Source organism: Agrobacterium sp. NPDC089420, assembly GCF_044900305.1.
Classification (GTDB): domain Bacteria; phylum Pseudomonadota; class Alphaproteobacteria; order Rhizobiales; family Rhizobiaceae; genus Agrobacterium.
In genome coordinates this window covers 56480-410948 of record NZ_JBJDMY010000005.1, presented here as the reverse complement: position 1 = coordinate 410948, position 354469 = coordinate 56480, and the positions used below count along the sequence as shown (strand labels likewise).

The 354469-nt window shown below is 60.6% G+C and carries 347 protein-coding genes and 7 tRNA genes (1 of these 354 only partly in view); 194 read left to right on the top strand and 160 right to left on the bottom strand.

The genetic code is table 11. The features are described 5' to 3' along the window. Positions 1-224, top strand: a 224-nt coding sequence (locus ACI2KA_RS10965; RefSeq protein WP_404501886.1) for a 4Fe-4S dicluster domain-containing protein, incomplete at its 5' end; no start/stop codon positions are given. A gap of 334 nt (positions 225-558) precedes the next feature. Further along, positions 559-1299, top strand: coding sequence for a pentapeptide repeat-containing protein (locus tag ACI2KA_RS10960; protein WP_404501884.1), 741 nt, complete (start codon positions 559-561; stop codon positions 1297-1299). Between the two features lie 90 nt (positions 1300-1389). Here the strand turns inward: ACI2KA_RS10960 and ACI2KA_RS10955 are convergent, their stop codons facing one another. Beyond that, a complete protein-coding gene (locus ACI2KA_RS10955) occupies positions 1390-2406 on the bottom strand; it encodes a zinc-binding alcohol dehydrogenase family protein (RefSeq protein ID WP_404501882.1) in 1017 nt (338 codons plus the stop codon). 103 nt (positions 2407-2509) lie between these two features. Here ACI2KA_RS10955 and ACI2KA_RS10950 point away from each other — a divergent pair, with 103 nt between their 5' ends. Then, positions 2510-2899 carry a winged helix-turn-helix transcriptional regulator gene (locus ACI2KA_RS10950; protein WP_404501880.1) on the top strand — a complete coding sequence of 130 codons (390 nt, stop codon included), beginning with the start codon at positions 2510-2512 and terminating at the stop codon, positions 2897-2899. A gap of 120 nt (positions 2900-3019) precedes the next feature. After that, positions 3020-3856 (top strand): undecaprenyl-diphosphate phosphatase, encoded by an 837-nt coding sequence (locus ACI2KA_RS10945; protein WP_404501878.1) that lies wholly within the window; start codon positions 3020-3022, stop codon positions 3854-3856. Positions 3857-4006: 150 nt separating this feature from the next. On the opposite strand, the gene mgtE is transcribed toward ACI2KA_RS10945, so the two are convergent. Continuing rightward, the gene (gene mgtE / locus ACI2KA_RS10940; RefSeq protein ID WP_404501876.1) at positions 4007-5383 is read right to left on the bottom strand and encodes a magnesium transporter; all 1377 of its coding nucleotides are present in this window, start codon (positions 5381-5383) and stop codon (positions 4007-4009) included. A 283-nt stretch (positions 5384-5666) separates the two neighbouring features. Then, positions 5667-6911 (bottom strand): MFS transporter, encoded by a 1245-nt coding sequence (locus ACI2KA_RS10935; RefSeq protein ID WP_404501874.1) that lies wholly within the window; start codon positions 6909-6911, stop codon positions 5667-5669. A gap of 236 nt (positions 6912-7147) precedes the next feature. Here ACI2KA_RS10935 and ACI2KA_RS10930 point away from each other — a divergent pair, with 236 nt between their 5' ends. The 3 genes from ACI2KA_RS10930 (at position 7148) to ACI2KA_RS10920 (ending at position 10158) form a co-directional block, all read left to right on the top strand. Beyond that, positions 7148-8056 carry a diacylglycerol/lipid kinase family protein gene (locus ACI2KA_RS10930; protein WP_404501872.1) on the top strand — a complete coding sequence of 303 codons (909 nt, stop codon included), beginning with the start codon at positions 7148-7150 and terminating at the stop codon, positions 8054-8056. Between the two features lie 192 nt (positions 8057-8248). Beyond that, entirely contained in the window at positions 8249-9622 is a 1374-nt protein-coding gene (locus tag ACI2KA_RS10925) for an aspartate aminotransferase family protein (protein ID WP_404501871.1), read from the top strand. Between the two features lie 65 nt (positions 9623-9687). Further along, complete coding sequence (locus ACI2KA_RS10920; RefSeq protein WP_404501869.1) at positions 9688-10158, top strand: OsmC family protein; 471 nt, start codon at positions 9688-9690, stop codon at positions 10156-10158. Between the two features lie 237 nt (positions 10159-10395). Here ACI2KA_RS10920 and ACI2KA_RS10915 read toward each other — a convergent pair whose 3' ends face one another. The 4 genes from ACI2KA_RS10915 to ACI2KA_RS10900 all read right to left on the bottom strand — a co-directional run bounded on the left by ACI2KA_RS10915 (position 10396) and on the right by ACI2KA_RS10900 (position 12515). After that, positions 10396-10491 carry a type II toxin-antitoxin system VapB family antitoxin gene (locus tag ACI2KA_RS10915; protein ID WP_404501867.1) on the bottom strand — a complete coding sequence of 32 codons (96 nt, stop codon included), beginning with the start codon at positions 10489-10491 and terminating at the stop codon, positions 10396-10398. 59 nt (positions 10492-10550) lie between these two features. Further along, positions 10551-12056, bottom strand: a complete 1506-nt coding sequence (amn, locus tag ACI2KA_RS10910) for an AMP nucleosidase (RefSeq protein ID WP_404501865.1) — start codon at positions 12054-12056, stop codon at positions 10551-10553. Between the two features lie 92 nt (positions 12057-12148). Further along, positions 12149-12322 carry a hypothetical protein gene (locus ACI2KA_RS10905; protein WP_193559488.1) on the bottom strand — a complete coding sequence of 58 codons (174 nt, stop codon included), beginning with the start codon at positions 12320-12322 and terminating at the stop codon, positions 12149-12151. A 10-nt stretch (positions 12323-12332) separates the two neighbouring features. Further along, positions 12333-12515: a hypothetical protein gene (locus tag ACI2KA_RS10900; RefSeq protein WP_404501863.1), complete on the bottom strand. Its 183-nt coding sequence runs from the start codon at positions 12513-12515 to the stop codon at positions 12333-12335. Between the two features lie 273 nt (positions 12516-12788). Here ACI2KA_RS10900 and ACI2KA_RS10895 point away from each other — a divergent pair, with 273 nt between their 5' ends. Together ACI2KA_RS10895 and ACI2KA_RS10890 are read left to right on the top strand one after the other, a co-directional pair. Further along, positions 12789-14198 carry a hypothetical protein gene (locus tag ACI2KA_RS10895; protein WP_404501861.1) on the top strand — a complete coding sequence of 470 codons (1410 nt, stop codon included), beginning with the start codon at positions 12789-12791 and terminating at the stop codon, positions 14196-14198. 11 nt (positions 14199-14209) lie between these two features. Further along, positions 14210-14818 carry an N-acetylmuramoyl-L-alanine amidase gene (locus tag ACI2KA_RS10890; protein WP_404501859.1) on the top strand — a complete coding sequence of 203 codons (609 nt, stop codon included), beginning with the start codon at positions 14210-14212 and terminating at the stop codon, positions 14816-14818. A gap of 103 nt (positions 14819-14921) precedes the next feature. On the opposite strand, the gene ACI2KA_RS10885 is transcribed toward ACI2KA_RS10890, so the two are convergent. Continuing rightward, positions 14922-15260 carry a DUF2147 domain-containing protein gene (locus ACI2KA_RS10885; protein WP_404501857.1) on the bottom strand — a complete coding sequence of 113 codons (339 nt, stop codon included), beginning with the start codon at positions 15258-15260 and terminating at the stop codon, positions 14922-14924. 606 nt (positions 15261-15866) lie between these two features. Between ACI2KA_RS10885 and ACI2KA_RS10880 the strand changes: the two genes are divergently transcribed. Then, positions 15867-16130 (top strand): sel1 repeat family protein, encoded by a 264-nt coding sequence (locus tag ACI2KA_RS10880; protein WP_080825472.1) that lies wholly within the window; start codon positions 15867-15869, stop codon positions 16128-16130. 441 nt (positions 16131-16571) lie between these two features. On the opposite strand, the gene ACI2KA_RS10875 is transcribed toward ACI2KA_RS10880, so the two are convergent. Both ACI2KA_RS10875 and ACI2KA_RS10870 read right to left on the bottom strand, forming a co-directional pair. Continuing rightward, on the bottom strand, positions 16572-17684 hold the full coding sequence (locus ACI2KA_RS10875; protein WP_404501855.1) for a pyridoxal phosphate-dependent aminotransferase: 1113 nt from the start codon (positions 17682-17684) through the stop codon (positions 16572-16574). A gap of 171 nt (positions 17685-17855) precedes the next feature. Then, the gene (locus ACI2KA_RS10870) at positions 17856-18203 is read right to left on the bottom strand and encodes a hypothetical protein (RefSeq protein WP_404501853.1); all 348 of its coding nucleotides are present in this window, start codon (positions 18201-18203) and stop codon (positions 17856-17858) included. A gap of 328 nt (positions 18204-18531) precedes the next feature. On the opposite strand from ACI2KA_RS10870, the gene ACI2KA_RS10865 reads away from it, so the two are divergent. Together ACI2KA_RS10865 and ACI2KA_RS10860 are read left to right on the top strand one after the other, a co-directional pair. Beyond that, positions 18532-19749 carry an NAD(P)/FAD-dependent oxidoreductase gene (locus ACI2KA_RS10865; RefSeq protein WP_404501851.1) on the top strand — a complete coding sequence of 406 codons (1218 nt, stop codon included), beginning with the start codon at positions 18532-18534 and terminating at the stop codon, positions 19747-19749. A 7-nt stretch (positions 19750-19756) separates the two neighbouring features. Then, the gene (locus ACI2KA_RS10860) at positions 19757-20554 is read left to right on the top strand and encodes an aldolase/citrate lyase family protein (RefSeq protein ID WP_404501849.1); all 798 of its coding nucleotides are present in this window, start codon (positions 19757-19759) and stop codon (positions 20552-20554) included. On the opposite strand, the gene ACI2KA_RS10855 is transcribed toward ACI2KA_RS10860, so the two are convergent. Together ACI2KA_RS10855 and ACI2KA_RS10850 are read right to left on the bottom strand one after the other, a co-directional pair. Continuing rightward, positions 20555-20731 (bottom strand): hypothetical protein, encoded by a 177-nt coding sequence (locus ACI2KA_RS10855; protein ID WP_404501847.1) that lies wholly within the window; start codon positions 20729-20731, stop codon positions 20555-20557. It lies immediately after the preceding gene. 93 nt (positions 20732-20824) lie between these two features. Next, a complete protein-coding gene (locus ACI2KA_RS10850) occupies positions 20825-21166 on the bottom strand; it encodes a hypothetical protein (RefSeq protein WP_404501845.1) in 342 nt (113 codons plus the stop codon). Between the two features lie 162 nt (positions 21167-21328). Between ACI2KA_RS10850 and ACI2KA_RS10845 the strand changes: the two genes are divergently transcribed. The 3 genes from ACI2KA_RS10845 (at position 21329) to ACI2KA_RS10835 (ending at position 24741) form a co-directional block, all read left to right on the top strand. Beyond that, positions 21329-21419: transfer RNA gene (locus ACI2KA_RS10845), tRNA-Ser, on the top strand. A 612-nt stretch (positions 21420-22031) separates the two neighbouring features. Then, on the top strand, positions 22032-23078 hold the full coding sequence (locus ACI2KA_RS10840) for a porin (RefSeq protein ID WP_404501843.1): 1047 nt from the start codon (positions 22032-22034) through the stop codon (positions 23076-23078). A 616-nt stretch (positions 23079-23694) separates the two neighbouring features. Beyond that, a complete protein-coding gene (locus ACI2KA_RS10835) occupies positions 23695-24741 on the top strand; it encodes a porin (protein WP_404501842.1) in 1047 nt (348 codons plus the stop codon). A gap of 276 nt (positions 24742-25017) precedes the next feature. Here the strand turns inward: ACI2KA_RS10835 and ACI2KA_RS10830 are convergent, their stop codons facing one another. Then, the gene (locus ACI2KA_RS10830; protein WP_404501840.1) at positions 25018-27090 is read right to left on the bottom strand and encodes a lytic transglycosylase domain-containing protein; all 2073 of its coding nucleotides are present in this window, start codon (positions 27088-27090) and stop codon (positions 25018-25020) included. Positions 27091-27456: 366 nt separating this feature from the next. Here ACI2KA_RS10830 and dapA point away from each other — a divergent pair, with 366 nt between their 5' ends. After that, positions 27457-28341 (top strand): 4-hydroxy-tetrahydrodipicolinate synthase, encoded by an 885-nt coding sequence (dapA, locus tag ACI2KA_RS10825; RefSeq protein ID WP_404501838.1) that lies wholly within the window; start codon positions 27457-27459, stop codon positions 28339-28341. 161 nt (positions 28342-28502) lie between these two features. Beyond that, complete coding sequence (gene smpB / locus ACI2KA_RS10820) at positions 28503-28985, top strand: SsrA-binding protein SmpB (RefSeq protein ID WP_003524122.1); 483 nt, start codon at positions 28503-28505, stop codon at positions 28983-28985. A gap of 148 nt (positions 28986-29133) precedes the next feature. Here smpB and ACI2KA_RS10815 read toward each other — a convergent pair whose 3' ends face one another. Both ACI2KA_RS10815 and ACI2KA_RS10810 read right to left on the bottom strand, forming a co-directional pair. Then, positions 29134-30633: a methyl-accepting chemotaxis protein gene (locus ACI2KA_RS10815; protein ID WP_404501836.1), complete on the bottom strand. Its 1500-nt coding sequence runs from the start codon at positions 30631-30633 to the stop codon at positions 29134-29136. 220 nt (positions 30634-30853) lie between these two features. Continuing rightward, positions 30854-31423, bottom strand: a complete 570-nt coding sequence (locus tag ACI2KA_RS10810) for an NYN domain-containing protein (RefSeq protein ID WP_003521125.1) — start codon at positions 31421-31423, stop codon at positions 30854-30856. 394 nt (positions 31424-31817) lie between these two features. Here ACI2KA_RS10810 and rpoZ point away from each other — a divergent pair, with 394 nt between their 5' ends. The 11 genes from rpoZ to recO all read left to right on the top strand — a co-directional run bounded on the left by rpoZ (position 31818) and on the right by recO (position 41281). Beyond that, positions 31818-32210: a DNA-directed RNA polymerase subunit omega gene (gene rpoZ / locus ACI2KA_RS10805; RefSeq protein WP_404501834.1), complete on the top strand. Its 393-nt coding sequence runs from the start codon at positions 31818-31820 to the stop codon at positions 32208-32210. 132 nt (positions 32211-32342) lie between these two features. Then, positions 32343-34577 carry a RelA/SpoT family protein gene (locus ACI2KA_RS10800; protein WP_404501832.1) on the top strand — a complete coding sequence of 745 codons (2235 nt, stop codon included), beginning with the start codon at positions 32343-32345 and terminating at the stop codon, positions 34575-34577. A 197-nt stretch (positions 34578-34774) separates the two neighbouring features. Continuing rightward, the gene (locus ACI2KA_RS10795; protein ID WP_003496944.1) at positions 34775-34921 is read left to right on the top strand and encodes a hypothetical protein; all 147 of its coding nucleotides are present in this window, start codon (positions 34775-34777) and stop codon (positions 34919-34921) included. Between the two features lie 441 nt (positions 34922-35362). Continuing rightward, positions 35363-35941, top strand: coding sequence for a DUF2062 domain-containing protein (locus ACI2KA_RS10790; protein WP_404501830.1), 579 nt, complete (start codon positions 35363-35365; stop codon positions 35939-35941). Then, positions 35938-36342 carry a holo-ACP synthase gene (acpS, locus tag ACI2KA_RS10785; RefSeq protein ID WP_404501828.1) on the top strand — a complete coding sequence of 135 codons (405 nt, stop codon included), beginning with the start codon at positions 35938-35940 and terminating at the stop codon, positions 36340-36342. The genes ACI2KA_RS10790 and acpS overlap by 4 nt, the downstream gene beginning before the upstream one ends. Positions 36343-36550: 208 nt before the next feature. Then, complete coding sequence (gene lepB / locus ACI2KA_RS10780) at positions 36551-37297, top strand: signal peptidase I (RefSeq protein ID WP_404501826.1); 747 nt, start codon at positions 36551-36553, stop codon at positions 37295-37297. Next, a complete protein-coding gene (gene rnc / locus ACI2KA_RS10775; RefSeq protein ID WP_404501824.1) occupies positions 37294-38007 on the top strand; it encodes a ribonuclease III in 714 nt (237 codons plus the stop codon). Before lepB ends, rnc begins: the two co-directional genes overlap by 4 nt. A 78-nt stretch (positions 38008-38085) precedes the next feature. Continuing rightward, the gene (era, locus tag ACI2KA_RS10770; protein WP_404501822.1) at positions 38086-39036 is read left to right on the top strand and encodes a GTPase Era; all 951 of its coding nucleotides are present in this window, start codon (positions 38086-38088) and stop codon (positions 39034-39036) included. 157 nt (positions 39037-39193) lie between these two features. After that, positions 39194-39946 (top strand): Crp/Fnr family transcriptional regulator, encoded by a 753-nt coding sequence (locus ACI2KA_RS10765; protein WP_404501820.1) that lies wholly within the window; start codon positions 39194-39196, stop codon positions 39944-39946. 136 nt (positions 39947-40082) lie between these two features. Continuing rightward, positions 40083-40460, top strand: a complete 378-nt coding sequence (locus ACI2KA_RS10760; protein WP_404501818.1) for a response regulator — start codon at positions 40083-40085, stop codon at positions 40458-40460. A 56-nt stretch (positions 40461-40516) separates the two neighbouring features. Then, positions 40517-41281 carry a DNA repair protein RecO gene (recO, locus tag ACI2KA_RS10755; RefSeq protein ID WP_404501816.1) on the top strand — a complete coding sequence of 255 codons (765 nt, stop codon included), beginning with the start codon at positions 40517-40519 and terminating at the stop codon, positions 41279-41281. Between the two features lie 23 nt (positions 41282-41304). Here recO and ACI2KA_RS10750 read toward each other — a convergent pair whose 3' ends face one another. Further along, positions 41305-42522: an MFS transporter gene (locus ACI2KA_RS10750; protein WP_404501814.1), complete on the bottom strand. Its 1218-nt coding sequence runs from the start codon at positions 42520-42522 to the stop codon at positions 41305-41307. A 184-nt stretch (positions 42523-42706) separates the two neighbouring features. Between ACI2KA_RS10750 and ACI2KA_RS10745 the strand changes: the two genes are divergently transcribed. Beyond that, positions 42707-43441 (top strand): class I SAM-dependent methyltransferase, encoded by a 735-nt coding sequence (locus ACI2KA_RS10745; protein ID WP_404501812.1) that lies wholly within the window; start codon positions 42707-42709, stop codon positions 43439-43441. 206 nt (positions 43442-43647) lie between these two features. Here ACI2KA_RS10745 and ACI2KA_RS10740 read toward each other — a convergent pair whose 3' ends face one another. The 4 genes from ACI2KA_RS10740 to ACI2KA_RS10725 form a co-directional block, all read right to left on the bottom strand. Beyond that, on the bottom strand, positions 43648-44490 hold the full coding sequence (locus ACI2KA_RS10740) for an MOSC domain-containing protein (RefSeq protein ID WP_404501810.1): 843 nt from the start codon (positions 44488-44490) through the stop codon (positions 43648-43650). Positions 44491-44500: 10 nt separating this feature from the next. After that, positions 44501-45145, bottom strand: a complete 645-nt coding sequence (locus tag ACI2KA_RS10735) for an HD domain-containing protein (RefSeq protein WP_404501808.1) — start codon at positions 45143-45145, stop codon at positions 44501-44503. After that, entirely contained in the window at positions 45142-47919 is a 2778-nt protein-coding gene (locus ACI2KA_RS10730) for a DUF2339 domain-containing protein (protein WP_404501806.1), read from the bottom strand. Before ACI2KA_RS10730 ends, ACI2KA_RS10735 begins: the two co-directional genes overlap by 4 nt. A 175-nt stretch (positions 47920-48094) precedes the next feature. Beyond that, the gene (locus ACI2KA_RS10725) at positions 48095-49654 is read right to left on the bottom strand and encodes a VOC family protein (protein ID WP_404501804.1); all 1560 of its coding nucleotides are present in this window, start codon (positions 49652-49654) and stop codon (positions 48095-48097) included. Positions 49655-49944: 290 nt separating this feature from the next. Here ACI2KA_RS10725 and ACI2KA_RS10720 point away from each other — a divergent pair, with 290 nt between their 5' ends. From ACI2KA_RS10720 to xopAW, 4 genes are all read left to right on the top strand, one after another. Beyond that, on the top strand, positions 49945-50988 hold the full coding sequence (locus ACI2KA_RS10720; protein ID WP_404501803.1) for an ABC transporter substrate-binding protein: 1044 nt from the start codon (positions 49945-49947) through the stop codon (positions 50986-50988). A 213-nt stretch (positions 50989-51201) separates the two neighbouring features. Then, positions 51202-51990, top strand: coding sequence for an ABC transporter ATP-binding protein (locus tag ACI2KA_RS10715; RefSeq protein ID WP_404501801.1), 789 nt, complete (start codon positions 51202-51204; stop codon positions 51988-51990). After that, positions 51987-52805 (top strand): ABC transporter permease, encoded by an 819-nt coding sequence (locus tag ACI2KA_RS10710; protein ID WP_404501800.1) that lies wholly within the window; start codon positions 51987-51989, stop codon positions 52803-52805. Before ACI2KA_RS10715 ends, ACI2KA_RS10710 begins: the two co-directional genes overlap by 4 nt. Positions 52806-53061: 256 nt before the next feature. Then, positions 53062-53916 (top strand): XopAW family type III secretion system calcium-binding effector, encoded by an 855-nt coding sequence (gene xopAW, locus ACI2KA_RS10705; RefSeq protein ID WP_404501798.1) that lies wholly within the window; start codon positions 53062-53064, stop codon positions 53914-53916. A gap of 162 nt (positions 53917-54078) precedes the next feature. On the opposite strand, the gene ACI2KA_RS10700 is transcribed toward xopAW, so the two are convergent. From ACI2KA_RS10700 to ACI2KA_RS10660, 9 genes are all read right to left on the bottom strand, one after another. Further along, entirely contained in the window at positions 54079-54765 is a 687-nt protein-coding gene (locus ACI2KA_RS10700) for a metal-binding protein ZinT (protein WP_404501796.1), read from the bottom strand. A 183-nt stretch (positions 54766-54948) separates the two neighbouring features. Beyond that, positions 54949-55770 carry a mechanosensitive ion channel family protein gene (locus ACI2KA_RS10695; protein ID WP_404501794.1) on the bottom strand — a complete coding sequence of 274 codons (822 nt, stop codon included), beginning with the start codon at positions 55768-55770 and terminating at the stop codon, positions 54949-54951. Between the two features lie 78 nt (positions 55771-55848). Next, complete coding sequence (locus ACI2KA_RS10690) at positions 55849-56367, bottom strand: tyrosine phosphatase family protein (protein ID WP_404501792.1); 519 nt, start codon at positions 56365-56367, stop codon at positions 55849-55851. After that, positions 56364-56987: a YfbR-like 5'-deoxynucleotidase gene (locus ACI2KA_RS10685; RefSeq protein ID WP_404501790.1), complete on the bottom strand. Its 624-nt coding sequence runs from the start codon at positions 56985-56987 to the stop codon at positions 56364-56366. The genes ACI2KA_RS10690 and ACI2KA_RS10685 overlap by 4 nt, the downstream gene beginning before the upstream one ends. 2 nt (positions 56988-56989) lie before the next feature. Continuing rightward, positions 56990-57838 carry a YgfZ/GcvT domain-containing protein gene (locus ACI2KA_RS10680; RefSeq protein WP_404501788.1) on the bottom strand — a complete coding sequence of 283 codons (849 nt, stop codon included), beginning with the start codon at positions 57836-57838 and terminating at the stop codon, positions 56990-56992. Positions 57839-57960: 122 nt separating this feature from the next. Continuing rightward, entirely contained in the window at positions 57961-58734 is a 774-nt protein-coding gene (locus tag ACI2KA_RS10675) for a hypothetical protein (protein ID WP_404501786.1), read from the bottom strand. Positions 58735-58748: 14 nt separating this feature from the next. After that, the gene (locus tag ACI2KA_RS10670) at positions 58749-59006 is read right to left on the bottom strand and encodes a hypothetical protein (protein ID WP_003496894.1); all 258 of its coding nucleotides are present in this window, start codon (positions 59004-59006) and stop codon (positions 58749-58751) included. A gap of 105 nt (positions 59007-59111) precedes the next feature. Further along, entirely contained in the window at positions 59112-59549 is a 438-nt protein-coding gene (locus tag ACI2KA_RS10665) for a TIGR02301 family protein (RefSeq protein ID WP_404501784.1), read from the bottom strand. A 113-nt stretch (positions 59550-59662) separates the two neighbouring features. After that, a complete protein-coding gene (locus ACI2KA_RS10660; RefSeq protein WP_404501782.1) occupies positions 59663-60079 on the bottom strand; it encodes an NUDIX hydrolase in 417 nt (138 codons plus the stop codon). Between the two features lie 142 nt (positions 60080-60221). On the opposite strand from ACI2KA_RS10660, the gene ACI2KA_RS10655 reads away from it, so the two are divergent. Further along, positions 60222-60545, top strand: a complete 324-nt coding sequence (locus ACI2KA_RS10655) for a YnfA family protein (protein WP_404501780.1) — start codon at positions 60222-60224, stop codon at positions 60543-60545. A gap of 10 nt (positions 60546-60555) precedes the next feature. Then, positions 60556-61317, top strand: coding sequence for an SOS response-associated peptidase (locus ACI2KA_RS10650; protein WP_404501778.1), 762 nt, complete (start codon positions 60556-60558; stop codon positions 61315-61317). Positions 61318-61359: 42 nt separating this feature from the next. On the opposite strand, the gene ACI2KA_RS10645 is transcribed toward ACI2KA_RS10650, so the two are convergent. From ACI2KA_RS10645 to ACI2KA_RS10620, 6 genes are all read right to left on the bottom strand, one after another. Then, positions 61360-62652 (bottom strand): diguanylate cyclase, encoded by a 1293-nt coding sequence (locus ACI2KA_RS10645; protein WP_404501776.1) that lies wholly within the window; start codon positions 62650-62652, stop codon positions 61360-61362. Between the two features lie 399 nt (positions 62653-63051). Next, the gene (locus ACI2KA_RS10640; RefSeq protein WP_404501774.1) at positions 63052-63183 is read right to left on the bottom strand and encodes a hypothetical protein; all 132 of its coding nucleotides are present in this window, start codon (positions 63181-63183) and stop codon (positions 63052-63054) included. Positions 63184-63355: 172 nt separating this feature from the next. Next, a complete protein-coding gene (pssA, locus tag ACI2KA_RS10635; RefSeq protein ID WP_404501772.1) occupies positions 63356-64225 on the bottom strand; it encodes a CDP-diacylglycerol--serine O-phosphatidyltransferase in 870 nt (289 codons plus the stop codon). A gap of 24 nt (positions 64226-64249) precedes the next feature. Then, positions 64250-64978 carry a phosphatidylserine decarboxylase gene (locus ACI2KA_RS10630; protein ID WP_404501770.1) on the bottom strand — a complete coding sequence of 243 codons (729 nt, stop codon included), beginning with the start codon at positions 64976-64978 and terminating at the stop codon, positions 64250-64252. A 135-nt stretch (positions 64979-65113) separates the two neighbouring features. Further along, positions 65114-67000: an ABCB family ABC transporter ATP-binding protein/permease gene (locus ACI2KA_RS10625; protein WP_404501768.1), complete on the bottom strand. Its 1887-nt coding sequence runs from the start codon at positions 66998-67000 to the stop codon at positions 65114-65116. A gap of 198 nt (positions 67001-67198) precedes the next feature. Further along, entirely contained in the window at positions 67199-69214 is a 2016-nt protein-coding gene (locus ACI2KA_RS10620) for a LysM peptidoglycan-binding domain-containing protein (protein WP_404501767.1), read from the bottom strand. A 156-nt stretch (positions 69215-69370) separates the two neighbouring features. Between ACI2KA_RS10620 and ACI2KA_RS10615 the strand changes: the two genes are divergently transcribed. Together ACI2KA_RS10615 and ACI2KA_RS10610 are read left to right on the top strand one after the other, a co-directional pair. Beyond that, positions 69371-69991 (top strand): TIGR00730 family Rossman fold protein, encoded by a 621-nt coding sequence (locus tag ACI2KA_RS10615; RefSeq protein WP_404501765.1) that lies wholly within the window; start codon positions 69371-69373, stop codon positions 69989-69991. Between the two features lie 190 nt (positions 69992-70181). Further along, a complete protein-coding gene (locus ACI2KA_RS10610) occupies positions 70182-71939 on the top strand; it encodes a peptidoglycan D,D-transpeptidase FtsI family protein (RefSeq protein ID WP_404501763.1) in 1758 nt (585 codons plus the stop codon). Between the two features lie 52 nt (positions 71940-71991). On the opposite strand, the gene rarD is transcribed toward ACI2KA_RS10610, so the two are convergent. From rarD to alr, 13 genes are all read right to left on the bottom strand, one after another. Continuing rightward, positions 71992-72900 (bottom strand): EamA family transporter RarD, encoded by a 909-nt coding sequence (rarD, locus tag ACI2KA_RS10605; protein ID WP_404501761.1) that lies wholly within the window; start codon positions 72898-72900, stop codon positions 71992-71994. Between the two features lie 228 nt (positions 72901-73128). Then, positions 73129-74085, bottom strand: coding sequence for a prolyl aminopeptidase (gene pip, locus ACI2KA_RS10600; protein ID WP_404501759.1), 957 nt, complete (start codon positions 74083-74085; stop codon positions 73129-73131). Beyond that, positions 74082-74567 (bottom strand): GFA family protein, encoded by a 486-nt coding sequence (locus ACI2KA_RS10595; protein WP_404501757.1) that lies wholly within the window; start codon positions 74565-74567, stop codon positions 74082-74084. Before ACI2KA_RS10595 ends, pip begins: the two co-directional genes overlap by 4 nt. After that, entirely contained in the window at positions 74567-75028 is a 462-nt protein-coding gene (locus tag ACI2KA_RS10590) for a GFA family protein (protein WP_404501755.1), read from the bottom strand. Before ACI2KA_RS10590 ends, ACI2KA_RS10595 begins: the two co-directional genes overlap by 1 nt. Then, positions 75025-75501, bottom strand: coding sequence for a GFA family protein (locus ACI2KA_RS10585; protein WP_404501753.1), 477 nt, complete (start codon positions 75499-75501; stop codon positions 75025-75027). The genes ACI2KA_RS10590 and ACI2KA_RS10585 overlap by 4 nt, the downstream gene beginning before the upstream one ends. After that, positions 75498-75866, bottom strand: a complete 369-nt coding sequence (locus ACI2KA_RS10580; protein ID WP_404501751.1) for an endonuclease domain-containing protein — start codon at positions 75864-75866, stop codon at positions 75498-75500. The genes ACI2KA_RS10585 and ACI2KA_RS10580 overlap by 4 nt, the downstream gene beginning before the upstream one ends. 257 nt (positions 75867-76123) lie before the next feature. Beyond that, complete coding sequence (gene cysS, locus ACI2KA_RS10575; RefSeq protein ID WP_404501749.1) at positions 76124-77509, bottom strand: cysteine--tRNA ligase; 1386 nt, start codon at positions 77507-77509, stop codon at positions 76124-76126. A 208-nt stretch (positions 77510-77717) separates the two neighbouring features. Further along, positions 77718-78458 carry an SDR family NAD(P)-dependent oxidoreductase gene (locus ACI2KA_RS10570; protein WP_404501747.1) on the bottom strand — a complete coding sequence of 247 codons (741 nt, stop codon included), beginning with the start codon at positions 78456-78458 and terminating at the stop codon, positions 77718-77720. A 143-nt stretch (positions 78459-78601) separates the two neighbouring features. Further along, on the bottom strand, positions 78602-80110 hold the full coding sequence (gene purF, locus ACI2KA_RS10565; RefSeq protein WP_404501745.1) for an amidophosphoribosyltransferase: 1509 nt from the start codon (positions 80108-80110) through the stop codon (positions 78602-78604). Between the two features lie 138 nt (positions 80111-80248). Then, positions 80249-80836, bottom strand: a complete 588-nt coding sequence (locus ACI2KA_RS10560; protein WP_003502039.1) for a CvpA family protein — start codon at positions 80834-80836, stop codon at positions 80249-80251. A gap of 89 nt (positions 80837-80925) precedes the next feature. Beyond that, entirely contained in the window at positions 80926-82332 is a 1407-nt protein-coding gene (gene radA / locus ACI2KA_RS10555) for a DNA repair protein RadA (RefSeq protein ID WP_404501743.1), read from the bottom strand. Between the two features lie 313 nt (positions 82333-82645). Then, entirely contained in the window at positions 82646-82915 is a 270-nt protein-coding gene (locus tag ACI2KA_RS10550) for a type II toxin-antitoxin system ParD family antitoxin (protein ID WP_404501741.1), read from the bottom strand. A 65-nt stretch (positions 82916-82980) separates the two neighbouring features. Beyond that, the gene (gene alr / locus ACI2KA_RS10545; RefSeq protein WP_404501739.1) at positions 82981-84156 is read right to left on the bottom strand and encodes an alanine racemase; all 1176 of its coding nucleotides are present in this window, start codon (positions 84154-84156) and stop codon (positions 82981-82983) included. A gap of 83 nt (positions 84157-84239) precedes the next feature. On the opposite strand from alr, the gene ACI2KA_RS10540 reads away from it, so the two are divergent. The 4 genes from ACI2KA_RS10540 to ACI2KA_RS10525 all read left to right on the top strand — a co-directional run bounded on the left by ACI2KA_RS10540 (position 84240) and on the right by ACI2KA_RS10525 (position 88065). Beyond that, positions 84240-85097 carry an AraC family ligand binding domain-containing protein gene (locus tag ACI2KA_RS10540; RefSeq protein WP_404501914.1) on the top strand — a complete coding sequence of 286 codons (858 nt, stop codon included), beginning with the start codon at positions 84240-84242 and terminating at the stop codon, positions 85095-85097. 91 nt (positions 85098-85188) lie between these two features. Then, complete coding sequence (locus ACI2KA_RS10535) at positions 85189-85893, top strand: AzlC family ABC transporter permease (RefSeq protein ID WP_404501738.1); 705 nt, start codon at positions 85189-85191, stop codon at positions 85891-85893. Beyond that, positions 85890-86192 (top strand): AzlD family protein, encoded by a 303-nt coding sequence (locus ACI2KA_RS10530; protein ID WP_404501736.1) that lies wholly within the window; start codon positions 85890-85892, stop codon positions 86190-86192. The genes ACI2KA_RS10535 and ACI2KA_RS10530 overlap by 4 nt, the downstream gene beginning before the upstream one ends. 178 nt (positions 86193-86370) lie before the next feature. Continuing rightward, positions 86371-88065 carry an ABC transporter ATP-binding protein gene (locus tag ACI2KA_RS10525; RefSeq protein WP_404501734.1) on the top strand — a complete coding sequence of 565 codons (1695 nt, stop codon included), beginning with the start codon at positions 86371-86373 and terminating at the stop codon, positions 88063-88065. Positions 88066-88134: 69 nt separating this feature from the next. On the opposite strand, the gene ACI2KA_RS10520 is transcribed toward ACI2KA_RS10525, so the two are convergent. Beyond that, positions 88135-89631: a replicative DNA helicase gene (locus tag ACI2KA_RS10520; protein ID WP_065115307.1), complete on the bottom strand. Its 1497-nt coding sequence runs from the start codon at positions 89629-89631 to the stop codon at positions 88135-88137. Positions 89632-89943: 312 nt separating this feature from the next. On the opposite strand from ACI2KA_RS10520, the gene ACI2KA_RS10515 reads away from it, so the two are divergent. From ACI2KA_RS10515 to ACI2KA_RS10505, 3 genes are all read left to right on the top strand, one after another. Beyond that, positions 89944-90399, top strand: a complete 456-nt coding sequence (locus tag ACI2KA_RS10515; protein ID WP_404501732.1) for a MarR family winged helix-turn-helix transcriptional regulator — start codon at positions 89944-89946, stop codon at positions 90397-90399. 74 nt (positions 90400-90473) lie between these two features. Beyond that, positions 90474-92141: an MFS transporter gene (locus tag ACI2KA_RS10510; RefSeq protein ID WP_404501912.1), complete on the top strand. Its 1668-nt coding sequence runs from the start codon at positions 90474-90476 to the stop codon at positions 92139-92141. Between the two features lie 19 nt (positions 92142-92160). Next, positions 92161-93228: an HlyD family secretion protein gene (locus ACI2KA_RS10505; RefSeq protein ID WP_404501731.1), complete on the top strand. Its 1068-nt coding sequence runs from the start codon at positions 92161-92163 to the stop codon at positions 93226-93228. Positions 93229-93478: 250 nt separating this feature from the next. Here ACI2KA_RS10505 and rplI read toward each other — a convergent pair whose 3' ends face one another. The 5 genes from rplI to ACI2KA_RS10480 all read right to left on the bottom strand — a co-directional run bounded on the left by rplI (position 93479) and on the right by ACI2KA_RS10480 (position 97292). Further along, the gene (rplI, locus tag ACI2KA_RS10500; RefSeq protein WP_065115311.1) at positions 93479-94054 is read right to left on the bottom strand and encodes a 50S ribosomal protein L9; all 576 of its coding nucleotides are present in this window, start codon (positions 94052-94054) and stop codon (positions 93479-93481) included. Between the two features lie 14 nt (positions 94055-94068). Further along, positions 94069-95043: a DUF2232 domain-containing protein gene (locus ACI2KA_RS10495; RefSeq protein WP_404501728.1), complete on the bottom strand. Its 975-nt coding sequence runs from the start codon at positions 95041-95043 to the stop codon at positions 94069-94071. A gap of 187 nt (positions 95044-95230) precedes the next feature. Beyond that, positions 95231-95479 carry a 30S ribosomal protein S18 gene (rpsR, locus tag ACI2KA_RS10490; RefSeq protein ID WP_003502063.1) on the bottom strand — a complete coding sequence of 83 codons (249 nt, stop codon included), beginning with the start codon at positions 95477-95479 and terminating at the stop codon, positions 95231-95233. Positions 95480-95495: 16 nt separating this feature from the next. Next, positions 95496-95957, bottom strand: coding sequence for a 30S ribosomal protein S6 (rpsF, locus tag ACI2KA_RS10485; protein ID WP_003520723.1), 462 nt, complete (start codon positions 95955-95957; stop codon positions 95496-95498). A 291-nt stretch (positions 95958-96248) separates the two neighbouring features. Beyond that, positions 96249-97292, bottom strand: a complete 1044-nt coding sequence (locus ACI2KA_RS10480) for an aldo/keto reductase (protein ID WP_404501726.1) — start codon at positions 97290-97292, stop codon at positions 96249-96251. Positions 97293-97516: 224 nt separating this feature from the next. On the opposite strand from ACI2KA_RS10480, the gene fabD reads away from it, so the two are divergent. From fabD to gmk, 7 genes are all read left to right on the top strand, one after another. Then, positions 97517-98461 carry an ACP S-malonyltransferase gene (gene fabD, locus ACI2KA_RS10475; RefSeq protein WP_404501724.1) on the top strand — a complete coding sequence of 315 codons (945 nt, stop codon included), beginning with the start codon at positions 97517-97519 and terminating at the stop codon, positions 98459-98461. Positions 98462-98560: 99 nt separating this feature from the next. Next, on the top strand, positions 98561-99298 hold the full coding sequence (gene fabG / locus ACI2KA_RS10470; RefSeq protein ID WP_400811968.1) for a 3-oxoacyl-[acyl-carrier-protein] reductase: 738 nt from the start codon (positions 98561-98563) through the stop codon (positions 99296-99298). Positions 99299-99648: 350 nt separating this feature from the next. After that, entirely contained in the window at positions 99649-99885 is a 237-nt protein-coding gene (locus ACI2KA_RS10465) for an acyl carrier protein (RefSeq protein WP_003502080.1), read from the top strand. 249 nt (positions 99886-100134) lie between these two features. After that, complete coding sequence (gene fabF / locus ACI2KA_RS10460; protein ID WP_404501722.1) at positions 100135-101397, top strand: beta-ketoacyl-ACP synthase II; 1263 nt, start codon at positions 100135-100137, stop codon at positions 101395-101397. Between the two features lie 385 nt (positions 101398-101782). Further along, positions 101783-103003 carry an endolytic transglycosylase MltG gene (mltG, locus tag ACI2KA_RS10455; RefSeq protein ID WP_404501721.1) on the top strand — a complete coding sequence of 407 codons (1221 nt, stop codon included), beginning with the start codon at positions 101783-101785 and terminating at the stop codon, positions 103001-103003. Positions 103004-103069: 66 nt separating this feature from the next. Further along, on the top strand, positions 103070-103957 hold the full coding sequence (locus ACI2KA_RS10450; RefSeq protein ID WP_404501719.1) for a YicC/YloC family endoribonuclease: 888 nt from the start codon (positions 103070-103072) through the stop codon (positions 103955-103957). Positions 103958-103961: 4 nt separating this feature from the next. Continuing rightward, on the top strand, positions 103962-104624 hold the full coding sequence (gene gmk, locus ACI2KA_RS10445) for a guanylate kinase (protein WP_404501717.1): 663 nt from the start codon (positions 103962-103964) through the stop codon (positions 104622-104624). A gap of 1 nt (position 104625) precedes the next feature. Here the strand turns inward: gmk and ACI2KA_RS10440 are convergent, their stop codons facing one another. From ACI2KA_RS10440 to ACI2KA_RS10410, 7 genes are all read right to left on the bottom strand, one after another. Next, a complete protein-coding gene (locus ACI2KA_RS10440) occupies positions 104626-105249 on the bottom strand; it encodes an alpha/beta hydrolase (RefSeq protein ID WP_404501715.1) in 624 nt (207 codons plus the stop codon). 67 nt (positions 105250-105316) lie between these two features. Continuing rightward, entirely contained in the window at positions 105317-106147 is an 831-nt protein-coding gene (rsmA, locus tag ACI2KA_RS10435) for a 16S rRNA (adenine(1518)-N(6)/adenine(1519)-N(6))-dimethyltransferase RsmA (RefSeq protein WP_404501713.1), read from the bottom strand. Beyond that, positions 106147-107169: a 4-hydroxythreonine-4-phosphate dehydrogenase PdxA gene (gene pdxA / locus ACI2KA_RS10430; RefSeq protein ID WP_404501711.1), complete on the bottom strand. Its 1023-nt coding sequence runs from the start codon at positions 107167-107169 to the stop codon at positions 106147-106149. The genes rsmA and pdxA overlap by 1 nt, the downstream gene beginning before the upstream one ends. Before the next feature lie 25 nt (positions 107170-107194). Further along, a complete protein-coding gene (locus ACI2KA_RS10425; RefSeq protein WP_404501709.1) occupies positions 107195-108142 on the bottom strand; it encodes a SurA N-terminal domain-containing protein in 948 nt (315 codons plus the stop codon). Positions 108143-108439: 297 nt separating this feature from the next. Further along, positions 108440-110821: an LPS-assembly protein LptD gene (locus ACI2KA_RS10420; protein WP_404501707.1), complete on the bottom strand. Its 2382-nt coding sequence runs from the start codon at positions 110819-110821 to the stop codon at positions 108440-108442. Further along, positions 110821-111909, bottom strand: coding sequence for an LPS export ABC transporter permease LptG (gene lptG / locus ACI2KA_RS10415; protein ID WP_404501705.1), 1089 nt, complete (start codon positions 111907-111909; stop codon positions 110821-110823). The genes ACI2KA_RS10420 and lptG overlap by 1 nt, the downstream gene beginning before the upstream one ends. Next, positions 111906-113075, bottom strand: coding sequence for an LptF/LptG family permease (locus tag ACI2KA_RS10410; protein ID WP_404501703.1), 1170 nt, complete (start codon positions 113073-113075; stop codon positions 111906-111908). The genes lptG and ACI2KA_RS10410 overlap by 4 nt, the downstream gene beginning before the upstream one ends. Positions 113076-113372: 297 nt before the next feature. Between ACI2KA_RS10410 and ACI2KA_RS10405 the strand changes: the two genes are divergently transcribed. The 3 genes from ACI2KA_RS10405 (at position 113373) to ACI2KA_RS10395 (ending at position 116584) form a co-directional block, all read left to right on the top strand. Beyond that, positions 113373-114866, top strand: a complete 1494-nt coding sequence (locus tag ACI2KA_RS10405; RefSeq protein WP_404501910.1) for a leucyl aminopeptidase — start codon at positions 113373-113375, stop codon at positions 114864-114866. Positions 114867-114891: 25 nt separating this feature from the next. Then, positions 114892-115341 carry a DNA polymerase III subunit chi gene (locus tag ACI2KA_RS10400; protein ID WP_404501701.1) on the top strand — a complete coding sequence of 150 codons (450 nt, stop codon included), beginning with the start codon at positions 114892-114894 and terminating at the stop codon, positions 115339-115341. 214 nt (positions 115342-115555) lie between these two features. Continuing rightward, positions 115556-116584, top strand: coding sequence for a sensor domain-containing diguanylate cyclase (locus ACI2KA_RS10395; RefSeq protein WP_404501699.1), 1029 nt, complete (start codon positions 115556-115558; stop codon positions 116582-116584). Positions 116585-116614: 30 nt separating this feature from the next. Here the strand turns inward: ACI2KA_RS10395 and ACI2KA_RS10390 are convergent, their stop codons facing one another. Beyond that, complete coding sequence (locus ACI2KA_RS10390) at positions 116615-117541, bottom strand: Gfo/Idh/MocA family protein (protein ID WP_404501697.1); 927 nt, start codon at positions 117539-117541, stop codon at positions 116615-116617. Positions 117542-118026: 485 nt separating this feature from the next. Here ACI2KA_RS10390 and ACI2KA_RS10385 point away from each other — a divergent pair, with 485 nt between their 5' ends. Beyond that, a complete protein-coding gene (locus ACI2KA_RS10385) occupies positions 118027-119964 on the top strand; it encodes an EAL domain-containing protein (RefSeq protein WP_404501695.1) in 1938 nt (645 codons plus the stop codon). A gap of 150 nt (positions 119965-120114) precedes the next feature. Here the strand turns inward: ACI2KA_RS10385 and ACI2KA_RS10380 are convergent, their stop codons facing one another. Together ACI2KA_RS10380 and ACI2KA_RS10375 are read right to left on the bottom strand one after the other, a co-directional pair. Continuing rightward, a complete protein-coding gene (locus tag ACI2KA_RS10380; protein ID WP_404501694.1) occupies positions 120115-121998 on the bottom strand; it encodes an ABC-F family ATP-binding cassette domain-containing protein in 1884 nt (627 codons plus the stop codon). 69 nt (positions 121999-122067) lie between these two features. Continuing rightward, complete coding sequence (locus ACI2KA_RS10375; RefSeq protein ID WP_404501692.1) at positions 122068-123114, bottom strand: GGDEF domain-containing protein; 1047 nt, start codon at positions 123112-123114, stop codon at positions 122068-122070. A gap of 255 nt (positions 123115-123369) precedes the next feature. On the opposite strand from ACI2KA_RS10375, the gene ACI2KA_RS10370 reads away from it, so the two are divergent. Continuing rightward, positions 123370-124065, top strand: coding sequence for a glutathione S-transferase family protein (locus ACI2KA_RS10370; protein ID WP_404501690.1), 696 nt, complete (start codon positions 123370-123372; stop codon positions 124063-124065). 103 nt (positions 124066-124168) lie between these two features. Then, on the top strand, positions 124169-124591 hold the full coding sequence (ndk, locus tag ACI2KA_RS10365) for a nucleoside-diphosphate kinase (protein ID WP_003496769.1): 423 nt from the start codon (positions 124169-124171) through the stop codon (positions 124589-124591). Between the two features lie 192 nt (positions 124592-124783). On the opposite strand, the gene ACI2KA_RS10360 is transcribed toward ndk, so the two are convergent. Continuing rightward, entirely contained in the window at positions 124784-125296 is a 513-nt protein-coding gene (locus ACI2KA_RS10360) for a hypothetical protein (protein ID WP_404501689.1), read from the bottom strand. Continuing rightward, a complete protein-coding gene (locus ACI2KA_RS10355; protein ID WP_404501687.1) occupies positions 125293-125844 on the bottom strand; it encodes a CGNR zinc finger domain-containing protein in 552 nt (183 codons plus the stop codon). The genes ACI2KA_RS10360 and ACI2KA_RS10355 overlap by 4 nt, the downstream gene beginning before the upstream one ends. Positions 125845-125905: 61 nt before the next feature. On the opposite strand from ACI2KA_RS10355, the gene ACI2KA_RS10350 reads away from it, so the two are divergent. Then, positions 125906-126802 (top strand): branched-chain amino acid ABC transporter permease, encoded by an 897-nt coding sequence (locus tag ACI2KA_RS10350; RefSeq protein WP_404501686.1) that lies wholly within the window; start codon positions 125906-125908, stop codon positions 126800-126802. 61 nt (positions 126803-126863) lie between these two features. Here the strand turns inward: ACI2KA_RS10350 and ACI2KA_RS10345 are convergent, their stop codons facing one another. From ACI2KA_RS10345 to ACI2KA_RS10325, 5 genes are all read right to left on the bottom strand, one after another. Next, complete coding sequence (locus ACI2KA_RS10345) at positions 126864-127331, bottom strand: molybdenum cofactor biosynthesis protein MoaE (protein ID WP_404501684.1); 468 nt, start codon at positions 127329-127331, stop codon at positions 126864-126866. A gap of 4 nt (positions 127332-127335) precedes the next feature. After that, positions 127336-127590: a molybdopterin converting factor subunit 1 gene (gene moaD / locus ACI2KA_RS10340; RefSeq protein WP_404501682.1), complete on the bottom strand. Its 255-nt coding sequence runs from the start codon at positions 127588-127590 to the stop codon at positions 127336-127338. Further along, complete coding sequence (pgsA, locus tag ACI2KA_RS10335; RefSeq protein WP_404501680.1) at positions 127590-128177, bottom strand: CDP-diacylglycerol--glycerol-3-phosphate 3-phosphatidyltransferase; 588 nt, start codon at positions 128175-128177, stop codon at positions 127590-127592. The genes moaD and pgsA overlap by 1 nt, the downstream gene beginning before the upstream one ends. Before the next feature lie 103 nt (positions 128178-128280). Next, positions 128281-130326 (bottom strand): excinuclease ABC subunit UvrC, encoded by a 2046-nt coding sequence (gene uvrC / locus ACI2KA_RS10330; RefSeq protein WP_404501678.1) that lies wholly within the window; start codon positions 130324-130326, stop codon positions 128281-128283. Further along, positions 130323-131111: an SDR family oxidoreductase gene (locus tag ACI2KA_RS10325; protein WP_404501676.1), complete on the bottom strand. Its 789-nt coding sequence runs from the start codon at positions 131109-131111 to the stop codon at positions 130323-130325. Before ACI2KA_RS10325 ends, uvrC begins: the two co-directional genes overlap by 4 nt. Before the next feature lie 349 nt (positions 131112-131460). On the opposite strand from ACI2KA_RS10325, the gene ACI2KA_RS10320 reads away from it, so the two are divergent. Then, the gene (locus ACI2KA_RS10320) at positions 131461-132117 is read left to right on the top strand and encodes an outer membrane protein (protein WP_404501674.1); all 657 of its coding nucleotides are present in this window, start codon (positions 131461-131463) and stop codon (positions 132115-132117) included. Positions 132118-132227: 110 nt separating this feature from the next. On the opposite strand, the gene ACI2KA_RS10315 is transcribed toward ACI2KA_RS10320, so the two are convergent. Beyond that, a complete protein-coding gene (locus tag ACI2KA_RS10315; RefSeq protein WP_404501672.1) occupies positions 132228-132824 on the bottom strand; it encodes a glutathione S-transferase in 597 nt (198 codons plus the stop codon). Between the two features lie 31 nt (positions 132825-132855). Beyond that, positions 132856-133614 (bottom strand): ribonuclease, encoded by a 759-nt coding sequence (locus tag ACI2KA_RS10310; RefSeq protein WP_404501670.1) that lies wholly within the window; start codon positions 133612-133614, stop codon positions 132856-132858. 198 nt (positions 133615-133812) lie between these two features. Between ACI2KA_RS10310 and ACI2KA_RS10305 the strand changes: the two genes are divergently transcribed. Next, positions 133813-134760 (top strand): lysylphosphatidylglycerol synthase domain-containing protein, encoded by a 948-nt coding sequence (locus tag ACI2KA_RS10305; RefSeq protein ID WP_404501668.1) that lies wholly within the window; start codon positions 133813-133815, stop codon positions 134758-134760. A gap of 3 nt (positions 134761-134763) precedes the next feature. Here ACI2KA_RS10305 and ACI2KA_RS10300 read toward each other — a convergent pair whose 3' ends face one another. Further along, the gene (locus tag ACI2KA_RS10300; RefSeq protein WP_404501666.1) at positions 134764-135627 is read right to left on the bottom strand and encodes a 23S rRNA (adenine(2030)-N(6))-methyltransferase RlmJ; all 864 of its coding nucleotides are present in this window, start codon (positions 135625-135627) and stop codon (positions 134764-134766) included. Between the two features lie 41 nt (positions 135628-135668). Between ACI2KA_RS10300 and ACI2KA_RS10295 the strand changes: the two genes are divergently transcribed. Genes ACI2KA_RS10295 through ACI2KA_RS10285 form a run of 3 tightly spaced genes read left to right on the top strand, consistent with a single transcriptional unit; the run spans position 135669 to position 139115 of the window. Beyond that, positions 135669-137873: a molybdopterin-dependent oxidoreductase gene (locus tag ACI2KA_RS10295; protein ID WP_404501664.1), complete on the top strand. Its 2205-nt coding sequence runs from the start codon at positions 135669-135671 to the stop codon at positions 137871-137873. An 11-nt stretch (positions 137874-137884) separates the two neighbouring features. Next, positions 137885-138481, top strand: a complete 597-nt coding sequence (locus tag ACI2KA_RS10290) for an NUDIX domain-containing protein (protein WP_404501662.1) — start codon at positions 137885-137887, stop codon at positions 138479-138481. A 22-nt stretch (positions 138482-138503) separates the two neighbouring features. After that, positions 138504-139115 carry an NUDIX domain-containing protein gene (locus tag ACI2KA_RS10285; RefSeq protein ID WP_404501660.1) on the top strand — a complete coding sequence of 204 codons (612 nt, stop codon included), beginning with the start codon at positions 138504-138506 and terminating at the stop codon, positions 139113-139115. A gap of 23 nt (positions 139116-139138) precedes the next feature. On the opposite strand, the gene ACI2KA_RS10280 is transcribed toward ACI2KA_RS10285, so the two are convergent. From ACI2KA_RS10280 to ACI2KA_RS10265, 4 genes are all read right to left on the bottom strand, one after another. After that, on the bottom strand, positions 139139-140074 hold the full coding sequence (locus ACI2KA_RS10280; RefSeq protein WP_404501659.1) for an omptin family outer membrane protease: 936 nt from the start codon (positions 140072-140074) through the stop codon (positions 139139-139141). Between the two features lie 132 nt (positions 140075-140206). Next, positions 140207-140881 carry a phosphoribosylglycinamide formyltransferase gene (gene purN, locus ACI2KA_RS10275; protein WP_404501657.1) on the bottom strand — a complete coding sequence of 225 codons (675 nt, stop codon included), beginning with the start codon at positions 140879-140881 and terminating at the stop codon, positions 140207-140209. Continuing rightward, positions 140878-141951, bottom strand: coding sequence for a phosphoribosylformylglycinamidine cyclo-ligase (gene purM, locus ACI2KA_RS10270; RefSeq protein WP_404501655.1), 1074 nt, complete (start codon positions 141949-141951; stop codon positions 140878-140880). The genes purN and purM overlap by 4 nt, the downstream gene beginning before the upstream one ends. A gap of 124 nt (positions 141952-142075) precedes the next feature. Continuing rightward, entirely contained in the window at positions 142076-142870 is a 795-nt protein-coding gene (locus tag ACI2KA_RS10265; protein WP_404501653.1) for a class I SAM-dependent DNA methyltransferase, read from the bottom strand. Between the two features lie 272 nt (positions 142871-143142). Between ACI2KA_RS10265 and ACI2KA_RS10260 the strand changes: the two genes are divergently transcribed. From ACI2KA_RS10260 to ACI2KA_RS10240, 5 genes are all read left to right on the top strand, one after another. Then, entirely contained in the window at positions 143143-144300 is a 1158-nt protein-coding gene (locus ACI2KA_RS10260; protein WP_404501651.1) for an AI-2E family transporter, read from the top strand. A gap of 2 nt (positions 144301-144302) precedes the next feature. Further along, positions 144303-145031, top strand: coding sequence for a DnaA regulatory inactivator HdaA (gene hdaA, locus ACI2KA_RS10255; RefSeq protein WP_404501649.1), 729 nt, complete (start codon positions 144303-144305; stop codon positions 145029-145031). Continuing rightward, positions 145028-147331 carry an RNA degradosome polyphosphate kinase gene (locus tag ACI2KA_RS10250; protein ID WP_404501647.1) on the top strand — a complete coding sequence of 768 codons (2304 nt, stop codon included), beginning with the start codon at positions 145028-145030 and terminating at the stop codon, positions 147329-147331. The genes hdaA and ACI2KA_RS10250 overlap by 4 nt, the downstream gene beginning before the upstream one ends. Further along, entirely contained in the window at positions 147328-148851 is a 1524-nt protein-coding gene (gene ppx, locus ACI2KA_RS10245; RefSeq protein WP_404501645.1) for an exopolyphosphatase, read from the top strand. Before ACI2KA_RS10250 ends, ppx begins: the two co-directional genes overlap by 4 nt. An 89-nt stretch (positions 148852-148940) precedes the next feature. Next, positions 148941-149513 carry a histidine phosphatase family protein gene (locus tag ACI2KA_RS10240; protein ID WP_404501643.1) on the top strand — a complete coding sequence of 191 codons (573 nt, stop codon included), beginning with the start codon at positions 148941-148943 and terminating at the stop codon, positions 149511-149513. 67 nt (positions 149514-149580) lie between these two features. On the opposite strand, the gene ACI2KA_RS10235 is transcribed toward ACI2KA_RS10240, so the two are convergent. From ACI2KA_RS10235 to ACI2KA_RS10210, 6 genes are all read right to left on the bottom strand, one after another. Then, complete coding sequence (locus ACI2KA_RS10235) at positions 149581-149928, bottom strand: hypothetical protein (RefSeq protein WP_404501641.1); 348 nt, start codon at positions 149926-149928, stop codon at positions 149581-149583. A 155-nt stretch (positions 149929-150083) separates the two neighbouring features. Then, on the bottom strand, positions 150084-151442 hold the full coding sequence (locus ACI2KA_RS10230; protein WP_404501639.1) for an esterase-like activity of phytase family protein: 1359 nt from the start codon (positions 151440-151442) through the stop codon (positions 150084-150086). A 156-nt stretch (positions 151443-151598) separates the two neighbouring features. Continuing rightward, on the bottom strand, positions 151599-152627 hold the full coding sequence (locus tag ACI2KA_RS10225) for an adenylate/guanylate cyclase domain-containing protein (protein WP_404501637.1): 1029 nt from the start codon (positions 152625-152627) through the stop codon (positions 151599-151601). Positions 152628-152809: 182 nt separating this feature from the next. Continuing rightward, positions 152810-153424, bottom strand: coding sequence for a hypothetical protein (locus ACI2KA_RS10220; RefSeq protein WP_404501635.1), 615 nt, complete (start codon positions 153422-153424; stop codon positions 152810-152812). A gap of 75 nt (positions 153425-153499) precedes the next feature. Then, positions 153500-154654 carry a ribonuclease D gene (gene rnd, locus ACI2KA_RS10215; RefSeq protein WP_404501633.1) on the bottom strand — a complete coding sequence of 385 codons (1155 nt, stop codon included), beginning with the start codon at positions 154652-154654 and terminating at the stop codon, positions 153500-153502. A gap of 82 nt (positions 154655-154736) precedes the next feature. Beyond that, positions 154737-156008 carry an MFS transporter gene (locus ACI2KA_RS10210; RefSeq protein ID WP_404501631.1) on the bottom strand — a complete coding sequence of 424 codons (1272 nt, stop codon included), beginning with the start codon at positions 156006-156008 and terminating at the stop codon, positions 154737-154739. Positions 156009-156200: 192 nt separating this feature from the next. On the opposite strand from ACI2KA_RS10210, the gene aspS reads away from it, so the two are divergent. The 3 genes from aspS (at position 156201) to ACI2KA_RS10195 (ending at position 162101) form a co-directional block, all read left to right on the top strand. Next, positions 156201-157988, top strand: coding sequence for an aspartate--tRNA ligase (gene aspS, locus ACI2KA_RS10205; protein ID WP_404501629.1), 1788 nt, complete (start codon positions 156201-156203; stop codon positions 157986-157988). Between the two features lie 254 nt (positions 157989-158242). Further along, positions 158243-159691 carry a cell envelope integrity protein CreD gene (gene creD, locus ACI2KA_RS10200; RefSeq protein WP_404501627.1) on the top strand — a complete coding sequence of 483 codons (1449 nt, stop codon included), beginning with the start codon at positions 158243-158245 and terminating at the stop codon, positions 159689-159691. A 304-nt stretch (positions 159692-159995) separates the two neighbouring features. After that, positions 159996-162101 (top strand): methyl-accepting chemotaxis protein, encoded by a 2106-nt coding sequence (locus ACI2KA_RS10195; protein WP_404501625.1) that lies wholly within the window; start codon positions 159996-159998, stop codon positions 162099-162101. A 60-nt stretch (positions 162102-162161) separates the two neighbouring features. Here the strand turns inward: ACI2KA_RS10195 and ACI2KA_RS10190 are convergent, their stop codons facing one another. Continuing rightward, on the bottom strand, positions 162162-163352 hold the full coding sequence (locus ACI2KA_RS10190; RefSeq protein ID WP_404501623.1) for a hypothetical protein: 1191 nt from the start codon (positions 163350-163352) through the stop codon (positions 162162-162164). Positions 163353-163581: 229 nt separating this feature from the next. Here ACI2KA_RS10190 and parC point away from each other — a divergent pair, with 229 nt between their 5' ends. Continuing rightward, positions 163582-165834 (top strand): DNA topoisomerase IV subunit A, encoded by a 2253-nt coding sequence (parC, locus tag ACI2KA_RS10185; RefSeq protein ID WP_404501621.1) that lies wholly within the window; start codon positions 163582-163584, stop codon positions 165832-165834. A 90-nt stretch (positions 165835-165924) separates the two neighbouring features. Here parC and ACI2KA_RS10180 read toward each other — a convergent pair whose 3' ends face one another. The 3 genes from ACI2KA_RS10180 to hemB form a co-directional block, all read right to left on the bottom strand. Beyond that, positions 165925-166683, bottom strand: a complete 759-nt coding sequence (locus ACI2KA_RS10180) for an arginyltransferase (RefSeq protein WP_404501619.1) — start codon at positions 166681-166683, stop codon at positions 165925-165927. Between the two features lie 178 nt (positions 166684-166861). Then, on the bottom strand, positions 166862-167320 hold the full coding sequence (locus ACI2KA_RS10175; RefSeq protein ID WP_404501617.1) for an RDD family protein: 459 nt from the start codon (positions 167318-167320) through the stop codon (positions 166862-166864). A 97-nt stretch (positions 167321-167417) separates the two neighbouring features. Next, the gene (gene hemB, locus ACI2KA_RS10170) at positions 167418-168431 is read right to left on the bottom strand and encodes a porphobilinogen synthase (RefSeq protein WP_404501615.1); all 1014 of its coding nucleotides are present in this window, start codon (positions 168429-168431) and stop codon (positions 167418-167420) included. Positions 168432-168605: 174 nt separating this feature from the next. Here hemB and ACI2KA_RS10165 point away from each other — a divergent pair, with 174 nt between their 5' ends. The 12 genes from ACI2KA_RS10165 to ACI2KA_RS10110 all read left to right on the top strand — a co-directional run bounded on the left by ACI2KA_RS10165 (position 168606) and on the right by ACI2KA_RS10110 (position 181167). After that, the gene (locus tag ACI2KA_RS10165; protein WP_404501613.1) at positions 168606-169043 is read left to right on the top strand and encodes a DUF6163 family protein; all 438 of its coding nucleotides are present in this window, start codon (positions 168606-168608) and stop codon (positions 169041-169043) included. A 234-nt stretch (positions 169044-169277) separates the two neighbouring features. Then, positions 169278-169787 (top strand): transcriptional regulator LdtR, encoded by a 510-nt coding sequence (ldtR, locus tag ACI2KA_RS10160; protein WP_026363448.1) that lies wholly within the window; start codon positions 169278-169280, stop codon positions 169785-169787. Positions 169788-170160: 373 nt separating this feature from the next. Continuing rightward, complete coding sequence (locus ACI2KA_RS10155) at positions 170161-171492, top strand: murein L,D-transpeptidase (RefSeq protein ID WP_404501611.1); 1332 nt, start codon at positions 170161-170163, stop codon at positions 171490-171492. A 380-nt stretch (positions 171493-171872) separates the two neighbouring features. Then, on the top strand, positions 171873-173162 hold the full coding sequence (gene glyA / locus ACI2KA_RS10150) for a serine hydroxymethyltransferase (RefSeq protein WP_404501609.1): 1290 nt from the start codon (positions 171873-171875) through the stop codon (positions 173160-173162). A 13-nt stretch (positions 173163-173175) separates the two neighbouring features. Further along, positions 173176-173655, top strand: coding sequence for a transcriptional regulator NrdR (gene nrdR, locus ACI2KA_RS10145; protein ID WP_003512508.1), 480 nt, complete (start codon positions 173176-173178; stop codon positions 173653-173655). 2 nt (positions 173656-173657) lie between these two features. Continuing rightward, a complete protein-coding gene (ribD, locus tag ACI2KA_RS10140) occupies positions 173658-174902 on the top strand; it encodes a bifunctional diaminohydroxyphosphoribosylaminopyrimidine deaminase/5-amino-6-(5-phosphoribosylamino)uracil reductase RibD (protein ID WP_404501607.1) in 1245 nt (414 codons plus the stop codon). Continuing rightward, positions 174902-175513: a riboflavin synthase gene (locus ACI2KA_RS10135; RefSeq protein WP_404501605.1), complete on the top strand. Its 612-nt coding sequence runs from the start codon at positions 174902-174904 to the stop codon at positions 175511-175513. Before ribD ends, ACI2KA_RS10135 begins: the two co-directional genes overlap by 1 nt. A gap of 295 nt (positions 175514-175808) precedes the next feature. Then, positions 175809-176441, top strand: a complete 633-nt coding sequence (locus tag ACI2KA_RS10130; RefSeq protein ID WP_404501603.1) for a LysE family translocator — start codon at positions 175809-175811, stop codon at positions 176439-176441. 175 nt (positions 176442-176616) lie between these two features. Beyond that, positions 176617-177063 carry a 6,7-dimethyl-8-ribityllumazine synthase gene (gene ribH, locus ACI2KA_RS10125; protein ID WP_404501601.1) on the top strand — a complete coding sequence of 149 codons (447 nt, stop codon included), beginning with the start codon at positions 176617-176619 and terminating at the stop codon, positions 177061-177063. A gap of 4 nt (positions 177064-177067) precedes the next feature. Continuing rightward, the gene (gene nusB / locus ACI2KA_RS10120) at positions 177068-177565 is read left to right on the top strand and encodes a transcription antitermination factor NusB (RefSeq protein ID WP_404501599.1); all 498 of its coding nucleotides are present in this window, start codon (positions 177068-177070) and stop codon (positions 177563-177565) included. 21 nt (positions 177566-177586) lie between these two features. After that, entirely contained in the window at positions 177587-178810 is a 1224-nt protein-coding gene (locus ACI2KA_RS10115) for an MFS transporter (protein WP_404501597.1), read from the top strand. Positions 178811-179028: 218 nt separating this feature from the next. Next, positions 179029-181167, top strand: coding sequence for a sodium-translocating pyrophosphatase (locus ACI2KA_RS10110; RefSeq protein WP_404501595.1), 2139 nt, complete (start codon positions 179029-179031; stop codon positions 181165-181167). Positions 181168-181242: 75 nt separating this feature from the next. Here ACI2KA_RS10110 and ACI2KA_RS10105 read toward each other — a convergent pair whose 3' ends face one another. Then, positions 181243-181773 (bottom strand): outer membrane protein assembly factor BamE, encoded by a 531-nt coding sequence (locus ACI2KA_RS10105; RefSeq protein WP_404501593.1) that lies wholly within the window; start codon positions 181771-181773, stop codon positions 181243-181245. A gap of 270 nt (positions 181774-182043) precedes the next feature. Here ACI2KA_RS10105 and ACI2KA_RS10100 point away from each other — a divergent pair, with 270 nt between their 5' ends. The 16 genes from ACI2KA_RS10100 (at position 182044) to ACI2KA_RS10025 (ending at position 197789) form a co-directional block, all read left to right on the top strand. Next, positions 182044-182583, top strand: coding sequence for a ubiquinol-cytochrome C chaperone family protein (locus ACI2KA_RS10100; protein WP_404501591.1), 540 nt, complete (start codon positions 182044-182046; stop codon positions 182581-182583). Between the two features lie 8 nt (positions 182584-182591). Beyond that, the gene (locus ACI2KA_RS10095; RefSeq protein ID WP_404501589.1) at positions 182592-183155 is read left to right on the top strand and encodes a YceD family protein; all 564 of its coding nucleotides are present in this window, start codon (positions 182592-182594) and stop codon (positions 183153-183155) included. Between the two features lie 100 nt (positions 183156-183255). After that, a complete protein-coding gene (gene plsX / locus ACI2KA_RS10090; protein WP_003496661.1) occupies positions 183256-184317 on the top strand; it encodes a phosphate acyltransferase PlsX in 1062 nt (353 codons plus the stop codon). Positions 184318-184321: 4 nt separating this feature from the next. Continuing rightward, entirely contained in the window at positions 184322-185293 is a 972-nt protein-coding gene (locus ACI2KA_RS10085; RefSeq protein WP_404501587.1) for a beta-ketoacyl-ACP synthase III, read from the top strand. A gap of 243 nt (positions 185294-185536) precedes the next feature. Then, positions 185537-185875, top strand: a complete 339-nt coding sequence (locus ACI2KA_RS10080) for an integration host factor subunit alpha (protein ID WP_003502236.1) — start codon at positions 185537-185539, stop codon at positions 185873-185875. Between the two features lie 280 nt (positions 185876-186155). Then, a complete protein-coding gene (locus ACI2KA_RS10075) occupies positions 186156-186689 on the top strand; it encodes a MerR family transcriptional regulator (protein WP_046798879.1) in 534 nt (177 codons plus the stop codon). An 85-nt stretch (positions 186690-186774) separates the two neighbouring features. Beyond that, entirely contained in the window at positions 186775-187503 is a 729-nt protein-coding gene (locus ACI2KA_RS10070) for a nuclease (RefSeq protein WP_404501584.1), read from the top strand. A 138-nt stretch (positions 187504-187641) separates the two neighbouring features. Further along, a tRNA-Leu gene (locus ACI2KA_RS10065) sits at positions 187642-187727 on the top strand. Positions 187728-187888: 161 nt separating this feature from the next. Next, positions 187889-190393: a heavy metal translocating P-type ATPase gene (locus ACI2KA_RS10060; protein ID WP_404501582.1), complete on the top strand. Its 2505-nt coding sequence runs from the start codon at positions 187889-187891 to the stop codon at positions 190391-190393. Between the two features lie 12 nt (positions 190394-190405). Then, positions 190406-191428, top strand: a complete 1023-nt coding sequence (locus tag ACI2KA_RS10055; protein WP_404501581.1) for a 2Fe-2S iron-sulfur cluster-binding protein — start codon at positions 190406-190408, stop codon at positions 191426-191428. 11 nt (positions 191429-191439) lie between these two features. Then, positions 191440-191928 (top strand): Cu(I)-responsive transcriptional regulator, encoded by a 489-nt coding sequence (gene cueR, locus ACI2KA_RS10050; RefSeq protein WP_404501579.1) that lies wholly within the window; start codon positions 191440-191442, stop codon positions 191926-191928. A 61-nt stretch (positions 191929-191989) separates the two neighbouring features. Then, on the top strand, positions 191990-192934 hold the full coding sequence (locus ACI2KA_RS10045; RefSeq protein ID WP_404501577.1) for an ABC transporter permease: 945 nt from the start codon (positions 191990-191992) through the stop codon (positions 192932-192934). Beyond that, positions 192924-193826, top strand: coding sequence for an ABC transporter permease (locus ACI2KA_RS10040; RefSeq protein WP_404501575.1), 903 nt, complete (start codon positions 192924-192926; stop codon positions 193824-193826). The genes ACI2KA_RS10045 and ACI2KA_RS10040 overlap by 11 nt, the downstream gene beginning before the upstream one ends. 139 nt (positions 193827-193965) lie before the next feature. Continuing rightward, on the top strand, positions 193966-195033 hold the full coding sequence (locus ACI2KA_RS10035) for an ABC transporter ATP-binding protein (RefSeq protein WP_404501573.1): 1068 nt from the start codon (positions 193966-193968) through the stop codon (positions 195031-195033). 13 nt (positions 195034-195046) lie between these two features. Then, entirely contained in the window at positions 195047-196057 is a 1011-nt protein-coding gene (locus ACI2KA_RS10030; RefSeq protein ID WP_404501571.1) for an ABC transporter ATP-binding protein, read from the top strand. 238 nt (positions 196058-196295) lie between these two features. Next, positions 196296-197789 (top strand): ABC transporter substrate-binding protein, encoded by a 1494-nt coding sequence (locus ACI2KA_RS10025; protein ID WP_404501569.1) that lies wholly within the window; start codon positions 196296-196298, stop codon positions 197787-197789. 432 nt (positions 197790-198221) lie between these two features. On the opposite strand, the gene ACI2KA_RS10020 is transcribed toward ACI2KA_RS10025, so the two are convergent. Both ACI2KA_RS10020 and ACI2KA_RS10015 read right to left on the bottom strand, forming a co-directional pair. Then, on the bottom strand, positions 198222-198476 hold the full coding sequence (locus ACI2KA_RS10020) for a heavy-metal-associated domain-containing protein (protein WP_404501567.1): 255 nt from the start codon (positions 198474-198476) through the stop codon (positions 198222-198224). A 96-nt stretch (positions 198477-198572) separates the two neighbouring features. After that, a complete protein-coding gene (locus ACI2KA_RS10015; protein ID WP_404501566.1) occupies positions 198573-200030 on the bottom strand; it encodes a TrkH family potassium uptake protein in 1458 nt (485 codons plus the stop codon). A gap of 80 nt (positions 200031-200110) precedes the next feature. On the opposite strand from ACI2KA_RS10015, the gene ilvA reads away from it, so the two are divergent. From ilvA to ACI2KA_RS10000, 3 genes are all read left to right on the top strand, one after another. Further along, positions 200111-201385 carry a threonine ammonia-lyase gene (gene ilvA, locus ACI2KA_RS10010; protein WP_404501564.1) on the top strand — a complete coding sequence of 425 codons (1275 nt, stop codon included), beginning with the start codon at positions 200111-200113 and terminating at the stop codon, positions 201383-201385. 73 nt (positions 201386-201458) lie between these two features. Further along, a complete protein-coding gene (locus ACI2KA_RS10005; protein ID WP_404501562.1) occupies positions 201459-201770 on the top strand; it encodes an HlyU family transcriptional regulator in 312 nt (103 codons plus the stop codon). Between the two features lie 117 nt (positions 201771-201887). Continuing rightward, positions 201888-203153 (top strand): diguanylate cyclase, encoded by a 1266-nt coding sequence (locus ACI2KA_RS10000; RefSeq protein WP_404501560.1) that lies wholly within the window; start codon positions 201888-201890, stop codon positions 203151-203153. A 42-nt stretch (positions 203154-203195) separates the two neighbouring features. On the opposite strand, the gene ACI2KA_RS09995 is transcribed toward ACI2KA_RS10000, so the two are convergent. Next, a complete protein-coding gene (locus tag ACI2KA_RS09995; protein ID WP_404501559.1) occupies positions 203196-203813 on the bottom strand; it encodes an FMN-dependent NADH-azoreductase in 618 nt (205 codons plus the stop codon). 151 nt (positions 203814-203964) lie between these two features. On the opposite strand from ACI2KA_RS09995, the gene ACI2KA_RS09990 reads away from it, so the two are divergent. Together ACI2KA_RS09990 and ACI2KA_RS09985 are read left to right on the top strand one after the other, a co-directional pair. Next, positions 203965-204933, top strand: coding sequence for a LysR family transcriptional regulator (locus ACI2KA_RS09990; RefSeq protein ID WP_404501557.1), 969 nt, complete (start codon positions 203965-203967; stop codon positions 204931-204933). A gap of 292 nt (positions 204934-205225) precedes the next feature. Further along, positions 205226-205771: a DUF2087 domain-containing protein gene (locus ACI2KA_RS09985; protein ID WP_404501555.1), complete on the top strand. Its 546-nt coding sequence runs from the start codon at positions 205226-205228 to the stop codon at positions 205769-205771. A 42-nt stretch (positions 205772-205813) separates the two neighbouring features. Here ACI2KA_RS09985 and ACI2KA_RS09980 read toward each other — a convergent pair whose 3' ends face one another. From ACI2KA_RS09980 to ACI2KA_RS09970, 3 genes are all read right to left on the bottom strand, one after another. Beyond that, complete coding sequence (locus ACI2KA_RS09980; RefSeq protein WP_404501553.1) at positions 205814-207802, bottom strand: bifunctional 2',3'-cyclic-nucleotide 2'-phosphodiesterase/3'-nucleotidase; 1989 nt, start codon at positions 207800-207802, stop codon at positions 205814-205816. Positions 207803-208017: 215 nt separating this feature from the next. Then, entirely contained in the window at positions 208018-208353 is a 336-nt protein-coding gene (locus ACI2KA_RS09975; protein WP_404501551.1) for a PilZ domain-containing protein, read from the bottom strand. Between the two features lie 97 nt (positions 208354-208450). Then, entirely contained in the window at positions 208451-208918 is a 468-nt protein-coding gene (locus ACI2KA_RS09970) for a DUF1203 domain-containing protein (RefSeq protein ID WP_404501549.1), read from the bottom strand. A 163-nt stretch (positions 208919-209081) separates the two neighbouring features. On the opposite strand from ACI2KA_RS09970, the gene ACI2KA_RS09965 reads away from it, so the two are divergent. Continuing rightward, the gene (locus ACI2KA_RS09965; protein ID WP_404501548.1) at positions 209082-209966 is read left to right on the top strand and encodes a DUF4344 domain-containing metallopeptidase; all 885 of its coding nucleotides are present in this window, start codon (positions 209082-209084) and stop codon (positions 209964-209966) included. Positions 209967-210017: 51 nt separating this feature from the next. Continuing rightward, positions 210018-210662 (top strand): dihydrofolate reductase family protein, encoded by a 645-nt coding sequence (locus ACI2KA_RS09960; protein ID WP_404501546.1) that lies wholly within the window; start codon positions 210018-210020, stop codon positions 210660-210662. 247 nt (positions 210663-210909) lie between these two features. Here the strand turns inward: ACI2KA_RS09960 and sseA are convergent, their stop codons facing one another. The 4 genes from sseA to ACI2KA_RS09940 all read right to left on the bottom strand — a co-directional run bounded on the left by sseA (position 210910) and on the right by ACI2KA_RS09940 (position 215697). Further along, entirely contained in the window at positions 210910-212331 is a 1422-nt protein-coding gene (gene sseA, locus ACI2KA_RS09955) for a 3-mercaptopyruvate sulfurtransferase (RefSeq protein ID WP_404501544.1), read from the bottom strand. Positions 212332-212347: 16 nt separating this feature from the next. After that, positions 212348-213085, bottom strand: coding sequence for an alanyl-tRNA editing protein (locus ACI2KA_RS09950; protein WP_404501543.1), 738 nt, complete (start codon positions 213083-213085; stop codon positions 212348-212350). Positions 213086-213097: 12 nt separating this feature from the next. After that, positions 213098-214135: a cysteine synthase A gene (locus ACI2KA_RS09945; protein WP_404501541.1), complete on the bottom strand. Its 1038-nt coding sequence runs from the start codon at positions 214133-214135 to the stop codon at positions 213098-213100. Between the two features lie 122 nt (positions 214136-214257). Then, positions 214258-215697, bottom strand: coding sequence for a cryptochrome/photolyase family protein (locus ACI2KA_RS09940; RefSeq protein WP_404501539.1), 1440 nt, complete (start codon positions 215695-215697; stop codon positions 214258-214260). A gap of 188 nt (positions 215698-215885) precedes the next feature. On the opposite strand from ACI2KA_RS09940, the gene ACI2KA_RS09935 reads away from it, so the two are divergent. The 3 genes from ACI2KA_RS09935 (at position 215886) to ACI2KA_RS09925 (ending at position 217416) form a co-directional block, all read left to right on the top strand. Beyond that, positions 215886-216167 carry a DUF982 domain-containing protein gene (locus tag ACI2KA_RS09935; RefSeq protein ID WP_404501537.1) on the top strand — a complete coding sequence of 94 codons (282 nt, stop codon included), beginning with the start codon at positions 215886-215888 and terminating at the stop codon, positions 216165-216167. 134 nt (positions 216168-216301) lie between these two features. Next, on the top strand, positions 216302-216859 hold the full coding sequence (locus ACI2KA_RS09930; protein ID WP_404501535.1) for a methylated-DNA--[protein]-cysteine S-methyltransferase: 558 nt from the start codon (positions 216302-216304) through the stop codon (positions 216857-216859). 113 nt (positions 216860-216972) lie between these two features. Beyond that, the gene (locus ACI2KA_RS09925) at positions 216973-217416 is read left to right on the top strand and encodes a TIGR02594 family protein (protein WP_404501533.1); all 444 of its coding nucleotides are present in this window, start codon (positions 216973-216975) and stop codon (positions 217414-217416) included. A 65-nt stretch (positions 217417-217481) separates the two neighbouring features. Here the strand turns inward: ACI2KA_RS09925 and ACI2KA_RS09920 are convergent, their stop codons facing one another. After that, positions 217482-217721: a hypothetical protein gene (locus tag ACI2KA_RS09920; RefSeq protein WP_404501532.1), complete on the bottom strand. Its 240-nt coding sequence runs from the start codon at positions 217719-217721 to the stop codon at positions 217482-217484. 168 nt (positions 217722-217889) lie between these two features. Here ACI2KA_RS09920 and ACI2KA_RS09915 point away from each other — a divergent pair, with 168 nt between their 5' ends. After that, positions 217890-218294 carry a DUF2934 domain-containing protein gene (locus ACI2KA_RS09915; protein ID WP_404501530.1) on the top strand — a complete coding sequence of 135 codons (405 nt, stop codon included), beginning with the start codon at positions 217890-217892 and terminating at the stop codon, positions 218292-218294. A 102-nt stretch (positions 218295-218396) separates the two neighbouring features. Here the strand turns inward: ACI2KA_RS09915 and ACI2KA_RS09910 are convergent. After that, a tRNA-Asn gene (locus ACI2KA_RS09910) sits at positions 218397-218471 on the bottom strand. A gap of 176 nt (positions 218472-218647) precedes the next feature. On the opposite strand from ACI2KA_RS09910, the gene ACI2KA_RS09905 reads away from it, so the two are divergent. Then, the gene (locus ACI2KA_RS09905) at positions 218648-218926 is read left to right on the top strand and encodes a hypothetical protein (RefSeq protein ID WP_404501528.1); all 279 of its coding nucleotides are present in this window, start codon (positions 218648-218650) and stop codon (positions 218924-218926) included. Between the two features lie 3 nt (positions 218927-218929). On the opposite strand, the gene ACI2KA_RS09900 is transcribed toward ACI2KA_RS09905, so the two are convergent. Beyond that, positions 218930-219574: an exopolysaccharide biosynthesis protein gene (locus tag ACI2KA_RS09900; protein ID WP_404501526.1), complete on the bottom strand. Its 645-nt coding sequence runs from the start codon at positions 219572-219574 to the stop codon at positions 218930-218932. A gap of 537 nt (positions 219575-220111) precedes the next feature. Here ACI2KA_RS09900 and ACI2KA_RS09895 point away from each other — a divergent pair. The 7 genes from ACI2KA_RS09895 to ACI2KA_RS09865 all read left to right on the top strand — a co-directional run bounded on the left by ACI2KA_RS09895 (position 220112) and on the right by ACI2KA_RS09865 (position 225811). Then, positions 220112-220699 (top strand): YqaA family protein, encoded by a 588-nt coding sequence (locus ACI2KA_RS09895; RefSeq protein WP_404501524.1) that lies wholly within the window; start codon positions 220112-220114, stop codon positions 220697-220699. 138 nt (positions 220700-220837) lie between these two features. Continuing rightward, on the top strand, positions 220838-221392 hold the full coding sequence (locus ACI2KA_RS09890) for a dual specificity protein phosphatase family protein (protein ID WP_404501522.1): 555 nt from the start codon (positions 220838-220840) through the stop codon (positions 221390-221392). A gap of 298 nt (positions 221393-221690) precedes the next feature. After that, entirely contained in the window at positions 221691-222803 is a 1113-nt protein-coding gene (locus tag ACI2KA_RS09885; RefSeq protein ID WP_404501520.1) for an ABC transporter substrate-binding protein, read from the top strand. Positions 222804-222918: 115 nt separating this feature from the next. Continuing rightward, the gene (locus tag ACI2KA_RS09880) at positions 222919-223971 is read left to right on the top strand and encodes a FecCD family ABC transporter permease (protein WP_404501518.1); all 1053 of its coding nucleotides are present in this window, start codon (positions 222919-222921) and stop codon (positions 223969-223971) included. After that, positions 223968-224789 carry an ABC transporter ATP-binding protein gene (locus ACI2KA_RS09875; protein WP_404501516.1) on the top strand — a complete coding sequence of 274 codons (822 nt, stop codon included), beginning with the start codon at positions 223968-223970 and terminating at the stop codon, positions 224787-224789. Before ACI2KA_RS09880 ends, ACI2KA_RS09875 begins: the two co-directional genes overlap by 4 nt. Next, positions 224786-225241: a pseudoazurin gene (locus ACI2KA_RS09870; protein ID WP_404501515.1), complete on the top strand. Its 456-nt coding sequence runs from the start codon at positions 224786-224788 to the stop codon at positions 225239-225241. The genes ACI2KA_RS09875 and ACI2KA_RS09870 overlap by 4 nt, the downstream gene beginning before the upstream one ends. A 72-nt stretch (positions 225242-225313) precedes the next feature. Then, positions 225314-225811 (top strand): ferritin, encoded by a 498-nt coding sequence (locus tag ACI2KA_RS09865; protein ID WP_404501513.1) that lies wholly within the window; start codon positions 225314-225316, stop codon positions 225809-225811. A gap of 67 nt (positions 225812-225878) precedes the next feature. On the opposite strand, the gene ACI2KA_RS09860 is transcribed toward ACI2KA_RS09865, so the two are convergent. The 3 genes from ACI2KA_RS09860 to ACI2KA_RS09850 all read right to left on the bottom strand — a co-directional run bounded on the left by ACI2KA_RS09860 (position 225879) and on the right by ACI2KA_RS09850 (position 226786). Continuing rightward, positions 225879-226082, bottom strand: coding sequence for a hypothetical protein (locus ACI2KA_RS09860; RefSeq protein WP_404501511.1), 204 nt, complete (start codon positions 226080-226082; stop codon positions 225879-225881). A gap of 228 nt (positions 226083-226310) precedes the next feature. Then, complete coding sequence (locus tag ACI2KA_RS09855) at positions 226311-226571, bottom strand: hypothetical protein (protein WP_404501509.1); 261 nt, start codon at positions 226569-226571, stop codon at positions 226311-226313. Positions 226572-226709: 138 nt separating this feature from the next. Then, a tRNA-Pro gene (locus tag ACI2KA_RS09850) sits at positions 226710-226786 on the bottom strand. 230 nt (positions 226787-227016) lie between these two features. On the opposite strand from ACI2KA_RS09850, the gene ACI2KA_RS09845 reads away from it, so the two are divergent. After that, positions 227017-227553 carry a DUF1269 domain-containing protein gene (locus ACI2KA_RS09845; RefSeq protein WP_404501507.1) on the top strand — a complete coding sequence of 179 codons (537 nt, stop codon included), beginning with the start codon at positions 227017-227019 and terminating at the stop codon, positions 227551-227553. Between the two features lie 66 nt (positions 227554-227619). Here ACI2KA_RS09845 and ACI2KA_RS09840 read toward each other — a convergent pair whose 3' ends face one another. The 6 genes from ACI2KA_RS09840 to uppC form a co-directional block, all read right to left on the bottom strand. Continuing rightward, positions 227620-228264 (bottom strand): hypothetical protein, encoded by a 645-nt coding sequence (locus ACI2KA_RS09840; protein ID WP_404501505.1) that lies wholly within the window; start codon positions 228262-228264, stop codon positions 227620-227622. A gap of 175 nt (positions 228265-228439) precedes the next feature. Further along, positions 228440-228589, bottom strand: coding sequence for a hypothetical protein (locus ACI2KA_RS09835; RefSeq protein WP_162854461.1), 150 nt, complete (start codon positions 228587-228589; stop codon positions 228440-228442). 78 nt (positions 228590-228667) lie between these two features. After that, positions 228668-229909 carry a polysaccharide biosynthesis O-antigen ligase family protein UppF gene (gene uppF / locus ACI2KA_RS09830; protein WP_404501503.1) on the bottom strand — a complete coding sequence of 414 codons (1242 nt, stop codon included), beginning with the start codon at positions 229907-229909 and terminating at the stop codon, positions 228668-228670. Beyond that, positions 229906-231459 carry a polysaccharide biosynthesis glycosyltransferase UppE gene (uppE, locus tag ACI2KA_RS09825; RefSeq protein ID WP_404501501.1) on the bottom strand — a complete coding sequence of 518 codons (1554 nt, stop codon included), beginning with the start codon at positions 231457-231459 and terminating at the stop codon, positions 229906-229908. The genes uppF and uppE overlap by 4 nt, the downstream gene beginning before the upstream one ends. 157 nt (positions 231460-231616) lie before the next feature. After that, positions 231617-232759, bottom strand: a complete 1143-nt coding sequence (gene uppD, locus ACI2KA_RS09820; RefSeq protein WP_404501499.1) for a polysaccharide biosynthesis type 4 glycosyltransferase UppD — start codon at positions 232757-232759, stop codon at positions 231617-231619. A gap of 17 nt (positions 232760-232776) precedes the next feature. Further along, on the bottom strand, positions 232777-233349 hold the full coding sequence (uppC, locus tag ACI2KA_RS09815; RefSeq protein ID WP_404501497.1) for a polysaccharide export protein UppC: 573 nt from the start codon (positions 233347-233349) through the stop codon (positions 232777-232779). Positions 233350-233565: 216 nt separating this feature from the next. On the opposite strand from uppC, the gene uppB reads away from it, so the two are divergent. Further along, positions 233566-235851, top strand: coding sequence for a polysaccharide biosynthesis protein UppB (uppB, locus tag ACI2KA_RS09810; RefSeq protein ID WP_404501495.1), 2286 nt, complete (start codon positions 233566-233568; stop codon positions 235849-235851). A gap of 22 nt (positions 235852-235873) precedes the next feature. On the opposite strand, the gene uppA is transcribed toward uppB, so the two are convergent. Further along, positions 235874-237106 (bottom strand): polysaccharide biosynthesis GNAT family N-acetyltransferase UppA, encoded by a 1233-nt coding sequence (gene uppA / locus ACI2KA_RS09805; protein WP_404501493.1) that lies wholly within the window; start codon positions 237104-237106, stop codon positions 235874-235876. A 95-nt stretch (positions 237107-237201) separates the two neighbouring features. Continuing rightward, a complete protein-coding gene (locus ACI2KA_RS09800) occupies positions 237202-237414 on the bottom strand; it encodes a DUF2842 domain-containing protein (RefSeq protein ID WP_404501491.1) in 213 nt (70 codons plus the stop codon). 142 nt (positions 237415-237556) lie between these two features. Here ACI2KA_RS09800 and ACI2KA_RS09795 point away from each other — a divergent pair, with 142 nt between their 5' ends. Beyond that, positions 237557-238660 (top strand): COX15/CtaA family protein, encoded by a 1104-nt coding sequence (locus ACI2KA_RS09795; protein ID WP_404501908.1) that lies wholly within the window; start codon positions 237557-237559, stop codon positions 238658-238660. Positions 238661-238666: 6 nt separating this feature from the next. On the opposite strand, the gene ACI2KA_RS09790 is transcribed toward ACI2KA_RS09795, so the two are convergent. The 8 genes from ACI2KA_RS09790 to ACI2KA_RS09755 form a co-directional block, all read right to left on the bottom strand. Next, positions 238667-239512, bottom strand: coding sequence for an aminoglycoside phosphotransferase family protein (locus ACI2KA_RS09790; RefSeq protein WP_404501489.1), 846 nt, complete (start codon positions 239510-239512; stop codon positions 238667-238669). 10 nt (positions 239513-239522) lie between these two features. Next, complete coding sequence (gene argC / locus ACI2KA_RS09785) at positions 239523-240455, bottom strand: N-acetyl-gamma-glutamyl-phosphate reductase (RefSeq protein ID WP_404501487.1); 933 nt, start codon at positions 240453-240455, stop codon at positions 239523-239525. Positions 240456-240525: 70 nt separating this feature from the next. Next, positions 240526-241479, bottom strand: coding sequence for an agmatinase (gene speB / locus ACI2KA_RS09780; RefSeq protein ID WP_404501485.1), 954 nt, complete (start codon positions 241477-241479; stop codon positions 240526-240528). Continuing rightward, positions 241479-241811, bottom strand: a complete 333-nt coding sequence (locus ACI2KA_RS09775) for an XRE family transcriptional regulator (RefSeq protein WP_404501483.1) — start codon at positions 241809-241811, stop codon at positions 241479-241481. Before ACI2KA_RS09775 ends, speB begins: the two co-directional genes overlap by 1 nt. Beyond that, the gene (locus tag ACI2KA_RS09770; RefSeq protein WP_404501481.1) at positions 241801-242166 is read right to left on the bottom strand and encodes a type II toxin-antitoxin system RelE/ParE family toxin; all 366 of its coding nucleotides are present in this window, start codon (positions 242164-242166) and stop codon (positions 241801-241803) included. The genes ACI2KA_RS09775 and ACI2KA_RS09770 overlap by 11 nt, the downstream gene beginning before the upstream one ends. Positions 242167-242282: 116 nt before the next feature. Beyond that, positions 242283-242750 carry a 30S ribosomal protein S9 gene (rpsI, locus tag ACI2KA_RS09765; protein WP_003521540.1) on the bottom strand — a complete coding sequence of 156 codons (468 nt, stop codon included), beginning with the start codon at positions 242748-242750 and terminating at the stop codon, positions 242283-242285. Positions 242751-242752: 2 nt separating this feature from the next. Continuing rightward, positions 242753-243217, bottom strand: a complete 465-nt coding sequence (gene rplM, locus ACI2KA_RS09760; protein WP_404501479.1) for a 50S ribosomal protein L13 — start codon at positions 243215-243217, stop codon at positions 242753-242755. 252 nt (positions 243218-243469) lie between these two features. After that, entirely contained in the window at positions 243470-244306 is an 837-nt protein-coding gene (locus ACI2KA_RS09755; RefSeq protein ID WP_404501477.1) for an EamA family transporter, read from the bottom strand. Positions 244307-244386: 80 nt separating this feature from the next. On the opposite strand from ACI2KA_RS09755, the gene ACI2KA_RS09750 reads away from it, so the two are divergent. The 3 genes from ACI2KA_RS09750 to ACI2KA_RS09740 all read left to right on the top strand — a co-directional run bounded on the left by ACI2KA_RS09750 (position 244387) and on the right by ACI2KA_RS09740 (position 246979). Continuing rightward, complete coding sequence (locus tag ACI2KA_RS09750; RefSeq protein ID WP_404501475.1) at positions 244387-244665, top strand: hypothetical protein; 279 nt, start codon at positions 244387-244389, stop codon at positions 244663-244665. 522 nt (positions 244666-245187) lie between these two features. Then, positions 245188-245622 carry a CoA-binding protein gene (locus ACI2KA_RS09745; protein WP_404501473.1) on the top strand — a complete coding sequence of 145 codons (435 nt, stop codon included), beginning with the start codon at positions 245188-245190 and terminating at the stop codon, positions 245620-245622. Between the two features lie 73 nt (positions 245623-245695). Continuing rightward, positions 245696-246979, top strand: a complete 1284-nt coding sequence (locus ACI2KA_RS09740; RefSeq protein WP_404501471.1) for an O-acetylhomoserine aminocarboxypropyltransferase — start codon at positions 245696-245698, stop codon at positions 246977-246979. Positions 246980-247099: 120 nt separating this feature from the next. Here the strand turns inward: ACI2KA_RS09740 and ACI2KA_RS09735 are convergent, their stop codons facing one another. Further along, positions 247100-247528 carry a MarR family winged helix-turn-helix transcriptional regulator gene (locus tag ACI2KA_RS09735; protein WP_404501469.1) on the bottom strand — a complete coding sequence of 143 codons (429 nt, stop codon included), beginning with the start codon at positions 247526-247528 and terminating at the stop codon, positions 247100-247102. 175 nt (positions 247529-247703) lie between these two features. Here ACI2KA_RS09735 and ACI2KA_RS09730 point away from each other — a divergent pair, with 175 nt between their 5' ends. The 3 genes from ACI2KA_RS09730 (at position 247704) to ACI2KA_RS09720 (ending at position 249253) form a co-directional block, all read left to right on the top strand. Then, the gene (locus tag ACI2KA_RS09730) at positions 247704-248168 is read left to right on the top strand and encodes a hypothetical protein (RefSeq protein WP_404501906.1); all 465 of its coding nucleotides are present in this window, start codon (positions 247704-247706) and stop codon (positions 248166-248168) included. A gap of 77 nt (positions 248169-248245) precedes the next feature. Next, entirely contained in the window at positions 248246-248761 is a 516-nt protein-coding gene (locus ACI2KA_RS09725) for a hypothetical protein (RefSeq protein WP_404501467.1), read from the top strand. A 150-nt stretch (positions 248762-248911) separates the two neighbouring features. After that, on the top strand, positions 248912-249253 hold the full coding sequence (locus ACI2KA_RS09720; RefSeq protein WP_404501465.1) for a cupin domain-containing protein: 342 nt from the start codon (positions 248912-248914) through the stop codon (positions 249251-249253). Between the two features lie 7 nt (positions 249254-249260). On the opposite strand, the gene ACI2KA_RS09715 is transcribed toward ACI2KA_RS09720, so the two are convergent. The 4 genes from ACI2KA_RS09715 to ACI2KA_RS09700 form a co-directional block, all read right to left on the bottom strand. Further along, the gene (locus ACI2KA_RS09715) at positions 249261-249647 is read right to left on the bottom strand and encodes a type II toxin-antitoxin system VapC family toxin (protein WP_404501463.1); all 387 of its coding nucleotides are present in this window, start codon (positions 249645-249647) and stop codon (positions 249261-249263) included. Next, positions 249644-249895 (bottom strand): hypothetical protein, encoded by a 252-nt coding sequence (locus tag ACI2KA_RS09710; RefSeq protein WP_404501461.1) that lies wholly within the window; start codon positions 249893-249895, stop codon positions 249644-249646. The genes ACI2KA_RS09715 and ACI2KA_RS09710 overlap by 4 nt, the downstream gene beginning before the upstream one ends. Positions 249896-249957: 62 nt before the next feature. Then, on the bottom strand, positions 249958-251193 hold the full coding sequence (locus ACI2KA_RS09705; RefSeq protein ID WP_404501459.1) for a cytochrome P450: 1236 nt from the start codon (positions 251191-251193) through the stop codon (positions 249958-249960). 91 nt (positions 251194-251284) lie between these two features. Next, positions 251285-252532 carry a diguanylate cyclase gene (locus ACI2KA_RS09700; RefSeq protein ID WP_404501457.1) on the bottom strand — a complete coding sequence of 416 codons (1248 nt, stop codon included), beginning with the start codon at positions 252530-252532 and terminating at the stop codon, positions 251285-251287. 454 nt (positions 252533-252986) lie between these two features. Here ACI2KA_RS09700 and clpP point away from each other — a divergent pair, with 454 nt between their 5' ends. From clpP to ACI2KA_RS09675, 5 genes are all read left to right on the top strand, one after another. After that, positions 252987-253619 (top strand): ATP-dependent Clp endopeptidase proteolytic subunit ClpP, encoded by a 633-nt coding sequence (gene clpP, locus ACI2KA_RS09695; RefSeq protein WP_003521529.1) that lies wholly within the window; start codon positions 252987-252989, stop codon positions 253617-253619. A gap of 292 nt (positions 253620-253911) precedes the next feature. After that, positions 253912-255189, top strand: coding sequence for an ATP-dependent Clp protease ATP-binding subunit ClpX (gene clpX, locus ACI2KA_RS09690; RefSeq protein ID WP_404501455.1), 1278 nt, complete (start codon positions 253912-253914; stop codon positions 255187-255189). A 416-nt stretch (positions 255190-255605) separates the two neighbouring features. After that, positions 255606-258023, top strand: coding sequence for an endopeptidase La (gene lon, locus ACI2KA_RS09685; protein WP_404501453.1), 2418 nt, complete (start codon positions 255606-255608; stop codon positions 258021-258023). Positions 258024-258310: 287 nt separating this feature from the next. Then, positions 258311-258586: a DNA-binding protein HupB gene (gene hupB / locus ACI2KA_RS09680; RefSeq protein WP_003502360.1), complete on the top strand. Its 276-nt coding sequence runs from the start codon at positions 258311-258313 to the stop codon at positions 258584-258586. Between the two features lie 352 nt (positions 258587-258938). Further along, positions 258939-261137 (top strand): esterase-like activity of phytase family protein, encoded by a 2199-nt coding sequence (locus ACI2KA_RS09675; RefSeq protein WP_404501451.1) that lies wholly within the window; start codon positions 258939-258941, stop codon positions 261135-261137. Between the two features lie 189 nt (positions 261138-261326). Here ACI2KA_RS09675 and ACI2KA_RS09670 read toward each other — a convergent pair whose 3' ends face one another. Together ACI2KA_RS09670 and ACI2KA_RS09665 are read right to left on the bottom strand one after the other, a co-directional pair. Then, positions 261327-261464, bottom strand: coding sequence for a hypothetical protein (locus ACI2KA_RS09670; RefSeq protein WP_404501449.1), 138 nt, complete (start codon positions 261462-261464; stop codon positions 261327-261329). A gap of 323 nt (positions 261465-261787) precedes the next feature. Beyond that, a tRNA-Val gene (locus ACI2KA_RS09665) sits at positions 261788-261863 on the bottom strand. A gap of 41 nt (positions 261864-261904) precedes the next feature. Here ACI2KA_RS09665 and ACI2KA_RS09660 point away from each other — a divergent pair. The 26 genes from ACI2KA_RS09660 (at position 261905) to dnaE (ending at position 290106) form a co-directional block, all read left to right on the top strand. Beyond that, complete coding sequence (locus ACI2KA_RS09660) at positions 261905-262210, top strand: hypothetical protein (RefSeq protein WP_404501447.1); 306 nt, start codon at positions 261905-261907, stop codon at positions 262208-262210. Between the two features lie 100 nt (positions 262211-262310). After that, positions 262311-262387 (top strand) — tRNA-Asp (locus ACI2KA_RS09655). A 39-nt stretch (positions 262388-262426) separates the two neighbouring features. Then, positions 262427-262503: transfer RNA gene (locus tag ACI2KA_RS09650), tRNA-Asp, on the top strand. 434 nt (positions 262504-262937) lie between these two features. Next, a complete protein-coding gene (locus tag ACI2KA_RS09645; protein ID WP_003496469.1) occupies positions 262938-263303 on the top strand; it encodes an NADH-quinone oxidoreductase subunit A in 366 nt (121 codons plus the stop codon). Continuing rightward, positions 263294-263878 carry a NuoB/complex I 20 kDa subunit family protein gene (locus tag ACI2KA_RS09640; RefSeq protein WP_404496554.1) on the top strand — a complete coding sequence of 195 codons (585 nt, stop codon included), beginning with the start codon at positions 263294-263296 and terminating at the stop codon, positions 263876-263878. The genes ACI2KA_RS09645 and ACI2KA_RS09640 overlap by 10 nt, the downstream gene beginning before the upstream one ends. A 20-nt stretch (positions 263879-263898) precedes the next feature. Beyond that, positions 263899-264501, top strand: coding sequence for an NADH-quinone oxidoreductase subunit C (locus ACI2KA_RS09635; protein ID WP_404501445.1), 603 nt, complete (start codon positions 263899-263901; stop codon positions 264499-264501). Next, a complete protein-coding gene (locus ACI2KA_RS09630) occupies positions 264498-264926 on the top strand; it encodes a GFA family protein (RefSeq protein WP_404501443.1) in 429 nt (142 codons plus the stop codon). The genes ACI2KA_RS09635 and ACI2KA_RS09630 overlap by 4 nt, the downstream gene beginning before the upstream one ends. Position 264927: 1 nt before the next feature. Beyond that, positions 264928-266118 carry an NADH-quinone oxidoreductase subunit D gene (locus ACI2KA_RS09625; protein WP_404501441.1) on the top strand — a complete coding sequence of 397 codons (1191 nt, stop codon included), beginning with the start codon at positions 264928-264930 and terminating at the stop codon, positions 266116-266118. Then, complete coding sequence (locus ACI2KA_RS09620) at positions 266118-266378, top strand: hypothetical protein (RefSeq protein WP_404501439.1); 261 nt, start codon at positions 266118-266120, stop codon at positions 266376-266378. Before ACI2KA_RS09625 ends, ACI2KA_RS09620 begins: the two co-directional genes overlap by 1 nt. Positions 266379-266394: 16 nt before the next feature. Further along, positions 266395-267501: an NADH-quinone oxidoreductase subunit E gene (locus ACI2KA_RS09615; RefSeq protein WP_404501437.1), complete on the top strand. Its 1107-nt coding sequence runs from the start codon at positions 266395-266397 to the stop codon at positions 267499-267501. Between the two features lie 10 nt (positions 267502-267511). After that, on the top strand, positions 267512-268816 hold the full coding sequence (nuoF, locus tag ACI2KA_RS09610; RefSeq protein WP_020012329.1) for an NADH-quinone oxidoreductase subunit NuoF: 1305 nt from the start codon (positions 267512-267514) through the stop codon (positions 268814-268816). Positions 268817-268965: 149 nt separating this feature from the next. Then, positions 268966-271047 (top strand): NADH-quinone oxidoreductase subunit NuoG, encoded by a 2082-nt coding sequence (gene nuoG, locus ACI2KA_RS09605; protein WP_404501435.1) that lies wholly within the window; start codon positions 268966-268968, stop codon positions 271045-271047. Between the two features lie 13 nt (positions 271048-271060). Beyond that, positions 271061-272107 (top strand): NADH-quinone oxidoreductase subunit NuoH, encoded by a 1047-nt coding sequence (nuoH, locus tag ACI2KA_RS09600; RefSeq protein ID WP_404501433.1) that lies wholly within the window; start codon positions 271061-271063, stop codon positions 272105-272107. A 36-nt stretch (positions 272108-272143) separates the two neighbouring features. Then, positions 272144-272635 (top strand): NADH-quinone oxidoreductase subunit NuoI, encoded by a 492-nt coding sequence (nuoI, locus tag ACI2KA_RS09595; RefSeq protein ID WP_003502385.1) that lies wholly within the window; start codon positions 272144-272146, stop codon positions 272633-272635. A 136-nt stretch (positions 272636-272771) separates the two neighbouring features. Then, positions 272772-273386: an NADH-quinone oxidoreductase subunit J gene (locus ACI2KA_RS09590; protein ID WP_404501431.1), complete on the top strand. Its 615-nt coding sequence runs from the start codon at positions 272772-272774 to the stop codon at positions 273384-273386. A 28-nt stretch (positions 273387-273414) separates the two neighbouring features. Further along, positions 273415-273723: an NADH-quinone oxidoreductase subunit NuoK gene (gene nuoK / locus ACI2KA_RS09585; RefSeq protein WP_003521516.1), complete on the top strand. Its 309-nt coding sequence runs from the start codon at positions 273415-273417 to the stop codon at positions 273721-273723. Positions 273724-273730: 7 nt separating this feature from the next. Then, positions 273731-275728, top strand: a complete 1998-nt coding sequence (gene nuoL / locus ACI2KA_RS09580) for an NADH-quinone oxidoreductase subunit L (RefSeq protein ID WP_404501429.1) — start codon at positions 273731-273733, stop codon at positions 275726-275728. After that, complete coding sequence (locus ACI2KA_RS09575; protein WP_404501427.1) at positions 275728-277239, top strand: NADH-quinone oxidoreductase subunit M; 1512 nt, start codon at positions 275728-275730, stop codon at positions 277237-277239. The genes nuoL and ACI2KA_RS09575 overlap by 1 nt, the downstream gene beginning before the upstream one ends. 18 nt (positions 277240-277257) lie before the next feature. Continuing rightward, the gene (gene nuoN / locus ACI2KA_RS09570) at positions 277258-278700 is read left to right on the top strand and encodes an NADH-quinone oxidoreductase subunit NuoN (protein ID WP_404501425.1); all 1443 of its coding nucleotides are present in this window, start codon (positions 277258-277260) and stop codon (positions 278698-278700) included. Positions 278701-278726: 26 nt separating this feature from the next. Further along, entirely contained in the window at positions 278727-279467 is a 741-nt protein-coding gene (locus ACI2KA_RS09565; RefSeq protein WP_404501423.1) for a biotin--[acetyl-CoA-carboxylase] ligase, read from the top strand. Between the two features lie 204 nt (positions 279468-279671). Beyond that, positions 279672-281339, top strand: a complete 1668-nt coding sequence (locus ACI2KA_RS09560) for a ribonuclease J (RefSeq protein ID WP_404501421.1) — start codon at positions 279672-279674, stop codon at positions 281337-281339. A 269-nt stretch (positions 281340-281608) separates the two neighbouring features. Further along, positions 281609-281914, top strand: coding sequence for a DUF1467 family protein (locus tag ACI2KA_RS09555; RefSeq protein ID WP_404501419.1), 306 nt, complete (start codon positions 281609-281611; stop codon positions 281912-281914). Positions 281915-282659: 745 nt separating this feature from the next. Then, the gene (proS, locus tag ACI2KA_RS09550) at positions 282660-283982 is read left to right on the top strand and encodes a proline--tRNA ligase (RefSeq protein ID WP_404501417.1); all 1323 of its coding nucleotides are present in this window, start codon (positions 282660-282662) and stop codon (positions 283980-283982) included. 126 nt (positions 283983-284108) lie between these two features. After that, positions 284109-285416: a lipoprotein-releasing ABC transporter permease subunit gene (locus tag ACI2KA_RS09545; RefSeq protein ID WP_404501415.1), complete on the top strand. Its 1308-nt coding sequence runs from the start codon at positions 284109-284111 to the stop codon at positions 285414-285416. A 15-nt stretch (positions 285417-285431) separates the two neighbouring features. After that, complete coding sequence (locus ACI2KA_RS09540) at positions 285432-286115, top strand: ABC transporter ATP-binding protein (RefSeq protein ID WP_404501413.1); 684 nt, start codon at positions 285432-285434, stop codon at positions 286113-286115. A gap of 490 nt (positions 286116-286605) precedes the next feature. After that, on the top strand, positions 286606-290106 hold the full coding sequence (gene dnaE / locus ACI2KA_RS09535) for a DNA polymerase III subunit alpha (protein WP_404501411.1): 3501 nt from the start codon (positions 286606-286608) through the stop codon (positions 290104-290106). Between the two features lie 20 nt (positions 290107-290126). Here dnaE and ACI2KA_RS09530 read toward each other — a convergent pair whose 3' ends face one another. Beyond that, the gene (locus tag ACI2KA_RS09530; RefSeq protein ID WP_404501409.1) at positions 290127-291365 is read right to left on the bottom strand and encodes a L,D-transpeptidase family protein; all 1239 of its coding nucleotides are present in this window, start codon (positions 291363-291365) and stop codon (positions 290127-290129) included. A 170-nt stretch (positions 291366-291535) separates the two neighbouring features. Beyond that, positions 291536-292819 carry a DNA polymerase IV gene (locus tag ACI2KA_RS09525; RefSeq protein WP_404501407.1) on the bottom strand — a complete coding sequence of 428 codons (1284 nt, stop codon included), beginning with the start codon at positions 292817-292819 and terminating at the stop codon, positions 291536-291538. Between the two features lie 214 nt (positions 292820-293033). On the opposite strand from ACI2KA_RS09525, the gene ACI2KA_RS09520 reads away from it, so the two are divergent. After that, positions 293034-293345 carry a BrnT family toxin gene (locus ACI2KA_RS09520; RefSeq protein ID WP_404501904.1) on the top strand — a complete coding sequence of 104 codons (312 nt, stop codon included), beginning with the start codon at positions 293034-293036 and terminating at the stop codon, positions 293343-293345. After that, positions 293251-293511: a BrnA antitoxin family protein gene (locus ACI2KA_RS09515; protein ID WP_404501405.1), complete on the top strand. Its 261-nt coding sequence runs from the start codon at positions 293251-293253 to the stop codon at positions 293509-293511. Before ACI2KA_RS09520 ends, ACI2KA_RS09515 begins: the two co-directional genes overlap by 95 nt. Before the next feature lie 21 nt (positions 293512-293532). On the opposite strand, the gene ACI2KA_RS09510 is transcribed toward ACI2KA_RS09515, so the two are convergent. After that, positions 293533-293841, bottom strand: a complete 309-nt coding sequence (locus tag ACI2KA_RS09510; RefSeq protein ID WP_020012343.1) for a DUF3572 domain-containing protein — start codon at positions 293839-293841, stop codon at positions 293533-293535. A 131-nt stretch (positions 293842-293972) separates the two neighbouring features. Between ACI2KA_RS09510 and ACI2KA_RS09505 the strand changes: the two genes are divergently transcribed. Both ACI2KA_RS09505 and ACI2KA_RS09500 read left to right on the top strand, forming a co-directional pair. After that, positions 293973-294344 (top strand): response regulator, encoded by a 372-nt coding sequence (locus tag ACI2KA_RS09505; RefSeq protein ID WP_003521498.1) that lies wholly within the window; start codon positions 293973-293975, stop codon positions 294342-294344. A gap of 18 nt (positions 294345-294362) precedes the next feature. Beyond that, positions 294363-295733: a PleD family two-component system response regulator gene (locus ACI2KA_RS09500; RefSeq protein ID WP_404501403.1), complete on the top strand. Its 1371-nt coding sequence runs from the start codon at positions 294363-294365 to the stop codon at positions 295731-295733. A 753-nt stretch (positions 295734-296486) separates the two neighbouring features. On the opposite strand, the gene rpmG is transcribed toward ACI2KA_RS09500, so the two are convergent. The 6 genes from rpmG to topA all read right to left on the bottom strand — a co-directional run bounded on the left by rpmG (position 296487) and on the right by topA (position 304138). Then, on the bottom strand, positions 296487-296654 hold the full coding sequence (rpmG, locus tag ACI2KA_RS09495; RefSeq protein ID WP_003496403.1) for a 50S ribosomal protein L33: 168 nt from the start codon (positions 296652-296654) through the stop codon (positions 296487-296489). Between the two features lie 89 nt (positions 296655-296743). After that, positions 296744-297907 carry an MFS transporter gene (locus tag ACI2KA_RS09490; RefSeq protein ID WP_404501902.1) on the bottom strand — a complete coding sequence of 388 codons (1164 nt, stop codon included), beginning with the start codon at positions 297905-297907 and terminating at the stop codon, positions 296744-296746. Positions 297908-297924: 17 nt separating this feature from the next. Further along, positions 297925-298551, bottom strand: coding sequence for an NUDIX hydrolase (locus ACI2KA_RS09485; RefSeq protein ID WP_404501900.1), 627 nt, complete (start codon positions 298549-298551; stop codon positions 297925-297927). Between the two features lie 64 nt (positions 298552-298615). Next, on the bottom strand, positions 298616-299059 hold the full coding sequence (locus ACI2KA_RS09480) for a DUF983 domain-containing protein (RefSeq protein WP_404501401.1): 444 nt from the start codon (positions 299057-299059) through the stop codon (positions 298616-298618). 43 nt (positions 299060-299102) lie between these two features. Continuing rightward, positions 299103-301457, bottom strand: coding sequence for a ribonuclease R (rnr, locus tag ACI2KA_RS09475; RefSeq protein ID WP_404501399.1), 2355 nt, complete (start codon positions 301455-301457; stop codon positions 299103-299105). Beyond that, entirely contained in the window at positions 301454-304138 is a 2685-nt protein-coding gene (gene topA / locus ACI2KA_RS09470; protein WP_404501397.1) for a type I DNA topoisomerase, read from the bottom strand. Before topA ends, rnr begins: the two co-directional genes overlap by 4 nt. Before the next feature lie 258 nt (positions 304139-304396). Here topA and ACI2KA_RS09465 point away from each other — a divergent pair, with 258 nt between their 5' ends. Further along, on the top strand, positions 304397-304630 hold the full coding sequence (locus ACI2KA_RS09465) for a hypothetical protein (RefSeq protein ID WP_404501395.1): 234 nt from the start codon (positions 304397-304399) through the stop codon (positions 304628-304630). Here the strand turns inward: ACI2KA_RS09465 and dprA are convergent. From dprA to ACI2KA_RS09445, 4 genes are read right to left on the bottom strand one after another with little or no spacing between them, the layout of a single operon-like run. Further along, entirely contained in the window at positions 304583-305725 is a 1143-nt protein-coding gene (gene dprA, locus ACI2KA_RS09460; protein WP_404501393.1) for a DNA-processing protein DprA, read from the bottom strand. The two genes, ACI2KA_RS09465 and dprA, sit on opposite strands and share 48 nt — an antisense overlap. 22 nt (positions 305726-305747) lie before the next feature. Next, positions 305748-306365, bottom strand: coding sequence for a glycerol-3-phosphate 1-O-acyltransferase PlsY (gene plsY, locus ACI2KA_RS09455; protein WP_404501391.1), 618 nt, complete (start codon positions 306363-306365; stop codon positions 305748-305750). Positions 306366-306413: 48 nt separating this feature from the next. Continuing rightward, on the bottom strand, positions 306414-307706 hold the full coding sequence (locus ACI2KA_RS09450; RefSeq protein ID WP_404501389.1) for a dihydroorotase: 1293 nt from the start codon (positions 307704-307706) through the stop codon (positions 306414-306416). Then, the gene (locus ACI2KA_RS09445) at positions 307703-308644 is read right to left on the bottom strand and encodes an aspartate carbamoyltransferase catalytic subunit (protein WP_173986855.1); all 942 of its coding nucleotides are present in this window, start codon (positions 308642-308644) and stop codon (positions 307703-307705) included. Before ACI2KA_RS09445 ends, ACI2KA_RS09450 begins: the two co-directional genes overlap by 4 nt. Positions 308645-308942: 298 nt before the next feature. Between ACI2KA_RS09445 and ACI2KA_RS09440 the strand changes: the two genes are divergently transcribed. The 3 genes from ACI2KA_RS09440 to ACI2KA_RS09430 all read left to right on the top strand — a co-directional run bounded on the left by ACI2KA_RS09440 (position 308943) and on the right by ACI2KA_RS09430 (position 312060). Beyond that, positions 308943-309521, top strand: coding sequence for a LysE family translocator (locus tag ACI2KA_RS09440; RefSeq protein WP_404501387.1), 579 nt, complete (start codon positions 308943-308945; stop codon positions 309519-309521). Positions 309522-309658: 137 nt separating this feature from the next. Further along, positions 309659-311311, top strand: coding sequence for an acyl-CoA dehydrogenase family protein (locus tag ACI2KA_RS09435; protein ID WP_404501385.1), 1653 nt, complete (start codon positions 309659-309661; stop codon positions 311309-311311). Positions 311312-311448: 137 nt separating this feature from the next. Then, the gene (locus ACI2KA_RS09430; RefSeq protein WP_404501383.1) at positions 311449-312060 is read left to right on the top strand and encodes a GNAT family N-acetyltransferase; all 612 of its coding nucleotides are present in this window, start codon (positions 311449-311451) and stop codon (positions 312058-312060) included. 118 nt (positions 312061-312178) lie between these two features. Here the strand turns inward: ACI2KA_RS09430 and ACI2KA_RS09425 are convergent, their stop codons facing one another. Both ACI2KA_RS09425 and ACI2KA_RS09420 read right to left on the bottom strand, forming a co-directional pair. After that, positions 312179-312484: a hypothetical protein gene (locus ACI2KA_RS09425; RefSeq protein ID WP_404501381.1), complete on the bottom strand. Its 306-nt coding sequence runs from the start codon at positions 312482-312484 to the stop codon at positions 312179-312181. Then, the gene (locus ACI2KA_RS09420; protein ID WP_404501379.1) at positions 312484-312759 is read right to left on the bottom strand and encodes a type II toxin-antitoxin system Phd/YefM family antitoxin; all 276 of its coding nucleotides are present in this window, start codon (positions 312757-312759) and stop codon (positions 312484-312486) included. Before ACI2KA_RS09420 ends, ACI2KA_RS09425 begins: the two co-directional genes overlap by 1 nt. A gap of 186 nt (positions 312760-312945) precedes the next feature. Between ACI2KA_RS09420 and ACI2KA_RS09415 the strand changes: the two genes are divergently transcribed. Continuing rightward, positions 312946-313590: a TetR/AcrR family transcriptional regulator gene (locus ACI2KA_RS09415; RefSeq protein WP_404501377.1), complete on the top strand. Its 645-nt coding sequence runs from the start codon at positions 312946-312948 to the stop codon at positions 313588-313590. 44 nt (positions 313591-313634) lie between these two features. Here the strand turns inward: ACI2KA_RS09415 and ACI2KA_RS09410 are convergent, their stop codons facing one another. Beyond that, a complete protein-coding gene (locus ACI2KA_RS09410) occupies positions 313635-313769 on the bottom strand; it encodes a hypothetical protein (RefSeq protein ID WP_404501375.1) in 135 nt (44 codons plus the stop codon). A gap of 69 nt (positions 313770-313838) precedes the next feature. On the opposite strand from ACI2KA_RS09410, the gene ACI2KA_RS09405 reads away from it, so the two are divergent. Together ACI2KA_RS09405 and ACI2KA_RS09400 are read left to right on the top strand one after the other, a co-directional pair. After that, the gene (locus ACI2KA_RS09405) at positions 313839-314000 is read left to right on the top strand and encodes a hypothetical protein (protein WP_174029276.1); all 162 of its coding nucleotides are present in this window, start codon (positions 313839-313841) and stop codon (positions 313998-314000) included. Continuing rightward, positions 313997-314314, top strand: a complete 318-nt coding sequence (locus ACI2KA_RS09400; RefSeq protein ID WP_404501374.1) for a DUF6105 family protein — start codon at positions 313997-313999, stop codon at positions 314312-314314. Before ACI2KA_RS09405 ends, ACI2KA_RS09400 begins: the two co-directional genes overlap by 4 nt. Here the strand turns inward: ACI2KA_RS09400 and ruvX are convergent. Further along, positions 314266-314745 carry a Holliday junction resolvase RuvX gene (ruvX, locus tag ACI2KA_RS09395; RefSeq protein ID WP_404501372.1) on the bottom strand — a complete coding sequence of 160 codons (480 nt, stop codon included), beginning with the start codon at positions 314743-314745 and terminating at the stop codon, positions 314266-314268. The two genes, ACI2KA_RS09400 and ruvX, sit on opposite strands and share 49 nt — an antisense overlap. Before the next feature lie 11 nt (positions 314746-314756). Further along, positions 314757-315059: a zinc ribbon domain-containing protein YjdM gene (locus ACI2KA_RS09390; RefSeq protein WP_022556051.1), complete on the bottom strand. Its 303-nt coding sequence runs from the start codon at positions 315057-315059 to the stop codon at positions 314757-314759. Positions 315060-315143: 84 nt separating this feature from the next. Here ACI2KA_RS09390 and ACI2KA_RS09385 point away from each other — a divergent pair, with 84 nt between their 5' ends. The 4 genes from ACI2KA_RS09385 (at position 315144) to ACI2KA_RS09370 (ending at position 318285) form a co-directional block, all read left to right on the top strand. Next, positions 315144-315848: a metal-dependent hydrolase gene (locus ACI2KA_RS09385; RefSeq protein ID WP_404501369.1), complete on the top strand. Its 705-nt coding sequence runs from the start codon at positions 315144-315146 to the stop codon at positions 315846-315848. Between the two features lie 125 nt (positions 315849-315973). Further along, positions 315974-316261 carry an Asp-tRNA(Asn)/Glu-tRNA(Gln) amidotransferase subunit GatC gene (gene gatC, locus ACI2KA_RS09380; RefSeq protein WP_003496362.1) on the top strand — a complete coding sequence of 96 codons (288 nt, stop codon included), beginning with the start codon at positions 315974-315976 and terminating at the stop codon, positions 316259-316261. Positions 316262-316315: 54 nt separating this feature from the next. Next, entirely contained in the window at positions 316316-317797 is a 1482-nt protein-coding gene (gene gatA, locus ACI2KA_RS09375) for an Asp-tRNA(Asn)/Glu-tRNA(Gln) amidotransferase subunit GatA (protein WP_031233865.1), read from the top strand. Then, a complete protein-coding gene (locus tag ACI2KA_RS09370) occupies positions 317788-318285 on the top strand; it encodes a GNAT family N-acetyltransferase (protein WP_404501367.1) in 498 nt (165 codons plus the stop codon). The genes gatA and ACI2KA_RS09370 overlap by 10 nt, the downstream gene beginning before the upstream one ends. Positions 318286-318357: 72 nt before the next feature. Here the strand turns inward: ACI2KA_RS09370 and ACI2KA_RS09365 are convergent, their stop codons facing one another. Beyond that, positions 318358-318615: a YjhX family toxin gene (locus tag ACI2KA_RS09365; protein WP_404501365.1), complete on the bottom strand. Its 258-nt coding sequence runs from the start codon at positions 318613-318615 to the stop codon at positions 318358-318360. Between the two features lie 274 nt (positions 318616-318889). Here ACI2KA_RS09365 and ACI2KA_RS09360 point away from each other — a divergent pair, with 274 nt between their 5' ends. After that, positions 318890-319399, top strand: a complete 510-nt coding sequence (locus ACI2KA_RS09360) for a GNAT family N-acetyltransferase (RefSeq protein WP_404501363.1) — start codon at positions 318890-318892, stop codon at positions 319397-319399. Here the strand turns inward: ACI2KA_RS09360 and ACI2KA_RS09355 are convergent. After that, positions 319381-319818: a DUF1294 domain-containing protein gene (locus ACI2KA_RS09355; protein WP_404501898.1), complete on the bottom strand. Its 438-nt coding sequence runs from the start codon at positions 319816-319818 to the stop codon at positions 319381-319383. The two genes, ACI2KA_RS09360 and ACI2KA_RS09355, sit on opposite strands and share 19 nt — an antisense overlap. A 34-nt stretch (positions 319819-319852) precedes the next feature. On the opposite strand from ACI2KA_RS09355, the gene gatB reads away from it, so the two are divergent. The 5 genes from gatB (at position 319853) to ACI2KA_RS09330 (ending at position 323571) form a co-directional block, all read left to right on the top strand. Continuing rightward, positions 319853-321358 carry an Asp-tRNA(Asn)/Glu-tRNA(Gln) amidotransferase subunit GatB gene (gene gatB / locus ACI2KA_RS09350; protein WP_080856274.1) on the top strand — a complete coding sequence of 502 codons (1506 nt, stop codon included), beginning with the start codon at positions 319853-319855 and terminating at the stop codon, positions 321356-321358. A gap of 171 nt (positions 321359-321529) precedes the next feature. Then, positions 321530-322027, top strand: a complete 498-nt coding sequence (locus ACI2KA_RS09345; protein ID WP_404501361.1) for a GNAT family N-acetyltransferase — start codon at positions 321530-321532, stop codon at positions 322025-322027. Beyond that, positions 322024-322497, top strand: coding sequence for a GNAT family N-acetyltransferase (locus ACI2KA_RS09340; protein ID WP_404501360.1), 474 nt, complete (start codon positions 322024-322026; stop codon positions 322495-322497). The genes ACI2KA_RS09345 and ACI2KA_RS09340 overlap by 4 nt, the downstream gene beginning before the upstream one ends. Before the next feature lie 109 nt (positions 322498-322606). Beyond that, positions 322607-323005, top strand: coding sequence for an NADH:ubiquinone oxidoreductase subunit NDUFA12 (locus ACI2KA_RS09335; RefSeq protein ID WP_404501358.1), 399 nt, complete (start codon positions 322607-322609; stop codon positions 323003-323005). A 128-nt stretch (positions 323006-323133) separates the two neighbouring features. Then, positions 323134-323571 carry a DUF2155 domain-containing protein gene (locus tag ACI2KA_RS09330; protein WP_404501357.1) on the top strand — a complete coding sequence of 146 codons (438 nt, stop codon included), beginning with the start codon at positions 323134-323136 and terminating at the stop codon, positions 323569-323571. A 15-nt stretch (positions 323572-323586) separates the two neighbouring features. Here the strand turns inward: ACI2KA_RS09330 and aat are convergent, their stop codons facing one another. The 5 genes from aat to ACI2KA_RS09305 form a co-directional block, all read right to left on the bottom strand. Then, on the bottom strand, positions 323587-324201 hold the full coding sequence (gene aat / locus ACI2KA_RS09325; protein ID WP_404501355.1) for a leucyl/phenylalanyl-tRNA--protein transferase: 615 nt from the start codon (positions 324199-324201) through the stop codon (positions 323587-323589). Between the two features lie 6 nt (positions 324202-324207). Then, entirely contained in the window at positions 324208-325554 is a 1347-nt protein-coding gene (gene accC / locus ACI2KA_RS09320) for an acetyl-CoA carboxylase biotin carboxylase subunit (RefSeq protein WP_065653954.1), read from the bottom strand. 12 nt (positions 325555-325566) lie between these two features. Next, a complete protein-coding gene (accB, locus tag ACI2KA_RS09315; RefSeq protein ID WP_404501353.1) occupies positions 325567-326061 on the bottom strand; it encodes an acetyl-CoA carboxylase biotin carboxyl carrier protein in 495 nt (164 codons plus the stop codon). A gap of 25 nt (positions 326062-326086) precedes the next feature. Further along, positions 326087-326524: a type II 3-dehydroquinate dehydratase gene (gene aroQ, locus ACI2KA_RS09310; protein WP_003496340.1), complete on the bottom strand. Its 438-nt coding sequence runs from the start codon at positions 326522-326524 to the stop codon at positions 326087-326089. A 125-nt stretch (positions 326525-326649) separates the two neighbouring features. After that, complete coding sequence (locus tag ACI2KA_RS09305; protein WP_404501351.1) at positions 326650-327417, bottom strand: DsbA family protein; 768 nt, start codon at positions 327415-327417, stop codon at positions 326650-326652. A gap of 172 nt (positions 327418-327589) precedes the next feature. Between ACI2KA_RS09305 and ACI2KA_RS09300 the strand changes: the two genes are divergently transcribed. Continuing rightward, on the top strand, positions 327590-328747 hold the full coding sequence (locus ACI2KA_RS09300; protein WP_404501896.1) for a pyridoxal phosphate-dependent aminotransferase: 1158 nt from the start codon (positions 327590-327592) through the stop codon (positions 328745-328747). A 24-nt stretch (positions 328748-328771) separates the two neighbouring features. Here ACI2KA_RS09300 and ACI2KA_RS09295 read toward each other — a convergent pair whose 3' ends face one another. Beyond that, positions 328772-329455, bottom strand: a complete 684-nt coding sequence (locus tag ACI2KA_RS09295; protein ID WP_404501350.1) for an ArsR/SmtB family transcription factor — start codon at positions 329453-329455, stop codon at positions 328772-328774. Positions 329456-329529: 74 nt separating this feature from the next. Between ACI2KA_RS09295 and ACI2KA_RS09290 the strand changes: the two genes are divergently transcribed. The 3 genes from ACI2KA_RS09290 (at position 329530) to ACI2KA_RS09280 (ending at position 331062) form a co-directional block, all read left to right on the top strand. Beyond that, positions 329530-329856, top strand: coding sequence for an NIPSNAP family protein (locus ACI2KA_RS09290; RefSeq protein ID WP_404501348.1), 327 nt, complete (start codon positions 329530-329532; stop codon positions 329854-329856). After that, a complete protein-coding gene (locus ACI2KA_RS09285; protein WP_404501346.1) occupies positions 329853-330218 on the top strand; it encodes an antibiotic biosynthesis monooxygenase family protein in 366 nt (121 codons plus the stop codon). Before ACI2KA_RS09290 ends, ACI2KA_RS09285 begins: the two co-directional genes overlap by 4 nt. A gap of 139 nt (positions 330219-330357) precedes the next feature. Continuing rightward, positions 330358-331062, top strand: a complete 705-nt coding sequence (locus ACI2KA_RS09280) for an SDR family oxidoreductase (protein ID WP_404501344.1) — start codon at positions 330358-330360, stop codon at positions 331060-331062. Between the two features lie 352 nt (positions 331063-331414). Here the strand turns inward: ACI2KA_RS09280 and ACI2KA_RS09275 are convergent, their stop codons facing one another. After that, a complete protein-coding gene (locus ACI2KA_RS09275; protein WP_404501343.1) occupies positions 331415-334300 on the bottom strand; it encodes an Rne/Rng family ribonuclease in 2886 nt (961 codons plus the stop codon). Positions 334301-334945: 645 nt separating this feature from the next. On the opposite strand from ACI2KA_RS09275, the gene ACI2KA_RS09270 reads away from it, so the two are divergent. The 4 genes from ACI2KA_RS09270 (at position 334946) to ACI2KA_RS09255 (ending at position 340752) form a co-directional block, all read left to right on the top strand. Continuing rightward, the gene (locus tag ACI2KA_RS09270; RefSeq protein ID WP_404501341.1) at positions 334946-336205 is read left to right on the top strand and encodes an N-acetylmuramoyl-L-alanine amidase; all 1260 of its coding nucleotides are present in this window, start codon (positions 334946-334948) and stop codon (positions 336203-336205) included. A 326-nt stretch (positions 336206-336531) separates the two neighbouring features. Beyond that, positions 336532-338979 (top strand): penicillin-binding protein 1A, encoded by a 2448-nt coding sequence (locus ACI2KA_RS09265; protein ID WP_404501339.1) that lies wholly within the window; start codon positions 336532-336534, stop codon positions 338977-338979. 99 nt (positions 338980-339078) lie between these two features. Continuing rightward, positions 339079-340210 (top strand): peptide chain release factor 2 gene (prfB, locus tag ACI2KA_RS09260; RefSeq protein WP_404501337.1). Its coding sequence is split into 2 segments (ribosomal slippage): positions 339079-339147 and positions 339149-340210, totalling 1131 coding nucleotides; the frame shifts between segments, so codons are not numbered across the junction. A gap of 71 nt (positions 340211-340281) precedes the next feature. After that, positions 340282-340752 (top strand): hydrolase, encoded by a 471-nt coding sequence (locus ACI2KA_RS09255; protein ID WP_404501335.1) that lies wholly within the window; start codon positions 340282-340284, stop codon positions 340750-340752. A 28-nt stretch (positions 340753-340780) separates the two neighbouring features. Here ACI2KA_RS09255 and ACI2KA_RS09250 read toward each other — a convergent pair whose 3' ends face one another. Further along, the gene (locus ACI2KA_RS09250) at positions 340781-341281 is read right to left on the bottom strand and encodes a hypothetical protein (protein ID WP_404501333.1); all 501 of its coding nucleotides are present in this window, start codon (positions 341279-341281) and stop codon (positions 340781-340783) included. A 21-nt stretch (positions 341282-341302) separates the two neighbouring features. Then, entirely contained in the window at positions 341303-342076 is a 774-nt protein-coding gene (locus ACI2KA_RS09245) for an NAD kinase (protein ID WP_404501331.1), read from the bottom strand. A gap of 304 nt (positions 342077-342380) precedes the next feature. Between ACI2KA_RS09245 and ACI2KA_RS09240 the strand changes: the two genes are divergently transcribed. Beyond that, on the top strand, positions 342381-343298 hold the full coding sequence (locus tag ACI2KA_RS09240) for a PhzF family phenazine biosynthesis protein (RefSeq protein WP_404501894.1): 918 nt from the start codon (positions 342381-342383) through the stop codon (positions 343296-343298). A 110-nt stretch (positions 343299-343408) separates the two neighbouring features. Here the strand turns inward: ACI2KA_RS09240 and ACI2KA_RS09235 are convergent, their stop codons facing one another. Next, on the bottom strand, positions 343409-349792 hold the full coding sequence (locus tag ACI2KA_RS09235) for a hypothetical protein (protein WP_404501329.1): 6384 nt from the start codon (positions 349790-349792) through the stop codon (positions 343409-343411). Between the two features lie 478 nt (positions 349793-350270). Here ACI2KA_RS09235 and ACI2KA_RS09230 point away from each other — a divergent pair, with 478 nt between their 5' ends. Together ACI2KA_RS09230 and ACI2KA_RS09225 are read left to right on the top strand one after the other, a co-directional pair. Continuing rightward, positions 350271-350639, top strand: a complete 369-nt coding sequence (locus tag ACI2KA_RS09230; RefSeq protein ID WP_404501328.1) for an Hpt domain-containing protein — start codon at positions 350271-350273, stop codon at positions 350637-350639. A 130-nt stretch (positions 350640-350769) separates the two neighbouring features. Next, positions 350770-351090: a 2Fe-2S iron-sulfur cluster-binding protein gene (locus ACI2KA_RS09225; RefSeq protein ID WP_404501326.1), complete on the top strand. Its 321-nt coding sequence runs from the start codon at positions 350770-350772 to the stop codon at positions 351088-351090. A gap of 308 nt (positions 351091-351398) precedes the next feature. Here ACI2KA_RS09225 and ACI2KA_RS09220 read toward each other — a convergent pair whose 3' ends face one another. Further along, positions 351399-352025: a DUF922 domain-containing Zn-dependent protease gene (locus ACI2KA_RS09220; protein ID WP_404501324.1), complete on the bottom strand. Its 627-nt coding sequence runs from the start codon at positions 352023-352025 to the stop codon at positions 351399-351401. Positions 352026-352204: 179 nt separating this feature from the next. Between ACI2KA_RS09220 and folP the strand changes: the two genes are divergently transcribed. The 3 genes from folP (at position 352205) to folK (ending at position 353954) form a co-directional block, all read left to right on the top strand. After that, positions 352205-352990, top strand: a complete 786-nt coding sequence (folP, locus tag ACI2KA_RS09215; protein WP_404501322.1) for a dihydropteroate synthase — start codon at positions 352205-352207, stop codon at positions 352988-352990. A 78-nt stretch (positions 352991-353068) separates the two neighbouring features. Continuing rightward, on the top strand, positions 353069-353434 hold the full coding sequence (folB, locus tag ACI2KA_RS09210; protein WP_142181440.1) for a dihydroneopterin aldolase: 366 nt from the start codon (positions 353069-353071) through the stop codon (positions 353432-353434). Then, a complete protein-coding gene (gene folK, locus ACI2KA_RS09205; RefSeq protein WP_404501320.1) occupies positions 353418-353954 on the top strand; it encodes a 2-amino-4-hydroxy-6-hydroxymethyldihydropteridine diphosphokinase in 537 nt (178 codons plus the stop codon). The genes folB and folK overlap by 17 nt, the downstream gene beginning before the upstream one ends. Before the next feature lie 14 nt (positions 353955-353968). Here the strand turns inward: folK and ACI2KA_RS09200 are convergent, their stop codons facing one another. Then, positions 353969-354469: the 3' portion of a hypothetical protein gene (locus tag ACI2KA_RS09200; protein WP_404501318.1), read on the bottom strand. 60 nt of this gene lie beyond the right edge of the window; 501 of the gene's 561 nt are visible here — the last part of the coding sequence; its start codon lies off the right edge, out of view; the stop codon is at positions 353969-353971.

The following is a 354469-nucleotide window of genomic DNA, read 5'->3' as shown; positions in this document are numbered from 1 at the left end:
TGGAATTGCAGAAGCGCTCCGAGCACGATGTCTATGCCGGTCCTTCGACACGGTATTGTCCGGCAGGCGTCTACGAATGGGTGGAGAAGGATGGCGAGGAGGTCTATGTCATCAACGCCCAGAACTGCGTGCATTGCAAGACCTGCGACATCAAGGACCCCAACCAGAACATCAACTGGGTCCCGCCGCAGGGCGGCGAGGGGCCGGTTTATGCCAATATGTGATGGCGCAGCTTAAACTCTCTCTCGTCATGCTCGGGCTTGTCCCGAGCATCCGTAACGGATTGATTTTACGAGACGTGGATGGATCCTCGGGTCAAGCCCGAGGATGACAGCGAGCGCGTTGGGACCGGTTGCGAGGCTGGGTCCCGTCCGGCATGATCGGCGTCTACGGCCCGCTTCCCCTCAGTATTTGTGGATTGCTCTTCGATTTCTTACATATAGGATGTTGGGGTGTTGTAGCATCGCGTCGCCCGTGGATTACGGGCGGTGAATGCAGTAACGCCTTGACTGTGCATATGGTCCTAGGTGCCGTCACCCGGCGACAGGGAGTGAAAGAATGTCCGGCTTTCAAAGGCTGAATATCGTGCGGAAGACGAGGTTTGGCGCGGCCGTGGCGGCGACGGTGGTTGCGGTCGTTTCGCTGAGCGGCGGTCCGCTGGTGGCCGCCAGCTGCCGCACCGATGCCATGGCCGGCATCGATTGGCGCGAATGCAACAAGCGTCTTCTGATGCTGGGCGGCAGCAATCTCGATTCGGCGATGCTGTACGGCACGGACTTCACCTATACCGACCTGCGCGGTTCATCGCTGAAGGGCGCCAATCTCGAGAAGGCCAAGCTCATCCGCACGGCGCTCGGCGCGGCGAACCTGCAGGGCGCCAATCTGACCAAGGTGGAAGCCTATCGCAGCGATTTTTCCGCCGCCGACGCCACCAATGCGAAATTCGTCAATGCCGAAATGCAGCGCACCAAATTCGAAAAAACCAAGCTTGACGGCACCGATTTCAGCAAGGCGGAACTCGGGCGCGCCGATTTCGAGGGCGCGTCGCTGAGCGGCTCGAAATTCTCCCTGACCAACCTGTCGCGTGCCCGCTTCGGCGGCGCCACGCTTGGCGGCCCGGTGGATTTCACCAGCGCCTTCCTGCTGCTGACCCGGATTGAGGGCGTCGATCTTTCCACGGCCACCGGCCTTGATCAGAAGCAGATCGATATTGCCTGCGGCGACGCCAAGACCAAATTGCCGAGCGGCCTTACCGCCCCGGCCTCCTGGCCGTGCCCGGAAGACCCGGACGACGATTGACGACAACGGCCGCGCGGTTTTGGCGCGCGGCGCGGAGATTGCCGGTAAATCGGGCATAAAACAGCCGCGAGGCGCGCGCCTCGCCGCGGATCAGAAGCCGGAAAGCACGATCTTGCCTTTGGCCTTGTTGCTCTCGATCAGGGCATGCGCCTTGATGAGGTTTACGGCGTTGATGGTGCCGAAAACCTCGGTCAGCGTCGTCTTGATCTTGCCGGCATCCACCAGTTGCGCGACGTGGTTCAGCAGCCTGTGCTGTTCGATCATGTCCGGCGTTTCAAAGACGGCGCGGGCAAACATCATTTCCCAGTGGATCGACACGCATTTGCGCTTGAAGGCCATGACGTCGAAACCGCCGGCCGGATCGTCGATCAGCGCAAAACGGCCCTGCGGTGCAATGGTCGCCACGCTGTCGGCGGCGTGAATGTCGCTATGGGTGGTGGAAAAAACGAAACCAGGTGCGCCAAGGCCCAGCGCCTCCACCTGTGGGGCGATCGGCTTGCCGTGATCGACGACGTGATGTGCCCCGAGGTCCCTGACCCATTCAATCGTTTCCGGTCGCGACGCCGTGGCGATGACGGTGAGGTCGGTCAGCGCCCGCAGAAGCTGGATGGCGATGGAGCCGACGCCGCCGGCGCCGCCGATGACCAGAATGGCGTTGGCCGCGCCCGGAACCGGCTCCTTCACCCGCAGCCGGTCGAACAGCGTTTCGTAAGCAGTGATGGCGGTCAGAGGCAGGGCGGCGGCTTCCTCGAAATTGAGCGATTCCGGCTTTGCGCCGACGATGCGTTCATCGACCAGGTGGAATTCGCTGTTGGAGCCGGGACGATTGATGACGCCGGCGTAAAACACCGCGTCGCCCGGACGGAACAGCGAGACCTTGTCGCCGACGGCCTTCACCACGCCCGCAGCGTCGAAACCCAGCACGCGGGTGGCGCCGTTCTCCGGTGACTGATTGCGGCGCACCTTGGTGTCGACCGGGTTCACAGAAACCGCCTTCACCTCCACCAGAATGTCGTGTCCTTTCGCCTCAGGCTCCGGCAGGTCGATATCGATGAGGGCGTCCGCAGCGGTGATGGGCTGGCTGGTCCTGTAACCGATGGCGCGCATGAACAGTCTCCTTTGCTTGTTTGCGTGCCTCTTACTTGATACATATGCGCATCGATCGCAAGAATGCACATTTTTTGACGATACATACAAAAAGGATACTGTGATGTCGCGACCGCGCGCCAAGCTCACCGGCAATTTTCCCGGTTGCCCGGTGGAATCGACCCTGAGTTTTCTCGACGGCAAATGGAAGGGCGTCATCCTCTATCACCTCATCAACGAGGGTACGCTGCGCTTCAACGAGCTGCGTCGCCACATTCCAAGCGTCACCCAGCGCATGCTGACCAAGCAGCTGCGTGAACTGGAGGAGGCGGGACTGATTTCCCGCACCGTCTTCCCGGTGGTGCCGCCACGTGTGGATTACGCGCTGACGCCGCTCGGCGAAACCATGAAACCGGTCATTTCGGCGCTGAAAAGCTGGGGCGACGCCCATGTCGTCTGCAAGAACGGCGCGAAATACACCCAGCTTCCGCAGGCTGCGGAGAAGGCGGCCTGAAAAATCACGGGTAAAACCACATGCCGCCACCAGGGCTTCGGATGGTGCGATGCAACATGGATTTGCCCTGATTGATGCATAATGCTGCCATCATGATTCGCAGCAGGGACATCAAAGCACATGAGCATGGGTTGGATGGAGGCCGGATTTCTCGGTCTTTTGCAAGGACTTACGGAATTTCTTCCGATTTCTTCAAGCGCGCATCTGAGGATTGCCGGGGAGTTCCTGCCCTCCGGCGCGGATCCGGGAGCCGCCTTCACCGCGATCACGCAAATCGGCACGGAAATGGCCGTTCTGGTCTATTTCTGGTCCGATATCATGCGGATCGCCGCCGCCTGGCTGCGGCAGAATCTTCGCCTCGGCCCTTATGACAAGGCCGATGCCCGGCTTGGCTGGCTGATCATCGTCGGTTCGGTGCCGATCGTATTTCTCGGCCTGTTCTTCAAGGATGCCATCGAACATTCGCTGCGCAACCTCTATATCACCGCCGTGATGCTCATTGTCTTCGGCATCGTTCTCGGCGTCGCCGACAAGATCGGTGAAAAACGCTACAAGCTGAACCAGCTGATCTGGCGCGACGGCATCCTCTTCGGGTTCGCCCAGGCCATGGCGCTCATCCCCGGCGTCTCGCGTTCGGGCGGCACCATCAGCGCCGGCCTGCTGCTCGGCTATACCCGCGAGGCGGCGGCGCGTTATTCCTTCCTGCTCGCCGTTCCCGCGGTTTTCGGCTCCGGCTTCTACCAGCTCTTCAAGAGCATCGGCGAGGACAACCCCGTCGGCTGGGGGCAGACGGGGCTTGCAACCCTGATCGCCTTCATCGTCGGTTATGCGGTGATTGTCGTCTTCCTCAAGCTGGTTTCCACCAAGAGCTACATGCCCTTCGTCTGGTACCGCGTGGTTATCGGCGTCATCCTGCTGGGGCTGTTGGGGACGGGCGTCATCAGCGCCGGCGGGTGAGGGAAGCCTTACTCGCCGTCATCCTCGGGCTTGACCCGAGGATCCATCGGGCGCCGTATTGTGGATCCTCGGGTCAAGCCCGAGGATGACGATGGCGAGATTTCGATTTGTAAAAGTAAGGCCCGCTCGTAAGAGCGGGCCTTTCGTCTTTCAAAGCAACGTCCCGCTCAAGATCACCAGCGCCACCGAGAAATAGATGACCAGCCCGCTGACATCCACCAGCGTGGCGACGAAGGGGGCAGACGCGCTGGCGGGGTCGAGCCGCAGGCGCTGCAGCACGAAGGGCAGCATGGAGCCGGCCAGCGAACCGAAGGTGACGATGCCGACCAGCGCTGCAAAGACCGTGGCGCCGACGAGCAGCCAGTGTTCGCCATAGTCGTAAAAGCCGGCCTGCTGCCAGACCGTGAGCCGCAGGAAGCCGATGGCGCCCAGAATGCAGCCGAGCGTCAGGCCCGTCGGGATTTCCCGGAGCAGCACCCGCCACCAGTCGGAGAGCTTCAGTTCGCCGAGCGCCAGCGCCCGGATGATGAGCGAGGTGGCCTGCGAACCGGAATTGCCGCCCGACGACATGATGAGCGGAATGAACAGCGTCAGCACCACGGCCTTTTCCAGCTCGCCCTCGAAATGCTGCATGGCGCTCGCCGTCAGCATTTCACCGAGGAAGAGCGCTGCGAGCCAGCCGGCGCGCTTGCGGATCATGTCCGGAAAGCCGATCGTCATATAGGGCTTGCCGAGCGCTTCCATACCACCGAACTTGTGGGCGTCTTCCGTGGTGTCGGCGATCATGGTGTCGATCACGTCGTCAACGGTGACGATGCCGAGAATATGCGAACGGTCATCGATGACGGGCAGCGCCAGAAGGTCGTGCTTGCGGATCAGCCGGGCGACATCCTCCTGCGACATCAGGGGGCTGGCGCAGACGATGCCTTCCTTCGATGCGACGGAGAGGATCGACGCGCCGGCTTCGCCGGTCAGCAGGCGGCGCAGCGTCACGACGGTGGAAAGCGTTCCGTCCTGTGCCAGTACATAGATGGCATAGACCGTTTCACGCGACCGCTCGACGACGCGGATGTGCGAAAGGGTCTGTTCCACCGTCCAGTCGTCTGGCACGCTGACGAATTCCGTGGTCATGATCGAGCCGGCTGTGCGCGGCGGATAACCCATCAGATGCTTGATGGAGAGCGCCGTCGTGCGGTCCAGCCGGGAAAACAGCTTGGCGCGCGGTTCTTCGGCCATTTCCGCCATGACGTCGGCGACACGGTCGTCGGACATCAGGTTGACGAAGCGGGCGGCCTGTTCGACCGGAATATCGGCGATGATGGCGGCGGCGCCATGCAGTTCCGGCCGGTCGAGAATGGCGACGGCCTTTGCCTGGGGCATGGCGAGGAGGGCGGTTGCGGCAGCGTTGACATCAAGCGTGTTGAGGTGCTCGACGCGTTCGGCAATGGTGGTGGAGGAACCGGCGTTTCCGCTACGAAGAAGACGTGCGGCCTTGCTGGCCCTCTGGGAGAGGTTGTGGAAGTTCATGATTGCTCACCTTTCCGTCGATTCGCCGATAGCGGCGAACGCGGTGGTGAGCCGACAGCGGTCGGATCAGTTCACGTTCGCCGGTCTCGGCAAAGGCAATCGACTGCTACTGTCGCTAGACATCCAATGATGCTCCGTTGAAATCCGCGCCGTGCTGATTGGCCTGCGCGTAAGGCCGTGTTGCGCCTGAAACCGAAAAGAGTCAAGCGCCTGATTGTGAAATTTCGGCAAGGTTGGTTGCAGCGTGTGCGGACCCCGGTGCTGCCGGTGAAAAACGGCGGCGTCACGCCGCCTTTTCACGCCGTTCGACGGTGACGGAAACGAGGAAAACGCCAAGCCCGAGCAGGGACAGAACCGCGCCGACATAACCCGTCGAGGCGTAACCGAAACCCATGGCGATGACGAGGCCGCCGAGCCAGGCGCCCAGCGCATTGGCGATGTTGAAGGCGGAATGGTTGGAGGCTGCGGCCAGCGTCTGCGCATCCTGCGCCACATCCATCAGCCGCGTCTGCACGGCCGGACAGGCGGCAAAACCGCAGCCGATCAGGAAGACGCAGAGGCACAGCATGAACGGGTCCTGCGCCGTCATGCCGAACACCGCCATGACCACCACGTTGAAGGCCAGCATGCCGCCAATCGTGCCGTTGAGCGAGATATCGGCAAGCCGCGAGCCGACCACATTGCCGACATTCATGCCGATGCCGAACAGCGCCAGCACCATGGAGACGGTGGAAACCGGCATCATCGCCACATCCGTCGTGGTCTTGGCGATATAGCTGAACACCGAGAACATGCCGCCGAAACCGACAGACGCGATGGCAAGCGTCAGCCACACCTGCACACGGCGGAAAGCGCCGAGTTCGCGCCACACGCTCGCACCTTCCTCCACCTTGTCCCGCGGCTGGAACAGCCAGAGCAGGGCGACGGTTAAAAGTGCGATGCCGCCGACCAGCATGAAGGCCGCACGCCATGACAGCAGCTGGCCGAAGAAGGTGGCGAGCGGCGTGCCGAGCAGGGTGGCGATGGTGAGGCCGAGCATGACGCGGCCGACGGCGCGGGCGCGTTTGTGGATCGGCGCCATCGAGGCCGCCACCAACGCAGCGACGCCGAAATAGGCGCCGTGCGGCAGGCCGGTGATGAAACGCAGCACGGTAAAGCTCAGGAAATCCGGTGCGACGGCGCTCAAGATATTGCCGGCCGCAAAAAGCCCCATCAGGCCAAGAAGCAGGGCGCGCCGCGTCATGCGCGCCGCAAGGACAGCAATGATCGGCGCGCCGATGACGACGCCGAGCGCATAGGCCGTGATCACATAACCCGCCTGCGGCACCGTCACGCCGTAGGTCGTGGCGACATCCGGCAACAGGCCCATGATGGCGAATTCACCAGTGCCGATGCCGAAGCCGCCGGCGGCCAGCGCCAGCTCGATCAGCGCGATGGCAAGCGGCGACAGGGCCACGGCAGGAGTATCCGTGTAAACGGTTTCATTCTCCGCTGCGGGGCGAATTTCGGAAATAGTCGACTGGCTCATGGTGACCTGAGAAGGGGGGAGGACCCCACAGAAAAAAGGGCAAGACCGTATGGGAGCGGTCTGCCCTGACTGGAGATGCGCGGTCATGAAAATGACCTTAAGTGATCCCTAACATGAAATGATGCGTTGCGGTAGAGCGATTCTCGGCAAAAGAGCATCTTCACGCGATGGTGTTCGGAACCCTATATGAAGCCAGGCATTTACGCGCGGTTGCCTCACAGGATCAGGTTGGAAACATGAAGCTCATCGCAATTTTCAATCGTGACGGCGGCACCTTTCGCACCACGGACATGGATGCCTATTGCGACCACGCCCGCACGGTGTTCACCCGGGCCGGACATGCGATCGATTGCCGCCTGGTCTCCGGAAAAGACATTGTCGAGGAAATGGAGCGCGCCGCCGAGGAGCCGGGTATCGAAGGCATCATTGCCGGCGGCGGTGACGGCACCATTTCGGCCGCCGCCGGCATCGCATGGAAACAGGGCATTGCGCTCGGCATCGTGCCGGCCGGCACGATGAACCTGTTTGCCCGTTCGCTGAAACTGCCGCTCGACATCCGCCAGGTGCTCGAAACTCTGGCGAATGGCGAAATCGCCAGCGTGGACATAGCCAGCGCCAACGGCCGCCTTTTCGTTCACCAGTTTTCCGCCGGCCTGCATTCGCGCATGGTGCGCTATCGCAACAATCTCGCCTTTGCCTCGCGTCTCGGCAAGATCAAGGCGAGCATCCGCGCGGCCATCAGCGTCATCCTCAATCCGCCGGTCTTCGAGGTGGAATATACCGTCAATGGCGAAACCCAGCACCGCAAGGTCTCGGCCATTTCCGTCTCCAACAATGAATTCGGCCAGAATTCGCTGCTGGTGGCGGATAATGTCTCCGGCGGCCATCTCGGTTTTTACCTCACCGATCCGCTGCGTCCCTCCGGTGTCGCAAAACTTGCCTTCGACATTCTGCGCGGCAGGCTGAAGGAAAACGCCGCCGTGACGGCCATGACCGTGACCGATGTGGAACTGCATTTCCCCAGGAAGCGCCACGATGTGCGCTGCGTCATCGACGGCGAATTGCTGCCGATGGAACGGGACGTGGCACTGGAGGTCCATGCCGGCGAGTTGAAGGTGTTGGTGGGACCGGCGTTTTTTTCATAGCGCACTGACGGCGTGCGTCTGGATCGGGTGATTGCCGCTTGTTTCTTCTGCCCGGCGGGGAGGAGAAACAACTGGCGTCCGTTCGCGCAATACCCCTGAAAACCACCAGCCTTGCCAAATCCAACCCGCCCGGCCATGTTCGGCGGGCGCGGCGGCGTGAGCGCCGTTGCCTTTATGGGAGTGCGATCTGTCATGAATGAAGTCTCCAAGCCGATGTCCAATCTCGCCGCCATCGATGCCGCCCATCACCTTCACCCCTTTTCCGACATGGGCAAGCTGAACGCCGCCGGCACCCGCATCATCGAGCGGGCCGAAGGGGTGTTTATCTACGACAGCACCGGCAAGAAATATCTCGATGCCTTTGCCGGCCTCTGGTGCGTGAATATTGGTTATGGACGCCGCGAGATTGCCGATGTCGTTCAGAGGCAGATGAACGAGCTGCCCTATTACAACGCCTTTTTCGGCACCACCACCCCGCCCGCGACGCTTCTGGCCCAGAAGATCGCGTCGCGCGCCGGGCCGAAGATGAACCATGTGTTCTTCACCAATTCCGGTTCGGAAGCCACCGATACCTGGTTCCGCATGGCGCGGGTCTACTGGAAGGCGCTCGGCCATCCGACGAAGACCAGGGTGATCGCACGGCGCAACGGTTATCATGGCTCGACAGTGGCCGGCGCCTCGCTCGGCGGCATGAAATGGATGCACGAGCAGGGCAACCTGCCGATCGAAGGCGTTGCCCACATCGGCCAGCCTTACTGGTATGCCGAAGGTGGCGATCTTTCGCCCGCCGAATTTGGCCTGAAAGTGGCCCGCGAACTGGACGCGAAGATCGATGAACTCGGCGAGGAAAACGTCGCCGCTTTCGTCGCCGAACCCATCCAGGGGGCGGGCGGTGTCATCGTGCCACCGGAAACCTACTGGCCGGAAATCGCCCGCATCTGCAAGGCGCGCAATATTCTTCTGGTGTCGGATGAGGTGATCTGCGGTTTCGGCCGCCTCGGCTCCTGGTTCGGTTACCAGCATTTCAGCGTGGAGCCGGATTTCGCCCCCGTCGCCAAGGGGCTGTCGTCCGGTTATCTGCCGATCGGCGGCGTCATCGTCTCCGATCGCGTGGCGGAGGTGATGGTGTCTGAAGTCGGTGACTTCAACCACGGTTTCACCTATTCCGGCCATCCCGTCTGCGCCGCCGCCGCGCTGGAAAACCTTCGCATCATCGAGGATGAGCAGCTGGTGGAGCGGGTGCGCGACGATATCGGCCCCTATTTCTCCGCGGGCTGGAAAAGCCTGACGGATCACGAACTGGTTGGCGAAGCTGTCAATGTCGGTCTGATGGGCGGCCTGCAGATAACGGCCGACAAGGCGACGCGCAGGCGTTTTGCCAAGCCGGACGACATCGGAACCGCCGTGCGCAACCATTGCCTGGCAAACGGCCTCGTCATGCGCGCCACGGGTGACCGCATGCTGGCCTCGCCGGCTTTGACTATCAGCCGGTCGGAAGTGGACCAGATCATAGAGACGCTGCGCAAGGGGCTCGACCACCTGCGCGATACGCGAGAGCATTTCTAGGAAAAGTGGACGCCGGTTTTCCGTTAGAGGAATGCGAAAAACGATTCCAAGGGAGGAATAAGCAAATGGCAGGACAGGAACATCATTACGCCGTGCAGGTGAAATGGACCGGCAATCGCGGCAAGGGCACGTCGGGTTACCGCGATTATGAACGCGACTACACGATTTCCACGCCGGGCAAGGCCGATATTGCCGGCTCCTCCGACCCCGCCTTCCGCGGCGATCCCGCCCGCTGGAACCCGGAAGACCTGCTGGTCGCTTCGCTCTCGGCCTGCCACAAGCTCTGGTACCTACATTTCTGCTCGGTCAACGGCATCATCGTTGAAGACTATGTCGACAATGCCGAAGGCACGCTGGTGATGGAAAAGGATGGCGCGGGGCAATTCAGCGAGGTGGTGCTGAAACCGGTTATCACCATCTCGAAGGGGGATGCCGCCCGGGCGGACGAACTGCACCATGATGCGCATGAGAAATGCTTCATCGCGCGCTCGGTGAATTTCCCGGTGCGGGTGGAGGGGACGGTGAAGGTGGTTTGATGGGCGAGTATGGTCCCAAACCCATAAGCTTGGCTGTTGACTGGATTTTCCGTCACCTGCCGTCATCCTCGGGTCAAGGCCCGAGGATGACGGAATAGAGATTTCTGGTTCATTCTCAGGAGCGCCAGATGTCATCCGTGTTCCAGCTATCCCGGATTTCATCGAGGTTGCCTTCCCAGCCAATTCCCCGCAATTCCTCAAGCGCGCGCCTCTGCCGGTTTATCCTGATAAATTCCCTCAAGGCCTTTTCAACCGCCGCTTCGGCGTGGAGAGGCCGGTTCGTTCCATGACCTCTGCGATCAATTCGTCATCAAGATCGATGGTTACCCGCATGGCAACGCCTCAAGGTGAATGAATCAACATCGACACCTTGAGGGCGAAGATGAGGGATATTATTGGAACGCCGTCTCGTAAAAGCTTCTGAGCTTGCGCGAATGCAGCGTTTCCGTCGGCATGGCGGCAAGTTTCTGCACGGCGCGGATGCCGATCTGCAGATGCTGGGCGACCTGCGTGCGATAGAACTCCGTCGCCATGCCGGGCAGCTTCAATTCGCCGTGCAGCGGCTTGTCGGAGACGCAGAGCAGGGTGCCGTAGGGCACGCGGAAGCGGAAGCCGTTGGCCGCGATGGTGGCCGATTCCATGTCGAGCGCGATGGCGCGGGACTGGGACAGGCGCTTGACGGGGCCGGCCTGGTCGCGAAGTTCCCAGTTGCGGTTGTCGATGGTGGCGACGGTGCCGGTGCGCATGATGCGCTTCAGCTCGAAGCCCTCGTAACCGGTGACTTCCGCGACAGCGCCTTCCAGCGCCAGCTGCACTTCGGCGAGTGCCGGGATCGGCACCCAGACCGGCAGATCGTCGTCAAGCACGTGGTCCTCGCGCACATAGGCATGGGCAAGAACGTAATCGCCCAGCCGCTGGCTGTTGCGCAGGCCGGCGCAATGGCCGACCATCAGCCAGGCATGCGGGCGCAGCACGGCGATATGGTCGGTGATCGTCTTGGCGTTGGAAGGGCCGACGCCGATATTGACCAGCGTAATGCCGGCATGGCCCTTTTTCTTCAGGTGATAGGCCGGCATCTGCGGCAGGCGGGCCAGCACGGCATCCGTCTCGGGCCTGTCGGATCCGGCCGGGGTGATGATATTGCCCGGCTCCACGAAGGCGGTGTAGCCTTCGCCGCCATTCTTCATCATCTGCCGCGCCCAGGCGGCAAATTCGTCGATATAGAACTGATAGTTGGTGAACAGCACGAAGTTCTGGAAATGGCTGGCGCTGGTTGCCGTATAGTGGCTGAGGCGCGCCAGCGAATAATCGATGCGCTGTGCGGTAAAGGGCGCGAGCGGCGCCGGTTCGCCCGGCACCTGGTCATATTCGCCATTGGCGATGAGATCGTCGGTATTGTTGAGATCGGGCGTATCGAACAGATCGCGCAGCGGCACGTCCGACAGCGACGAAGCCGCCGCCGCCTCGACATAGGCGCCTTCGCCGAAAGCGAAGTGCAGCGGAATGGGGGTGGCCGATTCCGAAACCGTGACCGGAACGCCGTGGTTCTTCATCAGAAGCCCCAGCTGCTCTTTCAGATAGTGCCGGAAAAGCTCCGGTCGGGTGATCGTCGTCGTATAGACGCCGGGGGCGGTGACATGGCCGTAGGACAGGCGTGAATCGACATGGCCGAAGGTGGCGGTCTCGAGGCTGACCTGCGGGTAGCAGGCGCGGTAGCGGCCGGTAATCGGCGCGCCCTTGGCAAGGTCGGTGAAGGAATTGATCAGGAACGCCGTATTGCGTTCGTAGAGCGCGCTCAAAGCCTCGACGGCCTGTTTCGGATCCGTGAATGTCTGCGGCGCGAAAGGCTCGGGGCTGATGAAGGTGAGGGGCGGAATCGTTCGTTTTTCTATTGTCATGGCCCATTATAAGAGGCCAATTTCGACAGGCAAGCGACAGAAATACGAAGAAACTGAAAAAGCGGCAGGCGTGAGGACGGTCGGCGTAAATCTCAGCCGAGCGCGCCACGCTGAAGGCTCATCAGCAGCACGAAACCGGCGCCCTTCGAGGCCGGGCGGGGATCGGCCTTATAAACCGCAAGCCCCGCGACCGGGCCGAGAAAGATCGAGGCCATCAGCACCAGCCGCAGGGCAGAGAACAGGCCGTTTGAGAAGGTGTTGGTCATCGGCCGCTCCTCAAAGTACGACGGGGCAATTGGCGGCGGGCGCCGGGCCGTGCTGGCAGGCAATTGCCGCCCCCGCATTCACCCGCTGGAAACTGCGGTTCGGATTGACGACGAGCGAAGCGAAGGACATGGCGAAGATCGCCATGAGAAACGCGAAGATTGCCAGCCGGCTTATCAGCTTTGCCATGTCCATTCCCCTTGTTGGAGTTGATGGACAGAGTTTTGCCACACTCGGACTGAACGGACCCTGAGACCCCGGTTCATATGGTGTTCAGGGATGTTAACGGGATTTCATGCCCATTCCCGCCGGATAATCTCTCCCATGATCCTGTTGTTTTCCGTGCGGGATGATTGGCGGAAAAATAAATAAAGTATACAATAAGAAGTGAATGTTTAAAAAATTTGAGTTCTACTTTAATTTGTGTTTCTCTCTGAAAATTCCATTTTATGTTTCAGGGAGACGCAAATGGCGTCTGGAAATTTTGTTCCATCGGAATCTTATGAAAGAATCAGACAAAACATATTGATGGGCCTCGGATCAGTTGAGAGGTCGCTGAGATTAAGTATCGCCATCGTCTTTTCAATGATATTGGTCCTTTCAATTTCCATTGCGATGACGAAAACTGATATAAAAATTGCGTTTTTCTTGAAATATTTCAGCGTTGCCTCGATGGTCGCGGTCGCCGCTGCCTCGCTCGGCGGCGTTCTCGGTTTTCTCTTCGGCATACCGAGACTTCTTCAGAAATATTCGACAGGCGGCGAGGATGCAGCTCTGGAGCCACGTCCGAAACGGGACACGGACCCTTTCTTCATGACCAATACAAGTCTGGAGGAGGTTTCGGATTGGCTTACCAAGATAATAATCGGCATAGGCCTGGTGCAGTTCAACACCATTATCGCTTACCTTCACACGTCCGCCATTTATGTAGCGGTCTTTATCGAAGGTAAAAAATTTGAAATTAAGGACGACAAAATTCTTCTCATAGAAGAAGGCGTGTCTTCGTCCTTCATATTCGCCATAATTGTTTCATGTCTCATATTGTCCTGCCTGTTCGTTTATCTCGAAACACGCACCCGCCTCACCCTGATGTTTCTCGGCATGGAGGCTGTTAACAATGATGCCAGCATATTCGAAACGGCGCTGAGCCGCCCGCTCGCAATCGAAGACAAAAAAGCCGTCAGCCAGACCGATCTCACCTCCACGACGCTGGTGCGGCCGGATGCGAATGACAAGCTCCTGGTGGATATTGCCCGGTCGAGGCTGCAATCTCCGACCGAGATTGCGGGCTGGGCGGCGGCCCAGTTGCGGGCGGGCCGCAATCACGCCGGCGAGATGGCATTGATCGATGCCCGGAACAACGATCCCTACAATGTCGAGATATTGCTGCGGCTGGCCGAATTCAAGCGCTACAAAGGCGATCAGGAGGGCTTTGTCGATGACATACTGGATGCCCTGCGTCTGGAGCCGCGGCGAAAAGATGTGATGACGCTGGCCCGTGCGGCCTTGCTTGAGGCCCTTTATCTGCCGCCGCCGACGGGCTTTGATAAAGCGATAACCATCGCCAATAGTCTCGAAAGCGCCCCGGATCACAAGCAGCCCCTCATTCAGCTTCGAAGAGCCGCCGCCTTCGGACAAAAATTCCGATATTTGAATGACCGGAATTCCCCCGAAGCCATCGCGGCGCGGGAAAATGCGCTCGCCTCGGTTCGAAAGGTTGTGAGGCTGGTGCGCAATCCGGACGACCCCGTGAGAAAGCTCCTGCTCAGGATCTATGACGTCAGCCAGGGGGGCAACCCGCGTGATGATGATCTCGCGGTTTTCTACGACGATCCGGAATTCAAAAAGCTTATTGTCGACAATGAATTGGGCGAATAGGGGGAGTTGCGATGGTTTATTCGGTAAAGGAAAATAGACTGCAATTGAATGGCAGTGATGTCGATTTCGTTGACACGCCTAATATGAGCGGCCAGGTGAAGCCGCTTTACCTCGTGCTGCATTATACGGCGGGAATGACGGCGGACGGGGCCATAAGCTGGTTCAAGAACCGCACTGCGCAGGCTTCCGCACATTTTGTCGTCGACCGGGATGGCTCGGTGACCCAGATGGTTCCCTTGGATCGTATTGCTTGGCACGCCGGACGCAGCTCGTGGCAAGGCGTGGAGAGCTTGAACGCATATTCTATCGGCATCGAGATCGTGAATGCGGGAAAATTGAGCCGGACGGAAAAAGGCGACTGGATGAATTGGGCCGACAATGTGGTGCCGGTTGGCGAAGTGACGGTTCTCACCCATAAACACGAAACCCATCCCAGCGGCTGGCATCTCTATACCAAAGCGCAACTGGAAAGCGTTTCCGAGATCGGATTGGCGCTGAACGAGCGGTTCAAGTTTCTGGACGTGCTCGGACATGAGGATATTTCTCCGGGACGGAAAATCGATCCCGGTCCGGCATTTCCGATGATAAGCGTTTCTTCGAAGATGATGGGGCGCAGATAGCGCCGGTGCGGCTGGCCGCACAATATATTCTACAGCGTCTTCGAGAAAAGACGCTGTAGAAAGGAGCCGGCCCATCAGGCTGCCCGGCTAAAAAGGCCTGTCGTTAAAGCCGCGTCCAGGTCTGCGATTTGCAAAGAACCTTCAGCACGCAGCCCTTCATGTTCAGCGAATTGCCGGAAACGGTGCCGGAGCCGCTATAGGTCTTGTCATTGGCGGGATCGGTGATTTCGCCAGAATAGCTGTTTCCCTTGCCGGAAAGCTTACCGATCTGTTTTCCGGCATGTTTGCCGGTCTTCAGCGTGACGCAGAAGGCGCCGCCACAGGGGCCGATCACGGCGGTTTCGCCGCTGGCCGTCTTCCAATTGCCCTCGATCGCCTCACCGGCAAAGGCAAGATTGCTGCCCATCAGCAGGGCCGCGGCCGTGGTTATGATACGCTTCATAAAATTCCTCCCGAAATTCGCGCTGGCATGTCCGAGCCGGATTGGCGCGAAGATGCGATGTTCAGATCAAACCCTCCTGGCGTACCCGGGCGCCATCTCTGGCCCGGAGCCGCCCCGCGGCGCAACGATTGCTCTTTCCCGCCGCGATATCCCGTGCCCGTTTCATCCTCATGACGGGCAGGGTGGATAGTATTTTACGTTAACGTAAAAGGAAACAGAAATTTGCAGCCGCCGCGAGGGCATTTGCAAGCGCCGGAAGACGCGGAAGAACGCAAATTCGAAAAGTGCTGTTTCGATCGTGGTGAAGGAAGGGTTTAAATCCAATTGTGAAGTTTTCGTAAAATTCGCCGCAAAGTCCTTAATTTCCGCGGCTCGCGATATTTAACAAAAACCCAATTTTACCAATCGTTTGCAGTTTGTTTGCGACGCATTAATCATGCCTTTTAAGCGCCCGTTGAAAGCCCGGTGGCATAGTGAAGTCATCAAAAGCGCAGGGAGAACCTGCCGGACGGAAGGACGAGAAAAGCCGCAGAAGACGGCGGGTCCGGACGATAGCCTCGATAAGAAGGCAATGATGAAACAGGCAGAAAGACAGGGATAAAAACAATGGCACGCTTTGAAATTCGCGATATCGAAATGGCTGCCGGTGGCGAAACCCGCGCCGACACCCTTTGCAATCTCGGCCTCGTCTATGCGACCGGCCGGGGCTGCAAGGTGGATCTGATCGCGGCGCATAAGTGGCTCAACATCGCCGCGATCCGCGGATCGGAACGAGCCGCTTCGCTGCGTGCCGATCTCGCCCGCAACATGACGAAGGCGGAGCTCGCCGAAGCGCTGCGCGCCGCCCGCGACTGGATGACGATGCACTGATTTACCCAAACATCATTGAGATTGCCGGTCCGGTTCCCTCCAGTCCCGATGGCCGGCGCAAAGGAAAGTAAACCCGAAGGGGAACGCGGCGAGGGCTCCGGAAAGAAGCTTTTGCGCTGACACATCAAACCGCGACCGGCAGGAACAAGGCCGGCGCGGTTTTCTTATGTCTGGAAGTTCCGTTGCCGGAAAATGATTCGCGGACAGGGGTTTGGGGGAGGGTGTTGAATCGCCTTCACATCACCCTGTAGCGAGGATGCAGCCGCTACGGCAGGCATGGCAGGTGCGGTTTCGAATCGCTCCCTTCCGCCGTCATGCCGGACCTGATCCGGCATCCAGCCGACGCGTGTCCACGCGGCGAGAAGAGTTTTTTCAGCCCAAGGACTTGGGCTGGCTGGATACCGGCTCGAGGCCGGTATGACGGAAGAGAGGAACTGGAATTTACCCGAGCGCCTTGAGAACCTTCGGCAACGCCTGTTCGAAAAGATCGAGCTTGTCACCCGGCCCCACGCTCACGCGAATGCAGCGGTTGAGCGGGGCAACGCCCGGCATGCGGATGAAGACGCCATGCTCCATCAGCCCGTCAACGATGGCGCGGGCATGAGCGCCGTCGCGGTGGCAATCGATGGTGACGAAATTGGTGGCGGAGGGCAGCGGTGCAAGGCCGTTGTCGCGGGCAATCGCGGAAATACGATCGCGGGCATCGGAAATCCTGCCAATCACCTCGTGGAGATAGGCCTGATCCTTGAGTGCCGCGAGAGCGCCGGCGACCGAAATGCGGGCCATGCCGAAATGGTTGCGGATCTTGTCGAAGGCTTCGACATTGCCGAGCGTGCCGAGGGCATAACCCACGCGCGCGCCGGCGAGTCCATAGGCTTTCGAGAAGGTGCGCATGCGCAGGATGTTCGGCTGGCCGATCAGCGCGTCGATGGCCGGAACGGCGCTGGCGGGCGCGGTCTCGCAATAGGCTTCGTCGAGAATGAGCAGGCAGGTTTCCGGCAGGGCGCGGGCAAAGGCGACGACCTCGCTCGCATCCCACCAGCTCCCCATCGGATTGTCGGGATTGGCGAAATAGACGAGCGGCGCGTTTTCCCGGATGACGAGATCGAGAAGGCCGTCAAGGTCCTCGTGATCATCGACATAGGGCGTGGTGACAAGTCTGCCGCCAAAACCGTTCACATGGTAATTGAAGGTGGGATAACCGCCGAAGGAGGTGACCACCGGCGTGCCTGGCTCGATGATCAGTCGGGCGATCTCGCCCAGCAGGCCATCAACGCCGCTGCCGATAGCAATATTGCCGCGCGAAACGCCGTGATGGATGGCGAGCGCTTCCTTCAGTTCGAAATTTTCCGGATCGCTGTACATCCAGGTCTGCGCCGCCGCATCGCGCATGGCCAGCAGCACGGAAGGGGCGGGGCCGAAGCCGCTTTCATTGGCGCCGATGCGCGCTTCCACCTTCAGCCCGCGATTCCGCTCGATGGCCTCCGGGCCGACGAATGGAACGGTTGAGGGAAGCGAGACGGCAAGCGGCGTGAGGCGTGAAAATGCGGACATTGGCTGAAAGTTCCGGTACCTGTGTTTGAAAACCCGGCTCACAATAGGTGCAAAAACACCGGACGCAAGCCGCGCCAGCCGGCCGGATGACTGTTTTGGAACAGATTTTCCGCTGCCCCGTCATTCGGAGGAAAAGCGGCCGGCCCGGCGCCGCGGCCTGACATAACCGCGTCAGGCGCTGGTTTCGAAACTCAGCCGGCGCACATGGTGCAGGAATTCCGCATCGATCAGCATATTGAAGCCGATCGTCACCTTTTCTTCCTCCCGGCGGATCAGCGTGCAGCCGATCTCATCGCGGATGCCCAGAATTTCCAGATAGAAATTGGCCGGCATTTCCAGATCCGGGCTGACATCCAGTTCCGCGCCGTAAAGGGAAATGCTGCGCACCAGGCAGCGCATGGTGTCGGCGGCGCTGAGATGATGCCCGATGAAGGTGATCTTGCCGGGTCGGTCGATCTGAAATTTCTCGTACATCTCGTCCTGGGGGACGTTCTGACGGGGATCCATATGCAAAGCCATGACAACCTCCCGGATTGCCTCTCCTGGTGCTGAGTCTAACGCGCCTTCCTTGCCAGCTCATGAAGGAAATTCGCGCAATTGTCCGTTTTCCGTCTCGACATGGGCCATTGCCGCCTTGGCAAGCCGATGTTTCCTTTAACGGAAATGCACGCGGCGTGGTCCGGTTGCAGGCGTATCGCAGCCTGTGCTGATAATCTGTCATGCTTGCACCGGGCTGGCGTCGCGGCGCTGTTGACGCAGGCCGTACTTGGCGTTACGCCTGATCCGGCAATATGGCTTCGCAATGCTCGGCTGGACGGCCCCTTGTGATTCGATCTGGGAGTGGACTGTGACGGGAAGGCTGGTAATCGTCGGGGCGGGGCAGGCCGCTTTCGCGCTGGCGGCAAAGCTCCGGGCGCTGAAGGACGAGCGTCCGATCAGCATCATCGGCTCCGAGGATGCCTATCCCTATCAGCGGCCGCCGCTTTCCAAAAAATATCTTCTCGGCGAGATGAGTTTTGACCGGCTGCTGTTCCGGCCGCAGGAATGGTACGCGGAAAACAATGTCGATATCCGGCTTTCCACCTGGGTGGAAGAGATCGACCGCAAGGCCAGAACGATTCGCATGCAGGATGGCAGCACGCTTGTCTATGACAAGCTGGTGTTGGCGACCGGGGCGGAACCGCGTCCGCTGCCGGCCAGCATCGGCGGCGATCTGGACGGCGTCTTGACCGTTCGCGACAGGCGCGACGCCGACCGGCTAACGGTGGAGATGAAGCCCGGCCGCAGGCTGCTGGTGATCGGTGGCGGTTATATCGGCCTTGAAGCGGCCGCCGTTGCCCGCAAGCTCGGTCTTGAGGTGACGCTGATCGAAATGGCCGACCGTATTCTGCAGCGCGTGGCGGCGAAGGAAACAGCCGACATCATGCGCGGCATCCATCAGGCGAACGGCGTTTCGATCCGCGAAAAGACCGGCCTCGTGCGCCTTGTCGGCATGGATGGCCGTGTGGCCGCCGCCGAGCTCTCCGATGGTTCGACGCTCGATGTCGATTTTGTCATCGTCGGGATCGGCGTGACGCCGAATGACCGCCTTGCCCGCGAATCGGGCCTCGATGTCGGCAACGGCATCGTGGTGGACAGCCATACCCGCAGCTCGGACAAGGACATTCATGCGGTGGGCGATTGCGCCTTGTTGCCATGGCGCGGCCAGTATGTGCGTCTCGAATCGGTACAGAATGCCGTCGATCAGGCCGAGGCCGCCGCTGCGGTTCTGGCCGGGTTCGAAGCCGCCTATGACGCGAAGCCCTGGTTCTGGTCGGATCAATATGAGGTGAAGCTGCAGATCGCCGGCTTCAATCTCGGTTACGACGAAACGGTGTTGCGGCCCGGCGCCCGTGAAGGCAGCTGGTCCGTCTGGTATTTCCGTGACGGGCGTTTCGTGGCGGTGGATGCCGTCAATGACGCCAAGGCCTATGTTGCGGGCAAGAAACTGCTCGACACCGGCGCGGAGCCGGATCGCGCCATCCTGGCGGATGCTTCCGCCGATCTGAAATTGCTGCTCTCCTGAGGACCCCATGCCCGCTCCCGAAAACCGTTTCAAGACCGCCATTCATGCCGGCAAACCGCAGATCGGCCTCTGGCTCGACATGGGGGAGGCCATCACGGCGGAAATTGCCGGAACGGCGGGGTTCGACTGGCTGGTGATCGACGGCGAGCACGGTCCGAACGATCTGCGCAGCATCATCGATCAGCTGCGCGCGCTTGCCACGTCGCCGGCAGAGCCGGTGGTGCGCGTGCCGGTGGGTGAAAGCTGGATGATCAAGCAGCTGCTCGATGCGGGTGCACGCACGCTTCTCGTACCGATGGTCGATTCGGCCGATCAGGCCAGAGATCTGGTCAGCGCCATGCATTATCCGCCATTCGGCATTCGCGGCATGGGGGCGGCCGTCGCCCGTGCGTCGGCTTTCAACACGATCACCGATTACGCCGATAGCGCTTCGGACAGCGTCTGCCTTCTGGTGCAGGCCGAAACGCGGGCGGCGATCGAGGATCTCGACAATATCCTCGCGGTGGAAGGTGTGGACGGCATCTTCATCGGCCCGGCGGATCTGGCGGCGGATATGGGGTATCTCGGCAGGATCGACGAGCCGGCCGTGCAGGCCGTGATCGAGGCGGCGATCGTCAGGATCGTTGCGGCGGGCAAGGCCGCCGGCATTCTGACCTTCAACGAAACCTATAATCGCCGTTATCTCGAACTCGGCGCGTCCTTCGTGGCGGTGGGCGCCGATGTCACGGAATTCGCCAATGCTCTGCGCACCCTGTCGGGCCGCTACAAGGGCGGTGTATCCGCGCCGTCCCGATCGGGATATTGATCAGTCGTCATTGCTGGCATTGAGCTTTTCCGGCGGGATGCCTTCTTCGCCGGAGGCGAGATAACCGCTATTGATCAGGGCCGCACGGACGATGCGCTGGATCGCCTCATCCCTGTCGATACCGTGATCTCTTGCAAAATCCGACAAAGCCTCTTCAAGATCGTCGCTGAATCGCATGTCCGCCCCCCAATTCGTGTTGTCCTGAAATCAATGCAAAAAAGGCAAGGCGGAAACGCGCCGCCTTGCCCCGATCATGGATGTCCGCAGCGATCAGCGCCAGCGATAAAGGCTGCTGTTCGACGAACTCTGCTGTGTCCCCGCACCGACGGCATAACCGATCGCAAAACCGAGTGCGCCGACGATCGTCAGCAGCGACGTAGCGGTGCCGGGATTTTCCTTGACGGCCTCAACCACATTCTGGCCCTGGGCGCGCACGTTATGCGCCGCCTTGCGAACCCGGCCGCGCGCCTCGTCCAGAAATTCCGACGCGTCCTCGCCGACGCCTTCGGCGCGGGCTGAGACGGATTTGGACAGGGAAGCGATTTGCGAGCGCAGCTCGGCAATCTGGTTTTCGATCGTGTCTTCGACAACATTCAGTTTGGTCTGAGCCATTAGAACACCTCTTTTGTTACCGAGGCGAAAACGTGCCGGCCTTAAAGAAGTTCCCGAATGACCCGTAAAGTTTCGCCGGAGGATGTTCGACCAACAGGTTTTTCCGCTTCTTGGCGAAAAAGCCTTGCAATCATTTTTTTTACGCAATAATCAGGCCGCACCGGAGAGGTGGCCGAGTGGTCGAAGGCGCTCCCCTGCTAAGGGAGTATACGTCAAAAGCGTATCGTGGGTTCGAATCCCATCCTCTCCGCCACTTCAGCGCTAGGCGCCAATCAATATATCCCCTGAAATCATCATTTCGACGTCTGCCGCGGGATCGATCGTCTTGGCCGTTTGCTCCCGCCTGCGAGGGAAATCGGGAGCTTGCCTATGGGCAAATCCGTTTGGCGGATCACCCGCCGGCGCGAGTGCGCCGAATCGTTGCCATGTGAATCGGCGTCTTGCTGCGCGGGTTTGTCTTTGCGCAGGCCGCCGCCATGCTATGGGAAGGGTGTCCGGCAAGCAAAAATTTCTGCCCGCGTAGGCCTGCAGGGTACGATGTCGCCGAAAAAGGCGGTAGTTTAGAAAGACCTTGTTAACCGCGCTAACTAACGGATTTTCAAGCAATTTCTTAACGCATGGTAAAGTCGACTTCCGGCCGGTTGTGCGCTGTGTGTTGTTTCCGCAACAAACCGAAATGAAGCATATACGTAAATGCGGTTTATCGGATGTTGGCGATTGCAAGCGGCGAAAGCTTTTGTATTTTCACGACCAGAAGCGAGGCGGTGGATCGTTTGGCTTCTAAAAACACGGGAATGGGGCAGGGAATGCTGTCCTTCAGCGAAAGTACCCAGACCCTTTTAAAAACTTTGACTGGAGGTCAACCATGAACATCAAGAGCCTTCTGATCGGCTCCGCTGCGGCTCTCGCAGCAGTATCCGGCGCCCAGGCTGCTGACGCTATCGTCGCTGCCGAGCCCGAGCCCCTGGAATACGTTCGCGTTTGCGACGCTTTCGGCACCGGCTTCTTCTACATCCCCGGCACCGAAACCTGCCTGAAGTTCGACGGTTACATCCGTTTCCAGACCGACTTCGGTCGCGACAAGTCCGGCACGTCTGACTGGAACTCGTTCACGCGCGCCCAGTTCAACATCGACACCCGCACCGACACCGAGCTCGGCGCTCTGCGCGGCTACATCGGTCTGCGTGGCGATGCCAACAACGACTCCAGCCGTGGCGTCAACGTTGACCAGGCTTTCATTGAACTCGGCGGCCTGAAGGTCGGTTACTACTACAACTGGTGGGATGACGGTCTCTCTGGCGAAACGGATATCCTGTCTTCGAACAAGACCCGTCTGAACGCTGTTCGTTACACCTACGATGCTGGCTCGTTCTACGTTGGCGTTGCAGTTGAAGAACTCGAAGCTCTTCGCAGCACGTCCAACCTCACCGGCCTTGTTAAGGGCGGTTCGTTCGAAGGCCCGAACAACGTCGGTATCAGCGGTATCATCGGCGCCAAGTTCGGCGGCGTAAACGCCAACCTGCTCGGCGGCTACGACACGGACCAGGAAAATGGTGCAATCCGTGCAATCATCACGGCTGACATCGGTCCGGGCACCTTCGGCCTCTCCGGCGTTTGGGCTTCTGGCGCAAACAACTACTACGAAGAGTCTGAGTGGGCAGTTGCTGCTGAATACGCAATCAAGGCAACTGACAAGCTGACCATCACCCCCGGCGCTCAGTACCTCGGCACGATCGATATCGGCGCTAACAACGACTTCGTTGGCGATCGCGATGCATGGCGCGCTGGCCTGACGGTTGACTACAAGATCACCCAGGGTCTCTCTGCCAAGGTTGCTGCGAACTACCAGGACGTAGACGGCCCGAACGGCGACAGCTGGACCGGTTTCGTTCGCCTTCAGCGTTCGTTCTAATCTGATCTGACATTGTCAGTGATGGAAACCCCGGCAGAAATGCCGGGTTTTTTTGTTTGAATACGTGTTGGGCGATCAGAAGAAGTGGTCCTCAACGGCGGGATGGCGGGACGCAGTCATCCGCGACGCCTTGATATTTGTGTGGTCCTGTCTTGTGAAGACGCGGCCGTCGCAATGCTGCTATCGTCAAATCCAGCGTTTGAAATTTATCGAACTGCCCGAATCAATCGCCTTGCAACAAATGATTCTCGCGGGTTGACACAAGCGCGGGCTTCAGGCTGTCCCATCGCCTTTTGGACAATTTCACGTGGTCCCCTTGTGGCGGAAACCTGGCAACTGAATGAGTTTTGTTTCTGCGGTTCTGCAGGCCTTTCGGTTAAGCTGCTGAAAAACATTGATTATTAATCATTTCTTAATAAATGCCACCCGGTCGGTTAGAATTGTAGCTATTTCGCAACAATGGAAAACTAAGGACACCTTACTGTCTTGCTTCTGTCATGATTACGATTGCCTGCCCGTCCGGTTTTGGGTCTAATCAGCTTCATAAGCGGCACGCATTGATTTGTGTTTTCCCACTCGCTGCTTAGAAGATTAAGCGTTTGACTGGAGGTCAACCATGAACATCAAGAGCCTTCTGATCGGCTCCGCTGCAGCTCTCGCAGCAGTATCCGGCGCACAGGCCGCTGACGCAATCGTCGCTGCCGAGCCCGAGCCCCTGGAATACGTTCGCGTCTGCGACGCCTTCGGCACCGGCTTCTTCTACATTCCCGGCACCGAAACCTGCCTGAAGTTCGATGGTTACATCCGTTTCCAGACCAACTTCGGTCGTAACCAGTCCGGCACCTCTGACTGGGATTCGTTCACCCGCGCCCAGTTCAACATCGACACCCGTACCGACACCGAGCTCGGCGCTCTGCGCGGCTACATCGGTCTGCGTGGCGATGCTGACAACGACTCCAACCGTGGCGTCAACGTCGACCAGGCATTCATCGAACTCGGCGGCCTGAAGGTCGGTTACATGTACACCTGGTGGGATGACGATCTCTCCGGCGAAACCGACATTCTCTCGTCCAACACGACCCGTGCTAACGCCCTGCGTTACACCTACGACGCCGGCTCCTTCTACGCTGGTATCGCCGTTGAAGAGCTGGATTCTGGTCGCGATGTTTCCAACCTGACTGGCGACGTAAAGGGCGGTTCGTTCGAAGGCCCGAACAACGTTGGTATCAGCGGCATCATCGGCGTCAAATTCGGTGCGATCACCGCTAACCTGCTCGGCTCCTACGACACCGACCAGGAAAATGGTGCAATCCGCGCTATCGTATACGCTGACATCGGCCCGGGTACTCTCGGTCTCTCCGGTGTTTGGGCTTCCGGCGCAAACTACTACTACGAAGAATCCGAGTGGGCAGTTGCTGCTGAATACGCCATCAAGGCAACTGACAAGCTGACCATCACCCCGGCTGCTCAGTACTTCGGCACCATCGATATCGCTCCGGACGGCGACTTCACCGGCGACCGCGATGCATGGCGCGCTGGCCTGACGGTTGACTACAAGATCACCCAGGGTCTGGATGCCAAGGTTACCGCCAACTACCAGGACATCGATGGTCCGGATGGCGACAGCTGGACCGGTTTCGTTCGCCTTCAGCGTTCGTTCTAATCTGATCTGACATTGTCAGTGATGGAAACCCCGGCAGAAATGCCGGGGTTTTTCGTTTGAGCGCTGTACCGGGCGCGCTTATGTGCCGTGCGGGCGCCCGGCGCCAATCCTTGGGATCGTCAGGCGGATCCAATCGCCTCGCAAAGGCCGACGGCGTGCAGAGTTCGGGGCAGGCCCGAACATGAGGAAACAGGAATTTCAGGATTTGCCGCGGTCCGAAGCGCCGGTCGGCGATTGCCGATGGCCTTCACGATTGCCCGCCGGTCTGCCGGGTGTTTATCCCGCCCGGCCATGGCGCAGGTCATCGACAATATCGGCCTGCTGCCCCAGCCTGGTCTTGTAGACCTGATAATTCTCCATCACCCGCTGCACGTAGTTGCGCGTTTCGGGGAAGGGGATACGCTCGATCCAGTCGACCACCTCGTCGATCGGCTTGCCGCGCGGGTCGCCATAACGGGAGATCCATTCCGGCACGCGCTTCGGCCCGGCATTATAGGCGATGAAGGTGAGAATATAGGAGCCGCCGAAACTGTCGATCTGCTCGCCGAGATAATGGGCGCCGAGCGTTGCGTTATAGCCCGCGTCGCTGGTCAGCATCGCCTGGGTGTAGGGCAGGCCGTGGCGGCCGGCCACCCCCTTGGCGGTTCCCGGCAGCAATTGCAGCAGTCCGCGGGCATTGGCGGAGGAAATGGCGGCGGGGTTGAAGGCGCTTTCCTGCCGCGCAATGGCATAGGCAAGCGCCTTGCCGGAGCCGGCAATATTGGCGCTGGCGGGAATGACGCCGAGCGGATAGGCAAGTGCCGCCGCATCGATGCCGCGGCTGAAGGCCGTCTTGCCGATCTGCAGGGATACCTGATGGTTGCCGTTGCCTTCGGCCCGCGCCGCGAGAATTGCAAGCTCGCCGGGACTGTCGAGCTGGTCAGCCAGCGAGCGGTAAAGACTGTCGGCGCGCCAGCCGTAACCTGCCGCCTCCAGCCGGTCGATGGCGCGCACGGCTTCGCGGCCGGCGAAGCGTTCACGGTCGCCGGCGCTCGGGCTCGGATAGGTGACGTTCAGGGTTTTGGTGCCGATTCGCGCGGCGGCCAGCTGGCCATAAAATGTGCCGGGATGGGCCGCGGCCCTAGTGAAGAAATCACGGGCATTGCCCGGCCCGCCGGCTTCCGCCGCCCGTCCGAGCCAATAATAGGCGCGAGAGGCCGAAAGTGGCCGGTTCGAGGTCTGCAGCAGCGTGTTGAAGTGACGCGAGGCTGCCGCCGGGTCCCGCAGCGCTCTCAGCGCATACCAGCCGGCATGAAATTCCGCATCGGCAATATCGACGGCCGACGTCGCCGAATGATTGGCGACGATGCGATAGGCCTCGGCAAAATCGCCGAGATCGGCAAGGCCGCGGGCGACGATGCGGCGCTCGTTCCACCATTCGCCGGGATTGACGAGCCTGGCCGCGTCTTTCGGCGCCTGCCGCAGCAGCACGGCGGCTTCCGGATATTTCTGCTGGTTGCGCAGGTTTTCGATGCGCGCAAAGAGATAGGTCGGGTCGTTGCGCCAGGAGGCGTCGACCTTGCCCAGCAATGCGCCGGCATTGGCGGACCGCTGCAGCACCGCCGCCCAGGCATTATAAAGCGACTGCGCCTTGCCGAGATCGCCAAACCGCTTCGCCTGGCTGATGCGGCTGCGATACATCAAATAATCCATGCGCGCCTTGTGATCGGCAGGCGTCAGATAGGTGGGGAACTCGGCAAGCACACGGTCTTCCATGTCCTTGTCCATGCCTTCGCTGACCCAGAGCTGGCGGATGAGGTTCTGGGATTCGGCCGTTTTGCCGGAGGAGGCGAGCGCCTTGGCGAGAACCACGGTGCCTTCAGCCGTTTCCGGCCGGCTGCTGCCGAAGGCGGCAAGCACCTGCGACGCCGGCGGATCTTCGTGGTAAAGCGCCTTTTCGGAATTGGCGCGCAGCGTCGCTGCACCCGGCCAGCCGGAGAGCTCGCGCTGGGCTGCGGCGATTTCGGCGGAAGCGACATCCTTCTGACCGGAAACGGCGATGGCCCAGGTGAGAATATGCCGGTCGAGGCTGCCGGTCGGCATGGCGTTGCGCAGCGCGATCGCCCGCGCCGCATCGCGGCTGGAAAGCGCGTCGAGGCCCGCCTTCAGCTGGCTGGTATCGTCGGGACGGTTAAGGCGCGGAATGGCGCCGGTGATTTCGGGCGAGGCCGGCATGAAGGCGGGCACGGTCGGTGCATCCGGTTTGACATAGGGAAGCGGCACCGCACCTTCCGGCAGCGGCCCGGCCAGCGCGTTCCACACGGTTGCGGCAAGACCCGCCGCCATCAATCCCCAGACTGTCTTTTTCATGCCGTTCTTCATCGCGTAACGGAGTTGCCGACTTTCTTGCTTGTAATATTGCTACATTGCAGCGGGATTGCCGAAAACGGTCTGATCTCCCGCCTGGAAATCTTGGGATTTCAGGCTTAATGAAATCTTAATTGCCGCCCCGCAATTCAATCAACTTTTATTCACCGGCCCTTGAGCGACGTCTCTTTTCGGTACGGGCCTTTTGTGCCTGCCGATCAGGACCCTGCGACTGTCACACTTCCGACAATTTCGGACAAAATACGCTGCCTTTGCGCTTGTCGGCGCCAAGGGCTGGCACTAATGTGTGCCGGTTTTAACCATCGAATGCGGCCGAAGCATGAACCGGCTCGGCGCCAGGAGCTTTGCATGTTCAAGGGATCAATTCCCGCCCTCATTACCCCGTTCACGGACAATGGCGCCGTGGACGAACAGGCCTTTGCCGCCCATGTGGAATGGCAGATCGCCGAAGGCAGCAACGGCCTTGTGCCCGTGGGTACGACGGGGGAATCCCCGACGCTCTCCCACGATGAGCACAAACGGGTCGTTGAGCTGTGCATCGAGGTTGCGGCGAAACGGGTTCCGGTGATCGCGGGCGCAGGCTCCAACAATACCGATGAGGCGATCGAGCTTGCGCTGCACGCGCAGGAAGCCGGTGCGGATGCGCTGCTGGTGGTCACGCCCTATTACAACAAGCCGACGCAGAAGGGCCTGTTTGCCCATTTCTCCGCTGTCGCCGAAGCGGTGAAGCTGCCGATCGTCATCTACAACATCCCGCCGCGCTCGGTGGTGGATATGTCGCCGGAAACCATGGGCGCACTGGTCAAGGCGCATAAGAACATTGTCGGCGTCAAGGATGCCACCGGCAAGCTCGACCGCGTCTCCGAACAGCGCATTTCCTGCGGCAGGGAATTCATCCAGCTTTCGGGTGAGGATGGCACGGCGCTCGGCTTCAACGCCCATGGCGGCGTCGGCTGCATCTCGGTCACCGCCAATGTCGCCCCGCGCCTCTGTTCGGAATTCCAGGCGGCGATGCTCGCCGGCGACTACGCCAAGGCGCTGGACTATCAGGATCGCCTGATGCCGCTGCACAAGGCGATCTTCATGGAACCCGGCGTCTGCGGCACGAAATACGCCCTGTCGAAGACGCGCGGCGGCAACCGCCGGGTCCGCTCGCCCTTGATGAGCACGCTGGAACCGGCGACGGAAGCGGCCATCGACGCGGCGCTGAAGCATGCCGGCCTGATGAACTGAGACACGTCCTAAAAGCCTGAAGGCGCGCCATGGACCGCTTCGAAACAGAAGCCGTTCGGCGCGCCTTTTCTTTTTGCGGCGACAACATTAAATAGAGGTTCGAAAACCGCTCTCGGCGGTAAGCCGAAGGCGCAATAAGAAAAACAAGGGATTGAAATATCATGGCCCCCAAAGGCAGCCAGCGCGTGGTGAACAAGATCGTTGCGGAAAACCGCAAGGCTCGCTTCAACTACGAAATCATCGACACCTATGAGGCAGGGCTCGTGCTGACCGGCACCGAGGTCAAGTCGCTGCGCGAAGGCAAGGCGAATATCGCCGAATCCTACGCGTCGGACGAGGGCGATGAAATCTGGCTCATCAATTCCCACCTGCCGGAATATCTGCAGGCCAACCGCTTCAACCACGAGCCGCGCCGCCGCCGCAAGCTGCTTTTGAGCAAGCGCGAGATCAACCGCCTGCGCGCCGGCATCAACCGCGAAGGCATGACGCTGGTGCCGCTGAAGATCTACTTCAACGACAGGGGCCGCGCGAAGCTGGAACTGGCGCTCGCCAAGGGCAAGAAGCTGCACGACAAGCGCGAGACCGAGAAGGAACGCGACTGGAACCGGCAGAAGTCGCGGTTGCTGAAGGGTGGCAACGCGTAAAGCCTCCTCCCTCATTCCTGTGCTTGTCACAGGAATCCAGTCAGCCCAAGTCCTTGGGCTGAAAGGACTCTCCTCGTCGCGCAGACGCGCGTCGGCTGGATTCCTGTGACAAGCACAGGAATGAGGAGAGGGAGGTGCCTGATGCCCCTCAAGCCGCCCGATACGTCCGCTCCACATGCGCCCTTGAAGCCGAGACGCTGAACCGGCTGACAAGTGCGGCCAGATTGGCGCTGACATCGCTCAGATTATGCGTCGCCGCATTGGTTTCTTCCACCATGGCCGCATTCTTCTGGGTCAGATTGTCCATGCTGTTGATGGCGGCGCTGATTTCCTGAATGCCGACCGATTGCTCCTGCGCCGCCTTGGTCAGCGACACGATATGTTCCTGAATATGATCAACCTTGTTGCCGATCGTATTCAGGGATTCGCCCGTCTTGTTGACCAATGAAACGCCATGCATCACATCCTCGGAAGATTTGGCGATCAGCGTCTTGATTTCCTTGGCGGCGGTGGCGGAGCGCTGCGCGAGTTCACGCACTTCCTGGGCGACGACGGCAAAACCCTTGCCGGCCTCACCGGCGCGCGCGGCCTCCACGCCGGCATTCAGCGCCAGAAGATTGGTCTGGAACGAGATCTCGTCGATCACGGAAATGATCTGGGTGATCTTCTGCGACGATTCCTCGATGGCGCCCATCGCTTTCACCGCATCCGTCACCACATCGCGCGAGCGTGCGGCTTCGACGGCGGAGCTTTCGACGATGGCCTTGGCCTCCTCGGAGCGCTGCGCCGAGAGTTTGGAAATGGTGGTGATTTCCTCGACGGCGGCGGCGGTTTCCTCCAGCGCCGCGGCCTGCTGTTCCGTGCGGCGGGCCATGTCGTCGGTCGCAGACGTCAGTTCGCGTGTATTGCCGGAAATCTTGTTTGCCTCTTCGACGATCTGCGAAAATGCACCGGAGAGATTGCCGACCGCGGCGTTGAAATTGGCGACAAGCCCTTCGAATTGCGGCGCGGTCTTTTCGCCGATGCTGGAGGTGAGGTCGCCATTCGCCAGCCGGTCAAGCGCGCTGTTGAGCAATGCGAGAACATGCTCCTGTTCCTTCTTCATCTGCGCCTGCTCGGCTTCCACCTTCTGTCGCTCGGCAGCAAGCACCTCAAGGTAGACGGAGATGGAATAGTCCATGTCGAGAAGGGCGGCCTTGATGGTGGCCGATAACCCGTCCTTCACCTTCCTGGCCTTCTTTTCCATGAAAAGGCCCTTTAATTCGGACTCGATCACGGCCTTGACGATGCCGTCGAGCATCAGCGCATAACCGCCGATGTACCAGCGCGGCTCCAGCCCCAGTCGCGCATGCGTGCGGCCGATGGCGGTCACGGCGTCGGTGTAATCCCCGTTGAACGCGCCAGAGGCGATCCTTTCCCAATGTTTGAGCTGCATGCTCTTGGCATGCTGGACATGCGCATCGCTTGCGAAGAATTTCACCGTTTCCGGCACAGAACGGACCTTTGCATAAAAACGGTCGAGAGACGCGTCGAGGGACCCGGTAATGACACCCTTCATGTCTGAAAGATTTTGCCGCTGCTCGTGGCCAAGCCCCAGAAAATTCAGTCTTTCATCGAGTTGTTGAGTGGTTTTCGCTTGGCCGTTCATGTCTGATCATCCTGATTTGACACCCCTAATCAAGTCCCCGGTGCCGTTGCGTGATTTAGACACGTCTAAAATTAACCAAGATATAATTTCGAATGGCCGGATTTGATGTTTGTTAATTTAAACGGCGATTTTCCGGCGGCGGAATGGCGTGTGCCCAAACAAAAACGCGCCCGTCTTCGGACGGACGCGTTCCTGCAATGTCAATGGTGCAAAAGCCGGATCAGATCGTTTCCGGGCTTTCGGCGTGCCGGGCAGGGCGCTCGTTCGGGTCGCGCCCGATCTCGGCCTTCAGCGTCATCAGATCGATGAAGTGGTCGGCCTGCCGGCGCAGGTCGTCGGCGATCATGGCGGGCTGCGTGGCCATGGTGGAGACCACGGACACCTTGCGGCCCTTGCGCTGCAGCGCGTCCACCAGCGTGGTGAAATCGCCGTCGCCGGAGAACAGCACCAGATGATCGACCGTCTCGGACTGTTCCATGGCATCGACCGCGAGTTCGATATCCATGTTGCCCTTGATCTTGCGGCGGCCGAGCGCGTCGGTGAATTCCTTCGCCGGCTTCGTCACGACCTTGTAACCGTTATAATCCAGCCAGTCGATCAGCGGCCGGATCGAGGAATATTCCTGATCCTCGATCAATGCGGTGTAATAATAGGCGCGCAGCAGGTATCCACGCTTTTGAAACGCCTTCAGGAGCTTGCGGTAGTCGATATCGAATCCCAGGCTTTTCGATGCTGCATAAAGATTGGCTCCGTCTATGAAGAGCGCAATTTTCTCCCGTGGATCGAACATTCCATCCCATTCCTTTTTTTTGGAAAGGCCATTATCTGGCTTTTATATCCGGTCGATAACGCTAAAAATCATGTCGTATCAACGAGCTTTGCGTATCGCCGTTGCGTTTTAAGTAAGCTACCTTCCCCCGTATTCCAAGACAATTCTTCTAGACATTTTGTTCATCAGACGCCAAACATGGGCAATAAGGTGCCAAAAGACGCCAAAGACAGGAAAAACTTGAATTCCGCGGCCAATGGCTGTATCGGAAGCTGGAAGGCTTCGTCGCGAGAAATCCCAAGCGTTTTTCGCAGGGCACGAAGCGCAGATTCAATAGGTTAGAGCATCCCTTGTGCATCCTGAAGAAAGCACGGCGCTCTGATCCACGAACATTACGACCCGCAAAGGACAGGCAATGGCCCGCGTCACAGTTGAAGATTGCATTGATAAAGTAGACAACCGTTTCGAGCTGGTGCTTCTCGCCAGCCACCGTGCGCGCCAGATTTCCCAGGGCTCTTCCATCACGGTTGATCGCGACAACGACAAGAACCCGGTTGTGGCGCTGCGCGAAATCGCCGACGAGACCCTGTCTCCCGACGATCTGAAGGAAGATCTCATCCACTCGCTGCAGAAGCATGTGGAAGTGGACGAGCCCGAGCCCGATCCGGTCACGCTTGCCGCCTCCGCCATTGCCGAAGGCGAAGACGACGACCAGCCGGAAACCGTCACTTTCGACCAGATGTCGGAAGAAGAACTGCTGGCCGGTATCGAAGGCCTTGTGCCGCCGGAAAAAAATGACGATTATTGATCTGACTTTATGACGCCATTGGCGGGCGGTGGTTACCGTCTGTCAATAGTTGCCGTCATAATCTGATCCCTATTGATGCAGCATTGTGCGCCGACCCTCAGGTTGGCGCGCTTTCTTTTTGTGGAATATCGCATGATGCGGCAATACGAACTCGTCGAGCGGGTTCAAAAATATAAACCGGATGCGAATGAGGCCCTGCTGAACAAGGCCTATGTTTACGCGATGCAGAAACATGGCCAGCAGAAGCGGGCCAATGGCGACCCCTATATTTCGCATCCGCTGGAAGTTGCCGCGATCCTCACCGAAATGCATCTCGACGAATCGACCATCGCAGTGGCGCTGCTGCACGATACGATCGAGGACACCACCGCCACACGCGCTGAAATCGATGAGCTTTTCGGCGAGGATATCGGCCGGCTGGTGGAGGGGCTGACCAAGCTCAAGAAGCTCGATCTCGTTACCCGCAAGGCGAAACAGGCGGAAAACCTGCGCAAGCTGCTGCTCGCCATTTCCGACGACGTGCGCGTTCTCCTGGTGAAGCTCGCCGACCGCCTGCACAATATGCGCACCATGGAATATATGCCGGCCGACAAGCGCAGCCGCATTTCCGAGGAGACCATGGAAATCTATGCGCCGCTCGCCGGCCGCATGGGCATGCAGGACATGCGTGACGAGCTGGAGGACCTGTCCTTCCGTTATCTCAATCCGGAAGCCTATGAGACGGTGACCAACCGCCTGCAGGAACTGGAAACGCGCAATGAGGGCCTGATCAAGAAGATCGAGGACGAGCTGCGCGAGCTTCTCGTGGCCAACGGCCTCATCGGCGCCGGCGTCAAGGGGCGCCAGAAGAAGCCCTATTCGGTGTTCCGCAAGATGCAGTCGAAGTCGCTCTCCTTCGAGCAGCTGTCCGACGTCTATGGTTTTCGTATTCTGGTGGACGACATTCCCTCCTGCTACCGGGCGCTCGGCATCGTGCACACCCGCTGGCGCGTGGTGCCCGGCCGTTTCAAGGACTATATCTCCACCCCGAAGCAGAACGATTACCGCTCCATCCACACCACCATCGTCGGCCCGTCGCGCCAGCGTATCGAACTGCAGATCCGCACCAAGCGCATGCACGAGATCGCCGAATTCGGCATTGCCGCCCATGCGCTCTACAAGGATGGCGAGAACGGCGAGGGCGATCTGCTCTCGCCGGAATCGAACGCCTATTCCTGGCTGCGCCACACCATCGAATCGCTGGCCGAAGGCGACAGCCCGGAAGAATTCCTCGAGCACACCAAGCTCGAGCTTTTCCAGGACCAGGTGTTCTGCTTCACGCCCAAGGGCAAGCTGATTGCCCTGCCGCGCGGTGCGACCCCCATCGATTTCGCCTATGCGGTGCACACCAATATCGGCGACACCACGGTCGGGGCCAAGATCAACGGGCGGATCATGCCGCTTGTCACCCGTCTGAACAATGGCGACGAGGTGGAGATCATCCGCTCCGGCGTGCAGGTGCCGCCGGCCGCATGGGAAGAGGTGGTGGTGACGGGCAAGGCCCGCTCGGCCATTCGTCGCGCCACCCGCATGGCCATCCGCAAGCAATATTCCGGCCTCGGTTATCGCATTCTGGAGCGTACCTTCGAGCGCGCCGGCAAGGCCTTCTCGCGCGAAGCTTTGAAGCCCGTGCTGCATCGCCTGGCGCAGAAGGATGTGGAAGACGCCATCGCCGCCGTCGGCCGCGGTGAGGTCTCCTCGCTCGATGTGCTGCGTGCGGTCTTCCCGGATTATCAGGACGAGCGCGTGACGGTGAAGATGACCGGCGACGACGGCTGGTTCAACATGCGCAGCGCCTCCGGCATGGTCTTCAAGATTCCCGGCAAGTCGCGCTCCGTTCTGGAAGACGACGGCGCGGCCGAGATGCTGGACGGACCCGATCCGCTGCCCATCCGTGGCCTTTCCGGCAATGTCGACGTGCATTTCGGCGCCGCCGGCGCCGTTCCGGGAGATCGCATCGTCGGCATCATGGAAAAAGGCAAGGGCATCACCATCTATCCTATTCAGGCGCCGGCGCTGCAGCGCTTCGACGACGAGCCGGAACGCTGGATCGATGTGCGCTGGGACCTCGATGAGGCCAACAAGTCGCGCTTCATGGCGCGGGTGATGATCAATGCGTTGAACGAGCCGGGCACGCTCGCCTCCGTGGCGCAGTCGATCGCGACGCTGGACGTCAACATCCGCGGGCTCAACATGGTCCGCATCGGCACGGATTTCTCCGAGCTGGCGCTGGATGTCGAAGTCTGGGATCTCAGGCAGCTGAACCAGTTGCTGTCGCAGCTCAAGGACCTCGATTGCGTGTCCACGGTCACACGTGCCTTCGATTGAGGCATTTTTGATCCTTTGCAGATATCGAAAGGCCGTTGTTATGCGTTGAATGCATGGCAGCGGCCTTTTCCTGTCTCTGGTGGTCAATGTGGTTTGCGACTATTTTCTTCTCAGAAATCGAAGAGAAGGAAACGCGGCGTGCCGGTGGACAAACACCGATGAGAAACGCCGGTTCCAAACCGAAAGGACCGAAAATCATGTTTACTCCGCTTCGCAAGATCGCCCGCGCCGTTCGTGGCAAGACCACCCAGGAACGCGAATTCGAATATCTCAGCGGCTCGGTATCGAATGTCGACCTCGAGTTCCGCCAGCGCGAAATCGACCGCGGCCTGTTCCGCCGGTAATGCACTCAGCGCATGGCAGACCTTCGCCATGCGTATGAGACTTGGAGGGTGCGCGGCTGTTGTTGCCACGCTCGTCCCTGTATCTTGCAAAACTATGTGAATGCGCGCTTCAAGCGGTTGTCCCAAACTGGTTGACCAATACGCCGCAAAAAATCCCGGTTCAGTCCCCTGTCGCAATAGACGACACTAAATTGGGGCTGATATCGAAGGCTAGATACTCACTGTATTCGTGACATCCGGCGTCCGTCATGCCGGACTTGATCCGGCATCCAGCCAGCCCAAGTCCTTGGGCTGGAAAGAGTCCTCTCGCCGCGCAGACGCACGTCGGCTGGATTCCGGCTCAAGGCCGGAATGACGGAAGCGGAGAATACACCTGCAAAAGAACCCTGCGTCGTCTATGATGCTCTTGGCGCGGCCCGGGCGATGAAATAAACTGTCCCCATGCCGTTTCGCCGCCGTGAACCCGTTGGTTTTTCAGAAAAGATTCGTGACCTGTTCTGGCCGCGCACGGGTTTTTCCCGTTCGCTGCGCTATATGAAGCTGCGTCTGCTCAGGCTTTCCGCCTCTCCGCATTCGGTCGCCGCTGGTGTCGCCATCGGTATCGGTGTGGCCTGGACGCCGTTTCTCGGCGTGCACATCATCATCGCCATGGCGCTCGGTTTCCTCATGCGCGTCAATCTCGTCGCGGCCGCGCTCGGCACCACCTTCGCCAATCCGCTGACATTTCCCTTCATCTGGGCATCCACCTGGGAGCTTGGGCATTTCGTCCTCGGCCGGCAGAAGACGGCAAGCGCCGCCCATGTGGATTTCGTGGCGCTGTTCAGCCACCTCGAATTCCGGCAGATATGGACACCCGTGCTCGAACCGATGATCGTCGGGGCGGCTCTTCCCGCCGCAATCAGCGCGGTCATCGCCTATATTGCCGTTTATGGCCTCATCAGCGGTTTCCGCCGGCGCAAGATGGAAAACCTCGCTCACCGCGCCGCCAACCGCAACGCGTCTCTGGAGATGTTGAAATGATCATTGGATTGGGCAGCGACCTGATCGACATTCGCCGCGTCGAAAAATCGATCGAGCGTTTTGGCGATCGCTTCACCCATCGCTGTTTCACCGATATCGAGCGCGCCAAATCCGACGGCCGCAAGAACCGCGCCGCTTCCTATGCCAAGCGTTTTGCCGCCAAGGAGGCCTGTTCCAAGGCGCTTGGAACCGGCCTGGCGAACGGCGTCTTCTGGAAGGATATGGGCGTCGTCAATCTGCCGGGCGGCAAGCCGACCATGGTGCTGACCAACGGGGCGGGGGAAAGGCTGGCGGCCATGCTACCCGCCGGCCACCGCGCCAATATCCACCTGACGATCACCGATGACTATCCTTATGCTCAGGCATTTGTGATTATCGAGGCGCTGCCTGTGAACGGTTAGGGCCTGGGGCCGCCGCATTGGCGGTCTATTTGCGGGCATGTGACAGAAGCGCTTCCCTTCGGGCTGGAAAGGTTCTAGAGAAGTCGCAGAAATATGAAAGCGTTGCCGGCTGCGTGAAACAGCTTCACCCGCCGCGGGCGCGACGAAACAACGGCCTGGTGCTCCCTTGTGATCGGAGACGCCGGGAAACAGTCAGGTAGGTCTTTAAGTGTCCGAAAAAGCTGAAAAGAAGCAGAACGCCCTTTGGGAGAACGTCAAGGTCATCATTCAGGCGCTGCTGCTGGCCATGGTCATCCGCACCGTGCTGTTTCAGCCCTTCACCATCCCGTCCGGCTCGATGATGCCGACGCTTCTGGTCGGCGACTATCTTTTCGTCAACAAGTTCTCCTACGGCTATTCGAAATATTCGCTGCCTTTCTCGCCGAACCTGTTTTCGGGCCGTATCCTCGAATTCAGCAAGCCGAAGCGCGGCGATGTCGTGGTCTTCCGCCTGCCGCCCAATCCTGAAGTGGATTACATCAAGCGCCTCGTCGGCCTGCCCGGTGATCGCATCCAGGTGACCAACGGCGTGCTGTTCATCAATGGCCAGCCGGTGCCGAAGCAGCCCGATGGCACCTTCACTTCCGATTACCGTGCCGATCCGGGCGCCAATGTGCCGGTCTTCCGCGAAACGCTCGACAATGGCGTCACCTACGACACACTTGACCAGTCGCCCGACTCGCGCGGCGACAACACCCGGGAATTCCTGGTGCCGGAAGGCCATTATTTCATGATGGGCGACAACAGAGACAATTCGCTCGACAGCCGCTTCGATGTCGGTTTCGTGCCGGAGGAAAACCTGATCGGCCGCGCCAGCGTCATCTTCTTCTCGCTGGGCAACGACACGCCGTTCAGCCGCATTTGGGAATGGCCGGCCAACATGCGTTGGGACCGCCTCTTCAAGGTCGTGGAATGAGCAAGACCAAGCCGCTTTCGGCGGACGAGATTTCGCGTCTGGAAGCGTTGATCGGATATGAGTTCAAGGAAAAGGCCCGCCTGGACCGGGCCTTGACCCATGCCAGCGCGCGGTCGGCCGCAGCCGGCAATTACGAGCGGCTGGAATTTCTGGGCGACCGCGTTCTTGGCCTCTGCGTCGCCGAACTGCTGTTCTCCACCTTCCGCAACGCCACCGAGGGCGAATTGTCGGTGCGTCTCAACCAGCTTGTCAGCGCCGAGTCCTGCGCGTCGATCGGTGATGAGATGAGCCTGCACAATTTCATCCGCACCGGGGCGGACGTGAAGAAACTGACCGGCAAGGCGATGCTCAACGTGCGCGCCGATGTCGTCGAAAGCCTGATCGCCACCATCTATCTCGATGGCGGGCTGGAAGCGGCGCGCAAATTCATTCTGAAATATTGGCAGGGCCGCGCAACCAGCGTGGATGCCGGGCGACGCGACGCCAAGACGGAATTGCAGGAATGGGCGCATGCCAGATTTGCGACCACGCCCTCTTACCGGGTTGACGATCGCTCCGGACCGGATCACGATCCCCGCTTTACGGTGACTGTCGAAATTCCCGGCGTGAAGCCGGAAACCGGCGTCGAGCGCTCCAAGCGCGCGGCCGAGCAGGTGGCGGCAACACGGTTGCTGGAACGCGAAGGCGTCTGGCAGAAATCCTCCACCTGAAACTGAGTACCCGCGCGGGTGCTGAAATCGAGCGCATGGCGGACCCTCTGGCCGCATGTTGAATACCTCTGACCTTGAATGGATATCATGACCGATCACGAAAACCCCACCATTGCCGGTGAAGACAACGCCCTTCCGACCCGCTCCGGCTTCGTCGCCCTCATCGGCCCGACCAATGCCGGCAAGTCGACGCTGGTGAACCGGCTGGTTGGCGCCAAGGTTTCGATCGTCAGCCACAAGGTGCAGACGACACGCGCGGTGATGCGCGGCATCGCCATTCACGACAATGCCCAGATCGTTTTCATGGATACGCCCGGCATCTTCAAGCCGCGCCGCCGGCTTGACCGCGCCATGGTCACCTCCGCCTGGGGCGGCGCGAAGGATGCCGATCTCATCCTGCTGCTGATCGACAGCGAACGCGGCCTCAAGGGCGATGCCGAAACCATTCTCGAAGGCCTGAAGGACGTTCCGCAGAAGAAGATCCTCTGCCTCAACAAGATCGACCAGGTGAAGCGCGAAGACCTGCTGAAGCTTGCCGCCGCCGCCAATGAAACGGTTGCCTTCGACCGCACCTTCATGATCTCGGCCACCAATGGTTCGGGCTGCGAAGACCTGATGAATTATCTGGCCGCCGAACTGCCGGAAGGCCCGTGGTATTATCCGGAAGACCAGATTTCCGATCTGCCGATGCGCCAGCTCGCCGCCGAAATCACCCGCGAAAAACTGTTCCTGCGCCTGCATCAGGAACTGCCCTATGCCTCGCATGTCGAGACCGAAAAGTGGGAAGAACGCAAGGACGGCTCGGTGCGCATCGAGCAGGTGATCTATGTCGAGCGCGACAGCCAGAAGAAGATCGCGCTCGGCAAGAACGGCGATGCGATCAAGGCCATCTCCACCGCCTCGCGCAAGGAACTGTCGGAAATCCTCGAACAGCCGGTGCATCTCTTCCTGTTCGTCAAGGTGCGCGAGAACTGGGGCGACGACCCGGAGCGCTTCCGTGAAATGGGGCTGGAATTTCCGCGGGGGTGAACGCATCCGGTTCAGCCCTCATTCCTATGACAAGCACAGGAATGAGGCAGGAGCGTAAGGCGGCTTCACGAATCTTCACCCCTCATCGGGAACCGAATACGTCCGGGCGGGTTGTTCCAAAACAATTGGGCGCAACCTTTTTCGATGACGGATATTCATGTCGCCAAAAAAACCGAACGGAATTTCCACCACCCCGTGCCAGCAATGTCCCCTGCGCGACCTGCCGCATTTCCGGGACTTCTCCTCTTCCGAACTCGATTTCGTTTCGCGTTTCAAGACGGGAGAACTGGCGGTGGAGAGCGGTTCGGTCATCCTGATGGAAGGCTCGCACAGCGCCCATCTCTACACCGTGCTGCACGGTTGGGCATTTCGTTACAAGACGCTGGAGGATGGCCGGCGGCAGATCCTGAATTATGTCATGCCGGGCGATCTCGTTGGTCTCCAGGGCACGGTGATGGGGGAAATGCAGCATTCGGTGGAGGCACTGTCACCGGTGACCCTGTGTGTTTTCGAGCGGTCGCGCCTCAACAACCTCTTTACCGATCATCCGACGCTGGCCTATGACCTGACCTGGATCGCGGCAAGCGAAGAGCGCATGCTCGACAGCCATCTTCTCAGCATCGGCCGGCGCACCGCGCTGGAGCGCGCAGCCTATCTTATTGCCTTTCTTTATCGCAAGGCGAAGGCGGTCAATCTCATCCCCGGCGAAACGCCGATCCCCGTCACCCAGCAGCATGTGGCCGATACGCTTGGCCTTTCCATCGTTCACACCAACAAGACCTTGAGAAAGCTGGTCGATCGCGGCCTCATCCGCTGGACGGACAAGGGCTGTCTTGTGCTGGACGATGCCGGGCTGAGCCACGTTGCGGAATGGGAAAGCGATGAGAAGCGGCAGAGACCCTTCATCTGATCTTCCCGTGACATGTCTTTTTTAAATGACGGTGGGGTCGTAATTTGCGACTCCTGTCTTGATATCCCAATGGGGATCATATCGGAGATCGCGGCTTCGAGCCTGGCGGCTCTCTCATTTAGGAAGAAGAAAACATATGGTGCCACAACGGGTTATCATCGTTGAGGATGAATATCTGGTGGCGCTTGATGTCGAAGCGGTTCTCCAGTCCATGGGGGTGGAAACCATTGTCATCGCCACCACGCTTGCGCAGGCACGACAGGCCGTCGAACAGGCGGGTGCGGATTGCGCGCTTCTCGATGTCAGCCTCTCCGATGGCAAGAGTTACGATTTCGCCCGTGAGCTGCGCGCGGCGGGCATTCCCTTCGGTTTCGTCAGCGGTTACGGCGATACGACCGGTTTTCCCGACGATCTGACGCATGCTCCCTTGCTCGGCAAACCGTTCGGCGAAAATGAGATCATCGATTTTGTCAGCGGTCTTCTCGATACAGCCGATGACACCGTAAAAGAATAACGCTTTGGCGCCGGATCGGTTATGATCGGGCTTGAATCGAAATTCGGACAGGTTTCATGCAGTGGCAGGATGAGGCGATCATTCTCGGCGTCAAACGCCATGGCGAGACGAGCGTCATCGCCGAGGTGATGACCCGTTCGCGAGGCCGGCATCTCGGCATGGTGCGCTCCGGCCGCTCCCGCAGCATGCAGCCGGTGCTGCAGGCGGGCAACCGTGTGGATGTCGTCTGGCGGGCACGTCTTGACGACCACCTCGGCGAATTCCGCATCGAACCTCTGCAATTGCGCGCAGCACAGCTGATGGAAACGGCGACTGCCGTTTACGGCGTCCAGGCCATGGGCGCTCTTCTCAGGCTTCTGCCGGAGCGTGATCCGCATCCGCATCTTTATCAGGCGCTCGACGTCATCCTCGACAATCTCCACGATCCGGCCGATGCCGGGGAATTGTTCGTGCGGTTCGAACTGGCGGTGCTGAACGATCTCGGTTTCGGGCTCGATCTCACCGAATGCGCGGCAACGGGGCTGCGCACTGATCTCATCTATGTCTCGCCGAAAACGGGCAGGGCGGTCTGCCGCACGGCAGGCGCGCCCTATGCGGCCCGGATGCTTGCGCTGCCCGCTTTCTTGAGCGAAGGCCAGTCAAAGGCTGCCGATCCCGAAAGCCTGGCGGCCGCCTTCCGCCTGACGGCCCACTTCCTCAACCGGCACGTCTACGATCCGCGCGGTCTCACCGAAAACGCCGCCCGCGACGGTTTCGTGCAGGCGGCGCTGAAGGCGCTGCAGCGCAGGGCATCGCCGCCCGCGCTCGATGAGGCCGTGTGATCGCCAGCCCCTGGCCGATCGCTTTATTGGGCGAAAGCAGGCCGGGGTGCGGGGCGCTCCTGAATGGGCCAATGCACGATGGCCGCAAAAATTCCCATGCCGACGCCCAGCCACCAGACAAGATCATAGGAACCGAGCCGGTCATAAAGGAAGCCGCCGAGCCAGACGCCGAGGAACGAGCCGATCTGGTGCGACAGGAACACGACGCCGCCGAGCATGCCGAGATGGCGTGTGCCGAACATGATCGCCACCAGCGCATTGGTGGGCGGCACGGTGGAAAGCCAGAGGATGCCCATGACGGCAGCGAAGAGAATGACCGAAAGCGGTGATTGCGGCAAAAGCAGGAACGCCGTGACGGCGACCGAGCGGGCGACGTAGATATAGGCGAGCAGATAGGGTTTCGAATAACGCTGGGCGATGATGCCGGCGGCAAGCGACCCGATGATGTTGAAGAAGCCGATCAGCGCCATGGCGATGACGGCGTAGCGCGGTTCGATGCCGATATCGCCGAGATAGGCCGGGAAATGTGCGGTGATGAAGGCCACCTGAAACCCGCAGACGAAAAAGCCGGTGGTCAACAGGAGGTAGCTTTTATGGCCGAGCGCCTCTTTCAGCGCTTCGCCCGCCGTCTGCTGGAACTGCGCCTGCGACTGGCTGCCGGAAGAGGAATTGCCGCGCATGGGAAAGGCAAGCAACGGCACCAGCATCATCATCACGGCAAGCCAGACGAGGCTGTCCGACCAGCCATAGGCGGAAATCAGCCCCTGGCTGATCGGCGCGAACAAAAACATGCCGGCCGAGCCCGCCGCCGTGCCGATGCCGAAGGCGAGCGAGCGCTGCTGCGGCGTCACATGCCGCGCAAAGGCCGAAAGGATGACGCTGAAGGAACCGGCGGCGATGCCGAGCCCGACCAGCACGCCGCCGCCGAAATGCAGCCAGAAGGGCGAAGTGCCGAAGGACATGCAGATAAGGCCGGCGGCATAAAGCAGGCCTGACAGCACGAGCACGCGGCCCGTGCCGTATTTATCCGCCATCGCACCGAAAAAGGGCTGGCCAAGGCCCCAGAACAGGTTCTGCAAGGCCATGGCGAGACCGAAGGTGGAGCGGTCCCAGCCGGTATCGGCCAGCATCGGCAGCTGGAAAAAGCCCATGGCCGAACGGGGGCCGAAGGTCATGACCGCAATCAGCGACCCTGCGGCGATAATAAGCCAGGGCATGGTCTGGCGTGTGGCTTGCGACATGAAATTCTCCTGCTGCAGCATGCGCGTGACGATGGCGCAAATCTTTCTGCAGATTCCCTCTGATGGGGATGAATATTAGCTTTTGTCAGCCGTCCCCACTAGCGACTTTTCTTGACCCCCAATATTCATGGGATTGATGGGACGCCCCCCGCATATCGTTTTCGGGGAGACCGGAGAGAGGACGATGAAGCAGAATATTTACGACGATCCCGGGTTTTTCGAGCGCTACAGCGCCATGCCGCGTTCCGTCGAAGGGTTGCGACAGGCCGGCGAGTGGCACGAACTGCGCGGCATGCTGCCGCCGTTGCAGGGTCGCAGCCTTCTCGATCTCGGCTGCGGTTTCGGCTGGCATTGCCGTTACGCGGCGGAGCAGGGGGCGGCCCATGTCGTCGGCGTCGATCTTTCGCAGAACATGCTGCGCCGTGCCGCCGAAATCAATGGCGGCCCGGGCATAGACTATCGCCGGGCGGCGATCGAGGACATTGAGTTTGCGCCGGAAAGTTTCGATGTGGTGCTGAGTTCTCTCGCCCTGCATTATGTCCGCGATCTCGACCTGGCATTCGCGAAAGTTTCCGCCGTCCTGAAATCCAGCGGCGATTTCGTCTTTTCCATCGAACATCCCGTTTTCACGGCGCTGGAAAAACAGGACTGGTTTTATGGCGAGGATGGCGAAATCCTGCACTGGCCGCTCGATAATTATCAAAGCGAGGGCGTGCGCCACTCCAACTGGATGGCGGACGATGTGGTCAAATATCATCGCACGGTGTCTGGCATTCTCAACTGCCTGCTGTCTGCCGGTTTTGCCCTGACGCATTTGGCGGAACCGCGGCCTGATCCGGCTCTGATGGCTGAGCGGCCGGAACTGAAGCACGAGGATCGCCGGCCGATCTTTCTGATCGTCGGGGCGAAGAAGCCGTGAGGCGATGACCCCTCCGTCTCCTCATCCCTGTGCTTGTCACAGGGATCCAGCCAGCCCAAGTCCTTGGGCTGAAAGGACTCTTTCGCCGCGCGGACACGCGTCGGCTGGATTCCTGTGACAAGCACAGGAATGAGGGAGAGAGGGTGCGCCAGCCTATAAAAACATTGCACCGTGGCTATGAAGTTCGGTTTGACCGAACCGCCGGCCTACCGCCGCTTGATCGCCCAGCCTTCCGGCCGTTCCTCGACCACGCTTGCCACGTCGCCGACGGACAACCTGCCTTTCCCGCGCGGCGTCACGTTCCAGCCGAACAGCGGGCCGGGCACGCGCCGGTCGCCGGACATGCGGATGCGGCCCATGGCTTTCATGGGGGAGGGCACGTCGCGGGAACCGGTCGTCTGGTCCTGCGTGGTCATGATGCAGCGGGCGCAGGGCTTGACCAGATCGAAACGAATGCCGCCGATCTCGATGGCCGCCCAGCGGTCCTCCGCCCATGGCTCGTCCGTGTTGAGCACGATATTCGGCCGGAACCGCTCCATGCCGACGGCGTCTTCGCCATTGGCGCGCATATTGTCGTTCAGCGCGGCAAGCGAGGCGGTGGTGGTGACGAGGATCTGGTAGCCGTCCGCAAAGGTGACGGGGGTTTCGTTGCCGGTCCATTCAAGGCTTGCAATGCGTTTCGAGGTATCGTCGAAGAACACCAGCCTGACCTCGCGTTCGAACCATGCCGAGAGCGTATCGTTGGTCTCGTCATCGGCGATATTGGCGCTGACGATCGATTTCCACACCGCCACATCCATGCGCTGGCCGGACGGTCTGGCGAAAATCTCGCCGTCCTTGTCCCGCGAAAGCGCCATGCCGCCATCCTCATGCCGCGCCAGCACCGTGGCGATGGCGGGCAATTCGCGCTGGGTGATGAAATGGCCGGAAGGATCGGTCAACATGGCCCGGCGGTCCCCCGGCAGGCCTTCGGCGGAAATGGCGCTTCCGGAGAGGGAAATGCCGCGCGCGCTTTTCAGCGGATAGATGTTGAGTTCGGTCACACGCATCTTGCTTTCCTCAAATCTCGTCGAGAAACAGGTCGAGAACCTGCTTCAGCCGCTGATGACGGGCCTTGGCCATCTGCCGACCCGTCTCGGTGCGAAAGCCGTCCGCCAGTTTGAACAGCTTGGTTTCGAAATGGTCGATCGCAAAGGCACGGTCGTCAAGCGGCCGGTCCTTCGCCAGCGGATCGGCCGGGTCGTAAAGCGCCGAGCCCATGCGTCCGGCAATATAAAAGCAGCGCGCCGCCCCCACCATGCCGATGGCATCCAGCCGGTCGGCATCCTGAAGGATTTTCGCCTCCAGCGTCCGCGGCTCGATATTGGCGGAAAAGCTGTGGGTGGTGATGGCATGCGCGGCGGCGTCGATGTCTTTCTGCTGCCAGCCGAGTCCGGCCAGAATGCCGCTTGCCTTTTCCGCCGCAAGCCTGGAGGCTTGCGCGCGCAGCGGCGAGTTCTTCTCCACCGCCACGCAATCATGCAAAAGCACGCTGGCCGCCAGCACGGTGCCATCACCGCCTTCACCCGCCTGGATGCGCATGGCGTTGCGGAAGACGCGGTGAATATGGGCCAGATCATGCGAGCCGTCGCCGGTATCGGCAGCATGTGGTATCAGCTCCTGCGCAAGCGCCACATGGGGCGCGAAAGCCTCGGCCGCGATCATGCCTGCGGCTTCCGGGTCAGGATTTTCTGGTAGAACAGGCCGATGCCGATCAGCACCGCGCCAAGCCCGATGAAGGACAGGGCTCTCAGCACGCCTTCGAGGTTGCTCATGTCGATCAGGAAAGCCTTGGCAACCGAAATCAGCACGAAGGCGGCCGATGCCAGACGCAGGCTGCGGGCATTGAACCGCGAACCGAGCACGAGCAGCAGCACGCCGATCAGCAGCCAGACCACCGAATAGCTGTAGGTCTCGCCCTGCATGAAGCCCTTCCAGTCGGCGATGTTCTCGCCCTGCCAGAAGCGCCGCACGGAAAGCGTGGCCCAGGCAAAACCGAGTGCCGCACCCGCCACCGCCAGCATGCTGACATAGGGCGGGGGACGTTTCCCCCGCGCATAATAGGCAAGGCCGCCATAAGCGAGCGCCGGCAACAGGTAACCGATCAGCAGCAGGTTGAGGACCGGGATACGGCCGGTATTTTCACCGGTGAAATAGGGGTTGAGCGTGAAGAAATGCATCGTCAGCACGTTGATGACGGCGATCACGCCGGCGATCATCGAACCGTAACGGAAGACGGGGCTGGGGCTCTTGAGATCCAGCGTCATCAAGACGCCCGAAAAACCGATGGTCAGCAGCGTGTAGATCGACTGTTCGCCGAGCGTCGGTACGCTGTTATCAAGCGTGCCGCCATTCATCGCGTGGCGGATGAGGATGGCCACAGCCAGAAGCCCCATGACGCTGGCAATGGCCTGCAGGAAGTTCTTCGCCCTCACACCCGGCCAGTCGCGCAGCAGCCAGGCCGAGGCGACGGCCAGCAATGCGGGAATGCCGTAACCGGGCAGAAGCGCGTTGAAGACCGGCATGCGCCCAAGATTTTGCGGCCCGACAATGGTGGGTTCCCAGGCGATGCGGCCGAGAACGGCAACGCTTGCCACCGCCATGATCCAGGGCAGCACCTCCCAGTTGCGGTAACGGCTGGCCAGCACATAGGCAAAGCCGATGACGGACAACAGCACGGTTGTCGCGAGCCCTTCCGTCAGCGTGTGCAGGCTGAGCGCGAAGGCGGCGAAGGAACCGAGCACGAGGATGTTGAGCGGCTTGCGATAGGCCGCGTTGTCCCGCCGGTGCAGCCACTCGGCACCGGCAATCAGCACCAGGCCGAGGCCGAAACCATAGGCGGCGTGCAGCCAGTCGCGACCGAGATTGCCATATTCGACGAAGCTTGCCGTTGCCAGCCAGACCGGGAACAGTGCGGCAATACCCGCCCAGAGCTGGGCGAAATCCACATCGTCAGCGCCCTTGCGTTTCAGGAAGGAGAAGGCGCACAGCACGAGGACGGCGCCGAGGCCGAGCGCCATGGCGATTTCAGCGGTATAGCCCGTTCCGACGGGCGGCAGAGCGATCCCGGTATCGTTTATGACGCCAATGAAATCGATGCCCTGACCTGACATCAGCGCAACCGCCGTCTGCGCGCCAAGCGCGGCGATGAAGGCCGGCCACACCGCATAGTGGCGGACGGCGCCAAGGGCCGCGAGCGCTGCGATGAGCGCCGAGACGACCAGCGCCGGGTGGGTGTCGATGCCGCCACTGGCGAACAGGAAGGCGATGGCCGGCAGGATGACCGCCATCGATACGGTGAGATTGATGGCGAGCGACGGGCGCAGCAGAAGCCGCATGATACGGACGGCGCGCCGCCCGGGAGCTGCGGTTTCGGCAGCGTCGGCAGGCGGTGCGTCAAGCGGCTTTCCGGGCCACAGGAAGATCGTGCCGGCCAGCATGACGAGCAATGCAAGCGTCGGCGGTTCGGCATTGATCGTGTCGGAGAAGCCGATATAGCCGAGCGCCCAGAGGCCGAGGCCGGCATTGGCAAGTGACGGAACAACGGTCCAGCCCTGCCGGCGCGCCGCCGCGGCCGTCGCCAGCCAGGAGACGGTCAGGAAGACGAAGAGCGCCCAGATGTTCGGCGTATCGGTGGAAACCAGCGCTGGCGTCAGCATCGAGCCGAGCAGGCCGAGACCGGCCAGCGCCTGCCCGTGCAGCAAAGACAGGCCGATGGTGGCGAAGGCGACGAGCCCCAGCAGGATGAAAGCCGTGCCCGGGCCGATATAGTCGTAAATGCCATAGGCCGCATAAACCACGCCGAACAGCGTCAATGCGCCGGCCGCCGTCAGCACGCCCGGTATCATGGCGTTGGAATAGGCCGCGGCGATGCCCGGCACCGCCTTGCGGCGGATCGCCTCGCCGGCAAGGGCGAGAAGCAGGCCGAAAACGGCGGCGAGCGACAACCGGACCGCCGGGCTGAGCAGCCCTGCCTCGATGGAATATTTGACGAGGAAAATGCCGCCCAGCGCCAGCGCCAACCCGCCGGCCCACACCGCCCAGCGCGCGCCAAGCTGGCTTTCGAAGCTTTCCTTTGCCGGCCGTTCGGAGACGGCCTGAGCGGCTGGCGCGGGCTGCGCTTCCTCGCGCACGACCTCTTCCGATGCCGCCAAGGCGGTGTCTTCTTGGTGCTCGGACGTGTATTCAGCCGGGGACGCTGCTGCTTGCGGCGCGGCGTCACTTTCCTGTTCCGCTGCGAAATCCGGTTCTCCCGTGGCCTCCGCATTCTGCGCCTGCGCCGGGGATATGGCGGGAGCCGTCACGCCTGCGGCCATCAGCCGTTTGAGGCTGAGAACTTCCCGTTCCAGAGCCTTGATTCGGCTTGAATTGCGGATGCTCGTGACCAGCGTGTAGATGAAGGCCGCGATGAGGGCGAGGATAAACAGCGGGATGTCCAAACGGGCTCTCCAATTATGAAGCTGTTTTTAAAGCCCTTTTGGCGAGTTTATGCAAGGCCCGGTTGATGAAGGTGTGGGTAACGGGGAGAGCGGGCGAGTGCCGCATATTTCTTCTTCCCCGCCGGAGAGAAGAACGCAAGGCGCACCCGACCGGCTCATATGTATTTATCGCGAATCAGGAAACATCGGCCAGCCAGCGTCGCGCGGCTTCGATATCGGCGAGCCCGAGCTCGTGCCCGTCCTCGACCGTTTCCATCTCGGTCCTTGCACCGCCCGCCGCAAGCTTTCCCTGCAATTCGCTCGCCTTGTCGCGATATTTGTCGCGCTCGCCCGCCACCAGCAGGAAATTGCGGCCGGACAGATCGGTCTGCGGCCATGTTTCCAGAACCGGTGTCGGACGGAAGAGCAGGGCGTCGCCGGCAAGCTGCGGATGTAGCACGGCGAAGGCCGCATAAAAGTTCGCGCCATTGGAATGGCCGATAAACCGCAGCTTCGAACGATCGAGACCATAGGAGCGTATCGCTCCTTCCACAAAGGCGGCAAAGGCTTCCGCTTCCGAGACGATATCCTTCTGGTCGAAGCTGAAATCGGGGAACCGGCGGAACCAGCGGGCGATCTCTTCTTCCGTGCTGCGGCCGCGCACGCCAAGAAGCGTGGCGCCGGGCGCCGCCCGGTGCGCCAGCGGCATCAGGCTGGTTTCGCTGCCGCCGGAACCGTGCAGCAGGATGACGGTGCTGCCGTCCGGCTCCTGCGGCGTGTAGAAACGGTGCACGAAGGGCAGGTCGCGATAAACGATCCGCTCTTCGCCCGGCATCGCAAATTGCGGCAGGGCGACCCGCACATCCGCCTCGTCCTTCATGAACAGCGGTGGAATGAACAGTTCCGTGCCCAGTGTCTCCAGCGGTTCGTCCACCGTCATGCCGGGGCCGTCGGTCGCCATTTCAATCAGCACGCCGCCCGGTTCGCGGACGTAGAGCGAGTGGAAATATTTCCGGTCATGGGCGTTGGTGGTGCTGGAATTCAGCGATTTCAGCTCCGTCAGAACAGCGTTCAGCTCCTCCATATCCTCTGCGCGGAAGGCGATGTGATCGACCGTGCCGGTGCCGGGCGCGCTGGACCAGAAACCGGTCGCGTCGCGCACGTCGATAATGTCGCCGCTTGCGGAAACGAGGCGGCGGATCGCACCCGCCTGGCTTTCCTGCCGGTAGCCGAAATGTTTCTCCAGAAACGCCACGGTTTCCTCGGGCACTTCGCTCAGCACGGTTGCGCCATAGATCCGGCGAATGGCGTCTTCCGCGGCAATATCGGCCGTCACATGCGGCGTGGCATCGGCAAAGGCATGGGTGCCGACCAGCTTGACGATCAGGCCGTCCGGGTCTTTCAGCCGGATCACCGGAGCGCCGAATTCCTCGGCGGGACCTTCGGCGCGGATGCCGAATTTCAGCGCCCGCGTCAGCCAGGAGCCGATCGCGGCAGGATCGATCGCCAGCGAAATCTCCAGCGTCTGGCCGTAACCGACACGCCCCTGGCCGCCGTCTTCCCAGACGAGAAATGTCAGAAGCGAGCCGGGAGAGGCGATATCGTCGCCATAAAGCAGATGCAGCTGCATGGCGTCCTCAAAACCGGCGGTCCGCTTCGCCAGCCTCAAACCGAGGAAGCCGGCGTAAAAATCCACATTCGCCTGCACCTTGCGGGTGATCATGGTGATGTGGTGTATGCCCAGTGCAGAATTCATCTTGCCGTCCCGCCGTTTCGCTGCCGTTCGTGGCTCTATTTGTCCCACGCTGCCCTTGATCCGCAACCCCGGCAAATGAGAACGATGTGTTCTCTGTGTGAACGATATTGCCCTGCCTTCGTTGCACGCGTGATGGGCAGAATCGCTGCCTTTTTGCCTCTGTAGCGGTCATTGATGCATAGAAAATAAGCATACAAAATAATGGCTATTTTGTATGCAATTTTATCTTGCCTTGCGGGTTGGAATTGGGTCTTATGCAACCAATCCAGCAAAACCATCAGGGGGAATAGATGATTTTAACGCGCAGGTTGTTGTCGAGGGCGCTGGCAATTGCCGCCATCGGCGTGGTTGCAGGCTTTTCGCTGCCGGTAACGGGCGCCCATGCCGAAACGCCGGTGAAATTCACGCTCGACTGGAAATTCGAAGGCCCCGCCGCCGGCTTCCTGCTGGCGCTCGACAAGGGGTATTTCAAGGCCGAAGGCCTCGACGTCACCATCGACAGCGGCAATGGCTCGGTGGAAGCCATTCCGCGCGTCGCGACCGGCGCCTATCAGATGGGTTTCGGCGACATCAACTCGGTGATGAAGTTCCTCGACGAGGATCCGAGCCAGAAGATCAAGGCTGTTTACATGGTCTATGAGCGCCCGACATTTGCCGTGGTCGGCCGCAAGTCGCTCGGCGTCACCGGCGACCCGAAGTCGCTGGAAGGCAAGAAACTCGGCGCGCCGCCGCCGGATGGCGCCTTTGCGCAATGGCCGGCCTTCAAGCAGGTCGCGGGTCTCGATGACAGCAAGATCAAGATCGAATCGATCGGTTTTCCGGTGCGTGAGCCGATGCTGGCCAAGGGCGACGTCGACGCCGTTTTCGGCTTTGCCTTTTCGGTGATCCTCAACCTCAAGAAACAGGGCATCGCCGATGACGACATCTCGACCATCCTGATGGCCGAGCACGGCTTGAATCTCTATGGCAATGCGGTACTGGTAAACACTGATTTCGCAGAGAAAAACCCGGATGCCGTGAAGGGCTTCCTGAAGGCGCTGGCCAAGGGCTTCGCCGATTCCGTCAAGACCCCGGAAGAGGGCGTGGCGGCGGTTCTGAAGCGTAACGAGACGCTCGACAGCGCCATCGAGCTTGAACGCCTCAACATGGCCAACAGCATGAATATCAAGACGCCCTATGTGGTGGAAAACGGCATGGGCGGGATCGATCCGGCCCGGCTGGCAGCCTCCATCGAAACGCTGAAGGTGTCCCTCGGCCTGAAGGGCAACGTCAAGGCGGAGCAGGTGTTTGATGCGACCTATCTGCCGGCCAAGGAAGAGCGCCTGCTTCCCTGATGTCTGAGGAATAACCAGCGGGTGCGGCGAATTTCTTCTCCCCCGGCGGGGAGAAGTCCGCGGCAGCGGGATGAGGGGCAAGCGTTCGGTTTCTCGCTGACGTCGCCCCCTTATCCGACCCTGTGGGCCACCTTCTCCCCGGCGGGGAGAAGAAACAAGCGGCGACGGTTCGGGCTGCCACGGCCCATCACCTAACTGAAAACGGGAACTGCGATGTCACATCTCGTGGAAATAGACAATGTCGACATGCGTTATGGCGGGTCGGCCGGCACGCTGGCCGTATCCGGCCTCAATCTCACAGTCGACAAGGGTGAATTCGCAGCCGTCGTCGGTCCCTCCGGCTGCGGCAAGTCCACCCTGATGAAGCTGGTGACGGGGCTGCATATTCCGCAAAAGGGCAATGTCATCGTGGCCGGGCGGCAGGTCACGGAGCCGGTCTCGATCGTCGGCATGGCGTTTCAGAACCCGACGATGCTGCCCTGGCGCACCACGCTTGAGAACATCCTCCTTCCGCTGGAAATCGTCGAGAAACATCGCCGCCGCCTGCGCGCCCACAAGGCCGATTATGTCGCGAAAGCCGAGCGCCTGCTGGAAATCGTCGGCCTGAAGGGTTTTGGCTCGAAGTATCCGTGGCAGCTTTCCGGTGGCATGCAGCAGCGCGCCAATCTGTGCCGCGCGCTGATCCATGAACCGGAACTGCTGATGCTGGACGAGCCCTTCGGCGCACTCGATGCCTTCACCCGCGAGGAGCTGTGGTGCGTCATCCGCGACCTGCACGCCGCGCAGCGTGTCACCATCATTCTCGTGACCCATGACCTGCGCGAGGCGACCTTCCTCGCCGACAAGATTTTCGTGATGAGCGCGAGGCCCGGCCGGGTGCTGGCGGAACATCGTGTTCCCTTTGCCCGCCCGCGCCAGCTCGATATCATGTATGACAAGGGTTTCAACGATATGGTGCAGGAACTGCATGGCGAAATAGCACAGGCGAGGGTGGCGGCATGAGCGCGATCATGGAAAGCACCGTGTCGGCCGAACCGCGCAAGCCGTTGATCGCCCGCGTCAACTGGGTAAAGGCCGCCCCCTGGCTTTATACGCTGGGGCTCTTCCTGCTGTGGGAACTGCTCGTCTACGCGCTGAAAATGCCGCCCACCATCCTGCCGTCGCCGGTCAGGGTCGGGCAGGCCATCCTGCAATATTGGTCGCCGATCTGGAAGAATTCGCTGCAGACGCTTTATACGACGACGCTCGGCTTTGCCATCGCGGTTGTCGCCGGCCTTGCCATCGGCCTGTTCATCGGCTGGTCGAAAACCATCTATGCCGGGCTTTATCCGTTGATGATCGGTTTCAACGCCATCCCCAAGGTGGCGCTGGTGCCGATCCTCGTCATCTGGTTCGGCATCGGCACCGTGCCCGCGGTCCTCACCGCCTTCCTGATTTCCTTCTTCCCCATCGTCGTGAATGTCGCCACTGGCCTCGCCACCATCGAGCCGGAAACCGAGGACGTGCTGCGGGCGCTCGGCGCAAAGAAGATGGACATCATGCTGAAGGTCGGTATTCCGCGCTCCATGCCCTATTTCTTCGGTTCGCTGAAAATCGCCATCACGCTTGCCTTCGTCGGTTCGGTCGTCTCCGAAACCGTTGCCTCCAATTATGGCCTCGGCAACATGATGAGTTCGGCGCAGAGCCAGTTCAACGTGCCGCTGGTCTTTGCCGGCCTGCTGATGCTCGCGGTGGAAGGCATCGTCATGTACGCCATCATGGCGTGGCTGGAAAAACGCATGACCGGCTGGGCGCATCGTTCGACGATGGGGCAATGATGGCGGCCGCCTGATGCGGCCTGCCTGCACCAGCGATTCGGGCGATATAACCTCGAGACGCGGCAATTCCTGCGCCGCGTGAGTGGCGCGCGCTCCGCTATTTCATTGTATAATATAACTTTTTACGGCTTCAAAATATTTTTGCCTGATAAAGCAAATCACGATATTGTGTAGTGGTTCGCCATTATTGCGTGACGCGGACATGTCCTCCCCCTGAACTGATCAGCTTTGAAAAATCCTTTGACGGGAGACCTGTATGACCAGCGTTTCATCGCTTGGCGCTTACCAATATAGCGCGAAGAATTATAGTAGCCTCGACAAGAATGGTGACGGCATTGTGAGTGCCGATGAAATCCAGGCGTCCGCCACGTCGGGAAACGGCATATCCTCGCTGGGGTCTGACCAGGAGGACAGCAGCGGTACGAGCGGCGCGGCGATGAACCAGCTGCTGACGATGCTCGTGAACATGATCATGAATCTTTCGAGTGGCCAATCATCCGGCTCGTCCGATTCGTCCGGTGAAAAATCGCCGGGCAGCGCGGATCGGCTTGCTGAACTGGATACGGATGGCGACGGCTCCCTGTCCGTCAGCGAGTTTCTTGCCGGGCGCCCTGAGGATGTCAGCGAGGACAAGGCGACGAACCTGTTCGCGCAGCTCGATACTGACGGTGACGGTGTCGTCAGCAGCGATGAATTTTCCGCCATGGCGCCGCCCAAAGGCCCGCCGCCACCGAATTTCGCCGGCGGGCCTCGTTCTCGCGACAGTGCGGATATGCTTGCTGAACTGGATACGGATGGCGACGGCTCCCTGTCCGTCAGCGAGTTCCTTGCCGGGCGCCCTGAGGATGTCAGCGAGGACATGGCGACGAACCTGTTCACGCAGCTCGATACTGACGGCGACGGTATCGTCAGCAGCGATGAGTTGTCCGCCATGGCCCCGCCCAAAGGCCCGCCGCCACCGGATGTTTCGGCTGGCCGCACCAGCGACGATGATCAATCGGCAGAGAGTGCAACAACTATCGAGGATCTTCTGTCGCGGCTGGAGGAGATCGCCAGGGCCTATACGGCCTTTAATACGGATGAAGCCGCAACCCAGTCCATTACGGCCTGATTTTTCGTTGCGAGAGGGTTGGCTGAAACTGTTCCAGACCCTGCAAGGGCCTTGCATCCGGCCCTTGCAGTCACGTGTCTTCCCGGGATGGGCAGGCAGGCATCTGGCTGAACGGGATCGCCCTGCGCATTGGCAGGGCGTCTTTCTCGCCTCCGGGCGTTCTCAATGCGCCGCCATTTCCTTGACGATATCCGCACCGTCCATCAGGAAGGGATAATAGGTCGGCCAATTGGTGACCTCGTCCAGCAGGGCCTTGCGGTCGTTCCCCCAGTAGAGATGGTAATGGCCGGCCTTGACCGGGGCGATGGAGTGGTCGCTGAACTGGATGAACTGCGGCGCGGCCTCGTCGCCGGCGGTCTTCCTGAAGATGTATCTTACGCCGCGATTGCCCTTCTTGTAGGTCAGGATCTCCTGGCCGTCGCTGGCATAGGTGCCTTCGACCGGCTTGCCTTCCCTGTAGAAAGCCACCTTGTCGCCCTTGATGACGATGCGGTTCACATCCGTCTTGTAGCCGATGTCGTAATAGGCGCGATATTCCGCGGCCGTCTTGTCGCCATGGGCGGCTTTTTCGGCCATGACGGAATCAAGCGAGCCATTCAGCAGGTAGGGATAGACAGATTGCCAGTCGCCGTCCCAGTCGGAAAGCGTGCGCGGCTTGACCTGGGCATCCTCGAAATAACCGTTGTAAATCTTCTTTTCCGCCTCGGTCATCTTGTGGCCGTGGTCGTGCCCATGGTCGTGGCTATGGGCGGCCGATTTTTCGCCGCCGGCCGCCATTGCCGCGGCTGCCATCAGCAGCATGGAACCAAGTGCGACCGCGCCCGTGAGGCGGGTGAGTGTCTTCTGCATTGTTTCGGCCCTCTCGTATCTGTCTTGGAAAAGCAAGTTACGTAATAACATTACAAATCGACCTATAGAGGTCTCGTCTGTATGACGCAAGAGCGTGTGCCGGCATGGCGTGACGAAAAAGCGCGATGGCTGTCGCAGCCACCGCGCTTATAAAGGAGATGACGGAGAGGGGTCGTCCAGGCGTCAGGCCGGTTGCGCGCTGACCTCCGCCTTGCGTTCATCGAAGGCGAGTTTCATCGCTTTCGTTACGTCGCGGGTCGTTGCGAAATAGCTGTCGCTGCGCACCCAATAACGCAATTTGACGGTGGCGCCGTCGGCACTGACCGAATCGACGAAAGTGACGGGGGCAGGGTCCAGCAATACCCGGCTTTCCGAGCGCACCACGCGCATCAGCATATCCTGCGCGGTCGCCATGTCCTCGTCGCTGCTGACGGTCAGGCTCAATTCATGGCGGCGGGAGGGGAAACGGCTGTAATTGGTGATCGGCACGTTCCAGAGCGTTGAATTGGGCGCCAGACGGTAAAGCCCGTCGCTCGTCTTGAGTTCGGTGGCGAACAGTCCGATTTCCATCACCGTGCCGCTGACCGAGCTGGTCTCGATATATTCGCCGACGCGGAAGGGGCGCAGCACCAGCAGCATGATGCCGGCGGCAATGTTCTGCAGCGTGCCCTGCAAGGCAAGGCCGATCGCAAGACCGGCGGCGCCGAGGGCGGCGAGAATGGAAGCCGTCTGCACCCCGAACTGGCCGAGCACCATGACGATGACCAGAATGAGCACGACATACCGGATGGCGCCCGCGAAAAAACCGGCGAGCGTCGCATCGAAACCGCGGATGCGCGACAGGCCCTGAAAAGCCCAGCGCTGCAGGAAGGTGGCGGCCAGCCAGCCAATGATCAAAAGCAGCAGCGCCCCGATGACGGAAAAGGAATATTGCACCGCCAGCGCGCTCGCCTGTCGCACGGCCGCCTGCGATGCGACGATGATATCGGTTGCCTGTTGTTCCATGAATGATCCCGTGATTTTCATTGCTGTTCAGGGTTGGTAACGAACGGGTGCCGCCGCGGTTCCGCCAAAAATCGGGCGTCAGCCGTCAAGCGGCAGCACGAAGGGCACATTGCCGTCGGTATCCGCCCCCCTGCCGATCGCCTTGATCGCCTTGATGAGCCGGCCGTCGCGCCCGAGCAGCCGGTCGCCGATGGCGATGATGCGGGCATTGGGGGTGGCATAGGGCGAGACGGCGCGCAGACGCAGCGCAAGCGCGTTGTCGTCCTGACCCGGATAAAGGCTGAGCGCGGCGATGACGGCGGCCGCCGGCGAGCGCGAAATCCCCATCCAGCAATGGATGAGCAGCGGCGCGGACTGGTCCCATTCCCGCGCGAAATCGATCAGCTTCAGCACATGCGCATCGTCAGGGGCAACGAGATCGCCCGTGCCCTTGAAGGCGATATCGTTCATGGCCAGCGTCAGATGCCGGTCGGCGGCAATGACCGCAGGGCGGTGAAACGCCTGTTCCCTGGCGATCAGCGTCACCATTTCCCGGGCCTTGTGTTTCACGGCCATTTCCGCGATGCGCGACAGCGGCGATACCACGATTGCCGTCATGGCGCGCTCCTGGTTCGCGTCACGCGCAGCGTCTCGATCGCCTCGAAACGCGCGATGAACAGCCGCTGCGCTTCCGTGGAAGGAAGCGGCGTGATGTCGAACATGTCGCGGGTAATGCCGCGCGGCAGGCCGAAAAATTTCTGCGCCTCGGCAGCGGAAAACCCGGCAAGTTCCGTCGCCTCGAAAAAGGCAGCCACCGTATCGGCCTTCTTGATGCGGTCCTTCAAGTCGCGCGATGCATGCGGCGGCAGGCCGAAGCGCAGATGCACGGCGGCCTCCAGCCGTTTCTCCACGGTCTTGTAACCGCCGCCGACCACGGATTTGAACGGCGAGATCATGTCGCCGATGACATATTCCGGCGCATCGTGCAGCAGCGCCATCTGCATGTCGTCGGGCGACGCGCCCGCACACATGCGGCAGAAGATGGTTTCAACGATGAGACTATGCTGGGCGACGGAAAAGGCATGGTCGCCGCGCGTCTGGCCGTTCCAGCGGGCGACGCGGGCAAGGCCGTGGGCAATATCGGCGATCTCCACGTCGAGCGGCGAGGGGTCGAGCAGATCGAGCCGCCGCCCCGAGAGCATGCGCTGCCAGGCACGCGGGCTTTTTGCGGGGGCCACGCCTAGTCCTCCGCCCGTGCTGCCGGGTCGGCTGCAGGAAAGGAAAGGCCGCTCCAGGCGGGAAGGGCCATGGTGACGGCAACAGTCGCCGCCACGAGCGGCGTGCCGGCGGCGAGCGCATCGGCGACACGATCGGTCCGCACGATGGCGAGAGCCCTGTTGCCGCAAACGGTTCCGAGCGTGCCCACCGGTTTTCCGTCGGCGGTGATCTCCGTGCCGCTCGCCGGAAGCGCGCCTTCGGCCGAAACGGTAACGACGCGCCGCCTCGCCGTGCCGCGATGTTTCATGCGCGAAACGACCTCTTGGCCGACGAAGCAGCCCTTCTTGAAGGAAACGCCGTCATTCACGTCCATCAGCACATCATGGGGGAAAGCATCCTGCAGCGCATAATCCCGGCCGGATTCGGCAATGCCGTGCTCGATCCGCAGCGCCTCATAGGCTGCCGCGTCGCCGGAGGCCGATGCTCCCGGCAGGCGGAACAGATCGATGCCTGCCTTGGTGAAACGCCCGTCCCTGAGGCTCCCCTGCGGCGCGGGCTCGCCCCACGACAGGCTGACGCCTTCGGTGGTTTCGGCTTTCAGATCGACAGGTGCGCGCAGCTTGTACATGGTCAGGCGGCGCAGCAGGGCATCCTGTTCGGCCGCACCCGTTTCGATCAGGTAGTCCGTCTGGTCGCGCCAGATCAGGAAATCGAACAGGATCTTGCCCTGCGGCGTCAGCAGGGCGGCGGCCCGGGCTTCGCCTTGCGGCAGGTTTTCAGCATCGGCGGTGATGAGGTTGTTCAGAAATTCCTCGGCGCCGGTGCCGGAAACCCGGATCAGGCGGCGGTCGGCAAGAAAAGCGGAAGGCATGGCGTCACCGTTCGGTTCATCTCTACTGCGCGATCTCCGGTAAAATGCAGATGCACTTTGCCGGACTGCTCATTCCGCACAGTTAGGATTTTTACCGGAGAACGGCAAGCACCGGGAGGCGATCAATCGCCCGCGGTGAAGAACTTCCACTTGCCATCGGGCGAAATGCCGATGCGGTAGAAACTGTAATTGCCATATTCCTGCATATCGGCCAGATCGCCCGCCGTGATGATGCGCAGGAGCTCCACCTTTTCCGGCGGCGTCAGCGTATTGAGCGGCTTGCCGGCGAAATAGGGAAAGACATAGGCTTCATCCGGCGTTCCGGCATCGATATGGGCATAACCGGTCGACAGCAGGTCGATGATGATCGCCAGCACTTCCAGCCCGTCGGGATCGCCGGAATAGCTTTTCAGCGCCGCGATCGGGTCTTCGCCGTCATTGCCGTCGATGCGGAACTGGTTCTCCCCGCCGGCGATGAAGGGCCGCAGTTTTTCGATGTCGCCCGAGGCGGCGGCGTCGATGATCTGCTGGCGCAGCTTGCGCACGGCTTCCGGGGCCTTGGAAATGTCGTGCTCGATCTCCACGGACATTTCCGGTGCCGTGTCGGTGTCGGGTTTGGCGGATTGCTGGTTGGTCTGGGCGGCGGAACGGTCGATAAGCGGGTCCGGCAGGGGAATGCCTTCCGAATCGCCTTCGATTGCATCCGGCTCCGCGGGTTCGGCCTGCTTCGGCTGTTCACCATTCTGCGCCTGCGGCTCGCTTTCGCCGTTCTGGGCCGGCTTCAGCTCGGAAAGGGCAAAGGCCGCACCCGGCAGCCCGGCAGAACCGACGGTCAGGGCAAGCGCGATGGACAGCAGGGCGGAAGAGCGCAAAAGCCCCTTGCTCAGGCAAGACATGATAGACCCCGGCTTTACTGTATCACCCGCTGCGGAGAAAATTCGCCTTCAAGCATACGCTGGCGCAGCGATTCCAGCATTGCTTCCGCACCGGCTTCGCCATGCATGCGGATGGTTTCGCGCATGGCCAGAGCGATGGCGGCATCGGCGATGATCTCCGGCTCGATGCCGTCGGCCATGCCGTCAGCCCATGCCTCGTTCTGGTGTTCCAGAGCGACCTGCATCTTTTCATGCACGATCATATCGTCGATTTCGTTACGGCTTGTCTGCATTTTTCATCCTCGACAGGGCGGGCAAGTCCTTACCACCCTGTTAACAACACTAGCAGCCTTTTATCAAAACGGCACGGGCTGCGGCGAAAAGAGGTTAACAATCCTCTAATTTCCGAACCTGGACGCAATTTCCTGAGCGAGTGTTGCTCCCTCGTTACGGTAATTCTCTTCTGCCATGATGGCGGCGCGTGTGCAACTGGTGTGGAGGGCCGCAAAGGAGCGGTATCCACGGTTGAATGCAGCCGTCATGCGCTGGCGCCGTTCGGGTTCATTGGCCGTATCCGCAGCCAGAAGGTCGCTCATCGATCTGCGCCAGTCTTCCGGACCGGAAGAAGGGCACAGCGTCCTCAGATATTGCACCGCGCCCAGTATTTCCGAAAGCCGTGCCAGCTTGTCGTCATAGGGCGCGGGCTTGGACGGCGTCGCTTCCGCGGGGCGCACCTCCTTGGAAACAGCCTTTGAAGGCTGCGCATGCGCTGTGCCTTCCTGCCCGGCGGGCAGCATCGCGAGGAAAAAAGACAGGAAAATGGTTGCCCGTATCAAAATTCTATTCTGCCCCACACATACTCGTGAACTGCTGGCTCGTGAACTGCTGGCTTGTGAACATCCGACGGGCGGACGGCCTCTAGATAATCGCGATTCTGGCTGGCTGGCAATCATGCAAGCAGGCGCTCGGCGCATTCGACCACGCTTTCCGGCGCCGGCAGCCGGCGGATTTCCGCCAATGTGTACCAGCCCGCATCCGCCGCGTCGTCAGCCGCCGTCACCGCCGGATCGGCATCCGTCTCCACGGTGAAGACCGACAGGAAATAGTGGCTGGTCAGCACGCCGTCCGCGTCGCGCGAGGGCAGATCGTAGGTCGCAAAGAGTTGCGGCCTGCGCGCGACGATGCCGGTTTCTTCGTGAAGTTCACGAAGCGCCGTCTGCGCCGGCGTTTCCCCTTCTTCGCCGCGGCCGCCCGGAAAGGCGAACATGTCCTTCGACGGCGGATTGATGCGGCGCACGAGCAGCAGCCGGTCGCCATTCCTGACGATGGCGGAGGAGGCGGGGCGGGGCTTGATGCGAAGGGTCATGGAGGGTTCACTCGTTTCGGCCGTCTGTGGCCTGTCTGCATAATATGGTGCGTGAGCGCGGCTGCGCCCTTTCGGATATGGCGCGGAGGCTCTAACCTGTCGTGCGACAACACGCTCTATTGTGCACGCAGAAGACGGTGGAATGAAGGTCTATCTTATCTATGTATTGGCCGCGCTTGCGGAAATCGCCGGTTGCTTCTCCTTCTGGGCCTGGCTGAAACTCGGCAAGCCAGTCTGGATATTAGTGCCGGGCATGCTGTCGCTTGCCGCTTTCGCCTGGCTTCTGGCGCTGGTGCCGACCGAAACGGCCGGCAGGGCCTATGCCGCCTATGGCGGGATTTACATCGCCGCTTCGCTTCTCTGGCTCTGGGGCGTTGAAGGGCAGTTGCCGGATAAATGGGATGTCGCCGGCGGTGCGGTCTGCCTTGCGGGAACGGCCATCATTCTGTTTGGACCGCGCGCCTGAGGAGACGACAATGTGCGGACGTTTTGTCCTGAAGGCGACGCCGGAAGAAATCGCCGATTATCTCGACCTGATCGGGCTTGAGGATTTTCCCGCCCGTTTCAACATCGCGCCCACACAACCGATTCTCGTGGTGCTGGAGGGCGAGCGGCAGGAGCGCGGCAGCAACCTGCCCAGCCGCCGGGCCGTGCTGGTCCGCTGGGGTTTCCTGCCGGGCTGGGTGAAGGACCCCAAGGATTTTCCGCTGCTCATCAATGCCCGTTCGGAAACCGCCATTGGCAAGGCGTCCTTCCGCGCCGCCATGCGCCATCGCCGTGTGCTCGTGCCCGCCACCGGTTTTTATGAATGGCGGCGTCCTCCCAAGGAGGAGGGCGGCAAACCGCAGCCCTATTTCATCCGCCCGAAAAACGGCGGCATTGTCGCCTTTGCCGGCCTGATGGAAACATGGTCTTCCGCCGATGGCTCGGAGGTGGATACCGGCGCCATCCTCACCACCGCCGCCAATGCCGCGATCGGCCACATCCACGACCGCATGCCGGTGGTGATCGCGCCGGAGGATTTCAGCCGCTGGCTGGATTGCAAGACACAGGAGCCGCGCGACGTGGCCGATCTGATGCGCCCGGTTCAGGACGACTTCTTCGAGATGATCCCGGTGTCGGACAAGGTCAACAAGGTCGCCAATGTCGGTGCCGATCTCATCGAGCCGGTGCCGGAAAGCGCGCCGCCGGCAAAGATCAGGCCGCCCAAGGACGAGGGACAGATGTCGCTGTTTTGACGAGCCATCTGCTCGGCCGATGACCCTATCTACGGGAAAATCTCAGCCGTTCAGCCCGATCTTCTGCAGCCCTTCCTGGATCATGATGTCGGAATAGACGCGGTTGCGGCCGTTCGCCTTGGCGAGATAGAGCAATTGGTCGGCGGCATTGAGCTGGTTGTCGAAAGGCTCGCCCTTTTCGATTTCCACCACGCCGAGCGAAATCGTCAGCGCCAGGCTGCTGCCGCTCAGCTGGCGGCCGCTCCTTTCCACATGGGCGCGCAGGTTCTCGCAGAATTGATAGGCGGCGTGCGCATCGAGACCGCGCAGGAAAACGGCGAATTCTTCGCCGCCGAGGCGTGCTGGAATATGGCGCTGCTCGTGGCACATCTCATGCAGCAGTTCGGCAAGCTTTTTCAGTGCCCGGTCACCGGCATCGTGGCCGAGCGTATCGTTGATCTTCTTGAAATGGTCGATGTCGAGAATCGCGACGGCGCCGTTCTCGTCATTGTCGTTGATGATATCCATCAGCGCCCGGGTGCGCTCGAAGAAGGAACGGCGGTTCGGCAGGCCGGTCAGATGGTCGCGTTCGGCCAGTTCGCGCAGGCGTTTGAGCTGCTTCAGCGTTTCGATATTATTGTCGATGCGGCACTGCAATTCTTCCGGCACGAAGGGGCGATAGACGAAATCCGATGCGCCGGCCTTCAGGAAGCTTGCCGAAAGCAGCCGGTCCGTGGAGGAGGATATGCCGATCACCCTCAGATCTTCGGACGAGCGGCTGTCGCGGATACGGCGCGTCAACTCATAACCGTCCATATCAGGCATATGATAATCGGTGATGACAAGCTGGATCGACGGGTCCTGTGACAGTATTTCCAATGCCTGTTTGCCGGAATGGGCCTCGCTGACCCGGAAGTTCTGCCGTTCCAGAATTTCCACCAGACCCGAACGGGCCGTCCTGACATCATCGACCACCAGAACGGAGAAAAGCTTGTTGCTCAAGATCCGGTCGACCGTCCTGACCACCGCATCGACGGTGCGATGACCATCCTTGACGATGTAGTCGATGATCTTTTTCTCGGCGTAACGCTTGCGCGCCTCCTCGTCCACCGTGGCGGTGAAAACGATTGCCGGCACCCTGTGCTCGGATAAAAGGGCGAGAATTTCGCCCTTCGGCGCGTCGGGCAGATTGAGGCCCGTCAACGCCAGGGTGAAGTCATGGGCCTGCATGAGGGCGTCCGCCTCGGCCATGCTGTCGCAATGGACGACCTCGGCTTCCGTTTCGTCCGAGAGCCGTGTCTTCAGCAGCATCGAAAGCGCGACGGAATCTTCAATCAGAAGAATCTTATCCTGCATGGCCTTCCCAAGCCCCCCTGGCCTGTCTTCACAATCGTTCCTGAACACCGGATATTCGTCATCCGCATGTCTGCGGATTGGAAGTCGGCTAATGCATTGTTTTGGAAAAGACCGCGAAAAATAGAAAATTCTTTGATATTCACTAGTCTATACGTGCCCGCTCGTACAGGCGTTTCGTAGAGGCCGCGTTTTTTACTTCGTTTTCGTTGCAGCTTCGTTACAAAAATTTCCTGAATTTATGACGGCTGGTGTCCCGCAGTTGCCACGTTACGCACAGACAAAAAAACGGCGCCGGTAAAGGCGCCGCTTATCGCTGTCATCCTGTCGGGAATGTCCGGTCTCCGCCGGGTCCCTGTGGGTGATCCAGATATCGGACACCCCGAAAAAAACCGAATGTTTTCAGGCGGTTTTGGCGGCCGGCTTGCGCTTCAGCATCAGGGCTGCGGCCGCGACGGCCTTCAGTCCGAGCGGGCGGTAGTGGCTGTTGAGGTCGGGCTTCGCCTGCGGCTCCGCCTTCGTCTCGTTCGTCATTTCTCTCTCTCCACAATTCACGCCAAGCGCCTGTGCGAAGCGTGTGAGCCACTTCTTTCGCGGCTAATCTTGACGGATTCGAGGCGAAAAAAACCGAGCCAGCGTTTTGGGATGCGACATTTTGCGCCACATCCGCAGCCCATGTCCCGCGGAGAAAATAACACCTATGGTTTCAAATACCGCGATCGAGGCCGTTGCCGCCATTGGCCTCGTCATGCGCGTCTTCCTCGATGGTCAACGTGCCGTAGCGGCGATGCCACAATCGGGCGCTGATGGGAATGAAGACGAGATAGGCCGCAACCGTCAGGACCAGCACTTCCCAGGTGAAGCTCATCAGCATCGCCACATAGAGCACGACGACGAGGATCATCGGCAGCACCAGATCGCGGCGGATGCGGTTGGCGCCCGATTTTCCGGACCAGATCGGCAGCCGGCTGATGAGGAGATAACCGATCAGCACGGTATAGGCGGCGGCGACATAGGCGAAGGGTTTGCCGGGCTCCACGCCGAGAAAGCCGAGATAGACCGGCAAAAGCACCAGCATCGCACCCATCGGGGCCGGAACGCCGACGAAGAATTCGTTCTGCCAAGGTGCTTTCACCGGCCGTTCGATCATGACGTTGAAGCGCGCTAAACGCATGCCCATGGCAATGACGTAGATGAGGGCGGCGATCCAGCCGATCGAACGCACCTGATCGAGCAGATAGATATAGACCACGAGGGCTGGGGCAACGCCGAAATTGACGATATCGGCAAGCGAATCCATCTGTTCGCCGAATTTGGAGGTCGCCTTCATCATGCGGGCGACGCGGCCGTCGATGCCATCGAGGAAGGCGGCGAGCAGCACCATGCCGACGGCCAGCTCGAAGCGGCCTTCGATGGCGAGGCGCACGCCGCTGAGCCCCGCGCAGATGGCGAGAACAGTGATGAGATTGGGAACCACGAGGCGAAAGGGAATTTCCCTCAGGCGCGGCCCGCGCCCGCCATCGTTGCGGCCCTCATGTTTTCCGTTCTGTTGCGGCTCGGCGATCGGCGTTTCCATGGCGCATGCCTTTCCTGATCGTCATCAGCCGCGGCGGCTGACGACCGGCCCCTTGGCGGAGCCGAATTCGGCCAACACGGTTTCACCGGCAATTGCCGTCTGGCCCACCGAAACCCGCGGCTCGAAGCCGGCCGGCAGGAAGATGTCGAGACGCGACCCGAAACGGATAAGCCCGAAACGCTCACCGGCATCCACCGGCTCGTTCGGCTTCACCCAGCAGACGATGCGGCGCGCGACCATGCCGGCGATCTGCACCACGCCGACCTTGCCATGCGCCGTCTCGATGACGAGGCCGTTGCGCTCGTTGTCTTCGGACGCCTTGTCCACTTCGGCATTGAGGAAGAGGCCGGGGCGGTAAGCGACGTTGACGATGCGGCCACGCACCGGCGCGCGGTTCACATGGCAGTTGAACACGTTCATGAACACCGAGATGCGTACCAGCGGCTCCTTGCCGAGTTCCAGCTCCAGCGGCGGCACGACGCTCTGCACGGCGGAAACCTTGCCGTCGGCCGGGCTGATGATGAGGTCGTCATCCTGCGGGGTGACGCGCTCGGGATCGCGGAAGAAATAGGCGCACCAGGCCGTCAGCACCAGGCCGATCCAGAAAAGCGGTTCGGAGATCCATCCGAGCACCAGCGATGCGACGAAGAAGGCCGCCACGAAGACATAACCTTCCTTGTGGATCGGTACGATGGTGTTGCGAATGGTGTCGAACAGACTCATGAGATTCCTTGCTCCGGTTTGCGTTGTCACGTCTATATGTGGTCGTGATACGACACGATCCACACGGCAATGCGACACATTTTGCCTAGCTGGTTACAGCCAAACGCCCCTCCCGGCAATGGCCCGGTTGTTGTGCCGCCCCAAGTTCCCCGGGGTTTCTGCCCGTCAGTGCGCGGGTTCGCCGCGGTCCACGACGCCGAGATCGTCGGTTTCGCGGACATGGCGCAGCATCTCTTCCGCCCGGATCGCTTCGCGCTGGCGGCTCCACATCGAGGCATAGAGGCCGTTCTGCGCCATCAGCGAGGCGTGCGTGCCCCGCTCTGCGATCAGCCCTTCCTTCAGCACGATGATCTCATCCGCACCGATGACGGTGGAGAGGCGGTGGGCGATGACCAGTGTGGTGCGGTTTTTCGAGACGATATCGAGCGCGCTCTGGATTTCCTGCTCGGTATGCGTATCGAGCGCCGAGGTCGCCTCGTCGAGAATGAGGATGGGCGGTGCCTTGAGGAGGGTGCGGGCAATCGCCACGCGCTGCTTTTCGCCGCCGGAAAGCTTCAGGCCACGCTCGCCGACCATGGTGGCATAACCGTCCGGCAGCTTGCCGATGAAGGCGCTGATCTGCGCCGCATCCGCCGCCGCCTTGAGTTCCCCGTCGGTCGCCGAGGGGCGGCCGTAACGGATATTGTAGGCGAGGGTGTCGTTGAACAGCACCGTATCCTGCGGGACCATGCCGATCACCGAGCGCAGGCTCTGCTGCGTCACGTCGCGGACATCCTGCCCATCGATGGTGATCGCGCCATCCTGAATATCGTAGAAACGATAGAGCAGTCGCGAAATCGTCGATTTTCCCGCACCCGAGGGACCGACGATCGCCACCGTCTTGCCGGCCGGCACGTCAAAGGAAATGCCCTTCAAGATCGGCCTTTCGGGATCGTAGGCGAAATGCACGTCGCGGAACGAGATCGCACCGGGTCCGCCGGCGAGCGGTTTGGCATCCACCCTGTCGGTGACTTCCGCCTCCACTTCCAGAAGCTCGAACATCTGTTCGATATCGGCCAATCCCTGGCGGATTTCGCGATAGACGAAGCCGATGAAGTTGAGCGGCACCGAAAGCTGCAGGAGCAGCGCATTGACGAAGACGAAGTCGCCGATGGTCTGCTCGCCGCGCTGCACGGCAAGCGCCGACATCACCATCATCACCGTGGAGCCGAGGCCGAAGATCACGCCCTGGCCGAAGTTCAGCCAGCCGAGCGACGTCCAGATCGAGATCGCCGATTTTTCGTAACGCTCCATGGCGACGTCGAAACGCCGCGCTTCCATCTCCTCATTGCCGAAATATTTGACGGTCTCGAAATTCAGGAGCGAGTCGATCGCCTTGGTATTGGCGTCGGTATCGCTGTCGTTCATGGCGCGGCGGATGGAGATGCGCCAGTTGCTGGCCCTGACCGTGAACCAGATATAGGCCCAGACGGTGACGACCGTGACCAGAACATAGGAAAAACCGTAGGAGGCCCAGAAGATGATCGCCGTCAGCAGGAATTCGATGAAAGTCGGCGCGGTGTTGAGGATGGTGAAACGGACGATGGTCTCGATGCCCTTGGTGCCGCGCTCGATCACCCGGGAAAGCCCGCCGGTCTTGCGTTCCAGATGGAACCGCAGCGAAAGCCGGTGCATGTGCACGAAGGTCCTGTAGGCGAGCTGGCGCACCGCATGCTGGCCGACGCTGGCAAACAGCGAATCGCGCAGCTGGTTCAGCCCCACCTGGATCAGCCGCGTCAGATTATAGGCGATGACCAGCGCCACCGCGCCGAGCAGGAAGGCGGGAACAAGACCCGCCATGTCCAGCCGGCCGTTCAGCGCATCCGTCGCCCATTTGAAGAAATAGGGAACCGAGATCAGCACCAGCTTGGCGACGATCAGGAACGCCGTGGCCCAGATCACCCGCATTTTAAGATCCGGCCGTCCTTCCGGCCACATATAGGGCCAGAGATTGATCAGCGTCCGGGTTGGATTGCTGGAATCCGCCGAAATGGTTTTTTTCTTCGTGGCCATCATTCACTCCGGGCCGACAGCAGTGCGGCGGCTTTCAGCAAGCCGCCGCATCTTCCTCGGGGGATTTGTCGCGGATCATTCCGCGCGGTCGCCGGAGCACATCCGGTAAAAGCTGAATCGGCAGACGTGCTCTCGGCTCTGTTTTACTGATGTTCCGGCGGTCGAACCGCTGGAAGGCCTGACTGGAGATGCTGAAGGTCAGGAACCGCCCTTCAGCCGCTTGCGGTGCAGTTCCTCCGCATTCGGCAGGGCCTCTTTCGGTACGCCGAAAATCTGGCCCGGTTCGATCAGGTCGGGGTTTTTGATCTGGTCCTCATTGGCGAGGTAGATCGTCGTGTAACGCACGCCCTGCCCATAAACGCGCCGGGAAATCTGCCACAGCGTATCGCCGCGGCGGATGATGACGCTGTTCTCACTCTCGGCGAGCGGCGCCTGTTCGAAGGTCTGCGGACCGGCAGGCGCCTGCGGCGCGGGTGCGGGAGGCGCCGTGATGTGCAGTTCGGCGAGGCGGCTTGCCAGCGAGGCGATGCCCTTGCCGATGGCCGCCACGTCGTTCGGCCATGCCTCGACCGATGTCAGCAGCTGGCGCGCCTTTGCCGTAATGTCGCCGGCAAAGGCGGTAAAGGCGGGCTCGGTGGCGGCCGCGGTGCGGAATTCCGAAAGCGACTTCAGGCCGATCACCACTGCGGAGCGGCCGGCAATGGCCTGATCGAGCGCAGGTGTCGCCTGGTCCTTGTAGAGATTGGACAGGATGCCGAACGCCTTGGCGACGTCGTCGCGCAGCTTTTCGAAAGCGGCGCGGTCGCTCGCCGTGCTCTGGTTTTCGGCCGGCGCTGTTGCGGCAGCGGGCGAGTTGGCCGGCGTCTGCATGGCGACCGTCGCCTGATCGGTCTGCGGCCGCTCGAAGGGAACGCGCACGCGCAGCTTCACCGTGCCGTCGGCATTCAGTTCCTCGACGGTGATGACATGGCTGCCCACGGCCAGATCGACATCGCCTTCGACGACGAAATGACCGGAGGTTTCCGTGACGCTCTTGCCGATTTCCCTGTCATCGACGAGCGCGCGCACCGTCGAGCCGGCTGGCGCGGAACCTGCGACGAAAATCTTCGTTCCTTCGAATTCGACGGCGGTGACCTGAACGCTCGAGGTGAGCGGCGCGCCGACGGCCGCACCGGCGGCAGCCGGAGCCGCCGCGCCGGCAAGCGGCGCGGACGCGGTGTTGGCTTCGGCAGTTGCCGCAGGCTGCTGCGATGGCGCGGCTTGCGGCTGAAGAGCCGGCGGTGCCGCCTCCGGCATCGCCAGCACGCGGCTTGCCTTGCCGGGCTTTGAAACCATGGCGAGAAGCTCGCCCGTCTTGCCCTGCGGCACGGAAACGGTCGCCACTTCCTCGGATTGCGTCGCCTTGCCGTTGGCGTCGGTCGAACGTAACACCAGCTCATGGTCGCCGGGCGGCAGGGGATTGTCGAAGACGGCGGCGAAATCGCCGCTTCCATCGATGTTCGTCTGGGCGACCACCTTGCCGTTGCTCAGAATTTCAAGCTTGGCGCCCGGCTGCGCCTTGCCGGCGATCACGGCGGAGCCGTCCGGCTCGACGCGCAGTACGTCGAAGGTCGGCGCGCCGGACGTGGCCTGCGCGGCGTCAGCGCCCGCCGGTGCGGCAGCGGGTTCCACAGGCTTTGGCGCGCCGTCATCGGTCCCGGCGAAGACACCCGCCAGACGGCGGACCTGTGCGGCGGCGGCGGCGGCGTTTTCAGGCAGGCCGCGCAGGAAGGCCGTGGCGCGTTCGGCGGCGGCGCGTGCCGTGGTGATCAGCCGCGACGTCGTTTCGTCCAGCGTCTCGGGAATTTCGATATTGGTCAGTTCCTTGAGCGAAGCTTCCACCTTCTTGCGGGTGGCGGCGAAATCGGCGTCGGACGGAACCTTGTTGTCGGCGAAGAGCGTGGCGAGATCCTTGATCGACTGCGTCGCCGACGCCGCCAGTCGTCCGACCTTGTCGGCGATATTGGCGGTTTCCTCGGCGGCGTCGGACAGGATGTCGCCCGCCTTGTCGCCGCCCATCTCGACGCTGTTCTTCACGGCGTTGCCCGCTTCGTTGATGGCGTCGCCGATCGGTTTGCCGTCATTGGAAATCCTCGGCAGGACGAAAAAGATCATGAGCAGGGAAGCAATCCCCAGCACGATCAGCGCCAGCAAACCGGCCTTGTTGTTTTTCATCCTGGAATCTCCGGGTATTTCAAGCTTTTCACACGAGTTGAGATTGCTAGCGTCTTACCTTGCGCCAGACAAGCGGCGTGACGGCAAAAGGCCATATTTGCAAGGGATTTCCCAAATTTTCTTGACGTGCCGCAGCGCACATAGTTCCTTCCCCTCATGACGGACAAAAATACAGCGATTCGATCCATCTGCGTTTATTGCGGCTCCCAGCCCGGACGAGACCCGGCCCATATGGAAGCAGGCCGCGCGCTTGGCAAATCCATTGCCGAAAACGGCATTCGCCTCGTCTATGGCGGCGGCACCAAGGGCATCATGGGCGCGGTTGCCAGCGGTGTTCTTTCCAATGGCGGCGAAGTGACCGGCATCATACCGGAATTTCTGGTCGATATGGAGGCAACCCGCCATTCTCTCGGACAATTGAACGAGCTTGTCGTCACCAAGGACATGCATGAGCGCAAACATATGATGTTCGAACGCTCGGATGCCTTCGTGACCCTGCCGGGCGGTGTCGGCACGCTGGAGGAGATCGTCGAGATCATGACCTGGGCGCAGCTCGGCCGCCATGCCAAGCCCATGGTCTTCGCCAATATCAACGGCTTCTGGAACCCGATGCTGGAGCTGGTGCAGCATATGCGCGACCAGGGTTTCATCCACCGCGCCCATCTGTTGAACCCGCTGGTGATCGATGAGGTGAAGGACATCGTCCCCGCCATCCTCGACAGGGCGCTGGCGCAGCAGAACCCCGAAGGCGATCCCTCGGTGATTTCCCGCCTCTAGACCCGGGATGAATCTTAATGACCCGTCCTGCGGTTCGTTACGATTTTAAATGTATATTAATACAGATTTAACGGCGGCTTCGTTCCGACCGCTCTTTTCATGGCCCTGCGACTGATCCTGTGCCAGCCTCAACAAGGCGTTGGCTGTCGCGGAATTTATTTCGCCGCCATGAGAGTGGGTGCATCAGGAAATGATAGCTTTTGTGGTGCGGCTTAAAAGCCGAGCGCATTTCATTATTCGGAGAAGCCCGCTGCGGGGCAGGGAGGCCGTTCTCGGTTCCGCCGCCCGCCGCCGGGTGGATGCTCGCATGCGGGTCGGGATCGTGATCGTCGTCTTCGCCGTCATCTATGCCGTCGTGGCGGCGCGCCTCGTCCAGTACGGCCTTGCCGCCCCGGTGGCGACGGCATGGATCAACACAGGCAACGCCGTCGCGTCGCGCCCGGATATTGTCGACCGCAACGGCACATTGCTGGCCACCGATCTCAACATGGTGTCGCTTTATGCGGATCCGCGCCGGGTGGTCGATCCGGATGAGGTGGTGGAGAAGCTCGCAACCGTCATACCCAATCTCGACTGGCGCGAAACGCACCGCAGATTGCGCTCGGATAGCGGTTTCCAGTGGCTGCGGCGCCAGCTGACACCCCGTCAGCAGGCGGAGATTCTCAATCTCGGCATACCGGGCATCGGCTTCCGTCCGGAAAAACGGCGGTTTTATCCGGGCGGCCCGACCGCCTCGCATATTATCGGCCATGTTAATGTCGACAATCAGGGGCTTGCCGGCATGGAGCGTTATCTCGACCAGCAGGGGCTGGCCGATCTGCGCGCCGTGGGTCTTGCCAGCGGCGCGCCGCTGGAACCGGTGCGGCTCTCGATCGATCTGCGGGTGCAGAACATCGTCCGTGACGTCGTCGTGACGGCGAAGACGGAATATCAGGCCGAAGCGGCCGGTTCCGTGATCCTCGATGTGGAGACGGGCGAGGTCCTCGCCATGGCCTCCGTGCCGGATTACGATCCCAACGAGCCGTCCCGCCTGCTTGCCGATGGCAGCATCGACAGGGATTACGAAAAAGGCTGGTTCAACCGCATGAGCAACGCCACCTTCGAGATGGGCTCCACCTTCAAGAGCTTCACGCTTGCCATGGGGCTGGATGCGGGCGCGATTACGCTCGGTTCGGTGGTGGATGCGTCGCGGCCGATCCGCATGGGCGGCTTCACCATCAAGGATTTCAGGGGCCGGAACCGGCCGCTCTCGATCCCCGAGGTGTTTCAATATTCATCGAATATCGGCACGGCGGCGGTGGCCGACAAGGTCGGTGTCGAAGGCCACCGGCAATTCCTGACGAAACTGGGGCTGCTGACCAGGATGGAGACGGAAATGCCGGGCGTGGCCACGCCCACCCAGCCCAGGGCCTGGAAGAAGATCAATTCCGTCACCATCTCCTTCGGGCACGGCGTCGCCACCACGCCGTTGCAGACGGCGGTGGCAGCCGCAGCCCTCATCAATGGCGGCAACCTGATTGCGCCGACCTTCCTGCCACGCTCGAAGGCGGCGGCGGCGGCGCTGTCACGCAGCGTCATCGCCCAGAAGACGAGCGCCGACATGCGCTATCTCTTCAACTGGAACGGCATCAAGGGCTCCGGCCGAGGCGCGCAGGTGGAGGGTTTTCATGTGGGCGGCAAGACGGGAACCGCCGACAAGGTCATCAATGGCCGCTACGCCAAGAATATCAATTTCAATGCCTTCGTGGCCGGCTTTCCGATGCACAAGCCGAGATATGTCGTGCTGACGGTGATCGACGCCCCGATGACGGGCGTGAACGGCGGACGCACGGCGGCCTCCACCGCCGCGCCGATGACGCGTGACATCATCGCCCGGACGGCGGGTCTGCTCGGCGTCAAGCCGCGTTTCGGCTACGACGCAAGCCCGCAATTGCTGGTGGATTATTGACCCCGCCTGTCCCCATTCCTGCATTTGGCACAGGCATGGGGAAGGAGCCGGATTACCGCTTGAGCCGCATCAGGCTTGAGCCGGTATAGATCGCCAGCGCCACCCAGATCATCGCAAAAGCCACCATCCGCACCATGTCGAAGGGTTCCTTGAAGATGAAGATGGCGATGAGGAAGATCATCGTCGGCGCGATATATTGCATGATGCCGATGGTCGACAGCCGCAGCAGTTTCGCGCCATTGCCGTAGAGGATGAGGGGAACGGCGGTGATCACGCCGCTTGCAGCCAGAAGCCAGGTATCGGCGGAATTGCCGCCCATGAAATGCGCCTGCCCGCTGACGGCGAGCCAGATCATGACCAGCACGGCGGGGATGGACAGGAGCATGACTTCCAGCAGGAAGCCCTGCGTCGCACCGATCGGCAATGTCTTGCGGAAGAAGGCGTAAAAGCCCCAGGAGACGGTGAGCGCGATGGAGACCCATGGCAGGCTGCCGGCATGCCAGGTGAGAATGGCCACCGCCAGCGCCACGAGGCTGATGGCGGCGATCTGCGCCGGGTAGAGTTTTTCCTTCAGCAGCACGGCCCCGAGGAAGATGCTGAACAGCGGATTGATGAAATAGCCGAGTGCGGCGTCAAGTGCGCGGCCGGCGCCGATCGACCAGATATAGACGCCCCAGTTGATGCTGATGAGGGCGGCGGTGAGGCTCGCCATGGCCAGCATCTTCGGGGTCTTGAGCGCCGTGCGGATTTCCGCCGTGCGTCCGAGCGCGATCAGCACGACCGCCGCGATCGGCACCGACCAGATGACGCGGTGCACGATGACTTCGATTGGCGAAATATGCGCAACCGCCTTCATGTAGAAGGGAAGAAAGCCCCACAGCAGATAAGCGGAAAGCGCGAAAGCAAAACCGCGCGCGCTGTCGCCGCCCTCTTGGGCCGGGAGCGTTTTGTCGAGTGCCATGGGAGTACCGCCAATTGTTGGGATAGGTCCTTCATAGCGGATCGGCTTGACGGGAGCCAATTCATTTCCGTGAAGGGTTCATGAGAAAAACTGCATGAATAAAGGGCGTTTTGCCCGCAAAACGGGCTTCGGTCGTGACCGGCAGGGGATTCACGCAGGCAGGTCCAGCGTGAATCCCGGTTTGAATCATTGTCTCATCCGGCCTCTGCAACCGGTTGAACGGACTGGTTATTTCCCCGCAAAACGATCATTTGCGCGGATCAGCTGGTCAAGAATGCCGGGCTCGCTCATCGCGTGTCCGGCCGCCTCTATGATGTGGAAATCCGCCTTCGGCCAGGCCTTGGCCAGCTGCCAGGCATATTTCAGCGGGCAGGGCATGTCGTAACGCCCGTGCACGATGACGCCCGGAATATCTTTCAGCCTGTCGGCATCGCGCAGCAATTGGCCCTCTTCCAGCCAGCCGCCATTGACGAAAAAGTGGTTTTCGATACGCGCGAAGGCGATGGCATATTTATCCTCGCCAAAATCCTCGACACGTTCGGGATCGGTAACGAGCGCGATGGTCGCACCTTCCCACTGGCTCCATGCCTTGGCGCATTCGAGCTTCTTTGCCTCGTCGGTGCCGGTAAGATAGCGGTTATAGGCCTGCATCATCTCGCCGCGTTCGGCTTGCGGGATAGGCGCGATGAAATTTTCCCAGCGGTCGGGATACATTTCGGAAACGCCGAACTGGTAATACCAGTCCAGCTCCGGCCTAGTGACGGTGTAGATGCCGCGCAGGACCAGCTCGCTGACGCGGTCCGGATGGGTCTCGGCATAGGCGAGCGCCAGCGTCGAACCCCAGGAGCCGCCGAAAACCAGCCATTTTTCAAAACCGCAGAGCACACGCAGCCTTTCGATGTCGGCAACCAGATGCCAGGTGGTGTTGGCTTCCAGCTCCGCATGCGGCGTGGAGCGGCCGCAGCCGCGCTGATCGAATAGGACGACATCGTAAAGCGCGGGATCGAAAACCCGGCGATGCGTGGGATTGACGCCGCCGCCCGGACCGCCATGCAGGAAAACCGCCGGTTTCGCACCGCGCGTGCCCACCCGTTCCCAATAGATCGTGTGGCTGTCGCCGACATCGAGCATACCGGTCTCGAAAGGTTCGATCTCGGGGTAGAAGCCGCGTCGTTCTTCAGTCATGTGTCGCTATCCTCTGCTGGCCAGTCTGCCGTGTCGTGGTCCGGATGCTGCCGGTTGTTCACCGGTGCCGGCGCATCAGCCGTTGCAGGTTCCGGCTCCGCCGGCAAGCCGTCAAGCTCCGCGAACCAGTGCATCTTGCCGGCAAGATTGGATTGTGCCTCGGGCTTTATCCGCTGCGGCTCGTCCAGCGAACCGAGGGTAATGTTGATGAAATCGGCCCCCGGCATGTCGTAGAAGAGCGGTGTGCCGCAACGGCCGCAGAAACCGCGGCGCACATGGTCGGACGAGTGGAACCAGGATGGCGCGCCACGGGTCATTTCGAAGAGGTCCGGACTGCTTGCCGCCAGCGGCATGAAATAATTGCCCGACGCCTTCTGGCACATGCGGCAATGGCACAGGTGCGGATAACGCAACCCGCCTTTGACCCGGTAACGCACCGCGCCGCACTGGCATCCGCCGGAAAAGCCCGTCAGCCCGCCCATCAGCGCTGTTCTTCCGGCGGCCAGGCTTGCGTATCGTGGTCCGGGTGCTGATAGGAGGTGATGTCCGCCTCGTCGACGCCCTGTTCCACTGCCGGTTTGGCAAACAGCTGCTCGATCCATGGCAAACGCTTGTGGACATTGACCTGCACCTGCGGTTCCACCCGCTCCGGCTCATCGAAGGCGCCGATGGCGATCTCCACGCCGCCGGGATAATGATAGGTCAAAGGCGTGCCGCACTTGTTGCAGAAACCGCGATGGATTTTTGCCGAGGAGCGGAAGAGGGACGGCTGGCCGCGTGTCCAGGCCAGATGCGCCTGATCGGCGCTGACCAGCGCGCCGAAGAAATTGCCGAAATGTTTCTGGCACATGCGGCAATGGCATATCGAAGCACGGCCGAGCTTGCCCGCGTGAAAACGCACGGCGCCGCACTGGCAGCCGCCGGAAAAGCCCGCTTCGCTCATGATCTGTTCTCCGGTGGCCAATTTTCGGTATCGTGATCGGGATGCTGATAGGAGACGAGGCCGACAAGATAGTCCGCCTGCGTCAGGTCGTCTTCGGTGGGAACGGCGGGCAGCGCGTGCAGACTGTCGACGAAATCGATCTTGCGCTCCACACCCCACTGGATTGTCGGCGGCAAGGCGGCGGGATCGTCGAAAGCACCGGCTGCCACGGCGACGCCGTCCGGCGCCTCATAGGTCAGCGGCGTGCCGCATTCGGGGCAAAAACCGCGTTTGACGACACTGGAGGACTGGAAACGTTTCGGCTCACCGCGAGTCCATTCGAATTCGACGCCGCGCACTGACACCAATGGCGCATAATAAGCCCCGAAAGCCTTCTGGCACATGCGGCAATGACAGATCGAACTGTCGTTGAGATCGCCGGTCGCCCGAAAACGGATCGCGCCGCACTGGCATCCGCCGGTATGGGTGGTCATGGTTGGTTCTCCTTTACCGTTCGGATGATGTGGAGACAGACATTGTCGATGTCCTTCAGGATATCGTCGTTCCAGAAACGGAGGACGGTCCAGCCACGTTCCTCAAACGTCCGTGTTCTCTGCTGGTCATAGGCTGCGGCAAGGTCCTCCGCGTGCTGAAACCCATCTAGCTCGACGATGATCTTATGCGAGGGACAGGCGAAATCAACGATATATCCGGCGACCGGCAGCTGGCGTCTGAAAGCCAAACCTTCGAGGCGATGAGCACGGACGGCGTTCCAGAGCTTCAGCTCTGCGTCGGTCATAGTCTTTCGCATCTGTCGGGCATATTCCCGATGTTTCAGCTCGACCTTGGCATGGGGCATTGAGATGCTCGCGGCTTGAAGGGGTGCTGCGAGATTGGAATATGGTGTGGGTGAAAGCAAGGGCCTGTCGTGTTGCTTTACCCCCCTCTGCCCTGCCGGGCATCTCCCCCTCAAGGGGGGAGATCGGCAAGACGCTCTGCCTTACTCCACTCTCAAGCTTCGAGATGGGCGAGGCCTCGCCGCAGATCGATCTCCCCCCTTGAGGGGGAGATGCCCGGCAGGGCAGAGGGGGGTAAGCCTCTAGCCGCGACGGTAAATTACCGCTTCAACTCCCACGTCGTCGTCCGCTCCCCGGTCTCCTTGTCCTTGCCGTCCTTGAGTTGAATGCCCTTGTCGGAAAGCTCGTCACGCAGCCGATCGGCCTCCGCAAAGTTCTTTGCCTTCAGCATTTCCAGACGCAGCTGCACCAGCGCATCGACGGCTGAAACGATGGCCTCGTCCACTTCCGCTTTCTTCGGCAAAACACCGAGCAATGCGGCGCTGGCGGCGAAAGCAGGCAGCCTGGATGGGTCGACATTGGCGGCGTGCGCCAGCGCGTGCAGCGCCTGCACGGCGGCAACCGTGTTGAGATCGTCGGCAAGCGCCTCGAGCACGGTTTCGTCCGGTGCGGCATCGGAGACGTCCGCCGCCGGCCATTTGGCAAGCAGGCGTTCGGCCTCTCCCAGGCGCTTCACCGAAAAGTCGATCGGCTCGCGGTAATGCGTCATCAGCATGGCAAGGCGCAGCACCTCGCCCGGCCATTTTCGGCCGCCGAATTTTTCGGTGTGCAGCAATTCGTAGATGGTCACGAAGTTGCCTTCGGACTTCGACATCTTGCGGCCCTCCACCTGCACGAAACCGTTATGCATCCACACATTGGCCATGACATGCGTGCCGTGGGCGCAGCGGGACTGGGCGATTTCGTTTTCGTGATGGGGGAAGATGAGGTCCAGCCCGCCGCCGTGAATGTCGAAGACCTCGCCGAGATACCGGCCGGACATGGCCGAACATTCGATATGCCAGCCGGGACGGCCGCGGCCCCAGGGGCTCTCCCAGCCGGGTTCATTATGGGAGGAGAGTTTCCACAGCACGAAGTCGCCGGGGTTCTTCTTGTGGGCATCCACCGCCACGCGCGCGCCCGCCTGCTGCTCGTCCAGCGGCCGCTTGGAAAGCTGGCCGTAATCCGCCATCGAGCGGGTGTCGAACAGCACCTCGCCGCCGGCCGCATAGGCATGGCCGCGGGCAATCAGCTTTTCGATGATGTCGATCATCTGGGCGATATTATCGGTGGCGCGCGGCTCGATGGTCGGCTCCAGGCAGCCGAGTGCCGCAACATCCTCATGGAACTGGTTGGCGGTCTTTTCCGTCACCGCATGAATGGCGTCGTTGAGCGGCAGATGCGGATAGTCCCGCAGCGCCCGCGCATTGATCTTGTCATCGACATCGGTGATGTTGCGGGCATAGGTCACATGGTCCTGACCATGGACATGACGCAGCAGCCGGAAGAGAACATCGAAAACGATGACCGGGCGCGCATTGCCGATATGGGCGAAATCGTAAACGGTGGGGCCGCAGACATACATGCGCACATTGTCGGGGTCGATCGGCGCAAATTCCGCCTTTTCGCGGGTCAGCGTATTGTGAAGTTTCAGGCGCAAGGACATGCGGCAGTTCCCTAAAGGCAGTCAATTGTCCTGACCGGACCGTTTGTCTGTTGGACCTTGCGGGAGACGAAAACGATCTGGCCGGTGGTAAACCAGCAAAAATTATTTCAGCAGCAGGTGCAGATCGTCGTTTTCATGACTTGCGTTATGGCGCGCCGGCCTATCGCGGTCAAGCATTCTCTCAAGCCGCGAAAGGGTCGCGCCAAGCTTATTCCGGCTGGCGGTAGTCCACGAAGCGTTTTTCCCGAACGACAAAGAGCTTGCCCGTTTCGGTCAGCTCGGGCGAGGCGAGGGGAAGGATGGCGGCGGCGACTTCGGATGGATGCGGCACGGTGTCCGGATCTTCGCCCGGCATGGCCTGTGCGCGCATCGCCGTGCGTGTCGCACCGGGATTGATGCTGTTGACCCGAAGCGCGCTCTTCTGCGTCTCCGCAGCCCATGTACGGGCCAGCGCTTCCACGGCGGCCTTGGAGGTGGAATAGACACCCCAGAAGGGGCGACAGCTATGGGCGGCACCGGAAGACAGGATCAGTGCGCGGCCGGCGTCGGATTTCAACAGCAGCGGCTCGACCGAGCGGATCAGGCGCCAGGTGGCGGTGACGTTGATGGTCATGACCCTTTCGAAGACCTTCGCTTCGATATGGCCGACCGGCGAGATCACGCCGAGAACGCCGGCATTGGCGACGAGAATATCGAGCTTGCCCCAGCGCTCGAAGATATTCGCGCCCAGCGCATCGATGGCCTTCATGTCGGAGAGATCGAAGGGGACCAGGGTGGCCGTGCCGCCGACGGCCTTGATGGCGTCGTCCAGCTCCTCGAGGCCGCCCACCGTGCGGGCACAGGCGATGACATGCGCGCCGGCCCTGGCGAGTTCCAGCGCCGTGAAATAGCCGATGCCGCGCGATGCGCCGGTGACGAGAGCGATGCGGCCCTTGAGATTGATGGTCATGGTCTCCCCCGAAGTAACTGTGCCTCTTTATGAAGCGGCGGCGGCCGGCTGCAAGCGATTAAATCGACGCAGGCGCGGGTCTGAACAAAAGGCAAGAAAAAAGCGGCCACCGGAAGCCGGATGGCCGCTTTGTGTAAGGCCGATCAGCCGTTGCTGGCCAGCATGGAAATCTTGCTGCCCATCGCCTCGCCATTCTTGTCGAGAAGGCGGGTCGGATAGTCGCCGGTGAAATAGTGGTCCGTGAACTGCGGGCGCGCCGGATTGCGGTTTTCGCCGCCCACCGCACGGTAAAGCCCGTCTATCGACAGGAAGGCCAGCGAATCGGCGCCGATATATTTCGCCATCGCCTCGACATCGGCATATTGGTTGGCGAGCAGCTTGTCGGCGTCGGGCGTGTCGATGCCATAGAAGTCCGGATGGAAGATCATCGGGCTCGCAACGCGGATATGCACTTCCTTGGCGCCGGCCTCGCGGATCATCTGCACGATCTTGACCGAGGTCGTGCCGCGCACGATGGAATCATCCACCAGCACCACGCGCTTGCCTTCTATCATCGCCCGGTTGGCGGAATGCTTGAGCTTGACGCCGAAAGCACGAATCTGCTGCGTCGGCTCGATGAAGGTGCGGCCGACATAATGGTTGCGGATGATGCCGTATTCGAAGGGAATGCCGCTTTCCTGGGCAAAACCGAGTGCTGCCGGCGTGCCGCCATCGGGAACCGGCACAACGACGTCGGCTTCGAGCGGTGCTTCCCTGGCAAGGTTCATGCCCATGTTCTTGCGTGTCGTATAGACGTTGCGGCCGCCGACGACGGAATCGGGACGGGCGAAATAGACATATTCGAACAGGCAAAGACGCTCCGGCTGCGGCTTCGAGGGCTTCCGCGCATCGATGGTGATCGAACCGTCCGGCTGGATTTCGCAGATGATGACCTCGCCGTTTTCCACGTCGCGCACGAATTTCGCGCCGATGATGTCGAGAGCGCAGGTTTCCGAACAGAAGATCGGCTTGCCGTCCAGCTCGCCCATGACCAGCGGGCGGATGCCGATGGGATCACGGGCGGCGATCAGCTTGGTGCGCGTCATCGCCAGCATCGAATAACCGCCTTCCATCTGGCGGATGGCGTCGATGAAGCGGTCGGCGGTGGAAGAATGGCGCGAGCGGGCGATGAGGTGGAGAACGACTTCGGTATCCGACGTCGACTGACAGATGGCGCCGGTGGCGATGATCTGTCGGCGCAGCGTCAGCCCGTTGGTGAAGTTGCCGTTATGGGCAATGGAAATGCCGCCTTCTTCCAGCTCGGCAAACAGCGGCTGCACGTTGCGCATCGCCACTTCGCCGGTGGTGGAATAACGGGTGTGGCCAATAGCGATGGAGCCGGGCAGGCGGGCAAGGGTCGCCGGATCGGTATAATGATCGCCGACGAGGCCCATATGGCGTTCCTGATGGAAGCGCTTGCCGTCGAAGGAGACGATGCCGGCTGCTTCCTGGCCGCGATGCTGAAGCGCATGCAGGCCGAGAGCCGTCAGCGCCGAGGCGTCGGCGTGGCCGAGAATGCCGAAAACGCCGCATTCCTCATGCAGCGTGTCGCCGTCGATCTCTTCCTTGAACGTGGCCCCTGGGAACGGGGAATGCGAAAGCGGCTCAATCATCCAGCTTGCCCTTGCTCTCTAACGAGAAAAAAGAAAGACCTCTCCGGTGAGTATCTCTCCCGGTCGGTCCGTCTGTGTCGTGCTTGATATTTAGCACAAATAGCGCGCCTTGCATGCATTGCAAGGCGCACCCTCGTGTCAATTATTCGTTGCCGGCGGATTTGTCGCCGGCACATCTTCCGCAGGCGCCTGCGTCGTTGTCGGTTCCTGTGGTTTTCCAAGGATACGGGCGCGGATCTGCGGCTCGATATCGTCAGGCAGAACCGCTTCCAGCTTGCCCACCAGCCCGTCGAGGAAAGGCTTGGACTTGGCCTGCGTCACCCATTCCGGCTGGGTCTTCACATCCACCAGCCAGTTCCAGAAGGCGACCGCGACGACGAGCAGCAGGATGCCGCGCGCCGCGCCGAACAGGAAACCGAGCGTGCGATCCAGCGCGCCGATGCGGCTGTCGATGATGAAATCGGCAATGCGCGAGGTGATGAAGGAAATCACGATCAGCGAGACGAGGAAAACGACGCCTGCCGAACCGGCAATGGCGATCTTGTCGTCATCGGTATAGTTGCGCGCATAGGGTAGCAGGACCGGATAGAGATAATAGGCGGCGGCGACCGAACCGGCCCAGCTCGCGATCGACAGGATTTCGCGGGAAAAGCCGCGTACCATCGCGAGAATGGCGGAGAAAAGAACAACGGCGATGACGATGCCGTCGAAAATTGTAATGGGCATATACCAACTCCGGAGGTGCGACGCCTTGTCAGACGCTGCCTTGCCAATTTTGCGATCCTCTTACACCACTGTTTCCCTTGGCGAAAGGATCAATATTCGTCGTCCTCAACCTGTTTGAACCGGTTGCCGGAGCCGGCGATGCGGGCCACGAGGTCCGGAAGGCTTTCGATTTCCGTCCAGCGACCCTTGCCGCCCTTGGGCAATTCAGCCGAAGCAGAAGGCAGAAGTGCGGCGGAAAAGCCGAGTTTTTCAGCTTCTTTCAATCGCTGGCCCGTGTGCGAGACCGGCCGCACCGCGCCCGACAGGCTGATTTCGCCGAAATAGACGCAATCGGCGGGCAGGGCAAGGCCGGCAAGCGAGGAAACCAGCGCAGAGGCAATCGCCATGTCCGCCGCGGGTTCGGAAATGCGGTATCCGCCGGCGACATTGAGATAGACGTCGTGCTGGCCGAGCTTCACGCCGCAATGGGCCTCCAGCACGGCCAGAATCATGGCGAGGCGCGAGCTGTCCCAGCCGACCACGGCGCGGCGCGGTGTACCGAGCGAGGTGGGCGCGACAAGCGCCTGCACTTCGACGAGCACGGGACGCGTGCCCTCGATGCCGGCAAAAACCGCAGCCCCGGGGGATTTTTCGTTGCGCTCGCCGAGAAACAGTTCGGACGGGTTTGACACTTCCCGCAGGCCGCGATCCGACATTTCGAACACGCCGATCTCATCCGTCGGACCGAAGCGATTCTTGACGGTGCGCAGGATGCGGTGGTGATGGCCGCGGTCGCCTTCGAAATAGAGGACGGCATCGACCATGTGCTCGACCACGCGCGGACCGGCAATCTGGCCTTCCTTGGTGACGTGTCCGACCAGCACCATGGTCGCGCCCGTCTGCTTGGCGAAACGGATCATCGCCTGCACGCCGGTGCGCACCTGCGTCACCGTGCCGGGGGCGGAATCGGCCGTGTCGCTCCACAGCGTCTGGATGGAATCGATGATGACGAGATCGGGCCGTTTGCCCTCGGAGATCGTCGCCAGAATGTCCTCGACATTGGTTTCGGCGGCGAGCAGCACATCGGTTTCCGCCGCCCCGAGACGCTGGGCGCGCAGACGCACCTGCGCCACCGCCTCTTCGCCCGAGACATAGATGATGCGATGCCCGCGCCGGGAGAGGGCGGCGGCCGCCTGCATCAGCAGGGTCGACTTGCCGATGCCCGGATCGCCGCCGATCAGAACCGCCGAACCGCGCACGAAACCGCCACCGGTCGCCCGGTCGAGCTCGCTGATACCGGTCGGAATACGCGGGGCCTCCTCGATCTCACCGGAAAGCGAGGTCAGTGTAACCGGACGGCCCTTCTTCGGTGTCTTGCCCGGCCCGGAGCCGATGCCGCCCATCGGATCCTCTTCGACGATGGTATTCCACTCGCCGCAGCCTTCGCATTTTCCCGCCCAGCGGGTGTGAACCGTGCCGCAGTTCTGGCACACGAATTGGGTCTTGGCTTTGGCCATCTATGTCAGTTTTCTTCTTGTTTGAAATCGTCGGCGGAGATGTCTTGGTGGCCGTGCAGCACGCGCAGGACGGTGAGCTCGCTTTCGTCGACGCGAAAGAAAACGACGCGCTCCCGATAGGCAATACTGCGAAGCCCGGCTGCATAACCGCTTCTCTGAGACGCCGGACAAACCGAGTGCCGCTATCGATTCGATTTTGCTGAAAATATCGAGAACGAGGCGATCAGCAGCAACGGGATTTTCGGTCTCGATGTAAGCATGGTCTTCGGCAAGATCGCGCCTTGCCCGCGTGGTCCAGATAGGGGTCCGGATTTTAATGATCGGTCCCCGTTTTCTGCTGCGCGGAAACGCGTTTGATATCGCTCAGAAAGTCATCTTGAGAGGCGTAGCGGTGAACCCGTCCTGCCTCTGCGTCGTCAATGCCCTCCTGTATCAGCAATTTGAGCGCGGCTCTCTTGCCCTCGTCACTGCTCAGCAATTGCAGGCTTGCATGAATAACGGCATCCGCATCGCTGTAGATACCCGCTGCAACCTGCTCCTCGATGAACTTCTCGTCCTGCTCGCTCAAATGGATTTCGGGCATTTCGATCTCCTTTTGTTCTCTTTTAGCACAGGTCGCGTCGGCTTTCCAAGTGCTAAAGGCGCGCCTCAGTCGTCGGCCATCAGATATTGCCGCTCGTAGCGCAGGCCGAGCCCCGTCAGCATTTCGTAACCGATGGTGCCGGCGGCCCGGGCCGTCTCGTCGACCGGCACGTTGGGGCCAAAAAGCTCGATATAGTCGCCGGCACGGATGGCATTGGCCGGAACATCCGTCACGTCAAAAATGGTGAGGTCCATGGTCACGCGGCCGGCTACCGGCACCTTATGGCCGTTGACCACGCCATAGGCGCCGCCATGGCCCATTTCACGCAGCGGAATGCCGGAGCCGGAAAGCGAACGCTGGTATCCATCCGCGTAACCGACGGCTGCGATGGCAAGCCGGCTCGCGCGCTTCAGCAGGAAGGTGCCGCCATAACTCACGGTCTGGCCTTCGCCCGCCTCGCGAATCTGGATGATCCGCGCCTCGGCCTTCGCGACCGGCCGCATCGGATTGGCGACATCATTGACCGCTTCGCCGCCGTAAAGGGCGATGCCGGGTCGGGTGAGGTCGAAATGATAGTCGGAACCCAGAAAGATACCGGCGGAAGCCGAAAGGCTTGATTCGATACCTTCGAAAGCGGCGCTAACTTTGCGGAATGATTCGAGCTGGGCCTTGTTCATCGGTGAGGAGGGCGTATCGCCGCAGGCAAGATGCGACAGCACCAGAACCGGGTCGAAGCTTGCCGGCCGTGTCACGTCGTCGGCCAGAAACAGGGCGTCGTCGAGCGGCAGCCCGAGGCGATTGAAACCGGTGTCCACATGCAGCGCGCAGGGGTGGTCGCCGCGCTCGGCCACCGTCGCCATCCAGAAGGACAGCTGCTCCTCCGACGCCAGCACCGGCACCAGATCATTGTCGAAGACCTGCCGTTCCTGCCCCTGCCAGATGCCGGAAAGCACGAAGATGCGCGCTTCGGGAGCATAGGAACGCAGTGTCGTGCCCTCGGCGACCGTCGCCACGAAGAAATCCCGTGCACCGGCATGATAGAGGGTGGCGCCGCAATCCTCGATGCCGAGGCCGTAAGCATCGGCCTTGACGACAGCCGCTGTCCGCGCCTTGCCGGACCGCGTCTTCATATCCCGCCAATTGTCGGCCAGCGCGCCGAGATCGACCGTCAGCCTCAACGGTGCGTGCTCGAAGGCGTCGGTTTCTGTTTCGGCGAAAGTCTCTTCGAAGTCGTCTGTCATGCCATGCGTCCGGTTGATGGGAACTGCCGAAGCCTAGCACTTTTGTTCAAGACGGTAAGGACGGAATGCTTTAAATGCGCTCTATGCACAATGTTTCGCAGGAACAGGCCATAGATGTCATGCCCATTGCCGCGACGGAAACCACGCGTTTCTGGCGTGACGGGCGTTTCGGCGGCATGGAATGCCTGAGCGCGACGTTTCTCACCCATGAATATTCGCCGCATGCGCATGATACCTTCTCGATCGGCGCGATCGAAAGCGGCTCGCAGATTTCCACCATTCAGGGCACCACGGAACAGACGGGGCCGGGGCATCTCTACCTCATCAATCCGGACGAGATCCATGATGGCGCGCCGGGCGGCGGCGGTTATCGTTACCGGATGATCTATCCGGACACGGCGCTGCTGCGCGAGATTATCGAGGATGTGACGGGCAGGGCCTTTCACGGCACGCCGTCCTTCCCGAAGTTTCTGCCGCGCGATCCGCAGATGGCTACCGCATTTCAGACGGCGCACCGGCGGCTGGAGGCGAAATCCGGTGCGCTGGAAGCGGATGAAGGCATGTTTTCGGTTCTCGCCGCCCTGTTCGGCCGGCACGGCAGCGCCATCATCCTGCCCGTCGAAACCCGTGAAAGAACGGCGGTTCACGCCGCCCGGGACTATCTTCACGAGCATTACGAAACCGATGTCGGCCTTGAGGAGCTGGCCGCCATCGCCGGTCTCAGCCGCGCGCATCTCATCCGCGCCTTTCGCAAGGAATTCCATATCACGCCGCACGCCTATCTGACGGATGTGCGCATCCGCAGGGCGCGGAGCCTTCTGCGCGCCGGTGAGACGCCGGCCGAGGTGGCGGCGCTGTGCGGTTTTGCCGATCAGGCGCATTTCACCCGGCATTTCAAGGCGCGTACCGGCATAACGCCGGGGCAGTTCCGGGCGGCGTGATTCCGCGCACCTTTCCTTCTCGACGTCACTTTCGTTCAAGACCGGACGGCACTCCCGGGCGTAATCGCTTTCGTCTGAAAGGGAGAATGCGATGTCCATATCGGAAAGACGTGCCGAATTCACCGCGGGGCTGAGGGCGGCCGCCCCATTGCTGGTCGCCATGGTGCCGATCGGCGTGGTGTTCGGCGCGGTTGCCGTTGGCAAGGGCCTGTCGCCGCTGGAAGCCTCGCTGATGTCGCTCCTGGTCTTTGCCGGCGGCTCGCAATTCGTTGCCATGGATCTCTGGACCCATCCGGCCAGCTGGAGCGCGCTCGGCTTTGCCGCTCTGCTGGTCAATCTGCGTCATGTGCTGATGAGCGCCTCCATTGCCGGCAAGCTCGATGACTTCAGAGGCTGGCGCAGATATGCGGCCATGCTGGTGCTGACGGATGAATCCTGGGCATTGTCGGAATTTCGCGTCATCGCCGGCAGGTTGACGGCGGCCTTCTTCACCGGCGCGGCGCTGTCGATCTATCTCGTCTGGAACCTTGCAACCCTTGCCGGCGCGCTGCTCGGTTCGGTGGTGGGGGATATGTCGGTGATCGGTCTCGACTTCGCCTTTCCCGCCGTCTTCATCGTGCTGCTGATGGGCTTCTGGAAAGGCAGGGAAACCGGCTCCGTGCTGCTGGCAAGCGCGTCCGCCGCCTATCTCACCCACGCGCTGGTTCCCGGCGCCTGGTACATTGCCGCCGGCGCTCTAGCGGGGCTTGCCGTCGCCGCCTTCGGCCATGGTGAGCAGGCGGAGCAACCGGCATGACGCTTGATCCGAATACCTTGCTGACGATCCTCGCCATGATGGCGGCAACCTTCGCCACCCGGCTTGGGGGCCTGCTGCTGGTCAGTCATTTCACCCTGACGCCGCGCCTGAAAAAGGCGCTTGGCGTGGTTCCTCCCGCCGTCCTGATGGCCGTGGTCACCCCGACGGCGCTCGCCAGCGGAATGGCGGAAACCATCGCCTGCGCCATCACCGCCGTCGCGGCGCTGCGCCTCAGCCTTCTTCCGGCCGCCACGTTCGGTGTCGCGGCCGTGGCGCTGCTGCGCGGAATCGGATTGTGAGGCAATGCTGTCAAAGCGTTGAAAAGATTCCGCGTCGGGAACAGGACAGGGCACGAATTCATTCCATCCGGAATATCGAATGTGAACGGACGACGATAAACCGGACTTGAGCGCGCGCTTCCAGGCCGTTATCCAGTGCCTGCCGTATCTTTCAAGCAGCGCCGGGCGGGAGAGAGTGATGACAGGCAATCGCAAAGTTGCATTCGGACCGCTTTCCCGAATCTATGCCGAAGACCTGAAGACGTCATGGCCGTCCATTACCTTTCTGCTGCTGACGATCCTGCTCGGGTCTGTGCTCGCCACCGCCGGTCCTTATGTGTTTTCCCGCCTGATCGACGATCTGCCGGACGCGCCGCTGCAGTGGATGCTCGGTTTTTCGCTCTATGCGGGCCTGACGGCACTGGCGACGGGTATTCAGCGCTCCACGCAATATATGTCGGTCATCCATTCGGAACGGCTCGAATATGTCGCGACGACGCGCTTCTTCGAGCGCATCGTCCATAAACATCCGTCGTTCTTCAGCGATCATAATCCGGCGGAGATCCAGGCCGCGCAGACGCGGGGCGCCTCGGCCGCCTCGGCGATCATGCAGATCGGCCTGATCTATTTCGTACCGGGCATCGCCACGTTCTTGTTCAGCACCCTGTTGCTGGGAACGGTTCTCAGTACGGATCTTGTCGCCATCGTCATTCTGTATGGCGTGGCCTTCATCGCGCTTACGCTCGCCTCGAACCGCCTGACCACACCCTTTCTGGAAAAGGCCATCGAAGCCGGGCAGGAGAATGCCGGTTTTATCGGCAATGCCATCGGCATGATCGAGCCTCTACGGCACACCGGCAGCACGGCGTGGATGAAGCGCCGGTTCGCGGACAATGCCGGGTCGATCTATCGGAACTGGCGGCTTTATTCCCTGCGGCGGATCGGCTTTGTCTTCACCATCTCGCTTGCACTCGCCGTGCAGATGGTGATCGGCTTTTATCTGCTTTTGCCGCGCTATGAGGCGGGAAATCTCTCGATAGGCGATATCGTTCTCTTCAACACGCTTCTGCTTCAGCTCAACATGCCTTTTGAACTGATCGGCCAATCGATCAGCGAGGCGGTCCGATCCTTCGCCCAATTCGCGCCCTATGCCCGCAGGTGGAATGCGCCGGCAGAGGAGGAGCCGCCACATGCTGGCCCGCTGCAGCTGTCGGGCAAGGCGATAGAGTTTGATCAGGTGGGTTTTCGTTACGAAAACGGTCGCGGCGTCGAAGGTGTTTCTTTCACCGCTGCGCCGGGACGTCTGACCTTCATCACCGGCGAGACCGGTGCGGGAAAATCGACACTCTTCCGGCTTCTGCAGAAAACCATGGCGCCGCAATCCGGCCGCATCACCGTCGATGGCACCGATCTGACCGCCATCGGCCGGGACGACTGGTTTGCCGTTGCCGGTATCGTTCCGCAGGAGGTGCAATTGCTGAACGACACGTTGCGCAGCAATATCGTGCTTGGGCGGGCGTTGGATGAGGAAAAACTACGCCGCTCGACCGAGCGCGCCGCCATACTCGACCGGATAGAGGCGATGCCGGAGGGGTTCGATACGATTGTCGGCGAAAGGGGGCTGAAGCTTTCCGGCGGCGAGCGTCAGCGGGTTGCGATTGCCCGTGCGCTTTATGGCGAACCGTCCATTCTGCTGCTCGATGAGGCAAGCTCGGCGCTGGACGAGGAGACGGAGCGGGAAATCATGGATCAGTTAAGACGGGTCGACAGCGATATCGCCATCATCGCCATTACCCACCGCCAGAGCAGCATCCGCACAGGCGATCAGGTCGTCGCTTTACCGGGCAGGGCACCGGATGAATCGGGTTCTGAGGCGTCAGTGCCAAGCCATTGAAATGATTCCGCCCCATCCTGAAACCGGATGGGGCGGTGTTCTTGCAGCGATAGCCTGCGTGGCTGTGTGTCAATGCTCTTCGTACTGGCTGAAGGAAGGGTCGGCCAGGTCGGCGAAGCGGGTGAATTCGGACTGGAAGGCGAGTTTTACCGTGCCGGTTGGTCCGTGACGCTGCTTGGCGATGATGACGTCGGCCGTGCCCTTCACCTTGTCGAACAGGGCTTCCCATTCGGCATATTTCGGGTCTGCGGGATCGCGCGGCTCCATGTTCTTGACGTAATATTCCTCACGGAACACGAACAGCACCACGTCGGCGTCCTGCTCGATCGAGCCGGATTCACGCAGGTCGGAAAGCTGCGGACGTTTGTCTTCGCGGCTTTCCACCGCACGGGAGAGCTGCGACAGCGCGATGATCGGGACGTTGAGTTCCTTGCCGAGCGCCTTGAGGCCCGTGGTGATCTGGGTGATTTCCTGCACGCGGTTTTCGCCGCTCTTGCCGGAGCCGGTCATCAGCTGAACGTAGTCGACCACCAGGACATCGAGGCCGCGCTGGCGCTTCAGGCGGCGGGCGCGGGCGGACAGCTGGGCAATCGAGATACCACCGGTCTGGTCGATGTAAAGCGGCACCTTCTGCATCATCTGGCTGCAGGCGACGAGTTTTTCGAAGTCGGACTCGGTGATGTCACCACGGCGGATTTTTGAGGAGGAGACTTCCGTCTGCTCGGAAATGATACGGGTCGCCAGCTGTTCGGACGACATTTCGAGCGAGTAGAAGCCGACGACGCCGCCATTCTTCGCCTTGTACGACCCGTCCGGCTGCACTTCCTGCTCATAGGATGCGGCGATATTGTAGGCGATGTTGGTCGCAAGCGAGGTCTTGCCCATACCCGGACGACCGGCAAGCACGATAAGGTCGGAACGCTGCAGGCCGCCCATGCGGGCGTCGAGCGAATGAATGCCGGTGGAAATACCGGAGAGATTGCCGTCGCGTTCGAAGGCGGCCCCCGCCATGTCGATCGCCAGCGCCACGGCATCGTTGAACGACTGGAAGCCGCCGTCGTAACGGCCGGTTTCCGCCAGTTCGAACAGGCGGCGTTCGGTGTCTTCGATCTGCGCCTGCGGCGGCATGTCGAGCGGCGCATCATAGGCGATGTTGACGACATCCTCGCCGATCTGGATCAGCGCGCGGCGCAGCGCCAGGTCATAGATCGCGCGGCCGTAATCTTCCGCGTTGATGATCGATACGGCTTCAGCGGCCAGACGCGCGAGATACTGCGCCACCGTCAGGTCGCCGATCTTGTCGTCGGCCGGCAGGAAGGTCTTGATCGTCACCGGATTGGCGGTCTTGCCCATGCGGATGATATCGCCCGCCACCTCGAAGATCTTGCGGTGCAGCGGTTCGTAAAGATGCACGGGCTTCAGGAAGTCCGACACGCGATAATAGGCGTCGTTGTTGACGAGGATGGCGCCGAGCAGCGCCTGTTCGGCCTCGATATTGTTCGGCGCTTCGCGGTAGTGCGGTTCCGCCGGCTGCGCGGGGGTGATCTTTCTCACAGCGTCGTTCATGGTTTGCGCGATCTCCCTTTGCCTTGTCCTTACACCTCGGGTTTGGCTTCCTGGGGCATGGCAGTCAATGATATTGTTGCAACACTATGCGGCAGGCTGACGTCCGCTCTGTAAAGCTGGATCACATCTTCAGTTGTCCCCAGCAATCCACAGGCGGGGCGGGGACAAGGCGCCGGGATTTTCCGGCAACGTGATTCGCTGCCATGAGTTTACCGCATGGCAGACCCGGCAGGAAAGAAACTTGAAAATCGTCAGGCTTGCGAATAAATAGGCAGAAAATAAGTAGTGTGCTAATTATAAGGCTTACTTCGAATGTCACGCGAAACCGACAAGGAACAGCTTCTCGACGAGGTTTCCGCTTTTACCCGCAAGCTGCGCGCGTTTTTTGACGCGCGGGTCGCGGAAAGCGGGCTGACGCTTGCGCGCGCGCGTGCGCTTTTTGCCCTGTCGCGACGGGGTCCGCTGACACAGACGGAGCTTGCCGAAGAAATGGAAATCGAAACCCCGACGCTGGTGCGGGTGCTCGACGGCATGGAAAAACAGAACCTCATCGAGCGCCGTTCCGACGAAAACGACCGCCGCGCCAAACGCATCCACATGACGGAAGAAGGTGAGAACACCTCCGGTACGGTGCAGGCGGTGGCAAAGACGCTGCGTTCGGAAATCACCGCCGATATTTCTTCCGAGGATCTGGCGATGGCGCTCGATGTGATGCGCCGTCTTTCGGCCAATCTGCAAAATCTTGCGGCGGGGAGGGCGCAGTCGTGAGCATTGTCTTGCCGCAGGCCACTGGCGACGCGGTCACTGAAAAAGATGCGGCCATCGCCGGGCCTGAAGACGCCGTGGCCGTCCCTCAGACGGTGAGCGACGCCGATGGCGATGCGGCGGCGCCGCAACCCGCCGTCCCGGCCGCGCCGCAGCCGGTTGAGCGGCCGGTATGGCTGAGACTGTGTTTCATCTTTGCGGGCCTGTCATTCTTCATCACCCAGGGTCTGGGCATGAATCTCGTCATGGCCAATATCTATCAGCTGCAGGGTGAGTTCTCCGCCACGGTGGCCGAGGTGGCCTGGCTTTCCGCCGCCTATATGGCGCCCTATGCCACGTTTTCCATCGCGCTCTTCAAGATCAGGGCGCAATATGGCCTGCGGCCCTTTGCCGAACTCTCGATCATCGCCTTTGTGGTCGCCTCCTGTCTCAACCTGTTCGTGACCGACCTGCATTCGGCCATCGTCATCCGCTTCGTCAGCGGCATGGCAGCGGCGCCGATTTCCTCGCTCGGCTTTCTCTATATTCTGGAGGCCTTTCCGCCGGCGCGGAAATTCTCGCTCGGTTTCAGCATCGCGCTGACCGGCACGCTGCTGTCGGCGCCGATCGCGCGCATCGTCTCGCCCTCCCTGCTGGAAATCGACGGCTGGAACGCGCTCTATTCCATGGAAGTGGGATTTGCGCTGATCTCCTTCGCCATGATCTATGTCCTGAAGGTGACGCCGCCGCCGCGTGCGAAAGTCATCGAGCGCATGGATATCTTGAGCTATCTGCTGTTTGCGGGCGGTCTCGGCTGTCTTGCGGTCATGCTGACGCTTGGCCGGTTCTACTGGTGGTTCGAAACCTGGTGGCTGGGCGCGCTTCTGGCAACGTCGATCGCGCTTTTGACCCTCATGGCCTTCATCGAACTGCCGCGCAAGAACCCACTGCTCGACCTGCGCTGGATTTTCTCGAAGACCAACCTGCACATCATCGCGGTGCTGCTCGTTTACCGCGCGGTTTCCTCCGAACAATCCTCCACGGCGGTCAGCTTCTACCAGCAGCTCGGCCTGCTGAACGACCAGACGACCACGCTTTATGCGCTGGTGCTGCTGGCCACCGTGCTTGGCGGTGCGGCCTGCGCCTGGCTGATGCTGACGAAATATGTCGATACGGCCCACGTGATTGCGCTGGCGCTGATTGCCGCCGGCTCGTTCATGGACAGCCAGTCCACCAATCTGACGCGCCCGGGCGAGATGTATCTCAGCCAGATGATGATCGCTTTCGGCGCCGCCATGTTCCTGCCGCCGGTCATGGCCAAGGGATTTGCCGCAGCGCTTGCCAGAGGTGCGCCCTATCTGGTGAATTTCATCACCATCTTCCTGTTCACGCAGATCACGGGTTCGATGCTGATGACGGGACTGCTCGGCAGCTTCGTGACGCTGCGGGAGAAATTCCATTCCAATGTTCTGGTGGAAAATATCCTGCTCACCAATCCCTTGGTTGCCCAGCGCGTGTCCCAGCTTTCCGGTGCCTACAGCCACGTCATCACCGATCCGGCGCTGCTGAAGGCCGAGGGGCTTGCACTCCTTGGCCAGCAGGTCAGCAGGGAAGCCTATGTGCTGGCCTATAATGACACCTTCCTGCTGATATCCGTCGTTTCGGCGCTGGCGCTTGTCGCGCTTTTGCTCCACCTTGCCTGGATGCGCATCCGTCCCTTCCTCCTCCGGAATGACATCGATGCCGCGCCGGCGCCACAGTCTTGAACCTTCCAAGAGTGACACAATGCTGAAGAAGTTTTTTACCCCCGTTTCCATTCTCGTGCTGCTCGGTGGTCTCGCCGGCGTTGCGCTGGTGCTTTATGCGTGGCGGCTGCCGCCGTTTCTGTCCACCGTCGAAATGACCGACAACGCCTTCGTGCGCGGTTACGTCACGACCATGAGCCCGCAGGTCAGCGGTTATGTCGTCGATGTCCCGGTGAAGGATTATCAGGAGGTCAAGCAGGGCACGCTGCTGGCGAAGATCGACGACCGCATCTACCGGCAGAAACAGGCGCAGGCGGCCGCCACGCTCGATACGCAGAAGGCGGCGCTGGATAATTCCCGCCAGCAGGAAAATGCCGCCAATGCCAACATCCTCTCCAGCCAGGCGGCGGTCGACAGCGCCGAAGCCTCGCTGAAACAGGCGCAGCTTGCCTCCGACCGGCAGGATAATCTCATCAAAAGCGGGGCCGGAACCTCCAGCCTGCAGGAAGAAGCCCATGCCGCGCTTGAAAAGGCGCGGGCGTCGCTGTCGCAGGCAAAAGCGGCGCTGGAGGTCTCGCGTCAGGATCTGCAGACGATCATCGTCAACCGCAGCTCCCTGCAGGCTGCCGTCGCCAATGCCGAGGCCGCGGTCGAACTCACCAAGATCGACCTCGCCAATACCGAGATTCACGCGCCGGTGGACGGCAGGCTCGGCGAAGTCGGCGTGCGCACCGGCCAATACGTCACCGCCGGCACGCAATTGATGGCCGTTGTGCCGCATGATGTCTGGGTCATCGCCAATTTCAAGGAAACCCAGCTGGCGGGCATGCAGATCGGCCAGCCGGTGACGATCTCGGTCGATGCCCTGCATCGCCGCAAGCTGACCGGCCATGTGGAGCGGTTCTCGCCGGCCACGGGTTCGGAATTCGCCGTCATCAAGCCGGACAATGCGACCGGCAATTTCGTGAAGATCGCCCAGCGCCTCGGCGTGCGGATCGTGATCGATCCCGACCAGCCGCTGGCGGCGGAACTGTCGCCCGGCATGTCGGTGGTGGTGCATGTGGACAAGAGCGTGGCGCCTGAGGGGGCGGAGACGGCGGCGAAGTAGTCGGAACGCCCGGCGAGCGTGGTTTACCCCCCTCTGTCCTGCCGGACATCTCCCCCTCAAGGGGGGAGATCGATATGCCGCACGCGCTCGTTCCATAGGCAGGGTGCCATCCACTTGCCGATCTCCCCCCTTGAGGGGGAGATGCCCGGCAGGGCAGAGGGGGGTAAACCTCTCCACACACTCCAACCCCACAAACAAAAAACCCCGGATGTCTCCATCCGGGGTTTTCTTATGGCCGCTAAGCCAAATCTTATTCGTCGTCGCCGTCGCGGTCTGCTTCCGGATCGAAGAAGTCTTCCGGACGCAGCGCGTCTTCGTCAACGCCGTAGATGGCGTCGGCGGAGGTGAGGCTTTCGCCCTTGGACTGGCGTTCTGCTTCTTCAGCCGAACGGGCAACGTTGAGCTCGACCTGCAGCTCGACTTCGGCATGCAGGTGGAGCGTAACGTTGTGCAGGCCGATGGTCTTGATCGGCGTGTTCAGTTCAACCTGGTTACGGCCGATGTTGAAGCCTTCTGCGCCGAGGATTTCGACGACGTCGCGGGCAGCAACAGAACCGTACAGCTGGCCGGTTTCGCCAGCCGAACGGACGACGATGAAGGACTTGCCTTCCAGAGCCTCGGCAACCTTCTGGGCTTCCGACTTGCGCTCGAGGTTACGGGCTTCGAGCGTGGCGCGCTCGGTTTCGAAACGGGCCTTGTTGGCGGCGTTGGCGCGCAGCGCCTTGCCCTGCGGCAGCAGGAAGTTACGGGCATAACCGTCGCGAACCTTGACGGTTTCGCCCATCTGGCCGAGCTTGTTGATGCGTTCGAGAAGAATGACGTCCATCTTCTTGATCCTTTCTATGGTTTGGTTTCGTTCGTATTGTCGGTTTTCCGTGCAGGCGTCAGCGAGATCGTGCTGCGCACGTCGCTCAAGCCGAGCACGAGAATGATGAACAGCGGAAAGACAAAGATCGCCGAGAGATAAGCGAGGATGAGAACCGGCAGCCGCCAGTCCTTGCCGCGGGCGCGCTTGTGCAGCGAGGCGTAACCCGCCATCAGGAAGCCCGCGCCGAAGGTACCGCAGATGACGGCGCCTATCATGGCGGGGACGCCCCCGAAGAACATGGCGACGATGCCGCCGAGAAAGATGAAGATGGCGTTGCGGTGCATGCGCAGCGCGGAGGGAATATCCTCACGCGGGCGAAGGCCCTTGCCGAAGGTGCCGACCAGCCGCGTCGCGAAATAATAGGCGGCAAACAGCAGGATGACCCAGAGGCCGCCCTGAACGATCGGCAGCATCAGCACCAGCAGCGATTTCGTCTGGGCGAGCGCCTCGGCATTGGGTTCGAACAAGGGTTCGCGGTTCTGCACCGAGGTCATCATGATATCGACCATGCGGGCGACGAGATCGGGACCGTAACCGATCATCCAGCCGAGAATGACGACGGCGACAGAGACCAGAATGCAAAGATGCAGCACGATGCCGGACAGCGGATACCAGGCGAGCAGATCGTCCGGGCCGCCGAGTTCGGAGGCCGGACGCGCCAGATTGGCGAGATGCGAAAGGTAGCCCGCCGGGATCAGCGTGAAGATCGCAATGGTCAGCGCAAAAAGCGGCGACATGACCAGCGCACCGATGATGGCCGTGGTGATGATCGCGATAATGGCGGCGCGGTTGCCCCAGCCCATGCCGGCGATGAAGATGGGCATGGCCGAACCGGCATAGAGCAGGAAAGAAAGCGACGACTGCGCCGTTGCGCCAAGCGTTAAAAACGCGGCGCATATGCCGGCGAGGACGCCGGTGATCAGCACTGTCTGGTTCAACTTCTGCACGTCGCTGTCCTGCTGAAACTAAAGCAGTTAGAGGATCGCTCCTTGGAGCCTCATCCCCAACATGGGTTTTATGGTATCGATCCGCGCCCAACGCGGAAGGATGAGTATTTCTCGACCCGCTGATTAAGAGTCAGCTGCTTCGAGGAAAAAACGAGGCCGCGCCAAGACGCAGCCTCGCTTCAATTCATTACGCTACGACGTAGGGCAGCAGGCCGAGGAAACGGGCGCGCTTGATCGCCTGGGCGAGTTCGCGCTGCTTCTTCTGGGAAACGGCCGTGATGCGGGACGGAACGATCTTGCCGCGCTCGGAAATGTAGCGCTGCAGCAGACGAACGTCTTTGTAGTCGATCTTCGGAGCGTTGGCGCCGGAGAAGGGGCACGTCTTGCGACGGCGGTGGAACGGGCGGCGTGCCTGGGAAGAGGATGCGTCAGCCATTGGTCAAAACTCCTTCTTATGCACGGTCTTCGCGCGGACGGCGCGGACGGTCTTCGCGGTCGCCGAAGCCACCTTCGCGCGGTGCGCGGGGACCACGATCTTCACGCGGGCCACGGTCCGGACGGTCGCCATCGCGGCGCGGACGGTCGTCGCGGTCGCGCTTCTGCATCATCGCGGACGGGCCTTCTTCGTGGGCTTCGACGGCGATGGTCATGTAGCGAAGAACGTCTTCGTTGATGCGCATCTGGCGCTCGACTTCATGGATGGCGGCCGCCGGAGCGTCGATGTCCATGAGAGCGTAGTGAGCCTTGCGGTTCTTCTTGATGCGGTAGGTGAGGGACTTCAGACCCCAGTTCTCGATGCGTCCGACTTTACCGCCGAACGATTCGATAACGCCCTTGTACTGCTCGACAAGTGCGTCGACCTGCTGGGCAGAAATATCCTGCCGGGCAAGGAAGATGTGTTCGTAAAGAGCCATTTAAGCTTTGCCTTTCTTGCGTTTCGTCCTTCACCCGGCAACGGCGCTAAGCCTCAACGACTGCTCTTGGGTGAGGCGATGAAGCCTTAAAGCAAGAAAAGCGTTGTTCGAGACGGTCGAGAGCGGAGACACGGGAGGCCGGAAAAACCTTATGGTTCCTGCTGTTCCGTTGCCGGAACCAGCCCTCCGTTCAGCCACCAGCCATAAGACCGGGTGTTGTGAACAGCGCGCTTATACGGATTTTTGCCCGGAATGCAAGGGCAAGCGGCGAAAAAGCGCGCCGTCCGGTCGTCAGATCGGCATCGGATATTGGCGATGGATCGCAGCGATGCCCTTCAGCACGTCATCCGGCAGCGCAACCTCAGCCGCCGCAATATCCACCTTCAACTGTTCCATCGTCGTTGCGCCGATGATGACTGACGCCATGAACGGGCGGGTGAGGCAAAACGCGATGGCGAGCTGTGCCGGGTCGATCCCGTGCTGAGCGGCGAGGTCGAGATAGGCCTTGACCGGGGCTTCCTGAAACGGCTGCAGGCGGCCGCCAAGGTTGCTGTTGATGCTGCCGCGCGATCCCGCCGGGCACGCGCCGTTCTGGTACTTGCCGGTCAGCAGCCCCGCCGCCAGCGGCGAATAGGCGAGCAGGCCGACATCCTCGTGATGGGCGACTTCCGCCATGTCGAGATCGAAGCTGCGATAGAGCAGGTTATATTCGTTCTGGATGCTGGCGACGCGCGGCAGGCCGCGGGCCTCGGCAATGTCGATATATTTCTGGGTGCCCCAGGCGCTTTCATTGGAAAGGCCGATGGCGCGGATCTTGCCGGCCTTCACCAGCTCGCCGAGCGTGTCGAGCTTTTCGGTGATTTCGGCAAGCGTGCGCTCCTTGTCCTGACCGGAAGCGTCGAAGCTCCAGACGCCGCGGAAGTGATAGGTGCCGCGATTCGGCCAGTGGATCTGGTAAAGGTCGATGTAATCCGTCTTCAGGCGCTTGAGGCTGGTATCCACCGCTTCGCGGATGGCGGCGGCGTCGATATCGCGACCGCCGCGAATATAATCGCGTCCCGAACCGGCGACCTTGGTGGCCAGCACGACCTGATCGCGCTTGCCGGTCTTTTCGAACCATGTGCCGATATAGTCTTCCGTCCGGCCTTGCGTTTCGGCGGAAACGGGGGTGGTGGGATAAAGCTCGGCCGTATCGAAGAAATTGACGCCGTTTTCGACGGCGTAATCCATCTGCGCATGCGCGTCTGCTTCGGTGTTCTGCGTGCCCCACGTCATCGTGCCAAGGCAAATTTCGGACACGGCAATACCCGTGCGGCCCAATAGTCTCTGTTTCATGGAAATGTCCCGGTGCTAAGGCGAGATGTGGTGAAAGGTGGCATGAAAGTAATGGGGAATTGCCGCAGTGCAAGAAAAAATATGATGAAAAGACCGGGGAAAACAGGTCGGCAAAACCCCGGAGAAGGGCCTGCCATAGGGCTTCAAGCCTTGACTTCGCTTCCGGGAATGTGAATGGAAGTCGCAGGAATAAGGGCAAGGCCAAAAAAGAAGGACCACATCCCATGGGTATTGCATTCACATTTCCCGGTCAGGGAAGCCAGGCCGTCGGCATGGGCAAGGAACTTGCCGATACCTATGTCGAGGCGCGCGCCGTGTTCGAGGAAGTCGACGAGGCGCTTGGCCAGAAACTTTCCGACATCATGTGGAACGGCCCGGAAGAGACGCTGACGCTGACGGCCAACGCTCAGCCGGCGCTCATGGCCGTGTCGATGGCAGTCATGCGGGTTCTCGAAGCGCGCGGTTTCAAGCTTTCGGATGCCGTCTCCTATGTCGCCGGCCATTCGCTCGGCGAATATTCGGCGCTCTGTGCCGCCGGCACCTTCTCGGTCGCCGATACCGCCCGCCTTCTGCGCATCCGCGGCAATGCCATGCAGGCCGCCGTGCCGGTCGGCGAGGGCGCCATGGCGGCGATCATCGGGCTGGAGCATGACGCGGTCTCGGCCATCTGCGACGAGGCCGGCATTCTCGGCGTCTGCCAGATCGCCAATGACAATGGCGGCGGCCAACTGGTCATTTCCGGCGGCAAGGCCGCCGTCGAAAAGGCGGCGGCGCTCGCCTCCGAAAAGGGCGCCAAGCGCGCCATCATGCTGCCGGTTTCCGCCCCCTTCCATTCCGCGCTGATGGCGCCGGCGGCGGAGGCCATGCGTGAGGCGCTGGCCAAGGTGGAGAAGAAGGCCCCGGTCGTGCCGGTCATCGCCAATGTGCGCGCCGCCCCCGTTTCCGACGCCGACGAGATCGCTGCCCTGCTGGTCGAGCAGGTGACGGGCCAGGTGCGCTGGCGCGAGACGGTGGAATGGTTCGCCGCCAACAATGTCACGCAGCTTTACGAGATCGGCTCCGGCAAGGTGCTGACGGGCCTTGCCCGCCGCATCGACAAGACGGTGAATGGCGTTGCCGTCAACGGGGCCGCCGATATCGACCAGCTTCTTGCCATGCTTATCGGCTGAAAACGGGTTTCGTCCCGGGACGGCTTTTTGTTCACGACAATTCCGGATGCAGACCGCTGAAAAGCTTCAGCGGCAATTGCTCTCAAAAAGGAACGGACCATGTTTGATCTGACAGGCCGCAAGGCTCTCGTAACCGGCGCGACCGGCGGCATCGGCGAAGAAATCGCCCGCACCCTGCATGCCCAGGGCGCAACCGTCGGCCTGCACGGCACCCGCGTTGAAAAGCTTGAGGCGCTGGCGGCGGAACTTGGCGATCGCGTCAAGATCTTCCCGGCCAACCTTTCCGACCGCGCCGAGGTCAAGGCGCTGGGTGAAAAGGCGGAAGCCGAGCTGGAAGGCGTCGATATTCTCGTCAACAATGCCGGCATCACCAAGGACGGCCTCTTCGTGCGCATGAGCGACGAGGACTGGGACAACGTCATCGAGGTGAACCTGACCGCGATGTTCCGCCTGACGCGGGAACTGACGCATCCGATGATGCGCCGCCGTTTCGGCCGCATCATCAACATCACCTCCATCGTCGGCGTCACCGGCAATCCCGGCCAGGCCAATTATTGCGCCTCCAAGGCCGGCATGATCGGTTTTTCGAAGTCGCTGGCCCAGGAAATCGCCACCCGCAACGTCACCGTCAACTGCGTGGCCCCTGGCTTCATCGAAAGCGCCATGACCGGCAAGCTGAACGACAAGCAGAAAGAGGCCATCATGGGCGCCATCCCCATGAAGCGCATGGGAACCGGCGCGGAAATCGCCTCGGCCGTGCTGTATCTCGCTTCCAACGAGGCCGGTTACATGACCGGCCAGACGCTGCACGTCAACGGCGGCATGGCAATGATCTGACGGCATCATCCGCCATCGTGAAAAGGATTGCGGCGCTATTTCAGCACCTTCTTGGGTAGCTTGCGCCGCAAGGCCCCGCATGCCGGTTTCCGGCGAAATTGCCTGTCATACGCTGTGCTTAGCGCGTTTTCAGGCTTTTCGACCGGTTGAAACCGTGTTAAGCGGGCCAAGACTGTGAACAGTCGTCCCGGAGAGACAGGAAGCCGTTGCGATTTTGCGTGACGATGTCTAGCTTGGACCGGGTTGAACGGGTTTGCCAGCAGTGCCGGATTTGAACGGCGCATGAGGGCTTCTAACAGGGCAGGGTGCCGCGAGGCATTCCCTTCAAAATAAAGGTCGAGGAAACCGACATGAGCGATATCGCAGAACGCGTAAAGAAAATTGTAATTGATCATCTTGGCGTTGACGCCGACAAGGTTGTCGAAGGCGCCAGCTTCATTGACGATCTGGGCGCTGATTCGCTCGACACCGTTGAACTGGTCATGGCTTTCGAAGAAGAATTCGGCGTTGAAATTCCCGACGACGCAGCGGACTCGATCCTGACCGTCGGCGACGCCGTCAAGTTCATCGAGAAGGCCCAGGCCTGATCGACCTTCATCGGGAAGGTGAAATATCTTCCCGTCTTGGCCCGGCTTGTCCGGGCCAATGTTTTATAGAAAGACGGTACGCGCCCCGACGGTTGTGCGCTCCGTAAGATACGCGGATTTGCGGAGCCGAAGCGGTGCCCGGCAAATAATGCGAATATTCGAAATGCTGCAGCATCCCGCAAACGTCACCCTTGTGATGTCCGGCGTTGCAGAAAGACCGATGATTTGGATAAGGGCGGAGCATTGGCGATGAGGCGTGTCGTTATCACCGGTACCGGCATGGTATCTCCTCTTGGATGTGGAACGGAAATCACCTGGGAAAGGCTGCTGGCCGGCCAGAACGGTGCCCGTCTCGTAACCGAATTCGAGGTCGAGGACCTGCCCGCAAAGATTGCCTGCCGCATTCCCGTCGGCGATGGCTCCGACGGCACCTTCAATGCCGATGACTGGATGGAGCCGAAGGAGCAGCGCAAGGTCGATCCCTTCATCGTTTATGGCATGGCCGCCGCCGACATGGCGCTTGCCGACGCGGACTGGCATCCGGAAACGGATGAGGACCAGATTGCCACCGGCGTGCTGATCGGCTCCGGCATCGGCGGCCTGGAAGGCATTGTCGAGGCGGGTTACACGCTGCGCGACAAAGGCCCGCGCCGCATTTCCCCATTTTTCATTCCCGGCCGTCTGATCAACCTCGTCTCCGGCCAGGTTTCCATTCGCCACAAGCTGCGCGGCCCGAACCACGCCGTCGTGACGGCCTGCTCGACCGGCGCGCACGCCATTGGCGACGCCGCCCGGCTGATTGCGCTCGGCGATGCCGATGTGATGGTGGCCGGCGGCGCCGAATCGCCGGTCTGCCGCATCGCGCTTGCCGGTTTTGCCGCCTGCAAGGCGCTTTCCACCCAGCATAACGACAATCCCGAGAAGGCCTCGCGCCCCTATGACCGCGACCGCGACGGTTTCGTCATGGGCGAAGGCGCAGGTATCGTCGTGCTGGAAGAGCTGGAACATGCCAAGGCGCGCGGCGCGAAGATTTACGCCGAAGTCGTCGGCTACGGCCTCTCCGGTGACGCCTACCACATCACGGCGCCGTCCGAGGACGGCGAGGGCGCCTATCGCTGCATGTCCATGGCGCTGAAGCGCGCCGGCCTGACGCCGGACGACATTGACTACATCAACGCCCACGGCACCTCCACCATGGCCGATACGATCGAGCTTGGTGCGGTAGAGCGGCTTGTCGGCGATTCGGCGTCGAAGATTTCGATGTCTTCCACCAAGTCGGCCACCGGCCATCTTCTCGGCGCGGCGGGTGCCATCGAGGCGATCTTCGCCACGCTTGCAATCCGCGACAACATCGTTCCGCCGACGCTGAACCTCGACAATCCCGATGTCGAGACGACAATCGATCTGGTGCCGCACCAGGCGCGCAAGCGTCAGGTCAACGTGGCGCTCTCGAATTCCTTCGGCTTCGGCGGCACCAACGCCTCCCTCGTGCTGCGCCGTTACGAAGCATAAGCGCGGCGGCTCTGCCGTCGCAGCGGCGACCCGGGCTGCAAACCGCTTCGGCGGTTGCGGCTCTCTTCTGCCGGGTGCTGAAATAAAGCGCTCTTTCCTTTGAGGAACGTGGTGCCGGCTGCGAAAGCCATTTCGATTTTCGCGCCGATATTGTAGTCGTCTATGGCGGATGGTTTGCCGGTTTCGGGGTGATTTCCCTGCGGCCGGCGGATTGCAGACCGCAGACGGCTTTACCGGACCGGCCCCGTCCGAAACGATGTTGCGCGAGGCCGGAAAAGGGGCATTCACAATGTCTCTATGTGGTGCAGGAAGATATTCCGAACCTGTTTTTGCCGCATTACCTGCGCAAAAAGCGCTGACAACGCCGAACTGAAAAGGACCGACGGTGAGCGACACGAACCAGAATAGCCAGGGACCCTACGGACGAGACGGTGGAGGCGAGGGCAATCGCGGCCCGATCATTCCGAAATCCCCGACCGAGGCGCTGCGTCCGGAAAAGGTGCCGGCCCCGCCGAAGCGTTCCCGCAAGGCGCACGGCCAGCTGGTGATCTTCCTGAACTTTCTGATGACGCTCGCGGTTGCCGTCTGTGTGCTGGCCATCGCCGCCTTCTATTACATGATCAATGCGTTCCAGGAGCCCGGTCCGCTTCAGACGAATACCCATTTCACGGTGCGCAACGGCGCCGGCCTCATCGAGATCGCCAATAATCTCGAGCGCAACGACGTCATCTCCAATGCCCGCGTCTTCCGCCTGATGACCGGCAGCTATCTGCAGAAGGATCAGACGCTGAAGGCGGGTGAATATGAGATCAAGGCCGGCGCATCGATGAAGGATATCATGATGCTGCTGGAATCCGGCAAGTCGATCCTTTATTCCGTCTCGCTACCGGAGGGTCTGACCGTCAAGCAGATGTTCGCACGTCTCGCCGCGGACGAGGTGCTGGACGGCGACTTGCCCTCGGCCCTGCCGCCGGAAGGCAGCCTTCGCCCGGATACCTATCGTTTCACCCGCGGCACCAAGCGCGAAGAGATCATCAGCCAGATGAGTGCGGCGCAGGACAAGCTGATCGACATGATCTGGGAGCGGCGCGACCCCGACCTGCCGATCAAGACCGTCGAGGAATTCGTGACGCTCGCCTCGATCGTCGAAAAGGAAACCGGCAAGGATGACGAGCGCGCCCATGTCGCCTCCGTCTTCTATAACCGCCTGAAGAAGGGCATGCGCCTGCAGTCCGACCCGACCATCATCTATGGTCTGTTCGGCGGCGACGGCAAACCCTCCGACCGGCCGATCTACCAGTCGGACCTGCAGAAGCAGACGCCGTTCAACACCTATGTCATCAAGGGCCTGCCGCCGTCGCCCATCGCCAATCCGGGACGGGCGGCACTTGAAGCTGTCGCCAATCCCTGGCGCACCGACGACCTTTATTTCGTCGCCGACGGCACGGGCGGGCATGTTTTTGCAAAGACGCTCGACGAACACAACGCCAATGTGCGTCGCTGGCGCAAGATAGAGGCGGAGAGGGCCGCCGCCGGCGCCAATCCCGATGTCGCCGTGGATGGTCAGCCCGGCGGCGCAGAGGCGGAAAAACCGGCCAACAACTGATAGTCCTGACCGGGCCTTGCGATCCGCAAGGCCCGTTTTTGTACGGCATGACGGGGGATTCTGGATATGACATTGCAATCGATGACCGGCTTTGCGCGCAGCGAAGGCACATCCGGCCGTTACCGCTGGGCATGGGAATTGCGATCGGTGAACGGCAAGGGGCTCGACGTGCGCCTGCGTCTGCCCGCCGGTCTTGAAGCGCTGGAAACGGCCTTGCGGGAAATCGCCGGCACCCATCTTTCGCGTGGCAACATTCAGGCCGGCCTGACGCTGGCGATTGCGGAAAACCGGCTGGAGGCCGTCGTCAACCGTGATGCGCTCGCCGCAGTCCTGGCGCTCAAGAAGGAACTCGGCGACGTCGTCGACGACAGGCCGCTGAGCTTCGATACGCTGCTGACGCTGCGCGGCCTGGTCGATTTCCGCGAGGCGGAAGACGATGCGGAAGCGCAGGCCACGCGCAACGGCGAAGTGCTGGCCGGTTTTACCACTGCGGTCGGAAAGCTGAAGGACATGCGCGAGCGGGAGGGGGCGTCGCTGTTTGCCATCCTGTCCGGCCATATCGACCGGATCGAGCAGCTGGTCGATGCGATCGAAAGCGATCCCTCCCGTCAACCGGAGCAGATCGCGGCAAGACTTGCGCAACAGATCGCCCTGATCGGTGACGGCATGCACGGGCTCGACCGCGACCGTCTCCATGCCGAGGCGGCGCTGATTGCCACCAAGGCGGATTTGCGCGAAGAGATAGACCGCCTGCGCGCGCATGTGCAGGCGTCGCGGGAGCTTTTGACGAATGGCGGCCCGGTTGGCCGCAAGCTCGATTTTCTTGCACAGGAATTTAACCGCGAGTCGAATACAATCTGTTCCAAATCGAACGCCAGTGCGGTAACCGCAGCAGGCATAGAGCTGAAAGTGGTTATCGACCAGTTCCGCGAGCAGGTCCAAAATCTGGAGTAGACCCATGGCCCCGGCGAATAATTCTCCCGTCACGATTGCCCGCAGAGGGCTGATGCTGGTGATTTCTTCGCCCTCGGGCGCGGGAAAATCGACGATCGCCCGCAATCTGCTCGACAAGGACAAGAATATCGGCCTGTCGGTCAGCGTCACGACGCGTCCGCGCCGCCACAGCGAGATCGACGGCATCCACTACCATTTCATTTCCAAACGGGATTTCGAGCGGCTGCGGGACAGCGACGCGCTGCTGGAATGGGCGGAAGTTCACGGCAATTTTTACGGCACGCCGCGCGAGCCGGTCGAAGAGGCGATGGCCGCCGGCCGCGACATGTTGTTCGACATCGACTGGCAAGGCGCCGAGCAGCTGCAGGACAAGATGAAGGCGGACGTCGTTTCGATCTTCATCCTGCCGCCGACCATGACCGAACTGCAATCGCGCCTGCACCGCCGGGCGGAGGACAGCGAAGAGGTCATCAAGACGCGCCTTGTCAATTCCCGCGCCGAAATCGAACACTGGCGCGACTATGACTATGTCATCCTCAACGACGACCTTCAGGCCGCCTTCGAGGCTGTGGAAGCCATCGTGAAGGCGGAACGCGTCCGCCGCGACCGCCGCCACGGCATGTTCGATTTCGTGCGGGGATTGCTTGAGGAAGAGCCGCAGCTCTGATTTACGCTGTGCTTCCGCGCGCCAGCCACTGGCGGGACAGCCGCTCGTCCATCGCGTCTTCCGCCCAGCCATGACCCGTGTCGATCGTCTCCAGAACAACCTCAGCGCCGGCTGAAGCCAGCTGCCCGGCCAGATGCGGCGCATCGCAGGGGTGACGCCGGTCGTCATGGGCACCTGCCAGCAGGAGCACGGGATATCCTGTAAGATTCGGCAGAAGCGCGTCATTTCTTGGAGAGAGCGGGCGAAGCAGAATGGCGCCCTTCGATAGATGGCGGTTCTGGCATAACGCTTCAGCCGCGATGATTGCACCGTTCGAATATCCAACGAGAAGCGGTCTTTGCCCGGTCTGCTCAAACACAAAGGTGACAAACCGGCAAAGCCCGCCGGCTCGATGTCTCAGATCGTCACTATCGAGCTGTCTGTCGGGCCTCCGGCGAAAGAATGCAAAGCCCGCTTCCCAGGCAACGGTACCTCTCGGCGCGTATAGGGCACCCCTGGGAAAGACAGCGCGGCCAAAAGGGATAAGGTCTTCTTCCGTTCGTCCCGATCCGTGCAGCAAGACAACCGCGCAGTCAGGCACTTCAGCGGGAATGTCGAGCTTGTAGTGAAAACCGGCACTCTCCACGCGCTTGTTCCTCTATTCGCAGCGTCTAAGAACCAATACCCGCTGTTCAGAGCAGCGCGTGGCGGATCTACAGGTAATTCGCCAGCGTCACGAACTCCTCCACCGACAGCGTTTCCGCCCGCCGTGTGGGATCGATGCCCGCCTTTGCCAGCAGCGTCTCGCCGCCAAGGCTTTTCACGCTCTGGCGCAGCATCTTGCGGCGCTGGCCGAAGGCGGCTTCGGTCACCTTTTCAAGCTTGCCGACCTCGCAGGGCAGCGGCCTTTCCTTCGGCAGCAGGTGCACGACGGTGGAGGTCACCTTCGGCGGCGGGCTGAAAGCCTGCGGCGGCACATCGAAGGCCATTTCCGCGACGGTGCGCCAGCCCGAAAGAACGCCGAGACGGCCATAATGGTTGTCACCCTCTTCGGCCACGATGCGCTGGCCGACTTCCTTCTGGAACATCAGCGTCATGGAAAGCCAGAACGGCGGCCATTCCTTTGGCAGAAGCCAGTTGACCAGCAATTGCGTGCCGACATTGTAAGGCAGGTTGGCGATGATCCGCACGGGCTCGCCGGCCGGAATGAGCGCCTCGAAATCGGTCTTCAGGGCATCGCCCTCGATCACCTCGAGACGCCCGGGATAGTGCGCCTCTATTTCCGCAAGCGCCGGCAGGCAACGGCTGTCGCGTTCGACGGCGATGACCTTTTTTGCACCGAGCGAAAGAATGGCGCGGGTGAGGCCGCCGGGACCGGGACCGACCTCGATCACCGTGACGCCTTCAAGCGGTCCTGCCGTTCGGGCGATCTTCTGGGTGAGATTGAGGTCGAACAGGAAGTTCTGCCCCAGCGACTTCTTCGCGTCGAGCCCATGGCGCTGGATGACATCGCGCAGCGGCGGCAGTCCGTCTATGGCCGCCATTATGCGCCGGCCCGGCTTCGGGTGGAGATGTCCGCGGCCATCGTCAGCGCCGCGACAAGGCTCGCTTCATTGGCAATGCCCTGGCCGGCAATGCCGAAGGCGGTGCCATGGTCGGGCGAGGTGCGGATGAAGGGCAGGCCGAGCGTGACATTGACGGAATCGTCAAAACCGAGCGCCTTGGCCGGAATGAGGGCCTGATCGTGATACATGCACACCGCCACGTCATAACGCTTGCGGGCGGCATCGTGGAACATGGTGTCGGCGGGCAGGGGACCGAAGGCATCGATCCCGTCCTTGCGCAACCGCATGGTCGCCGGATGAACGATGTCGCGATCTTCTGTGCCGAGCGCGCCATCTTCGCCCGCATGCGGATTGAGGCCGGCAACGGCCAGACGCGGCGCCGCAATGCCGAATTTCTGGCGCAGATCGGTGTCGGTGATCCGGCAGGTCGTAACGATCAGCTCTTCGGTCAACGCCGCCGGCACGTCCTTTACGGGAATATGGATCGTCACCGGTACGACGCGGACCTTGGGTCCGGCAATCATCATCACCGGCGTCACCTGTGTGCCGGTGAGCCTCAAGGCGAGATCGGCCAGGAATTCCGTGTGACCGGGAAAACCGAAACCGGCCTCGTAAAGCACGGATTTCGCAATCGGATTGGTGACGACGGCCGCGGCCTTGCCCTCGACCGTGAGAGACACGGCGGTCTCGATGGCCTTGATCGTGGCATGGGCGGCGCCGACATGCGGCTGGCCGGCCTGAACTTCGAAACCGACGGGGAGGGGAAGCACGGGAAAAGCGCGCGGGAACAGGCTGACGGCATCTCCAGCGTCGCATGTCTCGATATTGACGGTAACACCGATCAGCGCCGCACGACTTGCCACCACATCGGGGTCGCCGATGAAAATGAAGGGCGGCAGGTTATTCTCCCGGCGCTTCGCCCAGGCGGCGATAGCGATATCGGGGCCGATACCGGCTGGATCTCCCTGGGTCAGGGCAAGCGGCAGGGATGCATGTGTCACGGAAGACCCGGCTTTCGTATCGATATCAGGTGTTGACGATCTGCGCCTTCTTGCGCAACTCATCCATATATTTCTTCTCGTTGGGGTTTTCGCCGTCCTTGGCCTTCATCAGGTCCTCGGCCTTGAACACCATTTCCGCCGCATAGTCGTCCGAGACCTGACGCTGCTTGCAGATCGCCAGATATTCGACGCCCTTTTCGGTAACGCGGGTGCCGGTGGTGCCGCCTTCCTTGGTCTTTTCCACCAAAGCCTTCCAGTCTTCCGGCAGCTCGGGGGCCAGAATGCGGCCAAGATCCTTGATCGCCACATCGCGCATGGTTGCGGCAAAGCTCATGGCCTGGTCGCAGCCGGGGTAACGCTTGCGCGACGCTTCTGCCTCAGCCTTGCGTTTGCCGGTAATCGCGTTGCGTTTCGATTCCGGAATGACGAAAATGATCTGCTGCAGGAAATATTCTGTCGTGACGGGCTTGTCGCCGCGCTCTTTCAGGCGGGTGACGAGATCCTGGGTCGACATCTTGCCACGTGCGCCATAACGGGCGTTGACAAGGCGCGGCCAGCTCATCTGCACTGCGATGAAGGCCTTGAAGTGGTCGGCGCCGACACCCGCCTGCGACAGCACTTGCGTCAGCTGTTGCGGGCTCATCTTGTTGTTGGCGGCAAAACGCGCAAAAGCCGCATCGACATCATCGGTGCTGACCGACATCTTCACGCGGCCGATCTCCTCGCGCTTCAGCGCCTCGTCGACCAGCTGCTCGCGCGCTTTTTCATTGAGGTTGCCGGACTGGCGCTGCAGCTTCAGGAAGGCGACGCGCTTGGCGATATCGTCATTGGTGATGGGGGTCTTGTTGACGACGATCTTGACGGTGCTGTCGGCGAAGGCCTGACCGGCATAAGGCACGACAGCCATGGGAACAGCGAATATCGCAAAGGCGAAAGCCGCGCCACGCAAAGCCGTCTTTCCGAAATTCATCATATCCTTCTCCCTTTCGTCGGGCAGGGTCCTGTTTCCCTTTCCCGCCAATCTGTTCGTCTGTCGGTCCGGAGTGCAGCACTCCCGGCTTTCAGAACTGCATTTGCGTATCCGCACCGCGATTTTGCCACGTATATATCATCGCGATCCGCAGCACGGCAATGTGTCGGTTTGTTGAAAGAAAACCCGCTGGAGGTTTATATGCGGCCGACACTGGCGTGTTGTTGCGGCAAAACCGTGACTTTTACTGGCTGGACAGCAAAAAGGCAGGCCACGACGCTGCATGACCCGCCTTTAAACTCAGTAATTGTTCGGCTTCCAACCGATATCCATATCGGCCCAGTCCTCGTTTGCGGAGCCGACGCTGATATCGCCGAGCGTCCGGAACGCCAGGCGGGCATTGATCGACCAGTCATTCGCGGCCTGCCGGCTGGAAGTGATGTTGCCCTCGTCGGAATAGCTGACGGTGAAGATCGTGCATTCGTCCTGGTAGAGGATGCCGACCCGGCGTTCGGCGGCAAACTTGCCGTTCAGATCGTAGTTGATCGAGCCGAACAGCGACCAGTTGTCGTCCATGCGCAGCGTGCCGGAGGCCTGAACGATATCGCGGTCTTCGTTATAGCCATATTTCGGCTGCGCCTTGACCTGGGTGTAGCTGAGCTTGCCGGTGATGCGGCGATCCGAATAGCTGAGGCCTGTCTCCGATCGGTTGATGTCGAGATTGTCCTTGTCGAGACGCAGGCTCGACGACAGCGACAGGCCGATCGGCGCATCGAAGGCAGCCATGGCGACGTAATCCGAACGGTCGGATTCCAGACCGGAATCGGCGCCGACATTGGCCAGATCGTAGGAGGCGAAGGAATTCTCGCCCGCCAGATGGAAAGACTGGCCGACAATGGCGCGAACGCCGTAGCCGTTGTCGAAGGTACCGTTATAACGGAAGCCGAGATTGGCGCGCGTGCCGCCTTCGATCCGGTCGAAACCGGAGAATTTGTCGCGTTCGAACAGATTGGTCGCGTCGAATACGAAGGCCTGCGCATCCTCGTTGGGAAGGCGGCCGGAATATTGCTCGTTCGGACGCACGAAGATCTGTGCGATGGGCTCGATCACGTGGCTGCTGTTGAGTGCCGTGAAGAGCCAAGGGTAACGCACTTCCAGACCGCCGGTGACCATGCCGCGCAATGCCGCGTCGTCATGCATCATGCCCTCATAGGCATAGGATGTGCCGCCCGAGGTAAAGCTTGTCGGAGACATGTCCGTCCACAACGCATCGCCGCGCGCCGCGAAGATCGGCGTGATCTGCAGGCCGCTGTCCATCGTGAAAGTACGCTTCCACTCGGCCTCGGTGGAAAGACGCGTATAATCGCCCTCAAGTCCGTTGAAGCGCGAATAGCCTCCCAGCGCATAGGCATCCTGCTTCTGGCAGGTAATGCTGGTCAGGTTGGTGGTCAGCGAAAGCTCGCCGCCATAGATCGGATCCGGCACGAAATAACGGTAATCGACAACCGGATGGACGATCGCCTGCTTGCGCTCCTGGGATTCGGTATTATCCGTATCCTGGACGTTGAAATAATAACCGCGGGCGTCAAAGCTGTTCCGGTCGCCGGTGCCGCTCAGATAGATCTGGTTCGTCTGGACGCTGTTCTTGTAACCCTTCAGCCCGTAGGTGCGTGAAAAGTTGTTGTCCGTCTGCACCATGGCATCCCAGCCAAAGGCCCAGCGCGGATTGATGGTGAAGTCGCCCTTGCTGGCGATCATGCCACGATTGTCGTTGAGCGCATCGCTGGTTCCGGCCGTGAACGTGTCGGACTTCTGCTGGCTGATGCCGGCAATCGTAAACGTATGCATGCCGGTTTCGAAACGCTGCCGCAGCTCCGCCTGGAGCAGCAGGCCCTGCGTGGTATAATAGGTCGGCGTCACCGTCACATCTGACGTGTCGGACAGAACCTGGAAATAGGGGACGCCGATACCGAAACCGAGATTGTCGGTAATGCTCATCTGCGGGAACAGGAAACCGGACTTCCGCTTCACAGTATTGTCCGGAACCGTCAGGAACGGCACATAGGCGATCGAATGGCCGAAAAGCTGCAAACGGGCTTTTTCCAGGCGGATCGTATGGGTTTTTCCGTCCTGGATGACGCGCTCGGCCTTGACCTGCCAGAGCGGCGCCTTTTCAGGCTTGGCGGCGCAGGGCAGACAGGCGGTATAGACGCCGTTGTTGAGGACCATCAGGTCGCCTTCGAGACGCTCGGCGCTTTCACCCGCGATACGGGTATTGTCCGGTGTCTCGACGCGCAGCGCGTTGACGAAACCCTGACCGAAATCGTCGGTCACATCCATTTCGTCGGCGTAGATCTTGTTGCCGCCGGGCTCGATCAGCTCGATATTGCCATGGGCGATCACGCGGCCGGTCTGCTGGTTATATTCCACTTGCTGGGCCACCATGCGGTAGCCCGAGTATTTCATGCGAACCACGCCCTTCGCGATCACGCGCTGGGAATCGCGGTTATAGGTCAGTTCATTTGCCGTAAGCAGGAGTTTCGAATCGTCTTGGCTTGCCGACGCAAGCAACCCGCCCTGGCCAAAAGCGACCGGGCTTGATGCCAAATACGCGCACACAGCGGCACCCGTCAGAAGGGCCGTCCAAAGCCGCCTGATATTCCCGCGGTCATATACCGCCACTAGCCGTCCTCCTGATGAAGCAGAATGGTTGCCCCCAAAGCCAACGCCACGATGACTGGAACCCAGACCGCGACGGTGGGAGGGACAACACCACCACTCCCGAATGCCCTTACGAGCACGGTTACTACATAAAGCACGAAGCCGGAAACGATTCCACCCAGAATCACGGAGCGCGACTGGGCGAAGCGGCTGAACTTTAATGAAACGGTCGCGGCGATCAAGGTCATCGCAACCAGAAGCAGGGGCGTCGATAGCAGGAAATGATACTGCGTCTCAAGCGCTTTTGAAGACAGTCCAAAAGACTTTGCAACTTCGATCTTGTGAGAAAGGTCAAAGAAAGCAACGGTTTCCGTCTGCGTCATGCGCTCCTGGACGAATTCCCGTCTCAGATTGGTACTGATCCGCGTGCTTTCTTGCCGAACTGGCACATGCCCGGCGCGCGTTTCCGAAACGCCGTTAAGAAGCCAGTAACCATCTTCCAACTTAGCCGACTTCGCATCCTGTCGCGAGACGATGTTTCCGTCCTTGTCGAGGTGGATCAGAACCACGTCGAGAAGCATCGTTCCATTGTCCTCGAAGCTCTTGGCGCCGATGATCGTGTCCTGGCCGCCGCTTGCCTGGCGCATCCACGGAATGATCTCCTGCTGGCGGCCGCCGCCTGCTTCGTTGCGCAGACCCGCCTCCATGGCCAGTGACTTGTTCTGTCCCCAGGCGGCGATGGGGTTGAGGATGGTGACGGAGAGGATGCCGATGAGAATGGATCCAAGCACGAAGGGAAGGATGAACTGCCAGGCGGAAATGCCGGCGGCGCGGGTCACCACCAGTTCGTAACGCCGGTTGAGCGAGATCAGCGTCGTCATGCCGACGAAAAGCGCGATGAAGGGAACGGTCTGCTGCAGGATCAGCGGCAGGCGAAGCGCCGTCAGTCCGAGGGCGGCCGGAACGGAATAGCCGGGCAGGCCGGACATGCGCCGCGCCGTCTCGCTGAAGTCGGCAAGATAGATGATCGAGGATACGCCGAGCACGAACCAGATGGCGGTTATCAGATATCGCTTCAGGAAATAACGGGCGAGCGTATTGAAAATCATGTGTTGCCGCTCCCCTGGCTTTTCGCCATCCGGCTGGAGAAGAGACGACGCAGGCGGCCTGCGGCATCCGCGATCACCTTCGGCATTTTCGGCTTGCGGCCGGTCAGCAGGATGAAGGCGGCGGCGGCGCCGCTGAGACCCGGCACGGCATAGACCAGCGGAATGAAGGCCGCGCTCTGCTTGACCTGGTTGGTGACGTAAAAACCGAGCCAGCGCAGCATGAAGGCCGTCACCAGCGCCGCGACCATCGGATGCATGCGCGCTTCGCGGTGCGAACGGGCATCGGCGGCGATGACCAGCGAGATGAGCGCGAAGGAGAAGGCGAACATCCAGTCCGACAGCCGCTTGTGCAGCTCGCTGCGGAAGGTCTCCGGAGACCGCTTGTAGCTCGCATTGTTTTCGTCGGGCGAGAGCAGGAAGCCGAGGCTGGCATCGCCGGGAGCCAGCGACGGTTCGGAATCCTGCTTCTCCGACATGGTCGAAAGATCGAAGGCGTAGGACAGGAACTTGACGATCGAGACCTTGCCGTCCGGCGTCTTCTGCTGCACCTCGCCGTCGCGCATGGTCAGCGACGTGCCGCTTTCGTCGATCATGCCTTCCTTGGCGTAATAGATGAGATCGAAATTCGGATCGCGGCGGTCGGCAACGAACAGGCCCTTGAGAATACGGCCCTGCCGCTGGGCGATCTGCACGTAAAGACCGTCCTGAATGGTGCGGAAGGTTTTTTCCTCGATCACGGACGACAGCAGGTCGGCATAGGCCGCAGCCACCATCTGCCGGGCGGAGTTACGCGCGGGCGGCTCGATGAAATTGGTGATGGTGAAGGAAAGCGCACTCAAAACGGCGGCGAGAATGAGGACCGGGCGAAACATGATCGAACGCGGCGCCCCGGCCGCATCGATGATGGCGAGCTCGGAATCATTGTTCATCGCCGTGAAGATCTGGGTGATGCCGATGACGAGGGCGAAAGGCAGGACGACGGGAATGAGGGTCGGCAGGATCATGGTCGCAAGGGCCATGAAGGAGCCCATGGACTGGCCCGTATCGGTGACGAGATTGATTCTCTGGAGAACCTGGATGGTCCAGATGATGGCCAGCACCGGCAGCAGCGCGACCAGAAACATCTGCGTTGTCCGCCGCAGGATATAGTTCTCGAGAAGCTTCATACTGCCCTTGTCGACATTGTTTTCCGCACGATCGCCCGCCGGATTTCCGCCTATCTAATCGCATCGTTTGCAATTGGCTATTCCGGCATGCTCACAAATATGTTTTGCGCGACGATTTTTCCAACCTCTGTGTCTTTTTGTGGAACAAGCTGTCGGTTTCATGACGTGATTTCGCGTTCCACAAAAATGCCTTTCCTTTCGGGACTGTCGGCCTTTAAAGAATGCAGGGTTGCGCCCGGGGCCGAAAAGGCCAAGATTGGGCGCATCATGCAGGTCGTCCACGAAGAGCAGGAAAACATGTCCGCCAAATTCGATATTTCTTTCGCCAATTCCGCCTCGCTTGAAAACGCTCTGGCCGTTGTGCTGCAGGCCTCGGGTGAGGCACAGGCCGTCGCCGGCGCCTCCGAGGCCGATCCGGGCGGCGTGATCGAAAGGGCGGCGAAGATTTCCGGCTTTTCCGCAAAATCCATGGCGACGCTCGACGTGATCGCGCCGCAGGGGTCCGCCGCTGACCGTCTGCTCGTCATCGGTCTCGGCAAGCCGTCCAAACTGGTGGCGCATGACTGGCTGCGCGCCGGCGGCACCGCGGCCGCCAATTTCCGCAAGGCGAACAAGGTCGCCATCTATCTTGACGCCCCGGGCGTCGAGGTCGGTGCGCAGGCGGCGGCGGATTTCGCGCTGGGCCTGCTGCTGCGCGCCTACAGCTTCGATGCCTACAAGACGAAAAAGAAATCCGACGATGAAAAGACGCCGAAAAAAGTCGATGTCGTCATCGTCACGGCCGGCCACCAGGAAGCGGAAAAGGCCTTCGCCGTCTCGGAAGCCGTGGCAGGCGGTGTGGTTCTGGCACGCGATCTCGTCAATCTGCCGCCGAATGTTCTCGGCCCCGTCGAATTCGCCGAGAAGGCGGAAGAGCTGCGCAAGCTCGGCGTCGATGTGGACATTCTTGGCGAGAAGGAGCTGAAGAAACTCGGCATGAATGCGCTTCTCGGCGTGGCCCAGGGCTCGGCCCGTCCGCCCCGGCTTGCCGTCATGCAGTGGAACGGCGGTTCCAAGAAGGATGAGCCGATTGCCTTCGTCGGCAAGGGCGTCGTTTTCGATACCGGCGGCATTTCGCTGAAGCCCGGCCTCAACATGGAAGACATGAAGGGCGACATGGGCGGGGCTGCGGCCGTGACCGGCCTCATGCATGTGCTCGCCGCCCGCAAGGCCAAGGCGAATGTGATCGGCGTCATCGGTCTTGTGGAAAACATGCCCGATGGCAACGCCCAGCGCCCGGGTGACATCGTTACCTCCATGTCCGGCCAGACCATCGAGATCATCAATACCGATGCCGAAGGCCGGCTGGTTCTGGCCGATGCGCTCTGGTACACCAAGGAACGCTTCAACCCGAAATTCATGATCAATCTCGCCACCCTGACGGGCGCGATCACGGTTGCGCTCGGCAATCTGCAGGCCGGTCTCTTTTCCAATGACGATGAACTGGCGGCACGTCTTGCCGAGGCGGGCGATGTGACGGCGGAAAAACTGTGGCGCATGCCGCTCGGCAAGGACTATGACAAGATCATCGATTCCAAATTCGCCGACATGAAGAACAGTGCGGGCCGGCTGGCCGGCTCCGTCACCGCCGCGCAGTTCCTCAAGCGTTTCGTGGGCGAAACCCCGTGGGCGCATCTCGATATCGCCGGCACCGCCATGGGGTCGCCGCTCACCGAGATCAACCAGTCCTGGGGGTCGGGTTATGGCGTGCGGCTTTTGAACGAACTCGTTCGTGCCCATTACGAAGATTGAACCGACCGGAGCGGCAAGTCTGCGCATGACCGAAATTCTGTTTTACCATCTGACGGAATCGAAGCTGGAGGATGCGCTGCCGCCCTTGCTCGAAAAGTCTCTGGAACGCGGCTGGAAGGTCGCGATCCAGACGGTGGACGAGGAGCGCCGCGATTTTCTCGATACGCATCTGTGGACCTTTCGCGACGACAGTTTCCTGCCGCACGCCACCGACACGGCTTCCTCCCCGCAAAACCAACCGATTCTTTTGACCGCCTCGGATGAGAACGGCAATGCGGCGAGCGTCCGCTTTCTGGTCGACGGCGCCGAGCCGCCGGCCGTGGAGGCTTATGAGCGTATCGTGTTCATGTTCGACGGATATGACGCCTACCAGCTGGAAATGGCGCGAAATCACTGGAAAAGCCTGAAAACCGGGGGGCATACGCTGACCTACTGGCAGCAGTCTCCGGAAGGCCGTTGGCAGAAAAAGGCGTGATCGCGCCTCGGCTCGAGGGCGTTCCGCCCGATTGGTTCCATATGCAAACAGACCGGCAAAAATTCGCATGTGGCGTCCGCTGCCGGTTTTTGCATTATGCGGCGAAAGGGAAGGCAGCCGAAGCGGCGCTGGCTTGAAGAGTGGCGGGCCGTCAGGGGTCGCCCTGTCAGGGTCGGGGCGGCTTCGCGTCACGAAACAGCAGAAGGACTTGCGCATGGGACAGGCGATATCACGACCGGACGCAGAAATGGAGCGCCTGGTCGCGGTGCGGTCGATCATGTCTTTCAAGAATGCCGAGATGCCGGAGCTGAAAGTGCTGTCGCAACTGGGGCAGGGGGTGTTTGGCGTGGCGCGCGCGGCGGTCAATATTGTCGATGAGGATTGGCTTCATATCGCCGAGCAATCGGGAATGCAGCTGTCGGAGTGCCCGCGTGATCTGTCGATCTGCAACCGCGTCATCGCCAAGCAGGATGTGGTGGTGATTTCCGACCTGACCGAGCATCCGGATTTCCGTTTCATGTCCTATGTGAAGGCTGGGCCGGAGTTGCGTTCCTATGCGGGTGCGCCGATCGAGCTTGAGCCCGGTCTTGTTGTCGGCGCCTTCTGTCTGGTCGATACGGTGCCGAGAAAATTTTCCCGCGTTGAAATCGACAATCTCAGACACTTCGCGTTGCTGGCGGCCGCGCTGCTGCGGCTTCAGAAAGCCAATTTCACCATGAGTCTGGCCGAGCGCGAATTGCGTGATGCGGCGATGACCGATCCGCTGACCGGTTTTTATAACCGCAAGGCGCTGGAGGCGATCGTTGACGGCCAGCTCGGAGCGGCGCTGCGAGCAAAAGAGGCCTTCGGTGTCCTCTATCTCGATCTGGACGGTTTCAAGATGATCAATGACACGTTCGGCCATCCGGCGGGCGACCGCGTTTTGACCGCGGCCGCCGGACGCATTCGCCACACCATCCGCAAGGAGGACATCGTCGTGCGCATGGGCGGCGACGAATTCGCGATTTTTATACCGCGGCCCGGCGCGCCCGATGTCATGAACGGGTTGGCGGACCGGCTGCTGGACGCCTTTCGCAAACCTTTCTGCGTGGACGGACAGGAGGTGGACGCCCGCCTCAGCATCGGCGGCGCGCTTGCTCCGCAGGCGGGTACAGACCGGGCAACATTGCTGTGCAGCGTTGACGAAGCGCTTTATCAGGCAAAAAAATCAGGGCGCGACCGCTTCGTCAGCCGCGCCCTTTGAGGCATTTCTTCGAGAAGCGTTGCGTGCTTCTCAGTCGTAGAAGGAATCCACGAATTTGTGGCGGCCGAGGAGGAAGGCGTCGGCCACGTGGGTCAACGGCGCAAGGTCGACATCCGACCGGCCGGCCTTGATGATCTGCGAGAAGCGCTCGTAGAGAGCCGGATATTCCCGCTCCGGCGCCGATAGTTTTTCCTCGCCGTTGATCGACAGTTTCGCGCCGCCTTCGGACAGCACCATCTGCCCCGCTGCCGTTTCGGCGACGATGTCCCAGCTTTGCTTGCCGGTCTGGCGCCAGTCGAATTCGGCGTGCACCGGCATTTTCGTCACGTCGGAAAAATAGAGGTCGGCGGCGATCGGCGCGTCGCGGTTTTCCGGGAATTCCAGCGTGGCCCGGGTGAGGAAAAGGGCGCGCGGCAGGATATGGGTGATGATGGAGAGCGCATTGATGCCGGGGTCGAACACGCCGAGGCCGCCCGCCTGCCAGATCCATGCCTGGTTCGGATGCCAGTGGCGCACATCTTCCTTCCAGATGACATGCACGCTGTCGATTTTCGTCGAGGCCAGAAAGGCCTTTGCGGCTTCGACCGCCGGCGCATAGCGCGAATGCCAGCTCGCAAACAGGGAAAGCCCCTTTTGGTCCGCAAGACGGACGAGATCCTGCACCTCCGAAAGCGTCGCGCCCGGCGGTTTTTCGAGGGAGACGTGTTTGCCGGCGTTCAGCGCCGCATAAGCGGCGTCGTAACGATATTGCGGCGGCATGCACAAGGAAACCGCGTCGATCGCCGGCTCCGCCTCCAGCATCGCCTCGATGGTGCCGTAGGACGTGACGCCGTCCACGGTGCCGTGGCGGCTCGCGGTGCAGATCAATTCGAAATCCGGATTGCCTGCGATGGCGGGAAGATGCTGGTCGCGAACGATTTTGCCGACGCCGACAATGGCAAGCTTGGTGGCTGACATGGAGAGGAATCCGTTTGAGTGCTTCATGGGATAAAGTGTGACTTTACAGGTTTCTAGCAGAAACGGCCAAAGGGGCAAGGCGCTCAGCCCCGCAGGCAGCGTCATTTTTCATATCGCGGCATCATGACAAAACACCGGATTACTGCATCCGGGATAAATAATAAATCGGTTTTTATGAGTATTGATTTCGACTTTAATGTTTTATTTCTGTAATAATCCGATTTTAACTATTGGGATTTAATATAAGTTTCGAAAATATTGCTTTGTAATTTAGTTTTATATTGAATTCTTTTTAAAGGGTGGAGACATGGGGTGTTTGTTTGACAACGACTGTTCGGACGGCATCGCCGGCAATGCGGCTCTGGCGGAGATCGTCCGGATCGGTTGGCGATGATGCTGTTTTTATCCCTGCGCAAAAGCTGGATTTGTGAAGGCCAGGTGCTGAAATTCGGGCGCCAGCGCCGATATTTAACCGTGAGTTACAAATGATGGAATTGATCGTTACCCAGGCGGCCGCATCCGCCGCCGAACTTCCATTCCTGCTGCTTCAGGCGGCGGCCGTGGTCGGCATGTTGTCGGTGCTGATGCTCCTGCAGCGGAGCATAGCGTTTAACGACGTGCGTTATAAGGTGTATTACGGAGCGGTTTTCGGAGTGACCGGCTTTCTGCTGACACTCCTGGTTTCCGAGTTCATCCAGCTGCCTTCCAAGCCCTATATCCGCTCGGACCTGTTGTTTCTGGCGGGGGTGCTGGGGTCTTGGCAGGGCGGGTTGATCGGTCTGGCGTTTATCTCCGCCGCGCGTTACCTGTTCGGCGGTCCCGCCCTTTTTGCGGCGGCGCTTCTGGATATGAGCATCATCTCCGCTGCCGGCATCGCCATGTATGGCTGGATGCGCAGCCGCCGCCTCACCGAACTCGGCATGCTGGAGATCGTCGGCGTCTTTGCGACGAGGATTTTCGCGGCTTTGCTCGCTATCTGCCTGGCCTACTCCCTCAGCCTGGTCAACCAGGAGGTGTTTCTGAGCAATATCGGACGGCGCATCGTCGGATCGGCGGTCGGCCTGCCGATGATCGCCTGCCTGTTTCTTCTGTTGCGCAGCGAGGCGCGGGCGCGGGAAGTGGTGAAAAAACGCGACGTTGCGGCGAGGACGGATTCGCTGACCGGCCTGCCGAACCGGCGTGCCCTCAAAGACCATATTGAAATGACGATGCGCCAGACGCCGGCCGAGCCGCACGCCCTGCTTCTGATTGAAATCGTCAATATCGCCGATGTCGCGGCCTATCAGGGTGAGGACTGGGCCGATCTCTTCTGGCCGAAACTGGCACGGGAAATCTGCAACGACGATGACGGCCTGTTGTCGAAGTTCGATGCCCCATCCAGCTTCATGTTCGGCGATGCCACGCTTGCGGTGGTCATAAAGGGAATTTCGCTGGAGAAATCGGAAAGCGCCAGCCTTGTCATGCATCTTCATGAGGGGTTGATCGCCTTTTCGCGGTCCACGGAGGCGGGGCCGGTGCCGCATCTGAAAATCGGGGCGGCGAATCTGGATATGCTCTCGCACGAGAACGTGGCGTCGTTCCTCCGGCATCTGAGCCTGGAGTTGAGGAGAAGCGAAAATCCGGTGCAGATTTTCCCCTTCTCCTTCGCCGAGAAGGCGGCGCGGGATGAGGGCGTGCGGCAGATGCTGGTGCATTGGATCAAATATGGCAAGCCGCCGATATTTTATCAGCCGAAATTCGAAATTCACAATCGCCGCATGATTGGCGCAGAGGCGCTGTTGCGGGCGATCGATGCCCGCGGGCAGGCGCTTTCGCCCTATTATGTGCTGGAGATCGCCGAACGTCACCGGCTGCTGGTGGAGTTCGAATGGTCGACGATCGAGGCGGTCGTCCGCGATCTCGCCGGGCTGCAATATCCCGACCCCGATTTTCATCTTGCGGTGAATATTTCCTCTTCATCCTTTGCGACGGATGGTTTCGGAGAGCGGGTTGTGGCGTTTTTGCAGGAAATGGCGGTCCCGGCGCATCGTCTGTCGATCGAGGTGACGGAGATGAGCAAGATACCGGCCATCGATATCGTGCAGCAGAATTTCGATACGCTGAGCGCAGCGGGCATACGTCTGGCGCTGGATGATTTCGGCACCGGTTATGCTGCGCTGACCCTGCTTGCACGGTTCCCGTTTCAGGAGGTCAAGATAGATCACTGGATGACGTCGCGGCTCGATCAGTCCCGGTTCAGGGATGCCATCGCGCTCGCCTTCGAAAGCGCCGAACGGTATGGCGCCAAGCTGGTGACGGAAGGCATTGAAACGGAGGAGCAGAGCCGGCTTCTCATACAGATGGGCATCCGCTTCGGTCAGGGATATCTGTACTCCCCGGCCGTGCCGCTCGATCGCCTGCAGCCGCGCCGGGAATATGCGTAAACAGCGCTGACGAATTGCGCGTCGGTTGCGTCTGCGCAAGGCTCACAACGCCGGACGGAACGCGTCCGGCGATCCGTCCGGTCGCTCTGGCAAGGCGGCATCGCGCCCGGCGTCGGCAAGCGCCGGCCGGTTTTGCTGCGCCGGCGTCCATCAGGACGCCATCGCTTCCTCATATTCGCCCGAAAGCAGCAGCCACTGCTCTTCCGCGTCTGAAAGCCTGCTGGCGGCTTCGCCGCGCTCCTTTACCTTCTGCGCCGCTTTCGCCGGCGCTTTTTCGTAAAGGGCGGGGTCGGCCAGCTCGGCATCGAGCGCCTGAATCAGTTTTTCAAGCTTTGCCGTCAGGGACTCGATTTCGTTGATCTTTTTCTTCAGCGGTGCAAGCTGGGCGCGCTTCTCGGCGTTAGCCTTGCGCTGGTCGGCCTTCGACGCCTGATCGGGAGCAGCCTCCGCCTTGTCTTCCTTCTTCCTGCCGGAGGAGACGACCAGATCGCGGTATTCCTCCATATCGCCTTCGAAGGTTTTTACCGTGCCGTCGGCCACCAGCCACAGCCGGTCCACCGTCGCTTCAATGAGATGCCGGTCGTGCGAAATGAGGATGACCGCGCCGCTATAATCGTTCAGCGCCTCGATCAGCGCCCTGCGGCTGTCGATATCGAGGTGGTTGGTCGGTTCGTCGAGGATCAGCAGGTGCGGCGCGTGAAAGGCCGCAAGCCCCATCAGCAGCCGGGCCTTTTCGCCGCCGGACAGATCCTTCGCCGCCGTTGCCATTTTTTCCGTTGCAAGCCCCATCTGCGCGACGCGCGAGCGCACCTGCGCTTCCGGCACCAGCGGCATCAGCTTGCGCACATGTTCCACCGGCGTTTCCTCCGGCACGAGGTCGTCCAGCTGGTGCTGCGCGAAAAAGCCGATCTTCAGGCCGGGAGCCACGCGAAGATCGCCGGCCTGCGGGGCAAGCCGGCCGGAGATGAATTTCGCAAAGGTGGATTTGCCGTTGCCGTTGGAGCCGAGCAGCGCGATGCGGTCGTCATTGTCGATCCGGAGGTTGAGCTGCTTCAGGATCGACTTGCCCGGCTCATAACCCACCGCGCCGCCATTGATGGCGACGATGGGCGAGGCGGGCTGCTTTTCCGGCTCGGGGAAGGTGATCGGCTGGACGTGATCCTCGATCACGGCGGCAACGGTGCCCATGCGTTCCAGCGCCTTGATGCGGCTCTGGGCCTGCCGCGCCTTGGTGGCCTTGGCGCGGAAACGGTCGATGAAGCTCTGCAGATGTTTGCGGGCGGCGTCGTTTTTCGCCTTGGCCTTCATCTGCAATTCGTCGGCCTCCGCCTTCTGCCGCTCGAACTGGTCGTAACCGCCCCGATAGAAGGTCAGCTTCTTCTGGTCGAGATGCACGATGGAATTGACGGCGTTGTTCAAAAGATCGCGGTCATGGCTGATGATGATGACGGTATGCGGATAACGCCGGATGTAATCTTCCAGCCAGAGCGTGCCTTCGAGGTCGAGATAGTTGGTCGGCTCGTCAAGCAGCAACAGGTCGGGTTCGGCAAACAGCACCGAGGCGAGTGCCACGCGCATGCGCCAGCCGCCGGAAAAGGAGGAGGCGGGGCGAAGCTGGGCCTCGTGATCGAAACCGAGGCCGGCAAGAATGCTCGACGCGCGGGCTTCGGCCGAATGGGCGTCGATATCGACGAGCCGCATCTGGATTTCGGCGATCCGGTGCGGATCGGTCGCGGTCTCGGCTTCGGCCAGCAGGGCGCTGCGTTCCTTGTCGGCGGCAAGCACGATGGAAATCAGCGATTCTTCCGTTCCCGGCGCTTCCTGCGCCACCTGGCCGATGCGCGCCTGTTTCGGGATCGTCACCGAACCGCTTTCCGCCGCAAGATCACCGGTGATGACCCGGAACAGGGTGGATTTGCCGGCGCCGTTGCGGCCGACAAGACCGGCCTTCACGCCGGCGGGAAGCGTCACGCTGGCATGGTCGAGAAGCAGGCGCCCGGCGATGCGGGCGGAAAGATCGGTAATCGTAATCATGGCGCCGTTTTGGCCGAACTGCCCGGCCAAGGCAAGAGCGCCCGCGCCACACCGCAAGAGAATGCGGCTTCAACAGCCGAGCTGCGCCAGATAGCTGCTGCGGCTGTGCTGTGCGACGTCCCGCGAATAACCGATGACGCAATTGCGCGCGCCGCAGCGTGCCGAAAGCAGGGCGAGTTCGGCATGGCTGAAAAATTCGCCCGGCGTGGCCGTGCCGTCCACCGCGGCAACGCCGATCGAGACCGTCAGATGTTCGCCTTCACCTTCGCTGGTCACAAAACGCAGCGTCTCGACATTTTGCCGCAGGCGTTCGGCGATGGCTTCGGCCGTGTTTTGTGAAACGCCCGCAAACAGGAAGGCGAATTCATTGCCGCCGATGCGGGCGACGAAATCGTCCTTCTTGATCGTCTTGCGGAACAGTGCGGCCAGCCGCCTCAACGCCTTGTTGCCGGCGGCGGAGCCGTATTTGTTGTTGATCTCGCGGAAATGATCGATGTTGAGCAGCATCAGCGAAACGGCGGATGCCGCCCGGTCTCCGGCGAAAAGGCCGCCGAGTTTTTCAAGAAAGGCCGCACGGTTGGGAAGTGTGGTCAGGGCGTCACGCAGGGAACCGGCCTGCAGGTCCGCCCGGCGTTTTTCAACCTCGCGGATCTTCATCAGACCCATGGAGACGAAGTGGCGGAGGCTCGCTTGTTCCTCGTGAATGTCGCTGACCAGCTGCGCCAGCCGCTCCATTGATGGCGGTTCGTGCTCTTCCGCCTCGGAAATGCCGGCAATGAATGTTTCGGTGCGCTGCAGTCCGGCGTCCAGCCTTGCGGAGATTTGCTTCAGTGTTTCCAGCGCTTCGCTTGCCATCTGCTCGGCCTCGATCTTCGAAAAGCCGGGCAGATTGTGCCGTTGACCGATCATATCGATCTCGTGCTGTTGCGGCGCGTTGCCAAGCGCCAATATGTCACGGCCCATGGCCGGGTTGTGACCCGACAATATTTCGTAGATCAATTCGTAATTTCGCGGCAGGGGCGCGATGTTCATCTTGGCAATGAACTGCGTGATTCTCGTAACGACAAGAGCGTTTCTCGTCTGCTCACGTTTCTTGTCGCCCGCCGATGTCGTCACTGACAGCCCCAATACCTGTAGATTGTTATGAATGCACCGGCGATTACCGATTATCGAACGGGGTTATTCTTACAAGCAACGGTTTAAAATAGCCTAAACCGGCGAGAATTTTCGTCGCCGGAGCCCGCAAATTCGCGCATGGGGTTGATGTGGCCGATGTTTTTCCTGATCGATTACATGACAAATCCTGATTTGATTTCAGCCGGCGACCGTTTTTAATATCGCCGATAAAATGTTGCAGAAGAGGGGTAGCCCATGACGACGTCAAGAACGCTCTATTCGCTGTGTGGAAGCGATATTTCCCGGCCGTTTTCTCCGCATTGCTGGAAAACCGTGCTTTCGCTGGCGCATAAGGGACTGGATTTCGAGGAGCGGCCTTTGCCCTTCACCATCATCCCGACGGTGGAAGACGGTTTTTCGAAGACGGTGCCGATCCTGCGCGATGGCGACCAGCTGGTGAGCGACAGTTTCGAGATCGCGCTTTATCTGGACGACGCCTATCCGGAGCGCCCGTCGCTGTTTGACGGGGAGGGCGGCAAGGCCATGGCCCGTTTCGTTGAAAGCTGGTCGCAGACGGTGCTTCACCCGGCCATTACCCGTATCGCCGTGCTCGATATCCACGACATGCTGGACGATCCGGATCGCCGTTATTTTCGTGATAGCCGCACGAAGTTGCTTGGCCGCCCGCTTGAGGATGTGGTGGCCAATCGCGAGACGGAAATCGCCGCCTTTCCCGCATTGCTGACGCCGATCCGCCGGATGCTGGGCTTCCAGCCCTTTATTGGCGGCACCTCGCCGCTCTTTGCCGATTACATCGTGTTCGGTGCGCTGCAATGGGCGCGGATCACCACCGGGGCCGATCTGTTTTCCGACAATGACCCGGTGCGGGACTGGTTCGAGGGCTGCCTCGATCTCTATGATGCGAGAGGCCGCAGTGTGACAGCGGCGTGAAATGTCTCACGTCATCGTCGCAATCTGGTCGATGCCCCTTGTTTTCGGGCCTTTGGGCGGGTAAAGACCGCCCACTTTCTCTGAAGGAAAAGGAAACGGACACATGGCGATTGAACGCACATTTTCGATGATCAAGCCGGACGCAACCAAGCGTAACCTGACGGGCGCGATCACCAAGGTATTTGAAGACAACGGCCTGCGCGTCGTCGCCTCCAAGCGCGTCTGGATGAGCAAGCGCGAAGCCGAAGGCTTCTACGCCGTTCACAAGGAGCGTCCCTTCTTCGGCGAGCTCGTTGAAGGCATGACCTCCGGCCCGACCATCGTTCAGGTTCTGGAAGGCGAAAACGCCATCCTCAAGAACCGCGAAATCATGGGCGCCACCAACCCGGCCCAGGCCGCTGAAGGCACCATTCGCAAGACCTTCGCGCTCTCCATCGGCGAAAACTCGGTGCACGGCTCGGACGCCCCGGAAACCGCCGCACAGGAAATCGCCTACTGGTTCGCCGAAACCGAAATCGTCGGCTGATTCAAAATCTCAGCGGCTTGAATCGCCGTTTCAGGCGGTTTGGTGAAGTTGCTGAAAAGATTAGAAAAAACGGGGCTGAAAGGCTCCGTTTTTTGTTTTGCGGCACCGGAAATGGGTTCCTGTACCGCACATCCCCACACCCTCGTTCCGGGGAACACGGATGAGGAGAGGTTGCATCCACTCCGTCAGCCCCTACGACGCCGGGCACCCCTGAACCGGCCGCATATCCGTCGTGCCATCCGGTTTGAACACCTCCGGATTGGGCGTATAGAGCGGGCCGACCACCAGCGGCTTGGCCGGAAGAAGCGACTGGTCGGTGTCGGAGCGGATCGTGGTCTCGATCGTCTGCAGAATGTCGCCTTCCGGCCCCTTGATGCGGAGGGTGACCCGGTAAGGCCGGTCCTGCTTCACACACTCGACTGGCGGGCTTTGAACGACGATCTTTTCGTCTGCTGGAAAAATCCTGTCGCGTGTCGTCAGGTCAGGGCCACCGCGCGGATTTTCGAACGTGGCTTCCAGCGTGCTGCCATCGCGAATGGGGGCAATGCGCTGGAGGGTCACCAGATAGGTGGCGATGGCGACGCGATAATTGAAGACGAACATGCGGCCGGAAATCTTTGCGACCTCGCGCGGCTCGTCGCGCTGGCAGGCCGAAAGCCCGAGTGCGGCGGTTATTACCAGCAATGGCAAGGCAATCATCTTCATTCCAGCGCCTCCTTCTTCCGGTGATAGTGCCGGCTGGCCTTTCGCCGGTTGCCGCACACCGCCATGTCGCACCAGACCCGGCTTCTGTTCTTGCTGCGGTCGATGAAAAGCCAGCCGCAATTGCCGCAGATCCGCAGTCTTTCCCGTGTCTGTGCGGCCAGCAGCGACAGCGCGGAATGGGCGGTGGCATTGCCGAGACTTTCGGCCCGCGGAAATGCGCGAAGGGCCGTACCGCAGGCGAAGAGAAGTCGCGCCAGCCGGCCGTCGTCATCGCCGCCCCTGATGATGGTTGCGCGGAAATAATCGTCGATTGCTTCGCGTAACTCCAGAAAAACCGGCCGCTGTTGCGCTTCCGGCGCGAGGAGCACGGGAAACCGGTCACGCTCGGCACCGAGCCGTGCCGACGCCTCGGCAAAGGCGATGATCTGCTCCGAGACGGCAAAACGGTCGACCGATTTTGCCGCGTCCGCGCGCAGCACCACACTATTGGCGACGTCCAGCGCCAGGGCGCCGCCTGCGAAACGATGTGCTGTCCAGCGAAAAGTCATGGCGCACATTATAACTGTCAAAATGCATTTTAATAGTTATAATAATGGCGGGAGGACGCGCATGGCCTATTTCCTGCAACAATTGCTGAATGCCGTGCCGGTTGCCGCCCTTTATGCGGTTCTGGCCTTTGGTTACGCCATCGCCTTTTCCATTACCAGACGCGCCGATGTCACCTATGGCGCCATAGTCGCCTTTGCCGGCCAGACATGCCTGCTGTTTGCCGATTTCGGCTGGAACCGGCTCTGGCTGGTGCTGCCGGCGACGCTCGCGCTCGGGGCAGGGGCCGGCCTGTTCGGCGGGCTGTGGGCGGCGGGTTTTGTCGGCAGGGCGGTGATGCGGCCGCTGGCGAAGGCCTCTCCCAATGCGGTGACGGTGGCCTCCGTCGGCGTGTTGATCGCGCTGACCGAAAGCGCGAGGCTGGCCGCCGATACAAGGCAATTATGGCTGCCGCCGCTTCTGTCGGACCCGGTGCGTTTCTGGACAAATGACGGGTTTGCCGTGACCCTGACGCCGTTGCAGATCATGAATACGGCGGCTTTCTGCCTGCTCATCCTCTCCGGCTCGCTTTATCTCCGCCGTTCCGCTTTCGGCAGGCGCTGGAAGGCGGTTTCGGACGATGCTTTCGCCGCCGCGCTCTGCGGCGTGAATGCAGGCAAAATATTCCTTCTGTCCTATTGCGCGGCGGGCCTCGTCGCCGCCATCGCCGGCGTGCTGGCCACGTTTTATTACGGCACCATGGATTTCGGCGCCGGTCTCGTCTTTGGCCTGAAGGTGGTGCTGATTTCGGCGGCAGGCGGTTATGCCAGCCCGCTGATCTGCGGCCTGGGGGCCGCTGCCGTCGGTTTTGCCGAAACATTCTGGGTCGGTTACGGCCCGGTCGCCTGGCGGGATGCCGCGGTTCTGGCGATGCTGGTCGGCTGGCTGATCGTCATGCGCAGCAGGGTGGAGGCGCCTTAGAGCATTTCCAGGAAAAGTGGAACGCGGTTTTCCGTCCGGAAGCACGAGAAAAGAAGAGACACTATCGCCATCTGTCCTTGGCCTTATCGTCGGTCGCCTTTGCCGCAACCCAGTCGCCTGCCGGACCATCCCTGCCATGTTCCTTCTTCCAGAACGGGGCAGCGGTCTTGAGATAGTCCATCACGAAATTGGCGCCGTCGAAGGCGGCCTGTCGATGCGATGAAGCGGCGATGACGAGGACGATGTTTTCGCCGGCGGCGATCTTGCCGTGGCGGTGGATGGCGGTGAGGCCGAGCAGGCCGAAACGCTCGATGGCAAGTCTGGCAATGCGGGTGATTTCCGCTTCCGCCATGCCGGGATAGTGTTCGAGTTCCAGAGCGGCCAGCGTGCCGCCATCATCCCGGCAGAGCCCGGTGAACGCCACGACCGCGCCGATGCTTCCGTTGCCCTGCGTCAACAGGCGTGTTTCTTCGGCGGCGTCGAAATCTTCCGCCTGTACGCGCACGGTCGGCTGAACGGCGTTCCGCATCCGCTCATCCCCCGGTCATCGGCGGGAAGATGCCGATCTCGCTTGCGCCGGCGATGCTCTCGTCATGTTCGACATGTTCCTGATTGACGGCAACGCGGATCACATCCGGAAATTCGAAGGCCGCCTCGTAGTTTTCGCCACGGGTGGTGAGCCAGGCGACCAGTTCACCGGCCGTCGTGACGGAGGAGGGGATGTCCAGCTCCTCTTCGTCAGTGCCGATCTTTTCGCGCACCCAGGCGAAATAAACGATCCGTGTCATCAGTCTTCGTCCACGATGTGCTTCAGGCCGGCCTTGAAGTAATCATAACCGGTATACATGGTGAGCGCCGCCGCAAGCCAGAGAAGCGTGATCCCTATTTCGGTCGTATAGGGCAGGACCTTGTCGCCCGCAGGGCCGGCGAGAAGAAAGGCGATGGCGACCATCTGGATCGTCGTCTTCCACTTCGCAATACGGGTGACGGGAACGCTGACCTTCAGCGCCGCCAGATATTCGCGCAGGCCCGACACCAGGATTTCGCGGCAGAGGATGGTGATGGCGGCCCAGAGCGACCAGCCGGCAATGGTGCCGTCCGCGGCCATCAACAGCAGCACGGACGCGACCAGCAGCTTGTCGGCGATCGGATCCAGCATCCGGCCGATATTGGAGGTCTGGTTCCAGATACGGGCCAGATAACCATCGAGAAAATCGGTCAGCGAGGCGATGATGAACAGCCAGAGCGCCGTCCAGCGCGCGAAATCCGAGCTTTCCAGCTTCCCCTCGATGAAGAAGCACAAAACAATGACAGGAACCGCGAGGATGCGGCCGTAGGTGAGAAGGTTGGGGATGCTGTATGCGCGCGAAGCCATGGGAAACCTGTCAGTCTAAGATCAGCTGCCTTGATGCCGCCCCTTAAGGAGAGCGTCAACATGCGATTATGTTTTTTTAGCAGTTCGCCACGACGCTGCGGTATCAATCGCCGCCGCTCTCGTGGAAGTGATTGTAGATTTGCCGTGCCACGGTCTCGGAAATGCCGCTGACGGCCATCAGATCGTTGAGCCCGGCGCGGGACACCGCCTTGGCCGTGCCGAAATGCTGCAGCAGGGAGCGCTTGCGCCCCGGGCCGATCCCTGAGATTTCATCCAGCGGATTGCGCACCATTTCCTTCTTGCGCCGCGCCCGGTGTGAGCCGATGGCGAAACGGTGTGCCTCGTCGCGCATGCGCTGGATGAAATAAAGCACGGGATCGCGCGGCGGCAGCGAGAAATCGCTGCGCCCGTCCGCAAAGAAGCGCTCGCGGCCCGCTTCGCGGTCCACGCCCTTCGCCACGCCGATGGCCGTCACACAGTCGCGAATGCCGAGTTCGTCGAGAATGGCCCTGACCGCCGTCATCTGCCCCTGACCGCCATCGATCAGGATCACATCCGGCCAGGCGGGGAACGGCATGTCGGCGGCTTCCTCCGCAGTCGGCGTCCGTTCGCGATCCGGCTTTCCTTCTTCCTTCAGGAGGCGGGAAAAACGGCGGGTCATCACCTCGCGCATCATGCCGAAGTCGTCGCCGGGGGTGATGTCGGTCGATTTGATGTTGAACTTGCGGTACTGGTTCTTCACGAAACCTTCCGGCCCGGCCACCACCATGCCCCCCACGGCATTGGTGCCCATGATGTGCGAGTTATCGTAGATCTCGATGCGTCGCGGCACGGTGGAAAGGCCGAAGGTCTCGGCAAAACCTTTCAGCAGCCGCGCCTGAGACGAGGTTTCCGCCAGCTTGCGGCCATGCGCCTCGCGGGCATTGGCCAGCACATGGTCGGTAATGTCCTTCTTCTCGCCGCGCTGCGGCACGCTGATCGTGACCTTGTGCCCCGCCTTTTCGCCAAGTGCTGCGGCCAGCAGTTCCTGCTCCTCCACCGTTTCGGAAAGCAGGATCTGTTTCGGCACCGGCTTGTCATCGTAAAACTGCGCCAGGAAGGCATTGAGGATTTCCGAGCCGGGCAGGGAGGGATCGGCCTTCGGGAAATAGGCGCGGTTGCCCCAGTTTTGGCCGGTACGGAAAAAGAACACCTGGATGCAGGAAATGCCGCCTTCGTGATGGATGGCGAAGACATCCGCCTCCTCGATGCCGGCGGGATTGATACCCTGATGGCTCTGGACATGCGACAGCGCGGCGAGCCGGTCGCGATAGACCGCGGCGCGCTCGAAATCCAGATCCTCGGCCGCCTCGTTCATCTGCCGCGCAATGGCGGTCTTGACGCTCTGGCTCTTGCCGGACAGGAAATCCTTGGCTTCCTTGACGAGTTCTGCATACCCCTGATCGCTGATCTCATGCGTACAGGGGCCGGAACAGCGCTTGATCTGGTAGAGAAGACAGGGGCGCGTGCGGGTCTCGAAAACGCTGTCGGTACAGGTGCGGATCAAAAAGGCCCGCTGCAGCGAATTGATCGTGCGGCCCACGGCGCCGGCCGACGCAAAGGGGCCGAAATAATCGCCCTTGCGTGCCCGGGCGCCGCGATGCTTGAAGATCGCCGGCGCACGATTGTCGGCGGTGATGAGAATATAGGGAAACGACTTGTCGTCGCGCAGAAGCACATTAAAGCGCGGCCGCAAGCGCTTGATGAGGTTAGCTTCCAAGAGAAGCGCCTCGGTCTCCGTGCGGGTGGTGACGAATTCCATATGGGTGGTCAGCCGCACCATCTGGGCGATGCGGTTGGAATGCACGCGGCCCTGGGCATAATTGCCGACGCGCTTCTTCAGCGACCGCGCCTTGCCGACGTAAAGCACGTCGCCCGCCTCGTTGAACATGCGGTAGACGCCCGGCGCATTCGGCAGGTGTTTGACGAATTCGCCGATGAGGTCCATGCCCTTCAGGCCGGATTCGTTCTTCCAGCCCGCATTCCAGTCCATGCCGGCGACATCGCGCGAAGCCTCGCCCGCATCCGTCGCGGCAAGGCTGGCATCGTCGTCTTCATCGTCGGTTTCATCGAAGAGAATACCGCCATCAGGCAGCTTCTTTCCGTTCATTCAGGTATCTCCGCCACGTCAGGGGTTTCCCAGCCAAGATGCTGGCCGCCGTCGAGCGCGATCATTTGTCCGGTGACCGACGGCGTGTCAAAAAGAAAGCGAATCGTCCGCCCGAACTCCTCCGGTGCGGGACCACGCTTTAATATAAGGCCGTCGATCTGCGCCTGAAAGTCCTCGGGCGCTTGTCTTTCGCTTTTGAAGGAGGGACCCGGCCCGATGGCGTTGACCCTGACGCGGGGCGCAAAGCTCTGCGCCATCGTTTTTGTCGCCGTCCAGAGGGCGGATTTCGAAAGCGTATAGGAATAGAAACGTGGCGTGAGCGCCAGCACACGCTGATCGATGATATTGACGATCAGGCCGGATTTATCCCGTGGCAACTGTTCGACGAAGGCGGCGGCGATGAGGGACGGCGCCCGCACATGCACGGTAAAATGCGCATCGAAGATCGCCGGATCGGGTTTATCCGCCGTGTCATCCAGAAAAACCGACGCATTGTTGACGACAACGCCGATGGGGCCGAGAGCGGAAGCGGCCTTGTCGACAAGTGCCATGGTCGGTGCGGATTGTGTCAGATCCGCCTGAACGGCAACGGCTTTGCCACCGTTTTGCCTTATTTCGTTAGCGAATTCCTCGGCTTTCGCCATCGATTCATTGGCATGGACGGCGATGGCGAAGCCGTGGGCGGCCAGATCGGTGGCGATTGCCCGCCCCAGCCGGCGCGCGGCTCCCGTTATCAAGACTGTCTTTTGTATATTTTCTTTCACGGCGGACCTGCATTTGCTCATACACGCCCTATTTGCTGGATATAAATGCAAATCGCAAGCTGTCCGTCGGCCCCAAAAGAATTGGGCGATTTTTTATTCACAATGCAATTTCGGTTTAATTTTAATATAACTAAGTTTAAAGTCGATCTATTGATGGTTAGGCTTCTGTTAGGGTTAATAAAACCCTTGTGGCAATTAGGCAACGTCTAATTCTAGTCACGTCTCTGCCGCAAACAATTCACATTTTGGCTCTTTGATCTCCGCATTCTCCCATCAAGTTCAGTTTCCAGAGGGGCGATTAACCCGACGAGTTTACACCGCGTCTGAAAACGATGTTTTGAGTGCAGAGCGGTCCTGAAAGGAGAATAACATGCGTATTTTCGTAGCAACCCTTATGGCTTCGACCATGGCAGCCGCCGGCTTTTCGGCTGCTCACGCCGCTGACGCCGTAAATGAAGTGCCGCAGGCACCGGTGTCCTACGACCAGCCCGCACCGGTCAAGGATTGGTCCGGCGCCTACCTCGGTGGTACGGTCAACTATGACTGGGGCCGTTTCAGCTCCAGCAATGACGGCCGTGACGCCAAGGGCTTCGGTGGCGGCCTCTACGGCGGTTACAACATGCAGAGCGGCCAGATCGTTTACGGTGCTGAAGCAGACGTGAACCTGGGCGACGAGAAGGGCTCCGCCGGTACGGTTGCCGGCAACGCCATCGAAGGCAAGCAGGGCGTTAACGGCTCGCTGCGTGGCCGCGTCGGTTACGACATGAACCCGTTCCTGCTCTATGGTACGGCCGGTCTTGCCGTCTCCGACAACAAGGTTAGCGACGCGACCTCCAAGGACAGCGCCACCGCCCTCGGTTACACCGTCGGTGCCGGTGTTGAAGCCATGGTGACCGACAACATCACCGCCCGTCTGGAATATCGCTACAGCGACTACCAGAAGAAGGACTACGGTCTCGACTCCGGCGCATTCTCGCGCGGTTTCGACGATCACTCCGTCAAGGCCGGTATCGGCGTCAAGTTCTGATCCTTCCGGATCGGTCAAGGAAAAGCCGGGGTTTGTGCCCCGGCTTTTTTGTTTTTGCCATCGGTGGCGGCCGGCCCGCGAAGGGGCCGGGCGCCGTGCCTGCCTTCGTGTCAGGCAGCCGCCTTCATTTCCGCATAGGCCTCGAAGCGCTTGCCGAAGGTCTCCGGCCATTGCGAAAGCGCCTCGCGCCCCTCGGCCCATTCACCCGCGAAACGCAAATCGAGATAACCGATCAACGCGGCCAGGGCGAAATGGCCGCCATGCAGCTTCTTGCCGGTCTTCGGTAGGTTCGCGTTCAGATGATCGAGACCCCGCACCACTTTTTTCCACTGCTTGTCGATCCAGGGCTGGTGGATCTTGTCTTCGGGGCGAAAACGACGCTCGTAAACGATGGCCAGCAGGCAATCCATGATGCCGTCGCAAAGCGCTTCCAGAATTTCCACTTCCGTGCGCTTGCCGTCCTTTTTGGGGTAGAGCTTGCCGCCGGAAAGACGGTTCAGATAATGCATGATCGTCACGCTGTCATAGACGGATCCGCCGTCATCCAGAAGCAGGACGGGGATTTTGCCCAGCGGATTGTTGTCCATCAATGTTGCCGGTTCGGCATTGGTGTCGACGCGCACCGATGTGATGTCGATTCCGAGATGGCGGGCGGCCATGCGCACCTTGGCGGAATAGGGGGAGGCGGGCGAATAGAGCAGTTCCATGGTTGCGTCCTGTGGGGTTGATGTCTGGTGATTAGCGTATCGGGATGATTTCGGTGGAGCCGGCGCGGCATCCCCGGCGGTCAAGCTCGGGGCAGTCGCGGAATGTCAGGTCCCTGTTGAGGCAGATGCGCACTTCCTCCAGGCGCCTTCCGTCGCAGCTGATCGAAATGCCGCGTTTCGACAGGCCCGGATTGGCGTCGGTGAAGGCGGTTTCGATGGCGTCGGCGGACAGAGTGGCGGCCCGGGTGCCGGAAGCGATCGTCTCCGGCAGCCTCACCGCCGCGAAGGCGGCCCGCGTCGCCGAAAAATAATCCTTCTGCGACAGGCCGGAACAGGAGCCGTGCTTGCGCCACTGATGGCCGATGAGGCCCATGGACGGCATGATGTCGAACATGGAGCGGCCGATCGCGTCCGGAACACGGTCGGGTTCGCGGCTCTGGCAGAATTCGGGATAGCCGTTTTCGTTTTGCGGCCACAGCCCGTGCACCACGAAACCGTATCGCCTGTCGCTGCCGCATTGCTGGCGATTGCCGGCTCCTTCGGAACTGGCGCAGAAGGCCGGCGACCAGGAGAGCGACAGAACATAAAAATCGAATCCCGTTCCCTGAGGTGCGGAATTTTTGCCTGCATCGCGTCGGGCAGTATCGGGCTGGGCGCGTCCTGCGGGTTGCGACGACGCCTGCGTCTGCCGATCGTTCGGCGAACCGCTCGGAACGGGTTTTTCCTGCGAAAACCACAGCGCCGCAAGCGACAGCAGACCCAAGGCGATGAAACCCGCATAACGCTTCATTCCGCGCACGTTCCCCGGAAAGTGGACGACCTCATATCGCCATCGGCGACAAATCGGTCTTACATAAATTTGTGAACGAGGCAAACGGGCAAAAAGGTTGAAAGCTTTGCCGCATAACGAATAGAGTCGAACGAATCTTCCGCGAGAGACGGAAGCCGGGCCGGGGTGAAGCTGGAGGAAATAGGCGGGCATGACCGCATGAGATTCAAGAAATATATCTGGCCCGTCGTCGGTCTGGCGACGATCGGTTTTTCGGCATGGCTGCTCTATCATGAGCTGCGCGGTCTTTCCCTTGACGACTTGTGGGAAAGCCTCACGGCCATTCGTGTGCGGGACTGGGTGTGTTCCGGCATGGCAACGCTTCTGGCCTATGCAGCCCTTGCCGGTTACGACCGCATTGCGCTTCAGCATCTTGGCCGCAAGGTGAACTGGTTCTTCATCACGCTTACGTCCTTCACCACCTATGCGCTGTCCCACAATGTCGGCGCCTCCGTCTTTTCCGGGGCCGTGGTGCGTTACCGCGCCTATACGTCCAAGGGGCTGAGCGTTGCCGAAGTCGGCGTTCTCGTCGGATTGTGCTCCTTCACCTTCGTCATCGGCACGATCATGCTTATCGGCATGGTGCTGGTCTATGAGCCTGACATTACCGAGCGCTTCACCGGCATCCTGCCCGTGGAAGCATCAACGACCACCGGCATCCTGCTGCTGCTCGTCGTCGGCCTTTATGTGCTCGGCAGTCTGCTGAAGCTGAAGCCGCTGAAAATCCGCTCGTTTTTCCTGCCTTATCCAGCGCCGCGGCTGGTGGCGCAGCAGCTGATCATTGGTCCGATCGAACTGATCGGCGCGGCGGGCATCATTTATTTCGCCCTGCCGGAGGCCGGAAATCCGGGTTTCATGATCATCCTCGGCATATTCCTGATTTCCTTTTCGGCGGCGCTCATCTCGCATGCGCCGGGCGGGCTCGGCGTGCTGGAACTGGTTTTCGTCACCGGCCTGCCGGATATGAACCCCGCGGATGTGATTGCGGCGCTGCTGGTCTTCCGGCTGTTCTACCTCATCATTCCCTTCATCATGGCGCTGTTCGTGATCCTGTTCTTCGAGCGGTCACAGCTTGCGCAGGCACAGCGGCGGGAAGGCTTGAGATAACCCTCAATCCGCTTCCGGTTTTTCCTCGCCGCGCAACCAGAAGGCGCGGTGGGAAGCATATCTGTCCTGCGCCATCAGCGTCTTGAGGAAAGGCAAGAGCGTGTGCAGCTCGTCCTTCAGCGTATAGGGCGGGTTGACGATGATGAGGCCGGAACCGCTAAGGCCATCCAGCCGGTCGCTTTTGACGGAAAGCTCGGCGCACAGCATCTTCGGAATCTCGAAGGATTGCAGCCGCTCATGAAAATCCCTGATCGGCGCGCCCTTTTTCAGCGGATACCACAGGCAATAGGTGCCGGTGGAAAAACGCCGATAGGCCTTGTTCAGCCCGTCGGCCAGCCGCTGATATTCGTTTTCAAGCTCGAATGGCGGATCGACAAGGATGAGGCCGCGTTTTTCCTTCGGCGGCAGATGCGCGCCGAGCGACAGCCAGCCGTCCAGCTCCGTCACGCGAACCTGATAGTCCCCCTCGAACAGACGCGATAAAGCGCGGCTGTCGTCCGGATGCAGCTCCATGGCCGAAAGCCGGTCCTGCGGGCGGAACAGCATGCGCGCCAGTTTCGGCGAGCCGGGATAGAATTTTACGCCGCCCGCGGGGTTGAGCTCCTTAACGGCGGCAAGATAGGGCTCGAGCAGGTCGGCGATGGGGGCGGGCAGGTCGGCCTCCACCAGCTTGCCGATGCCGGTCTGCCATTCGCCGGTCTTCTGCGCCTCTTCCGAGGTCAGGTCGTAAAGGCCGATGCCGGCATGGGTGTCCAACACCCGGAACGCCTTGTCCTTGTTCTGCAGGTAGCGCACGAGACGGGCGAGAACGGCGTGTTTGAGGACATCCGCGAAATTGCCGGCGTGATAGATGTGGCGGTAGTTCATGGATATGTCTCGCTTGCCGTTTATCCGGATGAATGGTCAGGATGAATATTCTTGATGGACGTCACTTCGGCCTTTTTGCCGCATCATTGATGCAATATACAAAAGCAATGAACGTTGCGACCCCGATTTCCGCTGAAAAAGCCGCCACCAAGGCCGAACTCCGTATCCGCCATACGGTCTGCCCGCATGACTGTCCGAGCGCCTGCGCGCTGGAAGTCGATATCAATGCGGAAGGCCGCATCGGCCGCGTGCGCGGCGCCAATGCCAATACATATACCGCCGGCGTGATCTGCGCCAAGGTGGCGCGTTATTCCGAACGCATCTATCATCCCGGCCGTCTTTTGACCCCGAAACGCCGCAGGGGCGCCAAAGGCGCGGGCGACTGGCAGGAGATTTCCTGGGAGGCCGCACTGGACGAGGTGGCCGATGCTTTCGTCAAGGCGGAAGCCCGCCATGGCGCCGAGGCCGTCTGGCCCTATTTTTATGCCGGAACCATGGGGCAGGTGCAGCGCGATTCCATCGAGCGGCTGCGCCACGCCAAGAAATATTCCGGCTTTTTCGGCTCGATCTGCACCAACATGGCCTGGACGGGTTACGTGATGGGAACCGGTGCGCTGCGTGGTCCCGATCCGCGCGAGATCGGCAAGGCCGATGTCGTCGTCATCTGGGGCACCAATGCGGTCGCCACGCAGGTCAACGTCATGACGCACGCGGTCAAGGCCCGCAAGGAACGCGGTGCCAGGATCGTCGTTGTCGATATCTACGACAATCCGACCATGAAACAGGCGGACATGCGCATTGTCCTCCGTCCCGGCACGGATGCGGCGCTCGCCTGCGCCATCATGCACATCGCCTTCCGCGATGGTTATGCCGACCGCGACTACATGGCGCGCTTTGCCGACGATCCGGCCGGTCTCGAAGCGCATCTGCAAACGAAGACGCCGCAATGGGCCTCCGAGATCACCGGTCTTTCCGTGGAGGAAATCGAGGCTTTCGCGCGGCTGGTCGGCACCACGAAAAAGACTTTCTTCCGGCTGGGTTACGGTTTTGCCCGCCAGCGCAATGGCGCAGCCGCCATGCACGCCGCCCTTTCCATCGCCACCGTCCTCGGCTCCTGGCAATATGAGGGTGGTGGCGCCTTCCACAACAATGGCGATATTTTCCGGCTCAACAAGGCGGAGCTGATGGGTACGGCCTATGCCGATCCTGACGTGCGCCAGCTCGACCAGTCGCAGATCGGCCGCGTGCTGACGGGTGACGCCGAAGCGCTGCGCCACGGCGGGCCGGTGACGGCGCTCATCATCCAGAATACCAATCCCGTGAATGTCGCGCCGGAACAACGGCTGGTAAAGCAGGGTTTCCTGCGCGACGATCTTTTTGTCGCCGTGCATGAGCAGTTCATGACGGAGACGGCCGACGTGGCCGATATCGTGCTGCCGGCCACCATGTTCCTGGAGCATGACGATCTCTACCGCGCCGGCGGCCAGAACCATATTCTGCTTGGCCCCAAACTGGTGGAGCCGCCGGAAACGGTGCGTACCAACCTGTTCGTCATCGAGGAACTGGCGAAACGCCTCGGCATCGACCACATGCCGGGCTTCGGCCTTTCGGCCCGCGACCATGTCGACCGCATGCTGAAGGTCAGCGGCTGGGGCGATTTCGATACGCTGGCCGAAGAGAAATGGATCGATGCGCAGCCCTCTTTCGAAGTGGCGCATTATCTCGAAGGCTTCGGTTACGCCGATGGCAAGTTCCGTTTCAGCCCGGATTGGGCGACCGGACCGTCTCCGAACAAGCCGCCGAAGAATATCGGCGTCATGGGGCCGGTATCCGAGTTTCCGAAATTCCCCGACCAGGTGGATGTGATCGAGGTTGCGGATGCGGACCATCCCTTCCGGCTGGCGACATCGCCGGCGCGCAATTTCCTGAACTCCACCTTTGCGGAGACCAAAACCTCCGTGCAGAAGGAAGGCCGCCCGGAATTGATGATCTGTCCCGAGGACGCCGCCGGTCACGGTATCGCCGATGGGGATGTCGTCCGTATCGGCAATGGACGCGGCGAGGTGCGTCTCCACGCCAAGATCGTGGAGGGCGCAAGGCCGGGCGTGCTGATTGCCGAAGGGCTGTGGCCCAACAAGGCGCATCTGGACGGTGAGGGCATCAATGTTCTCACCGGCGCCGATGCCGTCGCCCCTTATGGCGGCGCGGCTTTCCATGACAACAAGGTGTGGCTGCGAAGAGACTGACAGGATATGGAATGAGCAGGTTCGATAATGTGAAGATCGAGATCCTCAAGGATGAGACGCTCTCGAAGAACTGGTATCATCTCCGCAACATCACCTATAATTACACCAATTCGAAGGGTGAGACGAAGGTCATCAGGCGGGAGGCCTATGATCGCGGCAATGGTGCCGCCATCCTGCTTTACGATCCGCGCCGCGACACCGTTGTCCTCGTGCGGCAGTTTCGCATGCCGACCTATGTGAACGGCTATCACGGCTGGCTGCTGGAAGCGCCCGCCGGCCTGCTGGATGGTGACGACCCGGCCGAGGCCATTCGCCGCGAAGTGACGGAGGAAACCGGATATGTCGTGAGAGACGTCCGGTTTCTGTTCAAGTCCTTCATGTCGCCCGGCTCCGTGACCGAAATTCTACACTTTTTTGCTGCCGTCATCGATTCATCGGATCGGCTGGAGGAGGGGGGCGGTGCCGCCCATGAGGACGAGGATATCGAAGTTCTGGAGTTTTCCCTGGCGGACGCCATGAGAATGATAGAAACCGGCGATATCTGCGATGGAAAAACGATCATGCTGCTGCAATGGGCGGCCCTGAACAAATCGTCCCTCACCCTGTGACGGGATTGCTTACGGAGTGATTATGGACCGTTCACTGAAAATGGCCTCCACCGGCGATGCGGACAGGATCCGGCTGGTGGAAAAAGAGACGGTCTGGAAGGGCTTCGTGCATATGCAGAAGCTCGTTTTCGACCAGCGCATGCCGGATGGCAGGACGATCCGCATCGTGCGCGAAGTGCACGACCACGGCAGCGCCGCCGCCATCCTGTTATATGATGCAAAACGCGACAGCGTGGTGATGGTGCGCCAGTTCCGCCCTGCCGCTTTCTTGAACGGCGATCCGAGCTTCATGATCGAGGTGCCGGCGGGGCTTCTCGATGGCGACGAGGCCGCCGAGGCGGTTCGCCGGGAGGCTATGGAAGAATCCGGCTATGCGGTCGAAAAAGTCGAGTACCTCTTCGACATGTATGCGAGCCCCGGCACGCTGACGGAAAAGGTCAGCCTCTTCGTCGCGCGTATCGATCTCGATGTTCAGGCCGGCGCAGGCGGCGGGCTTGAGGATGAAGGCGAGGATATCGAGGTTCTGACCTACAGGCTGGACGAAGCCTTCGCGATGATCGCATCCGGTGAAATCACCGATTCCAAGACGATTATCCTGCTGCAATGGGCGATGTTGAATCGCGCCCGGCTTTAAGGGCAGGGTCCAGATCGTCGCAATCAGAAGCGTCCTTTCACACCCATGCCCACGAAGATGGACTGCAGGTCACCGCCGCCGGCATTTTTTTCCGAGCCAAGATTTCCCGCGCCCGCGCCGCTATAGTGGGTGTCTCCGCGCCCGAGACTGGTATAGTCATACGCGCCGTCCAGGTAGATTGAAGCATTCTCGGTCAGGTCATAGGCAACCCCCGCCTTGACCCCGAACATGCCGGCCACGTCGAATTTGTCGGTGAAGCGCATGTCACGCAGCCAGTGGTCGTCCGTGGCCTTGCCATAGACCATCGCGCCGCCTTCGAGGCCGGCATTGAGCGACCAGTTGCCGAATCTCTGGCCGCCGGCCAGGTTGCCGTAGAAAACCGGGATTTGCTGACGGTAGGTGATGCCTTTGACGTCATCCTTGAATGTGATGCTCACATCTCTTGGAGAAAAAAGGCTGTAGACGCCTTTGCCGCCATAGGCCGACCATTGCACATCCGTGTAGCGAAAACCGACGCCGGCGCTGAGATATTGCTGGGGATCGTCCAGCAGCATGCGATTGAGCTCCAGGCTGCCCGAGAAATAGTGATCAAGCCGCGTATCGTCATGCTGGGAGCGATGGCTCCAGTTCTCCTTGGAACTGTCACGGGAAAATGGCCATATCCAGTCATAATCGGTCATGTAGCCATCGCCTTCGAAGCCGACGCGGCCTTCCGCCTTCACCCGCCAGCCGGGCGCAAGCTCAAGCCCCAGCGAGCCGCGCAGCGCCATGGCGTTCTTGGTTTCCCATTCGAGTTCGCTGAGCTTGCTGCCGCCGATGTGCACGGTTTCCGTCGCCCGCAGATTGAGAACGCCGGCGTCCAGCGAGGCCGTGATGCCGCCTTGCTCCGCCATGACCGGCAGACTGGCGCCGAGGAGCAGAATGGCCGAAAGCGGCAGGCGAAATCTCGAAAATGGCATAATCGCTCCTGAATGACCGGAGGGCCTGAAATATGAGGCCGTTGCGGGCATTAAAGATGATTATGGTAAATAATCGGTTTATGCCGCGGAAAATACCATTGTCACTGTTTATGTACTTTAGAATTAACTTGCTTAGGCGACGGAAATCAGGGTCGAATACTCGGATTTACTGTCATTGTCCGTAAAGAGGGTTTTGCCGCCTTGCATGCGCACCTTTCCTTCCGCCAGCCGCTTCAGGGCGAGCGGATAAAGCTGGTGTTCGACGGTCAGGATGCGCGCCGCAAGCGTGCCGGCCGTATCGCCGGACAGGACGGGCACGGCGCCCTGGGCGATTGTCGGACCCTCATCCATGCCTTCGGTCACGAAATGCACGGTGCAGCCGGATATTTTCATGCCGCTGTCGATGGCGCGCTGATGGGTGTCGAGCCCCGGAAAAAGCGGCAGCAGGGAAGGGTGGATATTGATGATGCGGCCCGCATAAGGCGCGATGAAATCGCCGGAAATCAGCCGCATGTAACCGGCCAGACAGATGATGTCCGGCGCGATCTCGCCAAGCGCGGCCAGAATGGCGCCCTCATGTTCGGCTTTGCTGGCATAGGTCTTGCGCTCGAAGACCAGGGTGGGAATGCCAAGATCCCGTGCTTTCTCCAAACCGCCCGCCGCCGCCTTGTCCGAAATCACACAGGCGATTTCAGCCGGAAATCCCGGCGTCTCGCAGGCCTTGGCCAGCGACACCATGTTGGAGCCGCCGCCGGAAATGAAAACGACGACACGTGCGCGACCGGACGGAAAAGCGGCGCTGGTCATAGGCCGAGAGCGCCCTTGTAGATCGTGCCGTGCGCGCCGTCTTCGCGCGCCACCATGCGGCCGAGCGGAAAGACGGTCTCGCCTTCCGCGGTCAAGACGTCGGTGACCTTTTGAGCGTTTTCAGCCGAAACGACGACGATCATGCCAACGCCGCAATTGAAGGTGCGCAGCATTTCATTGGCTTCGACGCCGCCGGTCTTGGCAAGCCAGGAGAAGACGGCCGGAACCTTGATGGCAGCAAGATCGATCTCGGCAGCGAGATGTTTGGGCAGAACGCGCGGAATATTCTCCGGAAAACCGCCGCCGGTAATATGCGCCAGTGCCTTCAGCGCGCCGGTCTCGCGGATCGCCTTCAGAAGCGGCTTCACATAGATGCGGGTCGGGGTCAGCAGTGCTTCGCCGAGCTTTTGGCCGTCGGCGAAGGGAGCGGGAGCGCTCCAGTCGAGGCCGGAGACCGATACGATCTTGCGCACCAGCGAAAAGCCGTTGGAATGAACGCCGGAGGAGGAGAGGCCGAGAATGACGTCGCCTTCGGCAATGTCGCCGGCCGGCAGAAGCTGTCCGCGTTCGGCGGCACCCACGGCAAAGCCGGCGAGATCGTAGTCGCCATCGGAATACATGCCCGGCATTTCGGCGGTTTCACCGCCGATCAGCGCACAGCCGGATTCGCGGCAGCCGGCGGCAATGCCGGAAACGATGGCCGCGCCCTGGTCGGGATCGAGCTTGCCGGTGGCGAAATAATCGAGGAAGAACAGCGGTTCTGCGCCCTGGACGACGAGATCGTTGACGCACATGGCGACGAGATCGATGCCGACAGTATCGTGATAATCCGCGTCGATGGCGATCTTCAGCTTGGTGCCGACGCCGTCATTGGCGGCGACAAGAACCGGATCGGTGAAACCCGCCGCCTTCAGGTCGAACAGGCCGCCGAAGCCGCCGATTTCGCCATCCGCGCCGGGACGCCGTGTCGAGCGCACCGCCGGTTTGATCTTTTCGACCATCAGGTTGCCGGCGTCGATATCCACACCCGCATCACTATAGGTAAGACCGTTCTTGCCCGACTGGCTCATGGCTCTCGTCTCCGCTGGTTCCTTTGGCGTCGCCATTCGCACGGGACGGGACCTGATGCAAGGGTTTGAGTGGCAAAAGCTCCTGTTTTTAACGGCTTTGGCGGGGCTTGCCCCGGCCGGGCGCTTATGATGCCTGCGGGGCCACGCGACAGACCAGATTGAGCAGCCCGTCATTGGACGTATCGGAATTTTCCTCGATAGGCCGCCCGTTCTCGCCGTAACGGGCAACGACGTCGAAGCCCGCCGCTTCCAGTTGCCGGGTCTGGGCCGCAAGGTCGATGAAATAAAACAGGCCGCTCCAGCGATGCGCCTGATCCACTAAAATGGCATATTCGTTGGTCTGCCGGGTGGCGGGCCGCAGCCGCAGATAGTTGATCCAGCTCTGCGGATGAAGAGAGTTGAACACTTCCCGCGGATGCCAGGACCGCCGGTGCAGCGGCATGCCGCCGGCCCGCTTCCATTGCCGGTTATGAAAAGAAAAGATGAAATAACCGCCGGGCGCAAGGATGCTGCGCACGGCATGGATGATGGCAAGCCGGTCCTCATGGCCGAAGGCGCTCAAGATGGCGAGCGCGCCGAGCACGCAGTCGAAGCGTTCCGCCCCGAACCCGCCGATCGCCCGCACATCCATGTCGAGAAAGGTGGCCGTGGGAAAATTGCGCCGTGCCAGCGCCAGCATGGGCTGCGAACGGTCAATGCCGATATAATCGCCCACCAGCGGCAGAAGCGGCTTCGTCGTCCGGCCGGTGCCCACACCGAGATCGAGCAGCCGCCTGCCGGCATAGGCATGGCGAAATTGTTCGAGAATGATGCGCTCGGCCAGGTAAAGTTGCTGGTTGTCGTACCATTGGGCAATGTCCGGATGATCGAAGAGACCGGCATTGTGTTCCGCGATGCCATTTTCACTGGTGCCTTGCATCGTGCCTCCGGCCATCGGGCATGGCGGAGCGTCGCGGGCTCGCCCGATGATATTTGATATTTGTCTAATATTATCCGCGGGTCAACCTGCCGTTGCGACCGGAGGCCCCGGAAAGGCGGGTTTTTGCCGGCGGGAGGCCTTAGCGCGCCAAAACCGTGGACAGGCCGCCGGCTTGCAGCCGCCTGTACGCCGCGGCCGGTCTTGACCATGTGCATATGGGCATCCTATCTCCATCTTGGGCGGTGACGGCACGGCGACAAGAGGATGAACGGATGCAACCCCATGTGAGCGGTACGAACCTGCGCCGGCAGGTGTTTTTCTGGATCGGCGTGCTGGCCGTCTTTGTCCTTTTCCTGATGGTCTTCAGCTCCATTCTGCTGCCCTTCGTGGCCGGCATGGCGCTTGCCTATTTTCTCGATCCGGTGGCCGACTGGCTGGAACGGCGGGGCTTGAGCCGGTTGATGGCGACCGTCGTCATCCTCGTCTCCTTCGTGCTGGTCTTCGCGCTGTCGCTCATCATCATCATTCCCTTGATCGCCGCCCAGGCCTCGGAATTCATCACGCGCATCCCGCAATATATCTCGTCGTTGCAGCAGCTGATCGCCGGTGCCGATACCAACCTCCTGCCGGACTGGGTCAGCAACCAGATCGATGCCGTCAAGGAGAACTTCTCCAAGCTCCTGACCGAGGGGGCGGGCTTCATCGGCACCCTGCTGACGCAGATATGGAATTCCGGCAAATCGCTGGTGGACGTCGTGTCGCTGCTGGTGGTCACGCCCGTCGTCGCCTTTTACCTGCTGCTCGACTGGGACCGCATGATCGACAAGGTCGATAGCTGGATACCGCGCGACTATGTCCATACCGTGCGCCAGATCGCCCGCGACATGGACAAGACCATTGCCGGTTTCGTGCGCGGGCAGGGGTCGCTCTGCCTCATTCTCGGGGTTTATTACGCCGTCGGCCTGTCGCTGGTGGGCTTGAATTTCGGCCTGTTGATCGGTCTTTTTTCCGGCCTCATCAGCTTCATTCCCTATATCGGCTCCATGGTCGGCCTCATCCTCGCGGTCGGCGTCGCCGTGGTGCAGTTCTGGCCGGACTATATCTACGTGTTTCTGACACTCGCCGTTTTCTTCTCCGGTCAGTTCATCGAAGGCAACATCCTGCAGCCGAAGCTCGTCGGCAGCAGCGTTGGCCTGCATCCGGTGTGGCTGATGTTCGCCCTCTTTGCTTTCGGCGCGCTTTTCGGTTTCGTCGGCCTGCTGGTTGCGGTTCCGGCGGCGGCGGCGGTCGGCGTGCTTGTTCGCTTCGCATTGTCGCGGTATCTTGAAAGCGATCTTTATCACGGGCACGCCGCCAACCTTCCCTGGGACAGCAATCCCGCCCCGGAAGAAGGGGAAACGCCCTCCGGCAAGGTTGACTCTCAGAGCTGACGATGACTGACCACATCAAAACCGACAACGCCCGGTCGAAGGCCGAGCAGCTGCCGCTCGCATTCTCGCACCAGCCCGCCTCCGGCAGGGACGACCTGCTCGTCTCCGCATCGCTTGAAGCCGCCGTCAGCCTCGTCGATGAATGGCCCAACTGGCGCTCGCCGGTCGTCGTGCTGGCCGGGCCGCCGGGTTCGGGAAAATCGCATCTCGCCAATATCTGGAAAAACATCGCCGGCGCCCGCGATATCCACCCGCAGGCCGGCGCCGATGCTGCGCGCGCGGCGGAGAACGGCGCCGTTCTCTTCGAGGATGCCGACCGCCGCGGTTTTGACGATACCGAGCTGTTCCATGTCATCAACAGCGTGCGCCAGCACGGCACGACGCTGTTGATGACAAGCCGGCAATGGCCGGCGGCATGGCCGGTGACGCTGCCGGATCTGCGTTCGCGCCTGAAGGCCGCGACGGTGGTGGAGACCGGCGAGCCGGATGAGGGGCTGCTGGCGCAGGTGCTGGTAAAGCTCTTCGCCGACCGGCAGCTTTACATGGATGACAAACTCATAGGCTACATCGTCAACAGAATGGAGCGTTCGCTCGATACGGCCCAGACGATCGTGGACCGGATCGACAGGCTGGCGCTCTCGCGTGGAACGAGAATAACACGCCCGCTGGCGGCGGAGGTCCTCAATGCGATGGACAGCGCAGCGGCGGGCAGCGGGCTGGACGTCGATTGACTGTCACAGTTCCGTCGTCAAACTGTTATACGGGCAAGAAGGACGATCACGCGATGCAGCAGGATCACGGGACGGAAACAGGTCAGGGGATGGAACAGGGCATGGACGCTATCGCGCAGGAAGACTTCAACAAGGTTCAGCCGGTAAGCGAGGGCGAGAACCTCTGGGACAGTCCCGCCCGTTTCGTCAACCGTGAATTCTCCTGGCTCCAGTTCAATCGCCGCGTTCTCGAAGAAACGCTGAACACCGATCATCCGCTGCTGGAGCGGCTGCGTTTCCTGTCCATCTCGGCCGCCAATCTGGACGAGTTCTTCATGGTCCGCGTCGCCGGCCTCGAAGGTCAGGTGCGCCAGAAAATCACCGTCAGGACACCGGATGGCAAGACGCCGGCCGAACAGCTGGAAGACATTCTGAAGGAGATCGACAATCTGCAGATGGAGCAACAGGCCTCGCTTGCCGTTCTGCAGCAATATCTCGCCAAGGAAGAAATCTTCATCGTGCGCCCCGCCGCACTGTCGGATGCGGATCGTACCTGGCTGGAGACGGAATTCGAGGAGCGCATGTTCCCCGTGCTGACGCCGCTCTCCATCGACCCGGCGCACCCGTTCCCCTTCATTCCCAATCTCGGCTTTTCCATGGGCCTGCAGCTCGACAGCGTCAACGGCCGCGAGCCGATGACGGCGCTGTTGCGCCTGCCGCCGGCGCTTGATCGTTTCATTCGCCTGCCCGATGAAAAGAACGCCATCCGCTACATCACGCTTGAAGATGTGGTCGGCCAGTTCATTCACCGCCTTTATCCCGGTTATACCGTTCGCGGTTTCGGCACCTTCCGCATCATCCGCGACAGCGATATCGAGGTGGAGGAAGAGGCGGAAGATCTGGTCCGTTTCTTCGAAAGCGCGCTGAAGCGCCGCCGCCGCGGGTCGGTCATCCGCATCGAGACCGACAGCGAAATGCCGCAGTCGCTGCGCCAATTCGTGGTGCATGAGCTTGGCGTGCCGGATAACCGCGTCGCCGTTCTGCCGGGTCTGCTTGCGCTCAACACCATTTCGGAAATCGTGCGCGCGCCGCGCGACGACCTGAAGTTCGAACCCTATAACGCCCGCTTCCCCGAGCGTGTGCGCGAACATGCCGGCGATTGCCTCGCCGCCATCCGCGAAAAGGACATGGTGGTCCACCATCCCTATGAGAGCTTCGACGTTGTCGTGCAGTTCCTGCTGCAGGCGGCGCGCGACCCGGATGTGCTGGCCATCAAGCAGACGCTCTACCGCACCTCCAACGACAGCCCGATCGTCCGCGCGCTGATCGATGCGGCCGAAGCCGGCAAATCCGTCACCGCGCTGGTCGAACTGAAGGCGCGTTTCGACGAAGAGGCGAATATCCGCTGGGCGCGCGACCTGGAGCGCGCCGGCGTGCAGGTCGTCTTCGGCTTCATCGAACTCAAGACCCATGCCAAGATGTCGATGGTGGTGCGCCGTGAAGACGGCAAGCTCAGGACCTATTGCCATCTGGGCACCGGCAACTACCATCCGATCACGGCCAAGATCTATACCGACCTGTCCTTCTTCACCTGCAACCCGAAGATCGCCCATGACATGGCGAATATCTTCAACTTCATCACGGGTTACGGCGAACCGGAAGAGGGCATGAAGCTGGCCGTCTCGCCCTATACGCTGCGCGCCCGCATCGTGAAGCACATCAATGAAGAGATCGAGCACGCCAAGCGCGGCGCGCCGGCGGCGATCTGGATGAAGATGAATTCGCTGGTCGATCCCGAGATCATCGATGCGCTCTACCGCGCCAGCGCGGCCGGGGTGGAGGTCGATCTGGTCGTGCGCGGCATCTGCTGCCTGCGCCCGCAGGTGCCGGGCCTGTCGGACAATATCCGCGTGAAATCGATCGTTGGCCGCTTCCTCGAACACAGCCGCATCTTCTGCTTCGGCAACGGTTTCGGCCTGCCATCCGACAAGGCGCTGGTCTATATCGGCTCGGCCGACATGATGCCGCGCAACCTCGACCGCCGTGTCGAAACGCTGGTGCCGCTCACCAATCCCACCGTGCATGAGCAGGTTCTTTCACAGATTATGCTGGGCAATCTCATTGACAACCAGCAGAGCTACGAGATACTTGCGGACGGAACGTCGAGGCGCATCGAGGTGCGTAAAGGCGAAGAACCGTTCAACGCGCAGCACTATTTCATGACCAATCCCAGCCTTTCCGGACGTGGTGAAGCCTTGAAATCCAGTGCGCCCAAATTGATTGCCGGGTTGATTTCGTCCCGCAAGAAACAGGCTGAATGACTCGATCAGAAGCACAGGGGCGGCTGACCGGCCTTGCCCCCGTTTCCGTCATAGATATTGGTTCGAACTCCGTTCGTCTTGTCGTATATGAAGGTCTTTCTCGCGCGCCCGCCGTGCTGTTCAACGAAAAGGTCCTTTGCGGCCTCGGCAAGGGACTGGCGCTGACGGGCCGCATGCATGAGGAAGGCGTCAGCCGGGCGCTGATGGCGCTCAGGCGTTTCCATGTGTTGTCCGAGCAGGCGCAGGCGCAGCAGCTTTATGTGCTGGCGACGGCTGCGGCGCGTGAAGCGGAAAACGGCCCGGATTTCATTCGCGAGGCGGAGGCCATTCTCGGCTGCGAGATCGAGGTCCTGTCCGGCGAGAAGGAAGCGCTTTATTCGGCCTATGGCGTGATCAGCGGTTTCCATGATCCCGATGGCATTGCCGGCGACCTCGGCGGCGGTTCGCTCGAACTCATCGACATCAAGGGCAAAAGCTGCGGCGAGGGCATCACCCTGCCGCTCGGCGGTCTGCGGCTGTCGGAACAATCGGACGGCTCGCTGGAAAAAGCGGCCACCATCGCCAGAAAACACGTCAAATCCTTCGCCAAGCTTCTGGCGGCGGGTGAGGGGCGCACCTTTTATGCCGTCGGCGGCACCTGGCGAAACATCGCCAAGCTGCATATGGAAATCACCGGTTATCCGTTGCACATGATGCAGGGATATGAATTGCCGCTGGAAGAAATGCTGAATTTCCTGGAGGAGGTCGTTGTCTCCAGGGACAGCAAGGATCCGGCCTGGCAGGCGGTCTCCAAGAACCGCCGTTCGCTGCTGCCCTTCGGCGCCATCGCCATGCGCGAGGTTCTGAAGGTCATGAAGCCGGCAAAGATCGCCTTTTCCGCGCAGGGCGTGCGTGAAGGCTATCTCTATTCGCTGCTGACGGAAACGGAGCGGGATCTGGACCCGTTGCTGGTTGCGGCGGATGAGCTTGCCATTCTGCGTGCCCGCTCCCCCGAACATGCCCGCGAATTGGCGGATTGGAGCGGCCGCACCTTCCCTGTCTTCGGTATCGACGAGACGGAAGAGGAAAGCCGCTACCGGCAGGCGGCCTGCCTGCTGGCCGATATCAGCTGGCGCGCCCATCCGGATTATCGCGGGTTGCAGGCGCTCAACATCATCGCCCATTCGTCCTTCGTCGCCATCACCCATCCCGGTCGCGCCTATATTGCGCTCGCCAATTATTATCGCTTCGAGGGACTGAACGACAACGGCACCACGGAGCCGCTCACGGCCATGGCGGGCGAGCGTCTGCAGGAGCTTGGAAAACTGCTCGGCGGCCTGCTGCGCGTCGTTTACCTCTTCTCGGCCTCGATGCCGGGCGTCGTCGATCACCTGAAATTCCGCAAATCCACCAATCCGGACATCGATCTGGAATTCGTCGTGCCGCACGATTATTGCGATTTCGCCGGCGAACGTCTGGATGGCCGTTTGCAGCAACTGGCGAAGCTGACCGGCAAGCGGCTGGCGTTTGTGTTTGAGTGAGCCGGTAAAGTTGGAGTGTAAACGCCGTCGACTATGGTTTTGTCGCCGCGAAGGCTCGTTGAAGGGCAGAGAAATGGCAGCACATCGTCATGATCTATCTAGTGCGTCACGGTGAAACCATATGGAACACGCTCGGTCGGTATCAAGGCGTCAAGGATTCACCGTTAACCTCCCAGGGCGTCCGGCAGGCGAATGACGTCGCGATGCTGTTGCAGCGCGAGATCGCCGGCAGCGAAGGATCCTTCGAACTGAGTGTCAGCCCGCTTGGCAGAACACAGCAGACAGCCGCTATCCTGCAATCGGTTTTACCGATAAATAAAAGTGACGATGAACGGCTCATCGAGGTATCGGCGGGCTCCTGGGATGGCCTGACGACATTCGAAATTGAGAATGAGTTTCCCGGAATGCTCCGCGAAACGACGCCTTATGACTGGTATTTCAAATCACCGGACGGCGAGAGTCTTGATCAAGCATGCCATCGGGCGAGAGCGTGGTTAGCAAATGTGCGTAAGCCAACGATTGCCGTTTCCCACGGTCTTTTCGGAAGAATTTTGCGCGGAATATATCTGGATATGTCCGTCCGCGAAATGCTTGAACTTGCGGTTCCGCAGGATGGTTTTTTCGCTCTGGACGAGGGACATGTCCGCGCCGTCTTCTGTTAGATGAGCAATCCTCACCGCAAAGATTTTCCGACTATCCTGCCTCCCAGAAAATCACGGTTATTGCTGGCTAGCCGTGCCCCAGCGCCTTTCGGATACAGGCGCTGAGATAGGCATATTGCAACGGTGTTATGGTCGCCATGGCCTCCGTACGGCTGGCGGGCCTGTCCTGATAGCCGACCGGAATATCGAACTGGCTGAAGGTGAAATCCCAGCGGGTGCCGTCGACGATATTGTAGAAGTGGTCCGAGCCGCTGGCGGCGGTTTTGGCGAGTTCGCCGCCGAAAATATCCTGAACCACCAGGGCGGTGACGCTGCCTTGCCCCCGGGCGGGGTTTTCGCGTGACCACAGGCTGCTGGTTTCGCCGGACCAGCTTTTCTTCAAGGCGTAATAAAGTCGTTCGGCATGGTCCTGCATAAAGGGATTCTCCGTTTCGGAGCCGGGCTTTGGTCGAGACATGAGCAGAATCGGAACGGAGCGTCGTGCATCCCTTGGAGGCTGCATGACACTCCGTCCGTTGAATTCGCGCGGATGCGCCATGGGCGCCGGAGAAAATTCCGGCGCCGTATTGCTTATTTGGCGTCGAGCAGGTCCTTGACGTCCAGCAGGACGAACTCGTTATCGTCCGCCTTGTCCAGTGCGCGACCGGCCGAGAAGGGCAGGTTGTTGTCGTTGCCGACGATGATATGCGTGGCGTCGACGCGGTCGACATTCTCGATGGTGACGAAGGGCATGTCGTAATAGCCGTTGCCGCCGCCCTGGCGCTTCCTGTTGTCCGGGTCGGAAATCTTCATCAGATCGATATAGCCGATCTTGCGCGCCGCCCTGCCGACATTGGCGTCGTTGAATTCGATCTTGTAGATGCGCTTGACCTTGGCGGGACGGGCGAAGCAGTCGGCAGCCGGCGCCTTGGGATCGGCGCAGGCCTTGTCGGCCGTGCCGGCGCCATTGTCACGCTCGATGACGAGGGCGGTGGTCTCGTCCAGCATGTTGAAGTCGCCGATCGCCTCGCCGCCTTCCGCCAGCGGATAAAGCCAGGTGCGGCCGGTCCATGCCTTCTTGGCGGTGTCGAGTTCGATGATGCGGAGCGCTGTCGCGCCGTCTTCGGTTTTTTCCACCTGGCCGTCAGCCATGTAAAGCGGGCCTTCCAGCAGGCCGTAAAGCTTCGAGCCGTCCTTGGAGAGCGCCATGCCCTCATAACCGCCGGAACGCTTCAGGTTGAAGGCCGGCATTTTCTGCGTCGGGTTGCCGGGCAGGGCGAGAGCCGGATGGTCGGGAGACTTCACCTCGATGTCGCCGGCCTTGGTGGCGATCACGTCGGTCAGCTTGCCGTCGCGGGTGAATTTCAGGATATAGGGGCCGAATTCCTCGCCCACCCAGAAACCGTCGGCCACGGGTTGAATGGATTCGACGTCGAAATCGGCGCCGGTCAGGTAGCGTTTTTCCGTGCCTTCGAGAACGATGGGGAAGGGCGCCTTCATGTCCGGATCGGAAAGGAACACGGTTTCAAGGGCGTTGACCTTGCCGGCGTCCCAGTCGAATTTCAGGTGGTGAAGCATCAGCATGGCGTCGCTGGAATTGAGCTTGGAACCGAAACCGTTGTCGGAAAGGCTCCAGAAGCTGCCGTCGGGCATCGCCTTGATGCCGGAAAAACCCTGCATCGGCTGGCCGTTGAACGGCATGGAAAGGCCGGTCAGGCGCAGGCCGTCCTTGCCGGGCACAGTGCCGAGCCCTTCGGCGCGCTTGCGGTCGGCCGTGGTGAACTTGGCGGAGGTCTTGAGGTGTTCAGGCGCGTCAGTGGGCGCCGCGATGATGGTGTTGGCCGGCAGAATGGCGTGGGAGACCAGCTTTGCCGGAAACTCCTTTTCCGCCGCATGTGATGCGGAAGCGAGCGCGAGAACCGCGCAAGAGGCGAAAAGAATATGCTTCATGGTGGAGACCCCTCTCAATACCTGTTGAAGACAGGATTGAGGCGATAGGGTCGTCGCATGACAGGCAGGTGATTGTCGTTTGAAGCTTTGATGAATTTTGATGACGGCGGCTGCCGAGGACGGCGGGATCGCGGTGCGGCTTCCGGCCGGCAGGCCTCAGGCGGCGGGGGCCTGATACTGGCTGAGCGTGCACACGCCCAGCGTCTGGCCACGGCCCTTGACCGCATGTTCGCCGAGATATTCGCTGCGCACGCCCTTGGGCAGCACCAGCTGGTGCGCAAGGTCGGCGGAAATCAGCACCGGGTGCCCCAGCATCTTGCTCAGTGATTCGAGCCGCGAGGTCGTGTTCACCGTGTCGCCGAAATAGGTGATCTTGTGGTGGTCGACGCCGATTTCCGCCGTGATGACCGGCCCGCCATGGATGGCGAAGCGCAGGCGCGGCATTTCGCCGAAGCGGGCAAGCCACATGTCGCGTTTTTCCTCGATGCTCGCCTGGATGTCGAAAACGCAGCGCACGCAGGCCGCCCGCCGGATTGCCATGTGATAGGGCCAGGTGATGATGGCGGCGTCGCCGATATAATCGTCGATGACGCCGCCATGTCGCCTGACCGGCGCGGCGTAACTTGCGAAAATCTCGCCCAGGAATTCCTGGGCCTTCAGGTCGCCATGGGTTTCGGCAAAGGAGGTGGAACCGACGAGATCGATGAAGATGAAGACGCGGTCTTCGCTGACCGGCCGGCGATAGCGTCCGAGAATGAGATCGATGAAGATGTCGCGACCGAGAAGCTCTCGCACCCGCATGATGAAGACGATGATGCCGCAGACGATGAGGGTGAAGATCAGCGTCTGCACCTCGGCATGCACCGCCCGTTTCCAGGTGCCGGGAAATATCCCGCTCAGCCACAGGATCGTGCCGCCGAGCCCGAAACCGCAGAAAACCAGGATGGCGTAGATGATGAGGCCGACGGCGATATAGGCCGGTGTCGGCAGGGCGCTCACCTGCCGCGACAGGCCGGGCATGATGTAACCGCGCTCGAAGGCGAGGATCGGCGCACAGGCAAACAGTGCATAGGTCGCGCCGATGAGCGCGCCGCCGCCATATTCCAGGAAGGCGTAGGCCACGCCGCTGCCGGCCACGGCAACGAAGAGCACCACATAATCCAGAATGGGCAGCAATTTTCTCATGTCGGTTCTTGATCTCGGGAGGAAAGATCCGCCGCTCCCGCCGGCGAAGCGTCTGTTCAGGTCGTATGCGACATTAATGTGGAAAATGCGCTGCAAAAAGTGACCAATCGGTAAGGTTGCATGAAGGATTGGTAAGGCTGTTGCGCCGTTGCCGCAAAACGGGTGCGGAGGCGGTCCTACGCCTAATAGGATGTTCTGTAATAGACCGTTTCAAGCGGGGATTGCGGCCGGTCGTCCGGTGAGCGGTTCGACCATTTGAGTGGAAAGGCGGCGAAACGCAGTCGGTTGCCGTCGATCCAGGCGCGGTCGAACAGGGTTTCTCCCTTGCGCGCGAAGGTGATGGCGGCGCAGGTCCGCCCATCGACATCGAACGGAACATTCTCTTTCCAGCCGTTCAGGCCGCAGCCCGTGCCCTTCGGGTCGCCATTATAATGGTCGACGACGTCACCCTCATTCGGCGTCATGGTGATTGCGGTGACGGTGTGGGCGAAGAGCAGGCTGCCATGGTCTTTAAGGCCGCCGTCCAGCGTGCCCTCATATCGCACCTGCACCGTGGGTTTCTGGCAATTGTTGCGGGCATAAATCTGCGAGACGGCGTGCATGCTGCCGCCGTGTATGGTGATGCGTGTGACCATGCCGTGCCGGTCGTTCTTGCCGATCGTCAGGCAGTCGGTCGTCCATTCGCCCTGCAGGTCCAGCTTGCCGTCATCGGCACGGGCGAGAAAGGGGGCCGGTGTGGGGAGAAAGCCTGTGGCCGCCAGAAGGGCGGCCAGCAGCAGGGTGCGGGCAGGTTTCATGCGAAGACCCTCAAAGCGCAACTATCCCGAAAGGGATGGACCGCGATGCGGGCAAAATTGGGGTGAGGCGCGGGATTACGCGCCGCCCACCTCAATCGCTTCAACCTTCTTGCCGGCGAAACGCAGGGCCACTTCGCCATTGATGAGTTTCAGCGCCACGTCGCCGAACAGGTCGCGCCGCCAGCCGGTCAGAGCCGCCACCGTCGCGTTTTCGCCTTCGGCGGCGATCTTGTCCAGATCGTCGCTGTTGGCGATGACCTTGGCCGCGACGCCGTGCTTGTCCGCCGTCAGTTTCAGGAGAACCTTCAGCAGTTCCACGGCAGCACCGGAGCCTTCCGGCGCATGGCTGTGGCGCGGCGCCTTGGGCATTTCCTCTTTAGGCAATGCCAGCGCCGCATTCACCGTTTCGACGATGGCGGTGCCGGAGGCGGAGCGCTCCCAGCCCTTGGGAATGGTGCGGAGCCGCGACAGCGCCTCGGCGTCCTTCGGCTGCTGCTGGGCGATTTCGAAGATCGCATCGTCCTTCAGCACGCGTGAGCGCGGCACGTTGCGAGACCGCGCCTCCCGCTCGCGCCAGGCGGCGATGAATTTGAGGATGGCAAGTTCCGTCGGCTTGCGCAGGCGCGATTTCAGCCTGAGCCAGGCATCGTCGGGATGCATGTCATAGGTGTCGCGCGATTCCAGAATATCCATCTCCTCGGTCAGCCACAGCGAGCGGCCTTCGCGCTCCAGCTGGGCTTTCAGCGAAAGATAGACGTCACGCAGATGGGTTACGTCGGCCAGCGCGTAATCCAGCTGCTTTTCGGTCAGCGGGCGGCGGCTCCAGTCGGTGAAACGCGAGGACTTGTCGATCTGCACGTTCTTGATCTTCTGCACCAGCTGGTCATAGGAGATCGAATCGCCGAAACCGCAGACCATGGCGGCAACCTGCGTGTCGAAGATCGGATGCGGAATGAGCCCGCCGAGATGGTAGATGATTTCGATGTCCTGCCGTGCGGCATGGAAAACCTTCACGACGTTTGGATTGGCCATCAGCTCGAAAAGCGGGGTGAGATCGAGACCCTTGGCAAGCGGATCGACCAGCACTTCAAGCGTCGGGCTTGCCATCTGCACGAGACACAGCTCCGGCCAGAAGGTCGTTTCCCGCAGGAACTCGGTGTCGATGGTGATGAATTCCGATTTCGCCAGTTCCGTGCAGGCCTCGGCGAGGGCGGCAGTCGTTTCAATCATTGCAAATGGCCACTCGTGAAAATTATCCGTCTTACTTTCCCTTTGCCGGGCGCATGTCAATACAAAGCCCGCTTTTGAAGGCTCATGTCTCGTTTTTCTCGGGCGGATCGGGCTCCGGCCGGTCCTTTTTGGGCGGGTTGGGCGCGGCGAGCTTCTGGAAATAGGCAGAGGTGCGCAACAGCGAGCGGAACCGCCAGTTCCTGTCCTCCACGGGCACGCCCTCGCGCACCCGCAGCCGATAAAGCGTATACCCGATGAAAACGACCTGTATCGCGGCCGTATAGCTGAACAGCGCCTTGGGGCCGAACTGGTCGATCAGCAGCGAGGCGAGAAGCGGCCCGACGGTGGCGCCCGCCGACCAGAAGAACAGAAGCCCGGCCGACATCATCGCATGTTCGCCTTCCTTGGCGTGATCGTTGCCATGCGCGGAGCTCAGCGAATAGAGCGGCAGGGCGAAGGCGCCGAAAACGAAGACGCCGATGATGTTGCTCCATTCATCCGTGCCGGCGAAGAAGGCGAGAAACAGGCCGACGACCACAGACCCCGCCGTGGTGGCGAGAATGATGATGCGCCGGTCATAACGGTCGGAATAGACGCCGAGCGGATATTGCAGCACCACGCCGCCGATGATGCCGGCGCTCATGAAGGTGGCGATGGCGGTGACGGAAAGGCCGATCTGTTCGGCGTAGATCGGGCCGATATTGCGGAATGCCGCCATGCTGAGGCCGACGGCGATGCAGCCGACCACGGCAAGCGGCGAAATGCGCCAGACGGCGAAAAGATTGAACGGGATCTGCTTCGGCGGTGCGGGGTTGGATTTGTCGGCAAGCGAGATCGGCACCAGCGACAGCGACAGCGCCATGGCGATCAGCGAAAATACCACTGGCCCGGCAATGCCGGCGATGGGAATGATGTATTGCGCCAGCGTGACGGAGCCGAGATCGACGAAACGATAGATGGAAAGGGTGCGCGCCCGGTTGGAATTCGTCACTTGCGCGTTGATCCAGCTTTCGATCACCGCGAAAAGACAGGCGACCGCAATGCCGATGACGAAGCGCATCAGCATCCAGAACAGCGGATGGATGACGAGCGGCATGGCGATGGATGCCGCGGAAGCGACCGCCGCCATGGTGGCGAAGGTGCGGATATGGCCGATCCGGCGCATGAGCCGCGTCACGGAGATGCAGCCGAGCGCGAATCCGATGCTATAGGCGGCGCTGATGAGGCCGATGGTGCTGGCCGAAAATCCCTCGGAGATGCCGCGCAGCGCAATATAGGTTCCCTGCAGGCCATTGCCGCCGATCAGAATACCGGCGGTGACGAGAAGCGGGATGAGAGGTCTGATCTGGCTCATTGCGGGCCGACTCGGTTTGGCGGGCTTGATAAGCACTATCTAAAGCCAAGGCGGTGGAAAGGACAGCTGCAAGGCGACATTGTTGCGCTTTGCCTTGACAAATCGGGCTGGCCATGCGCTTTTCCGGCCAATTTCGACAGTGCGGCCCATCTGGTCTTCCATCTGGCCCGCAGCACGTTCCAGGATATAAAAATGCATCGTTACCGCAGCCACACCTGTGCCGCTCTCCGCAAGTCCGACGTCGGCGCGACCGTTCGCCTTTCCGGTTGGGTTCATCGCGTGCGAGATCATGGCGGCGTTCTCTTCATCGACCTTCGCGACCATTACGGCATCACCCAGGTGGTTGCCGATCCGGACAGCCCGGCCTTCAAGGTTGCCGAGACCGTGCGCGGCGAATGGGTCATCCGCATCGACGGCCTCGTCAAGGCGCGCTCGGAAGACACCGTCAACAAGGGCATGGCGACCGGTGAGATCGAGCTTTATGCGCAGGAAATCGAGGTTCTGGGCGTTGCCAAGGAACTGCCGCTGCCGGTCTTCGGCGAGCCTGAGTATCCGGAAGACGTTCGCCTGAAGTACCGCTTCCTCGACCTGCGCCGCGAAACGCTGCACAAGAACATCGTTCGCCGCACGCAGATCATCTCCGCCATGCGCACCGGCATGGCCGATGCCGGCTTTGCCGAATATACCACGCCGATCCTGACGGCCTCTTCGCCGGAAGGAGCCCGCGACTTCCTCGTGCCCTCGCGCATCCATGAAGGCAAGTTCTTCGCGCTGCCGCAGGCGCCGCAGCAATACAAGCAGCTTCTGATGGTGGCCGGTTTCGACCGCTATTTCCAGATCGCGCCGTGCTTCCGCGATGAGGACCCGCGCGCCGACCGCCTTCCGGGCGAATTCTACCAGCTCGACGTCGAAATGAGCTTCGTGACCCAGGAAGATGTCTGGACCACGATGGAGCCGATGATGACGGCCGTGTTCGAAAAGTTCGCCGAAGGCAAGCCGGTGACCAAAGAGTGGCCGCGCATTCCCTATGACGAGGCGATCCGCAAATACGGCTCCGACAAGCCTGACCTGCGCAACCCGATCGTCATGGAAGCCGTGACCGAACATTTCGACGGTTCGGGCTTCAAGGTCTTCGCCAACATGATCGCTTCCAACCCCAAGGTTCAGGTCTGGGCGATCCCGGCCAAGACCGGCGGTTCGCGCGCCTTCTGCGACCGCATGAACGCCTGGGCGCAGTCTCAGGGCCAGCCCGGCCTCGGTTACATCTTCTGGAAGGAAGAGGACGGCAAGGTCGGCGGCTCCGGTCCGCTCGCCAAGAACATCGGTGAGGAGCGCACCGAGGCCCTGCGCCAGCAGCTCGGCCTTGAGGCGGGCGATGCCTGCTTCTTCGTCGCCGGTGATCCCGCCAAGTTCTACAAGTTTGCCGGTGAGGCGCGCACCCGCGCCGCCGACGAACTGAACCTGATCGATCGCGACCGTTTCGAAATGTGCTGGATCGTCGACTTCCCCTTCTTCGAATATAACGAGGAAGAAAAGAAGATCGACTTCGCCCACAACCCCTTCTCGATGCCCCAGGGCGGTCTGGAAGCGCTGGAAGGACAGGATCCGCTCTCGATCAAGGCGTTCCAGTATGACGCGGTCTGCAACGGCTTCGAAATCGCTTCCGGTTCGATCCGTAACCAGTCGCCCGAACTGATGGTGAAGGCCTTCGAAAAGGTTGGCCTCAGCCAGACGGATGTGGAAGAGCGCTTCGGTGGTCTCTACCGCGCCTTCCAGTATGGCGCGCCTCCGCATGGCGGCTGCGCCTTCGGCATCGACCGCGTGGTCATGCTTCTCGTCGGCGCGAAGAACCTGCGCGAAATCACGCTGTTCCCGATGAACCAGCAGGCGCAGGACCTTCTGATGAACGCGCCATCGCCGGCAACGCCGACCCAGCTTCGTGAGCTGGCGTTGCGCGTGGTTCCGTCCAAGAAGGACTGACCGGGATCCATTCAGGTTTCAGACAAAGGGCTGGCGGCAACGCCGGCCCTTCGTGTTTTTGCAACGAACGCGGCAAAGTCACAATTTTACCGCGCATTGAACCGATTTCCGCACATAATCAGCCGAAATCCGATCCCAGTATAGATCTCGCGTTCATTTGGGGGCGCAAGACTATCGCGGGTTTTAAACTTGAAATGGCGTCATTCGGACTTCGCATCCGGCGTCGGCGCTATCATATTTAGAAGGATTTCAGAATGGCACATGAAACGGAAAAAGACCCTGTTCCGGCTGCAGGGCTGGCGGCTCCACCCCAGCCGCGCGGCGGCAATTTTGCTGTCAGCCTGCGTTCGCCTGGCGCCAAATTCGTGATGATCGGCTTCATTTCAATGATCCTGCTGGTGCCGCTCATGCTCGTCTGGGGGCTGACGGAAGAACGCGCTTCGCGGGCGGAAAACGTGGCCGGGCGGATCGCCAGCGGCTGGGGCGGCGATCAGGTGGTGAACGGCCCCTATCTTGCCGTGCCTTTCGATGTGGAGCGCCACCGCGAGGTGGATGGCCGCAGCATCGTCGACCGTACGACGCAATGGGCGCTGGTCATGCCGGAGACATTGCAAGTTACCGCCGATCTGAAGACGGAGGAAAGGCGTCTGTCGATCTACAGCCTGCCGGTCTATAACGGCAATCTGGTTCTCAACGGCCGCTTCGGCGCCGGCATCCTGCAGGATCTTGCCCGGTTTCCCGGCACGCCGCGTCTCGACAACGCCATTCTGGTTCTCAGCATTCAGGATATCACCGGCATCCGCTCCAGCGCCGGCGTCAGGATAGACGGCGGCCCGGTCTTGCCCTTCGATCCCGGCATGCGGGATATTTCGGCAACGACGGCCCGTGACGCTCCGGTGACGCCGGGAAGGTCCGATGCCGGGGTGCACCGGTCGGTTGACAGGAACCTCATCGCCAGCGGTTTTGCTTTCGATATCGCATTTTCCCTGAACGGTTCCGGCAGTTTCGCCGCGGCGCCCGCCGGCCAGACGACGCGGTTTTCGGCAAAGGCCAATTGGCCGCATCCCGGTTTCGAGGGACTGTTCCTGCCGGAGGAAAAGACCGTTACCGCAACGGATTTCAACGCCAGCTGGACCATCCCCTATCTTGCGAGGGGAATTGACCGGGTGGTTGAGGGCACGCGTCTGCCGCTATCGAACAGCCTGATGACGATCAACCTCGTGGAACCCGTGCAGTTCTACCAGATCATCGCCCGGACGCTGAAATATTCGATCGGCTTCATCTCGCTGGTTTTCCTGGCTGTCTTCATTGTCGAGCTCAAGGGCGGAACGGTGGTGCACTGGATACAATATGTCCTGACCGGCCTGGCGCTGATTGTCTTTTATGTGCTGCTGCTGGCGCTTTCCGAACATACCGGCTTCACCGTCGCTTATGCTGCGGCATCGATATCGACGGCGGCGCTGATCGCATTTTATCTCGGAAGCTCAACCAATAGTAGAAAAAACGGCATGGCGTTGTTCGCCGTTTTGACGGTCGCCTATGGCGTCATGTATCTGGTTCTGAATGAAGACGAATATGCGCTGCTGGCCGGCGCGGTGATTTCCTTCATTGCCATAGCCGCGACCATGGTCGCTACCCGGCGGGTCGACTGGTCGGGCGCCGGCGCTTCACGGTTGCGCAACGCCCCCGGCGGGACGGTGTAGCTCCGGTCGGATCGTCCGGGGTCGCCGCAAGCCCCGATTTTCTTTACCCGGCTTGGCATTAGACGTGAAAATGGCAGCGAGTGACGAGGCGGGAGAGCAAGGCTCTCCCGCCTCTTTTCGATCTTGTTTCCGCTGCGCGGCATCGTCTCCGTGAAAGCCTTCTGCTTGCCGGCGTCGTCTTTCTCTTTCCGTTTGAGCCATGGATTGTCATAAAAACTTAATCGAACTGACAAATCCGGTAGAGGACTTTTTAAGCCTTGTCGATCATTCATCGCCGCCATGAAGTTTCACAAACGAGGGTTGAATGTTTTCGCTGGTCTCGACGTTCAAAATAGCGCATCGCGTATCGATGCTGGCGCTGGCTGCACTGCTCGGCATTGCCGTCATCGCGGGCATGCTGCTGTGGCAAAGGCAGATGGAGGCGCGTTATCGCGTTGCAGAAGATACGCTGATCCAGCGGGACGGGGTCCTGATGAGCCTGGTGGACGATCTGCATGAAAGCCGCCTGCACCAGCGGGACTTTCTGTTGTCCCGGGAAATGGGTTCCGCGGCGCGGTTCGACGGGACGATGGAGAAGGTCCGGCAATCGCTGCTCAATCTCGAAAACAGCGCCACCCCTCAGACCCGGATGCGGCTCGAAACGCTGGCGCGGGGCGCGGCTGCCTATGGCGACCGCATGAAGGCGCTGGTTGCCAAGAACAGGGAACTCGGCCTCACGCCTGCCGAAGGCCTTGAGGGGGCGATGCGCAATGGCGTGCATTCCATCGAAAAACTCATCGACACCGTTGCCAATGCCGAAATCCGCGCCAGCATGCTGATGATGCGCCGGCACGAAAAGGATTTCATCCTGCGGCGCGACGAGACCTATGCGACGAAACACGCAGCCGAGGTTGAGACCTTCAAGACGCTGGTGAAGCTGGAATATCGGCCAGGCGCGGAGCGTCAGCGCATCATGGATGCTCTGGAAATCTACACCGCCTCTTTCCGCTTTTATGCGCAGGCGGTGCTGGAGGAGCAGAAGGCGCGCGATGACGTCGCTTCCGCCTTTGCGGCGCTGCTGCCCGTCGTCACCGATATTTCCGGCATCTACCGGCAGGAGCGGGAAGCCAGTGCGCTCGAAAATAAAGATGCGGCCGAAGCAACGGTTTCGATCGTCGTCTGCCTGATCGTTCTTACCGTCGCCATCCTGTTTGCCGGGGTCTATTTCATCGGCCGCTCGATCACGCGGCCGGCAACCGCCATTACCGGTGCGATGCGCCGTCTGGCACAGGGCGAAACCGAATTTGCGGTTCCCGGCCTGCGCCGCGAGGATGAATTCGGTGCCATGGCCCAGGCGCTGGAAATCTTCCGGCAGGCAGCCATCGCCAAGATCGAGCTGGAGGCGGCGGCGCTTGCGGCCCGTCAGCAGGCCGAAGCCGAAAAGGCCCGCTTCCAGTGCGAGGCGGAAGCCGAGGCGCAGGCGCGGCTGATGCAGGCGACGACGGGTCTTGCGGCGGCGCTGCACCATCTTGCCTCCGGCGATCTGTCCTTCGAGCTGAACGAGCCTTTCGCCCCGGATTTCGAGGCGCTTCGTCGTGATCTCAACCGCACCATCCGCCAGCTGGATGCCGCCATGTCCGGTGTCGTGCAGTCGAGCGTGGCCATTGACGGCGGCAGCCAGGAAATCAGCCGGAGCGCCGCCGATCTTGCCCGCCGCACCGAGCAGCAGGCCGCCTCGCTGGAGGAGACGGCAGCAGCCCTGGACGAGCTGACCGCAAATATCCGCATCTCGGCGGAACGTGCGGTGGAAGCCCGCATGGTTGCCCATTCGGCGGATGAGGATGCGAGCCGCACGGCCGATCTCGTTGTCGATACGATCATGGCGATGGAGAAGATCGAGCAATCCTCCGGCAGGATCGGCAGCATCATCAGCGTCATTGATGAAATCGCCTTCCAGACCAATCTCCTGGCGCTTAACGCCGGCGTCGAGGCCGCGCGGGCGGGCGAGGCGGGCCGCGGTTTCGCCGTCGTGGCGCAGGAGGTGCGCGAACTGGCGCAGCGCTCCGCCAGGGCCGCCGCCGAGATCAAGGTCCTGATCCAGACGTCCGGCGCCGAGGTGAAGGACGGGGCACGTTTCGTGCGCGAAACCGGCGCCGCCCTGTCGCGTATCGGCGGTTCGGTAAAGACAATCAACGACCATATCGAAGCCATCGCCGCCGCCACGAAGGAACAGTCGATCGGGCTTTCCGAGATCAATACCACCGTCAATCATCTGGACCAGGGCACGCAGCAGAACGCCGCCATGGTGGAGGAAAACAACGCCGCCAGCGCCATGCTGGCCAATGAGACCGCCCGTCTCAAGGAACTGGTCCAGCAGTTCCGGCTGAGCGAAACCGGCGGTCAGGAATACGGCCTGCGCGAAGCGGCATGATCGGCAGCGCCGCCGCATGGCGCACAAATGAAAAGCCCCGGCATGACCGGGGCTTTTTGTTTATTCGTTTGCCGTCACCGTTACGCCGAGCATTTTCGGCAGGGTGTTCGGCGCGCCCATCGCAGCGCCCATGATCATCGGGAAGGGAACCGGTTTTTCCGGCTCTGCGGTGATCGAGAAGTTCTTCGGATCGTCGATATAGGTGTTGATGGCCGCCGAGACCATGTTCTGCAGCTCCGGAACGTTGAGCGATGCCATCATGATCGGCGCCATGCCCTTGATGGTCTGGGCAAGCTGGTCGCCCGTCATGCCCTGCTGGCTTGCGGCGTAGTCGATGGCGCGCTTGGTGATGCTGGCGTCCTCGAAGCTGATTTCGGCGTTGACGAAGGACAGCTGCTGCATCAGGCCGAGCATGGCGAGGCTTGCCGCCTGGTCCGCCTGTTCCTTGTTCGGATTGGCGGCCTGCGCCTTCACCGTCTCCTGCATCGACTTGATGAAGGCAAGCGTATAACCGGAAAAGCCGAACGACATGTTGAGGCGGCCGACATTGTCGAGATCGACGGCATATTCCTCGACATCGACGGTCCCGGACGCCACTTCCCAGCTGCCGCTCATGGTCATGTTGCCGGAAAGGGCCTGCAGATTGAGCTTCTCGATTGCGTCCTTGGTGGCGGGATCGGTGGCTCCGCTGAGATCGGCCTTGAAGCCGGACGCATCGAGTTCGAAACCGATCGAGGACTTGTCATCGCTGACGGACATGGTGGCCGTGCTTTCCTCGAGCGAGAAAGCCGGCTTGCCGTCGATGGCAACGGAAATCGGGCCGCTATGCGCTTCGTCATAGAACATCAGCGCATCGACGGTGCCGGTGGTCGCATCGGCAGGAATGACGAGGCCGGACATGTAGATGTCGCTTGCCTTGATCTCCACGTTTTCCTGTTTGTAGTCGATATTGTCGAAACGGGCGTTCTTGATCGTGTAACCGCCGTTGTTTTCCTCGACGCCTTCGAGCGTGATGTTGCCGACCGGAATTTTCCTGGCCGGATCGGCGGCCGCGTTGAAGGTCACGCCGTTCAGCGTCACCGTCGAGCCGTTGACGGCGACGGAGCCGGCGGCGATCTCACCGCCCTGCGCGGCATAGGCGGCGTTGATCTTCTTCAGCACATCCCCGCCATCCAGCGCGAAAGCCGGTGCCGAAAGCGTGAGAAGCGCGGCACTCGCAAAAAGAACCTGGCGGGTGGATTTCAGTCTCATGATGTTTCTTCCCTCAACGTACGGATGTGCACCGTGTCCGAATTCGAATGCTGATACTTATATTCGCGATTATTCAAAGGTCTATAGGATTTAGATCGATTCGCATGACGGCGGCATTGCGGCATTTGCAACGCGGTTAACAAAAAACCGCATGAAAGAGCTACTTTCATCCACAGGGCAGACCCCTGAATTTCTTGCCGGGAATCGGCATTTCCGCTAGTCAAGCACCATGGGAAAAAATCTTGTACCTCCGTCCGGCGGAGACGATAACATTCATCCGGTCGATTTGAAGGCGGCGCTTGAAGAGCGCTACCTTGCTTATGCCTTGTCCACGATCATGCATCGTGCGCTTCCGGATGTGCGCGACGGTTTGAAGCCGGTTCACCGCCGCATTGTCTATGCCATGAGCGAAATGGGTCTGAGACCCAACTCGGCCTTCCGCAAATGCGCCAAGATCGTCGGCGAAGTCATGGGTAACTATCACCCCCATGGCGACCAGGCGATCTATGACGCGCTCGCGCGTCTGGCGCAGGATTTCTCGCTGCGGTATCCGCTGGTGGACGGGCAGGGCAATTTCGGCAATATCGATGGCGACAGCCCCGCCGCCATGCGTTACACCGAAAGCAAGATGACGGCGGTTGCCGAGCTTCTGCTCGAAGGCATCGGCGAGGACGCGGTCGATTTCCGCGACACTTACGATGAGTCGAATTCCGAACCGGTGGTTCTGCCGGGCGCTTTCCCCAACCTTCTGGCGAACGGGGCCTCCGGCATCGCCGTCGGCATGGCGACATCGATCCCGCCGCACAATGCCCATGAATTGTGCGACGCTGCGCTCTACCTCATCAAGCATCCCGACGCGCCGGTGGAAAAGCTGGTGGAATTCATCCCCGGTCCCGACCTGCCGACCGGCGGCGTGATCGTTGAAAGCCGCGAGAATATTCTGGATGCCTACAAGACCGGCCGCGGTGGTTTCCGCGTGCGCGCCAAGTGGGAAACGGAAGATCTCGGCCGGGGCGGTTACCAGATCGTCATCACCGAAATTCCGTTCCAGGTGCAGAAATCGCGGCTGATCGAGAAGATCGCCGAGCTGCTGATCGCCCGCAAGCTGCCGCTGCTCGAAGATATCCGCGACGAATCCGCCGAGGATGTGCGCATCGTGCTGGTGCCGAAGAGCCGCACGGTCGATGCGACGCTGCTGATGGAATCGCTCTTCCGCCTGTCCGACCTCGAAAGCCGCCTGCCGCTCAACATGAACGTGCTGTCGCTTGGCAAGGTGCCGAAGGTGATGGCGCTGAACGAGGTGCTGACCGAATGGTTGGCGCATCGCAAGGACGTGCTGGTCCGCCGCTCCCGCCATCGTCTGGCGGCCATCGACCGCAGGCTCGAGATTCTCGGCGGCCTGCTGGTGGCCTACCTCAACCTCGACGAGGTGATCCGCATCATCCGCGAGGAGGACGAGCCGAAACAGGTGATGATGGCGAAATGGTCGCTGACGGACCTGCAGGCCGAATCCATTCTCAACATGCGGCTGCGCAATCTGCGCAAGCTCGAGGAATTCGAAATCCGCAAGGAATTCGACGATCTCAGCAATGAGAAGGCCGAGATCGAGGCGCTCATCGCCGCCGATGACAAGCAGTGGCAGACCATCGCCTGGGAAATCGGCGAGGTCAAAAAGAAATATGCCAAGGCCACCGAGATCGGCCGCCGCCGCACGCAGTTCGCCGATGCGCCGGATGCCGATATCGAGGCCATCCAGCAGGCGATGATCGAGAAGGAACCGGTCACCGTCGTCATTTCGCAAAAAGGCTGGATCCGGGCGCTGAAGGGGCACATGTCCGACACCTCGTCGCTCACCTTCAAGGAAGGCGACGGCCCGAAACTCGCTTTCCCGGCGCAGACCACCGACAAGCTGCTGCTGCTGACGACGGGCGGCAAGGCCTATACGCTTGGCGCCGACAAGCTGCCGGGCGGGCGCGGCCATGGCGAGCCGATCCGCATCATGGTCGACATGGAAAACGATCAGGATATCCTGACCGCCTTCGTGCATGATCCATCGCGCAAGCTGCTGCTGGTCTCCACCGCCGGCAACGGTTTCATCGTACCCGAGAGCGAAATGGTCGCGAATACCCGCAAGGGCAAGCAGATCATGAATGTCTCGATGCCGGATGAAGCCAAGCTCGCCGTGCCGGTGACGGGCGATCATGTCGCCGTCGTCGGCGAGAACCGCAAGCTCTTGGCCTTCCCGTTGGCGCAGGTGCCGGAAATGTCGCGCGGCAAGGGCGTGCGCCTGCAGCGCTACAAGGATGGCGGCGTCGTTGACGTCAAATGTTTCGCGCTCGCCGAAGGCTTGTCATGGTCCGACACGGCCGGCCGTCTCTTCAACAAGGTCGGCGAGGAATTGCGCGAATGGCTGGCCGACCGCGCAACGGCGGGCCGCACCGTGCCGAAGGGCTTTCCGCGTAGCGGGAAATTTGGCGGGTAATATGTGAATGACGTTCCCGGCGGCAAAGCCGGGACGTCTTTCCTGCCTTACTTACAAGAGCTCAGCATTCGCTGAGGCTTTGACGACAGCTCATTTTTCTTCCGGCGTATAAACCTCCCACCCGCGCGGCGTCAGATGTTCCTGCGGGTGGTAGCGGGTCTTGTAGCCCATTTTTTCCGAACCATCGACCCAGTAGCCGAGATAGACATGCGGCAGGCCAAGCGCCCGGGTGCGGGTGATGTGATCGATGATCATGAAGGTGCCGAGCGAGCGTTTTTCGAGCTCGGGATTGAAGAAGGAATAGACCATCGACAGGCCGTCGCTCATCACGTCGCTGAGTGCCACGGCCAGAAGTTCGCCGCGCTTGCTGGAATCGATGCCGGAGCCCGGTTCGCGCACGCGGTATTCGATGATGCGGGTATTCACATGCGTGTCTTCCACCATGATCGCATAGTCGAGCGCCGACATGTCGGACATGCCGCCCGACTGGTGGCGGTGGTCGAGATAACGGCGAAACAGCGCGAACTGTTCGGTGGAGGGTTCGGCGGCGTGCACGGTCGCCACGACATCCCTGTTGGTTGCCAGAACGCGCCGCATCGATTTCGTCGGCTGGAACTGCTCGGTCAGGATGCGTACGGAAACGCAGGCACGGCAGTTTTCGCAGGCGGGGCGATAGGCGATGTTCTGCGAGCGCCTGAAGCCGCCCTGGGTCAGAAGGTCGTTCATTTCCGAGGCGCGTGGGCCGACCAGATGGGTGAAGACCTTCCGCTCCATCTGGTTCGGCAGATAGGGGCATGTGGCCGGCGCCGTAAGATAGAATTGAGGAGAGGGCGTCGCCTGCGTGTTCATCGAACCGTGATCGCCTCCTGCGTCTGTTATGAAAGCGTGCCGCGATTTCACGGGGTTGGCGGCGACGCTTCAAGCGACATGCATAATGTCACAGAATGGCAAAATGCCGTAAAACGTCAACTGCGAGATACGGCATTTGCCGGGTTTGACAACCACGTTTGCGTGGCTTTCCGCAATATCAGCGCGTTCTGACGATAACGGTGCCGAGCAGGAAGTCGTGAACGAGGCGCGAACGCTCGGTAAACAGGCCCGCAAGCAGGATCAGCGGCGTCAAAACCGAGTTGATGACCCAGAAAAGCACGATATGCACGGTTGCCAGCAGGAAATCGATTCGCCGCCCGTCCATGCGCGCCATCGCGATCCCCATTGCCCGCATGCCCGGGGTCGCCTGGGACGCGCCGCCGAGCGTCACGCCGAAATAAAGCACCGCGACGATGACGAACAGCGCCGGATAAAGGAAGAAGCCGAGACCGAGCGTGATCACGCCGAGAAAGAAGACGATCACGGCGGCCGGAATGCACAGCAGGAGTACGATCGCGTAGTCGATCAGGAATGCGAAGACGCGCCGGCTCAGGACGCCGCTATAGGCGCGCCAGTCATCCGGTGCGATATAGGTGGGGTTCTGGTCGAGGCTCATCGGTCGTTTTCTCCTGAGAGGGTCTGACAGCTCGGCACATGTGCCGTGTCAGCAGACAATATGGGAAACAAACGACCGAATACAATAAGCGTCGGCCTTAGCCCTTTGCGAGTTTGCGGGCCGCCTCCATGGCGAAATAGGTGAGAACGCCGTCGCAGCCCGCACGCTTGAAACAGAGAAGCGTTTCCATCATCACCCGCTCGCCGTCGATCCAGCCGTTCATGGCCGCGGCCTTGATCTGGGTATATTCGCCGGAGACCTGATAGGCGAAGGTGGGCAGGCCAAAATTTTCCTTCAGCCGCCAGCAGATGTCGAGATAGGGCAGGCCGGGCTTGACCATCAGCATGTCGGCACCTTCCTCCACGTCGAGCGCCGCGTCGCGGATCGCCTCCATGCCGTTGGCGGGGCTGATATAATAGCTCGCCTTGTCGCCCTTCAGCAGGCCGGCGGTGGAGATCGCCTCGCGGTAGGGGCCGTAATAACCGGAGGAGAATTTCGTCGCATAGGACATGATGCCGACATTCTGGTGCCCGGCGGCGTCCAGGCCGCGGCGGATCGCGCCGATGCGGCCATCCATCATCTCCGACGGAGAAATAATGTCGGAGCCGGCATCCGCCTGCAGGACGGCGGCCCTGACGACCTGCTCGACCGTCTCGTCATTGACGATTTCGTCGCCGCGTAAAATGCCGTCATGCCCGTGGCTGGTGAAGGGGTCGAGCGCGACATCGGTGATCATGCCGATATTCGGCAGGGCTTTCTTCACCGCGGCGGTTGCCTGGTTGATGAGGTTGTTGGCTTCGAGCGCATTCGAGCCGGTCTCGTCGCGCAGCTCCATCTCGATATTCGGGAAGGTGGCGATTGCCGGAATGCCGAGATCGGCGGCTTCCTTTGCCGCTTCCACCAGCCGGTCGACGCTCATGCGGTTGACGCCGGGCATTGCCGGAATGGGGTCGAGAATGTTGCTGCCGGGCACGATGAAGACCGGCCAGATGAGATCGTCGACGGTGAGGCGGCTTTCCTGCACCAGACGGCGCGTCCAATCCGCCTTGCGGTTACGCCGCATGCGGCGATGGCCGGTTATCTCATCGACCAGATGCGTTTTATCCTGCATGTAAGAATGTCCTTCGATCAAATTTGGCAAGCTGCATAACATGAAGAGGCGCGCATGCGAATGCGACAATCTTCCCCCATTGAGGTCCTGCGCCGGCGATGATGCTTTGACAAGGCGGGCGGCGGGATTCAATATGGGCTGGTCGCCCGTTCGTCGAGACCGTATCTTCCGGCCATGGAACCTGATTCTCAACCTCTGCCGAAGCGTCCGCTTACGGAAATCCTCTTTCTGGTCTTCATGAGGCTGGTCGCGGTCACCTGTTTCTGGTTCGGCCTGCAATATTGGGCGATGCTCACGGGGTATTCGCTCGGCGGGCAGGGACGGTTCGACATGCTGAACCTGCCCTGGCGAGTGGCGGGCAGTGCGCTGGCGGTCATTTTCCCGGTCGCGGCGCTCGGCCTCTGGCTCGGCGCCTCCTGGGGGGCGGTCATGTGGGTCATGGGGGCGGGGGCGCAGATCGCCATGTACAAGGTGTGGCCGCATATCTTCGGCGCCAACACGCTGGTACCCGTCATGCACGGTCTCGTGGCAACCATTTATATACTGTTTCTGGTCGCTTTCTGGCTGGATCATCGCCAGAATGAAGAACGCGCAAGAATTGATTTACCATAAGAATAAAGCAATTCGGCCTGTTTTCGGGCCGAGTTTTAGTCTTAAGTCATTGATTTATAACGGTCTGTATCAGGCCGTTCCCGCTTCGCCACAAGTTGGGCCTTCTCGGGAAAATGCAGGTAACCATTTGTTAATCGTAGCTTTTAAGTAGAATTTTATGCGCATTGATTAGGTTCTCACTCAAGGCGGGAGACAAACAAACACACCGCCAAACAAAACAGTGAGGCAGTCATGATCAATAGCAAAGTTAAGCCGCAGGCCGTCGTTGCCGATGCACATGAAGATACCATCCGCTCGCTCTACATGGAGTCGCTGCACCTGGTGGAACGTCTCCACCGTCGCCTCCTCGATGTCATCAAGGACGAGTTCGACCGTCAGGGTCGCGATGACGTCAACGCCGTTCAGGCCCTGCTGCTGTTCAACATCGGCAATTCCGAACTGACGGCCGGCGAGCTTCGTTCGCGTGGTTATTACCTCGGTTCGAACGTCTCCTACAACGTCAAGAAGCTGGTCGACCTCGGTCTCATCAACCACCAGCGCTCGCGTGTCGACCGTCGCTCGGTCCGCATCAGCCTGACGGAAAAGGGCCAGGAAATCGCCGAAACGGTTGCCCGCCTTTATGAACGCCACGTCGGCTCGATCGAAAAGGTCGGCGGCATCGGCACCGGCGAGTTCTCCGAAATGAACAAGCTGCTGCAGCGTCTCGACCGCTTCTGGAACGACTCGATCGCTTATCGCCTGTAATCGTCGCAACGATCCGCTGTTCAAGCCGGGGGCATTCCTTGCCCCCGGTTTGCGGATTCGGTGCTGCGCCGCTACGGCTTTTGCGTGTCAAGACCCGCCTCAGAAACGGGTCTTCGCCCTGGTTTGCAGGCGAACACAGCTTCGTGAGAAGGGGGCCGTGACACGAATCGGCCATATTGATATGGGACGCGCAGATTTAAGGAGCCGGCGGTTTCTCCTGCTGTCGCGGCAAGTCCCGACTGTTGTGCCAGACACCAGCGCCAGGATCGTGGCGTATCGAGTATGACCGGCCGGCAAACACGGTGTACGTGTTTGTTAATCATATTGATTTAGGCATTGTTCAGAATGCCGAAGAGAGTGGCTGGTAGGTAGAATGACAAAGAAATCCGTTTCCTCATCCGTATCGCGCCGTGCGCTTCTGCGTTCGGCCGTTTCCGTTGGCGCCGCAGCGCTCGCCGCTCCGGCCTTTGCGCAGAACGCGCTCAACGATCTCATGGGCTCGTCGCGCCGCGGCAACTGGGATGACCAGTTCGACGCCAATACGTCGCGTTCGGCCGTGGGCGTCGTCTCCAACAATCCGGTTCTCGGGCGCGAGGCACCGATCTACATGCAGCAGGCGATCATGCAATATCAGCAGATCGTGCAGAATGGCGGCTGGCCGGAAGTACCGGCGTCCCAGCAGCGTCTGCAGATCGGCGTCTCCGATCCCTCCGTACAGGCGCTGCGTCAGCGACTGATGGTGTCCGGCGACCTGCCGCGCGAAGCCGGCATTTCCAGCGCATTCGATTCCTATGTCGATGGCGCGCTGAAGCGTTTCCAGGCCCGCCATGGTCTTCCGGCTGACGGCGTCAGCGGCGAATACACCACCAAGGCGCTCAATGTTTCGGCGCAGATACGTCTCGCCCAGCTGCAAACCAACCTCGTGCGCATCCAGTCCATGTCGGGCGATCTCGGCCAGCGTCACCTGATGGTCAATATTCCGGCCGCCGCCATCGAGGCCGTGGAAAATGAACGCGTCGTGCTGCGCAACACCGCCGTCGTCGGCCGCGCCAGCCGCCCGACCCACGTCATCAATTCCAAGATTTACGAGGTCATCCTCAATCCTTACTGGACCGCGCCGCGTTCGATCGTCGAAAAGGACATCGTGCCGCTGATGCAGAAGGACCCGACCTATCTGGAGCGGAACAATATCCGCCTCATCGACGGCAAGGGACAGGAAGTCTCGCCGACGGCGGTGGACTGGTTTGCGCCCAAGGCCCCGAACCTGATGTTCCGCCAGGACCCCGGCAAGATCAACGCCATGTCGTCCACGAAGATCAACTTCCACAATCCGAACAACGAATATATGCATGACACGCCGCAGCAGGGCCTGTTCAACAAGCTGATGCGTTTCGAATCCTCCGGTTGCGTGCGCGTGCAGAACGTGCGCGACCTGACGAGCTGGCTGCTGCGCGACACGCCCGGCTGGTCGCGTCAGGAAATGGAACGCGTCATCGCCACCCGCGTCAACACGCCGATCAAGCTGGCGCAGGAAGTGCCTGTCTATTTCGTCTACATCACCGCATGGTCGGCAAAGGACGGCGTGGTGCAGTTCCGCGACGACATCTATGAAAAGGACGGCAATGCCGAACTGGCGCTCAACACCACGAGCGGCATGGAGCAGCCTGCCGGCCCCGTCGACGACGACCTTCTGCCGCGCAACTGATCCGGCTTATGCCGTCAGTTTTATGAAAGGAAAGCTGCATCGCCTCGGTGCAGCTTTCAGCAGTGGGAATTATCTTGTTTTCCCTTTGCTCCGATCGTTGACTGAGGTGCGAAAACCTCTCCCCCGTCATCCTCGGGCCTGACCCGAGGATCCACAGCGGCACGTAGAATGGATCCTCGGGTCAAGCCCGAGGACGACGTGGAATGTGGGATTTACAAGTCGCATTGCTCCGCGCTGCTCTTCCTGGCGATTTTCATAAAAACATCTGCTGTTTTTTGCCGCAACGTCGCAGTTTGACAGGCAAATCTCGCACCCCGTATTGCTCTTGCCCGGGCAGGAGGCTAAGACGCCATCGCATTACTGTTTCAGGAGCCTTCACCATGTCGAACACAGATGCTTTCTTCTCCCGTCCGCTTGCCGATGTCGATCCGGAAATTTTCGGCGCGATCGAGAAGGAACTGGGTCGCCAGCGCCACGAGATCGAACTGATCGCCTCGGAGAACATCGTCTCCCGCGCCGTGCTTGAAGCGCAGGGGTCGATCATGACCAACAAATATGCGGAAGGTTATCCGGGCAAGCGCTACTATGGCGGCTGCCAGTTCGTCGACATCGCCGAAGAGCTTGCCATCGAGCGCGCCAAGAAGCTGTTCGGCGTCAACTTCGCCAACGTCCAGCCGAATTCCGGTTCGCAGATGAACCAGGCCGTGTTCCTCGCGCTGTTGCAGCCGGGCGATACCTTCATGGGCCTCGACCTGAATTCGGGCGGTCACCTGACACATGGTTCGCCGGTCAACATGTCCGGCAAGTGGTTCAACGTCGTGTCCTACGGCGTGCGCGAAGGCGACAACCTGCTCGACATGGACGAGGTGGAGCGCAAGGCCAAGGAACACAAGCCGAAGCTCATTCTCGCCGGCGGCACCGCCTATTCGCGCGTCTGGGACTGGAAGCGTTTCCGCGAGATCGCCGATGAAGTCGGCGCTTACCTGATGGTCGACATGGCCCACATTGCCGGTCTCGTCGCCGGTGACCAGCATCCGTCGCCGTTCCCGCACTGCCATGTCGCCACCACCACGACGCACAAATCGCTGCGCGGCCCGCGCGGCGGCATGATCCTCACCAATGACGAGGATCTGGCGAAGAAGTTCAACTCGGCCGTCTTCCCCGGGCTGCAGGGCGGCCCGCTGATGCATGTCATCGCCGCCAAGGCCGTTGCCTTCGGTGAAGCGCTGCAGCCCGAGTTCAAGGATTATGCCGCGCAGGTCGTCAAGAACGCCAAGGCGCTGGCCGAAACCCTGATCGAAGGCGGTCTGGACGTCGTTTCCGGCGGCACCGACAACCACCTGATGCTGGTCGACCTTCGCAAGAAGAACGCCACCGGCAAGCGCGCGGAAGCCGCACTCGGTCGTGCCTACGTCACCTGCAACAAGAACGGCATTCCCTTCGACCCGGAAAAGCCCTTCGTCACCTCCGGCGTCCGTCTCGGCACGCCGGCCGGCACGACGCGCGGTTTCAAGGAAGCGGAATTCCGCGAAATCGGCAAGCTGATCGTCGAGGTCCTCGACGGCCTGAAGGTTGCCAATTCGGACGAGGGCAATGCCGCCGTCGAGGCTGCGGTGCGTGAAAAGGTCGTCGGCCTGACCGACCGTTTCCCGATGTACCCGTACATGTAAGGAAAAGAAGACGATGCGCTGCCCCTTTTGCGGTTCCGAAGACACACAGGTCAAGGACTCGCGTCCGGCGGAGGACAACACCTCCATCCGCCGGCGGCGCATCTGCCCGGATTGCGGCGGCCGCTTCACGACCTATGAGCGCGTGCAACTGCGCGAGCTGATGGTCATCAAGAAAAGCGGCCGCAAGCTGCCCTTCGACCGGGAAAAGTTGGTGCGCTCCTTCGAGATCGCACTGCGCAAGCGCCCGGTCGATCGCGACCGGATCGAACGTGCGGTCTCCGGCATCGCCCGTCGTCTCGAAAGTTCCGGCGAGACGGAAATTCCCTCGGAAGAAATCGGCCTGCAGGTTCTTGAAGCGTTGAAGAGCCTCGATGACGTGGCCTTCGTGCGTTATGCCTCGGTCTATCGCGATTTCAGCCACGCCGAGGACTTTGAGAACGTGATTGCCGAAATCAACGCCAAGATCGCCCGCGATACCGACGCCGGAGCCTGACCGTGACCAGCCGCGCCGATGACGAAAGATTCATGGCCCGCGCCATCGAGGTTTCGCTTCGCCATCAGGGCCAGACGCTCACCAACCCATCGGTCGGCTGCGTGCTCGTCAAGGACGGCAAAATCATTGCCGAAGCCGTGACCGCCATCGGTGGCCGGCCGCATGCCGAACGGCAGGCGCTGGAAATCGCCGGCGATGCGGCGCGCGGTGCTACCGCTTATGTGACACTTGAACCCTGTTCCCACTGGGGCAAGACCCCGCCCTGCGCCAATGCATTGGTGGAATACGGCGTCGCCCGTGTCGTGGTGGCGGTGGACGATCCGGATGAGCGCGTTTCGGGCCGCGGTTATTCGATTTTACGCGATGCAGGCATCGTCGTGGAAACCGCTCTGCTGCGCGATGAGGGCAAGAGGGCGCTTGCCGGCTACCTCACACGCCAGATGAAAAAACGGCCACATGTGATTCTGAAGCTTGCTGTTTCCGCTGATGGCATGATCGGCAGATCGGGTGCGGGGCAGGTGGCGATTACCGGTGCCGAGGCTCGCCATGCCGTGCATGACCTGCGGGCGCGCTGCGATTGTATTCTTGTCGGTATTCGCACTGCGATCGCGGATGATCCGGAATTGACGGTGCGCATTGCCGGCATGGAGAGCCGCTCGCCGGTGCGGATCGTGCTGGATCGGCAGTTTGAGTTGCCGCTGACGTCGAAGCTTGTGAAGACGGCGCGGCAGGTTCCGGTGGTTATTGCGGTTTTACCCCCCTCTGCCCTGCCGGGCATCTCCCCCTCAAGGGGGGAGATCGATGGAGCGTCGGTCCTTCCGGCATCGACCGTCAGAGAGGGTGAACCGGGGTCGCCATTTGAACGAGGGGATAGCCCCTCGCCGATCTCTTCCCTTGAGGGGGAGATGCCCGGCAGGGCAGAGGGGGGTAACCTCGAGTCAAAACGCCAGCTCCTCACCGACGCCGGTGTCCAGATCCTCGAAGCCACGACCCTCGAAAACCTCCTGCACATCCTCGCCGAAAGCGGCATGTCGGAACTTCTGGTCGAAGGCGGCGCCTTTGCCGCAAAATCATTCCTTGAAGCCGGGCTGGTGGACCGTATCATGCTGTTCGAAAGCCCGGTCGTGATCGGCGAAGGCGGCATTGAAACGCCGCTTCGCCGCACCGATATTGCGGGCGATTACGTTCTGGTCAGCGAAACCGCCTATGGGCCGGACCGCTGCTTCGATTATGAAAGGCCGATTTGATGTTTACCGGAATTGTCACCGACGTCGGAACCGTATCCGAGCTGGAAGCGCTGCCGGAGGGCGTGCGCCTGCGTGTGGCGACCAATTACGATCCCAAGACCATCGACATGGGCGCATCCATCTCCCATGGCGGCATTTGCCTGACGGTGACGAGGCTGCCGGAAGACGGCAGCAACGAGCGCTGGTACGAGGTCGAGGCCTGGGAAGAGGCGCTGCGCCTGACGACGATCGCAGGCTGGAAACAAGGCACGCATGTCAATCTGGAGCGGGCGCTCAAGATCGGCGACGAGCTTGGCGGCCACATCGTCTCCGGCCATGTCGACGGCAAGGCGGAAATCCTCTCGGTCGAGCCGGAAGGTGAGGCGGTGCGCATCCGCTTGCGCGCACCGGAGCACCTGGCGAAATTCGTGGCTCCCAAGGGTTCCGTGGCGCTCGATGGCACGTCGCTGACCGTCAACGCCGTCGAGGGTACGGATTTCGATGTCCTTTTGATCCGCCACACGCTTGCCGTCACCACCTGGGGTGAGCGCCAGCCGGGCGACTTCGTCAATTTCGAAGTCGACACCATGGCGCGTTATGCCGCAAGGCTTGCGGAGTTTCCGGCGGCGTAAGCTGAGGAGGCTCGGCGCTTTATTGTGTTCGCGGACTCTTCCTTCTCCCGTCATTCCGGCCTTGAGCCGGAATCCAGCCAGCCCAAGTCATTGGGATGAAAGGACTTTTCTCGCCGCGCAGACGCGCGTCGGCTGGATGCCGGATCAAGTCCGGCATGACGGAGAAGGAGCAGCAAGTTTGATCCTCTTCGGTGTCGATCGCCGCCACACTTCCGGTCGAACGTGGAAAGTTATACAGACGTCGCTCGGTCGCCTGAAATCGAGCGCTGGCCAAACGGGGTAGGGGAAATACATCATGCCATCTTTCGAACTGCTGACAGCCTTTTTCATCACAACGGCCCTGTTTGCCTATATCCCCGGTCCGGCCATGCTTTATGCGGCCGCGCAAACCATGGCGCGCGGCCGGTTTGCCGGGCTGATGGCCGTGCTCGGCATCCATGTCGGCTGCTATTTCCATATCTTCGCGGCGGCCGCCGGTCTTTCGGTGCTGTTTCAGGCGGTGCCGTGGCTTTACCTCGCGGTGAAGCTGTGTGGCGCGCTTTATCTCGTCTGGCTCGGTTTTTCGATGCTGCGCAGCAAGCTGGAGGGGGAGGCGGTCAATCTGACCATCGAGCCGAAATCGGCCCGCCGCGCCTTTGTCGACAGCATCATCGTCGACGTGCTCAACCCGAAGACCGCGCTGTTCTTTCTTGCTTTCCTGCCGCAATTTGTCGATCCGGCGGCCACTTTTCCCGTCTGGCTGCAGTTCCTGATCCTCGGCATTGCCGTCAATTTCATCTTCTCGTCCGCCGATCTCGTCGGCGTGCTTTTGGCGGGCGCCATGGTGGGGCGTCTGAAGCGCTCGAGCGCCGTGCAGGCTCTGGCCCGCCGCGCCGCAGGAACGGTGCTGATGGGCCTTGGCGTTCATCTGGCTTTCCAGAAAAGCTGATTTTTCAGCTGCGCCGCCAGAACATCAAGGCTTGCGGAATGCCCTGCAAACGGGCCATGCTGCGCGGCCAATGCATGAAAATACTTGCCAAGAACGGCCAGCCGTGGTTTGACCGCCGCAAAAGCCGGTATGATCCGGCATCAAGCTTTTCGGGAAAATCCCCAGGAACCCTCACATGTCCAAACCCCATCTTCTTATCGTGGAAGCACGTTTTTACGACGATATGGCGGATGCCCTTCTCGAAGGTGCGAAATTCGCGCTCGATGAGGCCGGCGCCACCTATGACGTCATCACCGTTCTCGGCGCGCTGGAAATCCCCGCCGCCATCGCCATGGCGCTCGATGGCGCCGACAATGACGGCACGGAATATGACGGCTTCGTAGCACTCGGCATGGTCATTCGCGGCGAGACCTATCACTTCGATATCGTCGCCAACGAATCCTCCCGCGCCCTGATGGATCTCGCCGTCAGCGAATCGCTGCCGATCGGCAACGGCATCCTCACCGTCGAAAATGACGAGCAGGCCTGGGCGCGCGTGCGCCGCACCGACAAGGACAAGGGCGGTTTTGCCGCCCGCGCGGCGCTGACCATGATCGAACTGAAGAAGAAACTGGGTGGCTGAGCGCATGTCGAATGTTGAAAATGGCGGCGAACCGCGCCAGCCTTCGGTAAAGCCCGCCAACCAGCGCGGCGCAGCCCGGCTTGCGGCCGTGCAGGCGCTTTACCAGATGGATGTCGGCGGAACCGGCGTGATGGAAGTCGTGGCCGAATATGAGGCGCATCGTCTTGGCCAGGAAGTCGACGGCGATACCTATCTGAAGGCCGATCCGTCGTGGTTCCGTTCCATCGTCTCCGGCGTCGTCCGTGACCAGACCAGGATCGACCCGCTGGTGCGTTCCGCCCTTCTGGAAGACTGGCCGCTCTCGCGCCTCGATGCCACCGTCCGCGCCATTCTTCGCGCCGGCACCTTCGAGATCCTTGAGCGCAATGACGTACCGGTCGCCGTCATCGTCACGGAATATGTCGAAATCGCCCGTGCCTTCTTCGAACACGACGAGCCGAAGCTGGTGAACGCGGTGCTTGACCGCATTGCCAAGCAGGTACGCGGCGAGGCAAAACGCTAAAATACATTAGATGAGGAAGACATGAGCGCCGTTTCCGTCCCCGGACTTGAAGTTCAACTGGGCGAGGCCCAGCGCAACGTCTTTCTCCTCACCATGGCGCAGGCGATCATGGGATCGGCCGCGCCCATGAGCTTTGCGGTCGGCGCGCTTGCCGGCTATCAGCTGCTCGGCGCGGACAAGTCGCTGGCGACGGCGCCGCTCACCGGCTTCAACATTGGCGTTGCGCTCGGGGCCGTCTGCGTGGCGGCTGCATCCCGCTTCCTCGGCCGCAAGGCCGGTTTCATGGTCGGCGCGCTGATGTGCTCGATTGGCGGCGGCATCGCTGCGGTCGCGCTCTTCCGCTCCGATTTCTGGCTGTTTGCCGTCGGCCTGCTGCTGATCGGCATTTCCGGCGGCTTCACGCAGAAAATCCGCTTCGCCGCAGCCGATGCGTCGCCATCCTTTTATAAGCCGAAGGCGATTTCCTGGATTCTCGCGGGCGGCATCATTTCCGCCATCGTCGGGCCGCAACTGGCTATCCTCGGCAAGGATCTTCTCGCACCGGTCACTTTTGCCGGCGCGTTCATCGCGCTGGTGCCGCTCGGCCTTGCGTCGATTGCCATTCTGGCATTTCTGAAATTGCCCGATCCGAAAGCCGCATCCGCCCATACGGAGGCTGTGCGTCCGCTGTCGGAAATCGTCCGCACGCAGCGTTTCGTCACCGGCATGATCTGTGGCATCGGCTCTTACGCCTTGATGACCTTCATGATGACCGGCGCGCCGCTCGCCATGGTGGTCGGTTGCGGCTTCCCTACCGAACTCGCCACGCTCGGCATCCAGTGGCATGTGCTTGCCATGTTCGGCCCGAGCTTCTTCACCGGCATGTTGATTTTGCGATTCGGCGCTGAAAAAATCGTCGCCGTCGGCCTTGTCCTGCTGATGGCCTGCGCCATCGTCGCGCATATGGGCATCGCGCTGTGGAATTTCTGGGCGGCGCTCGTCCTTCTCGGTCTCGGCTGGAATTTCGGCTTCATCGGCGCAACCGCCATCGTCACCTCCAGCTATCGTCCGCATGAGGCGGACAAGGTGCAGGGCTTCCACGATATCGTGCTGTTCGGCACGGTGGCGCTCTCCTCCTTCTCCTCCGGCAAGGTGTTCACCGCCTGGGGCTGGTCGGTGATGAACCTCGTCATCTGGCCGGTTGCGGGGCTTTGCCTGCTGCTTGTGCTGTCGCTTATCTTCACAAAGCACAAGAAAGCCGCCTGAGTCGCAGGCCGCACTCTACCCCTTTCAAGTTTCAGGCAAATTTGTGGGCTTGACGCGAGACCTCGCGCCAACGCAATCTCCCGTACGAGGACATTTTTCCTTGGGAGGGGAACAAATGCCCAAGACGGGATAGGGGACAGGCCGTCCGCATCTCGCTGCACAAGGTTTCGCCGCGCCGGGGAGGGAGTGAGACCCGGCCTTTTGGGAGGTAAGTGCGCATGACCGTAATACCCATAGTGATTTTATGCGGTGTCCTGTCCGTGGTTTACGCGGTATGGGCAACCAAGAGCGTTCTCGATGCCGATCAGGGCAACGAGCGCATGCGTGAAATAGCAGGTTTTATCCGTGAAGGTGCGCAGGCTTATCTCACCCGTCAATATCTCACCATCGCCATCGTCGGCCTGATCGTCGCCGTTCTGGCCTGGTATCTTCTGTCCTCCATGGCGGCCATCGGCTTCCTCATCGGCGCGGTGCTGTCGGGCGTCGCCGGCTTCGTCGGCATGCATGTCTCCGTGCGCGCCAATCTGCGCACCGCGCAGGCCGCCTCGCACAGCCTGTCCGCCGGTCTCGACATCGCCTTCAAGTCGGGCGCCATCACCGGCATGCTGGTGGCCGGCCTCGCGCTGCTTGGCGTCTCGATCTATTATTACATCCTCACCGCGGTGATGGGGCATCCGGCCGGCTCGCGTGAGGTGATCGATGCGCTGGTCTCGCTCGGTTTCGGCGCCTCGCTGATTTCCATTTTCGCCCGTCTTGGCGGCGGCATCTTTACGAAGGGCGCCGATGTCGGCGGCGATCTCGTCGGCAAGGTTGAGGCCGGCATCCCCGAGGATGACCCGCGCAACCCGGCAACCATCGCCGACAATGTCGGCGACAATGTCGGCGATTGCGCCGGCATGGCGGCGGACCTGTTCGAGACCTACGCCGTCTCGGTGGTTGCGACCATGGTTCTTGCCGCGATCTTCTTTGCAGGAACGCCGCTGCTGGAAAGCGCCATGGTCTATCCGCTGGCGATCTGCGGCGCCTGCATCCTGACCTCGATTGCCGGCACCTTCTTCGTCAAGCTCGGTACCAACAACTCCATCATGGGTGCGCTCTACAAGGGGCTCATCGCCACGGGCGTCTTTTCGGTCGTCGGTCTTGCTGTCGCCACCCATGCGACGGTGGGCTGGGGAACGGTGGGCACGGTGGCCGGCATGGAAATCACCGGTACCAATCTCTTCTTCTGCGGTCTGGTCGGCCTCGTCGTGACGGCGCTGATCGTCGTCATCACCGAATATTACACCGGCACCAACAAGCGGCCGGTCAATTCCATCGCCCAGGCGTCGGTTACCGGCCACGGCACCAATGTCATCCAGGGCCTTGCCGTCTCGCTGGAATCGACGGCGCTGCCGGCCATCGTCATCGTCGGCGGCATCATCGGCACCTACCAGCTCGGCGGCCTGTTCGGAACCGGCATCGCGGTCACCGCCATGCTCGGTCTTGCCGGCATGATCGTGGCGCTCGACGCCTTCGGCCCGGTCACGGACAATGCCGGCGGCATTGCCGAAATGGCCGGTCTCGATCCCGACGTGCGCAAGGCGACCGACGCGCTGGACGCCGTCGGCAACACCACCAAGGCGGTGACCAAGGGTTACGCCATCGGTTCTGCCGGCCTCGGCGCGCTGGTGCTGTTTGCCGCCTATGCCAACGACCTGTCCTATTTCGCCGCCAATGGCGAGACCTATCCCTACTTCAAGGACATTGGCGAGATTTCCTTCAGCCTCGCCAATCCTTACGTTGTTGCCGGCCTGCTGTTCGGCGGCCTTATCCCCTACCTCTTCGGCGGCATAGCCATGACGGCCGTGGGCAAGGCGGCAGGCGCCATCGTCGAGGAAGTACGCCGCCAGTTCCGCGAAAAACCCGGCATCATGGCGGGCACGGAAAAGCCTGACTACGGAAGGGCGGTCGATCTTCTGACGAAAGCGGCGATCCGGGAAATGATCATCCCGTCGCTTCTGCCGGTTCTCGCCCCCCTCGTGGTGTATTTTGGCGTGCTGCTGATTTCGGGTTCCAAGGCGTCAGCCTTTGCCGCACTTGGAGCGTCGCTGCTCGGCGTCATCATCAACGGCCTGTTCGTGGCGATTTCCATGACCTCCGGCGGCGGCGCATGGGACAATGCCAAGAAGAGCTTCGAGGACGGTTTCATCGACAAGGACGGCGTGCGCCACGTCAAGGGTTCGGATGCCCACAAGGCGTCGGTGACGGGTGACACCGTCGGCGATCCCTACAAGGATACCGCCGGTCCGGCCGTAAACCCGGCCATCAAGATCACCAATATCGTGGCGCTGCTGCTGCTGGCGGTTCTTGCCCATTGAGGGCTTAGGTTCCGACAAATGAAAAAGGCCCGGGGAGCAATTCCCGGGCCTTTGAATTTATTGTCCTTCTTCCGATCAGGGGGTGTTGTCGCCCGATCCGAGAATGCTCTTGGCGATATTGGCGCCCGAGGTGCCGCCGGAAAGCAGCTGCTGCAGGAAGGTGAGATCCTTGCCGCCGGTGGGCGTGGTGCGCGAAATCGTGTCGAACACCTTGCCGTCCTGCAGTGCGTAATTGGCCTTGCGCTCGATGACGCCGTCCTTGTTGAAATAGATGGCGAGGATGTTCTGCTCGACCAGCGTCGGCTTCATGAAGGCGGCGCGGCGCACGCGCTTTTGCGAAATGTAATAGAACACCTCGTTGCCGAAGGTCGCCGTGGTCGATGGCGTGCCCATGGTCAGGAGGACCTGCTCGCGGCTCGAACCTTCCGGGATCAGCTGCAGCGACTGTTCGTCCATGACGTAGCCGTTATGAAAGACATCGGTGGTGCTGGTGCAAGCGGAAAGCAGGCTGGACGCGAGCACGATTGCGATGGCGGTCTTGCTCAGAATTTTGCCGTGACTTGCGGATGTCTGCTTGCTCAACTGCTTTTCCCCGACTGCGATCATGAATGGCACCTTCCGGCATTGCGTGGTGCACAGTGTCTGTGCACATGATTGTGTCAATCCGGGGACGGAAAATCCCGGTCACCCCCCAAATTCAATGCTTTCCCGGTCTTTTGGAACGCCTCCGGTTCTCTTTGACTGTTTCAGCGCAAAGACGAACGTGACCGCGACAGCATTGCAATTCGTGGATGCTTCGGTAAACCAGCTTTGACGATCATGCAACAAGTGCGAGGGGCGGGAAGTGAATTCACCGGCCCGGTTCGGAAAAAAACGATGATATTCGGGCTGTTCAAGAAGAAAAACAACAATCGCGCCATAGTCGACAGGCAATATGAGACCTTGACGGCCGCTGCCCGCACGCCCGCCTTTTATCTCGATCTCGGTGTTCCCGATACCGTGATGGGCCGCTTCGAGATGCTGTCGATCATCATGATTCTCTATTTCCGCCGCACGAAGTCCTCCGGCGTCAGCGGCCAGGAGATCGCGCAGGAGATCGTCGACGCGTTTTTCCAGGATATCGATCATTCCATCCGCGAACTCGGCATCGGCGATCAGGGCGTGCCGAAGCGGATGAAGAAATTTGCCGGCATGTTCTATGGACGGCTCGAATCCTATGCGGCGGCGCTCGATGTATCGGATGCCGTTGCCCTTGCCGCCGCGCTCCGTCGCAATATATATCCGCAATCGGACGAGACGGCGCCGGAACTGGACGGGCTGGCAGGCTGGATGATGGAAGCCTCCCCGGTCCTTGACGCCTGCGCCGAAGACACAATCGCAACCGGAAGCCTGACGCTGCCCTTGCCTGGACGATGAGGTTCACGATGAACACGCGACACGCCGCAAATGACGACCTGCCTTTTTCCTATCCCGTAAAGGTAGGCCATATTTCCGCCAATCCCGTCAGGATTGGTCTTGAGGCCGACGCCGAGGAACTCAAGGCGCTGGCGAAATTCTGGGACGTGCTTTCCGTCGACTATCTGAAGGCGGAGCTGCAGGTGTCCCGCTGGAAGAAGGATGGCGTGAAGATCAAGGGCGAGGTGCATGCGGCCGTGACCCAGTCCTGCGTCGTGACGCTGGAGCCGGTCTCGAGCAGGATCGAGGAGACGCTTGAACAGATTTTCGTTCCGGAAGGTTCGAAGCTGGCGCGGATGACCACCAATGAGGAGGGCGAGATCGTGCTCGACCCCGATGGTCCGGATATTCCCGATCAGTTCACCGGCGACAGCATCGATGCCGGCGCCGTCGTCGCGGAATTTGCCGCTCTCGCGATCGATCCCTATCCGCGCAAATCGGATGTCGAATTTGTCGATACGGGCGACAAGGAGCCCGAGGAGGAAAAGCGTCCGTCACCTTTCGCCGCGTTGAAAGATTGGAAAAAAGACTGAATGGCCCTGCCGGGCTGAAATAATTTTATTGTAACGAGAGCCGGAAAAGGTATTTTCGCGCAAAATCCGCTGGAGCGGCGGCAAAAAGGATAAGGGACGAGTGATCAGAATTGCAATTGACGTCATGGGTGGCGATTTCGGCCCAGATGTTGCCATACCCGGTGCCGCCAAGGCGCTTGAACGGCACAACGATGTAACTTTTCTGCTCTATGGGCAGAAGAGCAAATGCGACCCCATTCTGGCACAATATCCGGCCCTTCGGGAAAAGTCGGTCTTTCACGATTGTGAAGTCTCGGTCAGCATGGACGAGAAGCCGAGCCAGGCGCTGCGCCGCGGCCGCTACGTCTCCAGCATGTGGCGCGCCATCGAAGCCGTGAAGCTTGGCGAGGCGGATGTCGTCGTTTCCGCCGGCAATACCGGTGCGCTGATGGCCATGGCCAAATTCTGTTTGCGCACCATGGCGCGGGTGGAGCGTCCGGCGATCGCCGGCATCTGGCCGACGCTGAAAGGCGAGAGCATCGTCCTTGATGTCGGCGCAACGATCGGCGCCGATTCCCAGCAGCTTCTGGATTTCGCCCTGATGGGCGGGGCCATGGCACGGGCGCTTTTCGATATCGACCGCCCCACCGTCGGCCTGCTCAATGTTGGCGTCGAGGAGGTGAAGGGCCAGGAAGAGGTGCGTGAGGCCGGACGGCTGATCCGTGAGGCGGACCTCGGCACCATTGATTATCGCGGTTTCGTCGAAGGCGACGATATCGGCAAGGGCACTGTGGACGTGGTGGTGACCGAGGGTTTCACCGGCAACATCGCGCTGAAAGCCGCCGAAGGCACGGCGCGCCAGATCACCACGCTGCTGCGCGAGGCGATTTCCCGCAGCTTCTTCGCCAAGATCGGTTATGTTCTGGCGAAAAGCGCCTTTGATGTGCTCAGGGAAAAAATGGATCCGCGCAAGGTCAATGGCGGCGTGTTTCTTGGCCTGAACGGCATTGTCATCAAAAGCCATGGCGGCACGGACGCCATCGGTTTCGCCTCCGCCGTCGATGTCGGCTACGACATGGTTCACAACGGCCTGACCGCCAAGATTGAAAATGATCTGAAGATTTACCACGCAAGACGGCTTCCGCCCCCGGCGCCCGAAGCTCTCGTGGCTGACGAGGAATAAGGGAATGATCCGCTCTATAGTCCGTGGTTTCGGGGCAGCGCTTCCGAAGCGTGTCATGACCAACAGCGAAATCGAAGGTGTCGTCGAGACATCAGACGAATGGATCGTGCAGCGCACGGGCATCCGGCAGCGCTACATTGCCGGTGAGGGTGAAACCACCGCTTCGCTTGGCGAGGCGGCGGCCCGCGCCGCTCTCGACAATGCCGGCCTGACGCCCGACGATATCGACCTCATCATTCTGGCCACCTCGACCCCGGACAACACCTTCCCGGCGACGGCGGTGAATATCCAGAACCGGCTGGGCATGACCCACGGTTTCGCTTTCGACATGCAGGCCGTCTGCTCCGGTTTTGTCTATGCCGTTTCGACTGCCGATCTCTATATTCGCGGCGGCATGGCCAAGCGCGTCCTGGTGATCGGCTCCGAGACCTTCTCGCGCATTCTCGACTGGAAGGACCGCACCACCTGCGTGCTCTTCGGCGACGGTGCCGGCGCTCTCGTTCTCGAAGCGGGCGAAGGCGAGGGCACGTCGCAAGATCGCGGCATCCTGACCGCGCAGCTGCGTTCCGACGGTTCGCACAAGGAAAAGCTCTATGTCGACGGCGGTCCTTCGACGACGGGCACGGTCGGCCATCTGCGCATGGAGGGCCGGGAAGTCTTCAAACATGCCGTCGGCATGATTACCGACGTCATCGAACAGGCTTTCGAAGCGACCGGCACGACGGCGGACGATCTCGACTGGCTCGTTCCGCACCAGGCCAACAAGCGCATCATCGACGGCTCGGCGAAGAAGCTCAACATCGACCCGCAAAAGGTCGTGATCACCGTCGATCAGCACGGCAATACTTCGGCCGCGTCCATTCCGCTGGCGCTCGCCGTCGCGGCCGGTGACGGACGCATCAAGAAGGGCGATCTGGTGATGCTGGAGGCCATGGGCGGCGGTTTCACCTGGGGTGCGGTGCTGCTGCGCTGGTAACGGCGAATTCGTTCCACGGTAAGCTGCCGGGGTGAAATCGGTTGTATTTTTCGCAACCAGGCCCCGGTCCGTCGCGCCTGGGCAGCCCCGTTACCGCGGCAAAACCGTGCCGCGCGCTCTAAGCCCTTGCAGGTATTGCCGAAAGCCTCAAATGAATCTGGAACAATCCCTTGACCGGTCGCCACAAGGGAAATAATCTCGGCGGCTCTAAGAGAAGAGTTCAGACACGGTTTGTGGGGAAAAATGGCCGGGAAGACAGTGACACGCGCAGATCTTGCAGAATCTGTGTTTCGTAAAGTCGGGCTGTCCCGCACTGAATCCGCCGAACTGGTCGAGACGATCATCGACGAAATATGCAACGCGATCACCCGCGGCGAGGTCGTGAAGCTTTCGTCCTTCGCGACGTTTCAGATCAGGGAAAAGAACGAGCGCATCGGTCGCAACCCGAAAACGGGTGAGGAAGTCCCGATTTCTCCGCGCCGTGTCATGACCTTCAAGGCGTCGAACGTGCTGAAGCAGCGCATCCTGAAAGCCCACACGGCCCGCAAGGCCAAGCAGAAGGGCCAGAAGGCCGGCGCGTAAGTCTGGACTTTTACGCCGCCGCCGCGTGGCTTTTTGGCCTTATAACAAGTCGTTTTTCCCATTCTTCCTGTGAACATACTTGAATTTCAACGTGCAAGCCGTTGAAATCCGGTCGACTCACATCATAATCAATTTTAGTGATTTGTATCTTGCCGCAACGGGCATCGGCGCAGACGTCGGAAGGCGGCTTTTGCGGGATGGCTGGACCGGCGGGTGAAAAGCGTTCTCGTTCAGTGTCCGGCCGGATGCATGGCGCTCCGGTTCGGATGGGAGTGGAAATTTGGACAAAAGCCCCGACGCGTTTCGGACGATCAGTGAAGTGGCGGATGAGCTGAACCTGCCGCAGCATGTGCTGCGGTTCTGGGAAACGCGCTTTCCGCAGATCAAGCCGATGAAACGGGGTGGGGGCCGCCGTTATTACCGCCCGGACGATATCGATCTCCTGAAGGGCATTCGCCATCTTCTTTATGACCATGGCTATACCATCAAGGGCGTGCAGAAGCTTTTGAAAGCCAATGGCAACCGCTTCGTCGCCGCGATCGCCTCGGGTGATCTCGCGACGATGGAAGCCATCATGGCGGCGAGCGGTGAAAAGGAAGTCGCCGAACCGCGCGTCATCGATACCGATGGGGACGAGGTCGTCGGCCGTCCGAAGGCCAAGCCGAGCGGTCGTTTCTTTGGCTTTGGCGGCGGCAACAGCGATGCGGAAATATCCGTCGGCAAGTCGGGCATCGGCAAGGATGATCAGGCGCTGCTTCAGGAAGCCCTGTTCGATCTGCTCGAATGCAAGCGGCTGCTCGATCAGGTCCGCTGACGGTTTATCCACAGCTCTTTCGTCACGCCAACCTTTCGGAAACTCCTTTGGCCGATAATGCGGCTCCGTAAAAAGGAGTCCAATCGTGAGCAACCGAAAATCGACAGCACGACGCCGCACGGCGAAGAAATCGAGTGGCGGAAGCGTTTGGCCCTGGGTGCTGATGCTGGGCGTCGTCGCCGGCGGCATTCAGGCTTACGAGCACCGTGACAGTCTTCTGCCGCAGCGGCATGTTGCCAGGGCGACATCATCGGCAACGAATGCTCCGAAAGTGGCAATGGCGGCCAAGCGCGATTCCGTCACGCAGGAAAAAGTCGCATCCATTCGCCCCACATCACCCGTTCTGCCCGGCAATGCTCCGGTGCCGCCGCGTCCGATCGCCATGCCATCCTCCGCACAGCCGAGCCAGGTTGCCGCTATCCTGCCAGAAACGCGCCCTTCGGTCGAAAAAATCGCCCTCGGAGAAAAAAGCGGCACCTTTGCCTTCTGCGGCCGTTCCGGCCTCAACAATTGTGTGGCCGACGGCAACACCTTCTGGATGAAGGGCGTCAAGATGCAGCTTGCCGGCATCGAGGTTCCACAGATCGACCGGGCGCGCTGCATGGAAGAGCGCCAGCGCGGTTTCGTTGCCAAGGTCAGGCTTCGCGACATGCTGAATGCAGGTGCCTTCGACGTTGCTTCCTCCGGCGCTGCGGGTGGGCAAGCCTCGGAACGCAAACGGCTTTCACGGTCGGGCGTATCCTTTGCCGATCAACTCGTGCGGGAAGGGCTCGCGCATCCGGCAGCGGCAAAAAATCAGTCCTGGTGTGGCTGAGGCCCCGTTGACCGAAACGGTCCGGCCTGTGTAGATGAGGCACTGTCGGCACTCGGGACCGGATTTGCGTGATCCTCCACCGGGTAATGACCAGGCAATGAGCAGCGCCGGGGCCGGTTCGGCAGGCGGCGCGGCAATGCGGACGTGGCGAAATCGGTAGACGCAGCAGACTTAAAATCTGCCGACCATTGGTCTTGCGGGTTCAAGTCCCGCCGTCCGCACCACCTTTCCTTGGATCGATGCGATGCCCCAAGCTGCGAGCCGGCGCAAAACGCCTGTTCACGGACGCGTCATCCCTTCTTGAAAATCATCAAAAAGACCCTATTGACCTTGCCACGATGGGAAGCCCTATCTTTTTCGATATAAGAAAAGAGGGGTCATACGCATGTCGCAAATCGAGATCCGGGCGAGTCATCAAATTGCCATCGATGGCATGACATGCGCCTCCTGCGTTGGCCGGGTGGAGAAGGCCATTGCCAAGGTGCCGGGGGTTCTGAAAGCCTCGGTCAATCTTGCCACCGAGCGCGCCGATATCGCCTTTTCCGGACCGCCCGACGTCATGGCGGTCATCGCAGCCGTGCGGAACGCCGGTTATGGCGTCGATGAGAAAACCATCGAACTCGATATTGAGGGTATGACCTGCGCCTCCTGCGTCGGGCGCGTCGAAAAGGCGCTGAACGCCGTCGCCGGCGTTTCCGGGGCAAGCGTCAATCTGGCGACGGAACGCGCCACTGTCCGCGTCGCCGGCAATGCCGTCTCGGCCGCCGGGCTGGCTGCGGCAATCCGGCAGGCAGGTTATAAAGCAAGCGAGATCGCCACGGATAAGGCCAAGGGCGAAGAGCCGGACCGGCGCGAGGCCGAGTTGCGTGGCCTGAAGATCAGTCTTGCCGTCGCCGTTGTTCTGACCCTGCCGGTCTTCGTTCTGGAGATGGGTTCGCATCTGGTGCCCGCCATCCATGATTTCGTGATGGAAACGGTCGGCATGCAGGAAAGCTGGTATCTGCAATTTGCGCTGACCACGCTTGTTCTTTTCGGACCCGGCCTGCGCTTCTTCAAAAAGGGCATACCCGCACTTCTGCGGCTGGCGCCGGACATGAATTCGCTGGTGGTGCTCGGCACTTCCGCCGCCTGGGGATTTTCGGTGGTGGCGACCTTCCTGCCCGACATCCTGCCGCGTGGCACGGCCAATGTCTATTACGAGGCCGCGGCCGTCATCGTCACGCTCATCCTGCTTGGCCGTTTTCTCGAGGCGCGCGCCAAGGGCCGCACCAGCGAGGCGATCAAGCGGCTGATCGGCCTGCAGGCCAAATCGGCCCGCGTGCTGCGCAATGGCGAAACCGTCGATGTGCCGTTGCAGGACGTGCAGACGGGCGACGTGATCGTCGTTCGTCCCGGTGAGAAAGTGCCTGTCGACGGGCTGGTGCTCGATGGTTCCTCTTATGTCGATGAATCGATGATCACGGGTGAACCGATCCCGGTGACGAAAACGGCGGGGTCCGAGGTCGTCGGCGGCACGGTCAACCGCAACGGCTCCTTCACCTTCCGCGCCACCAAGGTGGGCGCAGATACGCTGATCGCGCAGATCATCCGCATGGTCGAGGAAGCCCAGGCCGACAAGCTGCCGATACAGGCGCTGGTGGACAAGGTGACCAACTGGTTCGTGCCGGCGGTGATGCTGGCGGCGCTCGCCACCTTCATCGTCTGGTTCGTGTTCGGGCCGGACCCGGCCTTGACCTTCGCACTCGTTAATGCGGTCGCGGTGCTCATCATCGCCTGTCCCTGCGCCATGGGTCTCGCCACGCCCACTTCTATCATGGTCGGCACCGGCCGCGCCGCCGAAATGGGCGTGCTGTTCCGGCGCGGCGATGCGCTCCAGACCCTGCGCGACGCCGATGTCATCGCCGTCGACAAGACCGGCACGCTGACGCTCGGCAAGCCGAAACTGGTGCATTTCACCACGACTGAAGGTTTTGACCCGGATACGGTGCTGCGCCTCATCGCCTCGCTGGAGAACCGATCCGAACATCCGATCGCCGAGGCAATCGTCGAGGCTGCGAAACATGGCGGCCTGACGCTTGCCGATGCGGAGGGTTTCGAGGCCACCCCCGGTTTCGGCGTGGCGGCATTGGTCGACGGCCGCAAGGTGGAGGCGGGCGCCGACCGGTTCATGACGAAACTCGGTTACGATGTCGCCATCTTCGCCGGTGATGCCGAGCGGCTGGGCAGGGAAGGGCAGTCGCCGCTTTATGCCGCTGTCGATGGCAGGCTGGCCGCCATCATTGCGGTCGCCGATCCGGTGAAGCCGACGACGCCGGAGGCGATTGCGGCGCTGCATGCGCTGGGCCTCAAGGTCACGATGATCACCGGCGACAATCGCCGCACCGCCGAAGCCATCGCCCGCCGCCTCGGTATCGATCAAGTGGTGGCGGAAGTGCTGCCCGACGGCAAGGTCGAGGCCGTGAAGAAACTGGCCGCCGGCGGCCGGCGCGTCGCCTTTGTCGGCGATGGCATCAACGATGCGCCGGCGCTCGCGGCAGCCGATGTCGGTCTTGCCATCGGCACGGGCACGGATGTCGCCATTGAAAGCGCCGATGTGGTGTTGATGTCCGGTGATCTGCGCGGTGTTGCCAATGCTATCGCGCTCTCCAAGGCGACGATCCGCAATATCGGCCAGAATCTGTTCTGGGCCTTTGCTTACAACGCCGCGCTCGTTCCCGTCGCTGCCGGAATATTGTATCCTGTCAATGGCGTTTTGCTGTCGCCTGTCCTTGCCGCCGGAGCCATGGCGCTCTCCAGCGTCTTCGTCCTCACGAACGCACTGCGCCTGAAAAGCTTCCGTGCGCCGCTGGTGGACAGGCCGTCCGGCATGCAGCTCGCAGCGGCCGAATAGGAGGCGGACATGATGACGCCTGGCAACACAATCTATCTGCCGCAGATCGGACGCAGCATCCTGGCGGCTGAGGGCGAGACCGTGCTTCAGGCCGCGCTGGCGGCAGGGGTCACCTATCCGCACGGCTGTCGCATGGGCCGCTGCGGTGCCTGCAAATCCCGTCTCATGTCCGGTGAGATCGATCTTCTCAAGCACACGCCCTTCTCATTGACGGAAGAGGAAAAAGCGGAAGGCCTGACGCTTGCCTGCCGCGCCGTGCCGATGAGCGACGTGACGATAGGCTGGCTCGATGGCGCCGATGAGATTGCCGATATTCCGACCGGCCGTTTCGACGGTGTCGTCGCGGAAGCGGTGGATGCGACGCATGATATCAAGCTTGTCCGCATCAGGCTCGATGACCGCGGGCAATTCACCTTCAAGCCCGGGCAATATGTGCGGTTGCTTTATCCGGACTGTTCGCCGCGCGACTATTCCATCGCCAGCCGGGTCGACGAGGAGCTGATCGAATTCCACATCCGGCACGTGCCGGGCGGTCTGACGAGCGGTCACATCTTCACCCGCGCCAGGGCGGGCGATCCGGTCGCCCTGGTAGGGCCTTTCGGCTCTTCCTTCCTGCGGGCAAAACATTGCGGGCCGATCCTCGGCATTGCCGGCGGCTCGGGTCTGGCGCCGGTCAAGGCCGTTGTCGAAGCCGCACTGGTCAGCGGGCAGGCGACGGGACGGGAACGTCCGATCCATGTCTATTTCGGCGCCCGCGCCCGGCGTGACCTTTATATGGTGGATCATTTCGAGGCGCTCATCGCCCGGCACCGCAATCTGAGCTTTGTTCCGGTTCTCTCGAACGAGCCGCAGGCGCAGATGCGCTGCGGTTATGTCGGCAATGCGGTGGCGGATGACTTCGACGATCTGGATGGCTGGAAAGCCTATCTCGCCGGCCCGCCGGCGATGATCGAGGCGACGGTGCCGCAGCTTCTGGCGCGTGGTATCCGCACTGCCGACATTCATGCAGACGTGTTTTTCACCCCGGAAAGATAGGAGCAGGATCGATGAACATTGGCACAGCCGCCACCGCCTCCGGTGTTTCTGCGAAGATGATCAGGCATTACGAGACGATCGGGCTGATCAAATCGGCAAACCGCACGGAGTCCGGATACCGGGTCTACACGGCCAATGACTTGGAAACCCTGCGCTTCATCCGGCGCGGGCGCGACCTCGGTTTTTCGATCGAAAAAATCAGGCAGCTCATGACCCTGTGGCGTGATCCGGGCGGCGCCTCGTGCGATGTCAAACGCATCGTCATGGAGCATGTCATCGACCTGGAAGCGAAGATGGATACCCTACGGGAGATGGCCGATACGCTTCGAAATCTCGCAACCTATTGCCCGGACAATGGTGAGCCGGAATGCCCGATCATTCAGGATCTGGCCCATTCCGAGGATATCGATTTTACCGCCGTGACCGTCGTGCCCAAACGGTCCGGCATGCTGAAGGGCACCTCCGGTCCGGTGATGGATTTACAGCGCTCCGGAAAATAAGCGGCCGGGAGCGGGCGCGGATTGCAGTGCAGACGCCAATCGTGGTGAAGGAGATCAGGCCATGTGGATACAGATAATACAGCGCTTCCTTATTCTGTGCCTGATGCTGGCGATCGTTTCCGTCATCGCGTTTCTTCTGCCCTATATGGCGGGGGGCGATCCGGCCCGTACCATCCTGTTTTCACGCATGCGCGATACGGCGCTCGATCCGCATGCGGTGGAGGCGCTGAGGGTAAGCCTCGGGCTCGACCGGCCGCTCTACGTGCAATATTTCACCTGGCTGTCCAGCGCCCTGCGCGGCGATCTTGGTTTTTCCTTCACCAGCAGCCAGCCCGTGGCCGGCGAGCTCTTGCGCTCGCTCGGCGTGTCGGTGACGTTGGCGCTGACGGCCCTGGCAATCGCGGTGGCCGTTGCCCTGCCGCTCGGCACGCTCGCCGCGATGCGCCCGGGCGGCCGGCTCGACAATTTCGCGACGCTGATGATCCAGACCTTCGTTGCGACGCCGGAATATTGGTTCGCGCCCATGTCGGCGCTGGTCTTTGCGCTCTATCTCGGCTGGCTGCCGTCGGCGGGGTGGGACAGCTGGCGCTCGCTGGTGCTTCCCGCACTCACGCTGACATTGCGCCCATTGGCCTATTTCACCCAGGTGACGCGTGCGGCCATGGCCGAGGTCCTGCGCGCGCCCTATATCACGGCGGCGCGCAGCCGCGGGCTCGGCATGCACAGCACGGTCATGCGCCACGGCATCCGCAACGGCTCGCTGCCGGTGGTTACCTTCTTCGCCCTCTGGCTTGCCGGCCTGCTGGGCGGATCGGTGGTCGTGGAGGTGATCTTCGCCATCCCCGGCATGGGCCGGCTTCTCTACGATGCGGTGGTCAATCGCGACATCCCGATGCTGCAGGGCGGTTTCATCTGCATCGTCGCCCTGTCCATCCTGATCAATACCCTGGCCGACGGCCTTTATGTCCTGATCAATCCAGCCATGCGAGGTCACCATGACCATTAGTCACTTTCCGAGCGCGACAGCCGCCATGCCGATGACCACGCCCAGGCGCCCCTCGACCCTCAGCCGCTTCACGGACTTCATCCGCCGGCGGCACTGGACCTTCTATGCGGGATCGGCGATCTTTCTCGTCATCATTCTGCTGCTGATCATCGCGCCATGGATTTCGCCCTATAATCCGGCGCAGCAGAACCTTCGCCTGCGGCTCAACCCGCCAAGCGCCGCCTATTGGCTGGGCACCGACCATCTCGGGCGCGATGTACTCAGCCGGCTGCTGATCGGCGGCCGCTTCACGGTCACGATCGCCGCCATCACCGTCATTCTCTCTGTCGCCATCGGCACCTTCATCGGCATCATCAGCGGCCGCAGCCGCGGCATTCTCGATGAAATATTGATGCGCATCGTGGATCTGCTCATCGCCATCCCCGACGTGGTGATCGCCATCTTCCTCGTCGCCATCTTCGGCCCGGGATATGGAACGCTGATCGCGTCGCTGACGATTGTCGGCTGGACACCCTTTGCGCGGCTGGCGCGCGGGCTGACGCTGTCGATCAATTCCCGCGAATATATCCGTGCGGCGGAAGTGCTCGGCTGCACGCGGCGCTTCATCATCGTCCGGCACATCATTCCCAACACGATCTGGCCGATCGCGGCCGTGGCGTTCCTGCGTTTTGGCCACAAGCTGATCACGGTGGGCGGGTTGTCGTTTCTGGGGCTCGGCGTGCAGCCGCCGGCCGCCGACTGGGCGCTGATGCTGGCCGATGCGCAGGCCTATGCCGAACGCATGCCCGTTCTGGTCATCGCACCCGGCCTGGCGATTTTCCTGTCGGCGCTCAGCGTGACGTGGATCGGCCACGGGCTCAATATCGAGACCAAGAAACAGAACGGTCATTGACGCCCGTTAAAGGGCAATGACCGGTTTGACGATCGTCAAACATGGCTGAGGCAAAGGAACCGGAAGGAGAGTAATATCGTCTGAAGCCGCATGAAAATACGCAAATGCCTCCGATTCAATAAAAATAAGGGGAACTCTTATGAATATCGAAGGACAGACGCATGCCGATACGGCCATCTCTTCCGAGCGCGCGCCGCTTCTGGAAATCGAGGATCTGCATGTTTCGGTGCCCGCGCAAAATGGCCGAAAATTTGTCATTTCGGGCCTGACGCTTTCCGTCAATGCCGGGGAGGTCGTCGCTCTCGTGGGCGAATCCGGTTCCGGCAAGAGCATGACGGCCCTGTCGCTGATGCGGCTTCTGCCACCGGGCGCGGAGATCAATTCCGGCCGCATTTCCTTTGCCGGCCGCGATATCCTCGCGCTCTCATCCGCCGAGCTCGATGCGCTGCGCGGCGCTGATATCGGCATGCTGTTCCAGCAGCCTCAGGCCATGCTGGATCCGACCAGCCGGGTAAGAACGCAGGTTGCCGAGCCTTTGTGGGTCCATCGCAAGATGAGCCGGTACGCGGCACTCAGCCGGGTCGTTGGCCTCCTGTCCGATGTCGGCATTCCGGACCCATCGGCGCGGGCGCAATGTTTCGCGCATGAGCTTTCCGGCGGCATGGCCCAGCGCGTCATGATTGCCGCGGCGCTCTCCGGCAATCCGCAACTGCTGATCGCCGATGAGCCGACGACGGCTCTCGATGTCACCGTCCAGGCACAAATCCTGCGCCTGCTGGATGACGAGCGCCGCAAGCGCCGGCTCGCAACCCTGCTCATCACCCACGATCTGTCGGTGGTCGCCGCTTTCGCGGACCGCATTGCAGTCATGTACGCCGGGCGCATCGTCGAGGAGGGGCCGACCCAGGCGATCCTCAAGGCGCCGCAGCATCCCTATACCAAGGCGCTGATCAGCTGCTCGCTTCTGACCACCGACAGCGAGGGGCAGCTGCTGACGATACCCGGATCGAGTTCGCAGGCGCATGACATGTCCTGCGGTTGCCGGTTTCATCCGCGCTGCTCGCTGGCCAAGGCGGCCGGCATGGGCAGCCGCTGCATGGCCGCGGAACCGGATTTGAACGCCTTGCCGGAAGGCCGCAAGGCGCGATGCTGGGCGGTCGGCGACGACCATGCCGGCCATGATCATGCCAGCCACGCGGTTTGCTGAAGGAGGGGGCGGAATGTTATCGACAGCGATCAGAGAAAACCCGCCAATGGCCGGCAGCGAGAGCAGGCCTTACGTGGTTGCAAAGAACCTCTGCAAATATTATCCGATATCCGGCCTTGGTCACCGGGTGGTGAAATCGGTCGACGATGTGTCCCTGACCATCGGTGAGGGCGAGGTGCTTGGCCTTGTCGGTGAATCCGGATGCGGCAAAAGCACTGTTGCCGGGCTGATCACCCGGCTGACCCATGCGACCAAAGGTGAGGTCAGCATCGGCAAACACGATATATTGCACATGCAGGGCGAGGCGCTGCGGCGCATGCGCCAGGTCGTGCAACTGGTGTTTCAGGATCCCTATTCCGCGCTCGACCCGCGCATGCGCATCGGGCAGAGCATGGAGGCGCCGCTTGCCCAGCACGGCATCGGCACACGCGAGGAGCGCACGGCGCGTGTTTTCAGGATGCTGGAAGAGGTCGGTCTCGATTCCTCCTTTTTCGATCGCTACCCGAGCCAATGTTCCGGCGGGCAGTTGCAGCGTGTGGTCATCGGCCGCGCCCTGCTTCTCAATCCGAGCTTCCTTGTCTGCGACGAGCCGACGTCGGCGCTTGATGCCTCCATGCGCACGCAGATCCTCAACCTGCTGATGGACATGAAACGCCGTCATGGTTTGACGGTTCTGATGATTTCCCATGACCTGCGCGTGGTGCGTTATCTCTGCGATCGCATCGCGGTGATGTATCTCGGGCGGATCGTCGAAATCGCTGATCGCGAGGAGCTTTTTCGCGCGCCGAAACATCCCTACACCAAGGCTTTGATCGCGTCGTCGATGCTGGATGAGACCGGCCTTTATGCGCCGGAAATGCTGCTGGACGGTGATTTGCCCAGCCCTCTCAATCCTCCGGGTGGCTGCAAATTTCACACCCGCTGCAAATATGCGACGGCGATATGCGGTGAAAAGGAGCCGGTTCTGGAGGGCGTTGCGGGCGAGCATTTCGCACGCTGCCATCATTGGCGCGAATGGAGCTGAAGCGTAAAGCAGTTACAGTTTTGTTCCTTGGTCAAAACAGATGAATTGTGCGTGCAGGGTTTAATATCGGAATAAAATTCCGAATATAAAAACCTAAAATAGATCATATTCGAATGGATATTCATGGAATATCCATTGAGTATGCTTTTGTCTCGTGATTTCAGAAAATTTAATCGAAAAATTCGTGAATATAAATGAAATGTGAGCGCTATCATCAAAAATAAAAGGGGAATATTCTATGATGAAGTACGCACTTTTGGCGACATGCGCCATGGTCACCGCGTTTTCTGCGCCAGCGGCACAGGCCGCCACGATTACCTATGACGATAATTTCGGTGTGAAGACCGGCTGGCAGATGGCCTCCGACGACGCCTATCTCGGCTCGCGCGCGGGGTGTTTCGAAAGCCTGATCCGTGTCGGCTACGACATGAAACTGGAGCCGAGCCTGGCCGAATCCTGGACACAGACCGGCCCCAAGGTATGGGAATTCAAGCTGCGCAAGGGCGTCAAGTTTCAGAACGGCGAAACGCTGGATGCCAAGGCCGCCGTGAACGCGCTTACCAACCTTCTGAAAGCGCCGGTTCCCGCCCGCGCCTTTTCACCGAAGCTCATCGCCACGGTCGAAGCCGGTGGCGATGATATTGTCCGGATAACGACGATCGAGCCTTCGGTGCTGCTGCCAGCACAGATGGCGAGCCCCGCCACCTCCATTCTCGCACCGGCGGCCTACAAGGACGGCAAGGTCGATCCGGTTGGAACCTGCACCGGACCTTTCAAGATCACGGAGGTCGATCCCAGCCAGCACATGATACTGACCGCCAACCACGATTATTGGGGCGGAATGCCGAAGCTTGCGGGTGGCCGCGTGAATTTCGTTCCCGATGCCGACACCCGCGCCACCCAGGCGCGCACCGGGGAAGCGCAGATTTCGCGCCTCGTTCCGCCATGGACAGTCAAGACGATCGAATCCACCGAAGGCGTCAAGGTCGCGCCGATCCCGTCGCCGCGCATCACCGAACTGCTGCTCAACAATTCCAGGCCGCCCTTCGACAATCTCAAGGTGCGCCAGGCGATCCAGGCCGCCGTCGATACCGGCGGTATCGCCGAGAGCATCTATGAAGGCGCCGTCAAGGGTGCGGCCATGCCCTTTGCGGCGGGTGAACCCTGGGCTGCCGAAGAAGGCAAACCCGCCTATGACGTGGAAAAGGCCAAGGACCTGCTGAAGGAAGCGGGGGTAGCCCCCGGCAGCCTGAAGGTCACGCTGCTTGCCTATACGGCAAAGACCGAACTGAAGGATGTCGCGGCGATCATCCAGGCGCAGCTGCAGGAACTCGGAATCAAGGTCGATGTCCGGGTTGCCGATTACAGTGCGATCGAACCCGACCTTCTGGCCGGCAAGTTCGACATGGCGCTGCTGTCGCGCGGTTATGCCACCGATGTCGCCGAACCGGCCGGTTTCCTGAATGCCGATTATACCTGCGGCGGCAGCTATAATATCTCGCATTATTGCAATGAGGCGACCGACAAGCTGATCAAATCCGCTTATGCGACGGCCGAACCCGCAAAGCGTTACGCCATTTACAGCGAAGCGGCGAAGAAACTTTACGACGAAGCCGTCTCCGTCTTCCTCATCCACGAAACCGTGTTCGATGCCTACTCCGCCAAGCTCGAAAACTACAAGCCGCATCCGCTCAACTATTTTGTCATGACCAAGGATCTGGCAACGAAATAAGTCCGGCAAGTGTTGCCGATGAGATATGGCCCGGCTCGTGAGAGCCGGGCCATATTGCCGATAGGTGCCGCGGCGTCACGGTATTTTGAAAACGGGCATCCGCACTCCGTCATCCCCGATGAGATCCGGGGTCAAGTGCGATCGAGTTCTTGATCGCAAAAGAGTCCTCTCACGGCGCAGACGCGCCGCGGCTGGATGCCGGATCGGGTCGGGCATCACGGAAGCTGGCGCTGAAGTTTGAAAGATGCGGGGTCGAAGGAGCCGGAAAACCTCCACCGTCATCCCTGAAAAGGGAGAGGCATCGCCGCGGGAAGGTATGGAAAAGGACAAAGCCCCGTGAGGTCCAAGGGTTGCTTCACAGGTTCAGCGTGAAGCGGAGCAGTCAGGGCGATCCGGCGGCCGCAGGGATAGGCGCCGCCGGACCTCTTCGGATCAGGCGCGCGCTTCCGGCGTATAACCTGCGGCGGTGATGATTTCGGCAATACGGGCCGCGTCGGAGACGCCGCCGACGACGACGGTGCGGCTTGCGGGATCGGCATGCACGGCGGCACCGGGCACGGTCTTTTCGATCGCGCCCTTGATCACGCCGGCGCAGTGACCGCAGGTCATGTCTTCAACATGGAAAGAAAGATCTGCATCAACCGGTGCCGTGGCGGTTTCGGCATGATGCTGGTGAGCGGTGCACATCGGGCGTTTCTCCTTGGTTGGAAATGTGTAACAGGGGGAGCCTGGACTATTCCAACGTGGGAAGGTCAAGCGCTTTATTCACGCGGATGCGGGATATCAGCTCTTCCAGAAAATCGGCATCAGCAATACGAGGACGGTCAGGATTTCCAGGCGTCCGAGCAGCATCAGCACCGACAGCAGATAAAGCGCCGGATCGCTGATGGTGGAGAAATTGCCCGCCGGTCCGATGATCGGGCCGATGCCGGGGCCGACATTGGCAAGCGAGGTCGCGACGGCCGAGGTGGCGGTGAGGAAATCATACCCCATCAGGCTCATGGCAAGGCTGCCGGCGATCCACAGCGCGATGAAACAGCTGACGAACAGGAAGATCGTCCGGATCGTATCGGGATCGACCACCTGCTGGCCATAACGCACCGAATAGACGGCGTTCGGATAGATCAGCTTCTTCAGGCCGGCGCGCACCACGTTGAAGATGATGAGAAAGCGATAGGCCTTGATGCCGCCCGCCGTCGAACCGGAGCAGCCGCCCATGAAAGTGGCGAAAAAGGCGACCACAACAACGAAGGGACCCCAGAGCGTGTAATCGTCGCTGGCAAAACCGCCGGTCGACAGGATCGAGGTCATGTTGAAGAAGGAATGGCTGAGCGCGTCGTCCAGCGGCACGCCGTTCCTGAAATGATGGTAGACGCCGACCGCAATCGAGATCGCGCAGAGATAGCCGAGAAAGACGGCAATCTGCGGGTCGCGCAGCGTCTCCAGCCGGCGGCGCACCGCAAGCAGGATCATCACCGAAAAGGGCAGGCTGCCGAAGATCAGGAAGATGGTGGCGATCCACAGCAGCGCGGTATTGTTGAAATAGGCGAAAGACGCGTCGTGGGTGGAAAAACCGCCGGTCGCGACCGTCGACATGGCATGGTTCAGCGCGTCGAAATGCGACATGCCGGCAAAATCATAAGCGATGGTGCAGGCCAGCGTCATGATGATGTAGATCGCCACGAAGGCCCGCGTGAAGCTTGCCAGACGCGCAAACGGCCGGTCATTGCCGGTGTCGGAGGATTCCATGCGGAAGAAGGTCATACCGCCGACCCGCAGGAGCGGCAGGATGAAGAGGCCGAGCGCGACGATACCGATGCCGCCCAGCCAGCACAGCAGCGACCGCCACAGAAGAATGCCCTGCGGTGCATTGTCGAGCCCGGATATGGCGGTCGATCCCGTCGTGGTGATGGCGGAGACGGATTCGAACAGCGCCTGGCCGGGCGTCAGGTCGAGTTCCGACAGGTAGAGCGGAACCGCGCCGACGATGGAAAACACCAGCCAGAGAATATTGACGAGCAGGAAGCCGAAGCGTTTGTTGAAGGATGCGATCGGCCCGCGGGTGGCGAGCGCGCAGGCAAGCGCGAAGCCGCCGCACATGAAGCCGGACAGCGCAAACACCATCCAGTCGTCATTGCCGTAATAAAGATCCGTCAGCGCGGGCAGGAACATGGCAGTCGCAAGGTAGAGCCCGAAGATGGACGCCACATAAATGACCGAGCGCAGAAGGTTGCTGTTCAAGAAATGAAACCCAGAGTTCGTGGCCGCGCTGAAATGAGTCTTTGTCTCCGACGCCGTCCTATGGCATAGCGGGTGCCATTATGAATTTCAATGGATTGACAATCGTGGACAAGCAGCTTGTGGAGGCAGCGCGGCGGGAAGTGCGGGAGATATTCCCGGAAACGCCGCTGCAGTTGAATGAACATCTCAGCCGTCGGTATGGCGCGTCGATTTGGCTGAAGCGCGAGGATCTGTCCCCGGTTCGTTCCTACAAGATTAGAGGCGCATTCAACTTTCTGCGCAAGGCGGTGGCCAAGGCCGGCAAGGACAAGGTGTTCGTCTGTGCGTCCGCCGGCAATCATGCCCAGGGCTTTGCTTTCGCCTGCCGTCATTTCGGCGTTCACGGTGTCGTTTTCATGCCGGTGACCACGCCGCAGCAGAAGATCGACAAGACCCGTATCTTCGGCGGCGAATTCATCAAGATCCGTCTGGTGGGCGATATATTCGACCAGTGTTATGCGGCTGCGCGCAAGCACGTCGAGGACAATGACGGCTACATGGTGCCGCCCTTCGACCATGAGGATATCATCGAGGGGCAGGCGACGGTCGCCGCCGAGATCATGGACCAGCTGCCGGAAGGCACGAAGCCGGATATCGTCGTCATGCCGGTCGGCGGCGGCGGTCTTTCCGCCGGCCTTTCCGGTTTTCTGGCCGGCACGGTCCGCAAGGAAAACTTCGTGTTCTGCGAGCCGGAAGGTGCGCCGAGCCTGAAGAAGAGCCTCGAACACGGCGAGCCGGTGACGCTGAACAAGGTCGACAATTTCGTCGATGGCGCAGCCGTTGCCCGCATCGGCGACCTGAATTTCAAGGCACTGAAGGATTTCCCGGCCGAGCAGGTGATGCTCATCCCCGAAAACGCCATCTGTGTCACGATCATCGAGATGCTGAACCTCGAAGGTGTGGTTCTGGAGCCGGCGGGCGCACTGGCGATTGCCGCGCTGGAAAAGCTTGGCCGGGAGAGGCTGGAAGGCAAGACGGTCATCGCTGTCGTCTCCGGCGGCAATTTCGATTTCGAGCGCCTGCCGGATGTGAAGGAACGCGCCATGCGTTACACCGGCGTGAAGAAATATTTCATCCTGCGCCTGCCGCAGCGTCCCGGCGCATTGCGCGATTTCCTCAACCTGCTCGGCCCGGACGACGATATCGCCCGTTTCGAATATCTGAAGAAATCGGCCCGCAATTTCGGCTCGATCCTGATCGGTATCGAAACCAGCACCAAGGACAATTTCGCAGGACTGCTGGAGCGTTTCGAGGCCGCCGGTCTCGGTTATGAGGATATTACCGAAAACGACATCCTGTCGAACCTGATCATCTGATCGGGAAACGAACGGCAGGGAAGGGCGGATCACCGCCGCCCTTCAAACGTGACAGATTGAGGGAGTGAAAGCCATGGCATCGTTTTTTTCCAAAATCCTCTCGGCCTTCGGCTCCGGCCAGCCATCTTCCGATGCGCCGCAGAAGACCGCACAGGCAGAGCCGCATACGCATGGCGACTATCTGATCTATGCGACGCCGATCAAGGAAGGCGGCCAGTTCCGCCTGGCGGGCCGCATCGAGAAAAAGGCTGGCGAGGAAGTGCTGGTGCACGAATTCGTCCGCGCCGACGTCTTCACCAGCATGGACGATGCGGTGGAGTTCACCATCCGCAAGGCGAAACTGATCATCGACCAGAACGGTTCATCGCTCTTCCCAGGAAAATGATGACGTTTTCTTCCGCCGGACATTAAGATTCCGTTGGTTGCTTCGGCCTATCGTCCCTGAAGGGCATGGAGTCGCGCCGAGAAACCGGCGTGGTGTGGATCGATAGGGCGTGTGCCGATGCAATGGGCAAATCTGGCCCTCTTTCTGATTGAGGCCACCGTCTATTTTTCGGTAATGACGGCGTTCCTTCATTACCGGCATATTCTCGGCATCGGTGTTTTTCTCACCGCGCTGGGTGTCATGCATTTCATGGAAACCTATCTGGCCGCCGTCTTTTACGTCGAGCTGCCCTTCGGCGTGGCTTCCCCCGGTTCGTCCATTCTGTTTGCCGGCAAGCTGATGATGATCCTCATGCTTTATATGCGCGAGGATGCGGCGGTCGTGCGCCAGCCGATCTATGGCCTGTTTCTCGGCAATATATTGACCGTCATCATGGCGCAGATCATCCATTTCCATCAGACGGTGGCGGTCGTTCCCGGACAGTCGCTCAGCGCCGGCTTTCTCAATGAGATGGGCGTGCTGATGGTATGGGGAACCAGCCTGCTTTACATCGACGCCATCGCCATCATCCTGTTTTACGAAAAGCTGGGACGCTATCTTCAGCGCCATATCGTCCTGCGCTTCGCGATCTGCGGCGTCGTCATTTTGAGTTTCGACCAGGCCGGCTTTTACGGGGTGCTGCGACTTCTGTTCAATGCCCCGGTCGATGTCTTCTACGACGGCTGGAAGGCGAAGATGGCGGCTGTCGCCATCTATTCGGCGCTTTTCGCCATCTATCTCTGGCTGACATCGGGCAAGGGGCGTTTCCTGACACGCCGCAGCGTTGCCGACGTCTTCAACGATCTCACTTTCAGGGAGCGTTACGAGGAGCTTTTGTCCCGCTCAGGCCGCGACATGCTGACCGGCGTATCGGACCGTGCCCGCATGGAACTTGATGCGCCGTCCGTCGTGGTGGAGTGTCTGGAGAAGCAACGTCCCGTCAGCGTGCTGATCGTCGATATCGATCACTTCAAGACCGTCAACGACACTTTCGGGCATTTGCAGGGTGACGAGATATTGCGGGAATTCGCCGCCGTGCTGAAGCGCGCCGTGCAGCCGCTCGGGCATCTGTATCGTTTTGGCGGCGAGGAATTTGTGGCTCTCCTGCCGGCAATGGCCCATGAGGCCGCTCTTGCCTTTTCCGCCAATCTGCGGGCGGCGATATTGACGGATCTGCGCCGCCCGGATGGCTCGCCGCTGACCGTCAGCATCGGTGTCGCCACGGCCTTCGAGGATGGGCAGCTTTTCCGTGCGCTTTTATCGGAAGCCGATGCCCGGCTTTATGCGGCAAAAAACAACGGCCGGGACCAGGTCCACGGCCGTCATGGCATGTGGGTCGGCTGATACCGGCAACCGCGCCGGCATCAGCGTGCCGTGTCGCCGGCCTCAGGCGGCCTGTGCCAGTTCGGCAACCTTGGCTTCTGCGGCAGCCACGGCCTTTTCAACGGCTTCCGGGCCGAATGCCAGGCCTTCGACATAGATCACTTCCACATCCGTCATGCCCATGAAACCGAGAACGGTCTTCAGATAGGGAACGGCGTGGTTCAGCGAAACGGCGGGGCCTTCGGAGTAGACGCCGGCAGCGGCCAGCACGATGTAGACCTTCTTGCCGGTGGCAAGACCCTGCGGGCCGGTTTCGGTATATTTGAAGGTCTGGCCGGCACGGGCGACATTGTCGATCCACGACTTCAGGCCGGAATAGATGTTGAAGTTGATGAGGCCGGTGCCGATGACGACGGTGTCGGCGGCCAGAAGTTCGGCCACCAGCTTGTCGGAATAGTCGGCGGCAATCGCTTCTTCGGGCGTGCGCTGATCGGCCGGCTTGCGGATTGCGGCCGTCTTGACGGTGTCGAGATGTGGAATGGGATCGGCGGCGAGATCGCGGTGGACAAGGGTGTTCGATGCCGACTTGGCCTTCAGCTTGCCCGCAAGCTCACCGGCAAACTTGTTCGAAACCGATTCGTCGCCGCGCGGGCTGGAGGTGATGAGAAGAATGTTGGACATGGTCTTTTCCTTGCATGCAATGGTTTGACGGGATGCCTTGGGAGGGCGCGGAGGAGCCACGGGCACCTCCTTTTCTGCTTATATGAAAAATTACTGCCATCAAGAAAACTGTGATAATATGGAAGCAATCTATCGATGAAATGGATGGAAGATGGACGCGAACCCGACGCTCGACCAGTTGCAGGTATTTTTGACGGTAGCCGAGACCGGCAGTTTTTCCGCCGCATCCCGCGCGCTCAATCGCGCCCAGTCGGTGGTCAGCTACACCATAGCCAATCTTGAGGCGCAGCTGGAGGTCACGCTGTTCGAGCGCAGTGGCGTGCGCCAGCCGAAGCTGACGGATGAGGGGCGCGCCATGCTGGAGGATGCAAGGCGCATCGTCGCCGGCCTGCAGGAAATGCGCGCTCGCGCCAAGGGGCTGAAACAGGGGCTTGAGGCGGAGCTCTCCGTCGCCATCAGCACCATGGTGCCGGCGGAGGCAATGGTGGCGGTGCTGCGGGATTTTCGCCGGCAATTTCCCACCGTCACGCTCAGCCTCAATGTCGGCGAACTGGGCATGGTCATGGATATGGTATTATCGCGCAAGGCCGGCATCGGCATTGGCGGGGCGATGTTGCGCCAGGACGATGAACTCGTCGTCGAAAAGGTCGGTCATTCCTTCATGCTGCCGGTTGTCGCTTCGGATCATCCGCTGGCCCAGATCGAGCGGCCGCTGGTCCTTGGCGATGTGCGCGAGGAGGTCCAGCTTGTCGTCACCGATGCTTCCGGCCTGACCAAGGGCCGCGATTTCAACGTCCTGTCCTACAAGACATGGCGGGTCAGCGACATCGCCACCAAATACCAGCTGATCAAGGGTGGTCTGGGATGGGGCGGTCTGCCGGCATCCATCGTTCGCAACGACCTGACCAATGGCAGCCTGAAGGCGCTTGATCTCGACGCCTATGAGCAGGGCGAATATCCCCTGTTTGCGCTTCGGCGGGTGGATGAGCCCGCCGGCCCCGCCGGCCAATGGCTCGCGACAGCATTTCAGCAGCGCCTGTCGGCCTGCCCAAACCAGAAGGATTTCAACGGGATGCTCGCGGCTGGCAAACAGAGGACCATTTCTGTCGCCGCTGAGTGACATTCGTTGAACCGTGACAATTGCTTTTCGGCTTTAGAAGGTGCGGCGTGTTTCTTGTCCCCGGCGGGGAGAAGGAAGGGCCGCAACCTCGGCACCAAGCTCCAGGCAAGGCCAATTGACGCGGGCTGGCCTCCTGCCTATACCTAATCCACGGTCAGCAGTTCACCGAGGCATCGCCGTCCCGCAAGGGAAGCTAAACCTGCATTGGAAAACAGTGACAGCACTTGTCCCGTGCCCTGTCGGAAGCCGGCGATCAGCGACACCATTTCGGAATGGCACGTGAGGATAAGTCATGCCACGTTCGATCCTTTCCATGGAGGTCGCGGACCTCTCGACCTTTGCCAAATCGCTGCGCGAACAGATGGGCAGGCTGGACCGCCAGCCAAGCCATGTGGAGATGCTCAATCTCCTGAGCAGGGCTGCAGGCTTCCGTAATTTCCAGCATCTGCGCGCGTTCCGCACGCTGCTGCCCGCCGAAAGCGGGCCTGCAGCAGCCGAGACGATGCCGGCCGTCAATGAGGGCAGGGTGCTGAAGACCGCGCGGATTTTTGATGCCGCCGGCAGGCTGGCGCAATGGCCGTCCCGCCGTTCGCAGCAGGAATTGTGCCTCTGGTATCTATGGGCGAAAATTCCCGCCGAACGGAGCTTCTCCGAACGCGAATTCAGCGGCTTTCTGGATGGCCTGCATCTGTTTGGCGATGCAGCGATGCTGCGGCGCGACATGGTCGGCCTGAAACTCATCCGCCGCAACCGCGATGGCAGCGATTATCGGCGTATCGAGCGGAAGCCGCCGGCGGAACTGCCGCTTCTGCTGCGCGCAGTCGGTAGGCGCGATTAAAAAAGCCCTCCCGGCACATTGCCGCCGGGAGGGCCATCGTCCTCAAAGAACCAGACGGAACTTCGCGAAACCTTCCGCACCGTCGCCGACATCCTCGATTTTCGCGCCCTTGATGTCCGTCGCATAATGGCGGCCCTTGGGGCCGGTCTCGAAGATTGCCGTGGTATTGGCCACCGGCGCGAAGGACCAGTTGGCATCCGCCGACGGGTTGATGGTGCCCTGGTCGACGATGTAGCGCACGATCACGTCGCGATTGGTATCGGGGGCAACGAAGATCACCTTGTCGGCAGCGATATCGGGGAACTTGCCGCCGCCTCCGGCGCGGTAATTATTGGTGGCCACCACGAATTTCTGCTCGGGATCGATCGGCTTGCCGTTGAATTGCAGATTGACGATGCGATTGCTGTCCGGATTGACCGCCTTGCCGTCCTTGTCGAACTTCGCCGGCTTGGAAATATCGATCTGATAGGTGACGCCGTCGATGACATCGAAATTATAGGACGGGAAATCCGGGTTGAGCAGCGGCGCGTCCTTTGCCCCGGCCTCGACCGTGTTGAACATGCCTGCCGACATTTCCAGCCAGTTCTTCACCTGCGCGCCGTTGATCAGCACCGCCTGCACCGTGTTGGGGTAAAGATAGAGGTCGGCGACGTTCTTGATGGCAATGTCACCGGCGGGGACATCGGTATAATAATCCGCGCCGCCGCGACCGCCGGACTTAAAGGGCGCCGCGGCAGAAAGCACCGGCAGGTCCTTATATTGCCCTTCCTTCAGCATGTCCTTGATATACCAGGTCTGGGCGTTGGAGACGATCTGCACGGACGGATCGTCGGCCACCAGCGCGAAATAGGAATAGAGCGGGGCGGACGTCTTGCCGACGGGACGGCGCACATAGGCGAGGGCCGCTTCGTGATCGGCCTTGGCGGCGGCGAGAACCTCTGCCTTGTCGGTGAAATCGGCGACGATCTTGCGGTTTTCGTCGCGGTGATAGATCGGCCGGGCTTCGGAGGTGAAGTCGACGATCTTCCAGCCCTTGCCGTCCTTTTCGAGCAACAGGTCGATGAGGCCCATATGCGAACCCCAGAAACCGGCCATGACCGCCGGCTTGCCCATCAGCGTGCCCTTGACCGCATCCGCGCCCTCGATGCCGTCCCAGGTCTTGGGGCCAGGGAAGACGAGATGCTGGTGCCCGGTGAAGATGGCGTCGATGCCGTCGACGCCTGCCAGGTAAAGCGAGGCGTTTTCCATCCGCTCGGTCTGGCCCTTGCCGTCGATGCCGGAATGGGAAAGAGCGATGACGATATCGGCGCCTTCTTCCTTCATGACAGGCACCCAGGCTTTCGCGGCCTCGACGATGTCGCGCGTCTGCGCCTTGCCTTCGAGGTTCTTGGAATCCCACATCATGATCTGCGGCGGCACGAAGCCGATAATGCCGACCTTGACCGGGCTCGTCACGCCGCCGCCGTCGCGGATCTGCTTTTCCAGAATGACATAGGGCTTGAAGAACAGCTCGTCGTTTTTCGGATCGGAAGCGAGCTGGCCCTTGGTGAGATTGGCGCAGACGTAAGGGAACCCGGCGCCGGCCAGCGTGTTCGACATGTAGTCGAGGCCGTAATTGAATTCGTGGTTGCCGAGCGTGCCGCAATCATAACCCAGCACGTTCATGGCGTTGATGACGGGGTGCTTGTCGCCGGCCTTCATGCCGCGCTCATAGGCGATATAGTCGCCGAGCGGATTGCCCTGCAGGAAGTCGCCATTATCCACCAGCATCGAATTGCCGGCCTCGGCGCGGATCTTGTCGATGATCGAGGCGGTGCGCGAAAGCCCCATCGTGTCGTTTGGCTTGTCGGCGTAATAATCATAGGGAAAGACGTGAACATGGATGTCCGTCGTTTCCATGATGCGCAGATGCGCCTGATTGGCGGCGGCGCGCGCGGCGAAGGGGTGCAGCAGCACCAGCGCCGAGGAGGCCGCAATGCCGCCGAGAAGCGAACGGCGGGTAATGGGGTGGAGAGCGAGAAGCGACGACATGGGAACTCCTTCGGATGAAGCTTGCGCTGTCATGGAAAGCGACAGGGTAGAAGCAATCGCCGAGGAGTCCATCATCAAAATGACAAGCCCGTGACGGACTTGCCTGTTTTCAACCGTTTGATAAATTTTTTGTCATCGGCGCGTGGCGCGCGCACCGTCATCGCGGCATTACGCTCCGTTCCCTCGCCGTAATCCGGTTCTCGGCATTTGTTATTTCAGCGCGCGAGCGTCGGTTTCACGTCTTCATGGAAAAAGCGGAAATAGGAGGAGAGCTGCGCCAGCGTGTTGGTGGAAAGCTTCAGCTGCAGCCCAAGGCGATTCATGTGCTGCCACTGCACCACACCTTCGATGAAGCCAAGATCGTCGCTCTGCACCTTGACCCGGCTACCCTTGGCAGCCGCGAAAGGCCCGTCCAGTTCGAGAGCCATTCCGGTCGCCGAAAGGTCGACGACACGGCCTCTGGTCGACTGGCTGAAATAGTGCACGGTCGCGAAGATCCTCGTCTTGCTGCGGGGTGCGCTGCGGGTTGCCATGTTGAGGTTGTTTGTCATTTTGCTGCTCAAATCAATTGTTTCCGATAGCTGCATCATGGCGCGGAAAGCTTGAGAGCCGTTTAGTCCTTTTCTTAAAATTGCAGGCAATTGCCGATTATGCTGTATCGATACGGCACTGGTAGCAATTGTTGCGGGCGGAACGCACATGCACATAGGCGACATCCGTGCGCTCGAGAAGCTGCCCTGCGCGTGAGACGATCTCGCCCGTCGCCGTCACCGCGCCGGTGCCGTAGACGATGCGGTCGTCGGCGCCATATCCGCGTATGATATAATCCGGGCTGTCCAGCATCGGCGGGACGGTTTTTGTCTGCGGATAGCGCGCGCAGGCGTCCGCATGCAGAAATATAGGCCCCGTTTCCGCATAAGGCTGCAATGAAGGAAAGGGCCGGTAGGCGAGGATCAGCATCCTTTCCCCTGCAGCGATCTGGGAAAGGCAATGGCGGCAGGGCATGCCGCCCGGCGAAATGGCCTGCTCCGGCCGGTTGCCATAGGCGTCGGCCGCGCCTGCGCGGAAGGCTTCGGCTTCGTTAGCCGGCATTGCAATAAAGACGAGATCGGACATGGTGGGCTCCTTCCGGTTGGGATCGGCGTTGCTTCTTTGCAGCTATGATCCCGAAACGGAGCACTATCCACCCGATTCTTGACAGGCGATGCAACCAGCCCATTGCGTGACTCGTTAGCATCGGGAATCAGTGACGCTCCTCGTTTCCGGAAGGTCTGATTTTATGTTGCGTCGTTTTCTGGCCGCCGTACCGCTGGCTTTCGTTTCGTTGACGGCTCCGATCGAGGCGCGGGCGCAGCTTGCCTCCGGTCTGGACGGCCTGTCCGACGACCAGCTGCAGCAGGCCGTGAATTTCGTCATCGGCAACGCGATCTTCTCGCTCTATCACGAGGGTGCGCGCATGCTGATTTCAGATTTCGGCACCCCCCACACCGGCAGTGCGCAGGCTCCGGCCGACCAGCTGGCGGGCACGCTCATCCTTCAGGCCAACGAGGAATGGCTTGATACCGCGCTCGTCAATGCCACCGACAGCTGGTATCTGGCGCGGGAGGCGGAGACCCTGCCCGAGCACGAAGCGCCGGTCTTTTCCGCACTGGTGCCCGACAGGAGCCGCGACCGCAACATGGCCTGCCTGATGGTCGGCCGCGACAAGGACGGTTATGGCGATCTGGCCGCCATGATGGGTCTCAACAATGCCGACTTCGGCAAATGCGCCGCCGCCTATCCGGGCGTCGCTTCCGCTTGGGAGAATTTTCTCGCTCCCTACCGCAGCCAGGCATCGTCCAGATTTTCCGTCAGCTACGTGCCGCCGCGCGATCCTGACCTTGAACCCTATGCCATCATGGTCAAGGAATCGAAGGTGCTCGATCTCATCAGCCGCAGCTTCGGTGCCTATGCCCTGAAGGGCGACGTCCGGCTGACGGCCAAATCCTGCGGCCGTCCCGATGTCTACTGGTCGGCGGAAAAGCGCGAAATCACCTATTGCTACGAGCTTGGCAAGTTCCAGGCGGAGCTGATTGCCGATCACCTGCTGAACACCGTCACGGAAGACAAGGGCGCCGCCGGCGGACATATTCCAACGGCTGTCAATCTGGAACGGGAAATCTGAGGCCGATTGCCGGACGCTGGCGATCTGCCTCCTGGATGGGAGGAGAGTGCCATGCCAAAGGTCGTCGTTCGCAATTTCGCCATTTCGCTTGACGGATATGGCGCAGGACCGGAGCAGAGCCTGCAAAATCCGCTGGGCGTGCGTGGCGAAGAGTTGCACCAATGGGCCTTCAAGACCCGCACCTTCCACCGCATGTTCGGCAAGGACGGTGGCTCGACCGGCACGGACGAGGATTTCTCCGAAAAGAGCTTCGAAAATATCGGTGCCTGGATTCTCGGGCGCAACATGTTCGGGCCGGTGCGCGGTGCATGGCCGGATGAAAGTTGGAAGGGCTGGTGGGGCGAAGAACCGCCCTATCACGTTCCGGTCTTCGTCCTGACACATCATGCGCGTCCGTCCTTCACTATGAAGGGCGGCACCGAGTTCCATTTCGTCACCGACGGCATCGAAGAGGCGCTCGACAGGGCGCTGACGGCGGCGAATGGCAGGGATGTCCGCATCGGCGGCGGCGTTTCCACCATCCGGCAATATATGGCGGCGGGCATGATCGATGAGTTGCATCTGGCCCTTGCGCCGGTGTTTCTCGGCAAGGGCGAGCTGCTTTTCGAAGGGCTGGATTTGCCCGCGCTCGGTTATCGCTGCACCGGAACGGTGGCCGGCGAGGGCGCGACGCATCTGATGATCGAGAAGGCTTGAGCATTACGCTGTTTTGGGGCTTCGCACCAACCGGTCAACGGTTTACGAGGCTGGCACCTGCCTCCGCCCTCATTCCTGTGCTTGTCACAGGAATCCAGTCGACGCGCGTCTGCGCGACGGGAAGAGTCTTTTCAACCCAAGGACTTGGGCTGGCTGGATTCCTGTGACAAGCACAGGAATGAGGGGGAAGGAACGGCACACACTCCGTATCGAAGAACGGCGTGCGCCGCTCTCGAAGGCCGAAGCCTCAGTTCCGCAGCGATATCTCCAGAAGCTCCGTATCGGCAAGCGGCTCCACCCAGGCCTCATAGGTGCCGACGGGTGAAAAGCCCATCATCTGGTAAAGCTGCAGCGCGCGCGGATGGTCGAGCGTATTGGTGGTCACCGTCACCCGCTGCGGATTGTCCTGCCAGGCGGCGTAAAGCGCCTGCAGCAGGAACCACTTGCCGACGCCCGCGCCAATCGCCTCTTCGAGCAGCCCGAAATAGGAAAGCTCGGTCACCTCGTCGCTCGCCTTGTTCAGCTCAAAGAGACCGGCGGGCGCGCCGTTCATGTAAAGAACCGTGACGCTGTTTTTCGGATCGCGCAGGATGGCGGCAAGCTCGGCGTCGCTCATCCGCATGCGCTTTTGCCAATGCCAGCGTTTGCCCACCCGCCAGTAGAGATAGCGGTAGAAATGCAGGGGAATATTGTTGACGCGCATCAGCGCCGTCTGGATGTTGACGGGGATCGGCAGGCTGACCTTCGGTGGTGCGGTCATTTCCAGCTGCGTCACATGCGCCTTCAGCGGCCCATGCGCGATGGCAGGCAGGGGATCGGCAGCGCCGGTCACAACAGGCGTATCCTGCAATCCACCCCATTCCGACCATGAGCCGTCATAAAGCGAATTGTCGGAATGGCCGAGCGATTCCAGCGCCAGCGTGATGACGGCGGCGGTGACACCCGAGCCGCAACTGGTGACAACGGGCTTCGAAAGATCGATGCCGGCATCCGTCACCATCTTGCGGATGGCGGTCAGGTCCTTGAAATGGCCGTTTTCGGAAAAGGCCGTCGCCGGCAGGCTGCGCGCGCCGGGCATATGGCCAGAGCGCATGCCGGCGCGCGGCTCGGCCTCGTCGCCGGTAAAGCGCCCGGCGCCGCGGGCGTCGGCGATCTGCTTTTCGCCGCTGTCGACGATGCCGCGCATGGCGGCAAGCGAAGTCACGCGCTTTTCGTTGAAGTCAGGCGTAAAGGTGACCGGCTCGATTTCCGGTGTACCGGTTTCGAGCGGCCGGCCGTCGCGCTTCCAGCCGTCCAGGCCGCCATCCAGCACATAGGCCTTGCGCACGCCCATCACCCTGAGCATCCACCACACACGCGGCGCGGAAAAGAAACCGGGGCCGTCATAGACCACGATCGTATCATTCTCGCTGAGACCAAGCTCGCCGGCCTCTTGCGCAAAGAATTCCGGTGATGGCAGGGAGTGCGGCAGACCGGTCGCATGGTCGGCAATCTTGTCCTGATCGAAGAACACGGCGCCCGGCAGGTGACCTGCGGCATATTCCTCCGCGCCGTTGCGCTTGTGCGCCGGCAGATACCAGGAGGCATCAACGACACGAAACCCTGATGTGCCGAGCTGTTTTTCCACCCAGTCCGCCGAAACGACGAAACGGCTCTTATCCGTGCTCACGATGTTTCTCCCAATCTCAGGCAACAGCTTCAGGCGCGCCGAAACGAATGCGGAACCGCCTGTTCTCCTTGCCCTTCTTTTCTATCTTGGCAATGTGAATATCGCCCACTTCCTGCGTTTCGGAAACATGGGTGCCGCCGCAGGGCTGGCTGTCGATGCTGGAATTTTCGCCGATGCAGACGAGGCTGACCCGGCCAAGGCCCATTGGCGGGCGCACATTCTTGGATTTGACGATGCCCGGATTGGCCTGCAGCTCCTCGTCGGTGATCCATTGCAGGAAGACGGGATGGTTGGCTTTCACCAGCTCCATCAGTTTTGCCGTGACCTCATCCTTGTCGATGGTTTCCGACATGTCGAAATCGACGCGCGATTCGTCTTCGCCGACCGCCGCACCCGTGATCGGCCACTGGCAGACGACGGAGAGCAGGTGGCAGGCGGTGTGCATGCGCATCAGCTTGTAGCGGCGCGGCCAGTCCACATGCAGGGTCAGCTTCTCGCCGACTTCAGGCGAGGGCTGGCCTTCGAGCGGCACATGGATGATGACGCTCTTGTCGGCGCCGTTTCTGGTGACGCCAAGGTCGATGCGCGTGCCATCGGCACGCTCGAGAAAGCCGCTATCGCCCGGCTGGCCGCCGGAGGTGGCGTAAAAGCAGGTCTGATCGAATTCTATGCCGCCATCCTCATGCACCGCCGTGACGATCGCTTCCACAGTTGAGAGATAAAAATCGTCGCGGAACAGGGCATTCACAGGCATTTCGGCATGTCCTCAAACGGTTTCGTACGGAACCGCAATCTCGCTTTTCGTCGCCAGCCACTGCGGCACGGGAAGGCCCTTGGAGCGCAGGAAATCCGGATTGAACAGCTTCGATTGATAACGATTACCGTAGTCGCACAATATCGTCACGATTGTATGCCCCGGGCCGAGCTCGCGGGCAAGGCGGATCGCGCCGGCAATATTGATACCGGAGGAGCCGCCGAGGCAAAGCCCTTCCTTTGTCACCAGATCGAACAGCACCGGCAGCGCTTCCGCATCGGAGACGCGATAGGAAAAGTCCGGTGTGAAGCCTTCCAGATTGGCGGTGATACGGCCCTGTCCGATACCTTCGGTGATGGAAGAACCTTCGGACTTCAGGACACCGTGCTTGTAAAACTCGTAAAGAGCGGCACCTTCAGGGTCGGCAAGGCCGATCTTGATATCAGGGTTGAAATCGCGCAGGCCGTCGGCCACGCCTGCCAGCGTTCCGCCTGATCCGACCGAGCAGATGAAACCGTCGACCTTGCCGTCCGTCTGGTCCCAGATTTCCGGCGCGGTGGTTTCGATATGCGCCTGGCGGTTGGCGATATTGTCGAACTGGTTGGCCCAGATCGCGCCATTCTCATCGGTTGCAGCAAGCTGTTTTGCCAGCCGGCCGGAGACCTTCACGTAATTGTTCGGATTGGAATAGGGAGCGGCCGGAACCTCGACCAGCTTTGCGCCGAGAAGCTTCAGCGCGTCCTTCTTTTCCTGGCTCTGCGTCTCGGGAATGACGATGACCGTCTTGTAGCCGAGCGCGTTGGCGACCAGCGACAGGCCGATGCCGGTATTGCCGGCCGTGCCTTCGACGATGGTGCCGCCCGGGCGCAATTGCCCGCGCCGTTCGGCATCGCGAATGATGTAGAGCGCGGCGCGATCCTTGACCGACTGGCCGGGATTGAGGAACTCCGCTTTTCCGAGGATTTCGCACCCCGTCGCTTCAGAAGCGGCTTTCAGACGGATGAGCGGCGTGTTGCCGATGGCACTGAGCGCAGAGGGATGAATGGTCATGATCGAGCCTTCTTGTCTGAGCGGAAATTAGGTGCCGTTATGTCCCGTTACAACCGCTTCAAGGCAAGAAATTATCTTCCCGGCTTCGGCTTAGCCACGCAAAATTTTGCCGATACCCAATTTTATGTGTCCTTCTTCACCGCGCCATAGGCGGCAAGCGCTCTTTCCCGCGCCTTTGCATGATCGACGATGGGCAGCGGATAGGTTTCGCCGAGCGTGATGCCCGCCTTTTTAAGTACCTCCTTTGGCGCTTCGAACGGCTTGTGGATGTATTTCCGTTCCAGCTTCTCCAGCTCGGGCACGAAACGGCGCACATAATCGCCGTCGCCGTCGAATTTCTCACCCTGCAATATCGGGTTGAAGATGCGGAAGAACGGCGAAGCATCCGCCCCTGAGCCCGCCACCCATTGCCAGTTGGCGGCGTTGGAGGCCGGATCGGCATCGACGAGCGTATCGCGGAACCACTTTTCGCCCTTCCGCCAGTCGATCAGCAGGTGTTTGATAAGGAAGGACGCCACGACCATGCGCACCCGGTTGTGCATGGTGCCGTGCTGCCACAATTGCCGCATGCCGGCATCCACGATGGGATAGCCGGTCATGCCGCGTGTCCAGGCGGTGAAGGATTTTTCATCCTCCCGCCAGGCAAAGGCATCGAAACTGTCGTTCCAGTTCTTCTCGTCCAGTTCGGGAAAATGAAACAGCAGGTGATAGCAGAATTCCCGCCAGGCGATTTCCTTGCGGAAACGGCTGATATCGTTTGCGGCAATGTGGCGGGAAAGCCCCTTCGTCGCGTGCCATACCGCGGCAGGCGATATCTCTCCTGACGCAAGATGCGGCGAAAGCAGCGAAGTCGCGGGTTTTGCCGGAAAATCCCGGCCGTCTTCATAACCTTTCAGGGCGCCATCGATGAAATCATCCAGTTTCTCCAACGCGCCGTTTTCGCCGGGGGTCCAGATGTCACTGAAATCCTTTGCCCAGTCCGGCTTGGTTGGAAGCAGCGTCCAGTCTGAAAGTTTCTCGGATTTCGGCCACACCTTCGGTGCCTTCAGGCTCTTCGGCGCGTCTGCTGGCGCATGTGGCTCCTCGCCACCCTCCAGCGCCCGCCAGAAGGGCGTATAGACACGGTAAGGCCCGCCCGATTTCGTCTGCAGCCGCGATGGCTCATGCAGCAGATGGCCGGAAAAGCTTCGAACCGTCAGGCCATCGTCGCGCAGCTTCTGTTTGAGTGCCTTGTCGGTGGCCATGCCGGAAGGATCATAACGGCGATTCCAGAACACCGCCTCTGCGGCGGTTTCGGATATAAGGTGCCGCAGCGTCTGCTCGGCATCACCGCTCAAAAGCACCAGACGGGATCCGGCTTTTTCAAGCGCCGCCGAGAGGGCGACAAGCGAATGATGAAGCCACCATTCCTGCGCGCCGCCGAGCGGGCCTGAGGATTTTTCCCGGATATAGACGGGCACCACGGGTCCGTCATGCTCCACAGCGGCAAGCAAGGCGAGATTGTCCGAAAGGCGCAGGTCCTTGCGGAACCAGACGATGGCGGGGGAGGCTGTTGTCGGCATGAATGGACCCGGTTCACTTCCGCTTGAACGAGTGTTGAACCGCTTTGTTCCGCAAATCGGCTAGAATGGAAAGATGGGGCGCATGGTTTCTCGAGGGTTATTTTTCCACCCTTGAAACCGCAGGTGAAGGGAACCAACTGGAGGAGCCGGCGTTTGTCGCCGGTTAATAGAGCATGGAAGTCCAATCAATGTTGCTGAATGACGTTAAGTGGGAAAAGCCCGTTACCATCTCCCTTGAAAACGGTGCTCCCCGGATTTTCAACGGTGTCTACGAAGCCTTCGATTTTTTGCAGCACGAATGGCCCGAACGCGGCGACAAGGCGCATGAGCAGGCACTTCGCCTGTGCCGTGCCTCGCTGATGGGTGATGTGGCGGGCGAAATCGCCCGCACGGCTTTCGTCGCGGCCAGCCGGCAGGCGCGATGCCTGATGGAGGACAAGGAGCAGGCGCAGAACAAGATCGCATCCTGAACTCAATCGACACGGATGTCTTTGAAGGCCACCCGCCGCACCGGGTGGCCTTGTTTTTTAAGGGGTCCGGAAACGGGTTGTTTCAGATGCAGGATGTGGCATCGTATGCGCCTGAAAGCGGATGAATGAATGCGATGACCAACCATTATGGCTATATTGTTTTCCCCACGGCGCTCGGCCATTGCGGCCTTGCCTGGGCAGGGCGCGGCATCGCCCGTCTGCAATTGCCCGGCGCCGATGCCGGCGAAACCGAAAAGCTTCTCCTGAAACGTCTGCCGTCATCCACCCTTGCGGTTCCCGAAACACGCACGCGTGAGGTGATCGCGATGATCACCCGTTATTTCAGCGGTGAACCGATCGATTTCGTCACTGTCGAACTCGATCTTGCCGGGCAGGAGCGTTTCTTTCTCGATGTCTACGCGGTGGCGCGGCAGATCGGCTGGGGCCGCACGGCGACCTATGGCGGCATCGTCAAGGATCTCGGCCTCGGCATGGAAAGAGCCCGCGACGTCGGTCAGGCCATGGCCAAAAATCCGGTGCCGCTGATCATTCCCTGCCATCGCGTTCTGGCCGCCGGCGGCCGGCTGGGCGGCTTTTCCGCGCCGGGCGGAACCACGACCAAATTACGTATGCTGGATCTCGAAAATGCCGGACGCGGCCGTGCCGACGAGGCGCAGGGCAGCCTGTTTTGAAGCAATGACAGATCAGCGCGCATGAATAGGCGTCTGATTTCTGCCCATTTCTCGTCAAATTGTCGCTAAATTGTCACAATACACGGGCGCCCTCTAACATAAGGGCGAGACGTTTGAGAGTATCCGCGTTAATTCTATCCGCTGCCTTGACTTTTACAGTCGTGGCGTCGGCCTCTGCCGGCATGCTGAACCAAGCAGAACAATATACCGGGCTGCACGAGTCCAAAAACAACAAGAGCCTGAAGACCATTTTGGGGGCCAACCCCCGCAGCACCCCGTGGTGCGGTCTTTTCCTGCACGCCGTTGCCAGCAAGGCTGGCCGGCAGTCTCCGAAATCCTACGGATTTGCGAAATCGTGGAGTTCCTTCGGTTACGCCGTGCCGGTGAGCGAAGCCAAGCCCGGTGACGTTGTCGTCATTCGCAATGGCCGCGGTTACCATGCTGGCATTCTCAAGAGCATGAGCGGCAAGACCGCCAAGATCCTCGGCGGCAACCAGTCCGGCCGGGTGCAGGTTTCCAATTTCAGCCGCAAGGCCATTGTCTCCGTCCGCCGCTGACAGGCGGACGCAAGCTTGTTTCTAATGAAGGCGGGCCATGACCCGCCTTTTCCGTTTTAAAACGCCTATGGCTGCTCGCGAACGCCCGGCGCGGCCTCGCGCTGATCGTCATCTTCGAGATCTGTGGCGACGATGAAGGCGTCTTCGTGCTGGCGCGCGGCCTGTCGGCGGGCGCGCAGGCTCATGCTTTCGTCGGGATAAATCTCGCCCTCCCGGTCCTTCAGTTCGCTGTCGGTGTCAAAACGCGCAACATCCTCGTCGCGAATGTCGAGCGGTTCGGTTTTCGGCTTTTGCGGGGTAGGCATGGGGAATTCTCCTGCGGGTTTGTGCAAGCCAAACGATCCTCACTCGATGTCGGTTCCCTTTGGCGAGGAAAAGCGCCTTTGCCGGCGACCGCGCGGAACAAAGTCTGGCTTTTTCTGTTTTTTCAGTGGCACAATCAAACCCGTGCAACACGAAAAGGGAGGCCCGTTATGAGCCATGATCGCGAAGCCGCAATCCGTGAAAAAGCCCGTGCGATTTGGGAGAGGGAGGGAAGGCCGGAGGGGCACCACGAGCGACACTGGATCGAGGCGGAACGGGAACTTTCCGCAGGCGCCGAAACGGCAAAGACCACGGCTGCGAAAGGTGTGAAGAAACCCGCTGCCGCCAAGACATCGGCGGAAAATGCGCCCGCAAAGAAAGCCCCGGTGAAAAAGGCTCCGTCGGCGAAGGCCAAGTCCCCGGCGGTCAAATCGCTTGAGAAGGAACGCAAGTCCGCGGACGGCAAAAAGCAAGACGATCTGACCGAAAGCCTGGAAGAGAGCTTTCCGGCAAGCGACCCGCCGGCATTGACCAACGCCACAAAGGCGACGAAGCGCGCGGTCAAGAAGACCTGACGACCTTGCCGGCCGCTTGACCGGTCAGAGAGGGAAATGCCACGAGACGGACAGGGCGAACGCGGCTGCGCTTCGCTCTTTAAGTCATGTTTTTTAGAAAAATGGCTCCCCGGGCCGGATTCGAACCGGCGACCTGTCGATTAACAGTCGAATGCTCTACCGCTGAGCTACCAGGGAACGTGCGCTGCTTGGCGCGGTGTGAGCGGGGTAATACAAATGCTTTTCCGATTTGCCAAGCGCTTTTTTCAAAAAAAACGCATTCCTCTTGTTTTATCTCGCCGGAGTCCCGATTTTCCGGGCTTATCGGCACTGAAAAAATTATCCACAGGCCAGATCGAAAAGGGCAGGATGGAATGAAATTCGGTATGGACCACAGGACGGGTCGCCTCAACGTTGGAAAATGGAGCCTTGCCATGCCGCGTTCGCGCGTCGGCAGGATCGCGACGGGCTCGGCGCTGGTGGTCGGCGGCACGCTGGGGTTTTTGCCCGTCCTCGGTTTCTGGATGATTCCGCTCGGCCTCGTCGTGCTCTCGCACGATCTGCCGGCGGTGCGCCGCAGGCGGCGAAGGCTCGCCGTATGGTGGGCATCGCGACAGAACCGCCGCGAGACCCGCAATGATGGCCGCCAATAGGCTTTAGCCGCCGATGGAACTGCTGATGCCCTGGCCGGCCCAGAAAGCGGCATAGGCGAGTGCCGCGAAATAAATCGCCGTCAGGCCAAGGAACACATAACCGCCGAGCACGGTGACGCCGTCCCTCTGGATCATGCCGGCCGATAACAGCAGGATGGCGACGCCGGGCAGGGTGTTGGAAAAGGGGATGAAACCGAGCGGCATCATCAAAAGCACGCCCGCCGTCATCAGGGCGAGCCCGTTTATCCTGTTGGCGATGACGCCCGTCGTCAGTGCCGGAATGCGCGGACGAATGAAGCGATCGAGCTTGGAGACGATGGCGATACCCTTCCGGAGCGCCGGCACCAGCTTCGCCGTCTCCATCTGCCGGTCGAGGATTTTCGCGGGCAGCCATGGCAAACGGTTGAGGGTGATCGCCAGGCTGACAAGGATGATCGCCGCGCCGAAGACGGTGCTGACGCCGGGAATGGACACCGGAATGAGAAAGGGCAGGGAGGCGATGGCGCAGATAAGCAGCAGGCCCTGCTCGCCGATCGCTTCCATCAACTCGCGCAACGTGATCGTCTGGCCCTGCAATTTCCCTATCAGCTTTTCAAGCGTCGCGCTGAGCTTCTCAGACGTATCAGTGAATGCGAATTCGGTCGTCATGCTGCTTCCCGGAAGTTGTTTAACTCCGGGTTTGATACCATTCCTCCGGCCGGATGCCTATCTCCGATGGAAAATCGGCACCGCCACCGGCCATGGCCGAGGCACGCGTTTCGTCTGCCGGGCGCCCTAGTGGGAAACCCAGTTGCTGTAGGCGCCCGCGAGAAGCACGATCAGCAGGATGACGAGTATGACCGGATTGATCGACGTAATGAAGTTTACATAGTCCATGATAACTTCCTCCTCTTTCCTCCAGAAGCCATTCTACAGCAAAATCAAGCAAGTATCTACCATAGGGTGAATTTTTGCGACGCAACAACCTTTTGCCGTTCGAGGCGGGAATCGTTTGCCTTTCGCGTTTTTTGCGATGCAAAATAAAATTCTTGCCATTTGCCATTCTCTTGCCTTGTCTCTAATCCTCATGTCGTGGCGGCAGCTGTTCTGCCTGTCTTGCGCCGCCGATAAACCGCATGAACCCCCGCTGAAAGGCCTCGCCCGCCGCCCGCCTTTATGCCGCAACGATCTTCCAGGAGACATGAAATGCTGAAAAACATCTATGCCTGGACGATGGCGCTTGCGGCGCGCAAAACCGCCGTATGGTGGCTGGCGATCGTCGCCTTCGTGGAAAGCTCGGTCTTTGTCGTGCCGGCGGATGTGCTGTTTCTGCCCATGGTGCTGGCCAAGCCGAAGAAGGCGATGTTTTATGCGCTTGTGGCAACCGTCGCCTCGGTTCTCGGCGGCATCGCCGGCTGGTTCCTGGGGCACTATGCTTTTGAGAGCATCGCCCGGCCCATTCTGGAATTTTACGGCAAGCTCGACAGTTTCGAACAGCTGAAGAATTCGGTCGACTACGAGACCATCGTTCTCCTGCTGGTGACATCGGGGCTTGCGCATCTGCCGCCGATCAAGGTCGTGACGATCCTCTCGGGCGCGGCCAATATCAGCCTCGGCCTCTTCATTCTTTCGGCCGTCGTCACACGCGGTGCGCGCTTTTTCATCCTTGCCGGATTGCTGCAGAAATACGGCGAACCGGTGCGCCATTTCATCGAAAGACGCCTTGGCGCCATCACGGCCGCGGCCGCCGCCGCGCTCATCGCGGTCTATGCGGTCTATGTTTTCGTGCGTTGACCGAACGCAAATTCTCTACTCTTACAATACTGTCGTATAACTTTCAGCTTACTGTCAGAATCCGCCTGTATCGGTTCTCTCATCGAGTTAGGGAACCGTTTTATTATGCGAAAATTCTGGAAGTGCTCCTTTGGGGGCATGGGTATTGCTGTGCTTGCCGCAGGCGGTTATCTCTATGCCATTCAGCTTCTTGGCAATTTTCATGAGGTGGTGGCGGGGCAGCTTTACCGCTCCAACCAGCCGAGCACCGAGGAACTTGTCCGCTATACCGAGGATCACGGCATCAAGACCGTCATCAACCTGCGCGGACCGAACGAATCCAAGGCCTGGTATCGGGATGAGGTCGAAACTTCCCGCAAACTTGGCCTGAAACACATTGATTTCGGCATGTCGGCCAGCCAGGAGCTTGATATGGGCAGGGTGAACGAGCTGGTCGCGATCATGCGCGATGCGCCCAAACCCATCCTCATCCATTGCAAGGCCGGCGCCGACCGCACGGGCCTTGCCACAGCGCTCTATCTCAGCCGCGTCGCGCGTCTCGGCGAAAAGGAGGCGGAGAGCCAGCTTTCGGTGCGTTATGGCCATATAGGCATCCCCTATCTGTCGAAGACCTATGCCATGGACCGGACCTGGGAAAATGTGGAGAAGATGCCGATCGTCGACGATTTCGCCATTGCGTCGAACGAATTCTGAGGGTGGCTTCGCACACAGAGCCAACAGGGTTGCGCTTGGGTGATCTGACGAACGGACCTCGCATCCCAACCTGTCGGCGGCAGGCACCGCGACGGCTGCGACACGCAGATTTCCGCCGGTCGAATGTGTAAGGGCGCAGCGCCCAGCGCCATCATCCGGCGTGATACCCGCCTTTTGTCATTCCACTGCAAATGAAGATTATTATTTTATATTAGTAACTTATGCGATCTCGCAATTTAAGTTGACTCTTTGTATCATCTTTTATACAGCGACGTTGTTTCAACTTCTGGATCGCATCATGACCCGAAAAAAAATTATTAGCGGCCTTGCCGCATCGTTCCTATCCGTTTTCTTCGTCGCGCCTTCCGCCACCGCCGCGGAAAAGACCTTTACCGATGTCATCGGACGCGAGGTGAAGGTTGATCTTCCGGCAAAGCGCGTCGTTCTTGGTTTTTACTTCGAGGATTACATGGCGGTTGGCGGCGAAAAGGCCTATGATTCCGTCGTCGGCATTTCCCGCGAAGCCTGGGAAGGTTGGGTTCCCGCCAACTGGAAAATGCATCTCGCCCACAGGGCCTCGCTTGCCGATATTGCTGACGTCGGCGAAGTCGAAGCGCAGACCTTCTCGGTCGAAAAAGTGCTGAGCCTCAATCCCGATCTGGTGATCCTGGCGGATTGGCAATACAAGGCGCTCGGTCTCGATGCCGACCGTCTGGAGGAAGAGGGCATTCCGGTCGTTGTGGTTGACTACAACGCCCAGACAGTCGAGCGCCATGTCGCATCCACCCGGCTTTTCGGCGAACTGACCGGCCAGGAACAGCGCGGCAAGGAAATCGCCGAATTTTACGCCGCTTCGCTGAAGGACGTCGCCAGCCGCGTGGCGAAATCCGGCCAGCCGAAACCGAAGGTCTATGTCGAATTCGGCAATAAGGGACCGGCGGAATATTCCTTCACCTATGGCAAGAACATGTGGGGCGTCATGTCGACGGCTGCCGGCGGCGACAATATTGCCGCACCTTTCGTCGAATGGTGGGGGCCGATCAATCCTGAACAGGTTCTGGCGTCCAAGCCTGACGCCATTTTCATTTCCGGCCGTGAAAACAACAAGAACCCGGCGGCGCTGCCGATGGGGCAGGCGGTAAAGGCCGCAGATGCCCGCGAAAAGCTAAAGGCTTTCGAAACCCGTCAGGGCTGGAGTGAATTGCCGGCCATCAAGAACGCGCAGCTGTTCGGCGTTTATCAGGGCGCGTCGCGCACGCTCTCCGATTTCGCGATGGTGCAATATATCGCCAAGCAGCTTTATCCCGCGCAGTTCAAGGATGTCGATCCGATCGCCAACTATCTCGGCTATTACAGGAAATACCTGCCTGTCACGCCGGAAGGCACCTTCGCCATCGCCGTCAGGGATTGATGGTTCCGTTCGCGGCGGCGGCCAAGAACATGTGCCGTCTGCCGAAGGTAAAAATCCTGCGGACGCCATTTTGCGGCGTCCGCTTTTTCAGCATCGTTTTTCACACGGGTTTTCCATGACAATTGCCGCCCGCAACGCCGAAGCCATCGGTGCGCACCGGCTGCGTGAACGCCGTCGCTGGCGCACCGTCTCGATCGTGTTCGTACTGATGGCGGTAAGCCTCGTTTTCGATATAGCGACCGGCCCGTCGCTGCTGTCGCCCGGCGAAGTGGTGCGGTCGCTGACGGGGCTTGGCGAACGTGCGGCAATGACCGATTCCATCGTGCGCGGCCTGCGCCTGCCCATGGCGCTGATGGCGCTTGCGGTCGGTGCGGCGCTCGGTGCCGGCGGTGCGCAGATGCAGACCCTGCTCAATAATCCAATGGCAAGCCCCTATACGCTCGGCATGGCGGCGGCGGCGGGTTTCGGCGCCGCGCTGGTGCTGGCGCTGGGCGGTCTCGGGCTGGATGCGATGATCGCCGTTCCGCTCGGCGCTTTCGTCTTTTCCATGCTCGCCGCGCTCTTCCTCTTCATGCTGGCTTCCATGCGGCAGATGACGGCCGAAACCATCATTCTTGGCGGTATCGCACTTCTCTTTCTGTTTCAGTCGCTGCTGTCGCTCATCCAGTTCCTGTCCTCGCCGGAGCTGTCACAGCAGATACTCTTCTGGCTGTTCGGTAGTCTCACCAAGGCCACTTGGCCGACACTGGGTCTGACGGCGGCTGTTACCGCGCTCTGCTGCGCCCTGCTGATGGCCGATTGCTGGAAGCTGACGGCGCTCAGAATGGGAGAAATGCGGGCGGCAAGCCTCGGCATCAATGTCCGCAGGCTGCGCATGAAGGTTCTCGTCATCGTCGCCATCATGACCGCCACGGCCACAAGTTTTGTCGGCGTCATCGGCTTCATCGGACTTGTCGCTCCCCATATTGCCCGCATGACGGTGGGTGAGGACCAGCGCTTCTTCCTGCCCATGTCTGTGCTGAGCGGCGCACTGATGCTTTCGGCGGCCTCTATTTTATCCAAGTCGATCATTCCAGGTGCACTGTTTCCGGTTGGAATCGTCACGGCCATCGTTGGCGTGCCGTTTCTCTTGTGGTTGATTTTTGCCCCGAAGAGGCGTGGCCGATGATGGTTCTGGACGGGATTTCCATCGACCGCGGCGGACAGACCGTTGTGAAAGGACTGTCGGCGCGTCTGCAAGCGGGACACATTCACGCCGTCATCGGTCCCAATGGCACAGGCAAGACGACCCTTCTCAGAGCGCTCTTCGGCGACCTGCCGCTTGCCGCCGGCGCGATCAGTCTCGGCGACCGTCGGCTGCGGGCAGGTGAAAAAGCAGGACGGCACACAAGGGACTGGCGGGATCGTTTCGCCTATATGCCGCAGGATACGGCCGCGGATATAGCGCTCAGCGTGCTGGAGGTGGTGGCGCTCGGCCGTTTCGGCAAGCTGTCGCTTCATATTGACGACGAGACGCTGGACCTTGCCATGACGCGCCTGCATCAGACGGGAATAGCGCATCTGGCCGGCAGGGAGATCGCCTCGCTCAGCGGCGGGCAAAGACAGATGGCGCTTTTCGCGCAGGTTCTGATGCGCGAACCGCAGGCCATGCTGCTGGACGAGCCGGTCAGCGCGCTGGATCTCAAGCATCAGGTGGCGCTTCTCGATCTGGTGCGGCGGGAAACCCGCGCCAATGGCCGGATAACGCTGGTCGTGCTGCATGATCTCAATCTCGCCTGCCAATATGCCGATAATCTGCTGGTGATTTCCGACGGCGTGCTGAAGGCGACGGGTGCGCCGGGCGATATCGTTACGCCGAAGCTCATTGCCGAAACCTACGGCGTGGCCGTTGAGGTCCTGCGCGACCGGCGTGGCAACCCGGTCATTCAGCCGTCAGGCAACGCGCCGCGCGAACATTTCACGACATTTGAAGGAATAATTGGATGAAAAGACCTTTGATGACGCTTGCCGCGGCAATTGCCGTGATGTTGTCCGTCACGCCATCTGTCGCTGCCGAACACAAGGTGCTGATGCTCAATTACGGCAAGGATGGCGGCATGGTGTTTGAACCTTCCTATGTGAAGGCCGAGCCGGGCGACACCATTACCTTTGTGCCTGAAAATTCCAGTCACTACGTCCAGTCCTATGTGGTTCCGGAAGGGGTGACGCCGTGGAAAAGCAAGCTCGACGAGGCTTATAGCGTCACCGTCGATAAGGAGGGCGTCTATCTCTATTATTGCCCGCCGCATTTGATGATGGCGATGATCGGCGTCATCCAGGTTGGCGCCCCCGTCAATCTCGAAACTGTCAGGCAAAAGGCGGAAAAGCTGCGGCCGAAGCTCGTCATGAAGGGCGAGAGGCTGGAGGCGGCGCTGGCACAGGTGACGCCCGCGCCATAGAGCTCCGGCTGTTTGAACCGTTTGCTTCCATCCACATCCCCATTCTGCAACCCCGAAACCAAGGACGAATCCATGGCGAACAAAGTGATCGAAACGACTTTGAACGATCTCCTCAACGGCGAATTGCGTGCTCACCACGCCTATCTTCAGGCAGCCGCATGGGCGTCGGAACGCAATCTCGACGGGTGCTATAAATTCCTGCTCGGCCATGCGGCGGAAGAGCTGGAGCACATGCACCGCATCTTCGGCTTCCTGAACGATCTCGGCGCAAGGGTCACCTTCACCGAACTGCCGGCGCCGCAGGTCACGGCAAACGACGTCAAGGGGCTGTTTGCGATCGTTGCGGATCATGAGGCCCGTGTCACCGCGGCCATCAATGCGGCGGTTGATCTTGCCCGCGGGGAAAAAGACCACGCCACCACCTCGTTCCTGCAATGGTTCGTCGACGAGCAGCATGAGGAAGACAGCCTTTGCCGCACCATACTCGGCAAGATCGAGCTGATCGGCGACGGTCCCAATGCGCTTTATCTGATCGACCGCGAAATCGGCGAGCTGGCGGACAAGGGCTGATTGCCGCACCGTTTTTTGCACTCCACCAGCCGTGCCAAACACGGCTTGTGGAGTGTGAGCCCTCGGCTCAATCGTGCCCGATATCCGGCGTCCATCCGCGCGTATATCCCTTTCCCATAATGGCGACCGCAAGGGACAGCTGTTCCTGCAAATGCTCGATTTCTCCAAGAAGGGTTTCGACAGCCGCCCTTGCATCGCCGTCATGGCATTGGATGACATATCCCGCTATGTCGTCTGGCCTTATCGGGGGGATTTTTTCAGCGTCGGACATAATGGATAACCTCTCTTTTGTTCACTAAATGTTCTAATTTTAGCAGAGAGTCAACAAGACAATACGCGTCGTTCCTCGGCGGCCGCCGAGCTTGCAGTCAGGAATGGATCTTCAGAAATTGAAGCGGAAAATGCGCTCGATCACCCATATGGGCGGATCGGCAAGACGATGGTTGGAACACGGGATTCCAGCTTGAGGCCCCATGGCCTTGCGCCGCGAAACCGAACATTAATGGACAGAGGGATCGTCGCTATCCAGGAAGCTGCGAATCCCGTCTTTCTCACAAGTGGCGAGGAACTCTTCCCAGGCGTCCTTGTCGGTGGCGAAAGGCTCGTCCCAGGTGGTGACATCGTCGTGCTCGCTGATGACCTCGAGCGTCCAATCCTGCTGGGTGCCGGCGGGCCGGTGAATATCGACGAGAACCGTGATACCGTCGTCTTCAAACTCGCCCGAGAATTCCGAGTGTTCTATTTTGGTTTTTTTAGGCATCTCGGCACACCTCGTTTTTGGGCCTGGAAAAGCGCACGGCCGAACCCGGTCTTTTAAATTCGCGCATAGCGCTGCCTGCAAGATCGCTGAAACAAATATAGCCAGCTCTGGGGGAACTGGCTATCTATCTGTTTTTATTGGTCGGAGCGGCGGGATTCGAACCCACGACCCCTTGACCCCCAGTCAAGTGCGCTACCGGGCTGCGCTACGCTCCGAACCTGAAAGCCGTTTATATATAAGCCTGTTAGGGCGCAAGCGGAAAATCGCCTTTTCGCGAAAAAACGAACAATGGGTGTGGCGGGACCGGACTCGCGCCGCCGCATTTTGCTCACATGCGCCACATGCCTCCGTCAAACGCGTGACACATCCTCTTTCCATCATTGCCGGAACCTGCCGTGATCTTCGGCGTTCAATTGCAGCGGAATTGAAACTCAGGGAGATGACTATGTCTGAACTTGTCGTTGTTGGTTTTGATGGAACGGAAGAGGCCGACCGGGTCCTTCTGAAACTTGCGGGCCTGAAAAAGGAATATCTGGTCGATCTGGAAGACGCCGTGGTCGTGGTGCGCGATGAAAACGGCAAGGTGCACCTGAAGCAGAGCGTCAATCTGACGGCGATCGGTGCAAGCTCAGGGTTCCTGTCCGGCGGTCTCTGGGGCGGCCTCGTCGGCCTGCTGTTCCTCAACCCGCTGGCCGGATTTGCGATTGGCGGCGCGATCGGTGCGGGCACCGGCGCATTGGCCGGTTCGCTGACGGATTACGGCATCGATGACGATTTCATCAAGTCGCTCGGCGAAACCATTCCGAACGGCTCTTCGGCGCTGTTCGTCCTGATCCGCAAGGTGCAGCCGGAAAAGGTTCTCGCGGAACTGGAAGGGCTGCGCGGGCGCGTCATCAAGACGTCGCTGTCGCCGGAGCAGGAAGCGCAGCTGCAAAAGGCGCTTTCCGGCGGGGCCAAACAGGCTGCGGCGCCTGCGGTGTAGCCAAGTGACGGCGATGCTGCGGCATGGTCTTGCCGCAGCATTCCGCCGTTGCATCTGCAATCGGCACTACACCGTCAGCGTGCCTGTTTTCGCCTGCGGCCAGGTCAGGTAATAATAGCGGCTGCCGACGCTGCCGAAAAACGCATTGTCGCCGGACATACTGTCGACGTAAGCACCGCTCGTCGTCTTGGCATAGGCTGCGCCGTCGCGCTTGAGGTGGTCCTTCAGAAAATCGCTCCAGCCCGTCGTGGCGATCCCCGCTGCCGGTTTTGACGTGGTTTTCGAATCGGACGCCACGTCCCAGGCCACGACCTGCGCTCCTTCCGTCGGATCCGATACGGTCAGCGTGCCGGCCGCAAGCGCGTCCAGCATCGCCTTTGCCTGCGACGCCTTGTCCGGGTCCTTGGCGAGATCGTCCAGCATCGCTTTCAGATCCTTCATGAAGCCGGCCTGCGTTATGTCGCCGGAAGATGTCTGCTTCGTCGTCTCACTCGCGCTTTTCTCGCTCGAGGTTTGCGCATATTGCGCCAGAAGCTGCGTCAGCCTCGTATTGGTGGAGGAAGAGGACGTGTCGACCCCGTAGGTGCTGAGAAGAGAGGACCGCGATGAGGAAGATGAGGTTGCGGCGGAATTGTCCTCCTGCTCCCTGATGGCCTTGAGGGCCAGTTTGGTGGCGGTGAGGCGGGTGGAAAGATCGATGGAGGAGACCATTGTGTGAATATTTCCATGATCAGGCCCGATACGCATCATCCGTATCGAACCGGCACGGCAGGTGTTCGGTCCCGCCTTTTGTCCTCTCTCATAAGAAGACCGGATGCGCCCCGGCCTTTGTTCAGGCAGGAACGCATCCGGTCTTAATGGCCTTAGTTTGCGCGACGCTTGCGGCTCAGTTTTCCTGTACGGACACGCCGTTGGGTCCGATATTCATCTCGATCCCCTTCGGTTTGCTTTCCTCATGCCAGACATAGGCGCCAAGGCCGGCGATGACCACGACAAGCGCGCCGATGATGAGATAGAGATTGTTGGTCTGCGTCATAGGATGTCTCCCCGTTGGACAATCGAAATCGGCAGCTAAACGCATGAAATCGCGAAAGGTTCCGTAAGGGTAAGCATTTTAGGGCTTGCTTGCGCGACGGCGCAGGCTTTCGCGCTTTTCCAGCGCCATGCAGCCCCACAAAATTCCGAGCAGCAGGAAGAAGTGCCGCCAGTGATCGGTGTCGATGACAGCGCCGATCATCACATGGCCGACAAAAGTCACCCAGGAAATGATCAGGAACGGTTGCCACGGCCGCGGGCGCAGCAAATGCCTGAAACCGGCGGCGATGGTCCAGCAGATCAGCACGAGATAGATGACGAAGCCGAACCAGCCATGCGTGGTCAGGCTTTTCAGCCAGATATTATGTTCGGCGGCGGGAAATATATTGTCGAACACCATGGGGCCGATGCCGAGCGGATGTTCCATCGCCAGCAGGAAGCCGAGATAGTGGCGGGCAAAACGTCCGAGATGGCCGCCATCATAGGACTGTACCGCCGAAGCGCGACTGGAGAAGAGATCGGCCACCTGCTTGAATTGCAGCGCGATGATGACCGCCGCCACCATGAGCGCCACCGCGACGAGAAACAGCACGAGAATCTTCAGGCGAAACGCCGCTGTGCGCTCCTTCAGCAGCATGACGAAGACGAGCAGCAGAGCGGCGAACAGAAACAGGCCCCAGGCCGCGCGCGAAAACGACAGGAACACGCCCAGCGACAGGACAAGCAGGCTGACGATTCGCCAGGGTGCATGCATCGCCTTGCCGGTCAGCAGACCGTAGATCAGGTAAAGCGACGGGGTCACGAGAAAGGGGCCGAAGACGTTCGGGTCCTGAAAAGCACCCTTGGCGCGATCGTAAAGGGTGAAGACCTCGAAGCCGGGAATGGCGTGGAAATAACCGATGATGCCGAGCAGGGAGGTGATCAGCGCCGCCGCCAGCCACGCCCGGAAAATCAAAAGCAGCCGCTGCTGCTTGTCCTCGATGATCGCGGCGTAAAAAACCGAGGTCAGCGCCAGAAAGGTCGATACGGCGAGATAAAGCGGCCCCTCATCCAGATCGGCCATGGTGGTCAGCGAGAGATAGCCGCCGATGTTGAAGGCAAGCAGCAGGCACAGGAGCAGGACGACCGTGCGCGACAGACGCAGGCCAAGCAGGAACCAGAGCGCCACCTGTCCCACCATCATCAGCTCGTAGGGCGCCGGTTCGGAAATGACGAAGCCGGAAAGAAACACGCCGAAGGCGATGAAGAACGAGCCGATGAGCCGCATGGTGGCCAAAGGCGCGTCAAAATCCGCAGCGTGCTGGTAACCGGTGTGGGTCAATAGGCGTTTTCCGATTTGAGCAGCCGGATCGGCGTCAGGAACAGGATCTTGAGATCAAGAAACAGCGACCAGTTCTCGATGTAATAAAGATCGTATTCGGTGCGGAACTTGATCTTGTCGCCGTGGTCGATCTCGCCGCGCCAGCCATTGATCTGCGCCCAGCCGGTCACGCCGGGCTTGACCTTGTGCCGCGCGAAATAATGCTCCACCACCTCGGTATATTTCAGGTCGCCGGTCTGGGCATGGACGGCGTGCGGACGCGGTCCGACCAGCGACAGATCGCCATAGAGAACGTTGAAAAGCTGCGGCAGTTCGTCCATCGAGGATTTGCGCAGGAAACGCCCGACGGGCGTGACGCGCGGATCGTTCTTGGTGACCGCCTTCTTGGCGGTGGGATCGCTGAGTTCCGTATACATGGAGCGGAACTTCCAGACATTGATCGTTTCATTGTTGAAGCCGTGACGCTTCTGCTTGAAGAGGACGGGGCCTTTCGAGGTCGTTTTCACGGCAATGCCCGCACCCACCATCACCGGCCACAGAAGGGCTATGCCGACGAGGCTGAAGGTGATGTCGAATACGCGCTTCGCCACCGAATCCCAGTCACGGATCGGCTTGTCGAACACGTCGAGCATCGGCACGGTGCCGACATGGGAATAGGCGCGGGGGCGGAAACGCAGCTTGTTGGCATGCGCCGCGATGCGGATATCGACCGGCAGCACCCACAGCTTGCGCAGAAGCTGGAGAATGCGCGCCTCGGCGCTGAGCGGCAGGGCGATGATCAGCATGTCGAGCTTCGTCAGGCGGGCGAATTCCACCAGCTCCGCAAAGGTGCCGAGCTTCGGATAACCGGCGACGACGTCGGGAGAACGTTCGCTCTTGCGGTCGTCGAAAATCCCGCAGATGCGGATATCGTTGTCCGACTGTTTTTCCAGCGAGCGGATGAGATCCCTGGCGGAATCGCCGCCGCCAACGATGACGGCGCGGCGTTCCATCACCCCATTGCGGCTCCAGTGGCGAATGGCGAAGCCGAGCAGCAGCCGCCCGGTGAAAATAGCGATCGCACTTGTTGCATACCAAATGCCGAAGGCCGGCCAGGAATGCAGGGCATTGGGGAAAAAAACGAGAATGAAGCAGGCCACGCCGACAAATGACAGGCAGACAGCGCCCTGAATGCGGGCGAACATTTTCAGCGGCGTCCGCAGCGTCGGCAGCTGGTAACAATCGCCCGCCTGCAGCAGCGACACGCAGAGCGCTGCGCCCAGCACGCCGCTGCCGAAAATCGCCAGGAAGGTTTCGAGGCCCCGGTCGGCGGCAATGCCGTTGACGACGGCGGCGGCGACCACGAGCATCGTAAACTCCAGCAGCCGCAACTGGCCGATCACCATGTTCGGCGAATGGTTGCCCGCACGCAACTGATTGGCGATCTGTCGTGCAAGAGGATTGAGAACGACGGTCTCGGATGCCGAAGGTTCACCGGCCTCGCGTTCGGAGATTTTTTTGCGCAACGACTCCAGATCGAATTGCAGTCTATCCTTGTCAGCCTTGGTCATTGCTTTGATCCGCACCCTCCAGCGCATCGGCCCCGAACGTCGCATTCGATTGTCGATCCGAGCAGAAAACTAGCCGAAACATGCTAAGAAACGTTTATGATGGATTTCTACAGGACGGCTGGAATATACAATTAAAAATCGTGTTTTTAAAATGACCTTAGGCCGATAACAGGTCGCGATAGAGCTTCATCATCTCAGCGGCCATGACCGGTGTCGAAAATTTCGCCTTGAAGCTGTCGGGGCGGGGCATGACCCGTTTCGCCCAGTCCGCGTCCTCGGCATCCTTGACCATGATCCGCGCCAGCGCATCGGCATCTCCGGCCGCCACAAGCGCCTCGCTGTTTTCCCCCAGAACCTCGGGAATGCCGCCGACATGCGACGCGATGACCGTTTTTCCCGCAGCCAGCGCTTCCAGCACGATATAGGGCATGGCTTCGGCGCGCGAGGGCACCACCACCGTCGGCGCCAGCGCGAAAGCCTGTCTGGCGGGCATGGCCGCATGCATGGTGATCCGTTGGGAAAGCCCGGCCTGGTCGATCATGGCCGCATATTTGTCCCTGTCGGGTCCGTCCCCCACAATCACGCCGGACATGGGCTGGCCGATGCTGCGCTCCATCGTCGCGAACGCCTTGATGAAGATGTCCGGTCCCTTCAGGTCGCGCAACATGCCGATATAGAGAAAGCGGGCCGCCGTCCCCGTGGCGGGCACGGCTTCGAATTCGCTTTCCTGTACGCCGTTATAGATCATAGCGGTGCGGGTGCGTGGTTTGCCGACCTTGGTTTCATAGGTCGCCTGCTCGAACCTGCACACGAAGCAGAGCGCGTCGGTGAAATGTTCCTGAAACCGCTCGAGCCGCAGGAAGAGCTGCCCCTTCAGGCTGTTGCGGGCATAATGCAGACTGCCGCCATGCGGCGAATAGAGGCGGGCTACGCGATACCTGTTCGCCCGCAGCAATGAGCCGATCAGCCGGGCCAGAGCGCCGCCCTTGGCGCTGTGTCCGTGCAGAATGTCCGGCCGCAAACTTTTGATATGGTTATAGGACCTGAAGAGCGCCGGCAGGTCGCCGGGGCCGATCGACCGCTTGATGGGCAGCCGGGTGAGGCCCAGCTCCAGCATCGGGGCGATCTGGGCGAAAAGCCGTTCCTCATGGGCGCCGCCGGTCGAGCTGTCGCAGACGATGCCGACCTTGTGGCCCTGCTTGACATGTTCCTCGATCAGGTCGCGCACATGGCGGAAGACGCCGCCCACGGGGGAGCGGAAGCAGTGAATGATGCGCAGGGGAGGGCCGTCATCCGACACGGGCGCCACTCCGACGGTCAGAAGAAGCGTTCGCGCACATAGACCGTATCGCCCGCGAGAATGGGTGCGGTGATCCCGATCCGGCCGGTCATCACCTCGGCGTTGATTTTGCGGGTGATGTCGACATCGGCCTGGTTGGCGCGCGGCGTGAAGCCGCCGGCGATGGCGATGGCGTTCTGCACCGTCATGCCCGGTACATAGGAATATTGGCCGGGACGGCCCACTTCACCCATGATGAAGACGGGGCGGTATCGGTCGATCTCGATCGTCACGTCCGGATCGCGCAAGTAGCCTTGGCGTAATTTGGCGGCGATGGCGGCTTCGAGCTGCGGCAGCGTCTTGCCGCGGGCGGGAACCTGGCCGACGAGCGGGAAGGCGACGTAACCGGCCTGGTCGACCGTATAGGTATTGCTCAGTCCGGCCTGTTCGAAGACATTGATGCGCAGCCGGTCGCCGCTGTCGACGTGATAGGGTTGAAGGGCGGCCTCATTGAACGACCGTGGCGCGGGTTGATATGCCGCGCAACCGGAAAGGGCCGTCAGGACGGCTAGCGTCAGTGCGGTGACATGTCGTGATCCGGCGAGCGGCATCTGATCTGGCTCCGAGTCGATCTATGAGCTTTCTTATCGTTCTGTTAGGGTTAATGGGCGGTAAACGGCCGATCTTGAGTGTCGCAATATCCGCTTTATTTCGTCGGATTCGCAGCAATTAACTGTTGTGTTACCGGAAAGACTTAAGCTTCGCCAAAATTGGCCATTTATATTTGACTTTGAACGCCCGAGGTTTGTCTCGGTTACGGAGCCCGCATGAACGGCGATCGCATTGACGACAGGGATGTGGATATCGATCTTGCGGAGCTCGTCGCGGCCATATGGCGGCGCAGGGGCCGTATCGCCGCCGTCACGCTTCTGGCCGGAGGCGCCGCCTTCATCATCGCCAGCATGATGTCGCCTGCCTATAAGGGCGAGGCGCGGGTCCTCATCGAATCCCGTGCGGCGTCCTTCGGCGCGTCGCAGCAGTCCAACGCGCCCGCCGAACCGGTGCTCGATGAACTGACGGTGTCCAGCCAGGTGCAGATCCTGCAGTCGGTCGACCTCATCAAGCAGGTCGCGAAGGACATGAAGCTTTACGAGCTGGATGAGTTCGATCCGGAGGCGCATCCGTCGCTCGTCTCGCGGCTGCTGGTTGCGCTCGGGGTCAAGAAGGATCCGCTTCAGGTGTTGCCCGAAGAACGGGTGCTGAAGGCGTTTCGGGAAAAACTGCAGGTCTATCAGGTTGAAAGCTCGCGCGTCATCACGGTCGAATTCTCTTCCGAGGACCCGAAACTCGCGGCCGCCATTCCCAATGAGATGATGAAGGCCTTCATCGCGCTGCAAAGCGGTGCGAAACTCGATACCAGTACCGAGGCGGCGCGCTGGCTGGAGCCGGAAATCGCCAATCTGCGCGAGAAGGTGCGAGAGGCGGACAAGAAGGTCGCGGATTATCGTGCCTCGTCCGATCTTCTGTCGGCGGGGCAGGGCGAAACGCTTGCCACCCGGCAACTCGGCGATATCTCCACCGAACTTGGCCGTATCCGCGGTGAGCGCGCCAATGCGGAGGCGCGGGCGGAAGGCGTCCGTAACGCGCTGGCAAGCGGCCGTCCTCTGGACACTTTCCCGGATGTCGTCGGCTCTCCGACGATCCAGCGGCTGAAGGAAAACGAAACGGCCATCCGCAGCCAGATTTCCGATCTGTCGTCCTCGCTGCTGGAGGGCCATCCGCGCATCCGGGCCTTGCGCAACCAGCTCGACGGCATCCAGCGGCAGATCCAGGAAGAAACCCGCAAGGTGCTGGCAAGCCTTGAAAACGAGGCCAATGTTTCGCGTCTGCGGGAGCGGCAGCTGGTCCAGCAGTTGAACGTGCTGAAATCGGAAAGCGTGCGCGCCGGCGAGCAGCAGGTCGGCCTGAACGATCTGGAACGGGAAGCCTCGGCGCAGAGGCAGCTTCTGGAAACTTATCTCGCCCGTTACCGCGAGGCGACGTCGCGAGCCGGCTCGGCCGACTCCACGCCCGCCGATGCGCGTGTGATCTCGACGGCAGTGGAGCCGCGCGAGCCCTATTTCCCCAAGACCGGGGCCATCACCATCGTCGTTACGCTGGCGGCGTTTCTGCTCTCCTGCATCGTTGTCATGCTGGTTGAACTCTTCACCGGCCGGGCCTTGAGACCGGTGGGCAGGAATGAGGCTCCGCCGCTCTCCGATCCGCCGCCGCCGCCCGCCCGCGCGCCGGTCGTTGCGGACGAGGCCACGCATATGCCGGAACAGCCGGTCGCCGCCCGCCATGAGACTGTACCGCCGCCCGCTGCCCGGGCCATGCCGGCCGCCGCATATGAGCCCGTCGCCGAAGAGGAGCGGCAGATGCCGGTCGCGGCCGCGGCTGCGATACCGGCCTTGCCCAGGGAAGACGTGGCTGGCGCCAAAGAGATCGCTGCCGAGAACGTGGTCGCGGAAGAGGATAGAGACACTTCCGACGATTTCTCGATCGACGCCGTTGCGGGCTTCCTTGCCACGCGTCTTGCCAAACCCGTCGCCGCAGTCGTATCCCCGGCCGGTGACAGCGGTTCGACCACGACCGTGATGCTGGCGCGTGCCCTGTCTGAAATGGGCCGTTCGGTTGTTCTCGTCGATATGACGGCCTCGGCCTGTCCCACCCGTCTGATGGTGCCCGAGGCCGGGTTGCCGGGCGTCATGGACCTTCTGGCGGGTGCTGCCGCCTTTGGCGAGACCATTCACGGCGACAGGCTTTCCGACGCCCATATCGTGCCGCGTGGCAATGCCCAGCCGCGCGAGGCGATGCGCGCCATCGACCGCCTGACGATGATCCTCGGAGCGCTCTCCGACGCCTATGATACGGTTCTGGTCGAATGCGGCGCGGTGCAGATTTCGAGCCTCGAAAAAATGCTGCGCAATCTGCCGGCGGAAATCATCGTTTCGGTGCCCGGCAAGGATGGCGACATGCTGGAAAAGACGCTCGCCGAACTGGCATCCCATGGCTACGAACAGGCATTGCCGATGACCGGCATGCGCAAGCCGGGGCATCTGAGCGCGGCCTGACGGGTAGGGAGGTCCCGTTCCGTCAGTCCGTAGCCGTTGCGGCATCCGTCCGTGGCCGTCCGGCGCGAAAACGCTGGATCAGCGCATAGAGCGCCGGGTTGGACTTGATCAGGCTCTTCGTCCGGGCGATGGCGACATAGGCTGAGGCTGCCGCGCGGCCCTTTAATGTCACCGGCACGAATATATCGTGCTGCACCGTGGAAAGCGGACACCAGCTGCGTTTGTAAAGCTGGTCGCCGACACCGAAATCGAAGATCGCGGCGCCATCGCGGCAGGCCCTTTCGATCATCAGCCAGAACAGCAATTCGCCGGGGCTGAGTTCCGAAACGGTTTCATCGATCGATCCGAACTGGCAGATGACGTGATCCTGCTTGCGCGACAGACCGGATATGGCGGCAATGACGCCCTCGTTTTCGCCATGCAGGCGAATGGCATGAAGCTCCAGCAGGCTGTCCGCACCAGCCTCGGGAAAATTGGCCAGGTCGTAGAAGAAATCCCTGACCGATTGCTGCCGGAAAACATCGGGAATGCCCTGAGATGCGAAGCGGGCGGCCTTTTGCCGGAAAAAGGCCTGCAGCAATTCGCATTTTTCCTGCGGCGACCGGGCGATCACATGGCTGTAACCGCCCATCTCCTCGGCTCGTCGGCTCTGGATACGGAATTTCTTGCGCCGCCTTTTGGCATTGACCTGCCGCAAGGTGGTTTCAAAATTCTCCAGCAGCGGCAGTTGAAAGGCCGGGTTCTGGTTTTCGACGGAAGCAAGATAGGAGAGCGGATTTCTCCTGCCGCGCCAGGTGAGCGGTATGTTCTGCAAGGCAAGGATATCCGCACGGCCATGCAGCAGTTTTCGTGCTTCACGCGCGATGGCGTCCGCGGTTCTCTGACCGGCCTGTTCGGCAAAAACCGGATCGAAGAGGCCGGTATTGATATTGTTGAAACGGCCGCCTGGAAAATGTGCCTTGCGGATACCGCCTTCCTGCACGATTTCGAGAGGCAGCAGGAACACCGTCTTTCCGCCCTGTCTGCCGCGAATGACCAGCAGCGGGCTTTCCTGCGTCCGCGCCCAGATGGAGCACCAGCCGAAACCCTGATGCAGTGAATTGAGCGGGTCGCTCTCCATTCGCTGCCAGTCCGAAAGCAGGGAGGTCACGTCCTCGACGAGATCGATCAAAAGGCGATCGGCACCCCGCCGCTCGCCTTGTGTGGCGGCAGGTCCCTTGCCTTCGCTGATTGTGACCGGCCCTGCAGCCGCCATTCACTCTCTCCGGTTGTTTCGGACGCACTATAGCGTTGAGCGGCAAACAATCGGTTTATAAAATTGCGACCTGCGGATGTCCCGCGGCAAAGTCGCTATCCCTGTTTCTTGGGGCCGGCCATCCATTTGATGATGAGCATGACCGGCAGGATCCACAAAAGCCCGCTCAGCACGAAATAGGCGAGATGGACCCACCAGGGCGACTGCGCCAGCGTCGCCGAGGCGATGGCCGTCGCCGCTACGGCGTAAATGACCACGAGGCAGATGATGACGATGGTGCCGATAAGCGATCTGAGGCGAGGGGGCATGAAATCTTCCATCATTAAATGTCTGCGCGGACTATACCGCCGCGACCGCATGCCGCAAACCCTGAGGCCTTGTTTTGTGGTGCCGGTTGGGGCTAATCAACATGACTGTATGAGGGAGATCTGAAAGATGCGCTCGAGCGGCATGATAATGGCAAACGGTTCTGCGGACATGGTGGTGGTGGCTGCCCTTGAGAAACAGGAGAAGGACCGCCGCCTGCTGCGCATCTGGCTGCGCGTCGTTCTTTTTACGCTCTTCTGTCTCGTCCTCGTCGGCGGCGCCACGCGGCTTACCGAATCCGGTCTGTCGATCACCGAATGGAAGCCGATCCACGGCGCGATTCCGCCGCTTTCCGTGGCAGAATGGGAAGAGGAATTCCAGCTCTACAAGCGCATTCCCCAATATCAGGAAATCAACAAGGGCATGTCGCTTGACGAATTCAAGACGATTTTCTGGTGGGAATGGGCGCATCGCCTGCTTGCCCGCGCCATCGGCCTCATCTTCGCCTTGCCGCTTGCCTTCTTCTGGCTGACCGGCCGTGTCGAAAAGCGCCTGCGCCTGCCCTTGGTCGGCCTTCTGGCGCTTGGCGGCTTTCAGGGCTTCATCGGCTGGTGGATGGTGTCCTCAGGCCTCGTCAACCGCACCGATGTCTCGCAATATCGCCTTGCCACGCATCTGACCATCGCCTGCCTGATCTTCGCGGGCTGCATGTGGATATTGCGCGGCCTGTCGCACCATTCGCCGGAGGCAGCCAATGAAACGACCGGCCGCCGTTTTGCGGCGCTTTTGACCATCCTCTGTCTGTTCCAGATCTATCTCGGCGCGCTGGTGGCGGGGTTGAATGCCGGCCTTTCCTACAATACCTGGCCGCTCATGGACGGCGCATTGGTGCCGGGCGATCTTTTCCTGCAGCAGCCGTGGTGGATCAATCTCTTCGAAAACCCGAAGACCGTGCAGTTCATCCACCGCCTTGGCGCCTATACGCTGTTTGCCGCCACGCTGTGGCATATGGTGTCGATGGCGCGCGCGCTGCCGAATACGCCCCACGCCCGCCGCGCGGTGCTGTTCTTCGTACTCGTATCCATTCAGGCGGCGCTCGGAGTCACCACGCTGCTCATGCATGTGGATATTCATGTGGCACTTGCCCATCAGGGCATGGCGCTGATCGTGCTTGGTTTCGCCGTCGCTCACTGGCGCGGTTTCATTGGCGAATATCCGGCACCCGTTGCGGTCGAAGTCAGGGACTGAGGCAGCTTAGAACTGCGCGAGCACCGCTTTGATGGTGGCCGCGACGACGAGTTCGTTGTCGCGCTCTTCCGCATTGCCGTCCTCTGCGTGCCACGCGGCAGAAAGGCAGCCATAGGCAAAGGCATATTGTAGCAATAGCCGTTCGTCCCGTTGCAGAGCCTTCGCAAAAATCGCCGCCATGGAGGCGATGCGCGCCTCGCTGCGCGTCAGGTCGAAACGGTCGAGCGGATTGGAGAACATGTTGGCGACATCGAGCGCCGCATCGCCGATCAGGCCGGCGGGATCGATGATGATCCAGCCGCGTTCACCGCGCATGATGTTCTCGTGATGCAGATCGCCGTGCAGCGGTTTCACATCCCGCTGCTGGCCGATCAGTTGCTGCGCCAGCGTGGCCGCCTCGATGTAGGGGCTCTCCACGCCGTCAGTACGATCCTGTTCGGCCTTGCGGAACAGGCTCTCGAAATAGAGCGGCAGCGTCAGCAGGCTTGAAGGCGGCGGCTGCTGCGATGGCTGATGATATCTGAGCAGGACATCGGCGGCGATTTCCGTGGTGGCATCGTCGTTGCCGTCGCGAAACAGCACGTCGCGCAGGGTTTCCGTGCCGGCATGTTCCATCAGCAAAATATCGTCGGAGCGGTCGAGCAGCTCCACGCAACCGATACCGGCGCGCCATTCGATGAAATCCGCGCCGCGCAGGCTGTCCTTCAGTACTTTCTTTTTCAGAACCTTGGCGACGGCAAGGGAGCCGTCGCCGCGCGTAAGCTCGTAGACCACCCCGGCCGGCGTGTCGGCAATCTGTTTCGCGGCCTCGATATTCCACGAGGCCGGAAAAGATGGGGCGGCCATGTTCATAAGGAACGTCTCATGCGGACAGCATCAGTTCCATGTTCTGCACGGCAGCACCGGAGGCGCCCTTGCCGAGATTGTCGAGCAGTGCGACGAGGTTGATATGCTCCCCGCCCGGCGTACCGAAGACGAAGAGCTTCATCGTGTCCTTGCCTGCCAGTTCCTCGGCATCGATGCGCGAGAGCCCCTTGCTTTCGGCAATTGGCACCACGCTGACGATATCCTGCCCCGCATAATGGGCGGTCAGCGCCGCATGGATCGTTTCGATGGTCGTGCCTTCCTTCAGGTCGGCGGCAAACAGCGGCACCTGCACGATCATGCCCTGCGGGAAACGCCCGACGGAGGGCGAAAACAGCGGCGCGCGGTCGAGCTGGCCGTGAATGGTCATTTCCGGCACGTGCTTGTGCTTCAGCGTCAGGCCATAAAGGAAATTATTGGCGCTGATGGCGTCATCGCGGCTCTGGTCTTCCATCTGCGCGATCATCTGCTTGCCGCCGCCGGTATAACCGGAAACCGCATTGACGCTGACGGGATAACCATCGGGCAGGATGCCGGCGGCCCGCAGCGGGCGCAGAAGGGCGATCGCGCCGGTCGGGTAGCAGCCCGGATTGGCGACGAGGCGGGCGGAACGAACCTTGTCGCCCTGTTCCTTGTCCATTTCGGCAAAGCCGTAGGCCCAGTCCTGATGGACGCGATAGGCGGTCGAGGTGTCGATGATGCGGACATTGTTGTTGCCGGCCACCATCGAGACGGCTTCCCGGGAAGCATCATCAGGCAGGCAGAGGATCGAAATGTCGGCACTGTTGAGCATATCCTCGCGCATCGCCGCATTACGACGCTCGGCTTCGGGAATGGACAGCAGCTCGATATCGCGGCGACCGGCAAGGCGCGTGCGGATCTGCAGACCCGTGGTGCCGTGTTCGCCATCGATGAAGATCTTCGCTGTCATGTCCTTGTCCTGACTTTTCAAAGGGTTGCGCGTGTACTCGGAATCAGTTTGGCAAGCGCCGTTTTCTCTCTCAGCCGGCCTTGGCCAACCGTTCGGCGCGCAGGCCAAGCATATACATTGCAACGGTGGCTCCGGCAATGGCGGTAATATCCGCATGATCGTAAGCGGGCGCCACCTCCACTACATCGGAGCCGCGAATATCAAGCTGGCCGAGTCCGCGCAGAACCGACAATATCTTGGCGCTGGTCGGTCCGCCGGCGACGGGCGTGCCGGTTCCCGGTGCGAAGGCGGGATCGAGGCAATCGATATCGAAAGTCAGATAGGTGGGCATGCCGCCCGTATGCTTGACGATCAACGAGGCGATGTCGCTCGCCCGCATTTCCTCCACCTCGTAACCGTGGAGAATGCGGATGCCGAAATCCTCCGGCGCATGGGTGCGGATGCCGATCTGGATCGAGCGGTCGGCATCGATCAGCCCGTCGCGCACGGCACGGGCCACGAAGGAGCCGTGGTCGATGCGCTTGCCGTCATCGAACCATGTGTCCTGATGCGCGTCGAACTGCACCAGCGCCAGCGGCCCATGCTTGGCCACATGCGCCTTCAGCAGCGGCCAGGTAATGAAATGATCGCCGCCGAGCGTCAGCAGATAATCCGTTTTGGAGATGATCCGGCGCGCTTCCTTTTCGATCGTGTCAGGCGTTTTCCAGTGGTTGCCGTAATCCAGCAGGCAGTCGCCATAATCGATGGTCGGCATATGGGCGAAGAGATCGCGCGCGAAGGGATATTGCGGATCGTTATCGAAAATCGCCGAGGCGCGGCGGATCGCCTGCGGCCCGAAGCGCGCACCCGGCCGGTTGGAGGTAGCCGCATCGAAGGGAATGCCCCATATGGCCGTCGATACGCCCTTGAGATTCTTGGTATATTTGCGCCGCATGAAGGAGAGGACTCCCGCATGGGTCGGGTCGGTGGCGGCCGATGTCAGGGTCGTCGCGGTAAAGGCATGGTCGATGGTTTTGCTGGGCATTATTTATCGGCCTTTTCGGCAAGATCGGCGAAGTTGCGGATTTTGATCGCTCGGCCGTCGAAACGCGCGACGATTTCAAGTTCGCCACCCATCGCCTCGATAAACCGGCGTAACGTTCCGACATACATATCGGCGCGCTTTTCCAGTTTTGCGACGGAGCTTTGGCCGATATCCAGCGCCTGTGCTATTTCATCCTGCGAGAGCTTTAGCGCCCGGCGCACATCCGCAAGGTCCATTTCCTCTTCCAGCCGGTCTGCTTCTCTTCCTGCCTTAACGCGCGCGTCGTCAGACATCCGGTTACGCAACTGCGCAAAACTGTGCCTACCGCTCATCGTTCTTCTCCTTTTCCAACTCCGCCAGATGCTCGTCATAAAGGTCGTCGGCAATCGGGATCATGCGATCATAAAACCGCTTGTCGCCAGTCTTGTCGCCTCCAATCAGCAGTATCGCCATTCGGCGCGGATCGAAGGCGTAAAAAATCCGCAGCGGCTTGCCTCCGCTCTGGATACGGAGTTCCCGCATATGCGGGTGGCGAGATCCATGAATGCCGCTCGAATATGGAAACGGCAGGCGCGGGCCGCGCTCCTCAAGTTTCTGAACATAGGCGTCGATGCTGATGTGGTCGCTCTCATCAAGCGCCTCCCACCATAATCCGAATTCATTCGTATATTCGACGACATAGTTCATCGGGAAATATTATTCCCTTGAGGGAATAATTCAAGCGATTGCTGTTCAGCGAAATAAAAAAGGCGGAACCGAAGTCCCGCCTTTCGAAGTTCTGAACGAACCGTTCGTAGAAGCGATTAACGCTTGGAGAACTGGAACGAACGGCGGGCCTTGGCCTTGCCGTACTTCTTACGCTCGACGACACGGCTGTCGCGGGTCAGGAAGCCGCCCTTCTTCAGAACGGAGCGCAGGCCCGGTTCGAAGTAGGTGAGGGCCTTGGACAGGCCGTGACGAACGGCACCGGCCTGACCGGACAGACCACCACCGGCAACGGTGGCGATGATGTCGAACTGACCCGTGCGGGCAGCGGCGACGATCGGCTGCTGAAGGATCATCTGCAGAACCGGACGTGCGAAATACGTGGTGAAATCGCGGCCGTTGATGATGATCTTGCCAGAACCGGCCTTTACCCATACGCGGGCGACGGCGTTCTTGCGCTTGCCGGTCGCGTAGGAGCGGCCGAGGGTGTCAACCTTGCGGACATGCACGGGAGCCGAAGCTTCCGAAGCCGGGGCGAGGTCTTTCAGAGAGGAAAGATCGGCCATTATCAGGCGCTCCTTACGTTCTTCTTGTTGAGCGCGGCGACGTCGAGGGCGACCGGCTGCTGTGCTTCGTGCGGGTGGTTGGAACCGGCGTAAACGCGCAGGTTCTTCATCTGGCGACGGCCGAGCGGGCCGCGCGGGATCATGCGCTCGACGGCCTTTTCAACGACGCGCTCCGGGAAGCGGCCCTCGATGATCTGGCGAGCCGTACGCTCCTTGATGCCACCCGGGTGACCGGTGTGCCAGTAGTACTTCTTGTCGGAATACTTCTTGCCGGTGAAGGCGACCTTTTCCGCGTTGATGACGATGACGTTGTCGCCATCATCGACGTGGGGGGTGTAGGTAGCCTTGTGCTTGCCGCGCAGGCGGGTTGCAACGATGGTGGCGAGGCGACCAACAACGAGGCCTTCGGCGTCGATGATGACCCACTTCTTCTCCACCTCAGCGGGCTTCTGAACGAAAGTAGACATTGGTTTCACTTTCTAATGTGGACCCGTCATCCTCCTGTTTGAAAGAGCATACGGGCGTTTCTTGTTGCTTGGTTTGGTTGCCGCGAAGGCAACCGCAAATGACCCTCTTCCGGCTGGAATCCGATCTGGGGCGCTTATACGGTGCGCGAGCGAAGGCGTCAATATGACCGTTTTGGCAGGCTGCAAAAATAACGCAGTAAAAACAAGTGGTTATTTATGTGGTATTATTTTACCCCATGCGGCTGGCCAGTTTTACCCCAGTCGCATCACCAGAACGCCGGCTGCGATGATGCCGCCGGCGAGATAGCGCCAGGGGCTGGCGCGTTCCTTGAGGATCACCACGGAGATCACCAGCGCAAACAGAATGGAGGTTTCCCGCAGCGCTGCGACGACGGCGACGGGGGCCTTGGTCATGGCGTAGAGCGCCAGGCCGTAGGAGAGAATGGAGCCGCCGCCGCCGACCAGTCCCCGCCACCAGTTGCGGCGTACATGCCGTATGACGGGGCTGACGCCGCGCTGGTAAAAGGCGAAGCCGAAAAGCAGCACGGGCGGCAGCAGCGACATCCACAGCGTATAGGAGATGGCATTGCCCGAAAGCCTGGCGCCGACGCCGTCCACAAAGGTGTAGGAGGCGATGACGAAGGCGTTGAGAAGGGCGATCAGGATCGCCTTTCCGCCGCCGCGGCGCGCCTCGAAGGCGAGCGTCAGGATGCCGCCGGAAATGACGACGATGCCGGCCAGCGCGAGCGGGCTTAGAACCTCGCTCAGGAAAAGGCTGCTTGTGGCCGCGACGATGAGCGGCGCCACGCCACGCATCACCGGATAGACAAGGCCGATATCGCCGATCGTGTAGGCGGCGGCGACAAGGCGGAAATAGGCGAATTGCAGCACGGCCGAGGCAATCAGAAAAGGAAGGGCGACCGGAGCGGGCATCGGCAGGAAGGGCAGAAACGGCAAGGAGCAGGCTGCGGCGCCCGCCGCGATCAGCGAGGCATCCAACGACTTGTCGGATCCGGATTTGACCAGCGCATTCCATCCGGCATGCAGGATCGCACCCAGAAGGACCAGAAGAAGAATGTCGATTGTCACAATAGAGACTCGCTCGCAGGCTAATCTGGCGAGCCTATAGCATCGGATTGCAAACCGGAATCCATTTTCAATGGAGACCCGTGGGCGTTGTCGTCATTCGCTGTCCCCTCGGCGATTCCGCGATTACGGCGAAGATGACGCGCGTTAAATTCTGGCTTTATGCATGTCGTGAGGCATCCTGCTTCAAGGATCTATGCCGCTTTGCTCACGATTTCATCCGGGAAGCCTGCGTGCCGCTGTGGGATGCACGGCTTTTGGCGTCGCCGCAGCAGGGAAGTCGTCAAAAAATGCCGCCGTTTCACCGGATATTCACGCTTGGTTCCCGTTTCCGTCGCTGCGGAAAATTGTATTGCGCATGATGCGGAGTCCTTTCATTATTATGAAAATAAATTTCACTGATATGTAAAATAACCAACTGTAACGTTACAGATTTTACAGATGGATTGGTTTGCGCAATAACTTTTTGAAAATTAGATATAGCTAATTAATCGGTGAACGGAATGAAAACAAACAGGAGACGAAGGGCGCATAAAATGCACGCTAATGTTGATTTGGCCGGCTTTCCGGTGCAGATGGGTCATTTTGAAAACTGGATGAAAATACTCAATTCAGCCGTGCACAGGCTATTTTCGTGAAATCATTTTGCGTGGATGAAAAGGCGCTGATCAGGCGATGGCACCGCCGCCGGCATGATTTTTCAAGGCTGGCAGGGGGTTCAAGAGCGTGATGACGCTTCCTAAATGACAATGAGGGCAAGGGATGGCGATGTGCAGATGCGTCCGCGGATTTATGCAGGAAACGCGATGCTCGCGCCGGTCTTTCACGGGGAGCGTCTGCCGGCGTCTCTCAAACGGCGTGGTGCGCCAAAGGGACAAGTTGACATGCAGCATGATACTTACGAACCGGATTATCTCAGAAAAATCCTCACCAATGTCAGGACCATCGCCCTGCTTGGCGCCTCTCCCAACCCGGATCGGCCAAGCCATGGCGTCATGCGGTTCTTATTGTCGAAGGGCTACCGGGTGTTTCCGGTCAATCCCGGCCAGGCGGGCAAGGAGATATTGGGGCAGAAGGTCTATGCGAGGCTCGCCGATATCCCCGAGGCGGTGGACATGATCGATGTTTTCCGCGCGCCGGAATATTTGTCGGCTATCGTCGAAGAGGCGATTTCGCTGCCTGAGAGGCCAAGGGTGATCTGGGGTCAGCTTTCCGTCCGCGATGACAATGCCGCCGCCAAGGCGGAAGCCTACGGTATGGACGTGGTGATGGACCGGTGCCCCGCAATTGAGTATCCGCGTCTCAATATTGCGCGATAGTTGGTACGGATTGGACTTATCATTTGGCGCCAAGGCATTATGATCCCTTCAAAATTCCATTGGAGGAAACATGATGCCGAGCAGCAATCCCGGATTTTCGACGCTGGCCATTCACGCGGGCGCGCAGCCTGATCCGACCACGGGCGCGCGCGCGACGCCAATTTATCAGACGACGGCCTATGCGTTCCGCGATGCCGATCACGCCGCCGCCTTGTTCGGGCTAAAAGAGTTCGGCAATATCTATACCCGCATCATGAATCCCACCCAGGCAGTGCTGGAGGAGCGGGTGGCGGCGCTTGAAGGCGGCACGGCGGCGCTCGCCGTCGCTTCCGGTCATGCGGCGCAATTGCTGGTCTTTCATACGCTGCTGCAGCCCGGTGACAATTTCGTCGCCGCCCGCCAGCTTTATGGCGGCTCGATCAACCAGTTCGGCCACGCCTTCAAGGGCTTCGACTGGCAGGTGCGCTGGGCCGATGCCACCGACCCGGAAAGTTTCGAGGCGCAGATCGATGACCGTACGCGCGCCGTCTTCATCGAAAGCCTCGCCAATCCCGGCGGCACCTTTGTCGATATCGCAGCCATTGCCGATGTCGCCCATCGCCACGGCCTGCCGCTCATCGTCGACAATACCATGGCCAGCCCCTATCTGTTGCGGCCGCTGGAACACGGCGCGGACATCGTTCTGCACTCACTGACGAAATTCCTCGGCGGCCACGGCAATTCCATGGGCGGCATCATCGTCGACGGCGGTACCTTCGACTGGTCGGCGACTGGCCGATATCCGGCGCTGTCGCAGCCGCGGCCGGAATATTCCGGCGTCGTGCTGCACCAGACCTTCGGCAATTTCGCCTTCGCCATCGCCTGCCGCGTGCTTGGCTTGCGTGATCTCGGCCCGGCGATCTCGCCCTTCAACGCCTTCCTCATCCTCACCGGCATAGAGACACTGCCACTGCGCGTTCAGCGCCACTCCGACAACGCGCTCGCCGTCGCCCAGTGGCTGAAGGCGCATCCCAAGGTCGGCTGGGTGCATTATGCGGGCCTTGATGACAGCGACAACCACGCCCTTCAACAGCGTTATTCGCCGAAGGGCGCAGGTTCGGTCTTCACCTTCGGCGTCAAAGGCGGTTATGCCGCCGGCAAGGCGCTGGTAGAGGGGCTGCAGCTCTTCTCTCATCTCGCCAATATCGGCGACACCCGCTCGCTCGTCATCCACCCGGCCTCCACCACCCATGCGCAGCTGACGCCGGAACAGCAGACCGCGGCCGGCGCCGGGCCGGATGTGGTGCGCCTGTCGATCGGCATCGAGGACGTCAAGGACATCATCGCCGATCTTGAACAATCGCTTGCCAATGTCTGAAAGGTTTCGTCGCGCGCGTTTTATGCGCGTGTGAACGCTGCTCATCGGCCTCATGTCATGATCGCGCGGCCGCCGAAACGCCCGGAAAAGGGTGTTTTCGGCGGCCCGCCTGCGTGCAGCCTACGTCTTCTGGAGAGCCTGGATGAACTCCTTTGAAACGGCGCAGGATTTCTCCATGAAGTCGATGATGATTTCGAGTTGCCTCTCGTCATAGTCTCCATAAAGCGCCTCCATCTTTTCCTGAAGCGGCGCGTATATCTGAAACAGCCCGTGTATTTTTTCAGGATCTGGCGTCGCCAGCACGCGCCGGCGATCGGCGGGGTCGGGCAGGCGTTTTATGAAGCCGGCCTTTTCCAGTCGATCCAGCAGCGCAGTCACCGCCCCGGTCGTGAGGCCGGTCGCTTTCGCAAGTTCGCCGGCACTGGCTTGGCCCTGCATCTGAAGGATATCCAGGCACTCCAGATCGGTGGTGTTCAAGCGTGCCTTTGCCGCGATGGCCTGGCTGATGAGCAGGGACTGCGCACTGGCCTGTCGCAGCAGTTCTGTCAATCGCCTGTTGCAGATGTCTCTTGACATTAAAGTATCTCAATAATTAAGAAATATTGGTTATCAAGATAATATGCCGGGCGAGGTTACGCCAGCGGTAAGTTCACCGATCGGGCCTATGGCGTCGAAAAAAAGGAAAATCCGCGCTGCACGGCTTGCGGAAAGGTAAGTGGCGACGATGTTCGAACCGTTGGTTTTCCATGCGATCTTGATTGCCGGTAGTCTTGGCGCCATCGGGCTGGGCGGCGGCATTTACGAGACCCTTCTTGTCGACCCGCTCTGGCCTTCGCGGCCGAAGCTGATCCAGCCGGGGCGGGGCGGGATCAACCGAAAGCTCTTCTGGGGTCCGGCTCACGGGTTGTTCGAGGTGGCTTTGCTTCTGGCTGTCTGGCTGACATGGGCGCAGCCCGGCATTCGGATCTGGATATGGCTGGCACTCGCGGCGCATCTCGCGGCACGAATCTGGTCCTTTACCTATTTCATCCCCATGGCGATCCGGTTTGAGACGGGACGGGCGGGTGACGCTGCGACAGCCTCGAAAGCTGCGACGAAATGGGTGCGATTGAGCCGCTGGCGGCTTCCAATCGAGTTCCTGGCCGTGCTCTTTCTGTTCATCGCGCTTGCGAAATCGGCGGGAAATTGAGGTTGCGCACCGTCGCTTCCAGCGGCGAATCCGCCTAAGACAGAGGGCCTACGCCCCCATCACGAAAGACGTGCCATATGGAAAACCGAACCGGACTGCTTCGAATTGTCAGCCTTTTCCTTGCATTCGGAATTGCGGTCATGGCCGATATACCGGGTGTTGTTCCGCTGCCGAAGGCGCAGGCCGAGGCGGAATATTTCCCCACGCAGCAGGATTTTATCGGAAAATGGAAGCTCACCGGCGCGACCAGCCGTCCGCCGCGCGATATGAAAACCGAGCCGACAGCCCAGCAGGAAGCGGATGCGACACTGTTCCAGGAAACGGTGACGACTTTTTACTCCGCCTTTGATTATCTGGAGATTACGGCTGACGGACGTTACAATTTCCACCAGGCCGGCGATCCGTCTTCTGCCTCATGCGTCTGGTGCGGCACGTGGTCGTTCGACAAGAGTTCGCTCTGGCTCCAGCTCGACACGGCGCCCCGGCTCGATATCTATGCGAAGGAGGGCGACATGCAGATGACCTACACCGCCGAACCCGACGAGACGTCGAGATACAAGTGGCTGGTTTTTGGCTGGACGAAGATCGAGTAAGTCGCATCTTTTCTGATGAGGCACGCAAGTCTTCATCCTTGCTGGCTGGACAGTCAATTTCAAGTTGTTGCTTGAGTTGAAGATGTTTGACGACGCGCTCGCAATCGAGCAAAGCTGTGCTACCAACCACCTTTTACGGACTGGGATACCATGGCGAATTTTCTGTCTTTTGATGATGTCACCGGAGTGGAGCATGGCGCGCCTGCGCCGGAGCGGCTGATATCCGGCGATCCCAGATTCACGACATGGAATCTCGAGGAGGCTCCCGGCGGCATCTATGCCGGCATCTGGCAGTCCACGCCCGGCAAATGGCGGGTGGTCTATGATGAGTGGGAGTATTTCAGCATTCTCGAAGGCCATTCCATCCTGACGGAAGACGGCGGCACGCCGCGCGATCTGAGGCCGGGTGACCGGGTGGTGCTGCGCCCCGGATTCACGGGAACGTGGGAAGTCGTGGAAACCACGCGGAAGGATTACGTCATCCGGCTTTGAGGGTGCCCTACCAGCGAGTCATGACGCCAAGCGGCGCAATTTTTTCGTCGATCGATATCAGGGCCATGTTTTCCAGAATCGATTGCGCTGCGAGGATCCTGTCGAATGGATCGCGGTGTAGGCCCGGCAGCATGGCGCTGCGAACCATATGGGCGCTGTTGATCGGCAGCTCAATAAACCGTTCCTGTGCGATCACACCTGAGAAATCAGGAAGGATCACAGATGCGTCTGGTAAACGGCCACGCGCAAATTTTGTCGCGATTTCCCATGCGGAGGCCGCGCTGACGTAGATATCATTTTCCGGGTCACCGATTATTTCACGGGCATGCAAAGAAAGTTGCTCATGATCACTCAGCCACCAAAGCAAGGCATGAGTATCCAACAAATATTTCATTCCGGCACGAATTCTTTGAGTTCGTCTTCCGTCAACGGTTCGAAAAATTCAGGCCCCACAACGAGCATACCCTTGTAGCGACCCGGAGTACGCCGCTGTCCTGGAGGCGAGACAACCCGCACCGCGTCTTGTGAATGACCTATTGCATCCAGTTCACGCGACAATCTCTCAAGCTTTGCCTCCAGTTCGGAAAAAACTGGCAAAGCGGGCGGTACCATATCCGTTTTCTTCCTCGATTTCGCTGCCAAAACATTTGCCTCAAGATTGTTGGACCAAGATACTTAGCGTATTGCGAAATATGAGAACTACATTACCACGCCAGATCGAGCCGCTCCAGACCATGGAAGTGATAGACGTCCTTCACCTTGGGCGCTTCGGCAATCTTCAGGCCCGGCAGGCGTTTGAAAAGCAGGGGCAGTGCGAGGTTGAGTTCCAGTCTCGCAAGCGGCGCGCCGATGCAGAAATGGATGCCCGCGCCGAAGGAAACGTTGACGCCTTCGTTCCGGTCCGGCTGAAAGGCCAGAGGATCGGAAAATTTCGCCGGATCGAGATTGGCGGCGGCCAGGATGAGGCTGACTTTGTCGCCACGCTTGAACCCGACGCCGTCGATCTCGACCGGTTCCAGAACCCAGCGCTGGAAGATGTGCACCGGCGCGCAGATGCGCAGCGTCTCCTCGACCGTGCGTTCGGTGGCCGTCTCGTCACGGAAGAGGGCCTCGGGAGCGATATCGCTTTCCAGAATGATGCGCACGGAATTCCCGATCTGGTGCACCGTCGCTTCGTGACCGGCGTTCAACAGCACGATGGTGGTGGAGACAAGCTCGTCGTCGGTCAGGTACTGGCCCTTGTGCTCCGTATGGATCATGTGGCTCAGCAGATCGTCCTTCGGCTCGGCCCGTCGCTCGGCGATCACGCTGCGCACATAGTCTGAAAATTCCTGTGCAGCCTTGTCGGCCAGAAGCTCGTCCTCGGGCGTGCGCTTGAACATGTACATGCCGACATAGGCATGGGACCATTTAAGCAGCTGCGGCCCCATCTCCTCGGGAATGCCGATCATGCGGGCGATCATCGTCACGGGAATGACGTCGGCATAGGAGGACAGCAGTTCGGTTTCGCCATCCGCTTGGAAGGCGTCGATCAGGCGGTTGGCGAGCTCCTCGATTTCCGGCTTCATCTTGTCGACATGCCGCGACACGAAGGCGCGGTTGATCAGCGTGCGCAGCCGCGTGTGCTCCGGCGGCTCGAGCTCCAGCAGCGAATGCTGTTCGGCGGCGTCGAAATGCTTCACATGTTCCAGCGGCTCGGCCAGGCCGATTTCCTCATGCAGGATCTGCCGTCCGAAACGGCGGTCGCGCAGAAGCGCGCTGACATGGTCGTAGCCCGTGAAGAACCATTGCCGCTGCTCTTCCCAGTAGAAGGTGGGACATTGCGCGTGCAGGGCGGCATAGACCGGGTTCGGATCGTTGTAAAAGGCCGGATCGCGGGCGTTCAACGAGACACGGCGTGTGGCGGGATCGATTTTCAGGAAAGGAAATGTCGCTGTCATGCCTAACGTCTATTCCGCGCATGGTGCTTTGGGAAGGGCGGGAAAAGACCTTTGCGCGTGTTTTTCCGTCTGTCGCCGCATGGTTGCAGCATCACCGGCAGGCGATGGCGGAGATCCGGTTCAGCGCCGCAACCTGCCGGTCGGCATTGTTGTCCATCGGATTTTCGTCCCGGTCCGGGGCCGGCACGACGACATTTGCCGAATTGACGTGGATGACGGTCCGGTTGCGCCCAGCCTTCTTTGCCGCATAAAGCGCCCGGTCGGCTTCCGTCATCATCGTGTTGAGGTCCGCATCCTTGATCATCGCTTCGGATATGCCGACGCTGGTGGTGACCTCGATGGGTTCGCCGCGCGCGGTGATCTTCGAAAGCCGCAGATTGCCGCGGATAGCCTCCGCCAGCGCCACCGTGCTGGAAGGGCTTTCAACTTCGGCCACCAGCGCGAATTCTTCGCCGCCCATCCTGACGAAAAGCCCGCGGTCGCCGATCGCCTTCTGCGCGAGATTGCAGAAATGCACCAGTACCGCATCGCCCGACTGATGGCCGTATTTGTCGTTGATCTTCTTGAAATGATCGATATCGAACAGCACCAGCGCCACATAGCGGCTGGAGGCCGGCGACCGTTTTTTGACATGCTCGAACTCTTCGAGAAGGCCGCGCCGGTTCAGAACGCCGGTGAGATGGTCGGTCATGGCGAGCCGCTGGAGACGTTTTTCGCTGTCGTCCATGATGATCCTGGCGCTGATCATGATGATGATCGTGAAGCCGAGAATGCCCGAAAAGGCAAGCGGCGAGGTCAGCGCGATGGCCTTCGGAGACGTCATGTCGCTAGGGATGACGACAAAGGCGACAACGGCGCCGAAAAGCGCCTGCAAAACGAAGGTGACGGCAAGGGCCTTGCGGCTGAGCGAAGCCCGCCTTCCGTTCGCCAGGACAACGCTGGCCAGCATCACATAACCGACCGCCGCGCAGCCGTGATAAAGCAGGATGCGCGAGGCCATGCTTTCCCGGACAGGCGCGATGAACATGCCCGCCACCCACAGAAGCGCCGGTATGGCGATCCAGCCGCCGAGCCTGCGTTGCTCGAAGGACAGGAGGCCGGCCAGCCAGAAGCCGAAGGCGGAAAGCGCAAGCGTGTTGCCGACCTCGATCGACAGGAAGGCGGGAATGTCGCCGCGCAGCGCCACCATCACCGTTCCGACGCCCGTGGCGACGAAACCGGCGGCGAAATAGAGATTGTGCCGGCGGGAAGGGCGGTGTAGCCACAGCGTCCCCAAAAGGGCGGCGAGGGTGAGCGTTTCCGACGCCCAAAGCAGCATGCCCGTCTTTGCATCCAGCATTGCAAAATCCTATCTGCGCTATCATGCCGTAAAAGCGGGGTCTGCGGCACGATGTGCGCAATGCCCGCGGGAATTGTTGAGATGCCATGTCGCCCGAACGAGGCGCCCGTTCCCTGACGGGAACCGGAAATTCGCCGCACAGTATCAGCAGTAAATCCCTAACGAGTTCTTGCCGGTGAGAAGTTATATCTGTGCATGAACCGGCGTTTTTGCACTTGCGGACGGTTTCCATGAAAAATGATGCCGGTGACCGGATGCAGCCCGGGACCCGCCGCCCGGTTTAAGAACGCCCCCGAACGGGGCGGCAAGGGCCTGCAATCGCTGTTGAGCCGTTAAGGATATGCGGCTTCGTGTCTTGAAGTACGGGGCAGGGACACTCTATGTAGGGAGAATGAAGGTTAGAAGTGATTCCGGAGCGTTTTTCGCGAAGGGCAGAGTTTGACAAAGGACGGACATGAAAAATCCAGTTGATACCGCCATGGCTCTGGTGCCGATGGTCGTTGAGCAGACCAATCGCGGCGAACGCTCCTACGACATATTTTCCCGTCTTCTCAAGGAACGCATCATTTTCCTCACCGGTCCGGTGGAAGACCAGATGGCCTCGCTCGTCTGCGCGCAGCTGCTTTTCCTCGAGGCTGAAAATCCGAAGAAGGAAATCGCGCTCTATATCAATTCGCCGGGCGGCGTCGTGACCGCCGGCATGGCGATCTACGATACGATGCAGTTCATCCGCCCCGCTGTCTCGACGCTTTGCGTCGGCCAGGCCGCATCCATGGGCTCGCTGCTTCTGGCCGCCGGCGAAAAGGGAATGCGTTTCGCCACCCCGAACGCCCGCATCATGGTGCACCAGCCGTCCGGCGGTTTCCAGGGGCAGGCGTCGGATATCGAGCGCCATGCCCGCGACATCATCAAGATGAAGCGCCGCCTCAATGAAGTCTACGTGAAGCACACGGGCCGCACGCTCGAAGAGGTTGAAAAAACCCTTGATCGCGACCACTTCATGGATGCAGACGAGGCGAAGGACTGGGGCGTGATCGACAAGATCCTGACCTCGCGCCAGGAAATCGAGGGCGCCGCCGCGAATTGAGGCGCGCCGCTTTCTGACGTTTGTTTGACCCCGCAAAAGTAATTTCGGGGCTTTCAACCGCAGCAGAAAGCGATATTAGTATATATAAAGGCTATGTTGAATTTTTATGACGCGGCCTTTGGTTTGATGGGGAATTCGTTGCAGCCGGTTGTCAGCTCCTGTATCTGATACGGCTAGTACCCCGGGAAACGAGGCGGATACGGCAATGCACCCCAAGGCGGGCCGTATCTGCGGGCGGTAAGTTGACCGCGATCCGTTTGGCGGACCTGCGGCGTGCTGGAAGGAAAGAGATATGAGCAAAGTCAGCGGCAGCAACGGCGGCGACTCTAAGAATACACTCTATTGTTCATTCTGCGGCAAGAGCCAGCACGAAGTCCGGAAACTCATTGCCGGACCGACGGTATTCATCTGCGATGAATGCGTCGAATTGTGCATGGACATCATCCGCGAGGAGAACAAGACGTCGATGGTGAAGTCGCGCGAGGGTGTTCCCACCCCGCAGGATATCATCAAGATCCTCGACGAATATGTCATCGGTCAGAAGCAGGCAAAGAAGATTCTGTCGGTGGCCGTTCACAACCACTACAAGCGCCTCGCGCACGCCTCCAAGAACGGCGATGTCGAGCTGGCGAAATCGAACATCATGCTCGTCGGTCCGACGGGCTGCGGCAAGACCTATCTTGCCCAGACGCTCGCCCGCATCATCGACGTTCCCTTCACCATGGCGGATGCAACGACGCTGACCGAAGCCGGTTATGTCGGTGAGGACGTGGAAAACATCATCCTGAAGCTGCTTCAGGCTGCGGATTACAATGTCGAGCGCGCCCAGCGCGGCATCGTCTATATCGACGAGGTCGACAAGATTTCCCGCAAGTCCGACAACCCGTCCATCACGCGCGACGTGTCGGGCGAGGGCGTCCAGCAGGCGCTTCTGAAGATCATGGAAGGCACGGTCGCTTCCGTTCCGCCGCAGGGCGGCCGCAAGCATCCGCAGCAGGAGTTCCTGCAGGTGGATACGACCAACATCCTGTTCATCTGCGGCGGCGCCTTTGCCGGCCTCGACAAGATCATCTCGGCCCGTGGTGAAAAGACCTCGATCGGCTTCGGTGCGACCGTCAAGGCGGAAGACGATCGTCGTGTGGGCGAAGTGCTGCGCGAGCTGGAGCCGGAAGATCTGGTGAAATTCGGCCTCATCCCGGAATTCATCGGCCGTCTGCCCGTTCTCGCAACGCTGGAAGACCTTGATGAGGATGCGCTGATCCAGATCCTGTCCGAGCCGAAGAACGCGCTCGTCAAGCAGTATCAGCGCCTGTTCGAGATGGAAGATGTGGAACTGACCTTCCACGAGGATGCGCTGCGCGAAATCGCCCGCAAGGCGATCACCCGCAGGACCGGCGCCCGTGGTCTGCGCTCGATCATGGAGAAGATCCTGCTCGACACCATGTTTGAACTGCCGACGCTGGAAGGCGTGCGCGAAGTGGTCATTTCCGACGAGGTCGTCAGCGGCCTTGCGCGTCCGCTCTACATCTATGCGGACCGTCAGGAAGAAAAGACCAACGTTTCGGCGTGACCGGCTGGCCTAATACTTTGATGATGTCACAAGGCCCGCATCCGTGCGGGCCTTTTCATTGTCTGCGGGGCATGAAACTTGCGCCGAACTTGGTGAAGCCCGATTTTGCGTTTGGAGCGGATTGCGCTTTGCTGATAAAGTCTTACAACTGATTTGCAGCGCGATATGACGGAAATGTGAATTCCCGTCGGCGACCCGGTTCCCATGTCCTTCGGGATAACCGGAAATGTCGGGAGTACTAGCCGGCGCTGGGTTTTGTTGAATTTCACGGTCTTGCCGCATCGCGGGACCGTCTGTTCCGGCGACTTGAAATCGGTGTTTTGAAACTCCACTTTCAGTCTCGAGAAATGAATGTGCCGGATGCCCCAAGCTCACCCGGCAAAGTGTCCCGAAAGGGACCATGGAAAGGAAATGATATGACGAACATCACGTCTGCGGCATCTGGCGGCACCTATCCGGTGCTTCCCCTGCGCGACATTGTCGTTTTCCCGCATATGATCGTTCCCCTGTTCGTCGGGCGGGAAAAATCCATCCGCGCGCTCGAGGAAGTCATGGGCTCGGACAAGCAGATCATGCTTGTCACCCAGATCAACGCCAGCGACGATGATCCGGCGCCGGAAGCCATCCACAAGGTCGGCACGGTCGCCAATGTGCTGCAGCTTCTGAAGCTTCCCGACGGCACCGTGAAGGTGCTGGTGGAGGGCAAGGGCCGTGCGCAGATCGACAGCTATACCGGCCGCGAGGATTTCTACGAAGCCTCTGCGACGCCGCTGCAGGAACCCGCCGAAGATCCGGTCGAGATCGAGGCGCTGTCGCGTTCGGTCGTGTCGGAATTCGAGAGCTATGTGAAGCTCAACAAGAAGATTTCGCCCGAGGTTGTCGGCGCTGCCGGCCAGATCGACGATTATTCGAAGCTGGCCGACACGGTCGCTTCGCACCTGTCGATCAAGATCACCGAAAAGCAGGAAATGCTGGAAACCGTCAGCGTCAAGCAGCGGCTTGAAAAGGCGCTCGGCTTCATGGAAGGCGAAATTTCCGTGCTCCAGGTCGAAAAGCGCATCCGCTCGCGCGTCAAGCGCCAGATGGAGAAGACCCAGCGCGAATATTACCTGAACGAGCAGATGAAGGCGATCCAGAAGGAACTCGGCGACGGCGAGGACGGCCGCGACGAGATGGCCGAGCTGGAAGAGCGCATCGCCAAGACCAAGCTTTCCAAGGAGGCCAAGGAAAAGGCCGAAGCGGAAATGAAGAAGCTTCGCCAGATGAGCCCGATGTCCGCGGAAGCGACCGTCGTGCGCAACTATCTGGACTGGCTGCTGGGCCTGCCCTGGGGCAAGAAGTCGAAGATCAAGACCGATCTCAACGCCGCCGAAAAAATCCTCGATCAGGATCATTTCGGTCTGGACAAGGTCAAGGAACGCATCGTCGAGTACCTGGCGGTACAGGCGCGCGCAACCAAGATCCGTGGACCCATCCTGTGCCTCGTCGGCCCGCCCGGCGTCGGCAAGACCTCGCTCGCCAAGTCGATCGCCAAGGCGACCGGCCGCGAATATGTCCGCATGGCGCTGGGCGGCGTGCGTGACGAGGCGGAAATCCGCGGTCACCGCCGCACCTATATCGGCTCCATGCCGGGCAAGATCGTGCAGTCGATGAAGAAGGCCAAGAAGGCGAACCCGCTCTTCCTGCTCGACGAAATCGACAAGATGGGCATGGATTTCCGTGGCGACCCGTCTTCGGCGCTGCTCGAGGTGCTCGATCCGGAACAGAACTCCACCTTCATGGACCATTATCTTGAAGTGGAATACGACCTGTCCGACGTGATGTTCGTGACCACGGCCAACACGCTGAACATTCCGGGTCCGTTGATGGACCGCATGGAAGTGATCCGCATCGCCGGTTACACGGAAGACGAAAAGCGCGAAATCGCCAAGCGTCACCTGTTGCCCAAGGCGATCAAGGAACATGCCCTGCGTCCGGAAGAGTTCTCGGTCACCGACGAGGCCCTGATGGTGGTGATCCAGCAATACACCCGCGAGGCGGGCGTGCGCAGCTTCGAACGCGAGCTGATGAAGCTGGCGCGCAAGGCTGTCACCGAGATCATCAAGGGCAAGGTCAAGTCCGTGGAAGTCACCGCTGCCAACGTGCCGGATTATCTGGGCGTTCCGCGGTTCCGCCATGGCGAGGCCGAACGCGAGGACCAGGTGGGCGTCGTCACGGGTCTCGCCTGGACGGAAGTCGGCGGTGAGCTGCTCACCATCGAAGGCGTGATGATGCCGGGCAAGGGCCGCATGACGGTCACCGGCAACCTCAAGGAAGTGATGAAGGAATCCATTTCGGCGGCGGCATCTTACGTCCGTTCGCGCGCCGTGGACTTCGGCATCGAACCGCCGCGCTTCGACAAGAGCGACATCCACGTCCACGTTCCGGAAGGTGCTACCCCGAAGGACGGACCGTCCGCCGGCGTTGCCATGGCCACCGCCATCGTCTCGATCATGACCGGCATTCCGGTCTCCAAGGATGTGGCGATGACCGGCGAGATCACCCTGCGTGGTCGCGTGCTGCCGATCGGCGGCCTGAAGGAAAAGCTGCTTGCGGCTCTGCGCGGCGGCATCAGGAAGGTGCTGATCCCGGAAGAAAACGCCAAGGACTTGGCGGAGATTCCGGACAATGTGAAGAACGAGATGGAGATCATCCCGGTTTCGCGCATGGGAGAGGTGATCGAACACGCCCTCATCCGCAAGCCGGAACCCATCGAGTGGGATGGCAGCATCGAGACGCCGGTGATCGCCACGGTCGAAGGTGTCGATGACGGCAGCCAGACCATCGCGCATTGATCGCCACATCGGTGCGGGGACGGAATCGGTTTCCGCAAAGCCTGATGCATAGAATCAATGTGTTAGGCGCCATGGGCCGCATGCGGGATATGAACCCGCGCAAGTGATGCCAAATTGGCACGATTTTGGGAAAGGCCGGCAGAAATGTCGGCCTTTTTTGTGAAAAAAATCTCAGACCCCTTGTTTTTCAGGCGATTCCAGCGCTTTTGAGTTGCTGCGCGCGGATGCGAACGTATTCTGCGCCGGCTTAATTTGAGTCGTTTCAAACCATTGAAAGGGGTGGAAACATGAACAAGAACGAGCTCGTCTCTGCTGTTGCCGAAAAGGCTGGTCTCACGAAGGCAGATGCTGCTTCCGCTGTTGATGCCGTATTCGAAACCGTACAGAGCGAACTGAAGAACGGTGGCGACATCCGCCTCGCCGGCTTCGGCAGCTTCTCCGTCAGCCGTCGTGAAGCCTCCAAGGGCCGTAACCCTTCCACGGGTGCTGAAGTCGATATCCCGGCTCGCAACGTGCCGAAGTTCTCCGCAGGCAAGGGCCTGAAGGACGCCGTCAACTCGTAAGGTTTCCGGAAGGCCGTGACGCCCGGCGGCGGGCGGACGGCTTTTCAGGTTCACGAGGAAGCATGTTTTGACGCGCTGACACCATCGGCAGGCACAAGGACTGTCAGGCCATTCGAGCCTTTTTCGGATGGCCGGATTTCTCAGCCCGGACGGTGTGGATTGAAAGGGCCGATACGCGCCTGTGTAGCTTCCATCCGGACACACGGCGTTTCGATCCCCGCAATGTGCGCATAAACACGAAAGCCCGGCCTTCAAGGCCGGGCTTTTTGATTCCCGGCAAGGAAATGTCATGCCTCTGTCATGTCTTTGACGCAGAAGCCAAAGGGTATTTCTGGACCCAAGGGGGATTATAATGGCGTTCCGATTTTCTCATATGGCTTTGACCGCCGCGCTGCTGACATCCGCGGCATTTCCGGCCGCTGCCGAGCCGGTTTTCAACCGCATCGCCTCTTTCCCGGTGGCGAAGAACCTGCCGGCGGACAAGGACGCCAAGTCCGTCACGTCGGCTGAAATCGTCACCGCCAGCGAAGACGGCAAGACGCTGATCTATTCCGACAGCCCGCTTGGCGGCATCGGCTTCATCGACATCACCGATGCCAAGGCTCCGAAGGCCGGCGGCGCGTTGCTGCTCGAAGGCGAGCCAACCTCGGTTGCCGTTGCCGGCGTCAAGGTTCTCGCCGGTGTCAACACCTCTGAAAGCTTCGTCAAGCCGTCAGGCAAGCTGGTAACGGTCGATATCGCCACCAAGAAGATCGAGGCAAGCTGCGATCTCGGCGGCCAGCCCGATTCGGTTGCCGTCTCTCCGGACAAGACCTTTGCCGCCATCGCCATCGAGAACGAGCGCGACGAAGAGGTGAACGAAGGCGCCCTGCCGCAGATGCCGGCCGGCTATCTGGTGACGGTTGGTCTGAAGGACGGTGTGGCCGACTGCGCGACGCTGAAGAAGATCGAGCTGACCGGACTTGCCGAAATCGCTCCGGAAGATCCGGAGCCGGAATTCGTTTCGATCAACGCCAATGGCGAAATCGCGCTGACGCTGCAGGAAAACAACCATATCGTTATCATCGACGGCAAGACCGGCACGGTGAAGACGCATTTCTCCGCCGGCAAGGTCGATCTCGAAGGCATCGACACCAAGACCGACGGCCAGCTGAAGTTCACCGACAAGCAGGAAGGCCGCAAGCGCGAGCCGGACGCCGTCAAGTGGCTGGACAATGACCGCATCGTCATCGCCAATGAAGGTGACTGGCAGGGCGGTTCGCGCGGCTTCACCATCTTCGACAAGACCGGCAAGCTTCTCTACGAATCCGGTTCCTCGCTTGAGCATGCGGTTGCGGCCATCGGCCACTATCCCGAAAAGCGCTCCAAGGCCAAGGGCATCGAGCCGGAAGGTCTGGAAGCGGCAACATTCGGCGGGGAGAAATATTTCTTCGTGCTTGCCGAGCGCGCCTCCGTCGTCGCTGTCTACAAGGACACCGGCAAGGAGCCGCAGCTGACGCAGCTCCTGCCTTCGGGCGTTTCGCCGGAAGGCGCGGTCGCTATCCCGTCGCGTGATCTTCTCGCCACGGCCAATGAGGTCGATCTGGTCGAGGACGGCGGTGTCCGCTCGCATGTCATGCTCTATGAGCGCGCCGAAGGCCAGCCGGCCTATCCGCAGCTTGTTTCCGCCACCGTTGACGGTGCGCCGATCGGCTGGGGTGCGCTTTCCGGTCTGGTTGGCGATGCCGAGAAGCCCGGCATTCTTTATGCCGTTTCCGACTCGGTTTACGGCAACCAGCCGTCGATCTTCACCATCGACGCCACGAAGAAGCCCGCCGTCATCACCAGCGTGCTGCGCATCAAGCGCGACGGCATCGCTGCCCAGAAGCTCGACATCGAAGGCATCACGCTGGATGGCAAGGGCGGCTTCTGGCTGGCCTCGGAAGGCGACAGCGCCAAGCTCGTGCCGCATGCGCTCTACAACGTCAACGCCAAGGGTGAGATCAAGGCTGAGATCGCGCTGCCGAAGGAACTGCTGGCCGGCGAGACGCGCTTCGGTTTCGAAGGCGTGACCCTGATCGGCAAGGGCGATGATGTGACACTGTGGATGGCCGTGCAGCGCGAATGGGGCACGGACGAGAAGGGCTTCGTCAAGCTCGTCTCCTATAATCCTAAATCGAAGGAATGGGGCGCCGTGCGCTACCCGCTCGACAAGACCGAAGCCGGCTGGGTCGGTCTTTCCGAAATCACCGCCCAGGGCGACCATGTCTATATCGTCGAGCGTGACAACCAGATCGGCGACAAGGCCAAGATCAAGAAGCTCTACCGGGTGGCGATCGCCGACCTGAAGCCAGGCAAGATCGGTGGCGAGCTGCCGCTGGTGACCAAGCAGGAAGCCCATGATTTCCTGGCCGACCTCAAGTCCCAGACCAATGGTTACGTGGTGGACAAGCTGGAAGGCTTCACCTTCGACAAGGCCGGAACGGCCTATGCCGTGACCGACAATGACGGCGTCGACGATTCTTCGGGCGAGACGCTGTTCTTCACCGTCAATCTGAAGGCGATCAACTGATCACGCCGAACGGTGCCGCATACGAGAAAAGCCGGGCATCGCCCGGCTTTTTGTTGCGAAGGCGATACCGTCCCGGATGGCTGCCCTGCATGAGGCATCGCAGCACCCGCCGTTGAACGGGCCGTGTGGCGTCGGTATCTGACAGGAGAGGGGTTTGTCCGGGGAAAATGCTTCAACGACCGTGACAGGTCACCGCCCCATGGAATTCTTGTTTTTGGGAGTATCTTGCTTTTCCGAATCCTGCTGGACCCAGCGAAAAAAAATATAAACAGGCAGCGCAATAAGCGCGAGTGTTACAAACGCATCGATCGACATGGTTTCATCCATCAGTTCAACCGTTCATCATGAAACGGTACTGAAACAATGCCTGAAATCTCTTTAAAAAGTCTGAATCCGCTTATTTTTCGGTATGTTACGGATTAGAACAGCGATCGGCAGACGATGTTTGACTCTGGGGCAGGCGTGCCGATTTGGAATGGATTTCACTCCGAAAAGCGATTCCGGTTGCCCGCAGACGTGATGCTGCATCTTGAGAAGCGAATGCGGGGCAGGGGGTGCGGTTGAGAATGCGGGGAAAATCAGGAACAATCACCGACATATCCGAACTATCGTCGGCTCAGACACAGTCATATTAAGAAGTGCGGTGAGAATGGTGGGCGATGAGAGACTCGAACTCCCGACATCCTCGGTGTAAACGAGGCGCTCTACCAACTGAGCTAATCGCCCTTCGCGTGCCTCGGATCATGTCCGCCGCGTCGGTGGCCGTGATGTATTCGGATCGGAAAAAAACCGCAAGGGCTTTTGTGAAGTTTTTTTGTTTTTTTTCCGGGCCGCTTTTCCCTTTGCGGGAGATGACGGGGAAAAAGCCGGGAACTGCGGGGTTTTTGTCGAAAGCAGGATGGGATCGCGCCGCGACGGCCCTGCGAAAATCACGGCGCCAATGCCTGCGGCTGTGGACAAGTTTTTTGATTTCGTTGGGAAAAGCCCGCAAAACAGGGTGTTTGGCCTGGGGTTGGTCGCAGCGCCTGCGGTTTTTCCCGATCAAAATGAAGAAGCTTATTCTTTTGTCGTGAAAGCTGCTTGACACCCCCGCACGAACGCCGTAGTTAGCCGCTCATCGAACAGCCGAGGCTGGTTCGAGCGGCCGGACCGAGGGTTCTGCCGTCAGGAGATGCGGGTGTAGCTCAGTCGGTTAGAGTGCCGGCCTGTCACGCCGGAGGTCGCGGGTTCGAGCCCCGTCACTCGCGCCATCCTGTTCCTCGGAAGACGCAGATGAATGTCTGTGGTGCGCGGGTGTAGCTCAGTCGGTTAGAGTGCCGGCCTGTCACGCCGGAGGTCGCGGGTTCGAGCCCCGTCACTCGCGCCATTTTCTCTCCTGAAACACCTCCTCAATAATAAATCGACGTGTCATCCGCGCTCGTTGCGACCGGCTGTTTCGGCAGGTGATTCCAGCCTTTTTTGATGCAATTTTTCCTGCTTTTTTTAGTCAAGTTTCGGTTTCCGAAAACCGTCACTTCGCTGCCTTTTTGACGTAAAATTCGTGTGACTTTTTTGCGGTTGCGTCGTTCAATCGATTATTATTGTATTTGAGGGGCTTAGGTCGGAATTGTGGCCCAAATTTGCGTCAATTCCGGCAATATTGTTGCCAATCAATGCGGCAGGTGTCTTGAAATGGAGCCTAAACTCTTGCAGAGAGGGCGCGGCTGCGCTAACCACTTTGGCGTTGCAACATATTTGTGCGCCTTGAGACTTGTCGGTCGCAAAGGCAGGTCCGGCACCCGGCCGGGCAGGGAAGAGACCATGACTGAACTCCTCAGTTCCTACATTCCGATCGCAATCTTCATCGGTATCGCTCTCGTCATCGGCCTGGCGCTTCTCATCGCGCCTTTCGCAGTCGCCTACAAGGCGCCGGACCCGGAAAAGCTTTCGGCTTTCGAGTGCGGTTTCAATGCCTTCGATGACGCCCGCATGAAGTTCGATATCCGTTTTTACCTGGTGTCGATCCTGTTCATCATCTTCGATCTGGAAGTTGCCTTCCTGTTTCCCTGGGCGGTGTCTTTCGGCGAGATGGGCTGGTTCGGTTTCTGGTCGATGATGGTGTTCCTCCTCGTCCTCACCATCGGCTTTATCTATGAGTGGAAGAAGGGAGCGCTGGAATGGGCATGAGCCAGAACAACACCACGCTCGTTGCGCCGCAGCCAAAGGGCATCATCGATCCCGCGACCGGCAAGCCGGTCGGCAGCAACGACGCCTACTTCACGGAAATCAATGACGAGCTGGCCGACAAGGGCTTTCTCGTCACCTCCACCGACGAGCTGATCACCTGGGCGCGCACCGGCTCGCTGATGTGGATGCAGTTCGGTCTTGCCTGCTGCGCCGTCGAAGGCCTGATGCAGGCGTCGGGTCCGCGTTATGACATGGAGCGCTTCGGTGTCGCCCCGCGCGCCTCGCCGCGCCAGTCGGACGTGATGATCGTCGCCGGCACGCTGACCAACAAGATGGCGCCCGCTTTGCGCAAGGTCTACGACCAGATGCCGGAGCCGCGTTACGTCATCTCCATGGGTTCCTGCGCCAATGGCGGCGGGTATTATCATTATTCCTACGCCGTGGTGCGCGGCTGCGACCGCGTCGTGCCGGTGGATATCTACGTTCCGGGCTGTCCCCCCACGGCGGAGGCGCTGCTTTACGGCGTGCTTCTGCTGCAGAAGAAGATTCGTCGTACCGGTACGATCGAGCGCTAAGGGCAAAGGACGGATAGATAATGAGCGAAGCTCTCAACGATCTTGCTGCTTACGTCAAGGAAGCGCGCGGTTCCCTCGTGGTATCGGAGGATATCGCCTATGGCGAGCTGACGCTGAACACGACGCCTGAAAGCGTGATTGCGCTTTTGACCTTCCTGCGTGACGACGTGCAGTGCGGTTTCGTCAACATCATCGATATTTGCGGTGTCGACTGGCCGCAGCGCGAAAAGCGCTTCGATGTCGTTTATCACCTGCTGTCGCCGCGCCAGAACCTGCGCGTGCGCGTCAAGCTGCAGGTGGCGGAAGACGAGGGCGTGCCGTCTTCGACCTCCGTTTATATGGGTGCTGAATGGTTCGAGCGCGAAGCCTGGGACATGTATGGCATTCCGTTCGAGGGCCATAAGGACCTGCGTCGCATTCTCACCGACTATGGTTTCGAAGGCCACCCGCTGCGCAAGGATTTTCCGGTTACCGGCTTTGTGGAAGTGCGTTACGATGACGTTCTGAAACGGGTTCTTTATGAACCGGTCGAGCTGAAACAGGAATTCCGCAATTTCGACTTTCTTTCCCCCTGGGAAGGAACCGAATATGTTCTCCCGGGCGACGAAAAGGCCAAGCAATGAGCCAAGCCCCCGCGACAGAGCATGGACAATGTCTTTGCGGCGCCGTCGGCCTCAAGGCCGGCATCGGCGCCCGCGAATTCGGCGTTTGCCATTGCTCCATGTGCCGCCGCTGGTCCGGCGGTGCGTTCATGGCTGTCGAATGCGCTGATATCGCCATCGAGAACGAGGAAAACCTCGGCGTCTATTCCTCGTCGGAATGGGGTGAGCGCTGCTTTTGCAAGACCTGCGGCAGCACGCTGATGTGGCGTTCCAAGGATGGCAAGCATTTTGCCGTCTCGTTGCAGGCTTTCGACAACCCTTCCAGTTTCAGTTTCGCGTCGCAGATATTCACGGACGAGAAGCCTTCGAGCTACTCTTTCGCTGAAACCACGCAGAACATGACCGGCCCCGAATTCATCGCCATGATCACCTCGGCGGAGCACTAGAATGACTGAGCATAACGTCCGCAATTTCACGATCAACTTCGGTCCGGAACATCCGTCCGCGCACGGCGTGCTGCGTCTGGTTCTGGAACTGGACGGCGAAATCGTCGAGCGCGTCGATCCGCATATCGGTCTTCTGCATCGCGGCACCGAAAAGCTGATCGAGACCAAGACCTATCTGCAGGCCGTTCCCTATTTCGACCGTCTCGACTATGTCGCGCCGATGAACCAGGAACACGCTTTCGCGCTCGCCGTCGAAAAGCTGCTCGGCCTCGAAATCCCGATGCGCGGCCAGCTGATCCGCGTTCTCTATTCGGAAATCGGCCGCATCCTGTCGCACATCATGAACGTGACGACGCAGGCCATGGACGTCGGCGCGATGACGCCGCCGGTCTGGGGCTTCGAAGAGCGCGAAAAGCTGATGGTGTTTTATGAGCGCGCCTGCGGCGCCCGCATGCACTCGGCCTATGTCCGTCCGGGCGGCGTGCATCAGGATCTGCCGCCGGAACTGGTCGATGATATCGGCAAGTGGTGCGATCCTTTCATCACCGTTCTCGACAATATCGAGGGCCTTCTGACCGACAACCGCATCTACAAGCAGCGTAACGTCGATATCGGCGTCGTCTCGCTTGAAGACGCCTTCGCCTGGGGTTTCACGGGCGTGATGGTACGCGGCTCGGGCGCTGCCTGGGATCTGCGCCGTGCGCAGCCCTACGAGTGCTATTCCGATCTCGAATTCGACATTCCCGTCGGCAAGAACGGCGACTGCTACGACCGTTACCTGATCCGCATGCAGGAAATGCGCGAATCGGTGAAGATCATGAAGCAGTGCGTCGAGCTTCTGTCGGGCAAACATCGCATCGGCCCGGTCTCCTCGCTGGATGGCAAGGTGGTTCCGCCCAAGCGCGGCGAGATGAAGCGGTCGATGGAAGCGCTGATCCACCACTTCAAGCTCTACACCGAAGGTTACCACGTGCCGGCCGGCGAAGTTTACGCCGCCGTCGAAGCGCCGAAGGGCGAGTTCGGCGTCTATGTGGTCGCGGACGGTTCCAACAAGCCCTACCGCTGCAAGATCCGCGCTCCGGGTTATGCGCACCTGCAGGCGATGGATTTCCTGTGCAAGGGCCATCAGCTTGCCGACGTTACAGCCGTGCTCGGCTCTCTCGACATCGTGTTCGGGGAGGTCGACCGCTGATGCGTCTGCCGCTGGCCATACCGGCTTTTCTTGCTGCGATGTCGGCGCCCGTTCTCGCCCAGACGGCGACGGGTGAACCCGGCGTATCGCTGTCGAGCGGCGGCTCATCGACCATCGCGCAGCTTCTGTCTTCGGGATACGAGATCAAGGCCTCGGTTCCAAATGGCAGCAAGTTCATCGTGTTCATGCAGAAAGACAAGGCGGCTTACGCCTGCGAATTCGTCACGGTGGCGAGATCGCGTTGTGAGACGTTAAACTGAAAAGGCGTGAGGAAGTATGTCCGTTCGTCGACTAGCCGAAGATCAGTTCCAGCCCGTGGCATTTGCCTTCAATGCGGAAAACACCGCATGGGCGGAAAAGACGATTCTGAAATATCCCGAGGGACGCCAGCAATCGGCGGTCATCCCGCTGCTGATGCGTGCGCAGGAGCAGGACGGCTGGGTTACCCGCGCCGCCATCGAAAAAATCGCCGACATGCTGGACATGGCCTATATCCGTGTTCTGGAAGTGGCGACCTTCTATACCCAGTTCCAGCTGAAGCCGGTTGGCACGCGCGCCCACGTTCAGGTCTGCGGCACCACGCCCTGCATGCTGCGCGGTTCGGAAGCGCTGATGGATGTCTGCCGCAAGAAGATCCACCACGATCCGCTGCACACCAATGAGAGCGGCACGCTTTCCTGGGAAGAAGTGGAATGTCAGGGCGCCTGCGTCAACGCGCCCATGGTCATCATCTTCAAGGATGCCTATGAGGACCTGACGCCCGAGCGCCTGGAAGAGATCATCGACACTTTCGAGGCAGGCAAGGGCGACAGCGTCAAGACAGGCCCGCAGATCGACCGTCATCAGTCGGTTCCGGTCGGCGGCCTGACGACGCTGACGGAAGAGATCAAGCCGGACCGTTCCAATCTCGACAAGCCGGCCGAAGCGCCGGCGGATACCGCGCCGGTTCCGCCCTCCAACGCCGCCAAGCCGAAGACGGATGCACCGGAAACCGATCCGAAGTTGAAGACCCCAGCGACTGAGCCGAAGGCCGCTGAAGCCAACGTCAAGGCGGTTGAAAAGGAAGCCTCCGGCGCTGCGGAAACGGCAAAGCCGTCGCTCGATTCCAAGGATCGTCCGGCCGGCATCGAAAAGCCTGCGACGCCTGACGACCTGAAGCTCATTTCCGGCGTCGGTCCGAAGATCGAGGGCACGCTGCACGAGCTTGGCATCTTCACCTTCGCGCAGATCGCCGGCTGGAAAAAGGCCGAATGCGACTGGGTCGACGGTTATCTGAATTTCAAGGGCCGCATCGAACGCGACGAGTGGATCAGCCAAGCCAAGGCGCTCGCCAAGGGTGGCGAAGCCGAGTATATCAGGGTCTTCGGCAAGAAGCCGCGGTAAGAGGTGAAGCATGTTAAAAGATCAGGATCGCATCTTTACCAATCTCTACGGCCTCAAGGACAAGTCCCTGAAGGGCGTGAGAGCGCGCGGCCATTGGGACGGCACCAAGCAGATCATCGAAAAGGGCCGTGACTGGATCATCAACGAGATGAAGGCTTCCGGCCTTCGCGGTCGCGGCGGCGCAGGCTTCCCGACGGGTCTCAAATGGTCCTTCATGCCGAAGGAAAATGACGGCCGCCCGCATTACCTCGTCGTCAATGCCGACGAATCCGAGCCTGGCACCTGCAAGGACCGCGAAATCCTGCGCAACGATCCGCATACGCTGATCGAAGGCTGCGTGATAGCCGGTTTCGCCATGGGCGCGCATACCGCCTATATCTACGTGCGCGGCGAATATATGCGTGAGCGTGAAGCGCTTCAGGCGGCCATCGACGAGTGCTACGATGCCGGCCTGCTCGGCAAGAACAACAAGAACGGCTGGGATTTCGACATCTACGTCCATCACGGCGCCGGCGCCTATATCTGCGGCGAAGAGACGGCTCTGCTCGAAAGCCTTGAAGGCAAGAAGGGCCAGCCGCGCTTGAAGCCGCCTTTCCCGGCCAATATGGGTCTTTACGGCTGCCCGACGACCGTCAACAACGTCGAATCCATCGCCGTTGCGCCGACCATCCTGCGCCGTGGCGCCGCCTGGTTCTCGTCGATCGGCCGTCCGAACAATGTCGGCACCAAGCTGTTCATGGTCTCGGGCCATGTCGAGCGTCCTTGCACCTTCGAAGATGCGCTGGGCCTGTCCTTCCGTGAGCTGATCGAACACCATTGCGGTGGCATTCGCGGCGGCTGGGACAATCTGCTCGGCGTCATCCCCGGCGGCGCATCCTGCCCCATCGTGCGCGGTGAGGACATGAAGGACGCCATCATGGACTTCGACGGCATGCGCGAAGTGAAGTCTTCCTTCGGCACCGGCGGCATGATCGTCATGGACAAGTCCACCGACGTCATCAAGGCGATCGCCCGCATTGCAGCCTTCTTCAAGCACGAAAGCTGCGGCCAGTGCACGCCGTGCCGCGAAGGCACGGGCTGGATGTGGCGCGTGCTGGAGCGCATGGTCAAGGGCAATGCCCAGAAGCGCGAAATCGACATGCTGTTCGAAGTGACGAAGCAGATCGAGGGCCACACCATCTGTGCGCTCGGCGATGCCGCCGCATGGCCGGTGCAGGCGCTGATCCGCAATTTCCGTCCGGAAATCGAAAAGCGCATCGACCAATATACCTACAGGGCCATGGATGATGGCGCTGTTCTGGAAGCCGCTGAATAAGCATCAAAGGCTTCGGGCGGAGCCGGAATTTCCGGCCTCGCGACACCATGAAGCGCCTGGCAGACGACACCAGTGCCGGGCGTGATTAAGGATTTGTTGCGGACCGTGTGAGACATGGGACGAACAGGCAACAGGACGTAAGTAGAACCATGGCAAAGCTCAAGGTTGACGGTAAAGAGATCGAGGTTCCGGATCATTTCACGCTGTTGCAGGCGTGCGAGGAGGCAGGTGCCGAAGTTCCGCGCTTTTGTTTTCATGAGCGCTTGTCGGTCGCGGGTAACTGCCGCATGTGTCTTATCGAGGTGAAGGGCGGACCGCCCAAGCCTGCCGCATCCTGCGCCATGGGCGTGCGCGACGTTCGCGGCGGCCCGAACGGCGAATTGCCGGAGATTTTCACCAACACGCCGATGGTCAAGAAGGCCCGCGAAGGCGTGATGGAATTCCTGCTCATCAACCATCCGCTCGATTGCCCGATCTGCGACCAGGGCGGCGAATGCGACCTGCAGGACCAGGCCATGGCCTTCGGTATCGCCGGTTCGCGTTACGCGGAAAACAAGCGTGCGGTTGAAGACAAATATATCGGCCCGCTCGTCAAGACGGTCATGAACCGCTGCATCCACTGCACGCGCTGCGTCCGTTTCACCACGGAAGTGGCCGGCATTGCCGAACTCGGCCTGATCGGCCGCGGCGAAGATGCCGAAATCACCACCTATCTCGAGCAGGCCATGACCTCGGAGCTGCAGGGCAACGTCGTTGACCTCTGCCCGGTCGGTGCGCTCACCTCCAAGCCTTTCGCCTTCACCGCCCGTCCGTGGGAACTGAACAAGACCGAAACCATCGATGTGATGGACGCGCTCGGTTCGGCCATCCGCGTCGATACCCGCGGTCGCGAAGTCATGCGCGTTATGCCGCGCGTCAACGAGGCGATCAACGAAGAGTGGATTTCCGACAAGAGCCGCTTCATCTGGGACGGCCTGAAGACGCAGCGCCTCGACCGGCCTTATGTCCGCAAGGATGGCCGTCTGCAGCCCGCCACCTGGGGCGAAGCCTTCGGTGCGATCAAGGCTGCGGTTGCCGCAACCTCTGGTTCCAAGATCGGCGCAATTGCCGGCGATCTGGCCTCCGTCGAAGAAATGTTCGCGCTGAAGTCGCTTCTCGCTTCGCTCGGTTCGGCCAATGTCGATTGCCGCCAGGATGGCGCAGCGCTTGACCCGTCACTCGGCCGTGCCAGCTACCTGTTCAATGCCACCATTGAAGGCATCGAACAGGCTGACGCCCTGCTGATCGTTGGTTCCAACCCGCGTTTCGAAGCGGCCGTGCTCAATGCCCGCATCCGTAAGCGCTGGCGTCGCGGCGGTTTCCCGATCGGCGTGATCGGTGAGGCCGGTGAGCTGCGCTACAATTACGAATATCTCGGCTCGGGCGCGGAGACGCTGTCCGATCTGGCCAATGGCTCGCACAGCTTTGTTGACAAGCTGAAGTCGGCCAAGAACCCGTTGATCATCATCGGTCAGGGTGCCCTGGCGCGTGCCGATGGTGCTGCCGTGCTCGCGGCTGCCGCAAGGCTTGCCGTTTCGGTCGGTGCTGTCACCGAAGAGTGGAATGGCTTCTCGGTTCTGCACACTGCCGCTGCCCGTGTCGGCGGTCTCGATATCGGCTTCGTGCCGGGCGAGGGCGGTGTTGCCGCAGCCGAGATGGTCGCCTCGATGGACGTCCTGTTCCTGCTCGGCGCCGATGAACTCGACCTGTCCAACAAGGGCGCCAAGTTCACCGTCTATATCGGCAGCCATGGCGATCAGGGCGCGATGAACGCCGACGTCATCCTTCCGGGTGCGGCCTATACCGAAAAATCCGGTATCTGGGTCAACACCGAAGGCCGTGTCCAGGTTGGCAACCGCGCCGGTTTCGCACCGGGCGAAGCCCGCGAAGACTGGGCGATCCTGCGTGCGCTTTCCGACGTTCTCGGCAAGAAGCTGCCGTTCGATTCGCTGTCGGCGCTGCGCGGCCAGCTTTATGTCGCCCATCCGCATCTGGCCGAAACCGACGAGATCGTCGCCGGCAAGGCCACGGATATCGAGGCGCTGGCTGGTAAAACCGGCTCGCTCACCAAGTCGGCGTTTGCCTCGCCGGTAAAAGACTTTTATTTGACGAACCCGATTGCGCGCGCCTCCGCCGTCATGGCCGAGTGTTCCGCATTGGCCCGCAACAATTTCCAGGCTGCGGCAGAGTAAGGGTAGGGGATTTATGGAACAGTTTTTCTGGAGCTACGTCTGGCCCGCGCTGATCATGGTCGGCCAGTCCCTGCTGCTTCTTGTTTGCCTTCTCGTGGCCATCGCCTTCCTGCTGCTTGCCGACCGCAAGGTCTGGGCGGCCGTGCAGCTGCGCCGTGGCCCGAACGTCGTCGGTCCCTTCGGTCTCTTCCAGTCCTTCGCCGACCTTTTGAAGTTCATCCTCAAGGAGCCCGTTATTCCGGCCGGCGCCAACAAGGCGGTCTTCCTTCTGGCGCCGCTGGTTGCCGTGACGCTGGCGCTTGCCACTTACGCGGTCATTCCCTTCAATGAGGGCTGGGTCGTCGCCAATATCAATGTCGGCATCCTCTACATCTTCGCGATTTCCTCGCTTGAAGTCTACGGCATCATCATGGGCGGCTGGGCTTCGAACTCGAAGTACCCGTTCCTCGGCGCGCTGCGTTCAGCTGCGCAGATGGTGTCCTATGAAGTCTCGATCGGCCTCGTCATCGTCACCGTTCTGCTCTGCGTCGGCTCGCTGAACCTGACGGACATCGTGCTGGCGCAGAAGACCGGCCTCGGCACCATGCTCGGCCTGCCGGCATCGTTCCTCGACTGGCACTGGCTGTCGCTGTTCCCGATGTTCATCGTGTTCTTCATCTCGGGCCTTGCCGAAACCAACCGTCCGCCCTTCGACCTTCCGGAAGCGGAGTCGGAACTGGTCGCCGGTCACATGGTCGAATATGGCTCGACGCCCTACATGATGTTCATGCTTGGCGAATATGCCGCGATCGTCCTGATCTGCTGCCTGACGACCATCCTGTTCCTCGGCGGCTGGCTGCCGATCGTGGATGTGTGGTTCCTGAACTGGGTTCCGGGCATCGTCTGGTTCGCGCTGAAGGGCTGCATGGTCTTCTTCATGATCGCGCTCACCAAGGCCTTCGTTCCACGTTATCGTTATGACCAGCTCATGCGCCTCGGCTGGAAGGTGTTCCTGCCGCTGTCGCTCGCCATGGTCGTTATTGTTGCATTCGTATTGAAGCTGACGGGGTGGGCCGGTTGATGTCTGAACTCCTCGCTCAAAGATCTGGAGACTGAGATGGCAAGCCTCTCCCAAGCCGTCAACTCGCTGTTCCTCAAGGAATTCGTCGGTGCGATCTTCCTGACGATGCGTCACTTCTTCAAGCAGAAGGCAACGGTGAACTATCCTTTCGAAAAGGGGCCGGTCTCGCCGCGCTTCCGTGGCGAACATGCGCTGCGCCGTTATCCGAACGGCGAAGAGCGCTGCATCGCCTGCAAGCTGTGTGAAGCCATCTGTCCCGCTCAGGCGATCACCATCGAAGCCGGCCCGCGCCGCAATGACGGCACCCGCCGCACGGTGCGTTACGACATCGACATGGTGAAGTGCATCTATTGCGGTTTCTGCCAGGAAGCCTGCCCGGTGGATGCCATCGTCGAAGGTCCGAACTTCGAATTCGCGACGGAAACCCGCGAGGAGCTCTATTTCGACAAGCAGAAGCTTCTCGACAATGGCGACCGCTGGGAGCGTGAAATCGCACGCAACCTCGCACTGGATGCACCTTACCGTTAAGGTGCAACCGTCTTTCCGGGGGAGCCCCCGGAAAGTGATGAAAAGTAAAATGCCTGCGCGGTTTTCGCCGGCGGGGACGAAACGGGTGAGGGGCCTTCGAGCCATCTTCTCCCGATGAGGACAAGAAGGCACCAAGATGGGTCTGCACGCTGTATTCTTTTATATATTCGCTTTCGTCGCCGTGGCGTCTGCGTTCATGGTCATCGCATCGAAGAACCCTGTTCATTCGGTGCTGTTCCTGATCCTGACCTTCTTCAACGCAGCCGCGCTGTTCCTGCTGACGGGGGCCGAATTCCTCGGCATGATCCTGCTGGTGGTCTATGTCGGCGCGGTCGCGGTGCTCTTCCTCTTCGTCGTCATGATGCTGGATGTGGATTTCGCCGAACTGCGCTCCGGCGTGCTGCAATATGCCCCGGTCGGCGCGTTGATCGGCGTCATCCTGGCGGCGGAGCTGATCGTGGTGGTCGGCGGCAGCGTGCTGAACCCGCAGGCGGCGAAATCGATCACCATGCCGATCCCGCCTGTCACCGAACGCACCAATACGGCCGCGCTCGGCGATGTGCTTTATACAAATTACGTCTACTTCTTCCAGCTCGCCGGCCTCGTGCTGCTGGTGGCCATGATCGGCGCCATCGTGCTGACGCTGCGTCATCGCACCGACATCAAGCGGCAGGATATATCCAAGCAGGTCGGCCGTGACCCGAAGACCGCCGTCACCACGGTCAAGGTCAAGCCGGGCCAGGGCATCTGAGGCGCGAACGGATCCAAGGAAACAGAATATGGAAATCGGTCTTTCCCACTACCTGACGGTCAGCGCCATCCTCTTCACGATCGGCGTCTTCGGCATCTTCCTCAACCGGAAGAACGTCATCGTCATCCTGATGTCGATCGAACTCATCCTGCTTGCGGTCAACATCAACATGGTGGCTTTCTCGGCCTTCCTGAACGATATCGTCGGCCAGGTCTTCGCTTTGTTCATTCTGACCGTCGCAGCCGCCGAAGCGGCCATCGGTCTTGCAATACTCGTTGTCTTCTACCGCAACCGCGGATCGATCGCCGTCGAAGACGTCAATATGATGAAGGGCTGATAAGGCTATGATCTACAAGGCTATCGTCTTTCTTCCACTGATCGGCTTCCTGATCGCCGGCCTGTTCGGCCGCTCGATCGGCGCCAAGGCGTCGGAATATGTCACCACCGGTCTGATGATCGTGGTCGCCATCCTGTCGTGGATCGTCTTCTTCACCGTCGCGCTTGCCCATGGCGAGCCGGGCGAGGTGATCAAGGTCACCGTGCTGCGCTGGATCCAGTCCGGCGGCATCGACGTCGAATGGGCGTTCCGCATCGATACGCTGACGGCCGTCATGTTCGTCGTGGTCAACACGGTCTCGACGCTCGTGCATCTTTATTCGATCGGGTACATGCACCACGATCCGCATCGTCCGCGTTTCTTTGCCTATCTTTCGCTCTTCACCTTCGCCATGCTGATGCTGGTGACCTCCGACAACCTGCTGCAGATGTTCTTCGGCTGGGAAGGCGTTGGTCTGGCGTCCTATCTGCTGATTGGCTTCTGGTTCAAGAAACCTTCGGCCTCTGCTGCCGCAATGAAGGCCTTCATCGTCAACCGCGTCGGTGACTTCGGCTTCATCCTCGGCATCTCCGGCGTGTTCGTGCTGTTCGGCTCGATCAATTTCGAAACCATCTTCGCCGCCGCCGGCACCTATCTGCCGGCTGAAGGTGCGGCATCGACCGAGACCGTCATCAACCTGTTCGGCATGCAGCTGGACAAGGCCAATGCGATGACGGGCGTCTGCCTGCTGCTCTTCATGGGCGCGATGGGTAAATCGGCGCAGTTCCTGTTGCACACCTGGCTGCCGGACGCGATGGAAGGCCCGACCCCGGTATCTGCCCTCATTCACGCCGCAACCATGGTCACCGCTGGCGTTTTCCTCGTCGCCCGCATGTCGCCGCTGTTCGAACTGTCGCATGATGCGCTCACCGTCGTGACGCTGATCGGCGCGATCACCGCCTTCTTCGCGGCAACCGTTGGCCTCGTGCAGAACGACATCAAGCGCGTCATTGCCTATTCGACCTGCTCGCAGCTCGGTTACATGTTCGTGGCGCTCGGCGTCGGCGCTTATGGCGCGGCCGTGTTCCACCTCTTCACGCACGCCTTCTTCAAGGCCCTGCTGTTCTTGTGCGCCGGCTCGGTCATCCATGCCGTCGATGGCGAGCAGGACATGCGGTACATGGGCGGCCTGCGCAAGCACATCCCCATCACCTTCTGGACCATGACCGTCGGCACGCTGGCGCTGACCGGCGTCGGTATCCCGGGCACGATGATCGGCTTTGCCGGCTTCTTCTCGAAGGACGTCATCATCGAATCCGCTTACGCCTCCCATTCGGTGCTGTCCGGTTTCGCCTTCACGCTGCTGGTCATCGCCGCGCTGTTCACCAGCTTCTACTCCTGGCGTCTGGCCTTCATGACCTTTTTCGGCAAGCCGCGCGCTTCCGCCGACGTCATGCACCATGTGCATGAATCGCCGATGGTCATGCTGATCCCGCTTTTCATCCTCACCGTCGGCGCCATCTTCGCCGGTGTTGCCTTCGAAGGTTATTTCTTCGGCCACGAATATGCCGAGTTCTGGAAGGGCGCGCTGTTCACGCTTCCGGAAAACGAGATCCTCGAGGAATTCCACCACGTTCCGCTGTGGGTGAAGTGGAGCCCGTTCTTCGCCATGGCGCTTGGTTTCGTGACCGCATGGTACATGTACATCAAGTCGCCCGAGACGCCGAAGCGTCTGGCCGAGACCCATCGCGGCCTCTACCAGTTCCTCTTGAACAAGTGGTATTTCGACGAACTCTACGACTTCCTCTTCGTACGTTCCGCAAAGGCGCTCGGCCGCTTCCTGTGGAAGAAGGGCGATGTCGCCGTCATCGACCACTATGGACCGAACGGCATTGCAGCGCGTGTGGTTGACGTGACCAACCGCATGGTCCGCCTGCAATCCGGTTACCTCTATCATTATGCCTTTGCGATGCTGATCGGCATCGCGGCGCTTGTCACCTGGATGATGCTCGGGAGTGCCCTCTGATGACCGATTGGCCCATTCTTTCAACGGTCACCTTCCTGCCGCTCGTCGGCGTGGTGCTCCTGCTGCTGACGAATGAGAACGGCCCTTACGGTCGCCGCAACATTCTCAACGTCTCGCTGCTGACGACCGTCTTCACCTTCCTGGTATCGCTGTTCATCTGGATCGGGTTCGACAATTCGAACCCCGGTTTCCAGATGGTCGAAAAACACGCCTGGTTCGGCAACATCGCCGCCTATCATCTCGGCGTCGACGGCGTTTCCATGCTCTTCGTCATCCTCACCACCTTCCTCATGCCGTTTTGCGTGCTGGCAAGCTGGGAATCGGTGGAAAAGCGCATCAAGGAATACATGATCGCCTTCCTGCTGCTGGAAGTCGTCATGATCGGCGTCTTCGTGGCGCTGGATACGGTTCTCTTCTACGTCTTCTTCGAAGCGACGCTGATCCCCATGTTCATCATCATCGGCGTCTGGGGCGGCAAGGATCGTGTCTACGCATCCTACAAGTTCTTCCTCTACACGCTGCTCGGTTCGGTTCTCACCATGCTCGCCATCATGGCCATGTATTGGCAGGCCGGCACGACCGACATGACCGAACTCCTGAAATACGGCTTCCCGGCCGGCATGCAGACCTGGCTGTGGCTTGCCTGTTTCGCCGCCTTCTCGGTCAAGATGCCGATGTGGCCGGTGCATACCTGGCTGCCGGATGCCCACGTTCAGGCACCGACCGCCGGTTCGGTCATCCTTGCCGGCGTCATGCTGAAGCTCGGCGGTTACGGTTTCATCCGCTTCTCGCTGTCGATGTTCCCCTTGGCGTCGGATTATTTCGCGCCCTTCGTCTTCACGCTGTCGGTTCTCGCCATCATCTACACCTCGCTGGTGGCGATGATGCAGGACGACATCAAGAAGCTGATCGCCTATTCCTCCGTTGCCCACATGGGTTACGTGACCATGGGCATCTTTGCCGCCAACGTTCAGGGCGTGCAGGGCGCGATCTTCCAGATGCTGTCGCACGGTATCGTATCGGGCGCGCTCTTCCTCTGCGTCGGCGTTGTCTACGACCGTCTCCATACCCGCGAGATCGCGGCCTATGGCGGCCTCGTCAACAACATGCCGAAATACGCCGTCGCCTTCATGATCTTCACCATGGCCAATGTCGGTCTGCCCGGTACCTCCGGCTTCATCGGCGAATTCCTGACGCTGGTCGGCGTCTTCCGCGCCAATACGCTGGTCGCGCTGTTTGCCGCAACCGGCGTCATCCTCTCGGCGGCTTACGCGCTGTGGCTTTACCGCCGCGTGATCTTCGGCGCGCTGGAGAAGGAAAGCCTGAAGGCGATGCTCGATCTGTCGACCCGCGAAAAGGTCATCCTTTATCCGCTGGTTGTGCTGACGATCTTCTTCGGCGTCTATCCGGCGCCGGTCTTCGATGCGACGGCCGCATCGGTCGATCTTCTGGTAAACAACTATACGGCTGCATTGCAGGCGGCGCAGAATGTTGCGCTCTCTATGAATTGACGACAGGACCCGTTGGACATGACCGCTGAAATCCTTTTTGCCAGTCTGCACATTGCGACGCCCGAGCTGATCCTTGCGGTCGGCGCGCTGGCGCTGCTCATGATTGGCGTCTTCTCGGGCGACAAGTCGACAACGACGGTCACCGGCCTTGCCGTTGCCCTCCTGCTCGTCGTCGGTCTCTGGATCATCTTCGCCCCCGCATCGGGCGTGGCCTTCGGCGGTGTCTACATCGCCGATGCCTTCGGCAACTTCATGAAGGTGCTGGCGCTGATCGGCTCCATCACCGCCATGATCCTCGCCGTCGGCCAGGGCCGCTTCGAGCCGATCGGCCGTTTCGAATATCCGGTGCTGCTGGTGCTCGCGACGCTCGGCATCCTGCTGATGATCTCGGCCAACAACCTGATCTCGCTCTATATGGCGCTGGAACTGCAGTCGCTGGCGCTTTACGTCGTCTGCGCCATCAACCGCGAAAGCCTGCGCTCCACGGAAGCGGGCCTGAAGTACTTCGTGCTCGGTGCGCTCTCCTCCGGCATGCTGCTTTACGGCATGTCGCTGGTCTACGGTTTCACCGGCAATACCGGCTTCACCGAAATCGCGCAGGTTCTGGCGTCGGAAACCCGCTCGCTCGGTCTCGTCTTCGGTCTGGTCTTCGTTCTGGCCGGCCTGGCGTTCAAGATCTCGGCCGTGCCGTTCCACATGTGGACGCCGGACGTTTATGAGGGCGCCCCGACCCCGGTCACGGCCTTCCTGTCGGCTGCCCCGAAGATCGGCGCCATGGCGATCCTCGTTCGCATCGTCATCGAGGCGTTCCAGCCGGTCTTTGCCGACTGGCAGCAGATCGTCGTCTTCATCTCCATCGCCTCCATGCTGCTCGGTTCCTTCGCCGCCATCGGCCAGAAGAACATCAAGCGTCTGATGGCCTATTCCTCCATCGGTCACATGGGTTATGCGCTGGTCGGTCTTGCCGCCGGTACCGAAGCCGGTATTTCGGGCGTCATTCTTTACATGACCATCTATATGGTCATGACGCTCGGCACCTTTGCCTGCATTCTCTCCATGCGCCGCAAGGAAATCGGAAATGTCGAAAATGTCGAGGATCTCGCCGGTCTCTCGTCCTCGAACCCCTTCATGGCGGTTGTGCTGACGATCCTGATGTTCTCGCTTGCCGGCATCCCGCCGCTCGCCGGCTTCTTCGGTAAATATTACGTCTTCCTCGCAGCCATCGAAGCGAAGCTTTATCCGCTCGCCGTCATCGGTGTGATCGGCTCGGTCGTCGGCGCTTATTATTATATCCGCGTCGTCAAGGTCATGTGGTTCGATGAGGCCAAGGGCAGCTTCGAGCGTCCGGCCGGTGAACTGAAGGTCGTTTATGCGCTTTCGGGTCTCTTCGTTCTTGCCTTCGTCGTCTTCGGCGGTGCGCTGGGCAATGCGGTCACGGCTGCAGCAAAGACGTTCTTTTGATTGACACGCCGCAGCATACGGGCCGGATGTCCATCGATGACTTCCGGCACGAGGCGATGGTGGAAACGCCGTCGACCAACATAGAGTGTTTCGCCCGGGCACGGGCGGGCGATGGCGGGAATCTGTGGATCACCGCCATCCGCCAGACCGGCGGGCGCGGTCGCCGCGGCCGGCCGTGGGTTTCGGAGCCCGGCAACCTCTACGCCTCGCTCCTTCTCATCGATCCCGCTCCGATGGATCGTATCGGTTCCCTGCCGCTTGCTTTCGCGCTGGCCGTCTATCGCGCCATCCGGGCGGTCGTGCCGGCAGATGGTGCGCCGCTTGAAATCAAATGGCCGAACGACGTATTGATCGGTCGCCAGAAAACCTGCGGCATTCTGATGGAAGCGGAGCTTCTGCCGGACGGACGGCGGGCGATCGTCATCGGCATCGGCATCAACATCGCTCATAAGCCGGAAAACCCGCTTTATCCCGTCACCATGCTCTCCGAACACGGCGCGTCCTGTTCGCCCGACGAACTCTTCGCGCATCTTTTCCGCGAGACGGCGCATGTGCTGCGAGACTGGGACGAGGGCAGGGGTGTTGCCGGCGTCATGGCCGGCTGGCGGGCCGTTGCCTGCGGTATCGGCGAACATATCACCGTCAACTTTCCGGATCGCTCGATCGGCGGGCGTTTCGTCGGAATTGATGATAATGGTTATCTGCTGCTGGATGAGGATGAGGGCGCCAGGCGCTCCATCGCCGCCGGCGACGTCTTTTTCGGATGAGGCGAACGGTGCGGGCCGACAACCCGCGCCGAACCCTGTCCCTCAGGTTGGAGCTTTCCTGCGGCTCATGAAAAGCAGGGTGGCAGACCGGCTCCGCATCGGCCCGGTCGATCAGATGGTTCAACAGGTCCGATGCTGAAAACCGGCGCGGGGCGGGGCATGATGCCGTCGTCCGTGCGCTTTTATGAATGGATAAAAACAACAATGGCTAAACAGGACGAACTGGTCTTCCTGCCGCTTGGCGGCGTCGGTGAAATCGGCATGAATCTGGCGCTTTACGGCTACGGTCCGGAAAGCAAGCGCCAATGGATCATGGTGGATTGCGGCGTGACCTTCGCCGGACCCGATCTGCCGGGCGTCGATCTGGTGCTGCCCGATATCAGCTATATCGCCGAGCAGAAAAAAAACCTCAAAGGCATCATCATCACCCACGCCCACGAGGATCATTACGGCGCGCTGAACGATCTGTGGCCGGGCCTCAATGTGCCGGTCTATGCCTCGGGCTTCACCGCCGGCATGCTGGAGGCGAAACGCGCTTACGAGGGCACACGTGCCGAAATTCCGGTGACGCCGTTCAAGGCGGGCGACCGCATCAATGTCGGCCCCTTCGAAATCGAGGCGGTTGGCGTCAACCACTCCATTCCGGAGCCGATGTCGCTGGTCATCCGCACGCCGCTCGGCAACGTCATCCACACCGGCGACTGGAAGATCGACGAAGCGCCTTCGCTCGGGCCGTTGACGGATGAAGCCCGCTTCCGCGCCATCGGCGAAGAGGGTGTGCTGGCGCTGATGTGCGACAGCACCAATTCGGTGCGCGATGGCGTGTCGCCCTCCGAACACGAGGTTTCCGAAGGGCTGCGGCAGATCATTGAAAATGCCGAGGGTCGTGTGGCCGTCACCACCTTCTCGTCCAATGTCGGGCGCATCCGCTCGATTGCGCAGGCGGCAGAGGCGGCGGGCCGCGAGGTTCTGCTGCTCGGCTCGTCGCTGAAGCGCGTCGTTCATGTCTCGCAGGACCTCGGCATCATGGAAGGCATCAAGCCGTTCCTCGCCGAAGATGAATATGGCTATATTCCGCGTGACAAGGTGGTGCTGATCCTGACCGGTTCGCAGGGCGAACCGCGTGCCGCACTTGCCAAACTGTCGCGTGACGAGATGCGCAATGTGGCGCTGGCTGCCGGAGACACGGTGGTGTTTTCCTCGCGCGCCATTCCCGGCAACGAAAAGGCCATCATCGACATCAAGAACGGCCTCATCGAACAGGGCGTCCATATCGTCACAGACAATGAGGCGCTGGTGCACGTTTCCGGCCATCCGCGCCGCAACGAGCTTCTGAAGATGTATGAATGGACCAAGCCGCAGATCGTCGTGCCCGTGCATGGCGAGGCGGCGCATCTGGTGGCGCAGAAGGAACTGGCGGAACAGGCCGGCATTTCGCAGGTGCCGAAGGTGCGCAACGGCAATGTTCTGCGCCTTGCGCCCGGCCCGGCGGAAGTCATCGATGACGCGCCGCATGGCCGTGTCTTCAAGGATGGCAATCTCATCGGCGACATGGACGAGATGGGCATCGGCAATCGCCGCAAGCTGTCCTTCGCCGGCCACGTCTCCGTCAATGTCGTGCTGGACAGCCGTTACGATTTCCTCGGCGATCCGGATGTCGTTCCTTTCGGCCTGCCTGAATTCGATGATGAGGGCGAGGATATGGAGGACACGCTTTATGACGCCGTTCTCGGCGCCGTCGAAAGCATTCCCCGCGCGCGACGCAAGGATCTGGAGCTGCTGCGCGAAGCGGTACGCCGGGCCGTCCGCGCCGCCGCCAACCAGACCTGGGGCAAGAAGCCCATCGTCACGGTTTTCGTCACGAAGGTGTGACGGGCAGGCAAGCGCTTTCGCACGATAATATCATCCGCACTCGGTCACTCCGGCTCAGCTCCGGGGGGCAGCGCCATCCGGCCCTTGGTCGCGTCAGGGCTCGTCTTATGGCACGAGCGTGCCGAGGAAGGATGCCGGTTCAATACGTGCGGAAGAGAGGCGCCCGCCTTTGTCAGCGCCCTGTGGGTGCCTGCTCAAAGAGCGGTTCCATTTCTCCTTCCCCGGCTTTTTGCGTCTGTTGCGGAGAAGTGATTCCGCTTTATGGATGAATGCGTTACAAGAAGCCCATTGTGCAGGAGGATCACATGCCGCTTCTTTCGCTCTTCGCCGTTTATTTCATCGTCTGGTGGACGGTGCTTTTCATCGTGCTGCCGATCGGGCTTCGCACCCAGGCCGAAGAGGGCGACGTGGCGCTTGGCACCGTGGCCAGCGCGCCCTCACGTTTCCGGGGTGGCCGCGTGGTCTTGTGGACGACCCTGATATCGGCACTGATCTGTGGCGTCTGGTACGGCGGATCATGGTGGTTCGGCATCAGCCTCGATGACCTGCCGCGAATTATTCCGGTATTCGACTGACATCGGAGTGGGGCGTCGTCGCGCCGGCCGCGCGTGCGTTGCCATGCCGCGAATGTGATAAGCTGGGAAGCGTTTCCGCTAAGAACACCGGAGGGGGGAATGACCTTCAGTCCGGCGAGCGATGGCGGCTGGTGGACGGCAAAAACCGAGCCGGCACCGAGCAAATTGGGCAAGAGCGGCCCGAGCGCCTGTCACACGGTTGTCATCTCTTTCATGCACACAGCTTAGGCGTCGTGCGCGGTTGATTCACCGTCACAATTTTACCGGAATAACGGGCCGGGGCGCTGTCATGTGTTGAAATCAAAAAAAAACAAGGCCTTTCAGCCTTGTTTTCCAGTTTTCGCGTGATCTGTAACCGTTGCCGGGGCTGCGAACGAGCGCGCCTAAGATCTGATCCTCCCAAGACTGACCGCGAAAATGACAAGAATTTAAACTTCCTGCCTCTTTTGTAAGCTAAAGCTAGCTCAATCACCCCTGCTTGTCATCTCATTTTTTGCATATTTGTTACAGTCGGCAAAAAATTCCCTGTGATGCAATTTGTCGCAGCGGATCAAGAATAATATTCCGGCCAAAGCGTTTTGACGCGAATTAGCTATCGCGAAAATGCCACGAAATCGCCTTTAAGGCTCTTTTCATGGCGGGTTTTCTTCTTGGCGGGAAACGGCTATATCCGGCGCCAATATCCCTTTATTCGGGGCGATTCCCGCGCTTTTGCGCGCTGTCGTCCATATCAATGGAAGCCGTCATGCGTCTCAGCCGTTATTTCATGCCCATCCTGAAGGAAAACCCCAAGGAAGCCGAGATTGTCTCCCACCGCCTGATGTTGCGCGCGGGCATGATCCGGCAGCAATCGGCTGGCATCTATTCCTGGCTGCCGCTCGGCAAGCGCGTGCTGGACAAGGTGAACCGCATCATCCGCGAGGAGCAGGATCGTTCCGGCGCCATCGAGCTTCTGATGCCGACGCTGCAAACGGCCGAACTCTGGCAGGAAAGCGGCCGTTATGACGATTATGGCAAGGAGATGCTGCGCATCAAGGATCGCCAGGATCGCCAGATGCTCTACGGCCCCACCAATGAGGAGATGATCACCGACATCTTCCGTTCCTATGTGAAGTCCTACAAGAACCTGCCGCTGAACCTCTACCATATCCAGCTGAAGTTCCGCGACGAGGTACGTCCGCGCTTCGGCACGATGCGCTCGCGCGAGTTCCTGATGAAGGACGCCTATTCCTTCGACCTGACCAAGGAAGACGCGATCCATTCCTATAACAAGATGTTCGTTGCTTACCTGCGCACCTTCGAGCGCCTCGGCCTGCGCGCCATTCCCATGCGCGCCGATACCGGTCCGATCGGCGGCAACCACAGCCACGAATTCATCATTCTGGCCGATACCGGCGAATCCGAGGTCTTCTGCCACAAGAGCTTCCTCGACCGCGTCATCCCGGCCGAAAGCACTGACTTTGACGATGTCGCAGCCCTTCAGGGCGTATTTGACGAGTGGACGGCCGATTACGCCGCCACCTCCGAAATGCATGACGAAGCTGCCTATGATGCCATTCCCGAAGGCGAGCGCCTTTCGGCACGCGGCATCGAGGTCGGCCACATCTTCTATTTCGGCACCAAATATTCCGAGCCGATGGGTGCGAAAGTGCAGGGCAAGGACGGCAAGGAACACCCTGTCCACATGGGTTCCTACGGCATCGGGCCGACACGCCTTGTTCCCGCCATCATTGAAGCATCGCATGACGAGAACGGAATCATCTGGCCGGCCTCGGTCGCTCCTTTCGATGTCGTCATTATCAACATGAAGGCTGGCGACGCGGCCTGCGATGCGGCTTGCGAAAAGCTGTATTACTCGCTCTCCAACGCCGGCAAGGATGTTCTTTACGACGATACCGACGACCGTGCGGGCCAGAAATTTGCGACCGCCGATCTGATCGGCGTGCCGCTGCAGATCATCGTCGGTCCGCGTTCGGTCGCCAATGGCGAGGTCGAGGTCAAGGATCGCAAGAGCGGCGAGCGGGAAACCGTCACGATCGAGGCGGCGATGAACAGGGTGCTTGGTTAAGCGCGGACGGGACGATAGGAGCGGCTTCACCGGAAGCCCGCTCCGCTTCCAAGTGCCGATGTCATGGAAATAGGGGCCGGTTTTCGGAAAAAGACCGGCCTTGTGGTTTGAGATCAGGGAGACGACATGGCAAAAGCCGAGGCTGAAAAGAGTGCGGCTCCTGCTGTCAGGGAAAAGACCGCACGACCTTTTTCCGCTTTTGAACGTATGGTGGCCTGGCGTTATCTGCGGTCGCGACGCAAGGAAGCCTTCATTTCCGTCATCGCCGGTTTTTCCTTCGTCGGCATCATGCTGGGCGTTGCGACGCTCATCATTGTCATGGCGGTGATGAACGGTTTTCGCACCGAGCTGATCTCGCGCATTCTCGGCATCAACGGCCATATGATCGTGCAGCCGATCGACCAGCCCTTTAATAATTACGATGAACTGGCGAAGAAATTCGCTGCCGTTCCGGGCGTCACCATGGCCTTGCCGCTGGTGGAAGGCCAGACGCTCGCCTCCGGCCGGGGCGGCGCGGGCTCCGGCGCGCTGGTGCGCGGTGTGCGCCAGGAGGATATCGACAAGGTCAAGGAAGTCGCCAACAACATCAAGACCGGCGATCTCGTCGGCTTCATGGCAGGTGATGGCGTCCTTGTCGGCTCACGGCTTGCCGCCCAGCTCGGCGTGACGGCGGGCGACGATATCACCCTGATTTCGCCGGAAGGCGACGTAACGCCGATGGGTGTCAATCCACGCGTCAAATCCTACAAGATTTCGGGCGTCTTCGAGATCGGCATGTCGGAATATGACGCCTCGATGATCTATATGCCGCTGTCCGAGGCCCAGCTCTATTTCAATGCCGACGGCATCGTGCAATCCATCGAGCTTTATGTCAGCCGTCCCGACGATGTCGACGGCATCCGGCCGCTGGTCGAGCAGGCGGCCGAACGGCAGATCTACATCACCGACTGGAGACAGCGCAACCAGACCTTCTTCTCCGCCCTGCAGGTGGAAAGAAACGTGATGTTCATGATCCTCACCCTCATCGTTCTGGTGGCGGCGCTGAACATCATTTCCGGCCTCATCATGCTGGTGAAGGACAAGGGCAGCGATATCGCCATTCTGCGCACCATGGGCGCCAGTTCCGGCGCGGTCATGCGCATCTTCTTCATGACCGGGGCGGCCATCGGCATGGTCGGCACCTTCGCCGGCGTGGCGCTCGGCGTGATCGTCTGCCTCAACGTCGAATCCATCCGACAGTTCTTCTCCTGGATTTCCGGCACCGTGCTGTTTGATCCGCAGCTTTATTTCCTGAGCCAGCTGCCGGCCGAAATGGATATTGGCGAGACTATCACCGTCGTTATCATGGCGCTGACGCTTTCTTTCCTGGCAACGATCTTTCCGGCATGGCGGGCCTCCAGGCTCGATCCGGTGCAGGCCCTGCGTTACGAATAAGGACCGCTTCGCAATATGGCAAAAAAAACAGTGCTGCGGCTTACCGGCGTCGAGAGAACCTACGGTCAGGGCGAGACGTCGTTATCGATTTTGCGCAAGGCCGATTTTGAATTGAGGAGCGGCGAGATGGTGGCGCTTGTCGCCCCGTCCGGCACGGGCAAATCCACGCTCCTGCATCTGGCCGGGTTGCTGGAACATCCCGATGCGGGCGAGGTCTTCATCAATGGCGCGCCTTGTCAGGGGTTGCCGGATGAGACGCGCACCGCGATCCGCCGCAGCGATATCGGGTTTGTCTATCAGTTCCATCACCTCCTGCCGGAATTCTCCGCCGTGGAAAACGTGATGATGCCGCAGCTGATCGCTGGCCTCACGCCAGCCGAGGCCCGCAAACGCGCCAGCGCGCTGCTCGATTACATGCGGGTCGGCCATCGCGGTGAACACCGCCCGGCCGAACTTTCCGGCGGTGAACAACAGCGTGTGGCCATTGCCCGCGCCGTCGCCAATGCGCCGCTGCTGCTGCTTGCCGACGAGCCGACCGGCAATCTCGACCCGGAGACCGCGCATTATGTCTTCGATGCGCTGGAGGCGCTGGTGCGGCAATCCGGCCTTGCCGCATTGATCGCAACCCATAACCACGAACTCGCTGCGCGTATGGACCGTCGCGTCACGCTCGCCGACGGCAAGATCGTCGATTTCTGATCGTCCCGCCACTCTGCTGAATTGCCGTGCCGCCGCGAGCAAGGATAGCTCGAGCGGCTGGGATTCACTTCCACCCTGATCCGCAGGGTCGGGATCAGCTCTTCCTGTCTGTATTTTTTGCCAACCCGGAGGTGTTTTTTCCTTCGGGTTTTTTCACTTTGGAGTCAGGGGCTTGCCGGACATGGCAACGGAACCGCAGCTGATTCTGCGGCGTTAGCAAGGGGAATATCAGCAAAACCCTGTTGACAATCGAACAAAATGAGAACAAAGTTGGAACATAACGAGTAAGGAGAGACCAATGACTGATTTCATCCGTGACGTTGCCGCTTTTGCCTCCATCGCTGTCTTTGTGGCCAGCTTTTCGGTGATCCTCACCGCGCTGTGAAGGAGATACCGGCGCAGAAGCCTGTATGGCCACCGCAAGGCTGTAGACTTTGAGCGCCGGACATCGGAAAATCGCCCCCTCGATTCAGAATGACAGGATGACGATATGGGCGATACGGTTGTGCGTGCAGAGACCTCTGACAAAACGCTGAAGACGCCGGGTTTTGTCCATCTGCGGGTTCATTCCGCCTATTCCCTGCTTGAGGGGGCGTTGCCCCTCAAGAAAATCATGTCCAAGGCCGTCGGGGACGGCCAGCCGGCCATCGCCATTACCGATACAAACAACCTTTTCGTTGCGCTGGAATTTTCCGAGAAGGCGCGCGATGAGGGTCTGCAGCCGATCATCGGCTGCCAGCTGTCCATCGACATGCAGGATGTGGCGGAGGATCGCCGCAACCACAACAGCCATCTCCAGAAGCTGCCCGCCATCGTGCTGCTGGCCGCCGATGCCGGAGGCTACGAGCGGCTGGTGGATCTCGTCAGCCGCGCCTATCTGGAAGGCGAGGGCAGCGGCCATTCCGTCCATATTACCCGCGCATGGCTGGAAGAGGCCTCCAATGCCGGGCTGATCGCGCTCACCGGCGCGGCCGGCGGTCCCGTCGATATGGCGCTGAAGGAAGGCCATGCCGCGCAGGCGAAAGAGCGGCTGCTGGCCCTGAAGTCACTTTTCGGTGACAGGCTTTATGTCGAATTGCAGCGCCAGACGGGTTATGACCGCTCGCATGAGCGGCGCCTGATCGGTCTTGCTTATGAATATGATATTCCCCTTGTTGCCACCAATGAGGCGTTTTTCCCGTCAAAGGCCGATTACGAGGCGCATGATGCGCTGATGGCGGTGGCGCACAACGCCATCGTTTCGGATGACAGCCGGTTCCGCCTGACGCCCGATCATTATCTCAAGAGCCGCGAGGAGATGACGGCGTTGTTCGCCGACATTCCCGAGGCTCTGGAAAATACCGTCGAGATCGCGCTGCGCTGCTCTTACGTGCTGAAGAAGCGCGGGCCGATCCTGCCGCGTTTCACCGGCGCCAGCGATGATCCGGAAGCGGCGGAGCGCGCCGAAGCCGATGAGCTTCGAAGGCAGGCGGTGGAGGGGCTGGATCAGCGGCTTGCCGCGCTTGGCATGGCGCCGGGTTATACCGAGCAGGATTATCGCGAGAGACTGGATTTCGAACTCGGCGTCATCTCGCGCATGAAGTTTCCCGGTTACTTCCTGATCGTCGCCGACTTCATCAAATGGGCCAAACAGCATGACATTCCGGTCGGCCCGGGCCGCGGTTCGGGCGCCGGCTCGCTCGTCGCTTATGCATTGACGATCACCGACGTCGATCCGCTGCGGTTTTCGCTGCTGTTCGAACGTTTCCTCAATCCTGAACGTGTATCGATGCCCGACTTCGATATCGACTTCTGCCAGGATCGCCGCGAAGAGGTGATCCGCTACGTGCAGGCCAAATACGGCCGGGAGCAGGTGGCGCAGATCATCACCTTCGGTTCGCTGCAGGCGCGTGCGGCCCTGCGTGACGTCGGCCGCGTACTGGAAATGCCCTATGGGCAGGTGGACAAGATCTGCAAGCTGGTGCCCAACAACCCGGCCAATCCGACGCCGCTGTCGAAGGCGATCGAGGAAGAGCCGCGCCTGCAGGAGGAGGCGGACAAGGAGCCGGTCGTCGCCCGCCTCTTGGATATCGCCCAGAAGATCGAGGGGCTTTACCGCCACGCCTCCACCCATGCCGCCGGTATCGTCATCGGCGACCGGCCGCTCTCCAAGCTGGTGCCGATGTATCGCGATCCGCGATCCGATATGCCGGTCACCCAGTTCAACATGAAATGGGTGGAGAGCGCCGGTCTCGTCAAATTCGACTTCCTTGGCCTGAAGACGCTGACGGTGCTGAAGGTCGCCGTCGATTTCGTCGCCAAGCGCGGCATCAAGGTCGACCTTGCCGCCATTCCGCTGGAGGACGCCAAGACCTACGAGATGCTGTCGCGCGGCGAGACCATCGGCGTGTTCCAGGTGGAAAGTGCCGGCATGCGCAAGGCGCTGATCGGCATGCGCCCCGACTGTATCGAGGACATCATCGCGCTCGTGGCGCTTTATCGTCCCGGCCCGATGGAAAACATCCCGGTCTATAATGCCCGCAAGCATGGCGAAGAGGAGCTGGAATCGATCCACCCGACCATCGACCATCTGCTCAAGGAAACGCAGGGCGTTATCGTCTATCAGGAACAGGTGATGCAGATCGCCCAGGTCCTCTCGGGTTATTCGCTTGGCGAAGCCGATCTTCTGCGCCGCGCCATGGGCAAGAAGATCAAGGAGGAGATGGACAAGCAGCGCGAGCGTTTCGTCGACGGCGCCATCAGGAACGGCGTGTCGAAACCGCAGGCCGACACCATTTTCGACCTTCTGGCAAAATTCGCCAATTACGGCTTCAACAAAAGCCATGCCGCCGCCTACGCCATCGTGTCCTACCAGACCGCCTATATGAAGGCGCATTACCCGGTGGAGTTCCTGGCGGCCTCCATGACGCTCGATATGGCCAACACGGAAAAGCTCAACGACTTCCGTCAGGATGCCGGGCGCCTTGGCATCGAGGTCGTCGCACCTTCCGTGCAGACCTCCTTCCGGCAATTCGAGACGGGTGAAAACCGCATCTATTATTCGCTGGCCGCCATCAAGGGCGTGGGCGAGGGCGCGGTCGAACATATCGTCGAAGTGCGCGACGGCAAGCCGTTCACGAGCCTTGAGGATTTCTGCCTGCGCATCGATCCGAAGCAGATCAACCGGCGTGTGCTGGAAAGCCTGATCAATGCCGGCGCTTTCGATTGTTTCGGCCGAGACCGCGCCGAACTGATCGGCGGGCTGGACCGCATCATCGGTTACGCCCAGATGGCGCAGAACAACCGCACCATCGGCCAGTCGGACATGTTCGGCTCGGGCGGCGGCAATGGCCCGGAAAAGCTGGTCCTGCCGGCCTTCCAGCCGTGGCTCGCCTCGGAAAAGCTGCTGCGGGAATATCAGGTGCTCGGTTTTTACCTCACCGCCCATCCGCTCGATACCTATCGTCCCGTGCTGGAAAAATTGCGCGTGCAGAATTTCGCCGATTTTTCCGCCGCGGTGAAACAGGGTGCCACCGCCGGGCGGCTTGCCGGCACGGTGACCGGCAAGCAGGAGCGCAAGACCCGCACCGGCAACAAGATGGGCATCGTCACCTTCTCGGACGCGTCGGGGCAATATGAGGCGGTGCTGTTTTCCGAAGGGCTCGGCCAGTTCCGCGATCTGCTTGAAGTCGGCAAATCGCTGGTCATTACCGTGCAGGCGGAAGAGCGCCCGGAAGGCATCGGCCTGCGTATCCAGACGGCGCAGTCGCTGGAGGAAAAATCGGTGCAGATGCAGAAGGCCCTGCGGGTTTATGTGCGCGATTCCGGCCCGCTGAAGACCGTTGCCCGCCACCTCAACACCAAGGGTGACGGGTCGGTGTATTTCATCGTCATCAAGGACGAAGGCAGCCGCGAAATCGAGGTTGAGCTGACGGAAAAATACCGCATTTCACCGGAAATCGCCGCTGCGTTGCGGTCCGCGCCGGGTGTCGTCGATGTGGAGCTGGTGTGAGGCGAAGCCTCACGCGCCGCTCATACCGGCCCTTCCTTCGTGACGGTGATGAAATCGGTTCCGGTCCCGGTCTCCATCTGGTGACTGAGATCGGAGACGGTAATCGAACTGCCGGTTGAAAGCTCCTGTTCGATCCGGCGGCGTATCTCTGCGGGGATATCGAGGCGGCTGAGCACGGCGCTCAATTGATCGAAGCCGCCCGGTGCGTCGGGAACCGTGATCCCGAGCCGCTTGCGGGCTGCCGCCGGCAAGTGGTTTTCCAAGGTCACGCCGTTCCATTCGGCGGTTCCGGCGGCGCGATCCACGGCAACGGCCTCGAAGAAATGGGTTCCGAGCGCGACATCGGGATCCCTGATGTCGATGGCCGCTTCGAATAGCGGCTTGAAGTCCTGCCGCACCATGATCTGGCCGTTCGGCGGATGGTCTTCACCGGCGGATTCATAAAGCGCCTGTACAAAGGCGTCGGTCAGAAGCGGTCCGGTGGTTTTCAGCCCTTTCCAGCGTTTGAAACCGTTGACGGCGCTGATCGTCATTTGCCCGGCATATCCATCCGCTGACCCGGCGTCGAAACCGAGGCGGGTCAGCACGGCCTGAATATCCATCACCTTTTCCCGCTCGCCACGCCGGGTGATAAGGATACGCAGCGGCGAGGCGGCCTTGGCCTTTGCCGCCGGTCTGAGGGCTTGGGTCTTTTCATTGACGGCAACCTCGACCGCACCCAGAGCCGCATCGAAGGTTGCCGGGCGCAGTTCCACATCCGAGAGAAGCAGCTTGCCGTCATCGGCATCGTCACGGGGGGAAAACAGCGCCGGATGCTGCACAAAGCGTAGCGAGACCGGCTGATCGGTGATGATGACGTGCACACCGGTTCGTGTATCGCCGAAGAGTGACTTGGCGAATTTGGAGGGCAGGCGCACGCAGCCGTGCGAAGCCGGATAGTTCGGCACCTTGCCTTCGTGCAGTGCGATGCCGGACCATGTCAGCCGCTGCATGAAGGGCATGGGGGCTGCCGAATAGATGTTCGACTCGTGATATTTGCGCTTTTCCAGAATGGAGAAGATGCCGCTCGGCGTCTCATGCCCGGCCTTGCCGGTGGAGACCTTCGAGGTGGCGATGATTTCGCCGTTTTCATAAAGCGAAAGCGACTGGTCGCTTTTCGAAACGAGGATCTGCAGCGACCTGCCGTCGGCGGCAAGGGCCGGAAAGGCAAGAATGCAGGCCGACAGCATGCCGGTCAGAAGACTGAGGCGAAGGGACATGACGCAATACACCACATGCACAAAACTTCTCTCACTCAACCATGCGAAGTTTAATGAAGTTTAAGGACGGTGCGGCCGCAACATCACTAATTTGTGTAAAATCTAAATAAACGGCCACGAGGCGGCGCAAGATGCGGCAGTGCTGCCGCCGACCGGCAGCCGTCCGGCTGTTATTTACGGGTGCCGAAAGTGTAGCCGGTCTCGACGCTGCCCTTGCCGAACTTGTCGCGCAGCTTGTCCATCGCCGCCTCTGCCGCCGCCCGCCGTCCGGCCTGCCTGTCGACGAGATCGGGCGGATCGGCAAGGCCAGCATCGCGAAGATCGCTGACACCGATGCCGATGAGGCGAAATTTCGTGCCGTCTGTTTCCTTTTCCAGGAGCGCAAGGCCGGTGCGGAATATCCGGTCGGCAAGCTGGGTGGGATCGTCCAGCCGGCGGTTGCGGGTACGGATCTTGAAGTCGGCCGTTTTCATCTTCAGCACCACCGTGTGGCCGGAAATACCGCTCTTCTTCAGGCGCCATGCAACCTTTTCGGAGAGCGAGCGCAGGATCGGCACCAGCTCCTCATGGCGGGAGATGTCGTTGAAGAAGGTGGTTTCCGACGACACGCTCTTGACCGGGTCATTATCGTGCACGTGCCGCTCGTCAATGCCGCGCGACAGCCGGAAAAGGCGCTGCCCCATCACGCCGTAGCGGCGCATCAGCTCGCTCTCCTCCATCTCCTGCAATTGCGCGATCATGCGGATCCCGTCCGCCTCCAGCGTCGCCGCAAAGGCCTTGCCCACGCCCCAGATCGTCGTCACCGGCCGCGCAGCCAGGAAGGACAGTGCCTCCGCTTCCCCGACAACCGAAAAGCCGCGTGGCTTTTGCAGGTCCGAGGCGACCTTGGCGAGAAACTTGCAATAGGAGAGTCCCGCAGAAACGGTGACGCCGACCTCTTTTTCCACGCGCCGGGCGAATTTCGCCAGCACACGCGCCGGCGGATCGTGATGCAGCTTTTCGGTGCCGGAAAGATCGAGAAACGCCTCGTCGATGGAGAGCGGTTGCACCAGCGGCGTCAGCTCCTGCATCATGGCGCGGATTTCCCGGCCGACGCGGCTGTATTTCTCCATGTCCGGCTTGATGACCACCGCATCCGGACAGGCTTCCAGCGCCTTGAACATCGGCATGGCGGAACGCACGCCCTGAATACGGGCGATATAGCAGGCTGTCGAAACCACCCCGCGCTTGCCGCCGCCGACGATCACCGGCTTGTCGGCCAGTTCCGGATTGTCACGCTTTTCGACAGAGGCATAAAAGGCATCGCAATCGATATGGGCGATGCTGAGACTGTAGAGTTCGGAATGATAGAGAAGACGCGGGCTGCCGCAGGCGCGGCAACGCCTCAACCCTTCTGGCTGGCCGGCCAGACAGTCGCGGCAAAAACCGGGATCATAGGAGTGCGACGTGGACATGGGCCGAAAACAAAACCAGAACGTCACCGACCATACTCCGGCTGCGGCGATGGCTCAAGAGGCGTCATGACAAAGCCGGGACCAGGTGACCCCAGCGCATCGGAAAAACTTGAATATCAACGAGAAATATTTGATCTTCGATCATATTTGTAGTTACAATTGTAGATTATTTTTAACGCATGTTTGAATGGGATGAAGAGAAAACCGGTCCAATATCCGAAAACATGGTGTTGGATCTCAGACCGCTGTTCGAATCTTCGAAAATACGGTCCTGTCCTGGGTCGATGAGAGTGCAGCCTATGGAGAGACGCGTTATCACGCCATCGGGCAGATCGAAGGAACGGTATTTCTGGCGGTCATTCATACCGATCGTGCCGGTCGGACCCGCATCATCTCCGCCCGGCCGGCAAACCGCCGTGAAAGGAAGCGTTATGACGAAGAAATACGAAAAAGAACCGAGTCTCGAGGAACTTGCGGCCTTGCCGGACGAGACGATAGACGACAGCGATATTCCCGAACTGGATGAAAGCTTCTGGGTGAATGCGAAACTGGTGGAGCCGGAAGGGACGCAGCAAATCACGCTGAGGGTCAAGAAATCTGTGGTCGAGGCCTATAAATCCACCGGCAAGGGATATCAGACCCGCATGAACGCCGTTCTGGAATCCTATGCGCGCATATTGCTGAAACGCTGACCGTCTCCGCCTGCCAGCCGTTCAATACACCCCTGAATCCAGCCCCGGCCCGGAAAAATGGTGCCAGGCGGCGGCCACCGTTTCGGGGGATGTATCTGTGGCGGCGCAGAACGCCATCAGGTCCGGTTCGTGGCTCATCAGGAAATCGGTGAGGCCGGCCAGAAAGCCGGGATCGTTGACGGCCTGGCGCAGCATGTTGGCCTGCAAGCCGCTCAGCGCCAGGAAACGGGCCAGCATGTCCGGCTCGTTTGCCAGCCAGCCAAGTATGGCGGCGGCCGTTTCTTGCGGATCCTGGCCGGCATTGCCTTTGTTTTTCGTATCGCGCAGCATTTCTTCCTCGAAGTTACCTATTTTGAAACCAAATTCCTCTAGCCTTGCGCAACAAATGGACGATGGAATCGGTTCTTAGGCAACTTATATGTCTGGGTGAAGGTTTCAAAGTGAAACGGGGACTGCTCACCATGCCCAAACAGGTCATGATAGTCGAAGACAACGAGCTGAACATGAAGCTCTTTCGCGACCTGATCGAGGCGTCCGGTTATACGACGATCCAGACGCGCAATGGCATGGAGGCGCTGGATCTGGCCCGCAAGCACCGCCCGGACCTCATTCTCATGGATATCCAGCTGCCGGAGGTTTCAGGGCTCGAGGTGACGAAGTGGCTGAAGGAAGACGACGAGCTGCATGTCATCCCGGTCATCGCGGTGACGGCTTTCGCCATGAAGGGCGATGAGGAGCGCATTCGCCAGGGCGGCTGCGAGGCCTATGTGTCGAAGCCGATTTCCGTCCCGAAATTCATTGAAGTCATCAAGACCTATCTGGGCGATGCGTAAGGCGACTGAGGAACGGTTATGACGGCGAGAGTTCTGGTTGTTGACGATATTCCTGCCAATGTGAAACTTCTCGAGGCCCGGCTTCTGGCGGAATATTTTGATGTCGTCACCGCCGAGGATGGCTTCAAGGCGCTGGCGCTCTGCGACGAGGAGCAGGTCGATATCATCCTGCTCGATATCATGATGCCGGGAATGGATGGTTTCGAGGTCTGCGAAAGGCTGAAGGCGAACCCGAAGACGGCGCATATTCCGGTGGTGATGGTTACCGCCCTGGATCAGCCTTCCGATCGCGTGCGTGGCCTGAAAGCCGGCGCCGACGATTTTCTGACCAAGCCGGTCAACGACCTTCAGCTGATTGCCCGCGTCAAAAGCCTGGTGCGTCTCAAGGCGGTCAGTGACGAATTGCGGCTGCGCGCCGAAACGGCGCGGCAGATCGGCATCGAGGAGATGTTGCGCAGTGATGGCCTGACGCAGACGCCGGGCCGCGTACTGGTCGCGGATGGCCGCGCCAGTTCGCAGGAACGCATCGTCAGGGCGCTGAAGCCGGTCGCCGACGTCGACGCCGTCACGGAACCCCAGGCGGCTCTGCTCAAGGCGGCGGGCAATCCGTTCGAACTCGTCATCGTCAATTCGAATTTCGAGGACTACGATCCGTTGCGGCTGTGCTCGCAGCTGCGCTCGCTGGAACGTACCCGTTTCCTGCCACTGCTTCTGGTGGCGGAGCAGGGGGCAGACGACATGGTGGCGCGGGCGCTCGATCTCGGCGTCAACGATTATATTCTCCGGCCGATCGATCCCAACGAGCTCGTTGCCCGGTCGCTGACGCAGATCAGGCGCAAGCGCTACAACGAACATCTGCGGCTCAATCTCCAGCACACGATGGAGCTGGCGATTGTCGACGGGCTGACCGGCCTCAACAATCGCCGTTATCTCGACAATCACCTCAAGATATTGTTCGATCGCGCTGCCGTCCGTGGCCGGCCGATCTCGATCTGCATGACCGATATAGACCGCTTCAAGCTGGTCAACGATACTTACGGTCACGATGTCGGTGACGAGGTCCTGCGGGAATTTGCGGCGCGCATCCGCAGCACGGTCCGCGGCGCGGATCTCGCCTGCCGATACGGCGGAGAGGAATTTGTCGTCGTCATGCCCGATACGCCGATCGAGCAGGCGGCAAGCGTTGCCGAGCGTCTGAGGGAGATCGTGGAGGACAAGCCTTTCTACGTGCGATCCATAGACCGTGAGCTGAGCATTACCGCCTCTCTTGGCATTGCCACCAGCAGCGGCGCTTTCGGCGCGCCTGACGAGCTTCTGAAACGGGCCGACAAGGCGCTTTACGAAGCCAAACATGCCGGACGCAACTGCGTTGTGGCCGCCGCAGCCTGAGGGCCGGCTGCGGCGGACGACGTGGAAAATATTGCGTCTTTATCGGATTTGTTCCGGCAAAATAGCCACGCGCGCAGGATCGTCCGCCGGCGGAGGCTCTAAGCTACTGACCTTGCCTGTATTTTATCATTTTACAATGAAAAGATGCAACTTGCCCGCATGAATAGAGTTCAAGTTGAAAAATACGTTGAATTAAATCTCGCGGGAAACTATAGTGTGCCAGCTTTGTATACTTAACCATGTTTCTCAGGTGATGTGTCTCTGGCTTAAGAATTTGTTGATTTTTATTTTACTTCTGCGCAAACTCCCTATTGAGAGTAACAGTTCTTCCGGCGGGTTTTCCGTCTTGTGATGGTGGAATGATGGCGGCTTTCACAGCTGCTATTTTCGCTCGTCAGGGGCTGGTATTGCGTAGTTTGAATGCCCCATGATGCTCAGGTCCGCCGCATCTCCTGAATCGTGGGGTCGGTCGGCTGACGACGTCCGAATCGGTTCCTCGTGCCGTAATCGCGTCGTTGGCCGACCGCCTTCTTCCCAAGATCCCGTGTTGAAGCGCAGCTGCCGTCGGGGCGCGAACCGGACACATGTCTGGCAGAGCGCGATTCCCGGATAAGGCGGCTAGGGGAAGGGCTAAGGTTTTCCGAAGAAATGCAGCGCGCGGGCAACGACGGCGTGTTTGTGGACCCGTACGAGCGGCACAAACAAAAAACGCGCCCGTTGGGCGCGCTTTTGCCGGAGACCCGATCAAGACGATTACTTGATCTTGGTTTCCTTGAATTCAACGTGCTTGCGTACAACCGGGTCGTACTTCGTCTTCGTCATCTTGTCCGTGAACGTGCGGCTGTTCTTGGTGGTGACGTAGAAAGTACCGGTGTCGGCTGTCGACAGCAGCTTGATCTTGATTGTTGTAGCTTTCGCCATGGTCGTCCTGCCTTTAAACAAAAGAGAAGCCGCAGGCGCTTCTCACCTCGGCTAAATCTGGCGCGAAACTACGTATCGCGCCTGAAAAGTCAAGTCTGTTTTGCCCGGAAAACAAAACGGAACCCATAAAGCACCACGTAAAGCCCGAAAAACACGGCAAGCGCCCAGGCGAAACCGTCTGTGCCCGCAACATCCATGGAAATGCCGACGGCCTGTGGTCCTGCAATCGTGCCCATGGCGTAACAGAAGATGAAGGCGGCATTGGCCGCCACCAGATCGGCGCCCTTGAGGCGCGAGCCGAGATGGGTAAGGCCGACCGTATACATGCCGGAGACGAGGCCGCCCCAGAACAGCAGCAGCGCCGCCACCAGAATCCAGCTTTCGACCAGGAAAGGCAGCGCCAGCGTACCGCAGACGCCCGCAAAGGCCATCAGGGCGAGCATGGTGCGCCGATCCTTCATCCGGTCGGAAAGCAGGCCGATCGGTATCTGGAAGACCATGTTGCCGATTCCCATCACCGTCAGCAGAAGTGCCGCCTGCGATTCGTTGAAACCCTCGCGGGTGGCGTAGATGGGAAAGAGCGACAGGCCGCCTGCCTGGACCGAACCGAACACGAAAGCCGCGGCCGACGCCATCGGCACCAGCCAGACGTAACGGATGAAATGGTGGTTGGGCCGCTCGTCCAGTTCCGGACTTTCGCCGCGCGCCATGAAGATCGGGATGGCGGCCAGGAGGATGATTGCGGCCCCGACGATGAAGGGCAGGATGCCCTCGCTGCCGACGACGGAAAACAGCAGAGGCCCGACAGCGAAGCCGACCGCAAGTCCCGTGGCGTAAATGCCGAGTACCATGCCGCGTTTCTTCGGCGGCGCCGTCATGTTGATCCAGTATTCGGAAAGGATGAACAGCGTGGTGGTGGCGCCATGGAAAACGATTCTAAGGGGGAACCACATCCAGAAGGCCTCGGCGAAATAAAAGCCGAGCGCGCTGACGGCGGAAATGACGACCGCCAGCAGCATGGTTCGGGCGACGCCGAAATCATGGGCGATCTTGCTGGTGACCGGCGCGGCCATCATCGCCGCGATGCCGGCCATCGCCGAATTCACCCCGATCATGGTGGAGGAAATGCCACGCTTTTCAAGAATGATCGACAGGAGCGGCAGGCCGAGGCCGATGGCGACGCCGACCGCGCTGATGGCGGAAATGGCGGCGATCAGTGAGGGCCAGTGAATGGCGTCCGCTTCGCATTTCATTTGTGACATGACGGCCTTTATACAAAGTCTCGAATGAATCGGCCGTGGCGCGTGACATAGAGCCGCGCGGGGCTTTCAAAGGGCAATGACGGATCACCTATCATGAGTTTTGTGACATCTTCGAGAACCGTGCGCGTGATTTTCGGCATGTTCAGACCGGAAAGGTCTGTTATGTCAAGCCATTGCACGTCATGCAGCTCGTCCGAATCCCGGCTTAGCCGGATATCCAGCCGCAGTTCGTCGGCATAACAGCAGAAGAATCGCGTGTCGTAGCGCCGGACATTGCCGGGCGGGGTGATGGCGCGCGCCACATAGCGAAAAGGGGAAAGGTCCGGGCCGCCCGTGCCGAGCCCCATATCCATGCCGGTTTCCTCGGTCAGTTCACGCGCGGCGGCAAGCGCAAGCGCCCTGGCGCCGGCGACGCTCATGCGGCGCGATGCCGATGTGGTCAGGCTGTGCAGCACGGCGGGATGCAGATCACCGGAAAAGGGCATGGCATGGTCGCGCGGATCGCGTTTGCCGCCGGGAAATACATAGGCGCCCGGCATGAAGACATGGGCCTTGCTGCGTTGCCCCATCAGCACACGGATACCGGGACCGGAGCGGTCGAACAGGATGAGGGAGGCGGCGTCGCGCGGCCGCAGGCGCTGGTTCGCCACGGCGGCGCTCTCGGGAAGCTGGGTCACGTGCACGTTGCCCTGCCTGCCGTCAGTGCGAGGAACCGTCTATCTGCACTTTGGGCTGTTTTTCGTCGAAGCCATGCATGCGCAGCGCCCATTGCAGGCCGATGACGCCGCCCTTGATCGGTTGCAGCGTCAGAAGCGCGGCCAGAATGGTGATCGGCACCCAGATGGCGAAATGCACCCACATAGGAACGGAAAACACCATGTCCGTCATCATGAAGCCGCCCACGGCGATATGGCCGATAATGACGATGGAAATATAGGGCGGCAGGTCGTCGGAACGGTGATGGTGCATTTCAGCGCCGCAGGCGGCGCAGCTGTCCACCGGCTTCAGAAAGGCCCGGAACAGGCGGCCGCCGCCGCAGGCGGGGCAGCGATTGGCCATGCCCCGCATGATCGAGCGGCCAAGCGGCCGCTCCGCGCTGTTGTCTCCGAAGGTGACCGTTTCCGAGCCCTGTTGTGCACTCATCCTTAAGTCCTTCTCCCGTTTTCAACCGCCTGAAGCGGCCTTGTTATCGTCGCCGTCTGGGCGGCCGTGTTCCGGGCTTGGCGGCAGGACGCGATGCCCGCCGGCCTGCCTTGTGGAAGGAGCGCGTGCCGACCGGCATCTTGCGCCCCGGGCTCAGCATATCGAAACGCAGCGCGCCTGCCAAAGGCACGGCTTCGGCGAGCCGCACCTGAACCGTGTCGCCAAGCTGATAACCGAGACCGGTCTTTTCCCCCGTAAGCGCCTGATGCGCCTCGTCATAGAGGAAATAGTCGGTTCCAAGCGTAGATATAGGAACAAAACCGTCCGCGCCAAACTGCGGCAGCGCGACAAATAGTCCCGCCTTGGTGACACCGGAGACGCGGCCCTCGAATTCCTCGCCGACCCGCTCGGACAGATGATGTGCGATCAGCCGGTTGATGGTGTCACGCTCGGCGGCCATGGCGCGGCGCTCGAAAGTCGAGATTTCGGCGGCGATATCGTCGAGCGTCGCCTCTTCCTGCGGTGTGATGCCGCCTTCGCCGAGGCCAAGCGACCCCACCAGCGCGCGATGCACGATCAGGTCGGCATAGCGGCGGATCGGCGAGGTGAAATGCGCATATTTCATCAGGTTGAGGCCGAAATGGCCGATATTCTCCGGGCTGTAGATCGCCTGGCTCTGGCTGCGCAGCACCATCTCGTTGACCATGATCTGGTGCGGCGTGTCGAGCGCGCGGGCCAGAATGCCGTTGAAGGAATTGGCGCGCATGGCCGCACCCTTGGCCATGGATATGCCGATGGTGCCGAGGAATTCGCGCAGCACTTCCTGCTTGGAGAGCGTCGGCGCATCGTGGACGCGATAGACCAGCGGCTGCTTCTTCTTTTCCAGCGTCTCGGCGGCGGCGACATTCGCCTGGATCATCATTTCCTCGATCAGCTTATGCGCATCGAGCCGTTCGGGAATGACGACCGAGTCGACCGTGCCGTCGGGCCGGAGCTTGATCTTGCGCTCCGGCATGTCGAGTTCCAGCGGCTGGCGGCGGTCGCGGCCGCGCTTCATCACGGCATAGGCGTGCCACAGCGGCTTCAGGATCGGTTCCAGCAATGGACCGGTCTTGTCGTCCGGTCGGCCGTCAACGGCGGCCTGAGCTTGCTGATACGACAATTTCGCCGCGCTCTTCATCATGATGCGATGGAAGGTGTGGCCGGCCTTGCGGCCTTCCCTGGAAAAGGTCATGCGCACGGCAAGGGCAGGGCGGTCGACGCCTTCCTTCAGCGAGCAGAGATCATTGGAGATGCGCTCCGGCAGCATCGGCACGACACGGTCGGGGAAATAGACGGAATTGCCGCGCTTCAGCGCTTCGCGGTCGAGCGGCGCACCGGGCCGCACATACCAGGAGACATCGGCAATGGCGACGGTGACGATGACACCGTCAGGATTGTCGGGCGATGGGTCCGGCTCGGCATAGACCGCGTCGTCGTGGTCCTTGGCGTCGGCCGGATCGATGGTGATGAGCGGCAGGTCGCGCCAGTCCTCGCGGTGCGACATCGTCGCCGCCTTGGCCGCATCCGCCTCGGCCAGAACGCTCGCGGGGAAGATATGCGGAATGCCGTGGGCGTGAATCGCGATCATCGAGATCGCTTTTTCGGAGGCAACCGAACCGATCACCGAAAGCACCTTGGCGCGCGTCAGGCCATAACGGCCGCTGTTGCGCGAGGTTTCCACCTCGATCAGATCACCGTCCTTCGCATCGCCGACACCATCCGGGTCGATGACCATCTCCTCGCCGCGCCGGTCGATCGGCATCAGCCGTCCGCCGCCGCCTTCCGTCTGCTTAAACACGCCGAGCAGCGCATTCTGGCGGCGGTCGATCAACTTCACGACGCGGGCCGTATAGGCCGGGCCGACGCTTTCCTTGGAGGGGAAGATCTTTGCCAGGATGCGATCGCCAAGACCGGCGGCCGGAGCCTTCTTGCCGCGATCCTGCGAAGACTGGCGGATCAGCACGGCCGGCGCCGCACCCATATCCTCCGGCCATTCCGCCGGGCGGCCGATCAACTCGCCGTCCTTGTCGCGGGTGGTGATGTCGAGAACCGTGACGGGCGGCAGGCCGCCGGGCCGCGTTAGCGACTTGCGGCTCTTGTGCACCATGCCATCGACTTCGAGTTCCTTCAGCAGGGCCTTCAGAACGATGCGGTTTTCGCCCTTCAGCCCGAAAGCCTTGGCGATTTCGCGTTTGGAAGCCTGCTGCGGATGGTCGGCGATGAACTTCAGCAGCACCTCGCGGGAAGGCACTTCGCCATGGACGATGCCTTCACCTTCGCTCACCCGCTTGCCGCGCCCGGTGCGTCCGAAACCGTCGCTGGCGGAACCCTGTCTCTGACGCGGCGCCTTGCTCACTCTGCTGCCTTTTTGGGTTTGGCCGCTGCCTTGGGCTTTGCGGCCGCCTTGCTTTTGGTTGCCGCCTTGGCTTTGGTCGCCTTCGGTTTTGCGGCGGCGTCACCATCGGTCTTCTTGGCGGCGGTCTTCCTGCCCTTGGCGGGCTTGCCGCCGGTGCCGGTCTTGGCGATGCGCTCGGCAATCAGCACCAGCGCCTCGTCCAGCGTCACCGAAGCCGGGTCCTGCCCCTTCGGAATGGTGGCGTTGACCTTGCCCCAATTGACGTAAGCGCCATAACGCCCGTCGCGAACGGTGATAGCGCCGCCATCGGGATGGTCACCCAATTCCTTCAGCGCCGCCGGCGTTCCGCTGCGGCCGCGCCCCGGTCCCTTGCTCTGCTTTTCGGCAATCACGGTCACGGCACGGTTAAGGCCGATCGAGAACACGTCCTCAATGCTTTCGAGATTGGCGTAGGAACCGTCATGCAAAAGGAACGGCCCGTAGCGGCCGAGGCCGGCGGAGATCATCTTGCCGGTTTCCGGGTGCTTGCCGATATCGCGCGGCAGGTTGATGAGCGCCAGCGCCTTTTCATGGTCGATATCCTCAGGCTTCCAGCCCTTGGGCAGCGAGGAGCGCTTGGCGTCCTTGCCGTCGCCGCGCTGGATATAGGGTCCGAAACGGCCCGACCGCAGCGTCAGCTCCTCGCCGGTCATCGGATCGGCGCCGAGAGCCTTCGGCTCGTTCGAAGCGGCGGCTTCCGCTTCCGAACCGTCCGAGGTCAGCTGGCGGGTGTAATTGCATTCCGGATAGTTGGAGCAACCGACGAAAGCGCCGTATTTGCCGAGCTTCAGCGACAGATTGCCGGTGCCGCAAACCTGACAGATGCGCGGATCGGACCCGTCCTCCCGCTTCGGGAAGACCAGCGGCGCCAGGACTTCGTTCAGCGCATCCAGAACGTTGGTGACACGCAATTCCTTGGTGTCTTCGATCTGGGCGAAGAAATCCTTCCAGAAATCGCGCAGAACCTGCTTCCAGTCCAGTTCGCCGGCGGAAATCCGGTCGAGCTTTTCTTCCAGCGCTGCAGTGAAATCGTATTCGACGTATTTGGTGAAGAAGCTTTCGAGGAAAGCGGTCACCAGCCGGCCGCGCGAATGCGGCACCAGCTTGCGCTTGTCGACGACGATATATTCGCGGTCGCTCAGCGTCTTCAGCGTCGCCGCATAGGTGGAAGGACGGCCGATGCCGAGCTCTTCCATCTTCTTGATCAGCGAGGCTTCCGAATAACGCGGCGGCGGTTCGGTGAAGTGCTGGCTGGCATTGATCTTCTGCTTGGCGAGGTTCTCGCGCTCGTTGATCGGCGGCAGACGGCCTTCGTCGTCACCATCGTCGCTCTGCTCGCCATCTTCCTTCTGGTCGGTATAGGCGGCGATGAAGCCGTCGAAACGGATGACAGAACCGACAGCGCGAAGCCCCGCCTTTTCACCGTTCTTGTCCGCCAGAATTTCCACAGTGGTGCGCTCGATCTCGGCCGATGCCATCTGGCTGGCGATACCACGCTTCCAGATCAGGTCGTAAAGACGCAGCTGGTCAGGATCGAGGTAACGCTTCACCTGGTCGGGCGTGCGGTTGAAATCGGTCGGGCGGATTGCTTCGTGCGCTTCCTGGGCGTTCTTGGCCTTGGTGGAGTAGAAACGCGCCTTTTCCGGCACGTAACGGCCGCCGAACTGCTCGCCGATGGCGCGCCGCGCCGCATCGATCGCTTCCGGGGCCATCTGTACGCCGTCGGTACGCATATAGGTGATCAGACCGACGGTCTCGCCGCCGATATCGATGCCTTCGTACAGCTTCTGAGCCACCTGCATGGTGCGCGAGGCGGAAAAGCCCATGCGCGAGGAGGCCGCCTGCTGCAGCGTCGAGGTTGTGAAGGGCGGGCCGGGATTGCGCTTGACGGGCTTCGCTTCAACGCTGTCCACCACATAGGTGGCGCCTTCCAGAAGCGCTTTCAGGCGGTTGGCATCCTCTCCCGTCTTGATCGAGCGGTTTTGCAGCCGCTTGCCGTCGGCGGAAACCAGCTTCGCCTCGAACTCGTCACCGCGCGGTGTCTTCAAAAGCGCGCTGATGTTCCAATATTCCTCGGAGACGAAACGCTCGATCTCGGATTCGCGGTCGCAGACGAGACGCAGCGCCACCGACTGCACGCGGCCGGCAGAACGCGCGCCCGGCAGCTTGCGCCACAGAACCGGAGAGAGGTTGAAGCCGACGAGATAATCCAGCGCGCGGCGGGCGAGATAGGCATCGACCAGCGGCACGTCGATGTCGCGCGGGTTGGCCATGGCATCCAGCACCGCCTTCTTGGTGATGGCGTTGAAGACCACGCGCTTCACCGGCTTGTCGCCGAGAACCCGCTTCTTCTTCAAAAGATCGAGAACGTGCCAGGAAATGGCTTCGCCTTCGCGATCCGGGTCGGTTGCGAGAATGAGGCCGTCGGAGGACTTCACCGCGTCGGCAATGTCCTTCATGCGTTTGGCCGAGGCGCTGTCGACCTCCCAGGACATTTCGAAATCCTGGTCGGGCAGCACCGATCCGTCCTTGGCGGGAAGGTCTCTGACATGGCCAAAGGAGGCAAGAACCTTGTAGCCGGAACCAAGATACTTGTTGATTGTCTTGGCTTTGGCAGGAGATTCTACGACGACGACATTCATGTTGTTTTTCTCTGGAACTGGTCCGTTAACGTGGCCGGATCACGGGGGAAGGCCGCAACAAGGCTTCTTTATAATCCGACATGGACAGGTAATGCGCGCTGGTCAAGAGGCAAGCCCGATTTTATCGCTTCGAACGACATGCAACCTATGGATAATCTATTGTTGTATTGCAATCTTTGGTAAATTGGTTATGATGGGCAACATCATTTGAATCTATTTAATGCTCTTCGTTTCAGGCGGAATTCTTAGGATAAATATATGGTCCCGAACGCAACAAACAATAATGCCGATAATGACGGGACCAGAGAGAGCTTGGCTTACATTCGCCAGATGCTGGCGGAGCTGCGCCAGGTTGCCAGCCGCGAGGGCGCCGACATGCTGTGTTATCTGATCGAGATGGCCTATGTCGAAGTCGGCGATATCCAGAGCGGACGGCGCAAGCTGTCAATCCGCGATGAAGAGCGACACACGACCCCCGGCATGCCGGTTTAGACGCCCGGCTATATCAAGCTCCAGCAACACCAGATGAACGGTGGCGGCGGAAAAGCCGGTGTGGCGGATGATGTCGTCAATCTCGACAGGCGAAGGACCGAGAGCCGAGGCTATGACACTGCGCTCGTCATCTCCGGGCGGTGACATCTCGTCTTCTGGTCGCTGTTCCTCGATGTTGCGGTCATAGGGCAGTTGCGGCTCCATCAGCGGTCGCAGTGCGTCGAGAATATCCGCCGCACCCGTGGTCAGCATCGCGCCTTCCTTGATCAGCCGGTTTGTGCCCTCGCAACGCGCATCAAGCGGCGAGCCGGGCACGGCAAAGACCAGACGCCCCGCTTCGCCGGCGAGCCGCGCGGTAATCAGCGAGCCGGAGCGCTCCGCCGCTTCCACGATGACGACGCCGAGCGAGACGCCGGCGATCAGCCGGTTACGGCGAGGAAAATCCCGGGCGCGCGGTTCCCAGCCGAACGGCATTTCGCTGATCGTTGCGCCGCCCTGATCGTATATCTCCTGCAGGAGCCCGAAATTTTCCTGCGGGTAGGGCCGGTCGAGGCCGCCCGCCAGCATCGCCACGGTGCCGGTTGCAAGGCTTGCCCTGTGTGCGGCGGCGTCAATGCCGCGCGCCAGTCCGGAGGCGATCGTATAACCGGCCCGTCCACAATCCCGCGCCAGCATGGCGGCGAATTTCGCGCCGTTGATGGAGGCATTGCGTGAGCCGACGATGCCGACGCAGGCTCTTGTCGCCGTATCGGCCGATCCCTTCATGGCGATCAGCGGCGGTGCGCCATCCACCTGCCGCAGCGCAGGCGGATAATCCGGCTCGCCGATGCCGACGAAACGCGCGCCGAATCTCTCGGCCGTTTCGATTTCGGCCTCAGCCTCGGCCTGCGCGGCGATGCGCGGGCTGCGCGAAGAGCCGCCGCGCCGCGAAAGCTCCGGCAGGGCTTCCAGCGCCTTTTCGGCGCTGCCGAAATGGTTGATGAGTTCGCGGAAGGTGACGGGACCGATATTGTCGCTGCGGATCAGCCTCAGCCACGCGACCCGCTGCCGGGCGGAAAGCTCTATGCCCTGCCGTATCGTTTCCTCATGCGGCATGGCTTGTCCTCAAGGTTGGGGTTCAGCCTTTTTGACCGATCCTGCTTTCGGTGCCCGCCAGCAGGCGCGCGATGTTCTCGCGGTGCTTCCACCATGAAATCGCACTCAGCAGCGTTACCAGCAGCGCCGTCTTATCAGGTCCGAGCACCCAGAGCGCCACGGGAATGACCAGCATGGCCAGCAGCGCCGATAGCGACGAATAACGGGTGATGAAAGCGGTGGCGAGCCAGATCAGGGCAAAGGCCAGCATCATCAGCGGCGCGGCGCCCAGCAATACGCCGATATAGGTGGCAACGCCCTTGCCGCCCTTGAAGCCCAGCCACACCGGAAACAGGTGACCGAGAAAGGCGAAGAAACCGGCGACCAGCGAGGCCTCGTAACCCCAGAGCGCATTGGCGACCAGAACCGCCGCCGTGCCCTTCAGCGCGTCGAGCAGCAGGGTTGCGGCAGCGAGTTTCTTGTTGCCGGTGCGCAGCACATTGGTGGCACCGATATTGCCGGAGCCGATCTTGCGCACGTCGCCCAGCCCCGCCATGCGGGTGAGAATGAGGCCGAAGGGGATGGAGCCCAACAGATAGCCAATTGCCGCCGAAAGCGCGAGAAGGGCAGGCGCGGTCTGCCAGTCAGTCAAAGCACTCATTCAAACGTCCCCTCTGTCCCGCTATCGGCGCGATCTCTATCGCTGATCTTATGCCAAGGAATGAACGGCTTTGCCAGCCACATAAGTGGCGATGGCGCGGCCGCTGAAACGGGCATCCTCGAACGGCGTGTTCTTCGATTTCGACACCAGCTGTTCCTTTGCCACGAGCCATGGCTCATCGAGATCGATCAGGGTGATATCGGCCTTCGCACCGGCTTTAAGCGTTCCCGCATCCAGCCCGAAAATCCTGGCCGGGCGGGTGGAGAGCGCATCGATCAACCGCATCAGCGGAACTTCGCCGCTGTGATAGAGGCGCAGCGCCGCCGCCAGCATGGTTTCGAGCCCCACCGCGCCGCTCGCCGCATCGGAAAACGGCAGCCGCTTGGTGTCGACATCCTGCGGATCATGCGAGGAGACGATGATATCGATCGTGCCGTCCTTCAGCGCCTCCACCATGGCCTTGCGGTCGTCTTCGGCGCGCAGCGGCGGCGAGAGCTTGAAGAAGGTGCGGTATTCGCCGATATCGTTTTCGTTGAGCGTCAGGTGATTGATCGAGATGCCGCAGGTGGCGTTGACGCCCCGCTGCCGCGCAACGCGGATCGCATCGGCCGATTCCGGTACCGAAATCTTGGCGGCGTGGTAGATCGCCCTTGTCAGGCCGGCAATGCGCAGGTCGCGCTCCAGCGGAATGATCTCGGCTTCCTTCGGAACGCCGGAGAGACCGAGCCAGCTGGCAAAAAGCCCCTCGTTCATGTCGCCGCCGCCGATATATTTGTCGCGGGTTTCAAGCGCGATGACGGCCCCCAGTTCGCGGGCATAGGTCATGGCCCGGCGCAGCACCAGCGTGTCGGAAAGCGCCTTGCGGCCATTGGTGAAGGCAACCGCGCCGGCTTCCTTCAACATGCCGAACTCGGTCATTTCTTCGCCGTTAAGACCCTTGGTCAGGGCCGCTGCCGGATGGACATTGACGATTGCCTTGTCGCGCGCCGTCTTTTTCACATATTCGACCAGCGCGATGTCATCGATGACGGGGTCGGTGTCCGGCATCACGATGATGCTGGTGACGCCGCCGGCCGCTGCCGCGCGCGAGGCCGATTCGATGGTTTCGCGATGTTCCGCGCCCGGTTCGCCGACGAAGACGCGGGCATCCACCAGACCGGGGACGGCCACGACGCCCTTGCAGTCGTGCACCGACGCACCTTCCGGCGCGCCTTGATTGTGCGCCTCCCTGCCTGCCGCGAGAATGGTGCCATCGGCGCCGATGACGATGCTGCCGGTCTCATCCAGATTGCGGGAGGGATCGACGATGCGGAGGTTCTTGAGAACGGTCACGGCACTCATACGCGCTCACCCTGATTTTGCGAGACAAGCAGGGTTTCCATGACCGCCATGCGCACGGCAACCCCCATTTCCACCTGGCTTTCGATCACGCTCTGCGGACCGTCGGCCACTTCGGAGGCGATTTCCACGCCGCGGTTCATCGGGCCGGGATGCATGACCAGCGCATCCTCCTTCGCCGCCTTCAGCTTTTCGGCGTCGAGGCCGTAATAATGGAAATATTCGCGCACCGAAGGCACGAAGGAGCCCGACATGCGCTCGCGCTGCAGGCGCAGCATCATCACCACATCGGCATCCTTCAGCCCCTCCTTCATGTCGTGGAAGACTTCGACGCTCATGTCGCGAATGCCGGAGGGGAGAAGCGTGGCGGGGGCGACGACGCGAACGCGCGCGCCCATCTGGTTGAGCAGGATGATGTTGGAGCGGGCGACGCGCGAATGCAGCACATCACCGCAGATCGCCACCGTGATGCCCGATAGCTCGCCCTTGGCGCGGCGGATGGTCAGCGCATCGAGCAGCGCCTGTGTCGGGTGCTCATGCTGGCCGTCGCCGGCATTGACCACGGAGCAGGCGACCTTCTGCGCCAGAAGCGCTGCGGCCCCTGCGGAAGAGTGGCGCACCACCAGCACGTCCGGGCGCATGGCGTTCAGCGTCATCGCCGTGTCGATCAGCGTTTCGCCCTTCTTCACCGAGGAATTGCCGACCGACATGTTCATCACGTCCGCGCCGAGGCGCTTCCCGGCCAGTTCGAAGGAGGACTGCGTGCGCGTCGAGGCTTCGAAGAACAGGTTGATCTGCGTCAGGCCCCGAAGCGTCGAGGTTTTCTTCTCGCGTTGGCGGCTGATTTTCACCGCCTCGTCGGCCTTGTCGAGAAGCAGGGTGATATCCTGATGGGAAAGCCCCTTGATGCCGAGGAGATGGCGATGGGGGAAGAAGACCATGCGGTTTGCCTCCTGACGGGCGTCGCATTTTCCCGTGAAAATGCCCGGAACGCCCGAATGCTGATCCGCGCGCTCCCTTTCGCTGTGAACACGCCTCAGGAGTGCGGCGGAATTCGGTCCTGCGCTCTATAGAGATTGCTTGCCTCAGGGGCAAGCACCCGTCACGCCTCGAAATGAAAACATGGCGATGTTTCCCCGCTTGCTTTATATCAAGGCGCGATCCTGCGGCATCGGCCAGTTTCGGGGTGGAATTCGCGGACAATCCCGGTCTGCGGCGCAGGTGATCGGATCCATCGCAATGCACGCCTATTCTGTTTTCGCCCTTGCCGTTCTGGCCCTGCTGTTGACGCCCGGCCCGACCAACACGCTTCTTGCGCTTTCCGGTGCCGGACGCGGCGTTCGCGCGTCGCTCCCGCTGATGCTGGGTGAAATCGCCGGCTATCTGCTGGTCATTCTTGCGCTTGCCGTTGTGTTTTCCGATTTTCTGAAGACACATGCCGGCCTCGCCCAGGCCATCAAGCTCTGCGCCGCGATCTGGGTCGCGTTTCTGGCCGTCCGGTTATGGACCCTGCCATCCGCAGCGCCGGTCGGCGAGGCGGTCACGCCGCGTCGGGTTTTCGTCACCACCTGCCTCAACCCCAAGGGGCTGATCGTCGGCCTTGTCCTGTTGCCGCAGGCGCCGCTGTCCCAAATATGGCCATATATCCTGCTGTTTTCCGCGCTGGTGGCCTTCGCGGCGCTGGTGTGGCTGTCGGTCGGAGCGTTTCTCATCCGTCATGCGGGCCAGTCCTCGCCGCGCCTTGTGCGCGGCGCGGCCTCTGGCTTCCTCCTGATGCTGTCGCTCGGTCTTGCCGGAAACGTGTTTGGCATTCTGTAGTCCGGACACCCAAATCAGGGTCACTCCCGAAAAATGCTGAAAGCGGCGGTTTAATCGTCTCGATCGCTTCCTGTGGGTGGAATTATGCAATATCACCCCACTATGCAATGCCAGTACAAAACAGCTAGAAGCAGCGGATGACCCAGAATTCCCGGACAGAAGAACAGCTCGCCGAACTGAACCAGCCAAGCCTCTGGTCCGGTATCAACGCCTATCGTTCCGATCCGCTGATCGTCGACCTCACCTCCGGCCTGTCGCGCAATCTGAGGGACGAGTTCGACCAGCTCGGCCGCTATGTCACCTCGCATGAGGCGCAGGAACTGGCACGCATGGCCAATCAGGGCGTGCCGCAGCTTCATACCCACGGTCCGCGCGGCGAACGTCTCGACCAGGTGGAGTTCCATCCCGCCTGGCACGCGCTGATGCGCCGTTCCATGTCGTCCGGCCTGCATTCCAGCGTCTGGGAGAATTCTCCCGATACCCGCGGCAACGAACACAAGGCCCGCGCCACGAAATTTTACCTGACCGCGCAGCTGGAGGCCGGGCATCTCTGCCCGCTGACCATGACCAGCGCCTCCGTCGCCGCCATCATGGCCTCGCCGCGCGTGCAGAAGGAATGGGCGCCGAAGATCCTGTCGCGCAAATATGACAGCGCGCAGAAACCGGCCCTGCAGAAAACCGCCGTCACCATCGGCATGGGCATGACGGAAAAGCAGGGCGGTACGGATGTGCGCGCCAACCGCACCACGGCCGAGCGGGTGGGCGAGGGCATCTACCGCCTGTCCGGCCACAAATGGTTCCTCTCAGCGCCGATGAGCGACGGTTTCGTCATGCTTGCCCAGATGGGCGACGGCATGGGCTGCTTCCTCGTGCCGCGTTATCTGGAGGACGGTTCGAAGAACGGCCTGCACTTCCAGCGTCTGAAGGACAAGCTCGGCAATCGCTCCAATGCGTCGGCCGAAGTCGAATTCACCGATGCCTTCGGTTACCTGCTCGGCGATCCCGGCAGCGGCATCCGCACCATTCTCGACATGGTGACGCTGACGCGGCTCGATTGCGCGCTGGCGTCTGCCGGCATGATGCGCGCCTCGCTTGCCGAGGCGGTTCATTACGCCCGCGGCCGTTCGGTTTTCGGCAAGATGCTGGTCAGCCAGCCGATCATGACGCGCGTTCTGGCCGACATGGCGCTGGATGTGGCGGCGGCGACCGCGCTCTCCTTCCGGCTGGCGACGGCATTCGACGCGGCCCGCAACAATCCGGCCGAAGCCGCTTATGCGCGGGTGATGACGCCGATCGTCAAATACTGGTGCTGCAAGATCGCGCCGGCGCTCATCTACGAGGCGATGGAATGCCTCGGCGGCAACGGTTACGTGGAGGAGCGGCCGATTGCCCGCCACTACCGCGAAGCGCCGGTCAATGCCATCTGGGAAGGCTCCGGCAACGTCATGGCGCTGGATGTGCTGCGGGTTCTCCAGCGCGGCAAGGACCTGTTCGATCTCGTTTTCCAGACGCTGGAGCGCGATCTGGGGGCGGCCGGCAAGAAGACCACCGACGTGCTGCGCGCCGCGATCGCCCTTGCCGAACGCGACGAGGGCGCGGCCCGCCTGCTGGTGGAGCAGTTCGCACTTGCGGCCGCTGCCGCCGAGCTTTGCCGCCTCGGCGCGGGCAAGATCGCCGATGCCTTCCTCGAAACCCGTCTCGCGGGCGGCTGGCGGCACACTTACGGCATGCTCGATTCCCGCTTCGATCCGAATTATATAATCGATTTATTGTACCCACCTGCGTCCTGATCGACGCATGCGGAAGAAGGTTTTGCAATCCCGGCGGGAGGGGTTTCGGATTTGAGAAACAGCAATGGCGTTAGGCGTGTTCTGATCTGTCATGACATCTTCGTGTGTCGATGTGCGGCAAGGGAAGGTGGCTGCCGATGCTGACCTTCCGTTCCGCCCGCGCCGAGGATGAAGACGCTCTCTACGCCATAAGCCTTGCCACCGGCGATGCCGGGCAGGATGCGACTCCGCTCTATAATGATGGCCGCATGGTCGGGCATATCTATTCCGTGCCCTATCTGCATCTGTGGCCCGATGCCGTTTTCGTGGCGGAGGATGAGGAGGGTGTATGCGGTTATATCGTCGGCGCGCTCGATACGGCGCGGCATGAGGAGCGGCTGGAGCAGGAATGGTGGCCGCATCTGCGCGCCCTTTACCCCGACCCCGGCGGTGACCAGCAGACCTGGGACGCCGACCAGCGCCGCGCCCATTTCATCCACCACCCGCGCCGCACGCCTGCCTGGCTCACCGATCCGTTCCCGGCTCATATCCACATGAACCTCCTGCCGCGCACGCAGGGCAAGGGCGGCGGCACCCGGCTTCTGTCGCGCTGGCTGGATATGGCAAGACAGAACAACGTCTACGGCATCCACCTCGGCGCCAGCGAACGCAACCATGCGGGCATGCGCTTCTGGGAAACGCGCGGCTTCAAACGTCTCGAAAGCTACGATACGCCGGGCAGCGTCTGGTTTGGTATGGGGCTGGAGTGATTCAGGTTCTAATGACCCGTGCTGCCCCCGCCGCCAGAAACGGTGCAAAGGCAGTGCGAATTTCCTCAAGAAATGTCTCGCTGAAACGTCCGATGGGCTGTTGAAGAACGTTGAAATGCTAGGATCGTTCGATCACGTCGTAATTGCATTCGCTAACGGTGATCCAGCCGCGATCATAGCAGGTTAGTTTTACGCGCCGAAGCTCGAGCTTCGGTATTTCGATTGCCTGCTGCTGGCTGTCCTGCGGAGGTTTCGATGAAATGGGCAGCAGCAATATATGCGACAAGCCCTGTGCGTCCGTAATCGTCAGAATCATGCAGACGGGGCGATCTTTTTCCCCATGGTCACGCGTTGGATTAGCCGCAGACTGCCATCGCCACAAATAGGGATAGGAAACGATATCACCGCGTCTGAACTTGGACATTATCTGTCCCGCTCATCGCGGGATGTCCGATATTCTTCGGAGTCTTTATCCAGCTGGGCGTTGAACATGGCGGCCAATTCATCGGGCATTTCACCGGCAGCGTAAGACCTGCGCGGATCGTCGCCTCCCAACATTTTTTCGAAAAGTTCGACCGGCACCACCACGACCGAAGGTCGCCCATGCTTCGTCAGCAAAATGGGCGATTTCTGCGCTTCGTCATGGTAGCGACCGAAATGTCGCATAAACTCCGCTGTGGAAATAGACTTTCTTTTCATGAGGAATCCTCAAAGCTGTATTTCCTGAATAATACAGAAAATACAGAAAATTTAAAGCCGTCGATTTTGGTCTGGTGGCCGGCTCATCCACAAAAACCTTCTCTCCATCCGTCTCGCCACATTGTTCTTCCCTTCATGCTTTGTTAACCCGTTGAGAAAGGCCTTTCAGAAAACGGGTAGGGAATCATGCTGGCGACCGCAGAGGCGATTTCAGCCGACAGACCGGAAAAGCGCATCAAGGATCGCGCTCAGACCGAAAAGGCGATTTTTAATGCGGCGCGGTCGCTGCTGGCCGAAGAGGGATTTCAGGGTTTTGGCATCAATGCCGTCGCCCGCCGCGCCGGCTGCGACAAGCAGCTGATCTATCGTTATTTCGGCGGCCTTGACGGCCTGATCGAGGCGATCGGCGAGGATCTCGGCTCCTGGGTGAAGGATCGCATTCCGGAAGACACCGGCGGCATGTTTCTTCTGACCTATGGTGATCTCATGGAAAGGCTGGCGCTTTATTTCATCGAGGCGCTGCGCAGCGATCCTCTCGTCTGCAAGATCATCGCCTGGGAAGTATCGGATGGTTCGCCGCAGGTGCGCCAGCTGGCCGAGGCCCGCGCCAAGTCGCTGGGCAAGTGGCTGGAGCGCATGCGTGGTTCGCTCGCGGCTCCCAAGGGCGTGGATACGGCCGCCGTCAACGCCGTGCTGTTCGCCGCCATCCAGCACCTCGTCATTTCCGCCGCCGCCAGCGGCCAGTTCGCCGGCGTACCGCTGAAATCCGAGCGGGATTGGGAGAAGATCACCACGGCCGTCAAACGGCTGGTGCGCGGCGTTTACGGCTGACACCGCCGTCGGGGCGGGGGATCGTGCCGGGTGCGAGTGCGGCATTAAAGAAAAATCAGCCATGTTTTCACCGGGCCGGCAACCAAGCGGCAGGTCTGCCCGTTCACGCGGTCATAATCTTTTCCACATGCCACCCGCCCGCCATTAACCATAATGACAGCTTTCATTTGCGTCGCCATGGCTGCGGGTCCAGTGTGGGTTAACGAAATGTTAACCATGCGCAATGACTGCGCATAAGGGAGCCGCAAGTGAGCCGCTGGACAGCCTTGGGCGTCATGATGACGTTTTTTGTGTTGCTGCCGTTGGATATCGACGCGCCGGCGCTGAACCTCTGCCTGATGGCCGTGGTGCGCTGGGCGGTGCTTGCCGGCCTTCCTGATACGTTTTTTGCGCGGGGGCAGGCGGCATGAAGTGGTTTCTGATCCTCTGGGCCGGCCCCGTCGCATTGCTGGCCGGCTGGTACTGGCTGTCCTATTACGACATGAGCTTCGGCTTTTACATGCTGACGCGCCAGACCCACGATCTGGTGTTCGAAATCTATGGTAATATTCTCGGCCTGCCGCCGGAAAGCCTGCCGCCGCTGGTGGCGCGCGCCATTGCGGTCGACAGCCTGATCGTTTTTGCGATTGTCGCCTTCCGCAAGCGAAAGCAGATTGCCGCCTGGTGGCGGGGCCGTCAGTCGGCCGCGCGGGCGAGTGCGGAAAGCCTGTCCAGCGCGCCCTGAAGAATGAAGCTCGCGGCGGCCGAATCGATGCGTTCGGCCCGCTTGGCGCGGGAAACATCCATTTCCAGCAGTGCGCGTTCGGCGGCGACGGTCGAGAGCCGTTCATCCCAGAAAATGAAGGGCAGGGCGGTTTTTTCGCCCATGCTGCGAACGAAGGCGCGTGTCGCCTGCACGCGCGGTCCGGCTGATCCGTCCATGTTCATCGGCAGGCCGATGATGAAGGCGCAGACCTTTTCCTTTTCGGCAAAAGCCAGCAGAACTTCGGCATCCTGGGTGAATTTCACCCGCTTGATGACGGGACGCGGCGTCGCGAAACGCCGCGACAGGTCCGACATCGCAAGCCCGATGGTCTTTGTGCCAAGGTCGAGGCCGGCAATCGCCTGTGCGGGCTGAAGGCTTTCCGCCAGTTCCTCGATGGTGAGTATCGCCATGTCGCGTGCCCTTACCGCTTGCGGACGAATTCGGTGCGCAGCACCAGTCCCTTGACCGCATCATGCCTGCAATCGATCTCTTCCGGATTGTCGGTCAGGCGGATCGACTTGATGACAGTGCCCTGCTTGATGACCGTGCTGGTGCCCTTGACCTTCAAATCCTTGATCAACGTTACGGAATCGCCATCCGCCAGCACATTGCCCGCCGCATCGCGCACCTCCTTCGCACGCGCCGCTTCTGCGGCCAGTTCGGAAGCCGGCCGCCATTCGCCGGTGGCTTCATCGTACACATAATCGTCATTGTCAGCGGCCATTGTCGCCTCTCTTAAATATCGGTACTGCGGTTGTTCAGGCCGTCCTATGTCATAATATACCGGTAATACAAAGGAGAACTTCCCATGAAAATCACCTGGCTCGGCCATTCCGCCTTCCGCCTCGAAAACGGCAGCGCGAAGATCCTCATCGATCCGTTCTTCACCGGCAATCCCGGTTTTGCCGGGCAGGACGGGAAATCGGCTGCCGAGGGCATCACCCATATTCTCCTGACCCATGGCCATGGCGATCATGTCGGCGATACCGTTCAGCTTGCCCGCGAGACGGGCGCCACGGTGCTGGCGAACGCCGATCTTGCCGCATGGCTTGCCGTAAAGGGTGTCGGCAAGGTCGATATGGGCAATACCGGCGGCACGGTGCATTTCGACGGTTTTTCCGTCACCTTCACCAATGCGCTGCATTCCTCCGCCCAGATCACCGAGGACGGCGTCTCCCATTCGCTCGGCAATGCCAATGGCCTGATGCTGCATTTCGAGGACGGTCCGGCCGTTTATCACATGGGCGATACCGACATCTTCTCCGATATGAAGCTCATCAATGAATTGCACCAGCCGGATATCGGCCTGGTGCCGATCGGCGATCGTTTCACCATGGGCGGGGCGGTGGCGGCGCTCGCCTGCCAGCGTTTCTTCCAGTTCAAAAATGTCATTCCCTGCCACTACGGTTCCTTCCCGATCATCGATCAGACTCCGGAGAAATTCGTGGCCGGCATGGAAGGGGCGCAGACGCGTGTTCACACGCCGAAGGCAGGCGACACGCTGTCCTTCTGACATTTTGCCTGTGCATGTCGCGACTGCAAAACCGCCATACAGTTTGACGCGACATGCTTTCTACCGTTGCGAAGGACGGGCAGGGTCATTATAGCGGGTAGGAAAATTCTGACCGGAGTAGAACCATGTCCGTCGATCTCGCCACCGTGAAGCGCGTTGCGCGCCTTGCCCGTATCGCTGTCAGCGAAGAAGAAGCACAGAATATGCTCGGCCAGCTGAACGGCATACTCGGTTTCGTGGAGCAGCTTTCGGAAGTGAATGTCGACGGCGTCGAACCGATGACATCCGTTACCCCGGTGGAGATGAAAAAGCGTGCCGACGTGGTGACCGACGGCAACAAGGCGGAAGACATCGTCGCCAATGCGCCTGCGACCGATCGGGACTTCTTCATGGTCCCGAAAGTGGTCGAATAAGCGACCGCCTCCGCCGCCTGATTTTTCCGAGATTTTCGAAAGCCGTTGCCGACCATGACCGACCTGACGAGCCTGACCATTGCCGAAGCCCGCGAAAAGCTGAAAGCCAAAGAATTTTCCGCTCTCGAGCTGACCGACGCCTATCTCTCCGCTATCGATGCGGCGAACGGCGCGCTGAACGCCTATGTCGCCTTGACGCCTGAAAAGGCGCGCGACATGGCGAAGGCCTCGGACGAACGCATCGCCGCCGGCAAGGCGGGTGAGCTGGAAGGCGTTCCGCTGGGCGTGAAGGACCTTTTCGCCACCCGCGACGTGCACACGCAGGCATGTTCGCATGTTCTCGACGGCTTCAAGCCGAAATACGAATCCACCGTCACCCAGAACCTCTGGGATCAGGGCGCCGTCATGCTCGGCAAGCTCAACATGGACGAATTCGCCATGGGTTCGTCCAATGAAAGCTCCTGGTACGGTCCGGCCATCAACCCCTGGCGCGCCAATGGTTCCGACCAGAAGCTGGTGCCCGGCGGTTCTTCGGGCGGTTCGGCCGCAGCCGTTGCCGCGCATCTGTGCGCCGGCGCCACCGCAACCGACACCGGCGGTTCCATCCGCCAGCCGGCCGCCTTTACCGGCACCGTCGGCATCAAGCCCACCTATGGCCGCTGCTCGCGCTTCGGCATCGTCGCTTATGCGTCTTCGCTCGATCAGGCAGGGCCGATTGCGCGCGATGTGCGTGATGCCGCGATCCTGCTGAAAACCATGGCGAGCGTGGATGCCAAGGATACGACTTCCGTTGACCTGCCGGTGCCGGATTACGAAAAGGCCATCGGCCAGTCGCTGAAGGGCCTGAAGATCGGCATCCCGAAGGAATACCGCGTCGACGGCATGCCGGAAGAAATCGAAAAGCTCTGGGCCAAGGGCGTCGAATGGCTGCGCGATGCCGGTGCCGAAGTGGTCGATATTTCGCTGCCGCACACCAAATACGCGCTTCCCGCTTATTATATCGTCGCGCCGGCGGAGGCCTCCTCCAACCTTGCCCGTTATGACGGCGTCCGCTACGGCCTGCGCGTCGACGGCAAGGACATTGCCGACATGTACGAAAAGAGCCGCGCCGCCGGTTTCGGCAAGGAAGTGCAGCGCCGCATCATGGTCGGCACCTATGTGCTGTCGGCCGGTTATTACGACGCCTATTATCTGAAGGCGCAGAAGGTCCGCACCCTCATCAAGCGCGACTTCGAAAACGTCTTCCATGAGGGCGTCGACGCCATTCTGGCCCCGATCACCCCGTCTTCCGCCTTCGCTGTCGGTGATGAGGAACTCGCATCCGATCCGGTGAAGATGTACCTGCAGGACGTCTTCACCATCACCGTCAACATGGCCGGTCTCCCGGGCCTTTCGGTTCCCGCCGGCCTTGATGGCAAGGGCCTGCCGCTCGGCCTGCAGCTCATCGGCAAGCCTTTCGAGGAAGAGACGCTGTTCAAGACGGCCCATGCCATCGAGCAGGCAGCGGGCAAGTTCACCCCCGCCAAGTGGTGGTGAGCAGCCTCAAGCTCAGACCAATGAACAAAGCCGACCGCAACGCGGTCGGCTTTGTCGGTTTTGCGGCATGGCGTTCCGGTGAAGCCTTCGACGACAGCTATCTCGATCCTGCCGTCATCGAGCGGGTGAGGGGTGAATTCGAGAATTTCGCCAAGTCTCCGACCGGTGATATCGCCGTTGCCGAAATCGATGGTGTTGTCGTCGGCTGGGGCGCTTGCGATGCCGCGCCTCATCATATTTCCGATCTCTGGGTGGACCCGAACTGGCAGGGCAAGGGGATCGGCAAAGCCCTGATCCTTCATTTTCTCGACAGGATGCGCGCGCGAGGCCTGCCGCTTGCCACCATCGATACCCATGCCGGAAACCAGGCCGCCATCGGTCTTTACGAGCGTTGCGGTTTTCAGATTGTCTGGCGCGGCATGGAATGGTCCGACATCATGAAGGTCGAGCTTGAAAAGGTGAAGCTGGAGCGCAGGCTCACGCCATAGTCCGGTTGATTACACCGCATTCGCCGGTTTGTATCGTGACGGGCGGCGGCGAGTGGGCCGCCGCCCTTTTTGTTATCGATTGTCCAGCTCACCCCGCACGAGTTCCAGACCGCGCATGGTGATGCGGTAGGGTTTGCCGCCGGAAGAGGCGATGGCTCTTTTCCGTTTCAGCTTGCGGAAGGTGAGGAGATCGAGACCGCTGAAAATCCAGCCGTCGCGCGTATAAAGCGCGAGTTTTTCGATCTTGCGGGTATCGTCTCGAACGAGTTCAATTCTGCCGCCCTGGGCGAGCAGGTGTAAAATGCGCTGTTCGGCGCGGGAAATGTCCATTTTTGGAAGTCCGGTCGGCGTCGTATAGACGCGTGAAAACAAATCCGGGTGCCGTTAAGGCAGCCGGCTCGGTTTCATCTGGCCCGGCGCGCAATAAACTTGCGGGCAGGGCCTTTACCGGGACTCCGATTGAGCGAACATAAAAACTCCGTTCTTGCCGGTTCTGGTTAGCGGGCGAGGCCGCCACGGTCAAGTCTGTTGCGCGCCCGGTAAAACCAAACTGGCCGAATCGCGCCGCCGATGTTTTACTTTCCGTGGCCAAGGAGGGCGCGGCTTGATCGTCATTCGCAATGCGCATGAACAGGAAGCGGAGGTTCTGGCGGCCATCGGCCTCAGGGCATGGCGGCAGGCCACGATTGCGCTCGGCATAACCACGACGCTTTACGACAATGCGGCAAGCGCCTTTTCCAACTTCACGCGGTCCTCATGGCTCGCCATCCGCGTGGCGGAATTGGGCGGCACGGTTGCAGCATGGGCGGCGCGGGAGGATTTTGACGACCGGCTTTCCGATTTCTGGGTCGATCCGGATTTTCAGCGCCGGCGTGTCGGCAGCCTGCTGCTCGCCGATATGGAACGGCTGATACGGGACAAGGGTTTCGACGCCGTCCGGCTTGAAACCCATGCACAGAACGAACCGGCCATCGCGTTTTTCCGGCATCATGATTACAGCGTCCGTTGGCTCTCTGTCTCCTACGCGCCGAAGCTCGACCGCGACGTGCAGTCGGTCGGCCTGCAGAAGCAGCTGGTCGAGGTCGATAGCGGTCTCTACGGCGCGGAATTTTGAGCGAAAGACATCAGCCGCATCGGCCAATCCGGCATGATCGCTAGGGATGCGACAAGGCCTGCCTGCAAGATCACGATGGATAGCAGGATGCTGCGGAAGGGTTCCTTGCGTGTTTTGTGCCTGAGAAGATGTTGCGCCGAGATTGCTCCCACGCTGCCGCCCAGGAAAGCCAGCCACAACAGGGTGCTTTCACGAATACGCCAGCCGCCATTCTTCGCCGCGTCCTTGTCCCACCAATAGACGAGAAAGACAAAAAGATTGAAGGCGATATAGACCAGGAAACAGAGAGCAATCGTTGTCATGGCGTGAATTGAAAACGAGAAGTGTAAAAAACCCGTCTCCGGCGTGGCTGAAAATCCGGTGCGTCGTGTCACAGGGCGCAACATGTCTTGCGCCAGCGCGCCATTTGTTCTACCCACCAAGGCCAAAGAACCCGTATATCGTGAGCTTCAGATGACCCTTGTAGACGTGCGCACCCCCGATCCGAAACGCTTCATTCCCGGCGCCACCGGCGATTGGGAAATCGTGATCGGCATGGAGGTCCATGCGCAGGTTCTCTCCAATTCCAAGCTGTTTTCCGGTGCTTCCACCACCTTCGGCAATGCGCCGAATTCCAACGTGTCGCTGGTGGACGCCGCCATGCCCGGCATGCTCCCCGTCATCAACGAGGAATGCGTCAAGCAGGCGGTGCGCACCGGTCTCGGCCTGAAGGCGAAGATCAACAACCGTTCGATCTTCGACCGCAAGAACTACTTTTATCCGGACCTGCCGCAGGGCTACCAGATTTCGCAGTTCAAGGACCCGATCGTCGGCGAGGGCACCATCACCATTTCTCTCGGTCCGGACCGCCAGGGCAATTTCGAGGATATCGAGATCGGCATCGAGCGCCTGCATCTGGAGCAGGACGCCGGCAAGTCCATGCACGACCAGCACCCGACCATGTCCTTCGTGGACCTGAACCGTTCGGGCGTGGCGCTGATGGAAATCGTCTCCAAGCCGGATATGCGCTCCTCGGATGAGGCCAAGGCCTATCTCACCAAGCTGCGCTCCATCGTGCGTTATCTCGGCACCTGCGACGGCAACATGGACGAAGGTTCGATGCGCGCCGACGTCAACGTCTCCGTGCGCCGTCCGGGCGAAGGTTTCGGCACGCGTTGCGAAATCAAGAACGTCAACTCCATCCGTTTCGTCGGCCAGGCCATCGAATACGAGGCCCGTCGCCAGATCGCCATTCTGGAAGATGGCGGCGTCATCGATCAGGAAACCCGCCTGTTCGATCCCGGCAAGGGCGAAACGCGGTCCATGCGCTCCAAGGAAGACGCGCATGACTATCGCTATTTCCCCGATCCGGATTTGCTGCCGCTCGAATTCGACGATGCTTTCGTCGAGGCGCTGAAGGTCGATCTGCCGGAACTGCCCGACGACAAGAAGGCCCGTTTCGTCGCCGATCTTGGCCTGTCGGTCTATGACGCCTCGATCCTCGTTTCGGAAAAGGCAATCGCCGATTATTACGAAGCCGTTGCCGCCGGACGCGATGCGAAGGCCGCTGCCAACTGGGTTATCAATGATCTGCTCGGCGCGCTCAACAAATCCGGCAAGGATATCGAGACGACGCCGGTTTCCCCGGAACAGCTGGGTGGCATCATCGATCTCATCAAGGCCGAGACCATCTCCGGCAAGATCGCCAAGGACCTGTTCGAGATCGTCTGGAACGAGGGTGGCAATCCGGCGGAGATCGTCGAGGCGCGTGGCATGAAGCAGGTGACCGATACAGGCGCCATCGAAAAGGCCGTGGACGAGATCATTGCCGCAAACCCGGATCAGGTCGAGAAGGTCAAGGCAAAGCCGACGCTTGCCGGCTGGTTCGTCGGCCAGGTGATGAAGGCGACGGGCGGCAAGGCCAACCCGCAGGCGGTGCAGGCGCTGGTGAAGGCCAAGCTCGGCATCGAGGAAGAGTAGACACCTCTCCTCCGTCATCCTCGGGCTTGACCCGAGGATCTAACGGCCCACTACGACAAACGTGTTTAGATCCTCGGGACAAGCCCGAGGATGACGGCGAGTGCGGGGGGGGACTGACATTTTTTGCTGGGATCAACGCCCGGCATTTTTGTTTTTGGACGGAGCTAAATCATGTTTTTCATCCGCACGGCAAGCCTGCGTGACATCGAGCCGGTGCGTATCCTGCTCGCCGCGACATGGCACACGACCTATGACGCGATCTATGGCGCTGACAAGGTGAACGAGTTGATCGCCGCATGGCATTCGCCGCAGGCCATGAAGGACCGAGTTGAGAAAAAGGGCGGCGAGTTTCTGGTGGCCGATGACGGCAAACGGATCGGCGGCATGGCCTATGGCTCCATGTCCACCAGGATGGCGAAGACGGCCCTGCTGCACCAGCTTTATGTCGCGCCCGACCTGCAACGGCAGGGTATTGGCCGCGATCTCTTCGCCGAACTCGAAACCTGCTTTCCGGATGCGGAAATCATGCGGCTTGAAGTCGAGCCTAAAAATACTGTCGCAATCGCCTTTTATGAAGGCGTCGGATTTGTCGAGGTGGATCGAATCGAGCGCATGGCGGGTATCGAGGGTCTGCCCGGCATTATTATGGAAAAGAGCTTGACCCGATGAATGCGACATTGCAGACGTTGATAATCCGCACCGCACGCGAAGACGATCTTCCGGCGCTCGCCGCCATTTTTGCCGCTGACGAAATCGGCGGCCACGGCGATACGGCGGAAGAATCGGCGCAGCCCGACTACCTCGCGGCCTTCCGGGCTATCGAGGCGTCGCCCAGCGAAACGCTTTATGTGGCGGAGCTGGATGGCGAGGTTGTCGGCACCTTCCAGACGGCGATCCTGACCAAGCTCGTCGGGCGCGGGGCAAAGTCGATGGTGATCGAGGCGGTGCAGACACGCGCCGACATGCGCGGTCGCGGCATCGGTGCGGTGATGATCAATCATTGCCTTGATGAGGCCCGCCGTCAGGGCCTGAAGACCGCGCAGCTCACCTCCAACATGGCGCGGCTGGATGCGCATCGCTTCTATGAGCGGCTGGGTTTCGAGAAGCGGCATCTGGGCTTCAGGATGAAGCTGAAATAGCGCGGATATATCTTGAAATGCTGGACAATTGCCGTGCGGAGCGGCATAAGCATGTCTTGTGCCGTGCATTGAAAATCGCTGCGGCGCATTCAAGCCCGAGGAACGTAGAATGAAGACTCTCCTGACGCAAATCTTCACCTGGTGGAACGGCCAGACGATCGGAACGCGGTTTCACACCTGGCGCTTCGGCAAGAAGGTCGGTCAGGACGAGTTGGGCAATACCTATTACGAGGGTGGCACCACCTCCTGGGGCATGCCGCGCCGCTGGGTGATCTATAATGGTTATGCCGAAGCATCGGCCATTCCGCCGGGCTGGCATGGCTGGATGCATTATCGCACCGACGTGCCGCCGAGCCAGGAAAATTACGTAGCGCGCGACTGGCAGAAGGCGCATCAGCCGAACCTTACCGGCACATCCAAGGCCTATCGCCCGCAAGGATCGCTGGCGGTGGCCGGCGAGCGCCCGCGCGTGACCGGCGACTACGACGCCTGGACCCCCGGCAACTAAGCTCTTGTTATGCGCGGTGTTGTGCAAAACACCGCGCTTTTGCCGGCCTCACCGGTTTTTGCCACATTCCGCCCTTAGGCGTTGATCCGGTCGGCGTCTCGACACAGGCAAATTTTGGAGACCACTCTATGAGGAAAATCACGCGGGATCGTTCTTTGCGTGCGCTGGCAGTGTCGCTGTTTGCGGCGGTCTCTACTGTCCTCCTCGTATCGCCCGTCTCCGCCGCGCGCCTGGAAAACCGCGTCGCGGTGTTTTCGGGCATCGACAAGATCACCGGCCGCATCACCTCCTTCGATGTCTATATCGACGAGACGGTGCAGTTCGGCGCGCTGCAGGTGACGCCAAAGGTCTGTTATTCGCGCGACCAGACGGAAGCGCAGAAGATTGACGCTTTTGTCGAGGTTGACGAAATCACGCTCGACCGCAAGATCAAGCGGATTTTCACGGGCTGGATGTTTGCTGACAGCCCCGGCCTCAATGCCGTTGAACATCCGATCTATGACGTGTGGCTGACCGGCTGCAAGCAGGACTCGGACGTTCCCGCTCCCTCTACGGCAAGCAAATAACCTTACGTAAAGTCGTCAGAATTGCAGACTGGGCCGGTTGACGGCAAGGTCCAGCATTTTCGCATAGTCCAGCTTCGGCACGTCGATAGCCCCGAATGTCTTCAGATGTTCGGTCGTAAATTGCGTGTCGAGCAGCGTAAATCCCCGCTGCCGCAACCGCTCCACCAGATGCACCAGGCAAATCTTCGACGCATTGGTGCGGCGGGAAAACATGCTCTCGCCGAAAAAGGCGGCGCCCAGCGAGACGCCGTAAAGGCCGCCGACAAGTTCCTTGCCGTCCCACGCCTCGACGCTATGGGCATGGCCGATCTGGTGCAGCTCGGTATAAAGTCTTCGAATGGTGGCGTTTATCCAGGTGCTCGGCCGGTCCGGCGCTTCCGCCGCACAGCCCGCCATCACCGCTTCGAAGGCGGTGTTGAAGCGTATCTCGAAAGGCTTCTTGCGCATCGCCTTGGCGAGGCTTTTGGAAATATGGAAGGAGTTGAGCGGGATGATGCCCCGTATCTCGGGCTCGACCCAGAAAAGCTCGGGATCGTCCGCCGAATCGGCCATGGGAAACAGGCCGGCGGAATAGGCGCGCAGCAGGATATCGACCGTTATGCCGTTATTTCTGCTGCGTCGCCCAACCATATCGTCTTAGTGAGACGCGTCACCGGCCAGGTATTTTTCCAGCCAGTGAATGTCGTAATCGCCCTTCAGAATATCCTCGTTCTGCAGAAGATCCTGGAAAAGCGGCAGCGTGGTCTTGATGCCGTCGACGACAAATTCGTCCAGCGCCCGACGCAGGCGGCGGATGCACTCGTCACGGTCGCGGCCGTGGACGATCAGCTTGCCGATCATGCTGTCGTAATAAGGCGGGATCTTGTAGCCCTGATAGGCGCCCGAATCAACGCGCACGCCAAGGCCGCCCGGCGTGTGGAAATAGGTCAGCGTGCCAGGCGAGGGGACGAAGGTGCGTGGGTCCTCGGCATTGATTCGGCATTCGATGGCATGGCCATGGAACTCGATATCATCCTGCGTGACCGACAGGCCCTGGCCGGAAGCGACCCGGATCTGCTCCTGCACGAGATCCATGCCGGTAATCGCTTCCGTCACCGGATGCTCCACCTGCAGGCGGGTGTTCATTTCGATGAAATAGAACTCGCCGTTCTCATAAAGGAACTCGATGGTGCCGGCGCCGCGATATTTCAGCTTGCGCATGGCGCTCGCGCAAATCTCGCCGATCTTCATGCGCTGTTCGACGGTCAGAGCCGGCGAATTGGCTTCTTCCAGCACCTTCTGGTGACGGCGCTGCAGCGAGCAATCGCGCTCCCCAAGGTGAACGGCATTGCCTTCGCCGTCACCGAACACCTGCACTTCGATATGGCGCGGCTTGCCGAGGTACTTTTCCATGTAGACGGCGTCGTTGCCGAAGGCTGCCGCCGCTTCGGAACGGGCGGTCGCAACCGCCTCTTCCAGATCGGCTTCGGTCTTCGCCACCTTCATGCCGCGACCGCCGCCGCCAGCCGTCGCCTTGATGAGGACCGGGAAACCGATCGTCCGGGCGATTTCGAGCGCGTTTTCAGGCTTCACTTCGCCATCGGAACCGGGAACCACGGGAATGCCGAGTTCCTGTGCCGTCTGCTTGGCGGTGATCTTGTCGCCCATGATGCGGATATGTTCGGCGGTCGGCCCGATGAAGGTGATGCCGTGCGCGTCGAGAATGTCGGCGAACTTGGCGTTTTCCGACAGGAAGCCGTAACCGGGGTGAACGGCGTCCGCACCGGTGATTTCGCAGGCCGCAACGATCTGATGAATGTTGAGGTAGCTGTCACGCGAGGGCGGCGGGCCGATGCAAACGCTTTCGTCGGCAAGGCGCACATGCATGGCGTCCGCGTCGGCCGTGGAATGCACGGCGACCGTCGGAATGCCAAGCTCTTTCGCGGCGCGCAGGACGCGGAGCGCGATCTCGCCGCGGTTGGCTATGAGGATCTTCGAAACCATGCTGAACCGCCTTTATTCGATGACCACGAGGGCTTCGCCATACTCCACGGGCTGAGCGTCGTTGACGACGATTTCCACGACCTTGCCGGACTTGGGCGCCGGGATCTGGTTCATGGTCTTCATGGCTTCGACGATGACGATGGTCTGGCCTTCCTTGACGGTCGCGCCCACTTCGATGAAGGGACGGGCGCCCGGTGCAGGCGACAGATAGACCGTGCCGACCATCGGCGAGGACACGGTATTGGCCGGGTTGCGGGCCGGTGCTGCAGATGCCGCAGGTGCAGCCGGCGCTGCGATTGCCGGTGCGGCAGCGGGAGCTGCCGCCGGGGCGGGCGCATAAGGGGCAGGCGCCGCGGCATAGACCGTGGCGGGAGCGGGAGCCGCGCGGGAAACGCGGATACGCAGGTCTTCCTGCTCCACTTCGATTTCCGAAAGGTCGGTATCGTTGAGGATATTCGCGAGCTCGCGGATCAGTTCCTTGTCGATACCCTGTTTCTTTTCAGACATGACAAACCCTATTCTTTGTTTCTTTTTATGCCGTGATGTTTTTCAGCGCATGAAGCGCCATGATGTATCCGTATGGTCCGAAACCGCAGACCATGCCCTTTGCCGCCGGTGATACCATCGATTTGTGACGGAACTCCTCGCGGGCGTGGATGTTGGAAATGTGCACTTCCACGACAGGTGTGGAAATCGCACGGATGGCGTCGTGCAACGCGATGGAGGTATGGCTGTAAGCGCCGGGATTGATGACGACGCCCGCCGCCCTCTCGCCCGCCTCATGCAACCAGTCCACGAGCACGCCTTCGTGGTTGGACTGGCGGAATTCCACTGCGAAACCAAGATCGGCACCAGCCGCAAGACAATCATTCTCGATGTCCTTCAGCGTCTTGCCACCATAGATACCCGGTTCCCTTTTTCCCAGCATGTTGAGATTGGGGCCGTTGATGACGATGATGATGTTGCTCATTCACGTTTCCATAAGAAAATCAGCGACACCTATAGACTGCGCAGCCGTCAAGGAAAAGCCCCCGAAAGCCGTAAAGCGCCGGCTTGGCCGGCATCTCACAGGGAATGCAGGGGCTTTTTTGGCAATCAGGAGCAGGTGGCTTTTCCGCAGCTGCGCATATTGGCGATTTTTTCCTTCAGCGGGTCCGCGCCGACCGCGCCGAAAACCGCTTCGTCGCCGACGATATAGGACGGCGTTCCGGTAATGCCGAGGCTGTTGGCCAGCTTGTAGGTTTCCTGCACCTGTTCGTCATTGGGGTTTTCCGCCATCGACTTGCGGATATCGGCTTCCTTGAGGCCAAGCGAGGTAGCGACTTCCATGGCACTGTCCTCGTTCGCCCGTCCGCGGCCGCCGAGCAGGGTGCGCTGGAATTCGGGGTATTTGCCCGGCGCAAGCAGCTTCACGGCGTTGGAAACGCGGTGAGCGGCGACCGATTCCGGTCCGAGGATGGGGAATTCCTTGAGGACGACCCGCACCTTCTTGTCGCTCTTCAGGATATTGTCCATGTCGCCCATGGCGCGTTTGCAATAGCCGCAATTGTAGTCGAAAAATTCGACCAGCGTCACGTCGCCATCCGGATTGCCGAGCGCCAGGTCGAATTTCGATTCGAAAATGGCCTTCTTGTTGTCGGCGACGGCTTCGGCCGCCTTGGCGTTGCGCGCCGCATATTGCTTGCGTTCGAGCGCATCCTGAACCTCAAGCATGATTTCCGGGTTCTCGATCAGATATTGTTTGATGAACTCGCCCATTTCCTTCTTCTGCTGCGCGTCGAGCGCATGGGCGGGCAGGGAGGCGAATACTGTCGAAAGGGCCGTTACGCTGGCGAGAAGGGTGGAACGGAGAAAATGCGCCATATCGGTCCTCATACTGTGCGGCCAGTGCCTCATGGATATTATGATGGCAATTACCTTACTTTAAGCCAAATGCCATACGGCAAAAATAGTTGTCCGCATTATGGTCGCATGATTGTGAAGATTGTGATTCTGCGGCAAGTCTCTGAAATACGGTTCAGGAAAGAGCATGCCCTTGATTACGATGTCGAAGCGGAGCGCGGTGGAACCCTTTCATGCCATGGACATCCTGGCGGAAGCGAACCGGCGCAGGCAGGCGGGACGCCCCGTCATTTCCATGGCGGTCGGCCAGCCCTCCCATCCCGCACCGAAAGCCTCACTGGCAGCGGCCGAGGCGGCTCTGAAACACGGCCGTATCGGTTACACCGACGCGCTGGGCCTGCGTGAATTGCGCGAAGCGATTGCCGGGCATTATCGGCTGCGCCACCAGGTCGTGGTCGATCCGGCGCGCATTGCCGTGACGACCGGCTCCTCGGCCGCCTTCAATCTCGCTTTTCTCAGCCTTTTCGATTCGGGCGACCATGTCGCCATCGCAAGGCCCGGTTATCCGGCCTATCGCAATATTCTGAAGGCGCTCGGCCTCAATGTCGTCGAAGTGCCGGTCACGGCCGAAACCGGCTATACCTTGACGCCGGCAAGTCTGGAGCGGGCGGAAACGAAAGCGGGCTGCAAGCTGAAGGGCGTGCTTCTGGCAAGCCCCGCCAACCCGACCGGCACGGTCACCGGCCGCGAGGCGCTGAAGCGGCTGGCGAGCTATTGCGAAAGCCGTGACATGGCCTTCATTTCCGACGAAATCTATCACGGCCTCACCTTTGTCGGCGAAGAGACAAGCGCGCTTGAAATCACCGACAATGCCGTCATCATCAATTCCTTCTCCAAATATTATTGCATGACCGGCTGGCGTATCGGCTGGATGGTCCTGCCGGAAAATCTGGTCCGTCCGGTCGAGTGTCTGGCCCAGAGCCTTTATATTTCGGCACCCGAACTGTCGCAGCTTGCGGCAACCGCAGCCTTTTCGGCGGCGGAGGAACTGGACGTCTACAGGGAGAGCTATCGCACCAACCGCGATTTCCTGATGGCGCGTCTGCCGGAAATCGGCCTGCCGCTGGCATCCCCGATGGATGGCGCTTTTTACGCCTATGTCGATACTAGCCGTTTTTCCAATGACAGCATGGATTTTGCCAGGCGCATGCTGGCGGAAATCGACGTGGCGGCGACACCGGGCATGGATTTCGATCCCGAGGAAGGCCACCGGGCGCTGCGCATTTCCTATGCGGGTTCGGTGTCGGATATTGCCGAGGCGGTGGGACGTATTGCCGGCTGGCTGAAATAAGCCCGTATCATTCGCCCGGGAAGATCAGGCGGGCGTACAGCTGAAGGTGCTGTTGAATGCCGTTTCGCCCTTTGCCGTGAAGGTCAGCACGCGGCCGTGTCCGCGCCGCAGCCAGTCGCGCTGCTGCATGGCATCGAGCAGCGAAGCGCCAAGCCCGCCGCCGAGGTGGTGGCGGCGTTCGCTCCAGTCGAGGCAATGCAGGCAGACCGGGCGGCGCGCCTTTTCGAGCGGCGAAAGATCGATGCCGAATTTTGAGAAGAAGTCGCGCCCGCTATCCGTTAGCACGGGATCATCGCCGGGCGTCACGAGCCCTTTTTCGGTGATGGCGGCAAGCAGCGCTACGCCGCTTTCCCCGGCCAGATGATCGTAACAGATGCGCGCTTCGCGCAGGGCCTTGTCCTTCGGCCCAGTGCGGACGCGCACCGCGCCGGTGCGCTGGGCAAGGCCCATCAAGGCTTCCAGGACCTGCGCCACATCCTCGTCGGAAAGACGGAAATAACGGTGGCGCCCCTGTTTTTCCGCCTTCAAGAGCTGCGCGTCCGAGAGTTTCGACAGGTGCCCGCTGGCTGTCTGCAGCGTCACGCCGGCGGCTTCCGCCAGCTCGCTTGCGGTCAGCGCGCGTCCATCCATCAGCGCGGTCAAGATGTTGGCGCGGGCAGGGTCGCCGATCAGGGCAGCGACGTTGGCGATCAAGGGTCCGTCTTTCATGCTTCGATGATAACCGAAGAATCGATGTGGGGCAATGGCGTAGAAAGGAGTGGCAGAACACGAGGAGTCCAACGATGCTGACCTGTTTCATCCGCTATGAGATCGACCCCTTCAAGGTCGATGCCTTCGAACGATATGCCCGCACATGGGGTGAGGCGATCCCGCGCTGCGGTGCCGATCTCATCGGTTATTACGCGCCGAAGGAAGGATCGAGCACCATTGCTTACGGCGTCTACAATATCGAAAGCCTTGCGGCTTACGAAGCCTACAGGGCAAGGCTCGCTGCCGATCCGGCCGGGCGGGAAAATTACGAATTCGCGCGCCGCGAACAATTTATCCGCCGCGAGGACCGGCTGTTCCTGCGCCTTGCCTCGACGCCGCAATCGGGGAGCCGGCAATGATCGCGGTCATCTTCGAGGTCTGGCCGGCCGAGGGCGAAAAACTGCATTATCTCGACATTGCGGCCGGTCTGCGCGCCGAACTCGAAACCATCGATGGTTTCCTGTCCGTCGAAAGGTTCCAGAGCATCGGTAACCCGGACAAGATGCTCTCTCTGTCCTTTTTCCGGGATGAGGCGGCGGTGAGGGCTTGGCGCAACACTATGGCGCATCGCGCCGCGCAGTCGCTGGGCCGGTCCGGCGTCTTTTCCGACTACCGGTTGCGTATTGCCCAAGTCATCCGCGATTATGGCTTGCAGGACAGGCACGAGGCCCCGGCCGACAGCCGGAAAGCCCATGCCATGGAGGGGCGCGGGGCAAGCTGACATCTCAGCATCAGTTTTTCTGCACGCCATTCCAAGGCTTTCTGGTTCGAACTCGTCTTTGAAACCCGGTATAGATGAGGCAGTTTACGGATGCAGGACCGCCACGCGGCGGTCCGCTGGATTGGAAATGGAGAAAACGATGTCGGCGGAAAAAGTGGCGATTGTAACGGCGGGCGGCAGCGGCATGGGGGCGGCCGTGGCAAAACGTCTGGCAGCGGATGGTTACAGGCTCGCAATCCTGTCTTCTTCCGGCAAGGGAGAGGCGCTGGCGAAGGAACTGGGCGGTATTGGCGTCACCGGCTCCAACCAGTCGAATGACGACCTCAACCGGCTGGCGGATCTGACGCTCGAAAAATTCGGGCGCATCGACGTGCTGGTCAACAGTGCCGGCCATGGCCCGCGCGCCGCCATTCTCGATATTACCGACGAGCAGTGGCACGCCGGCCTGGATGTCTATCTCATGAACGTTGTCCGCCCAACGCGGATCGTCGCGCCCATCATGGTGAAGCAGAAGGCGGGCGTCATCATCAACATCTCGACGGCCTGGGCTTTCGAACCGAGCAGCATGTTTCCCACATCCGCCGTGTTCCGCGCCGGCCTTGCCGCCTATACCAAGATCTTTGCCGATACCTACGCGGCCGACAATGTCCGCATGAACAATGTCTTGCCCGGCTGGATCGACAGCCTGCCGGCTACGGAAGAACGCCGTGAGAGCGTGCCGATGCAGCGTTACGGCAAGAGCGAGGAAATCGCCGCCACCGTGGCGTTCCTCGCGTCTGAAGGGGCAGGGTACATCACGGGCCAGAACATTCGTGTCGATGGCGGACTGACGCGGTCTGTCTGAGAGTGCAGGTAGAACACCTAAATCTTCCTCTGAAACGAAAGCGCCGACGATAAGCCGCCGGCGTTGCCGTCGATTGAAGATATGCTCCGCACTCGACGTCATCCTCGGGCTGGTACCGAGGATCTGCAACCGGTTGATTGTATTGGAGTGTTTGGATCCTTGGGAGAAGCCCAAGGATAACGCCGAGAAAATTCGCGTCGTTCGAGATGATCGTTTGGGCGGCGCAGCGCATCAAATCCTTTCAACCGTACAGCCTTGCCTCAAGGGTGAGGACGATGCAGGAAGACGATTCCGCCAAAACAAAACGCCCGCGACAACGTCGCGGGCGTTTTCATCTAAAATGTTGCTTCTATCAGAAGAAGCCCTTGCGCTGCCACCAGCCGCCCTTGCGCGGTTTCGGCTCATCGCCCTCGGGCGTCGTGGACGAACCGGAAGAGGTGACAACCGGTTCCGAATTCGAGACATTGCTGCCCCGGTTCGCGCGCACCTTTTCTTCGTTCGCCGGCGTTTCCGCTTCCGGAGCGAGATCGGCCGAGGCTTCGCCTGCTTCTTCGATGGCGATGTCGACGACGGTTTCTGCGACGATCACCGGCTCTACCGTTTCCACGGTTTCGGCCTTCGGCGCGTCTTCGGCTTCGGTCTTCGCTTTTGCCTTGCGGGTGCGGCGCGGCTTTTTCGGCGCTTCCACTTCCACAACCTCGGCAACCGTACCTTCCACCACCTCGGCGGCGATCGGTTCTTCGGTGGCCGATGCTTCTACGGCAACATCGTCGCTTTCGCCTTCATCATCGGCTTCCGCACCGGCGGCATCGAGAGCGTCGTCTTCCGCACGGTTACGGCGACCGCCGCGCTTGCCGCGACGACGGCGCTTGCGCTTGCCGTCCTCCTCGGAAGCCACCGTTTCCGCCGCATCTGCGTCGGTCTCTGCACCGGCCTCATCGGTTTCGATGCCGTCGTCGCCATCTGCCTCATCGGCGTCATCGCCGGACTGGGCATCGAGCGTACCGTTCTGGTCGCCCTGGCCACCCTTGCCGCGACGGCGGCGGCGACGCTTGCGCTTGCGCTTGCCGTCCTCGCCATTGTCGCCCTGCGGCTGCTGGCGTGGTTGGGTGCTCTCGGCCTTGACAACTTCTTCCTCGTCTTCGTCCTCTTCCACCTCGGCGACGAAATCGTCTTCTTCCTCCACGAAGTTCGGCAGCATCTGGATGAGGCTTTCGATCTTCACCGGGTTCTCAACGGCGTCACCGCGATCGATGGCGAAATGTTGTGCACCGACGCCGGCATCGGCAGCGATGATGATCGACACGCCGAAGCGGCCTTCATAATCGACGATCGTGCCGCGCTTGTGGTTGAGCAGGTAGAGCGCCGTTTCCGGTGTGCAGCGAACCGTGATGTTGTGGGTGGTGTTGCGCAGCAGATATTCCTCGACGCCACGCAGAACATGCAGCGCGATGGAGGATTCCGAGCGCACATGGCCCGTGCCGCCGCAATGCTGGCAGACCTGCGTGGTCGATTCCAGCACCGAAGCGCGGATGCGCTGGCGCGACATTTCCAGCAGGCCGAAATGCGAGATGCGGCCGACCTGGATGCGGGCGCGGTCGTTCTTCAGGCAATCCTTGAGCTTCTTCTCGACGGAGCGGTTGTTGCGCTTTTCCTCCATGTCGATGAAGTCGATGACGACAAGACCGGCAAGGTCGCGCAGGCGCAGCTGGCGCGCCACTTCTTCCGCGGCTTCGAGGTTGGTCGTCAGCGCGGTTTCCTCGATGGAATGCTCGCGGGTCGAGCGGCCGGAGTTGACGTCGATCGACACCAGCGCTTCCGTCTGGTTGATGATGAGGTAACCGCCGGACTTCAACGTCACCTGCGGCTGCAGCATCCGGTCGAGCTGGGCTTCGATGCCGGAGCGCGAGAAGATCGGGTGAATGTCGCGGTAAGGCTGAACCACCTTGGCGTGGCTCGGCATCAGCATCTTCATGAAGTCTTTCGCTTCACGATAGCCTTCTTCGCCGGAAACGATGATCTCGCCGATATCCTTGTTGTAAAGGTCGCGGATCGAACGCTTGATCAGCGAACCTTCCTCGTAAACGAGGCAGGGGGCCGTGGAATTCAGCGTCAGCGTGCGGACGTTTTCCCACAGGCGCATCAGATATTCGAAGTCGCGCTTGATCTCGACGCGGGTACGGTTGGCGCCTGCGGTGCGCAGAATGACGCCCATGCCCTGCGGCACTTCCAGATCGCGCGCAATTTCCTTCAGGCGCTTGCGGTCGGTCGGCTGGGTGATCTTGCGGGAAATGCCGCCGCCACGCGCCGTATTCGGCATCAGCACGGAATAACGGCCGGCAAGCGACAGATAGGTGGTGAGTGCGGCACCCTTGTTGCCACGCTCTTCCTTGGCCACCTGGACCAGGAGGATCTGGCGACGCTTGATGACTTCCTGAATGCGGTACTGCTTGCGCGGCTTGCGGGCAACGCGATCCGGAACCTCTTCCATGGCGTCTTCGGCGCCGACGGATTCGATCACTTCCTTCTCGTGATGATCGTCATCATCGTCGTCGTCATCGTCATTGCCGCGGCGAAGCCCTTCGACTTCCTCGGAAATCGTATCGGCATCGACCATGGCCGCCATCTCGCCGCCGGTGCTGCCGTCGTCTTCGGAAGACGCTTCGACTGCCGCTGCTTCGTCTTCGGCGGTCTTCTTCTTGGCGCGCGGGCGGCGGGTACGCTTTTTCGGCTTTTCTTCCTCGGCGGGCGCTTCTTCCGCAACTGCCTCTACGGCCGCTTCCTCGGAGACAGATTCCGCTGTGGGCGCTGCTTCTTCCGTGACGACGGTTTCAGTGATTTCATCAGCGGAAACAATGCCGACATCCGGCTGATCCACCTGGGAAAGGTCGATCATCGGGGCGGCAGGTTCGGGCGCATCGGCCGATTCGAAATCGTCGCTGCGGCGATGGTCCTCTGCTTCTGCCTTCAGGAGCGCCTGACGGTCGGCAAGCGGAATCTGGTAATAGTCGGGATGGATTTCCGCAAAAGCGAGAAAGCCGTGGCGATTGCCGCCGTAATCGACGAAGGCCGCCTGAAGCGAAGGCTCAACGCGCGTGACCTTGGCAAGGTAGATATTGCCGCGGATCTGTTTCTTGTGCTCCGATTCAAAATCGAATTCTTCGATCCGGTTCCCACGGACAACGACTACGCGTGTCTCCTCTTCGTGGGAGGCGTCGATAAGCATTTTGTCTGCCATGTAAGCTGTGCTCCTCGGCGCAGCCTTGTTTTATACGAGAACAGGCCCGTCACACGGACGAGCCTTTCATATGAGTGCAAGGATGTGCCGGAAATGAAGTCTCCTGCCGGGCGTCTGTAAACTGGCAGCATCCGGACCGACGGCGAGGCGCTTGGCCTGCTCCTGGTATCCGGTTCATGTGAAAACTGCTGCGACATCATTGGCCAGGCGGAACGACAATAATATATAGACCCCTTGGGATCCGATGAATTTGCTCTCCTCAGAGCGGCGGTGGCAGCGCCACCGGGTAGGTCTCCGGCCACGGCCGGAATTGATCGAGTTTCAGGATAAATGTAACGACGGCAGATGATTGCCCGATGTGCAGCGCCAGCGTCTTTTTCGATTGGCAGCCGGCGGGCATCTATCCCGTCAACACTTTTAACCCTCATCCGTGTTGTATGTTTTCTCTGTCATAATAGCAATAGGCTGGCTAAATATGCCATATTATTGGTGGAATTTCCGGGTTAACAATTGGTTCACCAAGGCCTGCGATTGTGGGGCGCAAACGCGCAAACAAACGTCCGGCGTGGTCGAAACAGGGACGTTGCCGGTGCTTTTCCGCCCCATTTATCGAAAATGACTGAAATACGGAATTTCTTGAAGACCATGAATTTCACGCGCAACGCAGCGATATTCGGTGGGGCAGGGCCGCTTGGTGCGCGAATCGCGCGGCTTGGCTGCGCCTTCTTGCTGTCGCTTGTCTCCGCCGCTTCCGTCGTTTCCGCAGCCCACGCCGCCGGCCCGCTCATCGTTCATCAGGCGCGCATCATCGGTGACGAGGCGCGCACGCGCATCGTCCTCGATTTTGCCGAGGAGCCGGAATTCGACGTCCATTATCTCGATTCGCCCGCCCGCATCGTCATCGATTTCCCGGCGGTGAATTTTGCCTTTCCCGCATCCGATCTCAAGCCGACCGGCCTTTTTTCGGATATACGCTTCGGCAGCATGGGCCAAAACAGCGCCCGCATCGTGCTGACGGCGAAAAAGCCGGTTCAGGTGGCTGTCGCCGAAACGAAAAAGGCCGAGGACGGAGCGTCGTTCCGTTTCGTGATCGATACGGAAATCACCACCAAGGGCAAATTCGCCGAACTGGTGAAGGACCAGCAATGGCAGGCGCCCGCACCGGTAACCACGGCCGCGATTGCGCCCGGCGACGGCACGTCCCGGCCGGCGGAATTCGTCATCGCGGTCGATGCCGGCCATGGCGGCATCGACGCCGGCGCCACCGGCGGCACGACGGGGACGGAGGAGAAGGTCATCACCTTGACCTTTGCGAAGGAGCTTGCGGAACGTCTGAACCGCGAACCCGGCATCAAGGCCTTCCTCACGCGCGATTCCGATACCTTCCTCGCTCTGTCCGAACGGGTGACCATCGCCCGCCAGAATAATGCCAATCTCTTCATATCCCTGCATGCCGATACGCTGAAACAGAAGGGCATTCGCGGCGCGACCGTTTATACATTGTCGGACCGCGCCTCAGACCGCATGGCGCAGGAACTGGCGGAGCGCGAAAACAAGTCCGACCAGATCGCCGGCGTGGCGGCCTCCAGCGAGCCGCCGGAAGTCGCCGATATCCTGCTCGATTTCACCCGCCGCGAAACCCAGGCCTTTTCGGTGACGCTGGCGGAAAACATCGTCTCCTCCTTCGAAGGACAGGTCGGCCTCATCAACAATCCTCATCGTTACGCCGGTTTCATGGTGCTGCGCGCCCATGACGTGCCGTCGGTGCTGCTGGAACTCGGGTTCCTTTCCAATCCGGACGATGAAAAGCTGCTTCTCGATGCCGAATGGCGCAACAAGGTCGCCGACACGCTGGCGACCGCGGTTGGGCGATACCGGGCCAAGGCGATGGCGAACGGCGGATAAGCCTGTGGCGCGGTGCGGCAATGCTGTTGCCGCCGTGCCGCTAAGGGCCAAAAAGCTGTTCAATTCTTGGGTCTTGCGGATGATTAACAACACAAAGCCCTATTTTACTCACATTCGCCGCGTTACTCGGAAAGCGGATTCGGTGGCGATCCGCAAAACGGCATGAGCGCGATTTGCGGCGGTTGGTTCGGTAACATATCGGAGAATGCTGCCCGATCCGGCTTGTCATCGAAGGTATGGTGTGCAAAACGGCACGCGATATGCAAGGATGCGCCCGTATATCGTCGGGCGTTGATGGTTACGATTCGAATTATCGGTAGCTTGGTATGATCAGACTGATTGGATATTTTTTCGGCTTGGCCAGCGTGCTCTTCCTGTGCGCCGCCGCCGCCGGTGCAATTTATTTGCACGGCGTGACGAAAGACCTGCCGGATTACGCAGTTCTGAGCACCTATGAACCGCCGGTCACGACCCGCGTGCACGCCGGCAACGGCGCGCTGATGGCGGAATACGCCCATGAGAAACGCCTGTTCCTGCCGATCCAGGCCATTCCGGACCGGGTGAAGGCGGCCTTCCTCTCGGCGGAAGACAAGAATTTCTACAACCATCCGGGCGTCGACGTCTTCGGCCTCGGCCGCGCCATTCTCGTCAATATCCAGAATCTCGGCTCCGGCCGCCGTCCGGTCGGCGCCTCCACCATCACACAGCAGGTGGCGAAGAACTTCCTGCTGACCAACGACCAGACCATCGACCGCAAGCTCAAGGAAGCCATTCTCTCCTTCCGCATCGAGCAGACCTATTCCAAGGACAAGATTCTCGAGCTTTATCTGAACGAAATCTTTTTCGGCCTGAATTCCTACGGCATCGCCGGTGCGGCGCTCACCTATTTCAACAAGTCGGTGACCGAGCTGACGATCGCCGAGACCGCCTATCTCGCATCGCTGCCCAAGGGGCCGGCCAACTACCACCCGATCCGTCGTGAAAAGGCCGCTCTCGAGCGCCGCAACTGGGTGATCGACCGTATGGCCGAAAATGGCTATATCACCGTGGACGATGCAACGGACGCCAAGAAGCAGCCGCTCGGCGTCAATCTGCGCCGCGGCGGCGCCCATATTTTCGCATCCGATTATTTCGCCGAGGAAGTCCGCCGCCAGATCGTTGAAAAATACGGTGAGGAAGCGCTTCTCGAAGGCGGGCTTTCGGTCCGCACCTCGTTCGATCCGCAAATCCAGATGGAGGCGCGCAAGGCGCTTCAGGACGGTCTGGTTCAATATGACGAGCGTCGCGGTTTCCGCGGACCCGTCGAGCAGATCGATACGACCGGCGACTGGACGGCGGCGCTCGCCAAGGTCAAGGGACTGCGTGACGTTCCGGAGTGGAAGATCGCCGTGGTTCTCGCGGTTGCGGCCGATGGCGTCGATATCGGCGTGCAGGCGGATACGGAAACGGAAGAGGGCGACAAGCGCACCCGCGGCCATATCTCCGCGGAAAACATGCGCTGGGCCTATCGCGACGCGACGGGCAAGAAAGCGACCGCCAAGTCGCCGGTCGGCGTTCTGGCCGCCGGTGACGTCATCTACGCGCAGCCGCTTGCCAATTCCGGCAATGAATACCGCCTGCGCCAGCCGCCGAAAGTGCAGGGCGGCATGGTGGTGATGGACCCGCATACCGGCCGCGTTCTGGCCATGGTCGGCGGCTTCTCTTATGCGCAGTCGGAATTCAACCGGTCCACGCAGGCGATGCGCCAGCCGGGTTCTTCCTTCAAGCCGTTCATCTACGCGGCGGCGCTGGACAACGGTTATACGCCGGCATCGGTCATTCTCGACGCGCCGATCGAGGTGGTTTCCGGCGGTCAGGTCTGGAAGCCGCAGAATTACGGCGGCGGTTCCGCCGGTCCGTCGACCCTGCGTCTCGGCATCGAAAAATCCCGTAACCTCATGACCGTGCGTCTCGCGCAGGACATGGGCATGAATCTGGTGGCGGAATATGCCGAACGTTTCGGCATTTACGACAAGATGCCGCCGCTTCTGTCCATGTCGCTCGGTTCGGGTGAAACCACCGTCATGCGCATGGTTTCGGCCTATTCGGTCATCGCCAATGGCGGCAAGCAGATCAAGCCGACCCTGATCGACCGCATTCAGGACCGCTACGGCAAGACCATCTTCCGCCATGAGGAGCGCGCCTGCGAAGGCTGCAATGCGACGAGCTGGCAGAACCAGGACGAGCCGGTGATCGTCGACAATCGCGAGCAGGTTCTCGACCCGATGACGGCGTATCAGACGACCTCAATGCTGGAAGGCGTGGTGCAGCGCGGCACGGCGGCGGGCAAGATCAAGGTCGATCTGCCGGTTGCCGGCAAGACCGGCACCACCAACGATGAAAAGGACGCCTGGTTCGTCGGTTATACGCCGGACATGGTCGCCGGCCTCTATATCGGTTTCGATTCGCCCGCACCTCTCGGCCGCGGCGGCACCGGCGGCTCGCTGTCTGCGCCGATCTTTGGCGAATTCATCGCCGATGCGGCCAAGCACATGGAGCCGAGCAAGTTCATCGTGCCGAACGGCATGAACTTCATTGCCGTCAATCGCAAGACAGGCATGGCGGCGGTTGAGGGCGAGCCGGACACCATCATGGAGGCCTTCAAGCCGGGTACGGGTCCCGCTTCCAGCTTCTCGGTCATCGGCGCGGAAGATTACATGTCGCAGGAAGATATTCTGAAGACCTCACCGCAGGCGCAACAGGCCATCACCGGCGGCGGCGGCGGTCTTTATTGAAGTCAAGTTCCGGGACCATCGGGGGGCGCGGGTCTTTACATCCACGCCCCCCGCATTTATTTGAGCAACGAGTTTCAATGAAGGTGAAGAACCAGCGAAATGCGCAATGAAATCGTGAACGTCGTCGACGAAATCAAGCAGGCCATAAGCCTGCTGAGGAGGCATCTTTGACTGGGACCAGGCGATAAGACGACTGGACTGGTTGAACAACAAGGCAGAGGATCCGACCCTCTGGAACGATGCCGCTGAAGCCCAGAAGCTGATGCGCGAGCGCCAGCAGCTGGATGACAGCATCAATGGCGTCAAGGCGCTGGAGCAGCAGCTCAAGGACAATATCGAGCTGATCGAGCTTGGCGAGATGGAAGGCGACGAGGAAATCGTCAAGGACGCCGAAGACGCCTTGAAGGCGTTGAAGAGCGAGGCGAACCGCCGTCAGGTGGAAGCCATGCTGTCCGGTGAGGCCGACACCAACGACACCTATCTCGAAGTGCATTCGGGCGCCGGCGGTACGGAAAGCCAGGACTGGGCCAACATGCTGCTGCGCATGTATACCCGCTGGGCCGACCGCGAAGGTTTCAAGGTCGAAGTGCTCGAAGTGCACGATGGCGAAGAAGCCGGCATCAAATCCGCGACGATCCTCGTCAAGGGCCACAATGCCTTCGGCTGGCTGAAGACGGAATCGGGCGTGCACCGCCTTGTCCGTATTTCGCCCTATGACAGCAATGCGCGACGCCACACGTCGTTCTCTTCCGTCTGGGTCTACCCGGTGGTCGACGATTCGATCCAGATCGACGTCAATGAAAGCGATTGCCGTATCGATACCTATCGTTCGTCAGGTGCTGGCGGCCAGCACGTCAACACGACGGATTCGGCCGTGCGCATCACGCATATTCCGACCGGTATTGCGGTTGCCTGCCAGCAGGAGCGTTCCCAGCACAAGAACCGCGCCAAGGCGTGGGACATGCTGCGCGCCCGCCTCTATGAGGTGGAACTGCAAAAGCGGGAAGAGGCGGCCAATGCGCAGGCGGCATCCAAGACCGATATCGGCTGGGGTCACCAGATCCGCTCCTATGTTCTGCAGCCCTACCAGCTGGTCAAGGACCTGCGCACCGGCGTCGAAAGCACCGCACCCGGCAACGTGCTGGATGGTGACCTGAACGAGTTCATGGAAGCCGCGCTTGCCCATCGCATCAGCGGTGGCGCGGACGTGGAAGTCGCGGATATCGACTAAGACGCTTTGCGTCGATCGGGAAATCGCCCCTCGCAAGCCCATTGCGAGGGGTTTTTCGTTGGAGGACAGGCATGAAACAGGTGCTCTACATCGTCGACGTCCAGCCGAGCTTCAATCCGCCGGCCTCGCTGGTGGCCGAAATATCGGCGCTGGCAAAGACGATGCCCAGCATTGCCACCGTCGAGCGTCATGATGAGACCGTAACACCCTTCGAGCGGCAACTGGGCTGGAAGCCGGGCAGGGATGACGAGTCGCTCGTTGCGGCGGATCGCCTCTTCATCAAGCACGGTTATGCCCCGCCAAAGGTAGCGATCGACCATCTCCTGGCTCTTGAGCCTGACAGGGTGCTGGTCTGCGGCATTCAGGCCGATACCTGCGTGCTTGCGGCCGGTTTTGCCCTGTTCGATGCCGGGCTGCATCCCACCTTGCTGCCATGGCTGACCGTCGGCTCCAGCCTCGACCGCAGCGGCGAGCTGGGGGCAAGACTATGGAAACACCATTTCGGCGCGGTTCTGGCCGGCCCGCATCAGATAAACGGGTAGCCATGCGGCATCGGCGCTTCCGGTTCGATCAGTTCGAGGCCTTTTCGATCTTCATCTCGCCGAGCTCGTCGATCAGGATCGTCCAGCTTTCGGCCTCCTTGGCCATCGGGTCCGTTTTCAGATAGACGGTCACGAAAAGACCGGGTGACGTGGACGCGCCGTTCGAACTTTCGGGACGAATATCCGTGACGTAGGACTTCATCTGGTTGAACTCGTCCAGCTCGACATTTTCCAGGAGATGGGGTCCATCCGCCGTAAAGGCGATGCGCTGCAGGTAAATCTTGGCCGTCCCGTCACCCTGGCGGATTGCGATCACCTTGTAATAACCACGCGTGGGCGATGCCGGCGGCGGCCGCAACTGGCCGTCAGCGCCTTCCCGCGGCTCCAGGTTCCGGTCTTCCCACATGCCGCTGCTGACAACGAATATCGCCGAAACGGGCAGCGTATCGATTGCTGCTGTCTGTGCCCGTGCTGGAAGCACGGCGGCGGCGAGAATGAGGGCGGCGAGGATCGATTTTCTAGCTTGCATGGCCTTGATGAGGGGTTAGCGTCAATTGTTGAACTGTTCGGCGAGAACCCGGTCCGACCAGGAGCGGTCCGGATCAGACAGGATTCGCGCTGTCCTGTCCTGCGATTGTGCGATCCGGACATGACGAACGGATTTCACCTCCGTATGGTCGGCCACGGCGTTCACCGGGCGTTTGTCCCGTTCCAGAACATGAATGTCGACAGTCACCTTGTTGGGCAAAAGAGCACCGCGCCAGCGCCTCGGGCGGAACGCGCTGACGGGGGTAAGCGCCAGAAGCGGCGATTCCAGCGGCAGGATGGGGCCATGGGCGGAGAAATTATAGGCGGTTGATCCTGCCGGCGTCGCCACCATCATGCCGTCGCAGATCAGTTCTTCCAGCCGCACCCTGCCGTCCACCTCGACACGCAGTTTGGCGGCCTGGTGCGATTGCCGGAAAAGGCTGACCTCGTTCATGGCGAGCGCTGTAAACTCATCGCCGTCGGAATCCGTCGTCGTCATGCGCAGGGGATGGAAATCATTGCCGCTTGCAACGGCGATGCGCTCAAGCAGACCGTCTATCCGGTAGTCATTCATCAGGAAGCCGACCGACCCCCGGTTCATGCCATAGACCCGCTTGCCGGAATTCATCGTTTCGTTGAGGATTTGCAGCATGAAACCATCGCCGCCGAGCGCGACGATCACGTCCGCTTCTTCGAAGGGCGTATCACCATAGACGCTTTTCAGCTCTTTCAGCGCGCTTTGCGCCTCCTCGGTTGCAGATGCGACGAAGGACAGTGAATAGGTAGAATGCGACATCCGCTTCCCTCGACAACGGCGCGGACCGGCACCGGTCCGCACAAGGCGCTGTAACCCGTTGAAGCGGCTTGAAATCCCGAATTCTTGAAGAAGAACTCGAGAGCAAGCCGCCAGACCTCACCTTGGTACATGAAGACGGCCGCTGGCGACAAGGCCTTTCGGACGCGCAGGCGTTCTTCGCCGGCCGCCGGGACTGGTCCGGTCCACAGCTTCTTGACAGGCGCCCGCCGACAAGGGTTGCGATGCGCGGCAGCCTGATGCAGTTTGCCTAGGCAGTCGGAATGACGAGTGGCAGGAGACGCATCTGGTGCTGAACTACGATATCTACGATGTCTTTACCGAGACGAAGATGGCGGGCAATCCGCTGGCGGTCATGTATGACGCCGATGACCTTCCCCAGGCCACGATGCAGGCGATTGCGAGGGAAATGAACCTCTCCGAGACGGTCTTCGTCAACCGTTCCACCAATCCGGCGCATGCGGCTTCCTTGCGCATTTTCACGCCATCGGGCGAACTGCCTTTCGCGGGCCATCCGACCGTCGGCGCAGCCGTGGCGATCGCCGAGCGCAATCGCAAGGACGGCGATGACGATATCGACATGGTCTGTGTGCTGGAGGAGCAGGTGGGGCCGGTGCGTTGCGCGGTGAAGATGCGCGCCGGCGCGGTCAGCTTCGCCGAATTCGACCTGCCGCGCAAATCGTCGCGCGTCGAGCTGCCGCTCGATCACGCTGCTCTTGCCGATGCGCTCGGCGTCAGCGAGGGGCATCTCGGTTTTGAAAATCACGTGCCGTCAATCTGGACGGCCGGCGTGCCGTTCCTGATGGTGCCGCTGCACAATATCGCCACGGTTCGTGACATGGATTTCGACGCCAATCTGTGGCTGCGCACCGCGCCGCTGGTCGAAGGACGCCTGGCGGCCGCCTATATCTACTGTCGCGGCGGCGTCAATCATGCGGCGAAGTTCCATGCCCGCATGTTCTCCCCGGATATGGGGATTTCGGAAGATCCCGCCACCGGTTCCGCCGCCGCCGCCCTGTCCGGCGCCATCCACCATTTCGACGGTCTGACGGACGGCCACCATCCGCTTCTGATAGAGCAGGGCGTGGAGATGGAAAGACCCTCCCACATCCACCTGCGCATGGATATCAAGGACAACGAAATCGCCCGCGCCCGCATCGGCGGCCACGCCATACGCGTCGCATCGGGAACGTTCGAGATTTGAGTTTGACGTACCGGATGGTTCACGTTGTTAAGGCGTGACGAAACAGCCGGCCATCAAAAAGAAAAACCCCGGCCTTGGACCGGGGTTTTCTTGTTTCAGCCGCTTTCGGTTCAGTTGAACCGGCCCGCCGCATGGGCAAGCATCGTATAGACCTTGCCGGTATCGGAGGTGAGGTAGGACTGGGTGACGGTGCGGTCGCGGTCCGTGCGGGCCACGTCGGCAAGCAGCTTCTCGAAATCGGTGATGTAGCGATCCACGGCGGTACGGAATTCCGCTTCCCGCTCATATTTGCGCTTGATCTCGTCGAAGGTCGTCTGACCCTTCAGCGTGTAGAGGCGACGGGTGAAGACGTCGCGCTCGCCGCGCTGGTAACGGCGCCACAGTTCCACCGAGGCATCGTGGTCGATGGCGCGGGCGATGTCGACGGAGAGCGAATTCAGCGATTCCACCATGTGCCGCGGATTGCGGGTGTCTGCCGCACGGGTCGGCTGCTGTTCGGCCGCTGCGCGGGGAGCGGAAGCGGCAGAGGCTTCCTGACCGTCACGCGAGGCGCCGCGCAGCAGATCGCTGATCCAGCCGCCGCCTTCTTCGCGACGACCGGCAGGGTTTGCTGCAACCGGCTGAGCGGGTGCGGGCGCCTGACGATTTTCCGTCTGCCGGTTTTCGACCTGGCGGTTTTCAAGCGGCAGGGAACCGCGCAATGCGGCCGGCGCGGGGGCGGGCTGCGGCTGCGCCGGGCGCTGCGGCACCGGAGCGGCTGCCGCAGGCTGCTGCGGACGCGTCTCGACTCGGCGTTCGGCTACCGGCTGGGTTGCGGCAATGGCGCGGGCAACCGGTTCGGAGACTTCCATCTGGTGGGCCGAACGGCCGACAAGATGGGAAATATCCTGCAGGGCCTTGATCTGCTCGGAAACGGCGCGGCGCATGGCGGCGGCACTTTCCTTGGCTTCTTCCGGCAGGTCGAATGCGCCGCGCTTCAGTTCGGCGCGGGTCGCATCCAGCTCGCGGCGGATATCGTGGCTGGAGCGGCGGATTTCGTCCGTCGCACCGGCAAAACGGCTGACGGCTTCCTCAACGGCCTGACGCAGCGTCTCCTTGAGGTTGGCGGCGGCGGCGTTGGATTTTTCCGAGGCGCTGCCCAGCAGGTTGTCCACTTCGGAAAGCGACGATTCGACGCCGCCGCGCAGGCGGCTGACCAGTTCGTCGGAATATTTCTGCGCGTCGGACAGCGTGCTTTCGATCGAGCGGCTGGCATCCTGACCGGCGGAGAGCAGGGCGCCCCGCATGGTCTGTGCCGCCGAGCGGGCGCGCTGTTCGGTCTCATCGAGCGAACGGCCGATATCGGAGAAGGATGCCTGCAGATTGTCACGCAGATTGCCGGCGACGTTCTGCGAACGCTCTTCGGCCTCGTTGAGTGTGGTTTCCACCACGCCGATGACGTTGCGCATGGCGCTTTCGATTTCCTCGGAGCGCTTGACGAGGCCGACCGACAGGCTGCGCAGGGCGTCCTGACGCTCCTCCAGCGTGCCGACGAGGCTCGACTGGGCGGCATTGAGCAGTTCGGACGCCTGGCTCAGCACCTTCGAATGTTCCTCGAAACGGCCGACGATGCCGGCAACCTGCGCCAGCGTCTGGCCGGAAATATTCGACAGGCGGTCGATCTTTCCTTCCAGCAGACGGCTCGAGCTGGAGACCATGTCGGCGGCCTGCGAGGCGCTGTCGGAGAAGCGGGTCGCCGATGCGTTCAGCGCGGCATCGGCCGTGCCGAATTCCTGCGCGGCGCGCTCCACGGCGGCGTTGAAGTTGGAAGCCGACTGCTCGACGATTTCCGCCATGCTGTCATGGGTCTGCGACAGCATGTCGGTGCTCTGGCGGGTGGCGGCAACCAGCTTGTTGGCCGCATCGCTGCCCGAGCGGGCATATTTCTCGATACCCTGTTCGACGGCGTCGGCCATGGCGGTGTGCGTCTGCGACAGCATGTCGGTGCTCTGGCGGGTGGCCGCAACGAGCTTGCTCGCCGCATCCGTGCCGGCATTGGCGTAATCGTTGATCGCCTGTTCGACCATGCCGACCATGCCGCTGTTGCTCTGCGACAGAAGATCTGCGCTTTGCTGGGCGGCAGAAACGATCTTCTCGGCGGCTTCGCGGCCGATGGTGGCATATTCGTCGACGACCGGCTTGGCCTTTTCCTCGATCAGTCGCGACAGTTCGGCGGAACGGCTGGCCAGCATCGAATTGAGTTCGCGGGTGCGGTTGTCCAGCGCCGAGCGGATGGATTCGCCGCGTGCGTCGAGGGCGGATTCGACACCCGTGAGCGTCTCGGAGATGACGCCGACCTGCGAGCGCACGACGGCTTCGGCTTCGGCGACCTTGCTGACGATGATGTTGCCCGCTTCGGAGAAGGTCTGGGCGACGGCGGCAGCCTGGCCGGAAAGGCGCGTCTGCGCATCCGAGATGCGGTTGACGATCTCGCCGGAACGCTCCTCGATGGCTTTGGTGAAGGCTTCGTTCTGCGCCTGCACCTGTTCGGCGAATTCCGAGCCGGTCTTCGCGATAAGGGCGCTGGAACGGGCGGCTTCGTCGCCGATGTTCTGGGTGGCGGAGGTGACGGCGCCGCGCAGGCTCACCGCAAGATCGCTGGCCTTGCCCTCGATGGTGCGGTTGACGTTTTCGAGGCCGATCGTCAGCGCCCGGTCCATGGTGCCGAGGCGTTCGTCGATACGGGCCGCGCCGGTATCGAAGGTTTCGGCCAGACGGTTGGTGCGGCTTTCGAACGTATCCGCGACGCGTGTGGTCTGCTCGTCCAGAATGCCGGTGATCCGCTCCGCCGCATCGTCGCTGGTGCGGGCAAAGGCGGCAGTCTTGTCGTCCAGCGCCTCTGCGAAACGGCGGCCGGCATCCTCGATCGATGTGTTCACATTGGCCAGATCGCCACCGACGCGGGTCTGCAGGGCGTCGAGCGACGTCTCGATCCGGGCGCCGGTCTCGTCGAGACGGGTGGTGACATTGCCGATCGAGCTCTCGATCTTGGAGGAGAGTGCGTCGGTCGCCCCGCCGATTTCGCGGGCGGCTTCGCCGATCTTGACGGCGATATCGCCGGCACCGTTGCGCAAACGTTCTTCCAGCGTCGCAGCACTCGTGTCGATCGCCTTCTGCAGCGTTTCCTGCTGGGTTTCCAGCGACAGTTCGAGCATGCTGGCACTGGAGGCGACCGTGGTGCCGATCATCATCGCCTGTTCAGAAAGCATGTCGCCCATCTGCGTGGTGGCGGAGCTGAGCGTTGCGGCAAGATCCGCCTGGCGCTGGTCGAGCGCGGTACGGATGTCCTCATGCGATTGCGACAGATTGCTTTCGAGGCGGGAGACGCCTTCCTCCACCGTCTGCGCAAAACGGCTGCTGCCGTCTTCCACGACGCTTTCGATGCGGTTGGCCGCGCCCGAGACGCTCTGCTCGATCAGGCCGCTATTGCGCTCCAGCGAGCCGGCGATGCGTTCGGCCTGCGAACCGAGCATGGTTTCCAGCCGCTCGTGACCGCTGGCGAGAGCGTTTTCGAGCGTGAAGGCGGTTGCTTCGAGGCGCTGGCCGACGCCGGCGGCGGCAAGCGAAAGCGACGACGCTCTCGCATCCATTGCCTCGGCGATCCGATCCTCGACACCCGAAATCGTCATGTCGAGCGCCATTGTGCGGCTGTCGAGCGCATCGGCGATGCGTTCTTCCGCACCGGCGACGATGCCGGAGAGGGCGGCCGTGCGGCTGTCGAGTGCGCCGGCGATGCGGTCCTCGACACCGGATACCGCATTGTGCAGCGCGGCGGTGCGGCCATCGAGAATATCGGCGATCTTTTCCTCGACGCCGGAGAAGCTCATGTCGAGCGCCATGGTACGGCTGTCGAGCACATCGGTAATGCGTTCTTCCGCACCGGAAACGACGGTCTTCAGCGAATCGGTGCGGCTGTCGAGTGCGCCGGCAATACGGGTCTCGGCGCCTGCCACCAGTTCGCCGAGGGCTGCGGTGCGCGTGTCGAGCGCTTCGGTGATTTTTTCCTCTGCGCCGGAGAAGGCCATGTCGAGCGCCATGGTGCGGCTGTCGAGCGCATCGGCGATGCGTTCCTCGGCGCCCGAGACGACGGCATTGAGGGCTGCGGTGCGGCCATCCAGCGTTTCCGCGATGCGGGTTTCGGCGCCGGCAACCACGTCGCCGAAGGTGGCCGTGCGGCTGTCGAGCGCGCCGGCGATCTTCTCTTCGGCGCTGGCAACAAGGCCGGTGAGGGCGGAGGTGCGGTTGTCGAGCGTCTCCGAAAGCCGTTCCTCGACATTGGCGAAGGTCATGTCGAGCGACAGGGTGCGGCTGTCCATGGTGTCGGCGATGCGTTCCTCGACACCGGAAATCGCGCTGGAAAGAGCGGCGGTGCGGCCGTCAAGCGTATCGGCGATACGGCTTTCCGCGCCGGAGACGACATCGTGCAGGGCGGCCGTGCGGCTTTCCAGCGTATCGGAAATACGGTCCTCGATGCCGGAAACCGCGCCGGTGATGGCTGCAGCCCGGGTTTCGAGCGTTTCGGCAAGCCGGCGTTCAACATCGGCGACGACGCTGTTGATCGCGGCGGCGCGTTCGTCGAGCATCGCGGCAAGGCGCTCGGCCGTGCCGGAGACAGAGCCGGTAATCGCCAGCGAGCGGCTGGCAAGCGCCTCGTCGAAACGGTTCTGACTGGCAGAGAGCGCGCCGAACAGGGCGTTGCTGCGTTCCGCCAGCACGGCGTCGATCTTCTCGTGCGAATTGGTGAAGGCATCGGTGATTTCGGCGGTGCGCTGGCCGATCGCGTCGCTGAAGGCCTGCGTCCGGCTTTCAAGGGCGCTTTCCAGCATTTCCTGACCCGTGCCCAGCGCGGTTGCGAGTGCCAGCGACTGATCGGTCATGGTGGTGCCGATGCGCTCCAGACCGGCGTTCAGCATGGTGTCGAGCGCTTCGGAGCCGCCGGCAACGGTTTCGTTGATGCGGGCGAGGCTTTCCATCAGCTTGCTGTCGAGGCTGCCGGCGCGCTGGTCGAAGGCGCTGGCAAATTCCGCCACATGCTCGTCGAAGGCGGAATTGACCTGGCCGACGGTCGCCTGCAACCGTTCTTCGTAAAGGCCGGAGCGAAGATCGAGATCCATGATCGCGTCGTCGGCCGTGCTCTGCAGGCTCTGGCGGAAGGAGAGGCCTTTTTCCTCAAGCGTCGTCGAAAGCTTGTCGAGAACCGTATCCAGCGAACCGCCGATGATCTGCTGGCCGCGTTCGATGTTGCGGTTGAGTTCAAGCGTGCGTGTGGACAGCGTCTCGTTGAGCTGGCGGGTGCGTTCCTCAAGCGCGCTGTTGAGGCTTTCCACGCCGCTGTCCAGTGTCGAGGCATGGATCGCGAAGCGTTCGAGCAGCACTTCACCGCGCTCGTCCAGCGTCGAGGTGAGATTATGCAGGCGCATGTCGAATTCGTTGGAAATCGTCGAGCCGGAGGAGTTCAGCGCCTGAAGCAGGTTTTCGGTCTTGGCGGCGATCAGGCTGCCCATCGCTTCGGTGGAAGCGCGCGATTTTTCCAGCAGCGCGGCCGAGCGGGTGTCGATCATCGAGGCGAAGGCTTCGCCTGTCGTGGCGATCCGCATCGAAAGCTCTTCGCCGACGATGGACAGTTCTTCCTTGATCTGTTCCTGCGCGCCGACGATGGAGGAGCGGATGCGCTCGGCATGGTTGACGATGGCGTCACGCTCCGCGGTCAACTCCTGCACCAGGCTGCGCACGCGCAATTCATTGTCGGCATAGCTGCGCTCAAGCGCGTTGACTTCGGAATGGACCAGCGTTTCGAGTTCCGTCGCACGGGCAATGGTGCGCTCGATGCCGTCATTCATGGCCGAAACTTCACGGCGAACCGCCTGGCCGACGGACATGATGCGGTCGGAGGCGACGGTTTCCGGCTCGGCCAGGCGAAGGGCGACTTCAGCCATGGAGCGGGCGGCGTTGCGCAGGTCGCGGGCGCGCGCCATCATGATCGCGAAGGCGAAGAACAGCATGACGGGCACGAGGATGCCGACGACGATCGCCATCAGGCCGGGAATGGCGGTGAGGTCGGCAAGCGAAGCGATGTTCCAGAGCGCGTTGCCATAAAGAAGATGTGCGACGCCGAGACCGCCCAGCGCCCAGATCACGGACATGATCGTCGCATTCCTGATCGCGCCGCCGATGGAGCCGCCTTCGAGCGATTTCAGGATCATGGCCGGGCTGCGCTTGGAGCCGTCATTGGCCGCTTCCAGATTGGGCGACTTGGGCGCCTGTTCGACGGGCGCGCGCGCCGCATCGGGAGCAGGGGTCTGTCTGCTGGCTTCCTTCAATCTGGCCTCCGGCTGCTTTGGCGTTGCGGTTTTCCGCGATTCCGGCTTTTCTTCGAAAGCACCGAGCTGCAGGGCGTCTTCCAACGCCTGAAATGCAGTCTCGTCGACAGAGTCGCTGATCTTGTTGTTCGCCATGCGGTTACGCCTCGTTACACATACGCCCGGCTTCATGCCGTTGACCACTTGCAAAGCGCAAGCGGCCTGCCGCCATCATGCCGGCGGAATATCATCCCTCAAGAGAGAACAATTCCGCCATTTACCAAATCCCGAATTGCTGGTGGTCCAGCTTTCGGGCGAAATTACATCACTGTGCCGCAATAACAAAGCTTGTGCTTAAGCCCTGAGGGAACGGCAGTACCGTAGTGACACATTTAGGTGTTCGAAACAATTAATGCGGATTTGCGGCGGTGGCGAAGTGTCGGCTTTTTAACAGTTTTTAAACCTGAGTTTCACGCTGAACGCCTTGTTTCGCATAAGTTTAACATAAATTAACCATAGCAGAAGATTTTCGCCCGCGTCACGCCGTAATTTAAGCCGATAGCACCGGTTTGAATGCCTGAATACGACACAGATGTGACACGAAACAGGAAACGGCGAGACAGGAATTTCACCCATGGCAGCGGTCAGTATTGCTTTCGAAGCTCCCGACAATTGCGGCGGCGCGCCAGCCGCCGGTAAAAAACCGATCGATTTCGATCACCTTGCCCGGCAAACGATGGGTGACAAGGATCTGGAGATCGAGGTGCTGCAGCTGTTCAGCCGTAACGCCCGCGCGGCCCTGCATGACATGGCCGGCGCCGACGAAAAGGCAGTGCGGGCGACCGCCCACCGCCTGAAGGGTGCCGCCCAGGCCGTTGGCGCATCCGCCGTCTCGACGGCCGCTGCGACGGTGGAGGAGATTGGCAAGGACAGCGCGGCGATCGCCAGGCTGGCGGCAACCATTGTCGAGGCGGAAAACTTCATCCTCAAGCTCTGCCGCTGAAGCGTAATCCGTCAAATCCGCCATTTTGCAAGGCCGGTTCAGCCTTTGTGCCCTTGAAGCGGGTTGCCAAGGCGGACCGGCCTTTCTATGTGTTTAGAACAGTTCTTAGATCACATTTTGGATTTCCGGCATGACAAAACTGACCATCGTTGCCTTCGACGGCACGCCCCATGAACTTGACGTTGGCAACGGCTCCACCGTTATGGAGAATGCCGTGCGCAACTCCATTCCCGGCATCGATGCGGAATGTGGCGGTGCCTGTGCCTGCGCCACCTGTCATGTCTATGTCAATGACGCCTGGGCGGAGCGCGTCGGCGGGCCGGAACCGATGGAAGAAGACATGCTGGATTTCGCATTCGATGTCCGCCCCACCTCGCGTCTTTCCTGTCAGATCAAGATGAGCGACGAGTTTGACGGTCTCGTCGTTCACGTTCCCGAACGCCAGGGCTGATCGCGGACGGCGTTGCCGGAGACAGAAAAAGCCCCGCTCACCTGGTAGCGGAGAGCGGGGCGAGGCGGGTACGCAGCATGCAGGCGAGGGAGGAAACACCTGCGAGCCCTCAAGCGCGCACCGGGAGAACCGGAGATGGCTTCAAGCGCCATGCCCGCTGCGGGCCATGACCATCAAAACCATGTGAACAAGCTACAATGAGTCTCGGCGATGGCACCATGACGAGAAGTCACGGGTGAGTTCGGACATGACGTAACGTCATGCCCCTTATATTGCCTGGATTTGCGGGAGGCGCGGCGAGAGGCCGTTCAGCGCTGGTTTTGCCCCTGTTCGAGCCGGTTCTTCAAAAGCCTCGTCATGCGGGCATCGAAATTTTTCGATTCCACCACATCGAAACGCAGCTGATCCCTGTCGTGTTCGTCCATTACCGTCTGGGTGATCTTGCCGACCATGTCCTGAAGGGTTTCGCAATTCTTCTGTGGACGAAGCGCCTTCAGCTGTGTTTCGAGCGACCGGGCATGAGTCCGGGCGATTTCCGCGTGCCGCTCCTCATGGCGCTTGATATCGGCAAGTAGCGTATCCCAGATGAAAGCCAGTTCCGCCGTCGTGCGGCGGCGGTTTTTCCACCGCGGCAGCAGGATACGGGTGTTGAGCAGCACCTTGGCGGTTCCGACGCTGCACTGGCCATTTTTTTCGACATAGGTGAGTTCGCCGCCGAATTTGATCTCGGTCGCGCCGGGATGACGCGCGCCGGTATTGCGCGTCAGCGGGCCGTGCCTGGAAAGCTGCTGGTCGAGGTCGGCGGCGGTTTTGCCGGTGATCGAAAAATAGGAATAGGTCTTGCGGACAATGGTCTCCGAAAAAGCCGGCGCGGAGGAGGAAAGTGCCAGTGCGCCGGCAAGAGCGGCGCAAAGAGCACGTGATGATTTGGTCATGACCCGGCCTTCCGGTTGAACTTGAAAAAGGTTTGCTGCATAGGCGGAGCGGAACTTATAAGAATTGGCATAACACTCCGTTATTCCCGAAAGGCGCGTGTTACGTGATAACAGTCGGCAGCAACGCGTGGCAAGCGGCCCATGGTCGCTCCCTGAAACTTGATGGGCGTGGCCGTATTATGGCCATCGTTAATGCCACGCCCGATTCCTTTTCCGATGGCGGCCGTTATCTTGCCGTCGATGCGGCCTTTTCCCATGCGCTGACCTGCGTGGAAGAGGGCGCGGACATCGTCGATATCGGCGGCGAATCCACCCGGCCGGGCGCCGCCGAGGTGACGGCGGCGGAAGAACAGGACCGGGTATTGCCGGTTATCGAGAAACTGCGCCGCGAGACGGACGTGCTGATTTCCGTCGATACCTACCGCGCATCGACGGCAAGGCTTTCGATCGCCGCAGGCGCGCATATCGTCAATGATGTCTTCGGCTTGCAGAAAGACGGGGAAATGGCGGGCGTGGTTGCCGCCGCCCGCGCCGGCATCTGCATCATGCATACCGGCCGCGACCGCCAGAAGCGTGCCGACGTCATCGAGGACCAGTTCGAATTCCTCAACCGTTCGCTCGCGATCGCCGGGGATGCGGGCATTGCCCGTGACGCCATGGTGCTCGATCCCGGTTTCGGTTTCGCCAAGGATGAAAGCGAAAATGTCGAGCTGATGGCGCGCTTCGGTGCGCTTGCCGCTTTTGGCCTGCCGGTTCTGGCAGGCACGTCGCGCAAGCGTTTCATCGGGTCGCTGACGGGCCGGGATGCGGCAGAAGAACGCGATATCGGAACGGCGGCGACGACGGCGATCCTGAGACTTGCGGGTGCTTCGATTTTTCGCGTGCATAATGTCGCAGCGACGCGCGATGCGCTGGCAATCGCCGATGCGGTTCTTGCCAAAGCCTCGGTGAGAGCCGATGCGTAGATCAACGAGTGCCGGAATGCCGCTGCCCGAAGACGGCGCGGCTTTCGGGCGAAACAGTCCTGCCATGGAGGCGATGCGATGAGCCGCTATACCATTATCCTGAAAAACTGTTCCTTTTTTGCCCGTCATGGCCTTCTTGAGCAGGAGGAGGTGCTGGGTCAGCGCTTTTTCGTCGATGCCGAGATGGAGGTCGAGGCCGGTGATGCGCTGGAAACCGACGATATCGAAAACACCGTCGATTACGGCGTGGCCTTCGCGGTGATCGAAAAAATAGTCGTCGGCCAGCGCCGTTATCTCATCGAGGCGCTGGCGAACGACATCGCCAAGGCGCTGCGCGCCCGTTATCCGCAGATCGTCTGGCTGAGGGTCACGGTGCGCAAACCGTCTGCGCCGGTTCCGGGCATTCTCGATTACGCACAGGTGAGCGTTGAACACCGTGCCTGAGACGACGACCGTCGCCGCCTTGGGGCTCGGCGGCAATATCGGCGATCCCGCCGCCGCCATGGCAAGAGCGCTGCGAGAGCTCGACGCGCATGGCGATTGCCGCCTGCTGGCCGTCTCCAACCTTTACCGCACGCCCCCATGGGGCAAGACCGATCAGGCCGATTTCTTCAATTGCTGCGCGCTGGTCGAGACCTCGCTCACGGCGCCCGCGCTGCTGCAATTATGCCTCGACATCGAAAAGGGCATGAAGCGGGTGCGCACGGAGCGCTGGGGGCCGCGCACCATCGATATCGATGTGCTGACCTACGGCAATGGGGTTCTCGTAACGGAAACTATCGAAGTGCCGCATCCGCGCATGACGGAGCGCGCTTTCGTGCTGATGCCGCTTGCCGATATCGCCCCCGACCTTGAGGTAAAAGGCAAGCCCGTGCGGGAATGGCTTCAGCAGGCCGACAAGACCGGCATTGTCAGTGCAAACGAAAAACGGGAGTGGTGGACACTCCCGTTCGGTGATGGCTGAGCAGAATATGGCTTTTACGGCTTGATCGAGCCGACAGCGAGCTGGTCGATGTCGCGCGCCAGGGTAACGCCAATGACCGGGATCATCTGGTCGGCGACCTTGACGGAAATAGTGATGTTCATCGAATTGTCACTCGAGACGCGGGCGACCATGGCGCCGTTGAGCTTGGCGCGGTTGATGCCGACGACGACCTTGTCGCCGCTGACCTGTCCGGAGGTGATGTCCAGTCCCTTGCCTTCAGCGCCATCGAGGAACTTGCCTTCGTAGCTGTTGCCCTTCTGGCTGATGATGGCGGACATGGGCTGGCTGAAAACGCCGACGCGGCAGGTGCCGCCGAGCTTGATGCCGGTCTGCTTGTCATCGAGCGGTTCGCCCGTCAGGTCGCAGGTGAACTTCGTGCCCTTGTATTTGCCGGCGACGATTTCGCCCGGACCTTTCCAGACGCCGGCGACGGAGCGGAAGAACACGTCGTCGCGATCGCGCGATGCGGCATGGACGTCAGACAGGCCGAAGCC

Bases quoted from the DNA above. Each gene is read 5' to 3' on its own strand.
- ACI2KA_RS10960 (WP_404501884.1), top strand. From the start codon at position 559: ATGTCCGGCTTTCAAAGGCTGAATATCGTGCGGAAGACGAGGTTTGGC.
- ACI2KA_RS10955 (WP_404501882.1), bottom strand. From the start codon at position 2,406: ATGCGCGCCATCGGTTACAGGACCAGCCAGCCCATCACCGCTGCGGAC.
- ACI2KA_RS10950 (WP_404501880.1), top strand. From the start codon at position 2,510: ATGTCGCGACCGCGCGCCAAGCTCACCGGCAATTTTCCCGGTTGCCCG.
- ACI2KA_RS10945 (WP_404501878.1), top strand. From the start codon at position 3,020: ATGAGCATGGGTTGGATGGAGGCCGGATTTCTCGGTCTTTTGCAAGGA.
- mgtE (WP_404501876.1), bottom strand. From the start codon at position 5,383: ATGAACTTCCACAACCTCTCCCAGAGGGCCAGCAAGGCCGCACGTCTT.
- ACI2KA_RS10935 (WP_404501874.1), bottom strand. From the start codon at position 6,911: ATGAGCCAGTCGACTATTTCCGAAATTCGCCCCGCAGCGGAGAATGAA.
- ACI2KA_RS10930 (WP_404501872.1), top strand. From the start codon at position 7,148: ATGAAGCTCATCGCAATTTTCAATCGTGACGGCGGCACCTTTCGCACC.
- ACI2KA_RS10925 (WP_404501871.1), top strand. From the start codon at position 8,249: ATGAATGAAGTCTCCAAGCCGATGTCCAATCTCGCCGCCATCGATGCC.
- ACI2KA_RS10920 (WP_404501869.1), top strand. From the start codon at position 9,688: ATGGCAGGACAGGAACATCATTACGCCGTGCAGGTGAAATGGACCGGC.
- ACI2KA_RS10915 (WP_404501867.1), bottom strand. From the start codon at position 10,491: ATGCGGGTAACCATCGATCTTGATGACGAATTGATCGCAGAGGTCATG.
- amn (WP_404501865.1), bottom strand. From the start codon at position 12,056: ATGACAATAGAAAAACGAACGATTCCGCCCCTCACCTTCATCAGCCCC.
- ACI2KA_RS10905 (WP_193559488.1), bottom strand. From the start codon at position 12,322: ATGACCAACACCTTCTCAAACGGCCTGTTCTCTGCCCTGCGGCTGGTG.
- ACI2KA_RS10900 (WP_404501863.1), bottom strand. From the start codon at position 12,515: ATGGACATGGCAAAGCTGATAAGCCGGCTGGCAATCTTCGCGTTTCTC.
- ACI2KA_RS10895 (WP_404501861.1), top strand. From the start codon at position 12,789: ATGGCGTCTGGAAATTTTGTTCCATCGGAATCTTATGAAAGAATCAGA.
- ACI2KA_RS10890 (WP_404501859.1), top strand. From the start codon at position 14,210: ATGGTTTATTCGGTAAAGGAAAATAGACTGCAATTGAATGGCAGTGAT.
- ACI2KA_RS10885 (WP_404501857.1), bottom strand. From the start codon at position 15,260: ATGAAGCGTATCATAACCACGGCCGCGGCCCTGCTGATGGGCAGCAAT.
- ACI2KA_RS10880 (WP_080825472.1), top strand. From the start codon at position 15,867: ATGGCACGCTTTGAAATTCGCGATATCGAAATGGCTGCCGGTGGCGAA.
- ACI2KA_RS10875 (WP_404501855.1), bottom strand. From the start codon at position 17,684: ATGTCCGCATTTTCACGCCTCACGCCGCTTGCCGTCTCGCTTCCCTCA.
- ACI2KA_RS10870 (WP_404501853.1), bottom strand. From the start codon at position 18,203: ATGGCTTTGCATATGGATCCCCGTCAGAACGTCCCCCAGGACGAGATG.
- ACI2KA_RS10860 (WP_404501849.1), top strand. From the start codon at position 19,757: ATGCCCGCTCCCGAAAACCGTTTCAAGACCGCCATTCATGCCGGCAAA.
- ACI2KA_RS10855 (WP_404501847.1), bottom strand. From the start codon at position 20,731: ATGCGATTCAGCGACGATCTTGAAGAGGCTTTGTCGGATTTTGCAAGA.
- ACI2KA_RS10850 (WP_404501845.1), bottom strand. From the start codon at position 21,166: ATGGCTCAGACCAAACTGAATGTTGTCGAAGACACGATCGAAAACCAG.
- ACI2KA_RS10840 (WP_404501843.1), top strand. From the start codon at position 22,032: ATGAACATCAAGAGCCTTCTGATCGGCTCCGCTGCGGCTCTCGCAGCA.
- ACI2KA_RS10835 (WP_404501842.1), top strand. From the start codon at position 23,695: ATGAACATCAAGAGCCTTCTGATCGGCTCCGCTGCAGCTCTCGCAGCA.
- ACI2KA_RS10830 (WP_404501840.1), bottom strand. From the start codon at position 27,090: ATGAAAAAGACAGTCTGGGGATTGATGGCGGCGGGTCTTGCCGCAACC.
- dapA (WP_404501838.1), top strand. From the start codon at position 27,457: ATGTTCAAGGGATCAATTCCCGCCCTCATTACCCCGTTCACGGACAAT.
- smpB (WP_003524122.1), top strand. From the start codon at position 28,503: ATGGCCCCCAAAGGCAGCCAGCGCGTGGTGAACAAGATCGTTGCGGAA.
- ACI2KA_RS10815 (WP_404501836.1), bottom strand. From the start codon at position 30,633: ATGAACGGCCAAGCGAAAACCACTCAACAACTCGATGAAAGACTGAAT.
- ACI2KA_RS10810 (WP_003521125.1), bottom strand. From the start codon at position 31,423: ATGTTCGATCCACGGGAGAAAATTGCGCTCTTCATAGACGGAGCCAAT.
- rpoZ (WP_404501834.1), top strand. From the start codon at position 31,818: ATGGCCCGCGTCACAGTTGAAGATTGCATTGATAAAGTAGACAACCGT.
- ACI2KA_RS10800 (WP_404501832.1), top strand. From the start codon at position 32,343: ATGATGCGGCAATACGAACTCGTCGAGCGGGTTCAAAAATATAAACCG.
- ACI2KA_RS10795 (WP_003496944.1), top strand. From the start codon at position 34,775: ATGTTTACTCCGCTTCGCAAGATCGCCCGCGCCGTTCGTGGCAAGACC.
- ACI2KA_RS10790 (WP_404501830.1), top strand. From the start codon at position 35,363: ATGCCGTTTCGCCGCCGTGAACCCGTTGGTTTTTCAGAAAAGATTCGT.
- acpS (WP_404501828.1), top strand. From the start codon at position 35,938: ATGATCATTGGATTGGGCAGCGACCTGATCGACATTCGCCGCGTCGAA.
- rnc (WP_404501824.1), top strand. From the start codon at position 37,294: ATGAGCAAGACCAAGCCGCTTTCGGCGGACGAGATTTCGCGTCTGGAA.
- era (WP_404501822.1), top strand. From the start codon at position 38,086: ATGGATATCATGACCGATCACGAAAACCCCACCATTGCCGGTGAAGAC.
- ACI2KA_RS10765 (WP_404501820.1), top strand. From the start codon at position 39,194: ATGTCGCCAAAAAAACCGAACGGAATTTCCACCACCCCGTGCCAGCAA.
- ACI2KA_RS10760 (WP_404501818.1), top strand. From the start codon at position 40,083: ATGGTGCCACAACGGGTTATCATCGTTGAGGATGAATATCTGGTGGCG.
- recO (WP_404501816.1), top strand. From the start codon at position 40,517: ATGCAGTGGCAGGATGAGGCGATCATTCTCGGCGTCAAACGCCATGGC.
- ACI2KA_RS10750 (WP_404501814.1), bottom strand. From the start codon at position 42,522: ATGTCGCAAGCCACACGCCAGACCATGCCCTGGCTTATTATCGCCGCA.
- ACI2KA_RS10745 (WP_404501812.1), top strand. From the start codon at position 42,707: ATGAAGCAGAATATTTACGACGATCCCGGGTTTTTCGAGCGCTACAGC.
- ACI2KA_RS10740 (WP_404501810.1), bottom strand. From the start codon at position 44,490: ATGCGTGTGACCGAACTCAACATCTATCCGCTGAAAAGCGCGCGCGGC.
- ACI2KA_RS10735 (WP_404501808.1), bottom strand. From the start codon at position 45,145: ATGATCGCGGCCGAGGCTTTCGCGCCCCATGTGGCGCTTGCGCAGGAG.
- ACI2KA_RS10725 (WP_404501804.1), bottom strand. From the start codon at position 49,654: ATGAATTCTGCACTGGGCATACACCACATCACCATGATCACCCGCAAG.
- ACI2KA_RS10720 (WP_404501803.1), top strand. From the start codon at position 49,945: ATGATTTTAACGCGCAGGTTGTTGTCGAGGGCGCTGGCAATTGCCGCC.
- ACI2KA_RS10715 (WP_404501801.1), top strand. From the start codon at position 51,202: ATGTCACATCTCGTGGAAATAGACAATGTCGACATGCGTTATGGCGGG.
- ACI2KA_RS10710 (WP_404501800.1), top strand. From the start codon at position 51,987: ATGAGCGCGATCATGGAAAGCACCGTGTCGGCCGAACCGCGCAAGCCG.
- xopAW (WP_404501798.1), top strand. From the start codon at position 53,062: ATGACCAGCGTTTCATCGCTTGGCGCTTACCAATATAGCGCGAAGAAT.
- ACI2KA_RS10700 (WP_404501796.1), bottom strand. From the start codon at position 54,765: ATGCAGAAGACACTCACCCGCCTCACGGGCGCGGTCGCACTTGGTTCC.
- ACI2KA_RS10695 (WP_404501794.1), bottom strand. From the start codon at position 55,770: ATGGAACAACAGGCAACCGATATCATCGTCGCATCGCAGGCGGCCGTG.
- ACI2KA_RS10690 (WP_404501792.1), bottom strand. From the start codon at position 56,367: ATGACGGCAATCGTGGTATCGCCGCTGTCGCGCATCGCGGAAATGGCC.
- ACI2KA_RS10680 (WP_404501788.1), bottom strand. From the start codon at position 57,838: ATGCCTTCCGCTTTTCTTGCCGACCGCCGCCTGATCCGGGTTTCCGGC.
- ACI2KA_RS10675 (WP_404501786.1), bottom strand. From the start codon at position 58,734: ATGTCTTGCCTGAGCAAGGGGCTTTTGCGCTCTTCCGCCCTGCTGTCC.
- ACI2KA_RS10670 (WP_003496894.1), bottom strand. From the start codon at position 59,006: ATGCAGACAAGCCGTAACGAAATCGACGATATGATCGTGCATGAAAAG.
- ACI2KA_RS10660 (WP_404501782.1), bottom strand. From the start codon at position 60,079: ATGACCCTTCGCATCAAGCCCCGCCCCGCCTCCTCCGCCATCGTCAGG.
- ACI2KA_RS10655 (WP_404501780.1), top strand. From the start codon at position 60,222: ATGAAGGTCTATCTTATCTATGTATTGGCCGCGCTTGCGGAAATCGCC.
- ACI2KA_RS10650 (WP_404501778.1), top strand. From the start codon at position 60,556: ATGTGCGGACGTTTTGTCCTGAAGGCGACGCCGGAAGAAATCGCCGAT.
- ACI2KA_RS10645 (WP_404501776.1), bottom strand. From the start codon at position 62,652: ATGCAGGATAAGATTCTTCTGATTGAAGATTCCGTCGCGCTTTCGATG.
- ACI2KA_RS10640 (WP_404501774.1), bottom strand. From the start codon at position 63,183: ATGACGAACGAGACGAAGGCGGAGCCGCAGGCGAAGCCCGACCTCAAC.
- pssA (WP_404501772.1), bottom strand. From the start codon at position 64,225: ATGGAAACGCCGATCGCCGAGCCGCAACAGAACGGAAAACATGAGGGC.
- ACI2KA_RS10625 (WP_404501768.1), bottom strand. From the start codon at position 67,000: ATGGCCACGAAGAAAAAAACCATTTCGGCGGATTCCAGCAATCCAACC.
- ACI2KA_RS10620 (WP_404501767.1), bottom strand. From the start codon at position 69,214: ATGAAAAACAACAAGGCCGGTTTGCTGGCGCTGATCGTGCTGGGGATT.
- ACI2KA_RS10615 (WP_404501765.1), top strand. From the start codon at position 69,371: ATGACGGACAAAAATACAGCGATTCGATCCATCTGCGTTTATTGCGGC.
- ACI2KA_RS10610 (WP_404501763.1), top strand. From the start codon at position 70,182: ATGATAGCTTTTGTGGTGCGGCTTAAAAGCCGAGCGCATTTCATTATT.
- rarD (WP_404501761.1), bottom strand. From the start codon at position 72,900: ATGGCACTCGACAAAACGCTCCCGGCCCAAGAGGGCGGCGACAGCGCG.
- pip (WP_404501759.1), bottom strand. From the start codon at position 74,085: ATGACTGAAGAACGACGCGGCTTCTACCCCGAGATCGAACCTTTCGAG.
- ACI2KA_RS10595 (WP_404501757.1), bottom strand. From the start codon at position 74,567: ATGGGCGGGCTGACGGGCTTTTCCGGCGGATGCCAGTGCGGCGCGGTG.
- ACI2KA_RS10590 (WP_404501755.1), bottom strand. From the start codon at position 75,028: ATGAGCGAAGCGGGCTTTTCCGGCGGCTGCCAGTGCGGCGCCGTGCGT.
- ACI2KA_RS10585 (WP_404501753.1), bottom strand. From the start codon at position 75,501: ATGACCACCCATACCGGCGGATGCCAGTGCGGCGCGATCCGTTTTCGG.
- ACI2KA_RS10580 (WP_404501751.1), bottom strand. From the start codon at position 75,866: ATGCCCCATGCCAAGGTCGAGCTGAAACATCGGGAATATGCCCGACAG.
- cysS (WP_404501749.1), bottom strand. From the start codon at position 77,509: ATGTCCTTGCGCCTGAAACTTCACAATACGCTGACCCGCGAAAAGGCG.
- ACI2KA_RS10570 (WP_404501747.1), bottom strand. From the start codon at position 78,458: ATGACCATCAATCTCAAGGGCCGCATCGCTCTCGTCACCGGCGCATCG.
- purF (WP_404501745.1), bottom strand. From the start codon at position 80,110: ATGATTGAGCCGCTTTCGCATTCCCCGTTCCCAGGGGCCACGTTCAAG.
- ACI2KA_RS10560 (WP_003502039.1), bottom strand. From the start codon at position 80,836: ATGCCCATTACAATTTTCGACGGCATCGTCATCGCCGTTGTTCTTTTC.
- radA (WP_404501743.1), bottom strand. From the start codon at position 82,332: ATGGCCAAAGCCAAGACCCAATTCGTGTGCCAGAACTGCGGCACGGTT.
- ACI2KA_RS10550 (WP_404501741.1), bottom strand. From the start codon at position 82,915: ATGCCCGAAATCCATTTGAGCGAGCAGGACGAGAAGTTCATCGAGGAG.
- alr (WP_404501739.1), bottom strand. From the start codon at position 84,156: ATGACAGACGACTTCGAAGAGACTTTCGCCGAAACAGAAACCGACGCC.
- ACI2KA_RS10540 (WP_404501914.1), top strand. From the start codon at position 84,240: ATGCACAATGTTTCGCAGGAACAGGCCATAGATGTCATGCCCATTGCC.
- ACI2KA_RS10535 (WP_404501738.1), top strand. From the start codon at position 85,189: ATGTCCATATCGGAAAGACGTGCCGAATTCACCGCGGGGCTGAGGGCG.
- ACI2KA_RS10530 (WP_404501736.1), top strand. From the start codon at position 85,890: ATGACGCTTGATCCGAATACCTTGCTGACGATCCTCGCCATGATGGCG.
- ACI2KA_RS10525 (WP_404501734.1), top strand. From the start codon at position 86,371: ATGACAGGCAATCGCAAAGTTGCATTCGGACCGCTTTCCCGAATCTAT.
- ACI2KA_RS10520 (WP_065115307.1), bottom strand. From the start codon at position 89,631: ATGAACGACGCTGTGAGAAAGATCACCCCCGCGCAGCCGGCGGAACCG.
- ACI2KA_RS10515 (WP_404501732.1), top strand. From the start codon at position 89,944: ATGTCACGCGAAACCGACAAGGAACAGCTTCTCGACGAGGTTTCCGCT.
- ACI2KA_RS10505 (WP_404501731.1), top strand. From the start codon at position 92,161: ATGCTGAAGAAGTTTTTTACCCCCGTTTCCATTCTCGTGCTGCTCGGT.
- rplI (WP_065115311.1), bottom strand. From the start codon at position 94,054: ATGGACGTCATTCTTCTCGAACGCATCAACAAGCTCGGCCAGATGGGC.
- rpsR (WP_003502063.1), bottom strand. From the start codon at position 95,479: ATGGCTGACGCATCCTCTTCCCAGGCACGCCGCCCGTTCCACCGCCGT.
- rpsF (WP_003520723.1), bottom strand. From the start codon at position 95,957: ATGGCTCTTTACGAACACATCTTCCTTGCCCGGCAGGATATTTCTGCC.
- ACI2KA_RS10480 (WP_404501726.1), bottom strand. From the start codon at position 97,292: ATGAAACAGAGACTATTGGGCCGCACGGGTATTGCCGTGTCCGAAATT.
- fabD (WP_404501724.1), top strand. From the start codon at position 97,517: ATGGGTATTGCATTCACATTTCCCGGTCAGGGAAGCCAGGCCGTCGGC.
- fabG (WP_400811968.1), top strand. From the start codon at position 98,561: ATGTTTGATCTGACAGGCCGCAAGGCTCTCGTAACCGGCGCGACCGGC.
- ACI2KA_RS10465 (WP_003502080.1), top strand. From the start codon at position 99,649: ATGAGCGATATCGCAGAACGCGTAAAGAAAATTGTAATTGATCATCTT.
- fabF (WP_404501722.1), top strand. From the start codon at position 100,135: ATGAGGCGTGTCGTTATCACCGGTACCGGCATGGTATCTCCTCTTGGA.
- ACI2KA_RS10450 (WP_404501719.1), top strand. From the start codon at position 103,070: ATGACATTGCAATCGATGACCGGCTTTGCGCGCAGCGAAGGCACATCC.
- gmk (WP_404501717.1), top strand. From the start codon at position 103,962: ATGGCCCCGGCGAATAATTCTCCCGTCACGATTGCCCGCAGAGGGCTG.
- rsmA (WP_404501713.1), bottom strand. From the start codon at position 106,147: ATGGCGGCCATAGACGGACTGCCGCCGCTGCGCGATGTCATCCAGCGC.
- ACI2KA_RS10425 (WP_404501709.1), bottom strand. From the start codon at position 108,142: ATGATGAATTTCGGAAAGACGGCTTTGCGTGGCGCGGCTTTCGCCTTT.
- lptG (WP_404501705.1), bottom strand. From the start codon at position 111,909: ATGATTTTCAATACGCTCGCCCGTTATTTCCTGAAGCGATATCTGATA.
- ACI2KA_RS10410 (WP_404501703.1), bottom strand. From the start codon at position 113,075: ATGAAGCTTCTCGAGAACTATATCCTGCGGCGGACAACGCAGATGTTT.
- ACI2KA_RS10405 (WP_404501910.1), top strand. From the start codon at position 113,373: ATGTCCGCCAAATTCGATATTTCTTTCGCCAATTCCGCCTCGCTTGAA.
- ACI2KA_RS10400 (WP_404501701.1), top strand. From the start codon at position 114,892: ATGACCGAAATTCTGTTTTACCATCTGACGGAATCGAAGCTGGAGGAT.
- ACI2KA_RS10395 (WP_404501699.1), top strand. From the start codon at position 115,556: ATGGGACAGGCGATATCACGACCGGACGCAGAAATGGAGCGCCTGGTC.
- ACI2KA_RS10390 (WP_404501697.1), bottom strand. From the start codon at position 117,541: ATGTCAGCCACCAAGCTTGCCATTGTCGGCGTCGGCAAAATCGTTCGC.
- ACI2KA_RS10385 (WP_404501695.1), top strand. From the start codon at position 118,027: ATGATGGAATTGATCGTTACCCAGGCGGCCGCATCCGCCGCCGAACTT.
- ACI2KA_RS10380 (WP_404501694.1), bottom strand. From the start codon at position 121,998: ATGATTACGATTACCGATCTTTCCGCCCGCATCGCCGGGCGCCTGCTT.
- ACI2KA_RS10370 (WP_404501690.1), top strand. From the start codon at position 123,370: ATGACGACGTCAAGAACGCTCTATTCGCTGTGTGGAAGCGATATTTCC.
- ndk (WP_003496769.1), top strand. From the start codon at position 124,169: ATGGCGATTGAACGCACATTTTCGATGATCAAGCCGGACGCAACCAAG.
- ACI2KA_RS10360 (WP_404501689.1), bottom strand. From the start codon at position 125,296: ATGAAGATGATTGCCTTGCCATTGCTGGTAATAACCGCCGCACTCGGG.
- ACI2KA_RS10355 (WP_404501687.1), bottom strand. From the start codon at position 125,844: ATGACTTTTCGCTGGACAGCACATCGTTTCGCAGGCGGCGCCCTGGCG.
- ACI2KA_RS10350 (WP_404501686.1), top strand. From the start codon at position 125,906: ATGGCCTATTTCCTGCAACAATTGCTGAATGCCGTGCCGGTTGCCGCC.
- ACI2KA_RS10345 (WP_404501684.1), bottom strand. From the start codon at position 127,331: ATGCGGAACGCCGTTCAGCCGACCGTGCGCGTACAGGCGGAAGATTTC.
- moaD (WP_404501682.1), bottom strand. From the start codon at position 127,590: ATGACACGGATCGTTTATTTCGCCTGGGTGCGCGAAAAGATCGGCACT.
- pgsA (WP_404501680.1), bottom strand. From the start codon at position 128,177: ATGGCTTCGCGCGCATACAGCATCCCCAACCTTCTCACCTACGGCCGC.
- uvrC (WP_404501678.1), bottom strand. From the start codon at position 130,326: ATGAACGGAAAGAAGCTGCCTGATGGCGGTATTCTCTTCGATGAAACC.
- ACI2KA_RS10325 (WP_404501676.1), bottom strand. From the start codon at position 131,111: ATGAGCAAATGCAGGTCCGCCGTGAAAGAAAATATACAAAAGACAGTC.
- ACI2KA_RS10320 (WP_404501674.1), top strand. From the start codon at position 131,461: ATGCGTATTTTCGTAGCAACCCTTATGGCTTCGACCATGGCAGCCGCC.
- ACI2KA_RS10315 (WP_404501672.1), bottom strand. From the start codon at position 132,824: ATGGAACTGCTCTATTCGCCCGCCTCCCCCTATTCCGCCAAGGTGCGC.
- ACI2KA_RS10310 (WP_404501670.1), bottom strand. From the start codon at position 133,614: ATGAAGCGTTATGCGGGTTTCATCGCCTTGGGTCTGCTGTCGCTTGCG.
- ACI2KA_RS10305 (WP_404501668.1), top strand. From the start codon at position 133,813: ATGAGATTCAAGAAATATATCTGGCCCGTCGTCGGTCTGGCGACGATC.
- ACI2KA_RS10300 (WP_404501666.1), bottom strand. From the start codon at position 135,627: ATGAACTACCGCCACATCTATCACGCCGGCAATTTCGCGGATGTCCTC.
- ACI2KA_RS10295 (WP_404501664.1), top strand. From the start codon at position 135,669: ATGAATATTCTTGATGGACGTCACTTCGGCCTTTTTGCCGCATCATTG.
- ACI2KA_RS10290 (WP_404501662.1), top strand. From the start codon at position 137,885: ATGAGCAGGTTCGATAATGTGAAGATCGAGATCCTCAAGGATGAGACG.
- ACI2KA_RS10285 (WP_404501660.1), top strand. From the start codon at position 138,504: ATGGACCGTTCACTGAAAATGGCCTCCACCGGCGATGCGGACAGGATC.
- ACI2KA_RS10280 (WP_404501659.1), bottom strand. From the start codon at position 140,074: ATGCCATTTTCGAGATTTCGCCTGCCGCTTTCGGCCATTCTGCTCCTC.
- purN (WP_404501657.1), bottom strand. From the start codon at position 140,881: ATGACCAGCGCCGCTTTTCCGTCCGGTCGCGCACGTGTCGTCGTTTTC.
- purM (WP_404501655.1), bottom strand. From the start codon at position 141,951: ATGAGCCAGTCGGGCAAGAACGGTCTTACCTATAGTGATGCGGGTGTG.
- ACI2KA_RS10265 (WP_404501653.1), bottom strand. From the start codon at position 142,870: ATGCAAGGCACCAGTGAAAATGGCATCGCGGAACACAATGCCGGTCTC.
- ACI2KA_RS10260 (WP_404501651.1), top strand. From the start codon at position 143,143: ATGCAACCCCATGTGAGCGGTACGAACCTGCGCCGGCAGGTGTTTTTC.
- hdaA (WP_404501649.1), top strand. From the start codon at position 144,303: ATGACTGACCACATCAAAACCGACAACGCCCGGTCGAAGGCCGAGCAG.
- ppx (WP_404501645.1), top strand. From the start codon at position 147,328: ATGACTCGATCAGAAGCACAGGGGCGGCTGACCGGCCTTGCCCCCGTT.
- ACI2KA_RS10240 (WP_404501643.1), top strand. From the start codon at position 148,941: ATGATCTATCTAGTGCGTCACGGTGAAACCATATGGAACACGCTCGGT.
- ACI2KA_RS10235 (WP_404501641.1), bottom strand. From the start codon at position 149,928: ATGCAGGACCATGCCGAACGACTTTATTACGCCTTGAAGAAAAGCTGG.
- ACI2KA_RS10230 (WP_404501639.1), bottom strand. From the start codon at position 151,442: ATGAAGCATATTCTTTTCGCCTCTTGCGCGGTTCTCGCGCTCGCTTCC.
- ACI2KA_RS10225 (WP_404501637.1), bottom strand. From the start codon at position 152,627: ATGAGAAAATTGCTGCCCATTCTGGATTATGTGGTGCTCTTCGTTGCC.
- ACI2KA_RS10220 (WP_404501635.1), bottom strand. From the start codon at position 153,424: ATGAAACCTGCCCGCACCCTGCTGCTGGCCGCCCTTCTGGCGGCCACA.
- rnd (WP_404501633.1), bottom strand. From the start codon at position 154,654: ATGATTGAAACGACTGCCGCCCTCGCCGAGGCCTGCACGGAACTGGCG.
- ACI2KA_RS10210 (WP_404501631.1), bottom strand. From the start codon at position 156,008: ATGAGCCAGATCAGACCTCTCATCCCGCTTCTCGTCACCGCCGGTATT.
- aspS (WP_404501629.1), top strand. From the start codon at position 156,201: ATGCATCGTTACCGCAGCCACACCTGTGCCGCTCTCCGCAAGTCCGAC.
- creD (WP_404501627.1), top strand. From the start codon at position 158,243: ATGGCACATGAAACGGAAAAAGACCCTGTTCCGGCTGCAGGGCTGGCG.
- ACI2KA_RS10195 (WP_404501625.1), top strand. From the start codon at position 159,996: ATGTTTTCGCTGGTCTCGACGTTCAAAATAGCGCATCGCGTATCGATG.
- ACI2KA_RS10190 (WP_404501623.1), bottom strand. From the start codon at position 163,352: ATGAGACTGAAATCCACCCGCCAGGTTCTTTTTGCGAGTGCCGCGCTT.
- parC (WP_404501621.1), top strand. From the start codon at position 163,582: ATGGGAAAAAATCTTGTACCTCCGTCCGGCGGAGACGATAACATTCAT.
- ACI2KA_RS10180 (WP_404501619.1), bottom strand. From the start codon at position 166,683: ATGAACACGCAGGCGACGCCCTCTCCTCAATTCTATCTTACGGCGCCG.
- ACI2KA_RS10175 (WP_404501617.1), bottom strand. From the start codon at position 167,320: ATGAGCCTCGACCAGAACCCCACCTATATCGCACCGGATGACTGGCGC.
- hemB (WP_404501615.1), bottom strand. From the start codon at position 168,431: ATGCAGGATAAAACGCATCTGGTCGATGAGATAACCGGCCATCGCCGC.
- ACI2KA_RS10165 (WP_404501613.1), top strand. From the start codon at position 168,606: ATGGAACCTGATTCTCAACCTCTGCCGAAGCGTCCGCTTACGGAAATC.
- ACI2KA_RS10155 (WP_404501611.1), top strand. From the start codon at position 170,161: ATGACAAAGAAATCCGTTTCCTCATCCGTATCGCGCCGTGCGCTTCTG.
- glyA (WP_404501609.1), top strand. From the start codon at position 171,873: ATGTCGAACACAGATGCTTTCTTCTCCCGTCCGCTTGCCGATGTCGAT.
- nrdR (WP_003512508.1), top strand. From the start codon at position 173,176: ATGCGCTGCCCCTTTTGCGGTTCCGAAGACACACAGGTCAAGGACTCG.
- ACI2KA_RS10135 (WP_404501605.1), top strand. From the start codon at position 174,902: ATGTTTACCGGAATTGTCACCGACGTCGGAACCGTATCCGAGCTGGAA.
- ACI2KA_RS10130 (WP_404501603.1), top strand. From the start codon at position 175,809: ATGCCATCTTTCGAACTGCTGACAGCCTTTTTCATCACAACGGCCCTG.
- ribH (WP_404501601.1), top strand. From the start codon at position 176,617: ATGTCCAAACCCCATCTTCTTATCGTGGAAGCACGTTTTTACGACGAT.
- nusB (WP_404501599.1), top strand. From the start codon at position 177,068: ATGTCGAATGTTGAAAATGGCGGCGAACCGCGCCAGCCTTCGGTAAAG.
- ACI2KA_RS10115 (WP_404501597.1), top strand. From the start codon at position 177,587: ATGAGCGCCGTTTCCGTCCCCGGACTTGAAGTTCAACTGGGCGAGGCC.
- ACI2KA_RS10110 (WP_404501595.1), top strand. From the start codon at position 179,029: ATGACCGTAATACCCATAGTGATTTTATGCGGTGTCCTGTCCGTGGTT.
- ACI2KA_RS10105 (WP_404501593.1), bottom strand. From the start codon at position 181,773: ATGATCGCAGTCGGGGAAAAGCAGTTGAGCAAGCAGACATCCGCAAGT.
- ACI2KA_RS10100 (WP_404501591.1), top strand. From the start codon at position 182,044: ATGATATTCGGGCTGTTCAAGAAGAAAAACAACAATCGCGCCATAGTC.
- ACI2KA_RS10095 (WP_404501589.1), top strand. From the start codon at position 182,592: ATGAACACGCGACACGCCGCAAATGACGACCTGCCTTTTTCCTATCCC.
- ACI2KA_RS10085 (WP_404501587.1), top strand. From the start codon at position 184,322: ATGATCCGCTCTATAGTCCGTGGTTTCGGGGCAGCGCTTCCGAAGCGT.
- ACI2KA_RS10080 (WP_003502236.1), top strand. From the start codon at position 185,537: ATGGCCGGGAAGACAGTGACACGCGCAGATCTTGCAGAATCTGTGTTT.
- ACI2KA_RS10060 (WP_404501582.1), top strand. From the start codon at position 187,889: ATGTCGCAAATCGAGATCCGGGCGAGTCATCAAATTGCCATCGATGGC.
- ACI2KA_RS10055 (WP_404501581.1), top strand. From the start codon at position 190,406: ATGACGCCTGGCAACACAATCTATCTGCCGCAGATCGGACGCAGCATC.
- cueR (WP_404501579.1), top strand. From the start codon at position 191,440: ATGAACATTGGCACAGCCGCCACCGCCTCCGGTGTTTCTGCGAAGATG.
- ACI2KA_RS10045 (WP_404501577.1), top strand. From the start codon at position 191,990: ATGTGGATACAGATAATACAGCGCTTCCTTATTCTGTGCCTGATGCTG.
- ACI2KA_RS10040 (WP_404501575.1), top strand. From the start codon at position 192,924: ATGACCATTAGTCACTTTCCGAGCGCGACAGCCGCCATGCCGATGACC.
- ACI2KA_RS10035 (WP_404501573.1), top strand. From the start codon at position 193,966: ATGAATATCGAAGGACAGACGCATGCCGATACGGCCATCTCTTCCGAG.
- ACI2KA_RS10030 (WP_404501571.1), top strand. From the start codon at position 195,047: ATGTTATCGACAGCGATCAGAGAAAACCCGCCAATGGCCGGCAGCGAG.
- ACI2KA_RS10025 (WP_404501569.1), top strand. From the start codon at position 196,296: ATGATGAAGTACGCACTTTTGGCGACATGCGCCATGGTCACCGCGTTT.
- ACI2KA_RS10020 (WP_404501567.1), bottom strand. From the start codon at position 198,476: ATGTGCACCGCTCACCAGCATCATGCCGAAACCGCCACGGCACCGGTT.
- ilvA (WP_404501564.1), top strand. From the start codon at position 200,111: ATGAATTTCAATGGATTGACAATCGTGGACAAGCAGCTTGTGGAGGCA.
- ACI2KA_RS10005 (WP_404501562.1), top strand. From the start codon at position 201,459: ATGGCATCGTTTTTTTCCAAAATCCTCTCGGCCTTCGGCTCCGGCCAG.
- ACI2KA_RS10000 (WP_404501560.1), top strand. From the start codon at position 201,888: ATGCAATGGGCAAATCTGGCCCTCTTTCTGATTGAGGCCACCGTCTAT.
- ACI2KA_RS09995 (WP_404501559.1), bottom strand. From the start codon at position 203,813: ATGTCCAACATTCTTCTCATCACCTCCAGCCCGCGCGGCGACGAATCG.
- ACI2KA_RS09990 (WP_404501557.1), top strand. From the start codon at position 203,965: ATGGACGCGAACCCGACGCTCGACCAGTTGCAGGTATTTTTGACGGTA.
- ACI2KA_RS09985 (WP_404501555.1), top strand. From the start codon at position 205,226: ATGCCACGTTCGATCCTTTCCATGGAGGTCGCGGACCTCTCGACCTTT.
- ACI2KA_RS09980 (WP_404501553.1), bottom strand. From the start codon at position 207,802: ATGTCGTCGCTTCTCGCTCTCCACCCCATTACCCGCCGTTCGCTTCTC.
- ACI2KA_RS09975 (WP_404501551.1), bottom strand. From the start codon at position 208,353: ATGACAAACAACCTCAACATGGCAACCCGCAGCGCACCCCGCAGCAAG.
- ACI2KA_RS09970 (WP_404501549.1), bottom strand. From the start codon at position 208,918: ATGTCCGATCTCGTCTTTATTGCAATGCCGGCTAACGAAGCCGAAGCC.
- ACI2KA_RS09965 (WP_404501548.1), top strand. From the start codon at position 209,082: ATGTTGCGTCGTTTTCTGGCCGCCGTACCGCTGGCTTTCGTTTCGTTG.
- ACI2KA_RS09960 (WP_404501546.1), top strand. From the start codon at position 210,018: ATGCCAAAGGTCGTCGTTCGCAATTTCGCCATTTCGCTTGACGGATAT.
- ACI2KA_RS09950 (WP_404501543.1), bottom strand. From the start codon at position 213,085: ATGCCTGTGAATGCCCTGTTCCGCGACGATTTTTATCTCTCAACTGTG.
- ACI2KA_RS09945 (WP_404501541.1), bottom strand. From the start codon at position 214,135: ATGACCATTCATCCCTCTGCGCTCAGTGCCATCGGCAACACGCCGCTC.
- ACI2KA_RS09940 (WP_404501539.1), bottom strand. From the start codon at position 215,697: ATGCCGACAACAGCCTCCCCCGCCATCGTCTGGTTCCGCAAGGACCTG.
- ACI2KA_RS09935 (WP_404501537.1), top strand. From the start codon at position 215,886: ATGTTGCTGAATGACGTTAAGTGGGAAAAGCCCGTTACCATCTCCCTT.
- ACI2KA_RS09930 (WP_404501535.1), top strand. From the start codon at position 216,302: ATGACCAACCATTATGGCTATATTGTTTTCCCCACGGCGCTCGGCCAT.
- ACI2KA_RS09920 (WP_404501532.1), bottom strand. From the start codon at position 217,721: ATGCCTACCCCGCAAAAGCCGAAAACCGAACCGCTCGACATTCGCGAC.
- ACI2KA_RS09915 (WP_404501530.1), top strand. From the start codon at position 217,890: ATGAGCCATGATCGCGAAGCCGCAATCCGTGAAAAAGCCCGTGCGATT.
- ACI2KA_RS09905 (WP_404501528.1), top strand. From the start codon at position 218,648: ATGAAATTCGGTATGGACCACAGGACGGGTCGCCTCAACGTTGGAAAA.
- ACI2KA_RS09900 (WP_404501526.1), bottom strand. From the start codon at position 219,574: ATGACGACCGAATTCGCATTCACTGATACGTCTGAGAAGCTCAGCGCG.
- ACI2KA_RS09895 (WP_404501524.1), top strand. From the start codon at position 220,112: ATGCTGAAAAACATCTATGCCTGGACGATGGCGCTTGCGGCGCGCAAA.
- ACI2KA_RS09890 (WP_404501522.1), top strand. From the start codon at position 220,838: ATGGGTATTGCTGTGCTTGCCGCAGGCGGTTATCTCTATGCCATTCAG.
- ACI2KA_RS09885 (WP_404501520.1), top strand. From the start codon at position 221,691: ATGACCCGAAAAAAAATTATTAGCGGCCTTGCCGCATCGTTCCTATCC.
- ACI2KA_RS09880 (WP_404501518.1), top strand. From the start codon at position 222,919: ATGACAATTGCCGCCCGCAACGCCGAAGCCATCGGTGCGCACCGGCTG.
- ACI2KA_RS09875 (WP_404501516.1), top strand. From the start codon at position 223,968: ATGATGGTTCTGGACGGGATTTCCATCGACCGCGGCGGACAGACCGTT.
- ACI2KA_RS09870 (WP_404501515.1), top strand. From the start codon at position 224,786: ATGAAAAGACCTTTGATGACGCTTGCCGCGGCAATTGCCGTGATGTTG.
- ACI2KA_RS09865 (WP_404501513.1), top strand. From the start codon at position 225,314: ATGGCGAACAAAGTGATCGAAACGACTTTGAACGATCTCCTCAACGGC.
- ACI2KA_RS09860 (WP_404501511.1), bottom strand. From the start codon at position 226,082: ATGTCCGACGCTGAAAAAATCCCCCCGATAAGGCCAGACGACATAGCG.
- ACI2KA_RS09855 (WP_404501509.1), bottom strand. From the start codon at position 226,571: ATGCCTAAAAAAACCAAAATAGAACACTCGGAATTCTCGGGCGAGTTT.
- ACI2KA_RS09845 (WP_404501507.1), top strand. From the start codon at position 227,017: ATGTCTGAACTTGTCGTTGTTGGTTTTGATGGAACGGAAGAGGCCGAC.
- ACI2KA_RS09840 (WP_404501505.1), bottom strand. From the start codon at position 228,264: ATGGTCTCCTCCATCGATCTTTCCACCCGCCTCACCGCCACCAAACTG.
- ACI2KA_RS09835 (WP_162854461.1), bottom strand. From the start codon at position 228,589: ATGACGCAGACCAACAATCTCTATCTCATCATCGGCGCGCTTGTCGTG.
- uppE (WP_404501501.1), bottom strand. From the start codon at position 231,459: ATGACCAAGGCTGACAAGGATAGACTGCAATTCGATCTGGAGTCGTTG.
- uppC (WP_404501497.1), bottom strand. From the start codon at position 233,349: ATGCCGCTCGCCGGATCACGACATGTCACCGCACTGACGCTAGCCGTC.
- uppB (WP_404501495.1), top strand. From the start codon at position 233,566: ATGAACGGCGATCGCATTGACGACAGGGATGTGGATATCGATCTTGCG.
- uppA (WP_404501493.1), bottom strand. From the start codon at position 237,106: ATGGCGGCTGCAGGGCCGGTCACAATCAGCGAAGGCAAGGGACCTGCC.
- ACI2KA_RS09800 (WP_404501491.1), bottom strand. From the start codon at position 237,414: ATGCCCCCTCGCCTCAGATCGCTTATCGGCACCATCGTCATCATCTGC.
- ACI2KA_RS09795 (WP_404501908.1), top strand. From the start codon at position 237,557: ATGATAATGGCAAACGGTTCTGCGGACATGGTGGTGGTGGCTGCCCTT.
- ACI2KA_RS09790 (WP_404501489.1), bottom strand. From the start codon at position 239,512: ATGAACATGGCCGCCCCATCTTTTCCGGCCTCGTGGAATATCGAGGCC.
- argC (WP_404501487.1), bottom strand. From the start codon at position 240,455: ATGACAGCGAAGATCTTCATCGATGGCGAACACGGCACCACGGGTCTG.
- speB (WP_404501485.1), bottom strand. From the start codon at position 241,479: ATGCCCAGCAAAACCATCGACCATGCCTTTACCGCGACGACCCTGACA.
- ACI2KA_RS09775 (WP_404501483.1), bottom strand. From the start codon at position 241,811: ATGAGCGGTAGGCACAGTTTTGCGCAGTTGCGTAACCGGATGTCTGAC.
- ACI2KA_RS09770 (WP_404501481.1), bottom strand. From the start codon at position 242,166: ATGAACTATGTCGTCGAATATACGAATGAATTCGGATTATGGTGGGAG.
- rpsI (WP_003521540.1), bottom strand. From the start codon at position 242,750: ATGGCCGATCTTTCCTCTCTGAAAGACCTCGCCCCGGCTTCGGAAGCT.
- rplM (WP_404501479.1), bottom strand. From the start codon at position 243,217: ATGTCTACTTTCGTTCAGAAGCCCGCTGAGGTGGAGAAGAAGTGGGTC.
- ACI2KA_RS09745 (WP_404501473.1), top strand. From the start codon at position 245,188: ATGCAGCATGATACTTACGAACCGGATTATCTCAGAAAAATCCTCACC.
- ACI2KA_RS09740 (WP_404501471.1), top strand. From the start codon at position 245,696: ATGCCGAGCAGCAATCCCGGATTTTCGACGCTGGCCATTCACGCGGGC.
- ACI2KA_RS09730 (WP_404501906.1), top strand. From the start codon at position 247,704: ATGTTCGAACCGTTGGTTTTCCATGCGATCTTGATTGCCGGTAGTCTT.
- ACI2KA_RS09725 (WP_404501467.1), top strand. From the start codon at position 248,246: ATGGAAAACCGAACCGGACTGCTTCGAATTGTCAGCCTTTTCCTTGCA.
- ACI2KA_RS09720 (WP_404501465.1), top strand. From the start codon at position 248,912: ATGGCGAATTTTCTGTCTTTTGATGATGTCACCGGAGTGGAGCATGGC.
- ACI2KA_RS09715 (WP_404501463.1), bottom strand. From the start codon at position 249,647: ATGAAATATTTGTTGGATACTCATGCCTTGCTTTGGTGGCTGAGTGAT.
- ACI2KA_RS09705 (WP_404501459.1), bottom strand. From the start codon at position 251,193: ATGACAGCGACATTTCCTTTCCTGAAAATCGATCCCGCCACACGCCGT.
- ACI2KA_RS09700 (WP_404501457.1), bottom strand. From the start codon at position 252,532: ATGCTGGATGCAAAGACGGGCATGCTGCTTTGGGCGTCGGAAACGCTC.
- clpP (WP_003521529.1), top strand. From the start codon at position 252,987: ATGAAAAATCCAGTTGATACCGCCATGGCTCTGGTGCCGATGGTCGTT.
- clpX (WP_404501455.1), top strand. From the start codon at position 253,912: ATGAGCAAAGTCAGCGGCAGCAACGGCGGCGACTCTAAGAATACACTC.
- lon (WP_404501453.1), top strand. From the start codon at position 255,606: ATGACGAACATCACGTCTGCGGCATCTGGCGGCACCTATCCGGTGCTT.
- hupB (WP_003502360.1), top strand. From the start codon at position 258,311: ATGAACAAGAACGAGCTCGTCTCTGCTGTTGCCGAAAAGGCTGGTCTC.
- ACI2KA_RS09675 (WP_404501451.1), top strand. From the start codon at position 258,939: ATGGCGTTCCGATTTTCTCATATGGCTTTGACCGCCGCGCTGCTGACA.
- ACI2KA_RS09670 (WP_404501449.1), bottom strand. From the start codon at position 261,464: ATGGATGAAACCATGTCGATCGATGCGTTTGTAACACTCGCGCTTATT.
- ACI2KA_RS09660 (WP_404501447.1), top strand. From the start codon at position 261,905: ATGTATTCGGATCGGAAAAAAACCGCAAGGGCTTTTGTGAAGTTTTTT.
- ACI2KA_RS09645 (WP_003496469.1), top strand. From the start codon at position 262,938: ATGACTGAACTCCTCAGTTCCTACATTCCGATCGCAATCTTCATCGGT.
- ACI2KA_RS09640 (WP_404496554.1), top strand. From the start codon at position 263,294: ATGGGCATGAGCCAGAACAACACCACGCTCGTTGCGCCGCAGCCAAAG.
- ACI2KA_RS09635 (WP_404501445.1), top strand. From the start codon at position 263,899: ATGAGCGAAGCTCTCAACGATCTTGCTGCTTACGTCAAGGAAGCGCGC.
- ACI2KA_RS09630 (WP_404501443.1), top strand. From the start codon at position 264,498: ATGAGCCAAGCCCCCGCGACAGAGCATGGACAATGTCTTTGCGGCGCC.
- ACI2KA_RS09625 (WP_404501441.1), top strand. From the start codon at position 264,928: ATGACTGAGCATAACGTCCGCAATTTCACGATCAACTTCGGTCCGGAA.
- ACI2KA_RS09620 (WP_404501439.1), top strand. From the start codon at position 266,118: ATGCGTCTGCCGCTGGCCATACCGGCTTTTCTTGCTGCGATGTCGGCG.
- ACI2KA_RS09615 (WP_404501437.1), top strand. From the start codon at position 266,395: ATGTCCGTTCGTCGACTAGCCGAAGATCAGTTCCAGCCCGTGGCATTT.
- nuoF (WP_020012329.1), top strand. From the start codon at position 267,512: ATGTTAAAAGATCAGGATCGCATCTTTACCAATCTCTACGGCCTCAAG.
- nuoG (WP_404501435.1), top strand. From the start codon at position 268,966: ATGGCAAAGCTCAAGGTTGACGGTAAAGAGATCGAGGTTCCGGATCAT.
- nuoH (WP_404501433.1), top strand. From the start codon at position 271,061: ATGGAACAGTTTTTCTGGAGCTACGTCTGGCCCGCGCTGATCATGGTC.
- nuoI (WP_003502385.1), top strand. From the start codon at position 272,144: ATGGCAAGCCTCTCCCAAGCCGTCAACTCGCTGTTCCTCAAGGAATTC.
- ACI2KA_RS09590 (WP_404501431.1), top strand. From the start codon at position 272,772: ATGGGTCTGCACGCTGTATTCTTTTATATATTCGCTTTCGTCGCCGTG.
- nuoK (WP_003521516.1), top strand. From the start codon at position 273,415: ATGGAAATCGGTCTTTCCCACTACCTGACGGTCAGCGCCATCCTCTTC.
- nuoL (WP_404501429.1), top strand. From the start codon at position 273,731: ATGATCTACAAGGCTATCGTCTTTCTTCCACTGATCGGCTTCCTGATC.
- ACI2KA_RS09575 (WP_404501427.1), top strand. From the start codon at position 275,728: ATGACCGATTGGCCCATTCTTTCAACGGTCACCTTCCTGCCGCTCGTC.
- nuoN (WP_404501425.1), top strand. From the start codon at position 277,258: ATGACCGCTGAAATCCTTTTTGCCAGTCTGCACATTGCGACGCCCGAG.
- ACI2KA_RS09565 (WP_404501423.1), top strand. From the start codon at position 278,727: ATGTCCATCGATGACTTCCGGCACGAGGCGATGGTGGAAACGCCGTCG.
- ACI2KA_RS09560 (WP_404501421.1), top strand. From the start codon at position 279,672: ATGGCTAAACAGGACGAACTGGTCTTCCTGCCGCTTGGCGGCGTCGGT.
- ACI2KA_RS09555 (WP_404501419.1), top strand. From the start codon at position 281,609: ATGCGTTACAAGAAGCCCATTGTGCAGGAGGATCACATGCCGCTTCTT.
- proS (WP_404501417.1), top strand. From the start codon at position 282,660: ATGCGTCTCAGCCGTTATTTCATGCCCATCCTGAAGGAAAACCCCAAG.
- ACI2KA_RS09545 (WP_404501415.1), top strand. From the start codon at position 284,109: ATGGCAAAAGCCGAGGCTGAAAAGAGTGCGGCTCCTGCTGTCAGGGAA.
- ACI2KA_RS09540 (WP_404501413.1), top strand. From the start codon at position 285,432: ATGGCAAAAAAAACAGTGCTGCGGCTTACCGGCGTCGAGAGAACCTAC.
- dnaE (WP_404501411.1), top strand. From the start codon at position 286,606: ATGGGCGATACGGTTGTGCGTGCAGAGACCTCTGACAAAACGCTGAAG.
- ACI2KA_RS09530 (WP_404501409.1), bottom strand. From the start codon at position 291,365: ATGTCCCTTCGCCTCAGTCTTCTGACCGGCATGCTGTCGGCCTGCATT.
- ACI2KA_RS09525 (WP_404501407.1), bottom strand. From the start codon at position 292,819: ATGTCCACGTCGCACTCCTATGATCCCGGTTTTTGCCGCGACTGTCTG.
- ACI2KA_RS09515 (WP_404501405.1), top strand. From the start codon at position 293,251: ATGACGAAGAAATACGAAAAAGAACCGAGTCTCGAGGAACTTGCGGCC.
- ACI2KA_RS09510 (WP_020012343.1), bottom strand. From the start codon at position 293,841: ATGCTGCGCGATACGAAAAACAAAGGCAATGCCGGCCAGGATCCGCAA.
- ACI2KA_RS09505 (WP_003521498.1), top strand. From the start codon at position 293,973: ATGCCCAAACAGGTCATGATAGTCGAAGACAACGAGCTGAACATGAAG.
- ACI2KA_RS09500 (WP_404501403.1), top strand. From the start codon at position 294,363: ATGACGGCGAGAGTTCTGGTTGTTGACGATATTCCTGCCAATGTGAAA.
- rpmG (WP_003496403.1), bottom strand. From the start codon at position 296,654: ATGGCGAAAGCTACAACAATCAAGATCAAGCTGCTGTCGACAGCCGAC.
- ACI2KA_RS09490 (WP_404501902.1), bottom strand. From the start codon at position 297,907: ATGAAATGCGAAGCGGACGCCATTCACTGGCCCTCACTGATCGCCGCC.
- ACI2KA_RS09480 (WP_404501401.1), bottom strand. From the start codon at position 299,059: ATGAGTGCACAACAGGGCTCGGAAACGGTCACCTTCGGAGACAACAGC.
- topA (WP_404501397.1), bottom strand. From the start codon at position 304,138: ATGAATGTCGTCGTCGTAGAATCTCCTGCCAAAGCCAAGACAATCAAC.
- ACI2KA_RS09465 (WP_404501395.1), top strand. From the start codon at position 304,397: ATGGTCCCGAACGCAACAAACAATAATGCCGATAATGACGGGACCAGA.
- dprA (WP_404501393.1), bottom strand. From the start codon at position 305,725: ATGCCGCATGAGGAAACGATACGGCAGGGCATAGAGCTTTCCGCCCGG.
- plsY (WP_404501391.1), bottom strand. From the start codon at position 306,365: ATGAGTGCTTTGACTGACTGGCAGACCGCGCCTGCCCTTCTCGCGCTT.
- ACI2KA_RS09450 (WP_404501389.1), bottom strand. From the start codon at position 307,706: ATGAGTGCCGTGACCGTTCTCAAGAACCTCCGCATCGTCGATCCCTCC.
- ACI2KA_RS09445 (WP_173986855.1), bottom strand. From the start codon at position 308,644: ATGGTCTTCTTCCCCCATCGCCATCTCCTCGGCATCAAGGGGCTTTCC.
- ACI2KA_RS09440 (WP_404501387.1), top strand. From the start codon at position 308,943: ATGCACGCCTATTCTGTTTTCGCCCTTGCCGTTCTGGCCCTGCTGTTG.
- ACI2KA_RS09435 (WP_404501385.1), top strand. From the start codon at position 309,659: ATGACCCAGAATTCCCGGACAGAAGAACAGCTCGCCGAACTGAACCAG.
- ACI2KA_RS09430 (WP_404501383.1), top strand. From the start codon at position 311,449: ATGCTGACCTTCCGTTCCGCCCGCGCCGAGGATGAAGACGCTCTCTAC.
- ACI2KA_RS09425 (WP_404501381.1), bottom strand. From the start codon at position 312,484: ATGTCCAAGTTCAGACGCGGTGATATCGTTTCCTATCCCTATTTGTGG.
- ACI2KA_RS09420 (WP_404501379.1), bottom strand. From the start codon at position 312,759: ATGAAAAGAAAGTCTATTTCCACAGCGGAGTTTATGCGACATTTCGGT.
- ACI2KA_RS09415 (WP_404501377.1), top strand. From the start codon at position 312,946: ATGCTGGCGACCGCAGAGGCGATTTCAGCCGACAGACCGGAAAAGCGC.
- ACI2KA_RS09410 (WP_404501375.1), bottom strand. From the start codon at position 313,769: ATGGCGACGCAAATGAAAGCTGTCATTATGGTTAATGGCGGGCGGGTG.
- ACI2KA_RS09400 (WP_404501374.1), top strand. From the start codon at position 313,997: ATGAAGTGGTTTCTGATCCTCTGGGCCGGCCCCGTCGCATTGCTGGCC.
- ruvX (WP_404501372.1), bottom strand. From the start codon at position 314,745: ATGGCGATACTCACCATCGAGGAACTGGCGGAAAGCCTTCAGCCCGCA.
- ACI2KA_RS09390 (WP_022556051.1), bottom strand. From the start codon at position 315,059: ATGGCCGCTGACAATGACGATTATGTGTACGATGAAGCCACCGGCGAA.
- ACI2KA_RS09385 (WP_404501369.1), top strand. From the start codon at position 315,144: ATGAAAATCACCTGGCTCGGCCATTCCGCCTTCCGCCTCGAAAACGGC.
- gatC (WP_003496362.1), top strand. From the start codon at position 315,974: ATGTCCGTCGATCTCGCCACCGTGAAGCGCGTTGCGCGCCTTGCCCGT.
- gatA (WP_031233865.1), top strand. From the start codon at position 316,316: ATGACCGACCTGACGAGCCTGACCATTGCCGAAGCCCGCGAAAAGCTG.
- ACI2KA_RS09365 (WP_404501365.1), bottom strand. From the start codon at position 318,615: ATGGACATTTCCCGCGCCGAACAGCGCATTTTACACCTGCTCGCCCAG.
- gatB (WP_080856274.1), top strand. From the start codon at position 319,853: ATGACCCTTGTAGACGTGCGCACCCCCGATCCGAAACGCTTCATTCCC.
- ACI2KA_RS09345 (WP_404501361.1), top strand. From the start codon at position 321,530: ATGTTTTTCATCCGCACGGCAAGCCTGCGTGACATCGAGCCGGTGCGT.
- ACI2KA_RS09340 (WP_404501360.1), top strand. From the start codon at position 322,024: ATGAATGCGACATTGCAGACGTTGATAATCCGCACCGCACGCGAAGAC.
- ACI2KA_RS09335 (WP_404501358.1), top strand. From the start codon at position 322,607: ATGAAGACTCTCCTGACGCAAATCTTCACCTGGTGGAACGGCCAGACG.
- ACI2KA_RS09330 (WP_404501357.1), top strand. From the start codon at position 323,134: ATGAGGAAAATCACGCGGGATCGTTCTTTGCGTGCGCTGGCAGTGTCG.
- aat (WP_404501355.1), bottom strand. From the start codon at position 324,201: ATGGTTGGGCGACGCAGCAGAAATAACGGCATAACGGTCGATATCCTG.
- accC (WP_065653954.1), bottom strand. From the start codon at position 325,554: ATGGTTTCGAAGATCCTCATAGCCAACCGCGGCGAGATCGCGCTCCGC.
- accB (WP_404501353.1), bottom strand. From the start codon at position 326,061: ATGTCTGAAAAGAAACAGGGTATCGACAAGGAACTGATCCGCGAGCTC.
- aroQ (WP_003496340.1), bottom strand. From the start codon at position 326,524: ATGAGCAACATCATCATCGTCATCAACGGCCCCAATCTCAACATGCTG.
- ACI2KA_RS09305 (WP_404501351.1), bottom strand. From the start codon at position 327,417: ATGGCGCATTTTCTCCGTTCCACCCTTCTCGCCAGCGTAACGGCCCTT.
- ACI2KA_RS09295 (WP_404501350.1), bottom strand. From the start codon at position 329,455: ATGAAAGACGGACCCTTGATCGCCAACGTCGCTGCCCTGATCGGCGAC.
- ACI2KA_RS09290 (WP_404501348.1), top strand. From the start codon at position 329,530: ATGCTGACCTGTTTCATCCGCTATGAGATCGACCCCTTCAAGGTCGAT.
- ACI2KA_RS09285 (WP_404501346.1), top strand. From the start codon at position 329,853: ATGATCGCGGTCATCTTCGAGGTCTGGCCGGCCGAGGGCGAAAAACTG.
- ACI2KA_RS09280 (WP_404501344.1), top strand. From the start codon at position 330,358: ATGTCGGCGGAAAAAGTGGCGATTGTAACGGCGGGCGGCAGCGGCATG.
- ACI2KA_RS09275 (WP_404501343.1), bottom strand. From the start codon at position 334,300: ATGGCAGACAAAATGCTTATCGACGCCTCCCACGAAGAGGAGACACGC.
- ACI2KA_RS09270 (WP_404501341.1), top strand. From the start codon at position 334,946: ATGAATTTCACGCGCAACGCAGCGATATTCGGTGGGGCAGGGCCGCTT.
- ACI2KA_RS09265 (WP_404501339.1), top strand. From the start codon at position 336,532: ATGATCAGACTGATTGGATATTTTTTCGGCTTGGCCAGCGTGCTCTTC.
- ACI2KA_RS09255 (WP_404501335.1), top strand. From the start codon at position 340,282: ATGAAACAGGTGCTCTACATCGTCGACGTCCAGCCGAGCTTCAATCCG.
- ACI2KA_RS09250 (WP_404501333.1), bottom strand. From the start codon at position 341,281: ATGCAAGCTAGAAAATCGATCCTCGCCGCCCTCATTCTCGCCGCCGCC.
- ACI2KA_RS09245 (WP_404501331.1), bottom strand. From the start codon at position 342,076: ATGTCGCATTCTACCTATTCACTGTCCTTCGTCGCATCTGCAACCGAG.
- ACI2KA_RS09235 (WP_404501329.1), bottom strand. From the start codon at position 349,792: ATGGCGAACAACAAGATCAGCGACTCTGTCGACGAGACTGCATTTCAG.
- ACI2KA_RS09230 (WP_404501328.1), top strand. From the start codon at position 350,271: ATGGCAGCGGTCAGTATTGCTTTCGAAGCTCCCGACAATTGCGGCGGC.
- ACI2KA_RS09225 (WP_404501326.1), top strand. From the start codon at position 350,770: ATGACAAAACTGACCATCGTTGCCTTCGACGGCACGCCCCATGAACTT.
- ACI2KA_RS09220 (WP_404501324.1), bottom strand. From the start codon at position 352,025: ATGACCAAATCATCACGTGCTCTTTGCGCCGCTCTTGCCGGCGCACTG.
- folP (WP_404501322.1), top strand. From the start codon at position 352,205: ATGGCCATCGTTAATGCCACGCCCGATTCCTTTTCCGATGGCGGCCGT.
- folB (WP_142181440.1), top strand. From the start codon at position 353,069: ATGAGCCGCTATACCATTATCCTGAAAAACTGTTCCTTTTTTGCCCGT.